The organism is Sorangium sp. So ce1153, assembly GCF_051521595.1.
GTDB lineage: Bacteria > Myxococcota_A > Polyangia > Polyangiales > Polyangiaceae > Sorangium.
Genome location: NZ_CP150361.1, coordinates 7,303,288 through 7,764,660, shown reverse-complemented (window position 1 = coordinate 7,764,660; position 461,373 = coordinate 7,303,288). Strand labels below are relative to the sequence as shown.

The 461,373-nt window shown below is 72.5% G+C and carries 335 protein-coding genes, 3 tRNA genes and 3 pseudogenes (1 of these 341 only partly in view); 167 read left to right on the top strand and 174 right to left on the bottom strand.

All coding sequences use genetic code 11. From position 1 onward, the window contains the following. Positions 1 to 18: 18 nt before the first annotated feature. The gene (locus WME85_RS27960; RefSeq protein WP_437825450.1) at positions 19 to 1,440 is read left to right on the top strand and encodes a PQQ-dependent sugar dehydrogenase; all 1,422 of its coding nucleotides are present in this window, start codon (positions 19 to 21) and stop codon (positions 1,438 to 1,440) included. A 45-nt stretch (positions 1,441 to 1,485) separates the two neighbouring features. Here the strand turns inward: WME85_RS27960 and WME85_RS27955 are convergent, their stop codons facing one another. Next, positions 1,486 to 2,634 carry a hypothetical protein gene (locus tag WME85_RS27955; protein ID WP_437825448.1) on the bottom strand — a complete coding sequence of 383 codons (1,149 nt, stop codon included), beginning with the start codon at positions 2,632 to 2,634 and terminating at the stop codon, positions 1,486 to 1,488. A gap of 10 nt (positions 2,635 to 2,644) precedes the next feature. Next, entirely contained in the window at positions 2,645 to 4,129 is a 1,485-nt protein-coding gene (locus WME85_RS27950) for a serine/threonine-protein kinase (protein ID WP_437825447.1), read from the bottom strand. 386 nt (positions 4,130 to 4,515) lie between these two features. Between WME85_RS27950 and WME85_RS27945 the strand changes: the two genes are divergently transcribed. The 3 genes from WME85_RS27945 (at position 4,516) to WME85_RS27935 (ending at position 12,238) form a co-directional block, all read left to right on the top strand. Further along, positions 4,516 to 5,127 (top strand): TetR/AcrR family transcriptional regulator, encoded by a 612-nt coding sequence (locus WME85_RS27945; protein ID WP_437825446.1) that lies wholly within the window; start codon positions 4,516 to 4,518, stop codon positions 5,125 to 5,127. Positions 5,128 to 5,566: 439 nt separating this feature from the next. Next, positions 5,567 to 10,846, top strand: a complete 5,280-nt coding sequence (locus tag WME85_RS27940) for a trifunctional serine/threonine-protein kinase/ATP-binding protein/sensor histidine kinase (protein ID WP_437825444.1) — start codon at positions 5,567 to 5,569, stop codon at positions 10,844 to 10,846. 90 nt (positions 10,847 to 10,936) lie between these two features. Beyond that, positions 10,937 to 12,238 carry a response regulator gene (locus WME85_RS27935; protein ID WP_437825443.1) on the top strand — a complete coding sequence of 434 codons (1,302 nt, stop codon included), beginning with the start codon at positions 10,937 to 10,939 and terminating at the stop codon, positions 12,236 to 12,238. 441 nt (positions 12,239 to 12,679) lie between these two features. Here WME85_RS27935 and WME85_RS27930 read toward each other — a convergent pair whose 3' ends face one another. After that, positions 12,680 to 13,183: a hypothetical protein gene (locus WME85_RS27930; RefSeq protein WP_437825442.1), complete on the bottom strand. Its 504-nt coding sequence runs from the start codon at positions 13,181 to 13,183 to the stop codon at positions 12,680 to 12,682. Positions 13,184 to 13,700: 517 nt separating this feature from the next. Between WME85_RS27930 and WME85_RS27925 the strand changes: the two genes are divergently transcribed. The 6 genes from WME85_RS27925 to WME85_RS27900 all read left to right on the top strand — a co-directional run bounded on the left by WME85_RS27925 (position 13,701) and on the right by WME85_RS27900 (position 22,411). Beyond that, complete coding sequence (locus tag WME85_RS27925) at positions 13,701 to 14,303, top strand: RNA polymerase sigma factor (RefSeq protein ID WP_437302078.1); 603 nt, start codon at positions 13,701 to 13,703, stop codon at positions 14,301 to 14,303. Then, positions 14,300 to 15,181, top strand: a complete 882-nt coding sequence (locus WME85_RS27920; protein ID WP_437825441.1) for a tetratricopeptide repeat protein — start codon at positions 14,300 to 14,302, stop codon at positions 15,179 to 15,181. The genes WME85_RS27925 and WME85_RS27920 overlap by 4 nt, the downstream gene beginning before the upstream one ends. A gap of 47 nt (positions 15,182 to 15,228) precedes the next feature. Beyond that, positions 15,229 to 17,007, top strand: a complete 1,779-nt coding sequence (locus tag WME85_RS27915) for an LA_2272 family surface repeat-containing protein (protein ID WP_437825439.1) — start codon at positions 15,229 to 15,231, stop codon at positions 17,005 to 17,007. Between the two features lie 287 nt (positions 17,008 to 17,294). After that, entirely contained in the window at positions 17,295 to 19,700 is a 2,406-nt protein-coding gene (gene lon, locus WME85_RS27910; RefSeq protein WP_437825436.1) for an endopeptidase La, read from the top strand. A gap of 657 nt (positions 19,701 to 20,357) precedes the next feature. Then, positions 20,358 to 21,203 (top strand): hypothetical protein, encoded by an 846-nt coding sequence (locus WME85_RS27905; RefSeq protein ID WP_437825435.1) that lies wholly within the window; start codon positions 20,358 to 20,360, stop codon positions 21,201 to 21,203. A 200-nt stretch (positions 21,204 to 21,403) separates the two neighbouring features. After that, positions 21,404 to 22,411 carry a DUF2167 domain-containing protein gene (locus tag WME85_RS27900; protein ID WP_437825433.1) on the top strand — a complete coding sequence of 336 codons (1,008 nt, stop codon included), beginning with the start codon at positions 21,404 to 21,406 and terminating at the stop codon, positions 22,409 to 22,411. 116 nt (positions 22,412 to 22,527) lie between these two features. Here WME85_RS27900 and WME85_RS27895 read toward each other — a convergent pair whose 3' ends face one another. The 3 genes and pseudogenes from WME85_RS27895 to WME85_RS27885 all read right to left on the bottom strand — a co-directional run bounded on the left by WME85_RS27895 (position 22,528) and on the right by WME85_RS27885 (position 25,351). After that, entirely contained in the window at positions 22,528 to 22,857 is a 330-nt protein-coding gene (locus tag WME85_RS27895) for a cupin domain-containing protein (protein WP_437825432.1), read from the bottom strand. 179 nt (positions 22,858 to 23,036) lie between these two features. Beyond that, a pseudogene (locus WME85_RS27890) lies at positions 23,037 to 24,110 on the bottom strand (AAA family ATPase); the annotation flags it as partial. Between the two features lie 116 nt (positions 24,111 to 24,226). Then, positions 24,227 to 25,351 (bottom strand): type I restriction endonuclease, encoded by a 1,125-nt coding sequence (locus WME85_RS27885; RefSeq protein ID WP_437825431.1) that lies wholly within the window; start codon positions 25,349 to 25,351, stop codon positions 24,227 to 24,229. A 609-nt stretch (positions 25,352 to 25,960) separates the two neighbouring features. Here WME85_RS27885 and WME85_RS27880 point away from each other — a divergent pair. Further along, entirely contained in the window at positions 25,961 to 26,851 is an 891-nt protein-coding gene (locus WME85_RS27880) for a hypothetical protein (RefSeq protein WP_437825429.1), read from the top strand. Between the two features lie 97 nt (positions 26,852 to 26,948). Here WME85_RS27880 and WME85_RS27875 read toward each other — a convergent pair whose 3' ends face one another. Both WME85_RS27875 and WME85_RS27870 read right to left on the bottom strand, forming a co-directional pair. Continuing rightward, positions 26,949 to 27,152, bottom strand: coding sequence for a hypothetical protein (locus WME85_RS27875; RefSeq protein WP_437825427.1), 204 nt, complete (start codon positions 27,150 to 27,152; stop codon positions 26,949 to 26,951). A gap of 189 nt (positions 27,153 to 27,341) precedes the next feature. Then, entirely contained in the window at positions 27,342 to 28,910 is a 1,569-nt protein-coding gene (locus WME85_RS27870) for an aldehyde dehydrogenase family protein (protein ID WP_437825425.1), read from the bottom strand. A gap of 349 nt (positions 28,911 to 29,259) precedes the next feature. Here WME85_RS27870 and glgB point away from each other — a divergent pair, with 349 nt between their 5' ends. Further along, positions 29,260 to 31,500 carry a 1,4-alpha-glucan branching protein GlgB gene (gene glgB, locus WME85_RS27865; protein ID WP_437825423.1) on the top strand — a complete coding sequence of 747 codons (2,241 nt, stop codon included), beginning with the start codon at positions 29,260 to 29,262 and terminating at the stop codon, positions 31,498 to 31,500. A gap of 542 nt (positions 31,501 to 32,042) precedes the next feature. Further along, positions 32,043 to 32,657, top strand: a complete 615-nt coding sequence (locus tag WME85_RS27860; protein ID WP_437825421.1) for a response regulator — start codon at positions 32,043 to 32,045, stop codon at positions 32,655 to 32,657. Between the two features lie 130 nt (positions 32,658 to 32,787). Here WME85_RS27860 and WME85_RS27855 read toward each other — a convergent pair whose 3' ends face one another. From WME85_RS27855 to WME85_RS27830, 6 genes are all read right to left on the bottom strand, one after another. Further along, the gene (locus WME85_RS27855) at positions 32,788 to 33,420 is read right to left on the bottom strand and encodes a hypothetical protein (RefSeq protein ID WP_437825419.1); all 633 of its coding nucleotides are present in this window, start codon (positions 33,418 to 33,420) and stop codon (positions 32,788 to 32,790) included. Next, positions 33,417 to 33,980, bottom strand: a complete 564-nt coding sequence (locus WME85_RS27850; RefSeq protein WP_437825418.1) for an FMN-binding protein — start codon at positions 33,978 to 33,980, stop codon at positions 33,417 to 33,419. Before WME85_RS27850 ends, WME85_RS27855 begins: the two co-directional genes overlap by 4 nt. A gap of 161 nt (positions 33,981 to 34,141) precedes the next feature. Continuing rightward, the gene (locus tag WME85_RS27845) at positions 34,142 to 35,521 is read right to left on the bottom strand and encodes a protoporphyrinogen/coproporphyrinogen oxidase (protein WP_437825416.1); all 1,380 of its coding nucleotides are present in this window, start codon (positions 35,519 to 35,521) and stop codon (positions 34,142 to 34,144) included. A gap of 20 nt (positions 35,522 to 35,541) precedes the next feature. Further along, positions 35,542 to 37,089, bottom strand: a complete 1,548-nt coding sequence (locus tag WME85_RS27840) for a hypothetical protein (RefSeq protein WP_437825414.1) — start codon at positions 37,087 to 37,089, stop codon at positions 35,542 to 35,544. 142 nt (positions 37,090 to 37,231) lie between these two features. Beyond that, positions 37,232 to 38,854 carry a hypothetical protein gene (locus tag WME85_RS27835; RefSeq protein ID WP_437825412.1) on the bottom strand — a complete coding sequence of 541 codons (1,623 nt, stop codon included), beginning with the start codon at positions 38,852 to 38,854 and terminating at the stop codon, positions 37,232 to 37,234. Continuing rightward, positions 38,851 to 39,111 (bottom strand): hypothetical protein, encoded by a 261-nt coding sequence (locus tag WME85_RS27830; RefSeq protein WP_437302058.1) that lies wholly within the window; start codon positions 39,109 to 39,111, stop codon positions 38,851 to 38,853. The genes WME85_RS27835 and WME85_RS27830 overlap by 4 nt, the downstream gene beginning before the upstream one ends. 127 nt (positions 39,112 to 39,238) lie before the next feature. On the opposite strand from WME85_RS27830, the gene WME85_RS27825 reads away from it, so the two are divergent. Then, entirely contained in the window at positions 39,239 to 39,925 is a 687-nt protein-coding gene (locus WME85_RS27825) for an SMI1/KNR4 family protein (protein ID WP_437825410.1), read from the top strand. Positions 39,926 to 39,976: 51 nt separating this feature from the next. After that, positions 39,977 to 41,596, top strand: coding sequence for a serine/threonine protein kinase (locus tag WME85_RS27820; protein ID WP_437825408.1), 1,620 nt, complete (start codon positions 39,977 to 39,979; stop codon positions 41,594 to 41,596). A gap of 103 nt (positions 41,597 to 41,699) precedes the next feature. On the opposite strand, the gene infC is transcribed toward WME85_RS27820, so the two are convergent. From infC to WME85_RS27805, 3 genes are all read right to left on the bottom strand, one after another. Continuing rightward, positions 41,700 to 42,425 carry a translation initiation factor IF-3 gene (gene infC / locus WME85_RS27815; protein WP_437825405.1) on the bottom strand — a complete coding sequence of 242 codons (726 nt, stop codon included), beginning with the start codon at positions 42,423 to 42,425 and terminating at the stop codon, positions 41,700 to 41,702. Positions 42,426 to 42,666: 241 nt separating this feature from the next. Continuing rightward, entirely contained in the window at positions 42,667 to 44,733 is a 2,067-nt protein-coding gene (gene thrS / locus WME85_RS27810) for a threonine--tRNA ligase (protein WP_437825403.1), read from the bottom strand. A 33-nt stretch (positions 44,734 to 44,766) separates the two neighbouring features. Then, positions 44,767 to 44,838 (bottom strand) — tRNA-Val (locus WME85_RS27805). A 410-nt stretch (positions 44,839 to 45,248) separates the two neighbouring features. Here WME85_RS27805 and WME85_RS27800 point away from each other — a divergent pair. From WME85_RS27800 to WME85_RS27760, 9 genes are all read left to right on the top strand, one after another. Continuing rightward, positions 45,249 to 46,391 (top strand): transketolase, encoded by a 1,143-nt coding sequence (locus tag WME85_RS27800; protein ID WP_437825401.1) that lies wholly within the window; start codon positions 45,249 to 45,251, stop codon positions 46,389 to 46,391. A gap of 218 nt (positions 46,392 to 46,609) precedes the next feature. Then, positions 46,610 to 47,032 (top strand): preprotein translocase subunit YajC, encoded by a 423-nt coding sequence (gene yajC / locus WME85_RS27795; RefSeq protein WP_437825400.1) that lies wholly within the window; start codon positions 46,610 to 46,612, stop codon positions 47,030 to 47,032. Between the two features lie 55 nt (positions 47,033 to 47,087). Beyond that, positions 47,088 to 49,241 carry a protein translocase subunit SecD gene (gene secD, locus WME85_RS27790; RefSeq protein ID WP_437825398.1) on the top strand — a complete coding sequence of 718 codons (2,154 nt, stop codon included), beginning with the start codon at positions 47,088 to 47,090 and terminating at the stop codon, positions 49,239 to 49,241. A 107-nt stretch (positions 49,242 to 49,348) separates the two neighbouring features. Then, positions 49,349 to 50,590, top strand: coding sequence for a protein translocase subunit SecF (secF, locus tag WME85_RS27785; protein WP_437825396.1), 1,242 nt, complete (start codon positions 49,349 to 49,351; stop codon positions 50,588 to 50,590). 144 nt (positions 50,591 to 50,734) lie between these two features. Beyond that, positions 50,735 to 52,516, top strand: a complete 1,782-nt coding sequence (gene recJ, locus WME85_RS27780; protein ID WP_437825394.1) for a single-stranded-DNA-specific exonuclease RecJ — start codon at positions 50,735 to 50,737, stop codon at positions 52,514 to 52,516. A gap of 40 nt (positions 52,517 to 52,556) precedes the next feature. Then, the gene (locus WME85_RS27775) at positions 52,557 to 53,336 is read left to right on the top strand and encodes an ABC transporter ATP-binding protein (protein WP_437825392.1); all 780 of its coding nucleotides are present in this window, start codon (positions 52,557 to 52,559) and stop codon (positions 53,334 to 53,336) included. A 35-nt stretch (positions 53,337 to 53,371) separates the two neighbouring features. After that, on the top strand, positions 53,372 to 54,487 hold the full coding sequence (locus tag WME85_RS27770; RefSeq protein WP_437825390.1) for an MlaD family protein: 1,116 nt from the start codon (positions 53,372 to 53,374) through the stop codon (positions 54,485 to 54,487). Positions 54,488 to 54,744: 257 nt separating this feature from the next. Then, positions 54,745 to 55,887, top strand: coding sequence for a pyridoxal phosphate-dependent aminotransferase (locus WME85_RS27765; RefSeq protein ID WP_437825388.1), 1,143 nt, complete (start codon positions 54,745 to 54,747; stop codon positions 55,885 to 55,887). A gap of 284 nt (positions 55,888 to 56,171) precedes the next feature. Further along, positions 56,172 to 56,243, top strand: a tRNA-Val gene (locus tag WME85_RS27760). Positions 56,244 to 56,488: 245 nt separating this feature from the next. On the opposite strand, the gene WME85_RS27755 is transcribed toward WME85_RS27760, so the two are convergent. Both WME85_RS27755 and WME85_RS27750 read right to left on the bottom strand, forming a co-directional pair. Beyond that, positions 56,489 to 57,442, bottom strand: coding sequence for a hypothetical protein (locus WME85_RS27755; RefSeq protein WP_437825386.1), 954 nt, complete (start codon positions 57,440 to 57,442; stop codon positions 56,489 to 56,491). A 39-nt stretch (positions 57,443 to 57,481) separates the two neighbouring features. Continuing rightward, on the bottom strand, positions 57,482 to 59,074 hold the full coding sequence (locus tag WME85_RS27750; RefSeq protein WP_437825384.1) for a TIGR02266 family protein: 1,593 nt from the start codon (positions 59,072 to 59,074) through the stop codon (positions 57,482 to 57,484). A 271-nt stretch (positions 59,075 to 59,345) separates the two neighbouring features. Here WME85_RS27750 and WME85_RS27745 point away from each other — a divergent pair, with 271 nt between their 5' ends. Then, positions 59,346 to 59,711: a PilZ domain-containing protein gene (locus tag WME85_RS27745; RefSeq protein ID WP_437825382.1), complete on the top strand. Its 366-nt coding sequence runs from the start codon at positions 59,346 to 59,348 to the stop codon at positions 59,709 to 59,711. A 317-nt stretch (positions 59,712 to 60,028) separates the two neighbouring features. Here the strand turns inward: WME85_RS27745 and WME85_RS27740 are convergent, their stop codons facing one another. The 6 genes from WME85_RS27740 to pilB all read right to left on the bottom strand — a co-directional run bounded on the left by WME85_RS27740 (position 60,029) and on the right by pilB (position 67,237). Next, positions 60,029 to 61,672: a tetratricopeptide repeat protein gene (locus tag WME85_RS27740; RefSeq protein WP_437825380.1), complete on the bottom strand. Its 1,644-nt coding sequence runs from the start codon at positions 61,670 to 61,672 to the stop codon at positions 60,029 to 60,031. A gap of 244 nt (positions 61,673 to 61,916) precedes the next feature. Then, on the bottom strand, positions 61,917 to 63,077 hold the full coding sequence (locus WME85_RS27735; protein ID WP_437825378.1) for an OmpA family protein: 1,161 nt from the start codon (positions 63,075 to 63,077) through the stop codon (positions 61,917 to 61,919). Beyond that, positions 63,074 to 63,352: a DUF4398 domain-containing protein gene (locus WME85_RS27730; RefSeq protein WP_437302040.1), complete on the bottom strand. Its 279-nt coding sequence runs from the start codon at positions 63,350 to 63,352 to the stop codon at positions 63,074 to 63,076. The genes WME85_RS27735 and WME85_RS27730 overlap by 4 nt, the downstream gene beginning before the upstream one ends. A 155-nt stretch (positions 63,353 to 63,507) precedes the next feature. Continuing rightward, entirely contained in the window at positions 63,508 to 64,200 is a 693-nt protein-coding gene (gene lexA / locus WME85_RS27725; protein WP_437825376.1) for a transcriptional repressor LexA, read from the bottom strand. 192 nt (positions 64,201 to 64,392) lie between these two features. Next, positions 64,393 to 65,532: a type IV pilus twitching motility protein PilT gene (locus WME85_RS27720; protein ID WP_437302038.1), complete on the bottom strand. Its 1,140-nt coding sequence runs from the start codon at positions 65,530 to 65,532 to the stop codon at positions 64,393 to 64,395. A 4-nt stretch (positions 65,533 to 65,536) separates the two neighbouring features. Next, positions 65,537 to 67,237, bottom strand: coding sequence for a GspE/PulE family protein (gene pilB, locus WME85_RS27715; RefSeq protein ID WP_437302037.1), 1,701 nt, complete (start codon positions 67,235 to 67,237; stop codon positions 65,537 to 65,539). 103 nt (positions 67,238 to 67,340) lie between these two features. Between pilB and WME85_RS27710 the strand changes: the two genes are divergently transcribed. Beyond that, the gene (locus WME85_RS27710; RefSeq protein WP_437825373.1) at positions 67,341 to 68,567 is read left to right on the top strand and encodes an FHA domain-containing protein; all 1,227 of its coding nucleotides are present in this window, start codon (positions 67,341 to 67,343) and stop codon (positions 68,565 to 68,567) included. Further along, positions 68,564 to 69,913 carry a serine/threonine-protein kinase gene (locus WME85_RS27705; protein ID WP_437825371.1) on the top strand — a complete coding sequence of 450 codons (1,350 nt, stop codon included), beginning with the start codon at positions 68,564 to 68,566 and terminating at the stop codon, positions 69,911 to 69,913. The genes WME85_RS27710 and WME85_RS27705 overlap by 4 nt, the downstream gene beginning before the upstream one ends. A gap of 13 nt (positions 69,914 to 69,926) precedes the next feature. On the opposite strand, the gene WME85_RS27700 is transcribed toward WME85_RS27705, so the two are convergent. Then, entirely contained in the window at positions 69,927 to 70,220 is a 294-nt protein-coding gene (locus WME85_RS27700; RefSeq protein ID WP_437825370.1) for a hypothetical protein, read from the bottom strand. 146 nt (positions 70,221 to 70,366) lie between these two features. Here WME85_RS27700 and WME85_RS27695 point away from each other — a divergent pair, with 146 nt between their 5' ends. Next, positions 70,367 to 73,165, top strand: a complete 2,799-nt coding sequence (locus WME85_RS27695; RefSeq protein WP_437825368.1) for a tetratricopeptide repeat protein — start codon at positions 70,367 to 70,369, stop codon at positions 73,163 to 73,165. 87 nt (positions 73,166 to 73,252) lie between these two features. On the opposite strand, the gene WME85_RS27690 is transcribed toward WME85_RS27695, so the two are convergent. Then, positions 73,253 to 75,388 carry a M3 family metallopeptidase gene (locus WME85_RS27690; RefSeq protein ID WP_437825366.1) on the bottom strand — a complete coding sequence of 712 codons (2,136 nt, stop codon included), beginning with the start codon at positions 75,386 to 75,388 and terminating at the stop codon, positions 73,253 to 73,255. A gap of 178 nt (positions 75,389 to 75,566) precedes the next feature. Between WME85_RS27690 and WME85_RS27685 the strand changes: the two genes are divergently transcribed. Then, positions 75,567 to 75,845, top strand: a complete 279-nt coding sequence (locus tag WME85_RS27685; RefSeq protein WP_437825364.1) for a hypothetical protein — start codon at positions 75,567 to 75,569, stop codon at positions 75,843 to 75,845. A 39-nt stretch (positions 75,846 to 75,884) separates the two neighbouring features. On the opposite strand, the gene pruA is transcribed toward WME85_RS27685, so the two are convergent. Beyond that, positions 75,885 to 77,525, bottom strand: coding sequence for an L-glutamate gamma-semialdehyde dehydrogenase (gene pruA / locus WME85_RS27680; RefSeq protein WP_437825362.1), 1,641 nt, complete (start codon positions 77,523 to 77,525; stop codon positions 75,885 to 75,887). A 181-nt stretch (positions 77,526 to 77,706) separates the two neighbouring features. Here pruA and WME85_RS27675 point away from each other — a divergent pair, with 181 nt between their 5' ends. Beyond that, positions 77,707 to 78,711, top strand: a complete 1,005-nt coding sequence (locus WME85_RS27675; RefSeq protein WP_437825360.1) for a DUF2804 domain-containing protein — start codon at positions 77,707 to 77,709, stop codon at positions 78,709 to 78,711. A 37-nt stretch (positions 78,712 to 78,748) separates the two neighbouring features. Here the strand turns inward: WME85_RS27675 and ligA are convergent, their stop codons facing one another. Both ligA and WME85_RS27665 read right to left on the bottom strand, forming a co-directional pair. Next, the gene (gene ligA / locus WME85_RS27670; RefSeq protein ID WP_437825358.1) at positions 78,749 to 80,770 is read right to left on the bottom strand and encodes an NAD-dependent DNA ligase LigA; all 2,022 of its coding nucleotides are present in this window, start codon (positions 80,768 to 80,770) and stop codon (positions 78,749 to 78,751) included. A 25-nt stretch (positions 80,771 to 80,795) separates the two neighbouring features. Next, positions 80,796 to 81,281: an NUDIX hydrolase gene (locus WME85_RS27665; RefSeq protein ID WP_437825357.1), complete on the bottom strand. Its 486-nt coding sequence runs from the start codon at positions 81,279 to 81,281 to the stop codon at positions 80,796 to 80,798. Between the two features lie 151 nt (positions 81,282 to 81,432). Here WME85_RS27665 and WME85_RS27660 point away from each other — a divergent pair, with 151 nt between their 5' ends. Both WME85_RS27660 and WME85_RS27655 read left to right on the top strand, forming a co-directional pair. Continuing rightward, positions 81,433 to 82,191 (top strand): hypothetical protein, encoded by a 759-nt coding sequence (locus tag WME85_RS27660; RefSeq protein WP_437825356.1) that lies wholly within the window; start codon positions 81,433 to 81,435, stop codon positions 82,189 to 82,191. Positions 82,192 to 82,250: 59 nt separating this feature from the next. Further along, positions 82,251 to 83,069, top strand: coding sequence for a carbon-nitrogen hydrolase family protein (locus tag WME85_RS27655; RefSeq protein ID WP_437825355.1), 819 nt, complete (start codon positions 82,251 to 82,253; stop codon positions 83,067 to 83,069). Positions 83,070 to 83,159: 90 nt separating this feature from the next. Here WME85_RS27655 and WME85_RS27650 read toward each other — a convergent pair whose 3' ends face one another. The 3 genes from WME85_RS27650 to WME85_RS27640 all read right to left on the bottom strand — a co-directional run bounded on the left by WME85_RS27650 (position 83,160) and on the right by WME85_RS27640 (position 88,490). Continuing rightward, on the bottom strand, positions 83,160 to 83,756 hold the full coding sequence (locus WME85_RS27650; protein ID WP_437825354.1) for a helix-turn-helix domain-containing protein: 597 nt from the start codon (positions 83,754 to 83,756) through the stop codon (positions 83,160 to 83,162). A gap of 392 nt (positions 83,757 to 84,148) precedes the next feature. Next, entirely contained in the window at positions 84,149 to 86,086 is a 1,938-nt protein-coding gene (locus WME85_RS27645) for a DNA gyrase/topoisomerase IV subunit B (protein WP_437825353.1), read from the bottom strand. A 1-nt stretch (position 86,087) separates the two neighbouring features. Continuing rightward, the gene (locus tag WME85_RS27640) at positions 86,088 to 88,490 is read right to left on the bottom strand and encodes a DNA gyrase/topoisomerase IV subunit A (RefSeq protein ID WP_437825352.1); all 2,403 of its coding nucleotides are present in this window, start codon (positions 88,488 to 88,490) and stop codon (positions 86,088 to 86,090) included. Positions 88,491 to 88,800: 310 nt separating this feature from the next. Between WME85_RS27640 and bamA the strand changes: the two genes are divergently transcribed. After that, complete coding sequence (gene bamA / locus WME85_RS27635; protein ID WP_437825351.1) at positions 88,801 to 91,449, top strand: outer membrane protein assembly factor BamA; 2,649 nt, start codon at positions 88,801 to 88,803, stop codon at positions 91,447 to 91,449. Between the two features lie 233 nt (positions 91,450 to 91,682). Beyond that, entirely contained in the window at positions 91,683 to 92,444 is a 762-nt protein-coding gene (locus tag WME85_RS27630; protein WP_437825350.1) for a rhomboid family intramembrane serine protease, read from the top strand. Positions 92,445 to 92,492: 48 nt separating this feature from the next. Here the strand turns inward: WME85_RS27630 and WME85_RS27625 are convergent, their stop codons facing one another. The 9 genes from WME85_RS27625 to WME85_RS27585 form a co-directional block, all read right to left on the bottom strand. Further along, positions 92,493 to 92,810, bottom strand: coding sequence for a hypothetical protein (locus WME85_RS27625; protein WP_437825348.1), 318 nt, complete (start codon positions 92,808 to 92,810; stop codon positions 92,493 to 92,495). 120 nt (positions 92,811 to 92,930) lie between these two features. Then, complete coding sequence (gene rpoD / locus WME85_RS27620) at positions 92,931 to 94,850, bottom strand: RNA polymerase sigma factor RpoD (protein WP_437825347.1); 1,920 nt, start codon at positions 94,848 to 94,850, stop codon at positions 92,931 to 92,933. A gap of 118 nt (positions 94,851 to 94,968) precedes the next feature. Beyond that, a complete protein-coding gene (dnaG, locus tag WME85_RS27615; RefSeq protein WP_437825346.1) occupies positions 94,969 to 96,918 on the bottom strand; it encodes a DNA primase in 1,950 nt (649 codons plus the stop codon). Positions 96,919 to 97,117: 199 nt separating this feature from the next. After that, positions 97,118 to 97,675, bottom strand: a complete 558-nt coding sequence (gene atpC / locus WME85_RS27610; RefSeq protein WP_436619521.1) for an ATP synthase F1 subunit epsilon — start codon at positions 97,673 to 97,675, stop codon at positions 97,118 to 97,120. Between the two features lie 7 nt (positions 97,676 to 97,682). Continuing rightward, positions 97,683 to 99,107 carry a F0F1 ATP synthase subunit beta gene (gene atpD / locus WME85_RS27605; protein ID WP_437825345.1) on the bottom strand — a complete coding sequence of 475 codons (1,425 nt, stop codon included), beginning with the start codon at positions 99,105 to 99,107 and terminating at the stop codon, positions 97,683 to 97,685. A 121-nt stretch (positions 99,108 to 99,228) separates the two neighbouring features. Continuing rightward, positions 99,229 to 100,059, bottom strand: coding sequence for a 16S rRNA (adenine(1518)-N(6)/adenine(1519)-N(6))-dimethyltransferase RsmA (gene rsmA, locus WME85_RS27600; protein WP_437825344.1), 831 nt, complete (start codon positions 100,057 to 100,059; stop codon positions 99,229 to 99,231). Positions 100,060 to 100,068: 9 nt separating this feature from the next. Next, a complete protein-coding gene (locus tag WME85_RS27595; protein WP_437825343.1) occupies positions 100,069 to 101,748 on the bottom strand; it encodes a DUF58 domain-containing protein in 1,680 nt (559 codons plus the stop codon). A 7-nt stretch (positions 101,749 to 101,755) separates the two neighbouring features. Then, a complete protein-coding gene (locus tag WME85_RS27590; protein ID WP_437825342.1) occupies positions 101,756 to 102,733 on the bottom strand; it encodes an AAA family ATPase in 978 nt (325 codons plus the stop codon). Further along, the gene (locus WME85_RS27585) at positions 102,730 to 104,163 is read right to left on the bottom strand and encodes a DUF4350 domain-containing protein (protein WP_437825341.1); all 1,434 of its coding nucleotides are present in this window, start codon (positions 104,161 to 104,163) and stop codon (positions 102,730 to 102,732) included. The genes WME85_RS27590 and WME85_RS27585 overlap by 4 nt, the downstream gene beginning before the upstream one ends. Before the next feature lie 231 nt (positions 104,164 to 104,394). On the opposite strand from WME85_RS27585, the gene WME85_RS27580 reads away from it, so the two are divergent. The 10 genes from WME85_RS27580 to WME85_RS27535 all read left to right on the top strand — a co-directional run bounded on the left by WME85_RS27580 (position 104,395) and on the right by WME85_RS27535 (position 111,676). Beyond that, entirely contained in the window at positions 104,395 to 104,577 is a 183-nt protein-coding gene (locus WME85_RS27580) for a hypothetical protein (RefSeq protein ID WP_104982642.1), read from the top strand. Positions 104,578 to 104,992: 415 nt separating this feature from the next. Next, the gene (rpsP, locus tag WME85_RS27575) at positions 104,993 to 105,259 is read left to right on the top strand and encodes a 30S ribosomal protein S16 (RefSeq protein WP_012237071.1); all 267 of its coding nucleotides are present in this window, start codon (positions 104,993 to 104,995) and stop codon (positions 105,257 to 105,259) included. A 1-nt stretch (position 105,260) separates the two neighbouring features. Next, entirely contained in the window at positions 105,261 to 105,512 is a 252-nt protein-coding gene (locus tag WME85_RS27570) for a KH domain-containing protein (protein WP_437825340.1), read from the top strand. Positions 105,513 to 105,524: 12 nt separating this feature from the next. After that, a complete protein-coding gene (rimM, locus tag WME85_RS27565) occupies positions 105,525 to 106,037 on the top strand; it encodes a ribosome maturation factor RimM (RefSeq protein ID WP_437825339.1) in 513 nt (170 codons plus the stop codon). A 40-nt stretch (positions 106,038 to 106,077) separates the two neighbouring features. Next, positions 106,078 to 106,920 carry a tRNA (guanosine(37)-N1)-methyltransferase TrmD gene (gene trmD / locus WME85_RS27560; RefSeq protein ID WP_437825338.1) on the top strand — a complete coding sequence of 281 codons (843 nt, stop codon included), beginning with the start codon at positions 106,078 to 106,080 and terminating at the stop codon, positions 106,918 to 106,920. Then, on the top strand, positions 106,917 to 107,492 hold the full coding sequence (locus WME85_RS27555) for an RNA methyltransferase (protein WP_437302007.1): 576 nt from the start codon (positions 106,917 to 106,919) through the stop codon (positions 107,490 to 107,492). Before trmD ends, WME85_RS27555 begins: the two co-directional genes overlap by 4 nt. A gap of 121 nt (positions 107,493 to 107,613) precedes the next feature. Next, entirely contained in the window at positions 107,614 to 108,795 is a 1,182-nt protein-coding gene (queG, locus tag WME85_RS27550) for a tRNA epoxyqueuosine(34) reductase QueG (protein WP_437825337.1), read from the top strand. Between the two features lie 123 nt (positions 108,796 to 108,918). Then, on the top strand, positions 108,919 to 109,815 hold the full coding sequence (locus tag WME85_RS27545; protein WP_437496974.1) for a lysophospholipid acyltransferase family protein: 897 nt from the start codon (positions 108,919 to 108,921) through the stop codon (positions 109,813 to 109,815). A gap of 89 nt (positions 109,816 to 109,904) precedes the next feature. Then, positions 109,905 to 110,630, top strand: coding sequence for a DUF72 domain-containing protein (locus tag WME85_RS27540; RefSeq protein WP_437825336.1), 726 nt, complete (start codon positions 109,905 to 109,907; stop codon positions 110,628 to 110,630). Then, entirely contained in the window at positions 110,627 to 111,676 is a 1,050-nt protein-coding gene (locus WME85_RS27535) for a hypothetical protein (protein ID WP_437825335.1), read from the top strand. Before WME85_RS27540 ends, WME85_RS27535 begins: the two co-directional genes overlap by 4 nt. A 482-nt stretch (positions 111,677 to 112,158) precedes the next feature. Here the strand turns inward: WME85_RS27535 and rpmB are convergent, their stop codons facing one another. The 3 genes from rpmB to WME85_RS27520 form a co-directional block, all read right to left on the bottom strand. Then, complete coding sequence (gene rpmB / locus WME85_RS27530; RefSeq protein WP_061608570.1) at positions 112,159 to 112,383, bottom strand: 50S ribosomal protein L28; 225 nt, start codon at positions 112,381 to 112,383, stop codon at positions 112,159 to 112,161. 355 nt (positions 112,384 to 112,738) lie between these two features. After that, positions 112,739 to 113,632 (bottom strand): hypothetical protein, encoded by an 894-nt coding sequence (locus WME85_RS27525; protein WP_437825333.1) that lies wholly within the window; start codon positions 113,630 to 113,632, stop codon positions 112,739 to 112,741. Positions 113,633 to 113,834: 202 nt separating this feature from the next. After that, on the bottom strand, positions 113,835 to 114,893 hold the full coding sequence (locus tag WME85_RS27520; RefSeq protein ID WP_437825332.1) for an N-formylglutamate amidohydrolase: 1,059 nt from the start codon (positions 114,891 to 114,893) through the stop codon (positions 113,835 to 113,837). On the opposite strand from WME85_RS27520, the gene xerD reads away from it, so the two are divergent. After that, a complete protein-coding gene (xerD, locus tag WME85_RS27515) occupies positions 114,855 to 115,745 on the top strand; it encodes a site-specific tyrosine recombinase XerD (protein ID WP_437825331.1) in 891 nt (296 codons plus the stop codon). The two genes, WME85_RS27520 and xerD, sit on opposite strands and share 39 nt — an antisense overlap. Before the next feature lie 24 nt (positions 115,746 to 115,769). Here xerD and WME85_RS27510 read toward each other — a convergent pair whose 3' ends face one another. From WME85_RS27510 to WME85_RS27475, 8 genes are all read right to left on the bottom strand, one after another. Then, positions 115,770 to 117,533, bottom strand: a complete 1,764-nt coding sequence (locus WME85_RS27510; protein WP_437825330.1) for a serine/threonine protein kinase — start codon at positions 117,531 to 117,533, stop codon at positions 115,770 to 115,772. A 4-nt stretch (positions 117,534 to 117,537) separates the two neighbouring features. Beyond that, positions 117,538 to 118,182, bottom strand: coding sequence for a hypothetical protein (locus WME85_RS27505; protein ID WP_437825328.1), 645 nt, complete (start codon positions 118,180 to 118,182; stop codon positions 117,538 to 117,540). Positions 118,183 to 118,329: 147 nt separating this feature from the next. After that, entirely contained in the window at positions 118,330 to 119,376 is a 1,047-nt protein-coding gene (locus tag WME85_RS27500; RefSeq protein WP_437825327.1) for a DUF4340 domain-containing protein, read from the bottom strand. After that, complete coding sequence (locus tag WME85_RS27495; RefSeq protein WP_437825326.1) at positions 119,373 to 121,364, bottom strand: Gldg family protein; 1,992 nt, start codon at positions 121,362 to 121,364, stop codon at positions 119,373 to 119,375. Before WME85_RS27495 ends, WME85_RS27500 begins: the two co-directional genes overlap by 4 nt. Next, the gene (locus WME85_RS27490; RefSeq protein WP_437301995.1) at positions 121,355 to 122,080 is read right to left on the bottom strand and encodes an ABC transporter permease; all 726 of its coding nucleotides are present in this window, start codon (positions 122,078 to 122,080) and stop codon (positions 121,355 to 121,357) included. Before WME85_RS27490 ends, WME85_RS27495 begins: the two co-directional genes overlap by 10 nt. Continuing rightward, a complete protein-coding gene (locus WME85_RS27485; protein ID WP_437825325.1) occupies positions 122,077 to 123,150 on the bottom strand; it encodes an ABC transporter ATP-binding protein in 1,074 nt (357 codons plus the stop codon). The genes WME85_RS27490 and WME85_RS27485 overlap by 4 nt, the downstream gene beginning before the upstream one ends. A gap of 307 nt (positions 123,151 to 123,457) precedes the next feature. After that, complete coding sequence (locus tag WME85_RS27480) at positions 123,458 to 124,348, bottom strand: hypothetical protein (protein ID WP_437825324.1); 891 nt, start codon at positions 124,346 to 124,348, stop codon at positions 123,458 to 123,460. Between the two features lie 258 nt (positions 124,349 to 124,606). Beyond that, positions 124,607 to 124,948 carry a cupin domain-containing protein gene (locus WME85_RS27475; protein WP_437825323.1) on the bottom strand — a complete coding sequence of 114 codons (342 nt, stop codon included), beginning with the start codon at positions 124,946 to 124,948 and terminating at the stop codon, positions 124,607 to 124,609. Between the two features lie 176 nt (positions 124,949 to 125,124). Here WME85_RS27475 and WME85_RS27470 point away from each other — a divergent pair, with 176 nt between their 5' ends. Beyond that, entirely contained in the window at positions 125,125 to 126,285 is a 1,161-nt protein-coding gene (locus WME85_RS27470) for a BMP family ABC transporter substrate-binding protein (RefSeq protein WP_437842369.1), read from the top strand. A gap of 120 nt (positions 126,286 to 126,405) precedes the next feature. Here the strand turns inward: WME85_RS27470 and WME85_RS27465 are convergent, their stop codons facing one another. From WME85_RS27465 to WME85_RS27445, 5 genes are all read right to left on the bottom strand, one after another. Next, positions 126,406 to 127,080 carry a cysteine hydrolase family protein gene (locus WME85_RS27465; RefSeq protein ID WP_437825322.1) on the bottom strand — a complete coding sequence of 225 codons (675 nt, stop codon included), beginning with the start codon at positions 127,078 to 127,080 and terminating at the stop codon, positions 126,406 to 126,408. Beyond that, the gene (locus WME85_RS27460; RefSeq protein ID WP_437842368.1) at positions 127,077 to 128,681 is read right to left on the bottom strand and encodes an ABC transporter ATP-binding protein; all 1,605 of its coding nucleotides are present in this window, start codon (positions 128,679 to 128,681) and stop codon (positions 127,077 to 127,079) included. The genes WME85_RS27465 and WME85_RS27460 overlap by 4 nt, the downstream gene beginning before the upstream one ends. Next, positions 128,681 to 129,379, bottom strand: coding sequence for a biuret amidohydrolase (gene biuH, locus WME85_RS27455; RefSeq protein ID WP_437825321.1), 699 nt, complete (start codon positions 129,377 to 129,379; stop codon positions 128,681 to 128,683). Before biuH ends, WME85_RS27460 begins: the two co-directional genes overlap by 1 nt. A 64-nt stretch (positions 129,380 to 129,443) precedes the next feature. Next, positions 129,444 to 130,373, bottom strand: coding sequence for an ABC transporter permease (locus tag WME85_RS27450; protein ID WP_437825320.1), 930 nt, complete (start codon positions 130,371 to 130,373; stop codon positions 129,444 to 129,446). Further along, complete coding sequence (locus tag WME85_RS27445) at positions 130,373 to 131,473, bottom strand: ABC transporter permease (protein ID WP_437825319.1); 1,101 nt, start codon at positions 131,471 to 131,473, stop codon at positions 130,373 to 130,375. The genes WME85_RS27450 and WME85_RS27445 overlap by 1 nt, the downstream gene beginning before the upstream one ends. 210 nt (positions 131,474 to 131,683) lie before the next feature. On the opposite strand from WME85_RS27445, the gene WME85_RS27440 reads away from it, so the two are divergent. The 4 genes from WME85_RS27440 to pbpC all read left to right on the top strand — a co-directional run bounded on the left by WME85_RS27440 (position 131,684) and on the right by pbpC (position 142,913). Next, positions 131,684 to 132,673: a hypothetical protein gene (locus tag WME85_RS27440; protein WP_437825318.1), complete on the top strand. Its 990-nt coding sequence runs from the start codon at positions 131,684 to 131,686 to the stop codon at positions 132,671 to 132,673. A gap of 439 nt (positions 132,674 to 133,112) precedes the next feature. Next, complete coding sequence (locus WME85_RS27435) at positions 133,113 to 134,411, top strand: Kelch repeat-containing protein (protein WP_437825317.1); 1,299 nt, start codon at positions 133,113 to 133,115, stop codon at positions 134,409 to 134,411. A 213-nt stretch (positions 134,412 to 134,624) separates the two neighbouring features. Then, the gene (locus WME85_RS27430; protein ID WP_437825316.1) at positions 134,625 to 140,396 is read left to right on the top strand and encodes an MG2 domain-containing protein; all 5,772 of its coding nucleotides are present in this window, start codon (positions 134,625 to 134,627) and stop codon (positions 140,394 to 140,396) included. 3 nt (positions 140,397 to 140,399) lie between these two features. Beyond that, entirely contained in the window at positions 140,400 to 142,913 is a 2,514-nt protein-coding gene (pbpC, locus tag WME85_RS27425) for a penicillin-binding protein 1C (RefSeq protein ID WP_437825315.1), read from the top strand. A 60-nt stretch (positions 142,914 to 142,973) separates the two neighbouring features. Here the strand turns inward: pbpC and WME85_RS27420 are convergent, their stop codons facing one another. Both WME85_RS27420 and WME85_RS27415 read right to left on the bottom strand, forming a co-directional pair. Next, a complete protein-coding gene (locus WME85_RS27420) occupies positions 142,974 to 144,248 on the bottom strand; it encodes a DUF1501 domain-containing protein (RefSeq protein WP_437825314.1) in 1,275 nt (424 codons plus the stop codon). An 8-nt stretch (positions 144,249 to 144,256) separates the two neighbouring features. After that, positions 144,257 to 146,602: a DUF1588 domain-containing protein gene (locus tag WME85_RS27415; RefSeq protein WP_437825313.1), complete on the bottom strand. Its 2,346-nt coding sequence runs from the start codon at positions 146,600 to 146,602 to the stop codon at positions 144,257 to 144,259. A 388-nt stretch (positions 146,603 to 146,990) separates the two neighbouring features. Between WME85_RS27415 and WME85_RS27410 the strand changes: the two genes are divergently transcribed. After that, the gene (locus tag WME85_RS27410) at positions 146,991 to 148,292 is read left to right on the top strand and encodes a sigma 54-interacting transcriptional regulator (protein ID WP_437825312.1); all 1,302 of its coding nucleotides are present in this window, start codon (positions 146,991 to 146,993) and stop codon (positions 148,290 to 148,292) included. 196 nt (positions 148,293 to 148,488) lie between these two features. Here WME85_RS27410 and WME85_RS27405 read toward each other — a convergent pair whose 3' ends face one another. The 3 genes from WME85_RS27405 to WME85_RS27395 all read right to left on the bottom strand — a co-directional run bounded on the left by WME85_RS27405 (position 148,489) and on the right by WME85_RS27395 (position 151,590). After that, a complete protein-coding gene (locus WME85_RS27405) occupies positions 148,489 to 149,190 on the bottom strand; it encodes a hypothetical protein (RefSeq protein ID WP_437825311.1) in 702 nt (233 codons plus the stop codon). Positions 149,191 to 149,303: 113 nt separating this feature from the next. Continuing rightward, positions 149,304 to 150,464, bottom strand: coding sequence for a GNAT family N-acetyltransferase (locus tag WME85_RS27400; RefSeq protein WP_437825310.1), 1,161 nt, complete (start codon positions 150,462 to 150,464; stop codon positions 149,304 to 149,306). Continuing rightward, positions 150,454 to 151,590: a quinone-dependent dihydroorotate dehydrogenase gene (locus WME85_RS27395; protein WP_437825309.1), complete on the bottom strand. Its 1,137-nt coding sequence runs from the start codon at positions 151,588 to 151,590 to the stop codon at positions 150,454 to 150,456. The genes WME85_RS27400 and WME85_RS27395 overlap by 11 nt, the downstream gene beginning before the upstream one ends. Positions 151,591 to 151,831: 241 nt before the next feature. On the opposite strand from WME85_RS27395, the gene WME85_RS27390 reads away from it, so the two are divergent. Then, positions 151,832 to 153,127, top strand: coding sequence for a M18 family aminopeptidase (locus WME85_RS27390; RefSeq protein ID WP_437842366.1), 1,296 nt, complete (start codon positions 151,832 to 151,834; stop codon positions 153,125 to 153,127). Here the strand turns inward: WME85_RS27390 and WME85_RS27385 are convergent. Further along, positions 153,124 to 154,197, bottom strand: coding sequence for an agmatinase family protein (locus WME85_RS27385; protein ID WP_437312248.1), 1,074 nt, complete (start codon positions 154,195 to 154,197; stop codon positions 153,124 to 153,126). The genes WME85_RS27390 and WME85_RS27385 overlap by 4 nt on opposite strands. A gap of 511 nt (positions 154,198 to 154,708) precedes the next feature. Here WME85_RS27385 and WME85_RS27380 point away from each other — a divergent pair. Next, on the top strand, positions 154,709 to 155,653 hold the full coding sequence (locus tag WME85_RS27380; RefSeq protein WP_437825308.1) for a fatty acid desaturase family protein: 945 nt from the start codon (positions 154,709 to 154,711) through the stop codon (positions 155,651 to 155,653). A 118-nt stretch (positions 155,654 to 155,771) separates the two neighbouring features. On the opposite strand, the gene WME85_RS27375 is transcribed toward WME85_RS27380, so the two are convergent. Then, positions 155,772 to 156,209, bottom strand: a complete 438-nt coding sequence (locus WME85_RS27375) for a KGG domain-containing protein (protein ID WP_437301973.1) — start codon at positions 156,207 to 156,209, stop codon at positions 155,772 to 155,774. A gap of 428 nt (positions 156,210 to 156,637) precedes the next feature. Beyond that, positions 156,638 to 157,723, bottom strand: a complete 1,086-nt coding sequence (gene serC, locus WME85_RS27370) for a 3-phosphoserine/phosphohydroxythreonine transaminase (protein ID WP_437301972.1) — start codon at positions 157,721 to 157,723, stop codon at positions 156,638 to 156,640. A 194-nt stretch (positions 157,724 to 157,917) separates the two neighbouring features. Between serC and WME85_RS27365 the strand changes: the two genes are divergently transcribed. After that, positions 157,918 to 158,892 (top strand): ferritin-like domain-containing protein, encoded by a 975-nt coding sequence (locus tag WME85_RS27365; RefSeq protein WP_437825307.1) that lies wholly within the window; start codon positions 157,918 to 157,920, stop codon positions 158,890 to 158,892. Continuing rightward, positions 158,885 to 160,039 (top strand): 1-aminocyclopropane-1-carboxylate deaminase/D-cysteine desulfhydrase, encoded by a 1,155-nt coding sequence (locus WME85_RS27360; RefSeq protein WP_437825305.1) that lies wholly within the window; start codon positions 158,885 to 158,887, stop codon positions 160,037 to 160,039. The genes WME85_RS27365 and WME85_RS27360 overlap by 8 nt, the downstream gene beginning before the upstream one ends. A gap of 83 nt (positions 160,040 to 160,122) precedes the next feature. Here the strand turns inward: WME85_RS27360 and WME85_RS27355 are convergent, their stop codons facing one another. Beyond that, complete coding sequence (locus WME85_RS27355) at positions 160,123 to 160,761, bottom strand: hypothetical protein (RefSeq protein ID WP_437825304.1); 639 nt, start codon at positions 160,759 to 160,761, stop codon at positions 160,123 to 160,125. Positions 160,762 to 160,922: 161 nt separating this feature from the next. Here WME85_RS27355 and WME85_RS27350 point away from each other — a divergent pair, with 161 nt between their 5' ends. Continuing rightward, positions 160,923 to 162,134, top strand: coding sequence for a hypothetical protein (locus WME85_RS27350; protein WP_437825303.1), 1,212 nt, complete (start codon positions 160,923 to 160,925; stop codon positions 162,132 to 162,134). Between the two features lie 10 nt (positions 162,135 to 162,144). On the opposite strand, the gene WME85_RS27345 is transcribed toward WME85_RS27350, so the two are convergent. Further along, positions 162,145 to 163,188, bottom strand: coding sequence for a rhomboid family intramembrane serine protease (locus WME85_RS27345; RefSeq protein ID WP_437825302.1), 1,044 nt, complete (start codon positions 163,186 to 163,188; stop codon positions 162,145 to 162,147). A gap of 180 nt (positions 163,189 to 163,368) precedes the next feature. On the opposite strand from WME85_RS27345, the gene apaG reads away from it, so the two are divergent. Next, positions 163,369 to 163,752, top strand: a complete 384-nt coding sequence (apaG, locus tag WME85_RS27340) for a Co2+/Mg2+ efflux protein ApaG (protein WP_044965505.1) — start codon at positions 163,369 to 163,371, stop codon at positions 163,750 to 163,752. A gap of 246 nt (positions 163,753 to 163,998) precedes the next feature. Here apaG and clpA read toward each other — a convergent pair whose 3' ends face one another. The 3 genes from clpA to WME85_RS27325 form a co-directional block, all read right to left on the bottom strand. Next, positions 163,999 to 166,323: an ATP-dependent Clp protease ATP-binding subunit ClpA gene (gene clpA / locus WME85_RS27335; protein ID WP_437301966.1), complete on the bottom strand. Its 2,325-nt coding sequence runs from the start codon at positions 166,321 to 166,323 to the stop codon at positions 163,999 to 164,001. Next, positions 166,320 to 166,643 carry an ATP-dependent Clp protease adapter ClpS gene (gene clpS, locus WME85_RS27330; RefSeq protein WP_436619475.1) on the bottom strand — a complete coding sequence of 108 codons (324 nt, stop codon included), beginning with the start codon at positions 166,641 to 166,643 and terminating at the stop codon, positions 166,320 to 166,322. Before clpS ends, clpA begins: the two co-directional genes overlap by 4 nt. A gap of 290 nt (positions 166,644 to 166,933) precedes the next feature. After that, a complete protein-coding gene (locus tag WME85_RS27325) occupies positions 166,934 to 169,507 on the bottom strand; it encodes a glycogen/starch/alpha-glucan phosphorylase (protein ID WP_437825301.1) in 2,574 nt (857 codons plus the stop codon). 343 nt (positions 169,508 to 169,850) lie between these two features. Between WME85_RS27325 and WME85_RS27320 the strand changes: the two genes are divergently transcribed. After that, on the top strand, positions 169,851 to 170,453 hold the full coding sequence (locus WME85_RS27320) for a hypothetical protein (RefSeq protein WP_437825300.1): 603 nt from the start codon (positions 169,851 to 169,853) through the stop codon (positions 170,451 to 170,453). A gap of 44 nt (positions 170,454 to 170,497) precedes the next feature. Here the strand turns inward: WME85_RS27320 and WME85_RS27315 are convergent, their stop codons facing one another. Then, positions 170,498 to 171,364: a hypothetical protein gene (locus WME85_RS27315; RefSeq protein WP_437825299.1), complete on the bottom strand. Its 867-nt coding sequence runs from the start codon at positions 171,362 to 171,364 to the stop codon at positions 170,498 to 170,500. Positions 171,365 to 171,971: 607 nt separating this feature from the next. Here WME85_RS27315 and WME85_RS27310 point away from each other — a divergent pair. From WME85_RS27310 to WME85_RS27290, 5 genes are all read left to right on the top strand, one after another. Next, positions 171,972 to 178,460 (top strand): DUF6972 family protein, encoded by a 6,489-nt coding sequence (locus WME85_RS27310; RefSeq protein ID WP_437825298.1) that lies wholly within the window; start codon positions 171,972 to 171,974, stop codon positions 178,458 to 178,460. Continuing rightward, positions 178,457 to 178,666: a hypothetical protein gene (locus WME85_RS27305; protein WP_437825297.1), complete on the top strand. Its 210-nt coding sequence runs from the start codon at positions 178,457 to 178,459 to the stop codon at positions 178,664 to 178,666. The genes WME85_RS27310 and WME85_RS27305 overlap by 4 nt, the downstream gene beginning before the upstream one ends. Before the next feature lie 63 nt (positions 178,667 to 178,729). Next, positions 178,730 to 179,176, top strand: a complete 447-nt coding sequence (locus tag WME85_RS27300; RefSeq protein WP_437825296.1) for a hypothetical protein — start codon at positions 178,730 to 178,732, stop codon at positions 179,174 to 179,176. A gap of 202 nt (positions 179,177 to 179,378) precedes the next feature. After that, entirely contained in the window at positions 179,379 to 179,582 is a 204-nt protein-coding gene (locus WME85_RS27295) for a hypothetical protein (protein WP_437825294.1), read from the top strand. A gap of 496 nt (positions 179,583 to 180,078) precedes the next feature. Continuing rightward, entirely contained in the window at positions 180,079 to 181,128 is a 1,050-nt protein-coding gene (locus WME85_RS27290) for a hypothetical protein (protein ID WP_437825293.1), read from the top strand. Between the two features lie 112 nt (positions 181,129 to 181,240). On the opposite strand, the gene WME85_RS27285 is transcribed toward WME85_RS27290, so the two are convergent. Both WME85_RS27285 and WME85_RS27280 read right to left on the bottom strand, forming a co-directional pair. Further along, positions 181,241 to 181,579, bottom strand: coding sequence for a hypothetical protein (locus WME85_RS27285; RefSeq protein WP_437825292.1), 339 nt, complete (start codon positions 181,577 to 181,579; stop codon positions 181,241 to 181,243). 134 nt (positions 181,580 to 181,713) lie between these two features. Further along, positions 181,714 to 182,529, bottom strand: coding sequence for a class I SAM-dependent methyltransferase (locus tag WME85_RS27280; RefSeq protein WP_437825291.1), 816 nt, complete (start codon positions 182,527 to 182,529; stop codon positions 181,714 to 181,716). A 165-nt stretch (positions 182,530 to 182,694) separates the two neighbouring features. Between WME85_RS27280 and WME85_RS27275 the strand changes: the two genes are divergently transcribed. The 3 genes from WME85_RS27275 to WME85_RS27265 all read left to right on the top strand — a co-directional run bounded on the left by WME85_RS27275 (position 182,695) and on the right by WME85_RS27265 (position 187,118). Then, positions 182,695 to 184,677 carry a hypothetical protein gene (locus WME85_RS27275; RefSeq protein ID WP_437825290.1) on the top strand — a complete coding sequence of 661 codons (1,983 nt, stop codon included), beginning with the start codon at positions 182,695 to 182,697 and terminating at the stop codon, positions 184,675 to 184,677. 164 nt (positions 184,678 to 184,841) lie between these two features. Beyond that, positions 184,842 to 185,504: a TetR/AcrR family transcriptional regulator gene (locus WME85_RS27270; RefSeq protein ID WP_437825289.1), complete on the top strand. Its 663-nt coding sequence runs from the start codon at positions 184,842 to 184,844 to the stop codon at positions 185,502 to 185,504. Positions 185,505 to 185,582: 78 nt separating this feature from the next. Then, positions 185,583 to 187,118 carry an FAD-dependent monooxygenase gene (locus tag WME85_RS27265; protein WP_437825288.1) on the top strand — a complete coding sequence of 512 codons (1,536 nt, stop codon included), beginning with the start codon at positions 185,583 to 185,585 and terminating at the stop codon, positions 187,116 to 187,118. Here WME85_RS27265 and WME85_RS27260 read toward each other — a convergent pair. Together WME85_RS27260 and WME85_RS27255 are read right to left on the bottom strand one after the other, a co-directional pair. Beyond that, a complete protein-coding gene (locus tag WME85_RS27260) occupies positions 187,084 to 188,472 on the bottom strand; it encodes a WD40/YVTN/BNR-like repeat-containing protein (protein ID WP_437825287.1) in 1,389 nt (462 codons plus the stop codon). The two genes, WME85_RS27265 and WME85_RS27260, sit on opposite strands and share 35 nt — an antisense overlap. A 215-nt stretch (positions 188,473 to 188,687) precedes the next feature. After that, positions 188,688 to 190,463: an RICIN domain-containing protein gene (locus tag WME85_RS27255; protein WP_437825286.1), complete on the bottom strand. Its 1,776-nt coding sequence runs from the start codon at positions 190,461 to 190,463 to the stop codon at positions 188,688 to 188,690. 895 nt (positions 190,464 to 191,358) lie between these two features. Between WME85_RS27255 and WME85_RS27250 the strand changes: the two genes are divergently transcribed. Both WME85_RS27250 and WME85_RS27245 read left to right on the top strand, forming a co-directional pair. After that, positions 191,359 to 192,456, top strand: a complete 1,098-nt coding sequence (locus tag WME85_RS27250) for a Nif3-like dinuclear metal center hexameric protein (RefSeq protein WP_437825285.1) — start codon at positions 191,359 to 191,361, stop codon at positions 192,454 to 192,456. A gap of 106 nt (positions 192,457 to 192,562) precedes the next feature. Further along, positions 192,563 to 194,032, top strand: coding sequence for an MATE family efflux transporter (locus tag WME85_RS27245; protein ID WP_437825284.1), 1,470 nt, complete (start codon positions 192,563 to 192,565; stop codon positions 194,030 to 194,032). A 163-nt stretch (positions 194,033 to 194,195) separates the two neighbouring features. On the opposite strand, the gene WME85_RS27240 is transcribed toward WME85_RS27245, so the two are convergent. The 5 genes from WME85_RS27240 to WME85_RS27220 all read right to left on the bottom strand — a co-directional run bounded on the left by WME85_RS27240 (position 194,196) and on the right by WME85_RS27220 (position 200,935). Next, the gene (locus WME85_RS27240; protein ID WP_437825283.1) at positions 194,196 to 194,591 is read right to left on the bottom strand and encodes a type II toxin-antitoxin system VapC family toxin; all 396 of its coding nucleotides are present in this window, start codon (positions 194,589 to 194,591) and stop codon (positions 194,196 to 194,198) included. A 287-nt stretch (positions 194,592 to 194,878) separates the two neighbouring features. After that, positions 194,879 to 195,712, bottom strand: a complete 834-nt coding sequence (gene nudC / locus WME85_RS27235) for an NAD(+) diphosphatase (protein WP_437825282.1) — start codon at positions 195,710 to 195,712, stop codon at positions 194,879 to 194,881. Between the two features lie 177 nt (positions 195,713 to 195,889). After that, a complete protein-coding gene (locus WME85_RS27230) occupies positions 195,890 to 196,729 on the bottom strand; it encodes a LytR/AlgR family response regulator transcription factor (protein WP_437825281.1) in 840 nt (279 codons plus the stop codon). After that, on the bottom strand, positions 196,722 to 197,933 hold the full coding sequence (locus WME85_RS27225) for a sensor histidine kinase (protein ID WP_437825280.1): 1,212 nt from the start codon (positions 197,931 to 197,933) through the stop codon (positions 196,722 to 196,724). The genes WME85_RS27230 and WME85_RS27225 overlap by 8 nt, the downstream gene beginning before the upstream one ends. Before the next feature lie 425 nt (positions 197,934 to 198,358). Continuing rightward, positions 198,359 to 200,935 carry a helicase HerA-like domain-containing protein gene (locus WME85_RS27220; RefSeq protein ID WP_437825278.1) on the bottom strand — a complete coding sequence of 859 codons (2,577 nt, stop codon included), beginning with the start codon at positions 200,933 to 200,935 and terminating at the stop codon, positions 198,359 to 198,361. Positions 200,936 to 201,143: 208 nt separating this feature from the next. Here WME85_RS27220 and WME85_RS27215 point away from each other — a divergent pair, with 208 nt between their 5' ends. The 4 genes from WME85_RS27215 (at position 201,144) to WME85_RS27200 (ending at position 207,555) form a co-directional block, all read left to right on the top strand. Continuing rightward, on the top strand, positions 201,144 to 202,508 hold the full coding sequence (locus WME85_RS27215) for a hypothetical protein (protein ID WP_437825277.1): 1,365 nt from the start codon (positions 201,144 to 201,146) through the stop codon (positions 202,506 to 202,508). 56 nt (positions 202,509 to 202,564) lie between these two features. Beyond that, a complete protein-coding gene (locus WME85_RS27210) occupies positions 202,565 to 205,036 on the top strand; it encodes a tetratricopeptide repeat protein (RefSeq protein WP_437825276.1) in 2,472 nt (823 codons plus the stop codon). 209 nt (positions 205,037 to 205,245) lie between these two features. Further along, on the top strand, positions 205,246 to 207,219 hold the full coding sequence (locus tag WME85_RS27205) for a serine/threonine-protein kinase (RefSeq protein ID WP_437825275.1): 1,974 nt from the start codon (positions 205,246 to 205,248) through the stop codon (positions 207,217 to 207,219). Between the two features lie 12 nt (positions 207,220 to 207,231). Continuing rightward, the gene (locus WME85_RS27200) at positions 207,232 to 207,555 is read left to right on the top strand and encodes a hypothetical protein (protein ID WP_437301938.1); all 324 of its coding nucleotides are present in this window, start codon (positions 207,232 to 207,234) and stop codon (positions 207,553 to 207,555) included. Between the two features lie 19 nt (positions 207,556 to 207,574). On the opposite strand, the gene WME85_RS27195 is transcribed toward WME85_RS27200, so the two are convergent. Together WME85_RS27195 and WME85_RS27190 are read right to left on the bottom strand one after the other, a co-directional pair. Then, a complete protein-coding gene (locus WME85_RS27195; RefSeq protein WP_437825274.1) occupies positions 207,575 to 207,901 on the bottom strand; it encodes a rhodanese-like domain-containing protein in 327 nt (108 codons plus the stop codon). Positions 207,902 to 207,993: 92 nt separating this feature from the next. Continuing rightward, a complete protein-coding gene (locus WME85_RS27190; protein ID WP_437825273.1) occupies positions 207,994 to 210,837 on the bottom strand; it encodes a PAS domain S-box protein in 2,844 nt (947 codons plus the stop codon). A 322-nt stretch (positions 210,838 to 211,159) separates the two neighbouring features. Here WME85_RS27190 and WME85_RS27185 point away from each other — a divergent pair, with 322 nt between their 5' ends. The 3 genes from WME85_RS27185 to WME85_RS27175 all read left to right on the top strand — a co-directional run bounded on the left by WME85_RS27185 (position 211,160) and on the right by WME85_RS27175 (position 217,074). Beyond that, positions 211,160 to 213,709, top strand: a complete 2,550-nt coding sequence (locus WME85_RS27185) for a DEAD/DEAH box helicase (protein WP_437825272.1) — start codon at positions 211,160 to 211,162, stop codon at positions 213,707 to 213,709. An 85-nt stretch (positions 213,710 to 213,794) separates the two neighbouring features. Beyond that, positions 213,795 to 214,598, top strand: coding sequence for an alpha/beta fold hydrolase (locus WME85_RS27180; RefSeq protein ID WP_437825271.1), 804 nt, complete (start codon positions 213,795 to 213,797; stop codon positions 214,596 to 214,598). Between the two features lie 10 nt (positions 214,599 to 214,608). Beyond that, positions 214,609 to 217,074, top strand: a complete 2,466-nt coding sequence (locus tag WME85_RS27175) for an ATP-binding protein (RefSeq protein ID WP_437825270.1) — start codon at positions 214,609 to 214,611, stop codon at positions 217,072 to 217,074. Between the two features lie 82 nt (positions 217,075 to 217,156). Here the strand turns inward: WME85_RS27175 and WME85_RS27170 are convergent, their stop codons facing one another. The 4 genes from WME85_RS27170 to WME85_RS27155 are packed head-to-tail and all read right to left on the bottom strand — an operon-like array spanning position 217,157 to position 223,419. After that, the gene (locus WME85_RS27170) at positions 217,157 to 218,491 is read right to left on the bottom strand and encodes an FAD-dependent oxidoreductase (RefSeq protein WP_437825269.1); all 1,335 of its coding nucleotides are present in this window, start codon (positions 218,489 to 218,491) and stop codon (positions 217,157 to 217,159) included. Continuing rightward, complete coding sequence (locus tag WME85_RS27165) at positions 218,488 to 220,200, bottom strand: ferritin-like domain-containing protein (RefSeq protein WP_437825268.1); 1,713 nt, start codon at positions 220,198 to 220,200, stop codon at positions 218,488 to 218,490. The genes WME85_RS27170 and WME85_RS27165 overlap by 4 nt, the downstream gene beginning before the upstream one ends. Then, a complete protein-coding gene (locus tag WME85_RS27160; protein WP_437825267.1) occupies positions 220,175 to 221,587 on the bottom strand; it encodes a radical SAM protein in 1,413 nt (470 codons plus the stop codon). The genes WME85_RS27165 and WME85_RS27160 overlap by 26 nt, the downstream gene beginning before the upstream one ends. After that, a complete protein-coding gene (locus WME85_RS27155; RefSeq protein ID WP_437825266.1) occupies positions 221,584 to 223,419 on the bottom strand; it encodes a hypothetical protein in 1,836 nt (611 codons plus the stop codon). Before WME85_RS27155 ends, WME85_RS27160 begins: the two co-directional genes overlap by 4 nt. Positions 223,420 to 223,651: 232 nt before the next feature. Between WME85_RS27155 and WME85_RS27150 the strand changes: the two genes are divergently transcribed. Both WME85_RS27150 and WME85_RS27145 read left to right on the top strand, forming a co-directional pair. Continuing rightward, on the top strand, positions 223,652 to 225,979 hold the full coding sequence (locus tag WME85_RS27150) for an alpha/beta fold hydrolase (RefSeq protein WP_437825265.1): 2,328 nt from the start codon (positions 223,652 to 223,654) through the stop codon (positions 225,977 to 225,979). 103 nt (positions 225,980 to 226,082) lie between these two features. Continuing rightward, positions 226,083 to 226,631: a hypothetical protein gene (locus WME85_RS27145; RefSeq protein WP_437825264.1), complete on the top strand. Its 549-nt coding sequence runs from the start codon at positions 226,083 to 226,085 to the stop codon at positions 226,629 to 226,631. Between the two features lie 261 nt (positions 226,632 to 226,892). Here WME85_RS27145 and WME85_RS27140 read toward each other — a convergent pair. Beyond that, positions 226,893 to 227,543 (bottom strand): annotated as a pseudogene (locus tag WME85_RS27140) (DNA alkylation repair protein); the annotation flags it as partial. A 397-nt stretch (positions 227,544 to 227,940) separates the two neighbouring features. On the opposite strand from WME85_RS27140, the gene WME85_RS27135 reads away from it, so the two are divergent. Beyond that, on the top strand, positions 227,941 to 228,807 hold the full coding sequence (locus tag WME85_RS27135) for a Uma2 family endonuclease (RefSeq protein WP_437825263.1): 867 nt from the start codon (positions 227,941 to 227,943) through the stop codon (positions 228,805 to 228,807). A gap of 31 nt (positions 228,808 to 228,838) precedes the next feature. Here WME85_RS27135 and WME85_RS27130 read toward each other — a convergent pair whose 3' ends face one another. The 5 genes and pseudogenes from WME85_RS27130 to WME85_RS27110 form a co-directional block, all read right to left on the bottom strand. Continuing rightward, positions 228,839 to 229,846 carry a chemotaxis protein CheB gene (locus tag WME85_RS27130; RefSeq protein WP_437825262.1) on the bottom strand — a complete coding sequence of 336 codons (1,008 nt, stop codon included), beginning with the start codon at positions 229,844 to 229,846 and terminating at the stop codon, positions 228,839 to 228,841. A gap of 63 nt (positions 229,847 to 229,909) precedes the next feature. Next, positions 229,910 to 230,284, bottom strand: a complete 375-nt coding sequence (locus WME85_RS27125; RefSeq protein ID WP_437825261.1) for a response regulator — start codon at positions 230,282 to 230,284, stop codon at positions 229,910 to 229,912. Between the two features lie 49 nt (positions 230,285 to 230,333). Then, positions 230,334 to 232,232, bottom strand: a complete 1,899-nt coding sequence (locus tag WME85_RS27120) for an ATP-binding protein (RefSeq protein WP_437825260.1) — start codon at positions 232,230 to 232,232, stop codon at positions 230,334 to 230,336. 214 nt (positions 232,233 to 232,446) lie between these two features. Continuing rightward, positions 232,447 to 233,739 (bottom strand): annotated as a pseudogene (locus tag WME85_RS27115) (chemotaxis protein CheB); the annotation flags it as partial. Between the two features lie 487 nt (positions 233,740 to 234,226). Beyond that, positions 234,227 to 235,213: an ATPase gene (locus tag WME85_RS27110; RefSeq protein ID WP_437825259.1), complete on the bottom strand. Its 987-nt coding sequence runs from the start codon at positions 235,211 to 235,213 to the stop codon at positions 234,227 to 234,229. Positions 235,214 to 236,001: 788 nt separating this feature from the next. On the opposite strand from WME85_RS27110, the gene WME85_RS27105 reads away from it, so the two are divergent. Then, complete coding sequence (locus WME85_RS27105) at positions 236,002 to 236,421, top strand: hypothetical protein (protein WP_437825258.1); 420 nt, start codon at positions 236,002 to 236,004, stop codon at positions 236,419 to 236,421. A 43-nt stretch (positions 236,422 to 236,464) separates the two neighbouring features. Here WME85_RS27105 and WME85_RS27100 read toward each other — a convergent pair whose 3' ends face one another. The 3 genes from WME85_RS27100 to WME85_RS27090 all read right to left on the bottom strand — a co-directional run bounded on the left by WME85_RS27100 (position 236,465) and on the right by WME85_RS27090 (position 240,762). After that, positions 236,465 to 237,994, bottom strand: coding sequence for a hypothetical protein (locus tag WME85_RS27100; RefSeq protein ID WP_437825257.1), 1,530 nt, complete (start codon positions 237,992 to 237,994; stop codon positions 236,465 to 236,467). Positions 237,995 to 238,031: 37 nt separating this feature from the next. Then, the gene (locus WME85_RS27095; RefSeq protein WP_437842365.1) at positions 238,032 to 239,672 is read right to left on the bottom strand and encodes a DUF1565 domain-containing protein; all 1,641 of its coding nucleotides are present in this window, start codon (positions 239,670 to 239,672) and stop codon (positions 238,032 to 238,034) included. A 394-nt stretch (positions 239,673 to 240,066) separates the two neighbouring features. Beyond that, the gene (locus tag WME85_RS27090) at positions 240,067 to 240,762 is read right to left on the bottom strand and encodes an acetoacetate decarboxylase family protein (RefSeq protein ID WP_437825256.1); all 696 of its coding nucleotides are present in this window, start codon (positions 240,760 to 240,762) and stop codon (positions 240,067 to 240,069) included. Between the two features lie 43 nt (positions 240,763 to 240,805). Between WME85_RS27090 and WME85_RS27085 the strand changes: the two genes are divergently transcribed. The 3 genes from WME85_RS27085 (at position 240,806) to WME85_RS27075 (ending at position 241,799) form a co-directional block, all read left to right on the top strand. Further along, positions 240,806 to 241,039 carry a hypothetical protein gene (locus WME85_RS27085; protein WP_437825255.1) on the top strand — a complete coding sequence of 78 codons (234 nt, stop codon included), beginning with the start codon at positions 240,806 to 240,808 and terminating at the stop codon, positions 241,037 to 241,039. Between the two features lie 111 nt (positions 241,040 to 241,150). Continuing rightward, on the top strand, positions 241,151 to 241,393 hold the full coding sequence (locus WME85_RS27080; RefSeq protein WP_437825254.1) for a type II toxin-antitoxin system Phd/YefM family antitoxin: 243 nt from the start codon (positions 241,151 to 241,153) through the stop codon (positions 241,391 to 241,393). Further along, on the top strand, positions 241,377 to 241,799 hold the full coding sequence (locus tag WME85_RS27075) for a type II toxin-antitoxin system VapC family toxin (protein ID WP_437825253.1): 423 nt from the start codon (positions 241,377 to 241,379) through the stop codon (positions 241,797 to 241,799). The genes WME85_RS27080 and WME85_RS27075 overlap by 17 nt, the downstream gene beginning before the upstream one ends. Before the next feature lie 76 nt (positions 241,800 to 241,875). On the opposite strand, the gene WME85_RS27070 is transcribed toward WME85_RS27075, so the two are convergent. Then, positions 241,876 to 242,706, bottom strand: a complete 831-nt coding sequence (locus WME85_RS27070) for a lysophospholipid acyltransferase family protein (RefSeq protein WP_437825252.1) — start codon at positions 242,704 to 242,706, stop codon at positions 241,876 to 241,878. Between the two features lie 91 nt (positions 242,707 to 242,797). On the opposite strand from WME85_RS27070, the gene WME85_RS27065 reads away from it, so the two are divergent. After that, the gene (locus WME85_RS27065; RefSeq protein WP_437825251.1) at positions 242,798 to 243,475 is read left to right on the top strand and encodes a 2-hydroxychromene-2-carboxylate isomerase; all 678 of its coding nucleotides are present in this window, start codon (positions 242,798 to 242,800) and stop codon (positions 243,473 to 243,475) included. A 38-nt stretch (positions 243,476 to 243,513) separates the two neighbouring features. Here WME85_RS27065 and WME85_RS27060 read toward each other — a convergent pair whose 3' ends face one another. From WME85_RS27060 to WME85_RS27050, 3 genes are all read right to left on the bottom strand, one after another. Beyond that, complete coding sequence (locus WME85_RS27060) at positions 243,514 to 247,275, bottom strand: serine/threonine-protein kinase (RefSeq protein ID WP_437825250.1); 3,762 nt, start codon at positions 247,273 to 247,275, stop codon at positions 243,514 to 243,516. 570 nt (positions 247,276 to 247,845) lie between these two features. Further along, positions 247,846 to 249,144, bottom strand: a complete 1,299-nt coding sequence (locus WME85_RS27055; RefSeq protein WP_437825249.1) for a hypothetical protein — start codon at positions 249,142 to 249,144, stop codon at positions 247,846 to 247,848. A 249-nt stretch (positions 249,145 to 249,393) separates the two neighbouring features. Next, positions 249,394 to 249,738: a DUF433 domain-containing protein gene (locus tag WME85_RS27050; protein WP_437825248.1), complete on the bottom strand. Its 345-nt coding sequence runs from the start codon at positions 249,736 to 249,738 to the stop codon at positions 249,394 to 249,396. A 257-nt stretch (positions 249,739 to 249,995) separates the two neighbouring features. Between WME85_RS27050 and zwf the strand changes: the two genes are divergently transcribed. The 5 genes from zwf (at position 249,996) to WME85_RS27025 (ending at position 255,428) form a co-directional block, all read left to right on the top strand. After that, positions 249,996 to 251,573, top strand: a complete 1,578-nt coding sequence (zwf, locus tag WME85_RS27045) for a glucose-6-phosphate dehydrogenase (RefSeq protein WP_437825247.1) — start codon at positions 249,996 to 249,998, stop codon at positions 251,571 to 251,573. Beyond that, on the top strand, positions 251,570 to 252,652 hold the full coding sequence (locus WME85_RS27040; protein ID WP_437825246.1) for a glucose-6-phosphate dehydrogenase assembly protein OpcA: 1,083 nt from the start codon (positions 251,570 to 251,572) through the stop codon (positions 252,650 to 252,652). Before zwf ends, WME85_RS27040 begins: the two co-directional genes overlap by 4 nt. A gap of 20 nt (positions 252,653 to 252,672) precedes the next feature. Next, positions 252,673 to 253,392, top strand: a complete 720-nt coding sequence (gene pgl, locus WME85_RS27035) for a 6-phosphogluconolactonase (RefSeq protein WP_437825245.1) — start codon at positions 252,673 to 252,675, stop codon at positions 253,390 to 253,392. 222 nt (positions 253,393 to 253,614) lie between these two features. Beyond that, positions 253,615 to 254,274 carry a cobalamin B12-binding domain-containing protein gene (locus WME85_RS27030; protein ID WP_437825243.1) on the top strand — a complete coding sequence of 220 codons (660 nt, stop codon included), beginning with the start codon at positions 253,615 to 253,617 and terminating at the stop codon, positions 254,272 to 254,274. Further along, complete coding sequence (locus WME85_RS27025) at positions 254,265 to 255,428, top strand: sensor histidine kinase (RefSeq protein WP_437825242.1); 1,164 nt, start codon at positions 254,265 to 254,267, stop codon at positions 255,426 to 255,428. Before WME85_RS27030 ends, WME85_RS27025 begins: the two co-directional genes overlap by 10 nt. 39 nt (positions 255,429 to 255,467) lie before the next feature. Here WME85_RS27025 and WME85_RS27020 read toward each other — a convergent pair whose 3' ends face one another. Beyond that, positions 255,468 to 256,562, bottom strand: a complete 1,095-nt coding sequence (locus tag WME85_RS27020; RefSeq protein ID WP_437825241.1) for a glucokinase — start codon at positions 256,560 to 256,562, stop codon at positions 255,468 to 255,470. A gap of 155 nt (positions 256,563 to 256,717) precedes the next feature. Between WME85_RS27020 and WME85_RS27015 the strand changes: the two genes are divergently transcribed. Genes WME85_RS27015 through WME85_RS27005 form a run of 3 tightly spaced genes read left to right on the top strand, consistent with a single transcriptional unit; the run spans position 256,718 to position 261,596 of the window. Further along, positions 256,718 to 258,829, top strand: coding sequence for a mechanosensitive ion channel family protein (locus WME85_RS27015; RefSeq protein WP_437825240.1), 2,112 nt, complete (start codon positions 256,718 to 256,720; stop codon positions 258,827 to 258,829). Further along, positions 258,826 to 260,136: a cation:proton antiporter gene (locus WME85_RS27010; protein WP_437825239.1), complete on the top strand. Its 1,311-nt coding sequence runs from the start codon at positions 258,826 to 258,828 to the stop codon at positions 260,134 to 260,136. Before WME85_RS27015 ends, WME85_RS27010 begins: the two co-directional genes overlap by 4 nt. Further along, positions 260,133 to 261,596, top strand: coding sequence for a cation:proton antiporter (locus WME85_RS27005; RefSeq protein ID WP_437825238.1), 1,464 nt, complete (start codon positions 260,133 to 260,135; stop codon positions 261,594 to 261,596). The genes WME85_RS27010 and WME85_RS27005 overlap by 4 nt, the downstream gene beginning before the upstream one ends. A gap of 12 nt (positions 261,597 to 261,608) precedes the next feature. Here the strand turns inward: WME85_RS27005 and WME85_RS27000 are convergent, their stop codons facing one another. The 7 genes from WME85_RS27000 to WME85_RS26970 all read right to left on the bottom strand — a co-directional run bounded on the left by WME85_RS27000 (position 261,609) and on the right by WME85_RS26970 (position 275,258). After that, positions 261,609 to 262,253: a hypothetical protein gene (locus WME85_RS27000; RefSeq protein ID WP_437825237.1), complete on the bottom strand. Its 645-nt coding sequence runs from the start codon at positions 262,251 to 262,253 to the stop codon at positions 261,609 to 261,611. Between the two features lie 49 nt (positions 262,254 to 262,302). After that, positions 262,303 to 263,577, bottom strand: coding sequence for an endolytic transglycosylase MltG (gene mltG, locus WME85_RS26995; RefSeq protein ID WP_437825236.1), 1,275 nt, complete (start codon positions 263,575 to 263,577; stop codon positions 262,303 to 262,305). 118 nt (positions 263,578 to 263,695) lie between these two features. Next, entirely contained in the window at positions 263,696 to 265,267 is a 1,572-nt protein-coding gene (locus tag WME85_RS26990; protein ID WP_437825235.1) for a vWA domain-containing protein, read from the bottom strand. A 54-nt stretch (positions 265,268 to 265,321) separates the two neighbouring features. Then, positions 265,322 to 267,586 carry an NAD(P)-binding domain-containing protein gene (locus WME85_RS26985; RefSeq protein WP_437825233.1) on the bottom strand — a complete coding sequence of 755 codons (2,265 nt, stop codon included), beginning with the start codon at positions 267,584 to 267,586 and terminating at the stop codon, positions 265,322 to 265,324. A gap of 148 nt (positions 267,587 to 267,734) precedes the next feature. Then, a complete protein-coding gene (locus WME85_RS26980; protein ID WP_437825232.1) occupies positions 267,735 to 269,459 on the bottom strand; it encodes a pre-peptidase C-terminal domain-containing protein in 1,725 nt (574 codons plus the stop codon). Then, positions 269,441 to 272,545 (bottom strand): vWA domain-containing protein, encoded by a 3,105-nt coding sequence (locus WME85_RS26975; RefSeq protein WP_437825231.1) that lies wholly within the window; start codon positions 272,543 to 272,545, stop codon positions 269,441 to 269,443. Before WME85_RS26975 ends, WME85_RS26980 begins: the two co-directional genes overlap by 19 nt. A gap of 262 nt (positions 272,546 to 272,807) precedes the next feature. After that, positions 272,808 to 275,258, bottom strand: coding sequence for a cyclic nucleotide-binding domain-containing protein (locus WME85_RS26970; protein WP_437825230.1), 2,451 nt, complete (start codon positions 275,256 to 275,258; stop codon positions 272,808 to 272,810). Positions 275,259 to 275,684: 426 nt separating this feature from the next. On the opposite strand from WME85_RS26970, the gene WME85_RS26965 reads away from it, so the two are divergent. Continuing rightward, complete coding sequence (locus tag WME85_RS26965; RefSeq protein ID WP_437825229.1) at positions 275,685 to 276,524, top strand: hypothetical protein; 840 nt, start codon at positions 275,685 to 275,687, stop codon at positions 276,522 to 276,524. Between the two features lie 157 nt (positions 276,525 to 276,681). Here WME85_RS26965 and WME85_RS26960 read toward each other — a convergent pair whose 3' ends face one another. After that, positions 276,682 to 279,903 carry a hypothetical protein gene (locus tag WME85_RS26960; protein ID WP_437825228.1) on the bottom strand — a complete coding sequence of 1,074 codons (3,222 nt, stop codon included), beginning with the start codon at positions 279,901 to 279,903 and terminating at the stop codon, positions 276,682 to 276,684. Next, complete coding sequence (locus tag WME85_RS26955) at positions 279,900 to 281,141, bottom strand: serine/threonine protein kinase (protein ID WP_437825227.1); 1,242 nt, start codon at positions 281,139 to 281,141, stop codon at positions 279,900 to 279,902. The genes WME85_RS26960 and WME85_RS26955 overlap by 4 nt, the downstream gene beginning before the upstream one ends. 294 nt (positions 281,142 to 281,435) lie before the next feature. Here WME85_RS26955 and WME85_RS26950 point away from each other — a divergent pair, with 294 nt between their 5' ends. The 5 genes from WME85_RS26950 to WME85_RS26930 all read left to right on the top strand — a co-directional run bounded on the left by WME85_RS26950 (position 281,436) and on the right by WME85_RS26930 (position 284,478). Next, a complete protein-coding gene (locus WME85_RS26950; RefSeq protein WP_437825226.1) occupies positions 281,436 to 281,720 on the top strand; it encodes a hypothetical protein in 285 nt (94 codons plus the stop codon). Positions 281,721 to 281,839: 119 nt separating this feature from the next. Then, positions 281,840 to 282,073 (top strand): hypothetical protein, encoded by a 234-nt coding sequence (locus tag WME85_RS26945; protein WP_437496631.1) that lies wholly within the window; start codon positions 281,840 to 281,842, stop codon positions 282,071 to 282,073. 505 nt (positions 282,074 to 282,578) lie between these two features. Then, the gene (locus WME85_RS26940) at positions 282,579 to 282,773 is read left to right on the top strand and encodes a hypothetical protein (protein ID WP_437825225.1); all 195 of its coding nucleotides are present in this window, start codon (positions 282,579 to 282,581) and stop codon (positions 282,771 to 282,773) included. Between the two features lie 189 nt (positions 282,774 to 282,962). After that, complete coding sequence (locus WME85_RS26935) at positions 282,963 to 283,679, top strand: DUF2914 domain-containing protein (RefSeq protein WP_437825224.1); 717 nt, start codon at positions 282,963 to 282,965, stop codon at positions 283,677 to 283,679. A 19-nt stretch (positions 283,680 to 283,698) separates the two neighbouring features. Next, positions 283,699 to 284,478, top strand: coding sequence for a hypothetical protein (locus WME85_RS26930; RefSeq protein ID WP_437842364.1), 780 nt, complete (start codon positions 283,699 to 283,701; stop codon positions 284,476 to 284,478). 44 nt (positions 284,479 to 284,522) lie between these two features. Here the strand turns inward: WME85_RS26930 and WME85_RS26925 are convergent, their stop codons facing one another. The 6 genes from WME85_RS26925 to WME85_RS26900 form a co-directional block, all read right to left on the bottom strand. Next, a complete protein-coding gene (locus WME85_RS26925) occupies positions 284,523 to 285,527 on the bottom strand; it encodes a hypothetical protein (protein ID WP_437825223.1) in 1,005 nt (334 codons plus the stop codon). A 23-nt stretch (positions 285,528 to 285,550) separates the two neighbouring features. Then, positions 285,551 to 286,531: a hypothetical protein gene (locus WME85_RS26920; RefSeq protein WP_437825222.1), complete on the bottom strand. Its 981-nt coding sequence runs from the start codon at positions 286,529 to 286,531 to the stop codon at positions 285,551 to 285,553. A gap of 50 nt (positions 286,532 to 286,581) precedes the next feature. Further along, positions 286,582 to 288,018: a serine/threonine-protein kinase gene (locus WME85_RS26915; RefSeq protein ID WP_437825221.1), complete on the bottom strand. Its 1,437-nt coding sequence runs from the start codon at positions 288,016 to 288,018 to the stop codon at positions 286,582 to 286,584. A gap of 231 nt (positions 288,019 to 288,249) precedes the next feature. Then, positions 288,250 to 289,170 (bottom strand): 1-acyl-sn-glycerol-3-phosphate acyltransferase, encoded by a 921-nt coding sequence (locus WME85_RS26910; protein ID WP_437825220.1) that lies wholly within the window; start codon positions 289,168 to 289,170, stop codon positions 288,250 to 288,252. A 180-nt stretch (positions 289,171 to 289,350) separates the two neighbouring features. Further along, positions 289,351 to 290,232, bottom strand: coding sequence for a formylglycine-generating enzyme family protein (locus WME85_RS26905; RefSeq protein ID WP_437825219.1), 882 nt, complete (start codon positions 290,230 to 290,232; stop codon positions 289,351 to 289,353). 396 nt (positions 290,233 to 290,628) lie between these two features. Further along, positions 290,629 to 292,101 carry a hypothetical protein gene (locus tag WME85_RS26900; RefSeq protein WP_437825218.1) on the bottom strand — a complete coding sequence of 491 codons (1,473 nt, stop codon included), beginning with the start codon at positions 292,099 to 292,101 and terminating at the stop codon, positions 290,629 to 290,631. A gap of 127 nt (positions 292,102 to 292,228) precedes the next feature. Here WME85_RS26900 and WME85_RS26895 point away from each other — a divergent pair, with 127 nt between their 5' ends. Then, positions 292,229 to 293,113, top strand: a complete 885-nt coding sequence (locus tag WME85_RS26895; protein WP_437825216.1) for an MBL fold metallo-hydrolase — start codon at positions 292,229 to 292,231, stop codon at positions 293,111 to 293,113. Between the two features lie 66 nt (positions 293,114 to 293,179). Here the strand turns inward: WME85_RS26895 and WME85_RS26890 are convergent, their stop codons facing one another. Then, a complete protein-coding gene (locus WME85_RS26890; protein ID WP_437825214.1) occupies positions 293,180 to 293,857 on the bottom strand; it encodes a DUF192 domain-containing protein in 678 nt (225 codons plus the stop codon). 66 nt (positions 293,858 to 293,923) lie between these two features. Here WME85_RS26890 and WME85_RS26885 point away from each other — a divergent pair, with 66 nt between their 5' ends. Beyond that, positions 293,924 to 294,733 (top strand): peptidylprolyl isomerase, encoded by an 810-nt coding sequence (locus tag WME85_RS26885; protein WP_437825213.1) that lies wholly within the window; start codon positions 293,924 to 293,926, stop codon positions 294,731 to 294,733. Positions 294,734 to 294,829: 96 nt separating this feature from the next. Here WME85_RS26885 and WME85_RS26880 read toward each other — a convergent pair whose 3' ends face one another. Beyond that, entirely contained in the window at positions 294,830 to 295,810 is a 981-nt protein-coding gene (locus WME85_RS26880) for a lamin tail domain-containing protein (protein ID WP_437825212.1), read from the bottom strand. 145 nt (positions 295,811 to 295,955) lie between these two features. Between WME85_RS26880 and WME85_RS26875 the strand changes: the two genes are divergently transcribed. Continuing rightward, the gene (locus WME85_RS26875; RefSeq protein ID WP_437301885.1) at positions 295,956 to 296,498 is read left to right on the top strand and encodes a hypothetical protein; all 543 of its coding nucleotides are present in this window, start codon (positions 295,956 to 295,958) and stop codon (positions 296,496 to 296,498) included. 11 nt (positions 296,499 to 296,509) lie between these two features. Further along, positions 296,510 to 298,177: a putative metal-binding motif-containing protein gene (locus WME85_RS26870; protein WP_437825210.1), complete on the top strand. Its 1,668-nt coding sequence runs from the start codon at positions 296,510 to 296,512 to the stop codon at positions 298,175 to 298,177. An 89-nt stretch (positions 298,178 to 298,266) separates the two neighbouring features. Here WME85_RS26870 and WME85_RS26865 read toward each other — a convergent pair whose 3' ends face one another. From WME85_RS26865 to truD, 8 genes are all read right to left on the bottom strand, one after another. Beyond that, positions 298,267 to 299,250, bottom strand: a complete 984-nt coding sequence (locus WME85_RS26865; RefSeq protein WP_437301883.1) for a hydroxymethylglutaryl-CoA lyase — start codon at positions 299,248 to 299,250, stop codon at positions 298,267 to 298,269. A gap of 32 nt (positions 299,251 to 299,282) precedes the next feature. Further along, complete coding sequence (purF, locus tag WME85_RS26860) at positions 299,283 to 300,722, bottom strand: amidophosphoribosyltransferase (RefSeq protein ID WP_437825209.1); 1,440 nt, start codon at positions 300,720 to 300,722, stop codon at positions 299,283 to 299,285. Between the two features lie 262 nt (positions 300,723 to 300,984). Then, on the bottom strand, positions 300,985 to 301,680 hold the full coding sequence (locus tag WME85_RS26855) for a hypothetical protein (protein ID WP_437825208.1): 696 nt from the start codon (positions 301,678 to 301,680) through the stop codon (positions 300,985 to 300,987). Positions 301,681 to 301,800: 120 nt separating this feature from the next. After that, on the bottom strand, positions 301,801 to 302,274 hold the full coding sequence (locus WME85_RS26850) for a cyclic nucleotide-binding domain-containing protein (protein WP_012236950.1): 474 nt from the start codon (positions 302,272 to 302,274) through the stop codon (positions 301,801 to 301,803). Positions 302,275 to 302,344: 70 nt separating this feature from the next. Next, positions 302,345 to 303,361 carry an energy transducer TonB gene (locus tag WME85_RS26845; RefSeq protein WP_437825207.1) on the bottom strand — a complete coding sequence of 339 codons (1,017 nt, stop codon included), beginning with the start codon at positions 303,359 to 303,361 and terminating at the stop codon, positions 302,345 to 302,347. A gap of 19 nt (positions 303,362 to 303,380) precedes the next feature. Next, on the bottom strand, positions 303,381 to 303,884 hold the full coding sequence (locus WME85_RS26840; RefSeq protein ID WP_437301879.1) for an ExbD/TolR family protein: 504 nt from the start codon (positions 303,882 to 303,884) through the stop codon (positions 303,381 to 303,383). Next, positions 303,884 to 304,648: a MotA/TolQ/ExbB proton channel family protein gene (locus tag WME85_RS26835; RefSeq protein WP_437825206.1), complete on the bottom strand. Its 765-nt coding sequence runs from the start codon at positions 304,646 to 304,648 to the stop codon at positions 303,884 to 303,886. The genes WME85_RS26840 and WME85_RS26835 overlap by 1 nt, the downstream gene beginning before the upstream one ends. Before the next feature lie 59 nt (positions 304,649 to 304,707). Continuing rightward, positions 304,708 to 305,943 (bottom strand): tRNA pseudouridine(13) synthase TruD, encoded by a 1,236-nt coding sequence (truD, locus tag WME85_RS26830; protein ID WP_437825205.1) that lies wholly within the window; start codon positions 305,941 to 305,943, stop codon positions 304,708 to 304,710. A gap of 129 nt (positions 305,944 to 306,072) precedes the next feature. Here truD and WME85_RS26825 point away from each other — a divergent pair, with 129 nt between their 5' ends. Next, positions 306,073 to 306,861, top strand: coding sequence for an SUMF1/EgtB/PvdO family nonheme iron enzyme (locus WME85_RS26825; RefSeq protein ID WP_437825204.1), 789 nt, complete (start codon positions 306,073 to 306,075; stop codon positions 306,859 to 306,861). Between the two features lie 54 nt (positions 306,862 to 306,915). Here WME85_RS26825 and WME85_RS26820 read toward each other — a convergent pair whose 3' ends face one another. Continuing rightward, positions 306,916 to 307,254 carry a hypothetical protein gene (locus tag WME85_RS26820; RefSeq protein WP_437825203.1) on the bottom strand — a complete coding sequence of 113 codons (339 nt, stop codon included), beginning with the start codon at positions 307,252 to 307,254 and terminating at the stop codon, positions 306,916 to 306,918. A 54-nt stretch (positions 307,255 to 307,308) separates the two neighbouring features. After that, positions 307,309 to 308,868 (bottom strand): HAD-IG family 5'-nucleotidase, encoded by a 1,560-nt coding sequence (locus WME85_RS26815; RefSeq protein ID WP_437825201.1) that lies wholly within the window; start codon positions 308,866 to 308,868, stop codon positions 307,309 to 307,311. A gap of 312 nt (positions 308,869 to 309,180) precedes the next feature. Here WME85_RS26815 and WME85_RS26810 point away from each other — a divergent pair, with 312 nt between their 5' ends. Both WME85_RS26810 and WME85_RS26805 read left to right on the top strand, forming a co-directional pair. Then, positions 309,181 to 310,074, top strand: a complete 894-nt coding sequence (locus WME85_RS26810) for a ferritin-like domain-containing protein (protein ID WP_437825200.1) — start codon at positions 309,181 to 309,183, stop codon at positions 310,072 to 310,074. A 127-nt stretch (positions 310,075 to 310,201) separates the two neighbouring features. Further along, on the top strand, positions 310,202 to 312,427 hold the full coding sequence (locus tag WME85_RS26805; protein WP_437825199.1) for a response regulator: 2,226 nt from the start codon (positions 310,202 to 310,204) through the stop codon (positions 312,425 to 312,427). Positions 312,428 to 312,541: 114 nt separating this feature from the next. Here the strand turns inward: WME85_RS26805 and WME85_RS26800 are convergent, their stop codons facing one another. Next, positions 312,542 to 313,363, bottom strand: a complete 822-nt coding sequence (locus WME85_RS26800) for an SDR family NAD(P)-dependent oxidoreductase (protein WP_437825198.1) — start codon at positions 313,361 to 313,363, stop codon at positions 312,542 to 312,544. 372 nt (positions 313,364 to 313,735) lie between these two features. Continuing rightward, entirely contained in the window at positions 313,736 to 314,050 is a 315-nt protein-coding gene (locus WME85_RS26795; protein WP_437825197.1) for an Mpo1-like protein, read from the bottom strand. Between the two features lie 189 nt (positions 314,051 to 314,239). On the opposite strand from WME85_RS26795, the gene WME85_RS26790 reads away from it, so the two are divergent. Continuing rightward, complete coding sequence (locus WME85_RS26790; RefSeq protein WP_437825196.1) at positions 314,240 to 316,198, top strand: sigma 54-interacting transcriptional regulator; 1,959 nt, start codon at positions 314,240 to 314,242, stop codon at positions 316,196 to 316,198. Positions 316,199 to 316,225: 27 nt separating this feature from the next. Here the strand turns inward: WME85_RS26790 and WME85_RS26785 are convergent, their stop codons facing one another. Together WME85_RS26785 and WME85_RS26780 are read right to left on the bottom strand one after the other, a co-directional pair. Then, positions 316,226 to 317,767: a Glu/Leu/Phe/Val family dehydrogenase gene (locus WME85_RS26785; protein WP_437825195.1), complete on the bottom strand. Its 1,542-nt coding sequence runs from the start codon at positions 317,765 to 317,767 to the stop codon at positions 316,226 to 316,228. A gap of 340 nt (positions 317,768 to 318,107) precedes the next feature. Continuing rightward, positions 318,108 to 318,824 (bottom strand): hypothetical protein, encoded by a 717-nt coding sequence (locus WME85_RS26780; protein WP_437825194.1) that lies wholly within the window; start codon positions 318,822 to 318,824, stop codon positions 318,108 to 318,110. 1,008 nt (positions 318,825 to 319,832) lie between these two features. Here WME85_RS26780 and WME85_RS26775 point away from each other — a divergent pair. The 7 genes from WME85_RS26775 to WME85_RS26745 all read left to right on the top strand — a co-directional run bounded on the left by WME85_RS26775 (position 319,833) and on the right by WME85_RS26745 (position 329,994). Further along, positions 319,833 to 322,142, top strand: a complete 2,310-nt coding sequence (locus WME85_RS26775; RefSeq protein WP_437825193.1) for a right-handed parallel beta-helix repeat-containing protein — start codon at positions 319,833 to 319,835, stop codon at positions 322,140 to 322,142. A gap of 709 nt (positions 322,143 to 322,851) precedes the next feature. Next, the gene (locus WME85_RS26770) at positions 322,852 to 324,573 is read left to right on the top strand and encodes an ABC transporter substrate-binding protein (RefSeq protein WP_437825192.1); all 1,722 of its coding nucleotides are present in this window, start codon (positions 322,852 to 322,854) and stop codon (positions 324,571 to 324,573) included. A 48-nt stretch (positions 324,574 to 324,621) separates the two neighbouring features. After that, positions 324,622 to 325,599 (top strand): ABC transporter permease, encoded by a 978-nt coding sequence (locus WME85_RS26765; protein ID WP_437825191.1) that lies wholly within the window; start codon positions 324,622 to 324,624, stop codon positions 325,597 to 325,599. A 21-nt stretch (positions 325,600 to 325,620) separates the two neighbouring features. Next, positions 325,621 to 326,577 carry an ABC transporter permease gene (locus tag WME85_RS26760; RefSeq protein ID WP_437825190.1) on the top strand — a complete coding sequence of 319 codons (957 nt, stop codon included), beginning with the start codon at positions 325,621 to 325,623 and terminating at the stop codon, positions 326,575 to 326,577. Beyond that, positions 326,567 to 327,526 (top strand): ABC transporter ATP-binding protein, encoded by a 960-nt coding sequence (locus tag WME85_RS26755; protein ID WP_437825189.1) that lies wholly within the window; start codon positions 326,567 to 326,569, stop codon positions 327,524 to 327,526. Before WME85_RS26760 ends, WME85_RS26755 begins: the two co-directional genes overlap by 11 nt. Positions 327,527 to 327,528: 2 nt before the next feature. Continuing rightward, positions 327,529 to 328,584 (top strand): ABC transporter ATP-binding protein, encoded by a 1,056-nt coding sequence (locus WME85_RS26750; protein WP_437825188.1) that lies wholly within the window; start codon positions 327,529 to 327,531, stop codon positions 328,582 to 328,584. Positions 328,585 to 328,602: 18 nt separating this feature from the next. Beyond that, positions 328,603 to 329,994, top strand: a complete 1,392-nt coding sequence (locus WME85_RS26745; protein ID WP_437825187.1) for a GH1 family beta-glucosidase — start codon at positions 328,603 to 328,605, stop codon at positions 329,992 to 329,994. A 37-nt stretch (positions 329,995 to 330,031) separates the two neighbouring features. Here the strand turns inward: WME85_RS26745 and WME85_RS26740 are convergent, their stop codons facing one another. Further along, entirely contained in the window at positions 330,032 to 331,219 is a 1,188-nt protein-coding gene (locus tag WME85_RS26740; protein WP_437825186.1) for a GspE/PulE family protein, read from the bottom strand. Continuing rightward, positions 331,216 to 332,295, bottom strand: coding sequence for a CAP domain-containing protein (locus WME85_RS26735; protein WP_437825185.1), 1,080 nt, complete (start codon positions 332,293 to 332,295; stop codon positions 331,216 to 331,218). The genes WME85_RS26740 and WME85_RS26735 overlap by 4 nt, the downstream gene beginning before the upstream one ends. 145 nt (positions 332,296 to 332,440) lie before the next feature. Here WME85_RS26735 and WME85_RS26730 point away from each other — a divergent pair, with 145 nt between their 5' ends. The 5 genes from WME85_RS26730 (at position 332,441) to WME85_RS26710 (ending at position 339,463) form a co-directional block, all read left to right on the top strand. Continuing rightward, a complete protein-coding gene (locus WME85_RS26730; protein ID WP_437825184.1) occupies positions 332,441 to 333,436 on the top strand; it encodes a DMT family transporter in 996 nt (331 codons plus the stop codon). Positions 333,437 to 333,502: 66 nt separating this feature from the next. Next, positions 333,503 to 334,513: a zinc-dependent alcohol dehydrogenase family protein gene (locus tag WME85_RS26725; protein ID WP_437825183.1), complete on the top strand. Its 1,011-nt coding sequence runs from the start codon at positions 333,503 to 333,505 to the stop codon at positions 334,511 to 334,513. Between the two features lie 135 nt (positions 334,514 to 334,648). Beyond that, positions 334,649 to 335,764, top strand: a complete 1,116-nt coding sequence (nagZ, locus tag WME85_RS26720; protein ID WP_437825182.1) for a beta-N-acetylhexosaminidase — start codon at positions 334,649 to 334,651, stop codon at positions 335,762 to 335,764. Beyond that, positions 335,761 to 337,035: an imidazolonepropionase gene (gene hutI / locus WME85_RS26715; RefSeq protein ID WP_437825181.1), complete on the top strand. Its 1,275-nt coding sequence runs from the start codon at positions 335,761 to 335,763 to the stop codon at positions 337,033 to 337,035. Before nagZ ends, hutI begins: the two co-directional genes overlap by 4 nt. 55 nt (positions 337,036 to 337,090) lie before the next feature. Next, entirely contained in the window at positions 337,091 to 339,463 is a 2,373-nt protein-coding gene (locus tag WME85_RS26710; RefSeq protein ID WP_437825180.1) for a Tex family protein, read from the top strand. Positions 339,464 to 339,576: 113 nt separating this feature from the next. On the opposite strand, the gene WME85_RS26705 is transcribed toward WME85_RS26710, so the two are convergent. Beyond that, the gene (locus WME85_RS26705; RefSeq protein WP_437825179.1) at positions 339,577 to 340,452 is read right to left on the bottom strand and encodes an alpha/beta fold hydrolase; all 876 of its coding nucleotides are present in this window, start codon (positions 340,450 to 340,452) and stop codon (positions 339,577 to 339,579) included. Between the two features lie 897 nt (positions 340,453 to 341,349). Here WME85_RS26705 and WME85_RS26700 point away from each other — a divergent pair. Further along, positions 341,350 to 342,366, top strand: a complete 1,017-nt coding sequence (locus WME85_RS26700) for a formin (protein ID WP_437825178.1) — start codon at positions 341,350 to 341,352, stop codon at positions 342,364 to 342,366. 430 nt (positions 342,367 to 342,796) lie between these two features. Here the strand turns inward: WME85_RS26700 and WME85_RS26695 are convergent, their stop codons facing one another. The 7 genes from WME85_RS26695 to gatC form a co-directional block, all read right to left on the bottom strand. After that, positions 342,797 to 344,089, bottom strand: coding sequence for a hemolysin family protein (locus WME85_RS26695; protein ID WP_437301851.1), 1,293 nt, complete (start codon positions 344,087 to 344,089; stop codon positions 342,797 to 342,799). Between the two features lie 215 nt (positions 344,090 to 344,304). Then, positions 344,305 to 345,423, bottom strand: a complete 1,119-nt coding sequence (locus WME85_RS26690) for a tRNA pseudouridine synthase B (protein ID WP_437825177.1) — start codon at positions 345,421 to 345,423, stop codon at positions 344,305 to 344,307. A 29-nt stretch (positions 345,424 to 345,452) separates the two neighbouring features. Then, positions 345,453 to 346,703 carry a lysophospholipid acyltransferase family protein gene (locus WME85_RS26685; protein ID WP_437825176.1) on the bottom strand — a complete coding sequence of 417 codons (1,251 nt, stop codon included), beginning with the start codon at positions 346,701 to 346,703 and terminating at the stop codon, positions 345,453 to 345,455. Between the two features lie 21 nt (positions 346,704 to 346,724). Next, a complete protein-coding gene (locus tag WME85_RS26680) occupies positions 346,725 to 347,909 on the bottom strand; it encodes an NAD-dependent epimerase/dehydratase family protein (protein ID WP_437825175.1) in 1,185 nt (394 codons plus the stop codon). A gap of 62 nt (positions 347,910 to 347,971) precedes the next feature. Next, a complete protein-coding gene (locus WME85_RS26675) occupies positions 347,972 to 348,568 on the bottom strand; it encodes a GNAT family N-acetyltransferase (RefSeq protein ID WP_437825174.1) in 597 nt (198 codons plus the stop codon). 38 nt (positions 348,569 to 348,606) lie between these two features. After that, entirely contained in the window at positions 348,607 to 350,154 is a 1,548-nt protein-coding gene (gene gatA, locus WME85_RS26670; RefSeq protein WP_437825173.1) for an Asp-tRNA(Asn)/Glu-tRNA(Gln) amidotransferase subunit GatA, read from the bottom strand. A gap of 5 nt (positions 350,155 to 350,159) precedes the next feature. Then, entirely contained in the window at positions 350,160 to 350,471 is a 312-nt protein-coding gene (gene gatC / locus WME85_RS26665) for an Asp-tRNA(Asn)/Glu-tRNA(Gln) amidotransferase subunit GatC (RefSeq protein WP_020737093.1), read from the bottom strand. A gap of 177 nt (positions 350,472 to 350,648) precedes the next feature. Here gatC and WME85_RS26660 point away from each other — a divergent pair, with 177 nt between their 5' ends. Both WME85_RS26660 and WME85_RS26655 read left to right on the top strand, forming a co-directional pair. After that, positions 350,649 to 353,450: a hypothetical protein gene (locus WME85_RS26660; protein ID WP_437825172.1), complete on the top strand. Its 2,802-nt coding sequence runs from the start codon at positions 350,649 to 350,651 to the stop codon at positions 353,448 to 353,450. A gap of 515 nt (positions 353,451 to 353,965) precedes the next feature. Then, on the top strand, positions 353,966 to 356,101 hold the full coding sequence (locus tag WME85_RS26655; protein ID WP_437825171.1) for a PEGA domain-containing protein: 2,136 nt from the start codon (positions 353,966 to 353,968) through the stop codon (positions 356,099 to 356,101). A gap of 441 nt (positions 356,102 to 356,542) precedes the next feature. Here WME85_RS26655 and WME85_RS26650 read toward each other — a convergent pair whose 3' ends face one another. The 9 genes from WME85_RS26650 to WME85_RS26610 all read right to left on the bottom strand — a co-directional run bounded on the left by WME85_RS26650 (position 356,543) and on the right by WME85_RS26610 (position 365,271). Next, complete coding sequence (locus tag WME85_RS26650) at positions 356,543 to 357,532, bottom strand: hypothetical protein (RefSeq protein ID WP_437825170.1); 990 nt, start codon at positions 357,530 to 357,532, stop codon at positions 356,543 to 356,545. Then, entirely contained in the window at positions 357,529 to 358,026 is a 498-nt protein-coding gene (locus WME85_RS26645) for a hypothetical protein (protein ID WP_437825169.1), read from the bottom strand. The genes WME85_RS26650 and WME85_RS26645 overlap by 4 nt, the downstream gene beginning before the upstream one ends. A gap of 63 nt (positions 358,027 to 358,089) precedes the next feature. After that, entirely contained in the window at positions 358,090 to 358,710 is a 621-nt protein-coding gene (locus tag WME85_RS26640) for a type IV pilin protein (RefSeq protein ID WP_437825168.1), read from the bottom strand. A 137-nt stretch (positions 358,711 to 358,847) separates the two neighbouring features. Next, positions 358,848 to 359,453, bottom strand: a complete 606-nt coding sequence (locus WME85_RS26635; RefSeq protein WP_437825167.1) for a type IV pilin protein — start codon at positions 359,451 to 359,453, stop codon at positions 358,848 to 358,850. Between the two features lie 153 nt (positions 359,454 to 359,606). Continuing rightward, on the bottom strand, positions 359,607 to 360,191 hold the full coding sequence (locus WME85_RS26630; protein ID WP_437825166.1) for a type IV pilin protein: 585 nt from the start codon (positions 360,189 to 360,191) through the stop codon (positions 359,607 to 359,609). A gap of 195 nt (positions 360,192 to 360,386) precedes the next feature. Then, on the bottom strand, positions 360,387 to 361,832 hold the full coding sequence (locus tag WME85_RS26625; protein ID WP_437312243.1) for a sigma-54-dependent transcriptional regulator: 1,446 nt from the start codon (positions 361,830 to 361,832) through the stop codon (positions 360,387 to 360,389). Positions 361,833 to 361,962: 130 nt separating this feature from the next. Beyond that, entirely contained in the window at positions 361,963 to 362,358 is a 396-nt protein-coding gene (locus WME85_RS26620; RefSeq protein ID WP_437825165.1) for a hypothetical protein, read from the bottom strand. A gap of 109 nt (positions 362,359 to 362,467) precedes the next feature. Beyond that, positions 362,468 to 363,937 carry a 30S ribosomal protein S12 methylthiotransferase RimO gene (rimO, locus tag WME85_RS26615; RefSeq protein WP_437825164.1) on the bottom strand — a complete coding sequence of 490 codons (1,470 nt, stop codon included), beginning with the start codon at positions 363,935 to 363,937 and terminating at the stop codon, positions 362,468 to 362,470. Further along, complete coding sequence (locus WME85_RS26610; protein WP_437825163.1) at positions 363,934 to 365,271, bottom strand: dihydroorotase; 1,338 nt, start codon at positions 365,269 to 365,271, stop codon at positions 363,934 to 363,936. The genes rimO and WME85_RS26610 overlap by 4 nt, the downstream gene beginning before the upstream one ends. 156 nt (positions 365,272 to 365,427) lie before the next feature. Between WME85_RS26610 and WME85_RS26605 the strand changes: the two genes are divergently transcribed. From WME85_RS26605 to WME85_RS26565, 9 genes are all read left to right on the top strand, one after another. Further along, a tRNA-Leu gene (locus WME85_RS26605) sits at positions 365,428 to 365,514 on the top strand. Positions 365,515 to 365,546: 32 nt separating this feature from the next. Then, positions 365,547 to 366,872 carry a hypothetical protein gene (locus WME85_RS26600; protein WP_437825162.1) on the top strand — a complete coding sequence of 442 codons (1,326 nt, stop codon included), beginning with the start codon at positions 365,547 to 365,549 and terminating at the stop codon, positions 366,870 to 366,872. 66 nt (positions 366,873 to 366,938) lie between these two features. Continuing rightward, positions 366,939 to 368,006, top strand: a complete 1,068-nt coding sequence (locus WME85_RS26595; protein WP_437825161.1) for a DUF4190 domain-containing protein — start codon at positions 366,939 to 366,941, stop codon at positions 368,004 to 368,006. 58 nt (positions 368,007 to 368,064) lie between these two features. Further along, positions 368,065 to 368,373 carry a hypothetical protein gene (locus WME85_RS26590; RefSeq protein WP_437825160.1) on the top strand — a complete coding sequence of 103 codons (309 nt, stop codon included), beginning with the start codon at positions 368,065 to 368,067 and terminating at the stop codon, positions 368,371 to 368,373. Positions 368,374 to 368,589: 216 nt separating this feature from the next. Further along, a complete protein-coding gene (locus WME85_RS26585) occupies positions 368,590 to 369,660 on the top strand; it encodes a tetratricopeptide repeat protein (protein ID WP_437825159.1) in 1,071 nt (356 codons plus the stop codon). After that, on the top strand, positions 369,660 to 370,685 hold the full coding sequence (locus WME85_RS26580) for a hypothetical protein (RefSeq protein ID WP_437825158.1): 1,026 nt from the start codon (positions 369,660 to 369,662) through the stop codon (positions 370,683 to 370,685). Before WME85_RS26585 ends, WME85_RS26580 begins: the two co-directional genes overlap by 1 nt. A gap of 138 nt (positions 370,686 to 370,823) precedes the next feature. Continuing rightward, complete coding sequence (locus WME85_RS26575) at positions 370,824 to 372,392, top strand: serine/threonine-protein kinase (RefSeq protein WP_437825157.1); 1,569 nt, start codon at positions 370,824 to 370,826, stop codon at positions 372,390 to 372,392. A 203-nt stretch (positions 372,393 to 372,595) separates the two neighbouring features. Next, positions 372,596 to 378,040, top strand: coding sequence for a hypothetical protein (locus WME85_RS26570; protein WP_437825156.1), 5,445 nt, complete (start codon positions 372,596 to 372,598; stop codon positions 378,038 to 378,040). An 84-nt stretch (positions 378,041 to 378,124) separates the two neighbouring features. Next, positions 378,125 to 379,102 carry a S66 peptidase family protein gene (locus tag WME85_RS26565; protein ID WP_437842217.1) on the top strand — a complete coding sequence of 326 codons (978 nt, stop codon included), beginning with the start codon at positions 378,125 to 378,127 and terminating at the stop codon, positions 379,100 to 379,102. Between the two features lie 70 nt (positions 379,103 to 379,172). Here WME85_RS26565 and WME85_RS26560 read toward each other — a convergent pair whose 3' ends face one another. Continuing rightward, a complete protein-coding gene (locus WME85_RS26560; RefSeq protein WP_437842215.1) occupies positions 379,173 to 380,099 on the bottom strand; it encodes a lysophospholipid acyltransferase family protein in 927 nt (308 codons plus the stop codon). 99 nt (positions 380,100 to 380,198) lie between these two features. On the opposite strand from WME85_RS26560, the gene WME85_RS26555 reads away from it, so the two are divergent. From WME85_RS26555 to WME85_RS26545, 3 genes are all read left to right on the top strand, one after another. Next, positions 380,199 to 381,164, top strand: a complete 966-nt coding sequence (locus tag WME85_RS26555) for an NAD-dependent epimerase/dehydratase family protein (RefSeq protein WP_437842213.1) — start codon at positions 380,199 to 380,201, stop codon at positions 381,162 to 381,164. 8 nt (positions 381,165 to 381,172) lie between these two features. Next, positions 381,173 to 381,838 (top strand): class I SAM-dependent DNA methyltransferase, encoded by a 666-nt coding sequence (locus WME85_RS26550; RefSeq protein WP_437842211.1) that lies wholly within the window; start codon positions 381,173 to 381,175, stop codon positions 381,836 to 381,838. A 67-nt stretch (positions 381,839 to 381,905) separates the two neighbouring features. Then, positions 381,906 to 383,207 carry a hypothetical protein gene (locus tag WME85_RS26545; protein WP_437842209.1) on the top strand — a complete coding sequence of 434 codons (1,302 nt, stop codon included), beginning with the start codon at positions 381,906 to 381,908 and terminating at the stop codon, positions 383,205 to 383,207. 283 nt (positions 383,208 to 383,490) lie between these two features. Here the strand turns inward: WME85_RS26545 and WME85_RS26540 are convergent, their stop codons facing one another. Next, complete coding sequence (locus tag WME85_RS26540) at positions 383,491 to 384,582, bottom strand: hypothetical protein (RefSeq protein ID WP_437842207.1); 1,092 nt, start codon at positions 384,580 to 384,582, stop codon at positions 383,491 to 383,493. 30 nt (positions 384,583 to 384,612) lie between these two features. Beyond that, positions 384,613 to 387,942, bottom strand: a complete 3,330-nt coding sequence (locus WME85_RS26535; protein ID WP_437842205.1) for a TonB-dependent receptor — start codon at positions 387,940 to 387,942, stop codon at positions 384,613 to 384,615. Between the two features lie 181 nt (positions 387,943 to 388,123). Between WME85_RS26535 and WME85_RS26530 the strand changes: the two genes are divergently transcribed. From WME85_RS26530 to bioB, 8 genes are all read left to right on the top strand, one after another. Further along, positions 388,124 to 388,903, top strand: coding sequence for a TonB family protein (locus WME85_RS26530; RefSeq protein WP_437842203.1), 780 nt, complete (start codon positions 388,124 to 388,126; stop codon positions 388,901 to 388,903). A 163-nt stretch (positions 388,904 to 389,066) separates the two neighbouring features. After that, the gene (locus tag WME85_RS26525) at positions 389,067 to 389,783 is read left to right on the top strand and encodes a MotA/TolQ/ExbB proton channel family protein (protein ID WP_437842202.1); all 717 of its coding nucleotides are present in this window, start codon (positions 389,067 to 389,069) and stop codon (positions 389,781 to 389,783) included. A gap of 133 nt (positions 389,784 to 389,916) precedes the next feature. Then, the gene (locus WME85_RS26520; RefSeq protein WP_437751077.1) at positions 389,917 to 390,333 is read left to right on the top strand and encodes an ExbD/TolR family protein; all 417 of its coding nucleotides are present in this window, start codon (positions 389,917 to 389,919) and stop codon (positions 390,331 to 390,333) included. A 5-nt stretch (positions 390,334 to 390,338) separates the two neighbouring features. Beyond that, positions 390,339 to 390,791 carry an ExbD/TolR family protein gene (locus WME85_RS26515; protein ID WP_437842200.1) on the top strand — a complete coding sequence of 151 codons (453 nt, stop codon included), beginning with the start codon at positions 390,339 to 390,341 and terminating at the stop codon, positions 390,789 to 390,791. 135 nt (positions 390,792 to 390,926) lie between these two features. Further along, positions 390,927 to 392,315, top strand: a complete 1,389-nt coding sequence (thiC, locus tag WME85_RS26510; RefSeq protein WP_437301817.1) for a phosphomethylpyrimidine synthase ThiC — start codon at positions 390,927 to 390,929, stop codon at positions 392,313 to 392,315. Between the two features lie 47 nt (positions 392,316 to 392,362). Further along, positions 392,363 to 393,082: a thiamine biosynthesis protein gene (locus WME85_RS26505; RefSeq protein ID WP_437842198.1), complete on the top strand. Its 720-nt coding sequence runs from the start codon at positions 392,363 to 392,365 to the stop codon at positions 393,080 to 393,082. 112 nt (positions 393,083 to 393,194) lie between these two features. Then, positions 393,195 to 394,247, top strand: coding sequence for a type IV pilus twitching motility protein PilT (locus WME85_RS26500; protein WP_437842196.1), 1,053 nt, complete (start codon positions 393,195 to 393,197; stop codon positions 394,245 to 394,247). 108 nt (positions 394,248 to 394,355) lie between these two features. Beyond that, positions 394,356 to 395,405: a biotin synthase BioB gene (gene bioB, locus WME85_RS26495; protein WP_437842195.1), complete on the top strand. Its 1,050-nt coding sequence runs from the start codon at positions 394,356 to 394,358 to the stop codon at positions 395,403 to 395,405. On the opposite strand, the gene WME85_RS26490 is transcribed toward bioB, so the two are convergent. From WME85_RS26490 to WME85_RS26475, 4 genes are all read right to left on the bottom strand, one after another. Further along, complete coding sequence (locus WME85_RS26490; RefSeq protein WP_437842193.1) at positions 395,347 to 397,116, bottom strand: mechanosensitive ion channel family protein; 1,770 nt, start codon at positions 397,114 to 397,116, stop codon at positions 395,347 to 395,349. The two genes, bioB and WME85_RS26490, sit on opposite strands and share 59 nt — an antisense overlap. A 336-nt stretch (positions 397,117 to 397,452) precedes the next feature. After that, the gene (locus tag WME85_RS26485; protein WP_437842363.1) at positions 397,453 to 398,664 is read right to left on the bottom strand and encodes an HRDC domain-containing protein; all 1,212 of its coding nucleotides are present in this window, start codon (positions 398,662 to 398,664) and stop codon (positions 397,453 to 397,455) included. Next, entirely contained in the window at positions 398,661 to 399,647 is a 987-nt protein-coding gene (locus WME85_RS26480) for a matrixin family metalloprotease (RefSeq protein WP_437842191.1), read from the bottom strand. Before WME85_RS26480 ends, WME85_RS26485 begins: the two co-directional genes overlap by 4 nt. Continuing rightward, complete coding sequence (locus tag WME85_RS26475; protein WP_437842189.1) at positions 399,634 to 400,302, bottom strand: hypothetical protein; 669 nt, start codon at positions 400,300 to 400,302, stop codon at positions 399,634 to 399,636. The genes WME85_RS26480 and WME85_RS26475 overlap by 14 nt, the downstream gene beginning before the upstream one ends. 123 nt (positions 400,303 to 400,425) lie before the next feature. On the opposite strand from WME85_RS26475, the gene WME85_RS26470 reads away from it, so the two are divergent. The 5 genes from WME85_RS26470 (at position 400,426) to WME85_RS26450 (ending at position 405,397) form a co-directional block, all read left to right on the top strand. Then, complete coding sequence (locus tag WME85_RS26470; protein ID WP_437301810.1) at positions 400,426 to 401,208, top strand: thiazole synthase; 783 nt, start codon at positions 400,426 to 400,428, stop codon at positions 401,206 to 401,208. Between the two features lie 335 nt (positions 401,209 to 401,543). Next, entirely contained in the window at positions 401,544 to 402,827 is a 1,284-nt protein-coding gene (locus WME85_RS26465; RefSeq protein ID WP_437842187.1) for a glycosyltransferase, read from the top strand. A 31-nt stretch (positions 402,828 to 402,858) separates the two neighbouring features. Beyond that, positions 402,859 to 404,133 (top strand): glycosyltransferase family 4 protein, encoded by a 1,275-nt coding sequence (locus WME85_RS26460; RefSeq protein WP_437842185.1) that lies wholly within the window; start codon positions 402,859 to 402,861, stop codon positions 404,131 to 404,133. Between the two features lie 101 nt (positions 404,134 to 404,234). After that, positions 404,235 to 404,528, top strand: a complete 294-nt coding sequence (locus WME85_RS26455) for a tetratricopeptide repeat protein (RefSeq protein ID WP_437842183.1) — start codon at positions 404,235 to 404,237, stop codon at positions 404,526 to 404,528. 251 nt (positions 404,529 to 404,779) lie between these two features. Further along, positions 404,780 to 405,397: a thiamine phosphate synthase gene (locus tag WME85_RS26450; RefSeq protein ID WP_437842181.1), complete on the top strand. Its 618-nt coding sequence runs from the start codon at positions 404,780 to 404,782 to the stop codon at positions 405,395 to 405,397. Positions 405,398 to 405,477: 80 nt separating this feature from the next. On the opposite strand, the gene WME85_RS26445 is transcribed toward WME85_RS26450, so the two are convergent. Further along, entirely contained in the window at positions 405,478 to 406,071 is a 594-nt protein-coding gene (locus tag WME85_RS26445) for a Uma2 family endonuclease (RefSeq protein WP_437842180.1), read from the bottom strand. An 85-nt stretch (positions 406,072 to 406,156) separates the two neighbouring features. Between WME85_RS26445 and ileS the strand changes: the two genes are divergently transcribed. The 4 genes from ileS to WME85_RS26425 all read left to right on the top strand — a co-directional run bounded on the left by ileS (position 406,157) and on the right by WME85_RS26425 (position 413,721). Beyond that, complete coding sequence (gene ileS, locus WME85_RS26440) at positions 406,157 to 410,026, top strand: isoleucine--tRNA ligase (RefSeq protein ID WP_437842178.1); 3,870 nt, start codon at positions 406,157 to 406,159, stop codon at positions 410,024 to 410,026. A gap of 96 nt (positions 410,027 to 410,122) precedes the next feature. Next, positions 410,123 to 411,313 carry an AAA family ATPase gene (locus WME85_RS26435; RefSeq protein WP_437842176.1) on the top strand — a complete coding sequence of 397 codons (1,191 nt, stop codon included), beginning with the start codon at positions 410,123 to 410,125 and terminating at the stop codon, positions 411,311 to 411,313. Then, positions 411,306 to 411,932: a DUF4276 family protein gene (locus tag WME85_RS26430; protein ID WP_437842175.1), complete on the top strand. Its 627-nt coding sequence runs from the start codon at positions 411,306 to 411,308 to the stop codon at positions 411,930 to 411,932. Before WME85_RS26435 ends, WME85_RS26430 begins: the two co-directional genes overlap by 8 nt. A 571-nt stretch (positions 411,933 to 412,503) precedes the next feature. Then, the gene (locus WME85_RS26425) at positions 412,504 to 413,721 is read left to right on the top strand and encodes an AAA family ATPase (RefSeq protein ID WP_437842173.1); all 1,218 of its coding nucleotides are present in this window, start codon (positions 412,504 to 412,506) and stop codon (positions 413,719 to 413,721) included. A 50-nt stretch (positions 413,722 to 413,771) separates the two neighbouring features. Here WME85_RS26425 and WME85_RS26420 read toward each other — a convergent pair whose 3' ends face one another. Then, positions 413,772 to 414,464 (bottom strand): HAD family hydrolase, encoded by a 693-nt coding sequence (locus WME85_RS26420; protein ID WP_437842171.1) that lies wholly within the window; start codon positions 414,462 to 414,464, stop codon positions 413,772 to 413,774. Positions 414,465 to 414,622: 158 nt separating this feature from the next. Between WME85_RS26420 and WME85_RS26415 the strand changes: the two genes are divergently transcribed. Next, the gene (locus WME85_RS26415) at positions 414,623 to 416,680 is read left to right on the top strand and encodes a hypothetical protein (RefSeq protein WP_437842169.1); all 2,058 of its coding nucleotides are present in this window, start codon (positions 414,623 to 414,625) and stop codon (positions 416,678 to 416,680) included. A 33-nt stretch (positions 416,681 to 416,713) separates the two neighbouring features. Continuing rightward, the gene (locus tag WME85_RS26410) at positions 416,714 to 419,188 is read left to right on the top strand and encodes a hypothetical protein (RefSeq protein WP_437842167.1); all 2,475 of its coding nucleotides are present in this window, start codon (positions 416,714 to 416,716) and stop codon (positions 419,186 to 419,188) included. Positions 419,189 to 419,213: 25 nt separating this feature from the next. Here WME85_RS26410 and WME85_RS26405 read toward each other — a convergent pair whose 3' ends face one another. Next, positions 419,214 to 419,768 carry an exonuclease domain-containing protein gene (locus WME85_RS26405; RefSeq protein ID WP_437842165.1) on the bottom strand — a complete coding sequence of 185 codons (555 nt, stop codon included), beginning with the start codon at positions 419,766 to 419,768 and terminating at the stop codon, positions 419,214 to 419,216. 256 nt (positions 419,769 to 420,024) lie between these two features. Here WME85_RS26405 and WME85_RS26400 point away from each other — a divergent pair, with 256 nt between their 5' ends. Together WME85_RS26400 and WME85_RS26395 are read left to right on the top strand one after the other, a co-directional pair. Continuing rightward, positions 420,025 to 421,140, top strand: a complete 1,116-nt coding sequence (locus WME85_RS26400; RefSeq protein ID WP_437842163.1) for a serine/threonine-protein kinase — start codon at positions 420,025 to 420,027, stop codon at positions 421,138 to 421,140. 176 nt (positions 421,141 to 421,316) lie between these two features. Further along, positions 421,317 to 421,883: a hemerythrin domain-containing protein gene (locus WME85_RS26395; RefSeq protein WP_437842161.1), complete on the top strand. Its 567-nt coding sequence runs from the start codon at positions 421,317 to 421,319 to the stop codon at positions 421,881 to 421,883. Positions 421,884 to 421,910: 27 nt separating this feature from the next. Here WME85_RS26395 and WME85_RS26390 read toward each other — a convergent pair whose 3' ends face one another. Together WME85_RS26390 and WME85_RS26385 are read right to left on the bottom strand one after the other, a co-directional pair. After that, a complete protein-coding gene (locus tag WME85_RS26390) occupies positions 421,911 to 422,360 on the bottom strand; it encodes a DUF2752 domain-containing protein (protein ID WP_437842160.1) in 450 nt (149 codons plus the stop codon). Positions 422,361 to 422,382: 22 nt separating this feature from the next. After that, positions 422,383 to 423,876 (bottom strand): zinc ribbon domain-containing protein, encoded by a 1,494-nt coding sequence (locus WME85_RS26385; RefSeq protein WP_437842158.1) that lies wholly within the window; start codon positions 423,874 to 423,876, stop codon positions 422,383 to 422,385. Between the two features lie 715 nt (positions 423,877 to 424,591). Here WME85_RS26385 and nuoE point away from each other — a divergent pair. The 7 genes from nuoE to WME85_RS26350 are packed head-to-tail and all read left to right on the top strand — an operon-like array spanning position 424,592 to position 433,526. Further along, on the top strand, positions 424,592 to 425,074 hold the full coding sequence (gene nuoE / locus WME85_RS26380) for an NADH-quinone oxidoreductase subunit NuoE family protein (RefSeq protein WP_437301794.1): 483 nt from the start codon (positions 424,592 to 424,594) through the stop codon (positions 425,072 to 425,074). Positions 425,075 to 425,078: 4 nt separating this feature from the next. After that, positions 425,079 to 426,431 (top strand): NADH-quinone oxidoreductase subunit NuoF, encoded by a 1,353-nt coding sequence (gene nuoF / locus WME85_RS26375; RefSeq protein WP_437842156.1) that lies wholly within the window; start codon positions 425,079 to 425,081, stop codon positions 426,429 to 426,431. Next, positions 426,428 to 427,090 (top strand): NADH-quinone oxidoreductase subunit J family protein, encoded by a 663-nt coding sequence (locus tag WME85_RS26370; RefSeq protein WP_437301792.1) that lies wholly within the window; start codon positions 426,428 to 426,430, stop codon positions 427,088 to 427,090. Before nuoF ends, WME85_RS26370 begins: the two co-directional genes overlap by 4 nt. Continuing rightward, positions 427,087 to 427,398 (top strand): NADH-quinone oxidoreductase subunit NuoK, encoded by a 312-nt coding sequence (gene nuoK / locus WME85_RS26365; protein ID WP_020737041.1) that lies wholly within the window; start codon positions 427,087 to 427,089, stop codon positions 427,396 to 427,398. The genes WME85_RS26370 and nuoK overlap by 4 nt, the downstream gene beginning before the upstream one ends. 1 nt (position 427,399) lies before the next feature. Further along, on the top strand, positions 427,400 to 429,964 hold the full coding sequence (gene nuoL / locus WME85_RS26360; protein WP_437842154.1) for an NADH-quinone oxidoreductase subunit L: 2,565 nt from the start codon (positions 427,400 to 427,402) through the stop codon (positions 429,962 to 429,964). Next, on the top strand, positions 429,961 to 432,000 hold the full coding sequence (locus WME85_RS26355) for a complex I subunit 4 family protein (protein ID WP_437842153.1): 2,040 nt from the start codon (positions 429,961 to 429,963) through the stop codon (positions 431,998 to 432,000). The genes nuoL and WME85_RS26355 overlap by 4 nt, the downstream gene beginning before the upstream one ends. Further along, complete coding sequence (locus WME85_RS26350) at positions 431,997 to 433,526, top strand: NADH-quinone oxidoreductase subunit N (protein WP_437842151.1); 1,530 nt, start codon at positions 431,997 to 431,999, stop codon at positions 433,524 to 433,526. The genes WME85_RS26355 and WME85_RS26350 overlap by 4 nt, the downstream gene beginning before the upstream one ends. A 377-nt stretch (positions 433,527 to 433,903) precedes the next feature. On the opposite strand, the gene WME85_RS26345 is transcribed toward WME85_RS26350, so the two are convergent. Beyond that, positions 433,904 to 434,251, bottom strand: coding sequence for a hypothetical protein (locus WME85_RS26345; protein WP_437842149.1), 348 nt, complete (start codon positions 434,249 to 434,251; stop codon positions 433,904 to 433,906). 115 nt (positions 434,252 to 434,366) lie between these two features. Between WME85_RS26345 and WME85_RS26340 the strand changes: the two genes are divergently transcribed. Beyond that, positions 434,367 to 434,915 carry a hypothetical protein gene (locus WME85_RS26340; RefSeq protein ID WP_437842148.1) on the top strand — a complete coding sequence of 183 codons (549 nt, stop codon included), beginning with the start codon at positions 434,367 to 434,369 and terminating at the stop codon, positions 434,913 to 434,915. A 30-nt stretch (positions 434,916 to 434,945) separates the two neighbouring features. Here the strand turns inward: WME85_RS26340 and WME85_RS26335 are convergent, their stop codons facing one another. The 7 genes from WME85_RS26335 to WME85_RS26305 all read right to left on the bottom strand — a co-directional run bounded on the left by WME85_RS26335 (position 434,946) and on the right by WME85_RS26305 (position 442,986). Beyond that, positions 434,946 to 436,166: a tetratricopeptide repeat protein gene (locus WME85_RS26335; protein WP_437842147.1), complete on the bottom strand. Its 1,221-nt coding sequence runs from the start codon at positions 436,164 to 436,166 to the stop codon at positions 434,946 to 434,948. After that, the gene (gene hisC / locus WME85_RS26330) at positions 436,157 to 437,248 is read right to left on the bottom strand and encodes a histidinol-phosphate transaminase (RefSeq protein WP_437842146.1); all 1,092 of its coding nucleotides are present in this window, start codon (positions 437,246 to 437,248) and stop codon (positions 436,157 to 436,159) included. The genes WME85_RS26335 and hisC overlap by 10 nt, the downstream gene beginning before the upstream one ends. Before the next feature lie 102 nt (positions 437,249 to 437,350). Further along, a complete protein-coding gene (locus WME85_RS26325) occupies positions 437,351 to 438,271 on the bottom strand; it encodes a hypothetical protein (RefSeq protein ID WP_437842362.1) in 921 nt (306 codons plus the stop codon). A gap of 509 nt (positions 438,272 to 438,780) precedes the next feature. Beyond that, entirely contained in the window at positions 438,781 to 439,827 is a 1,047-nt protein-coding gene (locus WME85_RS26320; RefSeq protein ID WP_437842144.1) for a hypothetical protein, read from the bottom strand. After that, positions 439,824 to 440,843, bottom strand: coding sequence for a diphosphomevalonate decarboxylase (gene mvaD / locus WME85_RS26315; RefSeq protein WP_437842142.1), 1,020 nt, complete (start codon positions 440,841 to 440,843; stop codon positions 439,824 to 439,826). Before mvaD ends, WME85_RS26320 begins: the two co-directional genes overlap by 4 nt. After that, positions 440,840 to 441,877 carry a mevalonate kinase gene (gene mvk / locus WME85_RS26310; protein ID WP_437842141.1) on the bottom strand — a complete coding sequence of 346 codons (1,038 nt, stop codon included), beginning with the start codon at positions 441,875 to 441,877 and terminating at the stop codon, positions 440,840 to 440,842. Before mvk ends, mvaD begins: the two co-directional genes overlap by 4 nt. After that, positions 441,874 to 442,986: a polyprenyl synthetase family protein gene (locus WME85_RS26305; protein WP_437842140.1), complete on the bottom strand. Its 1,113-nt coding sequence runs from the start codon at positions 442,984 to 442,986 to the stop codon at positions 441,874 to 441,876. The genes mvk and WME85_RS26305 overlap by 4 nt, the downstream gene beginning before the upstream one ends. A 575-nt stretch (positions 442,987 to 443,561) precedes the next feature. Here WME85_RS26305 and WME85_RS26300 point away from each other — a divergent pair. Beyond that, a complete protein-coding gene (locus tag WME85_RS26300; RefSeq protein ID WP_437842139.1) occupies positions 443,562 to 445,499 on the top strand; it encodes a DUF6345 domain-containing protein in 1,938 nt (645 codons plus the stop codon). A gap of 34 nt (positions 445,500 to 445,533) precedes the next feature. Here the strand turns inward: WME85_RS26300 and WME85_RS26295 are convergent, their stop codons facing one another. Both WME85_RS26295 and WME85_RS26290 read right to left on the bottom strand, forming a co-directional pair. Then, positions 445,534 to 448,242 (bottom strand): protein kinase domain-containing protein, encoded by a 2,709-nt coding sequence (locus WME85_RS26295; RefSeq protein WP_437842137.1) that lies wholly within the window; start codon positions 448,240 to 448,242, stop codon positions 445,534 to 445,536. A 612-nt stretch (positions 448,243 to 448,854) separates the two neighbouring features. Beyond that, the gene (locus WME85_RS26290; protein ID WP_437842136.1) at positions 448,855 to 450,642 is read right to left on the bottom strand and encodes a nitroreductase; all 1,788 of its coding nucleotides are present in this window, start codon (positions 450,640 to 450,642) and stop codon (positions 448,855 to 448,857) included. 147 nt (positions 450,643 to 450,789) lie between these two features. Here WME85_RS26290 and WME85_RS26285 point away from each other — a divergent pair, with 147 nt between their 5' ends. From WME85_RS26285 to WME85_RS26265, 5 genes are all read left to right on the top strand, one after another. Continuing rightward, on the top strand, positions 450,790 to 452,424 hold the full coding sequence (locus WME85_RS26285) for an aspartate:alanine exchanger family transporter (protein WP_437842135.1): 1,635 nt from the start codon (positions 450,790 to 450,792) through the stop codon (positions 452,422 to 452,424). Positions 452,425 to 452,887: 463 nt separating this feature from the next. Next, positions 452,888 to 454,534: a SulP family inorganic anion transporter gene (locus WME85_RS26280; protein ID WP_437842133.1), complete on the top strand. Its 1,647-nt coding sequence runs from the start codon at positions 452,888 to 452,890 to the stop codon at positions 454,532 to 454,534. Between the two features lie 127 nt (positions 454,535 to 454,661). After that, positions 454,662 to 457,706, top strand: a complete 3,045-nt coding sequence (locus tag WME85_RS26275) for a YbcC family protein (RefSeq protein ID WP_437842131.1) — start codon at positions 454,662 to 454,664, stop codon at positions 457,704 to 457,706. Then, the gene (locus WME85_RS26270) at positions 457,696 to 459,108 is read left to right on the top strand and encodes a proton-conducting transporter transmembrane domain-containing protein (RefSeq protein WP_437842130.1); all 1,413 of its coding nucleotides are present in this window, start codon (positions 457,696 to 457,698) and stop codon (positions 459,106 to 459,108) included. Before WME85_RS26275 ends, WME85_RS26270 begins: the two co-directional genes overlap by 11 nt. Next, positions 459,105 to 460,625, top strand: a complete 1,521-nt coding sequence (locus WME85_RS26265; RefSeq protein ID WP_437842129.1) for a complex I subunit 4 family protein — start codon at positions 459,105 to 459,107, stop codon at positions 460,623 to 460,625. The genes WME85_RS26270 and WME85_RS26265 overlap by 4 nt, the downstream gene beginning before the upstream one ends. On the opposite strand, the gene WME85_RS26260 is transcribed toward WME85_RS26265, so the two are convergent. Beyond that, on the bottom strand, positions 460,568 to 461,373 hold the 3' portion of the coding sequence (locus WME85_RS26260; protein WP_437842127.1) for a protein kinase domain-containing protein. 1,174 nt of this gene lie beyond the right edge of the window; 806 of the gene's 1,980 nt are visible here — the last part of the coding sequence; its start codon lies off the right edge, out of view — the gene reads right to left on this strand; it ends in the stop codon at positions 460,568 to 460,570. The genes WME85_RS26265 and WME85_RS26260 overlap by 58 nt on opposite strands.

Sequence of the window (461,373 nt, the reverse complement as noted above, 5' to 3'; positions counted from 1 at the left end):
AGGCCATCGAGCTCGACCGTGTCGCCCCTGCTTGTCATCGCCCTTCCCGTGGCGGCCGGGATTGCCCTCGTGGCGTGTTCGCGGCAGGAATCGATATCGCCGGTGCCGGCGAGCGCGACCGGCGGGGGCCCCGCGGCCAGCAGCGGGGCGGGCGGCCGCGGCGCCGCGAGCGCGAGCGGCGGCGGCGGCGGGAGCGACGCCAGCGCGAGCAGCGGCGGCGGTGGCGGGAGCGACGCCAGCGCGAGCAGCGGTGACGGCGGCGGCGGCGGCAGCGGCGGCGCGCCCGCTGCGGGGTTGAGCTGCTCGCCGGCGAGCGACGACGAGGAGGAGGGCCCGCTCAAGCTCACCCCGGTCGTCTCAGGCCTCCAGTTCCCGCTGCTCGCGAAATCCGCGCCGGGCGACCCGGCGCGGCTCTTCATCGTGACGCAGCCAGGCCGGATCCTCGTCCTCGACGAGGGCGCCGCCGAGCCGACGACGTTCCTCGACATCCACGAGCTGGTCATGTTCACGGGCGGCAACGGCGAGCGCGGCCTCCTCGGGCTCGCCTTCCACCCGGATTACCAGGACAACGGCCGCTTCTTCGTCCACTACTCGGACAAGGTGACGGGCGGCGACACGCGCGTCGTCGAGTTCAAGCGGGGCGAGCGCCCGGACGTGGCCGATCCCACCCCGGTGGCCACGTACCTCGAGCAGGCGCAGCCGCAGCGCAACCATAACGGCGGCTCGCTCGAGTTCAGCCCGGTGGACGGCTTCCTCTATCTCGGGCTGGGCGACGGCGGGAGCGGCAACGATCAGGGCCCCGGCCACTCGGACATCGGCAATGGCCAGGATCTCACGACCCTGCTCGGGAAAGTCCTCCGCTTCGATGTCTCGACGCACCCCTACAGCATCCCGGAAGGCAACATGACGGGCGAGGGCGTCCGGCCCGAGATCTGGGACCATGGCCTGCGGAACCCCTACCGCTTCAGCTTCGACGCGTGCACGGGCGATCTCTACATCGCCGACGTGGGCCAGAAGCTGTGGGAGGAGATCGACATCGAGCCGGCGGGGCAGGGCCGGAAGAACTACGGCTGGCGCCTCATGGAGGGCGCGCACTGCTTCACGCCGGCCAAGGACTGCGATCCCCAGGGCCTCACCACGCTGCCCGCCGCCGAGTACGCCCATGCCGGGAGCGTCATCGAGGATTGCTCGGTCACCGGCGGCTACGTCTACCGGGGCAGCCGGATCCCGTGGCTCCGGGGGAGCTACTTCTACGGTGACTTCTGCAGCGGCAGGGTATGGACACTGAGGTACGAGGGCGGGGCGGCTTCCACGCCGGTCGACCGGACAGACGATCTCGGGTCGTTCGGGTTCAGCATCTCGAGCTTCGGGCAGGACGGCACCGGCGAGGTGTACGTCGTCGATTTCAGCGGGACCGTGTACCGCGTCGACCCGGAGTGAGCGCCGGCGGCCGCGGCGTGCGCGCCGCGGCGCGCACGCCGGCGCTCACATCGACCAGCGGAGCCCGGCGTAGCGCGGGCCGAGCACGAGCTCGGGTGAGCGCGCAGGCGCGGAGGCGGCGTTCTTCTCCGGCTGGACGGGCACCCGGCGGCCGCCGATGATGGCGAGCGGGATGCCGACGCCGGCGAAGACGAGCCCGCCGATGATGAGCGCGTACCCGGCCTCCGCGCCGCTGTCCTCCTCATCGAGGTAGTCGAGGGACTCGTCGTCGAGCGAGTCGTCGAACGAGCCTGCGTCGCAGTCGGAGCCCGAGCACGTCGACGCGAGCGCCAGGCCCCCGCCGAGGAGGGCGACGGCGCCGATGCTCGTCAGGACGATGCCCGTGACCATCATCCCCTTGCTGCGGCGCCGGGTCAGCGGCTGGGCCGGGGGCGCCGGCGCGCGTCCAGCGACCGGCGCGAGGGCGGCGCCGCCGGTCGTCGGCCGCGCGGCGGCAGCGCCGCTGGTCGGCTGCGCGGCGGCGCCGCTGGCCGGCTGCGCCGCGCCGCTGGTCGGCCGCGCCGCGCCGCTCGCCGGCGGCGGCGCGGCGGCGCGGACCGGCGCGCCCGCGGGCAGCGGCGGGACGGCCACCGTCTCCGTGACGCCCGCCCGGGCGAGGTCGACGGTCCTCGCGAACGGCGCCTTGCCCGCGGCGGAGGCCTCGATCGTGTGCTTCCCGGGATCGACGGGCACCGGCGTGCCCCACTGCGCGCGCCCGACGAGGGCGCCGTCGCGCTTCACCTGCAGGTCGGCCGGGGCGTCGGCCGGCGCCGTGATCGTCAGCCGGATGAGCTTCGGCTCCAGCGCCGTGGCGCGCTGCCGCGCGACCTTCTCCCGCTCCAGCTGGCCGGCGGCCTTCGCCGAGCCGGCCACCTCGAGGAACGTCGACCACGCGCTCGCCGTCCGGCCGAGCTGCTCGTAGCAGGCAGCGAGGTTGAACTGCGTGCCGATCCCCGGGTCGAGGCGCTGGCTCTCCTCGAGCTTGGGGCAGGCGTCGGCGTACTTGCCCTGGGCCATCAGCTGCCTGGCCGCGTCGAACAGCGCCTGCGCCGCCGCTGTGTCGGCCCTGGCGTCGCGGCCGCCGCCCACGAGGGCGGCAAGGAACATCGCGAGCGCCAGCAGGCGCCCGAGGTGCTGCATCGGCAGGCTCGTCATGGTGGTGTCCTCACTTGCGATCGTCGAACAGGTTGCCGTTGGCCGGCGCCGCGGGCGCCGCGGCAGGCGGCCGGGCGGCCCGGGGCGGCGGCGCGGGCGCGGCGCCCGCGGCCCGCGGCGCGGCGCTCGCCGGTCGCGCCGGCGCGGGCTTGCCGCTGGCGGGCGCTGCGGACGCGGCAGCGGAGGCGGCCGGCGCCACGCCGCCCGCCGCGCCGTCCGCCGGCGCGGGCGCCTCGACGGCGCCGGGCGTGACGGCCGGCGTGAGCGCCGCGGAGGCGGCCGGCAGCGTCGCGGCGCCCACGCCGGCGGACAGCGGCGGATCCGCCGAGGCGGCGGCGGACGGCTCGGTCGCGGCGTCGTCGACGCCGCGCGCGCGAGCGTTGAGGAAGGCGAAGACCGCGATCGCGGCGACCAGCGACAGGCCGATGCCCGCCAGCGCGACGGCGAGCCCCGTGGGCCGCTTCCGCCGCACGACCGTCCCGCTCCACGACGGCGAGGTGCCCACCAGGGTCGGGGCGGTCGTCCCGCTCCCCGACGCGAGCGCCGGCCGCGGGGGCCCCGAGCTCCGCGAGATCCCGCTGATCCGATCGATGGAGATCCGCGCCCGCCCGGCCGCGAAGGGCGCGAGCGCCTCGGCCAGCTCCCCGATGTCGCGGAAGCGCCGCTCGGGCGTCTTCTCCAGGCACCTCAGCACCACGGCCTCCAGCGCCGGGTGCACGTCGGCGCGGAACGCGGCGAGCGGGCGGGGGACGCCCTGCATGATCGCCACGCAGAGCTGCGGCATGGTCGCGCCGTCGAACGGCGGCTCGCCGGCGAGCAGCTCGAACAGGATGACGCCGAGCGACCAGATGTCGGTGCGCGCGTCGACGTCGCGCGAGGACTTCAGCTGCTCTGGCGACATGTAGAGCGGCGAGCCCATCACGGCCTTGGTGTCGGTGATCCGCGGGTCGGCGCCGCCGGTCGCCACCTTCGAGATCCCGAAGTCGAGCACCTTCACGCACGGGGAGCCGTCCGCGCGCCGCGTGAGGAACAGGTTCGCCGGCTTGAGGTCGCGGTGGACGATGCCCGCGGCGTGCGCCTCGGCGAGCGCCTCGCACGCCTGGAGCACGTACTCCACCGCGGCCTGCGCCGGCACCGGCCCGCCCGCGCGGAGCGCCTCGGCGAGGTCGCTGCCCGACAGGTATTCCATCACCATGTACGGCGTGCCCGACTCGAGCGTCCCGACGTCGGTCACGCGCGCCACGTGCTCGCTCTTCACCTTCACCGCGGCGCGCGCCTCGCGCACGAAGCGCTCCGCGAGCGTGCGCGAGTGCGCCGCCGCGGGCAGCAGCAGCTTGATCGCGACCCGCTCCTCGAGCTGGAGGTGCGTCGCCGCCACGACCACGCCCATCCCGCCGGCGCCGATCACCCGCTCGACGCGGTATTTCCCGGCGAGCACCTGCCCCTCTCGAACCAGCCCGTCGGCTTCGTCGTGTGTCGGCGCGGTGCTCGTCATGGCTCGGTCCCTTCGACGCCCCGGGTCGCCGATCGCGTGAACGCGCGAACTTCGAGGAAAACCCGGCGCAAAGCCAGCCCACGATAGCCGCCTGACGGACGGCGATCAATCGTGGGGCTGGGCTCCCGCGCGTGCGCCGAAGGGCGCGCGTGCGCCGGCGCACGCGCGCCGGCGCACGCGCGCCGCCGCCTCCCTGCGCGCGCCGTCCCGATCCTCGCCCGAGCTCCTTCCGTGCTGCTTTCGTGCTCCTTCCTTCCTCTCCCCCTCGCGCGGCGCCCGCCGCCTCCTCCGCGCCCGCCTCCCGCCGCCCCGGCGCTGCCCGGCCGCTCCGGACGCGGCCTGGGCGCTTCCCCCGGGCGTGGATCCGGGAGAAACTCGCGCGCGTCATGGAGCACGATCCCCCCGGCAGCGCGAGCGAGCGGCGCCAGCGGATCCTCGAGACGACGGAGCGGCTCCTGCGCCGGTATGGGCCCGCCAAGACCACCGTGGCCGACATCGCGCGCGAGGCCGAGATCGCGGTCGGCGCCGTGTACCTCGAGTTCGCCTCGAAGGACGCGATCGTCGAGGAGCTCTCCCAGGGCCAGCACCGCGCCGTCATGGCCGCCATGCGCGCCGCGGCGGCCGCGGACGGCCTGCCCTTCTGCGACCGGCTGCGCGCCGTGTTCGACGCCCGCGCGCGCGCCTTCCTGGAGCTCGCCGGCTCGGGCGCGCACGCGTGCGACCTCGTGCACTGCCAGAGCCGCGCCGTGAAGGCGGCCCACGCCCGCTTCCTCGACGAGGAGCGCGCGCTGCTCCGCGACCTCATCGCGCGCGGCGCCGGCGCGGGGGAGCTCGACGCGGCCGACCCCGAGCTCGCCGCGCGCGCGCTCCTCAGGGCCTACGCGAGCTTCTCTCCCCCGTGGCTGTTCCAGAGCTCCCGCGACGAGGTGGAGGCGATGCTGTCCGCGGTCCACCGGGTCGTCCTTTACGGCCTCGCCGCCCGCGGGCCAGCTCGCTGACCCTCGCCGGCCTATCCCCGCTTGCGCGGCCAGCTCGCCTGTGGCCGCGGCGGGGCTGCCCCGCGTCGGACATCCCCCTTCGCCGCCGGCGTTCGACCGGACCAGCGAGGCTTTGGCCGACCTGCGTTGAGCACCCACACGGCACGATCCAGCTCATCTCGCCTCGACACCAACGCGCTTGAGCCGCCGCCGGGGCGCTCGCCGACAGGCCTGCTCGCGCGCGGGACGGCTCCCGATGATCTCCGGCTCACGAGCGCCGGCGCGCCGGGATTCCCGATAATTTCTGTGACAGCGGCCGGTCGCTCGCCTACGATGCGGCTCTTGCCGGCGGTCAGTCGGCGCATCTTCAGAACGGAGCAGAGCTTTGCACGCGACTGTGGGCTATCGAAGCGAAGAGGTGTTGCAGACGACGAACGAGCGGTGGAGCATCGTACGTGCTGTGCGCGAGAGCGATGAGCGGCGCGTCCTGCTCAAAGCTCACCTCGACTCACCTCGTCACACGGCTGCTCCGGCCGCGGGCGCGCTCCTCAACGAATTCGAGATCACCCGCTCTCTCGGCGCCTCGCAGGTGCTGAGCCCCACGCTCATGGAGCTCTCCGGGGAGGCGCCGGTCCTCGTCTTCGAGGACCAGGACCTCGTGCCCCTCGACGGGCTCCTCGCGCGCTCTCCGCTCCCGATCGAGCAGTTCCTCCCGCGGGCCGCGAGCATGGCCGACGCGCTCGCCGAGGTGCACAGGAGCGGCGTCATTCACAAGCACATCCAGCCGCAGAGCTTCTTCGTCGACGCGGCGACTGGCGCGGTCCGGCTGACCCACTTCATGTTCTCGACGCGGCTCCGGAAGGAGCACCCCCAGGCGCAGAGCACGGTCGAGGAGGGCAGACTGCCTTACATGTCGCCCGAGCAGACGGGCCGGATGAACCGGTCCCTCGACTCGCGCACGGACCTCTACTCGCTCGGGGTCGTCTTCTACGCGATGGTCGCGGGGCGCCTGCCTTTCGACGCCTCCGGGCCGCTCGAGTGGATGCACTCCCACCTCGCCCGCCCCCCCGCGCCGCTCCCGGAGGACTCCGTGCCTCCGGCCGTGTCCGCCATCATCATGAAGCTCCTCGCGAAGGACGCCGAGGAGCGGTACCAGAGCGCAGAGGGCCTGTCGAAGGACCTGGAGCGGTGCGAGGGCGCGCTCCGCGAGACCGGGCGAATCGACCTGTTCCCGCTCGGCGAGCACGACGTCTCCGGCCAGTTCCGCATCCCGCACCGCCTCTACGGGCGCGAGGGGGAGGCGCAGTACTACCTGTCGATCTTCGAGCGCGTGCTCGGCGGCAGCCGCGAGGCGATCATGATCACGGGCTACTCCGGGATCGGCAAGACGTCGCTCGTGCACGAGATCTACAAGCCGCTCACCCGCGAGCACGGCTATTTCATCTCGGGCAAGTTCGACCGGCTGCACCGCGGGATCCCGTATTCCGCGGTGATCCAGGCGCTCCGGAGCCTGCTCCAGCAGGTCCTGGCGGAGAGCGCGGAGCGCGTCGAGGAGGCGCGGCGATCGCTGCAGAAGTGCCTCGGGAGGAACGCTTCGTTGCTCCTCGACGTGCTGCCCGAGGTCGGGATCGTCCTTGGCGCCGGGGACATCCCGCCCGCGCCCACGGAGCTCGGCCCGGCGGAGGCCCAGCACCGCCTCCTGCTCGCGTTCCGGGGGGTCCTCAAGGCGTTCTGCGGCAGCGAGCGGCCGCTCGTCCTCTTCCTCGACGACCTGCAGTGGGCCGACGCCGGCACGCTCTGGCTCCTCGAGGGGCTCCTCGGCGGCGAGGAGCTCGGGCCCTTCCTCCTCGTCGGGGCCTACCGCGACAACGAGGTGAACGAGAGCCACCCGCTGCTCATGACGCTGAGGTCCGTGCAGGCGAGCGCCGTGCGGGTGAACACGATCCAGCTCTTCCCGCTCGCTTTCCTGTCGCTGATCCGGCTCGTGGCCGACACCCTGCGGCAGGACCCGTACGCGGTGGAGCCGCTCGCGCGGCTGGTCATGCACAAGACGGAGGGGAACCCGTTCTTCGCGCGGCAGTTCCTCCAGGCGCTCGACGCCGACGGGCTCGTCTACTTCTCCCCGGACGAGCGCCGCTTCCGCTGGGACATCGAGAAGATCGAGGCGCGCGGGTTCACCGAGAACGTCGTCGAGCTGATGAGCGGGCGCGTGCGCACCCTCGCGGCCGCCACGGTCGACCTCCTGACGCTGGCCGCGTGCATCGGGAACACCTTCGATCTGGAGACGCTCGCGGTGATCGCCGGCCTCGACAGGGCGGAGGTCGCGCGCCGCCTCGAGCCGGCGATCCGCGACGAGTACATCCTCGGCAGCGGGGGCGATCTCGCGAGCGCGCCCGGCGAGGCGGCCGCCTCGAGCCGGTTCCGCTTCCTCCACGACCGCGTGCACCAGGCGGTCTACGGGCTCATCGACCAGCAGCAGCGCGAGGCGGTCCACCTCCGGATCGGCCGCCGGCTCCTCGAGGGCGCGGCGCCGGACGAGCGCGCCGAGCGCGTCTTCGAGATCGTCGAGCAGCTCGATCAGGGCCTCGCCCTCGTGCGCGACGGCGCGGAGCGGCTCGCGATCGCCGAGCTCAACCTGGAGGCCGCCGTCCGGGCGAAGCAGGCGACCGCCTACGCGGCCGCCCGGCGCTACCTCGAGGCGGGCCGCCGCCTGCTCCCGGACGGCGCCTTCGCGTCGCACTACGCGCTCGCCTTCCCCTTGCTCCGGCAGCTGGCCGAGGTGGAGTACCTGCTCGGCGCCATGGACGCCGCCGAGTCGCTCGTCACCGAGGCGCTCGGCTACGCGCGGACGCCGGTCGAGAAGGCCGATCTCCTGAAGCTCCGGATGGTGCAGTACACGATGCGCGGGCGCTTCACCGACACGGTGGAGGCCGGGCGCGAGGCGCTCGCGCTGATCGGCGTCGCGCTGCCTTCCCGCGCGGGCGAGGCGGAGCTCGCGGCGCTCGTCGACGCCGAGGCCGCGCGGGTGAAGGAGCTGCTCGCCGGCCGGCCGCCCGCGTCCCTGATCGACGCGGAGGAGATCGCCGACGAGGGCCAGCGGCTCGCCGTCGGCGTGCTCAACGAGCTGATGGCGCCGCTCTACATGCTCAAGCTCGAGAAGCTGAACTTCTTCGCTTGCTGCAGCATCGTGCGGATCTCGCTCGAGCACGGGCTCACCCCCGAGGCGTCCTACGGCTTCGCCATGTACGGCGGCCTGATCGGCCATTTTCACGGCGACTACCACCAGGGCTACGCGTTCGGGCGGCTGGCCGCCGATATCGGCCTCCGGTTCCGCATGCAGGGCGATTTCTGCCGCGCCTGTTACATCCTCGGCAACAACATCCAGTCGTGGGTGCGGCCGCTCTCGGAGACGGACGCGCTGTTCCGGGACGGCTACCGCGCCGGCCTCGACGCGGGCGACCTGCAGTTCGCTGGCTACTTCCTCATCTACCTGCTCCTCAACCCGCTCTTCCGCGGCGCCAGCGCGCGCGGGCTGCTCGACGAGCTGCCCGACTCGCTCCGCTTCGCGAAGCGGACCCGGCACACGGTCGCCACGAACAGCATCCTCGGCCTCTTGCTCGCGCTCCGGGACCTCACCGGCGACGACGCCGCGGCGGCCGAGGAGGCGCTGACGGAGGAGCAGTTCCTCAAGGAGTGCGAGGCGCACCAGACGCGCTACGCGCTCTGTCACTACCAGATCCTGAAGACGATGTGCCTCACCCTGCACGGCCGACCGGCGGAAGCGCTGCGGGTCGCCGACGAGGCGGAGGAGAACCTCGGCTTCCTCGCCGGGAAGTTCCAGACCGCGGCGCTCAGGTTCTACCGCGCGCTCGCGATCGCGGCGGTCCTGCCCGCGGCGGAGGAGGGGGAGCGGGCGCGGCTGCGGGCCGATCTCGACGCGTGCCGCGAGCGGCTGCGCGGCTGGACGGCGAGCTGCCCGGCGAACTTCTCGCACAAGCACCGGCTCGTCGAGGCCGAGGCGGCGCGCCTCGACGGGCGCCTCGACGACGCGGCCAGGTCCTACGAGGAGGCGATCGCGCTCGCGCGCCAGCACGACTTCCCGAACATCGAGGCCATCGCGTGCGAGCTCGCCGGCCGCTTCTGGATGTCGCGCGACAGGACCCGCGTCGCGCTCGACTTCCTCGCGGACGCGCTCCAGGCCTACAGCCGCTGGGGCGTCGACCGCAAGATCGCGCGCCTGACCGAGGAGTTCCCGCTGATCCGGCCGGGGCGCGCCACGGCCGCGCCGGGGGGCGTGCGGGCGGACGCCTTCGACGTCGAGACGCTGCTCAAGGCGGCGCGCGTCCTCTCCCAGGAGCTCGTCGTCGAGCGGCTGCTCGGCAGCATGGTGCAGGTGCTCGTCGAGAACGCCGGCGCCGAGCGGGGGACCTTGCTCCTCGTCCGCGGCGACGGGCTCGTGCTCGTCGCCCAGGGCGTGGCGCACCCGCCCGAGTCGAGGGTGCTGCCCTCGATCCCGCTCGAGGACGAGAGCGACGAGGTCTGCGCCTCCGTCGTGCGGCTCGCCGTGCGCACGCGCGAGAGCGTGATCTACGCGGACGCGTCCCGCGATCCTGCCCTGCGCGACGACCCCTACGTGAGCTCCCGCAAGGTGCGGTCGATGCTCTGCACGCCGCTCCTGCTCAAGGGGCGGGTGCTCGGCGCGGTCTACCTGGAGAACAACCTCCTCGAGGGGCTGTTCGGGCCCGAGCGGCTCGAGATCCTCCACCTGCTCGCCGCGCAGGCGGCCGTCTCGTTCAACAACGCGCTCGTCTACGAGGACCTCGAGCGCATGGTCGAGGAGCGCACGCGCGAGCTCACGAGCACGCAGCAGAAGCTCGTCGACGCCGCGCGCAAGGCGGGGATGGCCGAGGTCGCGGACAGCGCCATGCACAACGTGGGCAACGCGCTGAACAGCGTCATGGTCCTGCGGATGCAGCTCTCGGAGCGGATCGCCGGCTCGCGCGTCCCGCGGCTCGCCCAGGTGGCGCAGCTCCTCCGGGAGAACCAGGGCGACCTCGCCGCGTTCCTCGCCGAGGACCCGCGCGGCCAGCGGCTGATCGAGTACATCGAGGAGCTCGCCCGGCACCTCGCGTCCGAGCAGGAGAGCTCGGCCTCCGAGCTCGCGGAGCTCGGCGAGTGCGTGAGCCGCATCCGCGACATCGTGTCCGATCAGCTCCGCAACGCCGGGATGAAGATCATCGTCGAGCCGGTCACCGTCTCGTCGGTGGTCGAGGACGCCCTGCGCGTCGGGCTGAACCGCGCCGAGCGCGCGCACCACGGCATCGAGGTGCTCTGCGAGCTCTCGGACGAGGCGCGGGTCGAGACCGACCGGCACCGGCTGCTCCAGATCGTCACGAACCTCATCACCAACGCGCGGCGCGCCGTGTGCCACGCGGTGGGCCCGGACCGCCGCGTCGTCGTCCGGTGCGCGCCGCTCGCGGGCGGCGGGTGCTCGGTCGAGGTCGAGGACACCGGCGTGGGCATCGCGTCCGAGCACCTGGCGCGGCTGTTCCAGCAGGGGTTCACCACCTGGCCCGAGGGCACGGGGCTCGGCCTGCACGCGAGCGTGCTGGAGGCCCGCCTGCTCGGCGCGGCGCTCCGCGCGGAGAGCGAGGGCCCGGGCCGGGGCGCGAAGTTCACGCTGGACCTCCCGGCCACGGCGCCCCGGAGCGGGAGGATCCATGCGGATGCCGTCAGCTGAAGAGGATCCGGCCCAGGCGAGCAGCGATCTGCCGTGCGCGGCAGCCCCGGCCCGCTCAGATCGAGGCACCGGCGCTGGCCGAGGTTGGACATGAACAAAGCGAGCGCGCTCTCCCGGACGAGGATCCTCGTCGTCGACGACAACGCCTCGATCCATAATGATTTCCAGAGGATCCTGAAGGCGGCTCCCTCCAGGTCCTCGCTCGAGGAGCACGAGGCCGAGCTCTTCGGCGACCTCGACGCGCCGAGGACCCTCCCGGCGGTCGAGCTCGACGTCGAGCTCACGCTGGCGCACCAGGGGGAGGAGGGGGTCGAGCTCGTGCGGCAGGCGCGGGCGGTCGGGGAGCCCTACGCCGTGGCCTTCGTGGACTTCCGGATGCCCCCCGGGATCGACGGGGTGGAGACGATCCAGCGGATATTCCGCGAGGATCCGGACATCCAGGCCGTGTTCTGCACGGCGTACACCGACCTTTCCTGGAAGGAGATCGCGAACCGGCTCTCGCAGGTGGACCGGTACCTGATCCTGAAGAAGCCGTTCGAGCCGATGGAGGTGCGCCAGATGGCGGCGGCGCTGAGCGCGAAGTGGCGGCACGAGCGGGAGCGCGCGAGGGCGCACGCCGCGCTGCTCGAGCGCGAGGCGCACCTCCGGGCGCTCGTCGACGCGCTGCCGCAGGGGATCGTGCGGGTCGACCGGCGCGGGCGGTGCCTGGAGTACCGGCCGCCGCAGGGGAGCGGCGCCGGCGCCGTCCCTTCCTCGCTCGAGGAGCTCGTGCCGGCGGGCGACGCGGCGCGGGTGCTCGATCTTGTGCGGCGCGCGATCGATCAGGCGGCGAGCCAGCGGATGGAGCTCTCCGTGGACGGCGCCGAGGGGCGCCGGCACGTCGACGTGCGCATCACGGCCCTGGGCGGCGACCGTGCCGAGGCGATCGTCTCGCTGTCGGACGTCACCGAGCTCAGGCAGCGCCAGGAGGAGGAGAGCCTGCTGCGCGAGCGGGAGATCGCGCTCACGGCGCAGGTCGAGGCGCTCGGCGCGCTGTCGACGCCGATCGTGCCGATCTCGCGGCGCGTGGTCGTGGTCCCGCTGGTCGGGGACTTCGACGCGCGCCGCGGCGAGAGCATGCGGTCGGCGCTGCTGGCGGGAATCGTCGCGCGGGGCACCCGCACGGCGATCATCGACGTCACGGGCGTGCCCAGGATGGATGAGCAGATGGCCACGGAGCTCGAGCGGACGGCGGGCGCGGTCCAGCTGCTCGGCGCCGAGCCGGTGCTGACCGGCCTCGGCCCGGAGGCGGCGCAGCAGCTCGTCGCGCTCGGCATCTCGCTGGCGGGCCTCAGGACGTTTCTCACGCTGCAGGAGGGCGTGGCGTTCGCCCTCCGCGGCCGCAGGTCCTAGAGTACCGAGCAGCTTGAAACGCGCGGGAATGAAGAGGTTTGAACCACAGAGGCACAGAGGACACAGAGGAACAACAAAAAAGCTCTGTGCCTCTGTGCCCTCTGTGCCTCTGTGGTTCATTTTCTCTGGGTTTCAACCTGTTCGGTGTCTAGCGCGGGATCCTGTCGGGGGTCTCCGTGCACGCGCGCTCACTGCCCAGAGAGCCGGAGAAGAGAAAACCGCCAAGAGCGCCAAGAACGCCAAGAGAGAAGATAGAATTTATTATCTCTCTCTGTCTTCTCTTGGCGTACTTGGCGTCTTGGCGGTTTGTATTCTTCTCTTCTGATCACCACATCAGAAGATGCGACGCATCACTGCATCACAGGTCGAGCCCCTCTCCCGGCCAGCCGCACGGCGTGGGGCTGGCACGAGGCGTCGCGGCGCCCGGGAGCGCCGCGCAGCTCAGCTGCAGACGCCTTCCACGCACGCGCTGCCGCCCGGACAATCGCAGTCCACCTCGCAGGAGATGGCCGGCTCGGGCGGGGGCTCGCAGTAACCGGCCTCGCACGACTCGCCCTCGGCGCAATCGCACGACGCCGCGCACGGCGTCTTGCAGGCCCCCTCCACGCACTCGTTGCCGCTCGGGCAGTCACAGTCCGCATCGCACGCGGCCGACTCCCCCCCGCTGTCACCGCCGTTGCCGTCCGGGCGCCCGACGCTGGGCCCGTCAGGCGCGTCAGGCGCGTCAGGCGCGTCAGGCGCGTCAGGCGCGTCAGGCGCGTCAGGCGCGTCAGGCGCATCAGGCGCGTCAGGCGCGTCAGGCGCGTCATGCGAGTCATCCCAGAAACACTCCTCGTCGTCGTCCCAATCGCAGTCACGGTCGGTCTCGATGTAGCAACCGACCGTCGTCGAGAAGAGGCACAAAGAAAGGCCGAGGGCCCACTCGGAGGCCGTGCGCATATTCATGTTCATCGCTCCTGATCCGGGAGATGGACTCATGACAGCGGCGCCGCCCAGCAACGCGGCGCCCTCTGCCCACCCGATGCTGCGTGCCCGCCGCCCCGCGCCCCGTTCAACCGCTCGCGCGTCTCGCACGATTCCGACGCCCGCCCCTCCGCCACCTACCGTTCCCCCGGCGGTCCCCCCGCCGTCCCCCCCGGCCCGGGGTGGGGTCGACCCCCGCCTGTCGGTCTCGTCCGATTTCGCCCCCCGAGGTTGAACGATCCCGACCCGCCCGGGCACGAAATGGACGCGCGGCCATGAACGACCTCCTCCATGCCGGGCACGGAGCAGGGTGGCTCACGTCCTCCCTGGTCCTCCGGCGCCGGTCGACGGCAAACGGGCAGCGCCACGGAGCGCTTTCGGATGTAATCATGACGACCCACGAATGGATCGAGACGGGACAGAGCAGGCCCCGGGCTTTCCGCAGGGACAGCCGGCGGGCGCCGCTCCTCACCGGCGCGCCGAGGAGAGGAAGGGGCCGATGAGGACCATCGCGCTCCTCATGCCGTTCCTCTTCACCCGCGGCGCGGAGCGCACGCAGGACGCGGAGGAGGCCCTCGTCGAGCGGCTGCGGCAAGGCGACCCCGCGGCGATCGGCGAGGCCTACGACAAGCACTACGAGGCGGTGCGCGCGTTCGCCCGGCGCCTCACCGGCGACGACGCGTCCGCCGAGGATCTGACGCACGACGTCTTCGTCAGCCTGCCGCAGGCCGCGCAGCGGTTCCGCGGCGGCTCGTCGCTGAAGACGTTCCTCATCGGCATCGCGGTCAACCACGCCCGCCACCACCTCCGCTCCGCGGCGCGCCGCCGCTCGGCCATGGAGCGGCTCGCCCTGGAGCCGGACGAAGAGAAACCGACGAACCCCGAGCGGGAGGTCGGCCGCGCCGCCCTCGCCAGGGCCCTGAACCGCGCCCTCGACGAGCTGCCGGACGCGCAGCGCGCGACGTTCGTGCTGTGCGAGGTCGAGGAGCGCAGCGCGCGCGAGGTGTCCGAGATCCTGGGCGTGCCCGAGGCGACCGTGCGCACGCGGCTTTTCCACGCCAAACAGAAGCTCCGGACGCTGCTGGAAGAGAGGACCCCATGAAGGACGACGTGCTCCGCGACGCCGCCCGCGCGCTGCGCGACGAGGCCGACGCCTCGCGCGGCCGTCGCGACGAGACGCGCGCCCGCGTGATGAGGAGCCTGAAGGCGCAGCGCGCCCGCCGGCTCACGACCGTCCGCCTGGTGGTCCCGCTGGCCGCCGTCCTCGTCGGCTCTGCCGCGTGGGCCTCCGCCGCGCGCTGGTTCCCGGACGCGTGGAACGACATCGCATCCCAGCTCGGCCTCACCGCGGCAGATCCGCCGGACGCGCCGCCCGGGCCGCCGCCCTCCCGCGCGCGGCTCGCGCCACGGCGCGCGGCCGAGGCGGACGCGCCCGCGCCGCCGGAGGCTGAGCCCAGCGTCGCGGAGCTCGCGCCGCCCGCGCCGCCGCCGCTCGCGTCCGGCGTCGCGCCGCTCACGGCGCCCGCGCTGCCCACCGCGCCCTCCGAGAGCGCGCCGGCGCCGCGGCGCACGCCGACCGTGGCGGTCGCGCCGGCGCCGCAGGCCGCGCGCGGGGCCGCCTCGGCGAGCGCGGCGAGCCCCTCGCCCGCCGCCCGCCCGCAGGCGAACGATCCGCAGGCCGCCCAGCGCCCGCCCGCCGGTCCCGACACCGACGCGCTCTACCAGACGGCGCACCGCGCGCACTTCGTCGAGCGCAACCCGTCCGCCGCGCTCGGCGCCTGGGACGCCTACCTCGCCGCCGCGCCTCGCGGCCGCTTCGCCGTGGAGGCGCAGTACAACCGCGCCCTCTGCCTGGTGCGCCTCGGCCGCACGGACGAGGCGCGCCGCGCGCTCGAGCCGTTCGCGCAGGGCGCCCACGGCGGCTACCGGCAGACCGAGTCGCGCTCGCTGCTCGAGGCGATGAGCAGCGCGGAGCGGTGAGCGACGGCGCGTGAACGAACGCGCCGCGAGCGGGCACTCCACGGTCGATGAACACACACGATACCGCTCCTGTCTCCGCTCCTCCGAGCGGTCCGCCGCGCTCCGTCCGGAAGCCCTCCGCGCGCGGCGCAGGCCTCCGCGCGCGCGCCCTGGTGCTGCGCGCCCTCGCCGCCGCGAGCGTCGTCGCGGCGGTCTCCGCGCCCTTCGCGAGCGCGCTCGCCGCCGCGCCGAGCGCCGCCGGGATCGACCTCGTCGTCGACGGCGCCTCGTGGACGCTCGATCCCGAAGCCGTGCGCGCGGCGGTCGGGCGCGAGCTCGGCGGCCCCGTCACGCTCTCGCCCTCGGCGACCGCCGGCCGCCCCACGCTCGTCCTCCGCGGCGAGCCTGACGGCCGCGTCACGCTGACGTACAGCTCCACGGACGGCCGCCACATCGGCCGCACGATCGACGTCCCCGAGGATCCCGACCGCGCCGCCGAGGCGATCTCCCTGCTCGCGGGCAACCTCGTCCGCGACGAGGCGGCGGAGCTCGCCGCGGCGCTGGGCAAGCGCCCGCCCGAGGATCCCGCCGCGAGCCCCACGCCGCCCGCCGCGGGCGAGCCGAAGCCGCCCGGCCAGGCCGCGGGCTCCGCGTGGTCTGCGCGCTCCGCGAGGGCTGCGCGCTCCGCGAGCGCTGCGCGCTCCGCGAAGGCCGCGCCCCCCGAGCCTCCTCCGTGCGCGCTCCCCGGCGCGACGACCGTCCGCTTCGGCGCCGACGTCGTCCCCTTCGTCGGCTCCTCGAGCTTCACCGGCACGAACGTCGTCCGCCGTTACTCGCTGAACCTCGTCGGCGGCTACACGGCGGGCGTCACGGGCTTGGAGCTCGGCGCCGGCGTCAACATCTCCTCGTCGTTCATGTGCGGCGCGCAGCTCTCCGGCGGCGCCAACCTCGCGCTCGGCCCGGCGCGCGGCGCGCAGCTCACCGCTGGGCTCAACCTCGCCATGTCGCTCCGCGGCGCGCAGGTAGGCCCGATCAACGTCGTCACGGGCCCTGTCGACGGCGTGCAGGGCGGCGTGCTGAACGTCGCTGGCCCTGTCGACGGCGTGCAGGGCGGCGCGGTGAACGTCGCGGCCGGCTCCGTGGCCGGGGCGCAGCTCGGCCTCGTCAACGTCGCCGTGGGCGAGTCGACGGACGTGCAGGTCAGCCTGCTCAACGCGGCCGTGAGCAAGTCGACCGACGCGCAGATCAGCCTGGCCAACGTCGCCGCCGGCGAGTCGACGGGCACGCAGATCGGCCTCGTGAACGTGGCCACCGGCAAGGTGAGGGGCGCGCAGATCGGCCTCGTCAACTACGCCGACGAGTCGCCCCTCTCGCTCGGGCTCCTCAACATCGTCCGCAATGGCCGCCTCGACGTGGACGTCTGGGCCCTCGAGTCCGGCATCGTGATGGCCGGCCTCAAGCACGGGAGCGAGCACTTCCACAACATCTACGGGGTCGGCGTCCGCCTCCTCGGCGACCGCCCCCTCGTGACGTACGCGCTCGGCCTGGGCGGCCGCATCACCTTCGGCGAGCGCGCCTTCCTCGACCTCGACGCGCTCGGGTACTCGCTCCACGACCCCTCGTCTTCATTCGAGCCAGGGGCCGTGCTGGCGCAGGCGCGCGCGCTCCTCGGCCTCCGCCTCGCCCCGGAGTTCGCGATCTTCGGGGGGCCCAGCTACAACGTCGCCTTCGGCGACACCCCCGAGGACGCGAGGCTGAGCCCGTACGGCAGCATCCCGCTCCGCCTCGGCGACTCGGACGCCCAGCGCGCCTGGCCCGGCGTCGTGCTCGGCGTCGAGGTGCTCTGACCCGAGCGTCTGGCCCGAGGTGCTCTGACCCGAGCGTCTGGCCCGAGGTGCTCTGACCGGCTCGCCGTGCTCATCGGCAGCGGGTTGACGGGCGCGTGAACGAATTTACTTTCCGTTCATCGGTTCATGGAGCTCGCCCGAGCGGTCGCTCGAGGCGGTCTACGTGAGCGTCCCATCCGCGCGCCGCGCGCCGCCCTGACCGGCGGAGGCGCGGCGCACCTCATCGACAACCCGTCCACCGATTCCGGCAGGGATGGCGCGAGCCGACCGCTGCCACAGGAGTCTGTATGAGCCAGCTTCGAAGCGGCGCCAGCGCGCCTCGCTCTCCGTTTCCCCTGCTCCCTCTCCGCACGGGCGTGCTCTTCCCCGGCACCGTGCTCACCCTCCCGGTGGGCCGCGCCCGCTCGGTGGCGCTGCTCAACGCGGTGCACGCCGGCGACGTGATCGGCGTCATCGCCCAGCGCGATCCCAAGCGCGAGGATCCTCAGCGCGAGGATCTCCACGACATCGGCACGTTCGCGCGGGTCGTCGACGTCACGCGCGTCTCGAACGGCTTCCGCCTGGTGATCGAGGGGCTCGATCGCTTCGCGCTCACCGGCCTCGTCGACACCGAGCCCTACTGGCGGGCCGAGGGCGCCGTCGCGCCCGAGTTCCTCGGCGACGGCGAGGAGGCGCGCCTGCTCGCCGCCTCGCTGCGCGACCGCGCCCGCGAGATCGGCCCGCGGACCTCGACCAACCTCGCCGAGATCGCCGCCGCGAGCCGGGCCGAGCCGGGCCTCTTCGCCGACCAGATCGCCGGCGCGCTCGGCCTCCCGACCGAGAAGGAGATGGAGGTGCTCGCCGAGCTCCGCGTCGTGCCGCGGCTCCAGAAGGTCGCGAGCCTGCTCGCGGAGGCGGCCACCCTCGCGGACCTCAAGAAGAAGATCGACAGCGACGTGCGGCGCGAGCTCGGCAAGGGGCAGCGCGAGGCGATCCTCCGCGAGCAGCTCCGGGCCATCCAGAAGGAGCTCGCGGGCGGCGAGCAGGGCGAGGACGAGCTGTCGATCCTGCGCCGCCGGCTCGACGAGGCCGGGCTCCCCGAGGAGGCGCGCGCCGTCGCCGATCGGGAGCTCCGCCGGCTCGAGGCGATCGGGCCGCAGAGCGCGGAGCACAACGTGATCCGCACCTACCTCGAGTGGATCGCCGACCTGCCGTGGAGCGCGCGGGCGACCGTGAAGGACGACCTCGACGCGGTCCAGGCGAAGCTCGACGAGGACCACCGCGGCCTCGACGACGTGAAGCGCCGCATCCTCGAGCACATGGCCGTGCTCAAGCTGACGGGGCAGTCGCGCGCGACGATCCTCTGCCTGGCGGGCCCGCCCGGCGTGGGCAAGACCTCGCTGGGCCAGTCGATCGCCGACGCCACCGGCCGCCCGTTCGTGCGCATCTCGCTCGGCGGCGTGCACGACGAGGCGGAGCTGCGCGGCCACCGGCGGACGTACGTCGGCGCGCTGCCCGGCCGGATCGTGCACGCGCTGAAGAAGGCGAAGGTGAAGAACCCGGTCGTGCTCCTCGACGAGGTCGACAAGCTCGGCGCCGGCTGGCGCGGCTCGCCCGAGGCGGCGCTCCTGGAGGTGCTCGATCCCGAGCAGAACCGGACGTTCGTCGACCACTACATGGAGCTCCCGTTCGATCTGTCGGAGGTCGTCTTCCTCTGCACGGTGAACGATCTCGGCGCGCTCTCCGCGCCGCTCCGGGACCGGCTCGAGATCATCGAGCTGTCCGGCTACACGCCGGACGAGAAGACCGCGATCGCGCGGTCGCACCTCGTCCCGAAGCAGCTCAAGGAGCACGCGATCGAGCCGTCGTCGCTGACGATCACGGACGAGGCGCTCGCGGCCATCGTGCGCGACTACACGCGCGAGGCCGGCGTGCGGCAGCTCGGCCGCGAGATCAAGAAGCTGTGCCGGGCGATCGCGCTGGAGGTCGCGCGCGCCGCGGACGGCAAGGCCCCGCGCGTGGTGGTCGAGGCGCACGATCTCGGGAAGTACCTTGGCAAGGTCCGGTTCTTCAGCGACGTGGCGGAGCGGACGAGCGTGCCTGGCGTCGCGACCGGGCTCGCCTGGACGCCGGTGGGCGGGGACATCCTGTTCATCGAGACCTCGCGGATGCCGGGGAAGGGCAGGGTGGAGATCACGGGCCAGCTCGGCGACGTCATGAAGGAGTCGGCGAGGGCGGCGCTCTCGTATGTGCGCAGCCACGCTGGCGAGCTCGGCGTCGACACGGCGAAGCTCGAGACGGAGGACCTGCACATCCACGTCCCCGCGGGCGGCGTGCCCAAGGACGGGCCGTCGGCGGGCGTGACGATGTTCACGGCGCTCACGTCGCTGCTCTCCGGGAGGCGCGTGCGGTCGGACACGGCGATGACGGGCGAGTGCACGCTGCGCGGGCGGGTGCTGCCGGTCGGCGGGATCAAGTCCAAGGTGCTCGCGGCGCACCGCGCCGGGATCACGCGGATCGTCCTGCCGCAGAAGAACGCGCGCGACGCCGAGGAGATCCCGAAGGAGGTGCGGGCCGAGCTGGAGCTCATCTTCGTCGAGGACATGAGCCAGGTCATCGCGGCGGCGCTGGAGGAGGCGCCGATCGAGGCGGTGGCTCCGGCGGCGGGCTCGGCGGCGAACGTGACGGCGGGCGAGCCGGCGGCTGCCGCGTAGCCGCGTAGGGTAGGGGAGGGGAGGGGGCCGAGCCGCGCGCGGCTGTGCCGAGCCGCACGCGCCGGCGGGGGGCTGTGCGCGGCGGCGCGCGGGTGGGCGCTCGGCCATCCGCCAAGACCGGGGCCGGGGAGCTTGCGCCGAGAACACCGCCCGGCATGTCTCACTTCGGGCCACGCCTCCTGAGACGTCCCGTCGCGCGCCACACAAGGCGCGCCTGAGACGTAAAGCCCCCTGAGAGCTCATGGTACCTCGTTCGGTGCTGGTCGCGCCCACCCGCGCGCCGCCGCGCACAGCCCCCCGCCGGCGCTCACACTGTCTTGTGGGCGCCGTCCAACGACACGTCGCGTTGCGCGTCACACAAGGCGCGCCTCGACCAGCGCGACCTAGGACACGCTCTGAGCGCGTGGCCCATCCGCGTGACAACGAGAGCGCTGAGCTTGCCCGCGTGGCGAGGCGTGCCCCGTCACGGCGACTGCACGCCTCAGGATCGTGAGATCCGAGGGGCCGCGGCGCTGCCGCCGGCCTGCGCGGCCGCGCGGGGACGGATCCGGAGAAGAAAATTACGCCTGGTTCGATCTCGCTTCCCGGGCGCCGATCTGTGGGCTTGTCCGAGGCGCCGCTCTGGGTTGAACTCTCCACAGGATGAATGAACTTAACTTGACCAGACTCGCCGCCCACGCCGCGCTGACGCTGGCCGTGAGCGTCGCGGCGGTGAGCTGCCAGTTCGTTACGGGCCTCCATGACATGCGCGTCGACGACTCCGGATGCGGGCCGGCGGGGACGCCGTGCGGCGGGACGTGCGCGAGCGGGGAGGAGACGCCTCTCGGCACCTGCGGCGAAGACGGCACGTGCTCGGCCAAGCCGAGGAGCTGCGCGCCCTACACCTGCGACGCGAGCGGGACGGAGTGCGCCACGAGCTGCTCGACGTCACGCGACTGCAGCGACGCGGTCTGCGACACGTCCTCCGGGACGTGCCAGGCATGCGAGTGGACCCCCGATGAATCGCTGCCCGAGCTCATCAAGCAGTGCGCTCCCCAGGGCAGCGGCACGTGCAACGAATTCGGGATCGACACGGCAAACCAGTCCGTGACGCTCGATGCGTCGGAGCACCCCGTGGTGCTCATGTGCAACAACGATCAGTGCAACGGCGCTCTGGTGACGTGCAGGGGGCCGTTTCCGTGCGAGGTCGTCTGCAATGACAACAGCTGCGAGAACCTGGATCTACGGTGCAGTGACACCGGCCGATGCTCGCTCAAGTGCAACGGCTCAGGGTGTTCGGGCAACGTGAAGGTCACATGCAAGGCGAACTCTTGCAGCGTCGATTGCAGAGGCCTCGGTGACGGCCCCACCCATCCCTCCATCCATCGGGAGTGCGGGAGCTCGTGCTCGTGCAGCGAGACGCCGGAATGCGGCGGGGGCGGTGGAGGCGGGGGCGGCGGCGTCGTCGGCGGCGGCGATAGCGGTCAGACTCCCTGGCAAGGAGACGCCCGGGACAGGGGTTGAGCCAGGACCACGCGTGTTCCGACAGCCTCCGCGATCAGGGGGAGCAGGAGGTGGAGGGACGGGAGGGGACAGGACCGCCGTGCATCGGAGGGGCCGCCTCCTCCACAGCCTGCGGGGCGCCCCGTCGTGGTTGTGCGCCACGGGACATTCTTGTTGAATGCTCGGAATTTTTTCGGCAGGGTGTTCCGTCAGGAGGGGATATGTCACATCGTCGACTCGCTTCGATCGCTTCGGTGGCCCTTGTGCTCGGCGCGAGCGCGCTCGCCGCGGCCGGGGACCCGAGCCCTGCCGCGCCCGTGGAACCCGCAGCCCGAGCGGCTGGCGCCGCGCCCGCGGGGGCCGCGCAGCCGGCTGCGGCGGCGCCGTCCGGCGACGCAGAGCGGGAGCCGACGGCCGAGGAGATCGCCGCGGCGATGCAGCAGTTCGACGCCGAGCTGAAGCTCCAGAGCGGGAAGGTCACGGTCGGTGACAACCTGGCCGAGCTCGACGTGCCGGAGTCGTTCCGCTTCACGGGCCCGGAAGGCGCGAGGAAGGTGCTCCAGGCCTGGGGCAATCCCCCGGGGTCCGACGCGCTCGGCATGGTGTTCCCGGCCGGCCTGAGCCCGATCGCGGACGACTCGTGGGGTGTCGTGATCAGCTACGTGGAGGAGGGCCACGTCGACGACGACGACGCGAAGGACATCGATTTCGGCGAGCTCCTGGCCGAGATGCAGAAGGACACCAGCGAGAGGAACCAGGAGCGCCAGAAGGCGGGCTTCCCCGCCGTGCGCCTGACCGGCTGGGCCGAGCCACCTCACTACGATCCAGCGTCGAAGAAGCTGTACTGGGCCAAGGCGCTCGAGTTCGACGGCAACAAGGACGGCACGCTCAACTACGCGATCCGCGTGCTCGGGCGCAAAGGCGTGCTCGAGCTGAACGCCGTCTCCAGCATGAAGCAGCTCGCGACGGTGCGGAGCGAGATGCAGAGCGTGCTGAAGTTCGTCGAGTTCAAGCCCGGCAACCGTTACGAGGACTTCAACGAGGACATCGACCACGTGGCCGCGTACGGCATCGGCGCCCTGGTCGCGGGCAAGGTGGCGGCCAAGGCGGGGCTGTTCAAGGGGCTGCTCGCCGTGTTGCTCGCCAGCAAGAAGCTCGTCGTCGCCGGCCTGGCGGCTGCCGCGGGCGCCGCCAAGGTGTTCTGGGACCGGGTCCGCGGGCGCGCCTGACTTCTTCGAGGAGATGAATCAGGTCTTCTTGGCCTCGCTGGAGGAGGCGCCGATCGAGGCGGTGGCTCCGGCCGGCGGGGCAGTTCGTCCCTGGACGACGGCGTGCTCGCCAGTCCCTACTTCTCCACGGTGAGCGGCACTCCCGGTGAACCGACGTAAACGACCACGATCACCGCTGGCTCATCGCCGTCGTTTCGCCCGTGGTGCCAGGTGTCGACGAGCTCGAGGAATCCATCCCCTGCGTGCACCTTGAGCTCCTTGCCCGACTCCGCCACGACCGTGATGGCGCCCGAGACCATGTAGGCCGCGTTGATGATCGGGTGCTTGTGGACGTGGAGCGCGCTGTGCGGGGGGATCGTGACACGGGCGATCGTGACTTCCGGTGCTGTCGTCGGGTAGGCCGGCAGGGCCGCGCCGTCCCACGACGCACCGCCTTTCGCGAGCACCTCCACCGTGGGCCCGCGCGCTTCCTGCCCCGCGCTTCGCGGCGCCCTTTGCGCGCAGGCGCTCGCGGAAAGGCAGCATGCAACCAGGAGAACGGAGGCGGAGCGCATCGCCGGTCGGTACCATTGCCCCCGTCCGCGCCGCAAGCCCCGCCGTCGCCGTCTCTTGTCCGTCAGTTCCATCGCGAGGGGGTCGCGAGCTCGCGCACGATGATCTCGCGGTAGATCGGGTTTGCGATCTCCAGGCCACCGCTTTCGCCCATACGCGCCAGGCCGAGGTCCTCCAGGAACCGGATGTCGTCGCGCGGGAGCTCGCCCGGCGCCTCCCCCGCCAGCATCGGCTCGATGACGGCGCGCACCCGCGGCTCCCGCAGCCGCTCCGCCAGGCTGTCCAGGTGGGTCTCCTGCTGCTCGATCAGGAGAGCCTTCGCCCGCTCCACGTCCGCTGCGGTGATCGACCGCGCGGCGTCCGGCACCACCACCTCGACGAGCTGCCGGGCGATCGCGTTCACGAGCCACGGCTGCCCCTGAGTAAGCGAGAACACCCGCTCCACGGCCTCGGGCAAGAACGCCTGTCCGGTCTCGGCCGTGTGCTGCGCGTAGAGCTCCGCCACCTCCTCGCGCGTGAAGCCTCGCAACGTGAGGGACTGCACCTTGATGTTGAAGGGGCTCGCTGTCCCGAGCCGCGCGCCTCCTCCCGACGCAACCTTGTAGTCGCGCACGTCCCGCATCCCCACGAGCGCCAGCGACCACGGGAACGAGCGCGGGCGGTCCGGGTAGCCGTCGCGGATCTGCCGCAGCACCGAGACCAGGGTGACGTCTTCCAGCGCGTCGATCTCGTCGATCAACACGACGAGCGGCCGCGGCGCTGCGCTCGCCCACGCCTGCAACGCTGCCCCGATCCGCCGGCCGGGCGCGGCTTCCGGCCAGGGCGGCGGCCACAGTTCCCGCGGCAGCCGCCGCTCCGCCGCGCCCCGCCATGCGTCCAGGATGGCTGGCTCGGCGGCCTCGAGATCTCGGGAGAGCGGGGCGCCGACCTCCGCCGAGACGACCACCGCCACGTGGCGGCCCTCGCGGAGCAGCTCTTCCGCCAGCGCGAGCAGCGCGGTCGTCTTGCCGACCTGCCGCGGCGCGTGCACGACGAAGTAGGTCATCTGGTCGATGAGCCGTCGCACCGTGGGCAGCCGGCGCAGCGCCGGCAGCATGTAGTGGAGCTCCGGCTTGCAAGGCCCCGCGATGTTGAACCAGCGCGCCACGCCGCGACTGTAGCAGCAAGGCCGGGCGCAGCGCTCGCGCCTCGCAGCGGCGATCGGCCGGGAGGGCGCGGCCCGAAGCCGGTGGAGGCCGATGCCGAAGGAGCGCGAGCGCGGGTCTACACGGCTGTCCCGCCGCCGTCGCTGGGCTCGGCAGCCTTGCCTCTCAGCGCCGATCTCACGTGCTCGTGAGAGGTGCGCAGCAGCTCGCCCAGCTTGTCGAGGTCATCGATCGACTCCATCGTCACGCACGACCAGCCGAGCTGCGGGATGGTGACCGGAAGCGACGCAGCAAGCGGGACCACCCTTTCGCTCGGCAGAGGTACCCAGATGCACGGCTTCTTGCGCCCGGCCAGCAGCCTGCAGAACACCGCCGTCCGCCTCTCCAGAAGATGCATCTTCAGATAGGAGACGGTGTCTTCATAAGCGATCGGCCGTTCGGGCCCGAGCAGGCGCTGAGCGTTTGCGAAGGCATTGAGCTCTTCCTGCGTCGTTTCCACCTTGGGCGCCTGTGGCTCTTCGGGAGGAGCGCTGATGCGCGCCTGGGCTTCCAGAACCGACGCCAGCGCGCGCTGCTTCGCCCATTCGCTGATGGCATTCGCCACGATCGGCTTCCAGTTCTCGACCACCGCAGCGGTCAGATTCCTCGTTTCGATCCTTGCGACGGCGAGCTTCGTGAACTCCGGCGCCGGCTCGAGCAGCCTGGCCAGCTCCTGAACAAGAAGGTTCTGCTGACGGGTCCGCTGGGCGAACGCCCGAATAAGGCCAGCATTGTACTCGGATTTCTGGAGCACTGTGAGGAAGTCGAGCGGTGGCTGGTCGTCGGCCAGAACGTCCCACTGCACGAACGGCTCCTTATCCATCACGTTTTCGTTCACAACGTCGGTGAAAAAGCGCCACTGGATACCATTCGTCAGGATTCCGAGCTTCGCCTCGGGGGCCTTCGCGAAATAATCCGCCAGCTGCTCATCGAAGCCGGCGAGCTTCCGTCCCGCTTCTTTGGCTTCTACGAAGAAGATGGGGCGTCCGTTCTGAAGGAATGCCCAGTCGATCGGCTTGACCGACCGGTCCTTTCCGAAGTCGACGCGATACTCGGGAAGGCACTGGCGAGGGTCGGTCAGATCGTAACCAAGAAGAGTGAATAACGGCCCGATCAAGCTTTGCTTCGTGGCCTGTTCGTTGCCCTTGACGTGCTCTGCCAACTCACGGACGCGGTTGACATGCGATGCGAGCGCCTCCCTCATGGACTGCCCCTTTCTTACGGGAGAGGCTACAGGACCTCCGCGCTGTGTGTCGAGCGCGCGGCGCCTGGTTTCGAGGAGCGCGCGGCGCCTTGATGCGCCGACCAGCGTTCACCGCCGGAGCGCGTCGACGAGGGCCAGCTCAGGCCGCTGAGGCCGTGATGGCGCCCCCTTCGCACCCTTCCGGCTCCGAGCAGGGCCTCCGGCCGGCTCATCCGCCCCTCGCCAGCAGGTCGTGGACGCTCGCCAGCACGTCCGGAGCCGTTGTCAGCACCCGCTGGTGCAGCTCCCCCGAGCTGCTGGCCGCGCTCCCCGCGCTGCTGGTGCCGCTCCTCCGCGCTGCTGGTGCCGCTCCCCGACCGCGCTGACATGGCTCCTCCGCGCTGCTGGTGCAGCTCCCCCGCCGCGCTGGCCGCGTTCGCCGACCCGCTGATCCCGCTCTCCAGCTCCGCCGGGCCGCGCCCCCGAAGCGCTGGTGCAGCTCCCCGGCGACGCAACCATGCTTTCCAGAGATCCAGGGCCCGCTGGGCCGCTCCGAGCTCTGCTGTCGTGCTACGACCGCCCGCTGGCCACGACGTCCACACTGGCCACCACCCCACCAGGAGGTAGGTTATGGGAATCGAACTCTCACAAGAGCAGCACGCAGTTCTGAAGGAGACCCGCGCGGTCGGGACCCCCGCGGAGTTTCAGGCCCTCCTCGAGCAGGCGCGCCCCGAGCTGGACCGCATCGTTCGTGAGGTCATGGAGCCGAGCCAGCCCATCTCGACCACGCTCACGGAGCTCCGGGATCTCTACCTGTCGGTCGTCCAGTACGAGGCGCCGCTCGCCAGCAAGGCGTACGGCCCCGAGCGCCGCGCGCTGCTCCGCGGCGCCATCCAGCTCCTCGACACGGCGAACCTCTGGTTCGGCGAGGGCAAGCGCACCGGCGCCTATCAGGTGCGATCGATCGAGCAGGTGCTCAAGGCGAGCCGGCCCTGGCGCGCGCGGCTCAAGGCGTTCGCCGACCAGGCGTTCGTCTTCGAGCCGGACGTCGCGGAGCAGTTCGCCGACGTGAACACGAGCGGCACCCTCGACGAGGAGGTCAGCGACCTCGGCATGCTCCTCCGGCTCGCCAGGCAGCACCAGGCCCGCCTGGCTCCGGTCGGCCTCACCGACGACTTCTTGCGCGAGGGGAGCGTCCTGCTCGACGAGGTGAGCGGCCGCGATCTGCTCGGCATCCTCGGCCTGCGGAACCGCGAAGAGGCGATGGCGCTCCGCAACTCCATCGTCACCTACGCCACGCTGCTCGGGTACGAGGCGCGCGCCGCCGGCGTCAACGCCTGCTGGGACATGCCCGAGGCGAAGCGCCGCTTCAGCGCCGCCTCGTTCCGCAACGCCCTGCGGAGGCTCCGCCCGAAGCGCCGCGGCAGCGCCGTCGCGCCGGAGGAGACGGCGCCGGCCGAGCCCGCTCCCGTCGAGTCGAAGCCGGTCGAGCCCAGGCCGGTCGAGCCCGCGCCGGTCTGAAGCGACCGAACGACCGCCCGGTCGATCATGAAGGCCGAGTGTATCGGCAGGCTGTAGAACGTCGCCAGGGCGGGGAAGTTCCAGACGACGCGGAAGCTCATCCGTCCTGCTCGCGGGCCAGCTCCTCCAGCGCCTGCGGCAGACGCTCGTGAGCGACGAGGCGCGCTCGGCCTGCCGCGATGTCGGCCAGGTCTTGCTCGAGCTCGGCGCGCTGCTCCGGCGTGAGCCTCTGCACTCGCGGCGCGCGGTCGATGGCCGCGAGGATGGGGTCGCTCGGCGAGGCATCGGGGCGGGTAGCCATGGATGCAGCGTGGATCGGAAGGGGGCAGGGGAGCAAGGGGGCGCGCGTCTGGGACATGCGACCCAGAGCGGCGGTCACCCGCACAGGAGACGGGCCCAGATCGGCGTTTTCGGCGCGGAAGCGCACTCCGGTGCGCTGAGCACCGAAAACGTCGAGATGGGCCCGGATCCGAAGCGGCTGCCCGCCGCTCTAGAACAGCTCGCCGATGCGGCGGAGGAAGCTCCCGCTCGAGTAGAGCACGCGCATGCCCTTCTTGAACCAGCCGTACGACGCCTCGGTGTAGGGGAACCACGTCGGGTCCTTCGACCCGAGCGCGACGCGATCCGCGTTGATGTGCTTCACGTCGCACATCTGCCGGAGCCCGTCCTCGCCCATCACCCGGCCGAAGCCGCTCTGCTTGATGCCGCCGAACGGCGCGTCGGGGAGGGCGCCGTTCAGGAGCACGTCGTTGACCAGCACGCTGCCCACCTGCAGGCGCTCGGCCAGCCGGCGGGCGTGATCCGTGTCCTCCGAGAAGACGTACGCGTTCAGCCCGAGGTGCGACTCGTTCGCGAGGCGGATCGCCTCCTCCTCGGTGGCGACCTGCATGAACGGCACGACCGGCCCGAAGATCTCCTCGTTCATCACCGTCATCGCGTGATCGCACCCGGCGAGGATCGTCGGCTCGAAGAACTGGCCCTGCCCGGGCACGCGCTTGCCGCCCGCCTTCACGCTCGCGCCCTTCTCGACCGCATCCTTGATGTGCCGCTCGGCCACGTCGATCTGCGGCGGGAAGATGATCGCCCCGACGTCCACGAACTCCCTGCCCGGATCGCCCTGGTTCAGCCCCCTCGTGATCTCGACCGTGCGCTCGAGCAGGCGGTCGTGGATCTCGCGGTGCGCGTAGACCCGCTCCACCGCGACGCAGACCTGCCCCGCGTTCGCGAAGCCGCCGAACACGATCGCCTGCGCCGTGCGCTCGACGTCCGCGTCCGCGCACGCGATGAGCGGCGCCTTGCCGCCGAGCTCCATCACGCACGGGATGAGGCGCTCCCCGCACGCGGCGGCGACCCGCCTGCCCGTGCTGACGCTGCCCGTGAAGACGAGCATCTGGATGCCGCTGTCGATGAGCGCCGCGCCGGTCGGCCCGTAGCCGGTGACGACCTGGAAGAGATCCTCCGGCATGCCCGCGCCGTCCCAGATCTCCTTCTGCTTGAGGGCGATGAGCGGCGTCACCTCGCTCGGCTTGAGCACGGCGGCGTTGCCCGTGATGACCGCCGCGAGCACGTCGCGCAGCGCCAGCTGGAACGGGAAGTTCCACGGCGAGATCACGCCGATGACGCCGCGCGGGGCGTAGTGGACCCAGCTGCGCCGGTGCTTGAAGAGGTGGAGCTTGATCTCGCGCGTCTCGAGCGCCTTCGGCGCGATGTCCGCGAAGTACGTCGCCATGTCCGCCGCGACCAGGACCTCGTGGAGGAGCGCCTCCTGCCGCGGCTTGCCGCACTCGCGCGACAGCAGATCGACGATCTCGTCGGCCCGATCGACGATGGCGTCGCGGAAGCGGAGGATCCGCTGGCTGCGCTCCTCGACGGGCAGCGCGCCCCACGCTTCCTGCGCGCGCCGCGCCCGGGCGACCGCGGCCCGCACCTCCTCGGCGCTCGTGTTCGGGACCTCCCCGAGGAGCTCCCCGGTCGCAGGCGCGTAGCTGCGGATCGTCTCGCCCCCGTGCCCGTTCACGCCAGGACCGCTGCCGTTGCCCCCGCTCGAGCGTTCGCTCACCACCTGACCCATGTTCGATCCCTCCGCTGCCGAGCCCCGCGTCGTGGCCGGACGGCCCCGCGGCTCGCTGCTCGGCGCCGGGACCCTACCCCTCCCGCGCAGGTACAGCAAATGAGCATTTGCCCTGTTTCACGGCAAATGCGCGCGGGATCGGCCCCCATCGTCCGCTGTTGCGCTGCGGACAAATGGTGAGCACACCGCGGCGGCGCCAGGGGGACCTGCGCTCGCAGCGGCGCCAGGGTGATCGGCGAGAGGGCTGCGCCGGTACGTCGGGGTGAGCCTGGTTGGCGTCTCGGGCGGACTCTCGGCATGACGTCGGCGAGAGGAGCCGGTATAGGCAGACCCCGACATGTTGGAACAACGAGAAGTCGATCTCATCACGGCCGTCGAGCATCCGGATCCGCACCACGTGCTCGGCCCCCACGAAGAGGAAGACGACCTGGTGGTCCGCGTCTTTCGTCCGGACGCCACCGAGATCACGGTGCTCCCGGGCGACCGGTCGCTCCCGAAGCTGCCGATGGAGCGCGTGGACCCCGCGGGCCTCTTCGAGGCGCGCTTCCCCGGCGTGTCCTACCCGAAGGAAGGCCGCTTCAAGTACCAGCTCGACCTGCGCTATCCGGACGGGAACGCCTCGGTCGAGCTGGATCCGTACGGCATGCCGCCCACGCTCGGCGACATCGACCTTCACCTCCTCGCCGAGGGGAGGCACTGGGAGCTCTACCGCGTCCTCGGCGCGCACGTGCGCGAGGTGGACGGCGTCGCCGGCACGGCGTTCGCGGTCTGGGCCCCGAACGCGCGGCGCGTGAGCGTCGTCGGCGACTTCAACCACTGGGACGGCCGCCGCCACGCCATGCGCCGGATGGGCGAGGGCTTCTGGGAGCTCTTCATCCCCGGCGTCGGCGAGGGCGCGCTCTACAAGTACGAGATCAAGACCCCGGCGGGTCACATCACCGTGAAGAGCGATCCGCTCGGCCAGGCGATGGAGCTCAGGCCGGCCACCGCGTCGCGGGTCACCACGAGCCGCTACACGTTCCAGGACGGCGCGTGGATGCGCGATCGCGGCCAGCTCGACTCCCGCAAGAAGCCGATCGCGATCTACGAGGTCCACCCCGGCTCCTGGCGCCGCGTGCAGGGCGAGGGCCCGCCGTACGAGCACGGGACGCGCTGGATGACCTACCGCGAGCTCGCCGACCACCTCGTCGAGTACGTGGCCGAGCTCGGCTTCACGCACATCGAGCTGATGCCGGTCATGGAGCACCCCTTCGACGGCTCGTGGGGCTACCAGGTGGCGGGCTACTACGCCCCGACCAGCCGCTACGGCGATCCCGACGACTTCCGCTACTTCGTCGACCGGTGTCACCAGAAGGGGATCGGCGTGATCCTCGACTGGACCCCGGCGCACTTCCCGAAGGACGCGTGGGCGCTCGGCCGGTTCGACGGCACGGCGCTCTACGAGCACCTCGATCCGCGGCTCGGCGAGCACCGCGAGTGGAACACCTACATCTTCAACTACGGCCGGCACGAGGTCCGCAACTTCCTCGTCGCCAACGCCCTCTACTGGCTCGACGAGTTCCACGTCGACGGCCTGCGCGTCGACGCTGTCGCCTCGATGCTCTACCTCGACTACGCCGCGGAGGGCGGGGACTGGGTGCCGAACCGGTACGGCGGCCGCGAGAACATCGAGGCGATCGACTTCATCCGGGAGCTGTCGAACCGGGTGCACGAGCGCTTCCCGGGCGCGGTGCTGTGCGCGGAGGAGTCCACCGCGTGGCCGTCGGTGACCCACGCGACGTACGTCGGCGGGCTCGGCTTCGACTTCAAGTGGAACATGGGGTGGATGCACGACACGCTCGACTTCTTCAAGCACGAGCCCATCCACCGCGCCTTCCACTACCACCAGCTCACGTTCGGGCTCATCTACGCCTTCTCCGAGAAGTTCCTGCTGCCGCTGAGCCACGACGAGGTCGTTCACCTCAAGCGAGCGCTGCTCTCGAAGATGCCCGGCGACTACTGGCAGATGCTGGCGAACCTGCGCGTGCTCTACGGCTACATGTGGGCGCACCCGGGCAAGAAGCTGCTCTTCATGGGCGGCGAGATCGGCCAGTTCGCCGAGTGGAGCGAGAAGACGGAGCTCGACTGGGGCCTCCTGTCCGTCCCTGCGCACGCCGGGCTGAAGCGGCTGCTCACGGACATCAACGCGCTCTACAAGAAGTACCCGGCCATGTACGAGCTCGACGACGAGCACCACGGCTTCCGGTGGATCGACTGCACCGACACGATGCAGACCGTGATCTCGTTCATCCGCTACGGGGACGGCGCCGGAGACCAGATGTCGCCCTCGGGCGTGCACGTCGTGTTCGTCGGCAACTTCACGCCGGTCCCGCGCCACCAGTACCGCATCGGCGTCCCGCCGGCCGATGCCTACCTGGAGGTGCTCAACACCGACGCGGCCGAGTACGGCGGCAGCGGCGTGGGCAACATGGGCCGTGTCCAGGTCGAGGACGTCCCCTGCCACGGCTTCCCACAATCCATCGTGCTGACGCTCCCGCCGCTCGCGGTGCTCTGGCTCGTCCCCGAGCGCCACGCGTAGCCCCGAGGCTCCCCTGTGACGCGGCGCGGCCCGAGCGCCTCGCCGCGCCCCCGCCGCCAGCCCGCACGCGGGGGCGCCGGCCCATCTCACCCTCTCTGACGTGCTCGCCCCTGGAGCGATGAGGTGCGTCCCCTCCGTTCGGGTCGGAACGCTCCTGTCTCGGTCTCCGTGTGATTGACGCGGAGGCGGGCCGCTCCCCTGAGCGAGCTTGCCCGCTGGATTGCTCGACCGGGGCAGGCCACCGCGGTGATCCGCGGCCGGGTGTCACGTTCGAAACGTCCTTGCGTCAAGATCCCAGATTCTTTATTAAGGAAATTCCGCATAGCGGTAGCGGCGCTTTGCTTGTCGCAGCGAATGCACGGAGGTGGGGGGTGAGGCTTGTCCAGGCGGCGCCGTTTCTCTGTCCGGGGCTCGGGCACGCGCGTCCCGTCGAGCTGCCTCCGCCGCATCGCGGTCGATCGTGGTGCGCTGTCCGCTGGTCTCTGGGGTCTTACGTTCGCTTGGATTGACTGGCTTGCATCGAGCAAAGGCGGGGTTCTTGAATGGTGAACAGCAACGACAAGCTCCTCGGTCAGGTGAAGGCGACGGCCACCCAAGGGGGCTCGTCGCGCTTCCTGTCGCAGCCGCCCCCCGCCTCCTGGACGGGACCTGAGTCCGCGCGAGGGGGGGAGGTCCGCAGGGTCCTTGTCATCGACGACAACCCCGCCATCCACCGCGACTTCCAGAAGCTCCTCTGTCCCGACTCCGGGGCAGCGTCGGACCTCGACGCGCTCGACGCGGCGATCTTCGGGGCGCCCGCGGCGACCGCGAGGACCACGTTCCAGGTGGACGGCGCCTGCCAGGGCCAGGAGGGCTTCGACAAGGTCCGGCGGATGCAGCGGAGCGGCCAACCCTACGCCCTGATGTTCGTCGACATGCGGATGCCGCCGGGCTGGGACGGCATCGAGACGATCGAGCGGATCTGGTGCGAGTGTCCGGACATCGAGGCGGTGATCTGCAGCGCCTACTCGGACTACTCGTGGCACGACGTGATCCGGCGCCTGAAGCGGCCCGAGCTGCGGCTCCTGAGCAAGCCGTTCGAGAGCAAGGACGTGCTCGAGCTCGCCTGGTCGCTCACGTCCCGCTGGCTCCGGCGGAGCTCCTCTGTCCGCCGGTAACTCCTGATCTGGCGTCCTCTGGCTCAGGGCCCCTCCGGACCCGCTCACGAGGAGCACCAGGAGGAAACCTCGTCAGACGCTCAAAGCCGATGGGACCGCGGCCTCGGCGCCGCGCCGCCGCGGCGGCGTCCTAGTCCGCCTCCGCGGGCGGCGCCGCCTCGCCCCGCCGCGACCGCCTCGGCAGCCACATGTCCACGGTGGAGACGACCGCCATGGCGCCGAGCGACAGCAGCATGGCCACGCCGGAGATCGGCATCAGCGCCGCGGCGCCGGGCGCGCCCCGGATGAGCCACGGCGCCGCGATGTGCAGCCCGCTCGCGGCGACCGCCGCCACGACGCCCGCGGTGTGCAGCCACGACGGCAGCCGCGCCAGCAGCCAGAGGTGCGCGAGGATCAGCACGTAAACCGGCACCGAGAAGAGGTGGAAGTGCGTCACCTCGAGCAGCTTCCGCTCGGAGATCTGCTCGACGAGGACCCGCGGCGCCTCCTGCGTCGCGGGGAGCTCGAGCTCCGGGCCGAGGTCGAGCGCCGGTTCGTCAGCTGCGGCGGCCGCGGCGGGCGCCTGCGTCGGGGCAGGCGGCGGCGCGACCGCGGGCGCGCCTGCGTAGTACCCCGCGGAGCCCGCGTCCTGGACCATCGCCCCGTAGAGGCGCCACGACACGAGCAGCCCGACGAGCGACGCGACGGTGAACGCCGTGTACAGGAGCTTCGCGCCCAGCGAGAGCGACCGCAGCCGCCCCGCCGCCGCGGAGAAGTCCCTCACAGCCCGCCGCGCTTCAGCGCCAGCTGGAGGACGAGCGCGTCGCGCTTCACGCCGAGCGCCACGGAGCGGGACGAGATGGACGCGCCCGACACGATGTCGATGTCCTTGCCCGCGGTGATCGGGTCGCTCGCCGTCTTGCCCTGGAACTGGGCGCGGAAGCGATCGCCGCGGACCTCGTCGCCGTACGCCTCGCGGTACTCCAGGATCTCGATCCGCTCCACCGCGCCGGCCGTCGAGAACTTCACGGCGAAGTCGATCGGCTCGTGCATCCCCTTCTCCTCGTCCTTGATCGCGTAGCCGTCGGTCTTGCCGTCGGACTCCGCGACGTACACCACCCACTCGCGCTTGATCGGCGCGCCGAGGCGCTTGCCGATGTCCTGCGCCTCCGCGTCGCTCAGGACGACCTTGCGGTACCCGACCTTCTTCGAGCTCGCGAAGAAGCTCTTCAGGACCGCCGGGACCGTCCAGTACGTCGCGCCGTGGGCAGGGAGCGCCGCGAGCAGGAACGCGAGCGCCCCGGCGGCGGTGAAGTGGGCAGTGCGGAAACAGGAAGAACGCATCAAAGCTCCGACGAAACTGTCACTCATGAAAGTCAAAGTCAACACGGTTCGCGCCGCGGATCGCGGCTGTCGGCGTTCGTGGCGCCCGTGGCGACTGAGGCGACTGAGGCGACTGAGGCGACTGAGGCGACTGAGGCGACTGAGGCGCGCGCGCGCGCGCCTCAGTCGCGCACCTGCACGTCGAGGTAGCGCTCGGCGTCGAGCACCCACGCCTCCGGGCTGCGGCCGGCCTCGACGTGCGCCACCGCGTCGGCCGCGATCGCGGCGCAGTGGTCCAGGTTGCAGTGCAGGAAGAGCGCCTGGCGCCCGAAGGGGAGCACGCCGAGCGCGGCGGCGCGGCGCATGGCCGCGCGCCAGTCGCGCAGCCAGCCGCGCCGGTAGAGCGGGTACACGCCCGGCACGAAGCGCTGCCGGGCCTCGATCGGCGCGACGCCGGGCGGGGCGATGCCCGCGCGCACGAGCTGGTCGAGCAGCGCCTCCAGCGGCTGGCCCGCGGCGAAGTCGCGCCCGCGGCCCCAGGCGCCCTCGGGGATCTCGACGCAGAGCACCGTCTCGCCCGGGCGGCGGAGATCGGGCGCGTAGTTCTGGAGCTCGGAGACGCGGCCGAACCAGAAGCGCGGGTCGGGGCAGTAGTACGTCTCCGGCGCGCCGAGCCGCTCGCGCGGGTAGGCGAGGTAGACGAGGTAGAGGCCGCGGTGCTCGAGGCGCGCGTCGGGCACGAGGTCCACGAGGTCGCCCGCGAACAGGGCGGGCGCCGCGCCGGCGCGCGCGCTCGCGCTCGCCGCGGCGAGGTCGAAGGCGGTCCCGCACTCGGCCCTGACGCCGGACTCGGCGAGCCGCGCCTCCAGGTACGCGATGATCGACGAGATGCCGCCCGGCGGGTAGACGAACCGCGCGAGGTCCGCGGCCGCGCCGCCGCGCGCGCGGGCGAGCCCCTTGAAGAGCGCGAGGGGGCTCGTCGTGCTGATCCGCTTCTTCGCCACGGTCTGGGACAGCTCGGACGGCGGGATGCCCCAGACCTTCTCGGCGTACGGCCGGTAGAACGACGCGTACGCCGCTGCCCCGACGCGGTCGCGCACGAACCGCTCGAAGCCGACGTCCTCGCCCGCGATCGCGCGGTCGTGCTCCCAGCGGGCGAAGGCCGCGCGGCGGCCGCGCTGCGCCGCGAAGCCGAGGCTCATCGCGGCGCCGGCGCGGAGGCCGAGCGCGCGCAGGAGCGAGGGCGCGCTCGGAGGGTAGGGGACGTGGCGCCCGCCGAGCACGAGCACCCCGCGCCGCGGGCGCGTGAGGAACGGGGAGCGGGCGTGCACCTCGCGGAAGAGCGGCTGCTCCAGGGCGGCCGGGTGGAGCCGGTGCGACCCGAGATCGCACGGCAGCCCGCGGAACACCTCGGCGCCCGCGAGCCCGCCGGGGCGCGCCGCGCGCTCCAGGAGGCGCACGCGCCGGCCGGCCCGCGCGAGCAGCAGGGCGGCGTACAGGCCGGAGATGCCGGCGCCGACGACGAGGCGCTCGGGCCCCGCGGCGTCTGGGCGGAGTGACATGGTGAGCCGTCGGTCCGCGCTCAGTACATGAACCCGAGACCGAGGTTGAGCTGCGTCTGGTCGAAGCCGAGCGCGCGATCGCGCAGCTGGTAGTCGGCCTTCACCACGACGCCCTGGGTCGGGCGGTACGAGGCGCCGAGCGTGAGCTCGCGGACGTCGTACGAGGCGTTCGCCGCGTAGCCCTCGGGCACCGCGGACTGCGTGTCGTACGCCTCGAGGCGCGCGAAAGGCAGGAGCTCGTGGCCGAGGCCGAGCGGGCGGAGCACGTCGAAGGCGGCCTCGACATAGCCGCCGCGGATCCGGGCGCCGACGGGGCTCGTGGGGTCGATGAAGTTGGGCGCGCCGCTCTCGTTGAACGAGACCATGAGGGCGCGCGCCTCGGGGAGGTGCCACTCGGCGAAGAGCGCCCGCGCCTCGAGGCCGCTCCTGCGCCAGCGCGCGTCGAGCGACCAGCCGATCACCGGGATCGTGAGGTCCACCGGGGTGCCGTCGCGGAGGAAGAACTCGCCGTCGCCGTTTGGGCCTGCGTCGCTCGCGTACACCGAGGCGCCGGCGATGACGCCGAGCAGCGGCTCCGCCTCGACGCGCGCGACGAGAGCCCACGCGTTGGCGCGGGCGAGCGCGCCGTTCTGGCGCCCGCCGGCGAGCCCGCCCGCGCGGAAGCCGAGCGGATCGAGGCCGGTCATCGCGTAGGCCTCGAAGCGCAGCCAGTCGAGCGGCTGGCCGAAGGCGCCGATCGCGATCTCGCGCCACGTGGAGGGGATGACGACGGTGTCCACCTTGGGCCGGACGACGCCGTGGAACACCGGCGGCTCGTGCCACTGGTTGATGATCCCCATCGGGACGAGCACGAGGCCGGCGCGCAGGCCGAGCGCGCGGCCCGAGACGTTCCACTCGAGGTAGGCCTGCTCGAGCTCCGCGGCGCCGGGGCAGCTCGCGCAGGAGAGCGAGTGCTCCACCTCGAGCTCGACGTAGGAGCGGATGTCGCTCGTGAACTCGTGCGCCACGAAGAGCACGAGCCGGGGGATGTCGGCGACCCACGCGCGCTCGCCCTCGCGGCCCGTCGTGGTGCCGCGGACCTGCACCTCGCCGTAGCCGCCGATGGAGGTGTTGCTGGCGCTCGCCCCGGCGCTCCGGAACCGCTGCTCGGTCAGGCCGCGCGCGAGCTCGTGCTCGGGGGCCTCGCCGGCGCCCAGGCTGACGGCGGGCTCCTGCGCCTCGCGCGGCGGCTCGGCGTGCTCGGGGGGGAGATCGAGGACCGGGCCGTCGGCCGCGGGCGCAGGGGCCGCCGTGGGCTGCGCGGCCGCCGCTGGCGCGGGCGGCGCCGCCGGCTGAGGAGCTGGCGGAGGCGGATCCGCGGGCGGAGGGGCCGGCGCAGGTGGAGGCGGCACCGCGGGCGGAGGCGGCGCCGCGGGCGGAGGGGGCGCCGCGGGCTGCGGCGCCGCCGCTGGCGGGGGCGGCACCGCAGGCTGCGCGGCCGCCGGGGTGGCGGCGGCGAGGGACAGCAGCAGCGACGCGCTGAGGGCGGCGCCCGCAGAGCGAGGCCACGGGGACGAGATCGCTTTCATCGAGGGGGACCGAGCGCCCGGCGAGGCGCTCGGCAGGGCGGGAGTCTTCGCGCCCTTGAAAAGGGAGGTCAACATCGTTTTCAGCGGGAGGGCACGCCGCCCGGCGAGCGGGCGCGCCGCTTCAGCGAGCGGGCGCGCCGCTTCAGCGAGCGGGCGCGCCGCCCGGCGAGCGCGACGGCACAAGGCCGGCCGGCGGCGCAGCGGGCACCGCTTCGAGCAGGGCGAGGTCGCTCCAGAGCGCGTCGACGTAGCGGGAGCGAGGGCGCGCGAAGCGGATCGAGATCGCATAGCCCCGGCCGGCGAGCGCGTCGCGCGCCTCCCGCGAGAGCGCCTCGCTGGTGAGGAGCGCGCCGCCGGGGCCGGCCTGCTCGACGGCGCGGACGAGGCCTTCGTCGCTGCGGACGCGCACCGGCTGGCGGCCGGGCGCGCCCTCCTGGATCATCCGGTCGAGGTCGCGCGTGAGCACCGGGCGCTGCTCGGCGCCTTCGTCGCGGAGGAAGCTCACGATCGCGGCCGCCGGCGAGGGCGCCCGGTGCTGGCGCGCGAGGGAGAGCGCGTCGGTGAGCCACTCTGCCGCGAGCGCCGCGACGAGGAAGGCGGGCGCCGCGGCCAGGAGCGCGCGCAGGCGCGGCACGCGCGCCGCGGCCGCCGGGATCGCAGGCGAGAGCGACGCGGCGCCGGCGGCGAGGGCGACGACGAGGAGCGGGACGAGCGGGAGCCAGTGCCGCGGCTTGTAGGCGATGTTCTGCCCGAGGAGCGCCCAGAGGAAATAGGCGAGCGCGGAGGCCCAGAGCTCGGGCTGCTCGCGCGCGGCGCGCGCCGCGCGCTGGAGGGGCACGGCGAGGAGCGCCGCGGCGCCGAGGAGCGCGAGCAAGGGCGGCGCGCCGAGCCACCGCGCCGCGGGCGCGTCCGGCCAGGCCCCCCCGAGGCCGTTGGCCCAGAGGCCCCAGACGACGCCGTGGAGGCGATCGAGCGGCGACGAGACGGTGATCGCCGTCCCTCCCCAGCGGGTGAAGTGCCCGATCCCCTGGACCCACGTCGTCGCGACGAGCTCGCGCGGCGTCGCGATCAGCACGAGCGGCACGAGCCACGCGAGCACGCCGGTCGCGAGGTCGCGGCCGCGCGCGAGCCACGCGAGGCGGCCGCCCTCGCCGCGGGCGATGACCGCGAGGCAGGCGAGCGCGAACGGGAAGTACGAGAGCCGGACGCCTAGCCCGACGCCGAGCAGCACGAGCGCGCACGTGCGCGTGCGCGCGACGCGCGTCTCGGGCGACGCCGCTCCGGGCGGCGCTGGGGAGTCGGCTCCGGCCGCGGGGTGGAGGCGCCGAGCGCGCGCGCAGAGCCAGAGCGCCGCGGTGGTCACGGCGGTGCCGGCCATGTCGCTGAGGAGCTTCTCGGACGACAGCCACAGGAACGGCGACGCGAGCGCGAGGACCCCGGCGAACACGGCGGCGCGCCGCCCGGCGACGGCGTGCGCGAGCAGGGCGGTGAAGGCGACGGTGGCCGCGCCCGACGCGGCGCTGACGAGGGCGAGCGCCTCGCGCGGCGCCGCGCCGAGCAGCGCGAGCGCCTTCGCCGCGGCGATGAACACGGGGTAGTAGGGCGCGTGCGGGCGGAGCTCGCTCACGTCGAAGCGCTCGACGCCGAGCGCGAACCGGAGCGCGTCGATGTCCTCGTCGTGATCGACGCGGAACAGCAGGCGGGAGGCGAGCGCGGCGGCGGCCAGCGCGGCGAGCGCGAGGACGTCGCGCCGCTCCCCCCTCACGACCCCGAGCCGGAACCCGATCCGGGCGCGTGCGTCGGCGCGCCGCAGTCCGGCTGCTCCGCGCCGGTGCCCGCGTCGACGATCGCGCCCGAGCCGGATCCCGAGCCGGGCAGCGGCGCCGCGGGGGTGTCGCACTGATCGAACAGCTCCTCGCCCGCGTAGTCGAGGCACGCGGTCGCGAGCGAGACGAACACGAACGTGATGCCCGTCACCACGAAGGCGGTGCGGAGCGATGCCCAGGAGCCCAAGCCGGCCACGCAAGCACCGTGCCGCTGACGCAAATGACTGTCAAGCGCGCGTGTCGCGCGCGCGGCGTCGGCGTCGCGGCGCGTGGCTTCGCGCGTTTTTTGCTTTTCCTGGCGCGCCGCGCGTAGGGTCGCGCGCATGGAGTGGCTCGAGTCGATGCACCGCATCCGCGCGCTCAAGCTGGAGCTCGCGCGGATGGATCCGCGGCGGGGGATGCCGATCGCGCCCCCGGCGGGAGCGTCCGAGGCAGCGATCGCCGGCGTCGAGCGTCGCCTCGGGATGCCGCTGCCGCGGAGCTACCGGGAGCTGCTCTCGCGGCACGACGGCTGGCCGCAGCTGTTCGAGGGAGCGAGCTTGCTCGGCGTGCGCGCGCTCGCGCGCGGCTCGTACATGGATGTCGGGCGGATGGTGCTCGAGCACTGCGAGGGCGAGGGGACGCGCGGCGCTGGCGAGCGCGATCTCGCGCCGGCGACGGTGCGCCGCCGCCACGGCGCGCGGAGCGCCCTCGTGCCGTTCGGCATCGACGCGGCGGCCGAGACCGTCTTCGCCTGGGATCCGGAGGCGACGGGGCCTGACGGCGAGCTCGAGGTCATCCTCTGGACGAACGACGTCGGGCTGCGCCTCTCGGGCTTCCCCGAGCTGCTCGACATGGTGAAGGACATGCTCGCCGCGGAGCTCGACGACCGCCGCCAGCGGGCCGCCGCGCAGCTCGATCTGACGCCGCGCCTGCGCGCCGCGGTCGCGCCGAGGAGCCGCCCGCGCGCGGTGGCGGTGCCGCTCACGCCTGCGCCTCGCTCGCTCGCGAGGAGCGCGCTCACGGGCTGAGCAGCCGGTTGTTTCCGCGCGTGGCGTGGGACGTGATGTACTAGGCGGAGCATGACGGAAGCCCACCAGCAGCAGCGCTACCGGGTCGTCGAGCGCCTCGCTTCGGGCGGCATGGCCGAGGTCTTCCTCGCGGAGAGCGCGGGGATCGAGGGGTTCAAGAAGCAGGTCGCGATCAAGCGCGTGCTCCCGCACCTCAGCGAGAAGAAGCGCTTCATCGCCATGTTCCTCGACGAGGCGCGGCTGTCTGCGCACCTCTCCCACTCGAACGTCGCGCAGGTGTTCGACATCGGCGTCGGCGACAACGCGTACTTCATCGTGATGGAGTACGTGGACGGCGCCGACCTGAAGGCAGTCCTCGAGTCGATGCGCAAGGCGGGCCGGACCCTCCCTGTCGAATCCGCCGTGTTCATCACGGCGAAGCTCTGCGAGGGGCTCACGTACGCCCACGAGCTCAAGGCGGCCGACGGGCACCCGCTCAAGATCGTGCACCGGGACATGTCGCCCCCGAACGTGCTCATCACCAAGTACGGTGAGGTGAAGATCGTCGACTTCGGCCTCGCCAAGGCGACGAGCCAGCTCGAGAAGAGCGAGGCGGGCATCATCAAGGGCAAGTTCAGCTACCTCTCGCCCGAGGCCGCCCAGGGCTTGGAGGTCGATCACCGCACCGACATCTTCGCCGTCGGCGCCATCCTCTGGGAGATGCTCGCCGGGAAGCGGCTCTTCCTCGGCGACACCGACTACCAGACCGTCAAGCTCGTGCAGCAGGCGCAGATCCCGCCGCTCTCCGAGATCCACAAGGGGGTCCCCCCCGAGCTCGATCGCCTCATCGCCCGCTCGCTGGCGCGCGAGCCGGGCGATCGCTACAGCTCGGCGCGCGAGTTCGGCCGGGATCTCACGACCTTCCTGTACAGGTTCGGCCGGCCGGTCAGCGCCTACGACATCGCCGAGCACGTCCGCAGCGCCATGGCGCTCCGCAGGCGCGCTCCCGCGTCGGAGAAGGCGTCGTTCATCGACAGGCTCATCGAGGAGACCCTGCTCGAGTTCACGTCGCTCCCGGACGACAAGGCGGCGCCGAGCACCGCTCGGCTGAACGAGCCGCTCAAGATCTCCGCCTTCGAGGACATCGGCAAGTGGGCCGACGAGATCAAGGTCTCGGCGCCTGGGGAGGACCTCATGCGGCGGTCCCTCGCCGCGGTGTCGGTCGAGGCGGGCAACCTGGCGGCGCTCGAGGAGCCGGAGCTGATCGCTCCCCCCGCGACGTTGCCGGCCGCTCCGCCGCGCGCGCCGTCCACGACTGCAGAGCCGCCGCGCGCGCCGTTCGCGCCCGCCGTGCCGCGCGCGCCGTTCCAGGCCGCGGAGCCGCCGCGCGCGCCGTTCCCGGCCGCGGAGCCGCCGCACGCGCCGTTCGCGCCCGCGGAGCCGCCGCTCGGGCCGGTCGAGAGGAGGGCCGAGCCGACCCTGGCTTCCCCGCAGCACGCGCCCGCGCCGCAGCGCCCTGCGCCGCCCCCGCCCGCGGCGGCGCCGCTCGCCGTGGCCCCGCCGCGCGACCTGGACCTGGAGCCGGCGCCTGCGTTCCGGTCAGGCGGCGGCGCCGTGAAGGCGGTGCTGCTCGTCGCCGCGCTGGCGGTCCTCGCCGCGGGCGCGTGGCTCGGCGGCCTGATCCCGCACTGACCCCCGCCGACCCGGCGACAGCCGGGCGGCCTCCGAGGCGCCCGCTCGACGGCCGCGCTGCACGCACTGCAGGCGCGGCCGGCGTCGTCGCGCGCCCGGCGCCCTACGCGTTCCCCTCCGCCTCGTCGTCGTCGTCGTCGTCCTGCTCCTCGAGCTGCCGCTCGAGCTTCTCGATCTCCTCGTCCTCGTCGTCGGCCGTGGAAGGCGCGGCGCGCCCTTCCTGGAGCGCCTTCTGGCGGGCCTTTTCGGCGGCGGCGCGGGCCTGGGCGACCTTCTGGAGGATGGCGGGCTTGGGCGCCATCATCAGCGTCATCGTGCGCTGCTCCATCATCGGGCGCACCTCGACGTTCGCGATCTCCTCGCAGTGCTGGACGATCCAGTCGAGCTGCTCCTGCGCCTTCTCCGGGTGCGTGATCTCGCGGCCGCGGAAGCGCACGGTGAACTTCACCTTGTGACCTGCGCCGAGGAACCGGTGCGCAGCCCTGGTCTTGAACTCGAGATCGTGGTCATCCGTCTTGGGACGGAGCTTGATCTCCTTGATCTCCACCACACTCTGCTTGCGCTTCGCCTCGCGGGCCTTCTTCTTCTCGTCGTACTTGTACTTGCCGAAGTCGAGGATCTTGCAGACCGGAGGATCCGCCTTCGGGTTGACCTCGACGAGGTCGAGCCCCTTCTCCTGTGCCCGGCGCAGCGCCTCGTGGGTCTGCATGATGCCGAGCATCTCGCCATCATCGCCGATGACGCGGATCTCCGGGACGCGGATGCGCTGGTTGATGCGGATCTGCGGCCCCCGCTGGGCCTGCCGAGGGTCGAAGCGTCTCATCGCCATGTGATATTTCGCTGCCTCCTTGTGTTCTGTGATTCTGAAAGCGACGGACCGCCGCTGCGCGACCGATCCCGGTCGCGGCGACCATCACGGTGCCAATGTCGCCCGACTCCGCGCCGCAGGCAACGGCAGCAAGCACGACAGCCGCTGCGTCGAACGGGCGCGCCGGAGCCCGGGACCACCGGGCTCGACAGGGGGGCGGGGAAGGGGCCTGCCGGCGAGAGGATCCGGCCGGAACGGCAGGTCACGAAGTCGATTCGCGCACAGCGAGGCGAGGGGGCTTCGCCTCTGCGGCGAGCCGGTCGGCGAACTCCTCGAGCGGCATCGCCCCGAGGTCCTTGTTCAGATCGCGCGACCGGGGGGCGACCTTGCGGCCCTCGGCCTCCTTGTCGCCGACCACGACCACGTACGGGACGCGCGTCAGCCGCGCGGCCCGGATCTTGGCGCCGAGCTTGTCGGAGCTGAGGTCGGCCCTCGCCCGGAGCCCGCGGCTCCGGAGGTGAGCGACGACCTCCTGCGCGTAGGCGGCCTGCTTCTCGCTGACCGTGACGACGACCGCCTGCTCCGGGGCGAGCCAGGACGGGAACGCGCCCCCGATGTGCTCGAGGTACACCGAGAAGAACCGCTCGAGCGAGCCGAGGATCGCCCGGTGCAGCATCACGGGGCGGTGGGCGCCGCCGTCGGCGCCGGTGTACTCGAGCTCGAAGCGGTCGGGCAGCGCGTAGTCCACCTGGATGGTGCCGAGCTGCCAGCTCCGGCGCAGCGCGTCCTCGACGTGGAACTCGAGCTTCGGGCCGTAGAACGCGCCCTCCTCGGGCGCGATCTCGAAGGGGAGGCTGGCCTGCTTCAGCGCGTCCGCGAGCGCCCCCTCCGCGGCGTCCCATTGCGCGTCGGTGCCGATGCGCTTCTTGGGCCGGGTCGCGAGCTTGATGTCGATCTTGGCGAAGCGGAACGCCGCGTACACCTCCAGCAGGAGGCGCAGGAACGCCTGGATCTCGCCCTGCATCTGCTCCGGGGCGCAGAAGATGTGGGCGTCGTCCTGGCAGAAGCTCCGCACCCGGGCGAGCCCGTGGACGACGCCGCCGCGCTCGTACCGGTGGAGCCGCCCGAAATCGGCGAGCCGCCACGGCAGCTCGCGGTAGCTGCGCCGCCGCTGCCCGAAGATGAGGCAATGGCTCGGGCAGTTCATCGGCTTCTGCGCGAGCCGCTCGAGCTCCGCGAGCTGCTCCAGGACCGCGGCGTCGCGCTTCTTGTCCGCTTCCTTGTAGACCGCCGCGTCCGCCTCGCCGGGGGAGACGCCGAGCCGGAGCGCGAGCCGCGCCGCGTCGAGGTGCTCCGCCGTGACGGGCAGGTACATGTTCTCGCGGTAGTTCGGCAGGTGACCGCTCGTGTCGAACAGCCGCTTGTCGAAGATCTGCGGGGTGATGACCTCCTCGTAGCCGTAGTCGACGTAGAGGTCGCGCATGTACTGGACGAGCGCGTTGTAGACCTGAGCGCCGCGCGGCAGGAGGAACGGCATCGCCGGCGCGTACTCGTGGAACATGAAGAGCTCGAGCTCTTTCCCGAGCTTCCGGTGGTCGCGCTCCTTGGCCTCGGCGAGGAGCTTCAGGTGCTCGTCGAGCGCCGCCTGGCTCGGGAACGCCGTGCCGTAGATGCGCTGGAGCATCGGGTTGCGCTCGTCGCCGCGCCAGTACGCGCCCGCCACGCTGACCAGCTTGAGGGCCTGGAGCACCGAGGCGTCCGGCACGTGCGGGCCCTCGCAGAGGTCGACCCACTCGCGCTCGCCGTCGCTGTGGCGGTACAGCGAGACGTCCTCGCCCGGCGGGATCGCGTCGATGAGCTCGCGCTTGTACGTCTCGCCCATCTGCGCGAAGAGCTCGTGCGCCGCCTCGCGGTTCACCACGTCGCGCCGGAACGGGCGGCCCGCGGCGATGATCTCGCGCATCTTCGCCTCGATCTTGGCGAGATCCTCGTCCGTGAAGGGGCCGGTCGGCTTGTCGAAGTCGTAATAGAACCCCGCGTCGATGGCGGGGCCGATCGTGACCTTCGTGCCCGGGAAGAGGCGCTGCACGGCGTCGGCCATGATGTGCGCCGTCGAGTGCCGGATGATGCGAAGGCCGTCCGGATCGCTCGTTCGCACCGGCTCGATGCGGGTCGAGCCGTCGCGCTGGAAGGGCGTGTGAAGATCGAGGAGGCGCCCGTTGACGCGGGCGCCGATGACAGTGCGGTCCTTGGCGATGTCGTCGGCGAGAGCCTCGCGCACCGTGGTGCGGGCCGCCGAGGCGGCCTGGGCTGTCTGATCGAGGGCCATGAAACCTCGCAGGCTAGGTCTCCTGCTGATTTGTAGGCGCGGCCGGTTTCGAACCGGCGACCCCTACCGTGTCAAGGTAGTGCTCTACCACTGAGCTACGCGCCTATGTCCCGCTCGCTCGGCGCGGGGGCCGACGAAACGGAGAGCGCCTCCTAGCAAGGGGGTAAGAGTCCGTCAAGCGATTCGTTCTTCGCGATCGCTTTTCACCGCGAGTCACCGCGAGATCGGGCGCCCGTGACCGGAACTCGCGATCGCGCCGGTGCGGCCTGACAGGCGGCGACGCCAGACGGCGCCCGGCGCAGGGTCGCTCCCCGACGGACGTCACGCGCCGCCCATCGCGCGCCACGCCAGGCGAGCGCGCTGCGCCGCGCCGCCACGGCGGTCCACTTCTCCAACGTACGTCTTACGTCCAGAAACGGGCGCCTCGATCGCTGCGTCGCTTCAGGCCGGTCGCTGCGCGGATCCGATCGCGCTCGCGCTTGACCTCGCGTGCGGCTCGGGCGACGAACGGCTGGATGGCAGGACCTGACGGTCTGGGCTCACCGCCGGATCCGGCGGCGGTGATCGCGTATGTCGAGGTGGCCGCGGGGTGCGCGCTCTTCGCGGCCCACGCGGCGGTGCCGGGCGATCTGCCGATCGAGCGCGCCGCGAGCGCCGTCGACGCCATCCGCGGCGCCGCGGCGCGCGCGCGCGCCGGGCAACGGGCGAGCGTCGTGCTGGGCGCCCACGAGCTCGTCGGGGCCCTCGCCGCGCTGGGCGAGGCGGCCGCGGTGCGGACGCCGGTCACCGTGCACGTCATCGAGCGGCGCGGCGGGCTCGCCGTGGGGCGCGACGAGCTCGCGCCGGCCCTCGACATCGGCGCGGGGGTGCTCGTGACCTGGAGCAACCAGGAGGCGGCCGACATGGCGCTCGTGGCGCGGCGCGCCGCCGAGGACAGCGAGACGCCGTTCCTGCACCTCGTCGACGCGCTGCCGTCGGACGTGGCCGCCCTCGGCGGGGCGCGCGATCTCGCCGCGCGCTTCCTCGGCTCGGAGCGGACCCCGCCGACCTTCACCGACATATCGCCCGGCGAGAGCGACGGCGACGGGGGCCCGCGCCCGCAGGGCCGCGGCGTGGTCCGCAAGCGGGCCGAGCGGAGCTTCTGCGCGCGCGTGCCGTTCGCGCTCACCAGCGCGATGCGGGAGCTCTGCGAGCTGACCGGGCGGTCGCTCGGCGCGATCGAGCGCGTCGACACCGCCGACGCGGAGGAGATCATGGTCGTCATGGGCTGCGCCTTCCCTGCAGCCCGCGAGGTCGTGCGCAGCCTGCGAGCGCAGGGCCGGCGCGTCGGTCTCGTCGGCGTGCGCGCGCTCCGCCCCTTCTTCGGCGCGGAGGTGGTGAAGACGCTCGGGCGGGCCAAGGCCATCGTGGTGCTCGAGCCGCTCGACGTGCCCCTCGCCCCGTGCGGGCCCCTCGCCGCCGGGGTGAAGGCCGCGTTCGCGGACGCGCTCACGTGGGCCCCGGGCTTCCCGGCGGTCGGGCGCATCCCGCCGATCATCTCGGCGACGTTCGCGACCATCGACGGCACCATCACCGAGCGCGACGTGCGCCTGTCGCTCGCGGAGATCGCGAGCGGCGAGCGGGCCCGCCGGCACATGGTGTTCGGCAGCGACGGCTGACGCCGCGTCGAGCGGGCGCGCGTGGCAAGGCCGCGCGGCAGGGGGGGCACGCGCGGAAAAGCCAGCAAGGCTGGAGTTCCGAGGGGGTGAGGGTGAGGCTGCCCGCCTAGCTCCTTGCGCGACCCTTGGATCCTGGGTATGGAGGCGAGCCCCGGGGGGTTGGGAGAGGCCCGCAATTTGCGGGCGAGCCCCGTCGGGGCCCGGAGACACGCGTCACCTTGGCAAGCTCAAACTGGTATCAGCCGAACGCCGCCCCCGGGCGCGCGGGCAACGCGCCCGCGGCGCCGGTCGAAGGTCAATCATCGCCGCCGGCCTCGGGGCAGGAGGCGCAGCCCGCGCCGTTCGGCGGGATGGGCTTCTCGTTCCTCATCCTGGCGCTGCCGCTGCTGCTCATCTTCGTGATGACGCGGAGCCAGACCAAGAAGCAAAAGCAGCTCGAGTCGAACCTCAAGGTGGGCGACCGGGTCTTCACCCAGGCCGGGATCCTCGGCAAGATCACCGACATCAACCCGAACTCACCCAGGGTCAAGCTGGAGATCGCCCCCGGCGTGAACGTGCAGATCCTGAAGAGCGCGATCCAGGGCCCCGACCCGGGCGAGGTCGCAGCGGCAGACGACAAGGCGAAGGACAAGAAGTCGTAGGCGGGCGCTCGGCCCCAGAGGAAGCTCTTTACCGCCCCCCGCGGCGCCACATCCCATGCTCCTAAACATCTTTCAGTACGGGTTCGCCGGCGTCGCCGGCCTGTGCCTCCTCGGCGCGTGGCTCAGCCGCTCGCGGCGCAGCGTCTTCGCCTGGGCCGCGCTCTCGGCCGGCGCCGCCGCGATCGCGGCCCACTACCACGTGTTCTGGGCGCTCGCGACGTTCGGGCTGATGGTGCCGTGGGCGCTGCTGTGCGCCGGGCCGTGGATCGACTTCGCGTGGCGGGCGAAGACGGGCTTCGTGCTGTTTCTGGCGCTCGGCTCGGCGCTCTGCATCTACCCGACGTACCACGACGAGCGGTACGGCCGCTCCGACCAGTCGGGCCTGTCGTCCGAGGAGCTGTCGGAGCAGGAGACCCAGGCGCGGCGGGGCGAGCTCGGTTTCAGCCGCTTCCTGACGTCGAACATCCCGTTCCGCCTGGTGCGCGGGCTCGACCTCAAGGGCGGCCTCCGCCTGGTCTACACGGTCGACGTCGACGAGGCGATCAGCGACAAGCGCGACCGGTACTACGACGACCTGCGCGCGGCGCTCGCGACGTCGTTCGGGTTCCACCAGGGCGACAAGCCGCCGACGATCGACGAGATGCAGAAGCTGCAGACGAAGCTCCGCATCGAGAAGTCGCGCGAGCAGACCGACACGATCGTCGTCACCTTCAACGACCCGGCGGACTCCGAGAAGATCAACGACGAGTTCCTCGCGAAGTTCCTGCACGAGATGCAGCTCCAGCGCTCGGCGGACCGCAAGGTCGCGCGGTTCCGGATCCGCGATGACGTCTCGAGCGGCATCCGCGAGCGGGCGGTGTCGCAGGCCAAGGAGACGGTGCTCCGCCGCGTCGACGGCCTCGGCCTCAAGGAGGCGAGCGTCTCGACGCGCGACGAGGACGTCATCATCGAGGTCCCCGGCGACGACGACCGCGCCTTCAACACGATCCGCGAGATCATCAGCCAGACGGCGCGGCTCGAGTTCAAGATGGTCGACGACGACCACGACTTCTTCGAGCCGATCGCCAAGAGCGCCAAGGAGGAGGACCTCCCGAAGGGGCTGACGTTCTCGATCGAGAACGCGCCCGTCGGCCCCGGGAAGACCAAGCCGGTCCACTTCGCCCGGATGGTGCGCGCGGAGCACGAGGAGACGCGCGACACCCTGAAGCGGCTGCGCGAGTGGGTCGGGACGCTCCAGGTCCCGCCCGACAACGAGGTCGGCTACGGCAAGCTGTTCGAGTACAACGAGGAGAAGGACGCCATCGAGGAGATCGGCTGGCGGACGTACTTCCTCTTCAGCAAGGCCGAGATCACGGGCGACATGGTGCGCGACGCGCAGGCGCTCCCCGACCAGAGCGACGGCGGCCTCGGCGGCTGGTACGTGTCGATGGAGTTCACCCCGACCGGCGCCAGCCGGTTCGAGGACATCACGGGCAGGAACATCAAGCGCCGGTTCGCGATCATCCTCGACGAGAAGGTCGAGAGCGCGCCGGTCATCCAGACGAAGATCGGCGGCGGCCGCGCGCAGATCACGATGGGCTCGCAGAACCCTGACCAGCAGCTCCAGGACGCGCGCAAGCTCGAGCTGGTGCTCCGGTCGGGCGCGCTGCCGGCCCCGATCTCCCCGTCGAACGAGCAGCGCATCGGCCCGTCGCTCGGCAAGGACGCGATCCAGCAGAGCATGAAGGGCGCGATCGCGAGCGGGGTGCTCGTGGTCGTGTTCATGGTGGTGATCTACAGCCGCGCCGGGCTCATCGCGGACGTCGCCGTCATCTTCAACCTCATCCTGCAGATCGCCGTGCTCGCGATGTTCGGCGCGTCGATGACGCTGCCCGGCATCGCCGGCCTCGTGCTCACCATGGGCATCGCGGTCGACGCCAACGTGCTGATCAACGAGCGCATCCGGGAGGAGCTCCGGAGCGGGAAGAGCCCGCGCGCGGCTGTCGACGTGGGCTACGACAAGGCGTTCAGCGCCATCCTCGACGGCCACGTGACGACGCTGATCTCGGGGCTCATCCTCGCGCAGTACGGCACGGGCCCCATCAAGGGCTTCGCGATCACGCTGATCGTCGGGATCGCCATCAGCCTGTTCACAGGGGTCGTGTGTACCCGCCTGATGTTCGACTGGGCGGTCCGCGGCCGGAAGATCAAGACGCTCTCGCTCGGCTGAGGTAGACGCGGACGCGGGGCTCCGCGTTCTGAGGGAGGCCGCGAGCGCGGATCTCCGGCATTCTGAAGGAGACCGCGGGTGCGGAGCTCCGAGAGTGGGACACGACGATGGAACTCATCAAACCTGGCCGCCAGTTCGACTTCATGAGCAAGCGCTGGCTCTTCATCGGGCTCAGCGGGGTGCTGCTCATCCTGTCGATCATCTCGTTCATCGTGCCGGGGCCGAAGCTCGGGACGGATTTCAAGGGAGGCACCGAGATCGAGGTGGCCTTCAAGAGCGCGGTCTCCAGCGCCGAGGTCCGCGAGGCCGTCACCAATTCGGGCTTCGACTCGCCGGACATCGTGTCCGTTGCGGACCAGGCCAACCCGAACCGCTACCTCATCCGGGTGCACGAGGTCTCCGCGCTCTCCGAGCAGCAGAAGGCGACGGTGCGCGATCACCTGTGCCTGCCGCCCGAGAACGTCCCCGTCCCCGAGGACCGCTGCCCGCCGGCGGTGCGCGCGACCGAGGTCAAGTTCAGCCCCGGCGGCGACAAGATCTCCACCCGCTACGACGCCCCGCCTGACCTGGAGGGGATCAAGAAGCAGATCGAGGGCATCGAGGGCGTCGACCTCCGGCCCGGCGGGAACAATCCGGTGATCGTCAGCGAGCGCGACCACAAGGTCGAGCTCCACCTGAAGTCCAAGGGCGACCAGCTGATGGACGGCCTCCGGCAGCACCTCGGCGCGGACAAGGTGCCGGAGCAGGCGCTGCGGGTCGAGTGGATCGGGCCCAAGGCCGGCGCGCAGCTGCGCGACGCCGCCATCAAGAGCATCCTCATCACGATCTTCTTCATCATGGCGTACATCGCGTTCCGGTTCGACATCCGGTTCGCGCCGGGCGGCATCCTCGCGCTCGTCCACGACGTCGGCATCGCGCTCGGCGCCATGGTGATCACGCAGCGCGAGATCACCCTCTCCACCGTCGCCGCGCTGCTCACGATCGTCGGCTACTCGATCACGGACACGGTCGTCGTCTACGACCGCATCCGCGAGAACCTGGCGAAGCACCGCGACATGAGCTTCGCCGCGGTCATCAACTTCTCGCTCTCCGAGATGCTCGGCCGAACGATCCTCGTGTCCGCGACGACGCTGCTGTCGCTCATCATGTTCCTCTTCTACGGGACGGGTGTCCTCCGGGACTTCGCGTTCACGCTCGTCGTCGGCATCGTCGTCGGCACGTACTCCTCCATCTACGTCGCCGCGCCGCTCACCGAGTGGATCGACCGCCGGTTCTTCGGCTCGGGCTCCGCCAAGCGCAAGAAGGTCAGCCGCGTGCGCGCGCAGAAGCGCGCCGACGCGGTCGTCTGATCGACGCGACGCAGCCGCGGTCGCTCGCGTGACCGCCGCGGCCGCGGTCGCTCGTGTGATCGACGCGCCGCGGCCGCGGTCGCTCGTGGGGCCCGAGGCCCAGCCCGTAGACACCCCCGCCACGCCGGTGTACCCGCTCCTGCGATGACGAGCACGGCCACCGAGGCCTGGAAGGAGCTCGCCGAGCGCGAGGCGCCGCCCGCCGCCTCGCACCCGGGGCGAGGCGGCGCGGGCGCGCCCTGCGCCGAGCGCATCGCGGATCCAGGCGAGGCGTCGCCCGATGCGCTCGCGATGGCCCGCGAGCTGGGGCTGTCGATCACGGTCGCAGACATCCTGCACCGGGCCGGCCGGGCTCCGGACGAGGCGACCCGGCGCTTCCTCGACCCGCGGCTCTCGCACCTCACCTCGCCCGACGCCATGGCCGACCGCGAGGCGAGCGCCGAGCGGATCGCGCGCGCCGTGCGCGCCGGCGAGCGGATCGCCGTCTTCGGCGACTACGACTGCGACGGGATCACCGCGACCGCGATCATGACCGGCGCGCTGCGCGCCCTCTCCGGCCAGGTGGTGCCGCTCCTCGCGACGCGCGCCGAGGGCAGCTACGGCCTCTCGTCGCCCGCGCTCGAGCGCGTGCTGCGCGCCTGCCCCACGCTGCTCATCACGTGCGACTGCGGCTCCAGCGACCACGAGCGGCTCGCCGCCGCGCGCGCGGCCGGCGTCGACTGCGTCGTCATCGACCACCACCTCGTGCCGGCCGATCCGCTCCCCGCGATCGCGTTCCTGAACCCACACCGCGCCGACTGCGGCTTCCCGTACAAGGGGCTCGCTTCCTGCGGGCTCGCCCTCTCGCTCCTGGCCGCCGTGCGCAAGAAGCTCGGCTCGTCGCTCGACCTGCGCCCCTACCTCGACCTCGTGGCCATCGGCACGGTCGCCGACGTCGCGCCGCTCACCGGCGACAACCGCGCGCTCGTCCGCGCCGGCCTCGGCGTGCTCCAGACCGGGCCTCGGCCCGGGCTGCGCGCGCTCGCGGCGCTCGCGAACCTCGACCTCGGGCGCGGCGCGTCGGCCGAGGACGTGGCCTTCCGGATCGCGCCGCGCCTCAACGCGCCGGGCCGGCTCGGGGATCCCGACGTCTCGCTGGAGCTCCTGCTCGCGCAGGACGGCGTGACCGCCTCCGCGCTCGCCGCGACGGTCGAGCAGGCGCAGATGAAGCGGCGCGCCATCCAGGACGAGATGCTCGCTTCCGCGCTCGCCGAGATCGAGCGCGCCGGCTTCGACCGGGATCCGGCGATCGTCATCGCGCGGCAGGGCTTTCACCCTGGCGTGGTCGGCATCGTCGCGGGCCGGATCACGTCGCGTTACGGCAAGCCGACGATCGTCATCGCCCTCGAGGGCGCCAAGGGGCGCGGCTCGGTGCGCGGCCCGGCTGGCGCGCGGCTCCACGACGCGCTCTCCCTCTGCCGCGCCGAGCTCGTCGGCTTCGGCGGCCACCAGGCGGCGGCCGGCGTCGAGGTGCGCGCCGACCGCGTCGAGGCGCTCCGGGCGGCGTGGTGCGACGCCTTCCGCGAGCAGGACCTCCCGGCGGCCGCGGCGCTCGCGGTGGCCCACGTCCGGCTCGACGATCGCGACGATCCGGCGGCCGTGGCGCGCGACCTCGAGCGCCTCGAGCCGTGCGGCGAGGGGAACCGCGCGGCCCACGTCCTCTTGCCGGGCGCGGCCGTGCGCTCGGCGAGGAACCTGAAGGGTCACCTCAAGCTGGAGCTCACCTTCGCCCGGCGGGAGATCTCGTGCTTCGGGTTCGAGCTGGGCGAGCTCGCGCCCCGGTTCGCCGGCGGGCGCGTCGACGTGGTGGGCCGCCTCCGGCGCGACGCGTGGCGCGGCGGGGACGCGGTCGAGATCCGGATCGAGCACATCGCGGCGACCGACTGAGCGTTCGCGGCGGGCCCGCGCGGCGTGCTAGCGTTCGCGCGTGGCTGAGCCGCTGATCCGGTTCTCGCATGTGCGCAAGGCCTTCGGGCCGAAGGTCATCTACCGCGACCTGAACCTCGACGTGTACCCGGGCGAGACGCTCACGGTCATGGGCGGCTCGGGTGTCGGCAAGAGCGTCATGCTCAAGCTGCTCATCCGACTGCTCGACGCTGACGCTGGAACTATCCAGTTTCACGGCGAGGAGATCACGCACCTGAGCGAGGCGCGCATCGCGGGGGTGCGCCAGCGCATCGCCATGCTCTTCCAGGGCGGCGCCCTGTTCGACTCGACCTCGGTCGGCGAGAACGTCGCCTACGGCCTGCACGAGCACTACCGCAAGGAGATGACCGAGGCGCAGATCGCCGAGCGGGTGAACTGGGCGCTGTCGCTCGTCGGTCTGCCCGGGATCGAGCAGATGCGCCCGGGAGACCTCTCCGGCGGCATGAAGAAGCGCGTCGGCCTCGCCCGCGCCATCGCGGTGCAGCCCGAGGTGCTGCTCTATGACGAGCCGACGACCGGCCTCGATCCGATCAACACCGAGCGGATCAACCACCTCATCAAGGGGCTCAAGCAGGCCCTCAACGTCACGAGCATCGTGGTGACGCACGACATGAAGAGCGCGTTCTCGATCTCGGATCGGATGGCGATGATCTACCGCGGCGAGGTCATCGCCTGGGGCACGCCGGACGAGTTCCGGGCCTCGCGAGATCCTCGTGTCGCCGATTTCATTACCGGGACCGCCCCGGTGAACGAAGACGTCCAGACGCTTCTCGGCGCGTGACGATCCCCCCGAGATAGCGCAAGATGCCCTTCCGCATGGGCAGAGCGCGCGATCTGAAGGTCGGACTCTTTGTGCTGGCGGGGCTTGTACTTTCCGCCGTAGTCATTTTCCTGATAGGCGACGAGCGGCGGCTCTTCGACTCCTCCGTCGAGTTCGCGACGAACTTCGCCGACGTGCAGGGGCTCAAGCCGGGCGCGCCCATCCGCATGGGGGGCATCGACATCGGTCATGTCGCCGAGGTCGGCTACGGCCCTGACCCGAAGGACACGAAGATCTACGTGAAGCTCGAGATCGTCGAGAGCGAGGCGAGCCGGATCCGGACCGACAGCAAGGCCCAGATCGCGAACAAGGGCCTGCTCGGCGACAAGATGCTGGAGATCACGAAGGGGCAGAGCGCGGAGTCGGTCCCGCCGGGGGGATACATCCCGGGCGAGGTGCCGACCGACGTGATGGGGAAGGTCACCGGCATGGCCGAGAAGGCCGAGGCGACGCTCGACAACATCCAGAAGGTCACGGAGAGCATCGCCGACGAGAAGCTGCACAAGGATCTCCGCGAGACGGTCGCCTCGACGAACACGCTGATGAAGCAGGTGACGGAGGGGGAGGGCTATCCGCACCGCTTCCTGACCGACCCGGAGGAGGCCGAGCGCATCTCGCGCACCCTGGCGAGCCTCGACCGCGTGAGCACGGAGCTCGCGGGCACGCTGCGCGAGGTGAGGGGGGTCGTCTCGCGCGTCAAGGAGGGCCCGGGGTTCGCGCACGACGTCATCTACGGCGACGGCCCGCAGAAGCAGATCCAGCAGTTCGGGAACGCCGCGGATGAGGTCGCCATGACGCTGCGCGGGATCCGCGAGAGCGACAGCCTCGCGCACGACGCGCTCTACGGCGGCGACGGCGACGGCGCCGAGGCGCTCGCCAACGTGACGGCGATGACGGGCGACCTGCGGGCCATCGTGCACGACATGAGGGCGGGCAAGGGGACGCTCGGCGGGCTCCTCGTCGATCCGTCGATCTACGAGGACATGAAGAGCGTCCTCGGCAACGTGCAGCGCAACGACGTGCTCCGCGCGCTCGTGCGCTACTCGATCAAGCAGGACGAGCAGAAGCCCGCGGTCCAGGTCGGCGGCACGACGCCGTCCACGTCTCCCTAGAGCACAGAGAGCACAGCGGGCCGCGCCGAGCGCCGCCCTCTGCCGGAGCTGCGTGACGCCTGACGACGCCTGACGACGGAGGCGCACGGCAGCGGCAGCAAGGGCCGGCGCGGCACAACGCACATCCGCGCCGTGCGCGCAACTGCGGCGCGCGAGCGCCTTGCGTTATCCCGGGCCCCCCTTTATTCCTCATTGTCTCGATGCCGAGGAAGCTCGCTGACCGTCTGTCGGCCGTCGCGCCCAGTGCAACGCTCGCCATGGCGGCCAGGGCTGCGCGTCTGCGCGCCGAGGGGCACAGGGTCTACTCCTTCAGCGTGGGCGAGCCCGACTTCGACACGCCCGAGCATATCCGCAGCGCGGCGAAGGCGGCGCTCGACGCGGGCGCCACCCATTACACGGCCGTGTCGGGGACTCCCGAGCTGAAGTCGGCGATCTGCGCCGCCACGGAGCAGCACCGCGGCTGGCGGCCGCTGCCGAGCCAGGTGACCGTGAGCTGCGGCGCGAAGCACGCGCTGTTCAACCTCGCCGCCGCGCTCTTCGAGCCGGGGGACGAGGTCCTCATCCCGGCGCCCTACTGGGTGAGCTACCCGGAGCAGGTGCGCCTGGTCGGCGCCACGCCCGTCATCGTCGGGACCACCGAGGAGACGGGGTTCCGCCTCACGGCGGAGGCGCTCCAGGCCGCGCTGTCGCCCCGGGTGAAGGCGGTCCTCCTGTGCACGCCCTCGAACCCGACCGGCTCGGCGTACGCGGAGGAGCACCTGCTCGCGCTGGTCGGCGCGCTGCGGCGCCACGACTGCTGGATCATCGTGGACGAGATCTACGCCGATCTCACCTACGACGGGTTCCGGCACGTGTCGCTCCCCGCGCTCGCGGAGGACCTCGCGCCGCGCGTCATCGTGGTCGACGGGGTCAGCAAGACGTTCGCGATGACGGGATGGCGCATCGGCTGGAGCATCGCGCCCACCGAGGTCGCGCGGGCGCTCGACGTGATCCAGGGCCAGAGCACCACGAACGCGGCGGCCGTCTCCCAGGCCGCCGCCGTCGCCGCCCTGAACGGGCCGCGCGATGCGGTCTTCGCGATGCGCGCCGCCTTCGCCCGGCGGCGCTCGCTCATGGTCGAGGGCCTCAATGCGATCCCGGGGGTGCGTTGCCGGATGCCGGAGGGCGCCTTCTACGCCTTCGCCGATGTGCGCGGGCTCTGCGGGCGCTCGTTCCAGGGCAAGGAGCTCGCCGGCGACGAGGACGTGGCGACGTGGATGCTGGAGCAGGCGCACGTGGCCTCGGTGGCCGGCACGCCCTTCGGAGCGCCGGGCTACCTCCGGTTCTCGTATGCCTGCGACGAGGACCACATCGAGGCAGGCCTCGCCGCGCTCCGGCGCGCCGTCGCGACGCTGGACTGACGGAGCGCGCCGACAGCCCCGCCCTGGCTCGGTCGCGTGCTCGCGAGTCGCCAGGATGGGGCTGCTTGTCTGGGTCCACGGCTCTGGCGGCCGGCGCACGAGGATCCGGGTCGCGCCACGGCCGGCGCCGCGCCGGACCCGCCTCCGGGCGCTGCGAGCGCCTGGGTTGCCCGGGCATTTCGAATAAGTTCGGCTCGGCAGCGAGTTGTTCTTGTCGAACGCCGATGTCTGGGTTAAAAGCGCCACGTCTTTCCGAAACGGCCGGGTGACAACCGGCTGGAATCGGGCGCATAACTCAGCGGTAGAGTGCGTCCTTCACACGGACGAAGTCGCAGGTTCAAGTCCTGCTGCGCCCACCCCGATTCGCCCCCCTGACGAGCTGATCCGATGCATCGAGTCGCCCGCGCGACCGTGCCGGTGCCTCCAGGCGACTGCGAGTCGAGACGATGCGGCGAGTCGCCTGCGCGGCCGTGCCGGTGCGCGCCGGGGACACAGCGCCGGCGTTGCTCGCGTGGCGAACCGCTCCTGGCCTGGCAGCTCGGCTCCCGAGCCGCGCGAGGCGCGCCAGCGGTGATGTGGGCTCGCGCCGGGGCGAGGCGCGTCAGGGCGCGGCGCTCGACGCGGGCGGGGCTGCTGCCGCCTTCTCGTTCTTGCGCTTCTCGATGACGCTGGCCGCCGCGCGCAGCTCCTTGGTGACGGGGCCGCACTTGAGGCAGCGACGGAACCGCCCGCAGCGCTGCGGGGTGAGCAGGGACTTGATGTAGTGCAGCGAGCGGACATCTCCCTCTTCGCGCGCCCTGGCGATCAGCGCCTTGGTGGGGCACTCCGTGGTCCGGCGCAGGTCGTCGGCGATCAGCAGCGCGGGCGTCGCGAGCTGCCGCACGCTGCTCTCGAGCAGCAGCCTGCTCGCGTTGTCCCTGATCCAGTCGCCGAACTTCGGCGCGGTCACCACCTCGTAGAGCAGATCGGGACCGCGGCTTCCCATGTGCTTGGCCATCACATCGAGCGCCGTGAGGGCGACCTCCGGGACGCCGTTGGCGGTCCTCAGGAGGAACTGCCTGAGCTCGTCGTTCCCGGCCTCCTCGGGAGCGAGCTCGAACAGCCGCTTCGTCGTGAGCAGCGCGGCAGCCACCGCCTTCTCGCGCGCCTGCGCGAGCGCGAGCGCCCTGAGGACCGCAGGGTCCTCCGGATACCGCTGCGCGAGCGCGCCCAGCGCAGCGCTGCCCGCGGCCTGGGCGCTCTCGAGCTCCGCAGGCTGAGCCCGGGCCGGCTCTGTCTTGGCAGGGACGTCGGGCTCCGCGGGCGCGGTCGTGGGCTCGGGGGCCGGCGCCCTGGCGCGATCGCCGCTGCCGCCGCTGCTCATCGTCGTGGGCGCTGCGGGCCTCCGCGTCATGCTGGCGCCCCGCTCGAGCGCGGTCACCGCCGCCGGGTCGCGGAGGGCGACCGCGCCGCAGACGAGGCCCATCGCGGCCAGCAAGCCCAGCGCGGCCAGTGATGCAGCCGCCTTCGGGCGGTTCAGCCCTGACTCATCGACCTGACTTCCCGAGCCGCTCATGGCAGCTGCCTCTCCCGCGGTGGACCCACGGCCTGGTCATCAACCGTAGGGATCGTCCGACTTGGGCGGCTTGGGCGCCGCCGGCCTCGGCCTCGGCTTGGGCGCCGCCGGCGCCGCCGTGGCCTTCGGCGCTGCCGGCTCCGCCGTGGCCGCGGGCTCCGCCGTGGCCGCAGGGGCCGCGGGCTCCGCCGTCGCCGTGGGCGCCGCGGGCTCCGCCGTGGCCTTGGGCTCCGCGACGGGCGCGGTGGCGCTGGCCGTGGGCGCCGCGGTGGCGCCCGTCGCCGTGGGCGCCGCCGTCGCAGGCGGCGCGGTATCCGTCGCCGCCGGCGCGGTCGGCGTCGGCTCAGGCTTCTCCTGCGGAACCGTGGGCACCGCCGCGGGCTGCTCCGGCGTGGTCGGCGCGACCGGCGCGGGCGCGGCCGGCTTGGGGTCGCTCTGCCCGAAGACGAGCCAGAGCGCGCCGCAAAGCGCCGCCGCGACCAGCAGGATGGTGAGCAGCCGCCCGGTGCCGCTGCTCTCCTCCTCCTGCGCGAGCGGCGCCTTGCCGGCGGTCGCGGCCTTGGCGGCGACCGCCTTCTCTTCTTTCGGCTTGGCGGCTGCCGCCGGCTTCGCCTTGGGCTGCTCCTCGACCGCCTTCGCTTCCTGGCGCGCAGGCCTGGCGGGCAGCTCCTCGGCCGGTGTCCTGTCCGCTGCCTCCGCCGGGCGCCTGGTCGCGGCGGCCCTGGCCGGCTTCGCCTCGGCGGCGGGCACATCGTCCCGCGCTTCGCGCTCGTTCGCCAGCTGCGCGACCGCGACGACCGGCATGGCCGCCGGCTCGGCCAGCGGCTTCACCCGCTCCTCCACCGGCGCCGGCTCGGGCTCGGCCTTCTTCGGCGGGGTGGCGATGAGCGGCTCCTTGGACGCGCCGATCTCCTCCAGCGATCCGCCGGCCTCCGCGAGCGCCTGCTTCAGCAGCTCGGCCGCCTGCTTCATCATCGTCCGCTCGTCGGGCGGCGGCATCTCCTTTTCGGGGTTCGTCTGCGGGAAGAAGCTGCCTGCCTCCACGAGGTCGGTCTTCTTCATCGCGTCGCCCTTGCCCGCGTCGCCCTTCGCCCCGATCGCGCCGAGCCCGAGCATCGTCGATGCCCGCTTCACCTGCGCGGCCTTGGAGCCCGCGGGCTCCGCCTGCGGCGCGCTCGCGGCCGCGGCAGCGGGGGCGGGGGCGGGGGCGGGGGCGGGGGCGGCTTCGTGGACCTCATCGCCAAGATCGCTGCGGTCGGTGATGCCGGCCTCGAAGGCCGACCCGGCGCCCGCCTGCGCGTCGACCAGCCGGGTGATCACGGCCTTGGACTTCTCATCGATCTTGATGAACTTCACGCCCATGCCGGACGGATGCGCGTCGCTCGCCTGCGCGGGCTCGCGCTTCCACACGACGCGGCCGACGCCGGCGATGACGGCCTGCTCGTCCTGCAGCCGGATCTCGAACTTGAGCAGCGTGCCAGCGGGGAAGGGCGACGGCGTCTTGATGAAGATGCCGCCACGGCTCACGTCATGCGAGTGGTGCTCGATGAACTCGTCGACCGTGGCGCTCTTGTAGCGCACGGTCATTTGCAGCACTCTCGCTCGCGGATCTTTGCGTGTGTCCTGGGCCATCAGGGTAGAACTCCGGTCTACTTCGCGACTCGCTCCTGCGGATGTGGTCCGCATGTTACCCAAGGTTCGCCGCGAAGCCCAAAGGCTAACACGTGACGGTCGCTTTACCGAACGCGGCCATGGGCTCCACCGGGCGAGCACGCTGTTCGTCTTCGTGCGTCCGCGCGCAGCGCGTGCTCGCGCCCGCGCCCCTGCGCAGCGGGGCTCGGCGATACGAGCTTCCGCGCTCGCCTCTCGTGATATGTTCGCGCCGACTGGAGAATGCGCCGGGATGGCTGTCCGGGACCACTTTCGCGTTCACGCGAGGCGACGCGTCGATCTTGGGGCGACGCTGCGCGATCGACAGTCGAGCGAGGAGCACGGGGTACGTATCCGCGACTTGGGTCTGGGCGGCGCCGGCATCGAGCTGTCCGAGGCCCAGCTCGCGTCGGAGCTGCTGGATCCCGAGGCGCCCGTGACGCTTGAGGTCGCCACCCCGAACCTGTGGGATCCGCTGAGCCTCCGCGGCCGGATCGCCTGGATCCGCCGCGGGGCGGCGGGTAGGCCGGCGCGCGCGGGCGTCCGGTTCGAGCACCACGACGCTGGCGCGCTCTACGCCCTCTACCAGTTGCTCGGCACCGAACGCTTCGAACTCTAGCGCGAGACGCGCCCGCTTCGGATACGGGCCCATCTCGGCGTTTTCGGTGCTCGGCGTACGTGAGTACGCCTCCGCGCCGAAAACGCCGAGCTGGACCCGTCTCCTGTGCGGGCGCGCCTCGCGCTGTCGTCAGACAGAGCAAAGGAAAGAGGGCGGGCTGGATGAGCGGGAGCGCTGGGAGGCGTCAGCGCGCCGAAAACGCCGAGATGGGCCCGTCTCCTGTGCGGGCGCACCTCGCGCTGTCGTCAGACAGAGCAAAGGAAAGAGGGCGGGCTGGACGAGCGGGCTGGCGGGCGGGAGCGTGCCGGCGGGGAGCGCTAGAGAGCGAACACCGGGCCGATGGTGGGTGCGAAGACGAGGCCGAGCGTCGGCCACATCAGCATCACCTTCAGCTCGGCAGACACACCCAGGTTCGGCGTGATGCCGTAGACCACACCTCCGCCAAACCCCGAGAAGTTCCGGCCGGTGATCTGGAAAGCGTCGAGATTCTCGACGAAGCGCGTGTCCGACGGGCACCGGTTGCTGGCGATGCCGTTCTGCAGCGACCCGTCCGTCTGGCGGCGATCGCATACGTCCACCGGGACCGAGGCGTTCACCTGGGCGAGGCCGATGGGCGACAGGAACGCGTACGGGCGGAAGCCGCCCTTCTCCACAATCCGATCTCCCAGGAAGAAGTACGTGGCGCGGATCTCCCCGTGCAACGGCAGGAAGCTGAGCGCCTGGAGGTGAGGGTTCTGCTTCTCGTCACCCGTCCACGCCGGTGGCTTTTCCTCGGACGATGGCGAGCCGCCGAAGGCGAACCCGACCCGCGCTCCCAGCAGCAACGGCAGGTCCGAGAAGATCTGGCGGTCGTACGACAGCATCACGCGACCGCCCGCCGGGCTCAGGCCGCCCTTGACCCCGTTCGTTCCCGGGAGATCCGCCGGCTCACCGTAGAACTGCCGGCCGTCGCCGCCCGCATAGAAGCAGGCGTAGGCAGCGTCGCTGCCCGAGCAGACGTAATCCGTGCCGCGCACGAGGAGCAGGTCGAGCTCCCCCCAGAGGCCGATCACATTGCGGTTGCCCTTGCGCCCCGCAGCCCCGCCACCCCCGCCCTCGTCGGCCCCCTGCTCGCAGGTTCCGTTCAGGCAGACGAGCCCGGACTGGCACTCCACGGTCTCCTCGCAGGTCGCTCCCCAGGCCTTGTCCCCGCGCTTGCCCTCGGCGTCGGGGCAGCCCGGCAGGCCAGGCGGGCAGTCCTCCTTCGCGGCGCACCGCTTCGGCGGCTCCTGGCCGGGCAGCGAGGGCGCCTGCTCGATCTCGTTCTTGATGGGCACCCGGTGCGGCGCCTGCATCGAGCCAGCCGTGCCCACCGGGTCGCCCGCGTCGTCCCTCACGATCACGAAATACCGGATGTCGCCGGTCGTCGTGACATCCTCGCACGGGATCTCGGCGCCGAAGCCGTCCCCCATGCGCGTCATCTCCAGCGACTTCCACTTCGGCGAGCCGAAGGGCTTGTAACGCAGGGTCGCCTTGGACGCGTCGATCTCCTCGGGGATCTCGATGTAGACGGGCACCGGCGTGTTCACCGCCTGCTCGGCCACCGGCGTGTGCGGGACGTCGCCCGCGGCCGCCTTCTTGCCGCCGGCCTCGCCCGACGTCTCGTCGGCGCCAGGCTTCCCGGCGGCCTGCGCCTCCTTCTGGGCCTCCTTGAACGCCTGGGCCAGCTCCGGCGTCGTCAGCGCGTCGATGAGCGCCGCCTTGGGGTCGGCCTGGAGCGCCAGCACGAACTCCGCCCGGGCCTGGTCGAGCTTGTTGCCGCCGCCGTAGACCGTGCCGAGCGCGATGTGCAGCTTGCCGACGACCGGCTTCGTGCACGCGTTCTTCTCGCACCGCTTCAGGGCGTCCCGGAGCTTCTTCTCGGCCTTGTCGAACTCGACAGAGAGGTAGTCGTCGTCCATCGCCTGGTTGTGCAGCTTCATCGCCTCCGCGTCCTTTTCGCCGGCGGCGCCGGCCGCCGCCGGCGCGCCGAGGACGAACAGCGAAGTCAGAGCGAAGGCGAGACGAACGCGGCGTGAACGGCGAAAAAACACGGGTTCAAACCTCCAGGAAGTGCTGGGGACGGGCGCTTGCTTTCAGGAGAGGAGCCGCACCCGGCTCCGGGGTTGCGCGGCCGACGTCGCGCGTGGCCAGGACGCGCGGGGCGGAGCCCTCGCGACGGCCTGGCTACTGCTGCGGCGCGGCCTCGGTGCGGACGAACTGCACGCGCCGGTTCAGGGCGCGGTTCTGATCGGACGTGTTCGGCACGATCGGTTGCTCCATCCCGTACCCCTTCGACGTCAGGCGGGTCTCGTCGATCCCCTTGGCCACCAGGTACTTCTTCACGGAGGCAGCGCGCCGGTCCGACAGCTTCTTGTTGTACGCCGCGGCGCCCTTGTTGTCCGTGTGCCCCTGGATCTCGATCTTGATCTTCGGGTTCTGCTGGAGGACCTCCACCACGGCGTCGAGGATCGGGAAGCTCTCGGGCCGGATCTTGTCCTTGTCGAACTCGAAGTGGATCTGCTGGGTGATCTTGATCTCCTTCTCGGTGACGATGACAAGGCTCGGCTTCTTCGGGCAGCCCGGCTTGTCCCCGCCGACCACGCCCGGCTCGTTCGGGCACTGGTCCTCGAGATCGACCACCGTGTCCTGATCGTTGTCCGGCTCGGGGCAGCCGTCGGCGTCCTCGTAGCCGTCCGGATCCTCCGGGTCGTTCGCGCAGTTCTTCCCCGCGCTGTCCTTGTCGTTCGTGTCAAGGATGGTGTCGAGGTCGTTGTCGAGCTCGGGGCAGCCGTCCTCGTCGAGGTAGCCGTCCTTGTCCTCGGGCAGGAGCACGCAGCTGTCCTTGCTGTCGGTGAGCCCGTCGCCGTCGGTGTCCGGATCGTCCGGGCAGCCGTCGTCGTCCTGGAAGCCGTTCCAGGTCTCGGCGTCGCAGGGGCACTTCTTGTCCTGCGGATCGAGCAGCCCGTCGCCGTCGCAGTCGCCGGGCTTGGGCGGCGGCGCCTCCTCGATGAACCCGCGCTCGGCGCACTTCTGCGGCGGCGAGAGATCGTAGGCGGCGTGCGTGTTCGCCTTCGCGATGTCGAGGTGCTCCTTCGCGCGGGCGAAGAAGCCCTGATCGAGCTCGACCGCGGCGAACGAGAGGTGCGACTTCGCCATCGCCAGCTCGCGCGGCGCGCAGCGGAGCGCGCCGTTGCGCTCCGCCTGCTTCGCGATCGTGCTCAGCGCCTCGATGTCGCCGCGCATCACCGGCACCTGCGCGCACGAGAGGGCGGACCCTGCGAACGCCACGACAGCGACCATGCCAGCGCGGCGTCGCGAGGGGCGGCGCGTTCTTCGAATGCTCATCGACCAGCGCCCTCGTGCGCCTGCTTCGCCAGGGTGATCGCCTTGTCCGCGTACTCCTCCGCGACGTCGGCGAAGTCGATCGCGTCGCCGTAGTCGGCGGCCGCGGCCTCTTCCCGAGCCTTCCAGAGGTGCTCTCTCGCGGTGTAGTACTCGTACGGCGCGTACTTCGCCGCGCCGAGCGCCTCGGCTGTCTCGAGCTTGCTCGAGGCCGAGTTCGCGGTGAATGCGTAGATGGCACCGCCGCAGCCGCTGGTGAGAGCGGCCGCGAGCACCATGCCCGCGCCTGAAATCCAAGTCCCGAATCGCCGCCCGTGCGTCGTCACGATCGCGTTCTTTCTGGAGCGGGCCCCTTAGACCGTCTGCCCGGTCGTCGCGACGCTATCAAGGGCGCTCGGCGCGCGTCAACCGGCTCGGGGAAGGGAAAGGAAGGTTAGAGCTTCCGGTAGACGCCCACGACCACGCCGAGGAGCATCGCGGGCTTGAAGTCGCTCGCCCGGACCAGGATGGGCGCCATCGCGGCGTTCGCCGGCTGGAAGCGGACGTAGTCCTTTTCCGGGAAGAAATACTTCACGGTCGCCTCGTCGCCGATCAGCGCCACCACGATGTCGCCGCGCTGCGCGGTGAGCTGCCGGCGCACGAAGATGTAGTCGCCGCTGAAGATGCCGGCCTCGATCATCGAGTCGCCCGTGACGCGCAGGCCGAACACCTCGCGCCCGCCGCGCACGAGCGTCCGCTCGATCCGGACCGTATCGAGCACGTGCTCCTCGGCGAGGATCGGCAGGCCCGCGGCGATCCGGCCGACGACGGCGATCTCGACGAGGTCGTCCTCGTGGTCGTTCGCAGGGGCGTCGTTGCCGCCGCCCACGAGCGCGCCGCGCAGCTCGGCGCCGCCGCTCGCGCCGCCGCCGTCGAGGTCGCGCGGGCGGAGGGCGCGCGACTTCATGTCCTCGCGCGTGAGGTACCCCTTGCGCTCGAGCGCCCGGAGGTGATCGTTCACCCCGTTCGTCGACCGGATCCCCATGTGCGCGCCGATCTCGCGCAGCGTCGGCGGGTACCCGCGCTCGCTGATCGACTGCCGGATATAGTGAAGCACCTGCTGTTGTCGCTCGGTGAGCCCCTGCATCGGGCGGAACCTACTGAACGGTTGGGTAGATGTCAAAAAAGTGTGGAGCCCTCTCTCCACAGGGCGGAATTTGCGGCGATTTTCGCGCCCCCGACGGACGGGCCTGCCAGCTCGGCGCGCCCCCGCCGGCGGCGCGGTGAGCTGACGGGCGCGTCGAGCGTGCAGGGTGAACCGAAGGGCAGGGGAGCCCGATCAGGGCTGCTTCGCGAGGTTGTTCCGCGAGCTCATGGCCTGGCGGGGCTCGAGCATCGCCCGGATCTCGTCGGGGTCGGCGGCGGCGGCGAACGCCTCCTCCAGCGTGATCATCCGGCGCTGGTAGAGCGAGACGAGCGACTGGGCCATCGTCTGCATCCCGCTGCCGGCCTGGCCCATCTGCATCTGCGAGTAGATCTGGTGCAGCTTGTCCTCGCGGATGAGGTTCCGGATCGCCGCGTTCGGGATCATCACCTCCATCGCCATGACGCGCCCCGGGCCGTTCGCGCGCGGCAGGAGCAGCTGCGTCATCACGGCGACGAGCGTGAACGAGAGCTGCTGGCGCACCTGCGACTGCTGGTGCGGCGGGAAGACGTCGATGATGCGGTTGATCGTCGAGATCGCCGAGTTCGTGTGGAGCGTGGCGAACACGAGGTGGCCCGTCTCGGCGATCGTCAGCGCCGACTCGACGGTCTCCAGGTCGCGCATCTCGCCGACGAGCACCACGTCCGGGTCCTGACGCAGGGCATAGCGCAGGGCGTCCTTGAACGACGCGGTGTCGGAGCCGATCTCGCGCTGGTTCACGAGCGAGAGCTTGTGCGGGTGCAGGTACTCGATCGGGTCCTCGATGGTGAGGATGTGGAGCCGCTGCTCGGCGTTGATCTTGTCGATGATGCTCGCGAGCGTGGTCGTCTTGCCCGAGCCTGTCGGGCCGGTGACGAGCACGAGGCCGCGGGGCTTGGCGGTGATGTCGAGCACGACCGGCGGCAGGCCGAGCTCGTCGAAGTTCATGATCCGGAACGGGATCTGCCGGAAGGCGGCCGCGACGGCGCCGCGCTGCATGTAGATGTTCGCGCGGAAGCGGGCGAGCCCCTTCATGCCGAACGACAGGTCGAGCTCGTTGCGCTGCTCGAACGTCGCCACCTGCTCCTCGCTCAGCACCGAGTAGCAGAGCTGCTTCGTGTCGCTCGGCATGAGCGGCGGGAGCTTGAGCGGCACCACCGTGCCGTCGATGCGCAGGAGCGGCGGCGTGCCGCTCGTGATGTGCATGTCGCTCGCGCCCTTCTCCACCATCGCGCGGAGGAGCTGCTGGAGCGTGTACCGGAGGCCCTCCTGCTGTCCGACGATCTCGGTGGTCATGCGCTCAATCCCCCATCGTCACGCGGCCGACCTCCTCGGTCGTGGTGACGCCCGCGAGCACCTTCTCGATCCCGCTCATCCGGAGGGTCAGCATCCCGCCCTTGATGGCCGCGGCCTTGAGCTCGGCCGTGGACGCGCCCTGGAGGACCATCTCCTTCAGCGCGTCGGTGAAGCGCATGACCTCGTAGAGCGCGACGCGGCCCTTGTAGCCCGAGCCGTTGCACGTCTTGCAGCCCGCGCCCTTCACGAGCTCCGCGCGCGCGGCCTGCTGCTCGGTGAAGCCGAAGTCGAGGAGCACCCGCGCCTCGACGCGCATCGGGACGCGGCAGTCGGGGCAGACCTTGCGCGCGAGGCGCTGGGCGAGGACGAGGTTGACGCTGGCGGTGATGAGGAACGGCTCGACGCCCATGTTGAGGAGGCGCGAGATCGTCGCCGGCGCGTCGTTCGTGTGCAGCGTCGAGAGCACGAGGTGGCCGGTGAGCGCCGCCTTCACGGCGATCTCGGCCGTCTCGAAGTCGCGGATCTCGCCGACCATGATGATGTCCGGGTCCTGCCGGAGGAAGGAGCGCAGCGACATCGCGAAGTTCAGCCCGATCTCGTCGTGCATCTGCACCTGGTTGATGCCGTGCAGGTTGTACTCGACCGGGTCCTCGGCGGTGCTGATGTTCGAGCCGATCTGGTTGAGCTCCGAGAGCGCAGAGTAGAGCGTCGTCGTCTTGCCCGAGCCGGTCGGGCCGGTGACGAGGACCATGCCCCACGGCTGGCCGATCGCCCACTTGAAGTCCGCGAGCGGCTTCGGGTCGAAGCCGAGCTTCGCCATGTCGAGCTGGAGGTTCGACTTGTCGAGCAGGCGGAGGACGATCTTCTCGCCCCAGATCGTGGGCAGCACCGAGACGCGGAAGTCCATCTCCCGGCCCCTGCCCATCTTCAGCTTGATGCGGCCGTCCTGCGGGAGCCGGCGCTCGGCGATGTCGAGCGAGCTCATGATCTTGAGGCGGCTCGCGATCGCGTTCTTCAGCTTGATCGGCGGCTGCATCTCCTCCATCAGCACGCCGTCGACGCGGTAGCGCACCCGGAGCTTCTTCTCGTACGGCTCGACGTGGATGTCGCTCGCGCCCTTCTTGATGGCGTTCAGGAGGATCGCGTTGACGAGCCGGACCACGGGCGCGCCCTCGGCGGCCTTCTCCAGCTCGAGGACGTTCACGTCGTCGGCCTCGACCTGGAAGCCGACCTCCTCCTCCCCGAACTCGCTCAGCACCTCGTCGTAGGAGGGGCCGACGTTGTAGGCGCGCTCGATCGCCTCGGTGATGCCCGTCTCGGACGCGACGACGGGCTCGACGTTGAAGCCCGTGAGGAACTTGATGTCGTCGATCGCGTGGAGGTTCGTCGGGTCGGCCATCGCGACGACGAGCGCCGTGCCCGAGCGGGAGATCGGGATGATCTTGTGCTTCTCGCAGACCTCCCGCGAGACGAGCCGCGAGACCTCCGCGTCGATCTCGTACTCGTCGAGGGCGACGGCCGGGACGCGGTACTGCGTGGAGAGGAAGCTCGTGATCTCTCCGTCGGAGATGTACCCGAGCTTGGCGAGCGCGTAGCCGAGGTTCTGGCCTGTCTTGCGCTGCTCCTCCTGGGCTTGCCTGAGCTGCTGGAGGCTGATGAGCTTTTCGCGGACGAGCAGTTCGCCGAGGCGGTTGGTGGTCGACATCGAGGCCGCAAATCCTGCGGGCGGCGAGGAAGGGAGTCAACGCTGGCGGTTGGGGCGGGCGCGCATCAAGGGTAGGATGTCGGATGGTGAGGATGGCGGCTGCGTGAGTCTCTTTGAGTGGTTCGGGCTCAGGCGGGGGGACAGCCGACGCAGGGCGGCAGAGGCCAGGGAGCTCGCCGGCGATCTCGCGGGGGCGGTCGAGCTCTATGTCGAGGCCGGGATGCCGGACGACGCGGCCCGGGTCCTCCTGCTCCGCGCGGACGCCGAGCGGAGCGTCGAGAAGCGGATCGCGTTCTGCGCCACGGCGTCCCGCACGGCGGAGAGCCCCGAGCTCAAGCGGGCGGCGCTCGGGCGCAAGGCGCTGCTGGCGTTCGATCTGGTCCGCGCGCGGGGCGCCAGCGCGATGCGGAGCGAGGTGCTGGCGGTCGCGCGCGACCTCGAGGCGGCGGGCGAGCTCGAGCGTGCGGCGGACGCCTTCGCCCTGGTCGGCGACACCGAGGCGGAGACGCGCGTCCTCGCGGCGGCGGGCGCGATCGACCGGCTCGAGGAGCGCCTCCGCGCCTCGATGACCGCCGAGCGGGACCAGCGCGAGCTCGCCGCGGCGCTGCGGAAGATCGCGGACCTGGACCGGGTGGCCGAGCGGCGCGAGGCGATCGCGGTGGCCGAGGCGTGGCTCGGGGGGGGCCGCGACGGCGAGCGGGTGGCGGAGGCGCTGCGCGCGATCCGCGCGCGGCTCCTCACGGGGCCGCTCCTCACGCTGGATCTCGGCGGCGCCGCCCTGCGCTGCGCGCTCGGCGACGAGGTCACGATCGGCCGCGGCGAGGCGACCCTCGTCGTCGCGAGCCGCGCCGTGAGCAGGACGCACGTGCGGATCCGGCGCGGCCGGTCCGGCATCGAGGTGGAGGATCTCGGGACGCGCAACGGCACGACCCTGGCCGGCGCGCGGCTCACGGCGGCGCTGCCGGTGGGCCGCGGCGTGCAGCTGCTGCTCGGCGGGGAGGTGCCGTGCGCGATCGCGCCCGGGACCGGGCAGGGCTGCGTGGTGGAGCTCGCGGGCGAGCGCTTCGTGGCGCCCCTCGGCGACCTGCCGGTCGGGCCGTGGCGGGTCCGCCTCGATCGGGCGGGCGCGGCGGCGTTCGTCGTGCTGAAGACGCCGCCGGGGGCGCCGCCGCCGTTCCTGGGCGACTACCAGCTCGCGCCGTCCGTCGAGCTCTGCGCCGGCGACGCGATCGCCGCCGCGCGCGGGGGGACGGCGGTCTTCCGGCTGCCCGCCCCTGGCCAGGCGCCTCCGGCGCGGCACGACGGCGGCGGGGAGGGCGGGCCGGCGTGAGCCTGTGGCAGCGGCTCAAGGAGCGGCTCGGCGGCGCGGCGCCTGACGCGCCGGCAGGCGCAGGCGGCGGCGCTGCGCCGGGCGCGGACCCGGGCGGGCGCGGGGCGAGCGAGCCGCGCGCGCCGCGCTCGCCCGCGGCTCCGATCGCGCGCGGTCGCCCGACGCCCGAGGAGGGCGGCGACGATGTCGCGCGCCTGCGGAGCGCCGGCGCCCGGCAGGGGCCGTCGACGGAAGAGGTGATCGCGATCCTCCGGCGCGCGCGCGGCACGCTGCAGGAGGCCGAGGCCGTGGCGCACCTCGTCGCGGCGATGGAGGAGCGGGCGCTCCCGGACCCGGTCCGCGTGGCGTGCGCGGATCTCCTCGCGGCCCGGGGCGACGAGCAGGGCGCGCTCTCGGTGCTCGAGGGCGCCGCGACGTCGCGGGAGCGCGGGAGCGCGGCGCGCGCGCGGCCGGTGTCCTCGACCGAAGGGCTCGTCCTCGCGGCCGACCTGTACGCCTCGCTGGGGCAGCTCCCGCGCGCGATCGGCGCGATCGAGCGGGTGCTCGTCCGGGAGATCGGCGCGCCCGGCGCGCGCGAGCGCCACCAGCGCTGGCGCGCCGCGCTCGGCGCGGAGCGGCCCGCCGCGGCCCGGGTGGAGGACGTCACGTTCGTCGCGCCCTCGGCGAGCAAGACCCCGTTCCGCCTGCTCCGCGAGGTGGCGCGCGGCGGCGCCGGCGCGGTCTACGAGGCCGAGGACGAGGTGCTCGGCCGGCGCGTCGGGTTCAAGGTCTACCACGGGCGCGGCGGCGACCGGGCGCACGTCACCCGCGAGGTGCGGCTCGCCGCGGCGCTCGCGGGCCCCGGCGTCGTGCGGGTGTTCGACGCGGACCCCGACGAGGGGTGGATCGCGCTCGAGTGGATCGCGCGCGGCTCGGTGCGGGACGTGCTCCGCGCCGGCGACGCGGCGTCGCTCGCGCCGGTCGCGCGGTGGGCGCGCCCGCTCGCGCGCGCGCTCGCCCGCATCCACGAGCGCGGCTACGTCCACGCCGACGTCAAGCCGGCCAACGTGCTGCTGCGCAACCTCGGCGAGCCCGTGCTCAGCGACTTCGGGCTGGCCAGGCCGCGCGGCGCGCCGTCGGCCGGCGGCAGCCCGGGGTACGTCTCCCCGGAGCGGCTCGCCGGCCGCCCGAGCGACCCGCGCGACGATGTCTACGGCTACGGCCGCGTGCTCGAGGACGTCCTCGTGCGCCTCGAGCCGCTCGGGTGCGAGGGGCTGGCTGCCTGGAAGGAGCTGTCGCTGCGGTGCCTCGGCCCGGACGACGAGCGGCCGCCGGACGGCGCGGCGCTCGTCCGGGCCGCCTGCTGAGCACCGCGCCGGCTCAGCACGCGTCGAGGCAGCTCATGTACCGCTCGAACGCGGCCGCGTCCGTCCCGTCGAACGCGCCGCAGGGCGCCCCCGCGGCGCACTCCGAGGCGCAGCGGACGTCGCCCTCGCACGACGCCTCCTCGGCGTCGCTGCCCTCGTAGCCGCACTCTTCCGTGTGCTCCGCGGCCTCGTCGCACACGCTGCCGCAGCCCGGCGCGAGGGCGACCGCGATCGCGATCGCCGCGGCGCGAGCTCTTCCGGAGCTGCCGGGCGCTTCCGTCCACCAACGACTCCTGCCTTTGCTCATGGGTCTTCTCTCCCGGAGTGATGTCTCGTCCGGGGGACCTTACTGCGGCGGAGTTGCGCGCAGGATGCAACTCGCTTCGCTTCGGGCGCAGCCCTGGGTAGATTGCTCGCCTACATGCGGGCATGCACCGAGGAGGGGGCGATCTGATGCGCCTGGCGATCGTCGCCACGCCGAGCTTGCACCGCGATCAGCGGCCGGCCCCCGGCTCGCTCGACGGTGATCTCATCCGGGCCCGCCTCTCGCTGGACGACGCCGGCTTCCGGGTGATCGACGTCGATCCTGCCCGGGATCTCGCCGAGCAGCTCGACACGATGTTCGACGAGCTCGTGGCGACGAGGCAGACCCTGGTCGACGCGGACGAAGCTGCGCGCGACGAGGCCTCCACCCTGCTCCTCTTCTACGCCTCCAGCGCGGTCGCGCTGTCGCCGGACGGGGAGCTCTTCCTCTGCCTCGACCCCGAGAACCCCGGCATGGGCGACGCGCTGAGCGACATCGCCGCGGTGTTCCGCGATCGCGCGCGCGGGGAGGTGCTCTTCGTCCTGGAGTGCCACCACGCACCCGGGGCGGCCTCCCGCGACGTCGTCGCCGCCGCGGAGCAGGCGGTCGCGTCCACGGCGACGGGGATCGAGCTGCTCGTCGCGGCCCACCCGATCGGGTCCCTCGACGCCGATCTGCCGTCCGTGCTCACCCGCGCCTTCGTCGAGCACCTCGACGAGGCGGAGCCGGAGCGCGGGCTCACCGCGGGGGCGATCGCCGGCCGCGTGCAGGAGAGCCCCGACCTGGCCGGCGCCATCCCGTGCTTCGTGCGCGCGCGCGGGCGGGGCTCCTTCTACGTGCTCGTCCCGCGCGGCGGCGTCCCGGGAGGGACCTCGGCGGAGGAGCCCGCGGGCTCGCGGCTCGATGTCGCAGTTGAATGCGACATCGCCACCACGCCCGCGCCCGCGCCGGACGACCCGGCCGCGCAGTACCTCACGGCCGGCGACACGCTCGCCGCCGCGTGGGACCTGGAGGGGGCGCTCACGGCGTACAAGAAGGCGCTCGTGCTCGTCGGGGCCGCGCGCGACGCGCGGGCGGAGGTGTACCTGCGCATCGCGCACGCGAGGTGGCGCCAGGAGAAGCACCGCGAGGCGATCGAGGGCTTCGAGAAGGCGCTCGCGCTCGCGCCCGAGCACCGCCCCGCGCTCGAGGCGCTGGCCGAGCTCCACCTCGCCGAGCGCGATTTCGACGCGCTGCGCACCGCGGAGGAGCGGCTCCTCTCGCGTGTCGAGGGCGACGCCGACCAGTTCGGGCTCCTCGTCCAGTTCGCCGAGCGCTGGGAGATCATCGCCGGGGACGCCGACCGGGCGCGGGAGCTCCTGGAGCGGGCGCGGGAGCTCCGCGCCGACGACGCCGCTGTCCTGCGCAGCCTGGGCCGGCTCTACGAGGAGGCTGGCGACCTCGACGCCTCGCTCGACGCGCGCCGCCGCCTGATCGAGCTCGTGGAGGACCCGCGGCAGCGCGCGGCCGCGCTCCTGGAGCTCGCGCGCACGGCGATCCAGGGCGAGGCCCGCGCGACCTTGACGGAGGTGACGCGCGAGCAGGCCGGCATCGAGCTGCTCGAGCGCGCGCTGGACGCCGACCCGACGCTGCTCGATCCGCTCGCGCTCATCGCGGTCCTCCTGTCGGCGCGCCAGGAGTGGGGCGAGCTGGAGCTCGCGTACCGGCGCATGCTCGATCGGGCGCAGCGCATCGTCGATCCGCGCGTCCGGAGCGACGTCACCTGGGAGCTGTGCCGCCGCCTCGGCCTGCTCTTCCGCGACCACCTCGAGGATCCCGGCTCGGCGCTGGATGCGTTCGAGGGGGCGGTGGCCGAGCGGCCCGACGACGTCGCGGGGCGGCTCAGCGCGGCGTCGCTCGCGCGCAGCGCGGGCCGGTTCGAGCGCGCGGCCGCGCACCTCCAGGCCGCGGCGGTGCTCGAGCCGGGCAACGTCCAGGTGTTCCACGACCTGTTCGACACGTTCCAGAAGCTGCGGCGCACCGACCAGGCCTGGTCCGCCGCGAGCGTGGCCGTGTACCTCGGCGCCGCCGAGGCGCGGGAGCGCTTCCTCTTCGAGGAGCACCGGCCGGCGGGCCTCGTCCAGCCGGAGCGCGGCCTGAGCCCTTCGGCGTGGGATCTCCTGCGCGCGGCCGATCGCGATCGCGCGCTCGAGGAGGTGCTCGCGTCGGTCGCCGACGCGGCGATCCGCGCGCGGCTCGCGCAGCGAGCGCGGGAGAAGAAGCTCCCCAGGCTCGATCCGGCCGCGCGCGCGGACGCCGAGCGGAACGCGGCGGGCGTGGTGCGCCTGTTCGCGTGGGCGAGCCGGTGCCTCGGGCTCACCACGCCGGCGGTCTACCTCCGGAAGGACGCGCCGATCGCGCTCGCCGCGGTGCCGGTCGAGGATCCGAGCGTCCTCGTCGGCGGCGAGGCGCTCCGCGGTCGGACGGCCGCCGAGCTCGCGTTCCTGGTGGGCAGCCACGTCGCGTACCACGTCGGCCCGCACCGGCTGCTCCTCTATTTCCCCTCGCTCGAGGAGCTCGGCATCTGCCTGGCCGCGGCCGTCAGGCTGGCGCGCCCCTCGGAGCCTGTCCCAGCCGAGCTCGAGGGCGCGGTGCTGGGGCTGATGCCCCTGGTCGACGAGCAGCTGACGGAGGCCGAGCGCGATGCGCTGGAGGCCGCGGTGTTCGAGCTGTACGAGATCCGCGCGCCGCTCGATCTCGCCCACTGGGCGGGCTCGGTGGAGCGCTGCGCGGCCCGGGTCGGCTATCTCCTGACCGGCGAGCTCGCGATCGCGGCGTCGTCGCTTTCGCGCGCGGACGCGCCGGGCGTGCTGACGGCGGAGGAGAAGATCGGCGATCTCCTCTCGTTCAGCGTCTCGGACGCCTACCACGCCCTGCGCGACGAGCTCGGCGTGGCGATCCAGCCCTAGTCTCGACCTGGGCAGCTGTGCCCAGGTCGAGATCAGCGCTGGTGGCGCGCGCGATCGGCGCCGGCGCGCCGGCTCGTCCTCGCGCGCTCAGTCTTTGCCCTGGAGGTAGGCGAGGTACGCGTCGTGGCTCGGCGGGCGGCCGAGGAAGCGGGCGACGAGCTCTCCTGCCTCGACCCCGCCGCCCTTCGCGAGCACCTCGTCGCGGAAGGCGCGCGCGACCGCGGGGTTCATCAGGCCTTCCCGCTTGAAGCGGGTGAGCACGTCGCGCGAGAGCGACAGCGCCCACTGGTAGCCGTAGTAGCCCGCGTCGTAGGTGATGAGGTGCCCGAAGCTCGACTGGAGGTGCGTCCCCTTCACGAAGGAGAACGACTCGTTCGCGCGCTGCGCCTGCTCCACGACCAGGGTCGTGTCGAGGCCCGGGTCGCGGGTGTGGAGCTCCAGATCGATCGACGCGAGGGTGAGCTGCCGCTGCGTCGCCAGCGCCCGCCCGAAGCCGCGCGCGCGGGTCATCGCCTGGAAGAGATCGTCCGGGATCTTCTCGCCGGTCGCGTGGTGCTTCGCGAACCGATCGAGCACCTCGCGCGACCACGCCCACTCCTCGAACATCTGGCTCGGCGCCTCGACGAAGTCGCGCACCGTCGCGGTCCCCGAGTAGGAGGCGAGCTCCGAGCGCGTCAGGAGGTGGTGCAGCACGTGCCCGAACTCGTGGAAGAACGTCACCACGTCCTCGTGGGACATGAGCGCGGGCTGCGCTCCCGGCTTCGGGAAGTTGCACTCGAGCGCCGCGATCGGGGTCTGCCACGACCCATCGTCGAGCAGCTTCGCCGTGCGCACGGCGAACATCGCCGCGTGCTTGTACTTGTCAGGCCTGCTGTAGAGGTCGAGGTAGAACTTTCCGACCACCTTGCCCTCGGAGCGCACCTCGTACGCGGTCACGTCCGGGTGCCAGGCTTTGGCGGGGATCTCCTTGTACTCGACCCCGTACATCTGCGCGGTGATGTCCATGAGCCCCTGCTTCACCGCGCCAATCTCGAGGTAGTCCGAGAGCGCCTGCGAGTTGAACTGGTACCTGGATGCGCGCACCCGGTCTTCGAGGAAGTAGCGCTCCGAGGGCGGGAGCTTGTCGGTCGGCTTGCCTCCGAGCCGCACGTGCTCCTTCACCAGCTCGGCGAACTCGGCCTTGGCGGGCGCCTTCAGCGCGGTCCGGACCTGGTCGAGGAAGGCGCGCACCGCGCCGCTCGTCTTGGCCATCCGCGGCTCGATGGCGTAGTCGGCCCAGCTCTTGTAGCCGAGCATCTTGGCCTTCTCTGAGCGGAGCGCGAGGAGCCGCTCGAGCAGCTTCACGTTCCTGTCGCCGCCTCGGTTGGTGAAGAGCACGTAGAGATCGAGCGCGGCCTTGCGATCCTTCGCGTACGTGACGAACGGGAAGAAGTCGGGGTAGTCGGTGCTGATCTCGACCTTGCCGTTCGCCTTGGGTGGGTGCTTCGCCACGTACTCCTTGGGCAATCCGTCGAGGGAGGCCGGCGCGATCTCGATCGATCCGATCGACGCGGACAGGTTCGACATGAACTCCTGTCCGATGCGGGTGATCTGCTCGTTCACGTCGCGGAGGCGCTGCTGCCGGTCTGGCGGCAGCGACAGCCCGTTGCGGCGGAGGTCGCGGAGGACGTCGGAGAGGAGCCGCGCTCGCTCTCCCTTCGGTGGCTCGCCCTTCTCGGCGTACGCCTTGATGACGGCGGCGAGATCGGCGTCCAGCCACATCGCGGTCGTGAACCTGTCGACCTTCGGCTCGCAGAGCCTGGCGGCCTCTCGCACCGCGGCGTCCGGGTGCGCGACCCCCATGAGGTACGGGAACTCGCCCGCGCTGTTGACCTCGAGCACCGCGTCGTCGAACCGCCCGAGGGTCGCGGCGTAGGTGAGCTTCTCCGGCGGCGCCTCCTTGAGCGCCCTGATCGCGTCGAGGTGCACCTCCGCCGCGCGCAGGTGGTCGTCGCAGAGCTGCTTCACCCCGTCCACGGTGATCCCCTGCGCCACGGGATCGAACTCGGCGCGCGCGGGGGCATCGGGCGGCGGAGCCGTCGCCGTGGGTGAGGTCGTCCCCGAGGCCGCGCTGGCGGGCCCCGGCGGCGACGCGACCGCGCCGCGCTGGGGGCCAGCGCTGCAGGCGACGAGCAGGAGGAGCGAGAGGAGCCCACCGCGTGCGTGCGAGTTGCGGACCTTCATGGAGGTTCGGCTATATCACGGGCCGTCCGGGGGGCCCCGGCGGGGAGCCGCCTGCGGAAGCGGAGGAGGACGATCCGCGGCGCGGTCGTCGCCCCTCTCGCCGCTCCGGGGTCGTCGCCCTGCTCGCCTCTCGCCGCCGGCCCCGCCGCGTGTTCCGATGGTCGCTGGAGCCTCCGCCATGCCCCGTCCCGCGCTCAACTTCGCCCTCCTCTTCGCTCTCGCGTCGTTCGCGCTCGGTTGTTCGGGCAGCGAGCCCTGCGAGGTCGTCTGCGCCAAGAACGCCGAGTGCCAGCCCGACGGACCCGGAAAGGAGACCTGCGTCACCCTGTGCCTCGACCTGTCCGATCGCGCTTCCTATGCCGACGCGATCGAGCACCAGGCCGAATGCTACGAGGAGGAGGACTGGTCCTGCGACCAGCTCGCGACCGGCGCGTGCGACTACTCGCCGGAGGATTGAACGCGGGGGCCCTCCGCCTCATCGACGCGCGCAGCGCGACTACTCCGCCGCCATGAACGGGTAGGGGACCGCGCGCGGCGGGGCGAACGTCTCCTTCACGACCCGCGGCGAGACCCACCGCAGCAGGTTGAACAGGCTGCCCGCCTTGTCGTTCGTGCCGGACGCGCGCGCGCCGCCGAACGGCTGCTGCCCGACGACGGCGCCCGTCGGCTTGTCGTTGATGTAGAAGTTGCCCGCGGCGAAGCGGAGCGCGTCGCTCGCCGTCTCGATGAACGCCCGGTCCCGCGCGAACACCGCGCCCGTGAGGCCGTACGGCGACGTCTCGTCGCAGAGCGCGAGCGCCCTCGCCTCCTCGCCGTCGGGGTAGACCCAGACCGTGAGCACCGGGCCGAACAGCTCTTCCGTCATCAGGGGGTGGCGCGGGTCCGTCGTCTCGATCAGCGTCGGCTCGACGAACCAGCCCTCGCTCCCGTCGTGCGCGCGCCCGCCGCCGCCGCACACGAGCGAGCAAGCCGGGTCCTTCTTCGCCGCGGCGATCCGCTCCGTGAGCCGAGCGTGCGCGCGCCCGTCGATCACCGCGCCCATGAAGTTGCGGAAGTCGGCGACGTCCCCCACGCGGATCGCCTGGATGTGGCCGACGAGCCGGTCCTTGAGGGCCGGCCACAGGGAGCGGGGGATGTACGCGCGCGACGCGGCCGAGCACTTCTGTCCCTGGTACTCGTACGCTCCGCGGACGAGCGCCACCGCGAGCGCGTCGACGTCGGCGCTCGCGTGCGCGAAGACGAAGTCCTTGCCGCCGGTCTCGCCCACGATGCGCGGGTAGCTGCGGTAGCGCCCGATGTTCTCCCCGATGCGCCGCCAGATCGACTGGAAGACCGCGGTCGACCCGGTGAAGTGGATGCCGGCGAAGTCCTGGTGATCGAGGCAGGCGTTCGAGACGAGCTCGGGCGGGCCCATCACGAGGTTGATGACGCCGGGCGGGAGGCCCGCCTCGATCAGGAGCTCCATCACGAAGTGCGCGGAGTACAGCGCGTTCGCCGACGGCTTCCAGACCACGGTGTTGCCCATCAGCGCCGGGGCCGCGGACAGGTTGCCCGCGATGGCGGTGAAGTTGAACGGCGTCGCCGCGAAGACGAAGCCCTCCAGCGGGCGAGGCTCGGCGAAGTTCCAGATGCCGGGCGCGCTCGTCGGCTGCTCCGCCGCGATCCGGTGGGCGAAGTGGACGTTGTAGCGGAAGAAATCGATGAGCTCGCAAGCGGAGTCGATCTCCGCCTGGTACGCCGTCTTGCTCTGCCCGAGCATCGTCGCCGCGTTGAGCACGGGGCGATACCGGGTCGCGAGCAGCTCGGCCGCCTTGAGGAACACGGCGGCGCGTGCCGTCCACGGCGTCCTCGACCAGGCGGGGTGCGCCCGCCGGGCGGCATCGATCGCGCGTGCCACGTGCTCGGCGCCGCCCTGGTGAGCGCGGGCGAGCAGGAGGTCGCGCCGGTGCGGCGCTCGGACCTCGTCGAGCTCGCCGGTCCGGACCGCCTCGCCGTCGATCACCATCGGGATGTCGATCGTCTCCCGCGCCCGGCGCTCCAGCTCCGCCTTGAGCGCCGCGCGTTCCGGGCTGCCAGGGGCGTACGCGAGGACGGGCTCGTTCTGGGGGCTCGGTGGCGTGGCGATGGCGTCGATCATGAAGCGAGTCTAGCGGCGGAGCCGAGGGCGCGCAGCGCTCCGGCGCCGCCGCGCGTCGCCCTTTGCGGTGGCGGCGTGAGCCAGACGGCCGCGCCGGGCAGCGCGCGTCGCATTTCATGGATGCCAGGTTTCAGGAGTCCCCCACCTTGGGCGTCGCCCGCGCCGCCGCTACGATCGCGGGATGCGCGAGCTCACCACGCCGCCCGATGCGATCTTCGATCCGATCACGGGAGCGGCGCGCGTCGGCTCCTACCGCGGCGAGCTCCCCCGGGTGGATCTCGCGCAGATCGCGCCGCGGGCGCTCGACCGGGTGCTCAAGCACAAGCGGTGGACCTACGTGGCGATCGCGTCGGACGAGGTCTTCATCGCCGCCGCGGTCGTACACCTCGGCTACCTCGCGAACACGTTCGGCGTCGTCTTCGACAAGGCGGGCCGGCGGCTGCTCGTGGACCGCTCGACGATCGGACCTCCCTTCGCGGCGAGCGTGGGCGACGTGGGCGGCGAGGGCAGCTCCGCGCGCGCCTGGCTGCCCCGCGGGCGCGTGCGGATCGAGCGCCCGCGCGGGCAGGCGAGCGTCACGGTCGCCGCCGCGTTCCGCGGCCTCGAGCTCCACGCGCGGCTGGACAGCCGCGTCGCCCCGCCGGCGATCTCGGTGATCTCGGAGGCGCCAGGCGGCGTCCTGATCGCGACCGAGAAGCGGCAGCTCCTCGGCGTCGAGGGGGAGGCGTCGGTGCTCGGCCGCCGGATTGCGCTCGACGGAGCGCTCGCCAGCTACGACTACACGAGCGGCCTCATGCCGCGGCGCACGACCTGGCGCTGGGCCATCGCGCTGGGGCGCGCGCAGAGCGGCGAGCGCGTCGGCCTGAACGTGGGCGAAGGGTTCGTCGGCGACGCCGAGTGTGCGCTCTGGGTCGACGGCGATCTCTTCCCGCTCGCCGAGGGCCGGTTCACCTTCGATGCCGCGCGGCCGCTCGACCCGTGGCACGTGCGGACCGCGGACGGCTCCGTGGATCTCCGGTTCATCCCCGGCGCGGCGCACTCGAACCACACGAACCTCGGCGTGCTCGCGTCCGAGTTCCTGCAGCCGATCGGCCTCAGCTCGGGCACGGTCCGCGTCCCGGACGGGCGGGTCCTCGAGCTCCGGGACGTCCTCGGCGTGGCGGAGGACCAGGTCATCACCTGGTAGCGCTGGACGATCGCGCCGATCGCGCCGGTCGCGCCGGTCAGCCGCCGCGGCGCTCGGCGATGAGCTTGTCGAGGTCGTCCTCGGTGATGAGCTTCGTGCCGTACTTGCGCGCCTTCACCGCCTTGCTCGACGCGGACGCCACGTCGGCGAGGACGAGGTAGTTGAGCTCCTTCGTGACGCTGTTCAGCACCCGGCCGCCGTTCGACTCGACGAGGTGGGTGAGCTCGCCGCGCGGGCGCGCCGCCGCGCCGGTGAAGCAGAACGTGAGGCCCGCGAGCGGCCCCTCCGCCTCGGGCGCGACCGGCACGATGCCGCCCGCGAGCAGCCGCGCGATCTCCTCGCTGCGGGCGCGCAGCCCGCGGACGATGCTCGCGGCCTTGATCGCGCCGAGCCCCGGGATGCCGGCGAGCTCGTCCTCGCCGGCGGCGAGCAGCTTCTCGATCGTCGTGTACCCGGCCGACACGAGCAGCCGCGCGGTCTGGATCGCGAACCCCTCGATGCCGAGCGCCGCGAGGAAGACCGGCAGCGTTAGCGGGAGCCGGCTCTTCAGCTGCTCGAGGCACTTCGTGGCGCTCTTCTCGCCGCGCCGATCGAGCTCGGCGATGTCCTTCACCGTGAGCTTGTAGAGGTCGAGCGGCTCTCGCGCGAGGCCCGCGGCCACCACCTGCTCGATCAGCTTGTCGCCCCACTCGAGCGCGCCGATGGCGTCGATCCAGTTGTGGATGCGCCCTTCGATGAGGGCGCGGCACGCGGCGTTCCGGCAGAGGAGGTACTCCCCCTCGACGACGAGCGGCGCGCTGCAGACCGGGCAGAGCGATGGCGGGACCGCGACGGGGCCGCGCTTCTCGACGACCTCCTCCACATAGGGGATCACGTCGTTGCGCCGCGAGACGAGCACCTCGTCGCCCACGCCGATGCCGAGGCTCCGCACGTTCGCCGCGTTGTGCAGCGAGGCGCGCCGCACGTTGGCGCCGGCGAGCTCCACCGGCTCCACGATCGCCACCGGGGTGACGCGGCCGCTCGGCCCCGTGTCCCACTGGATCGCCACGACCGTCGTCACCTTGGCGGGCGACGCGAACTTGAAGGCGACCGCGCCGCGCGGCCGGCGGTTGACGTCGCCGAGCAGGCCCTGCACGTGGAGCGAGTCCACGTACACGACGAGCCCGTCGATCTCGTAATCCAGGCCCGCGCGGAGCTCGCTCGAGTAGCGGCGGTAGAGCGTCACGACGTCCTCGACGCTGCCGTGGGCGGTCTGCGGCGTCGCGAAGCCGAGCTCGCGCAGCCAGGCGAACCGCGCGCGGCACGTCGGGATCTCGAGGTGCTCGGCGACGTCGTAGAAGAGCACGGTGCAGTGCTCCGCCCCTTGCCCGTCGAACCGCTTGGCCGCGCCCGCGGCCATGTTGCGCGGGCTCGTCACGCCGGGGAAGTAGCGCTTCATGTCCGAGAGGCGGAGGATGATCTCGCCGCGCACGGACAGCCGGCCCCGCTCCCGGATCCTCGCGGGGACCCCCTTCATCCTCGCGACGTTCGCGGTGATCCGCTCGCCCCACTCTCCGTCGCCTCGGGTGATGGCGTCGACGAGCTTGCCGCCCTTGTAGATGACCTCGATGGAGATGCCGTCGAGCTTCTCCGCGACGAAGAGGTCCTCCGCGACGCTCGCGCCGTCGTGCCCCGACGGCCGCGCGTCGCCCTCGCCGTCGGCGTCCTTCGCGAGGATCTCGTCGCAGCGCGCGACCCAGGCCCGGAGCTCGTCCTCGGAGACGACCTTGTTGAGCGAGCCCATCGGGATCTCGTGGCGCGCCTTCTCCCACTCCGTGATCAGGGAGGCCGAGCCGACCCGGGCGAGCACCGGATGCGCGGGATCGAGGGCGCGGAGCTCGTCCTCGAGCGCGTCGAACGCCGCGTCCGAGATCTCGGGGTGCCCTGCGTAGTAGCTCGCCCTGTACTTCTCGATGCGATCGGCGAGCTCATCGATCCTCGCCTTGTGCTTCGGATCCGTGGCCAGCCCGCCCTGCAGCGCGCTGCGCGCTCCAGCCTCGTCGTGGTGTCCCTGCGTCATCGTTTGCCTCGGCTCACTCCTCGGCTCACTCCAGCTCCGTGTCGCCGTCGCGCCGGGCGGCGGCGAGGAGGTCCCCCATGCCCATCGCGAGCTCGGCCGGGAGCTCGTCATCCCGGAAGAGCCTCGCCTCCCGGATCTCGAGCGGGTTCTGGGGTGGGCGCGTCGGCGCGCCGATCCGCGCTGCGACGACGACGGTCACCGCGTGGAAGCGGATGTCGCGATCGGGGCGCGAGTACACGCCCACGACCCGCCCGACCTCGACCTCGGTGACGCCCGCCTCCTCGGCGAGCTCCCGGACCATTGTGTCGCGGAGCGTCTCGCCCCACTCCAGGGTCCCCCCCGGGAGCGCCCACGTCCCCGTGTCGCTGCGTCGGACCAGCAGCCACCGGCCATCTGCTGTCTGCGCGGCGGCGGCGATCCCGACGACGGGCCGTCGGAGCAACGCGCGCGCGACCTCCTTGGCCAGGGCGAGCACGGAGCGCGGCAACATCGTGAGGGGAGCGATTTCCATGAGAATTTTCGCGATCTGTCTGTAAAGCATAGAAGCGATCGGGGACCGCCGGGAGAGGGTTCCGCGCGAGCCTGGCCGTTCTTGCCGGTGGCGAGGAGCTTCGCGGCTCGGCGCTCGGCCCCGGGGGATGGGCAGGCTACGCTCGTCCATCATGTCACTCGTCTGGCGGGCGATGCGCGCTGCTGTCGGTTCGTACGGCCGCGCCGCCTTCTGCGGCGTTGCGGCGTGGGGCGCGGCGATCGCGATCGCGTCGCTCTCTAGCTGCACCGAGGACCGGCTCCCGCCGCCGCGCCCTCAGGCCGGCACGTCGACAGGCGCGGGCGGCTCGGTGGGCGCGCCGCCGGACGCGGGCATCGACGATGCGCCTGGACCGGCGAACCTCTGCGAGTGCGTCGCGGCGTACGGAGGCGAGGCCGGCCGATGTGGCGATTGCTTCAACGAGCACGCGTCCCGCGGCGGGCGCTGCGAGGCGCAGCTCTCCGCGTGCGACGGGGAGCCCGGGTGCAGGCAGATCAGCCTGTGCCTGAAGGACTGCGGTCGCGACAAGGGTTGCCAGACGGCGTGCGTGTTCCCTGACGATGCGAGCGCCGCGCAGGGAGCCTTCCAGCAGGTGCTCGCCTGCGTGTGCGACGCGTGCGGCGCGCGGTGCGCCTACCACGGCGGGCCGCTCGAGTGCGCGGAGCCCGCCGTCGCGGTGGATGGCGGTGAGGAGACCGCGGATGGCGGCGGTGCCGCGGGAGCCGGCGGTGCCGCGGGAGCCGGTGGTGCTGCGGGAGCCGGCGGTGCTGCGGGAGCCGGCGGTGCTGCGGGAGCCGGCGGTGCCGCGGGAGCCGGCGGTGCCGCGGGAGCCGGCGGTGCCGCGGGCCCTGGTGACGCTGCGAGCGCGTCCGGAGATCGAGGAATCCGGTGAGCTCCGCGCGTTTCTCGGCGCGCGGCCCACGCCGGTGCGGCGTGCGGTAGGCTTGCCGCATGCAGAAACCGGTCATCTGGGCGGCCCTCCAGCTTTCCAGCCAGGAGGACGTGAGCGCGAACCTGGCACAGGTGGAGGCGCGCATCGCGGAGGCGTCGAGCCGCGGGGCAACCACGGTCGTGCTCCCCGAGAACTTCGCCTACATGGGCAGCGAGGAGGGGAAGCGCAACATCGCCGAGGATCTCGATGCCGACGGCGGTCCGATCGCGCGCCGCCTCGCCGGCGCGGCGCACTCTTCCCGCGTGACGATCGTGGCCGGCGGCTTCCCCGAGCGCGCGCACGACCCGGCGCGGCCGTACAACACCTGCGCGGTCTTCGGTCCCGACGGCCGGCTCACCGCCCGCTACAGGAAGATCCACCTGTTCGACGTCGAGATCGCCGACGGAACGAAGTACCGCGAGTCCGCGTCGACGACCGCCGGCGAGCGCCCCGTCGTCACCGAGGTCGACGGCGTGAAGCTCGGGCTGTCCATCTGCTACGACGTCCGGTTCCCCGAGCTCTACCGCGCGCTCTCATCGGCAGGCGCGGAGGCCATCGTCGTCCCCGCGGCGTTCACGCTGCTCACCGGCAAGGACCACTGGCTGGTCCTGCTCCGCGCGCGCGCCATCGAGGCCCAGGCGTACGTGGTGGCCGCCGCGCAGTGGGGCAAGCACCCCGGCGGGCGAGCGACATTCGGGAAATCGTGTGTAATCGACCCGTGGGGCGAGGTGATCGCCCAGGCGTCGGAAGGGGAGGGGATCGCGATGGCGACGCTCGATCCCGCCTATCTGGATCGGGTCAGGGCGAATCTACCCTCGCTCAAGCACAGGCGACTCTGATCTTGATGTCATGGTGGTAGGGAATTTGTCCCACATCCGTGGGGGTGCTTGCGCCGTCGGCCGCTGGTGCGACCGGCCTCTGCCGTGAGCTCACTCGGCCGAGGCGTCGCTCATCTCAGCCTCGCCAGCCGGGGGCAGCACGCCCCCGCGCTTGGAAAGGAGCGCCCGTAGCTCCGCGGGCCTGCGGAAGCCGATACGGCGGGCGACCTCCCCCTCGGTCAGCCCTTCACGCAGGAGCGCGCGGGCACGCTCCGCGCGCACCTCATCGTAGTAGACGTGCGGCGATAAGCCGAAGGCGGCACGGAAGAGCCGCGCGAAGTGAAACTCGGACAGATCGAGGTCCAGCGCGACCTCGTACGAGCGGATCCTCTGGCCTGCTTCCGCGGCGCTGCGGATGCGATCGCGGCCGAGCAGGAGCCGCTCCGAGGTGCTGCGCGGCAGCGGAGCTGCCGGACGCGGCGGGGGCGAGGAGCGCGAGACAGCCGTGGTCGCGGGGCGCTCACGCGGCAGCTGCGCGCCGTAGATCGGCGCTGCGGCGCGAGGCGCAGCGAGCGACGTGGGCCGCGAGGCCGCAGCGCCGTTCGGGGCTGCGACCGGAGTGGCCGGGACCGACAGGGAGCGTGCGGCCGGCGTGCTGTGAGACGAGGAGGGTGCGAGCGGAGTCGAGATGGGAAGCGCAGTCGTCACGAGTACCTCTCCAGCGGTGAAAGGGCGATGTGCCGCGGTCATCGCGGCCACCGGTGTGGCGTACTGCAACCGGTAGGCCGCAAGCGGACGCAGCGCTCGTGGCTCAGCCGAGTCGGCGCCCCTCAGCGCAAAAGGCAGGGATTTCTCGTCAACCTGCGCGCGATGTCATACGGGGTGTGGCCTGCCGTTCACGTGACACACGCGCCCGGGATCACTTGTGCCTGGCACAACGTGCCTTCGCGGCGAGAACGCCGTCGCGAAGGCGTGGCACGCGACATCGCCGCGGCGCTTTTGTGGTTGTCAGGTGATGAATATTCGCGGGCGTCTCGGCATCTAACGAACGCCGCGCGAGGCGCGGAGTCACCGCGATCTCGGGAGCGGGCCGTCGATGCTCAGACGTCGATCTCGGCGTTCGGCGCGCGCTCCATGATGAAGCGGAATCGCGCCTGGGCGTCCTTGCCCATCAGCTCGTTGAGGATGCGATCGGTCTCGATCTCTCCCTCGATCACGATGCGCAGCGCGCGCCGTCGGCGGATGTCGAGCGTCGTCGCCTTGAGGTCCTCCGCGGGCATCTCGCCGAGACCCTTGAACCGCGAGATGTCCGCCTTGGCCGTCTTGGGGAGCTTCGCGAGGACCCGGTCGCGCTCTGCATCGTCGAGCGCCCAGTGAGTCTCCTTGCCGACATCAATCCGGTAGAGCGGCGGCTGCGCCAGGAACACGTGCCCGCCGCGGAGCAGGCCGGGCAAATGTCGGTAGAAGAAGGTCAGCAGCAGCGTCGCGATGTGCTGTCCGTCGCTGTCGGCGTCCATCAGCAGAAAAATCCTGCCGTAGCGCAACTTGGAAGCGTCGAAGTCCTTTCCGAAGCCGCAGCCGAGCGCGCTCACGATGTCCTGGAGCTCCTTGTTGCCGAGCACCTTCGAAGTGGAGGCCTGCTCCGCATTGAGCACCTTGCCGCGCAGCGGGAGGATCGCCTGGGTACGGCGGTCCCGGCCCTGCTTGGCGGAGCCTCCGGCGCTGTCTCCCTCGACGATGAAGAGCTCGCTCTCGCTCGGATCGGTCGAGGCGCAGTCCGCGAGCTTGCCTGGCAGGTTGAGCCGGTGGGAGACGGGTGTCTTGCGCAGGACCTGCTGCGTCGCCTCGCGCCGCGCTTCCCGGGCGCGCGCCGCCAGGATGGCGCGCGCCACGATCGACTCGCCGGCCGTGCCGTTGTGCAGCAGCCACTGCTCGAGCGCCGGCCGGACCATGCCCTCGACCGCCGGTCCTGCCTCTGGATTGTTGAGCCGATCCTTCGTCTGCCCCTGGAACTGGGGTTCCTGGATGTAGATCGACAGTAGACCCACGATCCCCTCGCGGATGTCGTCTGCCGTCAGCGTCACCCCCTTCGGCTGGATCTTCTTCGCTTCCATGAAGGCACGGACCGCCTTCACGATCGCGGCACCGAAGCCGGACTCGTGCGAGCCGCCCGCGTGCGTGGGGATGCCGTTGACGTACGACTTCACGTACTCGTCGGTCGACTCCGTCCACTGGAGCGCGGTCTCCAGCCGGATCTCGCCCTCGCGCGCGACGTGGAAGATGGACGGGTGGGTCACCGCCTTGCCGCGCTGGGCGACCAGCTTCGGCAGGAAGTCCGCGATGCCGTTCGGGTGGAGGAGCTCGATCGACTCCCCGGACGAGAGATCGCGGAACGCGATCGCCAGCCCTCCGTGAAGATAGGCCTTGGCCTCCAGGCGCTCGCGGATTGTCTCCGAGTCGAAGCGCCGGCCCTGCCCGAAGATCTCCGGATCTGGCCGGAAATGGATGCTCGTGCCGTGCTTGCGGGTGGGCGCGCCCTTCCTGAGCTTGCTGGTCGGCGCGCCGCGCGAGAACGTCTGCTGGTGCTCGAACCCGTCGCGCAGCACCCGGACCTCGACGAGCTCCGAGAGCGCGTTGACGACGCTCGAGCCGACGCCGTGGAGGCCGCCGGAGACCTTGTAGTTGTCGCTCCCGAACTTCCCGCCCGCGTGCAGCGTGCACAGGATGAGCTCGAGCGCGGGGCGCTTGTACCGGGGGTGCACGTCGACAGGGAAGCCGCGGCCGTCGTCGGTCACGGTCACGCCCTGGAGGTCGGCGTCGAGCGTCACCTCGATCCGCTTCGCGTGCCCGTTGATCGCCTCGTCGACGGCGTTGTCGACGATCTCCCAGAGCAGGTGGTGGTAGCCCCTGGCGTCGGTGCCGCCGATGTACATGGCGGGGCGCTTGCGGACGGGCTCCAGCCCCTCGAGCACCTCGATGTCAGCAGCCGTGTAACGTGCGCCGGACGCGGCGCGGACCGGGGGATTCGTGGCGGCCATGTCAGCTCACCTCCAGCGTCGGTACGACGACGGCCGGCGGCACCACGCGGGCGAAGCGGTCGCGTCGTGCGACCGGCTCGCCCTGCGTGCCGCGCGGACCGGCGATCTTGCTCGCGGCGATCTCGAGCGTCTTGCCCTTCTCCGTCTCGACCGTGATCGCGTCGCTCGGGCCGAGGGCGAGCGCGGCGCCGACGAGGCGCTCGCCCTCGGCGACCCGCATCACGACCGAGCCCTTACCCGGGCCGGAGAGCAGCGCGAGCTCCTCCACGGCCACGCTCAGCGCCCAGGCGTCGCTCGAGGCGCAGAGCACCCGGTCGGCGCCGTCCACGGCGTGGACGAAGAGCACCTCGTCGCCCTCGTTCAGCTTCGCGAAGCGGCGCCCGGAGCGCGTCGAGGGGTCGCGGTGCGGGCGCAGCGAGAACCGGAAGCCCAGCCCCCCGCGCGTGATCGCGAGCGCGAAGGGGGGCTCCGGCTCGGCGGCGTCCGGGGTCGGCGCCGGGACGTCGAGCGCCCGCGGATCGAACGAGAGCATCGCGATCAGCCGCTCGCCGTCGGCCAGCTTGAACAGCTTCTGCACGGGATCGCCGTAGCCGGTCGACTGCGGCACCTCGTGGATGCGGCACACGTAGCAAGCGCCGAGGTTCGAGAAGAACGCGACCGTCGATCGCGTCGAGCCCGCGACGACCGCGAGCACGCTGTCGCCCTCGCGGACGCGCGTCGAGGAGAGATCCCTGACCTCGCGCACGCGCTTCACCCAGCCCTGCGCCGAGAGGATGACGTTCGCGTCCTCGGCCACGATGAAGTCCTCGGCCTGGTACTCGGGCTCGTCGATCGAGCCGAGCACCTTGGTGCGACGCTTGTCGCCGTAAGAACCCTTGATCTCGACGAGCTCGTCGCGAACGATCCCCCAGCGCTTCGCGTCGCTCTTGAGCAGCCCCTCGATCCGCTTCGCCTCCGCGCGCTTCTCGGCGAGGTCCTTCTGCACGAGCAGGATCTCGAGCCGCGCCAGCCGGTAGAGCTTGAGCTCCAGGATCGCGTCGGTCTGCTCGTCGTTCAGGGCGAAGCGCTTCATCAGCTTCTCGGCCGCGTCCGCCTTGCCCTCGCTCTTGCGGATGATCCGGATCACCTCGTCGAGCGCGTCGAAGATCTTCTCGAAGCCCTCGAGGATCGTGATCCGCCGCCGCAGCTCACCGAGCTGGAACTCGAGCCGCCGCGTCACCGTCCCGTAGCGGAAGTCGAGGAACTTCGTCAGGATCTCGTGCAGGCCGAGCCGCCGCGGCGCGGCGACGTCCACGTTGTCGGTGGGCACGAGGCAGGTGAGGTTCACCTGCACGTTGGTCGCGAGCGGCGTCTGTTTGTAGAGGTACGCCATCACGAGCTGCGCGTCCGCGCCGCGCTTCAGCTCCATCACGATGCGCACCTCGGCGGTCGACTCGTCGCGTATGTCCACGAGCGTCGGCAGCTTCTTCGAGACGATCACCTCGGCGATCTTCTCGACGATCGCCTTCCGCTCGATCCCGTACGGGATGGAGGTGATCACGATCTGGGGCGCGGCGCCGCGCTTGCCGTCGCCCTCCTCCAGCCGCCACTCGCCGCGGAGCTTCAGCGAGCCCTGGCCGGACGTGTAGACGGCCTCGAGCTCTTTCTTCGTCGCGTGCAGCTGGCCGCCGGTCGGGAAGTCGGGCCCCTTCACGTACGACAGGAGCCGCTGCGTCGTGATCTCGCGGTTCTCGATCAGCGCGACGCACGCGTCGATCACCTCGCCGAGGTTGTGCGGCGGGATGCTCGTCGCCATCCCGACCGCGATCCCCTGCGAGCCGTTCACGAGCAGGTTGGGGAAGCGCGAGGGGAGGACGATCGGCTCGAAGCGCGTCCCGTCGTAGTTGGGACGAAAATCCACGGTGCGCTGGCCGAGCTCGCTCAGCAGCTCCAGCGCGAGGGGGCGGAGCTTCGCCTCCGTGTAGCGCATCGCCGCCGGCGCATCGCCGTCCACGGACCCGAAGTTCCCGTGGCCGGCGATGAGCGGCGCCCGCATCACGAAGTCCTGCGCGAGCCGGACCATCGCGTCGTAGATCGCGACGTCGCCGTGCGGGTGGTACTTGCCCATCACGTCACCGACGACCGCGGCGCTCTTCCGGTACTTCGCGTCCGGCCCGAGGTGCAGGTCGTGCAGCATCGCGTAGAGGATGCGGCGCTGCACCGGCTTCAGCCCGTCGCGCACGTCGGGGAGCGCGCGCGACGTGATGACGCTGAGCGCGTAGTTCAGGTACCGGCGCTGCGCCTCGTCGGCGAGCGAGGTGTCGGGCGCCGGGGGCGGCGGCGGCTCGCTGTCACCGGGCCGGCCACCACGGCGGCCCCTGCGAGGCGCCTCACCGTCGGGCGGAAGGGAGGGGGTTCGAGACACGCGTTACTCCAGGCAGTGCGCGGGGCACCGGTTGAACAGGTGCTCCGATGTTCAGGTGAGCGCTGGCGAGCCTCGGCAATTACCCAGGGCCTCGCGCTCGGTCAAGGCTACCTCGCGGGAATTTCTGGCGGCGAGGGCTCGCCTGCGCTCGTTCGGGCCCTGGCATAGCGTCAGTTGGCTCCGGGATCGACCCGAACGCCGGGATCGCAGCGTGACCCGTCGGTGACGCCCCGTTTTCGGCGTCCGCCCTTGAGACTCACGGCGCACTGGGCTACGGGGTGGCGCCTTGTACGCGACAGGCACCCGCTCAATGCTTCGCCTCCCCGGCCGCTGGCTGCGGCTCGTCTGGCTCGGCCTCTTCCTGGTGTTCGTTGCGGCAGTGGCTCGGCCCCGGCTCGCTGCAGCGCAGGTGCCCGGAGGTGCTCCGGACCCCCAGCAGCCCGGGGGTGACGCCACGCCGCCTCCCGCTCCGGCCGGTGCCGCTGCGCCAGCCGCCCCGGCCGCTGCGGCCGGGGGAGCGCAGCCCGGCGCCGGCGGTACACCTGTGCAGGGCGCCGCCGCTGCGGCCGAGCCGACGCTCGACCTGGCGCCCACGGAGGCCGAGCTCGCCCGCGGGCAGCCGGTCGCCCAGGTCGTCGTCGCCGGCAACCGGCGGGTCTCGACCGAGGACGTGCTCGTCTATCTGGGGCAGACGCGGGTCGGCCGGCCGTTCACCCCTGAGGGGCTGGCGCGCGACGTGCGGGAGCTCTGGGAGTCCGGCCTGTTCGACGATGTCGAGGTCGACCTCACGCGCCGCGACGACGGCGTGAGCCTGCGGGTGCTCGTCCGCGAGCGCCCGAGCATCAAGGGCATCGAGTTCTCCGGCAACAACGAGATCAGCAGCGAGGACCTGACCGAGGCGCTCTCGGTCGAGGTCAAGACCGGCACGATCCTGAGCTACGCGGCGATCCGGCGCGGCGTGCAGAAGCTCCGCGACAAGTACGCCGAGGAGGGCTACTTCCTCGCCGAGGTCAGCTACGAGATCGTCCCGGAGCGGGAGAACCAGGTCACCCTCAAGTTCACGATCAAGGAGCACGCGCCGGTCACCGTCCGGCGCATCACCTTCATCGGCAACCACAACATCCCGGACGAGGAGCTCCGGGAGGTGATGATCACGGGGCAGGGGGGCTTCTTCGCCTTCGGCACGGGCGGCCCTTTCCGTCAGGACGCGTTCGAGCGCGACGTGCTCGTGATCAACGCGCTCTACTACGACCGAGGCTTCCTCGCGGCGCAGGTCGCGACGCCGAGGGTGATGCTCACGCCCGACCGCACGGGCATCGAGGTCACGCTGACGATCAACGAGGGGCCGCGGTTCCGGATCCGCTCGCTCCGCGTCTACGAGCGGGACGCTGACGGCCGCGAGGTCGAGCCGATCGGCGGGCGCCGGGCGCTGCGCGAGATGGTCCGGGCCAAGCCGGGCGACTGGTTCAACCGCGCCGAGCTGGCGAAGGATCTCAGCGCCATCCAGACGCTGTACCGGGACGCCGGCTACGCCAACGTCGAGGCCTCGCCCGACACCCAGCTCGACCCGGACCGGCGGGAGGTCGACATCACCGTCGGCATCCGCAGAAACCAGCTCGTCTATTTCGGGCGCATCGAGATCCGCGGCAACACGAAGACGCGGGACAAGGTGATCCGCCGCGAGATGGAGGTCGAGGAGCGGAAGCTCTTCAGCGAGACGAAGCTGGAGCGGTCGAAGCAGCGGATCACCGCGCTCGGCTATTTCGAGCGGGTCGACATCTCCACCGAGCAGGGCGAGGACGCCCAGCACATCAACGTCAACGTCGACATCGGCGAGAAGCCGACGGGCACCTTCCAGATCGGCGCCGGCTTCTCGAGCGTCGAGAGCTTCATCGCGACGGCGCAGGTCCAGCAGGCGAACCTGCTCGGAAGCGGCCAGTCTCTCTCGCTCCAGGCGCAGATCTCGGGGCTGCGCCGCCTCATCGACCTGCGGTTCTTCGAGCCGTACCTGTTCGACAGCCCGTTCTCCGCGGCGGTGAGCGTCTACAACCAGCTGCGGGCCTACAAGGAGTTCTCGCAGACCTCCACGGGCGGCTCGCTCACGATCGGCTACCCGCTCATCGAGCCGGAGCTCCGCGCCCAGCTGACCTACACGCTGGAGAACGACGAGATCTCGTCCTCGACGACGACCGGCCTCGGCACGGCCGACGCGCGGTCCACGTTCCAGCGGCTCCCGCTCTACAACCTCTTCAACGACGGCATCACGTCCAGCATCCGCCCTGCGCTCACCTTCGACACGCGCAACAACCAGCTCTTCCCGACGTCCGGCATCTACCTGCAAGGCTCGGTGGAGCTCGCCCACAGCGCGTTCGGCAGCCAGAACGAGTTCCTGCGGTACCGCGCCACGGGGAGGTTCTACTACCCGATCACGGACAGCCTGGTCCTCAAGCTGAACACCGAGGCCGGCATGGTGACGAGCCCCAACCCGGAAGGGGTGCCGATCTTCGCCCGCTTCTTCCTCGGCGGCATCCTCGACGTGCGCGGCTTCGAGATCCGGGACATCGGTCCGCGCCTGCCGCTCCGCGACTCGCTCGATCCGAACTCACCGCCCATCGCGAACGGCGCGAACATCGGCGGCAACCTGATGTACTACCAGAACCTCGAGCTGGAGTTCCCGCTCATCGAGGCGGTGCAGATCAAGGGCGTCGTCTTCACGGACCTGGGCAACGCCTGGAACCTCGAGAAGCTCTACTGCAACGCCGCGCCCGCCTCGCCGCACGACGTCACGAACCCGTGCTTCTCGCTCGAGCGTCTCCTCGACGTCCGCACCTCATGGGGGTTCGGGCTCCGGTGGTTCTCCCCGCTCGGGCCGCTGCGCTTCGAGTGGGGCTTCCCCTTCAAGCGACTGCCCTACGAAGAGACGTACAAGTTCGAGTTCAACATCGGAAACTTCTTCTGAGCCGCTGGTCCGGGAGACGGCGGGGATGAGGGAGCTCCCCTGGCGCGCGGCCTCGCGGCTCGCGCGCCGCCGGGCGGCCCCTGCCGAGGAGCGTCCTGGCTGACATGGCGCGCGCGCAGCGCGGAGCGCGCGGGCGCTGGTCGGGGGCCGAATCGCGGTGAACCGCGGGGGCAGCGGTTGCCGGGTGGGGGCGCGGCTGTTAGGTGGAAAGCATGCGCCCGGAGCACGGCTCAATGGGGTTCCCCAGACCAGGCAAGGCCTTGCTGGGGATGATGATCGCGATCGGCTGTATCTGGGTGATGTTCACCCTGGGGCTGAACTGGGGAGGCGCCGGGGAAGGCGTGCTCCAGCCGTTCGTCGGCAGCAGCGAGCGGGTGCTCCATGGTCAGCTGTGGCGGCTGCTCACCGCGCCGCTCATCCACAGCCCGAGCGACCCGTGGCACTTCATCACGACGCTGCTCGGGCTGTACTTCCTCGGCACCTCGCTCGAGGAGCGCTGGGGCGCCGGCCGCATGGTGGCGTTCCTCTTCGGCTCTGCGGCGTTCGCTTTCGCGCTCCAGGTGGCGGTCGGCGCGCTCTTCCCGAAGGTGGCGCAGCCCCTGTTCTATGGCGGCCTCGGGATGATCGAGGCGGTCGCCGTCGCGTGGGCGCTTGCGCACCGCCACGCCACGGTCCGCCTGTTCTTCGTCGTCCCCGTGACGGGCACCATGCTGCTCGTCTTCATCTTCGGCCTGTCGGTGCTCAACGTCATCGCCATGCGCGCGCCCCCCGAGGGGCTGATCACGCCGTTCGGCGGCATGCTCGCCGGCTATCTCTTCGGCGACTTCTCCCCGCTCCGCCGCTTCTACCTGCGGGTGCGCTTCCGCCAGCTGCAGGCGCAGTCCGCAGCGCTCCGCCGCGTCCCCGCGGCGCGCGGCCGCTCCGGCGGCACCCCGCTCCGGGTCATCCCCGGCGGCCAGAAGGACCCGCCGAAGGACAAGCGCTACCTGAACTGAGGTCGCCGGAGAGCGCCTCTCGCGGGTCTCAGGCGCGCTCGCGGGCGCTCACGGCGCGGCGCAGCGGCGGAGCTCTTCGAGCGTCTTCGCGCGGGTGAGGCACTCGATCTCGCCCGGGCTCATCTCCCGCCCAGCGAGCTCCCGCTTGCAGTCGGACGTCCACTCGGACGAGAGCCGCTCGCCCTCGCTCTCGAGCACCACCGAGGCCTTCCCCGAGCCCCGTGGAGCCGCCGGCCCGACCCGCTTCACCTCTGCCGCCCACGCGGCGCGCATGGCCTCGCCGACACGGCGGCAGTCCTCCTCGGACATCGTCTTCTTGCCGCACCCGGCGACGAGGAGCGCGCCCGCGACCACGAGGAGGGCCACGGCGCGCTGCTCGGCGAGCGCGCTCCCCCCGCGAGCAGCGCGGGGCGCGCCGGGGAGGAGCTGGCAGCCCGGCCTGCGCGCGGGGGCTGCCTTCGGTTGCCGAGCAGGCCAGCGCACGGGCTAGCTGTCGATGAAGCTCTTGAGCTGCTTCGACCGGCTGGGGTGCCGGAGCTTGCGGAGCGCCTTCGCCTCGATCTGGCGGATGCGCTCGCGGGTGACCTCGAAGTCCTGACCGACCTCTTCGAGGGTGTGGTCGCTCTTCTCGCCGATGCCGAAGCGCATCCGGAGCACCTTCTCCTCGCGCGGCGTCAGCGTCTTCAGGACCTTCCGGGTCTGCTCGGCGAGGTTCATGTTGATCACGGCCTCCGCAGGCGAGATCACGCTCTTGTCCTCGATGAAGTCGCCGAGGTGCGAGTCTTCCTCCTCGCCGATGGGGGTCTCGAGCGAGATCGGCTCCTTCGCGATCTTCAGGACCTTCCGCACCTTGTCGAGCGGGAGCTCCATCTTCTCGGCGATCTCCTCGGGGGTCGGCTCGCGGCCGTACTCCTGCACGAGGTAGCGCGAGGTGCGGATCAGCTTGTTGATCGTCTCGATCATGTGGACCGGGATGCGGATCGTCCGCGCCTGGTCCGCGATCGCGCGGGTGATCGCCTGCCGGATCCACCACGTCGCGTACGTCGAGAACTTGTAGCCGCGCTTGTACTCGAACTTGTCGACGGCCTTCATGAGGCCGATGTTCCCCTCCTGGATGAGGTCGAGGAACTGGAGGCCGCGGTTCGTGTACTTCTTCGCGATCGAGACGACGAGGCGGAGGTTCGCCTCGACCAGCTCGGCCTTCGCGCGCTCCGCCATCCGCTCGCCTTCACGGATGTTCTCGTAGGTCTCGCGGATCGCCGCGACGTCGATGTTGAGCTCTTCCTCGACCTTCTTCAGGCCCTTCTGGGCGTTCTTGATGGTCGACTCGAAGTCGTTGAGCTCCTCGCGTTGGACGTTGAGCTTCTTGGCGAGCCGCCCCTCGAGGGCGCGGTTGCCCTTCACCTTGATGAGCTCGCGCTTGAGCTCGCCCTTCGAGAGCCCCGTGCGCCGCTCCAGCTCCGTCGCGCCGGCCTCGGCCTTCTCGACCTTCGAGATGAGGCTCTTCAGCTTCTGGACGATCTTGTCGATCGTCCGCTTGTTCAGGCGCATCTCCTCGAGCGTCGTCACGAGCTCGGCCGTCGCCTGCGTCACCTCGACGTCGATCTGCTTGCGGCGGACCTCGGTCTTCACGTCCTTGCGCTCTTCGAGGAGCTCCGCCTTCTTCTTGTCGACGCGCTTCACCTTGTCGATGAGGCGGATGATGCGCCGGTCGGCCTCCTCCTCGTCGAACTCCTGGTCGTCGTTCTCGGCGTCCTTGATGAGCTCCTTCACCCGGATCTTGTGCTTCCGGAGCTTCTCGCCGAGATCGATGATCTCGCGGACGGCGATGGGGGAGTCGAGGATGGCGGCGTTGACCTTCTGCTCGCCGATCTCGATCCGCTTCGCGATCTCGACCTCGCCCTCGCGGGTGAGCAGCGAGACGCTGCCCATCTTGCGGAGGTACATGCGGACGGGATCGTTCGACTTGGAGTAGTAGTCGACGTCCTCTTCCTCGCGGTCGGGCGTGACGACGAGCTTCTTCTCGCCCGCCTCCTCGTCGGCGATGCGCTTCGGCGCGATCTTCACCTGGGTCGCGCCGTCGACGATCTCGATGTCCTCGTCGCCGAGGGCGCCCACCACGTCGTCGAGCTGATCGGGCGCGACGTCCGCGGGGAGCGCGTCGTTCACCTCATCATAGGTGAGGAAGCCTTTGCTCTTGCCGGTCTCGACGAGTTTTTCCAGCGTCTTCCGGTCCTTCTCGGACCGCTCGGCTCGGATGCCCGCGTCTCCTTTGTTGCTTGGGCGTGCCCCTGCCTCGGCGTGCCCGCGTGTCGAAGCGTGCCGCGCGCCGTTCAGCGCGCCGCCCCCCGCCGCCCTCGCGACCCCGCCTGCCCGACCGGAAGATTGCTTGGCCTTGCTCGCCATTACCTCATGCTCCACTTACGGCGACCAGCTCGCCGCGACCGACAAGACACCAAATGATTCCGACAAACTTTAGGGATCACGCACGTCGGGGCGCCACGTCGGGGCGACCCGGAACGCATCAAGGAAGACCGAGCCCCCCCGCTCTTCGCTGGAATAGTTCACGCAGCAAAGCGTTTTCAGCATCGGCGTCGACCGCGCTCTTCTGAAGCTGGCTCATCACGGCGGCCTTCTGTCGCGCCAGGGCTTGCCTGCTCAACTTGTTTGAATTTTCCAAGAGCGTCGCCTTGGCCGTCGAGGCCGCTTCGAAGACAGGCGAGACCAGCCGTCCAGCCGCGAATGAATGGATCGGAGCCGGGACTTGCGCAAGAAATTCGCCGGCGGCAAGACCCATTTCAAAACTGAAATTTTGACGCGCTGCGACAATTGCAAGGGCGACGTCGCCCTCGAGGCATTCCAGCGCCCCCTGCACCTCGTCGTCAGCCAGGAGCTCCGGGAAATCGAGGAGAGAGCCCAGGATCTCGAGGCTGATCTCCTGGAGCTGCGCGCGCGACCGGGCGTGCTCCCAGGTATCGGTGCTCTGACCGGAGGGGGTCACCTCGCGGGTGGGCTGGCTTCGTGGCCGGGAGAGGGACTCCTCGACGACGCGCTCGAGCTGCCGCAGGTCATCGGGCGAGCGGCCGCCGATCACGAGCTTCGAGGAGACGCGATCGGCGTAGAGCTTCGCCATCATCCGGAGGTTGGGGTCGTCCTCCTCGGCGAGCAGCGCGGCCACGGCGCGCACGCGGGCGAGCTGCTCGGGTAGCGACGAGCCGCCGAAGCTGTCGCCGTCGAGCGCCTCGTCGATGAGGTGCTCGAGCAGGCCGCGCGCGCCCTTGACGATGCGGGCCACCGCGTCCGGGCCGTGCTTGCGCGCGAGATCGTCAGGATCGAGGCCGGCTGGCAGCGAGGCGACGCGCGCGCTGAGCCCCGCCTCACGGCACGGGGCGCGCGCCGCCCGCGTGGCCTTCTTGCCGGCCGCGTCGCCGTCGAAGAGCAGGACGACCGCGGGCGCGAAGCGCTTGATGAGCTTCGCCTGCCCCGGCGTGAACGCGGTCCCGAGCGGGGCGATCGCGTGTCCGATGCCGCGCGCGTGGAGGGCGACGACGTCGAAGTTGCCCTCCACGAGGATCGCCTCGCCGCGCTGCCGGACCGCCTGGCGCGCCTGGTACAGCCCGAAGAGGTGCTCGCCCTTCGTGTAGATCGGCGACTCGGGGCTGTTGATGTACTTCGCCGGAGCGCTGTCGGCCTGCGGCGCAGGGCCGGTGAGGCCGAGCGACGAGAGCTCCGCAGGGCTCGGATCTGGTAGCGCGCGCCCGCTGAACGCGATCACGCGGCCCATCACGTCGGTCACGGCGAACATGAGCCGGTGCCGGAAGCGGTCGTAGTGGCCGCTCCCCGACGAGCGCGGGACGAGGAGCCCGACGCGCTCCCCGAGCACCGGCGAGATCCCTTGTTGCCGCAGGTACGCGGTGAGCCCGTCCCAGCCGAACGGGGCGTAGCCGATCCGGAACGCCTGCAGGGCGTCGGCGATGGGGTCGACGGCTCCATCGCCGTCGCGGAGGGGCAAGCCGCGGCGCTCGAGCTCCTCGTGCGCGTAGCGCGCGAGCGGGTGGGGGCTGCTGCCGGGGCCCCCGCGGAGGCTGTGCTCGAAGAACGTCGCGGCGAGGTGGTTCACGGCGTAGAGGTCGTCCTTCGACCTGCGCGCGGCCTGCGCCTCGCGCCGCTCGGCGTCGGTCAGCGCCTCCGCCACCTCGATGCCGGCGCGCTCGGCGAGCTCGCGCACCGCCTCGGCGAACGTCCGGCCCTCGAGCTTCATCACGAAGTCGATCGCGCTGCCGGTCTCCTTGCAGCCGAAGCAGTGGTAGAACCCGCGGTTCGGGTTCACGTGGAAGCTCGGCGTCTTTTCCTTGTGAAAGGGGCAGAGCCCGGTGAAGGAGTGCCCGCGGCGCGTGAGGCGCACGCTTTCGCCGATGAGCGCTACGAGATCCGTGCGCTCTTTCACGAGCGCGATCGTCTCCGGAGAGATCATGGGCTGCCTTGAGGACCCCGTGCGCGCGGGGCCCGCAGATCGTCACAGGTGAACCCGGACGGCGTGGCGGCGTTCGCGCCAGCGCCCGGGCGGTGCGGGCAGCTCGCGAAGCGGGAGATCCCCCAGCCCCTCGCGGCCTGTGTGGAGAACAGTGTCCTGTGCGGCGGCCGCACGCGCAAGGCGGTAGCCGCCTGGTACGTCACTTCGGATCGGGGAACGGAGACCCGGGCCTCTTGTGATCTGTGAGGCTCTCGTCGGGCTGGGAGGCCTCGACCATCTCTTCGACCGACGGCGCCTCGGCGTGCTCGGCGAGGAACCGCGTGTCCTCGCGGACCATCGGCGGAGGCGGATCGCCGATGAGCTCGAGCTCGGTGGCGAGCCACTGCTCCTCTTCGATGAGCTCGCGGCGGCGCGGATCAGTCAGGTCGCCCTGCCAGTGGTCGAGCTCAGCATCGACCTCCTTGAGCCGGAGGCGCACCCTCACGACGTCGACGTCATCCTTCTTCGCGAAGCGCTCGGTGAGCAGCAGCGCGGTGTCGTGGGCGACCTCGACGAAGCCGTGGTGAACGGCCAGGCGGTGCTCCTGGCCGTTCTGGTGGTAGGTCACGAGGCCGGTCCGGAGCGCGGCGAGCAGGGGGAGGTGACCCGGGAGCACGCCGAACTCGCCGGCGACGCTCGGCGCGGTCACGTCCGTGACCTGCTCGCGCAGCGCGACGCCGGTCGGCGTCACGATCTCGAGGAGGATTGTGTCGGCCATGGCTGCGTCAGGCCGCCTTCTGCGAAGCTCGAGCCTTCACCTCGTCGATGCCGCCTACCATGTAGAAGTCCTGCTCCGCCACGTGGTCGAGCTTGCCGTCGAGGATCTCCTCGAAGCCCACGATCGTGTCCTTCAGCGCCACGAGCTTGCCCTCGAGCCCGGTGAACTGGGCCGCGACGAAGAACGGCTGCGACAGGAACTTCTGCATCTTGCGGGCGCGCGACACGACGAGCTTGTCGTCCTCGCTGAGCTCGTCCATGCCGAGGATCGCGATGATGTCCTGGAGGTCCTTGTAGCGCTGCAGCGTCTGCTGCACGCGCCGCGCGACCGAGTAGTGCTTCTCGCCGACGATCTGGGGATCGAGCATCGTCGAGTTCGAGTCGAGCGGATCGACGGCCGGGTAGATGCCGAGCTCCGAGATGGCGCGCGACAGCACGGTCGTGGCGTCGAGGTGCGCGAAGGCGGTCGCCGGGGCGGGATCGGTCAGGTCGTCGGCAGGGACGTAGATCGCCTGGACGCTGGTGACGGAGCCCTTCGTCGTCGAGGTGATGCGCTCCTGGAAGGCGCCCATCTCCGTCGAGAGCGTCGGCTGGTAACCGACGGCGCTCGGGATGCGCCCGAGGAGCGCGCTCACCTCGGAGCCCGCCTGGGTGAACCGGAAGATGTTGTCGACGAACAGGAGCACGTCCTGGCCCTCCTCGTCGCGGAAGTGCTCGGCCACGGCGAGCGCCGAGAGCGCGACGCGGGCGCGGGCCCCCGGGGGCTCGTTCATCTGGCCGTAGATCAGCGCGGCCTTCGAGATGACGGGGCTGCCGTCCGCGAGCTTCGACTCGCTCATCTCGAGGAAGAGGTCGTTGCCCTCGCGCGTCCGCTCGCCGACGCCGGCGAAGACGGACACGCCGCCGTGCGCCTTCGCGACGTTGTTGATGAGCTCCAGGATGAGCACCGTCTTGCCGACGCCAGCGCCGCCGAAGAGGCCGATCTTGCCGCCCTTGCGGTAGGGGGCGATCAGGTCGATGACCTTGATGCCCGTCTCGAAGACCTCGACCTTGGTCGACTGCTCGATGAACGGGGGCGGCTCCCTGTGGATCGGCGCCATCTTCTTGGCGTGCACGGGGCCGGCTTCGTCGATCGGCACGCCGACGACGTTCAGGATGCGGCCGAGGCACTCGTTGCCGACCGGCACCATGATGGGCTTGCCGGTGTCGCGGACTTCCATCCCGCGCACGAGGCCGTCGGTGGAGTCCATCGCGATGGCGCGCACCGTCGACTCGCCGAGGTGCTGGGCGACCTCGAGCACGAGGTTGTCAGGCTCGGCCGAGATGCTCGGGTTGCTCAACTTGAGCGCGTTCAGAATCTTGGGCAGCTGGCCCGACGGGAAATCGACGTCGACGACCGGTCCGATGACCTGGGTGATCTTTCCAACAACCATGGAGCGGGAGCCCTCCTCGTACGAGCTTTGACGAGTCGCGCGGCCCACTAGCACGGACCTGCGCGTCCGACTAGGGGTTCCGGGCGCTCTCCCGTGAGAAGACGCCGGCGCGCGACAGCGGTCAGCGGCCGCTGGAAGCGGCGATCCGCGCGAACGCTTCGACGCTGAGCGTCTCGCCGCGCGCGTCGAGCGAGATCCCGGCGTCCTTCGCGCGGCGATCGAGCTCCTCGGGCGACCAGCCGTAGAGGTTCTTCCAGGCATTCCGGAGCGTCTTGCGGCGGGCAGAGAAGGCGGCGCGCACGGCAGCTCGGAAGGCGTCCGTCTCCTCGGCGCGGCGCGGCCGCCACGGCGTCAGGACGACGACGGCGGAGTCGACCTCCGGCCTCGGATAGAAGGCGCCCGCGCGCGCGGTCAGGAGGCGGCGCACCTCGAACGCGGCCTGCACGAAGACCGAGAGCGCGCCGTAGTCACCGGTGCCGGGGGCGGCGGTCAGGCGCTCCGCGACCTCGAGCTGCACCATGAACACCGCGCGGTCGATCTCGTGCGCGATCGTGGTCGCCTGCTCGAGGAGCCGGCCCGTGAGCTGGTACGGGAGGTTGCCGGCCACCGCGCGCGGGGGCGGCTTGCCGGCGAGCGCGGCTACCCAGTCGACCTGCGCGGCGTCGGCCTCCATCAAGGTCAGCCGGCCTTCCTCGATCGGGCCAGCGAGCTGCTCGCGGAGGATGGGGACGAGGTCGCGATCGCGCTCGATCGCGACGACGTGCGCGGCGCGATCGAGGAGCGGCCGCGTGAGCGCGCCGAGCCCCGCCCCGATCTCGAGGACCGCGCCGCCCGCCGGCGTGGTGGCCGCCTCGGCGATCCGGCGCGCCGCCTCGACGTCGACGAGGAAATTCTGCCCGAACCCTTTCTTTGGAGAGAGCCCGCGCGCGCGCAGGAGCTCGGAGATGGACATCGCTCGTCCTCAGGCCTGAGGTGGGTGCGCCCCGCCATGGGGGGGCGCGGGCGCGGCTGCGCTCGGCGCGGCCGAGGTCGTCGCGCGGAGGCGTACCACGCGAACGCCGACCTTGCGCAGCACGGCTTCACGGCGGGTCTGCGCCACCCGCGCACGGATGAGCACGGCCTCGGCCGCGATCGGCGCGAGCTCCTGGAAGGCCCTGTTGGGCGGCGCGAGGCTCTTCTGCTCCTCGTCCACGTCGCCCTCCGGCAGCCGCGGGGCTTCCCAGGGCGGACCGAGGCCCGGCTCGAGATCGGGGAGCGTCCACATCACCTGCACGGCCTTGCGCGAGAGCCGTCGCACCGCCTCCGAGAGCCGGCTCAGCTGCGCGTCGGCGGGCGGCGGCGCGAGGACGTAGACCATGCTCGCGCGCGGCTTGGTGCGCGCGACGTGCGTGAGCGACTCCGCGACGGTCACGGCCGGATCGCGCCGGTCCGGCTCGGTCCGCGCGGGCGATTCGATGCCGTAGCTGGCGAGGTAGCGGCGCAGCGTGCGTTCGCGCTGCGAGCGCCCGAGCGGCGCCGGCGCCGAGAACGGCGCCCGCGCGCGCATCGACTCGGCGCGGGCGGCGAGCCGGTCGAGGTCGCCGCGGCGCAGGTCGTCGAGGCCCCGCGCGTCGAGCGGCCTGAGGTGCTCGAGGACGCGCGCCGCGACGTCGGCCTCGTCGAGCTCGCTCCGATCCGCGTCGTACGTGCCGCACCCGACGGTGAGCGCGTGCGCGATCTTCTGGCCGTGCCCGGGGCCATGGTCGGGCGCGATCGTCACGCGCGGGCCGGGGGCGAGGATGATGAGCCCGACGCGATCGCCGCGCCCGAGGTGCCTCGTGGCGATCGCCGAGGCTTCGTCGATCATGAGATCGAGCGGAGCGCGGCCGAGCGGGCCCGCCCAGAGCTCCACGGCCGCGTCGACCAGGATCCAGACCACGTCCCGCTCCTCGCGCTCGAACTCCCGAACGAGCAGCGTGCCCCGGCGCGCGCTCGCCTTCCACGCGATCTTCCGGAACGGGTCCCCCGGCTGGTGCTCTCGAAGCTCGCGCAGATCGTCTCCCTCGCCGCGCACGCGCCCGGGCCTGCCGGAGGCGGCGAGGAGATGACTGCGTCCTCCGCGCGGCTGCGTCAGGTACGCCATGAAGGGCCGCGGGAGGACCTCGATCCCGTAAGGGTTCGCGAAGGTCAGCGGCACCTCGAAGAGGCCGGGGGCGCCGTGCACCTCGAGCGCGAGCCCGTGGAGCCCGTGCTGGCCGACGCGCGGCGTCCGCACGACGACCTTCACCTTGAGCCGCCCCGAGGCGGAGACCTCCCCGCGGTTCGGCTCGATGCGGACGTCGAGCTGCGACGAAGCGATCGCGCGCAGCTTCACGTAGCGAGCCGCGAGCGTGTCGCGGTTGCGCACCTCGGCCTCGATCTCCACGGTGCCGCCCCGCGCGGACCGGAGGACCCGCTTCGAGCCGCCCCAGAGCATCTCGAACCCGGCCGCGCGGATGCGCGCGACCGACACCAGCGTCACGCCGCGGGCGAGCGCGATGGCGACCAGGATCGCCCCGCCCCAGCCGACGATCGCCGGCTCTCGCGCGATCAGCCCGGCGCCCATGACCGCGACGCCGGCGATGGCCAGGTGGGCTGCGGTGCGCGTGGGGTAGAGCTGCATGGGCGATCTACGCCGGCCGCGCCGCGCGCCGGTAACCCACGCGCTGGACCGCTTCCTCGATGATCGTGTCGCGCGCCTTCATGTCCACGTCGGCCTCGGGCACGAGCACCAGGCGGTGCGCGAGCGCCGCGGGCGCCATGCCGCGCACGTCGTCCGGCGTCACGAACGGACGCCCGCCGATCACCGCCGCCGCCTTCGCTGCCTGGATGAGCGCGAGCGTGGCCCGCGGCGACGCGCCGAGCAGCACGCGAGGGTGCGTCCGCGTGAACGCCGTGAGGTTCACCGCGTACTCGTACAGATCGTCCTCCACGTGGATCCGCCGCGCGACGCCCTGCAGCATGAGGAGGTCCTGGACGGCGAGCGTCGCGCGCGCCCGCGGCGGCTCGACGTTGTGCGCGCGGAGCATCGCGACCTCGTCCTTGTGCTGCGGGTAGCCGAGGCTCACCCGGATGAGGAACCTGTCGATCTGCGCCTCGGGCAGCGGGTAGGTCCCCTCGAGATCGATCGGGTTCTGCGTCGCGAGCACCATGAAGGGCGACGGCAGCTCGAAGCGATCGCCCTCGATCGTCACCTGCCGCTCCTGCATCGCCTCGAGGAGGGCGGACTGGGTCTTCGCCGGGGCGCGGTTGATCTCGTCCGCGAGCACGAGGTTCGCGAAGATCGGCCCGGGGCGCAGCGTGAAGGTCCCCTCCTTGGGCGACAGGACGTAGGTCCCCGTGATGTCGGCGGGCAGGAGGTCGGGCGTGAACTGGATCCGCCGCACGGACGCGCCCAGCGCGGCCGCGAACGCCTTGACCAGCGTGGTCTTCGCGACGCCGGGCACACCTTCCAGCAGCACGTGCCCCTGCGCGAGCAGGGCGGTGAGCATCAGATCGATCGCGCGCGGCGATCCGATGTAAACGCGCGTGATCTCCCGCCGGACCGCCTCGATCCGCTCCTTGGCAGCGGAGATTTCGTCGACGGCGACGGCTTGAACCTGGTTCATCGAGCGCCTTTGTCAGAGGGTGGTGTTGCGAGCTTCGCGTCGGTCTGCGAAGGAGGCGCGGTCGGGCGACCTTCGGGCGCGCCGGGGTGAGGTCCACGAGGCGGCTTCCGGCCGTCGGCGCCGCAGGCGGCGAGGACCTTCCGCACGACATCGGCGGCGTGCAAGAGCGCGGTCCTGGACACGTTCGCCGGCTTGCCGGCGACGACGGACGCTTCGACTCGGTACATGGTGCCCAGAACCTCCTTGAAGGCCGAGAGGGCTCGCTCGTCAAGAGCTCCCTCTCGGGCCACGAGCCGCGCGACCGCTTCCTGCCCGGGGTTGGGCTCGAGGCCGAACCGCACGGACAGCGCCTCGAACAGCGCGTTCTTCAGCTCCAGGAAAGCAAGCCCGCGCGGGGACGAGGGGGCGGCGAGGACCGCGAAGCGCCCGGCGGCGCCTCCCTGCGCGACGAGCGGCGTCGGGCGGGCGTACCGAGGGAGCGGGCTCCTGTAGGGCCTCGCCGAGGCGCGCGCGGTCCAGATCGCGAGGCCGAGGCCGGCGAGCGCCGCGAGGGCGAGGAGGGCGCCGCCGGGGAGCCCGTCGCGGCGGGCGTCCTCGACCGCGCTCGCGAGCGCCTTGAGCTGCTCGTCGAAGTCCTTGCGGAGCGACGTGTCGCCGCCGAACGAGCTCTCCTCGTCGAACCGGTTCGCGACGACGAAGAGTCGCCCCCGGCGCGGCTGAGCGCCATCCTCGTCGACCAGGTAGCGGGCCAGGCCCGAGGCGAAGGCGCGGTTGCCCGGGTACCTGAGCATCATGTTCATCAGCGCGGACGGGTCGCCCATCGCGAAGAGCCGGCCCTTGCCGACCTGCCCGGCGACGGCGACGATCACGTCTGGCTCGCTGACGGCGCGGATCCGCAGCACGGGCGAGAGGTTCGGGTGCCGGAGGCCGGTCGCGTGGTTCGTGACGAGCCGCTGCACGTGGCTGACGACGGGGTGGGGACCGATCGCGTGGCCCCCGACGATGTCGACGACCGGCTCCGCGATGGCGAGGGAGGGACGGTTCCGGAGCGCGGCGACCGGCCGGGCTGGCGTCGGGATGCGCTCGATCTGGAACCGCCGGAGCGTGTCGTCGCCGCGGCCGAAATCATCGACGATCGCGAGCCGCCCGCCGGCCTTCATGAACGAGGTGGTGTCGTCCCCGTCGAGCGCCTGCAGCGGATGGAGCACGAGGATGCCGTCCTCGGGGCCGACCTCGCTCCAGTCGAGCACAGCGACGGCGTGGACCCTGGCGACGCCGAGCTCCGCGCGCGCGATCTCGAGAAACTCCGAGCAACCTTCCCAGCTCGGGTCGTTGACGTCGAAGGCCGCGCTCGCTGTTCGGGCGGGCGCGAGCAGCGCGCCCACCGCGACCAGCGCGACCAGCGCGACCGAGAAGGAGCGGCATGTCACCCGCCGGCGCACATGCGGGCGCCGATCATCCCAGTGAAATTCGAAGGATGCGTGCGCAAGCCACGCGCCGTACCGCGTCATGAGCGCCGCGAACATACCACTGTCGGCCCGAGCGATAACCTTGACCCGCCATCCCACATTGCTAGATTCGCTTCTAAGAGCGGGGTGCTTTCTCCCAGACCTCGTTCCACCAATTCAGCCGAGCACTCTACGAGGTGGAGGGGTTAGTCGATGCTTCCTCCGTTCATCATCGAGCAAATACGGCAGCGCGAAGAAGAGAAGGATCGGTCCCGAAGAGAAGAAATTCGACCGCGCCTCGAGCTGCCGATCGAACGCTACCCCGCACCTCGTCGTCTTCCGGACGCGGAAGAGGACGATCCCAACCGGGGCGTCATCATCCTCGATCTGGGTTGACGCCACGGTGTAGCACGCCCCCTCCGCGATTCCGGCAGGAACGCCAGCTGAACGGCGACCCCTGCAAGACGTCCCCCGAGACGCTCTCCGCTTTCACCCCCACATTCTGAAGTTCTGAGGTAACGAGCGCGACGCATCCTCCCGATGCGCCGACGAGGAGCTCGGTTTCTCGCGTGAACCGAGCTCTGGCGAGGCTTGTCTGGCGGGAACGGACGAGGGGAGGCCAGGCGGTCGCCCAGAAAGTTGCCGTTTGCGGGGCTCGCCATGCCGTGCGGGGTTGACCACGAGCGGGATCTTCGCCTAGGTTGCGCCCCCACTTCTGGCGCCGAGCACTGAACGAGCTACGCTCCGGCGCCTCAGAGCAGGCCGTGCACAACATGCGCACGGGCTCTTCCATTCGATCGAGGTTCTACAGATGGCCGTTCATATTCGCCTCGCCCGCGCGGGCACCAAGAAGACGCCCTTCTACCGCATCGTCGTCGCCGACCAGCGCAGCCCGCGCGGCGGCAGGTTCATCGAGCGGCTGGGCACGTACGACCCGCGCAGGACGGAGATCCGCCTGGATGTGCCCCGCGTGAGGCACTGGATCTCGAACGGCGCCCAGCCGACACACACGGTGGCGCTGCTCCTGAAGCATCCTGGGCTCGCCCAGGCGGCCGCCCCGGCGGACGCCGCGAAGTAGCATGGCCTCCTCGACGTCTCCGCTGGTCGATCTCGTCGCGCTCGTCGCCCGGGCGCTCGTCGATCACCCGGACCGGGTCGTCGTGCGCGAGGTCGTGGGCGACCGCTTCCCGCGGATCGAGCTGACGGTAGCGCGCGAGGACATCGGCAAGGTGATCGGCAAGGACGGCCGCACCGCGCAGTCGATCAGGACGCTGCTGAGCGCCGCCGCGAGCAAGTCGGGGCGGCGCGCGCACCTCGACATCCTCGACTGAGACGGATCCGACGTGGAGCGACGCTACGTTCCCGTCGCGGAGGTCGCCCGTCCGCACGGCGTGCAGGGGGAGCTGCGGCTGCGCCTCTACAACGAGGCCTCCGACCTGCTCGTCGCGCGGCTCGCGGTCAAGCTGCGCTTCCCGGACGGCGCTGAGCGGGACGCGAAGATCGCCGCGACGCGGCCTGCCGACAAGGCGTTGCTCGTGCGGCTCGCGGGGGTCGACGATCGGGACGCGGCGGAGGCCCTGCGCGGCGCGCAGGTGTGCGTGCCGCGAGACGCGTTCGCGCCGCTCGACGAGGGCGAGTTTTACGCGTGCGACATCGAGGGGGCTCGCGTGATGACCCCCGAGGGCAAGGTGCTCGGGCACGTCAAGTCGCTCCAGTCGTACCCGACCTGCGACGTCCTCGTCGTGGAGAGGCACGGCGCGGAGTCGATCGAGATCCCGCTGACCGAGGGCTTCGTCGGCAGCGTGGACGTGGAGCAGCACATCATCCAGCTGGTCACGCTGGAAGGCCTCGTCTGATCCGCCGCTCGGCGCGAGGTCGCTCGCGGCAACAAGCTCCATGCGCATCGCTGTAGTCACCCTGTTTCCAGAGCTCTTCCACGGGTTTCTGGCGATCGGCATGGTCGGGCGCGCGCTCGCTTCGGGCGCAGCCTCCGTGCAGATGCGCAGCCCGCGCGAGTTCGGCCTCGGCCGCCACCGCAGCGTGGACGACACGCCCTACGGCGGCGGCTCGGGCATGGTGATGCGCGTCGACTGCATCGTCCGCTGCATGGAAGCGCTCGATGAGGCCGCCGCTGCAGGTGAACCCGGGAGCGCGCCTCCGGGGGCTGCGTCGGCGGAGGCATCTGTCCCGGCGGTGGCGGAGGCATCTGTCCCGGCGGCGGCGGAGGCATCTGGCCCCGCCCAGCGAGCGCACCGGGTCCTGCTCACGCCGCAGGGACAGCCTTTCCGGCAAGCGAAGGCGATCGAGCTCGCGGCGCGCCCAGCCATCGCGCTCGTGTGCGGCCGGTACGAAGGGTTCGACGAGCGGGTCCGCGCCTTCGTCGACGAGGAGATCTCGCTCGGCGACTTCGTGATGACCGGCGGCGAGGTGGCGGCGATGGCGGTGATCGACGCGTGCGTGCGCCTGCTGCCAGGGGTGCTTGGCAACGCTGGCTCGGCGGAGCACGAGTCGCACAGCCCCGCCCTGGCCGGGCTCCTGGAGTACCCGCAGTACACGCGCCCCGTGGAGTTCCGCGGGCACAAGGTGCCCGACGTCCTGCAGCAGGGGAACCACGCCGCCATCGCGCGCTGGCGACAGGCGCAAGCGGAGCAGCGCACCGCCGAGCGCCGGCCCGACCTGTGGCGCAAGGCGCGAGGCGGAGACGCTGCGCCGGACGACGGCGGCGAGGCGCGACGATGAGGCTCTCGCTCGCGCTTGTACACTACCCGGTGCTCGACCGCTCCGGCGAGACGGTGACCACCGCGATCACCAACCTCGACCTGCACGACATGGCGCGGAGCGCGCGTACGTACGGGGCCGAGCGGCTCTTCGTCGTGCACCCGGTCGAGGCTCAGCGCGCGCTGGCGGAGCGGATCAGGGAGCACTGGGTGGTCGGATCCGGCAAACGCCGGATACCGGATCGTGCCGTCGCCCTGGATGTGCTGACCGTGGTCGCCAGCCTGGAGGAAGCGTACGGCGCGATGAGCAGCGAGGGGCGGGAAGGCGTCGAGATCTGGACGACCGCGGCGGCCTCGCGAGGGCTCCCGGTGACGAGCTATGCAGCGAGCCGCGCGCGCCTCGCGCAGGCGAGCCGCCCGGTGCTGATCCTGTTCGGCACGGGCTGGGGTCTCGCGCCGGAGCTCATCGCCGACGCCGACGTCAGGATCGAGCCGATCCGGGCTGCAGCGAGCACCGGCTACAATCACCTCAGCGTGCGCGCGGCGTGCGCGATCACGCTCGATCGGCTGCTGGGCGAGCAGAGCGCCGGGTGAGGCCGCGCGCCCGCTGAGCGCGAGACCAGCGCCGCCTTCCGTACTACCGTCACGACCGTCCCATCACCGTCAGTCTCCAGCTGTCTCCATCTGTCTCCATCTGTCTCCATCTGTCTCCAACATGAGCAAGCGCGAGGCCCATCGTCCCGCAGGGGAGACGAGCACGGAGCGACCGACGCACGACCGGCTGGTGCGCGAGCAGGCGTTCGCGCTCGGGTTCGACGTCGTCGGGGTCGCGCGCGCGGACGAGCCGCTCGGCGTCGAGCACGCGCGATACCTCGAGTTCATCGAGCGCGGCATGCACGGGGAGATGGGCTACCTCGCGGAGTACGCGGAGCAGCGGCGGCGGCTGGACACCAGCGCGATCCTCGAGGGGGCCCGCTCGGTCGTGTGCGTCGGCCGCAGGTACGCCCGGCCCAGGGAGAGCGAGGGGCGCGACCCGTCCCTCGCGCAGAGCGTCGCGCGGTACGCGCGCGGGCAGGACTACCACAACCACCTGAAGCGCCGGCTGCGGCGGCTCGCGTCGTTCATCCGGTCGCTCGCGCCGTCCGTCCTCGCGCGGCCGCTCTGCGACGTCGAGCCGGTGATGGAGCGCGTCTGGGCGGCGCGCGCTGGCATCGGCTTCGTCGGCAAGAACGGGCTGCTCATCACGCCGGGGCAGGGGAGCTACCAGCTGCTCGGCGAGGTGGTGACCACGCTGCCGCTCGTCCCCGACGTGCCCATCGCGGAGCGCTGCGGATCGTGCACGCGCTGCCTCGACGCGTGCCCCACGCAGGCGTTCGACGCGCCGTTCGTGCTCGATCCGCGGCGCTGCGTCGCGTACCTGACGATCGAGCAGCGAAGCGCGCCCGCCGAGGAGCTGAGGCCCAGCATGGGAGAGCACCTCTTCGGCTGCGACGTCTGCCAGGAGGTCTGCCCGTTCAACAGGACCGCGCCGCCGCCCCTCGAGCGCACCGCGCCGTTTCATCCGCTGGCGCGATGGGAAGCGAGGGACGTCGACGACCTCGCGTCGCTGGACGAGCAAGAGTTCGACGCGCTCACCGTCGGGACGCCGCTCCGGCGGGCGCGGCGCGGCGGGCTCGCCAGGAACGCGACCATCGTCGCTGCGAACCGTCTCGCGCGCGGCGCAGAGGGCGCGGCCGCGGCGAGCGCGAGGCGCGCGCTGGCCGCCGCGCTCACCCACGACGACGCGTCGGTGCGCGCCGTCGCCGCATGGGGGATGAGCCGCTCAGGGTTCGGCGAACCGGCGAGCCCGGCCGCACCTCTCCCCATCGGGCCGCCCGAGGATCCCGATGCGCGCTGAGGCGCGCGGCACGCCACGACGGGTCGAGGCGCCGCGGCGCGGCGGTGCTCGGGCGCCCTTCGCGGGCGCCCGATGATCCGCTACGGTGTCCGCCGGCAAGACGCCGCGCGCACGAGCAAAAACGTGGATCTCCCTTCCAGGCTCCGAGCGCTCCTCGACGATCTGCGCCACCACGACTCCGTGCTCTGGCGGCGCGCGGTCGACGCTGGGGTGACCTACGGCCCAGACCTCCTCGTCCGTCACAGCCCCGCGCTGTTCGGTCTCCTCTTCGGGGCGGTGTTGCCGGAGCAGCGGCGGGCCGTGCTCCGGAACCTGCGGCTGGCGCTCGGCGAGCGAGGCGCCCTGGACGAGTACCGCGACGTCGCCCGCGTGTTCATCAACTTCGCCAGCTGCCTCACCGACGCGTTCATCGCGGGCAGCAGCCGACCCGAGCGGCTCACCGGCCTGTGCGTGAATGACGAGCATTTCACGAGCGCCTTCCGCCGCGGCCTCGGGGTGATCGTCGTCACGGCGCACACCGGCGGCTGGCAGGCCGCCGCGCCCCTGCTGCGCTCGGTGCACGCGGCCGACGTGCTCATCGTGATGCAGCGCGAGCGCGACAGCCGCGCGCAGGCCATCCAGGACGGCACGCGCGATCGGGTCGGCGTGCGGATGCAGCACGTCGACGACGATCCGCTCGCGGTGCTCCCGCTGCTCGCTCACCTGCGGCGACAGGGTGTCGTGGCCATCCAGATCGATCGGCTCCCGTCCGGGATGCGCGGCCGCGAGGTCGAGCTCTTCGGCATGCCGTGGCGCGTCCCGGAGGGCCCGCTCCAGCTCGCCGCCGTGAGCGGCGCGCCGATCGTCCCGGTGTTCACCCGACGGACCGGCTTCATGGAGTACGAGATCTGCATCGCGCCGCCCATCTCGCTGCCCCGCAGGCCGGGACCGTCCGAGCTCGACGTCGCGGCGCGGCAGATCACGGCGGAGATGGAACGGTTTCTCCGGGAGAACCTGACACAGTGGTTCCACTTCGAATAAATCAAGGATTTTGAGCCTCAAATGAGAAATCGCGCCGCGGTCGCCCATGCGCTGCATCGGCGCGCAAGCTGGGTTAAGAGTCCGCGCTGATGGCCCGCCTCCTCGTCGGACTGCCCTCGCTCAAGGGGGATATCCAGAAGTACAAAGAGCGCTTCGATCTGGTCGAGCTCCGCCCGGTCGACACGTCGCTGCCTCGCGCGACCACGCTGCGCAAATGGCGCAAGGCGGTGCCGCCAGGCTTCGTCTTCAGCGTGGTGCTGCCGCGCGTGGTCGGTGAGCTCGCGGCCGGGAGCGAGCTCGATGAGGCGCTCTCGACCTCGCTCGAGGTGGCGGCCGTGCTGGAGGCCAGGTGCGTCCTGCTCCAGACGCCGCCGTCGCTTCGACCGACGGCGAGCAACCGCAAGAAGCTCGCGGCGCTCTTCGAGCGCTTGCCCCCGGAAGGGGTCGTGCGCTGCTGGGAGCCGTCCGGGATCTGGGAGCGCGACGACATCGTCGCGACAGCCCGCGCCGCGAAGGTGATCCCGGTGCTCGACGTCGCCCGGGACGCGCCGCCGCCCGGGCCGATCGTCTACTCACGGCTGCGCGCGCTCGGAAAGTCCTCGTCGCTGGGAGCGGCCGCGCTCGAGCGCGTCGCCGACCGCCTGCGCGGACGGCGTGAGGTGTTCCTGGTCGTGGAGGGCGATCGCGCGCACCAGATCAAGTCGCTGCTCGCCGCGTCGCTCGCGCGCAAGCCCGATCGCTCGACAGCTTCGGCCGTGGTAAGGCCTAGCATGCCCATGCCGAACACCCTCGTCGCCGAGGACGAGGAGCAGTGATCCGCGGCGCGGCGGCCACGGCGAGCGACGCCTCTGCGGCCTCGGCTGCTCGGGCTGCGCTCGAGTCGTCGGGCAGCGCGATCGACGCGATCGTCGCTGGCTTCTTTGCCGCGGCTGGCGCGCAGCCTGACGTGCTGCTGGCGCCCGCCGTGGCGCTCGCGGCCGGCGTCGGCGTGGGCGCGAGGGCCTTCGATGGCCGGGCAATCCAGCCTGGGCGCGGCGCGCCGCGGCCGCGCGGGTTCGTCGACGGGCAGAGCGTGCCGGAGGCCGCGCACGTCGCGGTCCCGCGCTCGCTCGGCATGCTGGTCCTGCTGCACGGCTACCTCGGGCGCGCGCGGCTGCGCGAGCTGGTGCGCGCCGGCGTGGCCGCGGCCGAGCGCGCTGGCGCGAGCGGGCGCGCGGCGCTGCTCCGCGAGGTCGGCTCCCTCGGCGCGGTGGCGCTCCGGGCGCGCGACGTGGAACGGGCGCTGCTCGCCGTGGGCGGGCCGGTCGCCGGTGGGACCCTGACCGCCGAGGACATCGCCGAGGCGGTCCCGGCCGAGGTGGAGGCCTCGTCCACGACGATCGCGGAGGGCGCGACGGCGCTCCAGACGCCGTGGCCGACAGGGGAGCAGGCGCGGCCCGCGGACGCGATCGTCGCTTGCGACGGCTGGGGGACCGTCGCCGCGCTGGCCTACACGCGCAGCGACGACGGGATCGCCGTGCCCGAGCTCGACATCGTGCTCGGGCGCGACGCCGTCCCGGTGCGCCGCGGCATCACGCGCCTCGCGCCCGGCACGCCCCTCCCAGCGGCAGCGCCGATCGCGATCCTCCAGCGCAGCACCTTCGCGGCGGCGATCGCGCTGACCGGCAGGCCCAAGCTCGAGGTGAACGCCCTCGGCGCGCTCCTCCACGGGACCGCGCTCGAGGCCGCCCTGCACGAGGTCCGCACGCAGATGAGCGCCGACGGCGCCCTCGCCGTCCTGCGCGACGACCGAGACGCGCGCGCGATCAACCTCGCGCCGGGCTTCATGGCTGGCGCAGGGACGCGGTCAACAGGCGATTGAGGCGAAGCCGGCGCGCGGGCCACCGAGGCCAGCGCTGGCTCGTCGAGCGGCTCGCTTGGCGCTGGAGCCGGGACGGGCCCCAGAAGCCGGAGCTGGCTCGTCGAGCGGCTCGGCTGAAGCCGGGGCAGGCCCCAGGGGCTGGCGCGTCGAGCGACTCGCGGCCAGCGCGCGCTCGTCGAGCGGCCCGGCGTGGCGCAACCTGCCGTAAGCCGGCCGAGCGGCGCTGCCCGGAGCCGGAATGCGGGCCACCAGGGGGACCGCAGGGACCGCTGCCAGGCGCCGCGCGCCGGCTGTCAGCGGTGTGCGCGGACCGAAAACCGGCGGGTCGCGCCGCGGATAGCAAGCGCCTGCCGCCGGGCACACCGGGCATCGGATACATCGGAAGTGGAGCAAGAGCCCCGGGAGAGATGCAGGGGGATCGCCCTGCGCGTTCAGCGACGAAGCGGCCGCCAGACACCTGTCTGGCGCGTCGGCGCGAGGGGCTAGAGCGCGACGCCGTGGCGCTTCGCGTACGCGACGACGCCGATCTTGTCGATCGTGCGGATGTCGCGCGTCGTGAGGTTGAGCTTCACGAAGCGGTTGAGCTCGGGGACCCAGACGCGCCGGGTCTGGATGTTCACGAGCTGCCAGCGCTTCGTCTTGATGTTGGAGTGGGAGACATTCTGCGCCAGAAGCTTCCGCTTCCCAGTGATGTCGCTCTTCGCCATGACGTCCTCGGTTGGAAGGGGGCCGCGGTCGGTACCCCGACCTTTATCGATGAAACCGGCGAGCGCACGCCCTGCGCGGGGGAGCAGGGGGGCTCGGGAGCGCGGGAAAGTGAAGGAAGCCGGGGGACATGTCAAGCGTCCACCGGGGGATCTTTGCGGCTGCACCCCCGAGGCGCACCGGCAAGACCCGCGGAAAGCTCGGCGGGCGAGCGGCGCGACGCGCGCCCAGCGCCAGGCGGCAGCCTGGCGGACGCGGGATCCCTCCACGGAAGTGACCACGGGCCACGCGCCCAACCTTTTGCCTTTCGCCGCAAAACGGCGCCCGCGACCCGGCAAGCGCTCTGGCCCGCGGGCGCTACGTCAGCCACTCGCCGCCCGAGGGCGGCCGCCGGTCCGGCCCATCCTTGTCGGTGGGGCGCGAGTGCAGGTCGATGCGCCGGGCGTCGGCGGCCAGGCGCCAGGCCAGGATCTGGAACAGGCCGAGGCTCGTGAGGGCGGACGTCGCGGCGAACGCCAGACCCGCGGAGAGCACGCTGACGAGCTCCCGAGGCGAGAAGACGCTGAGCTGGGCGACCCTGCCGATGATCAGGTCGACCGTGAAGGAGAGCACCACGGCGACGGCAAGGAACGTCCCGGCGCCCGTCGTCTCTGCCCCCATGAAGCCGGTGAGGCTGGACAGCACCGCCAGGATCACCATCGCGGCGCCCAGCTGGGCCAGGTGAGGATCGAGCAAGGCGAGCTGCGCGACGGCCTGGCCGAAAGAGGGGAGCGCGACGAGGAACGCGGCGACGAGCAGCCAGCGCGCGCCGCTGTACGCCCTGTAGCGAGACCGGAAGACGAGCGCCGCCGGGAGCGCGATCGCAGCCACGGCCCGGGCGGCTCCCCAGCCGAACGCAGTCCCGGAGCTCTGCAGGCCGATGACGGTCGCGATCGCCCCGAGCACCACCATCGCGACGGCGCGCTGCCGGTAGCTCACCGAGGTGAGCGCGGTGAACAGCGCGACGATGCCCAAGACGAACGCGGGCGGCCCCGCGACCACGCCGTCAGGGCGGAGGCCCGCGAGCGACAGGCCGCCGAGAAGGAGAAAGCCCACGCCCACGGCGGCGCACCAGATCCGCGCCGCGTCCTGCGCCGGACGCATCGGCGCGAGATCCTCCATGAGCGCTTCGGACGCGAGCAGCGGCTTGGTGACGTTCTCGCGCACGCTCGGCGGCGGCGCCTCCTCGATCGTGATGACCGGGCTAGACACGAACTGACGCTCGACCGAGGCCGCGGCGTTTGGCGCTGCAGGGGCCGCTTCCTCCGCGGGCCGAGCGGTCGGACCATCGCCCGATAAGGCGCCCTCCGGCTGGGCTGATGCTGCCTTTTCCCGTTCGGCCGTCGCGCGACGGCTCGATGGCGGGCGGTCGCGGTTCGCCTCTCCGTAAGGCTTTTCCATCGATGGAGCTGGATCAGATCTCACGGGCGTCGAGGGGGGTGCTGCGGAGCTGCCCGAGCAGCTCGGCCGAGGTGAGCCGCGCGACCAGGGTGCGCCCGAAGTCTCGCACGGCAGTGAATCCTTGCCCATCCATGGCGAGGGATTGCTCGTCCATGTACAGCCGGCGTGCAATCTCGATCTGCACGGCGTGGACGGCACGGTGCGGTTGGCCGTAGTGCGCGGTGCTGAAACCACCCTTGTAGGGGTCGTCGTGGCGCACGGAGAACCTGCAGGCGCGCGCGTGCTGATCGACCACGTCGATCACCGCGCTCGCGGCGGTCGTCCGCCCGCGCGTCCCGGGGACGATGTCGGCCCGGCCGATGGCGCCCTCCGCATGGCCACGGCGGCTCTGGCTCGGCATCGAGTGCGCGCAGAGGAGGATCGCGAAGCCAAAGCGCTCCCGCTTGCGGGCGAGGATGGCGCTGAGGCTGCGGTGGTAGGGGCGATAGAAGCGGTCGAGCCGGCGCTCCACCTCGCGCCGCGGCAGGCGCGAGATAAGGATGGGCTCGCCATCCGTGGTCACACGCCAGATGAGCCCCCTCGGGTAGGGCGCCCGGCCGCCCCCCTCGACCGCCTCGCCGTCGCAGTCGGCCTCGCTCCGGTTGAGATCGATCACCAGGCGGCTCATCCGGGAAAACAGGAGCGTCGCGCCCTCGGCCGGCGCGTCCTGGAAGAGCGCGTCAACGTACAGATCGGCGTCGCGCCCGATGCTGCGCGCAGGCGCGATGGTCCAGGACAGCGACTCGGGATCCATGTGGACACCCGCGTGCGGTACCTCGACGAGGACCGGGCTTTCCGCTCCGCGGGGCTCGACGACCTCGAAGGGTGACAGCACGACCCCACTGTGACGCATTCCGCGCCCGGCTGGAACCGGGACGGCAGGCACACGGCAGGCACCGGGTTCAAAGAGGTGCGGCCGTCCGGGGCGTCCTGGGTGCACCTGCTCCAGCCCGGCTTTCTGGCGCACTTTGCCGCTTTCGCAGTAGCGTTGGGTGTGGATCTCGCGACCTGGGTAGACGCGTACCTGGACCACCTCCGCGTCGAGCGGGCTCTGGCGCCTCTGACGCTCGAAGCGTACGGCCACGATCTCGCCAAGCTCGTCGCCCACGCGGAGGCGAGCGGGGTCACGAGCGTCGACGGCCTCGACCAGGCGCTGATCGGCACGTACCTGGTCGCGCTCGGCCAGGCGGGCATCAGCGCCAGCTCGGCCGCTCGTCACCTCTCGGCGGTCCGCGGGTTCATCCGCTTCCTGCTGCGCGAGCGCCGCATCGAGCGCGATCCGTGCGCGCTCGTCGAGCGGCCGCGCGTCGGGCGGCGGCTGCCCAAGGTGCTCTCGTTCGACGAGATCGCGCTCCTCATCGAGGCGCCCGAGCAGGGGACCTTCAGGGGGCTGCGCGATCGCGCGATGCTCCACGTGATGTACGCAGCCGGCCTGCGCGTCAGCGAGGTCGTGCGCCTCAAGGTCGCGGACATCGAGCGGCGCAAGGGGATCGTGATGGCGCTCGGCAAGGGCGGGAAGCGGCGGCTCGTGCCGCTCGGCGAGCCGGCGCTCGCCGCCATCGACGCCTACCTGGAGGCGCGCGCCACGCACCCGCGCAGCGCGGCGACCCAGGTGCTGTTCCTCTCCCCACGCGGCGGGCCGCTCACCCGGCAGGCGGTATGGAAGCTCCTCGGGGGATACGCCCGCGCCGTGGGCATCGGCAAGCCGAGCTCGCCGCACAAGCTCCGCCACTCGTTCGCCACGCACCTGCTCGAGGGCGGCGCCGATCTCCGGAGCGTCCAGGCGCTCCTCGGCCACGCGAACGTCGTGACGACCGAGATCTACACGCACCTTGCCGACGATCACGTGCGCGCCGCGTACCGGCGGGCGCACCCGCGGGCATGAGCGCGCGCTCCGCGGCCACCTCGGCTACTTGCAGCGCTTGAGGAACTTGCCGCAGGGCTTGCTCGCGCCCTGCCCCGCGGGCTGGGCCGGCGCCGGGGGGATCTCGTTCAGCTGGAACTCCTGCACGAGCGGCGTGCCGGCCTTGGCGATGACCTTCAGGCTCCGCGGGAAATAGCCGGCGCGCTTCACGCTCACCTGGTGGACCCCCGGGGGCAGATCGAGCTCGAGCTCCGGGGCCTGGGTCGCCTTGCCGTCGACCGTGATCTCCTCGCAGGTGACGGGCTTGCAGGAGATCTTCACCTGCACCAGCGTGGCGGTCGCGGCGCCGGCGTCGGGCGCGGCGCCAGCGTCGATCGCGGGCTCGGCGACCGACGCGCCGGCGTCGGGCGGCTGCGCGGCGGCGGTCGGCTGCGGGAGCGCGGGCTCGGCGGACGGCAGCGCGGCCACGGCGGACGCGGTGGTCGAGGCGCTGGGGACCGGCTGCGGCGTGTCCTTGTGGTCGAGGACGTACCACGCGGCGGCCGTGCCCCCGACGAGCAGCACCGCGGCGACGCCCACCGCCAGGGAAGCGGCCTTGCCCCAGGGCGACCGCCCCGGGGTGCTGACCGCGGTCAGCGCCGTGCCGGCGACCCGCGGGGACGGCGCGGGGCCCTGCGTCTCGGGCGACGGCGCCTGCGCTGTGCTCGCGTCGGCAGGAGGCTGCGGCTGCGCTGACGCGAGCATGTGTGGCGAGGGCCCGAGCGGAGGCGACGGCGCGTGCGGCGGCGACGCGGAGAACTGCGCGAAGGGCGACGGCGCGAGCTGCGTGGCGTCGCCCGGCGGCAGCGGCGCGGGCGCGGGCGCCGCGTGCACCGCGGGAGCCGGCGCCGCAGGCACGACCGCCTCGTTCGCCGAAGGGGACAGGGCGAGCGTCGAGCCCACCTCGATGGCGGCCGCCGAGAAGCCGCTGAGCATGGCCGCGAGCTCGCTCGCGGAGCGGAAGCGCTCGCGCGGGTCGTGCGCCAGCGCGCGCGCGAAGGCGGCGTCGAGCACCGGGCTCAGGGGGACGCCGAGCTCCGCGGCGCGCGCGGACGCGGAGGTGCGCGGGCCCATGATCTCGCGCTGCCACGCGGGTACGTCCATCTGCCCCTGGCAGGAGCGCCAGTACGAGCGGCCCGTGAGCGCGAAGAACGCGACCAGCGCCGCCGAGAAGATGTCGGCGGCGGCTCCGGCGGGGACGCCCGGCTGCAGCTGCTCGGGCGCGAGCCACGGCGCGGAGAGGACATAGCCCTCCGGCGTCGGCAGCAGGGTCCGCGCGACCGACGGCCCGAAATCGGTGATCTTCACGCTGCCCGGAGCGCTCGGGTCGATGAACAGGTTCGTCGGCTTGAGGCCGTGGTGCGGGACCTCGCGGGCGTGCGCCGCGTCGAGCACCGCCGCGAGCGAGCGGAGCATCGCCCCGACCTCCTCGAAGCCCAGCGGACGGCGGACGGCGAGCTCCGCAAGCGACGGGACGTGGATCATGTCCGTCACCGTGAAGGGCGCGGCCGTCGCCGGATCGTAGCCAGCCTCGAGGATGTGCGCGGCGAGCTCGGGCGGCAGCCTGTTCGTCTCGGCCACGTACCGCTGCAGGTGCTGCATCGCGTCCGGGCGCTGGCCGATCACGGGCGAGTACAGCTTGAGGGCGACGTCGCGCGCCTGCGCCGTCGCCGCGCGGAAGGTGGCCGTCACGCCTCCGTAACCGAGGAGCGCGCGGACGGAGAACCTCCCCGCGACGACGCTCCCCGGCGCGACGTTCGGTGCCGTCACGAGATCACTCCCCCGCGACCGAGATCGACTCGATCGATTGCAGGATGGTCGCGTCGGCGCCGGAGCTGTCGTCGTCAGGCACGAAGCCGAGCCCGAGCAGGACCTCGCCCTCCTTGCCGGTGTCGGCGAAGATCAGCAGCGGGCCCTTCTTGGTCCCGCGCGCCGCGCCCTCGGCCTGCCACAGGCCGATCTTCCTTCCGGCGATCTCCTTGGTCTCGAGGGGCTTCTTCCAGTTCACCTTCTTCTTGGGCAGCGTCACGTTGATCTCGTGCGCGAGCGCGTCGAGCGCGGCGTCGCGCTTCTCGGCCGCCTGCTTGCCCTCGCCCACGTCGACCTGCGCCGTCGCGAGGGCCGGGCCCTCGGCCGCTGCGTGCGCGACCGTCGCGCTCTCTGCCTGGGCGTAGGTCCAGCCCTTCACGGGCGTGAGGACGAACGAGCTCCGGGCGATCTTCGCCCGGGTGGACTCGTCGGCCTGGCACTGCTCGTCGAGCGCCTTGCAAGGCTTCGGCGCCGGAGGGGGCGGAGGTTCGGGCGCCGCGGTCACGGGGGGCTCGGGCGCCACAGGTTGGGGTGGAGGCGGCGAGCTGCACGCCGCGGCGAGCGCCGCCGCAGCGCTCAGCGCCAGGGTGGGCCATCGTCGGAAGAACATTGCGCCCGAGCGTTGCAGGACCGGACCCGGTACGGCAAGTAAAGAGCGATCGGGGTGGCGGCTCACGCCGCGGAAAGCGGCGGAGGCCGCGTGAAACGCCGAGCGCGCCGGGGGGGGATGCTCCGGCGCGCCCGCGAGGCGCAGGGGCTACTTGACGAGGGCGCCGACGTCCTGCTCGACCTGCTCCGCGAGGCCCGCAGGCACCTTGCCGTAGAGGCGGGTGCGCTCCGTGATGAGGAAGTAGTCGGGCTTGCCGCTCGCCCCGGGAGGCCCCTTCACGAGCTCGAGGAAGCCCATGTCGCCCGAGCGGCCGGTGTACTCGACCCGCACCACCACCTCCTTCGGCTCCGGGGCGGCGGCCGTGTACTCGGAGGGACGAAGCCGATCGAGCTTGCTCATCCAGTTGCCGACGGTCTCGTCGTTCTGCTCGGGGCTCGCCGCGTCGGCCCAGAACTTCTTGCCCTCGTCGCCGCTGCGCACGAGCTCGCGGCGCTTGTCCGCGGCGATGACCCGCGCCCGGGTGAGATCGACGTCCTTCCACTCGTGCAGGTCCCGCTCGAAGAGGCGCGACTCCGCGGTGTCGAGGTCGCGGTAGATGTCGCCCTTGATGGCGTACACCTCGCCCGTGCCCTCGTCGCGCGCGTAGCGGTCCGCGCCGCCCGGCGTGGCGCCGCCGATGACCAGCTTGCGCTCGGCGCCGCGCAGCTTGACGGTGAGCGTGCCCTCCGGCTCGGCGAGCCCGAACTCGCTGGCGCGATCGTCCGCGATGCGGCCGATCGAGCGCAGCGCCTTGAGCGGCGCGATCGCCTCGGCGAGCTTGTTGCCAGCGCCCACCGAGATGAACGTCTTCGTCGTGACCGTCGGCTCCGGCTCCGCGGGCGGATCGTTGTGCTCGGCGTCGCCCTCGTCGCCGTGCGCGTCGTCCTTCGGCTTGTCGGCCGGGGACGCCGGCCTGCGCTCCGTCGTGCCGACGAAGTAACGGCCCTCCTTGTCCTTCTTCGCCTCCATGACGACCGTCTTCGACTTGCCCTCGAAGGCGATGCGCTCGACGTCCTCGGCGCGGCCGGCCCAGACCGTCACGTCCGCGGTCGACAGCGCGGCCGCCGCCTTGTCGCGGGTCCAGACGAGGATCGCGAACAAGGCCGCGACCACAAGAAGGCCGAGGTGCACGAAAAAGCTGCGATCCAACCTCATGCGCGCCTCCCGCTCGCGCGCCGCCCGCGGCGCGTGATGAAGAGCCCGAGCCCCAGCACCATGGCCGGCGCCACGAGGATCGTGGCCCAGAACCAGACCTGGTCCTTCTCCTTCGTGTGCTCGATCCGGACGTCCTCGTTCGTGGTGATCTCGCCGGCGAAGCTCTCCTCGCCGCCGAGCCACCGGAGCGCGTCCAGCGCGAGCACGATGTTGGGTTCGTTCCTGAACGCCGCGTCGCTGAACGCGTCGGCGTCGGCGACCACGAACGCGCGGAGCTCCTTCTTGTCCTTGCCGTCCGCGCCGCCAGGCGCGAGCTCCTTCGAGACCGCCGCGGCGAGGTTGTAGGCGTTCCGCTTCTCGCTCCCCTCGTCGAACTTGAAGTTGCCGTTCGCGTCGGCGTACGTCTCGCCCAGCGCACGGACGACGAAATCGACCTTCAGGTCGCCGCCCTCAGGCTTGTCGAGCGAGGACGCGCCCGGGAAGATCGTCGGCGCCTGCTGCGCGTGGCGGCTCAGCGTCGAGACCGAGGCGTGCGAGGAGTAACGCGTCGTGACCAGCATCGCCTGGTCGGAGTCGTTGAAGCGCCGCCGCACGTAGACCCGATCGTTCGCGAGGACCTCGGGCTTCCACGCGAGGCCCACGGCGCCCGCGAGCGGAGCGAGGTCGACCTTGGCCTCCGGATCGAGCGCGAGCAGGAGGTGCCCGCCGTCGTCGGCGTACCGCTTGAGGGTCGCGACCTCCTCGGGCAGGAACTCCTTCTGCGGGCCGAGCACGATGACCACGCTCGCGTCCTTCGGGATCTCGCTGCCGAGCCCCTGGGCGAGCCCGAGGTCCTTGACGACGTAGTTCTGGGACTCGAGCAGCTTGCGGAGGTTCTTGGTCGTCCGCCCCTCGGCCGCGGCCGCGCCGGCCGCCTCGTTCATCTCGCCGTGGCCGACCGTCAGGTACGCGGTGCGCTGCGAGCGGATCACCTTGAGCAGCGCCTTCTGGAAGTCCGCGTCGAGGCTCTTCAGCTTCGCGCCGGCGGCCTTCATGTCGGAGCCGATGGTCAGCGTCTCGCGCGAGGTGCCGCGCGAGAGCACGACGACGCCGTCCTGCGTGACCTTCGCCTCCTTGGCGAGCGCGGGGACGAGCAGGCGATCCTGCATCTCCACGGTGACCTGCGGCGACGCCGCCTTCACCTCGCGCAGGTAGCCCTCCACCTCGGCGCCGACCTCGTTGAGCTGCGGGAAGAAGGCCGTGATCTTGAGCGGCTCGGTCAGGCTCTCGGCGACGCGCTTCGTGGAGTCGCCCGGGCGGGCCGTGCGGTAGTACGAGAAGTCCGCCTTGAGCTCGAGCTGGCTCGCGCCGTACACGAAGAGCGCGGAGTAGACCGCCGCGAACGCGAGCGTCACGCCCGAGAGCGTCGCGGCGCGCACCCGCCGGCCCTCGATGCGCTCGGCGCGCCGCATCGGCGCGAGCGCCGCCTCGCCGAACAGCAGCGGCACCGTCGCGATGACGAGCAGCGCGATCCACCCGACCGTCGTGGCCGACTCGATGCGCGCGCGCACGTCGGGCGCGGCCTGGGAGACGCCGAGCAGGGACCGCCCCGCGTCGGTCGTCGTGAAGTAGGCCGCCACCGCGACGAGGCCGAGCGCCGACAGGATCGCGAGCGCGCGCTCGACCGCGCGGCGCTCGCCCGTCTCGCGCACCGCGGTCGCGAAGCGCAGCGCGGTGACGAGGACCAGGGTCAGGAACCCGAGACCCGACAGCGCGTAGCGGAGCCCCTCGATCGTCGGGACCACCCGCTCGCCCAGGAAGATCGCGAGGAGCGCGCCCGCGTACGCCGGCGCCATCCAGCCGCCGGCGTACGCGGGCGGCCTGGTGGGCGCCGGCGCGGCCTGGGGCTCCACGCCCGGCGCAGGATCGGCCGCGCGCTGCGCGGCCTCCGCTTGCTTGCCGTCCAGCTCGGCCTCGTCGGCATGAGCGTTCTTGTCGTTCACCGCCATCGCCGTGCCCTCAGGGTGTGGGTCGCGGCGAGCAGGAAGAAGTACGCCACCGCGACGTAGTACAGGACGTTCTCCAGCCGGAGCACGCCGTTCAGGAACGGCTTCTGGTTGAGCGGGTAGAGGTTCAGCGCGCTCACGAAGTCGTTGAGCGGCGGCTCCGTCACGCGGGCGACGAGGAACAGGAAGCCGAGCGTCCCGAGGATCGCCGCCCCGAGGATGACCGCGATGACCTGGCTCGCCGCGAGCGTCGAGGCGAAGAGCCCGATCGCGAGCGACGCGGCGCCGAGCAGCAGCACCCCGGAGTAGCCGACCAGGATGTGCCCGACGGAGACCTTGCCGTTCACGAAGATGAGCAGCGGCATGTAGATCGTGATCGCCGTCATCAGGGTGACCAGCGCCAGCGCGGCGAGGAACTTGCCGACGATGATCTCGCCGTCGCGCACGGGCGCCGTCTTGAGCAGGATGAGCGTCCCGCTCTCGCGCTCGCCGGCGATGAGGCGCATCGACAGGATGAGCGCCGCGACCATCGTGATGAACGCCGTGCCGTCCAGGAACTTGAGCAGCACCTCCGCCGACAGCCGCGCGCCCGAGCCGAGCGCCGCGACCTGGAAGTAGATGCCGTCGATGAGCAACGCCGCGGCGGCGACGACGTACCCGAGCGGTGACCTCAGGTACGCGGACAGCTCCCGCCGCGCGACGAGCAATGTCCCTCTCATGCTTCGCCCTCGCCTTCCTCCGCCTGCTCTCCCGCAGGGGCCTTCTTCGCCTCGCCGCCGGACCTCGCCTTGTCGGCCGCGGCTGGCTTGTCCTTCGTCGCGTGCGTCGCGAGCCGCAGGAACACCGACTCGAGCTCGCGCTCGCTCCGCTTCACCTCGAGGATGCCGATCCCCGCCTGCACGAGCTCGGCGCAGAGCGCCGCGCGCACGTCGCGATCGGCCTCCACCGCGAAGCTCACGACGTCGCTCCCCGGCTCGGCCGTGGCGATCGGCTCGACCGACGTGACCCCCTCGACCTCGCGCGCGATCTCGAGCGCGCGCGCCGCCTCGCCGCGCGTCACGCGGTAGCCGGCGCCCTCCGCCGCGGGGCCGCGCACGGTGAGCTCGACCCGGACGCCGTGCAGGAGCTTCGCCGAGAGCTCCTGCTCGGTGCCCTGCGCTCCGATCTCGCCGTCCCGGATCACGAGGATGCGATCGCACGTCTCGCTGATCTCGGAGAGGATGTGGCTCGAGAGCAGGATGGTGTGCTCGCCGCGCAGGCTGCGGAGCAGGGCGCGCATCTCGACGATCTGCACCGGGTCGAGGCCGCTGATCGGCTCGTCGAGGACGAGCAGCCGCGGCTTGTGGACGATCGCCTGGGCGATGCCGACGCGCTGCTTGTAGCCGTGCGACAGCGCGCTGATCGGGTCGGCGGCGACGTCCTCGAGCTGCGTCACCGCGAGCGCCTCGGCGACGCGCTTGTCGGCCGCGCCAGCGTCGACGCCGCGCAGGCGCGCGGCGAAGTGGAGGAAGGCGCGCACGCTCATCTCGTCGTAGAGCGGCGGCCTGTCCGGGAGGTACCCGATGCGGGACCGCACCTCGTGCGGGTGGTCTACGACATCCAGCCCGTCCACGAGGACCCGACCCGCGGACGGGAGGAGATCGCAGGCGAGGATCCGGAGCGTCGTCGTCTTGCCCGCGCCGTTCAGGCCGAGCAGGCCGACGATCTCCCCCGCTTCGATCGAGAACGACAGGGGCCCGATGGCCTTCCGGTCACCGTAGTACTTGTATAGGTCGCTGATTTCGATCACGGCCGTGCACCCCTCCGCGAAGGGAAGAAGCTCTCGCGCCGGCGAATCGGACGCCGCGCAGGGCGGCGGTCCAGGCGCCAGCGGCCCCTTACAACAGCGGGTGGCGGAAATCATTCCCGACCCGGCGCGCGCCGGTGGGGTCCGGGCGGAGAACCCCCTCTGCGAACGCGATCGACCAGGACGCGCGGTGAGCGAAGCGACCAGGACGTGAAGGATCTCAGCGTCGGGCGCGGGCGGGCGGGGAAGGGGTGAGGGGAGCGGCGGTGGTCGGGAGGGGCGGTGGTCGCGAGGAACGCTCGCCCGGCTGTCAGCAGTGCTCGGCGATGATCGCCCAGCAGGCGTCCGCGAACTCCCTGTAGGTGGAGCGGTCGAGCGTCGTCTGCGTCACCGGCATCACGTCCTGGTGCTCCGCGAGCATCGGGCGCAGCGCGCCCTCGATGTCCGCGCTCGTCTCGATCCACAGGAACTCCTCGATCCCGTCGGTGATCTGGCCACGGATGAGCCTCGGCACCTCGCTCAGCCGCACCTTCTTCGGGCTGCGCCGGGCGATCGAGGAAGCGATCTGCTCGGCGTGCGCCGGCCACCGCCTGAGCGCGCGGTGGAACGTCGAGCCGACGAGCCGCAGGATCTGCTGCGCGAGCTTCGCCACGCGCGGGCGCTGCACCCGCTCCTCGTTCTCCGCCACCATCGCGAGGTAGTCGTCGCTCATGAGCCGGCGCAGGTCGCTCGTCAGGATCTGCTGCGACTCCGGCGTCATCCGCAGCTCCGCGATGTGCGCGAGGAAGATGTCCCGCAGCATGGTGAGCCGCGCCGTGACCGAGCCGGCCGGGGTCGTGTCGAGGATCTCGGCGAGCGGGTCGATGAGGCGACGCCCGAAGGTGGTGAGGATGTGATCGAGGATCCGCTTCTGGTGCTGCTCGTGGCCGAGCACGGACAGCGCGCGCGCGATGTGCGCCTTGCTCGGCGCGTCGACGAGGATCTCCAGCGGCTGGTCCTGCTGCATCCCCTCGTACATCCGCAGCGACGCGAACATCTCGCGGAACGCGTCCGCCGCGGCCGCCCCCTCGCCCGACTCGCCGTAGACCCGGATGACGAGCCCCGAGTCGGGGCCGGCGTCGAACAGCCGCCGGAGCTCTTCCCGGATGTCCTCGTCCGTGACGAGCGGCCCCGGGGGGAGCGACTTCCCGCGTGGATCCATGGATGTCCAGCCTACGGCAAAGCTCGGCCTACCTGAACCTCTGCGCCCGAGAAAGCGACGGAGGCCGGGATACATACCGGACGCAACGGAGGCGATGTCCCACATGGACCGGCAGCCCGGGCGCGTCGCGCTGGCAGGTGTGACCCTGTGACGCGAGCGCGGAAGAGCTGAATTCCCGCCTCGATGACGCGGGAGACCATCGCCGGGGGCACCCCACCAATCCGAGGTGAGGGAGAGGGATGCGGTCTCTTCGGCGATTCAGATGAAGACGACGGGCTGCTCCCAGATCGCGAGGACGATGCAGCCCTCTGCGCTCGAGACGCTGTGCCGGGTGCCCGGCGTGTTCACCACGAGCGTCCCCACCCGGTGGTGCCCGCGCTCGTCCGACTGGGAACCCGCGAGCACGAAGATGTGCTCGTGGCCGCGATGGACGTGCTGCGGCACCGACGCGCCCGGCGCATAGCGCAGGAGCGCCGCCGAGGCGCCCGCGTCGCCGCTCCCGTAAAGCCGGTGAATCTCGACGCCTTCCCGGAATCGCCGCCAGGGGACGGACTCCGGATGTGCGGTGAGCGCCGCCACATTCGCAATGATGAACGGCAACTGCACAGGTGCGGACTCCCGCGTTGTTGCTGGATTGATGGACGTCATCGCGAATCTCCCGTGTTGATCGAACATGCCACGGCGGGCGGCGAGCGCTCAACGACTATTCAGCAGCGCGCGAAAATTCATGTACGGGAAAAGTTCCAGAAATGAAGAGGGGCGTACAGATCCGAGGTGTGAAGAGCACCCTGAGAACTCCTCTCTTCCCCGGGGCGGATGCGCCGCGCGGACCGCGTTTGCCCGCCCTTTTCCGGCCGCTGCTCGTCTCGCTCGCGCTGCTGCCGGCGGCCGGATGCAGCAAGGAGGCGCCCGGCGAGCAGCCGCTCACGGTGGGCTTCATCTATGTCGGCGCCCGGGACGACTACGGTTACAACCAGGCGCACGCGGAAGGCGCCGCCGCGGTCGCCGGGCTGGCAGGCGTGAAGACCCGCGAGGAGGAGAACGTCCCCGAGACGGTCGCCGTTCAGAAGACGATCGAGAGCATGATCAACCTCGACGGCGCGGCGGTGATCTTCCCGACGTCATTCGGCTACTTCGACCCGCACATCCTCAAGGTGGCAGAGAAGTTTCCGGACAAGACGTTCCTGCACTGCGGTGGTCTTTACGATGCGTCGAAGCACCCGGGCAACGTCGGCAGCTACTTCGGCTACATCGACGAGGCGGAGTACGTGGCCGGCATCGTCGCCGGCATGACGACGAGGAGCGGCAAGCTCGGGTTCATCGCGGCCAAGCCGATCCCCCAGGTGCTGCGCAACATCAACGCCTTCACGCTGGGCGTCCGCAGCGTGAACCCGAAGGCGACGACCTCCGTGATCTTCACCGGCGACTGGTCGATGCCGGTCAAGGAGGCCGAGGCGGCGAACAGCCTCATCGACCAGGGCGTCGACGTCCTCACCGCCCACGTCGACTCGCCCAGGGTGATCATCGAGCTCGCGGAGCGCCGCGGCGCCTTCAGCACCGGCTACCACACCAACCAGGCAACGCTCGCACCGAAGGGGTACCTCACCGGAGCCGAGTGGAACTGGGCCAAGGTGTACACGGACTACATGGCGTCGATCCGCGAGGGCAAGCCCTATCCGCACCTCCTGCGCGGCGGCTTCAAGGAAGGATTCGTCAAGCTCTCGCCCTACGGGCCCGCCGTCTCCGAGGAGGCGAAGAAGAAGGCCGAGGAGGCGAAGGAGGGGCTCACGGAGGGCACGCTCACCATCTTCAAGGGGCCGATCAAGGACAATGAAGGCAAGGTGGTGGTCGCCGAGGCCGTCGAGCAGAAGCAGACCGACATCGTGCTCGAGAACATGAGCTACCTCGTGGACGGCGTGCTCGGCTCCGTTCAATAGCAAAGCGGCGCCCGCACGAGAGGCGGAGTAACCGCCAAGGACGCCAAGGACGCCAAGAGAGCTCACTAATTTTCTCTCTCTTGGCGTCCTTGGCGTCTTGGCGGTTTTCTTCTTCTCGATTCAAAGCACCGCGAGGACCGCGCTGGCCGGGGCGGTCCAGCCGACGATCGCCCCCTGGGCGCGGACCATCTCCAGGGTCGCCGCCTTGAACTCCGGGAAATAACTCTCGGTGGCGTCCTCGATCAGCAGGCACTCGTAACCGCGATCGTTCGCCTCGCGCATCGTGGTCTGCACGCAGACCTCGGTCGTCACCCCGGCGATGAGCAGCTGGGAGACGCCGAGCGCCGCGAGCCTGGCGTCGAGCCCCGTCCGGTAGAAAGCGCCCTTCCCCGGCTTCGGCACGACGAGCTCCCCGGGCGCCGGCGCGAGCTCCGGCACGAAGTCGTTGCCCGGCTCGCCCAGGACGAGGATGCGCCCCATCGGCCCGCGATCGCCGATGCGCAGGCCCGGCGCGCCTCGGTCCCGCTTCGCGGCCGGGCAGTCGGAGAGGTCCGGCCTGTGGCCCTCCTTCGTGTGGATGACCGTCAGGCCGCGCTCGCGGAACGCGTCGAGGAGGCGGCGGACCGTCGGCACGGCGCGCTGGAGGCGCCGGACGTCGTTGCCGAGCGCCGCGCCGAAGCCGCCCGGCTCCAGGAAGTCGCGCTGCATGTCGATGACGAGCAACGCCACCGACTCGCGCCCGGCGAGGCGGAACGGGTACGGCCTCGCCGCGATCTCGATGCCCGGCGCCGTCATGGGTGCCCCGCCATCGCGCGGCCGATCTCGGCGACGTCGGCCGACGAGATCGGCGACTCGTGGACGATGCGCCCCTCGCTCATCACGAGCACGCGGTCGGCCATGGCGAAGATCTCATCGAGATCCGCGCTCACGAGGAGGACGGCGGTGCCGCGGTTGCGCGCCTCGAGGATGCGGGCGCGGATCTCGGCCACGGCCGCGAAATCGAGGCCGAAGCACGGGTTCGCGGCGACGAGCAGCTCGATGCGCTCGTCGCGCTGGAGGCCGAGCTCGCGCGCGAGGACCGCGCGCTGCACGTTGCCGCCGGAGAGCTTGCCGATCGGCGCGTCGACAGAGGGCGCCTTGACGGCGTACTCCGAGGAGAGGCGCTCGGCCGACCGCCGCAGCGCGGCGCGGCTCACGCCCCAGCGGAGCGCGGTGAACGGCGGCGTGTCGAAGACGCGGAAGCCCATGTTCTCCGCGACGCTCATCGCGGGGACACAGGCGTTGCGCAGCGGCTCCTCGGGCAGGCACCGCACCCGGTGCTCCCGCGTCTGCTCGCGGCCGGCGCCGTACGGCTCGTCGTGGACGAGCACGCGGCCTGCCCGCGCGGGGCGCTGGCCCGCGAGCACCTCGACGAGCTCCTCCTGCCCGTTGCCCGAGACGCCAGCGATCCCGACGATCTCCCCGCGACGGACCGTGAGCGTCACGCCGTCGAGCGCCGGGCGGCCGCGATCGTCGCTCGCCGCGAGCCCCTCGACGCGCAGGACCGGCTCGCCGGCGGGCGCGTCGCTGCGCGCCGCGGAGGCGCGCGCCGGCTGCGCGCCGACCATCATCTCGGCCATGGCCGCCGGCGTGAGGTCCCGGACCTTGCCGCGGCCGGCGACCCGGCCGCGCCGCAGCACGGTGACCTCGTCGGCGAAGGCCATCACCTCGCGGAACTTGTGCGAGATCATGAGCACGCTGATCCGCCGCTCCTCGGCCATGCGCCGGAGCATCCCGAGCACCTCGTCGGCCTCCGCGGGCGTGAGCACCGAGGTCGGCTCGTCGAGGATGATGATCCGACTGCCGAGGTAGAGCTGCTTCAGGATCTCGAGCTTCTGCTTCTCGCCGGCGGCCAGGGCGCGCACGGTCCGCTCCGGATCGACGCGGAACGGCATGCGCGCCATGAACGCGCGGATCTGCTCGCGCTCCTCGCGCCAGTCGATCACGAAGGGGAGCGACGGGCGCGCGAGCACGAGGTTCTCGGCGACCGTCATGTTCATCACCAGGGTGAAGTGCTGGTAGACCATGCCGATCCCCAGCGACTGCGCCTCGCGCGGGCTCCTGATCGACAGGGCGGCGTCGCCGACCTTGATCTCGCCGGCGTCGGCCTGGTGATAGCCCATGATGCACTTGACCAGCGTGCTCTTGCCCGCGCCGTTCTCGCCGAGGAGCGCGTGGAAGCTCCCGGGGGCGAGGCGCAGCGAGACGTCGTCGAGCGCGAGCAGCGGCCCGAACCGCTTCGTGATCCCGGCGGCGGAGAGCGCGGGCGGCGGCGCGGGCTGCGCCGGCTGCGTTGGCTGGCAGCCGGCGGCGCGGGCCGGCCTCACCGCCGGGCTCGAGAGGACGCGCGGGTCCATCACGAAGCGAGCGCCTCCAGGAGCGCCGCGGAGGTCGAGACCGCGCCGAACACGCCGTTCTGCATGGTGATCATCTTCAGCGCGGCGGCGTGGTTGCCAGCGTCGGTGGCCGCGCAGCAGTCGGAGAGCAGCAGGCACTCGTAGCCGCGGTCGTTCGCCTCGCGCATGGTCGTGTGCACGCAGACGTCCGTCGTGATCCCGGTGAGGATCAGGTTCTGGATGCGGCGCTGGCGGAGGATGAGATCGAGGTCGGTCGCGCAGAAGGAGCCCTTGCCCGGCTTGTCGATGATCGGCTCGCTGGGCAGGGGCGCGAGCTCCGGGATGATCTCCCAGCCCGGCTCCCCGCGGACGAGCACCCGCCCGCGCGGCCCCGGGTCGCCGATGCCGACGCCGGTGCCGCGCCCGCCGTCGGTCCGGCGCGAGCGCCACCGCTTGTTCGCCGGCAGATCCGAGAGGTCCGGCCGGTGCCCCTCGCGCGTGTGCAGGACGTGGTGGCCGCGGCGGCGCGCCTCCGCGAGCACGCGCTGGATCGGCGCGATGCAGGCCCGCGTCAGCGAGATGTCGTAACCGAGCAGATCGATGTACCCGCCCTTGCCGCAGAAGTCGGTCTGCATGTCGATGACGAGGAGGGCCGTCGCCTCGGGGCGGAGATCGCCGTCGTACGGCCAGGCGTAAGGGTCAGCGGCCACGTGGGTCATGCGTCGATATCCTCCTGTCGTTCAACGTGTGGGCAACGTGTGGGCAACGTGTCGGCTCGCGCGCTCATCGCGCGAGCGTGAGCTCGGCGGGCTGATCGGGAAGGGTCCGGGTCGCGGAGCTCGTGGCGACCATGAGGGCCAGCGTGACGATGTACGGCGCGGCGTTGAAGAGGTGGTACCCCCAGGTGACGCCGACGGACTGGAGCGCCGGGCCGAGCGCGCTCGCGCCGCCGAAGAGGAGCGAGGCCCAGAGGCAGCGCACTGGGTTCCAGCGCGCGAAGATGACCAGGGCGACCGCCATGAGCCCCTGTCCGCTCGAGAGGCCCTCGTTCCAGCTGCCAGGGTAGAAGAGCGAGAGGAACGAGCCGCCGACGCCGGCGAGGAAGCCGCCGGCCATCGTCGCGCGCCGCCGGACCAGGTTCACGTCGACCCCCATCGCGCGGGCGCTGTCGGCGCTCTCGCCGACCGTGCGCAGCACGAGCCCGAGCCGCGTGCGGTCGAGCATCCAGAGCAGGAGCGGGGCGAGCGCGGCCCCGATGAGGAAGAGCGCGTTCACCTGGAGCGCGGAGCGGACCTGCGGGAGATCGCTGAAGAAGCCGAGCGGGATCGCCGGCAGGCGGGGCGCCGTCGGCTTGATGAGCGGCTTGCCGAGGAAGAAGGCGAGGCCGACGCCGAAGAGCATGAGCGCGATGCCGACGGCGATGTCGTTCACGCGCGGCTTCGAGCAGAGCCACGCGTGGAGCGCGCCGAGCGCCGCGCCGAGGCCGCCGGCGGCGAGGACGCCGAGCCAGGCGGAGCCGGTGAGGTACGAGACGCCGTAGCCGCCCATCGCGCCCATCACGAGCGTGCCCTCCAGGCCGAGGTTCACGCGGCCGCTCTTCTCCGTGAGGCACTCGCCGAGGCTCACGAAGAGGAACGGCGTGCTGATGCGGATCGCCCCGGCGGCGACCGCGAGGGGAATGCCCCAGAGGCCCAGCGCCGCTGCGTCGCTCATCACGCCACCGCCGAGGCGGGCTCGGCCTGCGGGACCCTGGGCGCGCGGGTGAGGCGGATGCGGCCGTAGAGCGCCTCGCTGGCGAGGATCGCGAGGAACAGGATGCCCTGGAGCACGCTCACGGTCGCGTCGGGGAGCTGCGCGGCGCGCTGCACGAGGCCGCCGCTCGCGCCGATGCCCCCGAGCAGGAGGGCGACCGGCACGATCGCGAGCGGGTTGTGGCGCGCGATGAACGCGACGAGGATCCCGGTGTAGCCGTAGCCGCTGACCAGCGACGCGTTGGCGCGGCCGTGGACGGCGGCGACCTCGACCATGCCGGCGAGCCCCGCGCACGCCCCGGCGAGCATGCAGGTGATCACGAGCAGCCGCCTGACCGGCAGGCCGGCGAGCAGCGCGGCGCGGACGTTGCCGCCGCTCATCGCCGCGGCGAAGCCGAAGGTCGTGCGGTGCATGAGCACGTAGCAGAGCGCGCAGGCGAGCACGCCGTAGGCGAGGCCCCAGTGGACCTCGACGCCGGGCAGGTTCCCGAGCGCGTTCTCGCCGCCGATGGGCGCCGTCGACGGCTTGTTCAGGCTCGCAGGGTCGCGCAGCGCGCCCTCGACGAGGTGGTTCAGGATCGCGATGCCGACGTAGTTGAGGAGCAGGCTGCTGATCGTCTCGCTGACGCCGCGGTACGCGCGCAGGGCGCCGGCGAGGCCGACCCAGAGCGCCCCGGCCAGGAGCCCCGAGACGACCATCGCGGCGAGCGCCGCGAGCGGCGGCGCGCGCCACGCCTGCGCGGCGAGCGCCGCCGAGGCGGCCGCGAGCCCGCCCATGACGACCGCGCCCTCGCCGCCGATGACGATCAGGCCGAGGCGCGCCGGCAGCGCGGTGCAGAGCGCGGTCAGCATGAGCGGCGCGGCGCGCAGCAGGGTGTTCTGGAACGAGAACCACGTGCCGAAGGCGCCGCGGTACATCTCGTAATAGACGTTCAAGGGGTTCGCCCCCTGGGCGGCCACGAAGGCGCCGAACACGAGGAGCGAGGCCGTGACGGCCCCGACGGGGATGGCGATCGACTCGGCTGCGTCGCGTCCGAGCAGCCCGCGCTGGATGAGCTTCACGGCGCCGAGGATAAGGCCTTCAATATTTCCACGTTTTTTCGGGGATCTTGCGGGGCGTCACCAGGTCGCCGATCGGGCCGGGCGATGGTGCGATGTGGTGGCCGCGGCGACCGCGAACGATCCGCACAGATGGCCCTGCTCCCTGCCGGTCCCGGCCTTGCAACCGGCGCAGCGCGGTCGTGTGAGCCCCGGTCCGGAGGTGTCGTTGGTATGCGGTTCGGCCGATTGTCTCTGCTCCTCGTGGGCGCCAGCGTCCTCATGGCGCCTCGCGCGACGGGCGCCGCCGAGCTCACCTGTTCATCGAGCGCGACCCTCGAGGCGCTCGTCGCGTGCATCCGCGACCAGATGCCCGGCAGGAGCTCGGGGAGGTTCGTCGCCCCGGTCTTCCTGGAGATGAGCGCCTGGCGGAGCGTCGTCAGCGCGATGATGAACGGCGCGTGCGGCTTCCCGCTGCCGTCCACCCTGTCGCCGTTCGTGCAGATCCGGTCGTTCCGCGACGCGGACAACGGCCGCACCTACTGCCTGCTCATGGAGACCGCCGACCGGAACGGGGACGGCGTCGTCGATCGGGGGTTCGGCGCGTTCATCGTGGACGCGTTCGCGGAGCGGGAGCTCAGTCACCAGGTGTCGCATCCGATCGCGGACGAGGGGACGGAGACGCAGGCCGTCACCATCTTCAAGCGGACGAGATCCCGCACCTTCCTGATGGCCGGCGCGCACCGCGACGCGCGCCCGGACGAGCGCGCGTTCCAGGGGTTCTCGATGGGCTCGGACGTCGCCCACAACGCGGCGACCATGTTCCACGCCGCCCACGTGGAGATCGCGGCCTATTACGGAGGGAGGCCATGGTGGGCCATCCAGTGGCACGGCATGGCGGAAGACACCTGCGAGAGGGTGGATGTGCACCTCTCTCACGGCGTCGATACAGCCCCCGTGGCGGGCGACAAGATCCTGGAGCTCAGGAACAATCTGCTCGCCCTCGATCCGACATGGCGGATCGGCGTCCCCGGAAGCCGCGTGTGCTCGTTGAACGCGACGAGCAACGTCCAGGGGGTGTTCCTCAACCGCGCGCCGGTGACCTTCAGCTTTGGAATGGCTGCTGTGGCGCCCGCTCCGCGGCGGTTCGTGCACATCGAGCAGCACCCGGGGATGCGCGATCCGGAGAGGTGGATCGCCGCGGTGATGGCCACCTGGCCCTGAGCCCCGCGCTGGGCGCCATCTGGTACGGCGGGATCATCGGCCGAGCCGCTGACGCGCCGCTGAAGGCGTGCCTCACGCGACGCCGGAAGGGCGCTGCGGGCACGATGTTTGACTGCATATCCGGCCAGCGCACATCCATTGTCCGATGACATGGAGCCGCGTCGCGTCTATCCCTCATGGGGCCGGAACCACGACGACGCGGTGAACGGGACCGGCCCTCCGCGAGGAGCCTGACGGCACGCGCACAAAACGGAGCATTTTACCGTACCTCGCCCTCGCTCCGCAATACGACGAACGTGCACCTGTCGCCGGTGCGCGCGCCGTCGTAGCGTCCTCGTCGCTCCCCATCGCGTCCTCGTCGCGTCCCCATCGCGTCCTCGTCGCGTCGCCTGCGGCCCGACCCTGCCGCGGGCGCCCTCACTGGAGCCGGAGAACACTCATGACCCTTGAAGGTACGCCTGTCCCGATCGCCTCCCTCCTCCGTATCCTTGTCCCGATCGTCTCCGCGCTCCTCGCCGGCGGCTGCTCGCAAGCGCCGGCGGAGATCCACGAGCGCCTCGGCGGGGACGAGGCCGCGCTGACCGATGCGCAGCGCCTCTCCGCGCATCGAGGGAGAGGCCGCGTTCACTCGACGACGAGCTGCGGCGACCACCCGAGCACCGCCCCGTCGAGCTTGCCCTACTGGACCGCGATCGCGCAGAACGGAGCCATCCCCGACGCCCTCTGGGACGGTTCGAGCGCGTATCAGGACGGCCGCTTCTACATCTTCGGCGGGTTGAACGGGACGTACCCGGACGACGAGGCCGTGGCCGATTTCAGCGTCTTCGACGTCGACACGCGGACCTGGCACGATCTCGGCGAGTACACAGGCGGGCCCTCCGCCCGGGCCGAGGCGATGATGTGGAGCGTCGCCGAGGACGACGCCCTGATCGTCTCCGGCGGGAGAGGCCCTTTCCGGCGCGGGCTCGATCTCACGCACCAGGACACGTTCCGGTTCGATCCGGTGCACGGGTGGACGCAGATCGCGCAGAATCCGGCCGAAGTCGGGCTCGCGAATCGCTCCACGGAGGCGGTCGCCGTGCGAGGGAAGGGGAAGCACAAGACCGTCGCGTACGCCTTCTCAGGCTCGTCGTCGACGTTATCGGGCTTCATCAACCGCCCGGACGGCCTCCAGCACAGCCTGGTTCGCTACAAGAACGGCTGGAAGCAGGTCGCGACCGGCTCGCCTGTCCCGCGCGCTCGAGCCCATCATCCGCTCGCGTACGCCGAGGGCTGGAACGCCCTCCTGGTCTACGGCGGATACACGAACGACGCCGTGAACGGGACCGGCCTGTTCACGCCGGAGAACTACCTCGGCGATCTCTGGATGCTCGACGTCGACACGGAGACGTGGGAGCAGATCGCCTTCGACGAGGACAGCGGACCGGGCCACCGCGACAACGCGAAGCTGCTCGCCGACGAGCGCGCCAATCGAATCTGGCTCTTCGGAGGCAGCCAGTTCGACGGTACCACCCTGTCCGATGTCTGGTACTTCGATCTCGACACCGAGGATTGGACGCGCGTGGACACGGCGATGGCGGGGCCGGCGCCGGCGCCGAGGTTCGGCCAGTTCTCCTTCTCTCGCAGGACCGCCACGGCCTACGAGCTCTACATCTTCGGGGGAGCGACCGCGGAGTTCGCGCCGGTGCTGCTCAACGACATGTGGAGATTGACGATCCCCCTCGCCGGCGACGACTGAGAGACATGCGCCGAGCTGGCCAACGCGGGCCTCGACCTCCACCGCCGCTCGGCCGCGCAGCCCGGATGAAGGGCACGGCCGAGGACGCCAGGGCGGGGGGCCGCGCGTCACCGCCGCTCGTCGGGTGTGTCCCGCCTGCCACATCGCGCTCCCCGCTTCCGCTGCCGACAGGCCTCTTGCGCCCGCGGCACCACCGTTGCTGAGTCGCGGCACATGTCCGCCTCTCCGCGCCTCCGGTCCGCGCCCGCCGCCCTGGCCGCCATCGCCCTCTGCCTCGCGTGCGTCCAGGGCGCGCGCGCCCCCAATGTGCCGCCCCGCGGCACGCTCGCCCCCGGCGCGCTCGACGCGGGCGGCAAATCCCCGGAGGGGCCGTTCGCGGTGGTGTTCGGCACCCCCCGCGGGCAGACGACGAGCCCCGCCGAGATCAGCCTCGTGTTCAACCGGCCGATGCGGCCGCTCGACCTCGCCGGCGGCGAGGCCGCCGCCCCCGCGGTCCTGAAGCCGGCTGCGCCCGGGCGCTGGCGCTGGGTCGGCACCAGCGGCCTCACGTTCGTCCCCGAGGGCCACCTGCCGCGCGGCACCGCGTTCACCGTCGAGGTCCCGGCGGGCACCCGCGCGCTCGACGGCAGCGCGCTCGCCGCGCCCTACGCGCTCGCCTTCCGCACCGAGCTGCCCAGGGTCGCGCGCGTCGAGCCCTGGTCGGGCAAGGACGACCTCGAGCCGGAGACGCGGTTCGAGCTCCGGTTCAACCAGCCCGTCGACGCCGCCGAGATCTCCCGCAGCGTGTCCCTCAGGGCCGGCGGCCGCTCGGCCAAGGTCGCGTTCGAGGTCCGCCGCCCCGACCCGAAGAACGAGATGCTCGCCGAGCTCGTCCCGCGCGCCCCGCTGCCGCGCGACAGCGAGATCGAGCTCGTCGTGTCCGAGGGCCTCCGTGGCCGCGAGGGGCCGCTGCCGGCCGGCGAGGAGCAGCGGTTCTCGTACCGCACCTACGGGCCGCTCCGGCTCCTGAACGCCGAGTGCGATCGCGACACGCCGCAGGGGCGCTGCGCGGCCGAGGGCGGGTTCACGCTGGCCTTCTCGAACCCCGTCCGGCTCGCGGACGCGAAGCGGGCGATCTCGGTGGAGCCCGCCGTGAAGCTGAGGTGGCCGTCGTGGCTGGAGGACGACGAGCTCACGAGCCACATCCCCCTCGGCGGCGCGTTCGTCCCGGGGCGCAGCTATCAGGTGCGCGTGGCCGCCGGCCTGCGCGACGGGCACGGGCAGGCGCTCGCGGGCGCCGGCACCCTGCAGGTCGCGTTCGGCGACCGCTGGCCCGAGGCGCAGATCGGGCTCACCGGGAGCGTCTTCGAGCCGGCCCAGCGGCGCGAGATCCCGGTCGTGTCCATGAACGTGCGCGAGCTGTCGCTCGCCGTCGGCGCGATGACCGAGGAGGCGGTGCTCGCCCTGGAGGCCGACCCGAACAGCCCGGGGCGGAGCCCGAAGATGAGCGAGATCGCGGCGCTGCCCTCCGGCAAGCAGTCCGTCCTCCGCCCGGCCGCCGCGACGAACGCGCCGGCGACGCACCTCGTGCGCGCCAGCGAGGTGCTGGGCGGCGAGGGCAAGCGCGGGCCGCTGGCGATCGGGATCAGCTACACGGCGCGGCCCGGGACGCGGCACGCGCGCACGACCTCCGAGGCGGTGATCGCGCAGGTGACCGACCTCGGGATCAGCGCGAAGGTGTCGCCGCACGGCTCGCTCGTGTGGGTGACGCGCCTGTCGACGGGCGCGCCGGTGCCCGGCGCGAGCGTGTGGATCCGGACCCCGGACATGCGCGCGCCCTCGGCGGTGCTCACCGACGCAGACGGGTTCGCGACCGTCCCCGCGGAGGCGTTCCGGCCCGAGACCTCCGGGGCGGAGCGCGGCGTGATCTTCGCGCGCGCGGGCGACGACTGGACGTACCGCCGCGTGGCCGACTCGCTGAGCGGGTGGCGCTTCGGCGCGCCGTCCGACTTCAGCGAGGCGCGCCCGTTCGGGATGGTGTTCTCCGATCGCGGCATCTACCGGCCGGGCGACACCGTGCGCGTGAAGGGGATCCTCCGCGAGGAGGCGGCGCGCGGGACGAAGACGCCGGCCGGCAAGAGCGTCGCGTTCAAGGTCGAGGGGCCCGACGGCGAGGCGATCGTCACCCAGTCGCCGTCGCTCGGCGCCTTCGGGACGTTCTCGGTCGACGTGAAGATCCCGGAGACGGCGCGCCTCGGCACGTACAGCCTCTCCGCCACGGTCCAGGGCGGCGACGCAGGGTGGCCGCACGTGACGGGCAGCGTCGAGGTGGCCGAGTACAGGCCCGCCGAGTTCAAGGTCGGCGTCGAGAGCGACAGGCCGAGCTACGTCCGCGGCGACAAGGCGCGCTGGATCGCGCGCGGCGACTACCTGTTCGGGGCGCCGATGACGAACGCCGAGGCCAGGCTCTCGGTGACGCGCGGGCCGGCGGCCTTCTCTCCGCCAGGGATCGAGGGCTTCACGGTCAGCGAGGACGAGCTCACGGACGCGCTGCCGGACCGGGCCCCGCGCGAGCACGAGGTGCAGAGCGCGCGCGACAAGCTCGACGCGACAGGGCAGGCGGCGATCGGCGCGACGCTCGCGATGCCCGGGCAGCGCGGCACCGAGCTCGTGACGTGCGAGGCGGAGATCACGGACGTGTCGCGGCAGGCGATCGCCGGGAGCTCGACGGCGCTCGTGCACCCGGCCGAGTTCTACGTCGCCCTCAAGGAGCCCGAGCGCTTCGCGAAGGCGGGCGACGTGCTCCGGCCCGAGATCCTCGCCGTCGATCCGAAGGGGGCGCGGGTGGCGCAGGTCGCCGTCGGGGTGGAGCTCGTCCAGCGGACGTGGACGCTCGCGCGCGAGGGGAGCGGCAGCGCGTACCGCAGCGTGACCGTGCCGGTCGACAAGGTCGTCGCGCGCTGCGGCGTCACGACGGCGGCGGCGCCGCGGAGCTGCGGGCTCACGATCCCGTCCGGGGGCTATTACCTCCTGCACGCGACGGCCAGGGATCGCCGCGGCAACCCCGTGGGCGCCGCGGCCGGCGTCTACGCGCTCGGCGAGGGCGGCGGCGGCTTCGGCGACAGCGACGAGCTCAAGGTCGAGCTCGTGCCCGACCGCGACAGCTACGAGGTCGGGCAGACGGCGCGCGTGATCGTGAAGTCGCCGTTCGCCGCCGCCGACGCGCTGGTCACGGTCGAGCGCGCGGGGATCTCCTCGCGCCGGAGGGTCAAGCTCGCGGGCGCCATGCCGGTGATCGACGTCCCGATCACGGACGACCTCCGGCCGAACGCGTTCGTGTCCGTGCTGCTCCTCCGCGGGCGGACCAGGCCGCCGCCGGCGCCGGGCAAGGGCGGGGCGGCGGGCCCCGACGTCGGCGCGCCGGCGTTCCGCCTCGGCTACGCGCCGCTCCGCGTGAACCCCGAGGCGCAGCGGCTCGCGGTGCGCGTCCGCCCGGACAAGGCGGACGCCCGCCCCGGCGACCCGATCCGCGTGGACGTCGACGTCCGCGACCGCGGCGGCCGGCCCGCCCGCGCGGAGGTCACGCTCTACGCCGTGGACGAGGGCGTGCTGTCGCTGACCGGCTACGAGACGCCGGATCCGATCCCGGTGTTCGGCGCGCCGCGCAGCTTGAAGGTGGCGACGATCGAGACGCGCGAGGCGCTCGCCCGCGTGCGCAACCCGTTCGCGGACCTCGGCGCCGACAAGGGGCGCGCGGGCGGCGGCGGCGCCAGCGGCAGCACGGGCGTGCGCCGCGACTTCCGCCAGAGCGCTTATTACCACCCCGCGCTCGTCACCGACGCCTCCGGGCAGGTGCACGCGAGCTTCAAGCTGCCCGACTCGCTCACGACCTACCGGATCATGGCGGTCGTCGCCGCGGAGGACGATCGGTTCGGCTACGGCGAGTCCCGCGTCACGGCGAGCCGCCCGCTCATGGCCCGGCCGGCGCTGCCGCGCTTCCTCCGCGCCGGCGACGCGATCGACGCGGGCGTCGTCGTGACGTCGAAGGGGCTCGGGAAGCCGACGACGGTCGAGGTGGAGGTCACGGCGTCGGGGCTAACGCTCACGGGCGGCGCGAAGCGCGCCGTCGAGCTCGCGCCGGGCGGGTCGGCCGAGGTCCGCTTCGCGCTCTCGGCGCCGCGGGCCGGACCGGCGACGCTGCGCTTCCGCGCTTCCGGCGGCGGCGCGGAGGACGTCGTCGAGGTGACCCGCGAGATCAAGACGCCCATCTCGCCGGAAGCCGTCGCGCTGTACGGCGACACGACCACCGCGAGCGCGGAGCGGCTCGGCGACCTGTCGGCGATCCGAGACGACACCGGAGGGCTCACGGTGAGCCTCTCGTCGACCGCGCTGGTCGGCCTCGCCGGCGGCGTGGAGCAGCTCCTCGAGTACCCGTACGGGTGCACCGAGCAGCTGACGAGCCGCATGGTGCCGCTCCTGTCGCTGCGCGACCTCGCGAAGGCCTACGGCATCGCCTTGCCGCAGAACCTCGCGGCGGTGATCGGCAAGACCGTGCGGGAGATCCTCTCGCACCAGCGCGGGGAAGGGAGCTTCGGCTTCTTCGCCGAGTCGGACCGCGCGGATCTCTGGACCACCGCGTACGCCCTGTGGGGCCTCGGCGAGGCCAGGCGTTACGGCGTCGCGGTGCCCGCGGACGCGATGGAGCGCGCGATATCCTTCCTGCGCGCGAAGCTCAACGAGGCCGGCGACGATCCGCTCCTGCAGGCGACGGCGCCCTTCATCGTCGACGTGCTCGCGGCGAACGGCGCGCCGGACCCCGGGCGCGCGAGCCGGCTGTTCGACGAGCGCGAGAAGCTGCCGCTCTTCTCGAAGGCGCTCCTCGCGCACGCGATGGTGATCGGCAAGAGCGACAGGGCGGCCGTGGATGAGCTGGTGCGCGAGCTCGAGGGCGCGCTGCGGCTCGACGGCCCGCTCGCGCGCGCCGTCCACAACCACGGCGACGCGTACGCGGTCCTCATGGACTCCGAGGCCCGCACCTCGGCGCTCGTGCTGCGCGCGCTACTCGCCGCGCGGCCGTCTCACCCGCTCGCGCCGCGGCTCGCGGCGGGCCTGCTCGCGGATCGCCGCGGGGGCACGTGGCGCAGCACCCAGGAGACGGCGTGGGCGCTGCTCGCGCTCGATCAGTACCGGAAGGCGCAGGAGAAGACGCCCCCCGACTTCGACGCGCGCGTGTTCCTCGGGCAGGCGGAGCTGTTCTCCGCCCCGTTCCACGGCGCGACGACCGAGCAGGCCAGGACGTCGATCCCCGCGGCGAGGCTCGCGAGCGCCGGCGGCGCGCCGCTCTCGTTCGCGGTCGACGGGCGCGGCCGCCTGTTCTACGAGGCGCGGCTCCGCTACGCGCGCAAGCAGCTCCCGACGGCGGCGCTCGACCGCGGGTTCTACATCGAGAAGTCGCTGCGCGCGCTCGCGCCCGAGGACCTCGCCGCGGCGCTCGGCGGCGCGGCGCCTTCCGGCGGCGCGGCGGGCGCGGCGCCCTCGTCGCTCGGCTTCGCCGGCGGCGACCTCGTGCTCGGCGAGATCGTCGTGGTGACGCCCTCGCCGCGCGACTTCGTGGTCATCGACGATCCGCTCCCGGCCGGCCTCGAGGCGGTCGACGCGCGCCTCGCGACGTCGGCGCGCTCGCTCGACGTCGACGCCGCGGAGGCCGCGGCGGACGACGCCGACGCGGACGTCGACCAGGACGACCTCCGCGCGACCGGCCGCGCGTACGAGCCGAGCCGCTTCGTCCGCGAGATCCGCGACGACAGGGTCCTGTTCTTCGTCGATCACATGGCCGCCGGCATGTACCGGTACCGGTACCTCGCGCGCGCCACGACGCTCGGCTCGTTCGTCGTCCCGCCTGCCCGCGCGGAGGAGATGTACACCCCCGAGGTCTTCGGCCGGACGGGCGCCATCGCGGTGAAGGTCTCGAGCCGAAGGACGGACGCGGCCCCGCGTCCGCGCTGACCCGTGCGCGCGCCCTCTCCGCCGTGGGCTGGCCGCGTCGTGCGGTGGATCGCGCGGTGGCTCGCCCGCCTCCGCCCGCGCTCGCCGCGCTCCCTGCGCGGCGCGGCGCGGCTCGCGCTCGCGGCCGCCGTCGCCCCGTGGCTCCTGCTCGCCTTCATCGCGGCCCTCACACCGCTCCCGACGGAGCTCCGGGCGACCGAGGAGCACGCCGTGTCCACGGTGCTGTACGACCGCCACGGCACGGTGCTGCGCGAGCTCCGCGCCGGGGACGGCGCACGCGCGCGCTGGCTGCCGCTCGCCGAGGCCGGCGATCGCATCCAGCGCGCGCTCCTGGCCGCGGAGGACCGGCGGTTCTCGCTCCATCCCGGCGTCGATCCGGTCGCGATCGCGCGCGCCCTCGGCCAGCTCGCGGCGGAGCGGCGCGTCGTCTCGGGCGCCTCGACGATCACGCAGCAGCTCGCGCGCACGCTCGTGCCGCGCCCCCGCACCGTGCGCGGCAAGCTCGGCGAGATGGCGCTCGCGCTGCGCATCGAGGCGTCGCTCTCGAAGCGCGAGATCCTCGAGCAGTACCTGAACCGCGTCGCGTTCGGCCCGGGCCTGCGCGGCGTCGAGGCGGCGAGCCGCTTCTACTTCGACAAGCCCACCGCGGATCTCTCGCTCGCCGAGGCCGCCGCGCTCGCCAGCATGCCGCGCGGCCCTGCGCTGTACGACCCGCGCCGCGGCACGGGGCCGCTCGAGCGCCGCAGGAACCGCGTGCTCGATCGCATGCTCGCGGCCGGCCTCGCCGGCGAGGCCGAGGTGGCCCGCGCCCGCGCGGAGCCGATCGCGCTCGCCCCGAAGGGGAGCGGCCTCGGCGCGCCGCACCTCGTCCGCGCCGTGCTCGGCGGGGCGCTGGACGGCGGCGCTGAGCCGGGCGCCGAGCGCCCCGGCGCGGCGCCGTCGCGCGGCCGGGCGAGCGCGATCACCCTGACGATCGATCGCGGCCTCCAGCGCGAGATCGAGGTCCTCGCGCAGCAGACCGTCCGCGGCCTCTCGGACCGCGACGTCGGCGCCGCGGCGGTGGTGGTCCTCGAGAACGCGACCGGCGAGATCCTCGCGTACGTCGGCTCGCACGACATCGACGACGCCGCCGGGCTCGGCCACAACGACGGCGTCCTCGCGCTGCGCCAGCCCGGCTCCGCCTTGAAGCCGTTCGTCTACGAGCTCGCCATGGAGCGCCTCGGGTTCACCGCCGCGACCGTCCTGCCCGACGTCGAGCTCTCGTTCCCGACCCCGGACGGCAGCTACGCGCCGCGGAACTACGACGGGCGCTTCCACGGCCCGGTTCGCCTCCGGGACGCGCTCGCCAGCTCGTACAACGTGCCGGCCGTCTGGACGGCGGCCGCGCTCGGCCCCGAGCGCGTCCTCGAGCGCCTCCGGGAGCTCGGCCTCCGCTCGCTCGACGGCGCGCCGTCGCGCTACGGCGTCGCGATCGCGCTCGGCGACGGCGAGGTCCGCCTCCTCGATCTCGCGAACGCCTACGCCACGCTCGCGCGCGGCGGGCTCTACCTGCCGGTGCGCGCGGTGCGCGCGTGGACCGACGCGCCGCGCGCGTCCTCGACGCCGCGCGTCCTCGACGCCGCGCGCGCCCGGGTGATCGTCGACATCCTCGCCGACGACAAGGCGCGGCTCGCGTCGTTCGGCGAGGGCAGCGCGCTCGACCTGCCGTTCCCTGTGGCCGCCAAGACGGGCACGTCCAAGGGGTTCCGCGACAACATCGCGGTCGGCTTCACGCCCGACGTCACCGTCGCCGTCTGGGTCGGCAACTTCGACGGCTCGCCGATGGGCGGCATCAGCGGCATCACCGGCGCGGGCCCGCTGTTCCGCGACGCGATGCTCGCCGCCGCGCGCGTCCGGCCGCCGCGCCCCTTCGACCCGCCCGATCCCGATCAGCTCGCCGAGGTCGAGGTCTGCAGCCTCTCCGGCATGCGGCCCACGGCGGCGTGCCCGCACCGCCGCCGGGAGCTCCTCCCGCGCGGCGACGCCGCGGCGATCGCGCCGTGCGACATGCACGAGGCCGTGCGCGTCGATCGCCGCAACGGCCTGCGCGCCGGCGCGTGTCCCGACGCGGCGGTCGAGGAGCGCGTCTTCGAGCGTTACGACGCCGAGCTCACCGCCTGGGCGCGCGCGTCCGGCCGCCCTGTCGCGCCCGACGAGGCGTCGCCCCTCTGCGGCGCGCTCCCCGAGCGCGACGGCGCATCCGGCGCAGGGGCGCCCGGCGCACCCGTCCGCGTCGCGTACCCGCCCGACGGCGCCCGGTTCGTCCTTGACCCCTCGGTCAACTCGCTGCAGGCCATCCGGCTCCGCGCCGACGTCCCCCCGGGCGTGCGCCGCGCGCGCTTCGTCCTCGACGGCCGCCCGATCGAGGTAGGCCCGCCGTTCGCGCTCGACTGGCCGCTCGTCGCCGGCGCGCACCGGCTCCGCGTCGAGGCGGACGGCGCTCCGGCCGGCGAGGAGATCGCGTTCTCGGTGGAGTGAGCGGCGGGGCGAGGGGAGCGCCCCATCCCCGCCTTCACGCTGCGGCGGGAGCTACCGTGCTCACCCGAAGATCGGCAGGTCTTCTTCCTCGGAGAGCGGGAATCGCTGCACGAGCGGGTCTTCCGCGATCCCCGCGAGCTTGCGCAGCGCCTTGTGGACGTGCCCCGGCTTGATCCGGACGCCGCCCTCCTTCGGCTCGAGCGTGACCGGATCGACGTCGAGCGGGTTGTGCCGCTCGTCCGTCGCGCCGATCACCCTGTTCCCCTGAATGCCGGCGCCGGCCAGCATCATGCTGGTGATGTTCCAGTGGTCCTTGCCGTTGCCCTCGTTGTAGCCCGGCGTCCGCCCGAAATCCGAGCCCACGACGATGACGATCCGGTCGGCGAGGCCCTGCTCCTCGGCGGCGGTCAGGAGGAAGTCGACGCCGTCGCAGATGTCGCTGAGCCGCGGGATGTGGTTGTCGTCGTGGTTCCCGTGGGTGTCGAACCCGCCCACCGACAGGTTCGCGCTGACGCAGATGCCGGCGCGGTAAGCCGCGAGCGCGACCTGCGCCTGCCGCCGCAGCGAGGCCTTCTCGAACTCCGCGGGCAGGAACTGGATCAGCTGCTTCAGCTCGTTCTGCCCGACGCGCGAGGTGAAGAGCGTGCTCATCGCCTGCTTCACGTGGGGCAGCCGCTGCTGCTCGAGCCTCGCCGCGTGCCGCGCCTGCCGGGCCTCCATGATCCGCGTCATCGTGGCGTCGGTGTGGTACTGCTCGCGGTTCTCGCTGTTCGACGGATCGATCCTGTTCGGGTACGCGAGCCGCTGGAGCAGGCCTGTGTCGGGCACGCGGGTGACGGGCACGACGTTCGCCGTCGTGTCGTAGCCGCCGTTGCTGATGAACCCCATCGGCAGCGAGCCGCCGTGGACGCCCGCCACGAGCGCGGCGAAGCCGGGCTTGCCCTCGCGGAGCGTCCCGCACCACGTGTTGCGGACGCCGGCGTCGTGGCTGTTCGTCCCTGTGTCGACGCCGTTGATGATGAGCAGCCTGCTGTAGTGCTTCTTGAAGAACTCGGCGTTGCCGCCGACGGGCGCGTACCGGATGTTCCCGGCGGTCCCGATCTCTTCGTTCAGGTAGCTGCGGTTCATCGCTTCCCGCGTCTTCTGCTCGTCGGCGCTCATCGCGCCCTTCGGGTCGCAGAGGCTCGTCGGGTCCCAGCCGCCGCTCGCGTGGATATGGACCCAGAGGGGGCCCGAGTAGGGGCCAGCCGCCGCGGCGTCCCTCGACAGCGAGCCCGCTGCGACGACGCCGAGGCCCGCCATCGATGCCAGTTTGAGGAAATCTCGACGTTCCATGGCTGCTCCTACTGGTAAAGAAACCTGAAGTCCGAAAGGAGATAGGTCATGACGCTCATCCACGCGCGGACCGTGTAGTTGTCGTCCCGCGTGAGCTTCTGCTCCTCGGGCAGCCCCTCTCGGGTCCAGTAGTCGTTGTGCACCTGGCAGGCGCCGGGCAGCCACTGCGAGAGCCGGCCCTCCTCGCCCTCCGCCTTCTTCATGCCCGCCTTGCCCTCTTCCCACGTCTCGAGGAAGAGCTTGTACGTCCGGTCGAGCTCGGGGTCGCCGAGCTCCAGGGACTCGCCCAGCACCCGCTTGTGCAGGTACTGGATGTTCTTCTTGATCGCCTCGACGGCCGGCAGCACGTCGAATTCGTTCGTGTCCCGCGGCTCGAACGTCGTCTCGACGAACGGGAAGAGCAGCCGCTCCTCCTGCGGGAGGTGCATGTCGCGCGGCACCGAGATGCACGCCATCTCGTTCGCCATCCGGTCGGCGACGTTGGCCATGATCCCGTTCGGCTCCGTGATCCGCTGGATCACCTCCTCCGAGTCGATGCCGCCGTAGAGCAGCCGGTAGGCGTCGCGCCGGAGCAGGAAGTCGTAGCGGTCGCCGTTGTCCTCGAACGCCCGCGGGCGCCACGGATACCCGGTCACCGCCCAGATCTTCCGGTGCAGCTGCTCGGGCCCGAGGAAGCGCGTGCCGCCGAGCTGCGTCAGCGCGTCGCCCCGCGACGACGGCTGCGCGACGTTGCGCGCGCGGAAGTAAGGGCTCTTGACGATGGCCTTGACGACCGTCTTCAGGTTGTAGTCGCTCTCGGCGAAGTCGTGCGCCATCGCATTGAACGCGTGGTACTGCGCGAGGTACGCCCGGAACCTGGCGCTGAACTCCGGGTCGTCGTTCGCCGGCGCGGTGAGCGGCTTTTGCCCGGTGAGGCCGGTGTACATCGTGTACACCGCCGAGAGGGCGAAGCGGGGGTCGTCCGCGACGCGCTTCGCGACCCACGAGAGCGCGCTCGGGAACTCGCCGAACGGCACCGACTCGGCCCCGAAGCCCGGCGGCCGCATGTCCTCGTACCAGGTGTCGTCCGCCTTGTACCGGCCCGCCGAGTCGAAGCTGTGGAATCCGCCGGACAGCGGGTCCAGCGCGGCGTGGCAGACGGTGCACGCCGCGTTGTTCATCGTCGGATTGAAGTCGGTGATCTTCGTCTGATCGAGCGGCTGCTCGGCCGTCTTCAGGATGTCGGTGCCGAGGAAGAACTGATAGACCATCCTCGCCCGGTGACGGTTCCTGTTGGTGCTCGTCGTCGGGTGTCTGTTCAGGAAGACGGGCGAGGTGAGCACGCCCGCGAGCGGGACCGGGTCGCGCTTCGCCGGGACGAACTCCTCCGGATCCGCGTCGTTCTGGAACTCGGCCGTCACGCCGTAGGCCTTGGCGGAGAACGGGCTCACGACCGTGTAGTCGGCGGTGAGGACCTCCTTGAAGGACCTGTCGTTCCGCACGATGTACGCGATGAGCTCGAGCGGCTCCCTGCCGATGGCGCGGTTCGTCCAGCTCTTCAGCTTGTTCGTCACGTCCTCCAGGTCCCGCGCGCCGTATTTCTCGACGAGCGCGGGGTCCTGCGGGAGGCTGTTGTACCACTTCGGGTCGTACGCGTCGCTCTTCAGCAGATCGACGGCCTGCTCGCCGTTCAGGTAGCGGTCGGTGAGGAAGAGATCGTTGTAGATCTCCATCAGCCGCACGTAGAACGCGTCCTCCGTGAGCAGCTGGTCGAGGATCGGGTCCAGCGCGTCCATGCCGCTCTGGGCCACGGCCTGCTGCTCGGCCTCGGTGGGCAGGCGCCCGGCGATCTCCAGGCTCGCCGTGCGGAGCGTCTCCTCCGGCCCGCTCATCAGCACGTCGGCGAAGGACGCGTTGACGTCCGTCTCGCACGACGACGGCTCCTTCGTGCGGTCCACCATCGCCTTCAGCGACTCGTACTCGGGGCCATCGACGTCGATGACGTGGCCGCCGCCGTGGTCGATGCTCTTCGTCGGCTTGAGGAGGACGTAGGACTCACCGCTGAGCTCGAGACCCGCGAGCGACTTGAACGTCGCGAGGTTCTTGTCGAGGAAGCCGGCCTCGCTGCTCCCGGCGAGGACCAGCTTGGACTCCGCGGCCTGCCCCTGCGGGTTATGGCAACCGATGCACTTGGTCGAGAGGATGGGGACCCACACCTTCTCGGCGAAGAACTGCTCGTCGGAGATGCACGGGCCGTCGGCCTCGCTGCTGCAACCGGTGGACACCGAGGCGAGCGCGCTCGCCCCCGCGGACAGCCCCAGGATTCCCAGGGCCGTCACGGCGCGCTTCCGGAGTAACCATCCTGTTCTCGGCATAAGCATCCTCGTCGGGAGCGCCTGCGCGTGCCCCCGCGTTGAGGGGACCGGGAGAGCGGAGCCCCGAATCGCGTTGAAGGAACCACACACCGACAACCCATCGTGGGCTGTCGGTCAACGACGCCCGATGAAGCGAGCTCTACATCGCCCTGCTCCATCTCCTGCGTAGCCTCGTAGTCTAACCTCTCGAGGGCCGTCCCCGCTACGCGCTCTTCACATCGGTTGATCTGAATTTGTCCTCGATACCTCTCGTGATTGTGAAGTTTTTCGACGAGAGGCCGCGGTTCATCGTGAAGCCGCGTACCCGGTGCGCCGAGGTGGGGGCTCTCGCCATGAGGGGGCGTGCGTGGATGTGGTCAAGGCCGGGGAAATCGAATAACCGTTGGATATGAGCTCGACGAGGGATGCGACCCGCGCTCGCGCGGTCCAGTGGTTCGTTCGCGGGGGTACGCTGCGGGCGGCCGGCCGGGATCCCGTCAAGATCGGCATCGCGCCGATCGTGGTGGGGCGGGATCCGAGCTGCGGTGTGGTCGTCGACGACCCCGAGGTCAGCTCGACGCATTGCGAGCTGCGCGCCGAGGGGCCGGGCGTGCTCGTGCGCGATCTCGGCAGCAAGAATGGCACGTTCGTCTCGACGGTCCGCATCCGCGACGCGATCCTGACGGCCGCTTGCGCCATCCAGGTCGGCGGGACGGTGCTGAGCTTCGAGCCGCTCGAGAAGGAGCGCGTCGACGTCGGCTTCGACGAGAGCTTCGGCCCGCTGATCGGCGGCTCGCCGCGGATGCGCCACCTGTTCCGCCTGCTGCGCGAGGTGGCGGCGACCGAGCTGTCGCTGCTCATCACGGGGGAGACCGGCACGGGCAAGGAGCTCACGGCGCAGGCGATCCACGACAGCTCGAGCCGGCGCGGCGGGCCGTTCATCGTCGTGGACTGCGCGTCGCTGCCCGGCGCGCTCGCCGAGAGCTTCCTGTTCGGGCACGAGCGGGGCGCCTTCCCCGGCGCGAGCGACCGCAAGGGCGGCGCCTTCCACGAGGCGAACCGCGGGACGATCTTCCTCGACGAGATCGGCGAGCTGCCGCCCGATCTCCAGCCGAAGCTCCTGCGCGTGCTCTCCGAGCACAAGCTGAAGCGGGTAGGGTCGCGGGTCTACGAGCCGGTCGACGTGCGGATCATCGCCGCGACGCGCCGCGACCTCGGCCGCAGCATGAACACCGGGCGCTTCCGGAGCGATCTGTTCTTCCGGATTGCCCAGATGCGCATCGAGCTGCCGCCGCTGCGCGAGCGGCGCGAGGACATTCCGCTGCTCGTCGCGAGCGTCTGCGAGCGGATGGGGTGCCCGGAGCGCGCGGTGGAGATGGTCAATCTCATCACCACGACGCTCGGTCAGCACGATTTCCCGGGCAACATCCGCGAGCTCATCAATGTCACCAGCGTGGCCACGAGCCTGCCGCCCGGGGCCGAGGCGATCGCGGCGATCCTCCCGCTCGAGGGCGGCGGCGACGTCGTCGCCCCGACGTCGGCCTTCGGCGAGGCGAAGCGCAGCGCCGTCGCGGCGTTCGAGCAGCGCTACTTCAGCGAGCTGATCCGCGCGACGGGCGGCAACATCAGCGAGATGGCGCGCCGCGCCGGCATGGAGCGCCACCACGTGCGCATGTTCCTGCGAAAGCACGGGCTCACCGCGAAGCAGTGAGGCGGCGGGCGCGACGCGGACTCTGGCGCTCCTCGCTCGTGATGCGCCCGGAGAGAGAGAGAGAGATTGGAACCACAGAGGCGCAGAGGGCACAGAGGGGAGAGAACAGAGAGAAGCGATAGTTTCTTCTTCTCTCTCCTCTGTGCCCTCTGTGTCTCTGTGGTTTATATTTCTTTATTGCAGGATTGACGACCTGCTAGGCGCCGCCCGCTCCGCCGCTGGCGCCGCCCGCGCCGCCTCCGCCCCCCTCGCCGCCGCCCGTCGTGGCCGCGCTGGTGGTCGTGGCCGCGGACGTGGTCGTCGCGGCGGAGGTGGTCGTCGCCGCGGAGGTGGTCGCGGCGGAGGTCGTCGTGGCGGCGGAGGTCGTCGTGGCCGGGTTGCCGCCGCAGCGCTCGACGCCGCGGCAGTCGGCGCAGGAGCAGCCCTCGAAGTACTCGGCGCAGGAGCCGTTGTCGGTGCAATGGTCCGTGCACCGCGGGGTGTCCGTGCAATCGGGGCAGGTGCAATCCTCGTTGGCGCCGCACGCCATGTCGTTGTTGCACCCGCGCGCCGGGCTGCAGGCGGCGACGTTGCCGGCGCAGTCCTGGCAGGTGCAGTCCTCGCTGTCGGCCGCGTCCGGCCGCAGGTCGCAGGCGCCGTCGTCCTTGCAGTGGCCGAGACAGCTCGCCGAATCCGCGCAATCGGGGCAGCCGCAGCTCTCGGGCACCTGGGCGAGGATCGTGCACCGCCCGTCCGGGCTGCCGCCGAAGCAGCCGAAGCCGAGCGAGCCGCCCGCCCCGGCGACGGTCGCCGCCGTCGTCGTCGTTGTCGCGTCGGCCGCCGGGTCGCTCGAGCAGCCGCCGCTGATCGCGATACCGATGGTCATGGAGGAGGCGAGGAGGGCAAGAAAGGCGCGCATGCCCGACAGCATCCCTCTCACGAGCGCGTCACGTCAACACCGCGTGGACGCGCGCGCGTCGACGCGCGCGGGGCGACCCAACACCGCGCGCCAGCGCGCGTCGGGCGCAGCGCTCAGCGGAATGCCACGCTCCTGTCCGCGGTCCTCGCGCGGACCACGGAGCGCTCGCGGACCAGGAACTCGCGCACGGCGGCGTCGAGGCGCGGATGAGCGAGGTGGTGGGCGCTGTGGGTGACGCTCGGAGCAAAGCCCCGTACGAGCTTGTGCGACCCGCCCGCGCCCGGCTCGAAGCGGCGCAGCCCCCGCGCGATGCAGTCCTCGACCGGGTGGTAGTAGCAGACGTTGAAGTGCAGGAACGGGCGTTCCTCCGAGGCGCCCCAGTAGCGGCCGTAGAGCGTCGTCGGCCCCGCGAGGTTGAGCGCGCCCGCGATGGGCCGCTTGCCCTCGCGGGCGAGGACGACCTCGACGCCTCCACGGGACCCGGCGCGCTCCCCGTCGCTGCGGAGCCGGGCCGCGATCTCCTCGAAGAAGGCGCGGTTCAGGTATTGCCGGCCCCACGCGAACTTCTCCACGGTGGAGACGTAGAAGCCGAACATCACGTCCACGATCTCCGGCGTGATCTCCGCGCCGCGGAGCGTGTCGATCGAGATGCCTTGCTTCGAGCTCTCGCGCATCTCGCGCCGGATCTGGTGCCGCCGCTTCGCGTTGAAGCGCGCGAGGAAGTCGTCGAGCTTCTGGTACCCCTCGTTCTCGAACTGGAACTGGATGCCGCAGCGGTGCGCCATCTCCGCCCCGGCGAGCGCCGTGGCCTCGTCCTCGGTCGGGAACAGGACGTGGGCGCTCGAGATGCGGCTCCGCGCGACCAGCTTGCGGAGCGTCTCGGCCAGGACCGGCAGGAGCGCCGGCCGGTCCTCCGGCCGCCGCACGAAGAGGCGCGGCGACGTGGCGGGCGTGAACGGCACCGCGACGACGAGCTTCGGGTAGTACGGCGCGCCGATCTGGTGCGACGCCGAGGCCCAGCCGTGATCGAAGACGAACTCGCCCTCGCTGTTGTCCTTGAGGTACGCGGGCGCCGCGGCGAGCAGCGCGCCCTCGGCCCGGAACGTGATGTGGTGGGGCAGCCAGCCCGCCTCCTCGCCCACGCACCCCGTCCGCTCCAGCGCGTCGAACCACGCCCAGGAGAGGAACGGCGCCTCGCTGACGCCGTGGAGCGCGTCCCACTCGCTCTCCGGGATCTCGCGGATGGTGCCGTGGACGTGCGCTTCAAGCTCCATGGCCGATCATAGCAGCGCGCGCCGCGCTGCCCGGCGGGCGCGCGATGTCCTGGATCGACCGCGCGCCCGAGCGCGCCACGAGCTCCGACAGCCCGCGCGCGATCGCGGCGGGCAGGAAGGGCCCCCCGTAGATGAAGCCCGTGTAGAGCTGCACGAGGTCGGCGCCCGCCTCCAGCTGGTCCATGGCGTGCTCCGCCGACTCGATCCCCCCGGCGCCGATCACCGTGACGCCGCCCCCGAGGCGCGCGCGGATCCGCCGCACCATCGCCAGCGAGCGCTGCCGGAGCGGCGGCCCGCTCAGCCCGCCGGCGCCCATCGCCTCGACCTCCGCCGGGCTCGTCGCGAGCCCGTCGCGCCGCACGGTCGTGTTCGTCGCGATGACGCCGGCGAGGCCGACCTCCTCCACGACGGCGAGCAGCGCCTCGAGCTCCTCGTCGCCGAGGTCCGGGGCGACCTTGATGAGCAGCGGCACCGGCCTGCCGCCGCCGCGGTTCTCCTGCGCGACCGCCGAGAGGAGCGCCCGCGCGATCGCCGGCCCCTGCATCGCCCGGAGGTCCTTCGTGTTCGGCGACGACACGTTGATCACCACGAAGTCGGCCGCGCGCCGCACCTCGCGGAAGCTCGCCAGGTAGTCCTCGATCGCGGGCTCGATGGGATCGAGCGGCGCGACCCGGGACTTGCCGATCGAGATGCCCACGGGCACGCCGACCGACGCCGCGCCGCCGCGGCCGAGGAGCCGCTCGGTGACGCGCGCGGCGCCCTGGTTCGGGAAGCCGAGCCGGTTGATGAGCGCCCTGTCGGCCGGCAGCCGGAAGAGGTTCGGCGGCGGGTTCTCGGCCTGGGCCTGCGCCGTGACGGTCCCCAGCTCGACGAAGCCGAAGCCGAGCGCGGCGAGCGCGCGGGCCCGGCGGGCGTCCTTGTCGAAGCCGCCCGCCACGCCGAGCGGGGAGGGGAAGTCGAGCCCCATGGCGCGCACCGCGATGCGCCCGTCCCGGGGCGCGAGGCGGGCGCGCACGAGGGCGCGGAGCGGCGCGGCGTGCTCGAGCGGGGCGAGCGCGAGCATGCCGAGCTCGTGCGCCAGGCGGGGTGGCAGCGCGAAGAGGAGCGGTCGGACGAGGCGGTACATCGAGGCGCGTCTCCGTGGCGCGCGCGGCGCCGGAGGGAGGTCCGGCGCGCGGCGCGGCGGTGGGCGATATCATGAAGGGCCGCGCGTGTCGCGGCCCTGGCGAGCGCGCCCGCGCGCGAGGTGCGCGCCCGCTCTGCTAGACTCGGCGCCCCCCATGACGTCCCCCGAGATCCCCGATCGCGCAGGCGATCCCAGGCTGTCGACCGACCTTGGCGAGCGCTTCGCGCGGAGCGCGGACGAGATGACGACGCTGCGCGAGCGCGGCGTCGCGGCCGCCCGCGACCTCTGCGCCTTCATCGATCGCGCGCCGACGCCCTACCACGCCGTCCGCGAGGTCGCCTCGCGGCTCGCGGCCGCCGGCTTCTCCGAGATCGGCGAGCGCGACGCGTGGACGCTCGCGCCGGGCGACCGCCGCTTCGTCATCCGGGGCGGCTCGACGATCGTCGCGTTCGTCGCCGGGGCCGAGCACCCGGCGCGCGGCGGCTTCCGCGTCCTCGGCGCCCACACCGACTCGCCGAACCTCCGGGTGAAGCCGAACGCCGAGCTCTCGCGGAGCGGCTACCAGCAGCTCGGGGTCGAGGTCTACGGCGGCGTGCTGTACTCGACCTGGCTCGACCGCGACCTCAGCGTCGCCGGCCGGGTGCACGTCCGCAGGGAGGGACGGGTCGAGCGCCACCTCGTCGACCTGGGCCGCCCCGTCGCGCGCGTGCCGAACCTCGCGATCCACCTGAACCGCGGGGTCAACTCCGAGGGGCTCGTGCTCAACGCGCAGAAGCACCTCGTCCCCGTGATCGGCCTCGGCAGGGAGGCGGACCTCCAGGCGCTGCTCGCGTGCGCCGTCGACGCCCCGCGCGACGCTGTCCTCGGCTTCGACCTTTGCCTGTATGACACCCTGAAGGCGTCGCTCGGCGGGCTCTCGGACGAGTTCATCTTTGCATCCCGCCTGGACAACCTGGCGAGCTGCCACGCCGCGACGGCGGCGCTGATCGGCGCGGGCGATCCCGGCGCGGCGACGCGGGTCGTCGCGCTCTACGACCACGAGGAGTGCGGCAGCCGGAGCGCCGTGGGGGCGGCGGGCAGCGTGCTCCGCGACGTGCTCGCGCGGATCGTCGACACGTACCCGGCGCGCGAGCCGCAGGCGTTCGCCCGGGCGATGGCGGGCTCGCTGCTCATCTCCGCGGACATGGCGCACGCGGTGCACCCGAACTACGCCGACCAGCACGAGCCGCGGCACGCCCCGCAGGTCAACCGCGGGCTCGTGATCAAGTCGAACGTGAACCAGAGCTACGCGACGGACGGCGCGACCTCCGCCGCGCTCGAGGCGCACTGCCACGACGTCGGCTATGCGCCCCAGCGCTTCGTCGTGCGCAGCGACCTCCCGTGCGGCAGCACGATCGGCCCCATCACCGCGGCCGCGCTCGGGATCGCGACGGTCGACGTCGGCGCGCCGATGCTGAGCATGCACTCCTGCCGCGAGATGGCCGGCACGCTCGACGTGCACCTCGCCATCGAGACGTATCGCCGCGCTCTTGCCTAACGCTTGTCCTGCGAGAGGAGCGCGAAGCCGATCAGCTTGTAGAGCATGCGCGCGCCGACGTTGCCGTCCCAGTCGTCGTGGTCGTCCCTGGGCGCGACCTCGTTCAGGTCGAAGCCCACGATGCGGCGGCCGCTCTTCTGGATGCGGCCGATGAGCGCGACGGCCTGCTGGAACGAGAGCCCTCCAGGCACCGGCGTGCCGGTGCTCGGGCACAGCGTCGGATCGAGCCCGTCGATATCGAAGGTCACGTAGACGTCCTCGGGGAGCTCCTCGACGATCGAGTCGGCGATCAGGTGGAACGGCTCCCCCTCGAAGAGGCGATCGGCGATCGCGGCGTCGACGTGGGCGACGATGCGCCCGTTCGACGCGCGGATGAAGCGCAGCTCGTCCTCGCTCATGTCGCGCAGCCCCACCTGGACGATCCGCGAGATCTTCGGGTGGCGGGTCGCGACGTTGTGCATGATCGAAGCGTGGGAGTCGGTGAACCCCTCGTACGCGTCGCGGAGATCGGCGTGCGCGTCGACGTGGAGGATGCCCATCCCGGGGTAGCGCTCGGCGTGCGCCGCGATCGTGCCGTAAGGCGCGGAGTGGTCGCCGCCGACGACCCCGACGAGCTTGCCCCGCTCCATCCACCGCGCCGCGAGCTCGCCGACGCGCTCGTTCAGCTGGCGCGACAGCGCGTTCACCGCCGCGAGGCGCGCCTCGAGGTCCCGGTCGCCGGCGACCTCTCCCAGCGCCGCGATCACCGGCTCGGCCGCCGCGCACGCCTCGGCGTTCCAGCGGACGATGTCGGGATCGACGTCGAGCATCGCGATGCCCTGCTCGTACGGCCTGCCCGTGTGCAGGTCGAAGAGGTCGACCTGCCGGCTGGCCCGCAGGATCGCCGCCGGGCCCTTGGCCGCGCCGCGCCGGTAGGACACCGTCGGCTCCCAGGGCACCGGGATCAGGACCACCCGAGCGTCCTCGGGGGTGTGCGGCAGACCGTAGACCCCGTGACCGAGCGAAGGACCGTTCGGATCGAAGCCGAGAGGGGATGAGCTCACGCGGCCACGTTGGCGGTTCGCGACCATGTCGTCAAGCGCGAGCCGCTCCCGCCAGAAGCGCGCCAGAAGCGCGCCAGAAGCGCGGCGGAGCGCGCCAGCAGCGCGGCGGAGCGCAGCCGCGCGGCGGGGCGCGGCGGAGCGCAGCAGCGCGCGGCGGAGCGCAGCAGAGCGCTCCGCCGCGAGCGCCGCAGAGCACCCGAGCAGCGACCACCACGCCCGGCATGGGCGCGCGAGGTCGGCATGGGCGCGCGAGGTCGGCATGGGCGCGCGAGGTCGGCATGGGCGCGCGAGGTCGGCACGCGCGGTGCGTAGAGGCGATCGCACCGAGTGCGCGCGACATCGGCGTGAAACACCGGCGAGAGACGCGCTCGTGTGGAGCGCGCGTCGGAATGCAACTTGGCGCTTCCCGCTGTGTCGAAATGCGGTACGAAGGGTGCCGAGACGACGACGGGCCGCCGCGCCCGTCCGGACCAGCCAGCGCGGCGGCGCGCGGCCGTCCGTCCGGCGCGCGGGGCCCTCTCCACAGTGAAGAACAGCCATGCTCCGGTACCGCGCCGATATCAAGACGCTCCTCTTCGTAGCGACGTATTTCGCCCTTGTCGCTGCGCAGTGGGCCTTCGCGCCGCGCGCGCTCTGGCTCGCGATTCCGCTCCTCGCCACGACCTGCGCGTTCTCGTTCCTCGGCGCGGTCGCGACCCACAACTCGGTCCATTGCCCCGTGTTCCGGCGGCGATGGATGAACCGCGCCTTCCAGGTCGCGCTCACGCTCACGTACGGGCACCCGGTCAGCGCGTACGTGCCGGGTCATAACCTCAGCCACCACAAGTACACGCAGTCGCGGCGCGACGTCATGCGGACGACGAAGGTGCGCTACCGGTGGAACCTGCTGAACGGGCTCCTCTTCATGAGCCGCGTCGTGCGGGACATCCTGCCCGCCGACATGCGCTACTTCAAGGCGATGCACCGGCGGAACCCGCCCTGGTTCCGCCAGATGCTCCTCGAGTCGGCGGTGTTCCTCGGCGCGATGGGCGTCCTGCTCGCGCTCGACTGGAAGAAGTTCATCCTCTACGTCCTGATCCCGCACCAGTACGCCGCGTGGGGGATCGTGACCATGAACTACCTCCAGCACGACGGCTGCGACGAGGACAGCGAGTACAATCACTCGCGCAACTTCGTCGGCCGCTGGGTCAACTGGTGGACGTACAACAACGGCTTCCACTCCATCCATCACATGGAGCCCGGCCTGCACTGGAGCCTCTTGCCGGCCGAGCACGCGCGGCGCGTGGCGCCGTTCATCCACCCGAACCTGGACCAGCCGTCGCTCCTCGCCTACCTGTTCCGCAGCTTCGTCTGGCCCGGAAAGCGCCTGCGCTACGACGGCGCCCCGGTCGTGCTCCCGCAGGAGGAGCCCGACGAGGAGTGGATCCCCGGCCCGAAGGAGACGCCGGGCGACGTCTCGCTGGGCGCGATCGCGCCCAGCTGACAAACCAGCCTGACGAAATGGCACCTTGCGGCCACGACCGGGAGCCCCGGGCCGTGGATCTCGCAAGCATGCAGGGAGCTGGCCCGGCGCCTCGGCACCGGGCCGTCGCCTCCCCCGGTCAGCGCGTCGGGTTCTCCCGCGGCTGATCCCCCCGCGACTCGCCGCCACGGCGGCCGATCTCGGCCATGTGCTGGCGGTCGCCGCTCACGGCCTCGCCGCCCTTGCGGCCGATCTCGGCCATGTGGGCCCGGTCCTGGCTGACGCGCTCGCCTCCCCGCCTGCCGATCTCGGCCATGTGCTTCCGGTTCTGGCTGACGACCTCGCCGCCCTTCTTGCCGGCGGCGCGTGCCTCATCGCGCGTGAACTCGTGGGCCGTGCCCTTCTCGTGGGCTGCCTTCCCACCCTTGCTGGCGATCTTGCGCTGGCGCTCCTCGTCCATGGCGGCGAAGCCACGCTGCTGCCGCTCGTTGGCTGCCCTCTGCGCCGCTGACGACGGCGGGGGCTCGCTCGGCGAGGCCCCTCGCTCCTCCTGGTCCTCCTCACTCCTCGAAATCATCCCACGATCATCCATGCTCGCCATCATCCTCTCCTTACGGTTGGCTCGCTCGATTCAGGTCTCCGACCGGGGGCCTGCGAGCCGGTCAGGGACGGCGACGGCCGCCCCCTCCCGGGCCGGGAAGAGACAGCGACGGCCGTCCCCTCCCGGGCCGGAAAGGAACGGCGACGGCCGCCCCTTCCCGGTATCGGTCAGGGATCAGCGTTTGCCATCCCCTCCCGGTGCTGGTCGGGGGCGGCGTTCACCGACCCCTTCCAAGCTGCGGAAAGGCCGACAGACCCTTTCCGCGAGGGCCTGTTGTGCCGGGCGGAACAACGTCAAGCGGGCTGAAGGTTGGGATGCGACGAATTAGGGGGAGGCTCGCCGAGGGTGGTTGTGGAAACCGAGGCGAGCCTGGAAATACAGAGAACGTCGTGCTTCCCGAGCGGTCAAGCCCTCTTGGCGAAGTCCCGCATGAACGCCGTGAGGCGCTCCACTGACTCCACGGGTACTGCGTTGTAGATCGAGACCCGGATTCCTCCGGTCGACCTGTGTCCGGCGAGCCCCACCATACCCTCCTTTGCGGCCTCGGCGACGAAGCGTTTTTCCATCTCCTCGCTGGCCAGCCGGAACACCACGTTCATGTACGAGCGGCTCTCCTTCTCGACCGGAGCCAGGAAAACCTCCGGATTTGCGTCCAGGGTTTCGTAGAGCAGCTCACCCTTCTTGCGATTGCGTCGCTCGACCTCCTCGAGCCCACCGATCTCAAGCGTATACGCGAGCACGTTGCGCATGAGGTAGATTGCGAATGTTGGAGGTGTGTTGTAGAGCGAGTTGTTGGCAGCGTAAGTGGCATAACGGAAAATGACGGGAATGTCCTTTCGCGCGCTGTCAACGAGGTTCTTGCGGGCGAGCACGACCGTGATTCCGCTCGGCCCGATGTTCTTCTGGGCACCTGCGTAAATCAGGGCAAACCTGGAGATATCCATCTTCCGCCACAGGATGTCCGACGACATGTCTGCGACGAGCGGCACGTCGCCCGTGTCGGGCAGCCAGTGCCACTGCGTGCCGAACAGCGTGTTGTTCGTTGTCATGTGGACATAGGCGGCCTCCGGGTCGAGCGAGAGCTCGCTCTGGCGCGGGATGCGGGTGTACCGCTTGTCGACCGCGGTGCTCGCGGCGACGCGGACGGTCCCGACGCGCTTCGCCTCCTCGAGGGCCTTCTCCGACCAGCCGCCGGTCATGAGGTAGTCGGCGCTCCTGCCGGGCGGCAGGAGGTTCATCGGCACGAGGGCGAACTGCATGGCCGCGCCGCCCTGCATGAACAGCACGTGGTAGTCGTCCGACACGCCGAGCAGCTGCCGCAAGAGCGAGATCGCCTCGTTGTGCACCGCCTCGAACGCCTTGCCGCGGTGGCTGTGCTCCATGATGGACATGCCCGTACCCTCGAAGTCGAGGAGCTCGCGCTGCGCGCGCTCCAGGGCAGGGAGGGGGAGCCCGGCAGGGCCGGCGTTGAAGTTGTGGACGCGCGCCATGGTGCTTCTCCTGAAGTTCGAGTCGGCGGCTCCTGATGCCGCCGCCGCGGCCGTATACCACGAGGGGCGCCGCCTCCGCCCGGGCGAGCCGAGCTGCGGGCCGCGGCGGGCGCGGGCCGCCGCGCCGGGCTCATCACCTCGGGCCTGCCCGGGGCTGCGACCTGGGCTAGATTCATCGCTCCGGAGGGCGAGCGATGCTGGTGACCCGCGAAGAGATGGCGTTCGATTTCCAGGGCGCCAGGCTCGATCCCGTCAAGGACAAGGACGTCATCGTCTGGGCCGTCCAGCAGTTCCTCTACGGCGAGATCACCGGCGTCCAGATCGGGCACTGGCTCTACAACGCCCCCGACCTGGAGTCCGCGCGCTTCCTCGCGCGCCAGGCGGTCGAGGAGTTCCAGCACGTCGGCAACTTCCTCCGCATCCTCGAGATCCTCGGCGCGCCGCCGGACAAGGCGACCTGGAGCGTGCGCTTCCTCGCGACCGGGCTGATGGGCGGGGACTGGGCCGAGCACGTCGCGCTCGAGATGGCGCTCGGCGAGGGCCTCGTCCTCCAGGCCTTCTACGCGATGATCGACACCGTGGACGAGCCCGAGATCGTCGCGATCCTGAAGCGCGGGGTGCGGCAGGAGGAGCGCCACGTCGACTTCGGCGAGCAGCGGACGCGCAAGGCCATCGCCGGCAGGCCCGCGCTCCGGCGCCGGCTGCTCGGGCTCGCGCTCGTGTCGCTCTGGGGCGTGTCGCGGCTCGAGGCGTTCATGAAAAAGCGCCTGCCGATGGACCACCCGGCGCTGCAGCGCCTGCCCGCGCTGGTCCGCCACTCGGTGCGGGTCGCGGAGCTCCGCCTCATGCGGATCGGCCTGACCGAGGTGCCGATCTCGTCGATGTCCGCTGGCCGCAAGCTCGCGCTCGTCGCCGAGGCGTACGCGGGCAAGCTCGCGCTCGGCCTCGCGTCGTGGGTGCTCGCGGTGCTCCTCTTCCCGCTCCGGCTGGTCGGCCTCGCCGGGCCGAAGCGGCTGACGGACACGTACCTCAGCGACCCGCTCATCGCGCGCGGCGGCCGGCTCGGCGCCGGCACCGAAAACGGCACGGAGGACGACCCGGGCGACGCCGGCGAGCAGGCTGGCCCCGGCGGCTCCCCGCCGGGGCACGGGGCGGCGGCGCGTGCCTGAAGGCGGCGAGGAGCGAGGGGCCCGCGCCGGGGCGCTCGGCGCGGCGGGCTCCTCCGGCGCGGCGCCTGGCTTCTTGCCCGCCTCCAGGGAGCTGCCGCTCTTCGCCGAGCTGCCCGAGCTCGCGGGGCAGGTCCCGTGGCGCCCCCTCGCGCACGCGCCGACGCCGGTCGTCCCCTGCGCTGCGATCGAGGGCTACCTCGGCCGCGGCGGTGTCTGGGTCAAGCGCGACGATCTGATCTCGCCGCTCTACGGCGGCAACAAGGTGCGGCGCTTCGAGTTCCTGCTCGCGGACGCGGAGCGGCGCGGGGCGAGGACGCTCGTCACGGTCGGCGGCCTCGCGTCGACGCAGGTCACCGCCACGGCCCTCTTCGGCCGGGCGCTCGGCTTCGCCGTCACCGCCGTGCTCTTCGATCAGCCGCTCACCCGCTTCGGCCAGCGGGCGCTGCTCGCTGGCGCGGCCAGCGGCGCGGAGCTCGTCCACGGGGGCGGCTACGCGACCACCGCGGTCCGGGCGCTCCGGGCGCTGCGCCGGGCCGAGCGGCCCTACTTCATCCTGCCCGGCGCGTCGGCCGCGCTCCCGTGCCTCGGCTACGTCGACGCGATGCTGGAGCTCGCCGAGCAGGTCCGGCGGGGCGAGGCGCCGCGGCCCGATCGCATCGTGGTCGCCTCGGGGACGGGCGGGACGCTGGCGGGGCTCGCGCTCGGCGCGGCGATGCTCGGCTGGCCGACGACGGTCGTCGGCGTCCGCATCACCGAGCGCATCGCCTCGAACCGCGCCGTCGTGCGGTACGAGATCGCGAGCATGAAGCGCCTGCTCGCCCGGCGCGCGCCGCGCTTCACCCGGCGTCGGCTCCCGGCCGCCCGCTTTGCGATCGATCACCGCGCGATCGGCCCCGGCTACGGCGCCCCGACCCCGGCGTCGGTCGAGGCGATCCCCGAGGTCGAGCGGCTGATCGGCGTGCCCGGGGAGGTCACGTACAGCGCCAAGGCGCTCGCCGCGCTGCGCGAGATCGGGCGGGAGCGCCCGGGGGAGACGATCCTCCTCTGGCAGACGCTCTCGAGCGCGCGCCCGCCGCTCGCGCCGGGCGGCGCCGCGGCGCTCCCGGCCGCTTTCGCGCGGTGCTTCGAGGGCGAAGTCGCGTGCTGAGGGGCGCGCCCCGCGGCCGGGTCACTTCGCGCGCGGGCTGCTCGGGAGCCTGCGCGCGCTGAGGGACGCGCCCCGCGGCCGGGTCACTTCACGCGCAGGCTGTTCAGGAGCTTGTCGAAGTCGGCGCGCGCCCCGGTCACCGTCTTCTCGGGGCCGGTCAGCTTGAAGAACCAGAGCTCGCCGGAGGGCGTCTCCGCGATCGCGCCGAGCAGCGCCTGGTTCGGCTTCGGAGAGCCGGCGGGCATCCCGGGCATCCCGGAGCCGGCGAACGTCCCCTTCACCTCGACGACGGTGACCTTGATGTCGTTCACCTTGAGCTCGCTGCGCTTGGGCGCGTCGTCGCTCTTCTCGGAGAACTGGCCGACCCAGCGCGTGATGTTCGCGTCGACGCTGCCGCCGGCCTGGCTCACGCTGAGCTCGGCGTCCTCGGCGTCGCCCGCCGCGCGCTTGATCTTGTACGTGGCCTTGCGCATCGAGTTGGGGTTCGGCGCGCTCTCGAAGCTCGCGGGCGCGTCCCAGGCGAGCTCGGCCCCGGCTGCCTGCTGACCGGCGGCCGGCGCCTTCGGGGCGGCGGGCGTCGTCTGGGCGGGCGCGGCGGGCTTGCTCGCCGCCTGCGGCTCGGGCGCCGACGTGGCCGTCGGCTCGGGGGTCTTCGAGCACGCCGCGGCGAGCGCGGCGACGAGCGGCAGGACCATGGCGGAGCGGAGCTTTGTCATCGTCATCGTGGCGGGCCTCGGCGGGGGTTCGCGGCGACTTTAGTCTCCGCGCCCGGCGCCTCAAGCCGGATCGGACCGGCGCTGGCGCTTCCCTCGCGGCGGGTGGTCGCGTGGGCGCGCGGTCGGGTCGTGCAGCCGCGCCCGTCGCCGTGATACCACCAAAATTCATGGAACCCACCTTCCGGCGCGCCTTCAACGCTGCCTTCGGGCCGGCGACCTACGCGGACTATCTGGGCCGCCTCGAGCGGCGGCTCGGGTGCTCGATCCCGTTCCGCGTCGCCGAGACGCCGCTGTTCCTGCCGGCCGGGCTGCGCGCGGATCTCGAGCGCTCCGCGACGGAGATCGTGCGGCAGATCTCGAGCCCCGCGCTGATCGAGCAGATGAAGCGCGCGATCCCTGCGCACCTCGACGTCCCCGGGATGGACGCGCTGCCCAGCTGCGCGCAGGTGGACTTCGCGATCGTGCGCGGCCCGGACGGCGCGCTCGAGGGCAAGGTGGTCGAGCTGCAGGCGTTCCCGTCGCTCTACGCGCTCATGCTCGTGCAGACCGAGATCGTGGCCGAGGTGCTGGCCGGGGTGCCGGGGCTCGACCGGCGCTGGACGTGCTGCTTCGGCGGGCGGAGCCGCGACGACGTCGTCGCGCACCTGCGCCGCGCGATCCTCGCGGGCGAGCCCGAGGAGTCGGTGGTGCTGCTCGACCTCCACCCCGAGCGGCAGAAGACCTACCCGGACTTCGTGGCGACGAAGCAGCTCGTCGGCGTCGACGCCGTCTGCCCGACGGCGCTCGTCCGCGAGAAGGACCGGCTGTTCCGCCGCGTGGGCGGCCGGCTCGTGCAGGTCCGCCGCCTGTACAACCGCGTCGTCTTCGACGAGCTCGAGTCGAAGCGGGTCGAGCTCCCGTTCCGGTACGACGAGCCGCTCGACGTCACGTGGTGCTCGCACCCGAACTGGTACTGGACCTGGTCGAAGTACACGCTGCCCTACATCGATCACCCCGCTGTCCCGCGCGCGCGGACCCTGGACGCGATCGAGCGCGTGCCCGCGGATCTCGAGCGTTACGTGCTGAAGCCGCTGTTCTCCTTCGCGGGCTCCGGGGTGAAGGTCGACGTCACGCCCGAGCACATCGCCGCGATCCCGGAGGCCGAGCGCTCGCGGTGGCTGCTCCAGGAGAAGATCGCGTACGAGCCGGCGCTCCTGATGCCGGACGGGAGCGGGGTGAAGGCCGAGGTCCGGATGATGTTCCTGCGCGCGCCGGGCGAGCCCGAGCTCTCGCTCGTGCTCAACCTGGCCCGGCTCTCGCGCGGGAGGATGCTCGGGGTCGATCAGAACCGGGATCTGACGTGGGTGGGCGGCACGGTGGGGATCTGGCCGGCCGGCTGAGGGCGCGCGGTCAGGCGCGGAGCGCGAGCTGCCACGCGCCGAGGACGAGCCCTGCCGCGGTGGCGCCGAGCGCGACCTGGACGAGGGGGCGGCTCGTGCGGCTCGTCGTGGCGTGCTTGCGCAGCGACAGGCCGGCGACGACGCCGATCGCGGCGCCGCTGATCAGGCCGAAGACGTGCGCGCCGAGGTCGGCGCGCGGGCTCGCGCCGAGGGCGCCGAGCAGGGAGACGCCTCCCACGAGCGGCGCGACGAGCTGGAGGAGGTGGCGTTTCTCGCCGCTGTCCTTGTCGTGCGCGCGGTCGAGCATGAGCTGCGTGGCGGCGAGCAGGCCGATCGCGCCGAACACCGCGGTGGAGGCGCCGATCGACGCGTGGTGGTGGCCCAGGCTGTGGTGCCAGAGCGCGTTCGCGAAGTTGCCGATCGCGCCCGAGGCGACCACGGCGAGCGCCGCGCCGCCCGGCCCGAGGCGGCGTTGCACGGCGGAGGCGAACACCGTCCCGGAGATCATGTTGCCGAGCACGTGGGCCGAGTCGGCGTGCAGCGTGAGCGCGGTGATCGCGCGCCACGGTTCGGGCCCGATGACGAGGTCGGCGACGGAGGCGCCGCGCTGGAACAGGCGCCCGCCGCCGCTCGCGGGGCCGGTGACGAGGAAGAAGAAGAGGGCGAGCGCGGCGAACGCGACGCCTGCGACCATGGACGGCGGGTGGCGCGGGCGTTCGCGCGGGCGGCGCGGGGGCCAGTCGCGGTTCTCCGCCTCGTACCGATCGATCGAGCTTGCGGCGAAGGCGTAGTCCTCGTCGCGCACGAGGAGCACCCAGCCTGCCTGGGTGTACCGCACGGCGTGCCAAAGCTCGCTCGATTGCAGGACGAGGGCCCACTCGCGGACCTTGCGTTCCGGCATGACGGGCCCGATCGCCGTGATCCCGAGCCCGTGACCTTCTCCCTCTCCGCCGGGGGCATCGCTGTTCTGGATCATCGCCGCCCTCTCGCCGCGGGTCGGCGGCAGGATCGCGATCGGGACGAACCGTTCGCCTTCAGCACATCGGACACCCATACTGTCTTGTTCGCCCACGGCGGGTTCCTCCACGGTTCGTTGACCCAAGGTTCCTCGAAACCTGCGGATGAGCCTGGAGGCTGTCAACGCCGGCTCTCCGCCGACCTGGCCGCCTCTTCCCGGCGTCCCCGTTGCGGCCGGGCCCTTGTGCGCGCGGCGCAGCGGTGGCAGTGCGTGGTTGTGTCGACGGCCATCACGCAGGGCATCCGGGTCACCGTCTCGACGGTGTACGTCCCCACGCAGTCCTCCCCGACGGAGCATCGCTACGTCTTCGCCTACACGGTGCGGATTGCGAACGAGGGCACCGAGCCCGCGCAGTTGCGGACCCGCCACTGGATCATCACGCACGGGAGCGGGAAGGTGGAGGAGGTGCGAGGGCCTGGGGTGGTCGGCCAGCAGCCTTCGCTGAAGCCTGGCGAGCACTTCGAGTACACGAGCGGCTGTGTCCTCGAGACCCCTCGCGGCACGATGCGCGGCACCTACCAGATGCACCGCCCTGACGGCCGCGTCTTCGACGCCGAGATCGCGTCCTTCACCCTCGCGATGCCCCACTCGCTGAACTGACCCCCAACCCCTCCGAAAGCCCGCTCTTCCCATGGAAAGAGCCAGGGAGGAGGGGGTGCCCGTGCGCGTGGGCGGCGGGGTAGGGCCCCACGAACCCGAGCGCCGGCCCGCATCGCAGCGATCCCTGCCGGACCGACTCTCCCGTACGTGCGGCAATAGCCTTCTACAAGGCGCGAGTTCGTGGGAGGGGGCCCCGCCGCCCACGCGCACGGGCACCCCCTCCTCCCTGGCTCCGTTGCCCGTGGGTCAGCCGGCGGGCGCCGGCTCCACCGCCGCCCCGTTGGTCTTCGCCTTCTCCGCGTCCCCGCCGCTAGCCGCCGAGGCCGCCGAGAACTTGAACGTGAAGTCGTCCCCTTCGAAGTCGATGGCGACGTTCCCTCCGTTCTCGAGGGCCCCGAAGAGCAGCTCATCCCCGAGCCGCCGCTTGATCTCGTTCTCGATGACGCGCCCGAGCGGCCGCGCCCCGTTCGCCGGATCGTACCCGCGCGTCGCGAGCTCGGCCCGCGCCCGATCGGTCACCTCCACCGTGACCGCCCGGTCCGCGAGCATCGCCGCGAGCTCGCCGATGAACTTGTCGACGATGCTCCCCATCACCGACGGATCGAGCGGCCGGAACATGATGCGCGCGTCCAGCCGGTTCCTGAACTCCGGGCTGAACGTGTTCTTGTAGGCCTTGTCGTCGTCGCCCGCCGTGCCCCGCTCGCCGAAGCCGACCCGCGCCTGCGCGAGCTCCCGCGCGCCCACGTTGCTCGTCATGATCAGCACCATGTGGCGGAAGTCGCTCTTCTTGCCGTTGTTGTCGGTCAGCGTGCCGTGGTCCATCACCTGGAGCAGCACCTGGAACACGTCCGGGTGCGCCTTCTCGATCTCGTCGAGCAGGAGCACCGCGTGCGGCGTCTTCGCCGCGGCCTCCGTGAGCAGGCCGCCGCGGTCGAACCCGACGTAGCCGGGCGGCGCGCCGATGAGCCGGGAGACGGTGTGCCGCTCCTGGTACTCGCTCATGTCGAACCGCAGGAAGCCGATGCCGAGCGCCTTCGCGAGCTGCTTGGCGAGCTCGGTCTTGCCGACGCCGGTCGGGCCCGAGAACAGGAACGAGCCGATCGGCTTCTCCGGCGCCCGGAGCCCCGCGCGCGACAGCTTGATCGCGGACGAGAGCTGCTTCACCGCCTCGTCCTGCCCGAAGATCACCGAGCGCAGCGACTGCTCGAGATCCTTGAGCTGCGCCTTGTCCGACGTCGACACCTGGCGCGGCGGGATCTGCGCCATCTTCGCGATGACGAGCTCGATGTCCGCTGTCTCGACCGTGTACCCGTCGCCGTGGCGCAGGCGCGCCGCCGCGCCCGCCTCGTCGAGCAGGTCGATCGCCTTGTCGGGCAGCCGGCGGTCCTGGAGGTAGCGCGCGGACAGCTTGGCCGCGGCTTCGACCGCGTCGGCCGTGTACGTGATCTTGTGGAACTCCTCGTAGCGCTTCTGCAGGCCCCGCAGGATCTGCGTCGTCTCGTCGACCGAGGGCTCCGTCACCTCGATGCGCTGGAAGCGCCGCGCGAGCGCGCTGTCGCGCTCGAGGTGGCCGCGGTACTCCTGGAACGTCGTCGCGCCGATGCAGCGCAGGCGGCCCGACGCGAGCGCGGGCTTGAGCAGGTTCGAGGCGTCCATCGTCCCGCCGCTCGCGGCGCCCGCGCCGATGATCGTGTGGATCTCGTCGATGAAGAGCACCGAGCCCGGCTGCTTCTCGAGCGCGCGCAGCACGGCCTTGAGCCGGTTCTCGAAATCGCCGCGGTACTTTGTGCCGGCGAGGAGCGCGCCCATGTCGAGCGCGTAGACGGTCGCGTCCTTGAGCGGCGCGGGCACGTCCTTCTTCTCGATCCGCTGCGCGAGCCCCTCGACGATCGCCGTCTTGCCCACGCCGGCGTCGCCGATGAGCAGCGGGTTGTTCTTCCGCCGCCGCGCGAGCACCTGGATCGTGCGGGCGACCTCGTTCTCGCGGCCGACGAGCGGATCGATGCGGCCCTCGGCCGCCTCCTTGTTGAGGTTCATCGTGAACGCGGCGAGCGGATCCTTGATCGACTGCGCGTTGCCGGGCTCGCCGCCCTCGTCCGACGCCTCCTCGCGGAGGCTGTCGTCCTGGCCCGTCTTCGAGATGCCGTGCGAGATGTAGTTCACGACGTCGAAGCGGCTGACGCCCTGCTCGCCGAGGATCGTCACGGCCGGGCAGTCGCGTTCGGCGAACAGCGCGACGAGCACGTTCGCCCCCTTGAGCTCCTTCTTGCCCGAGGACTGCACGTGCATGGCGGCGCGGCCGACCACGCGCTGGAACCCGAGCGAGAGCGTCGGGCTGGTGTCCGCGTCCTCCGGCAGCGCCTCGATCTCCTCGTCGAGGAAGCGCTCCAGCTTCTTCTTCAGCAGCGGGGTGTCGCCCCCCGCGTGCCGCAGCACCTCGGCCGTCTCCTCGTCGAAGAGCAGCGCGTAGAGCAGGTGCTCGATGGTGACGAACTCGTGCCGGCGGCGCGAGGCCTCCCGGGTGGCGAGCGAAAAGGCGATCTCAACTTCGGGGCTGATGCGCATGGTCATTCCGGCTCGGCGGTCAACCGAAGGGGCATTCCGTGCTCCTTGGCGAAGTCCTGGACTTGGGCGACCTTGGTCTCCGCGACATCCTTCGTGTACACGCCCGCGACCCCGTGGCCGCGGTGGTGCACGCTCAGCATGATGTGCGTGGCCTCCGTCTCGGTGCGGTGGAAGAACTTCATGAGGACGAGCACGACGAACTCCATCGTCGTGTAGTCGTCGTTGTGGAACACGACCTTGTAGCGGCGGGGCTTCTCGACCTTCCGCTCACGCTCGGTCGCGAGGTCGCCCTGCTTGTCTTCTCTTTCCTCAGGATCGTTCGGCATAAATCCGTCGGGAAGGATAGCAAGAGCCCCGCCCCGGCGAGCGGCCGACGAGAAACTCTCCCACCCCGGAAGCATGCTCCGCCGGAGTGGGTTCTGCACGCGTGGGGGGCGGGATTTTCCGTCCGCGTTTTGACGGTCAGGTCAGGGAGACGGGGGGAGGCAGGGCGTGCCCGCCCGGGGGCGACGGTCGGGTTCGCCCGGCATGCGACGTCCTCGTGACGTGCGCGCATGCGCGCGGGCGCGGCCGTCCCCCGGCGGGCAGGCCGCCGGGGGGGACGGCGCGGGCGCGGTCACACCAGCGACATGGCGCCGCCGACGTCGATCTCGACGGGCGTGAGGCCCCAGATGTCGCGCGCGTACTCGCGCACCGTGCGGTCGGAGGAGAACTCGCCCACGCGGGCGATGTTGAGCGTCGACTTGCGCAGCCAGCTCTTCCGGTCGGCGTAGGCCGCCTCGACCTCGCGCTGGCAGGCCGCGTAGGCCTTGAAGTCCGCGAGCATCATGTACTCGTCCCGGCCGAGCAGCCGGTCGAGCAGGGGCTGGAAGAGCTCCCGGTACTCCGGGGAGAAGAAGCCCGACGAGATGAGGTCGATCACCTCGCGGAGCTCCGGATCGGCCGCGACGGCGTCGCGCCCCTCGAAGTGCTGGTGGCGGCGGGCGATCACCTCGTCGGCGGTCAGGCCGAAGAGGAAGAAGTTCTCCGGGCCCACCGCGTCGCGGATCTCGATGTTGGCGCCGTCGAGCGTGCCGACGGTGAGGGCGCCGTTCAGCGCGAGCTTCATGTTGCCGGTGCCCGACGCCTCCATGCCCGCGGTCGAGATCTGCTCGGAGACGTCCGCCGCCGGGATGATGCGCTCGGCCAGCGAGACGCGGTAGTTCGGCATGAACACGACGCGCAGCCCGGTGTGGCGCCGGTCGCCGTTCACCACGTACGCGACGGCGTGGATGAACTTGATGATGAGCTTCGCCTGCCGGTAGCCGGGGGCCGCCTTGGCGCCGAAGATGAACGTCCGCGGCGCGACGTGCTCGCCGCGCTTCTGGCGCAGGTAGAGCGCGACGATGTGGAGCGCGTTGAGGAGCTGGCGCTTGTACTCGTGGAGGCGCTTGATCTGGACGTCGAAGATCGAGGCGGGGTCGACGGTGATGTCGAGCTCCTGCCCGATGATCTTCGCGAGCGCCGCCTTGTTCTCGCGCTTGACCTGGGCGACCCGCTCGATGAACTCCGGGTCGTCGATGTGGCGCTCGAGCTCGCGCAGCCGCTCGAACTCCGTCACCCAGCTCGGCCCGACCTTCTCGGTGACGAGCGCGGCGAGCGCCGGGTTGCACGCGAGCAGCCACCGCCGGAACGTCACGCCGTTCGTCTTGTTGTTGAACCGCTCGGGCCAGAGGTCGTGGAAGTCGCGGAGCAGGTCGCGCTTCACGAGCTCGGAGTGGAGCTTGGCCACGCCGTTCACGGAGTGCGAGCCGACGACCGCGAGGTGGGCCATGCGCACGTGGCGCTCGTGCCCCTCCTCGATGAGCGACATCCGCGCCACGCGGTCGTGGTCCTGCGGGTGGGCGTCCATGACCTCGCGCAGGAACCGCCGGTTGATCTCGTAGATGATCTCGAGGTGGCGCGGCAGGAGCCGCTCGAAGAGCGCGACGGGCCAGCGCTCGAGCGCCTCGGGCAGCAGCGTGTGGTTCGTGTACCCGAAGGCCCCGACCGTCTGCTTCCACGCGTCTTCCCAGTTGACGAGGTGCTCGTCGATGAGGACGCGCATCAGCTCGGCGATGGCGATGGCGGGGTGCGTGTCGTTCAGCTGGATCGCGTTCTTCTCGGCGAAGCGCGAGAAGTCCGGGTGGACCCGGTTGTAGCGGTTCACGATGTCGGCGATGGAGCAGGCGACGAAGAAGTACTCCTGGCGGAGACGCAGCTCCTTGCCCTTGTCGAAGTTGTCGTTGGGGTAGAGGACCTTCGAGATGACCTCCGACTGGTTCTTCTCGTGGACGGCGTGCACGTAGTCGCCGGCGTTGAAGAGCTCGAAGTCGAACTCCTCGCCCGCGCGGGCGGACCACAGCCGGAGGGTGTTCACGGTGTTCGACTGGTAGCCCGCGATGGGCGTGTCGAAGGGGACGCCGACGACCTGCTCGGACGGGCGCCAGATGACGCGGAAGCCGCCGCGCTTGTCGGGGATGCGCTCGGTGTAGCCGCCGAACGAGACCGGGACGGCGTGCTCGGGGCGCTCGATCTCCCAGGGGTTGCCGAAGCGGAGCCACTCGTCGGCGCGCTCGACCTGGTAGCCGTCGCGGATGACCTGCTCGAAGATGCCGAACTCGTAGCGGATGCCGTAGCCGTAGGTGGGCAGGCCGATGGTGGCCATGGAGTCGAGGAAGCAGGCGGCGAGCCGCCCGAGGCCGCCGTTGCCGAGCCCGGCGTCGGGCTCCTGCTCGACGAGGTCGTCGAGGTCGAGGCCGAGCTCGCCGAGCACGGCCTTGTAGCTGTCGTAGATGTCGAGCGCCTGCAGGTTGGCGACGAGGGCCCGGCCGAGGAGGAACTCCGCCGACAGGTAGTAGCCGCGCTTGACGTCTTTTTCGTAGTACGTGTGCTGCGTCTTGGTCCACCGGTCGACGAGGCGGTCGCGCACCGAGAGGGCGAGGGCGACGTACCTGTCGAACGGCGTGGCGGTCAGCGACTCCCGTGCGCGCGAGTAGTGGAGGTGGTCGGCGAAGGCGCGGCGCAGGGCGACCGGGTGCATGCCGGTGCGGGCGTCGGGCGCCGGGTTGCCGCGGAAGAACGCGGCGGGGGCTTCTCGCTGGGCGGACGTTTCTCGCGGCGCGGGGGTTTCTCTCTGACGGGTAGGATCGACGTCGATCGGGTTGGCCATGGCGGCGCACTCTAGTCGGATCCGGCGCTCGCTGGTGGGCTGCGCGACGTGTCGGGGAGGTTTCCGAGAGGTCGGCGTACTCCGCCGATGACGGTAGCGCGCCTCGCGTCCTGCCGCGGCTGTGCTACGAGCGGCGCTGGCGTTGCGGCTTCGGAGGGCGCGGCGGGAGGGGCGTCGCTGGGCGAGAGCGCGGCGGCGTCGCCGGGCGAGAGCGCGGCCTGCGGCGCGCGGAGCTGGGAAGAGCGCGGCCTGCGGCGCGCGGAGCTGGGAAGAGCGCGGCCTGCGGCGCGCGGAGCTGGGAAGAGCGCGGCCTGCGGCGCGCGGAGCTGGGAGAGGGGCGTCGATGGTCGAGGGCGAGCGGGGGGCGAGGCGGGACGGCGTGCACGGCGGGGCGCTCGCGATCGCGCTCGCGGGGGCGCTCGGGTTGCTCGGCGCCGCGGCGGGCTGCGACGACCCCGCGAGGGGTGGCGGGGCAGCGACGAAGGCGTTCGGCGAGGCGTGCGCGCGCGACGAGGAGTGCGCGTCGGCGGTGTGCGCTGCCATCGGGGGCGTCTGTTCGAAGACGTGCCAGGCCGACAGGGAATGTGGGGCGGGCTACGTGTGTCGAGCGCGCCAGGATCGTCCGGGCAGCGAGTGCAGCAAGCCGATGGGGTTGGCCCTCGGCGCGGAGTGCATGACGGCGGCCCAGTGCCAGCACGGCCGGTGTCTGCACCGGGCCGGGCAGACGGACAGGCCGGGGTTCTGCTCGGTTCGCTGCGGGAGCGCGGCGGACTGCCCGGCGAGCCTGTCCGCGTGCGAGCGGGTCTCGGACAGCGAGGGGATGTCGATGTGCCTCCCTGGCGAGGTGAAGCCGGGCGCGGCGGCCACGCCCGGCCCGGAGGTCAAGGCCTCCGAGCGTTCGGGCGGAAAGCCGGATGGCGGGGGGGCTGCTGCTACGGGGCGGTGAGGTGGCGCGGGGCGATGAGACGGCGGCGCGCGGGGTAGCGCCGGTCAGGGACCGGTGGTGAGCTCGGGCGCGGCGGCGGGGGCGGGGCCGGCGCTGCCCGGCTTCGCCGTGCCGGTCGGCGGCGCGGCCGAGGGCGGGATGCGGGCGCCGATCGGCGGAACGTGGGCGTCGAGCTGGCGCAGGCCGAACACCGCGACGCCCGCTTCCCGCAGGTGATCGTGGCGCTGGTGGATGACGGTCCAGAACTGGTCGCGGGCGACGGCCTCGGGCGAGCGCTCGGAGGGCCTTTGCTGGGCGCCGCGGGGCCTGAGCTGGACGAGGAGCCAGCTGGCGTGCTCGGCCATGGCAGAGAGGTAGTCTGGCGAGAACGGGTGTTTGCCGTCGAGGGGCTCCGCGAATTCGTGGAACATCCCGGCGATATCGACGCCGTCGCGGGCGCTGTCGACCGGCCCCGAGCCGCGGCGGATGGCGGCGACACGCTGTCTGGGCACGAGCTTGAGCTCCGCGAAGATCTCGAGTTGTCGCAGCGTGAGGTCGCGCATCGGGCGGAACTTCTCCAGGCGCGCGTCGATCTCGCGCTCGCTCGCCGCCGTCACGATGCGCCCCGCGGCCGCGACGAGCCCGAGCGCGAGGCTCGGGAGCTCGAGCACGTCGTCGATCGGGCATAGCGGCAGCTTCTCGCGGACGAGGTCGAGCCGCGGGCGGATCGCCCTCACGCCGCGATCGACGTTGGCGCGGACGAGTTCGACCGAGAGCCGGCAGATCTCGGCGCGCTCGGCCGGGACCTCCGCCTGCACCAGCGGCAGGAAGTGGCGGTAAGCCTCGTTCGCGTCAGAGGTGGTGAAGAGCTGGCGTGCAGACACAGACGGCTGGGGGTTCTTCCGTTTCGATGTGGTCTTGGTCTTGGCCATTTTCGCAAGCTATGCGCTGCGAGCGCGCGTGTCATCGGGGATTCGAATGCCGAGAGGGAGAAGGCAAGTTCTCGACGGCGGAAGGGGAGGGCAGGTGAAGGGAGGGGGCTATAAGGAGGGGGCTTGAAGGCAGGGTGGGGTCTCGCGGGGAGACGGGAGAGCGTGGTGGGGGGAGACCGGGCCCTCTGCCTCGAGGCCGGAGGTGGTCTCGAAGGGAAGGTGGGGTCTCGCCGGGAGACGGGAGATGGTCGCGGGGGGAGAGGGTACCCTTCGCCACGAGACCGGAGGTGGTCTCGGAGGGAAGGGTGGGTCTTGCCGGGAGACGGGGAGCGGTCTCGACGGAGAGTCGATCGCGAGAAGCGCATTGACTCGCAACAAGGGTCATGGTCTTTGCCACGCTCCCCGGTGAGCTGCTCTTCATGGCAGCTGACTGTGTCTGATACGGCGGGACTGCTTCGGGGGAAGCACCGCTCCATGGGTGGACTATATGAAGATCAAAACGCGGCGCGAGGCTGCCCGGACGGCCTCGCAGCATCATCGACGATTGGCGATGCATGCGCTGGCGCCGGCGCCCTCGTGGGCATCGTCTCTGCGCTGGTTTCTGGCCATGATCGTGCTCGTCCTCGTCGCCTGCGGCACGCACGAGCGACCGGAGGCCGGGGGGCGCGGCCTCGCCACCTCCGCGGCGACGATCGATGAGCCGCCTGTCCTGCTCGAGCCTCTGGAAATCCCGCAGTCCGCGATCGTCCGCGGTGATGATGCTGGCTACCTGCCTGGCGGGGGCGAGGTCACCGCGGACGGCGCGTTCACCTACACCATTCCGCTCGACGTCCCGCCGGGGCTCGGGGTGACGCCGAGCCTCGCGCTGCGCTATTCCAGCCGCGGGGGCAACGGTCCGGTGGGGCGCGGGTGGAGCGTCGCCGGCAGCTCGTCGGCGATCGCGCGCTGCGACGCGACGATCGCCACGGAGGGGCGCACCGACGGTCCCGACCACGATGCGTCGGACAGCTATTGCCTCGACGGGAAGAAGCTCGTCTCCGTGAAGGGATTCGAGGGGCGCAGCGAGTACCGCACCGAGGACGACGAGATGTCGATGATCCTCGCGCTCGACGGGGCCAGCGGGGGCGGCCCGGGTGCCTTCGAGGTGCGCACCAGGGACGGCCGGATCCGAATCTACGAGGAGACGTACGCGACGCGGGTCGTGGCCAGCGGCGATGCCGAGCAGCCGGCGGGCGTCGTGACGCCGCTCTGGCTGCTCTCGCGCGAGCTGGACCGCTCGGGGAACGAGGTCGAGTACCTCTACGAGAAGCACGCGGCATCGTCGCCGCCCTACTCGCACGAGTTCCTGATCGAGACGATCGCGTACGGGCCTGGCTCATCCGCTCGACGGAAGATCGTGTTCGAGTACGAGGACCGCCCTGACCCGAGCGTCTCGTACTCGGCCGGGGTCCGGTGGCGATCGACGAGGCGGCTCAAGAAGATCGCCATGTGGGCACCGAATCCCGGAGCCACGCAGAAGCTCTGGGAGTACACGCTCGGCTACGAGAGGGGCCGGCTCGGCCGGAGCCTGCTCTCCTCCGTCCAGAAGTGCGGGTACCGGGGGACTTGCCTCTGGCCGAAGCGGCTGCACTGGGTGCACGAAGACCCTTTGATGTTCGCCAGCGGTCCCGTGCTCCCCACCTCCGAAGCGGTCACCTCGCTGCGCGTCTTCGACGCCAACGGGGACGGGCGGGACGACATCCTCCGCGCCATCGACGTGCCGAGGCCGCCGATCCCGCCCCGTGAGGAGCCGCTGCCGCCTGGGCCGGTACACATCCCTCCCGAGCCGCCGGATGAGCTCTTCCTGAGCCTCTCCGAGCCCGGCAGCGAGGTCGCGTTCCGGACTCTGCGCGTCGATGCCAAGCGCTCTCCGCTGAAGGACACCAACCTGAAGCACAGCCGCCCGGTGGACGCCAACGGGGACGGCAAGGTGGATCTGCTCGCCTACGACACGACGACGTGCAGCTATCGGCTGGTTGAATGGAGCGACGAGGACCAGGCGTTCGTCGCCACCGGCGTGACGCTGGCGGGGGGCCTTCGTTTTTCCTGCTCGGGCGAGTTCTCCGGGACGCCGCCCGGTCTCGAGCTGGTCGACCTGAACGGCGATGCGCTGCTCGATGTCTTCATCGAGGTCGAGCGGGGCATCCACGATTCCTTCTGGCACGTCCAGATGAACAATGGCGGTACGTTCGGCAAGCGCCGCAAGACCGGCGTGCGCGCCGCGCCGGCCCGGTGTCCGGAGGCGGTCGGCGGTGATCTTGACGGCGACGGCCGGGGCGAGCTCGTCGTCGGCGAGGACTTCGACTGCGCGACGGGGGTGGCGATCGGGCTCGACGACGCCGGAGAGGTGACGAAGGCGCCCGCGTTTCCGCTGAAGCGAGGGGGCTCCCGGGTGAAGCTCGCCGATGTGAACGGCGACGGGCTGAGCGACGCGCTCTGGGTCCGCCGGAACTCGGTGGAGCTCAGCGTGAACACGGGCAACGGGATCGGCCCTGCCGTGACGCTCTCGGATCCGAGGCTCGCGGAGGTGCTGGATCTGAACACGGCCGAGTCGGGGAGGAAGGTGATCGAGCCGTTCGACCTCGACCGCGACGGCCGCGATGACCTCGTCGTGTCGATCTCCGACTGGCTCCACCCAGGGCCGCCGGAGCCTCACACGACGGACAGGGTGATAGCCCTCCTCTCGATGGGCGACGGCACGTTTCTGCGCGAGGACATCAGCTGGGAGGAGCCGGAGACGGGGACGCATTACTCGCCGATCCCTGCGGGGGACGCGATGTGGCGCGGTGACTTCGACGGCGACGGCCGCGCCGACGTGCTCACGCTGAAGGGGACATCGCTCCAGGTCACGCTCGCGACAGGAAATGACGTGGAGCTCCTGAGCAGCGTGTCCGACGGCGATGAGCCACGATCGAGCCGCGTGCAGGTCCGGTATGGCCGGACGGATCCGGCCTCGTCGCCTCCGGCCTCGTGCGCGTATCCGCAGCGGTGCGTGCGCCGCGGGGTGCCGGTGGTGGCGCGGGTGGGCGGGCTCGAGTGGCCTGGCGGGACGCATTACCGGTTCGAGGACCTGCGGACGGACCTGCTCGGGCGCGGCTCGCTCGGGTTCGGGCGGATGATGGAGTGGAGCCGCGCGTGGCCGGTGGAGCGGGTCACGACCTTCGATCATGCGACGCGGGTGGGGACGAGCTATCCGTACGCGGGCCGCCCTCGGTCGATCCAGGAGGTCACGCCGATCCTGCCCCACGGCGCGCTGGGCGCCCGCGATTGCTACGCGGAAATTGACGGATCGTGCACGCTCGAGGAGGGCCCGGCGAGGGCAAGAGCGCGGGTGGTCCATCAGGAGCTCAATTACCGGATCAGAAAGCTGAACGGCGACCGCAGCTACTTCGTTTCTGCGCGCTCGATGGTGCGGCGCGAGTACGAAGATTCCGACGTGGGCATCGACTGGGCCGAGGGGGCGCGCACGCACTGCATGGACGTGGATGAACCTGGCGACACAGCGCCGATCCGGCAGAGCGCGACGTACGAGGTGGACGACCATGGCAACCTGCGGAACGAGACGGTCGAGACCGAGGGGGGCACGCGCCGCGAGGTGACGAGGACGTTCGACGTGCGGCCCGACGAGTGGCTCGTCGGGCTGATCGACACGCAGGCGGAGCGCACGTACGAGGCTGGCTCGGCCCCGCCGGCGAAGCTGCACACCGACTACCACCATGACGAGCGCGGGCTGCTCGACGAGGTGAAGATCGAGCCGGACAGCACGAACGCCGACGTCCGGGAGACGATCTCGCTCGTCCACGACGAGGCCGGGCGGCTGCGGCAGGAGAAGCGGGAGGCGGCCGGGGAGTCGCCGCGGATCTGGAATTACGAGTACGACGATGTGTCGGGCGAAGGGATCTTCGTGAGCCAGGTGTGGAACGGGCTGGGGGTGTCGCAATGGATGGTCACGCACCCGGGCTACGGGGTGCTGATGGGGGAGATCGACGCGAACGGCGCGCGGTCGACGCGAATCCATGACGACCTCGGCCGCCTGAGGAAGGCGAGCTCCGGCACGGGCGCGGTGAGCGAGACGGCGATGGCGGCGTGGGTGGATGCGGGGAAGACCGCCGGGGTGATCGTGGAAACGACGCTGGCGAGCGGAGGGCGCGCGACGGCGACGCTGGACGAGCGCGGGCTCGTGGTGGAGCAGGCGGAGCGGGCGTTCGACGGGCGGATGAGGGTGCGCAAGCGGTCGTACGACGTGTTTGGCCGGCCGCTGTCGGTGAGCCGGCCCGGGTTCGAGGCGGCAGCCGAGGAGAAGAGCGAGTGGAAGTACGACAGCCTGGGCCGGGTGCTCTCGGAGACGGGACCGGACGGGGCGCGGCAGCAGTACGAGCACGAGCTCTTCCAGACGGTCACGATCGATCCTGAAGGCCGGCGCAGCCGGCTGGTCGTGGATGTGGAGGGGCGGCCGAGCGAGACGGCGGTGGAGGTGCACGGCGAGTGGCAGTCGACGAAGCTCGCGTATGGACCGAACAGCAAGCCGTGGAAGGTGACCGACCCGAAGGACAACGTGACGGAGATGGCTCACGACGTGCGCGGGCGGCGCACGAGCGTGCGCGATCCGGACGCGGGGACGCGGACGACGAGGTACAACGGGTACGGGGAGATCCGTGGTGAGGTGAATGCGCTGGGGCAGACGACGGCGGTCGAGCGGGACGCGATGGGGCGGAGGCGCCATGTCACGAACGCTGATGGGGTGACGACGTTCACGTGGGACACGGCGCCGCACGGGATGGGTCAGCTCGCCGCTGCGGTGAGCCCGGATGGGACGGCCGTGTCGTATGCGTATGACGACAGGGGTCGGGTCTCCGAGGTGCGGACGACGGTCGAGGGCGAGGAGTTCGCGGTGGGGGTGACGTACACGCCCGACGGGCTGCGCGACGAGCTGCTGTACCCGAAGGTGCCGGGGCGGGACCGGTTCCGCGTGAAGCACGTGTACGAGGACGGGTCGCTGTCGGAGCTGCGCGCGAGCCGGGAGGACGGGACGCTGCGGTCGCTGTGGAAGGTGAACGCGAGGAACGTGGACGGGGCGCTGCTGAAGGCGACGCTGGGCAACCAGGTGATCGCGGAGCGGACGTACGAGCCGGTGACGGGGCGGCTAGAGACGGTGCAGGCGAAGAAGAGCGGGCCGCTGCAGGCGCTGACCTACGGGTACCACGATGACGGCCGGGTGCGCGAGCGGCGCGACGGCGTCGCCTTGCGGGTGGAGACGTTCCAATACGACGACGTGGGGCGGCTGGAGAGGTGGGAGCTGGCCGCGCCGGGCGGTGCGCGGGGGACGAAGTATGGGTATGACGAGCTCGGCAACCTGGGCACGGTCAAGGTGGACGGCGTGCTGGCGGAGGAGAACAAGTACGAGCCGACGGGGAGGCCGCACGCGGTCGCGGCGCGCGATGGGGTGACGTTTGGCTACGACGCGGCCGGGCGGCTGGAGAGGTCGAGCGCGGGGCTCGCGGTGCAGTACACGGCGTTCGATCTGCCGAGGTGGGTGGACAAAGAGGGAAAAGGCTGGGAATTTCTGTACGACGCGTTCGGAACGCGGGTGAAGAAGACCCAGGACGGGGAGGAGACGATCTACGTCGGTGGGGTGTACGAGCGGCGCGAGGACGCGAGCGGGACACGGCACGTGTTCCGGGTGGCGTCGCCCGAGGGAGAGGTGGCGCAGGTGGTGTTCGCCGGCCCCGGGGACGAGCGGACGCTGTATGTGCACAGCGACCCGCTGGGGAGCGTGGGGCTGGTGACGGACGAGGCTGGTGATGAAGTGGAGCGGCTGCACTACGAGCCGTTCGGGGGGCGGATCGACGCTGACGGCAAGGCGCTGGGAGCGTCGAGGAGCGCAAAGAACGAGGTGAGGCACGGGTTCACGGGGCACCGGCACGACGAGGAACTCGGGCTCATCGACATGCACGGGCGGCTGTACGACCCGAGCCTGCGGCGGTTTCTGACGCCGGATCCGTTCGTGACCGCCCCGCTGTGGGGGGAGAGCTATAACCGGTACAGCTATGTAATGAATGACCCGGTGAACCTGGTTGACCCGACGGGGTGGATCTGGAAGCGGGTCAAGTCCGAGGATGGCGGTGAGGGCTGGGCGGAGTTCGACGATACAACCGGAGCGGTCCTCACGCCGTGGGTTGAGATCATCAATGTGGAGGCGCCAGCCGAGGCACCGTCATCCGGTGGCGGTAAGCCGCCCGTCGATGAGTGGGACGAGCGAGGGCGTCCGGAGTTCGAGAGCGACTGGGCGTTGTTCGTGCATGCCGGCGACGAGTACTTCGAGCAGGGCGGGGGCTCGTCGGTGGGCGACGACTACTCGGGGACCGGGGGCACGCTGGCTGCGGTGCTCGAGCGCGGCGTGCGGCTGTCGGACGTCACCGCGGAGAGACCGACGGCCGGCATCGTGAGCGGGTCGGTGATGGGGGACCCGTTCATCGTGCCGAGGTTCAACTGGTCGGCGGCCGTGGCGAGGGACCTGCACGAGGCGCTCGAGCTCGGCGGGCTGGCGTGGCAAGCGGGCAATGACGGGGAGGCGCTCGCCCAGGACCTCCGGGCGGCGATGGATGTGCTGGCGCTGGGCGTCACGGTCGCCGTCGAGAGCGGCATCGGGCCCGCGATGGTCCTCGGCGCCGTGCTGCAGAAGCTGGGGGGAGGAGCGGCGACGGGAACGGCGGGAGGAGAAGGCAAAGCCTTCTCGGGCGTCGCATACGAGCTGAAACACATCCCAAAGCACATCGAAGGAACAGCCGCTGCTCAGCGGCTGATCGCTCGCGATGGCGCTGCCCACGTCTTTCCGGACCTGACGACCCTCGCTCGCGTCGAAAACGCCCTGTTTGAGGGCGGTCAATTCACCAGTGCGGTACGCGGCACCGAGCGGTTCGGGCTGATGTTCGAGAGCCCGATTGGCTACCGCATCGCGGCTGATGGCAGCCGCTTCGCGCTGTTCTATGGTGAGGCGAAAGTTGGTGCAAACGGACTTTATCATGTCATTCCACGAACCGGACCAGCAGGACCATGAACACTTGGTATGAGATCTGGGCGGACGAGGGGCACGCCGTACCCTACGTTCTACTCTTGAGACCATCAAACGGTGGTTACGAAATTCTTGACCCGGCCGAGGCAAATCGTCAGGTCTTCCAAGCGGAGAAGTACGAGGATGCACGCATCTGGCTCTTGGAGGATGAGTTCGTTTGCATAGGTCGGAAAGAGCTAGACGATCCATGACGTGACAAGGACCTGCCGCTCAACGTTCCTATCCATGGAAGCGGCTTCGGTATCAGGGTAGTCATGTCTACGACAGAAGAAATGTTCGCCGACGAGATTCTCGGTATGGAGTTCGATTGGTTAGCCAGCGACTCTGATGGGTACGTCGCCCTGTTCAGTACCGCGGGCGGCGGCTACGCCCCGGATGAGTTCCTGCGAGATACGGATGCGCATGATGCGGCGATCGACGTTGTCCTTGCTTCACCCGCGTCTACCGTGGCGAGGTTCGCGCCAGAGCTAGCCCCGGGATTGAAGAACACGTGGCGTATGGTGGCGGAGCGAGGGCTCTTCGCATTTGACTCAGACCCCCATGGCGGGCCTTGCCGCATGGTCGCAGCGCCAGTTGATCCCATTCGAGTCGTCGACCTGCCCAGGCGCGTGAATGACATCGTCGAACGTCTGAAGCTGCGTCAAGTGCGATTTGCAGACCAGTTGGTCATCCCGACGGAGGTCCTTCAGGAGAGGGGGTAGCCCTCGTCGAGCCGACGAGGTAGGTCTGTAAGCGGATCACGTACGACAATGGCGGTGAGGCGAGGGTGGATGAGTGCCTCGAGCAAGGCTGATTGCACAGGTACCAACGACTGTCTTCCAGGGTCCACCAGTCGTTTGGGTAGAAATTGAGGAGTTTGACGGGGGAGTGCAGCTATATCGATACAGTTCGGAAGGCGTGTGCGTGGCAGACACCTGGCACCAGACCGTCGATGAGGCCAAAGCGCAAGCAGAGTTGAGTTTGGGATACACGCTCCTGATTGGTCTGAAGTTGGTGAAGTCTGATGTGCTGGGGCATCGTTCGGCGCTGCTTGGCGCTTCTGACTCCCATGAGCAGCGGCCCGAGTTGCACAGTATGCTGTGTGGACAAGGATTGAACCTAGCCTGATCTTAAACGTCGTGCCGCGAATCAGTACGCGCCGACAGCACGGCCGCCCGCGATCGACGCGCTCGATGAGGTGAAGTGTGGCTGTGATGCGGTCGGCGGCTGGAGAGGCCGAGCTCGGGGCTTACAGTGCAGCACACGACGTTCCACCTGCCGGCGACGCCGCGGCGCAGCGATGCGCGTCAGCTCGCGCCGTTTGTTGCGTGATCCTGCAAGACGGCGGCGCAAGCCGTTGCTCCCGGGACCGCGCCGCAGCGAGATCCTGCCTGGATCGCGTCGCGGACGTTCTGGCACAGCCGTTGCTCTTCTTCCCGGACGTTGAAGCGCGACGCACACGCGCCTCGGCAACACAGGTGGAATCCCGCGCGTGACGACGGGCCTTGGTCGATGCACGCAGATCCGAGAGCGACGGTGCCCACGGCACCTCGCCCTCGGCGCGATAGAGGTCGACGTCAGGCTGGATCCACCGCGCCCGACAGGCAGAAGGATGGAGTCATTGATGAAGCTCAGGGGTTTTCGTCTCGGATTGGCGCTGCTTCTCTCCGCTGGAACGCTGACCACGATCGCCTGCACGTCGCCTGTGGACCCGCAGAGCGAGCAGGGGGCCGGAACGGTCAGCCTGCCGCTCGTGACGTCGACGGGCGGCAACTTCCGTCTCCATAACGCCACGTTCTCCATCGACGCGATGAACGGGGCCCACGTCGCCACCCTCGACTCCGAGAGCGATCCGGACGCCGAGACGCTGACGGCGACCCTCTTCCAGGGGCCCTACCGGGTGCGGCTGCTGGACGGCTGGCAGCTCGACAGGATCGAGGCGGACGGCACGGAGTCTCCCGTCGCGGCGGCCCTCGTCTCGCAGAACCCCCAGATCATCGACGTCGACGCCTCGGCGACGACCGACGTCTCGTTCACGTTCACCACGGGGCAAGGCACGATCGTCCTCGGCGACGGCGCGGTCGACATCCAGTTCGACGTCACGCCGAACGACGGGCTCGCGCAGTGCAACCTGCTCTACAACTACTACTGTCCGTCGGGTCAGACCTGCCTGCTCGCCGACGCGAGCGGCAGGACGTTCTGTGCGTCACCAGGAACGCTGCCGGTGGGCTCTCCGTGTACCTCGGACCAGTGCGTCGCGGGGGCGCAGTGTCTCAAGGTGGATCAGGACAACCCGGAGCAGGGCGTCTGCACCCAGTTCTGCAACGTGAACGACACGACGTTCGGCGTGAACTGCCTGAGCCTCGGCCTCGACGACAGCAGCGTCGGCTTCGTGGGACCGGCGCCAGAGGGGACCTGTGACCTGCTGACCCAGACGGGGTGCGCCGAGGGGGAAGCGTGTCAGTACCCCGGCGGTAGCTTCCCGAGCTGCGGCATCCCGGGCACGACGCCTCCGGGTGGCGCCTGCTCCGGGGAGACCTGCGGAGCCGGCTACCAGTGCTACTACGGTACATGCACGGAGATCTGCGACGCGCGCGTGACCTACCCTGGCACGCCGGGCTGCTACTACTGTTATAATGTGGGGACCGGCAACGCCGGACGCTGCTACAACTGACGTGGCCATCGGCCACAGCGGCCCGGCTTGAGCGAGCCGCCAGGACGCCAGGGACGCCTGGAGAACCCAGCGTCTCCCTGGCGTCCCTGTCGGACGAGCGGCTCGCTCCGGCTCAGCGCGGGCAGCCGCCGAGCGCGGGCGCCCCGAGCAGGTCGAGCTGCTCGACCGCGCGCGACGGCCGGCGCGCACGCGGGCCCGCCTCCGCCAGCGGGGCGGCGCTCCGCGGTACCGCTCGCCGGAGGAGCTCCTCGCGGATCGCCAGCAGCTCGCGCGCGGGCAGGGTGCTCGTGTCCGTCACGAGCCGCGCCCCGTCACAGTAACCGGTCCACACCGTGTAGCCGTCTCGTGTGACCTCGATCCCGAACCTTGGGCCATAATCCGTGATCTCGTACGTGCGGCCCAGGGCCAGGAAGCTCCACTTCTTCATCGCGACCGTCTCGCCAGTGTCCATCGGGGCAGCCGGAGCGGCCAACAAACCGGGGACGCCTGTGGGGGGGCGCTCACAGGCTGTCGACGTGCGAACACGGAGTTTGCGTGGCGCCGCCCCGCTGGCTCACACGGCGGCGCCCGCGCCCGCGCCCGCGCTCACGCTCGCGCGATCGCGCGAAGGCCGACGAGCACTGGGTCGCTCAGGTAATCCTGCCAGAAGCCCAGTCCGAACGCCGCGCGTCCCTCCTGGCTCGGCAGGACCGGCCGCCAGGCGATCTCGCCGAAGCCGGCTCGCGTCAGCGCGTCCTCGTACACGTCACGGCTCCACCGCCAGTTGTCGATCTCGAACCCCGCGTCGATCTCCGCCCGCAGCCTGACCCGGTCGCCGCCCGTGGCCAGCGGATCCACCTCCGTGACGGTGAAACCATATTTCGTGTAGTTCGCCGGGCCAAAGGCGCACTCGGGGTGCATCGTGACCGCGACCAGACTGCCGCCATGCACCAGGTTCGCGCGGATCGACCTGGCCATGCGCAGCAGCTGCTCCGGGTGAGTCGCGTAGGTCAGGAGGAGCACGCCTAGGGCCACATCGAACTCACCGATACCGCCGAGAGCGCTCACATCCCCCTGACGATACCCGATCCCCAGCGGAGCCCTCGCCTCCTCGGCCCGCGCCGCCGCCACCATCGCGTCGGACACGTCGACGCCCACCACCTCCGCCGCGCCGAGGCCCTTCACGAGGCGTGAATAGAAGCCCGTCCCGCAGGCCAGATCCAGCACGCGACGCCCCCGCAGGTCCCCGAGCATGGCGCGCACCGCGGGGAGCTCAGCATACCTCGCGACGGGCAACTCTTTGACGGCAGGATAGTCTTCACCGATCAAGTCATATCGGGAGCTCATGCGCGGCGACTCTAGCAAGGCGATGTCGCCGTACAAGGCGGGCGCCAGCCGCCCGCGGGCGACAACGGGGCTCACCCGGACACCGGCTCAGGGGCGCGAGATCAGCGCTCATGTCGCCCGCGAGCCTGGTTCGAGCGGCGCACGACGCCCCGAGGGCCATGGGGGTGCAGCGCCCTCCGGCCGCCCGATCGTGCAGGCCGCTTGCCAGCGGCGCTGTTCAGGCGCGACGATCGGCGCGCCATGAAGCGCGCCGTCCTCCTCCCGCTCGTCCTCACGGCCGCGTGCGCTGGCGCGCCGGCGTCTCCGCCCGGCCGCGCCGCGCCGCTGCCTCCGGCGGCGCGCCCTGCGGACGCCGAGCCCGCCCGCGCGGCGCAGCTGGCGGAAGCGCGTCCCCTGGCCGCGCCGAGAGAGCTCTCCTCGGTGCTGCGGGTCGCCGACGTGCGCCGGACCTGGGGCAACGTCGCGCAGCTCCTCGCGGGCACGCCGTTCGGGATGATGCTGCTCGGCCCGGGCCAGATGGCGCCCGAGGTGCTGCTCGAGGAGGCGCTCGGCCCGGCGCTCGCCGAGGTGGTCGATCTGGGCAAGCCGATCGACGTCGCGGTGCTCGGCACCGAGCGCCCGCGCCTCGTGGCCTCCCTGTCGGTGCCGGAGCGCGAGATGCCGCGGCTGCAGGAGCGCTTCGTCCTCCGGGAGATGAAGGAGCTGAAGGGGCATCGGGGCATGCTGCGCGTCGAGGGCGTACGCGAGGCGGATCCCGACGATCGGGCGCTGCCCAGGGTGTGCGCCCTCGAGCCCGGCGAGCGCAGCGGCAGCGCGCGCCTGGTCTGCGCCGACGACGTCCAGGATCTCGAGGCCGCCGCGCCCTACCTCGTCCAGGTCGTGGGCCGGGAGCCGCTCGAGGCCGACGCGCGCATCGAGGTCCCGGGGCGGATCATCGTCGAGGGCGTGGAGAGCAGGCCCGACGAGGACGACGACAGCCACGCCGGGAAGATGGGCCTGGAGCTCGTCGACGCGTTCGCACGCGATCTCGAGGGCGTCAGCGTCGACCTCACGTGGGTTCGCCCGGACATCGAGGTCGGCTTCGGCATGCGCTTCGCGAGCCGGCGTTCGCCCCTCGCGCTGGCCGCCGCGCCAGCCGCGGCGCGGGACGCCGCCACCCCGCCGGCCTTCTTCCGGCTCCCGCGCGACACGGCGATCGCCTTCTACACCCAGGGCGCGTCGCGCGCGGAGCTCACGCCGCTGCGCGAGGCGTTCTTCCGGGGGATCCGCGACGACATGGCCGACGAGGGCTACGACGCGTCGGGGCTCGATCGGTTCATGGATCGCCTCGGCACCCTGGCGTTCACGGGGGGCCCCTTCGTCATCGGCTCGGGCGGCGATCGCGCGGCGGCGGAGAAGGCCCTCGCCGCCTACCAGGGCGGCAAGGGCGCGCCGCGCGCGCGCAAGGCGGCGCGCGGCGCGCTGCAGAGCTGGTTCCTCGTCGCCGTCGAGGAGCCGGCGCAGGCCTGGATCTCGGGCGTGAAGGAGCTCATCCAGCTCGGCGAGCAGCTGGACAAGAAGAAGAAGGCGAGCGAGCCGGCCGCGGGCAGCGCCGCGCCGGCCGCGGGCAGCGCCGCGCCAGCTGCAGGCGACGCCGCGCGGGGGGCGGACGCGAACGGCGGCGCGCCGAAGGGGCAGGCGCCCAGGGGCGGCGAGCAGGACAAGGAGATCACCGATCCCGTGATCGTCCGCGCGCCGGCCGCGCTGCCCGCCGGGACGCTGCACGTCGAGCTGCGCTCCAGGCCGCTCACGAAGGACGCGCCGCCCGCGCACACGAGCCATCTCTACGTCGTCCCCGCCGGCCAGCGGACGTGGATCGGGGTCGGCGAGGACGACGCCGCCGTGGTGGAGCGGCTGCGCGTGGCGGCGGACCCGGGGCGCGACGAGCGCACGCTCGGCGCGGCGCCAGGCGTGGAGGCGCTGCGGCAGCCCGGGTCGCTGGCCGGCGGGCTGTTCTCGCTGGCCAGCTGGACGATGCTCGCGGCGAACGGGGACACGCCGGAAGCGCTCGACGACGCCGCCAAGGCGCTCGCCGGGCTCGCGAGGCTGCCCTCGCGCGGCGAGATCACGATGCCGTTCGCGATGACCTCCGAGGTGCTCGCCTCCGGCGCGGCGCGCCTCGGCGCCCGCGTGCGGGTGCCCAGCGCGGGCATCCACGACGTGCTCGCGCTGCTGATGCGCTGACGCCGCGGTCGACCGTCGAGCGACGGACAGGCCGGCGTCCTCGCGGCGCATCGCCCTCGGACAGAGGGGGAGACGCGCCGGTCAGCTCACGCCCCGGTCGCCGCCAGAACATGGGTAAATAATCATTTACTGGAGACCCTTGACCGGCGCTCGGTCATGGGTAAATGATCGTTTACCAGATGGAGGGCGAGGCGAAGAAGGAGACGCGGCGAGCCCTGCTCGACGCGGCGGCCGAGGAGTTCGCGCGGCACGGGCCGCAGGGCGCCCGCGTGCAGGCCATCGTGGGGCGCGCCGGGGTCAACGAGCGCATGATCTACCACCACTTCGGGAGCAAGGATGGGCTCTACCGCGCGGTGCTCGAGGAGCAGTGGTCTGGCCTCATGACGGCGTGGCGGCCGATCCTGGAGGAGTCGGCGACGCTCGATCCGCGCGAGGGGCTCTGGCGCTCGTTCACGGCGTTCTTCCGGCTGCTCCTGGCGAACCCGCGGATCATGCCGCTCGCGCTGCACGAGGCGATGAGCGGCTGGCGGTCCGCGCCCCCGGCGACCCTGTCGATGCTCCCGTCGCAGCTGCGCGAACTCTACGAGCGAGGGCAGCGCGGCGGGGTGTTCCGGAGCGACTGCGACTTCGAGCTCCTCTACTGCACCGTCCTCGGCGCGCTGACCGCGATAGGCATCTTCGGGCCGCGGTTCTCGGACGTCAGGGAACGGCTGGAGCGAGACCCCGAGCTCGCCGCGCGCCTCGGCGAGCAGACCGTGAGCCTGGTGCTCGACGGCGTGACCGCGCCTGGACGAGGCGGGCGCGTGGACACCGGCAAGACCGCGTGAAGTGAGCCTCGTTCACCCTCCGTCGTCGTTCCTCACAATCCATCGTTGTCGTCGAGCAGTCAAAGAAGGAGAGCGCGTATGAGCGTCGATGTCGTCATCGTGGGCGGCGGTCCGACAGGCGTGATGCTGGCTTGCGAGCTGCGCCTGGCCGGCGTGCGCCCCGTCGTGCTGGAGCGCCTGCCCGAGCCCACGGGGCTATCCAAGGCGCTGGGCCTCGGCGGGCGCGCGGTGGAGATCCTCGATCACAGGGGCCTGCTCGAGCGCTTTCGCGCGGAGCAGGGCGCCCTCGACATGTCGATGTTCAGGCACTTCGGCGGGATCCCGCTGGACCTCCGCGGGCTCGACGACGACCGCGGGAGCGCTCCCGGGCGCTTCCTGGCCATCCACCAGGCGCGCATCGAGGCGCTGCTGGAGGAGCGGGCGCGCGAGCTCCGCGCGGAGATCCGCCGAGGGCACGAGCTCACCGGGCTGGAGCAGGACGGAGAGGGCGCGACGGTCGTGGCGCGAGGGCCGGAAGGCGAAACCAGGCTTCGCACGCGCTTCGTCGTGGGATGTGACGGCGGACGCAGCGCCGTGCGCAAGCTGGCCGGGATCGGCTTTCCTGGTCTGCCTCCCTCTCGGCTCCTGCGCCTCGCCGACGTCGTGCTGCCCGAGGACGCGACGGAGCAGGGCCAGCTCGTGCTCTCCAGCGGTCGCCGCGTCCGCTTCGGGCTCGGCGGGGTCGCGATCGTCCCGCTCGGCGCGGGCGTCTTTCGCGTGGTCACGTCGGAGCCTTATCCGCCGGACTTCGACCGCGACGCGCCAATGACGCTCGACGAGCTGCAGGCCAGCGTTCGCCAGGCGCTCGGCGAGGACCTCCCGGTCCGGGAGGTGCGGTGGCTGTCCCGGTTCACCGACGCCAGCCGCCAGGCCGACAGGTACCGCGCTGGCCGCGTGCTGCTCGCGGGCGACGCGGCGCACATCCATCTTCCGGCGGGCGGGCCAGGCCTCAATACCGGCTTGCAGGATGCGGTCAACCTCGGCTGGAAGCTGGCCGCGGAGATCCACGGCTGGGCGCCGCCGGAGCTCCTGGACACCTACCATGCAGAGCGGCACCCCGAGGGACGGCGCGTGATCATGCACACGCGGGCGCAAGGCGCGCTGATGGCGCGCGACGAGCGCGTCGCCGCGCTGCGGGAGCTGCTCGGGGAGCTGCTCAAGCACGAGCAGAGCTTGCGTTACGTGGTCGACATGCTGGACGCGGTCGACGTCCGCTACGACATGCGAGGCGAGCCCGGCGAGCCGCATCCGCTGCTCGGGCGGTGGGCGCCGGATCTCCGGCTGATCACCAGGCGAGGCGAGACCCGGGTCGCGGAGCTCATGCGCGGGGCCAGGGGCGTGCTGCTCGACCTGACGGGCGGCGCCCCGCTCGGCGCCGTGGTCGCGCCCTGGGACGACCGCGTGGACACCGTCGTCGCGCGCAGCGCAGGGCCGACGCGCCCCGCGGAGGCGATGCTGATCCGGCCCGACGGCTACGTGGCCTGGGTGGCGGGCGCGGGCGAGCCCGACGGGGGCGCCCACCGCCGGCTGCGCCGCGCGCTCACCACGTGGTTCGGCGCGCCCCGCGGCGGCTGAGCCGGATCTGCCGGCGCCGCGCCCGCAGGAGCGCGCCGCCGGCGGCGACCATGCCGAGCAGGAGCGCGCCGGAGCGCCCTCCAGCCGAGGCCCCGCAGGAGCTGCCGCCGCCGTCGCTCGCCCCGGTCCCGCCCGCGGTCGCCTCGCTCCCGCCGGAGCTCGCCCCGGCCCCGCTCGAGGCCGCGTTCGATCCGGAGTCGGCGCCGCAAGAGCCCGTCGCGCCGATGAAGCTCGCGGTCGACGACCAGAGCGGAGGGCAGGTCTGGCCCGTCGAGCTCTCGCTCGCGCAGGCAGGCGGCGGGCCGCAGAGGCGGTCGAGCGTCATGAGCGGCGAGAACGTCCTGCCCCCGTCCGTGGAGACGCCCGCGGTGAAGCCGTCCACAGGCTCGTCGGCGCAGGCGAAGAGGCCCCGCTCGGTCCAGGTCAGGCAGCGGACGCCGAGCTGCCCTACCCGGGTGAACTCCAGCGTCGCCGTCGGCGCGACCCACAGGCCGTCCTCGTCGCTGCCGGCCGCGATCATCGTCCCGTCGGGCGAGAGGGCGAGTCCGAGGAGGCTCGTCGCCTGGAACACCTCCCGCCACGTGGCGCCCCCGTCGTTCGAGACGAGGAGGGCGTCCGCGCCGTCGCCGTCGCGGCGCACATAAACGATGTCGGGGTCGACCGGATCCACGGCGCCGAGGTACGGCAGGTTGCGATCGTCGCTGCCGGGCACCTCGAAGTCCTCCCAGGTCGCCCCGCGATCGCTGGAGCGCTTCACGATCCCCTGGAAGGTGGGGCCGTTCCAGCGCCCGCTCACGTAGATGCGCCGGGGATCGCTCGGCGCGCTGTCCAGGGTCACGCCGAGGAACGTGCTCGGCAGGTCGGCGCCAGCCTGCGTCCAGGTCCTCCCGTCGTCCTTCGACTCCCAGACCTGGGTCACGATCGCGTCGCTGGCCAGGACGCTCGATCCGAGCAGGATGGCGCTCGCGGGGTCCGCGCGGTCGATCGACAGGTCGACGATGTTGCGCTGCGCGAGCCCGCCCTCGGCCATCTCCCACTGGCAGCCGCCGTCGTGCGTCGCGCTCAGCCCGTCGAAGAGCCCGGCGAGGATCGAGCCGCCGCCGGTGATGACCATCATCGGGTCCTCGAAGCCGCTGTAGCCGATGGCGCCTTCACAGATCCACGACCAGCGCTCGCCGCCGTCGCGCGTGACGAGGAGGCCATACGTGGCGCGCAGGGCGATGTGGTCCGGGTCGGAAGGGTCGACGAGGATCTGCCCGGCGGCGGGATAACGGCCGTTGGCGGAGGCAGGCGTCGAGGCGGAGAGGGCGAGACAGGCCGCGGCGGCCCCGAGCCCCAGAGCGGTGCGGTTCATCGAACGGAGGTACATCCATCCTCCTGCGCGGCGCAACGCCTCGACAGGAGGAGCGCGGCGCGGTCAAGGCAGGGAGAGCCCCTGTTCGGATCGGGCCACGACCCGCAGCGGCGCCGCGCGCGGGCCGGGAGCGACGCCCCCGGCCGCGCGCTGGGTCCGCGCGCTGGGTCCGCGCGCTGGGTCCGCGCGCTGGGTCCGCGCGCTGGGTCCGCGCGCTATTGCCGGCGGAACTGCTGGTTCGTGCCGGTGTGGCAGGTGTACTGGATGAACCTGCCGTCATCGGCGGTGCTGGCCCCGGAGACATCCACGCACTTGCCGCTGCCGACCGAGCGCAGCGAGACCACGCCGCTGCCGCGATCGACGAGATCCCACTTCTGGCTGTTCTTGTCGGCGCAGTCCGACTGGATGATGTTCGCCATGTTGGCGGTGCTCGACCCCTGCACGTCGAGGCACTTTCCGCTGTTCGCGTTCTTCACGACCGCCGTGGTGCCGCTGATGACCTGGATCTGCCACTGCTGGTCGCTCGCGCCGGTGCACGGCCGCTGGACCAGCGTGGCGCCGGCGGCGGTGCTCGCCCCGCTGACGGCGACGCACTTGCCGGAATGGACGGCCGTCAGGCTCTGGCCGGTGCCGGTGCCGGTTCCGGTGCCCGTGCCGGTTCCGGTGCCGGTGCCGGTACCAGGGTCGGTGCCGCCGGTGCCGCCCAGGCCGGTGATCTTGATCTGCGCGCCCGTGGCCGACACCGAGAGGACGGTCAGCGTCGCGGTCGTCCCGAAGAGCTGGTGCGAGGCGCCGACGACGAGCGGCGCGTCCCTGAAGTTGCCGCCCGGGATCATGTCGAGGAGGTGCGCCCGGCCGCTCTCGCGCGACTGCGTGAAGAACGCGTGGACGAGGACGCCTTTCCCGGAGAGATTGCGCGAATCGATGACGTTCGTCGCCGCGGGCTGGCGGAACTCGATCTGGTACATGATGTCGTTCGGCCCCTTGACGCGGTAGAGCTGGGTCCCGGTGCTCGCCTCGGTCATGGGGGCGAGCGTGTAGGTCCCATCGGCGCTGATCGTCACGGCCTGCGCGGCCGGGATCCACCCCAGGTTCACCTTGTAGTTGGCGTTGTAGTGCTGCTTCCCGCCGTTGCCCATCGGGTCGAACACGTCGCCGTACTCGTCGAAGGTGCAGTCGTTGCTCATGGTCACCGTCGCCCCCGCGTTCCGACAGGTGCGCGAGGAGGCGTGCCAGAGGCCGAAGTTGTGGCCGAGCTCGTGCACGACGACCTCGGGCCAGAGGCCGGCGATCCAGGTGGCGTTGCCGGGCTGCATGCCCATGCCGGCATACCCGCAATCCATCTTCCCCATGATCATGAAGTGCTGGTACGCGTTGAGGTCGAAGCCAGCGTTCTTCGCCGCGGTCTTCGCCTCGTTCTGCCACCTGTTGTAGTCGTCGCACTTCCCGAAGCTGATGTTGAACGGGCCGGCGACGTCGTACTCGAGCTTCATCTTTCCAAAGGAAGAGCCCGCCAGGTGGGTGGCCGCGCCGTCGAGGGTGTTGCGGATGTCCTGCTCGGTGCCGAGCGTCTGGCCGCCGTCGAACTGCACGCGCAGCGCCAGGACGCGCTTGGTCCCGGTCGTGACGACCGCGCTCGTCAGCGAGCCGATGCCCTCGGCAGGACGCATCGTGTCGACGTCGATGCTGCCGTCGTCGCCCTCGACGCCGAACACGTCCACCGGCGAGCCGCTGGCCGTGCGCCAGTCGGTCGGCGCCTCGCCGCCCGGCGACGCCTCCTCGGTCATCGCGCCGAGGTTCAGGCGCACGAGTGTCCCGTCCTCCCGCTCCAGCATGTACCGCGCCTCGCCGTTGGCGACGGCGACGGTCAGCGTTCCCGAGGCGGTGGGGGTCGCCCCCGCTTCCACGTCACCGGTGGGGCTCAAGCAGCCGGACGCGAGAGCGCTCGCTGTGAGGACAACCGCGGACAGGTGTGACTTGAAGCGCTGCATGGTGTCTTCCTTTCCAAGCTCTGTCTGATCTGCCCGTCCCCCGCGTGGGAGAGCGCCGCGCCTTCCCCCCTCAGGAGCGTGGGCGCGGCGCGACGGGGCGCTGCCAAGGAGAGGCCGCAAGCGCGGCCAGCCTCTCCGCTGCTGATACAACTTGACGGTCCGACTGCTCGTCGACCGCTCGACCTTCGCTCGCGGCCGTCACGCTCCGTCACCGTTCAAGCACGCTCGCGAGCGAGGCTTTCCCATCAAAGCAAGAGCGCTGCCACTGCCGTGCAGCGCGACTCTCGCCTCTGTCACTGAAACAATCGCCCTGGGGCGGCCAGTGATCCAGTGATGCGTTATGTTTGCGTGCTCTGGATGGATCGTGAGAGATCCTGAATGGACATGAAAACACCACCCATCCTACGAGATGCGGTGACCACGAGAGGCCTTGTGATCGTCCGCTGGAGCTGACGCCGCTCAGGCGATCTCGACCGGAGATTTTCGCTCAATTTCGGCCGAGATGGTGAAGATCGGTGGTCGCTGGTGACGACGTGAGACCACGAGTGAGGACCGAGGAGGTCATGTGGGTCCACTGGCGATGATCGTCATGCCCTGTCGGTCATTGCCTCCTCCGGTGCTCCTGCGGGGCATGACCTGAGCAAGGGGGGGCGGAGCTCGCGGGAGCCGGCGCGGGGCCGTTCAGGGGTCAGGGGCCCTTTCTTGCTCGATCTTCGCCGGGGATCGCGCCCGGGCCGCGCCGCCAGGCGGCGTATCAGGAGATGCCCTGTCGGTCCGATCGAGTCGCCACGAGGCCGCCCGACGGCCGCCGCCGGGCGAGCCGCCATGGGCTCGCGGCGCGGCGTCTCCGGCTGCGCTCCGCTCCTTCATCGGTCCTGGTGGTATAGAGGCGCGCATGACCCTCCTCCGAGACGTCCTCGCCGCGCTGGAGTCGATCGCCCCGCTCCGGTTCGCCGAGCCGTGGGACAACGTGGGCTTGCTCGCGGGCGACCCGGCGCGGCCCTCGTCCGCGGCGCTCCTCGCGATCGACTACACCCCCGAGGTCGCCCGGGAAGCGCGCGATCTCGGCTGCGATCTCGTCGTCGCCTACCATCCGCCCCTCTTCGAAGCCGTGAAGCGCGTCGTGGCGCCGAGCCCGATCTTCGCGGCGATCCGCGATGGCATCGCGCTCTACTCGCCCCACACCGCGCTCGACGTCGCCGAGGGCGGCACCAACGACGTCCTCGCCGACGCGCTCGGGATGTCCGGGGAGCGCGCGCCGCTCAGGCGGGCGACGCCGAAGGCGTGGCAGGACAAGCTCGTCGTCTTCGTCCCGGAGGATCACGCCGACGCGGTGGCCGACGCCCTCGCCGGGGCGGGCGCGGGCCAGATCGGCCGGTACTCGCGCTGCAGCTTCCGCACGGTCGGGACGGGCACGTTCTTCGGCGAGGAGGGCACGAGTCCCACCGTCGGCGAGAAGGGCCGGCTCGAGCGCGTGACCGAGGTGCGCCTGGAGATGGTCTTCCCCCGCGATCGGACCGAGGCCGTCCTGCGGGCCATGCGCGCCGCGCACCCCTACGAGGAGGTGGCGTTCGATCTCGTCCCGCTCGCCGCCGAGCCGCTGCGGGCCGGCATCGGCCGGATCGGGCCGCTCGGTGGCGCCGCGCCGGTCGGCGAGCTGCTCGGCCGCATCAAGGAGCACCTCGGCGTCGGCGCCTTGCTCGTCGCCGGCCCCGAGCAGCGCGCCATCTCCCGCGCGGCGACGTGCGCCGGGGCGGGCGGCGCGCTGCTCGAGGACGCCATCGCGCAAGGGGCGGAGCTCTACCTGACCGGCGAGCTGCGCCACCACGACGCCATGCGCGCGGCGAGCGCGGGCGTCACCGTGGTCTGCGCGCTGCACTCGAACAGCGAGCGCGCGGCGCTGAAGCGCGTCGCCGAGCGCCTCCGCGCCGCGGTGCCGTCGCTCCGCGTCGACATCAGCGCGCGCGACCGGGATCCGTTCTCGATTCGCTGACGGCGCGGCGTTCGACCCGGAGGGAGAGCTGCGCGCCCGCGCCGCCTGCAAAGGTGTGTGAAGGAGCTGGACGAAACGGCCTGCCGCGATCAGCTTGCTCGCCCCCATGCGCGACGACGCCACGCCACCTGCCCGCGAGCTGCGCGCTGACGCCCTCGCGCCCGCGCCGCCCCCGTCTAGCCCGCGCCGCGGCGCCGGCGTCTGGTCGACGCTCCGCGACGCGGTCCGCGGCGGCGAGCACGACTTCACCGCGGGATCCATCGACCGGGCGATCACCCTGCTCGCGATCCCGATGGTCATGGAAATGCTCATGGAGTCGCTCTTCGTCGTGGTCGACGTCTTCTGGGTGTCGCGCCTCGGCGCCGACGCGGTCGCCGCCGTCGGGCTCACGGAGTCCTTCCTCGCGCTCGTGTACGCCTTGGGCCTGGGCCTGTCCGTCGCCGCGTCCGCGACCGTCTCGCGGCGGATCGGCGAGGGGCGGCCCGAGGAGGCGGCCGCCATGGCGGGGCAGGCGATCGTGCTCGGGCTGCTCGTCTCGCTGCCGATCTCGGCGGTCGGCGCGCTGCTCGCGTCGCGGCTGCTCGCGGCCATGGGGGCGGCGCCCGGCGTGGTCGCGACCGGGACGCCGTTCGCCGCGACCATGCTGATCGGCAACGCGACGATCCTGATGCTGTTCGTCATCAACGCGGTCTTCCGCGGGGCGGGCGACGCGGCGCTGTCGATGCGGGTGCTCTGGCTCTCGAACGCGCTGAACATGGCGCTCGGCCCGTGCTTCATCTTCGGCCTCGGGCCGTTCCCGGAGCTCGGCGTCACCGGCGCGGCGGTGGGGACGACGCTCGGCCGCGGGACCGGCGTCGCGCTGCAGGTGTTCCTGCTCGCGCGCGGCGGCGGCCGGGTGAAGGTGCAGGCGCGGCACCTCGTCCCGGATCCGCGGGCGCTCGCGGCGCTGCTCCGCCTCTTCGCGAACGGCGCCTTCCAGGCGGTCGTCGGCACGGCGAGCTGGATCGGCATGGTCCGCATCCTCGCCCCCTTCGGGAGCGCGGCGCTCGCCGGCTACACGATCGGCATGCGGGTCATCACGTTCGCGATCCTGCCGGCGTGGGGGCTCGCGAACGCCGCCGCGACGATGGTGGGGCAGAACCTCGGGGCCGGGCGCCCCGAGCGGGCGGAGGCCGCCGTCTACCGCGCGGGCATCTGGACCACGGTCATGCTCGGCGCGATCGGCGTGGTCTTCGCGGTGGGGGCCGGCGCGATCGTGGGCGCGTTCACGGACGACGCCGAGGTGCTTCGCCACGGTACGCAGGCGCTGCGGGTCGTGGCGGGCGGGTTCCTTTTCTACGGCTTCGGCATCGTGTTCATGCAGGCGTTCAACGGCGCCGGCGACACATGGACGCCCACGATGCTGAACATCGCGTGCTTCTGGCTGTGGGAGATCCCGCTCGGCTGGGGCCTGGCGAGCGTCGCGGGGCTCGGTCCGCTGGGCGTGTTCCTCGCGATCGCGGTGGCGTTCTCGACGCTCGCTGTCGCGGGCGGGCTCATGTTCCGCCGCGGCGCCTGGAAGCAGCGCCGCGTCTGAGGGGGGGTACCGCGGGCGGCTGAGGGACCGTCGGGTCGGCGCGGCGCTATCCTGAGCCATGGAAGCGCGGCGCATTGAGGCCACGGTCCGGGGCGGATGAGTTATGCCTGCACCGTCGTCTTGGACCCGTGCGTGACACACGCGGGCTGTCGGCATCCCTCGGTCACGAGTCCCAGCGAACGCGGACGCCAGGATAGCGGGAGACGAGCTCGTCCTTGCTCACCAGCTCGGCGTCGTGCTCGATGGCGGTAGCGATGATCACCCGGTCGATCGGGTCGCGGTGCACATCGGGCAGAGCTGCCGACCGGGCCGCGATCAACGGAGTCAGGGGAAGCAGGACGAGGCCCGCCCGATCAATGGCCATCGTGAAGAAGTCCTCGATGGATACCGGGAGCACGATACGTCCCTTCTTCGCGAGCCAGGCAACCTCCAGGCAGGAGACCGATGCGATGCCGACGGGTCCGGGCTCTTGATCGATGAGCGCCTTCGTCTTCGGCGGAAGCTCGGTGGCGGTGCCTTGGATCCACCAGAGCCAGGTATGCGTGTCGAGGACGATCATTCGTCGTCCATGCTCCAGTCAGGCTCATCGATGGCCGGGCTGATCACGTCCCCCTGAATCTGGAGCCCAGATAGCTCTGCGGGGGGGCGGCGCACTGCGGTCAGCGAAGGGGGTGGTTCTTCAAGAACCAGAAAGATGGCTTCGACCCTCGCGCGAGGGGGGAGGACCGGCATGTCCTTCAGCCGGCCTTGCTCGTCGGTCTCGAGGAGCGCTCGGTGCGCCTGCATGGGGTGACAGTAGCACGGCGCGGGGGAGGGCCGTTCCGCAGCGCTGCCGCGCGGGCGCCGCTACCGCGCTGGCCGCGCCAGCCAGGCGTCGATGAGCTTCCGGGCGATGCTGAGCGGCGGCGGCAGCGTCGGCAGCGCGTCGCGGTGGAACCAGCGCGCGTCCTCGAGCTCGCGCGTGTCGACGCGGAGCTCGCCGCCCGCGTAGCGCGCGGTGAAGCCGACCATGATCTGGTGCGGGAAGGGCCACGGCTGGCTGCCGAAATAGGCGATGTCGGCGATGTCGACGCCCGTCTCCTCGTGGACCTCGCGCGCGACGCACCCCTCCAGCGCCTCGCCCGGCTCGACGAAGCCGGCGACGAGGCCGTACATGCCCGCGGGGAACCGCGCTTGCCGCGTCATGAGGATGCGCGGGCCGTCCTCGACCAGCACGATGGTCGCCGGCGTGATCCGGGGGAAATAGCTGCTCGCGCAGCGGGCGCAGCGCTTCACGCGCTCGTCCAGCCCCGTCTCGAGCTCGGCGCCGCACGCCGCGCAGTACTGGTGAGCCCTGTCCCAGTGCTGCACCTGGTACGCCGTGCCCGCGAGGTCGAACAGCTCCGGATCGATGCGCCCGTGCAGGCGCCGCAGCGAGACGTACGCGTGCCCCTCGGGCGCCGGAGAGCCCGGCGCGAGCTCGGCGGAGCGGCACGGGCGCCCGTCGAGCTCGCCGAGCGGCTGCGCGCGCACGACGCGGAGGCCGAGGTCGGCGAGATCGACCGCGACCGGGACATCGAAGCTGTCGCCGCCGCCGACAGCGCGGACGAAGAGCTCGTCGCCGTGGAACGCGAACCAGGCGACCTCGCCAGGCGGCGCGTTCGGCCGGCTGAGGCCAGGGCGGAAGCGGCTCGGGGGCATGGACTTACCCGCCGCCAGGGAGCCGCGAGGGCTCCACGTCGAGGGGACGATCCAGGGAGTCGAACGGCTGCATGCGGGAGAGCTTAGCGCCTCGGACGGGCGAGCGAGGCGCCCGAGCGCTGGCGCCGCTCCAGCGCACCGCCGAGAGCTCCTCCCGGCGGCGCCGGCGCATCCGCTTCAGCGCAGCGCCGACAGCTTCTCCCGGTGGCTCCGCGCCACCTTGAGCTCCGCGCCCCCGGCCAGGACGACGACCGTGTCCCGGCGCCCCTGCGTGCGTAGCTCCTTGATCCGGTCGCGGTTCACGATCGCCGAGCGGTGGATCCGCACGAAGCGCGCCGGATCGAGCTTGCCCTCGACGCTGTTCATCGTCTCGCGGTGGAGGTAGCTCTTCCCGCCGGCGTGGACCTGGACGTAGTAGTCGGCCGCCTCGATCCAGTCGATCTCGTCGACGCCGAGGAACACGACGCGGCACCCGTCCTTGATCGCGAGCCGCCGCAGGTACCGGGCGCCCGCGGGGGGCGGCTCCGAGCCGGCGCCACCCCGCGGCGGTGGCGGCGACCCCGCGGCCGCCGCCGCCGCGGGGTCGCCGTAGCTCTGCAGCAGCGACAGGAGGCGCTGGCTCAGGTCGCTCATCCGCGAGAGCCGGACGTGGGCCTTCGCGCGGCGGAGGGCGTCGTAGAAGCGGTCGTCGTCGAACGGCTTCAGCAGGTAGTCGAGCGCGTGGACCTCGAACGCGCGCAGCGCGTAGCGGTCGAACGCCGTCACGAAGATCACGGCGGGGAGCTCGTCGGGCGGGAGCGACGCCATCACCTCGAAGCCGTTCATCTCGGGCATCTGCACGTCGAGGAACACGAGATCGGGCCGCAGCCGCCGGATGACCTCGAGCGCGTCCGGCCCGTCGCCCGACTCGGCGGCGACCGCGATCTCGGGATCGCCAGCGAGCAGCAGGCGGATGCCGTCCCGGGCGAGCGGCTCGTCGTCCACGATGACAGCGCGGAGCGCGCCGGGGCTATCCATGCGCGCGCCGCTGCTCCTGGTGCGCGAGCGGGTGCGCGGGCCGGAACGGGACGGCGACCGTGACGAGGACGCCCCCCTCCGGGCGCCGCGCGATGGTGAGCCGGTGATCGCCCGGGTAGAGCTGCCGGAGCCGCGCGCGCACGTTGCCGAGCCCCGTCCCCTCGCTCGCCTCGCCGGCCCAGCCCTCCTTGAGCCCGCGGCCGTCGTCGGTCACCTCCACGACGAGGCGGTGATCCTCCCGCCGGGCCGCGATCGCCACGCTCCCCGACGACGCCCGCGGCGCGATGCCGTGGCGGATCGCGTTCTCGACGATCGGCTGCAGGATGAGGTTCGGGATCTCGGCGTCGAGCGCCTCGGAGGCCACGTCCGTGCGCACGGTCAGGCGGTCCTGGAAGCGGGTCTTCTCGATCTCGAGGTAGCGATCGAGGAAGTCGAGCTCCTGCTTGAGCGGCACGATCTGCTTGCCCGCGCTCTCGAGCGCCATCCGGAGCAGCTCGCTCAGGCCGGTGATCATCCGCACCGAGGCCTGCGTCTCCTGCTTTCGCACGAGCACCGCGATGGCGTGGAGCGTGTTGAAGAGGAAGTGCGGGTGGAGCTGCATCTTGAGCGCCTGGAGCTCCGCCTGCACGAGCTTCGTCTCGAGCTGCGCCGCCGCGACCGCGCGCTCCCGGTACTTGCGGTGGTAGTCGGCCGCGTGGACCATCGCGAGGAGCCCCCAGTAGATGAGCAGCTCGATGTCGAGGTACATGCCGAGGATCTTGTGGAAGACCTCGAAGAACGGCGCCTTCACGTAGGATTCCTGGCCGATGAGCCGCCCCGTGAGCGCGTTGAGCGCGACGTGGCCCGGGGCCATGGCGAGGTTCGCGAGCAGGTGCACCGCGACGTTCCTCGGGAAGCCCTTGCGCTCCAGCGGGTACCTGCGGCCGAGCCAGACGATCGCGGGCGTCATGAGCGCCCAGAAGAGCCAGGGCAGCCCCTGCCACAAGAACGCGGCGAGGAACGACAGGTGACGGTCCTGCTTGTGCTGGAGGAAGAGGTAGGTCTGCGTGCTCGAGATGAGCACCGGGATCAGCCACAGCCCCGCCGCGAGCCAGAAGCCCGCCCACCTCGGGCCGGCGAGCGCGCCGGGGGAAGCCGGGGCCCGCGCCGAGGAGGCGGCGGGGGGCGAGAGCGCGACGCGCGTCGCTCCGGCGCTGCCGTTCACGGTTCACCCGAGGGGTTGAGCTGCCGCGAGGTCTGCATGGCTCGGCTCGTGGCGCGCGCTGGCGCGCTGGCGCGCCGGCCAGCAGGAGGCGGGCCGCGGGCGCTCTCCCTGGATCAGAGCACAGGCGCCGGCGGCGTGGGGGCGCTTTGCAGCCGGCTGCGCCTGCGCTGCAGCGAGCTGGCCTCCGGGCGGCGCGGCTCACGCGAAGCTGGCCTCGGGGCGGCTCGCGCGAAGCTGGCCTCCGGGCGGCTCGCGCGAAGCTGGCCTCCGGGCGGCTCGCGCCAGGCGGGCTTGCCGTCGCGCCGCCAGGGTAGTGGTCTCATTTGCCCAGAGAGAATTCACATGAAGGCGGGAAGATCATTGAGCTTTTCTTCCCGCCCTCCCGCCTTCATGGTCAAATCCGACCACCACCCGCCGCCAGAGGGTCACGCGGGGCCGGCGAGCGTCGCGGCCCAGGCGAGCGCGACGAACGCGACCTCGACGTCGTTCTTCCTGGGCACGAGGCGCTTCGTCTCGATGCCCTCGCCGGCGCGGAGGGGGAGCTGCTCCAGCGTGGAAAGCTCGGCGGCCTGCGCGGCCTGGAGGTCCCGGAGGGCGGCGTCCGCCTCCGTCCATTCCTGGCGCGCGCGCTCGAGCTTCGCGGTGGCCCTGTCGCGCTGGGTCCCGGCGCGCCGGGCGGTGTCCCGGCCGGCGACGAGCCCGAGGAGCGCGGCGCCCACCGCGCCGGGGAGCGCGGCCACCTCGGCCTCGGCCTGGTCGTACCGCGCCTTCGCGGCCGCGATGCGCTCGCCGAGGCGCGCGATCCGCGGGGCGAAGCGGCCGATCACCTGCTGCTGCTCGGCGGCGGCGAGCCGGGCCGCCGCGGCGCGGCACCGGGCGGCGAACGCCTCGAGCGGCTCGCCCTCGGCCTGCGCGAGCCCGAGCTCCTTGTGGACGGCCACGGTCGCCTCGGCCGTGCGGTAGGCGTGCTCCCGCAGCGCGCGCGCCGCGGCCTGCGCCGGCGCGCGCTTCGCGAGCGGGGCGGGCAGCTCGGCGAAGCGCGCGCCCGGCGCAGGGGACGCCGAGAGCAGCGACGGGTCGAGCCGGGCGACGCGCGACAGGTCCGGCCTGCCGTCGGGCAGGAGCGGGGCGGCGAGGAGCTGGCTCTGGTTGAGGGTGACGCCGAGCTTCGCGTCGCGCAGGTGGGCGACGACAGAGACGGCCACCCAGGGGATGTAGCGGAAGCCCTCCGGGGCGGCCGCGGGGGCGTGCGCGTAGAGGCTCCGCCACCCCTCCGGCGGCGGCGGGGCCGTCGGCTCGCCAGCGCCGGCGCCCTCGCGAGCGGCCTCGCCGCGGCGCGCGGCCTTCGCGGCGTGCGCGGCAGGCGCAGGGGTCGCGCGGCGCGGGTCGAGGACGACCGTGCCGCCGGGGCCCACGGCGGCGTGCGGGGCCGGCTTCATCGGCGCCGGTGGCGACGATGAAGCGGGCGCGCGGCCTGGCGGGGCCGCGGGCGTCGAGGATCTCACCGCCGCCGGGCCGGGGGCGGCCGCCGCTCCTGCCGCTGGCAGGGGCGCCGCCGGGCTCGACGGCGCGGCCGGGGCGGGCGGGGGAGGGGACATGCCCCGGACGAGGCGGCCGAGCTCGCGCCGGGTGACCGGGCCGCGCAGCCACGACAGGCTGAACCGCGTCTCGGCCAGGAACGACGGCGGCTGCATGTGGACGTTGCGCACGAAGAACGTGCGCGGGGGCAGCGCCTTCAGGGCCGCCGAGAGCGCCGCGGCCTCGAGGCCGCCGGCGCCCCCGTCCGCGCCCGAGAGCCCCTCGACCACGCGCTCGCGGTCGGCGTCGGTCTGCAGCCGGCCCACGAACCACGCGCCGGCGTTGGAGAGCGCCTTGTAGTCGAGATCCATCGGGTTCTGCGTGGCGAGGACGACGCCGACCCCGAAGGCGCGCGCCTGCTTCAGGAGCGCGAGCAGCGGCCGCTTCGTGGGCGGGTTCGCGGGGTGCGGGGGCAGGAAGCCGAAGACCTCGTCGAAGACGACGAGCGCGCGCAGGTCGCTCGTGCCGGAGAGGCCGCGCACCCACGAGAGCAGCTGCTCGAACAGGAGCCCGAGCACGAGGAGCCGCTCGTCGTCCTCGAGGTGCGCGACGCTGACGATGACCGCGGGGGTCTTGCCCTCCCGCGGGGCGAGCCACCCCGCGACGTCGAGCGGCGCGCCCTTGCGCCAGGTGGCGAACGTGGGGGAGGCGAGCAGGGTGTTGAGCTCGCGCGCGAGCGCCTGCCGTTCCTTCGGGGCGAAGAACTCGTCGACGTCGAGGGCGCCCACGGCGGCGATCGGCGGCTCGGCGAGGTCGGCGAGCAGCTCCTCGAGCCCCGCCGCCCGGCCGCCGCGCAGCCGCCGCTCGGCGAGGTGCGCGAGCAGCACGTGCTCGCGGCTCCGCGCCGGATCCGGGTCGCGCCCGACGAGCCGGAGCAGGAGCGACAGCGAGGCCGAGAGCGCCTCGCGCGCGGCCTCCTCGTCCTCGTCCCAGAGCGACGAGGGCGCCTCGAGCGCCGACAGCACGTGGATCGGCTCGCCCGCCGTGGTTCCCGGCGTGAGCAGGCGCGGCGCCATGCGGGCGCGGAGCGCGGCGACGTCGGCCGGCCCGAGGCCCGAGGAGGCGAGCCCGGCGCGCCACCGCGCCGCGAGCTCGCCGGCGACGTCGGCGGTCGAGCGGCCGTCGCGCGCGGCGGCGGAGGGGTCGAGCCACGGCTCGAACTCGGCCGGGGAGAGCTCCGGGAACGTGAAGAGCAGGTTGGGCAGGTCGCCCTTCACGTCGACCATGAGCACGGGGACGCCCGAGCGCAGCGCCTCCTCGACGAGGACCATGACGAGCCCGGTCTTGCCGCTGCCGGTCATGCCGACGACGACGCCGTGGGTCACGAGGTGGTGCGCCGGGAGCTCGAACGGGCGCGCGGCGGCGGCGCCTGGGTCGCCCTGGAGCGGTCGGGAGCGGCCCAGCGTGAAGGGGCGGGTCGGCATGGCGGCGGCTCGTGACATGGCGGGCGCGACGTCGCAATGGTCGGGGAGTGAGGCGGCGCGGGTGCCCGTCAGGGGGCGTTTCCCCATCGGCTGTAGCGGCAGCGACCGGGAGTGCGCCCGCGTGTTCGGCTCTGCCGAGAACGGAGGGCAGGCCGTTGGTCCTCCCCCCGCGAAGGCTGGCGCCAGCTCCCCATGCTATCGTCGCCGCATGTCGCGCCGCCCCCTGTGGGAGCTGCTCTTCCAGCGCTTCGACCCCGAGCAGCCTGCGGAGCTGCCCGAGTGGCGCGCCCACCGGCCGCTCAGCCCTGCCGAGGCCATCGGCAAGGCGCTCGATCGCCCGTTCGGCGTCCCGCGCGTCCTCCTGACGGGCACGGTCGGAACGGGCAAGACCACGGAGCTCCTCCGCATCGCGCAGGCGCGCGCGCACAAGGAGTTCGTCGTCTTCCTGAACCTGGAGCGGCACTTCCACGAGGTCGTCGGGGATCCGGCCGCCCTCCAGCAGGTGAGCCCCTGGGAGGTCTGCTTCCTCGCCGGCCTCGCGCTCCTCCGCAGCGCCGAGGAGCGACTGGCCTTCGCATTCCCGGAGAACCACCTGCGCGATCTCGGGAAGGCGTGGGCCGCGCTCGCCAAGGCGTCCGGCGAGGTCGAGAAAGAGCCCGAGCTCGACGTGGCGAAGCTCGCCAAATCCATGGTGCTCCTGGCGTCGAGCACAGCGTCGGCTGCGAGTGGACCGGTGGGACCGGCGGTCGGAACCGGCCTGAGCGTCCTCGCGTCGGTCGCCGATGCGGGCAAGTGGTCGCTCCCGTTCGGCCTGGAGAAGCGCGCCTTGCCGGATCAGGACAGCCAGGTTCAGAGCCTGCTCCGGTGCGTCAACGTGCTCGTCGGCCTCGTGCAGCAGCGCGCCAGCAAGGTGCTGCTCATCATCGATGGTCTCGACAGGATCGAGGCCTTCGACCGGGCAAAATCGCTGTTCCTCGACTCGCAGCTCATCGGGCAGCTCGCCTGTCGCACCGTGGTGTGCGGGCCGTTCGCGCTCCGCCGCGACGGCGCCATCGCCAACGTGCGCGGCTTCTCGGACGTCCCACCGCTCGTGAACGTCCCCGTGCTCTCCCAGGCCGACCCGTCAAAGCCGGGACCGGGCGTTTCCTTCCTTTGCGACCTGTACGCACGCCGCGTCGCAGATCTCGGCGCTGCAGGGCTGGTCCCGCAGCCTCTCCTCGAGCGGATGGCGTATTACTCGGGAGGTCGTGCCAGGGAGTTCGTCGTTTTCATCCGTCGGCTGTCGGAGTTCGCCTGGGACGAGGGCGCCGAGGTCGCCTCCGCCGCGCTGGTCGACCGGGTGCTCGACGAGCGGCGCCGCCGGCGCGAGACAGGGTTACACCGCGGCCACATCCGCCTCCTCGAGGCTGTCGCGGCCGACCCCGATCACCGGCTGCCAGAGGACGAGCTCGCCTACAAGCTCCTGACCTACGGGGCGCTGTTGCCCTACCCGGATGGGTCCGAATGGTACTACCCGCATCCGCTCCTGACGATCAACCTCGCCCGCGTCAAGCCGACTGGATCGAGCAGGTAAAGCGTGGCCTGCGGCTCAGCCGGGCAGGGATCCTCCTCCATGTGGACGACGCCCGGATGGAGCGGCTCGGAGAGCTCACCCGCGCCCTCGTCGCCGATCACCCCGAGATGGATGTGCACACGGACGTCCGTGACGCCGAGACCGCCCCGGAGGGAAGCGTCATGGTGCTCGTGCCGAGGCCGGAAGATGCGGACTGGCTGAACCTGAGGAGACCCCTGTTCGCGCGGCGTGCGCTCAAGGTGGTCCTCTTCTGCGATCGCGAGACCACCGTCGCGCTCGCCCAGCGGGCCGTGGACTTCTTCGACTGGGTCTCGCAGCACCATGAGTGTCCGCCGGGGCCTGTGCCGCACGCGGTCTCGGGGCTGCGCTGCGCAGCGGAAGCAGAGGCGCCAGGAGTCCTGTGGCGCACCGCGGGCGAGCTGGCCGATACAGGGCGCATGTGGGGAGCGTTCTCGGCGGCGTTCCCGGGAGAGACGCTGCGCTGGGTGTCGGCGGAGCACCCGCGTGGCTATGAAAAGCTCCTCGATGACATCCGGGCTGCCGGCTCGGCGTGGATCGCCTGCCATGCCGACGGGAGCGCCGAGCTTCGTCGCCTCCGCTGGGCGCTGGCGGAAGCGGGCAGGAGATCAAAGGTGATCGCGCTGGCGCCGCCTGTTTCTTGCCCTGGATGGTGGGCCATCCACGATCAGCTCATGTCGCTCGACGATGCGCGCCAAACGCTGACGGACGCGCGGGCGACGCACCCCGGCTGTCTCGCCGCGCTGTCGAACCTGGAGCCCGAAGCTGTGGAGCTCGCGCGGGCGCTCGCGGCGCTCGGGCTGACTCACCGCGACTTCGTCATGCTCCTTGCGGACGCTTCCGACCCCGGCGCCGCCCTCGCGGCGCGGGCGTTCGACGCCGGCCTGCTCGATCTCGACCGGGCAGTCCAAGGCGACGCGCCCGCGCCGGCGCTCCGCGCGCTCTCGCAGACTCCCGACGTGCGAAAGAGGCGCTCCGAGCTGCTCGAGTCGGTACGCAAGGCGGTCGTGAAGGGGGCAGATGTCTCCGTCGAGGCGGTCGGCCTCTGGGCCTCGGTCTCCGCCGCGCCACCGCGCGTCAGGATCGCGCAGGCTCGGGCCGACACCGCCACGCTCGGCTTCTTGATCGAGTCCCAGCTGCGCCGCCGCCAGAGCGCGACGGGATGGACGGAGCTCGCCAGCAAGGCGCTCGACCTCGGCGAGACGGGGGCGGCGGGCCTGTGGGCGCTGCGCTCCGCCAACAAATCCGTGTTCCCGGATCGCGCGCTCGTCGATGTCGCAGCCCGGCTCGTGGCGCTCCACGACGGGTACGGCGTGTTCATCAGTGCGAGGCTCGCCAGCCATTCCAGACCACAGCTCGATGCCATCATGGGGGTCGTTGCAGGCTTGTCCATCTTCCCCATCTACATGGCGCTGTCAGGCGGGCTAGCGCTCGTGGATCGGTTCTGGTTCCTTGCGTTGGGGGCGGGCGGTTTATGCACGTCGCTCTATTACCTCGTCAAACGCCGCCTCCTCGTCCGCGCGCTCCGGGAGCGTTCGAGTGGCGCAGCGACCGCGATGACCCGGCGCCTGCAGGCTGCGATCGACCTCGGTGCCAAGGGCCAGCCTGCGCTGGCGATGCCCGCGCTGACGGAGGCGCGCGCAGCGATCCGGGGCGAATTCGGCGAGAAACATCCTCTGTACCTGACGGCGCTGACGCATCTGGTCATGAACGCGGTGGATGCTGGCGAGTATGGCGTGGCCCTCTACTTCCTGGAAGAGACCCTCGGCCTCGAGGACCAAGCCGCCTGGGTCGCCCAGCCATCGTTCGCGGCGCTCATCGCGGAGCTGGCCGGTGTGCTCACGCGCCAAGGGAGCCCTGCGGAGGCCGAGGCGCTCCTGCGCAAGCTGCTCAGCATGGAGGGGGTCTCCTCCCAGGAAGAGCGCTCGACGTCGTCGTCGGCGAGCGCGCTCTCGAGCCTCGCCGCTCGCGCGTCGCGCGAGCGCGTGCAGATCTTCCTGGCCCGACCGGGGCCGCCTCCCGAGGTCGCGCCGGAGATCAAGAGCCGCGCCTTGCGCCACCTCGCCGAGGCGTTGTCTGCGCAGGGCCGGTACGACGAGGCTGAGAGCACCCTGGAGATCGCGCTGGAGCACGCCGCCCAAGGCCTTCCCGCGTCGCACCCGGAGCGGTGGCGCTCGCTGGCCGTCCTCGGACAGGTCCTTTCGCTCCAGCGCAGGGACGAGGCGGCGGAGAAGGCGCTACAGCAGGCGGCGCACCTCGCGCAGGCGGCCTTCGGCGAGCGGCACGTCGAGGCGGCGCGCGCGCTGCGAGAGCTCGCGCGGCTCAAGGCACGCCGGCGCGATCCTGACGCCTCGAGCCTCGCCCGGAAAGCGCTCGCGGCGTACGCGGAGTCTACGTGCGCCGCCGACGAGCGGGAGGCCGCGCAAAAAGAGCTTATCCCCATCTGTGAACAGGGCGGCGAGCAGGGCGAGGTGGGCGCGCCTCCCTCTGCCAACACGGCGGCCCTCTGAAGTAGAAAGTGCGCCCTCGCCAAGCGCTGCAACCGACCGGCGGCGCGAGCGCGCCCCGCGCCGAGGCGCAGAAGGTGCGCCCCTCGCCGCAGCGACTGCATTCCGCTCCCCCCGCAATTCGCGGCTTCCGCCGCGGGGCGCCGGCGCCCGCATCTTGGCATCAAAATTGATGCGGTTACGGCTATAGTGCGGCGGATGGAGGTCGGGCCATGAAGCCGGATGCGCCCGCAGCGGCCGCGGGCATCCCGGGAATAGGCGAGGTCTTCGCGCAGAGGTATCGCCTCGAGCGCAGCCTGGGTCACGGGTCCATGGGCGCCGTCTTCGCCGCGGAGCACGTCTCGCTCCGGCAGCGCGTCGCGGTCAAGTTCCTCCTCCCCAGGGCGAAGGACTTCCCGGGCGCGAGCGCCCGCTTCCTCCGCGAGGCGCGCGCCGCCGCGGCGATCCGGAGCGAGCACGTCGCCCGCGTCATCGACGTGGGCACCGCCGAGCTGGGCCTCCCGTACCTGGTCATGGAATACCTGCGCGGCCGCGACCTCCAGCAGGTGCTCGACGCGCGCGGCCCGCTGCCCGTCTCCGAGGCGGTCGACTACGTGCTCCAGAGCTGCGAGGCGGTCGCCGAGGCGCACGCGCGCGGCATCGTCCACCGCGACCTGAAGCCGGGGAACCTCTTCCTCACGACCGGCCAGAGCGGCGTCCCCCTCGTCAAGGTGCTCGACTTCGGCCTCTCCAAGGCGGCCGACGACAGCGTCGAGGAGACCGGCAAGCTCACGGCGTCCGAGATGATGCTCGGCTCCCCTTGCTACATGTCGCCCGAGCAGGTGCGCAGCACGAAGGACGTCGATGCCCGCACCGACGTCTGGTCGCTCGGGATCATCCTCTACCAGCTCCTCACCGCGCGCTTCCCCTTCGACGCGCCCTCCATCTCGGCGCTCTTCGTGGCCATCGTCACCGAGCCGGCCACGCCCCCGCGGGTGCACCGGTGGGAGCTGCCCGTCCACCTGGAGGAAGTCATCCTGCGCTGCCTGGAGAAGGACGTGCAGCGGCGCATCCAGAGCGTCGTGGAGCTGTCGCGCGCGCTCGCCCCGTACGGCACGGAGCACTCCGCGCGCGCCCTCGACCAGATCGAGGCGATCGCCGCGGGCAAGGCCTTCCCGTCGCTGCCGCCCCCGTCGTCGCCCGCGACGCCCGCGACGCCCCCGTACGACCCCGCCGCGATCACCGTCCCGGCCGACAGGATGGTCCGGAAGGGCGCCTCGTCGACCTGGCCGCACCTGGACGCCGACGACGAGCCCGAGGGAAGGCAGAGCCGCCGCGCCACCGTGGCCGCCCCTCACAGCGGTGATCTCGTGATGACCCTGCCCAGCCCGGGCACGGTCGTCGAGCCCCTCCACGGCCCCGGCTCTGCGCCGGTCGAGCACAGCTCGGTCCCGGCCTTCGCGCGCAGCTCGGTCCCGGTCTCCAGCGACGAGGGCCCGACGCTGACGATGGCCAGCGACGAGGGCCCGACGCTGACGATGGCGCGCGAGGACGGCCCGACGCTGAAGATGGCGCGCGAGGACGGCCCCACGCTGAAGATGGCGCGCGGAGACGGCCCCAGGCTGCCGCTGGCGTACCGGCTGTTGCAGCAGCGCTCCGAGGTCGAGGAGACCGCCGGGAGCGTGCCGGTCGTCACCGAGCGCGGCCTCGGCCAGCAGAGCTCCCTCATGCTGCGCAAGCGCCGCCGCACGGCCGCGCGGATCGCGGCGGGCGCCGTCCTGACCGCGGTGGTCGCGGTCGGGGCGACGCTCTGGTCCCGGAGCGCCGCGAGGTCCCCGGAGGTCGTCCTGAGGTCCGGCCAGCCCCCGCAGGCCTCCGCCCAGGCCTCCTCGCTCACCCCCGCCGCGCCGCCGGGCTCCCCGGCGCCCGGCGTCGCGGCGGGCCCGGAGGCGTCGGCGCTGCCGGCCGAGCCCGCCCCCACCGGCCCGGTGACCGCGGAGCCGGGCGGCGAGCACGCGGCGCCCGCCGCGCCCGAGGCGCCCCACGGCTCCCGGCCGAGCGGGTCGGCGCGCGAGGCGTCGCAGCCCGTGCCGGTCACGCCGGTAGCCCCAGCGCGTCCGGCCGCCGCGCCGCACGGCGCCGCCCGCCCGCTCAAGGCGCCGGCGCCCTCCCAAGATCCCATGCCCCCGCTCCGCGACGACAGGTAGACAGACCGGCGCATGGCGAAGAAGAAGCTCTCGGCCCGCGCCGCCCGGCGCGCAGGCGATCGCGACGCGGAGAAGCTCACCCGCGACCTCGAGCGGCTCGCGCTCCTCGAGCCGGGCCACACCCCGGGGCGAGCCATCGCGCTCGACTCCCCGTCGCAGGTCGAGGTGGCCGCGCGATCCGTCCCGTGCCCGCGCTGCCGCGGCGCCCTCCGCGTCCAGGACCACACGGCCGAGACGCTCGAAGGGGCGCGCCTCCGCGTCGCGCAGGTCGTCTGCGTCGCGTGCGGCGCGGGCCGGCGGCTCTACTTCCGGCTCGGCGGCGCCGTCCTCAACTGAGGCGCTCTCCCGTCACCCCTCAGTACCGCGGGACGCTCTCGTCGATGTGGATCGACCACGCGTCGATGCCGCCCTGGAGCGAGGCGACGCGCTCGTGGCCGAGCTTCTCGAGGATCGCGGCCGCCGACAGGCTCCGGACGCCGTGATGGCAGTACGCGACGATCAGCGCGCCCTCCCCGGGCGCGACCTCGTCCGCGCGCTCCGTGAGCTCGTTCAGCGGGATCAGCGTGCTGCCGGGCAGCGCCGCGGCGTCGTGCTCGGCGGGCGTGCGCACGTCGAGGAGGTACACGGGCTCACCCGCCTTCAGCTTCAGGAAGAGCTCTTTCACCGAAATCTGCTGGACCATGGACTGCTCGCGATCTCGCCCGCAACGGCGCTGTCGGCGATGGATGTAAAGGCCTTTACCTATCCAAAGATCTTCCCCGGAACAACCGCCTCTCATCCCCCCGTACGCCCCCTGACGAGCGCCGCGATCACCCCGACGAGCACCGCCGGGTCCAGCGGCTTGGCCACGTGCGCCTGGTACCCTGCGCCGAGCGCCCGCGCCTTGTCCTCGGCCCGCGCCAGCGCGCTCAGCGCGACGGCCGGCGTCGCCCCGCCGCGCTCGGCGCCGAGGGCCCGCACCTTGCGGATGAGCTGGAACCCGTCCTCGCCCGGCATCCCGAGGTCGCTCACGAGGACGTCGGGCCGCTCCCGCGCCAGGGCCGCCAGCGCCTCGGCCGCCGACTCCACCGTCGTGACCTTGGCCCCGCACTCCTCGAGCACGCGCTGCGCCACCTCGCGCGCGTCGGGCTGGTCGTCGACCACGAGCACCCGCACGCCCGTGAGATCCGCGCCCGGGTAGTCGGACAGCGCCTCGGCGCGCTCCTCGCCGGGCGGCTCCGTCGCGCTGCGCGCCTCCGTCGAGACGCCGGCGAGCGGCAGCCGCACCGTGAACGTGGCCCCCTGGCCCTCGCCCCCGCTCGCGACCTCCACCGTGCCGCCGTGCAGCTCGACCAGGTGCTTCACGATCGAGAGCCCGATGCCGAGCCCGCCGTACTTCCTCGTCGAGGACGCGTCCGCCTGCCGGAAGCGCTCGAACAGGTGCGGGAGGAACTGCGGGGCGATGCCGGCGCCCGTGTCGGTCACCGACACCTCGGCGAACGCGCCCGCGCGCCGCAGCGCGATGTCGATCCGCCCGCCCGCCGGCGTGAACTTCACGGCGTTCGACAGGAGGTTCCAGACGACCTGCTGGATCCGGGCGGGATCGCCCCGCAGCGCGCTCGCCTCGGGATCGACGCTGGAGGCGAGCGCGATCCCCTTGGCCTCGGCCGCGAGCTTGATCGACTCGATCGCGCTCTGGATGACCACCGGCAGGTCGACCGGCAGGACGTCGAGCCGCAGCTTCCCCGAGACGATCCGGCTCATGTCGAGCAGCTCGGAGACCATGTCGGACTGGAGCCGCGCGTTGCGCTCGATGACCTCGAGCCCCCGCGCGAGCGTCTGCGGCTCCTGCGTCCGGCTCCGCAGGATGCGCGCCCAGCCCAGGATGGCGTTGATCGGCGAGCGCAGCTCGTGCGAGAGCGTCGCGACGAAGTCGTCCTTGACCCGGCTCACGCGCTCCGCCTCGTCGCGGGCGGCGCGCTCGCTCTCGAGCAGCTTCTGGCGCTCCTCCTCGGCCTCGCGCTCCGCGGTGACTTCCTCGCAGATCCCCAGGAACGACTCCACCGAGCCGTCCGGCTCGAGCTCGGGGATGTAGCGCGTCCGGTACCGCCGCTCGCCCATGGCGAACTCGATCCGCTGCTGCTTCCCCGTCGCCCTCGCCTCGCGGCACGCGGCCTCGCTGGCGTCGCACATGTCCTCCGGGAGCCCGGTCTCGGCGCCCGTCCTGCCGAGGTAGTGCTCGGGCGGCATCCCCGTCATCGCCTCGACGGAGGCGGTCACGAACAGGCAGCGCATCTCCCTGTCGAGCCGGAAGATCACGTCGGGCAGGTTCGCCATCAGCGACGCGAGCTGCCGCTCGCGCCGGCGGAGCTCGTCCTCGAGGCGCTCGCGCTCGGCGAGCACCCGCTGGGCGTCCGAGAGCGCGGCGCTGAGCTGGCGCTCGCTCTCGCGCAGCGCCTCCTCCGTGCGCTTCTGGCGGCTGATGTCCAGGCAGAGGCCGATCCAGGAGGTGATCTCGCCCCGCGCGTCGCGGACCGGCACACACCGGTTGAGGGTGGGGTGGGCGGCGCCATCGGCGCCGAGATAGCGGAGCTCTTCCTCGAACGGCTCACCCGCCCGCCAGCGCTGCTCGAGGCCCGCCACCTTGTGCCGGTCGTCGGGGTGGAGCGTGTCGACCCACCCGTACCCCGAGCACTGCTCCTCGGTGATCCCGGCCATCCGGAGGAACGCCTGGCTCGCATAGAGGTTCCGGCCCTCGGTGTCGCCGACCCAGATGCCGTAATCGATGGATTCCCCGATGGTGCGGAAGATCCGCTCGCTCTGCCGGAACGCCTCCTCGGTTCGCCGGAGCGCCGTCATGTCGAGCGCCAGCACGAAGCCGCCGTCCTCGAACCGCCCCCCGGGCAGCAGACAGCCGCTCACAAGCATCTTGATCCGGGTGCCGTCGGGCAGCGCATACGTCCTTTCGAAGGGCGTGAACGTCCACCCGCTCGCCATCAGCTCCGCGAGGGCGCGGGCGTCGTCGGGGCGCTCCTCTGCCAGCATCTCGGAATCCCAGCGGACCAGGCCGGCCGCGAGCTCCTCCCGCGTCTGGCCCACGAGCCGCAGATAGGCGTCGTTCGCCTCGATGATGCGGCCGTCTGGCATCCAGAACGCCATCGGGGCCAGGTTGCTGTAGAAGACGCCCCGCAGCCTGGCCTCGCTCGCCGGCAATGCCCCCTCCGCCTCCGGCGACGCCCGCTCCGCCGGCCCCGTCTGCCCATCGCCGCGGCCAGGTACGGTGACCTCCTCGACGAACACCACCGCCCGATAAGGCCGCTCGGAGGCATCGCGGACGAAGACGCCCGTCATCCGGAGCCGGCGGACGCCGCCGTCCTTGCAGCGACAGCGCATCGCGAGCGTGAGCTCCTCCGCGCCGGCCTCGATCTGCGCGCGCCACGCGGCCATCGCGGAAGGCCGGTCCTCCGGCAGCGCCAGGTCCGGCAGCCTCCTTTGCAGCAGCTCGCCCTCGGCGTAGCCCAGCAGCCGGCAGAGGGCGCCGCTGGCGCGCACGAGCCGCCCGCTCGACGCGTCGATCTGCGCGCTCCCCCTGCCCGGTGCGCGCGTCGCCCAGGTTGGCTCTTCCGCGAACTCCCCCATGCCCGCCCGTCCCGAGTTTCCGGCCGCCAGCCGCCCACGTGCCCCCCACGGACGTGTGCGCGCGGTGCCCCCTGTTTCGTCCGGTCACGCTATCACGATCGCGTGACGGTGCGGATCGCATGGCGGCCGGATCGGGCCCTCGCTCCGTGCGCAGCTCGGCTCGCTGTCTCCTTCCCCGCGTCTGTGGTCCCCCGGAGTCGGTTCCGTCCGGAGCCGCGCCGGGCCGCGGCCATCCGGCCGGGACATCGCGGAGTTTGCTTGCATTTTTCCCAGGAACCAGGCTTCTGCAAGGGGCGCCCCCGGAGGGCGTCCGCCAGCCGCCATGGACCTCGCCGCCGCACCGCTCTTCGCTCGCCTCCCGCCGTCGCCCCACGACTTCACCGCCGACGACCTCCTGAACGGCTTCCTCGACTACGTCGCCGAGCGGGGACTCGAGCTCTACCCGGCGCAGGAGGAGGCGATCCTCGAGATCTTCGGCGGCAAGAACGTGATCCTCAACACCCCGACCGGCTCGGGCAAGTCGCTCGTCGCGTCGGCCATGCACTTCAAGGCGATGGCCGAGGGGATGAAGTCCTACTACACGTGCCCGATCAAGGCGCTCGTCAGCGAGAAGTTCTTCTCCCTGTGCAACGACTTCGGCCCGGAGAACGTGGGCATGTTGACGGGCGACGCGTCGGTGAACCGCGACGCGCCGATCATCTGCTGCACCGCGGAGATCCTCTCGAACATCGCGCTCCGCGAGGGCGATAAAGCGCTCTGCGACTACGTGATCATGGACGAGTTCCACTACTACTCGGACCGCGATCGCGGCGCGGCGTGGCAGATCCCGCTGCTCACGCTGCCGCAGGCGAGGTTCTTGCTCATGAGCGCCACGCTCGGAGGCACCGAGTTCTTCCAGGAGGAGATCACGAGGCTCACCGGGGAGCAGACCGCGGTGATCAAGTCGACCGTGCGCCCGGTGCCGCTCGACTACGAGTACCGCGAGACGCCGCTCCACGAGACCGTGGCGACCCTCGTGAAGACCGGCAAGGCGCCGATCTACATCGTGAGCTTCACGCAGCGGGCCTGCGCCGAGGAGGCGCAGAACCTGATGAGCCAGGACTACTGCACCAAGGAGGAGAAACGCGCGATCACCGCCGCCCTCGCCGGGGTGAAGTTCTCGAGCCCCTACGGCCGCGAGGTGCAGCGCTTCCTCAAGCACGGCATCGGGCTGCACCACGCCGGGCTCCTGCCGAAGTACCGGCTCCTCGTCGAGAAGCTGGCCCAGCAGGGGCACCTCAAGATCATCTGCGGGACGGACACGCTCGGCGTCGGCGTCAACATCCCGATCCGCACGGTGCTCTTCACGAAGCTCTGCAAGTTCGACGGCGAGAAGACGGCGATCCTGAGCATGCGCGACTTCCAGCAGATCAGCGGGCGCGCCGGGCGGAAGGGGTACGACACGCAGGGGAGCGTCGTGGCGCAGGCGCCGGAGCACGTCATCGAGAACATGCGGCTCGACGCGAAGGCGGGGAACGACCCGGCCAAGAAGCGGAAGATCGTCAGGAAGAAGCCGCCGGAGAAGGGGTATGTGCACTGGGACCGGCCGACGTTCGAGCGCCTGATCCAGTCGCCGCCCGAGCCGCTCGTGTCGCGGTTCCAGGTCACGCACGGGATGCTGGTCAACGTGCTCGGGCGCGAGGAGGGCGGGTGTCTGGCGCTGAAGCGGCTGATTCGCAGCACCCATGACCGGCCCGCGGTCCGGCGCCAGCACGGCAGGACAGCGATGCTCCTCTTCCGCTCCCTCGTGGAGGCGCGCATCATCGAGTTCGTCCCGAAGGAAGATGGTCCGGGCAAGCGCATCCGCATCAACGCGGATCTCCAGGAGGATTTCTCCCTCAACCACGCGCTCTCGCTCTACGTCCTCGAGACCGTGGGCAAGCTGGATCCCGAGAGCGGCACGTATCCGCTCGACCTCCTGACCCTGGTCGAGTCGATCCTCGAGAACCCCGACCTCATCCTGCAAAAGCAGCTCGATCGACTGAAGACCGAGAAGCTCGGGGAGCTCAAGGCGGCTGGCGTGGAGTACGAGCAACGGATGGAGGAGCTCGAGAAGCTCGATTATCCGAAGCCGAACGCGGAGTTCATCTACGGCACGTTCAACGACTACGCGCGGCGGCACCCGTGGGTCGGGCAGGAGAACATCCGGCCGAAGGGCGTCGCGCGCGAGATGTACGAGCAGTACCTGTCGTTCAGCGAGTTCATCCGCGAGTACAACCTGGAGCGGGCGGAGGGGCTGCTGCTCCGGTACGTCTCGGAGGTGTACAAGGCGCTCGTCCAGACGGTCCCCGACTACGCGAAGGACAGCGACACGAACGACATGATCGCCTATTTCCGGGCGCTCATCCGCGGCGTGGACTCGAGCCTGCTCGACGAGTGGGAGAAGCTGCGCGACCCGTCGTACCAGCCGCGCGCCGGGGCCCCGGGCGGCGCCGTCGAGCCGGGCGCGTTCGACATCACCCGCAACGCCAAGGACTTCACCGTGCTCGTCAGGAACGAGCTGTTCTTCTTCCTGCGCGCGCTGTCCCGCCGCGACTACGAGGTCGCCGTCGAGATGGTGGAGGGGGAGGAGGCGCCCTGGACCGCGGAGCGGCTCGACGAGGCGCTGCGCCCCTATTACGCGGAGCACGCGGCGATCCGCACCGACCCGGCGGCCCGGAGCCCGAGCAACACGATCATCCACCCCGCCGAGGACGGCGGCTCCTGGACGGTGGAGCAGATCATCGCCGATCCGGAGGACGACAACGACTGGATGCTCGACTGTAAGGTGGATCTCGAGCGCTCCCGCGACGCCGGCCGGCCGGTCATCGTGCTGCGGCGCATCGCGAGCTGAGCGGCGCGAGCGCGGGAGACGCCGCGAGACGCCGCGAGACGCCGCGAGACGCGGCGGATACGATGCGCAGCAGAGGGGTGATCCGATGAGCGTCTCGGAGGCGTTCCGGCGCAACAACGTTCGCGTCGTGGGGCAGGGGGATCGGACGGTGGTGCTCGCGCACGGCTTCGGCACCGACCAGAGCGCGTGGCGGCACCAGGAGGCGGCGCTCGCGAGGACGCACCGCGTGGTCCTGTTCGATCACGTCGGCGCGGGCGGGTCGGACCTGTCGGCCTACAGCCCGCAGCGGTACCGGAGCCTGCACAGCTACAGCGCCGACCTGCTGGAGCTGCTCGCCGAGGTCTCCCCGGACGCGCCCGTGGATTACGTCGGCCACTCGATGAGCGGCATGATCGGCCTGCTCGCCGGGATCGCGGAGCCCGCGCGCTTCCGGTCGATGGCCTTCATCGACGCCTCGCCCTGCTACGTCGACGGCGACGGGTACGTCGGCGGCTTCTCCAAGGCGGGCATCGACGGGTTCCTCGAGGCGATGGCGTCGAACTACCACGCGTGGGTGAGCGGGTTCGCCGGGCTCGCGGTGCGGAACCCCGAGCGGCCGGAGCTCGCCGAGGAGTTCGCGCGGGGCCTCGCCGCGATCCGGCCGGACATCGCGCTGTCGGTGGCCCGCCTGATCTGGAACGCGGATCACCGGGGGGACCTCGCCGCGCTGACCGTGCCCACGCTCATCGTCCAGGCGCAGGACGACATCGCGGTGCCGGTCTCCGTGGGCCAGCACCTGGCCGACAACATCCCCGGCGCGAGGCTCGCCTTGATCGACGGCTACGGGCACGTCCCCCACATGAGCGCGCCCGCCGCCGTCAACGAGGCGCTGCGCCGGTTCCTCGGCTGAGCCGGCGGCGGTGGACTTCACCCTGGCGATCCAGCGGGTGCTCGCGGCCCTCACGCGGGCCTCGGCCGAGGGGGACGCGGACGCGGCGCTGCGGCGCGTGATCCCCGTCGTGCGCGACGCGGCGGGCGCGGACGCGGCGCTCGCGCTGCGGCGGGTCGACGAGGTCACCGCGGAGGTGATCGCGGGCGATCCGCGCGGCGTCCTCCCGGACGGCATCACGACGCCGGCGCTCTTCGCGGGCGCGATCGAGCTCGGCCAGGCCGTGTACCGGGATACGAGCGCGCTCGGCGCGATCCCGCGGCCGCTGCGCGGCGCGACGGCGGTCCTGCCCTGGTCGCGCGTCGGCGGCATCGACGGGGCGCTGGTGCTCGTGCGCCGCGCGGACGCGCCGTTCACCGGCGAGGAGCGGGGCTTCCTCGAGGCGCTGCCGGGCCTCCTGCACGCGCTCGTCCACCTGCACGGGCAGGCGCTGCGCGCCGACGCGCTGCACGCGCGCTTCGAGGCGATCGTGCAGACGGTCCCGCACGGGCTCGTGTTCCTCGACGAGTGGGGCTCGGAGGCGTGGGTGAACAGCGCGGCCGCGGCGCTGCTCGGCGTGCCCACCGGGGTCGTGCGCCTCCCCGAGGTCGCGCGCGCGATGGCGAACCTGCGCGCGCGGGCCGACAACCACGCGCAGATCCAGCGCGAGGCCGCCGCCGCCTTCTCGCGGTCCGACGCGGAGCTCAGGGACTGGCGGTGGATCTTCTCGGGGCCGCCGCGCCGGGCGCTCAGCGTCGCCATCACGCCGACCAGCGTGCGCGGCGAGCGGGGGCGCCTGTGGCTGTTCATGGACGTGACCGCCGAGCACTTCGCGCAGGCGGAGCTCCGCGAGAAGAACGCCGCCCTCTCGGCGGCGCGCGAGGCCGCCGACGCGGCGAACGAGTCCAAGTCGCGCTTCCTCGCGAGCATGAGCCACGAGATCAGGACGCCCATGAACGGCGTGCTCGGCATGACCGGGCTGCTCCTCGACACGCCGCTCACGGCCGAGCAGCGCGACCTCGTCGAGACGCTCCGGACGAGCGGCGACGCGCTGCTCGCGATCGTCGACGATATCCTCGATTTCTCGAAGATCGAGGCGGGGCTGCTCGAGCTGGAGAGCCGGCCGCTCGAGCTGCGCGCGTGCGTCGAGGAGGCGCTCGATCTGCTCGCCCCGAGGGCCGCCAGCAAGGGGATCGAGCTCGGGATCGCGGTCGCGCCCGACGTCCCCGCCGCCGTGTACGGCGACGCGACGCGGCTGCGGCAGATCCTCGTGAACCTCGTGGGGAACGCGGTCAAGTTCACGCAGCGGGGCGAGGTGACGGTCGAGGTGTCGCTGCTCGACGCGGCCGCGCTCGCCGGCGCGGCCGCGGACCCGTCGCGCGGGCCGGCGCGCGCGATCCACCTCCAGGTGCGCGACACGGGGATCGGGATCCCGGCCGACCGGATGGACCGGCTGTTCCGCGCCTTCAGCCAGGCCGACGCGTCGGTCGCGCGCAGCCACGGCGGCACGGGCCTCGGCCTCGCGATCACGAAGCGGCTCGTCGAGCTCATGGGCGGCCGGGTGTGGGCCGAGAGCACCCCGGGCGTCGGCTCGACGTTCCACGCGGTCATCGCCGCGCAGCCCGCCCCGGATCCGCCTTCCCCGCGGTCCGCGAGGCCGTCAGGGCTCGACCCGGCGCTCGGCCGGGAGGCGCCGCTCGCGATCCTCGTCGCGGACGACAACGTCGTGAACCAGAAGGTCGCCTGCCTCCTGCTCGAGCGCCTCGGGTACCGGGCCGACGTCGTCGCGAGCGGGCTCGAGGTGCTGCGGGCGCTCGAGCGGCGGCGCTACGACGTGATCCTGATGGACGTGCAGATGCCGGAGCTCGACGGGCTCGAGGCGACCCGGAGGATCCGCGCCCTGCCGGCGGACGCCCACGGCCGGCCGCGCGTGGTCGCGTTCACGGCGAACGTGATGGCCGACGACCGCGATCGCTGCCGGGAGGCGGGCATGGACGACTTCCTCGCGAAGCCGATCCAGATCGACCACCTCGTGGCGGTGCTCCGCCGCGCGGCCGACGCGGCGAAGGCGGCGGGGCGCGCCGCGGCCGAGGCCGCCCCCGAGCCGGCGCCCGCGCCTCCGGTCGACCCCGAGACGCTGGCGGCGCTGCGCAGCATCATCGACGGCCCCGGCGAGCTCGCGGGGCTGATCGACCTGCACCTCGGGACCGCGCGCGAGCTCCTCGTCGCCATGCGCGCGGCGCTCGAGCGCGGGGACGCGGACGCGCTGGCCGCCGCCGCCCACCAGCTCAAGGGGAGCAGCGCCCAGTTCGGCGCGTTCGCCGTGTCGGCGCGCTGCGACGCGCTCGCGCGCGCCGCGCGCGCGGATCTCGCGGGGCAGGCCCCCGAGCGCCTCGCCGCGCTGGAGTCCGCGTGCGCGCGCGCCCACGCAGCGCTGGAGTCGGAGCGGGGCGCGTGAGCCGCGGCGGGAGGCTTTGAACCGTCCACGCACCATCCATGGTCTGTCGAACGTGCGGATATCGGGGAACTCCGGTCGAGCTTTACCTCGGAAGGTGAGGGGCGGGCCCGCGGCGCGCGGCGCGCGGCAGCTCGTCGCCTCCCACCCGCGCCATCAGCCCACGCGAGGCGCAGAACCGGATCGCGGAGCGCGCCGCTGCGTCGCTCACCCCGAGCGCGCAGAGCTCTGCACAGAGATCCGAGGCGCGGCGTGGCCTGGTGGCGAGGTCGCGGAGGAGCGCCAGATCGAGGGAGCCCAGGTAGCGCACGAGACCGCCGTCCGCGAGGACCCAGGCCTCCCGCTCCACCACGAACCCCGCCTCCACGAGGCCAGCGCGGCGTGACGAGCCGCAGAACTCCACCCAGTCGCCCGGAGCAATGTCGATCTCGGGAGAGCGCTCGTCCAGGTCGGGGCCGCCTCGGAGCCGCGCAAGCGACCGTTCGTGACGCGCGCGCGCTCCGTCGATCAGGTCCCGGTAATACTCGGCGGCAATGGATGGCATGGGCCCCGCGAAGCCCGAGTCGCGCCTCCATGTGTCGAGGACCGCGGCGGCCGCCAAGGCGCTCTGCAGCGCGAAGCGGATGCCCTGACCGGCCACAGGATCATACGCCAGGGCGGCGTCGCCTACCGCGATCGTTCGACCCCGGACCGGCGCGGACGACCACTGCACAGACGCAGCGCGGTAGCCGCTCTGCACCAGCTCGGCGCCCTCCAGCCCGAGCGCGCGCGCCACGACCCGTACCCCCGGCGGCTCGGCCGCGGAAGGGTAGACGGCCGCCGCGGTGCACCGGCCAGGGTGGTCGAGCCGGTAGGCTGCGCCCTCGCCGACCCGCACCACACGGCCGCGCCCGGGGACCGCCGACCCGGGCGCGTCGAAGAGGCATGCCGTGAACGGCGTGGCGTGGCGCACCGGCCTCCCGAAGAAGGCCGCGCGGCCCGTCGCGTCGACCGCCGCGTCGCCCTTGATGATCTCGCCCGCCACGTCGGCGCGTACGCCGTGCGTCTCCTCGCGGAGTGGACCGGCTCGACCTTGCCGGAGCGCCGCCCCCCGTGACATGGCCTCAGCGCGGAGCGAGGCGGCGAGCGCCTCGCGCTCCACGTGCAGGAACCAGCCTTCCGCGACGCGCACCGCCCGCTCGTCCCAGGCGTTGTCGAACCCGCGCACCGGCACCGCGCCCGCGCGCCGCGTCGCCTCGAGCAGACCAAGCTCGGAGAGCAGCCGTATCGCCGGCTCCGGGATGGCCTCCACCGAGTCTCCCCGTGGCCTGACCGGGAGGTCAACGAGGGTGACCGCCATGCCGCGCGTGCGGAGCAGGATCGCGAGCAGACACCCGCTCGCGCCCGCGCCGACGACGACGACGTGCCCCGCGCGGCTCATTTCTGCGGGAAGAAGGGGACGCCCACTCCCTTTCGCGCGAGCGCCTCGGCGGCCTCATCGAGCTTGTGCATGAGCTCGCGCGCCCTCACGACGTCCGCGGCCTGCTCGAGGTCGCCGCTCTCGTAGGCGGCTTGAAGGCTCGATTTGATCTTTGCGTAGATCTCGAGCGCCGTCGCTACGTTGGGGTCCGCCGGGGAGCCAAGCTCGATGTCGCGCAGGTAGGGCGTGTACTTCCCGTAGCGGTTGAGCGTCTGCTGCACGCGCCGGAACCGGCTGTAATGCTCCTCTCCATCCGTGACGATGCGTGAGGCGAGCTGGTAGAGGGAGCTCGGGTAACCTGATCGCAAGGTGGCGACCACGCGCGCATAGCGGCCGTCGATGTAGCCGCTCGGGAGCTCGACGTCGACGAAGGTCTTGAGCACGGCCGGCAGGAGCGGCATGAGCTCCGCCGGCCGCGTCGAGAGGGGGCCGGCCCCAGGGATCTCGCGGCCGGGCTCGACGACCGGCGGGCGCCGCTTGATGAGGCCTGCCTCCGCGAGCTCCCAGAGGAGCTGGTTCACCCAGCGCATGTGCTGCATCTCGCTCACGGCGATGATGAGGATCTCGCGGCGCACGAAGTAGACATCCTCCTTGAGCGTCGGCCAGGAGTCCGCGACCGTCACCTCCTCGGGCTGGAGGACGCTGTAGCGTGCGTAGAGGTACATCAGGGCGAGCACGTGCTCGAGCTGCGCGAGCTTCTCGAGCTCATCCGCGAGCTCTTCTGGGCTCCTGTACGGGTTCGCTGTGTCGTGGATGCGCGGGTCGTAGACGCTCCCGATCTCGCGCCCCTCGAGCACGACGGCGAGCTCCTGCCAGCGCTCGTTGATCTCGTAGTGAGAGATCTGAAACGGCCTGTCTGCGCGCTGGGTCGGCGACGCCACGGCGGAGCGGGCGAACGCGCGGTCCGCTCGCTGCCAGTCGACGCGCGTCCCGGCGCGCGCAGGGTCGTCCGGATAGCCGCTCGGCAGGGGCACCTCGGTCCGCGGCGACTCGCCGAGCACGATGTCCGGGTGGTTGGATGCCCAGTACGTGCACGCGCAGTCACGAAAGTCGTGGCTCCAAGGGGAACAGAGGCTCTGCGTCAGCTCCCCGGGCTGGAGGGCGAGGCTGATGACGCCCGTGCCGGGGCTCGTGAAGCGCCTGCGCCATCCGGCGAGCTCCTCGCGCCCGGGTGCGGCTCCCGCCGGCGGCGCGGCGCGCCGCTCGAGCACGATGTCCACCTCCGCGGGCTCGAGCCCCCGTACGAGGCGCCACACAACCATCCCATCAAGGGGCACGCCGTCCTCGTCGCTGAGCCGGATGCGACGTCCACCCTGGACAATCTTCGAGAGATAGAAGGGGCCGCTCCCCGCGCTGTCCAGCGATCCGAGCTTCGCCGCCAGCGCGCGCGCTCGCTCGGCGTAGCGCGGGTCGCTCGTCCGGAGCTCCGGGTCGGTCGTGTCCACCGCGACGAGCAGCGCGCCCCTGCGGGGGATGTTCGGGGCCACTTCCTGCGAGACGAAATCGAAGACGAGACCGGGGAAGAAGCGGCGATCGAGGTTCCTGTGATCGTACTCGAGGCCCGGATAGCAGTTGCCGACGCCGCTCTCCGGGCGCGTCACGGGCGGGTTGCCAGGGACCGAGTACGCCGCGAGCGCGGTGAGGTTACGCGGGATGATCTTGTTGGTCATGGGCACCGTCCTCCGCTCGACCGAGCGCGCTCGGGAGCGATGAGAGCACGTTGTCGTAGGTACGAATGCAGTACGAGAGCCAGCCGCGAATGTAATCGCAGCCTGCGCGTCCATGGTCGACGACCTCGGCGTGGCAGCCGCCGCCGCAGAGGTAGCGCGCCCAGCAAGAGCGACAGGGCTCCTGCCGATCCACGAGCCGCTCCTCGATGAACCGCCGGCGCGCAGCCGCGCTCGGCCCGGTCCCGGCGTCGCCGAGCGCGAATCGATCGTCGTCGATCGTGCGGTGGCACGTGTAATAGGCGCCCTTCGCGTTGACCGAGACGTAGTTGAGCGCCGAGCCGCATGGCAGAGCCTTGCACGCGCCCGCGTGGATTTCCTTGAGCGCGATGCCGAGGTTCGACAGCTGGAGGTGCCGCGGCCCCCGGCCCGCGCGGAGCCGCGCGAGATCCTCCTCGGCGGCGCGGATCAGCTCGCGGAGGAGCACCGGCCAGTCGTCGCCGCGCAGCGCGAGTCCGGGGTCGCGCGACGTGCGCGCCGGGCTCACGCCTACCTCGAGGAAGCCGCGCTCGGTGAGGCTCCGGACGCGCTCGGCCACCCCGAGATCGAGCCGCGTGACGGTGCTGCGCGCCACGACGCGGGCGGCTCCTGGATCGCGCAGCAGCGGTGTGATCCGCTGGAGGGCTCGCTCGGAGCTGCCGCCCTCGCCCCCGCGGCGAGGCCGTTGAACATCGTTCACCGAGGCAGCGCCGTCGATGCTGACCGAGACAGAGAACGCGTTGTCGCGGAGCAGCTCGACGTCCGCCGGCTCGATCAGGGTGCCGTTCGTCGTGATCGAGAACGCCACGGCGATGCCCCGCGTCGCGGCGCGGCGCCTCGCGTGCTCCACGCTCCGGTGCACGAGGCGCCGGTGAAGGAACGGCTCGCCGCCCATGAAACCCACGGTCACGCGCGGGCTGCTCGCCTCATCGATGAGCCGGTCGATGGTGCGGAACGCCACCTCCTCGGACATGAGGCGCGCGTCGCCCCCGAACTTCCCCTCGTCGGCGTAACAGTAACCGCAAGCGAGGTTGCATGCCTGGGCGACGTTGAGCGTGACGGCGTTGGGCGCTCCGGTCGCCGGCACCTCGTCGAGGCGCAGCGAGCGCCGCGCGAGCGCCGCGGCGGCGCGGAGCTCCGTGCCGGCGCCCTCGTCGCCCCGCTCGAGACGCGCGCGCATCTCCTCGCTGATCTCGTAGATCTGCGCGCCTTCGACGACGAACACGAGCGGCGGGTCCCCGGGGATCAGGTGCCACGAGGGCGCCGGCCCGGAGGGCCCCGGGAGCGATGCGTCGCCGGGAGCGACGGCGCTCGGGGCGGCGCCCTCGCGGAAGATGGGCAGCGCGATCACCCTCCGCTCCCGGAGGGGCCGCTCGTGCCCCGGCGCGTCCTCTCGGCCATGAGCGCATGGATGCGGTTCCGTAGCGGCGTCATCACCGGCGGGCTCGCCGCCGGCACGGGCGCCGCGTCAGCCGCCGGGGCCGCCTGCGGTCCCCTCACCCCGTCGTCGGGGGGCTCAGCCGCTCCAGTCACTTGTTTCGTCACGAGCGGCTGGAGCGACTGGAGCGCCTCGACGTAGCTCATGAGCTCCGCGTACTGCCGGTGCGTGAGCGAGAGCGCTGTCGCATCGGAGTCGCGCATATAGGGGGGCATCCGCATGTCGTGCGCTGTATCGCGGCGGACGCGCGGATCGCGGAACCGCGGGTCAGGGGTCTCCGCCGGCTGCTCGCCCAGCTCGCGGAACCGGGCGTACGGGGGGCGGACCAGGTAGCCGACGCGCGGGCCGAAGGTGCGCAGGAGATCGGTGAGGGCTTCCAGCTCGGCGAGGGGCGCGTGGGCCAGCGCGACGAGATCTGTATAGGCCAGCGGGTTCTGCCCTCCTCTCGCCACGGACTTGCCGTCGCCGATGAGGTCAACGATCTTCGCGCTCGCGTACTGCTTCCCCGGCCTGCCGTCGACCGTGTTCTCGGCGGAGGTCATGCTGCCCTGATCGGTGAGCGGCAGATCGCCCACGCGCTGCGTCGGGTCCGCGAGGAGAAAGCCCTGATTGTCGCTGAGACCCCTGGCCCGGATGGCGTCCAGGTTGAGCAGGCTCACCGTCTCGAAGACGCGCGCGAACAGGTCCGCGATCGCCTCCTGCGGGACGGGCGCCGAGGGGCCGTCGGGCGTCGCGATCTGTCGGGGGTCGCTGTCGGCGGTCGCGTCGAACGGGATGTCGCGATCCGTGAGGTCGTCCGCCAGCGAGAAGAAAGGCCTCCTGTCCGGCGCGAAATCCGGTGGCCCGATGCAGACGCGGGCCTGCGCCACATGCCTCACGCCGCCGACGACGACCATCGCCTGGACGATGCCGTCGCACGTGTCATCAACGACTCCCCACGAGAGGTTCGAGCCCTCGTCGGCTCCATCGTAGGTGTCGAACGGCTCGGGGTTATTGTATGTCGAGTAATCGGCGTTGTATCGCATCCAGCTGGCCTGCGGATTCAGGATGCGGTTCTCGGGGCGGACGATCTCGTAGACGCGTCCGCTGGAAGGCGCCCTTCCGCGCACGGCGGCGGGCGGACCGTACGAGAGCCCTGCCGCGGGCGTCACGCGCACGCGCACCACGTCCAGGTTGATCCCGGCGCTCGTCCGGGCGGCCGGACGGATGACCTGGAAATGACCCAGGGGGATCGGTCTCTCGGGGAGCACGAGCGGAGCGGCCCCGGCCTCTGGGGGCGTGAAGGCGAGCAGCGCGTGACGCCGGTGATCGATGGCCGGCACCTCGAGGTAGGCCTCGAACGCGTCCGCTTCATTGCCCGTCCTCCGCGAGGCTTTGCGGTTGGCGAGGCGGATCGAGAAGGACACAGCGTCAAGAGAGCTGCCCAGGGCGCGGAGGAGCTTCGCGGTGAGCGGCTCGGGGTGCACGCCTCCGCTGTCGGCCTGGACGTTCGCCCACACCTCGAAGAAGGGCGCTACAGGGCGGAGATCATCCCCGTCGCGGAACCGGATGACCCCGGGGAGATAAGGCGTGATCGAGCCGTCCGGCAATACCTCCAGGGTGGGCGCTGGTTCAATGACATTGCGCGCGGCTCCATGCACCGTCGGGTCTTCCCGCCACGTGAAGTTCTCGAGAGGCGTCTTGCCTGCTCCTAGCCTCCCGATGGCGAGCGGCGGCAGCAAGAATATTTCGACAATCGCGACCATGATCCCCCTTTTGGCGCTTCTTGCGCCATTCGCGATTTCTGCGAATTGTCTGCCAGATTCGGTATCAGGTAGAATGTATGCTCGTCAACAGATCTCTTTTGTGTACAAGAATAGATCAGCGTCTACGGGCCTTTAGCGCCGGCCGCTCTCCCGTCGCGCGCTCCTCCAGGCTCGACGCAGGACCGCTAGCTGGCGTTTGACAATCGCCGTGGAGGCGGGCGAGATTGCGGTCATGCGAAGTCCGCGCGCTGCAAGCAGGCCATCGCTCGCGTCGCTCGCGTCGCTCGCCGTCGCCTCGGCGATCGGCTGCGCCCCGCCCGCGGGCTCGCATCCGTTGAAGGCCGCCCCGCCCGCCAATCCCTCCACCGCCGCGGCAGCCGCCGCGCCGAAGGCAGGCGCCTCGCCGGAAAAGACACGTATTGCCGGGCCGGAGGCGAGCCGGGTCACGTACGCGCACCTCGGCCGGCAGCCGCCGCTCGGCGCGAAGCTGCCCAGGGGGATCCAGCACTCGCCGGACGGCAAGCTGGTCACCTACCTCCAGCGGCAGCCGGACGGGCCGGAGCAGGCGCTCTTCGCCTTCGACGTCGCGTCGCGCGGCGTGCGGCAGCTCGTCGCGTCGGGCGATCTGCTGAAGGAGTCGAGGCCGCTCTCGCGGGAGGAGGAGCTCCGCCGCGAGCGACAGCGCATGTTCTCGAGGGGGATCACGGCCTACGCGTGGGCCAAGCGGGCGGGGGTCATGCTCATCCCGTTCGGCGGCGACCTGTTCCTGCGCGACCAGGCGGGCGCGATCGCGCGGCTCACCGACACGCCGGAGCCGGAGATCGACCCGAAGGTGTGCGACGGCGGCGAGCGCGTCGTGTTCGTCCGCGGGCGCGAGCTGTTCATGATCGACGTCGCCTCGCGCCGCGAGACGGCGCTGACCCGGGGGGCGCCCGAGGGCGTGTCGCGCGGCCAGAGCGACTTCAACGGCCAGGAGGAGTTCAACGAGCCGAGCGGCTTCTGGATCTCGCCCGCCTGCGACAGGGTGGCCTACCTCGAGGTCGACGAGCGCGAGGTCGCGAAGGTGCCTGTCCTCGGCGTCCGCGGCGGCCAGGAAGACCTGATGATGCTGCGCTACCCGCGCGTCGGCGGGAAGAACCCCCGCGTCAGGGCGGGGATCCTCGATCTCGCGACGAGGAAGACGACCTGGGTGCGGTGGAAGGGCGGCGAGGAGGAGCGGTACCTCGGCCGGTTCGCGTGGGCCGAGGGCGGCAAGGCGCTCTGGTTCCAGACGCTATCGCGCGACCAGAAGCGCCTCGCGCTGCTCCGCGCGAGCCCGCGCACCGGCGAGGCCGCCGAGGTCGTGACCGAGACGTCGCCTACCTGGGTGGACTTCGCGGAGATGCGGCTGCTCGAGCGCTCGCCGCGGTTCCTCTGGGCGACCGCGGCCAGCGGGCACACGCACATCGCGCTGCGCGACGCGGACTCGGGCGCGGAGCTCGCGAAGCTCACCGCGGGGGACTGGGACGTCACCGACCTCGCGCCGCCGGACGAGGAGCGCGGCGAGGCGCGCTTCGTGGCCACGAAGGACGGCCCGACCGAGCGGCACCTCTACACGGTGCCCCTCGCGGGCGGCGAGGTGAAGCGGCTCACGTCGGAGCCCGGGGTGCACTTCGTCACGGTGGACCCGAGGGGGCCGGGCTACGTGGACATCCACTCGGCGCTCGGGGTCCCGTGGAAGGGCGCGGTGCGGGGCGCCGGCAACGCCGAGCTCGGCGCGCTGCCGGCGCCCGTGGATCCGGAGCTCGCCGGCCTCGGGCTGCGCGCCCCCGAGATCGTGAAGGTGCGCGCCGAGAGCGGCGACACGCTGTACGGCGCGCTGCTCGCGCCGCGGACGATCGAGCCTGGCCGCCGCTACCCGGTCCTCGTGAGCGTGTACGGTGGGCCCGGCGTCCAGACGGTCTTCAACTCGTGGTCGCCGCTCCTGCTCTGGAACCACCTGGCGGACCGCGGGGTGGTCGTCTTCCAGCTCGACAACCGCGGCTCGGCGAACCGCGGGCGCGCGTTCGAGGCGCCCATCTACGGGCGCCTCGGCGAGGTCGAGCTCGCCGACCAGATCGCGGGGCTCGATTACCTGAAGGCGCTGCCGTACGTCGACGCGGGCCGCGTCGGCATCTACGGCCACAGCTACGGCGGGCGGATGGCGCTGACGGCGCTCCTCAAGGCGCCGGACCGCTTCCACGTGGGCGTCGCGGGCTCGCCGGCGACCGACGATCGGCTCTATGACACGGGCTACACGGAGCGGTACATGGGGCTCCTCGACAGGGAGGCCGCGCGGTACGAGGCGACCGATCTCTCGAAGCACGCGGGCAACCTGCGCGGCAAGCTGCTCCTCTTGCACGGGCTCATGGATGAGAACGTGCACTTCGCGCACACAGCGAAGATGATCGAGGCGCTCATGGCCGCGGACAAGCGGTTCGACATGATCGTGTTCCCGGGCGAGCGGCACGGCTACCGGTCGCCTGTGGCGAGCCAGTTCGCGAACCGCGCTGTCGTGGAGTACCTCGCCGAGCACCTCTGACCGCCGCGCCCGGCGGCCGGGCGCGCGCGCCAGGCCGCCCCCCGCGGCTTGCGCGCATGCGCGGCGGCCTGCGAATCGCATCTGCCCTGGCCGGAGGGCATCCATGCAGAAGCTTGCACAGGGGAACAAGGACAAGGCCATCGACCTGCTCAACGAGCGGCTGACGTACGAGCGCGCGAGCGTCCGGCTCTACGACTCCATCGTGGAGAAGGTAGGCCGCGCGGCCGATGCCGGGCTGTTGAACCTGCTCGGCCAGCTCAGGGAGTACCGGGACCAGGAGAAGGAGCACGAGGAGTGGCTCGAGGCGCAGATCCGCGCGCTCGGCGGGGACGCGCACGCCGAGACCGACGGGTCGCGGCTGATCACGATCGAATCGCAGGGGATCGGGCAGGTGGTGCTGGACGGCGACCAGAACCCGGCCCACCTCTTCCACGCGCTGCTCACCGCGGAGCTCGTCGACAACGCCGGCTGGCAGCTCCTGCTCGAGCTGGCCGACGAGGCGGACGACGACGAGGCGCGGGAGTCGTTCCGGAAGCGCCTGCACGAGGAGGAGGATCACCTGATCTTGACGCGCCAGGTCGTCGAGCGGCTCACGCGCACGGAGCTCCTCGGCGCGCGGGACGAGGCCGTCGCGACGGCGCACCCGACGTGAGCCGGCGCCGGCGGGCGGGGCGCGCGTCGCCGGTCAGCCGCGGCGCGCAGCCTTGACGGGCTTCGCGGCGGGCGCCTTGCCGGGGGTCGCGGCGGCCTTGGCTGGCTTCGCGGCGGGCGCCTTGCCGGGGGTCGCGGCGGCCTTGGCGGGCGCTTCTGCGGTCGCTTTGCGGGGCTTCGCGGCGGCCTTGCCGGGCCTCGCGGCGGGCGCCTTGCCGGCTCTCGCCGCGGGCGCGACGGCCGGCCTCCGGGTGACCCACGTCTTGTGGATCTGCTCGATCGCGTCGGGCGTCTTGCAGCTCGTCTCGCCGTGGTCGACGTCGACCCTGCCGATGCGCCGCGCCGCCGTGAGCGCCTTTCCGCGCAGCGGCTCGTTCCGCAGGCCGATGCTGATGAGCGCGCCGTTCATCGCCTCGCGGGCGCGGTTCCTCGCCCTGTGGATCGACGCCTCGATCACCGAGAGCCGCTCCTCGAACAGGCTGTCGGGCAGCGACGGGTCCTCGACCGCGATCGCGCCGAGCAGGGTCCAGCCCGCGCGGCCGATCCACTCGTCGTCCGAGGCGGTCCAGCGCTCCATGGCGTCGCGGGCGAACGGCGTGTTCACCGCGATGTGCTTCACGAAGAGGTCGACGAGGAGCGGAGAGCGCAGCCCGTCGAGCCACGCCTCGAGCCGGTCCCGGGTGAAGCGCGCCGGATCGGCGACCGCCGCCGCCAGCGTCCTCGCGTCGGAGTTGCCCGTGGCCCAGAGCGCCTCGGCGAGCTCGTGATCGCGCTTGATCCGCTTCGTGAGCGCGTTCATGTGGGCGAAGCTCACGCCGAAGAGCGGGTCGGTCGCGCCGTGTCGCCGGTACACCCTCCGGTTCTGCTCGGTGCCGAGCCGCTCGAGCTCGCTCATCACCTCGGTGAAATCCATGGCCCTCACCTAACCATCCTGGCCATTACGCGCTCGCCCCGGATTTTTTCGTGCGGAGTTGGCCGGCGCCGGGCCTGGTGACGCGGCGTCGAGCCTCAGGCCCGCGGCGTTGACCCCCCGCGTCGAGCGCCTGGCCGGGGTAACCCCACCCTGGGCGCCCGTCGGGCGGCCTCTGTCGAGCCGACAAGGGAACCCGCGAGGAGCCGGGACGGCCGGCGAGGCGTGGACCAGGTGGTGCCTCTCACGCGAACACGCGGGTCGGGCGCCGGGCGGAAGGGGATCGCGGGCGTCGAGGCGGGGCGCCGTCGCGACCGGCGTCGCGCCATGCTACCGGTGCGCTCCGCGACGCGTTCGACCGCGATGACGAGGAGCAGTACTCTCCCCGGAGGAGCGACGCATGGCCTTTCAGAGCGACACCTCGTTCGTCCCGATCCCGCCGCCGGGTGAGGACGAGCTGCCGTACGACGACGGAGAGCCGATGGAGTCTCAGCGGCACCGCAAGCAGATGTACCTCCTCATCGAGGTGCTCGAGCTCCTCTGGGACGACCGCGACGACGTGTACGTCGGCGGCAACATGGCCATCTACTTCAGCGAGCTCCAGGCGAAGAAGAACGACTTTCGTGGGCCGGACGTCTTCGTGGTGCTCGACACGGTGAGGCGCGAGCGCAAGTCCTGGGTGGTCTGGCAGGAGGACGGCAGGACGCCCGACGTGGTGATCGAGCTGCTCTCCGAGAGCACCGAGAAGGTCGACCGCACCGACAAGATGCGGATCTACGCCAAGCTCCTCCACGTACCCGAGTACTACCTCTTCGACCCGTTCACGGGCGTCCTCGAGGCCTACGCGCTCGATCTCGCCACGATGTCCTATGTGCCCGTCGCGCCCAACGCGAACGGCGACGTGGCGAGCCCACGGCTGAACCTCGGGCTCGGCGTTCGCCGTGGAACGTACAATGGCCTTGAGGCCGACTGGCTGCGCTGGCTCGACGCGGAAGGTCGCGCGCTGCCCACGGGCGACGAGCTGGCCCGCGCGGCGAAGGAGCAAGCCCGCTCGGCGGAGGAGCAAGCCCGCTCGGCGGAGGAGCAGGCCCGCGCGGCGGAGGAGCAGGCCCGCTCGGCGGAGGAGCAGGCCCGCTCGGCGGAGGAGCAGGCCCGCGCCGCCGAGGATCGGGCGAGCGCGGCGCAGGACGAGGCGAAGCTGCTCGCGCAGCGGCTCGCCGCGTACGAGGCGCGCTTCGGCAAGCTGCCCGGCGGCGAGTCGCGTTAGCCGCGCCGGCCCGCCCCGGCCCCGCCGGCGCTCACCCCTTCAGCCGCGGCGAGGAGCGCCTCGAGCGCGAGCCCCCGGTCACCCCGTTCCCCTCGGTCACCCCGAGCAGCGCCCGGCGCACCAGGGCGCCCCGATCCTCGGCCGCCCGGACCTTCTCCTCGAAGTGCGCCACCATGTAGACCTGGTTCCGCTGCGCCGCCCGCTCCGCCATCCGGCGCGCCAGCGCCGCGGTGTCCTCGATCGTGCGCAGCGCGACCCACAGCGCCGCCTCGAGCGCCTCCGCCTGCTCGTTCTCCAGCCCCTCCGGGGTGTACCGATGGCCGACCTTGCACCGGAAGCTGAGCATCGCGCCGTCGCCGTTGCGAACCAGGTTGCCACCGCAGTCAGGACACGTGAATTCGATCTCGGGTGCTTCCACCTTTTCCCCCACCAGCCCGTGCGGCGACTCCGCCGCCGCGGGCGCAACGCCTGCCCTTTGCTGCACCAGATCGGCGAGCAGCGGTGGGAGGCGCGCCAGGGGGACGCAGTGGTCCACGGGCACGTTGTCGAGCGCGCTCTGCGGCATCTCCGAGAACAGGGCGTCCTCCGGATCCTGCACCACGGCGATCCCGCCGCGGCGCTTGATCTCGAGCAGGCCGGCGGTGCCACAGTCGCGCGTCCCGGAGAGCACCACGCCGACCACCCGGGAGCCGTACGCCTCGGCCGCGGTCCGGAACAGCGGATCCACCGCCGGCCTGTGGCCGTTCTCCTTCGCGGTGCGCACCACGCGCACGAAGCCGTCGCCGAGCATCAGGTGGTCGTCCACCGGCGCGATGTAGATGCGCCCCCGCTCGATCGGCTCGCCGTCGACCGCCGTCCCCACCGGCATCCGGGTGGTCCGCTCGAGGATCTGCGGGAGCATGCTCCGGGCCGTCGGCGGAAAGTGCAGGACCACGAACAGCGATGCCGGCAGATCCGAGGGCAGGCCCCCGATGAGCGCGATCAGCGTCTCCACGCCCCCCGCTGATGCCCCGATCGTGATGATGTCGTGTCCTGGCACAGCTCGCCTCGCCGGAAGGTGATGATGCAGTTGAGAGAGGAAGACGCCTTCTGACAGCCTCGATCACGCGGCCGTGCGGACGACGCGCTCCAGCGTCGTGAGCAGCGTGGCCATGCTCGCCGGCTTCTGGATGACCGCCGCCGCCGCTAGCTTCTCCGCCGCATCGCGGAGGTCGTCCGGCATGCGCGCCGAGAAGATCACGATGGGCGGCCTCTCCGGGATCTCCTGGATCCGCTCGACGAGCTCCGGCGTCGTCGCCCCCTTCACCGTCAGGTCGAGCAGGGCCGCCCCGCAACACCGCGACGTCAGCGCCGCGATCGCCTGGTCCGCCGTGCGGGCCGCCTCGACGTCATAGTCGGCGATCCGGAGCATCTCCAGGAGCATATCGCTCGAATCACGATCATCCTCGATCACGAGGATCTTCACCCTTGCGCTCATGAATTCCTCTCCGAAGCCGCCCGCAGCACACCAGCGTGGGGCCCGTGCATCAATCGTGCACGTCTCGATTCGAGGTCAGGGGTAGCCTGATGGTGAAGGTGGCACCCTTACCCTCCGCGCTGCGCACGAAGATCTGTCCGCCGTGCGCTTTGACGATCTCCCTGCAGATGAAGAGCCCGAGGCCCATGCCGCCGGACGATGCGTCCCTGGGTCGCTCTATCTGGTAGAAGCTCGAGAAGACGTGCGGCAAGTCGGCCGCGGGGATCCCCGGCCCCTCGTCCTCGACGTCGATCTCGGCGGCGCCGCCGGCGTGACGCAGGCGCAGATCGATCCTGGGCGTGCCGTCTGCGTGCCGGAAGGCGTTGCTCAGCAGGTTCATGAGCACCTGCTCGAGGCGCGCGGGGTCGCCCTTCACCACCATCCGGTCCTTGGCCACGGAGGGCAGGTCGAGGTGGATCTTCGGGGTGGGGGCGAAGGCCTGGGCGCTCTCCGCGGCGTGCGCGACCAGCGGCGCGAGCTCCACGTTCGCGAGCTTGAGCTCGAATTTCCCGCTCTGGATGCGGGTCGCGCTCACGAGGTCGCCGACGAGCCGATCGAGCCGCTCGGTCTGGCCGCGGGCGAGCGACGCGAAGCGTTGCAGGCGCGGGTCGCCGTCGGCGGGGAGGAGGCTGACCAGCATGTCGAGGTAGCCGCGCAGGGGCACGAGCGGCGTGCGCAGCTCGTGGCTCGCCATCGCCATGAAGCGGTCCTGCAGCTTGCGGATGCTCCGCTCCGTGATGTCGCGGATGACGATCACGCCCCGCTCCACGGCGTCCTTGGCGGCCGCGTCGCCGCCGCCGATGGGGTGGCCCGTGGCCTCGAAGTGCCGCATCGCGCCGCCGGGGCCGGGGGCCGTGAACTCCATCTGGAAGCGCTCGCCGCGCGCGGCCCGCTGCTCCGGCGTGTCCTGGTAGAGCACCGGCCGGCCCTTGTCGTCGTTCACCGTGAGCCGGCCCGCGCCGAACATCGCCTGGTACGCGTCGTTCATGACCACCGGCCGCCCCGCGCCGTCCACCACGAGGAGCGCGTCGGCCATGCTGCGCAGGGTCGCGGAGAGCCGCGCCCGCTCCGCCTCGATCGGCGCGGCGAGCTCCTGGATCTCGCGGCTCCGCGACTCCAGGTCGGCGTTCGTCGTGTTGAGCTCCTCGATCGTCGCCTGGAGCTCCTCGTTGACGGTCTCCAGCTCCTCGTTGGTCGCCTGGAACTCCTCGTTCAGCGTCTCGACCTCCTCCATGGCGGCCTGCGCCTCCTCGGTGGAGACCATCAGCTCCTCGTTCATGCCGCGGAGCTGCTCGTGCGCCGCCGCGAGCTCCTCGTTGGCCCGGAGCAGCTGCCGGTTCTGCTCGGCCAGCCGCTGGATCGCCGTCTGGTCCTGCCCGCGCGTCGTCTCCAGCCGCGAGAGCGCGGCGGCCAGCGCCTCGTTCTCGCGGCGGAGCTGCTCGCGCTCGGCGGCGAAGCGCTGCTCGGCGCGCTCGCGCTCGGTCCTCGCCGCGGCGAGCTCGGCCTGGAGCTGCGCCTCCCGGCTGATGATCTGTTCGACCTGCTTCCGGCGCCGCACGGCCTCGGTGACGTCCTCGACCACGATCAGCGCGGCGTCGGTCTTGCCGGGCTCGACGTCGGGGCGGGGACCGTGGCAGCTGATCTGGATGTACGAGGGCTCGTCCTCGGGCATCGGCTCGATGGCGACCTCGATCGGCGCCGGCGACTCGCCCCGGAAGGCGGCGTCGATCGCCTCGAGCAGCGGCCGGTGGGGGACGGACTGCGCCAGGTGCACGAGGTCCTGCCCGAGCGCCGTGCCGTGGATGCCGAGCTGGCGCCGCGCCGCGAAGTTGATCTCGAGGATGTCGTAGCGGCTGTCGACGAGCACGATGCCCACGCGGAAGCTGGAGAGCAGCACGTCGATGGACATGCGGGTGCGCGGGAGCTCCTTGGAGACGCCGCGCAGGGGCAGCAGGGGGCTCTTGCCGCGGGAAGCGCGCCGGGGCGGCGAGCACGGCCGAGGGGGGCACGAGGATGCGCTCGCCGCGGCGCACGTAGACCTTCTGGTGGACGTCGTTGGGGACGAAGTACTCGCTGAGCGGGCTCGTGGTCTCGGCCTTGCCGAGCACGAGGTAGCCGCCTTCCCGCAGCGAGAAGGCGAAGAGGTGGAGGGTACGGCGCTGGAGGTCGCTCGTGAAGTAGATGAGGACGTTGCGGCACAGCACGAGGTCGAGGTGCGGGAACGGGGCGCGCTGGCCGAGGTCGTGCTCGCCGAAGACGGTGAGGTTGCGGATGCGCTTCTTCACCTGGTAGCGGCCGTCGAGCGCGACGAAGTAGCGGTCGACGAGCTCGTGCGGCAGGTCCTCGACGGCGGCCGGCCCGTAGATCCCGCGGCGGGCGAAGGCGACCGCCTCGCTGTCGACGTCGGTCGAGAAGATGCGGACGTTGAAGCTGTCGAGCTCGTCGCCGAGCAGCTCGCTGACCAGGATGGCGAGCGAGTATGCCTCCTCGCCGGTGGCGCACCCGGCCGACCAGATCCGCAGCGCCTTGTTGTCGTTCCGGGCGTGGGCGATGAGCGAGGGCAGGATCACGTCCCGGAGGTGCGCGAAGAGCTCCGGATCGCGCATGAACTCGGTGACCTTGATGAGGAAGCTGTTGACCAGCCGCTGGTGCTCCTCGGGGTGCTCGGCGAGGTGGTGCATGTACTCGTCGAGGGTGTCGGTGTTCGTGGCCGCCATCCGGCGCCGGAGCCTGCGCAGGATGGTCGCTTGCTTGTATTTCTTGAAGTCGATCCCGCTCCGCTCGCGCACGAGATCGAGGAGCGTGTGAAGTGGCCTGTCCTCGTCCGCGGCGGGCTCGACGTAGGACCCCGACAGGAGATCGCTCAGGATGCTCCCGATGCGGTCGAGATCGGCCACGATATCGACGGTGGTCGGGGCGAGCGAGTCGGGCATGCCCCGGAATCTCGCGGTGTCGGGGTTCTCGACGATCACCGTGCCGCCGCATTTCTTCACGTGGCGGGCGCCGGCGCTGCCGTCGGAGCCGTTCCCGGTCAGGACGACGGCGATGAGGTTCTCGCCGAAGACCTCGGCCGCGCTGCGGAAGAGCGTGTCGATGGACGGCTTGGGCCGCGCGTCGTTCTTCGGCGAAAGCCGGAGCTCGTGGTCGGTGATCTCGACGTCGCGGCCCGCGGGCACGACGTAGACGACGCCCTCCTCGATGGGGGAGACCGAGGCGACGGTGCGGATGGGCAGCTCGCTGCGGCGGCGCAGGAGGTCGGCGAGGTGGCTCTCCCGCCTCGGGTCGAGGTGCTGGGCGATGACGACCGGGGCCGGGAACGGGGCCCGCAAGCTGGAGACGAGCGTGCAGAGGGCCTCGATGCCGCCGGCGGAGCAGCCGACCACGACGAGCTGAGATCTGGCGTGGGCTTCGGTCATGGAAGTTCTCGTGGCTTATACACGCCGGGCGGGGCGCGATGCTGGGTATGTGCCGTGGAGGACAGCCGCTCAACCGAAAGCGAGGTCGGTCTCGCGAGCGACAGGCGAGCTGTGCGGCCGGCGTTTTGCGGTCGGGGAGATCCCGGACGGGGGGTAGCGGCGAGCCCTTACAGGGGCGGCGAAGGGCGAAGAGAGGCGACGAAGGGTCGAGAGCGCCGCGTTCGCCGGGCTCCTGGCGGACATCGCCATATCTGGCGAGGCGTGGATGGAATTCCTGGTGGAATGACCCGGGGGGGCTCTGCGGAGGAGGTCCGTTGACGCACCCGCGACCATCGGGCCGGCGCCGAGCGCGAGCTTCGATGGTCGCGGCTCTCCAGTTTACCCGCGTGCGGCCCGTTCAGCGTCCCGTCGGCGTGGCGCGTGGCGCGTGGCGGGCGGCGTTCGGTCGCGCCGCAGCCCTCGGCCGTGCGGCGATGGTTCAGCGCGCTCATCGCTCGTCTTCGTCCTCGCTCGGAGCGACCTCTTCCGGCGCCTCGTCTTCCTGGTCGCCCTCGTCCGGCACGCCACCCTCCATTTCGCCCTCGTCCAGCGCGCTGTCGTCCGCCGCGCCGGCCTCGCCTTCGTCTTCTCCGGTGGACGCAGCGCCGCGGGAGACGGGGAAAGGCGCGTAGTCTTTGGTCTTGTCGGTGCCGGCGTACCAGTACTCCGCGGCGGCGCGCAGCCTTCGCTCGGCGTTCACGACGAGCGTGTACGCGGCGTCGCGGAGCTTGCGCGAGCGCAGCGCCTCGGGGGAGAGCGTCTTGTCGGCGAGCATGCGCGCGAGCAGCGGCGAGAGCTCGCGGAGGCGGGCCACGGCGGCGGCCTCGCCGCGAGGTGCCCTGTCGAGGGCCTCGGCGTGCTCGGAGCAGAGCAAGAGGAGGTCGGAGACGTCCTGGACCAGATCCGCGTCGCCGTTGCCCGCGCGGATGGCCATGAGCCGCTTCTGGCCTTCAGGGCTCTTCTTGAAGCGGAGGTCGAAGAAGCGGAGGAGCGTCTGCCGGTGCAGGGCGGCCTCGGCGGCGGGCTTCGCGAAGGTCGCGGCGGCCCGCTCCTGGCGCTGCTGCGCGGCCTGCCAGCGCGATTGCGTGACGCGCAGGAGCTCGATCTTGTCGCGGAGCCCGTGGATCTCCTCGAGGGTGAGCGGCGGCTCGTCCTCGGGGAAGGGGGTGCGGACGAGGTCCGCGGCGTCGCGCTCGGCGGCGAGCTGGATGCGGCTCGCCCAGATGACGCGCCGGGCGAGCTTGCCGGGAAAGAACAGGGTGTCATCGCCGAGCGACTCGGCCTCTCGGAGGAGCTCGGCCTCCCGGGCGGCGCCGAGCGTGTACGCCGCTGTTCGGGTAGAGGAGCGAGGCGCGGCCTGCGCGTCGCGCGAAGCGAGCTTCTTTGGGGCCCTGTTGGTGCCGGATGAGGTGGTGGTCGATGCCTTCGGTGCCATGGTAAAGATACGCCTCCTTGTCGGGGCCAGCGCCCCTCGGAATGAGGGGCCGGAGGATCGGCGAGGGTATTGGCGACTCACGGCATAGGCCACGGGAGAGCACACTTCGTTCACGTCGGGAGGGGAGTGCCGGGTCGAACGCTCGCGAGAGGCGGTGTGCCGCGGAGTCGAGGGGAGCGGCGAGCCGTGGGGCTGGCGGGGGCGAGGGACGCGCAGGAGGGGGGAAGTGTTGCGCAGGACACAGAAAGGGGGGCGCAGGAGGGTGGCGGGGCGGCGCAGGAGGGTGGCGGGGCGGCGCAGGAGGGCGACGGGGGCGGTGCAGGCGTCGCGGTCTGGTTGTGCAGGACACGGAAAGGGGGGCGCAGGAGGGCGACGGGGGCTGCGCAGGAGCCGAACGACTGTGATGTAGTTCACCGAACGGGGCGCGCAGGAGGGGTGGCGAGGCTGCGCAGGAGGGCGGCGGAACTGCGCAGGAGGGGTGGCGAGGCTGCGCAGGAGGGCGGCGGAGCTGTGCAGGAGGGGCGGCGGAGCTGTGCAGGAGGGGCGGGTGCTCCTCGACCGCCTGGTCCACCGCGCATAGTTGGGTCCTCATCGCCGCCTGAAATGGCTCCATGGGTGTACATAGATTTCGATCCATCGAACTTCACGTTCGTCGCCATCGTCGATGACGAAGGCACGGATGCAGGCGAAGGGTGGCAAGAGGCCAGGGCCAACCTGAATGCAGGCGGCTCACTATCCCGCATGGGGAGGTCAGGGTATATGATTGTCTGTTCTCAGAACACGAATGGGTGAAGCCCGCGTCGTCCGACGTGCCGGCGCCCGGCGTAAGAGTCGAGGTGACCAGCCTCACGGAGCGGTTCGTCGCGGTGCTTACCGTGCTCCGGGCGCATCACCAGATTGGATTGACCCTCACGTTGCCCGAAGCGGTTCTACAGCTGCCAGAGCCGTATCGACAGTCCGTGGGGGTTTTTGCTTCAATATCGACGGCTGGCTACCTGCACAAGGACAAGATGCTAGAGGAGCTTGCGCGGATGCGCCCGCACGACGAATCGCCGGACACTCTCCGCGCCATGGCTGCCAAGCGCGAGCTCGAAGCGCTGGTCTCTGCGTGGGATGGTGAGGGCGAGCCGCCAGCCGCCATGGTCGCTTGGGCCTCCAGCTTCCTGGCGAGTTGGCTCGTGGACTCGGACCCCAAAGCCTCCTCGTAGCCGTCGCCGAGATCCGCGCCCTCCTCCCGTGACGTGATTGCGATTATTCCGGAAAGCGGAGCGTCTCGTGGGCCTCGCCGCTCTCTCCCACCGTCGTGCTGCCATCGTGGTTCCAGCTCGTGCCGCCCTTGCCCGGCTGTCCGGTCTCGATCGTGACGCCGTCGAGCGTGAGCTGGTCCTCGTCGACGTAGGCGATGCCGATCGAGTCGCCGCCGCGCCCAGGGCCGCCGTACCCGCCGGGCCCTCCCTCGCCGCCCCTGCCGCCACTGCAGCCCACCAAGATGTCCGCCTGGGCGGCGCCCGGTGCGCCTCGGCCGCCTCGGCCGCCGTCCTGGGGTTCCCCGCCATCGCCGCCCCAGCCCGCAAAGTCCGAGGTGATCCTGGTGTCGCGCACCGTCACCCGGGCGTGCAGCGCGAGGAGGCCGATGGACGGCTGTCCGTTCGCGCCCCCGCGGCCCCCGCGGCCTCCGCAACCGCCGGCCCCGCCCGAGCCTCCTCCCGCGCCTCCCCTGGAGGCCACGCCGCATGCGGCGAGCCCGCCCCGACGACCGCCGCCGCCGCCGCCGCCCTGGCCCGGCGTGCCCCAGGTCCCCTCGGCCCCCGCGTCGCCCTCCCACCCTGTCTCGGTGAGTCGCCCGATGCCCTTGCCGGGGGCGCCCTGCGTCCCCGGAGCGCCCGGGCCGCCATCGGCTCCTCTGTCGCAGCTGCGGTCGTCCCGCTCCCCGATGCCGCCATATGCGGGCGGCCAGAAGTCGGACGGTTCACCGTCGCCTCCATCCTCGGCGCTGTCGGGCAGCCCGTCTCCCCCCTTGCCGCCAACGCTCGTGAGCCCGCTCTCGCACCGGTTCACGGCCGCAGGCCCGCCGGCGACGACGGCCGCCGAGCACGCCTTTTCAGCGAACATGCCATCCGGTCCGTCCGGTTGGATCGTCGGCCACGGCTCGCCTTCGCTGCCACCCTCTCCTCGGCGGGCGGAGATATCGCTCCGCAGGATCTCCACCGCGGTGTTGGACTGAACGAGCACGCCGACCTCGCCCGCCGAGCGGACGTAGAGATCGGCGAGCGTCGACACCCCGTCCGCTGCCCCGCTGTCCTCGGGGCCCGCGGGCTCGACGATCACCATGGGGCCGGAGATCATATCGTGAGAGAACGTGGTCTGCGGGCGCAAGGGGTCGCGGTCCCATCTCCGGCAGTGGAAGCCCCCGAGGAGATCCACGCCGGAGGGCACCCTGATCTGACCCACCACGAAGCCATCATTGCAGAGGAACACGCGCCCTCGTCCAGCGCGCGCGAGCTCGATGGCGCGCGCGACGGTGTACACCGGCTTTGCCTTCGTGCCCGGGTTCCTGTCGTCGCCAAAACCGTAGTTTCCGGCGAGGAACACGCCGCAGCCGTCGTCGAGGATATCGGCGGCGACATGCTCGGCGCAGACCGACTCCGGGGGCGGCTCGTCCTCGCACGAGGTGCCTTCGCAAGGCGTCACACCAGGGTCGTTCACGCCGGGAGCAGTTCCGCAGCCGGCGGCCCACGGCGACAACAGGAGGACGAGAGTAGCAGCGGTGGTCTTCCTCATGGGCGTCTCCTGACGTGCGCCACCAGCACAGGGCGGTTCATCGAGGCGGCTCCGGGGTTGGCGCATCGAACCGGTACCAGAACAGCGAAGTCCCGTCTCGCCCCTGGCCGAGGTTGCTTCCCGGGGCTGCGTTGGCGCCGAGCCCCCCGGTGCCAGCTTGGCCGGGCGAGACCGTCGCATGCGGCAGCAGGGTCACGGAGGCGCCCATGGAGCCGATGCCGAGCGAGTGGCCCCCGAGACCGCCGCCCGCATCGCCCCCGCGGCCGCCATTGCCGCCGCGGCCGCCGTCGCACCCTTGCGACGTGTCGGTCACAAGAAGGCGTCCGCCTCGGCCGCCGCCGACGCCAAAGCCTCCCCACTGGCCCGTTCCGCCGACGCCGCCATCGCCGCCCTTGGCCCCGAGGACCGTGCTGTCGTCACCGACCGTGAGCTCGCTCCCCTGCAGGGCCACGATCCCGATGCTCGCGCCGCCGTAGCCGCCCCCCGTGCCCCCCTTGCCACCACAGCCGCCGCTGCCGCCCGATCCGCCGGCCGCACCGCCCTGGGGGCGATCCGCCGGGCACGCGTTCCTGGTGGAGTCGCGCCCCTTGCCGCCGCCACCCCCGCCGCCGCCCTGGCCGACGCCGCCCGGCTTCCCGTCCTCCCCGCGGACGCCGACCCATCCGTCGAGGCCCAGACGGCCAGGGCCAACCGCCCCGGCAGCGCGCTCCGCATCGGCGCCGTCTGCTCCCCGCCCCCCATCCCTGCACGGCATGCTGGACGCGCCATCGCCAGCCAGGCCGCGATGGTCCGGGGTCCCGACCGGTTCCGGCAGTCCTGACGTCCCGTCGCCGCCCGTATCGAGGCCTCCCTGGCCCCCCTGGCCACCCGCCGACTCGATGCCGTCGTCGCACACGGTCACGGCCGGAAGGGCGCCCGGCGGCTCGTCCGCGGTGCACGCGTCCACGCCGTTGTTCCCCAGCGCGCCGGCGCTCGCGCGGGAGCTCGGCGCGTCCTCGCCCGGCTCCCCGTCCTTCGCGTCGCCTGCGAAGATCTCGCTCGCCCGCACGATCGCCCTGGCCCCGGGGCTCAGGAGCATCGCGATCGACGACTGGCCGTCGCTCGCGGAGGCGTCGGCCGCCACGACGCGGACGCCGAAGATCACCGACGTCACGTCGTCCCCCTCGACGGCCGCGTCGTCCGCCCCGAGGACCCGCACCGGGATCCCCACGGGCGGCGCGATGACGGTCGACGCGCTCTGCCCGTCGAGCGGCCCTCCGTAGGACCAATCGCCGGCACACAGACGGCCGCCCCAGAGGTCGACGCCCTGCGGGAGCGAGATCGCCTCCTCGAACGCCTCGCCGCACGCGTACACGCGCCGGGTCGGCGCCTCGCCGTTGCTTCGCCCGCTCGCGGCGAGCCCGATGGCGCGCTGCAAGGTCCTCACCGGCGCGCCCTTCGTGCCAGGGCTGTTGTCGTTGCCCTGCTCGCTGACGAACACCCCGCACTCGTCGAGCGCCGGCGCCGTGCCGGGCTCTCCCGCGCAAGGACCGGGCGGCGGCTCCGGATCAGGGGCGCACGCCGCCACCTCCCAGCAAGTGTCGGCGTACGGGCACCCTGTCAGTGTGCTCGCTCCGCACGAGTAGATCGCGACGGCGACGACGTACCTCGCCGCGCGCCGGCCTTCCTTCGAACGCATCTGCTCGGCCCCCGGTGTCGTCACCACAGCCCCTCGATCATCACGCCGACCTCTCTATTCACCGTCGAAACACCGCTTCGTCGCGGCGTCCCGGCGATGCTCCGGGCGTCAGCCGGGCTCACAAGGCGGGTCGCGGCACCGAGCATCTACAGATCCACAGCGAACGTGGAGCGCAACGCAGGTGAGGGACGGTACCTGCGCCTCCCTCGCGGCGTCAACCCTCAGGGGGTTTCCGTCACATGACATGTGGATGAGAAAGAGCAGGCCAATCCCGGAATGGGTCGGTTCATGCCGCCGCGACGGATCCGAGGCGCGCCGCCGCGGCCAGGCCTGCGCTCACCTCCACCAGCTTCGATCTCTGCCGGCGCCTGGCGATCCGCCGCGGTGTGCCGGCTCAGCCCGCGCCCGGGGGCTCGACGTCGGCCACGGGGAACTCGGCCCTGAACCCGGAGAGCCGGGCGGCGAACACGACCCGGCGCTCGTCGAGGGGCGGCATGCGCGCGGGGTCGACGCGCGCTTCGAGCAGCCGCGCGAGGCGGACGCTCCCGCGCGCGGTCGGCCAGCAGAAGAGGTCCTGCCCCTCGCGGTGGTGCACCAGCCCGCGCCAGTGCGCGGGCACAAGCGCGGTCCCGGCGGGCAGGCTCGGCCCCGCGGGCGCGAAGCGCACGTCGGCGAACACCTCGCCCCCCTGCGAGGCCCGCAGTCGCTCGCTGCCGTCGCCCTCGCGCACGAGCTCGAAGTCGGCGTGCTCCTTGGGGATACCCCAGTTGCGCTGCCCGTTGACCACGCTGTCCCACGAATCGACGTAGATCTTGCTGATCGACCAGAGCAGGCCGCGGCGCGTGCGGAAGCGCCCGGGGATGAACAGGAGCTCGCGATAGGGCCCCACGTTCGAGGACGTGTAGTCGATCGCCATCAGCAAGCTGTATCGGCCCTCGAAGCGCGAACGGAGCGCCTCCGGGATGAAGCTCTGCTCGCGGAGCACCCGCTCCGGGAGCTCGAGCATCGCGATGTAGGCGTCGCCGGTCAGCGTCCACGGCGCAGGCGCGCTCTTCACGTCAGGAGGAAGGCTCACGGTGTTCTGACTCACAGGGATACCTCCGTACACGCCCAGGGGAAGGCCACACGCTATCATGGCGCGATCGCCGCGGGGCGCGGGCGCGCCCGGCCGAGCGGAGCGCGGCGTCTTCTCCGCGCTGTTCGACGCCAGGACGCTGCTCGGCGCACCGCTGCTCGGCCTGATCATCCGCGGTCTCGGCTACCTGGCGATGTTCGCCGCCGCCGCGGCGGTGGCCGTCGCCGGCCTCGCGGTGTTGCTCGCGAGCGACCGTCGCCGCCCCGCCGTCGCGCCGGAGCCGTCGGGCTAGAGCTTGCTGCGCAGCGGAGGAGTATCCGCCGGGCACGGACAGGCTGATGCGCGCGAATGCCGGCGACGGGCGTCGACAGGCACCAGCGAACATGCCACGGTGACTGCGATCATGAAGCCGAAGGTCGAGGTCCCCGCAGGCGAGTTCAAGGCCCACTGCTTGAAGCTGATGGAGGAGGTCGCGACCAAGCGCACTCCAATCGTCGTGACGAAGGGCGGGCGCCCGCTCGTCAAGCTCGTTCCGGTCGACACAGAGAGTCCACCGGCCATCTTTGGTTGTATGCGGGGCACGATCCTTCACCGGGGAGACGACCTCTTCTCGACCGGGGAGGCTTGGGATGCAGAGCGCACCTGATGCGGTGATCCTCGATACCCACGTATGGGTCCACGCCATGGACGGCGTCAAGCTCTCCGCAGAGGCCACGAGGCGCATCGGGCGCGCCGCGGAGGCTGGTGAGCTCTGGATCGCGGCGATCACGGTCTGGGAAATCGCCATGCTCGCGAGCAAGGGGCGCATTCGATTGAGCATGCCTACCCGCGAGTGGGTCGACACGGCCATCGCTCGCTCGGGGGTCCGCGTCGCGCCGCTCGATCCGAGCGTCGCGGTGGATAGCGTGGAGCTACCCGGGGAGTTCCATGGTGATCCGGCAGATCGGATGATCGTCGCCACGGCTCGATGCCGCGGCGCGACGCTCGTGACGCGTGATCGCGCCATCATCGATTACGGCAAGACGAAGAACGTACGATGGTTGAAGGCGTGAGTGGGCAGGACGGGTGAACATCGCTGCTGGCGCGGACGCGCTTGACCAGCCGCTCCCCCTCACGCCCTCGCCGGCTTCAGCCTGGCCCTCGCGGCGCCCCCTCGGCCCGCCCGGACGCCTCGCGCAGCCCCTCCGGCAGCGCCGACGCCACGGCGGCCCTGCACGCCTCCATCGTGGCGCGCAGCTCGTCGAGCGACGCCCCCGGCGGATCGAGCGGCGGGTGGACCACCACCCGCACCACGCCGGGCGCGGCCGCATAGCGGCCCTTCGGCTGGAGCGCGCCCGCGCCATCGACGGTCACCGGCAGGACGCGCGCGCCCGCGGCCGAGGCGGTCCGGAAGGCGCCCAGCCGGAAGGGCAGCAGCGCCCCCGTCGCGCTCCGCGTCCCCTCGGGGAAGAACACCGTCGACCACCGCTGCATCACGTTCCGCCGCGCCTCGCCGAGATCCGCGAGCGCGCCGCGCGCCCGCCGGTCGACCGGCGTGTGGCCGTACAGGCGCATGCCCCAGCCGAGCACCGGCACGCGGAACAGCGCGCGCTTCGCCAGGAAACGGAGCGGCGTGCGCCCCTGCAGCACCACCAGGAGCGCGAGGATGTCGAGCGCGCTCTGGTGGTTCGCCGCGATCACGTAGCGCTCGCCCGGCCGCGCGTGCTGGACACCCTCGGCCTCGACGCGCACGCCGACCAGCCAGAGCGCCCCGCGCGCCCACACGACCGAGAGCCGATCGTGCATCCGCTGCCGTGGATCGAAGGGGAAGCAGAGCAGGCCGACCGGGAGCAGCACGACCAGGAACAGCATCGCCCAGACGTGGGCGAGCGCCGTGCGCACGACCTCGACCGGACCGGCCGGCGCCGCGCCGCCCGCGCCACGTTCACCGCGCGCGCCGCGCTGAACGAGGGATAGCACCGATCACCATGGTACGATCCCGGGCGGCGCGCCAGGGCCCGCCAGGAGGCCGGCGCGGCGCAGCGCAATGAGCACCCCACGGAGGCCCGCGATGCCCGGCCGCGTCGATTTCTACTTCGATTACATCTCTGGCTACGCCTATTTCGCCTGGCTGCGCATCCAGGAGATCTGCGACCGCCGCGGCGCGGAGCTCGGCGTGCACCCGGTGCTCTTCGCCGGCCTGCTCGACCACTGGGGCCAGCTCGGGCCCGCCGAGATCCCGCCGAAGCGCGAGTGGGCCTACAAGGACGCGTTCCGCGTCGCGCGGCTCCACAACATCGAGCTCTCCTGTCCGAAGTACCACCCGTTCAACCCGCTGCTCGCCCTGCGGCTGTCGCTGCCCGAGGTCGCCGGCGCGGAGCAGCGCCGGGTCGTCGCCGCCATCTTCCGGGCCGGCTGGGGGCAGGGCATCGACCTCGGCTCGCGCGACGAGCTCGCGGGCGCGCTCGAGCGCGAGGGGCTCGACAGCCGCGCGCTCATCGAGCGGGCGTCGGCGCCGGCCGCCAAGGAGGCGCTCCGGCAGGGCACCGAGCGCGCGGTCGGCCGGGGCGTGTTCGGGGTGCCGACGACCTTCGTGGGCGACGAGCTCTTCTGGGGGAGCGACCGCATGGACCACGTCGAGCTCGCCCTCGACGACCGCGACCCGCTCGACCACGCCCGCGTGCGCGAGGCGCTCGCGCGCCCCCGGGCCGCCGACCGGCGCAAGGCGCGCCCCACCGGCGACGGCTGAGCGCAGCCCGCGCGGGCCGCGCGGGCCGCCGACCGCCGTCACTTCGCGACCGGCGGGGCCTCCGGATCGAAGCGCGGGATGAAGCCCTCCACCGAGGCGAGCGTCTCCAGCAGCGTCACGTGGCGGAGGCGCGGGATCGCCACGATCGTCGGCGCGCCGATCTCCTCCTCCGGCACGGCGAGCGTCGCCGCCTCCGCGAGCCCCGCCACGGTCTTGGCCACGATCTGCGTCGTCCCGAGGCTGCTCGGCCCGTAGGAAGCCCGGAGCTCGCGGGGCAGCCCGGTCCAGTACTCCCGCGCCGAGCCCTGGAACCCCGCCTCGGCCGGGGGACGCGGCCAGAACGTCGGCTCCTCCAGCCCGAGCTCCTCCACGAGCACCGTGCGCTCGGCCCGCACGTCGCGCGCCTCGACCTCGTCGCCGAGCACGTCGAACGCCTCGGCGCACCGCTCCAGCGCCGTGACCAGCTGCGTCCGGTTGCCCGAGGCGCGGATGAACTCGAGCGTCTCCCGCGCGTACGCCCTGAGCTCCCCGGCGTCGCGGCCCTGCAGCGCCGACGTGTGCAGCCAGCCGACCCGGCCGAGGCCCACCGCGTAGGCGTCGCCCGTCCCGGCCGAGCCGATCTCGATCGCCCGCTCGTAGGCCGCGAGCGCCTCCGGGAGGGAGCCCTGCACGAAGAACACGTCGCCGAGGTACCCCTCGGCCCAGCCGCGCCCCATGCCGATGCCCAGCACGCCGCTGAGGTTGCACGCGTTCGAGATGAGCACGCGGGCCCGCGCCAGGTGGCCCACGTGGAACTGGTGCCGGCCCGCGTACATCGTGCCGACGTACAGGTAGAGCCCGCTCAGGCCGTGCTCCTCGGCGTACGAGAGCAGCTGCGCGGTCGACCGGACGCCGAGATCCCAGTCGAACCGGCCCTCGGCGAGCACCGCGTAGTAAAACCACGTGCCGAGCAGCCGCACCGGGTCGCGCAGGCGCTCGGCGAGGCGCGCGGCGTCCGCGGCGCTCTGCTCGGCCTCGGCGTAGTGGCCCGACTGGCTCAGCGCGACGCACAGGATGCCGCGCGAGTGGCACAGCTCGATGTACTCGCCCGCCGCCTCGGCCAGCTCGCAGCCGCGGCGGAGCGGCTCGGTCGCGGGGCCGACCTTGCCGGCCGCGCACAGCGCGCGCCCGAGGATGTTCGCGGGCAGGCACTGGTACGGGCGGAGCTCGGGGCTCGCGCCGATCGCCTGGAGCGCCTTGCGGCTGTGCGCCACCGCGTCCGCGAACTCGCCCCGCACGTAGTGTACGCGCGACAGCGCGCTGGAGAGCGCCGCCGTCACGAGCGGGGTCTCCGGCAGCGCGCCCTGCGTGCGGCGGAGCAGATCGAGCGGCTCCGCCGTGCTGCCGAGCAGGCACGCGACGCGCGCGAGCTCGTGGGCGCAGCGGGCCCGGAGCTCGATGCGCGCGGGGTCGAGCGGCAGCCGCTCGAGCAGCGCGAGCGCCTGCTTGAGCCGCCGGATCGCGCCGTGCGGGTCCTGGAGGCGATCGGCCTCGCTCGCCGCGAGCAGGTACGTCGAGGCGGCGCGGTCGAGCTCGCCGGCGCGCTCGACGTGGTGCGCGAGCGTCCCCGGATCGCCGCCGCGCAGCTCGATGCGCCGCGCGATGCGCCGGTGGACCTCGCCGCGATCCTCGGGCGGCACGCGGGCGGCGAGCTGCTCGCGCGCCGCGTCGTGGGAGAACGACGTGAGGCGCCCGTCCTCGCTCAGGCAGACGTGGTGCGCGGCCGCGTCGCGCAGGGCGCGGTCGACCTCCTCCGGGTCGAACAGGCCGAGCGCGACGAGGTCGTCGCGCTGGAACTGGCGGCCGATGAGCGCCGCGACCGCGAGGACCTGGACCGCCGTGGGATCGAGCGCCTCGATGCTGCGGGCGAGGACGTCCGAGACCGAGGCCGGCGCGCGGTAGTGCGCGTCGGCGCGCGAGAGCTCGAGCGCGCCGCCCCGGCCGCGCTGCAGGAAGCCCTCGGTCTCCATGTTGCGGACGACCTGGATGTTGAAGAGCGGGTTGCCGGCGCCGAGCAGCGGGACGCGGCGCACGAGCTCCTGCACGAGCTCGTCGCCCGCGCCGCGGCTCAGCGTGGAGAGGAGCGCCCGGTTCGCGTCGGGCGGGAGCGGGCCGAGGTCGAGGCGCTCGACGTCCTTCCACGCGAGCCACCCCGCCGAGCGGGGCGTCATCGGCGACGAGCCGGGCGAGCCAGGCGCCGCGCGCAGCCCGGACGAGCCCGGCGGGGGCAACGACGAGGTGCGCGCGCCCGGGAACGGCGGGCGGGCCGTGGCCAGCAGCAGGACCGGCATGTCGCCGAGCTGGTCCGAGAGCCGCAGGAGCACCTCCTGCGTCGCCTCGTCGGCCCAGTGCACGTCCTCGATGGCGAAGACGACGGGGATCTCCTCGGAGATCGCGCCGAGCAGGCGCAGGATCAGATCGGCGATCCAGCGCGTGCCGCCCGGGCCGATCGCGCCGCCCTCGTCGGCGAGCCCGACCGCGCGGATGAGCTCGGGGACGAGCCCCTGGAGCAGGCCGGTGTCCTCGGCGACCACGAGGCTCACCAGCCGGCGGATGCGCGCGGCGCGGTTGTCGCCGTGCCGCTCCAGCCAGAGCGCGACCTGCGTCAGCGCCTCGCGGAGCGCCGAGTAGGGGACGAGCCCCGAGAGCTCCCTGCACCGGCCGTACGCGACGATCGCCGTTCCCGCCTGCTCGACGTTCCGGAGCAGCTCGGCGACGAGGCGGCTCTTGCCGACGCCCGTGTCGCCGACCACCACGGCCGGCCGCGGCTGGCCCCACACGGCGGCCTGGAGGAGCTCCGTGAGCCGCCCGAGCTCCTGCTCGCGGCCGATGAACGGCGCGTCGTCGAGCGCCTCGGACGAGGAGCCGTCGCGCTCGGGCGCGGGCTCTTCCGCCGCGGGCTGCGAGGGCGAGGCGCCGTGGAGCGTGACGTAATAGAGCTCCTTGAGCCGCGCGCAGAGCCGCGCCGCGCTCGAGAAGCGCCGCGCGGGGTCGCGCTCCATGAGCTCGTCCACGAGCGCGATGACCGGCGCCGGCGTCTCCGGGGCCACCTGCGAGAGCGGCACGAGGTTGCCGTAGACCTTCTGGCTGATGACGCTGTCGACCGTGCCGTCCTTGAACGGGAGCCGGCCCGAGAGCAGCTCGTAGAGCACGACGCCGACCGCGTAGAGGTCCATCCGGGGGCTCGGCCGCGCGAACGCGCCCCGCTTCAGGCACTCGGGCGCCAGGTAGGCGATGGTGCCGGCGTTCACCCGGACGTGCTCGGGCTGGAAGCTCACCGTCAGCGTCGCCAGGCCGAAATCGAGGATCTTGAGCCGCGGCTCGTACGGATCGGTGAGGACGATGTTGCTCGGCTTGAGGTCGAGGTGCAGCACGTTGAGCGCGTGGCAATGGGCGAGCGCCTCGGCCACGCGGCGCGCGATGCGCAGGGCCTCGATCGTGTCGAGCGGGCCCATCCGTGCGAGGTACCTGTCGAGCGTCTCGCCGCGCACGAGCTCCATCGCCAGGTAGAGGCCGACGCCGTCGAGGACGCCATACGAGCAGAGCTTCACGAGCGACGGGTGGCGCAGCCGGAGCAGCGCCTCGATCTCGTTCTGCTGGGCGAAGAGCTGCCCGACGTTCTGGGCGCTCACGTCCTTGAAGATCTTGATGGCGGCTTCGTTCCCGGCCTCGTCGTGGCCGCGGAACACGGCGCCGAAGCCGCCCTCGCCGAGCGGCCCGTCGACCGTGTACTCGCCGATCCTGGCGCCTCGCTCGATCAAGGGACCGCCGACCATCGCTCCTGCCCTTCCGAGTTCCCCGTCATCGCCCGAAGAGGCACCATGATACCCCGGACGCGGCGCCGTGCCGGGCGCAATGGCCCCGCGATGCGCGACGCGGGACGCGGGACGCGCGCTGCCTGCCCGCGCGGCGCCGGCGCGCGCAGGGCGGGCGCGCAGGCGAGCGCCGCGGGCTCGGGCTGTCGGACACCCGGGCGGTATCTTTCGCCGTGCGCACCGCTGCGGCGCGGGCTCCGGCGCGCGCGGAGCCCTTCAAGGGCCCTCGTCGCATCTGGCCTGTCGGGACACGAAACGTGGCTGTCACATCGGGGGCGAGCCTGGCGCGAGTTCGACCCGTGCACCGTCACGCTGCGACGCCGCGAAGAAAACGTGAGCTCGCATCCAGAATCGCGCTTCACCCCGGGATGGGGGCGTCAGAGAGGCTTCACCCCGGGACGGGCCGGCGACGTCAGAGAGGCTTCACCCCCGGACCGCGGCGTCACAAAAGACAACGGCGGCAGCCCCCTCCGGGAGGGGACCGCCGCCGCGTCCGGGCTCAAGCCGCTGCGGGGATCAGGTCCCGCCGCTGGCCGAGCCGCTGGCCGAGCCGCTGACGCTCGCGCTCGCCTTGACGTTCACGTCGATCGAGGCGGTCGCGCTCGCCGACGCGTCGACGGCGGCCGCGACGCAGGCGACAGCCTTGCCGCCGGCCTTGAGCGCCGCGTCCTTGACCTCGGCGCCCGCCTTGCCGACGCCGGACACCGCCGCCGCCAGCTTCTTGCCGGTCCCGAGCTGGACCTTCGCGATCGCCGGGAGCGACGTCCGGAGCGCGGCGACGAGCTTCTGCGCGTCCGCGTTCACCTTGCCGTTCGCCACGATACGGACGTTCGGCGGGTCGCACTTCGCCTCGCCGGCGGTCTTCGCCGTGCACTGGATCTGGCAGCTCGGGTCGACGCTCGGGGGCTTGAACTCGCCCGAGCACTTCGGCTCCTTGATCTCGGCGCTGCAGCCGCCGGAGCAGGAGCCCGAGCACTTCGCGCCCGCCTTGAGCTCGCAGGAGCCCGAGCAGGAGCCGTCACAGGTGCCCGTGCACGACCCCTCGGCCTTCGCGTCGCACTTGCCCTCGCAGGAGCCCGCGCACGCCGCGCCCTTCGACTCCTTGCCGTCGCACTTGCCGTCGCACTTGCCGCCGCAGGTGCCCTTGAAGCCGGCGTCGCACTTGCCCGAGCAGCTCGCCTGGCAGGTGCCGGAGCACGCCGCGCCCGCCTCGACGCTGCACTTGCCCTTGCACTCGGCGTCGCACTTGCCGCTGATCTCGCCGCCCTCGCAGGAGGCCTCGAGCTTGCCGGGCTGCACCGGCGAGCCGCAGTCGCCGAGGCACTTCTGCATCGCGGTGATGTCGGCGTAGCACTTCGGGGGCTCGATCTGGACCGTGAGCTTCGCCTCGGCGTTCGCCTTGACGGCGGCGCTCACCTTGGCCGAGACCGCGTTGCAGACCTTCTCGGCGCCCTTGCCGCCGCCCGGCTCGGCCTTGAGGTCCGCGTCGCTCATGCCGAGCTCCTTGCCGAGCTTGCCGCACGAGGCGATGAGATCCGCCTCCATGTCCGCCGTGAGCTTGTCGAGCGAGGCCGCGGCTTCGAGGAAGCCCTTGATCTTGCCCTCGACATCGGCGCCGCCCTCGAACTTGAGGTTGGCGATCCCGCCGTTCTTCAGCTCCTCACAGCCGCTCGCGGCGGACGCCAGGTCACCGGCGGGGCCGGGCAGGCTGTCGGCGCCCGGGATCCCCTTGCCGCCACAGTTCACGAGGAGAGGCGAAGCCAGCCCGAGCAGGGCCACCGGCATCGCGAACAACTTCCATCGATTGACGCTCATATAAGAACCCTCCGGCACCTCGACGGGTACCCCATGGGGCGCGGACCTTACACCGGTCGCCGCGACCTTGAAAGCTGAGACAGCCGCGATCCCGCGCGGCTGTCGCTCGCGGATGCCGAGCAGCCCCGCACTCCGGGCCCCAGCGATAGAGCGCCCTATTGCCTTAAGTCACGATGGCTGTAAAGAAACAAGCTGAGCCCGTGGAGACCGGGATGCGGCGCGGCGCCGCGCGCGCTCAGGCCGTGTCGCTCAGTCTTCGTCTTCGTCGAACGGCAGGTTGAGCTGCGCGAGGGGGCGCGCGCCGACCGAGGGCCCGCCCTTCTTCTCGAAGAGCGCCTGCTCGCGCGCGATGTCGGCCTCGATGAGATCCTGGTTGTCGTAGGCGAACGCGAGCGCGTCGAGCACGCGCGCCGGCCCGAGGTTCGGGTAGCGCTTGAGGAGCGTCTCCACCGACGCGCCGCCGCGGTGCCACGCCCAGAGCCGCCGGACCGGGACGCGCGACCCGAGCACGTGCGGGCTGCCCGCGAGCACCTGGATGTCGCACCGCACGTGAGGGTGGGGGACACGGATTCGCGGGAGCACCGGCGCGGCCATCGCGCGGTGGAGCCTAGTACCGGTCGCGATCGGATGGAAGGGCGCCGCGAGCCGACGGGCTCGCGCGACGCGCACCGGTCGTGGGAAGGCGAGCGCGCTCGACGCGCGGGCTCGACGCGCGGGAAGGCGCGCGCGCTCGGGCCGCACGCCCGCGCACCCCCGTTGCTCCGCGTTGCGCCGGCGCGATCCGGGCTACCCTACGCCGCGGAGGCGCGCGAGCATCACGCCCGACGTTGTCACCGACCGGAGCCCATCCAATGACTCAAGCCGAGAAGAACCCGCTTCGCGAAGGAATGCCCGAGGAGCGCACCGCCTCGCCGGCAGCGCTCGTCATCTTTGGCGCCTCGGGCGACCTGACCCGGCGCAAGCTGCTGCCCGCGGTCTACAACCTCGCGCTCAGCCGACTCCTGACCGGCGGCTTCGCCGTGGTCGGCGTGGCGCGGCGCCCGAAGCCGGATTTCGCCCAGGAGATGCGCGAGGCCGTCGGGAAGTACTCGCGGCGCCCGCTCGAGGAGTCGTCCTGGAGCGAGCTCGAGAAGGGCATCAGCTATGTCCAGGGGTCGTTCGACGAGGCCGAGACGTACACGCGCCTCGGCGCGGAGCTCGAGCGGCTCGACGCCGAGCGCGGCACCCGCAAGAACCGGGTCTTCTACCTGGCGGTCGCGCCCGACCAGTTCGCGCCCATCGTGCGCGGCCTGCGCGAGGCGAACCTCATCAAGCCGCCGTCGCACGCGAAGGACGCGCCGTTCCAGCACGTGGTCGTCGAGAAGCCGTTCGGCGAGGACCTCGAGAGCGCCCGCGCCCTCAACCGGGACCTGCTCGCCCACCTGGCCGAGTCGCAGATCTACCGGATCGACCACTACCTCGGGAAGGAGACGGTCCAGAACCTCCTCGTCCTCCGCTTCGGCAACACCATCTTCGAGCCGCTCTGGTCGCGCCAGCACGTCGATCACGTGCAGATCACCGTGGCCGAGGACATCGGCGTCGAGGGCCGCGGCAAGTTCTACGAGAAGGTCGGCATCACCCGCGACATCGTGCAGAACCACGCGCTCCAGCTCCTCACGCTGGTCGCGATGGAGCCGCCGTCGTCGTGGGACGCCGACGCGGTGCGCGACGAGAAGGTGAAGGTGCTCCGGACCCTCCGGCCGATCGCGGGCCCGGACGTGCTGAAGTCGACGGTGCGCGGGCAGTACGCGCCCGGCATCGTGCGCGGCGAGAAGGTGCCCGGCTACACCGAGGAGCCGGACGTCGCGAAGGACTCGCACACCGAGACCTACGTCGCGATGCGCCTCCACGTGGACAGCTGGCGCTGGGGCGGGGTGCCGTTCTACCTGCGCGCCGGCAAGCGGCTGGCGAAGCGGGTGGCCGAGGTGGTGCTGCACTTCAAGCCGCTCCCCCACGGCCTGTTCAAGGGCGCCCCCGGCGCCACCGAGGAGCCGAACGCGCTCGTGATGCGCATCCAGCCCGACGAGGGGATCTCGCTCCGGTTCGCGGCGAAGATCCCGGGCAGCGGCATCGCCATCCGCGGCGTGACGATGGACTTCCGGTACGGCGCCGCGTTCGGCTCCAGCACGCCCGAGGCGTACGAGCGGCTCCTGCTCGACGCGCTGCGCGGCGAGGCGACGCTGTTCACGCGCGCCGACGAGGTCGAGGCGCAGTGGGGCTTCGTCGATCCGATCTTCGAGGGGTGGCGGACGCAGGACGCCCCGATCGCGCGCTATGCCGCGGGCAGCTGGGGTCCCTCGGAGGCGGATGACCTGATCGAGCCGTCGGCGGACGCGCGCAACGCGTGCGCCGAGGGCAAGGCCCCGGAGCGGGCGTGGAGGCGGCCGTGAGCAAGGGCGGCATCGCCGAGGTGATCAAGCGGGTCGAGTCGGAGCTCGCCGAGTTCTGGTCCTCGCCCGACGAGTCGCGCGCCGAGCCGGCGCCGAAGACGCGCGCGTCGACGATGAACTTCGTCGCGGTGGGGAGCCGCGCCGAGGTCGAGCGCCTGAGGGAGCAGGCCGAGGAGCTCGCGGAGACGCACGCGGGCCGGACGCTGCTCATCACGCTCGACGACCGGCTCGACCCGCTGAGCGTGCAGGGCGACTGGTCGGCCACGTGCCGCCGCGCCGGGGAGGTGCCGATCTGCTACGACCGCGTGGAGCTCACGTTCGGCGTGGCCGCGGCCGAGCGCGTGGCGTCGGTCGTGAGCGCGCTGACGATCTCCGACGTGGCCGTGATCGTCGAGCTCGCGCCGGGCGCGCCGAACGTGCTCGGCGACGCGCTCGCGCCGATCTGCGACCGGCTGGTGTTCGACTCGGCCGAGACGTGCATCGAGCGCATCGCCGAGGTCGCGCGCGGGACGAGGGCGCCGCTCGCGGACCGCGCGTTCGTGCGGACGTTCTCGTTCCGCGAGCTCGTGGCCCGGTTCTTCGACGACATGCCGGAGGCGTGCCGCGCGATCCGGCGGGTGGAGATCGCGCGCAGCGCGGGGTCGAAGCCGGATCCGGCGGCGCTGTTCCTCGGCTGGATGGGCTCGCGGCTCGGCTGGAAGTTCGAGTCGCGGGGGCCCGGGCAGGGCGGCGCCGCGGGCGTTGTGGGCCGCGCGCGGGGGGCGGACGGCGCGCCGATCGAGATCGCGCTGGTCGACGGGCCGCCGGCGCCGTCCGAAGGGCAGGCGTGGCGGCGGCTCGACGGCGTGCGCCTCTGGACGTCGCTCCGCGGCGAGCCGCTCACGCTCGGGTGCGTGCGGCTCGACAAGGCGCCGGCCACGGTGCGGTGGACGATGGAGGGGGCGCGGTCGGCCGAGCACCTCCACCCGCTCGGCTACCGGGACGAGACGTGGGTGCTGACCAAGACGATCGACTCGCTGGAGGGCGATCGGCTGCTGCGCGACGCGGTGCTCGCCGCGGCGGACTGGAGCGCCCTCTGAGGGCCGAGAGGAGGACCGAGATGAACGGTGGAGAGGAGACGTGCGTCGCGAAGGACGCGGCGGAGCTCGCGCGCCTCGGCGCGGAGCTCATGGCGCGCGCCATCGCGGCGGCGATCGAGGCGCGCGGCGTCGCGCGGATCGCGCTCTCGGGCGGGAGCACGCCGTCGGAGGCGTACCAGCGGCTCGCGGCGCTCGCGCTCCCGTGGGAGCAGACCGAGTGGTTCTGGGTGGACGAGCGCGCGGTCGCGCCCGACCACCCCCGCTCGAACTACGGCGCCGCGCGCCGGGATCTCGCGGTGGCCCGCGTCCCGGAGGGGCACTTCTTCCGCATGGAGGGGGAGTCGCCCGACCTCGCCGAGGCCGCGGCGCGCCACGAGCGGCTCCTGCGCGCCCGCTTCGGGGTCGCGTCGCCGGTGGCGTTCGACCTGATGACGCTGGGGATCGGCGACGACGGGCACACGGCGTCGCTCTTCCCCGGGACAGGGGCGGTGGGCATCGAGGACCGCCTGGTCGCCGCGATCCCGGCGCAGCCGGACAAGGGGCTGGAGGCGCGGCTCACGCTGACGGCCCCGGTGATCCGCGAGGCGCGGATGAAGCTGCTCCTCGCGCGCGGCTCGGGCAAGCGCGGGGTCCTGGAGCAGGCGAAGCGGACCGGTCCGGCCGACGAGGTGCCGGCGCGCGTCGTGCGCGGCGGCGCGGGACGGCTCGTCTGGCTGCTCGACAGCGCGGCGGCCGGATGAGCGGGGCGTGGCGAGCGCATCCTGGCGAGCGCCCGGGCTCGTGCGTCGCGCGTCGTCGACGTGTGCTGGCCGACAGCGCGGTGGAGATCCGCGCGGAGCACGGATTGACGCCGCCGCCCCTGGCCCGAAATGGCACGGCAGGCATTCATGCCTGCCGGCGAGAGAGAAGCTGAAACTCACCGCGATCTGTACTTCTCCGGACTCGATGTGCAGGTAGCACGCATGGGGTCGGACCAGACGCTGCCAGAGGCGGTCGAGGGGGAAGGCGCTGCGGCGCGTCTGTTCACGGCCGCGCTCCTGACGGGCAACTACGTCGCCGCGCGGAGCGTGCTCCACGCCGCGCTCGGGGACGGGCTCGGCCACATCTACGAGCGCATCGTCGTGCCCGCCCTCGAGGAGGTCGGGATCCTCTGGTACGAGAACCGGATCACGGTGGCGGACGAGCACCTCGCCTCCGCGGTCGCGCAGACCGCCGTCGCCTCCCTGTACCCGCTGATCCGGTGGCCGGCAGGAGGCCCGAGGGCGGTGGTCGGCTGCGCCGACCCCGAGCTCCACACGTTCGGCGCGCGCATGCTCGCCGATGTCCTCGCCCTCGACGGCTGGCAGACGACGTTCATGGGCGGGCGGATCTCGACGCTGGGCGGGCTCGCGGACCTCAGGCTGCGCGAGATGAGGCTCATCGCCGTGTCGATCACGCTCGAGGCGCACATGCCCTCGGCGCAGGCGCTGATCCATCGCGTGCGCGAGCAGGCGCCCGGGGCGAAGGTCCTCGCGGGCGGCCGCGCCGTCGCGGCGCTGCCCGACGCGGCGCAGCTGCTCGGGGCCGATGCGGTCGTGGCGTCGCTCTCGACGGCCGTGAGGCTCGCGCGGACATGGAGGTGACGGAGCCCGACGCCGCGGCGCTCTTCGGCGCCCTCCTCGCGAGCCAGGACGATCTCCTGCTCGTGATGCATCGCGGCGAGATCACCCACGCCAGCGCCGCGGCGAGCCGGTTGTTCGGAGGCGCCGCGGCGCCGGGCAGGCCCGTCGCGGCGCTGTTCCACGAGACGAGCCGCGAGAAGGTCTCGGCGGCCCTGGCTCACGCGGCGGCCGCCACCTGGGAGCTCCAGGTGTGCCGCGAGGACGGGCGCCAGGAGCCGGTGAAGTTCCTCGTGGTCCCCGCCGCCGGCGGGGCGCGCATCCTCCTCGGGCGGGCCTCCGCGCGCGACGAGGCGCGGCGGAGGGAGGACGCCGCGATCGCGCTGGCGAACGAGCTCGCGGACATCACCCGCGAGCTCGCGACGAAGGGGGCCGAGCTCGAGGCGGCGCGCGTCCGGCTCGAGGAGCTCGGGCGGCAGCGCGAGGAGTTCATGTCGATCGTGTCGCACGACCTCAAGTCCTCGCTCCAAGCCATCCGGCTCCAGGGGACGCTCATCGAGCACGTGGAGAGCCCCCTGTCCGCCGCGCACTGCGCGAAGGTCGCGGGGCTGCTCCTGCGCAACGTCGACAGGATGACGTCGCTCATCTCGGACATCCTGGACGCGGCGCTCGTCGACGCGGGGGAGCTGCAGATCGCGTCGCGGCGCTTCTCCCTCGACGAGGTGGTCGCCGAGGTGGTCGACACAGTGGCCCCCATCGCGGCCGAGGTGGGCGTGCAGATCCGCCGCGAGGCCGCGGGCGCCGGGTTCGTGAGCGGCGACGCGCGGCGGCTCTACCAGGTCCTCTTGAACCTCGTGGAGAACGCGATCAGGCACTCGCCGCGGGGGACCGAGGTGCTCATCGAGCTCGCCGCGCGCGACGGCTGCGCGCGCTGCGCCGTCGAGGACGCGGGGGCCGGCATCGCGCCCGATGAGCGCGCGGCGGTGTTCGACCGCTTCCGGCGGCAAGGCGCGCACGCGGGCCGCGCCGGGCTCGGGCTTTACATCGCGCAGCGGATCGTCGCGCTGCACGGGGGCTCGATCTGGGTCGAGGCCGGCGCGCGCGGCGGCGCGCGGTTCGTCTTCGAGATCCCTTCGCCCGACGGCGCGGGCGTGGCCGGGGACGCGGGCGCTCGTTGAGCGGGCCCCGCTCCGGCGCGGGGCCCGCCTCGCCTGCGCTCAGGACCTCCGGGAGGTCGAGCGGGCCGAGGGCTCCGCCGCGGCGGCGAGCTCCCTCGCGAAGGCGAGCGCGCCCCGCACGCCGACCAGGGGATCGGTGACGACCGCGACGGGCACGTCCTGGAGGAGCGGCGCGAGGCGCCCCTTCTTCAGGAACGACTTCATGAACAGCTCGCGCCGGGCGGTGACGAGGTGCCGGGCGATGTTGCCGAGGACGAAGACGCCGCCGAGCGCGAGCTCGCGCAGGGCGAGGTTGCCGGCCTCGGCGCCGTAGATCTCGACGAAGAGGTCGACCGCGCGCGCGGCGGGCCGGAACTCGCGGGCGAGCCCGAGCTCGGCGATCGCCGCGTTGCGGTCCCCCTCGGCGAGGCGGCGCTCGATCGCGCGCGGCACGCGGGCGGCGCGGCCGGCGAAGAAGTCGAAGACGGCGCCGAGCCCGTCGCCCGAGAGGACGCGCTCGTAGCTCACGTGATCCGGGTGGCGCTCGGCGAGGAACTGCCACAGCTCTGCCTCGATGGCCGAGCGCGGGGCGAAGTCGGCGTGGCCCCCCTCGGTCGGGAGCGTGAGGTGGCGGGCGCCGTCCCAGATGAGCCGGGCCTCGCCGAGCCCGGTGCCGGCGGCGATGACGGCCAGGTTGCTCCCCTTCGGCCGCGGCCTGCGCTCGGTGAGCGGCGTGATCGACCCGCGCGCGATGTGCAGGCAGCCCCGGGCGCCGACCACGAGGTCGTTCGCGAGCCGGATGTGCGCGATCTTGAGGCGGCGCGACAGCTCGCGCTCGGCGAGGCGCCAGGGCAGGTTCGTGACCGTGGCGACGTGGTCCTGGATGGGGCCGGCGACGCCGAGCACGGCGACGGCGGGGTGGGGAGCGTCGCTGCGCACGAGGAAGGGTAGGGCGATCTCCTCGAAGCTCGCGTGCTCGCGGCTGCGGAAGACGGCCTCTGAGAGCGGCCGGTCGCCGGAAGCGTCGTAGAGCGCGAGCCGGGTGTTCGTGCCTCCGATGTCGCCGACGAGCAGCGACGGCGCCGCGGATTTCTTGGTCCTTGCCACGCGGCCGCCCTGCCAGCGCCCCGCCTCGGCGGCAAGGCGATCCGTCATCGGGCGAGCGCGGCAGACATGAACGTTCCGAGGAGCCCTCGCGCCGCGCCTCGATCGCGCCGAGGCGCGCCGTCGCGCCGCGCGGGCGCTCGCTGGCCGTCGAACTGGCTCCCCATCGCTTGACCGCCGCCCTGCGTCCGGTCGACAGTGCCGGCGTGCAGCGGCTATTCCCCGCGCTTGTAGTAGCGCTCGCTGGCGTCACGTCGCCCGCCGGGCCCGCGTTCGCCGAGCCGGCGCCGGGCGCGCCCGCGGGACCGCCGCCGCGCGCCTCCGCGCAGCCGCTCGCTGCGCAGCCCCCCGCGCGCGGCGCTCCTGCGCGGCCGCCCGCCGCGCAGGGCGTCCCGCGCTCCGCGCAGGCCGCGCCGCTGTCGTCCACGGCCGCGCCGGCCGCGTCGTCCACGCAGGCAGCGCCCGCGAAGCCGTCCGCGCAAGCCGCGCCCGCGCCGCTGTCGTCCACGGCCGCGCCGGCCGCGCCGCTGTCGTCCACGGCCGCGCCGGCCGCGCCGCTGTCGTCCACGGCCGCGCCGGCCGCGCCGCTGTCGTCCACGGCCGTGCCTGAGCAGCCTGCGCCCGCGCCGCCGTCCGCGCACGCCGCGGAGCCGCCCGTGCAGCCCGCGCCCGCGGCACCTCCGCCCGTGGAGCCGCCGCTCGTGCAGGTCGCGCCGTCGCCCACGCCGGTCGCGTCGGCGCCGGCGCGGGTCGTCCTTGCGCCCGCGCAGGCCGAGCCTGCGCCCGCGCCGCCGGCCCCGGCCGCTGACCAGGCCGAGCCGCGCGCTCCCGACCCTCAGCCGTCGCCTCCGCTGGCCGAGCAGCCCGAGGCGCGCGTCGAGCTGCTCGGCCGCACGGTCTTCGCCGTCCGCGTGCACCGGGGCAACCTCTCCCCGCCGGAGCGCGCGCGCGAGGCCGCGAAGGTGCTGGAGCGCGCCGCCCAGGAGAAGAAGATCCCCGAGGTCCGCATCGACGAGCAGGCGGGCGTGGCGGTCGTCTACGTCGGCGAGAGCCCGCTCATCCACCTCGGGCCCGAGGACGCCGCCGCGGCCGGCGCCACGACGGTCACGGTGCACGCCGCCGCGATCGCCGCCACGGTCCGCGACGTCCTCGCCAAGGAGCAGAGCCGGAGCCGCATCGCGACGAGCGTCTTCTCGTTCTCGCTGCTCGTCTTCTCGGGGCTCATCGCGCTGCTCCTGCTCCGCAAGGTCGGCGAGCTCGTCGCGCGCGCGCGCGGCTGGGTCGCCGAGCACCCGGAGCGGCTCCCGGCCCTCCGCGTCCGCGGCATCGAGATGCTCCGGCCCGCCGCTTCCCAGGGCGCGCTCTCGGTCGCGCTCGGCGCCGCCGGCGTCCTCGTCCGGGTGGGCATCGCCTACATCTGGATCCTCTTTGCGCTCTCCCTGTTCGCCTCCACGCGCGACTACAGCGAGAAGCTCACCGGCTTCGTGCTCGCGCCGGTGTCGGAGCTCATGGGGCGCATCGCGCGGAGCGTCCCGGTGCTCCTGCTCGCGATCGTCGCGACGCTCGCGGTCATCGTCCTCATCCGCTTCGTGGGGCTGTTCTTCGGGAGCGTCAGCCGGGGCGAGACGTCGCTCGGGTGGCTCCCCTCCGACCTCGCGGTCGTCACCGGGGTCCTCGTCCGCTTCGGCATCCTCGTGGCCGCGCTGCTCCTCGCGGCGCCGCTCGTCACCGGCACCGACGAGGGGGCGCTCACGCGGGTCGGCTTCGTGGTGCTCACGGCGGCCGGGCTCGCCAGCACGCCGCTCGTCGCCTCGGCGGCCGTCGGCCTCTCGGTCATCTACGGCCGGCGCCTGCGCATCGGCGACATCGCCGACGTGGGCGGCCGGTCCGGGCGCGTCCGCGAGCTGACGCTGATCGAGGCGCGCCTCGAGGACGAGGACGGGTGCGTCGTGCGCGTGCCGCACCTGCTCAGCCTGTTCCACCCGACGCGCATCCGCGGCCGGCCTCCGCTCGTTGCGGTCGAGATCAGCGTCGACCCCGCCGCCGACCTCGAGCGGGTGCGGGAGCTCCTGCTCAGGACGGGCTCGGGCCTCGGCAGCCGCGCGCGCGCCGCGCTCGTCGCGATCGACGAGGGGGGCGCGCACTTCCGCGCCACGATGGCCTGCGACGGCGACGACGTGCGCAGCCGCTGGCTCACCGCCGTGGCGCAGGCGCTCGTCGCCGCCGGCATCCCGCTCGGGCGCGCGCCGGCGTCGCCGCCGATCGAGCGCGCGCGGCGCGGCGCGGCGGCGCCTGTGGACCGGGGCGCCGCCTCGTGAACGCCGTCTGGCTCCTGATGGGGCTGCTCGTCCTGTCGTACCTCGGCAGCTCGCTCGTCAGCGGCCGCGTGCTCCGGGGCATCGGCCTCCCCTCCGGCGCCGAGTACGTGGTGCTCGGCTTCGTGCTCGGGCCCTCGGCGCTCGGGCTGCTCGAGCCCTCCTCGCTCGCCGCGTTCGAGCCCATCGCGGGGGTCGCGCTCGGCTGGCTCGCGCTGGTCGTCGGCCTCGACTTCGGCTTCGTCGGCAACCGCCGCGTCCGCCCGTCCCGCATGGCGCTCGGCGTGCTGATGAGCCTCGCGACCGGCTGCGCCGTGGCGGCCGCGGTCTGGCTCGCGGCGGAGCGCGCCGTGCCGTCGCTCGACCGGGGCGAGCGGGCGCTGCTCGCGGCGGGCGTGGGCGCCGTGTCCGCCGAGACGACGCGGCACGCCGTGCTCTGGGTCACGCAGCGCTACAGCGCGAGCGGCAAGCTCTCGGACCTCGTCGCCGACATCGCCGACTGCGACGACCTCGGCCCGCTGCTCATGATGGGCGCCGCCTTCGCGCTCGCCCCGCAGGCGACGGCCCACTGGCCGATCCCGTTCTGGGGCTGGACGATCGTGACGACGCTCATCGGCGTGGTGCTCGGGCTCATCGCGGTCGTGCTCCTCGGCAGCGATTTCCGCCTGATCCAGAGCTGGGGCGTGCTCCTCGGCACCTCGCTGCTGACGATGGGCACGAGCGCCCGGGTCGGCCTGTCGCCGCTCCTCGCGACGTTCGCGATGGGCGTGACCATCGCCGCCGTGTCGAGGCACCGCGAGGAGATCGTCGCCATGGTCGCGCCGACCGAGCGGCCGGTGATCCTGCCGGCGCTGCTGCTCGCCGGCGCGAACGTGAGCCCGAAGGCGGCGCCGTTCCTGCCGTGGATCGTGGCGATCGCGCTCGTGGCGCGCGTGGCCGGCAAGCTCGCGACCGGCCTCGTCTTCCGCGTCGCGTCGCCCGACGCGCGCGAGACCTCGCCCTGGCTCGGCCTGGGGCTGCTCTCGTCCGGCGCGATGGCCATGAGCGTCGGCCTCGCCTTCGCACTGCGCTTCCCGGGCCCGGTCGGGCACACCGTCCTCTTCACCGCGGCCGCGGCGGCGGTGTTCGGCGAGTTCGTCGGGCCGCAGGCGCTGCGCGCCACGCTCCGCAAGGCCGGCGAGCTCGCCGCGCCCGAGCGCGAGTCGCTCTTCTTCGGCCGCGCGCTGGCCCGCGCCTCGCGCGACGCCACGCCGATCGAGGGCGACAGCCCGCCCTCGCCCGCGGCAGAGCGGGGGGAGGTGCCGCCGTGAGCACCGCAGCGCTCCCCGAAGCCGGGCCCGCCGCGCCGGCTGCGCCCGTCGCGCCCGCCGCGCCCGTCGCGCCCGCCGCGCCGGACGGCGCGCCCGCTGTCCGCCACCACGGGTCCGCGCCCAAGGGGCCGCTGAACCACCTCACGCACGCGGTCGCGCTGGTGATCCTGTTCGGGGTGCTCTACGCGACGACGCGCTCGGTCCCGAACGATCACGGGCCCGCGGGCACCATCGCCTCGATCGGCTTCCTCCTGCTCGCGGGGACGCTCGCGAGCGAGCTGGTCGAGCCGCTCCGCCTGCCGCACCTCTCGGGCTACATCCTCGCGGGCATCATCGCCGGGCCGCACGTGCTCAAGCTCGTCGATCACCACGCCGTCGAGGAGATCTCGCGGGTCAACGCGCTGGCGCTGGCGCTCATCGCGCTCGCCGGCGGCGCCGAGCTCCGTATCGACATCGTCAAGAAGAGCCTGAGGAGCCTCCTCTTGCACAACCTCGTCCAGACGGTGCTCGTCTTCGTGGTGATGACGGGCGTCTTCTACTCGGCGCGCTCGCTCGTCCCGTTCGCGGCCGACCTCTCGACCACCGCGGCGTTCGGCGTGGCCATCCTCTGGGGCGTCATCGCGGTCACCCGCAGCCCCTCGGCCGTGCTGGGCATCCTCTCCCAGACGCGCGCGACCGGGCCCGTCGCGCTGAACACGCTCGCGTTCGTGATGACGTCGGACATCATCGTCATCGTCGTGACGGCGATCGCGCTCTCCACGGTGCGGCCGCTCATCGAGCCGGGCACGACGATGTCGATGCACGAGATCGAGCTCCTCGGCCGCGAGATCCTCGGGAGCATCTCGATCGGCACGACGCTCGGCCTCGCGCTCGCGGCCTACATGCGGCTCATCGGCCGGCAGCTCATCCTGGTGTTCGTGGCGCTCGGCTTCGGCGCCACCGAGGTGCTCCGCTATCTCCGCTTCGACGCGTTGCTCGTCTTCGTGGTCGCCGGGTTCGTCGTGACGAACCTCTCGAAGCAGGGCGAGAAGCTGGTGCACGCCGTCGAGGACGCGGCGAGCGTGGTGTTCGTGCTCTTCTTCGCGACCGCCGGCGCGCACCTTGACCTGCCGCTGCTCCGGATGATGTGGCCGGTCGCGCTGCTGTTCGGCGCGTCGCGGGCGCTCGTGACCTGGGTCGCGAGCCGCATCGGCAATCGCCTCGCCGACGACCCGCCGGTGCTGCGGAAGTATGCCTGGTGCGGCCTCGTCTCGCAGGCGGGCCTCACCCTCGGCATCAGCCTGACCATCGAGCGCGCGTTCCCGGCCCTCGGCGCCGGCTTCCGCGCGCTCGTGGTCGGCTGCGTCGCGCTGAACGAGGTGTTCGGCCCGATCCTCTTCAAGTACGCGCTCGACCGCTCCGGCGAGACGGCGGTCGAGGCCTCGCGCGGCTCGCTGCCGAACATCGGCCACCACGGGTGAGCTGCGGCCTGCTCACGGCGTGAACCGCAGCGAGTAGCTCACCACGGTGGGGCCTCGCCGCGGCTTCAGGAAGTCGATCTGCTCGAAGACGCCGACCACGCACTTCCTGAACGCCTCGCCCTTGAGCGCGGTCCGGGGCTTGCGCACCTCCGCCTTGCCGCCGTCCTTCTCGATCCGCAGGTCGATCCCGAAGTCGCCGCCCTTCGTCGGGTCCTCTGCGAGCGCGAAGCAGCGGCGGAACTCGTCGAAGTGGGGCGCGACCGATCGCTTGATCGGCTCCTTCGTGTAGTCGTCGTGCGGGCCGCCGCCGATGTGCATCCCGATGTTCGCGACCTTCACCTTGGGCAGCGGTCCGGCGTCGGCCGGGGCCGCGCTGGGCGCCGTCGGCTCGGTCGCGGCGCTGGCCGTGGGAGCGGCGCTCGCGGCGGGCGCGGCGGAAGCCGCGGGGGAGGGACTGGCGGCGCTCGCGGAAGCGGCGGCCGTGGGCGCGTCGGGCGCTGGCGGCGCGGCGCTCGCGGGCGCGCTCGGGAACGCCTCCGCCTGCGGCGCGGCGCTGCGCTCCGTCGGGGGGGTGGCACGGGACGAGCAACCTGCCGCCGCGGCGGCGAAGGCGAGGGGAGCAGAGAGCGCGACGAGGAACGAAGCGGGACGGAGCATGGTGGCGCGCGAATCTACTGCGCCTCACGCCGCTCAAGGAAGCGTTCGCCTACGGCGCCGTCGCCTCCCGCCGCTTCCGCACCGCATCGTTGTGATCGTCCAGGCTCTCGCTGAACCGGTGGCGGCCCCCGCCTGCCGCCACGAAATAGAGGTACTTCGTCGCCGCGGGCGCGAGCACGGCCGCGATCGACGGCGCCCCCGGGTTCGCGATCGGCCCCGGCGGCAGCCCGGGGTGCGCGTAGGTGCTGTAGCGGTTGCTCGGATCCCGCACCACGGCGGGCGTCGGCTTGCCGTCCCAGTCGGCGCACGACGGCGCCTCCTCGGGCCAGGCGACGCAGCCGTAGAGCGCCGTCGGGTCGGACTGCAGCCGCCGCGAGCGGAACGTCGGATCGAGCAGCCGGTTCAGGAAGACGCTCGCGATGAGCGGCCGCTCCTCCTCGACCACCGCTTCCTTCTCCACGATGGAGGCGAGCGTGAGCACCTCGCGGCGCCCCCACCCGAGCGTCGCCTGGAGCGCGGCGAGCCCGTCCTTGCCCTGCGCCGCGAGGGTGCTCCAGCGCCGGTCGGCCTCGGCGACGAGGCGCTTCGCGACGTCGCGCGCGTCCGAGTCCAGCGGGAAATCATACGTCGCCGGGAAGAGGTACCCCTCGGCGCTCTCCGCGCCCACCGCGCCGCCGCGCTCGATGCCGAGCGCGTCGAGGAGCGCGCCGTCGGCGGTCGCGGCCAGGAACGTCTTCCTGCCGGCGATGCGCAGCTTCTCCAGCCGGGTCGCGATGTCGAAGCGGCTGAAGCCCTCGGGGATCGTGATGCGCGCGGTCGGCCGCCCCTCCGCGCGCGTGAGCAGCTGCCGGAGCTCCCGCGGCGTCGCCCCCTCGAAGAGCAGGTGCGGGCCCGGCACGAACGCCTCGGTGCCGCCCGTCGCGCGCAGGTAGAGCGCCATGGCGCGCTCGCTCTCCACGAGCCCCTCGGCCGCGAGCAGCGCCGCCGCGTCGTCCGTGTCGAGCCCGTCCGGCCAGTTGATCTCGACGACGCGCCCGCGGTCCGGGGTCCTCATGCGCCCGTAGCCGACCACCAGCGCGACGAGCGCCGCGGCCGCGGCCGCGAGCGCGCCCGCGAGCACGAGGACGATCGCCCGCCCGCGCTTCAGCCGGGCCGGCGCGGGGCGCCGCGACGTCGGCGCGCGCTGCCCGGAGCCGCCGCGCGCGCGCCGCGCCGGGGGGGTCTTCCGGGTCGACGACGGGGGCTCGCGCGGGGGCGATCCCTGCGCGCCGTCGCCACCCGTCCGGCGGTTTCCCGGCCGGCTCGCCCTCGGTCGAACGCCCACCGCCGGGAGTCAAAACCCCAAAGCCCTGCCCGTGTCAACGCCCCGCGCGCGCCGCGGCCAGCGCCGTGCGCGCCGCGGTCCCTGCCGTGCCCGCGGTGCGCGCCGCGGCCCGCGCGCGTCAGCGGGCCAACTCGAAGGCGTCCACCTCGTTGCGTCGGACCGCGGCCTTGCCCTCGCGGGACTGGGCCGGGGCCGGCCTCGCCGCCGGCGCCGCCGGCGCCTGCGCGAAGTTGCCCGGCTTCGCGGGGGCGGCGGACGTCGGCGGCGTGGCGAACGCCGGCGGCGCGGCGAACTCCGAGTCGGCCCGCTCCAGCGCGGCGAGCTGGCTCTCGAAGTCGAACGCCACGTCCTTCGCGCGGCTCGCCGGGGCGGCGCGCTTCGCCTTGTCGGCGGCGCTCCGCAGCGACCGCTGCTGCGCGTCGAGCTTGCTGCGCGCCTCGTCGAGGCGCCCCTGCTCGAACAGGAAGTTCGCCTGCTTCAGCGTCGCCGCCGTCTCGCTGCGCTGCACGCGGCCCGCGACGAGCGCGTCGAGCTCGCTCGCGTCGGCGTCCCTCTCCGCGAGCGCGACGCCGAGCTTGCCCTGGCAGCGGGCGTCGGTCCCCGCGACGAGGTCGCGGTACGCGAGGCCGACGTCGGCGATCGGGGAGGCGCCGTCGCGGCCGCCGCCGAGGGCGTCGAGCCGCACCTTGAGCAGCACCGTCTTCACCTCCCCCGGCGCGAAGGCGCCGAGCGGCACGACGACCTGCCCGCCGGCCCGCCGGAACGCGCGATCGAAGACCCGATCGAGCTCCACGCCCGGCGCGAGGTCGATCGCGAGCTCCGCGCCGCTCGCCACGGACGCGGTGAGCTGCGCCGCCTCCGCCTCGAAGATGCGCGCGAGCGCGGCGTCGTTCTCGACGAAGTAGTGCCGGCCGTTCGAGTCGAGCGCGATCGCCGACAGGATCTTCTCGTTGTAGTCGACGTCGACCCCGATGGTCGTGATGCTCACCCCGCGATCGCGCGCCCGCTGCGCCATCGCGCGGAAGCCCGGGACGTCGCGGACCCCGTGGTTGGCGTCGCCGTCGCTGAGGACGACCATCCGGCTCACCCCGCCGTTCCCCTGGCCGAGCTGCACGAGGCCCTCCTCGATGCCGCAGGAGATGCACGTGTCGCCGCCGAGCGAGATGCGGCGGATGCCCTCGAGGATGAGGCCGCGCGTGTGGGGCGCGACGGTCGTGGGCGGCACGACCACGCTCGTCCTCGTGTCGAAGGTGACGACCGACACGACGTCGCCGTCGTTGAGGCGGCTCACCGCGGTCGTCGCCGCCTGGACGGCGTTGGCGAGGCGGGTGCCCTTCATCGAGCCGGAGCGATCGATGACCAGCGAGAGGTTCGCCTGCGCCTGGGCCCTCGCGGGCGTCCCGTCGCCGCGGACCTCGAACATCAGGAACGTCTCGCGCGCCGCGCGCGTGAGTCGCGCGTGACCGACGCGCCCCTCCAGCATCAGCCTGGAGCCGGTGGTGAAGCGGCTCGGGTCGACCGCCGCCACGGCGCCGCCCGTCACCTCGGGGACGACGCGGGGCGGCTCGGCGACCACCTCGCTGACCGGCTCCGTGGAGCCCCCGCTCCCGGACGGCGTCAGCGAGTACACGGAGATGCTCGTGAGCATCATGCCGAGGGCGGAGAACAGGGCGACATGGGTCGGCTTCATGGCTCCTCCAGAGAACGGCCTGGGCCCCTCCATCTTACGCGCCTCACGACGTGCTCACGGCGCGGGGCCCGCGGGCGTGGTCCCTTGTACGTCGTCGGGCCTGGATCGATCTGACGGCTCCGCGATCGGCCGCACGCCGGCGGCGCGAAGGGCGCTCCAGGGCGGGATGCTCCCGATCAGGACGAGCACGGCGTCGCAGGGGTGCGCCTGCGTCCCCGACGGCGAGGCGAGGGTCGCCACCAGCGCGCCGCCCGGATCGCTGGCGAGCGCGGTCACGTCGGTCTCGAAGCGGAGCGAGAGGCGAGATGCGGCTGCAAGCCTTCGTAATTCCTCGATATTTCTCGTCTTGCCGCGGCGGAATCCGCTGCCTCGGTAGACGACGGTGACCGCGGTGGCCGGCTGGCGGGACAGCGCGATGGCCGCCTCCATGGCGACGTCGCCGAGCCCGACGATCAGCACCCGGCTGCCGGCGAGGCTCCTGGCGTCGGCGAGGTGGTAGTACACGCGGCTTTCCACCTCGGCGGACAGGTCGAACGGGAGCCGGCGCGGCGAGCCGCGCTGGCCGAGGGCGAGCAGCACGCGTCGCGCCCGGCGCTCGGCGCGCGGCCCGCCCTCGCGCGGCTCGGTCACGACGACGAAGCCGGCCGCGGCCTCCGCGGCGGCGCCGGTCGGAGCCTGCCTGCCTGCGCGCGCGCCCGTGTCGCCCGCGCGCGCGATGGATACCATCCGGGTATCTTGCAGGATGGGGAGCCGCTCCTTGCGCACGATGCGGAGCCAGTGGGAGAGCAGCTCTTCCTTGGTCGACTCCTTCAGCCACAGCTTCCCGGTCACGGGCAGGTCGAGCGGCTGATCGAAGACCAGCTTGCCGCGCGGGAAGCTCTGGATGCTCTGCGCCACGCTGCCCTGCTCGATCACCTCGAACGAGAGACCGAGCTCCTTGGCGCGGAGCGCGGCGCTGATCCCGGCGGGGCCTGCGCCCACGATGATCAGGTCGAGCAGCTCGCCTCCCGCGGCGCTCGCGCCGGCCTGTCTTAGCTCCTCCGCGATGCGCGTCGCCGCGTGCGCGCCCTGGTGGATGGCGTTCTTGATGAGCGGGAGCCCGGTGATGTCGCCGGCGAGGTACAGGCCCGGCACGTCGAGGCTCCCGAGGTCGTCGTCGAGGCGCGGCCGATCGGCGATGGGCGCGCCGCCCTCGATGGTGAGCGACCCGTTGGGGCAGCGCTGCTCGCACAGCGTGAGGCCGCAGCACGCCTCGGGGCGGGCCACGACGGCCACGTATCGCTCGACGGCGAGCACGTCGTAGGGGCACGCATCGACGCACGCATAGCAGCCGAGGCAGGTGGTCGTGTCGATCCGGGGCAGGAGCACGTGCGCCGCGGGGCGCAGCATCGCCTCGGCCGGCTCCAGATCGCGCGCCGAGCGCCGCGCGTGCCGCTCGCGCAGGGCGTGGCCGCCGCGGGCGACGGCGAACGCCGCCGCGGCGGCGGCGAGGCCCGCGCCCATCCAGAGCAGCGCGCGCGTGGCGTGCGCGTCCCCGCCCGCGGCGCCGGCCGCGCCCGTCATGATCGGCAGCGCCGCGGCGGCGTCGCGCGCCGCGTCCCACGCGAGCGCGCGGTCCTCGGTGTGCTGGCCGCTGCAGACGCCGCCGCGCGCGCCGCCGAGGCCCGCCGCGGCGGCCTCGGGGAGGGCAGGGCGGTGCTCGTCGAAGCAGGTCACCGGGCGCGCGTCGCCGAGCGGCGCCTGCGCCGCGACGAGGCAGCGCGCGATCGGATCGCGCGGCGCGCCGAGGTCGTGGCACGGCCTGCAGCTCCCGGCGGCGACGATCGCGACCGTGGCCGGCTGGCTCGGGCGGAAGGCCGTCCTCGGGAGCTCCACCTCGGCGCCCGGCGCGAACCGCACCGGCGGCCCCGCGGGGTCGAAGACGACGCCCTGGTCGGCATCATGGATGGGGTGGCACGTGGCGCAGCGCAGCGCGCCGCTCGCGAGCAGCTCCCCGTGGCCCCTGCGGGTCGAGCCGTGGCCGCCGTGGCACCCCGTGCAGGCCTGGTCCACCGCGCGCGCGGCCGGCCGGCCCTCTCGTCCCGCGGCGAACTCCCGTCCCGCGGCGGGCGCCTGCTCCGCGTGGCACGAGGCGCACGCGAGCTGCGCGCGCGCGTGGGGCAGCGAGAGCGGCCCCGGCGACGCGTGTCCCCCCGGCGGTGGGAACAGCAGCGCCGCCGCGCCGGTCGCCACGGCGCCCGCGAGCGTGGCGGGCAGCACGCCCCGGAAGCGGGTGACGTCGGAGGTCGACTCGGCGCGGCGCGCGGCGCGCCCTCGCACGATCTCCCGCGGCTGGGCGGCGCGCTGGCGCGGGTCGGACAGGTCGGCGCGGTAGAGCGTCCTCGAGGCGTCGGGAGAGCGCGGCGCTCCCGATGTCTCCCTGGGGCCGGCGGGCGGCGCGCGTGTCGGGCCGCTCCCGCCTGCGGGGCTAGAGGACCGTGACATTCAGTCGATAGAAGAAGGTCGCGTTCGGGACGAGGTCCGCGGCCCGGACCCTCACGTGGTAGGTGCCCGCGGCGAGGTCGGTCACCGAGGCGTAGGAGCAATAGCCGATCCCCCCGTCGTCGTCGGAGGCGAGGACGGTGGCCCCGTCGTCCCCCAGGATCTCGATGTAGCTGTCGAGCAGCCCGTTCGCGCACGCGTCGGTGCCGTTGTCGGCCACGTTCACGTGGAGCGTCGAGCTCGACCCTGGCACCTGCACGGCGATCACGTCGACGTCGCCCGCGGGGGCGATCTCCGCGAGCCACGGCGATGTATACGCGTTGGCCTGCGCGGGGGTGCTGTTCGGCTCCGTCTCGTCGAGCTCGAACCGGCAGGTAGGGCTGCACCCGTCGAGGGCATCCGTGTTGCCGTCATCGCACTGCTCGCCTTCGGTGAGGTTGCCGTCCCCGCACGCCTCCTCGACGAGCGTCACGTCGAGCCGGTACGGGAACGTCGTGCGCGCGGCGCCCGTGGCCGCGGTGACGCGCACGTAGTAGTCGCCCGCCGCGAGCGACGGCGCCACCGCGCGGGCGCACAGGCCTGTCTCTCCGCGGTCGCGCCGGACGATGGTCGCGCCGCTGTCGTCCAGGATCTCGATGACGCTGTCGAGCCGGTTGTTGAGGCAGTCGTCGCTCGTGACGTCGGTGGTCTCCGCGATGAGGACCGTCGGGCCGCTCGGCACCGTGACGCGCACGAGATCCTGGTCGGCCCGGGGATCGATGGCGGCGAAGAAAGGCGCGGCGTAGGTGTTGGCCGCGGCCAGGGTGTCGTTGGGCTCGACCTCGGTCGCCTCGAGCCGGCATTCCTCGTCACAGCCGTCGTCCGTCTCGTCGACGGGGTTGTCGCACTCCTCCGTCGAATCCTGGATGGAGTCCCCGCAGACGGTCTGGCGGCTCGTCACGCTGAGGGTGAACGCCCCGGTCTGGCCCTCGTCCGTTCCGGTGACGACGATGTGGAAAGCGTCGCCTTCGTTGACGGGCAAAGTGAGCCGGTTGTCGATCCCGGCGCCGGCGCTCACGCTGCCGCAGGCGATCATCGTCGACGCGTCGGCGCAGGCGCCGCGCAGCGTGGCCACGAGCCTGGCGTCCGTCTGCGGGGTCAGCACGACGTCGAGCAGCCCCGTGCTGGCTGCGGTGAAGGTGTAGGCGACGCCCGGGCTGCTCGTCATGCAGCCGCTGCTGACGACCGCGTGGCCGCTCGTGTCGCCGGTCGCGGTCGCCGGATCCGCGAGCGGCACCGGCTCCGCGCACATGTCGGCGCAGGCGTCCGCGCACTCCGGATCCCCGCAGTCGGCGCTGCCGTCGAGGTCGTTGTCCTGGCCGTCCTGGCACGCCTCGGGGCTCGAGCAGCTCGACGCATCGGCGGTGCAGGAGGGGCTGCACCGGAGCTCGCCGCCCTCGAACCCGAGGCTCTGGCAGCTCGCGCTCTTGAGGTCGTCCCCGTCGCACGCCTCCTCCGGGTCGGCGACGCCGTCCCCGCACGTGCCCGGGGTGGCGCCCCCGCCTCCGCCCTCGCCGCCGCCGCCGGCGCTGCCTGCCCCGGCGCCGCCCGTGGGCGACGAGGGCCTCGGCCGCGGCGAGTCATCGCCCCCGCCGCACGCCGCGACCACCCCCGCCGCGGCGCAGAGCAGCGCGGCCGCCGTGATGCTGCGCTTCACTCGGTATCCGGACATGAATAGGTGATCTCCCAGTCCTGCACTTGAACTCCCCCGCCGCCGGTGCTCGTGGGATTGAGCCTCATCTGGAGCTCGAGGAACTCCTGCTGCGCCTCCGGCAGCTCTCCGAGAATGTCGAACAGGTCGACCGTGCACACCGGCGTGGACGTCTCGTCGCACACCTGGGTGTTCGTCGGCGCGGCGTGGGCGGTCGCGGCGAGCGTCACCGTCGCTGCGCCGAGGTCCGCGGCGTCATCCGCCGCCCGCACGAAGAACTCCACGCTCGAGTCGCCTGGGGTCACCGTCCTGTACCTGAGGTATCCCCACTGGGTCTTGGTCCCCGGCGGGCAGACGCCCTGGTACCGCTCCCAGGCCGTGGTGATGGGCGTGAGGCTCGTCGTCACGCACGGCACGATGGCCCGCACCTTCCCGCCCGGGTTCTCGCGGATCGCGGAGCAGGTGGTGGGGCAGAGCTTCACGCTCGTGTTCGTCGCGTCGGCGAAGTACCAGCCGCCGCCGGCGCAGTTCCCCGCCCCGGTCCGGCGCGTGAGCGTTGTCTCGGCGCCGGCGCCGTTCACGTGAACGACGGACACCGACCCGGGGTCCGCGGCCCCCGCGACGGGAACCGTGACGTCGCACGGCAGCGCCTCCCCGCGGATCGAGACGAGCGCATTGAGGAGGCCGCCCTGGAGCGCCGCGCCGGTGAGGAGGTTGTACGCCTGTCCGCCGCCCTGGGCCGCGATGAGGTTGATGATCTCCGCGTTCGAGTTGCCGAACCCCACCGCGTGCACGCGGACGCCGCGGTCCTGGAAGGCATGGCGCGCCAGCTCCCCGATGTGGTTGGGGACGGTGTCGCACTCCGACGGGATGCCGTCGGTGACGAGCACGACCGCGACCTCCTCCTCGGGATGGGCGTTCTTGTAGTTGATCGCCCAGGTCGTGGCGCCCTCGAGCGCCGGGTGCATCGGTGTCTCGCCGGTGGGGGTCGGGAAGTTGATGAACGCCTGATCGAGCTTGAGCTCTTGCTGATCCCCCATCGCCGCGGACTCCTCCATCAACCGGTTGGCCGGGTTGCCATCGAACGGGACGAGCGGCAGAGCGCAGCCGCCGCCGCCCGTACCCGGGAGCGGGCACGAAGGGTTGGAGTTGCACGGTCCGGGGTTGTCGAGCGGCCAGAACCTGAAGGCGATGCCGAGCCCGGCCGACGCTGGATCCCTGAAGAACGCCTTGAGCGCCTCGGTCGCCGGTATCCAGCGCTGGGCGCTCACGTTGGTCGTCCCCTGCAGGCGCATCGAGGTGGATCGATCGAGCGCGATGAACATGGTGACCGGCCTGACCAGCGACACGCTGGCCGTCGCGATGCAGCCGGGAGACTCGCACGTGGCCGATTGGTAGATGCTCCCGTTGTTGGCGCACTGGCACTCGGCGACCAGGCCGCCGGGGTTGACGATGAGCTCCATCCCGTCAGCGACGCCGGTGCAGCCGGCCACGCTGATGCACTCGCCCGGCGCGATCGGCTGCGCCGTCGTGCAGGCCAGGGTGCCGCCGGTCGGGCTGCACGAGTTCAGGACGCGGCCGGGGGCCGAGGAGGGGAGCTTGCCCGCGCCGGCCGGATAGCGGTGGATCTGGATCCCCGCGGGCGCCGCCGTGTTGCCGCGGTTGCAGACCGGGATCGTCCCGCCGCAGGGCACGCCGAGCGTCAGATCCACGCCGGGGCACTCAGGGTTCGTCTCGTTTGGCAGGTAGGCCTTGCAGAGGCCCTGTTGCGGGCAGTCCTCGCCGCAGAGGCTCTCGACGAGGTTGACGCACTGGTCGGTCCACTGACCCGTGCTCGAGCAGCAGCTCGGCATGTTCGTGCAGACCTGGCTGATGCACGGGTCGCCGCAGGTTGTAGCGCTCAGCGGCTGCCCGACGTAACACTTGTCGTGCGCGCACCCAGCGGGCGCGGCCTCGCAGTCGGCGTCGCACAGCGACTCGGCCAGGGACACGCAGGAGGCATTCCACATCGGGGTCGACGTGCTGCACGTCTTGCCACCGCACTGGGTCGCGACGAGGTTGACGCACGTCGCACTCCAAGTCCCCGTGCAGGACCCGTCCAGGTCCCTGGCGGTTCCCGTGGGACAGGTGGTGCCGGGCGGTGGCGGGAGGCAGACGCCCGGGTAGACGCAGGTGCTGCCCGGTGCGACGAGGGTCTGGCACAGCGTGTCCGACGTGCAGTGGATCTCGCAGCAGCGGGGGTTGGCGGCGCAGATGTTCGCGATGCACGGGTCCCCGCAGGTCGGGGTCATGTTGGTCGCCGCGCCGGGGAACTGCTGACAGGCGTCATGCCCGCAGTCCGCCGGGATCGTCGTCTGCGTGCAGCAGTTCGGGTTGGCGTCGCAGACCTTCGTGACGCAGCCGCTGCACGTCGACAGCAGCGAGGTGCCGGTCGCGCAGATGTTGTGAGCGCACGCGCCCCGCGCGGGGTTGTCGCAGTGCTGGTCGAACTGGCAGTCTTCGGCGGTCGTGCACGGCTGGTGCGTGCCCTGCCGCGCGATGGACTCGGGCAGCTCGTTGATGTCCCCGACCGACCACGAGTACGTCGTCCCGGCCCCCGAGAGGTCGATGGGGCCGCCGTCCGGCACCTCCTCGAACGACTGGCACGTCGGGTCGCACGGGTTGGTCGCGCAGAGGCCCCCGTCGGAAGCCTCGGAGTTGGCGAGCGGCCGATACCCGCTCTCGCCGCTCCCCTGCGGCGCCGCCCCGAACGGAGACCGCCGCATCGTCATTGACCCTTCGCAGCTCCCGTAACGTCCGTCCACGCAGCGCCGGACCCCGTCCATGCACGTCAGCACGCCTTCGTGCTCACCGACGGTGATGTGACACTCCAGCTCTGCGCCGTCGACGCACGGGTCCCCCGCGCCCGTGCCCGTGCTCGTCCCGCCGTCGGGACCACCCGTCCCGTCCTGCGGCCCCGGGGCGCTGCTGTTCTCTCCGCTGCACGCTCCGGCGATCAACGCGGACGCCGTGAGCAGCGTGACGAGCAACAGCGCTCTCGGCGCCCACGCCTCGGCGGAGCCTGATCGGGAGAGCGCTCCCATCCACTTGGTCAAGGGACCAGCCATCGGCTTCTCTACCTTCCACTGGGGTGCTGACGGGAAAATTGTACCCGGGCGCAGAAGGCAAAGTCCAGGCCTCTCGCCCGTGCGCGGAGCGTGGCGCGAAAAGCGGTCGGAGCGCACGGGCGCGGTTCCCCCGCGCGGGCGGCAAGGCGTGCGACGCACAAAGAAATGCTGTGCCTCGCAACGATTTCATAGCGAGTCCGGCGCGCCGCAGGTGTTGCGCCACGCGCCGCGGCTGTGGCCGTGTGGGGCGGCGTGCGCGTGCTCATCGGGGCACGCTGGTCGCCGTGATCGCGTGAAGCAAGAGCAGCGCGGCGGCGACGCCGAAGGTGATGATGTGCGCCGGCAGCCCGGCGCGGAGCGCGGCGAGGAGCGCGCGCTGGGCCGGGAGCGCGCGCAGCTCCACGGCGAGGCGGATGAGCTCGGACAGGCCGGCGAGGCGCTCCGCGCCGCGCCCTTCGAGCACGACGTCGATGCGGGCGCGCAGCGCGCGCTCCTCGTCGCGCAGGCCGCGCCCCGAGGCGAGGAGCGCGAGCGGGCCGACGGGGCTCTGCACGTAGGGCACGAGGATCTTCTCGACGATCTTCTTGACCAGATCGCTGCGCCCGCTCACCCCGCGGTAGAAGCGGTCGAGGAGCTCCCGGCGAGCGGCGGCGAAATCCTCCGGCAGCGCCGCGGTGCGCTCGATCCGGGCGAGGCGCCGCGGCGCGAGCCGGTAGGCGACCGCCGTGAGCGCGCCGGCCGCCGCGGTGGCCCAGAAGGCGAGGTGCAGCGCCGCGCCGAGGGTCGGGCGGCCGGACCGGGGCCACGGCGCGTGTGCGAGCGCGAGGCCGGCCGTGACGAGGCCGATCGCGAGGTGCCCGGACAGCTGCGGGCGCAGCCGGCTCCTCACGGGCCCGCCGTCGCCGCGCTCCTCCGTCGCGGCGTCGCCGCGGTCCTCCGGCGCTCCGTCGCGGCGGTCCTTGGCCGTCGCGGCGTCGCCGCGGTGCTGGGCAGCCGCGCCGTCGCGACGCCGGGGCCGCATCCACGCCCATCGTCCGGCGCGCTTCGGGATCGCGTACAGCAGGAGCAGCGCCATGCCCACCGCGGCGGCGACGCCGGCCGACCACGCGGCGCCCTCGCCGGGCCGCGCGTCGCCGCGCGCGTGCGCCGCGAGCCCCGCCGCGCCGAGCCCCGCCGCCGCGATCGCGCTCCCGGCGAGCAGCGCCGCGTCGCTCCGCGGGGCGCCGGCGCGCTCCTGCTCGCGCCGCGCCCCGCCGAGCAGGTCGCGCACGTCGGCGATCTCCTCCGCCGGGTTGACGCGGAAGATCGAGCCCGTGGGGCACGCCTTCACGCACGCTGGGCCGTCGTGATCGCGGCAGAGATCACACTTGACGGCGAGGTCCGGGAAGCCCGCGCCTCCCGGGCGCGGCGCGTCCGGGGGCCGCGGCGCCATGGCGATGTTATCCCAGGGGCACGCCTTGGCGCAGGCGCCGCAGCCCGTGCAGAGCGCGTCCCGGATGAACACCTCGCCTCCGGTGTCCTTGCCGATGGCGCCGGTGGGGCACTCGATCATGCACGCCGGGCTCTCGCAGTGCTGGCAGGAGTTCGGCAAGAGGAGGCTCCGCGGCGCGCCGTGCCGCGCGGCCTGCGCCGCGTCGTCGTCGTCGTCGTCGTCCACGCGCGCGAGCACCTTGTCCCCGCGGCGCGCGAGCCGAGAGACCCCGTGCACATCGGCGCACGACCACGCGCAGTGCCCGCAACGGGCGCACGTATCGAGGTCGATGACGAGGAGGGACCGCGCGACCTGAAGGCGATACAGGTCCCTGAAGACGTGCGCTGTGTGATTGCGCGCGTGGCCGGCGACGATCGCCTCCTGTGCGGCGCTCTGCTCGCCGGTGATGCGCCGGAGTCGGGGGATCAGATCTGGGTGCTTTCGCGCGAGGGAGGCGAACGTCTTCGCGGGCACGGACAGGAGCGTCGCGGCGCCGCTCGCCACCGCGCTCGCCGCCCGACTCCGGCCCTCGCCGAGCTCGACGTCTCCGAAGAAATCACCCCGGGTGAGGTACGCGCGCACATGAATCCGATCTCCGTCCTCGGTCTGGACCTGCACCATCCCCTCGGCGATGAGCCACAGCTCTGCCGCCGGATCGCCGGCGCGATAGACGGCCTGACCGCGCTCGAAGCGCCGATGACTCACCGCGTCGAGGAGGATCTCGATATCGTCCGGGTCGAGATCGCGCGTGAAGGCGAGGGTGCCGAGGAGGTCGCGCGTCGCGCTCCTCCGCAGCGCGCGCTCGAGCTTCTCGGCGATATCGGTCTTTCCGGAGCGCCCGGCGGCGCGGCGGAACAGGTGGACGGGGACCTCGGCGAGGACGCTCTCGGCGAGCGCGACTGCGGTGGTCCTGCGCGACATCCCCACGACCGCCTCCTCGCCGAGGACATCGCCCACAGCGGCGGTGCGCACCTCCGTTTCGCGATCATCTCCGCGGCGCGTTGCCCTCAGGGCGACGCGGCCGGACGCCACGACGAAGAAGGCGTCGCCGGCGTCGCCGGCGCGATAGGCGACCTCGTCCGGCGAGAGCGCGCGGAGCCTCCCTGCCTCGGCGATCTCGCGCCGGGCCCGTTCGTCGAGCCCTCGCAGCACGGGCGCGTCGAACACGCCCGGCGGCCACGCGCGGGCGCGGTCCGACGCCGCGTCGCGCCCGTCGCCGCGCGTGTGGTCGGATGAGGGCATCAGCGCTGCTCCCGGCGCGCTCGGTGGTCGGGCGCGGGCGGCCGCGCGAGCAGGCATCGCCCCGCCGCCCCGTCGAGGCGCGAGCCGCCGCGCGGCGAGGCGACGTCAGCAGGAGCGGCAGGAGGGAGCGGCGTCATCGGGCGGGACACCGTCGCTTCATACCATCGCGCATCAGATATCTTAAGGGACGACATGGTCTTACTTCATGTTCGACGCTGAAGAAGCGTAAAAAAAAGGATGAACGTCCCGAAAAAGCCTTGACACCCAGGCCGATTATAGGGAATATCCATCCTGCTAGACTCGGCATCTTCGGCGCCAGGGTTCGTTTGATGGTTCAGCATGAAATGACTAGCATCTGTTCCAGAGTGCACATGCAATGTCATTCCAAACCAACGAGGTAGATGTATGAGTAGGCGCACGACGAGTTTGGCTGTTGCATCCCTGGCTGCCGCGTCCCTGATCACGCTCGGTTCGGCGTCCGCGAGCGCCAAGGATCACGCGGACTGGGCCCTCGAGTTCCTCGACAAGACGATCGCGGACAACAATACGTGGGGGAACGACCCCGCGTGCTACATCAACTGGGAGACGGCGCCGGGACCGGCGGAGGACGGCTCCTTCGTGCCCGGGGAAGGCATGCCGGCCTGGAGCGCCATGACCAAGGGCGCGTGTTTCTTCACGCTGACGCTCCAGAAGTCGATGGGGTACACCCAGGACGACATCAAGCGGCTGTGGCGCAAGAACAGCCCCACGTCGGACCAGTACTTCGATGTCATCAACGCGAGTCCCGCGGTCGGCGCGGCCCCTCCCGGGATCGAGACGTACTTCCGCCGCGTCACGCGGGCGATTGACGTCCAGAAGGGCGATGTCCTCGTCGTCGGCGCGACGGCCACGTACGCCGGTCACACGGTCGTCATCACGGGCACGCCGACGGAGATCTTGCCGCAGATCAACCCGCGTTACTCGGGGACGAAGCAGTACGCGGTGCCGATCGCGGACTCGACGGAGACGGCGCACGGGTGCAACGAGTCGTACCCGGACAGCCGGTGGAGCGGGCCGTGCACCGGCGGCTACATGAGCTCCGGCGCCGGGACGGGCTACATGCGGGTGTACACCGACTCGCTCACGGGCATCCTGCTCGGCTACACGTGGAGCGTCACCTCCTCGACGACGAGCTACTACTCGCCGTCGACCCGGCCGTTCCGCATCGGCAGGCTGTTCAAGCTGCCCGCGCCGCTCCCGACCGAGCCGCCCCCGCCCCCTCCCTGATCGCCGGGGAAGCTCTTCTCGATCACGGTGAGCTGAGCTCTTCAGCTCCTGACCAGCGAAGCCCTTACCCCGCGGGCCGGGGTAGGGGCTCGCCCCTTTTTGTCCGCCGGCGCGTCGCGCGGCCTGTCTACCCAAGCGCTCCATCACGGGCCTCGGCTCAGCGGATCTCGGCCTCGGCCCGCGCGAGCTCGACGATCTCGAGCCGCTCGAGCATCGACTCGGTGACCAGCGGGCCGCTCGGCCTGAGGCCGCGCCGCGCCTGCTCCCGCTCGTAGGCCGCGAAGGCGCGGATCAGGAACGGGGGGAACGCCCGGAAGAGCAGCCTCGCCTCGGCCCGGAGCGGGCCGCGCCGATTGCCGGCCGCGAGATCGTACGTGTACCGGATCGGCACGCCGGGCGGCACGGAGCGCGTGTCGATGATCGCGTCCGGCCCCTTGACGACTCCGCGGCTCGCGTCCAGCGCGCCGACAGGGAAATAGGTCTCCAGAAAGGCGTTTGGCCCCGTGAGGTTCGAGCCGCATGCCCCGGTGTCTGCGTCGTAGTCGCCGTCCGCGAACCGATCGGCGTGGTGCAGCCCCTGGCCGGGACCGGGCTGGCAGACGCCGGCCGCGTCCACCACGCCGATGCAGCGGACACAGCGTAAAAATCCGTTCTGGAAGTTGATGAGTCCTCGCCCCCGGAACGACGTGCCGCCGAGCCGTGGCGGTGGATTCCAGAGAGGGACATCCGGCCCGTCGCGCACGTCGGCGCCGAACAAGCCCCCTGATGCGCCCGCCGCCCTGAAGGGGTGATTCGCGTCCGGGTCGGTGTTCACCCGGGCGAACACCTTGTCTTTGAGGTCCTCCTCGGCGCGGTCGACGCGGCCAACCTCGTAGATCACCCGCCCATCTCCGTCCCTCACCACGAGGTGGACCCAGAACTCGCGCTCCTGGCTGAAGCCGGCCGGCACCTTGTGCCCGGCGCCGGTGTTCTCGATCTCGATCGGGATCTCGATGCGGTCCGCGCCGGCGCGCCGCGCGGCGCCGAGCTCGAAGCGGAACGTGTGGCGGAGGAGCAGGTCGCGGCGGCGGCGCGCGCCCGCGGGGATGCCGTGCACGTCGAGCGAGGGCTCGTCGATGAGCGCCTCGGGGAACTCGTCGGACAGCGGCACATCCACGCCGGAGAAGTAGTGGGTCACGACGTCGGCCGGAGCGGTGGAGTGATCGGCGACCCGGCCCCGCGGCCGCGTGCCGGGCGGGCGGGGAGCGAAGCGCGTGCCGGGCGGGCACTCCGGATCTCCCGCCGACGCCTGCGCGGCGCCCGTCGGCGGCGCCGCCTCGCAGACGCCGGGGTAGGTGCTCATGTGGCAGTCCTGGCAGCTGGCCGCGCGGCGGCCCGCGCGCTCCTCGGACCGCGCCCAGTCCGACCACTCGGTGTAGGCGTTGCGCAGGCGCTTGAAGTGCTCGCCCCGCGCCGCAGCGAGGCTGTCGGTGCCGAAGAGGCGCACGTCGTGGCAGGCCCCGCAGAACTCGCTCGAACGCAGGTAGGCCCTGGCGGCCGCCGACGGTCGGCCGTGCACGACGGGGGCGTCGGCGCTCGCCGGCCGGTCCGCCGAGGCCACGGCGGGCCTGTCCCCGCGCTGGCCTGCGGCGAGCAGGAGCTCCTCGGGGCGAAGGTCGTAACCGCTGTTCGCGATCCCGAAGAGACCCCGCGCGTCCTCGGGGCGCGCCGCGAAGACGGCGCCGGACGTGAAGGACGTCCACGTCGGGTTGCCCTGGTAGCCAGCGCGCCCGCGCGGGCCGACCGGACCGTGCACCTGGTGGCAGAAGGCGCAGGAGATCCCCTCCATCCCGCGGCGGGTGAGCAGGTCGCGGACGGGCAGGCGCGTGCGGGGATCGCCGCCGGGGCGGCCGTCCCACGCCGGCATGGCCGCGTCGAGGTTCTCCGCCGGGCTGTGGCAGTTGACGCACCAGTGCTCGCCGCCCGAGCCGGTCACGGCGACGCCGCTGCGCCCGTCGCGGCACGCGCGCGCGGGGTCGGCCTTGCGGAGGATCCCCGCGCCGTTCGGGCAATCGGCGGTGCGCCCGGCCTGCTCCTCGATGAGGCTCTCCAGCGCATTGAAGAGCGGGCTCTTCACCGAGTGCGCCATCACGGAGCGGCGCCACTCCGACGCCTGGCGGCCGTGGCACGCGGCGCAGTCCTCCGCCGCCGTCTGCGGCGCTGCGAGCGGCGCGACCGGCGCCACGGCGACCGCCCGCGGCGCCGCCTGCTCGGGCGCGGCCCGCGGCAGCGCCAGCGCGGCCAGCGCGGCCGACGCGACGAGCGCGCCGGCGCCGAGCGGCGCGAGCTGCCGCAGCCGCGCCGCCGCGCCGACGCGCTCATCGCGCCGGCGCGGCGGGCGCGCGGCCTGCGCGCGGCCTCCGGGCTCGCGCCCGCGCGTCGCGGCGGCGGTCGTGGCCTCTGCCGTCGCGGCGCCGTTCCGCGCCGCCGGGGGCTCGTCGAGGAACCCGCTCAGCGCGTCCGCGATCGCCTCGGCGCGCGGCGGCCGCCGCGCGGGGTCCGGATGGAGCAGCCGCAGGGTGTAGCCCTGGAGGCCGGCGGGGAGCGAGGTCGCGACGCCCTCGATGAACGGCGGCGGCTCGCGGTGTGCGGCCTCGCCGAGCGCGTGCCGCAGGCCGGCGCCCGCGAACGGGTGCTCTCCCGCGAGCAGGCGGTAGAGCACGAGGCCGAGCGCGTAGCGGTTCGCGGCGCTGTCCCAGAGCGCGCCATCGGCCTGCGCGGGGGGCGTCCAGAGCGGCGGGACCGCCGAGGACGCGCGCGCCCCCTCGGCGCGCGGCTCCGAGGCAGCCCCGCGGCCCGCCCGTGCCCCGACGAGCGCCGCGACGAGCGCGCTCGCGGGCAGCGTCACCCCGCCAGCGTCGTCCACGAGCACCGCGTCGGGCGAGAGCGGACCGGGGAACAGGCTGGCCCGCTCGCACGCCGCGAGCGCGCGGGCCAGCGGGACGGTGAGCCGGAGCGCCTCCTCGAACGGAAGCGGCCCGCGCCGCGCGCGCACCCGGTCCGACAGGGAGGCGCCAGCGAGCCTCCGCACGAGCCAGACGCGCGCCGAGCGAGGACGCGGCGCGTCACCAGGCTCGCCGTCGGCCGGCGCGTCGCCGCGCTCCCCCTCGGCCGGCGCGGCGATGCCGCCGTCGATGAAGCCGCCGACGCCCGCGCTTCCGAGCGACAGGAGGCGCGTCGCGACGGCCTCGTGCTCCGGCCCTGCCGGGCCACCCTGGTCGGCCTCGCCGAGCCGCCACAGCTCCTCCGCGGCGCCGCAGCGCCACCGCGCGGCGCACCCCACGGCCGGCAGGGGCGCGCCTTCCGTGTAGCCAGCCTGCTCTGGCGACGCTCGCCTCACCGCGCCCTCACCGGCGGCGCTGGCGTCGCGGCGCTGGCGGGCGGCTCCGGCGCGCCGTCCGAAGAGCGCAGCGCGTAGGTCCCGAGCCCGGCGAGCGCCGACAGCGTCACGATGATCGCGATCGCGAGCCGGCCCGGGACGTCGCGTGTCCGGTCGATCTGCTCGACGAGCGCGATCGTGTCGGTGCGCGGCGCGCCCGACGCGCCGGTGACGCGCGCCCCTCCGGGCCCGCTCACCCGCTCCTGATCGCCGGCGCGGTGCGGCGTGCTCACCCGTTCCTGATCGCCGGCGCGGTGCGGCGTGCTCACTCGTTCCTGATCGCCGGCGCGGTGCGGCGTGCTCACCCGTTCCTGATCGCGCGCGCGGTGCGGGGCGCTCGCCGTCGACGCGCGCTCCCCGCTGGCGGCGCGCTGCGGCGCGCTCCCTGCTGTCTGGAACGGCTCCAGGCGGTCCACGATGTCCTGCGCGAGGTACGGTCGATCCTCGGGGGCCTTCTCGAGCAGCTGGAAGAGGAGCTGCTCGACGCCGCGGGGCAGCCCGCTCCGCACGTCGTCATCGAGCGGCGGCGGCTCCGCCGTGCACTGCAGGTTGAGCAGCTCGCGCGGCGAGGCCGACTGGAACGGCGGGCGCCCCGTGAGCGCCTCGTAGAGGATGAGCCCGAGGCAGTAGAGGTCCGACCGGTGATCGATGGAGCGCGCGTCGATCTGCTCCGGGCTCATGTACTGCAGGGTGCCGACGCTCTGCGTGTTGGTCTGGTTCATCGCCTCGACGACCTTGGCGATGCCGAAGTCCATCACCTTCACGCCGCCGTCCTTCTGCACCATGATGTTCTCGGGCTTGAGATCGCGGTGGATCACGGGCGGCGCTTGCCCGTGGGCCGCCGCGAGCGCGCTCGCCACGCCGGCCGTGATCCGCACCGCTTCCGGCCAGGGGAGGCGGCCGGCGGCGCCGAGGACGGCGCGCAGCGTCTGGCCGTCCAGGTACTCGAGCACCATCACGAGCTCGCCGGAGGCCTCGATGCTGGCGAGGCTCCGGACGATGTTCGGGTGCTCCAGGTGCGCGAGGATCTGCATCTCGTTCAGGAAGAGGCGCCGTCCTTGCTCGCTCCGGGCGAGCTCCGGGCGCAGCACCTTCAGCGCGACGCGCCGGCGCGACAGGCGCTCCTCGCCCTCGTAGACCTTGCCCATCCCCCCCTCGCCGACGAGGCGTCGAACGAGGTACTCGCCGATCTGGTCCATGCGCCGTCTCCTCTCCCTGGCCGGGGCGTCTCTTCTACGTGCGAGCAGGGCCGAGGGCTTACACCCGATCCCGCGTCCGGCTCGCCGCCGGTCCGCTCCGGCGCCCCTCCGCACCGCCGCGGCGCCGCTGAGGACACGGCTCCTCTTGGCCCCTTCGCCCTCTGCCTCTCCGCGCTGCTTCAGGATCGCGGCCCCCGCGGAGATCGTGGCTCGCCGAGAGGATCGCGGTTTCTCGCCCGGCGGGGTATCGAATTCCTGCGCCTCGATGGAGGACGTAGTGGTAGATCTGGCCCCATGCTCCCACATAAGGCGTCGCTCGCTCGAGCAGCGCTCGTGGTGGTCGTGGCGCTCGTGGTCCCGGCGTGCTCGCGGAGCGCGCCGGAGCCCGAGCCATCCTCGCCGCCGGCCGCGTCCGGCGCGCCCGCCGCCGCGCCGCTCGCGTGGGATGTCCCGGGGAGCTGGGCGGCGCTCGAGGTGCCGCGCGCCGGCCCGCGCAAGGCCCTCTACAAGCGCGCCCGGCGTTCCGGGGCCTGCTCGAGTCGGTGCGGTGAGCTCGGTGCGGTGAGCTCGATGGCGTGAGCTCGGCTTGATACGGCGAGCGCTGCGTGGTTGAGCGCGTCCTTGTTCGCCGCGAGCAGCGGCGCGCCGGGCGGCGCGGCGCTCGCGGCGGGCTTCGCGCCCGTGGTAGTTTGCGCGCCATGGATGACCGAAAGCGCGACGCCCGCACGCCGGCCGAGATCTTCCGCACCGAGGCGGAGGCCGAGGCGGAGACGAACCGGCTCTGCGAGGAGAGCAAGCACCAGCTCGCCAACCGCTGTCCCGAGTGCGGCAGCCTGGGCAGCATGGAGCTGGTCGACGGGGTCCTGCGCTGCGTCGATTGCGACGAGGTGGTGGCCGCAGCCCGTCAGCTGGCTGGCTTCGGCCGCCGCTGAAGCGCTCCCGGGGCGAGCGCCGCCCCCGGGGCGTTGGGGGCGTCGCTCAGCCGTCGTAACCCGGAGCCGCTGAATAAAGCACGGAACCGGCGTTCAGTTGTTCAGGGCGTCCCATTGAAGCTCCGGCCAGCACGTTTTACGCTTCGCCGCGCTTCACGTCGCCACGGGCGCCCGCCACAGCGCCTGGCCAGTGGGCCAGGGAGGCACCAGAGAGACGCCAGGGAGGCGCCAGAGGGAGGCAGAAGAGCCCTCGCGCACGCCGCCCTCGCGCACAGCGGACCCAAGCAAGCCAAGCAAGCCAAGCAAACTGGAGCAGCACCGGACAGAAATCGTCGAGAGAGACTTCTTTCCTGATGATTTTCAGTCGAAGCCGTGACTATCCTGCGAACATTGGCGTTTTCGCGCCCAGGTCAGTTTTCAGCCTCGGACACCGTGCACGGAAGTGCAGGACGGCTCAGCCAGCCGGGGCGTGACAGCCAGACTGAAGTGTTGCAAGGAGTTGGAGATGAAGCAGATCGCAGCGGACAGCTCGTACCACGCGCCACGGGAGACAACGCAGGGGTCCCGGGCGACGACGGCACGAGGCGCGAGCGGAGGGCTGCTCATCCTGATGATCGAAGACAGCGCCATCACGAACTTCGGTCCCTCCCAAGATGGTGAGTTGACCAACATTCCGCGTCGCTCCCGTCCGAAGCGTTGACCAGCGCCGCCGCGGCCTGGCGGCGCCGCTCCCGAGCTCATTTCGCGCTGCCCGGCACCGGCTCTACGCCCTTCGACGGGCATGGGCGACGGGCCTCCTGGCTGCTGCGGGGGTTGTAGTTTTTTCGCCCCCTCCGCTGAATCGTGGCACCTCGTCGGTGTGAACACCCGGGGAACGAAGCGGAAAACCATGGTCCTGGCGCTCGCGGCCGCTGCTCTCGGCGGGGCGCCCGCGTGGCTCGGTTGCAGCGACCCGAGCGATGCCGTCGCCCGGATCGCCCGCGAGGAGCCTCCGGCGCTGAGCCGCGCGGCCCAGGGGAGCCCAGGCGGCGACGTTGAGAGGGAGGCGAGCGCGGCCGCGCCGGCCGACCAGAGGCGCGAAGGCGACGCGCCGGAGCTCACCGGCGGCGCCGCCGCGGACGTGGGCCGCAGCGACGCCGATCGCCGCGACGGGGCGACCGCGTCGACCCGCGGCGCGGGGCGAGAGCGGCGCCGCAGGTCGGGGTCGGCCGCGGAGGGCTCGGGGCGCGCGGGGCAGGGCGGCGTCGCTGAAGAGCGCGCCGCCGCGGCGCCCGAGCTCCAGGTGGTGCGGCTCGTCGTCTCGAGGGGCATCGCCGGCCGCGAGCCGCTCGAGCCGGCGACCTCGTTCGCGAGCGCGGAGATCGATCGCATCTATGCCTTCGTCGAGCTGGCGAACAAGGACCGGGCCGCCTCGGAGATCACCGTCGCCTTCACGCCGCCCGACGGGAGCGCGCCGCTGCGCATTCCCCTCGCGGTCGGCGCGCAGCGGCGGTTTCGTACGTGGGCGGCCACGCGGAAGGCCCGCGCAGCGGGGCTCTGGGCGGTGGTGGTCAGCGACGCGACGGGCAAGGAGCTCGCGCGCGCCTCGTTCACGATCACGAAGTAGGAGGCGCCCCGTGGATCGCATGTTGCGCTCGCGCCCGTCTCTCCTCCCGCGCGCCCGCCGCGCCGCCGTCCTCGTCCTCGCTCTCGCCGCGGGAGGTTGCGTCTCCCGCGCCGCGGCACCGCCAGAGCTCCCCGGGCGCTCGCCGGTGGCCTCGCGCGCTCCCATCGAGCAGGTGGGGCTCAACTTCTGGGTCCCCGATGGCCCCGCGGCCAGGGTGCTCTCGCTGCAGGTTCCGGAGAGCGATGAGGACGAGCCGCCCGGGGCCGCCGCGACGGCGCTCGCGCCGTCGCGGCGCGCGGCGTCGGCGGATCCGGAAGAGGAGCGCCGTTATGTGCTCCTGCCCGGCATCGCCCTCGCGCCCGCGGTGGAGGAGAAGGTCGCGGAGATCGCCAGCGCTTACTTCCGGCGGACCGGAAAGGAGCTCGTCGTCACGAGCGGCACGCGGGACCCGGCGCGGCAGGCCGAGGCGATGCACGAGCTGTTCCGGCACGGCGCCGACGTCCTCGGCCTCTACAAGGACAAGGCGGCGGCGCGCGAGATCATGAGCGCCTACGAGGAGGGGCTCTCGACCGAGCAGCCCCCGGAGGCGCTGATCGCGGCCCTCGAGCAGGTGATCCACGCCCAGATCGACCGCGGCGTGTTCATCTCGGCGCACCTCCGGGAGGGCGCGGTCGACATCCGGAACCGGGACATGACGCCGGCGGAGAAGCGCGCCTTTCTCGATGGCGTCGAGGAGGTCGGCGGTGTGCTCGCGCTCGAGGAGTCGCGGCCGCCCCACTATCACCTGCAGATCGATTGAGCCCGGGACGCCGAGCCTCCCGGCCGCCTGACCGCGGCTGCGCGTCACTCGTCGGTGAACCGGACGATCTCTCCTGAGTCGCTGTTCGTCCAGTAAGCGCCCGTCCTGTCCGCGGCGATGCTCGTCGGGCCCCCCTGGCCCGACGCGATCACCTGCGGATCGCCGGTGCCGTCCTTGCGGACCCGGTGGACGCTCCCCGCCGACCTGACGGTGACATAGAGGTAGTCTCCGTGGGCGGCGATCCCGGTCGGAGGGCTCGACAGCCCTTCGAGGAGGCGCACCGGGGCGTCTCCTCCGCTCCGCGGATACCCCATGACGCCGCTCGGGGTGAGCCAGTAGAGGTTGGCTTCATCCAGCGCGAGCAGGCCCGGCGCGTCCTCGAGGTCGGTGAGCAGCGGCTCTCCGGGGGCGCTGTCGCTCGTGTCGTCGAAGAAGATCTCGTTGCGCCCGCGGTCGGTCCAGTAGACGCGGGCGCCGTCGGCCGCCACGCCGAAGGGCTCGCCGCCTTCGGTGAGATCCTTCCGGTTGCCGCCCGCCTTGGGAATCCAGGTGATGCGCTCCGCGCTGGGCCGAGCGCTGTAGACGTTGTCGGCGTTCAGCGCGAGCTCCTCGACGGCGCCGCAGCTACCCCACAGCAATTCGCCGCCAGCCGCCGGAAACTGCCCTTCCTTCGGCATCCTCCACAGCTTGTCGCGCTGCCCTGAGCCGCCCTCGCACTCGCCCTCGAACCCGGTGTCGGTGCTCGACCAGTAGATGTGCGTCGCGTCCAGCGCGATTACCGCAGGCGCCTCGCTGGAAGGAGCGAGCAGGTCGATGACCGCCGGGTCATCCTTGATCTGCATCCGGAGCGCGCCGCCCGTCGAGCTCCCCTGGGCCCCGTCGCTGCTCCCGTTGGTCCAGTAGATCACCTCCTCGTCGAGCGCGATGCCCCGCGGCTCCGCCTGGTTGCTCGCGATCGTGAGGACCGGGATCACCTCGCGATCCTCGAGCCCCGCGATCTGCGCGCAGCCGTGGAGGGCCGGCGCGAGCGCCGCGAGCGCGACCGTCATGGCAGAACTCTTCGAGCTTCGCATCACCACTGGCCTCCGAGCACCACGCGCCCTCCGTCCGAAGCGACGCTCGGCGCGACCCAGACCCGCTCGCCCGCGACAGCCTTCTCCGGCGACGGGGAGAGCAGCACCATCGCGACGCCGGCCCCGAGGCACAAGAGCCCGGCCCCGACCGCGATGTTCGAGACCATCGCGGTCGTCCGAGCGCTCTCGTTCGCCTCGACGTCCGCCCGGCTGCAGCGGAAGTTGCCGCTGCAGCCCTCCTCGACGTCCCCGGCCTTCTGCACCGTCAGGACGCCGAACACCGCGCCCACGCCGATCCCGGCGAGCCCGACGCCCCCGGCGACGAAGCCGAGCGTGCGCATCGGGCTGCCGGCCCCCCCGGGCGCCGGCGCCCCGGGCCGAGCCTGCGGCGCGGGGCGCGGCGGGGCAGGGGGAGCAGCCCTGGGCGGCTCCGGCGCGGCGACGCCCGCGAGCGGCGGGATGGTCACCCGCGCCGTGCTCGGCCCGGGATCGAGCGTCACCTGCTGCGCCCAGGGCCGCTTGCCCGGCGCCCTGGCCTCGACCGTGGCCGTGCCCGGATCGACGGGGATGCCCGAGCCCGTGGCCGCCGTCGCGCTGAGCTCCTTGCCGTTCAGCGTGATCACCATGCCCGGCGCCGGCTGCGCCACCTCCAGCACGAGGCGCGTCAGCCGGGCTTCCAGCTCGGACCCGCGCTTGGCCGCGAACTGGGAGCGATCCTGCTGCCCGGCGCTCGCGGCGAGCGCGGACGCCTCCTTGAACTCGGCCCACGCGCTCGCCGTCTTGCCCTCCTTCTCGTGGCAGACAGCGAGGTTGAGCAGCGTCCCGACCGTGGGATCCACGCGCTGGCTCTCGGCCAGCTTGGGGCACGCCTCCTGGAGCTTGCCCTCGTCCATGAGCTTCTTGCCGTCCTGGAACAGCCCCTCGGCGAGGGCCTTGTCCGACGGGGTCGGCTGGGCTCGCAGGGGCGAGATCAGGCACATTCCGGAGAGCAATGCGAGCCATGCGCCCGCGTGTCGCGCTCGTGACGGTCTCAATGGCGGCTCCTCAACATATCGTCCTCGCTGGTCGACATCGTCGGCTTCGGCTGGGCTCCTGGCCTGAGGGGCGCTGCGGACGCGGTGGCCCGCGGCCGCGCGCCGGGCGCGGTGCTGCCCGCGTGCGCCGCGCTCGGCGCCGGGGCCAGCGGCGCCGCCGGGCTCGCTGCGGCCGTGGCGGCGGTGACCACGGGCGCCGCGCTCGGCGCGAGAGGCGCGCTCGGCGCGGGGGCGAGCGCGTCGCCGCCGGCGCTGGCCGCGCGATCGGGCTCGCGCGCCGCCGCGGCGCTCGGCGCTGGCGGCGCCACGCGCCCGGCCCCGACGAGCCACACGCCCGCGCCGGCCACGCCGGCGACCAGCGCGGCCACGCCGGCGGCCACGAGCAGCCGGCGCCTCGACCTGCGGCGATAGCTCGTGTGCGACCACGACGCGCCGGACAGCCGGTCGCTGTCCTCGGCCGCCTTGGAGTTGAGCAGCGTCTGTCCGGCCGGCGACGCCGCGCCGATCGCGCTCTGGATGCGCGAGGTCGAGAGCTTCGCGAAGCTCGACCCGAGCGGCTCGAGGGCCTGCGCCAGCTTGGCGACGTTGGCGTAGCGCGCGCTCACGTCGCGCTCCAGGCAGCGCGCGACGATGCGCTCCAGCATGGCGGGCGCGTCGCTCCGCCTGTCGCGCAGCCGCGGCACGGGCTGGTGCAGGATGTTCGCCATCACCGCGGCGACCGTCTCGCCCTGGAACGGCGGCTCGCCCGTGACGAGCGTGTACAGCAGCACACCGAACGACCACACGTCGGCGCGCCCGTCGACGGTCCTCGGCGCCATCATCTGCTCGGGCGACATGTACCCGGGCGACCCCATCACCTGCTTCGTCGACGTGAGCCCCGGCTCCGCGGGCGAGTCGAGGCCTTGGCCCTTCGAGATGCCGAAATCGAGCACCTTGATGTGCCTTGTCCCGTCCGCGTGCTCGGCCAGGAACAGATTCGAAGGCTTGATATCCCGGTGCACGACGCCGGCCGCGTGCGCCTCGGCCACCGCCTCGAGCGCCTGCAACACGTAGTCGACCGCATCCTGGATGGGCAGCGGGCCGTGGGTGTCGATGACCTGCTGGAGATCGAGCCCGCTCAGGAACTCCATCACCATGAACGGCACGCCGCTCTCCGTCGTGCCGACGTCGAACACGCGCGCGACGTGCTCGCCCTGCAGGCGCGCCGCCGTCCGCGCCTCCCGCAGGAAGCGCGCCACGGCCTCCTGGTTCGCGAGGGCGTCCTGGCGCAGGATCTTGATGGCGACCTTCTGGTCGAGATCCTCGTTGCGCGCGGCGAGCACGACCCCCATTCCGCCGATCGCCACGACCCGCTCGACGCGGTATTTGGCCGCGATGAGCTCTCCGGGCTGGGCCACCGGTGCGAGCAGCTGCGCGGTGCGGTCGGGGTTCACGGCTGGCGCCCAAGCCTACATGAACGGACTCGGTTTTCCGAGAGCCGCGCGAGGCCCATCGTCCTTTATCGTCCGCCGGCGGGCTCCGGCGCGGCGTGACCGAGTGTCACCGCTGGAGCGCGAGCGCGAGCCAGCCGCGCGAAAGCAGGCGTGAACGGCGCGATCACCGCCTCCGGCGCGACGGGCGCTCTCGGGCCGCCATCACGTTGCTATCCTTCCGTGGATTGCCCGTCAACCAGCAGCGGTTCGCCGGCTGCCGCGCGGGAAGAGGCCGTGCCTGCCCGCCGCCCGGAGCTCGTCCAGCCCGGCCTGCATGCGCGCGACGATCCGCGTGAACGCGCGCTCGACTTCGTCCGGGTCGCTGGCGGCTTCCCTCGGGAGCCCGAGGTGCACAGGGCGGAGCATGCGCGTATGGATCTTCACCGGGAGGGGCACATGGGGGATCGGGACGCCGACGATGAGCCCCCACGGCAGCGCGAGGCCGAGCGGCGCCACGTTCGAGCGCGCGAGCTGGGGCAGGCGGAGCCACTCGGCGAGCCTGCGCCCGTCCGTGGCGATGTAGAGCGACTGGTGCGCGCCCACGCTCACGATCGGCACGATCGGCACGCCCTCGCGGATGGCGAGCCGGACGAAGCCGCGGCGCCGGCCGAAGCGGATCGTGTACTGCTCCGACGTGGGCTTGCACGCGTCGAGATCGCCGCCGGGGAAGACCAGCACCGCCGCGCCGCGGGCGAGCGCCCGCCGCGCGTTCTCCGGGCTCGCGGCGATGGCGCCGCAGGCGTTGAGCCAGGGGCCGGCCTTCGGGACGTTGAACGGGAGGTCGTGCATGAGCCCATAGGCCGGGCGCGAGTGCCCATAGCGGCGCCAGAACGCCGTCATGTGGCAGTACATGTCCGGCATTCCCGTCATCGCGTTGTGGTTGCTGACGGCGAGGAAGGGGCCGTCGGGCAGGTCCGCTTCGAACTCGGTCTCGCACCGGAAGTAGTCGTCGTAGAGGAGGCCGAGCAGCGGGAGCACGCGGGCGATGAACGCCGGGTCGCGCGCGTCGAGGTCGTCCGGGCGGGCGCGCTCGCGCCCTTTGGCGCCGAACGCGGCGATCGCGTCCTTCAAGAGGTCGAGGCCGGGGCGTGGCTCTCTTGCTAGGGTCAGCACCGTATCCCGGTGCCCTAGCCCGCGGCGCGACCGAGGGGAAGCGGATCGTGGGGCTCGCCCGCCGTCCTTCCACGACCGGCGCGCCCTCCGCGCGCGGGCTCGCCCTCGCCCGTCACCCCCGGCGCGCCGCCTCTTCGACGATCCTCCCCGGCGTGGGGCGGCGCGGGGCCGCGGCGCCGATCACTGGACGTCGCGGCAGCACCGGAAGCTCGTCTCGTAGTAGCGGAACCCGTCCGCGTGCGCCGGGTTCGTCGAGCCGCACCGCGGCTTGGCGCCGCCAAAGCAGCCGGACCAGTAACAGCCCTTGAGGACGTGGGGATACTCGTTGACGTGGTACTTGGTGCGCACCACCCACTCCTCGACGTTCCCCGTCATGTCGTGGACCCCGAAGGCGCTCACGCACCCGGGGCGCGCGCCGCTCGGCTCGGCCTGGTAGAGCGCCTCGACCGCCGCCGCCGCCTCGTCGGAAGGCCATGTGTTGAGCGCGCCCTCGTCGGGGGCTCTCCACGTCTTGCCGTCGTTGCAGCGGTCCGGTTCGTGGGTGTTCCCGTACGGATAGACGAACCCCTCGGGGCCCTCGCACGCCGTGTCCCACTCGTCCTCGGTGCAGAGGCGTTTGCCGTGCTCCTCGCACCAGGCGTGCGCCGAGACAGCGCTCTCCATCACGAGCGGCAGGGCGCCTTCCACGTTGGGCGCCTCGAAGCGATCGATGCAGTATCCCTCGACCTCCACCATGTCGGGCGGGCACGGCCCCTCGGGGTGCGTATCGAGCGGGAAGTCCTCTTCGCTGATCGCGCCCCCCTCTCCGGCCCCGGCGGTCCCGCCGCCCGCGCCGCCCGCGCTGTCTCCGCCACCCGCGCCGCCCGCGCCGCCCGCGCTGCCGCTTCCGGCCGACGTCGCGGGGGCGACCGAGGCCGAGGACGTCGCGGATGCCCCTCCGCCGCCCGAGGCGTCGTCCGTCATGCCGGAGCCGAGACCTCCGTTGCAGGCAGCGCTGAAGAGCGACATGACCCCGAGAAGCGACGTGATCCGGACGGCGAGCGCGAGAGCTCCAGGGCGCATTGCGGGCTCCTCATCGATCAGGGTGCCAGAGCGGCGCTCTCTCGTCGAGCGGGCGCGCTGCGCTCGACGCGCGTCGAGTCGTTGTTCATCGCGTCAATTCGTCACCAACATCGACCTTCATCCTCTGCCCTGGCTCTCCGCGTTTCTTCCTTACATTGGCCCTCGCTGTGCTCGGGCGGACCCCCGCCAGGTCGTGAATCGGGGCCGATCTCCTCGCCGCGCTCGTTGACGGCGGACGTTGACGAGCGCGGTGCGCGGACGAGACGAATTGAACCGCCAAGGACGCCAAGGACGCCAAGGGAAGAAAATTCTACCTCTCTTGGCGCCCTCGGCGTCCTTGGCGCCCTTGGCGGTTCCTGATCCGGTTCGCTGTCCCGGACGCGGCCGAGCGCCGCGCTAGAGGCGGAGCTTGCAGCGGAGGATCGCGCTCGGGGTGACGCGCGCGGCGGTCAGCCGGCTCGCGCGCGCGTCGACGCGCGCGCGCACCGCCACCGAGCCCGCCAGCGTGCGGCTCATCAGGTCGCGCGCGAGCAGGCCCACGGCGCCGGTCAGGTGCGACATCGCGGCGGAGCCGGCCAGGAGCGAGCACGGGATGGATCCGGAGAGATCCATCCCGATCGAGGCGTCCGCGCCGGCGCGCTCGATCGTGCCCGTGCCGGTGAGCTTCAGCGCGCCGGCGGCGACCTCGACGCCGCCGAGCGCGACGCGCTGGCGATCCCCCGAGATGCGCGCGTCTGCCTTGAGGGTCGTGGTGTCGCCGAAGAGGAGCCCGTCGAGCTCCTTCGGATGGGGCAGGGTGAAGCCCTTCACCGTGAGCGCGATCGGGCCCTCGAGCGGCGCCTGGGACAGGGCGGTCCGATCCGCGCCCTCCGCGAGCCGCAGATCGAGCGTGCCGGAGACGATCATCTTCGCGGCGCCGACGTCGACGCCGAGGAGCGCGCCGACGGCGGTGAGGGGCACCGGCGCGAGCGCGATCGAGGCGCTCGGGGAGGGCAGCGGCCGGAGCTCGGCCCGGAGCGGCGCCGCGGCGACGTCCTCGCCGCCGAAGCCGAGGGCGATGGACGCCGCGCCGATCGACCAGGCGACGTCGGTGCGCGCGATCTCCTTGCCGTCGACGAGCACGCGCGCCTGCTTCAGGACACCGGCCTCGGGCGGCGGCGCGCCGGGCGACGGCGCGCCGGGCGACGGCGCAGCGGCGCCCTGGCCAGAGGCGGTCGCGCGCCGCTGGAGGGAGCCGTCCGCCAGCGCGAGGACCTCGGGCCCGCCGTCGCGATCCCGGAGGCCGAGGCGCACGCGGCTCGTCGTGAGCGGCAGCGCCGCCGCGCGCGGGCCGTGCTGGGCGACCCACGCCGGCAGGCCCTCCAGGGCGTCGGTCCCCACGAGGGTGAGGTCGACGCCGTCGGCCGCGATCCGGGCCGGTGAGAGCCCGCGCAGCTCGATCGTGGTGCGCGCCACAGTGCCCGAGAGCCCGCGCACCCCGAGCAGCGAGAAGCGCGCACCCCGCAGGCGGACGGCGCCGAGGCCGAGGTCGACGACGCCCGGCTCCAGCGCGACGCCGCGCGCGCGCGCTTCGGCGATGATGCGCCGGCGGATCGCGGGCGGACCGAGCACGAGGAGCGCGGCAACGGCGGCGGCGAGGACGGCGAGGACGACGAGCGCCGCGATCACCGCGCGCCATCGCCGCTTGCCGCGCCGCGCGCCGCCGTCGCCGTCGCCGCTACCACCGTCGCCGCTACCACCGTCGCCGCTACCACCGTCGCCGCTGCCGCCGTCGCCGCTGCGGAGGCTGCCGTCGCCAGGGACACCGCCGCGCGGGGCCTCCGGCGCGGGGTCAGGGGAGGGGAGGGAGGCGGGGCGGGACGAGGGCACGACGGAGTGGAATTCCTGTAGCGTCGTTCGAGCGCCGTCGCGAGCGCTTCGCGCGGCTCAGCGCGCTTGCAGCCAGGCCCTCGCCTGCGCTACGGCTCACAGGAGCACCCGTTCCGCGGAGCCCGGCATGCAGATCACCATCATCGCGAGCGGGAGCGGAGGCAACGCCACGCTGTTCGCCTCCCGCGGCACGCGCGTCCTCGTGGACGCGGGCGTCGGGCCCCGGGTGCTCGCGCAGTGCCTCGCGGCGGCCGCCACGGCCGGCGCGCTCGGTTCCACGTCGGATTCCACGTCGGATTCCACGTCGGATCGCACGTCAGGTTCGACGTCGGCGTGGACGCCCGACGCGATCGTCATCACGCACGCGCACGCCGACCATGTCGGCGTGGCGGCCAGGTACAACAAGAAGCACAAGATCCCGATCTACGCCTCGGAGGCGACGGCGCGCGCCGCGCTCCTCGGCGATCCGGAGCGCGTCCGGCTCTTCTCGCCGCGCGAGCCGTTCGCGATCGGCGCGCTCACCTTCTCGCCGAGGCCGCTGCCGCACGACGCGGCGCAGGTCGCGCTCGTCGTCGACGACGGCGCTCGCCGGGCTGCGCTCGTGACCGATCTCGGGGAGGTCCCGCCGGGGCTCCTCGAGCACGTCGCCGGCTGCGATGTCCTGATGCTCGAGTCGAACTACGACGAGGACATGCTCGACGCCGGCCCGTACCCGCAGCACCTCAAGCGCAGGATCCTCTCGGCGCGGGGCCACCTGTCGAACGCGCAGGCGTGCGCGCTGCTCGCGGCGCTGCCGGGCGGCACGCACACGGTCGCGCTGATGCACCTCTCGGAGAACAACAACCGCCCGGATCTCGCGCTCGCGGCGGCCCGCGACGCGCTCCTCGGCAAGCGCGCGCGCCTGCTCGCGGCGCCGCCGCGCGGGCCGCTCGTGCTCGACACGGCGCCGCCGCCCGGCGCGGCGCGCGCTCCGCTCGCCGCGCGGCAGCTCGGCCTGTTCCCGGGCATGTAGCGCCGCCCCGGCGCGCCGTGGACCGCCCTGCCCGAGGCGCGCGCCGGATCGCGCGCCGCGCGAGCGTCAGATCCCCTCGAGCCGGACCTTCTGGCCCGCGACGACGCCGTGGCGCCGCGCCCAGCCGGCGTTCAGCTCGAGGACGTACGCCGAGGGGCAGCCGACCTCGAAGGACGAGTCGTTGAGCGTCGGAGTGTTCTCCTCGATACCGACGATCGTTCCATCGCTGTCGATGAACAGCATGTCGAGCGGGATGCACGTGTTGTGCATCCAGAACGCGTGGTTGTTCCGCTGCTCGAAGACGAAGATCATCCCGCGGCTCTCCGGCATGCTCTTCCTGTACATGAGGCCGCGGGCGCGCTCCTTCTCCCTCCTCGCGACCTCGACCACGACGTCGGGCGCCTTCGCCTCGAGGAAGATCACCTTGCCGGTCGCGAGCTGGAACGGGCCGGTCGGGTCCTCGGGGCACGCCGGGTCCGGGCCGGCGCGCGTCGGGAGCGGCCGCTCCGGCGTCGACGGGGTCGCGTGGATGCAGCGGCCCTCGTCCGGCGTCCCGGTCGACACGGGCGGCGCGACGTCGGGGGCGGGGCCGCTGACCGCGGCGCTGCGGGGGGTGACCGGCACCGGCTCATCGACCCGGCGCTCGCACGCCCCGAGGGCGCTCCCGAGCAGCAGCGCGCCCAGGGCGGGGGCGAGCGGGGCGAGCAAGGACAGACGGGTCGCCAGGGCGCGGCGCGAGCTCATGCCGCTTCCTACCACGGCGAGGCTCGTCCTTGACCGCCGGACCGCGACGCGCGAAATCGTTGCCCGATGATTGTCCGAGCCTTCTCCACTCAGTCCATCGCCACCCTCGCCGCGCTGGCGGTCCTCGCAGGATGCTCGAAGACCCCGGAGCCCATGGCCGAAGAGGCGCCGAAGCCGAAGACGACGCCCGCGTCGACGGGCGCGCCCGCGTCGACGCCGGCCGGGGGCAAGTCGGAGGCGGAAAAGGAGCGCCCTCAGCCGCAGCGACGCAAGGTCACCGCGCGCCCGGTCGCCGAGGTCAAGCCCAGCGAGGACGACCCGGTGAAGGGCAAGTGGACGCTCGAGGACGCCACCAAGGGGCTCCCGGCGGGCAAGACGCTGACCGCCTCGATCGAGACCGATCTCGGCACGCTGTCCTGCAAGCTGTTCGACGACAAGGCGCCGATCACGGTCGCCAACTTCGTCGGCCTCGCGCGCGGCATCCGGCCCTGGAAGACGCCGGAGGGGGCCTGGGAGAAGAAGCCCGCCTACGACGGGACGATCTTCCACAGGATCATCAAGGGATTCATGATCCAGGGCGGCGACGCGAAGAAGAACGGCACCGGCGAGGCCGGCTACGTGATCCCCGACGAGGTGTGGGAGGACGGCAGCCACGACCGGGCGGGCCTTCTGTGCATGGCGAACCGCGGCAAGAACACGAACTCCGCCCAGTTCTTCATCACCGACGCGGCCGCGTTCCACCTCGACAACGGCTACACCATCTTCGGCGAGTGCGGGCCCGAGGAGCTCGTCCACAAGCTGGCCGGCGTCGACGTCAAGGGCGAGCGCCCGGTCACCCCGCCCGTCATCAAGAAGGTGACGATCACGCGGCAGTAGGTACGTCCCGGCGCTCGACGTCGAGCGCCGCCGCCGAGCCCGGCCGCGCGGTGACGCGCGGCGAGGGCCCGAGCTCGGTATTCCGACGGAGGACGGCTACTCGCAGTCGCTCGCCTCGCCGGGCGACGGCGTGTCCGACACCTTGAAGCTGATGTCGAGCCACTCGCTGGTCTCGTCATGCCCGGTGATGCCGTTGCCCTCGGTCAACAGCTCGCCATACTCGAGATTGCCACAGCGCGTGATGCTCTGCCTGTCGCCGGCGACCGCGGCCGCCCGCTGGCTGCTGCGCGACGTGTCATCGGCATAGCCGGTCTTTCCGGTCTTGTACGCCATCTCGGAGTTCCCGAGCTCCTCGCCCCAGATCACGTAGTCGACGTCCCTGACCGGGCTGTCCTCCGTCCCGTCCCACTCGAAGAGGATCACCATCTCCCCATCGCCCGTGAGGAGCCCGCCGGACTGCGCGCCGAGCGCGCCGTTCGCGGGCGCGAGCATGGGCGGAACGTCATCCCCCCCGCAGGGGATGGGCACCTCGTCAAGCGCGAAGTCGGCGCACCGATCGTACTCGAGCTCGAAGCCGTCGTGGCTCGCGAGCACGAGGTGCGCCCCCGCCGGAATCACGGTGCCGGCAGGGAACTGGACGAGGAAGTCCGTCCCCGCGCTGCCGTTCGGGTTCCAGGCTTCGCCCGCTGCGATGAGATAATAAACGGTGTTGTCCGAAAGGTAGTAGTTGGTCAGGTCGATCTCGGCATCGGTCGGGTTCCAGATCTCGATGAACTCGGCCGCTCCAGGCGCCACGACGACCTCCGAGATCAGCAGGTGGTCGGCGGCCTCACCGCTGACCTCGCCGCCCGCGCCGCCATCGCCGCCGCCCGCGCCGCCCTCGCCGCCTGCGCCGCCGCCGCCGGTCTCACCGCCGCCGCCGCCGCCGCCGCCTTCGCCGGTGGTGCTCGACGTGGTGCTGGAGGAGCTCGCCCCGCCTCCTCCGGTCGCGTCGTCACCGCCGCAGGCCATGAGGTGGGCGAGCGCCAAGGGGGAAGCAGCGAGGAGTGCGATACTGAGCAGGTTGCGCTTGTGCATTGTTGAGAGATACATCAGAGAGCCGGCCAACAGGCAAGTGGGATTGCAGCCTGGGGGAAAGGATCCACCTCTCGCGGTAGCGTCAGGACGCTGCCCTCGCCGCCAAATGCATGGCGGGCGCGCGAGGAATCGATAGCATGGCGCCATGCGACGGCGCTTCTCGCTCTTCCTGACACTTCTCTGCGCACCGCTCCCCGGGCTGGGTCTGGCGGTCGGTTGCGGCCATACAGTCATCGTGGACGAACCGTCTGCAGGTGGAGGGGGCGGCGAGGCCGGCGCGCCTCCCGTCCCCAACGGCGAGGGAGGCGCTGACGCGGGAAGGGACCCGCTCGACGAGTACGTCGATCCCGGCTGCCCCGACGTGGAGCCGATCACCGACTTCCAGTGCGATCCCTACGATCAGTCGAGCGGCTTTTGCGCGCCCGGCGAGGGGTGCTTCATCTTCGTGCAGTATCCGAGTGAGCCGTGCGGGCAGGAGATCTACGGCGCCTTCTGCGCGCCGGCCGGCCCCGGGGGGCAGGGCGATCCGTGCAGCGGCGGCGGCGAGTGCGGCGCCGGGTTCGCCTGCGTCGTGACCGGGTCGGGCACGCAGTGCGTCGAGCTCTGCGAGCTCAGCGGAGACGACCATTGCAGTCCGGGGCTCGTGTGCGAGCCGATCGACGTGGCGGGGATCGGCGGATGCTTGTGACGAGGAGCTCGGTGGATCAGCGCGCTCGGCGCGCGCATCGAACGACGGCCCTGACCCTGGTCCTGCTCGGGGTCCCCCTCGGCGGCGCCGCGCTCTCGGGGGGGTGCGGCGCGCGGACCGGGCTGAACATCCCGCCGCCCGCGCCGGAGTGCATGGTCGACGCCGACTGCCCCGGCGCCGACAATCTTTGCAAGCCGGTGTTCTGCCAGCTCTTCGCGGCGGAGCAGCCCGACGGCGGCGCGGCGCCTCCCCCTGAGGGCGCGGCGGGCGGCGCGCCGCAGCGGCGCGGCGGGACGTGCGTCGAGCTCGTGCCCGTCGATTGCGACGACGGCGACCCCTGCACCCGCGACACCTGCGAGAGCGCGACAGGGACGTGCACCTACGGGCCGTCGACGCTCGACACCGACGGCGACGGCTTCCGCGCGTCGCTGCCCGGCACGGTCCCCGGCGAGCCGCTCGCGTGCGGCGACGACTGCGACGACGCGAGCGCCGCCGCCTTCCCCGGCGGGCGCGAGATCTGCGACGGCGTCGACAACGACTGCGACGGCACGGTCGACAACGGCGCGCGCTTCGTGCCGCTCGACGCGGACGCGACCCGCATCTCGGGCGACATCGCGCCGGCCGGCGCCGGCGGGCTCGCCTGGAGCGGGACGTCCTACGCGGCGCTCTACACGGGGACCACGCAGGGCTTCAACCTGTACCGATCGATGATCAGCGTGGAGGGCGAGCCGCTCGCGCCCGGCGAGGAGATCATCACGCCGAAGAACGGCGACGCCTCGGGCGGGCCCATCGTGTGGGTCGGCGACCGGTACGGCGCCGCGTGGCAGGACCGGCGCGACGGCGACTACGAGGTGTACTTCTCGCTGCTCGACGAGAACGGCCAGAAGGTGGAGGGCGGCGATCGGCGGCTCTCCGAGGCGTTCGGCTTCTCGGTCAACGTGGCGCTCACGTGGAACGGCTCGGAGTTCATCCCCGTCTGGCAGGACGAGCGCAACGGCCTCTTCGATCTGTTCGCCCAGCGCATCGACATCGACGGCAACCTGATCGGCGAGAACGTCCAGCTCACCGACTCGTCGAACGGCTTCGGCAACGAGGCGCCGGCCGCGGCCGCGGGCCAGAGCGGCATCGGCGTGGCCTGGTCGACGGGCGACGCGATCACGCACGTCATCCAGTTCCAGACGTTCTCCGCCGAGCTCGACCCGATCTCGCCGATCGTGCGGCTGACGGACGGCGAGACCGACGCTGTCTATCCGACGGTGGTCTGGAACCGCGATCGCTACGTGGTCGCGTGGTTCGACAAGTCGGCGAGCCCCAAGGCCATCTATGCGGCCACGATCTCGGAGGACGGCGAGCTCCTCACGCCGCCCACGGCCATCTCGAACCCTGGCCCGTTCCGCTCGCGGTACCCCTACCTGCGCGCGCTCGGCGACCGGGTGCTCGCGATCTACTCGGACGATCGCGATCAGAACGACGGCTACGAGCTCTACGCGGTCACCGTGAGCGCGGACCTCGTGCCGCTCAGCGACGAGCAGCGGCTCACCTTCGCGCCCCGCGACAGCATCAGCCCGATCGCGACGTTCGGGCCGGAGGGCGACGTCGGCATCCTCTTCCGCGACGATCGCGAGGGCGGCGAGCACCACGTCTTCTTCACCCGGCTCGGCTGCGTCGCGGGCAACTGACGGCCCCGCGGCCGAGCGCGAGGCCAGCCCGCGGGTCGACACGCCGCGCTCGGCCGCGGGGCTGGCCTCGCGCTCGGCCGCGGGCCGGCTCAGCTCCGGGTTGGCTGGCGCCGCACCCGGAAGGGGCCGGCGCGGTGGACCTTGCCCGGGAGCGGGCGGCCGATGACCTGCTCGGCGATGTTGCCCGCCTCGATGAGCTTGTCGAGATCGATGCCGGTCCGGACCCCCATCCCGTGGAGCATGAACACGAGGTCCTCGGTCGCCATGTTGCCTGCCGCACCGGGCGCGTAGGGACAGCCGCCCACGCCGGCCACGGACGCGTCGAAGTCGCGCACGCCGAGCTCCAGGCCGATCAGGATGTTGGCGAGCGCCGTGCCCCGCGTGTCGTGCAGGTGGAGCGCGAACCGCTCGGGCGGCATCGCATCGAGGAAGCGGCGCACGATGTCGTGCGTCTGCCGAGGGGTGCCGATGCCGATCGTGTCGCCGAGCGAGACCTGGTAGCACCCGAGCTCGATGAGCCGCTCCGCGATGCGCACCACGCGGGCGGGATCGACGTCGCCCTCGTAGGGGCAACCCCACACCGTCGACACGTAGGCGCGCACGGCGAGGCCCGCCTCGCGCGCCGGAGGGACGATCTCCGAGAACACGGAGAGCGTGTCGTCGATCGACTTGTTGATGTTGGCGCGGTTGTGCGCCTCGCTCGCGCTCAGGAAGACGGCGATCTCGCGCAGGCCCACCGCGAGCGCGCGCTCGAGGCCGCGCGCGTTGGGGCACAGGGCGCTGAAGGTCACGCCCTCCTCGGGCGCGAGCGTCCTCGCGAGCTCCTCGGCGTCGGAGAGCTGCGGGACCCACTTCGGCGAGACGAAGCTCGTGATCTCGATCCGCCGGAGGCCGGCGGCGACGAGCGCCGCGATGAGCCGCCGCTTGCCCTCGAGCGAGATCATCGCCGACTCGTTCTGGAGCCCGTCCCGGGGGCTCACCTCGTAGATCGAGACCTCGTCGGCGACGCGCGCGAAGAGGGGCGCGGCGGCGGCGCGGTCCGCGCTGGCGTGCTTGGCGGTGCCTTCGCTCATCGGCAGACCCTCGGCGTCAGAGCGAGGCAGCGTCAACCGCTCACCATCCGGAGCTGCCTGTTCGGCGCGGCCGGCGTGAAGGGGATCGGGTAGCTCCCCGAGAAGCAAGCGTGGCAATAGCTGTCCGCCGTCGGCCGCGGGATCGAGGCGTTGCCCTCGCGCACCTCGACCGACCGCACGCTCTCGACAAGGCCCTCCAGCGACAGGTAGCCCACGCTGTCGGCCGTCAGGTAGCTCGTGATCTCGTCCACGGAGTGGCTCGCGGCGATGAGCTCCGAGCGCGTCGGCGTGTCGACGCCGTAGTAGCAGGGCCAGCGCGTCGGCGGGCTCGAGATGCGGACGTGCACCTCGCGGGCGCCGGCGTCGCGGATCATCTTCACGATCTTCCGGCTCGTCGTGCCGCGGACGATCGAGTCGTCGACGACGACGACCCGCTTGCCCTCGATGACCGCCCGGTTCGGGTTGAGCTTGAGCCGGACGCCGAAGTGCCGGATCGACTGCTGCGGCTCGATGAACGTGCGGCCGACGTAGTGGCTGCGGATGAGCCCCATCTCGAACGGCGCGCGGGCGCGGTCGGCGAAGCCGATCGCCGCCGGCACGCCCGAGTCGGGCACGGGGATCACGACGAGGTCGTCGCCGGGCTCGACGGGCTGCTCGGCGGCCAGGCGCCGGCCGAACGCCTTGCGGACCTCGTAGACGCTCACGCCCTGGATCGTCGAGTCGGGGCGGGCGAAGTAGACGTGCTCGAAGATGCAGAGCTTGCGCTGCTCCGGCGCGAAGGGGAACTCGGAGCGGACCCCGTCCGCGCTGATGATCAGCATCTCGCCCGGGGCGACGTCGCGCACCTTGCGCGCACCGATGAGGTCGAACGCCGTCGACTCGCTCGCGACCACGTGAGCGACGCCGCTCCCGCTCGGCATCTCGCCGAGGCAGAGCGGCCGGATCGCGCGCGGATCGCGCACGGCGATGATCTCGCGCTCCGTCAAGAACAGCAGCGAGTAGGCGCCCTCCACCTGCTTCAGCGCCTCGGCGATGCGATCGCGGAGCTCTTCCTTCCTGCTCATCGCGATGAGGTGGACGATCGACTCGGTGTCGCTCGCGGTCTGGTAGATCGAGCCGCGCGCCTCGAGCTGATCGCGCAGGGCCTCGTGGTTCGTGAGGTTGCCGTTGTGCGCGACCGCGAGCGAGCCGCGCGCGTAGTCGACGCCGAGCGGCTGCGCGTTCTTCAGGTGCGAGCCGCCCGCCGTGGAGTAGCGCACGTGGCCGATCGCGCGATCACCGGGCAGCGTCGCGAGATCGGACGGAGAGAAGCCGGACTGCACCCGCCCCATGGCGCGGTGGCCGAAGAGGCGCTCCCCGTCGCTGCTGACGATACCGGCAGATTCCTGCCCTCGATGCTGGAGCGCGTGCAACCCGAGGTAGGCCATGTTGGCCGCCTCGGGGTGGCCAAAGATTCCGAACACACCGCACATGCCGCCTATCTAGTACGAAAACGGGGCATGACCCACCGTCATGGCGATCTCTCGTCAATGATGAGGCGGCCGAGCGCCGGCGCGGGCGGGAGGTGGACGCCGGTGCGACGTCGGAGCGCGGGGCAGACCTCCAGGGCAGCTCCGCCAATAATGTGAGATAATTAACGAATAACGGGCGGGCGAGGCGCTCTGCGCTCGCCGGAGCCCGGGAGTTCGCGCTGCTGGATGACGAACGCGAGCGAGGCGGCCCGGGATAGTCCCGCTATTCCGGGATATTCCAGAGCTTCTCGATGATCTTGGTTTCCATGGCGTCGCCGTGGCACGTGCCGCACTCCATGTCCTCCTTGTTCGCCCGCGCGAGCTTGTTCTGGTACTCCTCCTCCATGAACGCCTGCAGGGCCTTCTTGTCCTTGCGGTTCAGGACGTGCTCGTTCCCTGCGTGGCAGCTGTCGCAGAAGAGCGTGCCGCCGCTCTCGCTGCGGAGCGGCACCACGAAGTGACGCCACATCTCGCGCGCGACCTTCATGTCGCGCGTCTCTTTCTTGAAGTCGCCCTCGGCGTGGCAGCCCTGGCAGGTGTCGTAGCCGAGCGCCTTCTGGAGCAGCGGCATCACCTTCTTCTTCTGCGCCGACGGGAGCTTCTCGAGCTCGGGGATCTTCTTGAGGTTGATCCCGATCTTCTTCAGATCGGCCTCGAACTTGGTCGCCTGGAGCGGCGTCGACTTGGCGGGCGCCTCGTCCTTGTCACCCTCGTCGGCCTCCGCGTCCTTGTCCGCGGTCTTGTCCGACTTCGCCGGCTTCGCGCTCTCCGAACCGGCCGTCGCGCTTTCGTCGCCCGGGCTCGACTCGCCGTCGAAGTCGTCCTTGTCGGCCGCCGTCTCGGGCGGCGGCGTGGCGGATCCACATGCTCCTGCGAAGGCGCCCATCAAGAGCGCGAGGGCGAGCGCTGCGTGCTTCATCCTGGCTGCCATAGTCCTCCAAAGGATCGTCGATGCGTGAGCAGACCGTCGCGCCCCGTGCACAGGGCCGCGCCGCCTGGGGCGCGCCCACCACGGTCGCCGGGCGATCGGGCCCGCACTTTACTCGAATTTGCCTGAGACAGAGAGGAACGTGAGCTTGTTGTTCGTCTCGCGGAGCCGCTGGACGAGCATCCGGACGACGTTCCAGAGGACCTCGTACGCGAGCTCCTTGTGCAGGAAGAGCAGGTCCTCGAACGCGTCCTTCGACACGGTGAGCAGCCGGCACCGCTCGTGGACGCGCGCGTCGGCGGAGCGGGGAGCCTCGTCGAGCAGCGCCATCTCGCCGAACACCGCGCCGGGGCCGAGCACCGCGAGCGCCTCCTCGCCGATGCCGGCGATCTCGCGGCTGATCCGGACCTTGCCTTCGAGCAGGATGTAGAGCTTGTCGCCCGGATCCCCGTGCTGGAAGATCTTGGTGCCGAGGGCGTGCGTCTCCTCGCTCGCGACGCGCGAGATGAGCTCGAGCGCGGCCGGGGTGAGGCCCTTGAACAGGGGGACCTTCGAGAGCTGCTCGATCCGTTCGGGGACGATCACAAGCTGCCGCGGAGAATAGCCGAGGCGCCGGCCGCGGAGCGAATTTTAAGGGAGCTCTCGCGACGCGAACCTAGCGCGTGAAGTTCACCGTGAGGGGCGGCGTCGTGCCGGTGATCGGGGAGCCCGCGCGATCCTTCTGGGGCGTGTAGCGTCGGCTGAGCGCGCACATGCGCGCAGCGCGGCCGAAACCGTGTCCGGGATCACTGACGACCTTGACCGACAGCGGGCTGCCGTCGGGGCGCACGGTGATCATGAGGACGACCTTCGCCTGGTCGATCTGGTCGACGTCGGACTCCGGCGGGAAAGGGCAGTTCCACTGGCTGCTGCCGACCAGGCCGGCCGGGGCCGAGCGGTCCGGCCCCGCGGGGACCGGCGGCGGGACCGGGTCGCCCGTGCCCTTGCCCCCGACGACGCCCCCGACCTTCGCGTTCGGGTTGAACGTGGGGGCCTTCGCCGTGCCCGCGCCGGCGACCTGGCCGTACCCGACGCCCTGCCCCTCGCCGCTCGCGATGCCGCGATCGGTCATGTCGAGGACCTCCTCGGGATCCGGCTCGCGCGTGAGGACCTTCGCCGCCTCGGCGGCGGCGGGGGGCGGCTCGTACGGGTCGTCCTTGGGCGGCGGCGTGTTCGCCTGGGGAGGCGGCGCGACCTTGGGGACGGGCTCGGGCTCGGGCGCCGGCGGCTCGGGCTCCGGCGGCTTGGGCTCCTCGACCTTCGGCGGCGTGACGTCGACCTCGTACATCGCCCAGAGGTAGTCGTGGATGCCGACGCGCATCTCCTCGACCATCTGCCGCATGTCGTGCAGCGAGCCCGAGACGATGGCCCTGGCCGAGGCCGCGCTGTGGCTGGTGAGCGCCAGCGTCACCCCGAGGAAGGCGCCGACCCGCGACGCGCGGTCGCCGAGCGTCAGCACCGCGGCGAGCGGATCCGCGGCGCGACGCCGGTCCCCGGCGCGGCCCGCGGCCGGGGCGGCGAGTGATGGCGGGGGCTCCGGGGCTCCCCCAGGGTCAGCGCCGCCGCGCCCGTCTCGGCGGCGGCGCCCGTCGTGGATCGCCCCCGCGGCGCGATCGCTCGTGGCCTGGCTCATAAGCTCTCGCTCGGCGCGCTCAGGGCGCGGGGCTCGGTGTTGCCGGCGCGGGCGCGGCCGGGGGAGGCGCGGCCGGGGCGCCCGGCGCGGCGCCCGGGGCGGCGCCGGGCTCGGGCGCGATCGGCGTCACGCCGAACGCGATCTTGGAGACGCCCGCCTGCTTCAGCAGATCGAGCGCGCGGATCACCCGCCCGTGCGGGACCGTCGTGTCGGCGCGGATCACGGCGCGGAGCTCCGGGTTCTTCGCCTGGGCCTCGCGCGCGATGGGCAGGATGGCGTCCTCGCCCGCGAGCTTCTTGCCGTCGGCGAACGTGTCGCCGTTCGCGTGCAGCTCGAGCCCGAAGATGAGCTGCACCTCTTGCCCCTGCGCCGCCTTCGGCAGGTCGAGGGGGAGCGACTGCGAGACGATGATCTTCGCGGTCACCATGAAGATGATGAGGAGCACGAGGGTGATGTCGACGAGCGGCGTCACGTTGATGCCGCTGATCATCTCGTCGTCGTCGTTGCGGCTCGTGGCGGCCATCAGCGCTCCTCCTCGCCCGCGCCGCCCTTCTTGTGCTCCTCCTGCCGCGCCGCCCTCGCGACCTTGGCGCGCGGCTCGGCGGCGACGGCGGGCGCCGCCCCGGCGAACGCCGGGTCGATCTTGAGGTGCGCGAGCAGGACCCGCGTCAGCGCCTCGGTGTTGGCCAGCGTCGACTTGATCATGCGCTGGAAGAAGTTGTTCGCCGCGACCGCCGGGATGGCGACCGCGAGGCCGACGGCGGTCGCGACGAGCGCCTCGGCGATGCTCGACATGACCGCCTGCGGCGCCATGGCCTGCGACGTGGCCTGCGCGACCGGCGTCTTCGCCGCCTGGCCGAGCGCGTCGAAGGCGCCGACGACGCCGATGACGGTGCCGAACAGCCCGATGAACGGCGCGTTGTTGCCCAGCGTGCCCAGGTAGGCGAGGCGCCGCTCCAGCTTCATGCGCTGGAGCGCCGCGGCGCCGGCCATGGCCTCCTCGGCCGCCTCGGGCCCCTGGTGCGCCACCGCGAGCCCGGCCGAGACGACCGCGGCCTCGGCGGAGGGCGAGGCCTCCATCCGCCGCCGCGCCGCCTCGATCGAGTCGTCGAGCGACGTCCGGAGATCCCGCGCGAGGACGGCGAGATCGTCGCGGAGTGACCAGAAGAACCAGGCGCGCTCCAGGATGATCGCGACCGAGATGACGCTGAGGCCGATCATCAGCCACATGACCCAGGCGGCCCCGAATCCGACCATGATGCGCTGAAGCCACTCGACGAGGTTCATCTTCTTCCTTGGTGCCTTTCCCGATGGTGTGGTGGGTGGGAGCCGCGCTTCGAGAGGTCCTACGGGTCGGCGCCGGGCTGCCCTTCCTCGACTGCGTCGTCCTCCTCCGGAGCGGGGGCGCCGGCCGCCCCCGGCCTGCTGATGGAGGGCGGGGGAGCGGAGGCGTCGACGAGCCGGAAGGCTCGCCCAAGGACGGTCGTCGCGTAGCCGCCCTTCGGTAGCACAAACGAGACGACGATTCCTTGCCCTGCGCCCGGATCGACCGCCGCGCGCGGCGCCCCCGAGATCGCCGCGGCCTCCTCGGCGCCCGGCCCCGCGGCGGACACCTGGAGGTCGTCGACCTCCAGCCGGAGCGGGCGCCGCGTGCCTTCGCCGGCGTGGGCGAACGCGTCGAGCCTGCGGGGATCGCCGATCGCCGCCGTGAGCACCTCGCGCTCCAGCGCGAAGGGAGCGCCCTCGGGCCAGCGCATCTTGCGGCCGAACATCGGACCTGTGGCCGAGATCGCAAGCGCGGCGGCGCGCGCCTCGGCGTCCGCGAGCTCCGGGCCCTCGAGCGGCACGAGGAACAGCCCGCCGCTGTCGCGCTTCTTGGCGAGATCGCCGGGGAGCACGGCGCTCCAGGTGCCGTCTGCCTCGCGGCGCGCGAGCACCTCGTTGAACCAGAGCGACTGCAGCGCCGAGAAGAGCAGCCGCTGCTCGCGCCTGTCGCGCGGCCCGCGCTCCCGGCCCGAGATCCACGCGAGCGCGCGGTCGGGGTTCTCGCCGTTCCGACCGAACCGCTGCGGCCCGAAGGCGTTCGGCACGCCGACGCGGCCGATCTCGGCGAGGCGGCGCTCGGCGAGCGGCAGCGCGGCGGGGTCGATGCCCCGGAGCGTGATCCGGAACCGGTTGCCGACGAGGTGCCCGGGCTTGAGCTTGTTGTCGTGGCGAGCGACGGCGAGGATCTCGATCCCCGGCAGCTCGGCCTGCGCGAGCAGGGGCGCGGGATCGCGCGCGAGCGGGAGCTGGATCGAGGCGGTCTGCGTCGTGATCGCGTGCCGGTCCTTCATGCCGGCGAAGCCGGTGCTGTTCGGGTCGGCCCCGAGCGCGAGCGCGAGGGCGCGCACCGCGTCGGGCGTCGTGCGCCCCGTCTTGCGGAAGGTCACGAACACGTGCTCGCCGCGGCCGCTCGGCGCGTAGGCGGGGAGCTCTTCGACGACGAAGTCCGCGGGCGAGCTCCGGAGCACGGCCGCGGGGAGGTCGCCGGGCGAGCCCGCGGCCGCGGGCGCCGCGACGGGCGGGGCGGTGGTTGCCATGGGAGCGGGAGGGTGACCGAAATCGCCCCGGCGTCCAGCGGCGAACGCGCGCGCGGCCCGCGGCGATTTGCCCGCATCGGCGGAGATCGGCTATGGGACACGGCCCGCCCGGGCCTCGGCCTCCCCGCGATGCGACCGCCTCACCCGCCTCACCCCCGCGCGCTCCGGACCCTGTCGCTCGCGCGCCCGACGGCCGCCGCCGCGGGCGTCGCGGCGCTCGGCCTCGCGGTCCTCGGGCTGCCGAGCCCCCGGCCGGCTGCCGCCGCGCGCAAGGGGTGCCCCGCGGGAATGGCCTCGGTCCGCGGGGAGTTCTGCGTCGATCGCTTCGAGGCGAGCACCGTCGAGCTGCTCCCCGACGGCGGCAAGCGCCGGCACTCGCCGTTCGAGCCGGTCGGCAAGCTGAAGGTGAAGGCGCTGAGCCGGCGCGGCGTGAAGCCGCAGGCGTACATCAGCCGGAACCAGGCCGAGGCGGCTTGCCAGAACGCCGGCAAGCGGCTCTGCACGGACGAGGAGTGGGTCACCGCCTGCAAGGGCAAGCGCGCCACGGTGTTCCCCTACGGGCGCGAGCGGGAGCGCGGGGCCTGCAACGACAGCGGCGTCTCGTCGTTCAACCGCTACTTCGGGCAGGGGGGCGAGGCCCCGCTGTCGGCGTTCACGTGGGCCAACATGAACGACGCCCGCCTGAACCAGCTGGAGGGCACGCTGGCGCCGACGGGCTCGTTCCGCCGCTGCAAGAGCAGCTTCGGCGTGCACGACATGGTCGGCAACCTCCACGAGTGGACGAGCGCGGCGCGCGGGACCTTCCGCGGCGGCTACTACCTCGACAGCGCCCGGCACGGCGACGGCTGCGACTACAAGACCACCGCGCACTCGACCGGGTACCACGACTACTCGACCGGCTTCCGCTGCTGCAAGTGACGTGGTCGCGCCTCGCGCGGGCAGCGCTCGGCGCCGGGGCGCGCGGCGCGGCGGCTACCTGGGGCCGGAGAACCCGCCGACGCCGCCGCCGCCGGGCACGGGCGTGGGCCTCGGCGGCTTCGTCTGCGGCACGGTCGCGCACGGCTCGTCGCCGGTGTCGATCGTGGTGACGTCGTAGCAGCAGAGCTCGCCGTCGAAGTCCCCCTCGCTGTCGATGGACTCGATCGCGCTCAGGCAGCCAGGGTTGTCGAAGAACACGCGCGCCTCCTCGCTGGAGGGGCACGCGCCTTCGAGCTCGGTCCATTGAAAGCAGGCCCGCTTGCTGCAGCCCGAGGAGAGGAGGGCCGGAGCGGCGAGCGCGAGGACCAGCGGGCGGAGGTGGGCGATGCTCATGTCGATCTCCTGAAGCGGCGCCCGCGCGCTGGCGCGGGGCAGGGGCCCTGACGATCAGAGCTCGTGCGGCATCAGGTCGCGCGGGCTCCGGAAGTACTGCAGCGGAGAGTAGGCGAGCAGGTTGGAGACGCGCGAGGTGTAGATGCAGGCGTACTCCTCGACCTGATCGCCGAAGCTCGACGTCTCGTTCGCCTCCTTGAGCAGCGAGCCCCAGTAAGGGTGGAAGCGGCGGGCGATCTCGCGCTCCAGCTTGCCGACCTCGGCGTCGACGGCCCGGAGCTGGCCGCGGATGCGCTCCACCGCGCGCTTCGTCCGGCCCCGCTCGGCCTCGTAGAACGACGTCGCGTAGTCGATCTGGACCGGGCCGCCGTTCGCCTCCGCGAGCAGCGGGGCGCCGCCCCCGTTGGCGGCGCCGTTCTTCCTGTGCTGCTCCTCCTCGATCTTGCGGGTGAGGTCCTTGTAGCGCTGCTGGTAGAAGCGGAGCTGGTCCTCGAGCTCCTCGCGGCGCCCCTCGAGCATCGCGCTCTCCATGTGCTCGCGGCGGCACGACTCGTGGGCGGCGACCTCCGCCTCCATCTCCTGGATGATCATCGCCGTGCGCCACGCGCTCTCCTTCTTGGAGCGGAGGATGTCGCCGTAGATGTGATCGCCCACGTAGAGGACCCGGTCGCCGGAGATGTTCAGGAACTTCTCGAAGTCGAGCAGGTTGCCCCCCTCGTAGATGGCGCCGCGCTCGAGCGGCGCCGTGGCGGGGCGGGTCTCGGCGCCGTCGCGGATGAGGAGCGGCCGGCGCTCCTGGAAGAACGCCGGCTTCTGCGCGGCGACGACGATGACGTCGAAGTAGTGCCGGAAGCTCGGGTACTCGGGCATCGCGTCCCCGAGCAGGTACGTCATCATCTTCTCGGTGAACGGCCAGCGCGAGTTCGTGAGCAGGAACAGCTTCTTGCCCGCGGAGCGGAACTTGTGGAGCGTCTGCGCCAGGTTGGGGTCGCGCTGCACGAAGCGCGGCAGGTCCGAGAGGACGACGTCGAGGATGGTGCCATCACGGTGGGCCTCGTCGATGCACTCCCGGATGTCGGTGAACAGCCGCGCGTAGTCGAGGGGGACGCCGCGCTCCTCAAGGGCGTCGACGATGCCGGCGTAGAGCGTGGCCTCGCTCAGCGCGTAGAGCGTGTCGATCCAGTGGTAACGGGCGGTGTTCGGCCGGATCTTGCGGTGCTGGTAGAGCGACCTGAGCTCTTCCTTCGTGAGCTCCCGGAGGCCGTGGTACCCGCGCTGGACCACCTTGAACCGGTCCATCTTGAGCACGTGGCCGAAGCGCTTGTCGATCAGCAAGCCACGGATGGGGAAGTGGATCGGGTAGCGGAGGCGCCGCAGGAGCTCCTCGGGGTAGCCGCGGGCGGCGAGCTTCGTGACGGTCCCCTGGATCGAGAGGTTGTCCATCTCGGTCTGGTTGTAGATCGCCAGGGTGTAATCCATGTCGAAGCCCACCCAGTCGATCCCCGCGAGCTTGAGGTTGCGGTTGACGAAGACGCGTCGGGTCCGCGGGATGCGCGTGGGCTCGGTCTGGGGATAGAGCCCTCCGAGAGGGAGCTCGAGCTGCTCGAAGAACACGGTGGGTCGACTATCGTATCCCAGCCGGGGGGGCGTACAAAGGGCGCCACCTCGACGAACGCGCGTCACCGCGCATGCCGCGGGCGGGCGCGGTGACGCGCTCCTGCCGCGGGCGGGCGCGGTGACGCGCTCCCGCCGTGCGCGGCGCGGAGAAACTGCGCTATCATGTGCTCGCGTGCGCTCCCGTGCCGTCTCGAGCGGTCGAGATCCGCATCCGTCAACGACGGGCACCCTTGTTCGATGCTCTTCGCAGCGCCCCAGCCGGTCTCCCGTAAATCCCCCGTCCAGCGCCCCACCTCGTGGTGGCTCAGCATGCTGCGCCGCCGCGCCGCGCGGATGTACGACGAACAGCTCGACCTCTCCCGGCCGATCCCGTGGGAGAGCGAGGAAGAGCGCCAGGCGGCGATCGCCTTCTTCAACGCCGCGTTCCGCGCCGAGGAGTCCGGCCTGACGCAGGCCCACGCCCTGGCGGACGAGGTGAGCGGCTGGGATCCGGAGCTCGGCGAGTGCCTGCGGCTCTACGGCGACGAGGAGGGGTGGCACCGCGAGCTGCTCACGAAGTTCCTCGCGCACCTCGGCGGCGAGGTCCGGCCCATGGGCCGCGTCACCGGCGCCTTCTATCGCCTGTACGGCCGCGCGAAGCGGGTCGAGACGATCGTGCTCACGAACCTCATGTTCGAGACGATCGGCTCGACGACGTACCGCCTCGCGCTGCGTGAGGCCCGGTACCCGGCCGTGCGGCAGATGCTCACGATCCTCACGCGGGACGAGTCGTTCCACGTCCCGCTCAACGTCCACTTCCTGCGCGAGGCGCTGAAGCGCAGCCCGCCCTCCATGCGCGCCAGGCTGCGCGCCATCCACACGGCGCTCTTCGCGGCGCTGCTCGCCTCCGCGGCCGCGAGCCGCCGGCGCGCGTTCGCCTTCGACAGGATCCCGTTCCGCGCGCTCGCGGGCGCCTACGCCGAGCACCTCGGGCGGCTGTTCGTCCACGAGCGCGACCTCGACTTCGCCCCGCCGGAGCTGCTCCTCCGGCTGTTCGGGCACAGCCGGCGCTCGCTGGCGATGTCCGAGGACCCCTCCGCCGTCAGCGTGCTCTCGGCGGAGGCCGCGGTCGACCGCGAGCGCGTCGTCGTGACGGCGCTCGGCGGCGGGCGCAGCGCTCGAGCATCTGCCGCCGCCCCGGACGCCGGCGCCGCCAGGCGGTGAGCCCGGCGCCGACCCGTCGTTCGAGCACCCACGTTAAATTTTTCTCCTGCACATTGTAAGGAGTACACTTGAAGCTCCGGCGTCATGGGCTCCAGCGGGGCGGGCGCCAGATCGTGTCGGGGCGTGGATGGCAGGTAAGGAGCAGCGCCGGAGCAGCCCAGAGAGCGGCTCCGGGACGAGGAGCAGCGAATCGGCGGAGCGCGCGCTCACACCAGAGGAGCGCGCTGCGCGCCCGGGGAGGCGCGCCGAGGACGAGGGCGACGCCGGCGTCCTCGCGCAGATGCGGCACGAGATCCGGACGCTGCTCAGCGGGATCATCGGCGTCAGCGGCCTGCTGCTCGACACCGAGCTCGACCCTGAGCAGCGCGCCTGGGCCCGGCGCGTCCGGACCAGCGGCGACACGGCGCTCTCGATGATCGACGACCTCATCGACCTCGTGCAGCCGGGCGGCCGCGCGCTCCCTGTCGCCCGCGTCGATTTCGACCTTCGCCGGGCCGTGGAGGACGCGGCGGAGGTGCTCGGCGATCGCGCGCACGACGACAGGACCGAGCTCGTGCTCGACATCGAGCCCGACGTGCCAGGCGCGGTGCGCGGCGACGCCGCGCGGCTGCAGCAGATCCTGCTGAGCGTCGGGACCTTCGCGATCCGCGCGGCGCCCCGCGGCGAGGTGCTGGTGCGCGCCGCGCTCGACGCGGGCGATGAAGGCGATGAGGGCGATGGGCCGGGCGCCCGCGTCGACAGTGAGGCGCCGGGGGCGCCTCGCGGCGCGGGCGTGCGGGTGCGCTTCGACGTGCGCTTCGCGGGCGGGGCAGGGCTCGACGCGTCTGTGAGGGAGCCGGGGGCAGGGGACACGCCGGGCGGGGGACCGAGGCCCGCGCCCGAGCTGGACGCGAGCGCGATGCCCGGGCTCGCTGTCGCGCGGCGCCTCGTCGGCGCGATGGGAGGCGAGCTCCGCGCCCCCGAGGAGCCCGGCGCGCGTCGCCGCCGGATCTCGGTCGTGCTGCCGTTCGAGCGGCGCGGGCGCGGCTCGGAGCGCGCGCCCATCCCGCGCATCGATCTGCCCGGCAAGCGGGTGCTCGTGGTCGACGACAGCGGCTCGGTGCGCCGGGTCGTGCGGCGGCTGGTCGAGGAGCTCGGCCTCGCGTGCAGCGCCTCGGCCAACGGCGCCGAGGCCCTCGCCGCGCTGCGCCAGGCGGCGGACGCCGGGGCGCCCTACGACATGGTGCTGATCGACCTCGAGCTCGCCGACCTCGACGGCCTGAGGCTGCTCCAGCGCATCAAGGCGGACGCCGCGATCGCGCCCGTGCGCAGCGTCCTCATGACGTACCCCGGCAGGGAAGCGCCGAGCCGCGCCGAGATCGACTCGGTCCTCATCAAGCCGATCCGGCGTGCGCAGCTGCACTCGAGCCTGCGGCTGCTCGTGGGGCTCCCCCCGGAGCACGTCGCCGCGGGGGCGCGCGCGCCCGCGCCGAGGTCGCGCCGGGGGCCGCCGTCGGCCGACGCGCGGAGCTCGCCGCGCCCCAGGGTCCTCGTGGTCGACGACGACCCGGTGAGCCAGAAGGTCGCGGCCTTCATGGTCGAGAAGCGCGGCTACCGCGTCGAGGTGGCGGGCAGCGGCCGCGCCGCCGCCGAGGCGGTGCGCCGCGGGGGCTACGCCGCGGTGCTGGTGGGCTGCCGCTCGCCGGGCCACGACGTCCGCGCGGCGGTCGCGGAGCTCCGCCGCGCCGAGCGCCCCGACCGGCGGACGCCGATCATCGCGATGGCGGAGGACGTGGTCCATTCCCGCCGCGACGCGCGCGAGCGGTGCCTCGCGGCGGGGATGGACGACGCCCTGGCGAAGCCGCTGAAGCAGGACGAGGTCGATCGCGTCCTCCGGACCTTCGGCGCGTCGTCGCGATCCGGGTCGTACGAGGCCGTGCCGCACGACGCCGCCCCGCCGAGCGTGGAGCTCGCCCCGCCGACCCTGGTCACGCCCTCGCCCCCGCCGGTCCAGCGGCGCGCGCAGCCCGCCGCTCCTGCGAGGCCGCGGGGCGGCCTGCGCGCGGTCGAGCCCGACGTCGTCGCCGAGGTGATCGAGCTCTTCCTGACGGAGGCCCCGACCCGGGTGGCCGCGATGCGCGAGGCCGCGGCGCGGGGCGCGCTCGGCGAGCTCGAGCGGCTCGCCTGGGCGCTCTACGAGAGCGCCGACAAGCTCGCGGCGCTCAACCTGAAGGAGCTCTGCGCGCGGCTCGACCGGGAGGCGCGCGCCGGGACGATCGAGAGCGCGACCGAGGCGGTGCAGGCGATCGCGCGCGAGGTGGAGCGCGTCCAGTCCTCGCTCGCCGCGGACCCCAAGCGGCGGGGGCCCCGGTAGCGGGCCGCGGAGGCGCCCGCCTGAACGTCACCGCGCGCGCTCGCACCGGTCATCGTGCGCTCGCGCCGGTCGTCGCGCGCGGCGGGCGTCGCGGGCGTCCAGCGGCGCGCGCGATCAGCAGGTGAGGCCGGCGAGCCTCGTGCTCATGTCCCAGAGCCGCGCGGCCGCCTCCCCGTCGGTGGCCATGCCCTTGAGGGGCCTCACCCTGGTGCGCTCGAAGAAGGCGGGGCTCTCGGCGGGCGCGCTGTCGGCCAGGATCGCGAGGAGGTTCGCCGCGGCCTGCGCCGGGGTCGCGCCCACGACGTCGATCAGCGTCTTGAGGACGCGCGAGGTCCCCTCGAACAGCCCGGATCGAACGAGCCCGGGGTAGTAACAGAGCACCTGGGCCTCCGTGCGCGAGAGCCGCTCCGAGAGGCGGCGCGCGGCGAGCACGAGCGCGAGCTTCGACCGCGCGGAGGCGGAGAGGAACGAATAAGAGCGCTTCGACATGAGGTCGTCGAAGTCGAGCCGGATGCTGTCCACCGGCGCGACCATGTTGACCACGCGCGCGCCGCGCGCGGCCTCGAGCCGGTCGAGCAGCAGGTTCGACAGCAGGAAATGCGACAGGTAGTTCACCTGGAACGTCATCTCGAGGCCGTCGGCCGACTCGGCGCGCTCGCGCAGGAAGACCCCCGCGTTGTTCACGAGCAGGTGAACGGCCCGGTGCCGGTCAGCCACCTGCCTGGCGGCCGCGCGCACCGACGCGAGCCGGCCGAGGTCGCACTCGACGAGATCGATCTCGCCGAGCGCCTTCAGGGCGGCGAGCTTCCTCGCGCCCTCGGAGCTGGTCCTGCGGCAGAGCACGGCGACCCGGGCGCCCTGCCGCACCAGCGCGGATGCCGTCGCGAGCCCGATCCCCGAGGTGCCCCCGGTGATCACCGCGACTTTCCCCCTCATGCTTTGCGCACACCCCATCTCCCGTCTCCTCGTCTGGCCGTCCTCGTCCATCTCGTCGCCTGCGGCGGCGGGCCGGTCACAACGCTCCGGGAGCCTGTCGTCGATGGGAGCAGGCGGCGGGCACACGAAGCGCCGAATGACGCGGTGCCCGCCGGGAACCCCCAGAAAGAAGAAGAGTCGTCGCCCCCCCGCCCACGACACAGGTACGACCGTGCGCGCATCACGTCAAGCAAGCATTGCGCATCGCAGCACAATAACTGGAAATACGAGGATCCAGTCTTTCCAGAATCGGGCTGTCAGCGCCTCCGCAGAACCGTCGTGGGCATTGGCGGCAGCGGGGTGGCAGCGTGAACGAGGCCTTGCTGCGGCGCGTCAGGCCTCGGGCGCCTCCTCGAAGACGCGCATCCCGTATTTGTCGAGACACCAGAGCACGCCGATGATCAAGCTCCGTTTGTCGTCGACGAACGACGGCTTCTTCCCCTCGAAGTAGTGACCTGCGAACTGGAAGCCCCAGCCCGTCGCGAACATCGCAGCCGCGAGCGGGAGGCCGATGAGGGTCGCGCCCACGGGGAAGCTCGCCACGATCAGCGGTATGCCGATCTGGTGACACGCCTGGTTGCGTGGGTCCTGGTGGTCTTCCTTGTACCGGCGGAGCACCTGTGTCCATTCGGCGTTGAGGCGGAGCATGCGGCCACCTTACCATGTTGCCGCGCGGCGCGCGCTGCCGCCGCGCGCTGCCGCCGCGCGCGGCGTGGGCTCGCGTCCGTCGTGGATCGCGCGCGCGCAGACCGCGAGGGCCGGCGACGCTGCTTCCTGATTGCCGTTGGAAGGAATGAGGCGTAGTTGGGCAGTGTGAGCGGTCACAGCACCGGCCCCATGGCGACGACGGCACCGCTGTCATTCAAGACAGGGGAGCTCATCCAGGGAGCGCGCTCGGAGAAGCGGCGTGTGCTCCTGCTCGTCTATCATCATGATGGCGTCGAGATGGCCCCGATGAGCCCCGGCGTCGGCGTGGTCGTCGGCAGGGAGCCGCCGGCCGACGTGGTGATCCGGGACAGGAGCATCTCGCGCAGGCACGCGCGCTTCACGCTCATCGGCGGCGAGGTCGTGGTCGAGGACCTCAACTCGCGCAACGGCACGCGCATCTCCGGGCAGCGCGTCGAGACCGGCGTGATCAAGGCCGGGGACGAGGTGCTCCTCGGCGGCATCGTCGCCTCGGTGCACGTGCTCGCCGGCAGCGAGCTGCCGCCGTTCGGCCTGGAGGGGTCCGACGCGATCCGCGTCGCCCTGCAGGCCGAGATCGTGCGGTCCAGGTTCTTCAGCCGCAAGTTCGCGCTCGTCGTGGTCCGCTCGCTCGGCGTGCAGGCGAGCCACCTCCGCCACTGGGGGCTGCGCGTGCGCGAGGCGCTGAGGCCCGTCGATCGCGTCGCCTTCTACAGCGCCGACACCCTCGAGATCCTGCTCCCCGAGGTGACGCCCGAGCTCGCGGAGGAGCTCGCGCGGGCGATCGTCGCGCGCCGCGAGGGCGAGCCCGTGCTCGTGGCGGGGGTCGCCGTGTTCCCCGACGCCGCGACCACCATCGACAAGCTGATCGAGGTCAGCCACGAGGCCTCGCGGAGCGCGAGCCCGGAGGAGCCCGTGTACCTCGCGGCCCCGGAGGGGGCGCTGCTCTTCGTCGCGCCGAAGGTTGAAGGCGCCCGGCCGCCCGAGGAGGAGGGCTCCCCGGGCGCGTCGCCGGAGGGCGAGTGGGAGGCCGACGGCCACGTCCTCGCGACCAAGAGCCCGCTCATGCGCTCGCTCGTCGAGGTGGCGCTGCGGGCGGCGCGCTCCTCGATCCCCGTGCTCCTGCGCGGCGAGACCGGGACCGGCAAGGAGGTGCTCGCGCGGTTCATCCACGACCGCAGCCCGCGCCGCGGCGAGCCGCTCATCTGCGTGAACTGCGGGGCGATCCCCGCGCTGCTCATCGAGAGCACCCTCTTCGGCCACGAGCGCGGCGCCTTCACCGGGGCGAGCCAGCAGCAGAAGGGCGTCTTCGAGGCGGCCGCCGGCGGCACGGTGCTGCTCGACGAGATCGGCGAGCTGCCCGCGGCCGCGCAGGCCGCGCTCCTGCGCGTGCTCGAGACGAAGCGGGTGACGCGCGTCGGCGCGACCAAGGAGATCGAGGTCGACGTCCGCGTGATCGCGGCGACGCACCGCGACCTCGACGCGATGTGCGACGCGGGCACGTTCCGGCTCGATCTGCTCTACCGGCTGAACGCGATGACGCTGAGCATCCCGCCGCTCCGCGCGCGCCGCGACGACATCGCGGCGCTCGCGGCGGGCTTCCTGAAGCAGACGAACGTCGCGCACCCGAGCCGGGTCCAGTCGATCGCGGCCGAGGCGCTGGCCCTGCTGAAGAGCTACTCGTGGCCCGGCAACGTGCGCGAGCTCCGCAACGCGATCGAGCGGGCGGTGGTGATCGCGGAGGGCGAGGCGATCATGGCGCGCGATCTCCCGGAGCGCGTCCGCGCGGCGGTGACCGCCTCCAGCGTGCTGCCCGCGCCCGTCCGCGCCGCCGACGTCTCGCGCGCGTCCGATCCCGGCGTGCCGGCCGCGTCCCAGCGCCCGTCCGAGCCCCTGCGCGGGCTGGAGCCGGCGTCGTCGGCGACCCCGATGGCGGGCGGCCTGAAGACCCGCCTGGAGCAGATCGAGGCCGATCTCCTGCTCGAGGCGCTGCGCGCGTCCGACTGGAACCAGACGGAGGCGGCGCGGCGCCTCGAGCTGCCGCTCCGCACGCTGCAGCACAAGATCAAGGTCTACGGCATCAAGAAGCTCGGCTACGGCGTCGCGCGGTAGGGGCCGCGCGACGCCTGCCGCGCGCCGCTACTGGGAGAACCCTTCCAGCATGTAGTGCGCCTCGATCCGCTTGAGCGCGAGCACCATCGCGGCGAGCCGCATCGGCAGGCGCTTGCCGACGACGAGCCTGGTCGAGTCGTGGTCCTCCGTGCGGCGCGGCCGGTTCTCCGCGATATCGCAGATCAGGCGGTAGTTGCTCTTGATGGCGCGCTCGAGCCGCGTGTTCACCTCGCCCTCGGTCCAGTGCTCCATGCGCTTGTTCTGTATCCACTCGTAATAGGAGACGGTCACGCCGCCCGCGTTGCCGATGATGTCGGGGATGACGCTGATGCCCCGCTCCGCGAGCACCTTGTCCGCCTCGGTCGTCGTCGGGCGGTTGGCGCCCTCGGCCACGAGCTTCGCCTTGAGCCGCTCGGCCACCTCGCCGGTGATCGCGTCGCCGAGCGCGGCCGGGATACAGATGTCCGCGTCGACGCTCCAGAAATCGTCGCGCGCGATCGCCTGGGCCCCGCCGTAGCCGGCGACCGAGCGCCGGAGGTTGGCCGGGTTCTCGTTCACGTAGGTCATGAGCGCGCCGACCTCGATGCCGCTCGGGTCGTAGATCGCGCCGTCGGCGTCCTGCACCGCGACGCACAGCGCGCCCATGCGGCACAGGATCTCGGCCGCGGCGGAGCCGACGTTGCCGAAGCCCTGCACGATGAAGCGCACCCCGGCGAGGGAGAGGCCGCGCTGCGCGTACCACTCCTCGATGCAGTAGGCGAGCCCCTGCCCGGTCGCCTTGACGCGCCCCTCGGAGCCGCCGATGCGCACGTCCTTGCCCGTGACGACGCCGCGGTGGTTGTGCCGCTCGCGCTCGCCGTCGCTGTACTGGCGGAGGAGCCACGCCATCACCTCGGCGTTCGTGCCCACGTCGGGCGCCGGGATGTCCACGTTGGGACCGATGAGCTGCTTGAGCCGGTACATGTACCGGAGCGAGATCGACTCGAGCTCTTCCTTGCTGTACTCGCGCGGATCGATGCGAATGCCGCCCTTGCCGCCGCCGAACGGGACGTCGGCGATCGCTGTCTTCCACGTCATCTCGGCGGCGAGCGCGTTGAACAGGTCGAGCGACACGGCCTTGTGAAAGCGCAGCCCGCCCTTGTAAGGCCCTCTCGCCTGGTTGTGCTGGACTCGATATGCCTTGAAGCGGGCGAACTCGCCGGCCTGGATCCGGTAAAGCCCCTGGTCGCCGAGGCGGATCACGCCGTCCTGCACGTGGATCGAGCCGCTGCGGAGCGCCTCGGGACGGAGGATGAGCTTGCCGTTGAAGAGCGGGGTGATGGCGGCGCGGTTCGGGATCACCGACGCAGGGAGCCGCTCGTAAGCCGCGGCCGCCTCCCCGCGGAAGGGGACGAGGCGGTCCTGGAGCTGCGTGGTGACGTAGAAGATGTGCTCGTAGTCCGGCTGCTCGAGCTCCAGCCGGATGCGGGGAGCCAGGCCGATGAGATCGGCGGCCGTGTGGAACACCACCATGGATTCGCCGAAGATGTTGGTCTCCGGCTCGCGCTCTAGGAGGGGGATGTCTTCCATCTCCGTATGCTGCCTCGACCGCGCGGTGGGGGTCCAACGTTTCCCGCGGGTCGAGCGCCCCGCGCGAGCCAGCGCGAGCGCAGTTGGCGCGCAGCGCGGCCGCGCCGGAGGCCGCCCGCGGATGCGTGGATCGAGGTGAAAACACGAGGAAACGAGGCGATCGCCGCGCGTGCGGCGCGAGCGCGCCGGTGGGGCTGCGCGCGTCTCGACGGGCAGGTCGACGGACGGGCCGACGGCCTCGAGGGGAGCTGGTGCGGCTCTCCGCAGGAGGATCCGGCGACCCGTCGCGTCGGTCACCGCAGTGCCAGTCCGGCAGCGTGGCCGGCGTGCTCAGGGAGCGTCAGGGGAACGTCCCAGGGGCGAAGGCGCCGATCGGAGCGCCGCCGAGACCACCGAGACCGCCGAGGCCGCCGAGGCCGCCGGGGCCGCCGAATCCGCCGAGGCCGCCGGGAACACCGCCGAGGCCGCCGAGGCCACCGAGGCCGCCGAGGCCGCCGAGGCCGCCGGGGTAGCCGCCGAGGCCGCCGGGGTAGCCGCCGAGGCCGGGGTAGCCGCCGAGGCCGCCGAGCCCGCCGAGGCCGCCGTACGGGGACCACCCGAAGCCGCCCGGCGTCGCGCCCGGGAAGCCGCCGAGGCCGGGGTAGCCGCCGAAGGGGCTGCCGCCGAACGGCCCGCCGGGGATGCCCCCGGCCTGCCCCACGGGGAAGGGCGCCTGGCCGACCTGCGCGCCGGGGCTCGGGATGAGCGGAGCGCCCTTGTCCACGGGGCCCTGGATCGGCCCGCCGACGCCCGGGACCAGCGGAGCGCCCTTGCCGATGGGGCCCTGGATCGGACCGCCCTTGCCGATCGGAGCACCGATATCGGTCTTGCCCGGGATCACGCCGCCCCGCGTCTCGTCCTGCTCTCCCTCCAGCGCCTGCTCGCTCGACGCCACGTCGACGTCGGCCTGCTCCAAGTCGGCCTCTTCCGGTGTCCCCGCGCCGACCGCGCACCCGGTCATCAGCACAGAAAAGAGCATCGCCGCTTGCGCCATCTTCATATCGATCGAGCTAACCATCCGTCCTCCTTCCATGCCCCGCGATGGCCATCAGGCCCGCGGTGGCATGCTGGGCCGACTGAAGAGCAGGCTGCGTGCCTGACAGCGCGTGTGCAGAGCCTGCCGCTCGGGCCTTCTGTGTCTGTCGGACGGCGACGGCGAAAGTGCATTGTCTGAATCCGCGCCGGGTGAGCGTTCTGCCCCGTTTCATCGCGCCCGACCGCCGCCGCGCCGGCGCGTCTGGATACCGCCTCGCAGCGCCGATGTGGGATGCGCCGGAGCGCTGGAGAAAGGCAAATGTCGGCGCGGCGCGCGGCGCGCGGCGCGGGGCCGGACGGCGTGAGAGCGACCCGACTTGCTGCTTTATCGTGGCCTGCAGACCGCATTTCCGAAGAGCTGGTCGATCTCTGCAATCGATGGCTGTGAAGACTCGCCATCAACGCTCCTCCCGCGGCGACGTCCGCGAGCCCCGCGGCGCTCTGGTCACGCCCTGCGCAGCCCACTCCAGCCGATAAGGTCCCCGGGCGGCGCTCCTCGTGCGGCAGCCTCGGTATCGCGGCGCGCCCGAGCGCGGTTCTCCCCGCGGCGCGCCGCGCCCCCGTCGTCCAGAACGACGGCGCCGCTCCCGTCAGTCGCGGACGGCGGCCCCGCGAGGCCGCTCCCGCGTGCTCCGCCGCGGGGCGCCCAGCGCGACACAGCCGTCCGCGGCGTCGCACGGAAAGCCGGCGCGATCGCGACTCTGCTGCCTGGCAGGAGCCTGCCTCCTGTTGTAAGAATCATCACGCCAAAGGAGCTCGCGCGGCGCCGCTCAGGCGCTGATCTCATCTCCCTGCCGCGGGCTCGAAGAGCTCAGGTGCTCGAAGCGCCGGTCCATGCAGGACACGCGCGGTCTCCGCGCCGTCGCGGGAGCGCTGGTGGGGTTGTCCGCCCGGGAGGCCGGGAGCCAGCGCCACGCGCGACTCGAGGCGGCGCGCTTTCTGAGGAGGGTATCGAATGCGCCTCGGCGCGACGCGTCCGCGTTCATCTTGGATGGCCGTCTGCATCGCTCTCCTGTCGTTGCTCACCGGGGCGTGCAGCGAACCGGTGCACGGCTCCGACGCGACGCTCGACGGCGAGCTCGTCCCGCCGCGCCCGCCCTGCCCGCGCGGGCACGCGCTCGGCCCCGGCGGCGCGTGCATGCCGGTGGGCATCCAGGGGTGCGCCGAGCTGTTCGTGGGGGACGACGATCTCTGCCACCCCGCGATGGCCAGATGCCCTCCGGGGACGATCCCGAAGTTCGATGAGGGCTGCATTCCCGTCGGTATCCCGCGCTGCGCCAGGGAGCTCGCGGGCGACGACGGGCTCTGCAGGCCGGCCATGGCGAAGTGCCCGACTGGCACGTTCGCCACCCCCGAAGCGGGGTGCGTGCCCGTCGACGGCCCCGGCGGCTGCGGGGCCGGGCGCTGGGGGAACATCGCGCGCGCGCCCGGGAATCTCTATGTGGACCCGAGCTACTCCGGCGCGGACGGCGACGGCTCCGAGGAGCGGCCCGTCACGACGCTCGCGGCGGCGCTGGAGCTCGCCGCCGAGGGCGGGACGATCGCGCTCGCGGAGGGCACCTACGACGAGCCGCTCGTCATCACGAGGCCGCTCGCGATCGCCGGACGGTGCGCCTCGCGCGTGCGGATCCGCGGGGTGAGCCCGCTCAGCCGTCCCCCTGCGATCGTGGCCGTGCTCGACGCAGGGGAGGTGACGCTCCGGGGCGTCGAGATCGGCGGGGACGGCGCCGGCGTCGTGGCGATCGGCGCGAGCGCGGTGGCGCTCGAGCGCGTCCACGTCAAGGGCGCAGCCCACGTCGGCGTCCTGGCGAGCGGCGGCGCGCGGCTCTCCGCGGCGCAGAGCTGGATCGAGGGGACGCGCTCCGGCGAGGAAGGCGGCGGCACGGGCGCCCTCGCGCAGGCCGGCGGCGCGCTGACCGTGAAGGAGAGCGCCGTCACGGGCAACCGCGCGGCCGGCGTGGCGGCGCGCCAGACGGGCGCCACGGCGGCCGTGGTGGGCAGCCTCGTCGAGGGGACGCTGCCGTCGGAGTACATCCGAGACGGTCAGGGGATCGTCGCTGCCGACGGCGCCGAGGCGTCGATCGAGGACACAGCCGTCGTCGGCAACCATCTGTCGGGGATCTTCGCGGTGACGGGCGCTTCGGCGACGCTCTCCGGCGTGCTCGTCGAGGGGACGCGCGCCGGGCTCCACGATCTCAGCTACGGCGTCGGCGTGTACGCGGCGGCGCGATCGCGCGTCGCGATCGACGCGAGCGCGATCCTCGGCAACGCGGAGCTCGGCGTCGCCGTCATCGGCGAGGGCGCCGCGGCGACGATGGCGCGGAGCCTCGTGATGGGCACGGTGGCGGCCGAGCCGGAGTCCCGGCTCGGGGGCTTCGGCGTGGCCGTCGCCCGCGGCGCGGCGATGCGCCTCCACGACAGCGCAATCTTCCAGAACCGCGGGACCGGCGTGCACGTGGGCGACCTGCCCGCCGAGATCGTCGCCGAGGGCAACCTCATCGAGGGCACCCTCGCCGAGGGCTGGGGGGACGGCGCCGGGGTCATCGTGATGGAGGGCCGCGCGACGCTCGCGTCGAACGCGATCCGCGACAACGAGGGGAGCGGCCTGTCGGTGGGGTATCTCGGGTCCGAGGCGACCGTGACTGGCAACCTCGTCGAGGGGCATGTCGCGCCGGACGGCCGCGCGCCGGCGGGGCAGGGGATCGTCATCCACCGCGGCGCCAACGCGGTGCTCGCGGGCAACCTCGTCAGCGGCAACCGCTCCGTCGGCGTCCTCGCCGGCGCGGAGATCCCGGGCGGCAGGGTCGAGATGACGGGCGACCTCATCCAGGGCACCTCGGGCGACGACGCCGGCGCCGGCATCGGCGTCGCGGCCGCGCGCTACGAGCTCCAGCTCGCCTCGTCTCTCGTCCGGGCGAGCCGCACGGCCGGCGTGGCGCTGTTCGGCGCCGACGCGGACATCTCCTCGACGGTCATCGACGGGGTGACCGGCGCGGGCGGGGCGGGGGAGGGCGCGCGTCGTGAGGCGCTCGTCGCCGATGGTGTCCTGGCGCTCGCCGGGTCCACTGCCACCCTCGCGGAGGTGCGCGTGGCCGGCTGCGCGCGGGCGGGGATCCTCTACGACGGGAGCTCGGGTCGCCTCTCCAGGGTTCGCGCCTCGGACAACCTCTTCGGGCTGGTCGTGCAAGGCTCGTCGGCGCTCGCGCCGGACAAGGACAGCGTGTTCATCGACAACAGCGCGGCGGACGAGCTCTTCGGCGCCGAGCTGCCTGTGTCCGTGGCCGCGCCCCCGCTCCAGTGACGCGCGCCTGCGGCCCGCCTGGCCGCTCCCGCCCTCGCGCGAAGCGGCGAGGACATCGAGGGGAATCTCCCCGGAACGTGGTACTTACAGCCGGCCGCGGGAGCCACCGGGCCAGTCCCCCAGTCGCCAGCCCGCGAGTCGCGCCTGAGCCCATCGCCCCGCGCCTTCCGGGGGCGATCTCCGCCACCCGCACGGGGCGTGTCCGGGCCTCGCACCTCGAGAGGGTCCAGGCTCGAGAGCCGCCGGTGCAAAATGGAAATTTCTGGTCTTGTCACCGCTCGCGGGTCTCTGTTATAGACGTCTCCCGGCCGGACCTGAAATGCCGCGTCGGAGACACGCTCTCTTTCTTGCTGTGACCCAAGAAAATAACAGTGCGAGTATCGGGGCTGATCGTCCCATCATGACGCGTGATGACAGGGCGAGATGGACTCGCCGCTGCGAGGCATGACGCGTCACGACATCTCCGCTGAAAACGCGCCTGAGTGAGCGGCGTGAGAACTTGGTATCGACCTCGAATCCCCGTTGACACTGGTGTGAGAAGACGGCTACAGTGCCGACGTCTGGATGCCGGTATGGTGCGCTGCGTTGCGCGCGCCGAAACTCCGGCGGGCCGCTCTGCCGCGTGGCGGCTCCCAGGAAGATCAATGAAGTGGGAGAGGGACGGTGGGCGCCCGGGTGTGCCCATGGGGCCCCCGCGAGGAGCATTCTCATGAGGAACCGGTTCTTGCCGCGTCGAACATTCGTTCTGTCGGCGTTGCTTCTTTCGGTTGGCGCGTCGGCGGGTTGCAAGAAATCCGAGGTCACGCAGGAGCCTCCGAAAGGCCAGGGCCCCTCCCCGATCGCTCCGGGCAAGAACCCCACGGTTGATACGTTCCTCACCGTCTCGATCGAGCAGCAGGCGTCGTGGGTGCGCAACTTCAATCCTCTGCTGGCACCAGGCAACGTTCGCTGGCCAACCGTCGCTGGCATCTACGAGCCGCTCCTCGTCTACAACACGATGAAGGGCGAGTTCACCCCGTGGCTCGCGTCGAAGTACGAGTGGAGCAACGGGAACAAGACGCTCACCTTCACGACGCGTCCTGGCGTGAAGTGGTCCGACGGCCAGCCCTTCACGGCGAAGGACGTCGCCTTCACCTTCGGCCTGCTGAAGAAGCACGCCGCCCTCGACCTCCAGGGCGTCTGGAAGTGGCTGACCGCGGTTGAGGCCAAGAGCGACTCGGCGGTCGAGTTCACGCTGACGCGGCCGTACGTCCCTGGGCTCGTGTTCCTCGGGCACCAGCCCATCGTGCCGGAGCACAAGTGGAAGGACGTGTCGGATCCGGTCACGTTCACGAACGAGAACCCGGTCGCGACGGGGCCCTTCACCGAGGTGAAGACCTTCCAGAACCAGATCTACGAGCTCGGCCGGAACCCGAACTACTGGCAGCAGGGCAAGCCCGCGGTCAAGGGGCTTCGTTTCCCGGCTTACCCCGGCAACGACCAGGCGAACCTGGCGCTCCTGAACGGTGAGGTCGACTGGGCAGGCAACTTCGTCCCGGAGATCGAGAAGGTCTACGTCGGCAAGGACCCCACGAATCACCACTACTGGTTCCCGCTCGTCGGCAGCACGGTGTTCGTCTACACGAACACGACGAAGAAGCCGCTCGACGACGTCCGGGTGCGCAAGGCGATCAGCATGTCGCTCGACCGCGAGCAGATCGTCAAGGTCGCCATGAACAACTACACGCGGCCGTCGGACGCGACGGCGCTCAGCGACGCGCACGAGCGCTGGCGCAGCCAGAAGGTCGTCGAGGGCGGCGACTGGGTGAAGTTCGACGTGGCCAAGGCGAACCAGATCCTCGACGAGGCGGGCTACGCGAAGGGCGCGGACGGCATCCGCACGAAGGACGGCAAGCCGCTGCGCTTCGACATCAACGTCGTCACGGGCTGGTCCGACTGGGTGCGCGCGGCGCAGATCGTGACGCAGCAGGTGAAGCAGGTCGGCGTGGAGGCCACGCTGAAGACGTACGACTTCAGCGCGTTCTTCGAGGCGCTCCAGAAGGGCACCTTCGACCTGTCGATGGGCTGGTCGAACGAGGAGCCGACGCCGTACAACTTCTACCGCGACCTGCTCGGCACCGCGACCGTGAAGCCGGTCGGGGAGGCGTCGTCGCGCAACTGGCACCGCTTCGGCGCCAAGCAGGCGGACGCCCTGTTCGAGCAGTTCGAGGCCGCGACGGAGCAGGCAGAGCAGAAGAAGCTGCTCGAGCAGCTCCAGGAGATCTTCTCCGAGACGGCGCCCTCGGTCCCGCTGTTCCCTGGGCCGTCGTGGGGCGAGTACAGCACCCGCCGCTTCACCGGGTTCCCGAGCAAGGAGAACCCGTACGCGAAGCTGTCACCAAACAACCCGCCCGAGTACCTGCTCGTCCTCACCGAGCTCAAGCCGAAGTGAAGTTGGGCGTGACCTGATCCGGAGAGCAGGTTAGAAGAGAGAGCTTCTGTGCGTTACCTTCTGCGACAGCTGGGCTTGTACTTCATCGCGGCGTGGGCGTCGCTCACCCTGAACTTCCTCATTCCGCGAGCGATGCCGGGCGACCCCGCCTCGGCGATGTTCGCGCGCTTCCGCGGTCAGCTCCAGCCGGAGGCGATCGACGCGCTGCGGAAGGCGTTCGGGTTCACGGGTGAACCGCTCCCCAAGCAGTACATCACTTACCTGAGCCACACGTTGACGGGCGATCTCGGCACGTCGGTCGCTCACTTCCCTGCGAAGGTGACGGACGTCATCGCGACAGGGCTCGGCTGGACGCTGCTCCTGTCGGGTGGCGCGGTGATCGTCAGCTTCGGGCTGGGGACGCTGCTCGGGATCATCGCGACATGGAAGCGCGGCGGCTTGCTCGACTCGGTCATGCCGCCCGTCCTCATGTTCATGGGCGCGTTCCCGTACTTCTGGCTCGCGATGGTGGCGCTCTACATCCTCGGGTTCGTCCTCGGGGCTTTCCCGCTGCGCCACGCCTACAGCGACACCCTCTCGCCCGAGTGGAGCGCGGAGTTCATCGGGAGCGTGCTGTCGCACATGGTCCTTCCCGCCCTGTCGATCGTCATCGCCACCATCGGGGGCTGGATGCTCGGCATGCGCAGCGCGATGGTCACCGTGCTGTCCGAGGAGTACATCACCATGGCCCAGGCCAAGGGGCTCTCCCGGTGGCGGGTCATGTTCAGCTACGCCGCGCGGAACGCGCTCCTGCCCAACATCACCGGCTTCGGCATGGCGCTCGGGTTCGTGCTCGCCGGGTCGCTGCTCACCGAGATCGTCTTCTCGTACCCGGGTCAGGGCTACTTGCTCATTCAGGCTGTTCGTAACCAGGACTACCCGCTCATGCAGGGCATCTTCCTCACCATCACGCTGGCCGTGCTGGGGGCGAACTTCCTGGTCGACGTCATCTACGTGTTTCTTGATCCCCGCGCCCGCGGGCGCTGAGGACCGGGTCCAGGAGAAGCGATGGCTGCGCAACAAAGCAACAGCGGGGGCAGTGCGCCCCGCGCGGCGGGGTGGATCCTCCGCCTCCTCTCGAACCGCAAGGCGATGGTGGGCACGCTCATCGTGCTCTTCTTCCTCCTCCTCTCGGTGCTCGGCCCCACGTTCGTCGGCCAGGATCCGCACGCGTTCGTGGGGATGCCGCACGAGGCGCCCTCGGCCGAGCACCTCTTCGGCACCACGGGACAGGGGCAGGACGTGCTCGCGCAGACGATCGTCGGCGCGCGCACCTCGCTGGCCGTCGGGTTCGCCACGGGCTTCGCCGTGATGGCGATCGGCGCGGTGATCGGCATGGCCGGCGGCTACTTCGGCGGCTGGATCGACAACGTGCTGTCGCTGCTCACGAACGTCTTCCTGATCATCCCGGGCCTGCCGATGGCCGTCGTCATCGCGGCCTACCTGCCCGCGGGGCCGATGACGATCCTGTTCGTCCTCGTGCTCACGGGGTGGGCGTGGAACGCGCGCGTGCTCCGGTCGCAGGTGCTCGCGCTGCGCGACAAGGACTTCGTGTCCGCGGCCCTCGTCAGCGGCGAGGGCAGCGCGCGCATCATCTTCCGCGAGATCCTGCCGAACATGACGTCGCTCCTCATGTCCGGCTTCATCGGCGCGACGATCTACGCGATCGGCGCGCAGGTCGGCCTCGAGTTCCTCGGGCTCGGCGACCTGAGCGCCGTGACCTGGGGGACGAACCTCTACTGGGCGAGCAACAACGCCGCGCTCCTCACGGGCGCCTGGTGGACGATCGTGCCCACCGGCGTGTGCGTCGCGCTCGTCGGGTTCGCGCTCACGCTGATCAACTATGCGATCGACGAGATCTCGAATCCGCGGCTTCGCGCGGAGGGGGCCTGGTCGCGTATGCTCAAGAGCCACAAGGTCGTGGCTGGTCAGTCGACGCCGGTAGTGAGGACCCATGGCGCCTAGTCCGCTTCTCTCAGTTCAGGATCTCCGGGTCGAGTTCATGACCCCGACCGGCCCGGTGTGCGCGGTCGACAACGTCTCCTTCGACATCGCCCCGGGGGAGGTGCTCGGCCTCGCGGGCGAGTCGGGCAGCGGCAAGTCGACGGTGGCGATGGCCATCATGCGGCTGCTGCGCCCGCCGGCGGTCATCACGGGCGGGCACGTGTACTTCGCCGGGCAGGACGTCCTGGCCATGAACGAGGAGCAGCTCCGCGCGTTCCGCTGGCGGAAGATGGCGCTGGTGTTCCAGAGCGCGATGACCGCGCTCAACCCGGTGCTGACGATCGGCGAGCAGATCGCCGACCCGATCATCGCGCACGACGGGGTGACGAACGCGCAGGCGATGGAGCGCGCGGCCGCGCTGCTCAAGCTCGTGAACATCGACTCGTCGCGCCTGAGCAGCTACCCGCACCAGCTGTCGGGCGGCATGCGCCAGCGCGTCGTCATCGCGATCGCCATGGCGCTCAAGCCGCCGTTCCTCATCATGGACGAGCCCACGACGGCGCTCGACGTCGTCGTGCAGCGGGAGATCCTCCAGCAGATCGCCGAGCTCAAGGAGCGGCTGGGCTTCTCGATCCTCTTCATCACGCACGATCTCTCGCTGATCGCCGAGTTCTCGACGCGCATCGCGATCCTCTACGCGGGCAAGCTCGCGGAGACCGCCCGCGCCAAGGACCTGTTCAGCGATCCGAAGCACCCGTACACGCAGGGGCTCCTCGGGTCGTTCCCCTCGGTCCGGGGGCCCCGCCGCAGGCTGCAGGGCATCCCCGGCTCGCCGCCCGACATGCGCAACCCGCCGCCCGGCTGCCGCTTCCACCCCCGGTGCCCCCAGGCGTTCGCGACCTGCCAACACGAGCTGCCGCTCCTCCGTGAAATCGCGCCCGAGCACCGCGGCGCCTGCCACCTCTACTGACCATGACGATGACGCAACCTTCTGTCTCGCCTGTCCTCGACGTGGTGCGCCTCGCCAAGTTCTTCCCTGTGGGCGGCGGGCTCCGCGCGCAGCAGCTCCGGGCGCTGCACGACGCTTCGTTCTCGCTCGCGGAGCGTGAGGTCATCGCGCTGGTCGGGGAGTCGGGCAGCGGCAAGAGCACGATCGCGCGGCTGCTCGCGCGGCTGATGCCGCCGAGCAGCGGGCAGATCCTGTTCAAGGGTCGCGACGTGCTGAAGGAGGAGCCGAACCGCGCCTCGCTCGCGTACCGCGGGCAGGTGCAGATGATCTTCCAGGATCCGTTCGGCTCGCTGAACCCGGTGCACACGATCGGCTACCACCTGGAGCGGCCGCTGCTGCTCCACAACAAGGCGCCGAACGCCGCGATCCTCCGGGAGAAGGTGCACGAGCTGCTCAAGACGGTCGATCTCAACCCCCCGGCGGAGGTCGCGGCCAAGTTCCCTTACCAGCTCTCGGGCGGCCAGCGGCAGCGCGTGGCGATCGCGCGCGCCCTCGCCGTGGATCCCACCGTGATCCTCGCGGACGAGCCGATCTCGATGCTCGACGTCTCGATCCGCATGGGCGTCCTCAACTTGATGGAGCGCCTCAAGGAAGAGCGCGGCATCTCGTACCTCTACATCACGCACGACATCGCGAGCGCGCGCTACGTCGCCGATCGCACGATGGTGATGTACGCCGGCCACATCGTGGAGGGCGCGCCCAGCGAGGAGCTGATGCAGCAGCCCGCGCACCCGTACACGAAGCTCCTGCTCTCGGCGGTGCCGGACCCGAACGGCTCGATCCGCGGCGAGCTCCCGGCCCGCTCCGGCGCGCCGAAGCTCATCAACCCGCCGCCGGGCTGCCCGTTCGCCGACCGCTGCCCGAGCGTGATGAACACGTGCCGCGAGCAGATGCCCGCCGCCACCGACATCGGCGCGGGGCACTGGGTCCGCTGCCACCTCTACGCTCCCGGCTCGGTCGCGCCGTCCCCGCACTACGAGCGGCAGGTGCCTGCCCCCGTCGGGGCTGCGCCCATCTGAGGAGAACCACGAAGCAACATGCCGGCTCTGAGATTTCCCGACAAGTTCGTTTGGGGTGTGGCGACGTCCTCGTATCAGATCGAGGGCGCCACGAGCGAGGATGGCCGCAGCGAGTCGATCTGGGATCGCTTCGCGAAGACCCCCGGTCAGATCACCGACGGGACCAACGGCGACGTCGCGTGCGACCACTACCACCGGTGGCCTGAAGACATCGCGCTGATGAAGAGCCTGGGCATGATGGCCTACAGGTTCTCGCTCGCGTGGCCGCGCATCCTCCCGAACGGTCGGGGCGCGGTGAACCAGAAGGGGCTCGATTTCTACAGCCGGCTGGTGGACGGGCTGCTCGAGGCCGGGATCGAGCCGTACGCGACGCTCTTTCACTGGGACCTGCCGCAGGTGCTCCAGGACGAGGTCGGGGGCTGGCAGCATCGCTCCACGGCGGAAGCGTTCGTGGAGTTCACCGACGTGGTGACCCGGAAGCTCGGCGATCGCGTGAAGAAGTGGATCACCCACAACGAGCCGTGGTGCACCGCGTTCCTCAGCTACGAGAAGGGCATCCACGCGCCGGGCATGCGCGACTTCAGCAAGGCGCTGACGGTGAGCCACCACCTGCTGCTCTCGCACGGGATGGCGGTGCCCGTGGTGCGCAGGAACTGCCCCGGCGCCGAGGTCGGCATCACGCTGAACTCGAACTACGCGATGCCCGCGTCGCCGAGCGCCGCGGACTACGACGCGGCCCGCCACTACGACGGGTATTTCACCCGCTGGTTCCTCGATCCGCTGTACGGCCGGCACTACCCGGCGGACATGATCGCGGACTACATCGCGCTGGGCTACCTCCCGCCGGAGGGGCTGACCGTCTGCAAGCCCGGCGATCTCGACATCATCGCCACGCAGTGCGACTTCCTCGGCCTCAACTACTACTCCCGGGCGGTCCTGCGGAGCACGAAGGTGCCCGAGGAGCAGAACCGGCCGCGGACGGAGCACATCGCGCCGGTATCCGAGCAGACCGAGATGGAGTGGGAGGTGTACCCGGAAGGCCTGCGTCGGCTGCTCATCCGGCTGCACGTGGAGTACGGGGTGCCGAAGCTCTACGTGACGGAGAACGGCGCGGCGTACTCGGAGGGGCCCGACAAGAGCGGGCGCATCCCGGACCAGCGGCGGCTCCAGTACCTGCGCGATCACTTCATCGCGGCGCGGCGCGCGATGGACGCCGGCGCGCCGCTCGCCGGCTACTTCGTGTGGTCGCTGATGGACAACTACGAGTGGGATCGCGGCTACTCCCAGCGGTTCGGCATCGTCTGGGTCGACTACGAGACGCAGAAGCGCACCCCGAAGGACAGCGCGCTCTGGTACAAGGGCGTCATCGCCGCCAACGCCGTCGACGACGGCACCTCGCAGGCGACCTGACCGGCGCCGCGCCGTGCGGCGTGGGCCGCGCGGCGCATCACGTCACGCGGAGCACCTCGTCGAGGGACGTGACGCCCTCCTTCACCCGGGTGAGCCCGGCCTCGCGGAGCGGCACGAGCCCCACCTTGCGCGCGGCGTCCCGGTACGCGCGCTTCCCCGCCCGCGCCTTCACGAGCTCCCGCAGGTCGTCGTCGAGCTCCAGCATCTCGAAGAGCCCGATCCGGCCCCGGTAGCCCGTCAGGTGGCACGTCTGGCACCCGACGGCGCGCTTCAGCTCGGTGCCCTTCTCGATGAGGACCTTGTCCTCCTCGCCCGTCACGTCGCTCTCGAGCTCGTACGTCTCGGCGCACTCGTCGCAGAGCTTCCGCACCAGCCGCTGCGCGATCACCGCGAGCAGGGCGTTCGCCACGATCCACGACTCCGCGCCGAGGTCCACGAGGCGCGCCACCGTGTCGACGGCGTCCGAGGTGTGCAGCGTCGACAGCACGAGGTGCCCCGTGAGGCTCGCCTGCAGCGCGATCTGCGCCGTCTCGGGGTCGCGCATCTCGCCCACCATGATCACGTCCGGGTCCTGCCGCAGGATCGCGCGCAGGCCGGTCGCGAAGGTGAAGCCCTGCCTCGGGTTGGTCTGCCCCTGCGTGATGTCCGCGAACTCGACCTCGATGGGATCTTCCAGCGTCACGATGCTGAGCTCGCCGGTCTTCATCACCTTGAGCAGCGAGTAGAGCGTCGAGGTCTTCCCCGACCCTGTCGGCCCGCACACGACGATGAGCCCCGCCGGGCGGTCCGCGAGCCGCTCGACCCGCGGCAGGTCGCCCTCGGGCAGCCCGAGCTTCTCGAGCGCGATCAGCTGGTGGCTGAGCAGCACGCGCAGCACGACCGTCTCGCCGTGGATCGCGGGGAACGTCGAGGCGCGCAGGTGGATGAGCGGGTGGCCGTGCAGCTCCAGGCTGAACTGGCCGTCCTGCGGCAGCCGCCGCTCGGTCATGTCCATCCGCGCGAGCACCTTCACGCGCGAGGCGAGCGAAGGCCCGATGTTGATCGGGATCTGCCCCTGCGCCACCATCACGCCGTCGACGCGGTACCGCACGCGGATGCTGTCGCGCTTCGGCTCGACGTGGATGTCGCTCGCGCCCATCGAGACAGCGCGGCGGACCAGGTGATCGAGCACCTTGACGGCGTCGAGGTCCTCGGAGGATGAAGCAGGGGGGCGGCTGTGGCTCACCGCGCTCCTCCCTTGCCGCCCACGTCGACGACGCGGAGCGAGACCATCTTGAGCTCGTTCGAGGGGGGGAACGTCGCCCAGACGCTGACGCCGTAGCGGCCGGGCCGCTTGCCGTCGTCCAGCGGGACCTGGATGTCGAATCGATTGCCGCTCACCTCCAGAGGAATAGGCGTCTTGAAGCCCTTCGGGAAGAAGGTCGCGTAGGGAGGCGGGATCGGATACCCGCCCATCTTGAGCAGCTTCTCCGGCGCGATCGGACTGGCCGGGTCGACCCGCGAGATCCCGACGCCCGCGATCTTCGCCGGCGCCCTCAGCTCGCCGGTCACCCGGACCACCTCGCCGACCCGCGCCCGCCGGGGGAGCGGCTGGTACTTCCCGTAGTCGTCGACGAACTCCTGCGCCATGCACGCGATGTCGAGCCCCTTCGCCTTGGCCAGGCCGACCCCGAGCGAGGTGTGCGACGCTGTGAGCACGTTGCGCCGGTGCCCGTCGGCCGGGGGCTTCTCGTTCATGAACGCGTGGTGCACCCGCTCGAGGCTCTCCGCCGAGAAGCGCGGCTCCGGATCGAGCTCGCGCGGGATCGCGTCGGCGAAGCAGCCGGCGTTCTCCATCGGGAACCCGTCGCCGCCCGCCGCCGTGTAGCGCTCCTCCGGGACCGAGCCGTCGCTGCCCCAGTGGCCGGTGAAGCCGGCGCGCACCATGTCCTCGGTGTGCCGCCGCCCCGCGCGCGCCGCGGTCTCGTCCCACCGGACCTGTGGCAGCTTGTGCGCCGCCCTGTCGCGGTTCACGAGCGCGAGCACGTACCGCCCTGCCTCCGCGCGCGTCATCAGCTTGCCCGGCGCGGGCGGCCCCGCGGCGGCCTGCGCCTCGCCGCCGGCGGGCTCCTCGTCCCGGGCCTCGCCCTCCGGGGCGCGCGCGCCATCGCGCTCCTCCGCCGCGCCCTCGGCGCCCCACGCGCCCGGCGGCGCCTCCGCCGGCTCCTTTCCGGCGCTCGCGCCGCAGCCGAGCGCGACGGCGCTCGCGGCGATGAGCCCGAGCCACGGCGCCCCGGGCCAGCGCCTCCGCACGTCGTTCATGGCTCCCGTCCTTTCCCGTGTGCCTCGATGGATCGCGCGCATCGCCGCGACCGTAGCGCCTCGGTGTCGCGCGCGCACCCGGGAGCGCCGCGTGACCGTCGCCGCGTGGCGCGCTGCGGCGCGCGCGGCGGCGAGGTGGTAAGCGATGCGCCACGTGAGCACGTCATCGTCGTCACAGGGCGCGGTCGCCGCGCACCCGGCCGGGGCCTCCGCGATCGTCCTCGCCGCGGAGCACGAGGGGCGCGCGTCGCACCCGACCGCGGGCGTCCTGTGGATGATCCTGGCCCAGGCGCTCTTCGCCGTGATGAACGTCCTCGTGCGGGTCTCGTCGGAGCATGCCCCGTGGCCCGAGGTGGCGGCGTCGCGCACGCTGGTGGGCGCGGCCACCGCGCTCGGCGTCGCGCTCGTCCGCCGCGCGCCGCTCTCGATGGGCCGCAGCGACCGGCGCCTCACGTGGGCGCGCTCGCTCTGCGGCACCGGCGCGATGCTCTGCGGCTTCTACACGCTGGGCACGCCGCAGATCGCGCTCGGCGACGCGGTCACGCTCGGGGCGACGAGCCCGATCTTCGTCGCGATCCTCGCGCCGCGGATGCTCGCCGAGCGGAGCAGCCCGCGCCTCTGGCTCGCGACCCTGCTCGCCTTCGCGGGCGTCGCGCTGGTCGCCGCGCCGAAGCTCGCGATCGCGGGCGAGATCGCGCTCATCGCCACGCTCGGCGCCGTCTTCTCGGCGTTCGCCATGATCTGGCTGCGCCGGATCGGCGCCGGCGGGACGCGCGCGAGCCCCGAGTCGATCGCGCTGCACTTCTCGCTCGTGGCGAGCGCCGCGATGATCGCGCTGTCGATCCCGGTCTGGCGGACGCCCGACGCCCTCGGCCTCGTCCTGCTGATCGGGACGGGCCTCGCCGGCGGCCTCGCGCAGCTCGCGATGACGCGCGCCTACGCGCTCGACAGCGCGGCGCGCATCGGCGCGATCGGTTACGTCGGGGTCGTCCTGTCGCACGTGCTCGCCGCCGCCTGGCTCGGCGAGATCCCCTCGGCGCGCCAGCTGCTCGGGACGGCGCTCGTGATGGCGGCCGGCCTCTGGCTCGCCTCTCAGGCGCTGCGCGACGCGCGGCGGCGCGTCGATCGATCGGCGCGTTGAACGCTCGGCGCGTTGACCGGGTCCATCCCACATGAGATAGCGCACCTCCGATCAAGGAGGATCTGCATGAAAGCGTTCGCTGTTCAGGGTTCGTTCGGCCTCGACGCGCTCCGTCCGATCGAGCTCCCCGATCCGGAGCCGGGGCCCGGGCAGATCGTCCTCAGGATGAAGGCCGCGTCGCTGAACTTCCGCGATCTTCTCGTCGTGAAGGGCCTCTACAACCCGAAGTTCTCGCTGCCGCTCGTCCCGCTCTCGGACGGGGTCGGCGAAGTGATCGGCGTCGGGGAGGGGGTGACGCGGGTGAAGGTCGGCGATCGCGTGAGCCCGATCTTCCACCAGCGCTGGCTCGACGGGGAGCTGACCGCCGCCAAGACGAGGACGGCGCTCGGCGGCGAGCTTCCCGGCGTGCTCTCCGAGCAGGTGCTCCTCGGCCAGGAGGGGGTCGTCGCGGTCCCGCCGCACCTCACGGACGAGGAGGCCGCGGCGCTGCCGTGCGCCGCGGTGACGGCCTGGAACGCGCTCTTCGCGGCGAGCCACCTCAAGGCGGGCGACACGGTGCTCGTGCAGGGCACGGGCGGCGTCTCGATCTTCGCGCTCCAGTTCGCCCGGCTCGCGGGCGCCCGCGTCATCGTCACGTCGAGCAGCGACGAGAAGCTCGAGCGCGCGCGGTCGCTCGGGGCCTCGGAGACCATCAACTACCGCACGACGCCCGAGTGGGACCGGCCCGCGCTCTCGTTCACCGGCGGCGCGGGGGTGGAGCACGTCATCGAGGTGGGCGGCGCGGGCACGATCGCCCGCTCGCTCCGCGCGGTGCGGCCCGGCGGGCGCGTGAGCCTCATCGGCGTGCTCTCGGGCGGCGCGACGGAGCTCAACCTGTTCCCCTTCCTGATGAAGCAGATCAGCGCGCATGGCATCTTCGTGGGCTCGCGGGCGATGTTCGAGGACATGAACCGCGCGATCGCGGCGAGCGGGCTCCGCCCGGTGATCGACCGCGTGTTCCCCTTCGCCGAGATCCGCCAGGCGCTCGACCACATGGCGAGCGGCGGCCACTTCGGGAAGATCGCGATCCGGTTCTGATTCGAGCCGGCGGCGCGGCGCGGCGCCCCGGCGCATTCCGAGAAGTGGCCTCGCCGGCCCAAGTCGTCTACGAGTCGCTCACGAACGGGTCCCGCGGCCGGCAGCTCGCCCGCGCCGCGCGAGAGGTGGTGGACGGTGCAGCTCGATCTGGCGCTCGAGGTCCTGTGTGGTCAGCTCATCGTGGGCGGCTTCAGCGGCGCGGAGCCGCCTGCCCGGTACCTCCGGGCGCTCGCCGAGGGGCGGCGGGGCGGCGCGATCCTCTTCCGGCGCAACGTCCCCGACGTGGCCTCCACGGCGCGGCTCTGCGAGGCGCTCGCCGCCGCGGGTGACCCCGAGCGGCCGCCCTTCATCGGCATCGACCAGGAAGGCGGCCGCGTGATGCGCCTGCCCGCGCCGTTCCTGACGCTGCCGCCGATGCGCTCGCTCGGGGAGCTCCGGGATCTCCCGCTGCTGCGCCGCGCGGCGCGCGCGGTCGCGTCCGAGCTGCGGGCCGTCGGCATCAACCTGAACTTCGCCCCGGTGCTCGACGTCGACTCGAACCCCGCGAACCCGATCATCGGCGACCGCGCGTTCGGCCGCGACCCCCGCACGGCCGCCGAGGGCGCGGTCGCGTTCCTGGAGGGGCTCCAGGAGGAGCGCGTGCTCGCCTGCGGCAAGCACTTCCCGGGGCACGGCGACACGGCGCTCGACAGCCACCTCGCGCTCCCGACCATCGTCCATGGCCGCGGCCGCCTCGACGCGATCGAGCTGCCGCCGTTCCGCGCCGCCTCCCGCGCCGGCGTCGCGTCGCTGATGACGGCGCACATCGTCGTCGAGGCGCTCGATCCCGGCGTCCCGGCGACGCTCTCCCGCGCCATCTGCACTTGCCTCCTGCGCGACGAGATCGGCTTCGAGGGGGTGCTCTTCTCGGACGACCTCGAGATGGCCGCCATCGCGGCGCACCACCCCGTCGAGGAGGCCGCCGCCGCGGCGATCTCGGCGGGCTGCGACGCGCTGCTCATCTGCAAGGACGAGGATGCGCAGGACCGCGCGCACGAGGCGCTCGTGCGCAAGGCCGAGCGCGACCCGCGCTTCCGCGAGCGCTGCGTCGAGGCGGCCGCGCGCTGCCTCCGGCTGCGCCGCGCGTGCCCGCCGCGGCCTGTCTCCTCGCCGGCGGCGCTCGCCGAGGTCGTCGGCGGGCCGGCGTCGAGGGAGGTGCTCGCGGAGATCGAGCGGGCGCGCGCCGCGCTCGCGGCGGGGGCGGCGACGTGACCGCGCCGCCGGGGGCCGCGCTCGCGGAGGACCCCGACCGTCCCTTCGTCGTCGCCGCGCGCCGGCTCGTCACGTGCGACCCGTCCCGCGCCTCGGCCGCCGATCCGCTCGGCGTCGTCGAGGACGCGGCGATCGTCGTGCGGGGCGGCGCGATCGAGGCGGTCGGGCGCAGGGGAGAGATCCTGCGGCCCGGCTCGGATCTCGAGGTCGCGATCGAGGCCGCGGGGGTCGTCACGCCCGGGCTCGTCGACTGCCACACGCACGCGCCCTGGGTGGGCTCGCGCGACGCGGAGTACGCGGTCCGCATGGCCGGGGGCGACTACGAGGCGATCGCCGCCGCCGGCGGCGGCATCGTCGCGAGCATGCGCGCGGTGCGCGCCGCGACGACCGACGAGCTCGCGGGCGCGCTCCGCGCCCGCCTCCGCCGCATGGCCGCGCTGGGCGTCACCGCCGTGGAGGCGAAGAGCGGCTACGGCCTCGACGAGGCCGCGGAGCGTAAGCAGCTCGAGGCGGTCGCGGAGGCGGGGAGGGACGCGCGCCTGCCCCGCGTCGTGCCGACGTACCTCGCGCTGCACGCGCTGCCCCCGGAGGCCGGCGGCGACCGCGCGGCGTACGCCGGGACCGTCGCGCGCTCCTGGCTGCCCGCGATCGCCGCGGCCGGCCTCGCGCGCTACGTCGACGCGTACATCGACCGGAGCGCGTTCTCCGTGGACGAGGCGCGGCCGGTGCTCGAGCGGGCGCGCGCGCTCGGGCTCGGCGTGCGCGTGCACGTCGGGCAGTTCGCGGACGTGGGCGGCGCCGAGCTCGCGGCCGCGCTCGGCGCCGCGTCGGCCGATCACCTCGAGCACGTCGCGCCGGAGGGCATCGCGGCGCTCGCCCGGGCCGGCGTCGCCGCCGCGCTCCTGCCCGTGGCGAGCTTCACGCTCCGGCAGGAGCCGCCGCCCGTCGCCGCGCTCCGGGCCGCCGGCGTCCCGCTGATCGTTGGCAGCGACGCCAACCCCGGGACGGCGCCGACCGAGAGCCTGCCGCTCGCCCTCGCGCTCGCGGTGCGGCTCTACGGGCTCACGGTCGCCGAGGCGGTCCTCGGCGCGACGCGCGAGGCCGCGCGCGCGCTCGGCCTCGGCGGCGTGTGCGGCGCCGTGCGGCCGGGGCTCCGCGCCGATCTGGTCGTCTGGGACCTGCCGCACGAGAACGCGATCGTGCAGCCCTGGGGCGCGCCGCGCGCGCGGGCCGTGCTGCGCGACGGCGCCTTGATCGCGGCGGCCGGCTGAGGCTGCGCGCAAGTCAAGCCTGGACGCGCGTGCACCCTGCGCGTATGCCGCGCGCATGAGTGAGACGCAGAGCCCTGTCGCTGTCCCGGGCCGCACGGACAGCTCGTTTGATCCGGTCCCGCTCCTCGCCGAGGAGCTGAGCCTCCCCCGCCAGGGGGTCTCGGCGGTGGCCAAGCTGCTGGCCGAGGGGGCGACGGTGCCGTTCATCGCCCGCTACCGCAAGGAGGCGACCGGCGGGCTCGACGAGGTGCAGATCCGCGCGATCGAGGAGCGCCGCGCCTACATCCTCGAGCTCGAGGAGCGCCGCGCCACCGTGCTCGGCGAGATCCAGAAGCAGGGCAAGCTCACCGACGCGCTCGCCTCGAAGATCCGCGCCTGCCGCACCAAGGCCGAGCTCGAGGACCTCTACCTCCCGTTCAAGCCGAAGCGCCGCACGCGCGCGATCATCGCGAAGGAGCGCGGCCTGGAGCCGCTCGCGGATCGCGTCTGGTCGCAGCCGGAGGACGGCAGCCCCGACGAGGAGGCCCGCGCCTTCGTCAGCGCCGAGAAGGAGGTCCCCGACGCGGCGGCCGCCCTCGCCGGCGCGCGCGACATCTGCGCCGAGCGCATCGCCGAGCACGCCGACGTGCGCAAGCTCGTCCGCGAGGCCTACGCCAAGGAAGGCGTCATCAAGGTCCAGAAGAACGAGGAGCACGAGGGCAAGCAGACGAAGTTCGACATGTACGCGAGCTTCGAGGAGGCCGTCGCGAACATCCCGTCGCACCGCTACCTCGCGATCCGCCGCGGCGAGGCCGAGGGCGTGCTCCGCGCCGCGATCGAGCTCGCGCCCGAGCCGCTCGTCCCGCCGATCCACGCCGCGATCGGGCTGAAGCCGAGGTCGCCGTGGGCCGGCGAGCTCACGAAGGCCGCGGACGACGCGGTGAAGCGGCTCCTGCTGCCGGCGGTGCAGAGCGACGTGCGCGTCGACCTCAAGATGCAGGCCGACCGCGCCGCGGTCGAGGTCTTCGCCCAGAACCTCCGCGAGCTCCTGCTCGCCGCGCCGTTCGGCACGAAGGCGGTGCTCGGCATCGACCCGGGCCAGCGCACCGGCTGCAAGTGCGCCGTCGTCGACGAGACCGGCAAGCTCCTCGAGCACACGACGATCTACCTGGTCGGGAGCAGCGACGCCCTCGAGCGCGCGCGGCAGGACCTGCGCCGCATCTGCCGCAAGTACCCGCTGCGCGCGGTCGCGGTGGGCAACGGCACGCACGGCCGCGAGACCGAGGCGTTCGTGAAGGACGTGCTCGCGTCGGAGGGCCTGAAGGAGATGTACTGCGTGCCGGTCAGTGAAGCGGGCGCGAGCGTCTACTCGGCGAGCGACGTCGCGCGCGAGGAGTTCCCCGACCTCGACCTCACGGTGCGCGGCGCGATCAGCATCGCCCGCCGGCTGCAGGACCCGCTCGCGGAGCTCGTGAAGGTCGACCCGAAGAGCATCGGCGTCGGCCAGTACCAGCACGACGTCTACCAGGGCCTGCTGGCGCGGAAGCTCGACGAGGTGGTCGAGAGCTGCGTGAACCTCGTCGGCGTCGAGCTCAACACGGCGAGCGCCCCGCTGCTCGCCCGCGTCGCCGGCATCGGTCCGAGCCTCGCGAAGAAGATCGTCGCGCACCGCGACCTGAACGGCGCGTTCAAGAGCCGCAAGGGGCTGCTCGACGTGGCCGGCATCGGCCCGCGGACGTTCGAGCAGGCGGCGGGCTTCTTGCGCGTCCGCGGGGGCGAGCACCCGCTCGACGCGAGCGCCGTGCACCCGGAGCGCTACGGCCTCGTCGAGCGCATCGCGACGGATCTCGGCGTGCCGGTCGGGTCGCTCATCGGCGACACGGCGGCGATCGCGCGGATCGATCCGAAGAAATACGAGGCCGGCGACGTCGGCTCGTTCACGCTGAACGACATCCTGAGCGAGCTCAAGAAGCCCGGCCGCGACCCGCGCGCCACCTTCGAGCCGCCGAAGTTCCGCGACGACGTGCGCACCATGGAGGATCTCAAGCCGGGCATGGAGCTCGAGGGCGTGGTGACGAACGTGACGGCGTTCGGCGCCTTCGTCGACATCGGCGTCCACCAGGACGGCCTCGTGCACGTCTCGCAGCTCGCGGACCGGTTCGTGAAGGATCCGAACGATGTCGCGAAGGTCGGCGAGAAGATCAAGGTGCGCGTGCTCGAGGTCGATCTCGTGCGCAAGCGCATCTCGCTCACCGCGAAGAAGGGCGGCGCCCCCGCCGGCGCGCGCCCCCAGGCGGGCGGCCCCGCTGCGGGCGGCGACGGCCGCTCTCGCAACGATCGCAACGACGGCCGCCGGCCGGGCCAGGGGCAGCAAGGGAAGGGGCAGGGGCAGGGCAGCTCGGGCGGCGGCTTCCGCAACAACCCGTTCGCGGATCTGCTGCGGAAGTGAGCCCCCGAGCGCGGGCGGCCGGCTCCGTGAAGGCCGCCGCCCGCGCGATCCCGCCGGGGAGCGGCGCGGAGGTCCGGCCACGGTGACAGGCGCCGGGCTTCCGCCGGGCGGCGCTAGAAGCCGTGGTCCGCGAAGAAGCGCTCGATCCGGAGCGAGACGAGCTCCGGGAACTCGACGGCGGTGGAGTGGGTCCCGCCGCGGACCACGAGGATCTCGGCCGTCGCGATGCGGCGCGCCATCGACTGCGCCAGCGCGCGAGGGGCGAACGTGTCGCGGTCGCCGGTGATGAGCAGCGTCGGGACGTCGATCTGCTCGAGCACCGCCTCGGCGTCGTGGGTGCTCAGCGCGCGGAGGTTCCTGAAGAGCGCCTCCATGTCGAGCTGACCGGACGGCGGCGCGAGGTCGGCGAGCATCGCGGGGTCGAGCGCCTTCCCGAGCAACCCCATGCGCTTCATCCAGAGCACGGGGTCGGGCTTTCCTATAAAGCGCTGCGTTATCCTGGGTGCTGCCGTGTGAGCGTGCGCCGCGAGCTCCACGAGCGGCGGGAATAGCCTTCCGAGGCCGGGCAGCGGCCCGATCGTCTCCAGCGGCCGTCGGCAGGTCCCGTTCAGCAGGACCAGGTTCGCGGCGAGCCCTGTGAGCTTGCGGAACGCTTCCAGCGCGACCTGGACGCCCATGCTCCATGCCATGAGCGCGCCGTGGCGGACCCCTTCGGCCGCGAGGATCGCCTCCAGGTCGCGGACGTGGTTCGCGACCGCATAGGCGCCCGGGACGTCCGGCGACGGGCGCTTCGACTCGTACATCCCGCGGTAGTCCCACGTGATGAAGCGGTACTGGTCGGACAGGTACTCGACCTGCGCCCGCCAGGCGAGGTACGGCCAGCCCAGGCCGTTGACCAGGATGACCGTCTTCGCCCCCGAGAATGGCGGCGGCGTCACGTGGTACGCGATGTCGGTTCCATCAAAGCTCGTCACCCGACGGGTTTCCATCCGGAGCGATGGTCGCCGCGGGGGCGGCGGTCGCCGACCCCCGCCGGAAGAAGCGGGCGGCGGTCGCCGACCCCCGCCGGAAGAAGCGGGCGGCGGTCGCCGACCCCCGCCGGAAGAAGCGGGCGGCGCCTGCCGGCCCCCGCCGGAAGAAGCGGGCGGCGCCTGCCGGCCCCCGTTGGCTTGCCTGTTGGATGGAGCGGAGGGCGGCGCCTGGCGGCCCCCGCCGGATGAACCGGATGCAGAAGGCGGCGGCGGTCGATCCCGACCTCCGCCGAACTTGAACCAGACCATGAGCCCCTGCTTCCTACCCGGTCCCTCTGCGGACGGCCATGCTGCCGGCGAGGGCCTGCGCGGAGGCCGGGGGCGGGCTCACACCCCGACCATGACGCGACCGCGGGTCCCGATGGCCGCACGGCGTCGCGATCCCCTGCCGAAACACATCCCGCGCTGCCATCGCCATCGCGTTGACATTCCAGGCGGCGCGCCGCTAACGTGCCCGGCGGGTCGTCCGCTCGCCCGACGCTCCCGTTGTGTTGCTGATCTTTTTCTGCCCGCCCCCGAATCGGTCCGCTGGACGCCGGCCCATGTCGTCTCCTGTCGCCGCTCGTGCAGGAGCAGCTCCGGATCGGGCCGTGGTGGGTCGATTCCCTTGGGCGGGCTGGGACTTTCTGGGCGAAGTGGTGCTGCGATCCCGTCCCCGAGGAGCCGATGGCTGAAGAAAAGAAGAAGAGCAAAATCGATCTGAAGGCTCGGCTGGGCAAAACGACGATAGGCGGGGCACCGGGAGCGGCCGTCCCCCTCCCCGTGCCCGGCCAGCAGCCCGGATCGGGGCCGCCTCCCGACGGGAGCCCGATCCCGGGCGGTGGGCCTTCGCCTCATCCGAGCGCGCGTCCGCCGATGCCTTCCGTGGGAGGCATCGCGCCCCCGCCCGGCATCTCTCCAGGCATCCCGCTGCCGCCGTTCGCGCCCCCCGCGCGTCCTGTGATCCAGACGCCGCCGCCCAAGCCGACGGCCGCCGCGCAGACCATCAAGGTCGAGGTAGGCGAGGAGGTCGAGCAAGAGCGCCGGAAGGCCTCGAAGAAGACGGCGCTCTACGCGGCCCTCGCCGCGCTCGTCGGCATCGGCGTCGGCTTCGCTGCAGGCGGCGCGAAGGAGCGCGGCGACCGCGGCAAGGCCGCCGTCGAGGGGGCTGCGGCGCTCGAGAAGGACGTGCGGGCCGCGAACGAGAAGATGCAGGAGCTGAACGAGAAGCTCGGCGCTGCGGCGGAGCAGCTCTCGCGGAAGAGCTTCCCCACGCAGCTCACGACGGATCTCGGCGCCATCAACGTCCCGTTCGACGCGACCAACCTGGAGGGCAAGCAGATCGGCAGCCTCCCCGGGCGGGTGATGCGCCAGGTGCTCGGCTTCACCACCTCGGTCCAGGACCTCAACAAGACCAAGGACAGCCTCAAGAACCTGCTCGCGGCGGCGCAGGGCCCCGTCGAGAAGTCGTGGAAGGAGCAGGAGGAGCCGGTGGTGAACTTCTCGGTCGTCTTCCGCCGCGACGGCGACAAGACGCTGGCCGAGCTCGTTCCCAACAAGGCGCCGTTCCCGTTCGGCAAGGACTGGCCGGCCAAGTACACGGTGAGCCGCCTCGAGCGCACGCAGCAGGGCGTGAAGCCGGCCGACAAGGAGGCCACGCGCTGGACCAAGGGCGACATCGCCGGCGGCGATCTGCAAGCGCTCCCGATCGACCCCCAGTCGGTGGCTGCCTTCACGAGCGAGCAGATCGTCTTCAAGCTGCGCGGCGCGCTGATCGACGTCCGCCAGCTGCTCGAGGGCAAGAAGGACGACCCCACCAGCGAGACGCCCGGCCTCATCAAAGAGGGCGACGATCTCGCGAACGAGCTCCACAAGATCTCCCTCGCCCGCTGAGCGACGTTCACCCTGAGCGGCGTTCACCCGCTTCGGATACGGGCCCACCTCGACGTTTTCGGTGCTCGGCGTACTGGAGTACGCCTCCGCGCCGAAAACGCCGATCTGGGCCCGTCTCCTGTGCGGGTGAACGCCGCTCGGCCACCGCAGATCAGAACGAGAAGAGGCGGCGATCGCTGCCCTCGCTCGTCCATATCGCGTAGGCCCGGGGAGGGGGTGTCCGTCGCGCGGGGCGGGCACGGGCTGATGTTTGAGCCCAATTGACGTCCTGAGTCCGGCGTGCGCAGCACGTCGGGCTCAGGACGTCCCAGGCGAGTTCGGCCCGTGCCCGCCCCGCGCGACGGACACCCCCTCCTCGGGCCGTGCAGCTCGGCGAGACCTCACGCGTGCGCGACCAGGACGACCCGGAGCGCAGCCCCGGCGCTGTCGTTCAGGCGGCGCCGCCGGCGCCCATGGCCCGGGGGCGGACGATCTCCACCTTGCCGATATGGCGCTCGTCGCTGTCCCGCACGATGAAGCGCAGGCCGAACTTGCTCACGGCCGTGCCCACCTCGGGGACCTTGCCCACGTGCTGGGTGAGCATGCCGCCGAGCGAGTCGTACTTCCCCTCTCGGTCGAGCTCCGCGCCGAGGTAGGCCGAGAGGTCGCTCATCGACACGGCAGCGTCGGCGACCAGCCGCCCGTCGCCGAGGTCCTGGATGGCCGCCGCGTCGTCCGTCTCGTCGTGCTCGTCCCGGATATCGCCGACGATCTCCTCGAGCACGTCCTCGAGGGTGACAATCCCCGACATCCCACCAAACTCGTCGACCACGATGGCGAGGTGCTGTCTCCGGCTCTTCATCTCCCGGAGCAGCGACGACAGCGGCTGCGACTCGGCGACGAAGTTGGCAGGGCTGCGCGTGATCTCCCGGAGCGTCGTGTTCTTGAGCCGGCGCTCCTCCAGGACCTTGAACAGGTCCTTCGCGTAGAGGAGACCAGCGATGTTGTCGATCTGGTCCTTGTAGACCGGATACCGGGAGTGCCCGCCCTCCGTGACGATCTCCAGCACCTTCTCGAGCGGAGTGGAGATCTCGATCGCCTCGACCTTGGACCGCGGCACCATGACGTCGCGCGCCGTGAGGTCGGCGAACTCGAGCACATTCCGGATCATCTCCGCCGGTTCTCGCCCGAAGAGGCCAGAGCGCTCGACCTCATCGACAAGGATCTCGACCTCGGCCTCGGCGACGCGGGGATCCGACGGCTGCTCACCGTCCTTCGCCCCCAGCCTGGAGCCGATCCAGCCGAGCGGTACGGCGAGCGGCAGCATCGCGATCTCGAGGGGGCGCAGGAAGCGGACCGCCATCGACGCGGCGCGATCGGCGTGCTTGCGGCCCAGCGTGGAGCTGACCTCGTAAAGGGCGCCGCTCACGACGATGGTCGTCGCCAGCCCGAGATACAGGGCAGCGCCGGGGACGCTCCGCCGGAAGAAGAGGTCGAAGCAGGCGGCGGTCAGGCTGGTCGAGACGACCCAGCCGAGCAGGTAACGGGAGCGAAGCTTGGCGTCTTCTTGACGAATCCGCTCGTAGGCGGCCTTCGTGGGGCCCGTCGACTGCTCAATCAGCGCGCCGAGCCGGGTGGCGCTCAAGGTCGTCAGTGCGGTGTCGGCGCCGACGAACAGCGAGCCAAGTACAGCGGAGAGAACTGCAGCGGCGAGCGCTGGCAATGGAACGAGATCGGGACTCAAACCGAGGCTCCTAACGGACGAATCGTAACGGAACAGGCGAGGGGAGCGCAACCGGACCGGGGCGCGAAATCTCAGGAGATCATGGATCCGCGCGTTCTCGCCGGACTTTCCGCGGGCGGATTCTCAGGCTCGACCGGTGAAGCCGAGCCCAGCCAATGACATGCTCCGTGGATCTGCTGAAGTCCAGGGATTTGCCGTCTCCTGTGGTTTTTCCGTCACCCAGCAGGATTTTCACGGACATCGGCGGATGCGGCAAAACCACGCAGGACGGAAAAACGGGCCGCAGGCGGCATGGAATCGCCCTCGGAGGCGGTGTCGTCGGCGACCTCGGGGGCGCCCAGCGCCACGACGCGCCCATCCGGATCCAGCCATACAGCGGCGCCAGGCTGCGCAGGAGCTACTGAAAAGTCGGCCTCGGTGAGCGGCTGTCCGAGGCGCGCGCGCCGCGCGCCGTGCTCGGTCAGGCGGGCGACGGGGAGGCTGGAGGCCGCCGCCTCGGCGAGCGGGCGCAGCGCGGCGCGCAGCGCCTCGGCGCCGGCGTCGAGGGGCACCGCCTGCTCCACCGTGAAGGCGCCGCTCGCGGTGCGGCGGAGCGCGGACAGGTGCGCGGGCACGTCGAGGTGAGCGCCGAGGTCGTGCGCCAGCGAGCGCACGTAGTAGCCCTTGCTGACGTCGAGCTCGAGCTCGAGGGTGGCGGGCGCCACGCCCTCGGCCGGCGCGCCGGGGCCGCCGCGCGAGGCGCCCGCGAGCGCGAGCGACCGGACCTCGACGGCCCGGGCCGACAGGTCCACGGCCTGGCCGGCGCGCGCCAGGGCGTAGCTGCGCTGCCCCGCGACCTTGATGGCCGAATACGCCGGCGGCGTCTGGGCTCGGCGCGCCCGCTCCGCGTCGAGCGCCGCCGCGATGCGCGGCGCGAGGGCGGCGAGCGCCGCGTCCCCGGGAGGCCCGCTGGCCGCGGCGAGCGCGGCGAGCTCCGCGTCGAGCCACGCCGGCAGGGGCGCGGCCGCCGTGACGTCCCCGTCCGCGTCGAGGGTGTCGGTCCCCACCCCGAGGGCCACGCGCGCCGTGTAGCGCTTGTCCTGTGCGGTGAGGTAGGGCGCCAGCTTGGTGGCCTCGCCGACGAGCACCACGAGGACGCCGGACGCCATCGGATCGAGCGTCCCGGCGTGCCCGATGCGCTTCACGCCGAGGGCGCGCCGCAGCCGGGCCACGACGTCGTGGCTCGTCGGGCCGCGCGGCTTGTCGATCACGAGCACGCCCTCGGGCCGCGCCCCGCCGCCAGCTGCCCGCTCAGGCCTCTGGGGCGGCGCGGATTCCGTTGTGTGCTCGGTCATGTGTGGAGGTTCCGCCGGCGCCGCCCGTTTCATCCGAACCAGACCGACTTCCGGGTGGCGAGGGTGTCGTCGATGAGCCCCTGGATCGTGGCGCGCACCCGCTCGGCCAGGCGCCGCACCAGGATCTCGTCGTCCGCCGCCTCGGGGCCGTAGGCGTCGAACCGCACCGGCTCGGCCAGGCGGATCTTCCACTTCGTGGGCGCCGGCACGAGGCCCAGCGGCCCGAGCGCGGGGAACGTCGGCGTGATCGGCAGGTAGGGGATGCCGAGCGCGCGCGTGAGGTGCTCGACCCGGTAGAGGAGCGGGTTCGTCTCCTCGGCGCCCACGATGGCGCAGGGGACGAGCGGCGTGCGCGTGCGCAGGCACAGCCGGATGAACCCGCCGCGGCCGAACCGCTGGAGCTGGTAGCGGTCCTTGTAGAGCTTCCCGCTGCCCTTCGCCCCCTCCGGGAACACCGCGATGAGCCGCTCGGCCGCGAGCAGCCGTTCGGCGTTCTCCTGGCAGGCCCGCACGGCCCCGAGCCGGTTCATCAGCGTGCCGGCGAACGGCAGGTAGTACACGAAGTCGTCGGCCAGCCAGCGGAGCTCGCGCTGCGCTGGGTGCTCCCGCCGCACCGCGGCCCGCAGCATGAGCCCGTCGTAGGGGATGGGCCCGCCCGAATGGTTGGACACGACGACGCACCTCCCCTCGCCGGGGATGTGCTCGATGCCCTCGAGGTCGATCCTGAAGTAGTGCCTGTACAGGAAGTCGAAGAGCGGCCTGTACCGGGCCTCGGACTTGGGATCGAAGCCGAACTCGTCGACCTCCTCCGAGCGGCTGCGCAGGCCGGCGCGGCCCCACTGCCGCAGGTAGAAGTCGGTCGACAGGACGTCCTGCGCCGCCCCGGGCTCGGACGGCGGCGGCTCGTCGGGGGAGGCGGCCGGGGCGCCCTCCTCGCGGGGGCTCCGCTCCGTCTCGGGCCCGCCGGGCGCCGCGCTGCCAGCTTCCGGCGCCGGGCCCCCGGCGAGCATGCCCTTGAGCCGCGCCTCGAGCTCCCTGATCTGACGCTGCAGCTCCTCGGCCGTCACCGGCAAGGGCGCGTGCGGCTCCGCGGACTGCGTCCGCCCATCCGAGGGCTCTGTCGGGCCGATCGGCGCCAGATAGCGCGTCTCCTCCTCCTCGATGTCGATGCTCGGCACGACCTGCGTGGACCCCGGCCGATCGGTCCTCGCCCGCGTCGACGCCGGCGGGCCGTTCACCGCGACTGCTCTCTTGCGCTCTCGATCGTGTTCCGTGCCCATGCCTCTATCCCCCCGGACACCTCACGCGGGTGTCTCCTGCAGGAGCCGCACGTCCCGCAGCCGCTGCGCGCTGGTGTAGTCGAGCAACGCTTCGCGCGTGGTGTAGACGGGCCGGAACCCCATGACCCGCGCCGCCTTCTCGCCGTCCGCCACGCAGAGATAGCGCAGGTACCGGAGGAAGCTCGGCGGCGCGATGGCCGCGTGCGCCGCCCAGAGCGCGGAGACGAGGGGGCCGGCCGCGCTGTGCAGCACCGGCAAGGGCGTGCGCCCCGCGAGGCGCACGATCGTGGAGAGCGGCAGCACGCCGTCGCCCACGATGTTGAACGTCCCGGGGAAATCGCTGTCGATGGCGAGCTTGAAGGCCGCGATCGCGTCGACCTCGTGGATGAACTGCCACAGCGGGTCGAACCCGAGCATCGTCATCACCAGCCGGCGCGCCAGGAACCGGGTGAGGTAGTTCTGCACCGTCGGGCCGAGGATCGGCGCGGTCCGGAGGATGGTGACGGTCGTGCCCTTGGCCCGCGCGCCGAACGCGTTGAACTCGCGCTCGGCGGCCATCTTGTCCGCGAAGAAGCGCTCCTCGGGGTCGGCGCGGAGCGGGTGCTTCTCCGTGAGGAAGTTGGGGTTGGTCGGGTGCGCGCCGTAGAGGATCGTCTGGCTCCAGAGGATCAGCTTGCGCAGGCTCGCCTGGCGCGCGCCGTGGAGCAGGTGCATCGTGCCCACCGACTCGAGCTCGTGGGCCCAGGCGGTCGCCGGGGTCGGCGACGAGAGGAAGCAGAGGTGGACCAGCGTGTCGACCTGCTCGGCCGCGAGCACCTCGGCGACCCGCTCCTCGGACGCGGGCGCCGTCAGGTCGACGGTGTGGAGCCGCAGCTTGGCGCCGCCCGTGTCCGGCGGCTTGATGTCGATGGCCACCACGCGGGCGATGCGCGGGTCCTCCTCGAGGATCCCGATGAGGTTGCGCCCGAGGAACGAGGCGGCGCCGGTGAGCGCGACGACGCGGCCGCGCGGGGCGGAGGACGCGTGCCGGCTGGCCGGCGAGGCCCCCGCGGACGCGGGCGCCCCCGGGCTGCTCCCGGGCTCGCCCGGGCTGCTCGTCGCGGCGCCTGCATCGGACGCGGGCGCCGCGCGGTCCCCGCCGGCGGCGGAGCGCTGCTCGGCAGCGTGGTGGGTCGGAGCGTCGGGGTGCTCGGACGGGGGAGCCATGCGCGCGGCCGCGACACTAGCTGGTCGGCCGGCGCACGCAAGCGCAGCGCGCGCCGGCGGCGTCACAGCGCGCGGCGAAGGACCGGGTACGGCTCGAACGCGTGCACCTCGACGAATCCGTTCCTCGTGAACACCGAGACCGGGCCGGTCCACAGCTCCTCGTCGCTCACCGGCTCCCTCGGGCGGCGGGGGAGGGCCTCCAGGGCGCGCGCGCCCCAGGCGGGCGCGAGCTCCACCGCGCCCGCGACGAGCGCCGTCGCGACGCCGCGCCGGCGGTGGCCCGGGTGCACGACGGCGCAGCCGATCAGGAAGACGCCGGCGCGATCGCCCGCGAAGCACGGCAAACCCCGGTAGAGCCGGCGCTCGTAGGCCTTCGCCACGGCCGCCGCGGGCGCGACCTTGAGCCAGCCGACGACGTGCGGCACGTCCGGCGCGAGCGCCACGACGCCGCGCGCCTCGTCGCTCCCCGCGGCGAGCGCCTCGGCGAACTCCCGGCGGTTCTCCCCCTGGCCGTCCGAGCACCGCGCGAGCCACTCGTTGTTGGTGCCCCCGAAGTGGTAGTACCGGCAATAGCAGGGCGTGCCGGCCGCCTCGAACAGCGCCTCCAGCCCGGCCAGGTGCTCCGCGCCCGCCGGCGCCACCTTGATCGATGCGCTCACCGGCGCGCTCCTCCCGTTGCCTTCCGTTTCCGTCTCCGTCACCCGACCGGCGCGCGCAGCCCGCGCACCGGTGAGATCTGCTCCCATGCGTAAGCGGCCTGGCAGAGCCGCGCCTCTTCCAGCGCGGGGCCGATGAGCTGCAGGCCGACGGGCAGCGCCGGCCCGCCGTCCGGCGCCGGAGCGGTGGCGCACGGGACGCTGATCGCGGGCAGCCCCGCCATGCTGGCGGGCAGCGTGTAGACGTCGGCGAGGTACATCGAGAGCGGGTCGTCCACCCGCTCGCCCAGCCGGAACGCGACCGTCGGCGAGACCGGCGCCGCGATGAGGTCGACCTCGCGGAACGCCTCGTCGAAGTCGCGCCGGATCAGCGTCCTGACCTTCTGCGCGCGCAGGTAGTACGCGTCGTAGTAGCCCGCGGAGAGCACGTACGTGCCGAGCAGGATGCGCCGCTTCACCTCCCGGCCGAACCCCTCGCCGCGCGTGGCGCCGTAGAGGCCCTGGAGGTCTGACTTCCCGCCGCGCTCGCCCTCCACGCGGAGCCCGAAGCGCACGCCGTCGAAGCGCGCCAGGTTGGACGACGCCTCCGCGGTCGCGACGATGTAGTAGGCCGCCACGGCGTACCGCGTGTGCGGCAGGTGCACGGGCCTGATCTCGCAGCCGAGCCCGCGCAGGCCCTCGATGGCCTCCCGCACCTTGGCCTCGACCTGCTTGTCGATGCCCTTCGCGAAGTACTCCTCGGGCACGCCGATGCGCAGGCCCGCGACGTCGCGGCCGCACGCGGCCTCCACCTCGCCCACGGGCGCGTCGAGGCTCGTGGCGTCGCGCGGATCGCGGCCCGAGATCACCTCGAGCAGGCGCGCCGCGCCCTTCACGTCCTGCGCGAAGGGCCCGATCTGGTCGAGGCTCGAGGCGAACGCGATGAGGCCATAGCGAGAGACCCGGCCGTACGTCGGCTTGATGCCGACGACGCCGGTGAGGCTCGCCGGCTGCCGGATGGAGCCCCCCGTGTCCGAGCCGAGCGAGCCGGGCGTCATGCCGGCCGCCACCGCGACCGCGCTGCCGCCGGACGACCCGCCGGGGATGCGCGTCAGGTCCCACGGGTTCTTCACCGGGCCGAACGCGCTGTTCTCGTTGGACGAGCCCATCGCGAACTCGTCCATGTTGCACTTGCCCGGCAGGAGCGCGCCGGCCGCGCGCAGGCGGGCGACGACCGTGGCGTCGTACTGCGGGCGGAACCCGCGCGACGGGTCGGGCGTCTTCGACGACCCGCCCCCGCCCGCCGCCGCGCGCGTGAGGATCTTCGAGCCGGCGGTCGTCGGTGCGCCCTCGGTGCAGAGCGCGTCCTTGAGCCCGATCGGGACGCCGGCGAGCGGGCCGAGCGCCTCGCCGCGCGCGCGCCGCGCGTCGAGCGCGCGCGCCGCCTCCAGCGCCTGCTCGCCCTGCACCGTGAGGAAGGCGCCGAGCGCGCCGTCGCGCTGCTCGATGCGCGCGAGCGCCGCCCGGGCCACCTCCTCGGCGCTCACCTCGCCGCGCTGCACGAGCGCCGCGAGCTCCGGGATGGATCGATCGAGGATCGCGGTGTCCATCGGCCTCACCCCTCGTCCACGAACGCCGGCACGGCGAACCCGTCGTCCTCGACCCGCGGCGCCTCCCGCAGCGCCACCTCCCGCGGCAGGCTCGGCGCCTCCTCGTCGGCGCGGAGCGGCAGCCGCTCGATCTGGACGTGCGCCGTCGGCGGCACCGCCGAGACGTCGAGCTCCTCCAGCTGCCGGACGTAGCTGAGGATGTTGCCGAGATCACCGGTGAGGCGCTCCATTTCCTCAGCGGAGAGGTCGAGGTGGGCGAGGCGCGCTATCGTCAGCGCCTCGTCGCGGCGGAGGGGGGGCGAGTCAGCGTTCGACATGGCGAGCGCCCGATGTAGCACCGCCGGTTCCGCGGACGCCAGAGCGCGGTGGGCCCGCCGCGCGCGCCCCCCGAATCTGGCCGCGGTGCAAGAACGGTGGTAACGCCGGGCTCCCACGCGTCCGGCCGTCCTCGGCCCCTCGGGCAGCAATCCCGACCTCTTGCGCGTTGCTGGCGAATGCAGTCCCCGAAACCGCCCTCCCTGCGCCGCGAGCGCACCGGCCTCATCGTCCTCTGCGCTTCCGTGGCCGTGGCGATGTCGCCTGGCGTGGGCGGCGGTGCTCGCGACCGATCGACCGCCCTCGCCGCGGAGCTCGCGGAGCGGGGCATCGTGGCGGCGCCCGGCGACGTGGTGTGGGTCGACCCGCCGCGTGGCGAGCTCAGCCCGTTCGGCGTGCGGTCGCGCGCGGTCGCGCGCGGCGCGGTCCGGGGCGAGCCCACCGACCTGTACCTCGTCGACACGCGGCTCTCGCCGGAGGGCGTCCTGCTCGACGTCTCGGGGGTCCACAACCTCACCGAGACGAGCGGCGCGGACGAGTCGAAGCCCGTGCTCCGCCGCGACGCGCTCGCGTACATCTCGCGCCCGCTGATCGAGGCCGCGTCGCCGACCGTGCACGTGCTCGACCTCGACGGGCAGCAGCTCCCGAGCGGCGCCGAGTGGACGCTCACCGAGCGGCTCCAGCACGCCCTCACGAACTGGCAGGCGACGGGACGGATGCGCGGGATCGGCCGGCGGACGTTCGCGATCGACCCCGCCCGCAGCGAGGAGCCCGGCGCCGACGAGCACGGCCAGCCCGGCGACAGCGACCCCGGCGCCGAGGAGCTGGACGGGGGCGGCCGCCGCCCCTCGAACGCGGGCGACGTCGCGATCGCGCTGGAGGACGACAGCGCGGTCGTCGTGCGCGCGAGCGGCCGCGAGGCGCGCCTGCCCCTGCACGGCGTGGACGCGCCCCTGCCCCCGTGGATCCGCGCCGAGGCGTTCGAGGTAGCGCGGCCGGGGAACCTCGTCACGTGGGCGGTCGACCGGGTGCGGCTCGTGATCGGCGACGCCGCGATGCAGACGGTCAAGGCCGTGGCGTTCACGGCGCTCGACTTCGTCCTCCGCAACAAGGAGGCGGTGACCGGCGACACGGGCGCCGAGGACATCGCCGCGGATCTCGGCCAGAGCACGCTGGATCCGCCCGTCCGCCAGGCCCCGATCGATCCCGAGATCGGCTGGCCGCCGTCGCCGCTCGAGCCGTGGGTGACGCCGGCGCTGCCCGGGGAGGGGCAGTGGAAGCCGCAGGGCGGCGACGCCTTCGTGCGCAAGCTCGAGGGGCTCCCGCCGGCGTTCATGACCACGTTCATCCGGGCGGATCGCTCGCGCAAGGCGACGCGCGTCTACATCGCGCTCTGGGACCCGCGCCAGGTGGAGCTCCACATGATGGCGGGCACGGTGGAGCCCAAGGGCGCGACGGGCGAGGCGGGGCCGGGGCTCATCCCGCGCACGCCCGAGGTGATGAAGCGCGTGGTCGCCGCGTCGAACGCGGGCTTCCAGGCGATGCACGGCGAGTTCGGCATGATGGCCGACGGCGTGGTGTACCTGCCGCCGAAGCCCTACGCCGCGACGGTGGCCGTCCGGCGCGACGGCAGCACCGTGTTCGGGACGTGGTCGGAGGACGAGACGATCCCCGACTGGATGCTCTCGTACCGCCAGAACATGACGGTCATGGTCCAGGACGAGAAGTGGAACCCGTTCGGGCGGACGTGGTGGGGGGGCACGCCGCCCGGGTGGGCCGACAAGACGCACACGGTCCGGACCGGCATCTGCCTGACGAGGGAGCGCTTCGTCGCGTATTTCTACGGCGCCGACGTCAGCCCCGAGGCCCTCGCCCAGTCGATGATCCAGGCCCGCTGCGCCTTCGGGATCGCGCTCGACATGAACGCGGGCCACAGCGGGCTCGAGTTCTACCACGTGGCGCCGGGCGGCGAGCTGCCGGCGCTGGGGCGGCCGCTCCAGGGGGAGTGGGAGGCCGAGGGCGAGGTCTCGGGGCTCTCGGGCTACCGCTTCCGCGGCCGCCGGCTCATCCGCGGCATGGGCCTGATGAACTTCCCCCGCTACATCCGGCGGGAGGCGCGCGACTTCTTCTACATGACGCTGCGGCACCTCTTGCCGGGGCCGGCGCTCGCCCCGCGCGCCGCGCCGCCCGAGGCCGGAGAGGGCATCTGGCGCACGCAGGGCCTGCCGCAGCACGGCTTCCCGTACGCGCTCGCGACCACCGAGATCCGCCCCGATCCGGCGCGGCCCGACGTGCGGCTGCGGGTGCTCAAGGTGGACCCGCGGACCGTCGCGGCCGCGCCGATGGGCGAGCCCGGGGTGGCCCCGCCGGCCGGGACGGGCGCGACCGTGGCGGTGCTCAGCGACGGCGCCGCGGCGCCTGGCGCCGGCCAGGGCGAGGCCTCGAGCATCTGGCACTCGGCCGGGGCGTTCTCCGCCTCGCCGACGTCCCCGGTGCGCGGCGCGGTCCGGGTCGCGACCGGCCATGGCAGCAGCGCGCGGGCCGTGGCCGCGCTGGGCGTCAACGACGAGGACGGGATGCTGATCTACGTCGAGCGGGTCGCGGGCGGCGTCGGCGCGTCCAGCGCGCCGGACGCCGCGCTGGCGCCGGACGCCTCGGCGCCGCCCCCGACGCCCGTGGACCCGCGCGACGCGAGGCTGCTCCAGGACTTCCTCGCGGGGCTCGGCTGCTCCTCGCGGATCTACCTCCACCGGCCGCTCTCCGTGGCCCTCGGCGGCGATACCGACCTTTCCGGCGCCGCGGTCCACCCGCCCTCGGGCCCGCGCGCTGTCCGGCTCACGCGCGCCGAGGCGCCGGGCGCAGGCCGGATGTTCGAATCCACGCCGATCGTCCCGCACAGCGTCTGGTATCCGCTGCAGCAGAAGCGCGTTCGGTACTTCAAAAAGCCGAAGAAAGAGGAAACGGTGGACGGCGATCACTGAGCGTGGCGCCGCCTGGGTCCCCGCTTCGGGTGCAGTAGGCGCTTGTGCGCCGGCGGCCCGAGGGATTACAAAAAGGTGGCCGGTGCACCGTTTGCAGTACTTCGGAGCTTGCGACATCTCGGCGCGGATCGGTCCCGGTGAGCGGGGTGCGCCCGACGCGCGATCCGGTCGCGTCGCCGCGAGCGCGTGTTTCCCGGAGATGACGGCGCGCGATCGCGTGTCCGCGGGCGCGCGCGCCGCGGATGTCGCGCGGCGGAGCGCCGCGGGCGGCGCGCTGGATCCGCGTGAGATCACGGCGCGCGCGTCGCCGTGCCCTCACCGCGCTCGCCCCGATGGCGCTCGCGAAATTACCGGACCAGCGGTACGCTGCAGCGGCTCAGGTTCACGCAGCGCACTCCGAGCTTGCCCGCGACGAGGGCCTGCTCGTCCACCTCACGCTCGTCGCGCGGAACATGCGCGATCCTTTCCCGGAAGCCGCGGCGAACGGCGCCGCATGTCCTGAGGAGTTCCCGAACATGGCCGATAACAAGGGCGGCAGCGATCTAGATGTCTTCGAGGGGCTCGCGAAAAAGTCGTCACGCACAACGAGCCCCGCCCTCGTGCCCCCCTCGCCGCCGACCCGGCAGCGCACCCTCGTCGGAGGGGTCGGCGCGGTGCCGCCTCCTCCCAACCATGCGACGACGCTCCCCAGCGGGGTGACCTCTCCGCTGCCGCCGCCCGTGACGACGAAGGGGACCAGTCCCGGCTCGCTGCCGCCGCCCATGCCCCCTTCGGTCAAGCCGGGCTCGCTGGCGCCGCCGGCGACGGCGAAGGGGACCAGTCCCGGCTCGCTGCCGCCGCCGGCGACGACGAAGGGGACCAGTCCCGGCTCGCTGCCGCCGCCGGCGACGACGAAGGGGACCAGTCCCGGCTCGCTGCCGCCGCCCATGCCTCCTTCGGCCAAGCCGGGCTCGCTGCCGCCCGTCGTGCCGCCCCCCTCGCGACAGCAGCCGTCGCTGCCCGCGATCGCCGCCCCGCCGGTCCCCTCGGCGAGCCCGCTGCCGCCGGCGCCGACGAGCGGTTCCCCCGGCTCGCTGCCTCCGGTGGTCCCTCCGCCGGTGCGGTTGCCGTCGGTCAAGCCGCCGCAGAAGGCGGCTGACGAGGCGAAGCCCCGCCGGGCCAAGGGCGCTGCGGTCGACATGGACTGGGACGACGACGAGGAGTCGACCCACGTCTACGACAGGGAAGGGAACCACAGCACGCCGGGGCGGGCGAGCCCGCTGCCGACGGTGAGCTCGTCCACGATCCCGAAGGCTGCCGCGGCGCTGCTCGCGACCTCCGGCGGCGCGGCGCCGGCCGCGAGGACGCGCACGCCGATCCCGACGCCGCCGCCGATCCCGAGCGCCCCGCCCGCGCCGGCGCTGTCGGACATCGGGCATCGCCCGCTGTCGCGCAACGACGAGCCGACGGCGATCCGCCCGCGCGCCGTGCCGCAGCAGGGCGCTGGCAAGGCGGGCGTGGTCCTCGGCGGGCTCGCGCTCGTCGCGGTGCTGATCCTGGCCGTGGTGATGCTGGTGCCGAAGAAGGGCGCGCTCACCATCGACCTGAAGACCGCGGGCGGCGCCTCGGTCGCGCGGGCCGAGGTCTTCATCGACGGCCAGAAGCGCTGCGACACCGTGCCTTGCATCGTGCGCGAGCTCGAGCCCGGCTCGAAGGCCGTCAAGATCCTCGCCCCCGACTTCCCGCCGCGCGACGCCGTCGAGATCGTCGAGGGCGGCAAGGAGAAGGTCGTCGTGATCACGCTCGACGGCGCGGGCGCGGGCGCGGCGGGGTCTCCGGCCGCCGCGTCGACGACGACCGGCCTCAAGGCGTCGGGCTCGCAGCCTGGCGTGAAGGTCCTGGTCGACGGCGTGGAGAAAGGCACGCTGCCTGTCGAGTTCAGCGTCGCGCCGGGAGAGCACAAGATCCGGTTTGACGGCGGCGAGCGCTACGAGCCTGTGGAGCAGACGGTGGAGGTCGGTCAGGGCCAGACGAAGGACCTCGGCGCCGTCGCGCTCAAGGTGCTGAAGGGGCAGCTCACGCTCGATCTCTCCACCTCGGGGGCCTCGGTCAAGCTGGTGAACGCGAAGGGCACGGAGAAGAAGCTGCCCGATTCGGCCTGGAAGAAGCCGCCCGTGAAGGTGGATGTGAATCCGTCGGAGGGCTGGAAGGTCGTCGCGACGAAGAAGGGATACCAGGACTTCTCCCAGGCAGTCTCGTTCGAGGACGGGCAGGCCGAGAAGACGATCCGGATCGCGCTCGACGAGGTGAGCAAGCCCGAGCCGGCCGCCGCCGCCGCGCCCGCTGCGGACCCGGCTCCTGCGCCCGCCGCGCCGAAGGCGGATCCGGCGCCTGCCGCGCCGAAGGCGGATCCGGCGCCTGCCGCGCCGAAGGCGGACGCGCCTGCGGCGCCCGCGGCTGCGGCTGGCGCGGCGACGCTGAACATCAACTCGATCCCTGTCTCGAAGGTGGTGCTCGACGGCCGGCCGCTGGGGAGCACGCCCAAGGTCGGCGTCAGCGTCCCGGCGGGGTCGCACACGGTGACCTTCATCCATCCGGATCTCGGGAAGAAGTCGGTCACCGTCTCGGTCAAGGCCGGCGAGACCAAGACCGCGGCCGTCAAGTTCGAGTGACGCGACGCCGTCGTCCGCGGCGCTCAGCTCACCGGGCGAAGCTCCTCTTCACACCTCTGCACGTCGACCCCGGCGCCATGCTGGCGGGTTCTACCCCGCCAGGAGGGTCATGCTCGCGGAGCGATCAGGCTCCGGCGCTGGTGCCCTTAGCGGCACGTTGAAAGCATCCGCTCGAGAGCAGATTCTCGCGAGTTATTGAATTTTGTAATTCGTCCATCATTGCGGCCGGTAACTCTCAGACGTTCACGTCGACGCACAACTGGGACGTCACGGCGTGCGACGGGACCTGGAAGGTGGAGGCGGACCTGATGAACTATCTCGCGGAGTCGGACGAGACCAACAACATCTCGTACTTTCCCAGCTGACAGGCCTCTCGTGTAGCTCGTCTCGAGCACCGCTGTCCTGAGGGGAAGGTCCACGCCCCAGCAGCGTCGGAGAGACTCACTCCTCGCCTTCGATCCGCTCCGCCCACGCGCGCCAGGTCGTCGCGCAGCGAGGCTCGTCGGCGTGCGCGCCCCCTGCGCAGTACGCCGCGTCGCGCGGGGGGCCCAGTACGAGGATCGCCGTCTTGCTGACGAACGGCAGGTCGCGCCGCCAGAGCTGGCTGAAGCCGTCGAGGCGCCGGCGGTACCCCTCGGCGGCGCGCTCGCCGAGGAGCTTGTCGAGCTGCGCGCGGACCTGCTGCCTCAGCTCCTCGTCGTCCGTGACGGCGAGGGTGCGCTGGAGGAACCGGATCTGCGCCTCGCGCTCCCCGGCGCGCCCCAGGATGCCCGCCCCGCCGAGGGCCTGCCAGCTGATGCTCGCGTCGCCGCCGCCGAGCTCCGCGGCGCGCGCGAGCATCCGCGCCCCGTCGAGGCGCCACTGCGCCTTCTCCGCGGGGTCGGTGAGGTACGAGGCCGGCGCGATGAAGGCGACGAACTGGCCGAGCGCTAGCCAGAGCTCGCCGTCGAGGGGGCGGTGCTCCACCCCGCGCTCCATGATCTCGCGCGCCTTGATGACCTCGTCGCGCGGGGTCGTGCTCGTCTGGAACGTGATGAGCGCGTCCGCGAACAGGTAGGGCTCGCGAAAGGTCGGGTCCAGCGCGTTGATCGCGTCGAGCAGCAGCGTGAGGTTCTCGAACCGCCGGCGCTCGATGGTGTGCAGCCCCTGGGACACGAGCACGTGCGACCAGAGCAGATCGGCCAGCGCGGAGCGGTAGCCGAGCGACAGGGTGACCACCTCGTCCGGCGGCGGCAGGACGTACACGTCCGACGTCTCGGCCACGCGCTGCTCCAGGTCCGCGGCCGGCGCGCGCACGCTCCCGATCGCGACGGCGGCGACGGCCGAGAGCGCGATCGTGACGAGCGCGTCGCGCGCGCCCCCCGCGCGGGGAAGGGGAGGGCGGGCTGCCGGACCCACCGCCGCCCCGGGCGCCGGACGAGCCGCCATCATTCCACCTCGCGATCCACGAACATGCCCGGGAGCACGCGGGCCGCCTCGCCGGGGACGCGCTCGCCGCGCACCTCGAACGTGGACACGGCGCCGTCGCCGTCGAGGTCGCCGTGCGCCGTCGCGACGAAGCGCATGGTCTTCGACGCGTCGAGCTCGCTCGTGAACTGGAAGGCGAACGCGTGCGGCCCCTCGAACCGGAAGTCGAGCGACTTCCACGTGAGGTGCTCCCACGACTCCGGCGGATCGACGGCGCGCACACCGCGCGGCACCTGGGCCGGGGTCAGCGGGGCCGACGGGGGGAAGCTGATCTCCTGCGGCCGCGCTTCGGCGTAGGCGACCGCGCTGGTCACCAGCCGGTCGAGCCCGTCGATCGGCTCGCTCAGCTTGGACGCGCTGAGGTTTCGGAAGAACGCCGGAACAGCGACGGCGAGGACGCTGCCGCCGACCGCGAAGGCCGCGCTGAGCTCCAGCGCGCTCCAGGAGCGCCAGGTCATGGGCTCTCTCTACCTCACCCCTCCACCCGCGAACAAGCGCGAGCGAGGGGGGGGCCGCCGGCGTCAATCCGGGTCGTTGTTCGTGTAGAGCACGGTGCTGGTCACGAGCTCGCCGTCGCGCACCTCGCCGGTGCGGACCATCGTGCACGTCAGGCCGTCGCCGTCCAGGTCGCCGTGCGCTGCCGCTTCGAACCCTTCAGGGCCGCTGGGGACGGGGGCGCCGGGCAGGTTCAGGTTCTGGCTGAGGTAGCCGCCGCCGACCCGGTACGAGTACTGGAAGTAGATGGGCGAGCCGGTCGCGAAGCCGAGGCACTGCCAGCCTGCGAGCGTCGAGCCTGACATGAAGTCGGCGCCGGGCGCCGCGCTCGGCTGGTACTTCTTCCCCTGGACGTCGGTGAAGTTGAGAGGGACCGGCACGGCCGAATCGCACAGGACGTGCGTGTTCGCCGCGGAGACGCCCGTCGCGGGCAGGAGCTGCGAGATGGCGCGGTCGCGCTCGTACTGGGTGATGGCGCTGCGGGTGATGGCGCCGACGGCCTGCTTGGCTTCAGCCGTCTTCGCCGTGGCGAGGTAGCTGCGCACCCCGACGACCGCCAGGGCGGCGAGCACGCCGATGATGGCAACCACGATCATGAGCTCGATGAGCGTGAACCCGCGACTGCGAGATACTTCCTTCTGTCGCACGGTACGCCCTCATGCTGGATGTGGTCTGTGCAGCTTGCTCGCCCGAACCGGCGTGAGCCGGGGATGCCCTCGTGCTGGATATGGTCGACGAAGGCTGGTCGCCCTGCCCGTGGCGAGCCGGGCGACCAGCGAGCACATCACTCGTACTCGTTCTCGATGTACACCTGCGTGGCCAGGGTGAGCTGCCCCGTCGCGGCCTCCACGGCGCCGCCGCGGATGAAGTAGCTATTGAGCGTGTCGTTGTCGAGGTTGCCGACGGCGCCGGCCTCGAAGCCGGTGGGGCCGGGGTTAGGCGCACCTGTGGCGCCCGGGACCTGAGTGCCCTGGTAATAGTGATACTGGTAGTAGATCGGCTGGTTTACCGAGAACCTCAGGCACTTCCAGCCGTCGGTCGCGCTGCCCGTCTCGAAGTCCTCGCCCTCGGTCGCGTTGGGCTGATACTTGACGCCGGCCGGCACGGTATCCGGCACCGGGGTGGCGTTGCCGCACAGGCTGTGGCTCGCAGCCGCCGAGCTGGTACCGCCTCCGAGGATCTGGGAAGCGGCCGTCTCGCGTTCGAACGCGGCGGCGGCGCCGCGGGTGATCGCGCCCACGGAGTTCTTGGCCTCGGAGGTCTTCGCGCTCGCGAGGTACCGGCGGACGCCGAAGATCGCCAGCGCGGCGAGGACGCCGATGATGGCGACCACGATCATGAGCTCGACGAGGGTGAAGCCTCTTCTGTCGTATCGCTTCAGTGCACGCATGAGTGTCGATCCTCCGTGATGCTTTATTTAATTGCGATTCTTTGCCGAGAACTGACCGTCACGACGCCGTTTGCGGGGCCCGGCCAGCCCGCAGCGCGATAACCTCTCCCGCGGAACAGGCGCTCTCGCGCCTGCGCCGGGGCAAACCATCCTCTACTCCGTGTCGTTCTCCCAGTAGATCCCGGACATCGTGGATGCCGTCAGGAGCAACGCGTAAGTCCCATCTTGATCGCGATCGCCGGCCGCCTGGATGACATACCAGGGGCCCCTGGGCGCAAACTGCGGATCCGACAGCGGGGCCTGCGGCAGCCCGTGCCAGGTGAAGCCCGCGTGGGGGGTCGCCGCGAAGGAGGTTCCAATACCCGCCACCGACGCGTATCCGAAGCGGACCGCGCCGTCGGTGGTCACGTTGAGCATCCGCCAGCGCGTGTAATCGGTGTGGGAGGTGTCGTCCCAGGCGCGCTTCTGGTCGTTGAGCGTTCCGCTGGGATACCACCTGTCGAGCGACCCCTGAGATACGTTCAGGTACTCGAGCATCTCCGCTCGGTAGGACTCCTGCCCACCGCGGATGCCCTGCATGACCGCCTTCGGCTCGGCGATGCCCGCCGCGGCCATGTACCGGCGGTAGCCGACCAGCGCGAGCGCCGCGAGGATGCCCACCATCCCCACGACGACGAGGAGCTCGACGAGGGTAAACCCTCGTCGCGCTGCGCTCCGCTGCCGTCGCGTGCTCCGCATTCGCCAGGACCTCTCAGCAGGCGACGTGCCAGAGAGAGCGCGGCCCGACGTCATCTTCGACTTGCGCGAGAAGCTCATGAGTTGACTCGGTTTTTCTTGAGGGAGGAGGTCGGGCTGCTGGATGTGCGTGGTTGTGTTCGCTTCCGGCGGTGACGAAAACCGTCACTGCGGGGCGCCGGGCGGTGACGATTCTCGTCAGGATCCCTCCGGCTCGTCGTCGGTCTCCCCGTCGGCGGCGAGGGCGTGCTTGGCGAGGCGGTAGCGCAGCGACCGGAACGAGACGCCGAGGAGCTTCGCGGCCGCCTTGCGGACGCCGCCGGTGCGCTCGAGCGCCTGGAGGATGAGCCGGCGCTCGACCTCGCCGATCACCTCGTCGAGCATGCACCCGCCCGGCGGCAGCTCCGCCAGCAGCGGGGCCGGGCTCGCGCTGAGCCCGGCGACGGCGCTCGGGAGGTCGCCGAGGCCGATCGAGGGCCCTCCGGCCAGCGCCACCGCGCGCTCCATCATGTTCTCGAGCTCGCGCACGTTGCCCGGGAAGGCATAGGCGTCGAGCGCGCGCACGGCGTCCGTCGTCAGGCCGCGGACGTCCTTGCCGAGCTCGGCAGCGAAGCGGCGCAGGAAGCGGTCGGCGAGCCGCGAGATGTCCTCCGGGCGCTCGCGCAGCGGCGGCAGCTCGATGCGGATGACGTTGAGCCGATAGTAGAGGTCCTGCCGGAACCGGCCCTCGCGAACCTCGGTCTCCACGTTCCGGTTCGTCGCGGCGAGCACCCGGACGTCGACGGCGATCTCCGCGGCGGCGCCGACCGGGCGCACCTTCCGCTCCTGGAGCACGCGGAGGAGCTTCACCTGCAGCGCGGCCGGGAGCTCTCCGATCTCGTCGAGCAGCAGCGTCCCGCCGTCGGCCTCGCGGAACAGGCCCATGGAGCGCGCGCCGGCGCCCGTGAACGAGCCCTTCTCGTGGCCGAACAGCTCGCTCTCCATGAGCGCCTCGGGCAGCGCCCCGCAGTTGACGACCAGGAACGGCCGCGCGGCGCGATCGCTCTGATCGTGGATCGCGCGGGCGATGCGCTCCTTGCCGGTCCCGCTCTCGCCCGTGATCAGCACGGTCGTGCGCGTCGGCGCGATCTTGGCGATGAGCTCGGAGATCCGCTGCATCGCCGGACTCGTCCCCAGCGGCTCGCGCGACGGCGCGTCGAGCCGCTCGAGCTGGGCGCGCAGCCGCTGGTTCTCGGCGACGATCGAGCTCTTCTCGAGCGCCTTGGCCGCGAGCGCGGTGAGCTCCGCCGGCGAGAACGGCTTGGTCACGAAGTCGTAGGCGCCGTGGCGCATGGCGTCGAGCGCGCTCTCCACGGTGGAGTGCGCGGTCATCACGATCACCTCGGTCGCGCCGCTCCGCGCCTTCGCGGCCCTCAGCACCTCGATGCCCGAGCCGTCGGGCATCACGAGGTCGGTGAGGATCAGCGGGAACGGCTGCGGGTTCTGGCGAATGGCCTCGAGGGCAGCGCGCGCGCCGGGCGCGATCGCGACCTCGTAGCCCTGCCGGCGGAACGCGATGGTGAGCACCTGACGGAGGCCCGGTTCGTCATCGACGACCAGCACCCGGGTGGCGTTCGGCGAGATGCTCGGCGGGATCGACGCCATCACGCCAGCACAGTACCACGACGCCCCGCGCCCGCGTCGACGGCGGCCCCGCGCGCGGCGCGCTGCGTCGTCGCGGCGCGCTCGGCGCTGCGGCCCTCGAGCTCACGAGGCGCGCCGCGCCCTCGGGCCTTCAGGGGCAGGTGTCGTTCACGACGCCGAGCGGCGTGCGCTCCTCGACGACGAAGCGCTGCGCATCGCTGATCTCATCACCGCTGCCCTCTCCCTTCTGCTCCTGCCAGACGAGGAGGGTATCGCAGAGCTCGGCCTCGATCTCGACGTGGTACCGGCCGTTGTTGTCGGTGTCGTCCTCGATCACCCCGCGCTGTGTCCGCTCGTTGAAGACGCTGACGCGCGCCCCGGGGGTGCAATTGCCCGAAACCTGCCACATCCCCTCCACGCCCGACGGCCTGATGGTGTCGGCCGGCTCGGGCGGCGGGAGGGGCAACGTCGGGCTCAGGCACGCCGCACCGGCGAGCAGCGAGGTCGCGAGGGCGATGGCGAGGTGAAGCGAAGCGCGGCGGAGCATCGGCACGGGCCGACGTGGTAGCACACGGTGTGCCGCGCTCATGGGGCCGCGGATCGCAGCGAGGAACGGGGATCTTCAGCCCTCTCGCCGCGGCCCGCCGGCCGGGCTGTCAATTCTGTTGGCGCTCGCGTCCATCGGTTTGCAGCACGCGCAGGGCGACGCGCCGCTTCGCCGTCGCCGCGCCGAGCTCCGCGACCAGGGGAGACGCCGCGGCGCCGAGCGCGGCCTCCCCTTCATCGAGCAGCTCGCCGACCAGGTCGTAGTCGCTCGCCTGCGTGATCCGGACGCGACATATCTCTCCCGGACGGACCTCGCCGCCGGAGAGGTAGACCTGCCCGTCGATCTCGGGTGCCTGGCCGGCGTGGCGGCCCATGAGGACGTACTCGTGCTCGTCGCTCGTCCCCTCGACGAGCACCTCGAGCTCGCGGCCGATCATCGCGGCGCTCTTCCGGTGGGAGATGCGGCGCTGCAGCGCCATGAGGCGGCGGTAGCGGCTCGCGGCCGTGCGCGCGGGGACCTTGCCGTCGAGCGCGTGGCTGCGGCTCGTCTCCTCGTCGGAGTAGCGGAAGACCCCGACCCGCTCGAACTCGGCCCAGCGCACGAAGTCGCAGAGCTCCTCGAACTCGGCGTCGGTCTCGCCCGGGTGGCCGACGATGAACGCGGTGCGGAACGTGAGGTCGGGGACGCGCTCGCGCAGCGTGGAGACGACCCGGCGCAGACGATCGCCGCCGTGGCCGCGCCGCATCCGGCGCAGCATCGCGTCGGCGGCGTGCTGGAGCGGCATGTCCACGTAGGGCACGACCCGCGGGTGGCCGGCGAGCAGCTCGACGAGGTCGTCGGTCATCGTCTCGGGGTACAGGTAGAAGAGCCGCACCCAGCGCACGCCGGGCACGTCGGCGACGCGCTCGACGAGCTCCGCGAGCGTCGCGCGCGCGTCGCCGGGCCCGCGGCCCGCGGCGTCGCGGCCGTAGGCGATCGTGTCCTGCGAGATGAGGTTGATCTCGCGGACGCCCGCCGCCGCGAGCTGCTCCACCTCGCGCACCACGTCCGGGATGGGCCGCGAGCGCTGCGCGCCGCGCAGGTCCGGGATCACGCAGAACGAGCAGGTGCGGTTGCAGCCCTCGGCGATCTTGACGTAGGCGCTGCCGCCGGGGGTCGAGAGCGTGCGCGGGTCGGCCGCGCGGATCAGCCACTCCGCCGGGTTGCCGACGAGCATCCGCTCCGCGTCGCCCGCGAGCACCTGGCCGAGCTTGAGCATGTCGCTCGACCCGAGGAAGTGATCGACCTCGGGCATCTCGCGGGCGAGCTCCTCGGGGTGGCGCTGCGAGAGGCAGCCGGCGACCACCAGCCGCTTGCAGCTGCCGCGCTCCTTGTGCTGCGCCATCTCGAAGATCGCGTCGATCGACTCCTTCTTCGCCTCGCCGATGAAGCCGCAGGTGTTGACGACGATCACCTCGGCGTCGGCGGCGTCGTCGACGTGCGCGTAGCCGGCCGCGCGCGCGACGCCGAGCATCACCTCGGAGTCGACGCGGTTCTTGGGGCACCCGAGGCTGACGAAATGGACCTTGCGCGAGCTCATGTGGCTGCTCCCTCGCTCTCGCTGTCGACGAAGACGACGCGGCCCCCGGCGAGCGTCATCTTGACGCGGCCCGTGAGCTGCCGGCCGAGGAGCGGCGTGTTCTTGCTCTTCGAGCGGAGGCGCGCCGGGTCGAGCACGAAGCTCAGGTTCGGATCCACGAGGCAGAGCTCGGCGCGGGCGCCGACCTTGATCGTGGGCGCCTCGAGCCGCGCGACGCGGGCCGGGGCGCGGGTGAGCGCGTCGACGAGCCTCCCGAGGGGGAGGGCACCCTGGCGCACCAGATCGAGCAGGACCGGCACGACGAGCTCGAGACCGATGAGGCCGGGCGACGCCTCGGCGAACTCGCAGTCCTTCTCGAGCGTCGAGTGGGGCGCGTGGTCGGTCGCGACGACGTCGATGGTGCCGTCCGCGAGCGCCTCGCGGAGCGCGTCGACGTCCGCCTGCTCGCGCAGGGGCGGGTTGACCTTGCACGCCGTGTCGTAGCCGAGCACCGCGGCGTCGGTGAGCGTGAGGTGGTGCGGCGTCACCTCGGCGGTCACGGCGATGCCGCGGGCCTTCGCCTCTCGGAGGATGCGGACCGCGCCGAGCGACGAGACGTGCGCCACGTGGTAGCGCGCCCCGGTGGCCTCCGTGAGCAGCACGTCGCGCGCGACGATGATGTCCTCCGCCACGCGGGGCCAGCCCCGGAGACCGAGCCGCGTCGCGATCGCGCCCTCGTGCATCTGCGCCCCCTCGGTGAGCGCGTGGTCCTCGGCGTGCTGGATGACCGGCATGTCAAAGGTCTTCGCGTACTCGAGCGCGCGGCGCATCACGGCGCTCGACGTCACGCAGCGCCCGTCGTCCGAGACGGCGACGGCGCCGGCGTCCTTGAGGTCGGCCATCTCGGTGAGCTCCGTGCCCTTCTGTCCCATCGTGATCGCGCCGATGGGGTGGAGCGCGGGCCCCGAGAGCGCGCGGGCGCGCGCGATCATGGCCTCGGTGATGGACCGGTTGTCGTTGACGGGCCGCGTGTTCGGCATCGCGCACACGTGCGCGAACCCGCCCGCGGCCGCGGCGGCCAGCCCGGAGGCGATGTCTTCCTTGTACTCCTGCCCTGGCTCGCGCAGGTGGGCGTGGAGATCGACGAACGCGGGGAGGAGCAGGAGCCCCTCGCCCTGGATGATCTCGGCGGTGGCCGCGCGGCGCAGGTCGTCGGTCGCTGCGCCGCGACCCACGCGGCGGATGACGCCGTCCTCCACGACGATGTCGACCACATCGTCGAGCTGCTGGGCCGGGTCGACGGCGCGCACGCCGACAAGAAGAAGGAGAGGGGGAGGTGAGCCGATGGCCGCCATGGGAGCGCGCTCCCCTAGCACATACGCTTCACGCCGTGCACCGCTGCGGGCGAGCGGGAAGAAGCAAGGAGCAGCGCGGAGGGAAGAAAAACGCTCCGGGCGTGATGCGGGGCTTGACGAACGGCGAGGGGGTGAGGTAGTGATGCCGTCCCGCTCGCGAAGCTGGCGGAATTGGCAGACGCGCTGGATTCAGGTTCCAGTGGGGTAACTCCCGTGGAGGTTCAAGTCCTCTGCTTCGCACCAGGCGATTCCCTTATTCTTCTTCAGCCACTGTAGTGGCTCTTTCTCTGCTCGTCTTCTTCGGCATCTCCTGCGACCGCAGCGCCTCCCGCTCGGGAGGCGCTGCAACCGCGGCGCCCGGTTCGAGCGAACCCAAGGCCCACGCAGAGGTTCCCGCTTCGAGCGTCCCTGCCGAGCCCGCCGCGGCGACCGCGCCAGCGGAGCTCGAGCCACCGCGAGGGACCGGCGTCCAGGAGTTCGTTCCCCTCTCGACCCTCGCCGCGTGCAAGGCGAAGTCGGGGGATATCGCGACCTACATCCTGCGCGAGGGGATGGGGATCGCCGGGCGGGCCGACGGCTCGTTCGGCGCCGTGTGGCTCGTGGATCTCAAGGGAGGGGACGCGCAGATCGCGTTCGCGGGCTTCGACAGCGACGCCCGGCAGATCGCCCGGGCGAGGGCGATCTCGATCACGCGCGAGCCCGGGCTCCGGATCTTCTCCACGGGGGACGCGTGGACCGTCACGTGGTTCGACGCGGAGGGCCTCGCGTACGCCCGGCCCCGCTGGGAGACGAACCCGCCGGCGGAGATCTTGCGCGTCGGCGCCATAGGGAAGGACGTCAGCGAGCACGTCGCCCTCGCGCCCGCTCCGGGCGGCGCCCTGGTGGCAGCGGCGCCCTTCGGGGCGGAGCGCAATCAGCTGGGGGTGTTCCAGTTCGCGCCGGTCGATCCAGCGCAGCCGCAGCTCAAGGCGGTCGGGGTCACCCGCCACACAAAGAAGCCGCGATGGCCGGCGGTCGCCGCCGACGCCTCCGGCGGCTACCTCGTCGCGTGGCACGACGAGGACGATGGGAGCATCCGAGCCTCGCGGTTCGACGCGTCCGGCAGGGAAGGAAACGCCCACCTGGTGGCCAGGCCCCAGAGCGGCGACCGCTCGGCCGTCGCGACTCAGGAAGCGCCGGACAAGGACCGCCGGCTCGGGCTCGTGGCCACCGGCAGCGCCGGGGCGTTGCTGCTCTGGAACGAGGGGACCACGCTGATCGCCCGCGCGCTGGACGCCGAGGCGCGGCCGCGCGGGGCGCCCTGGGTGATCGGCAAGGGCAAGTGGCGCGCGGTCGCGCCGAGCGGGGACGGGGCGCTCGTCGCGTGGGTCGGCCACGATGGCAAGGCGGAGGGGCAGCCGTTGCTCGTCAAGCTGGCCGCCGACGGAGCGCCTTCTGCCCGAGGGCTCCGGGTGTCGGATGGGGTGAATCCCGTAAAGGATTCTCCCAGCCTGGCCGTCGCCGGCGAGCGCGTGGGCGTCGCATGGACGGAGGTGATGAGCCCCGGTGTGAGCACGAAGCGCGCAGTCCTGCGGGTGCTCGAGCGCGCCTGCATCCCCTGAGCCCGTACGCGACAGAGGGCCCCGTACGGCGGGCGTAGCGCTGGCTATGGCGCTAGGATGAGGGACGTGAGCCACGCATTCGGCCCGAGTCAGCCAACGCCGAACCGCGATGCGAACGAGCCGGCAGAGGCGCTCCGAGATGCGCGGGCAGGCGTCACGCCCTGCGAAGGCGAGCTGCCTGTCGGCGCGCCCTCCTGCGACCAGGCGGCGCGCGCTGCTGCCGCGCCCGCCGCGGCGTCGCCGGGCGGCGCCTCCCCGCAGCTGCCCTTCATCCAGGATCCCTACCTCACCCCGCCGCTCCCGCCGGAGCGGAGGCAGCTCTCCACGCTGGCCGTCAGCTCGGTCGTGGCGGCGCTCTTCGGGCCGCTCGGGGCCATCGCCGCCATCGTCTTCGGCTGGACCGCGCGCCGCGAGATCGAGCGCGCCCCGGGGGAGCGCAAGGGGTATGCGCTCGCGAGCGTGGGTCTCTCGCTCGGCGTGCTCCTCACGCTCTGCTGGAGCTCGGCGATCGGCTTCGGCGTGTGGATGTGGAGGACGCACAACGGCGGGGAGACCGCCTCCTCCATGGGGGAGGGCGAGCCCTCGCCGGAGCCGGCGAGCACCGCGAGCCCGGCGGCGCCGCTGCCAGACGTGCCTCCTCCGGCGGCGCAGCCCGGCGGCAGCGTCCCTCAGCACACGACGCACCGGCGCGTCGGTGGGCTGTCGATCGTCGACATCGGCGTCGACGTCTCCGCGCTCAGCGAGGAGCTCGCGAAGCAGCGCGCGGAGGCGTACGCCCACGGCGAGAAGGTCCTCGTGATGACGACGAGCGATCCCTGCGAGCCGTGCCGCGGGGTCGACCGCTCGCTCAGCGATCCGCTGATGCAGACCGCGCTCCGGAGCGTGCGGCTCGTGCGCGTGGACATCGACGTCTTCAAGGAGGACCTCGACCAGATCAAGATGCCGCGGCGGCTCTACCCCGGCTTTTTCCTGCTCTCGCCAGATCTCACGCCGCAGGACGGGATCAACGGCGGCGAGTGGGACGACGACATCGCGCGCAACATGGCGCCCGTGCTCGGGGCGTTTGTGCGAGGCCAGTACACGACCCGCCGCCAGCCGTGGCACCCGCTGCCCGGCTCGGGCATGCGGCTCTGATCGGCGCCTCGCGCGCGGCGCCCAGCCTTCCGCGCGCCGGACAGGGTAAGCTCGGGCGGTGAAGCGCTTCGTCCAGCTCGCCATCTTCGTCCTCTGTGTCGCGTTCAGCTTCTCGGCGGCCTACAACGTCTTCTCCGACAACGCCGACGTCGAGCGCCGGGCCGCCCTCGTGGCGTGCGGCGAGGAAGCTGCCCCGGGCGCGCCCGACGGGCGCCGCGCGAGCGAGGCCTGCAGAGCGCAGGTGACCCGGCTGGAGCGGACGCCGTTCGGTCAGACGTTCGAGTTCACCACGGCGAAGCGAACCGTGGACGTCCGGTGCGAGCGGGCGCTCGTGCTCGCCGGCGAGTACGGCTGCAAGCTGCGGTGAGCGGCGCGGCGGCGGTCGGGGCGCGCGCCTTGACCGAGCGCCTCATGGATCCGCGCGGCGCGGCGGCGGAGCGGGGCAGGCCATAACCGGCGCGGAGCAAACGGCGGCCGGCGTGGCGAAGACCGCGGTTGCGGCGGTTACGCGAGGCGCGGCGCGCCGGAACGCGCGGCGCGACAGGCCCTTGTCGGCGCGGAAGTTACGCTATGGTGGGCGGCCGTGACGAACCGCGCCGCGCGCCTGCCTTCCTCGAGCATTCCCGAGGCCCGGCGCGCCTTCGTTGCCTTCGCCTGCGTGCTCGCGGCGGCCGCGCTCTGGGCGTCGCCGGCGCTGGCAGGGCAGGCGCCCTCGGAGGAGCCGCTCGTCTCGCCGGGCGTCGCGCCCGCGTCGCCCGGCGCCGCGCCGCCATCGCAGGGCAAGGCGCCGGCTCCACCCGCCCAGCCATCGCCGCCGGAGGCGTCGGAGAAGCAGCGCCGCATCGAGCGGGCCACCGCGCTGCACGATGAGGCGCAGGGGCTCTACCAGAACGGCGAGTACCGCGCCGCGATCGCGAAGCTGGAGGCCGCGGTGGACCTCGATCCCGAGGGGAAAGAGCTCGTCTACAACCTGGCGGTGATCCACGAGCGGCTCGGCGAGATCGACAGGGCAGAGCGCTACTACCTTCGTTACCTCGAGATGGAGGCGCTGCCGAAGGAGCGCGAGCAGGTCACGGCGGTCCTCAAGCGGCTGCAGGGCGCGAAGCGGGAGCTCGCCGGCGCGAAGGCGCAGGCCGCGGCGCCCCCGATCGCCGCCCCGACCGCCGCGCCGCTGCCGCTCCTGCCGCGGGTGCGGCTCCTGCCGCGCCGCTCCGTCGTCGCGGGCAACCCGAGGCCGCCGACGCCCTGGCTCTTCGTCAGCGGGGGCATCGCCGCCGGGTCCCTCGTGGTCGGCGGCGTGTTCGCCGCGCTCGCCGTGGCGCGGGATCCCGGCCCCGGCGAGCGCACCGGCGGCGGCGTCACCATCGCCGATCTGCAGGCCGACGCGCGCGTCGCCCACCGGTGCGCCGTCGTCGCGGATGTCGCCCTGGTGATCGCCGGGCTCTCCGGGGCAGCGGCGCTCTATCTCTACCTGTCGCCGCGCGCTCCCGCGAGCGCGAGGGCCGCTCGCACGATCTCGTCCGCGCGCGCTCTCGCGCCGTGGCCGGCTCGCGACGGCGCTCTGCCGCCGCGCGGCGCCGGGGCAGGGGAGGGGGCGCCGGCGGTCAGCCTGTCGCTGGGCGCCGAGGGCGCCCGGCTCCGGGTGCAGTTCTGATGGACCTCGGCGCCGCGGGGCGGAGGCTCCTCCGCGCGCTCACGGCGCTCGCGGCCCTCGGCGCCGGGTGCGAGGTCCTCGTCGACGGCGAGCTCGGCCCGGTGCTCTGCGCCGCGGAGGGCGCGATCGGGCCCCCGGCGTGCCCCGAGGGCGCCCTTTGCAGGGACGGCGCCTGCGTCGACATGCAGCTCCCGGAGCGCGCGCTGGGCGCGCCCTGCGTGGAGCACGCCGACTGCGGCGCGCTCGATTTCTGCCTCGATCCGACGCTGTTCGACGGCGAGGGGCCGAGCGTCTGCGCGCGCGCCTGCTGCAGCTCCAGCGACTGCGAGCCGGTCCGCGACGCCGTCTGCTGGATCCCCGACCGGGGTGGAGGCGGGCTCTGTCGCATCGGCCGGGACGTGGGCCGGCCCGAGGTGGGCACGGGGCTCTCCGGCGACCGCTGCGATGCGCCCCGCGACTGCCGTTCTGGCATTTGCAGCGAGGGCACCTGCGTCGACGCGTGCTGCTCCGACACCAACTGCGCGGCGGACAGGCCCGCGTGCCGGCTCACGACAGCCCTCGTCGCCTCGGGGCCGCCTGCCTGGGCGTGCCAGCCGGACCCCGCAGGCGGGCTCGGCTACTTCGCTGAGTGTGCGGAGGACGCGGACTGCACCTCCGGGCTCTGCGCCGAGGTCGACGGGGTCGACCGGTGCACGATCCCGTGCTGCGGATCCGAGATGTGTCCACCTGCGCCCGGCGACGACGTGATGGGCAGCGTCGGCTGCGCCGAGGTCACCACCCGCGGGCGCGCGACCGTCCGGGCCTGCGTGAAGCTGCTCCGCGAGACCAGCCTCGACGCCATCGGTGTTCCGTGCACCACGGACAGGTCGTGTCGGAGCGGTATGTGCGCCAAGGTCCCTGGACAAGAACAGGAATTCTGTAGCGATGTCTGCTGCGGCGATGCGTCGTGCGGCGACGCATCGCGCTTCGGTTGCCGCCCTTCCTCGGCCGGTCCGTCGTGGGCCTTGCGGTGTGAGCCCAAGTGACGGACGATCACCCCCATCGCGGTGGTAGCTCCTACAATGGACGGCCAGTTCCCAGCCAGCGCACCCGGGTCCACCGGCGAGCCCAGCCGGGCGTTGGCGCTAATTTGCCCGCGATGTCACCACGTTGCGACGATCGCCATGGACGCGAGGGGCGCGTCCAGCGTGCCCCCGCCCCCCGCTGGTGAGCGCGGCGCTCAGGCCGGCGTCGGCGCGAAGCTGCCGCGCTGCCCGCAGGACGGGCTGGCGCTCGTGAGCCGCGAGGCGCTGGCCGAGGCCGAGGGGGATCCCTTCCTGGGGCTCACGATCGCGGACCGGTTCGTCATCGTCGGCAAGCTCGGCGCCGGCTCGATGGGCACGGTGTACCGCGCTCGTCAGGAGACGATGGGCCGCGACGTTGCCATCAAGATCCTGCGCTCGGACCGCGCCTTCGATGCGCAGGCCAAGGTGCGGTTCACGCGCGAAGCGCGCGCGATGAGCCTGCTCCGCTCGCCGCACACGGTCACCGTCTTCGACTTCGGCGAGATCGTGGACGACTCGGCCGACCCGACCTTCGGCCGAGGCCGCTCGGCAGAGCAGAGCTCGCCCGGCGACGGCGCGCCGTGGGGCAGCGGCTCGCTGTACCTCGCGATGGAGCTCCTGGAGGGCGAGTCGCTCGGGCAGCGCCTCAAGCGGATGCGGCGGCTGCGCGTCGGCGACGCCGCCCGCTTCGCGCGCCACGCGCTCCTGTCGCTGGCCGAGGCGCACGACAAGGGGATCATCCACCGCGACCTCAAGCCGGACAACCTGTTCCTCGCGAAGCCCCCGGCAGGCGAGCACGAGGAGATCTGCAAGGTGCTCGATTTCGGCATCGCGAAGCTGATGACCGGCGCCGAGCGGCCGGTCGACGCCCTCGAGACGCAGGCCGGCACCGTCTTCGGAACGCCGCGGTACATGTCGCCGGAGCAGGCGCAAGGCAGGGCCCTCGACGCGCGGAGCGACCTCTACTCGCTCGGCGTGCTGCTCTATCAGATGCTCGTCGGGCGGCCGCCGTTCATCGATGACGACGCCGTCGTCGTCATGGCGAGGCACATCAAGTCGTCTCCCGTGCCGGCGATCGAGGCGGCGCCGGACGCCGGGATCCCGCCGTCGCTCTCCCAGCTCCTGCAGCGCGCGCTCGCCAAGCGGCCCGAGGAGCGGCCGCGGAGCGCGCAGGAGTTCATCGCGGAGCTCGACCGCGCGATGGAGGAGGCCAGGCCGAGCCTGGTCCGCGAGCGCCTCAGCCAGCCGCCGCCCGCCGAGGTCGGCGCGACCAGCGAGCTCCTCGCCGTCGTGGGCGACGGCGTGGACGCCTCGCACGTGCCGAGCACGCTGCGCCCCGCGCCGCGGCGGCGCACCTCGCGCGTGGCCGTCGGGGCGGTCGCCGTGTCCATGATCGTGACGGCGCTCGCCGTGCGCGAGCTCCGTCGCCCCGCGGGCGACGGCGTGCGCAGGCTCGAGAAGGGCGTGGCGCTCGAGGCGAGGACGCTCGCGGAGGCGGTCGCGAGCGCGATCCCGTCGCGCGCCGCGGCGCCAGCCGCGACGGCGGCGCCACTCGCGGCGCCCACCGCGACGGCGCCGCGCCCCGCCGACGCGGCCGCCGTTGGTCCCGAGCCCGCCGGCGTTCCCTCTGCGTCGCCGCCGAGGCGGCGACACCCGCATTCGCGCAAGCCGTACGTCAAATTCGACTGATGGCGGCACGCGCGCAGCCTCGCTGCGCGCCGCAGACGCGGTCGCCCTGGGCCGACTCTTCGCACCGCCCCCCGCACGGCCCACGCAGCCCACGCAGCCCACGTGGATAGACAGCGGCGTCCGAACGCGAATTGCGCCGAGAGTCGCTGTACGAGGCGGAGGCTAACGTGTAACTTCGCCGCGCACCGATGGATCCCCGGGAGATGGACACGCTCATCCAGCGCCTCGTCACGAATCCACATGACGCGGAAGCCCTGGCGTATGCGCACCGAGCCGGGGAGCAGGACCCGCGATCGTACGCGATGCTGCTCGAGCGCGTCGGCAGCTCCACCGCGGATCCGTCGTACGCCGCGCACTGGCTCAGCGAGGCCGCGAACGTGTGGTCCACCACGATCGGCGACGCGCACCACGCCGCGCGCACGCTCATGATCGCCATCGACAAGGACCCGACGCAGCGGACGGCGGCGGAGCGGCTCGCGCAGCTCTACCGCGACAAGGGCGATCAGAAGGCGCTCGTCGCGCTGCTGGAGCGGCTCGTCAAGGCGCTCACGCCGCTGCTCTTCGAGCGGCCCGAGGTGCGCGCGCAGGTCTCGACCCTGCACGAGGAGCTCGGGAGGCTCTGGAGCGAGCCGCCGCTCTCGCGGCCGGAGCGCGCCCTCGAGAACTGGCGCCGCCTCGCGGAGCTCGACCCGCACAACGTGTACGCCATCTACGCCGCGCGCGAGATGCTGAAGGCCCAGCAGCAGTACACCGAGGCGATCCCGTACTTCGCGATGGAGCAGGCGCTCATCGACGATCCGGACCGGCGGCTCGCCCTCCTGCGCGACGAGGCCGACATCCGGCGCCGCGCCGGCGATCTCGCGGGCTCCACGGTCGCGCTGCGGAACGCGCGCGCGTTCCTGCCGCACGACGTGGGGCTGATCCAGGCGCTCGGCGTCGCCATCGTCGATCGCATCGAGGCCGGCGAGCCGGTGCCGCAGCCGGAGCGCGACGAGGCAGCGGAGCTCTTCGTGGCGCTCGCGGAGATGTACGACGGGGACTACGGCTACTCGTACTCGGTGTACGCGCTCCGCGCGGCGCCGGGGCACGACCGCGCGATGCAGCTCGCCGATCACTACGCGAAGCAGCTCGGCCGCACCGCCGAGCTCCGCCCGCGCTACCTCGCCTACCTCCAGGTGAACCCGGCCGGGTTCATGGCCGCCGAGGCGCGCAAGCGGGTCTCGGTGCTGCCGCCCCCGCCGCGGCTCCCGTCGGTGCCGCCGCCCGCGGGCGCGGCCGTCGCCTCCTCGAGCGCGCCGTCGGTCCCGCCGGGCTCGGGCGCCGTGCCTCCGCGCCGACCGTCGGCGCCGCCCTCCGGCATCGCCGCGTCTCCGGCCGTCGCGGCGATCCCGGCGGAGCGGGGTGAGCCCGCGGTGGCCGCGTTCGCGCCGGCCTCCTCGCTCGCTGCCCCGCCCGACGCGCCGGCCTCGCACGCGGACGCCGCCTCGGCGCCGTCCGCGCCCAGCTCCGCGGCGCCGCCCGAGGCCGGCGGCGGCTCTGCCCTGCCGGAGGCGCCGCAGCCCCCGAGCGAGGAGCAGGCCGAGCTCCGCAGGCCGCAGCCGCTCGCCAGGCTCCGCGAGGTGCTCAAGGCCGATCCGGCCAACCCGGACGCGCTCGCGCAGGCGGAGGAGCAGCTCCGTCAGAAGCGGAGCTTCGCCGAGCTGCGGGATGTCCTGCTCGCGGCGGCGCGCGTGCCCACGGCGCCCGTCGAGCGCAGAAAGGCGCAGCTGCGCGACGTCGCGGGGCTGTGCGAGTCGCAGCTGCGCGACGTCGACACGGCGGTGCAGGCCTGGAAGCTGCTCTCCGAGCTCGATCCCGGCGACGCGCAGGCGCAGGCCGAGCTGCGGCGGCTGCTCGAGCGGAGCTCCCGCTGGGACGACCTCGCCGCGCTCCTGGAGCTGGAGGCCGCGGCGACGCCCGACGTCGCGCAGAAGATCGAGATCGAGAAGAAGCTCGTCTCGCTCCACGAGCAGAAGCGCCGCGACCCGATCGCGGCAGCTGAAGCGTGGGTGCGCGTCGCGGGCCTGTCGCCCGAGGACAACACGGCGATCCAGGCCGCCGTCAAGCTCTTCGAGCGGGGCGAGCGGTTCGACCTGGCGGCGCGCGTCCTCACGGACGCGGCCTCTCGCTTCCAGGACAAGCTGACCCGCGTCCCGCTCCTCCAGAAGCTCGGCGAGCTCAGGATGAGGCTCGGCGAGCCGGGCGCCGCGGGCGACGCGTTCAGCCAGGCGGCCGAGCTCTTGCGGCAGCCGAAGCTGTGGGAGCTCGCGGAGAAGGCGTACGTCGCCGCGGGCCGGCTCGTCGAGGCGGCCAGGGCGCTCTGCGAGCGGGCGCTGCTCGCGGACCGCAAGGCGCGGCCGGCGCTCTTCGTCCAGGCCGCGGAGCTGCTCCTCAGCGCGGGCGACGTCGAGGGCGCGCTCGACCGGGTCGAGCGCGCGATCGAGATCGATCCGGTGAGCGACGCCGCCGCCCCCGCGATCGAGGACCTCTACCGGCGCACGAACCGGCTGCCCGAGCTCGTGCGGTTCTTGCTGAGCCGGGCCGAGCTGCTCGGCGACAGGGCGCAGCGCGTCGCGTCGCGGCGGGCCGCGGCGGCAGCGCAGCGCGAGCTCGGCGACCGCGACGGGGAGCGCGCGACGCTCGCGCTCCTGCTCACCGACGGCGACGACGCCGAGGCGCTCGCGCGGCTCGCCGAGGACGCCAGCGAGCGCGGCGATCACCAGCAGGGCGCGGAGCTGCTCCGCAGGCTCAGCGAGGTCACGGACAGCCACCCCGGCAAGATCTCGCTCGCCCTGCGCCAGGCGCGCATGCTCGCGGAGGGCTCTGGCGACGTGGAGGGGGCGATCGCGCGCTACGAGTCGATCGTGGCGACGCTCGATCCGGAGAACCGGATCGCGCTCCGGGCGATCGCCGAGCTGGAGGAGCAGCGCGGCAACCTGAGGGGCGTCGCCGGCGCGCTCGAGCGCGAGCTCGCGCTCGTGCACGGCCCCGAGCAGCTCGACCTCGCGCAGCGGCTCGCGGCGCTGTACGAGGGGCCGCTCGACGACCCGCACGGCGCCGTCAGGGCGCTCGAGATCGTCCACGCCGCCGAGCCGGACGACCTCGACGCTGTCGCGCGGCTCCAGCGGCTCGCCGAGCGGCTGAACGACTGGCCGAAGGTCGCGCGCCTCATGGCGACGCTGATCGAGGTGGAGGGGGACGAGGACGAGGCGTCGAAGATGACCCGCCGCCTCGCCGAGGTCCTGGATCAGGCGCTCGGCCGGAGCGACGAGGCGCTGTCCCTCCTGGAGCGGCTCGCCGACCAGGGCGACGAGGCGTGCCGGGAAGCGTACGTCGCGCTCGGCGATCGGCTCGGGTGGAAGGGGGTCGTCGCGACCAAGCTGGTCGCCTGGAACGAGTCGCTCGCGCGCGCCGGGCGCGATGTCGCGCTGCGCGGCGCCTTCGAGCGTTTCGTGGAGGTCGGCCGCCCCCGCGACGCCGCGCGCGTGGGGATGGAGCTCGCGCGCTCGCGCAACGCCGACGCCGACCTCGCGGAGAAGCTCGAGGCGATCGCGGTCGAGCTCCAGGATCGCGAGGCCCTCACGGTCGCGCACGAGCTCCGCGCGCGGGATGTCACGGGCCCGGCTCGCGCGGTCGAGCTCGTGCGGCAGGCCGAGGTCCGGGTGTCGGTGGGCTTCGACCCGCTGGAGGCCATCCACCACGGCGAGGGCGCGCTGGCGAGCGTGCCGACCGCCGAGGTCGAGCCGCTGCTCGTGCGGCTCGCGGCGCTGGCCGGGGCGCCCGGCCTCATCATCGATCTGTTCGAGCGCCAGGTGAGCCGGTGCCGCACCCCGGCCGATCGCTTCGCGGCGCTCGCCCGCGCCGCCGAGATCGCCTGCGAGCGTGGCGCCATCGATCGGGCGAGGAGCTTCTTCGAGCTGGCGCTCGGCGGCGGCGTCCAGGAGGAGGCGATCGCCTCCCTCGAGCGGGTGGCGCGGGACGGCGACGAGCGCTCCGGGTCGACCGCGCTGCGCACCATCCTCGCGGAGGCGCTCGCGGCCGGCGGCCAGGGCTCCCGCGACGGCGGCCGCACCCGGGCGGCGCTGCTGCGCCGCGCGGCCGCGATCGTCCACCAGGATCTCGGCGACGTAGACCGCGCCTTCGGCTGGCTTGGCGACGCCGTGCTCGCGCACGTCGACGACGCGTCGCTCGACGCGCTCGAGGCCCTCGGGCGCGAGGTGGGCGACCCGCACCGCGTGGGCGCGACGCTGAACCGCGCGCTCGACGAGGTGTTCGACGGCCCGCTCGTGCGCAAGCTCCTCCAGCGGCGGGCCAGGCTGCGGCGCGACGTGCTCGGCGACCGGCAGGGCGCCGCGGCGGACCTGAAGAAGCTCCACGACCTGTCGCCCTCGGATCAGGACGTGATGAACGAGCTCTCGGGCCTCCTGCAGGATCTCGGCGACCACCGGGGCATGATCCAGCTGTACGAGGACCAGATCCTCCGCGGCCGCGATCCGGCGCAGCGGGCGGAGCTCGCGCGCAAGGTGGCGCGCGTCTGGGAGGAGGAGCTCGGCGAGGCGCGGGAGGCGGCGGACGCCTGGCGCCGCGTCCTCCGCATGAAGGCGGGAGATCCGGACGCGACCGCGGGCCTCGAGCGCGCGAAGTCCGGGAATCTCAAGCGCACCCCGCCGCCGCCCATGCTGCCGACCAGGCCGCCGGGCCCGCCGCTGACCGAGCCGCCGCTCGCGCCGCGGGTGCCGACCTTCGAGGCGCTCGGCGCGGAGGCCGCGCTCGCCAATGGCCATGCAGGCGCGGGGACGCACGCCGGCGCCGAGGCGCCGCAGGACGAGCTCGCCGGGCTCGTCGAGGAGGCGCCGCAGGCCGGAGCGGAGCCGCCGCAGGTCGAGGCGGGGCCGCTGCACATCGAGGCGGGGCTGCCGCAGGTCGAGGCGGGGCTGCTGCAGGTCGAGGCGGGGCTGCTGCACATCGAGGCGGGGCTGCCGCAGGTCGAGGCGGGGCCGCTGCACATCGAGGCGGAGCCGCCGCAGGTCGAGGCGGGGTCGCCGCAGGCCGGCGCGGAGCCGCTGCAGGTCGAGGCGGGGCTGCCGCAGGTCGAGGCGGAGCCGCCGCACGTCGAGGCGTACGGCGACGCGTCGCTTGGCGCCCTGACGGACGAGGGGAGCGACGCAGTCGATGTGGCGCTGGATGCCGGGCAGGAGCTCCATCCGGAGGACTCCGGCCACGTTGAACCGGCTGAGCCTGCAGGGGCGGAGGCCGCGCCAACGCAGCTGCCCGAGGTCGATGGCCTCGCGACGCCGCCGGCGCGCGACGGGCTCGATGAAGATGAAGGGGAGACCCACCCGGTGGTGGCTGTCAATCCACGTTATGCCGCCGCGCCGCCCGTCTCTTCCGGCGGGTATCCGCAGTCCGTGGCGCCGCAGCAGCCGCTCGCGACGCCTCCCCGTCCTCCCACCATCGCGCCGCCTCGTCCCGTGCCGCCGCCGGCTGGGGGGTTCGCTCCCCGCTCGGTCATCCCGCCCGCGCCGCCGCCGCTGCCTGTCTCCGACGAGGTCGACGTCAACGCCGATGAAGACGTGGAGTTTCTCGACGACGACTCCGGTGCTCCCTAGCCCCGCCCGCCAGCGACAGCGCATCGAACGCGCGGAGGCGCCGCGCACCAGCGAGATCGTGAGCCGCGGAGGCGCAGCGGAGGCATGCCTCCTCGGGTGATCCTCCCCCCGGCGCTCCGGCCGGGCGACACGATCGCCGTGATCGCCCCCTCCAGCCCGTTCGAGCGCGTCCTCGCGTGGGTCGGCATCGGCTGGCTCGCCCAGCGCTACCGCGTGCTCTTCGACACGGGAGGCGGCCCGCCGCTCGCCGGCGACAGCCGCGGAGGCGGGGCGCCATCGCTCTCGGCGCCTTCCAGCCGTGGGCTGTTCGCGCGGACCGGCTACCTCGCCGGCAGCGACGCGCGGCGGAGGGACGAGCTCGTCCACGCGCTCTCGCACCCCGACGTGCGCGCGATCTTCGCGGCCCGCGGCGGCTACGGCGCGAACCGGTTCGTCCACCGGCTCGACTGGACCACCCTCGCGAAGGAGCCTCGCTGGATCGTCGGCTTCTCCGACATCACCGCGCTCCACGTCGAGGCCGCGCGCGCAGGCGTCGCGTCGCTCCACGGCGCCCACGTCGCCGCCCTCGGGCGGGGCGACGCCCACGCCCGCGCCGCGCTGCTCCGCGCCCTCGAGGACCCGGCGGGCGAGCGCCGCTTCGGCGGCCTGACCGCGCTGCGCGCCGGCGCCGCCGAGGGGCCGCTCTTCGGCGGCAACCTGGCCCTGCTCCACGCCTGCGCCGCGGCCGGCCGCCTCCGGGTGCCGGAGGGGTGCGTCCTCCTGCTCGAGGACGTCACCGAGCGGCCCTACCGCATCGATCGCATGCTCGCGACGCTGGAGGTCGGCGGCCACCTCGCGCAAGCCGCGGCGGTGGTCCTCGGCGACTTCGACCAATGCGACCCCGGCCCTGACGGCGTCACGGTGGGCGAGGTCCTCCGCGACCGGCTGCTCCCGCTGGGCGTCCCCGTCGTCGCCGGTTTGCCGATCGGCCACGGCCTCCGCAACGAGCCTGCCATCCTCGGCGGCCACGCGCGCGTCCTCTCGCCCGGCCCCGAGGCCGTGGTCACGCTCGCTGGCGCCTGAGGACCCGGCGCCGCGTGGCCATCCCCCGGCCGCGCGCTCACCGCGCGCTCACCGCGCGCTCACCGCGCGCTCACCAGAAGACGCTCTTCCGCTCCTTCAGCCCGCGGTTCAGCATCGACTGGATCCGCCCCTTCACGAGGGACACCTTCTCCTGGATCACCGCGTCGTCGTCGTCGGGGTCGCCGCGGAACGTCATCGGCTCGCCGAAGTAGATCCGGTACTTGGTCGGCAGCGGCAGCTGCCCGCCGGGGAGCAGCAGCTGGGGGATGACCGGGAACGTCGGCATCCCGAGCGCCTTCGAGACCGACTCGAGGTTGCCGAGCGAGATGTACTGCTCCTCGCCCCCGATGACCGCGATCGGCACGATCGGCGTGTCGGTCTCGAGCGCGAGCCGCATGAACCCGAGCCCGAAGTCGAGCAGCTGGTAGCGGCTGGAGAACCCCTTCGAGATCCCGCGCGTCCCCTCCGGGAACACCAGGATCGCCGCGCCCATGTCGAGCAGCCGCCGCGCGTTCTCGGGCACGCCGACCACCTGGCCCACGCGCGAGAAGAACGTCGCCACGAACGGAAGGGTCTGCGTCCACTTCTCGACCATGCTCCGCATCACGCGCGGCGGCTCCGCGTCGAGGAACATCGAGGCCGCGATGAGCAGGCCGTCGAACGGGAGCTGGCCGGAGTGGTTGGCGACCAGCAGCACCCGGCCGGTCGGGACGCGATCGATGCCGAACACCTCGGTCCGGAAGTAGAAGCGGTGGAAGAACGCGGCGACGCCGATCGCGTACTTCGCCCACGCCCGGTCGAGCCCGAACGGGTCGACGCCGTCCGCGGCGTGCGGCAGCGCGACCCGGCGCAGCCGGTCCTCGAAGTCCTGACCGAGCAGCCGGATCGTGGCGTCGTCGAGCGTGCCGCGAACGCTGTCGACCCCGAGCCGCGCGAGCGGCAGCGCGCTGCGCGTGGCGAAGTGGCTCAGCCTGGCGAGCGTCGTTCTGCCGCGCATGGGCGCAGGACCATACCAAAACTCCCGTGCGCCTGCACAGGCAGGAAGGGCTTGACCACCGGGCCCTCGAAAGCGACCGTCGAGCCGATGAGCGAACGAATGCTCGGTCGAGCCCGCCGCCCCGGCTCGGACGCCGATCCGTCCCTCCGGCCCGTCCTCATCACCGGCATCTGCGGGCGTCTCGGACGGCGTCTCGCGCGGCGCCTGCACCGCGACCAGCGCGTGATCGGCGTGGACAGGCGCGCCTTCGAGGGGCGCCCCAAGGACATCGAGCACCACCAGATCGACATCCGCCGCAAGAAGACCCAGGACATCTTCCGCCAGGAGCAGCTCGCCGCGGTCGTCCACCTCGGGGTCATGCACGATCCGCGCGTGAGCCAGATGGAGCACCACAGCTGGAACCTCGCGGGGTTCCAGCGGCTGCTCGAGTTCGTCGCGCAGTACGACGTGCCCAAGCTCATCGTGCTGTCGAGCGCGAACGCCTACGGCCCGCGCCCCGACAACCCGCAGTTCATCACCGAGGACGCCCCGCTGCTCGGCGGCGCGTCGTTCAGCGAGATCCGCGACCTCATCGAGGTCGACATGCTCGCGCAGTCGTTCTTCTGGAAGCACCCGCAGACCGAGACGGTCATCCTCAGGCCCGTCCACATCCTCGGCTCGGTGCGGAACGCGCCGTCGAACTACCTCCGGCTCAACGTGATCCCGACGCTCCTCGGTTTCGATCCGATGGTGCAGGTCATCCACCAGGACGACGTGGTCTCCGCGATCGTCGCGGCGCTCCGGCCCGGCGTGCGCGGGATCTTCAACCTCGCGGGGCCGGCGCCGCTGCCGCTCTCGCGCATCATCGAGCTGACGGGGCGCACGCGCGCGGCGATCCCCCACTTCGTCATGCAGACGATCATCCCGCGGCTGTGGCGCTTCAGGGCGACCTCGTTCCCGGCCCCCGAGCTCGATCACATCCGGTACGTGTGCATGGTCGACGACCGGCGGGCGCGCGACATCCTCGGCCACGAGCACCAGCACGACATCCAGGAGACCGTCCAGGCGGTCGACGACATCACCTGAAGGCGTCCATGAAGCGATCGACCCGGATCGAGCGGCTCGTCGACTACTACGAGGACTTCGCGCCCGACTACGTCTCCACGTGGAAGGACATCCAGCACTACGAGAAGCCCGTCCGCGCGTTCCTGCGCGAGACGGTCGCCGAGGGGGCCCGCGTGCTCGACGCGGGCTGCGGGCCGGGCCACCTCACCCGCGATCTCCCGCCGTCCGTCGACGTCGTGGGCTTCGACATCGCCGAGGGCATGCTCGAGATCGCGCGCAAGAAGCGGCCCCAGGGCGCCTACCACCGGCACGATTACCACCTGCCGATCCCGCGCTCGTGGGGGCGGTTCGACGTCGCCCTCGCGCTCGGCACGCTCGAGTTCTGCGACGATCTCCCGCTCGTCCTGAAGAACCTCGCCGGCGCGCTGCGAGCCGGCGGGCGCATGCTGGTGAGCATCGTCGAGCGGAGGCCCCACCTCCGGATGCACGAGCGCGCCGCGCGCCCGCTCTCCGACGTCGAGCTGTCGGGCGTGAGCATGTATCTTTACACCTTCGCCGAGCAGACCGACGCCATCCTGCGCGCGGGCCTGCTCCCGCGCAGCTACCGGCTCCACCCGGGCTGGCGGCACACCGAGTACGACGTCGACGTGCTCTACGCGCTCTGGGATCTCGAGACCCCGCGAAGCAGCCGATGATGCGGCAGGGACGTCGCGCGAGTCTTTCCGCGCCCCGCCGTCCGGGGTAGAGGAGAGCGACGGTTCCATGGAAGTGAAGCTCGGGGGCACCTTCCTGACCTGCGCGATGGGGCCGCTGCACCACGCGGGTACGTGCATCCAGGCCAGCAGGGTGCCCGAGGGGCTCCGCGAGCTCGCTCCGGAGGGGCTCCTCGGCGGCTTCCAGCGCGGCGTCGACCAGGCGGCGAAGCTCGCCGGCGTCCGCAGGGAAGACGTCGAGCGCCTGCTCCCCATGGGCGAGGTGCGCGAGGCGGTCGAGCGGCTCGCGGAGAGCCAGCCCGAAGCCCTGATCGCCTGGGACGTCTACGCGGGGCGCATCGGCGGGCTGCTCCAGGGGGTCGCCGAGGTGACGGACCACGGGCACGCCCCCGACGCGAGCCTCTGCCTCGAGCGGCTCGCGAACAAGGTCCGGCGCGATCCCCCTTTCTCGGAGCCGCTCCAGGCGCTCGCCGAGGACATCGCGTACTGGCAGAAGATGATCGGCCGCTGCCGCAAGCTGCTCGACGAGAGCGGCGGCGGCGCGCTGGCCAGGGCATACCGCCGCCGCCAGGTCCGCAAGCTGGCCACGATCGTGGCGTCGGCGCTCGTCATCGTCGCCGCGCTGTCGGTGATCGTGCGGGTCCGAACCGCCCGCGCGCGGGTCGACGCGCTCCTCGCGCGCGCGGAGGTGTGCGCTGTCCGCGACATCGCGCCCGACGACGTCGCGCGGGCGACGAGCGAGCAGCAGCGGCGCGTCGCCGCGCGGATCGAGGAGTGCGCCGCGGCGCAGGCGCGCGAGGCGGCCGAGCGCGAGGAGCGGCTGCGCGCCGAGGAGAAGGCCCGCGAGGAGGAGCGGCGGCGCGCGGAGCGCGACGAGCGGTGCGCCGCGCTCGCCGTGCGGTTCAAGGCGGGGGCGTTCTCGGACGACGACGGCGCGCTCGCCGGCGTGCAAGGCGGTCTGATCCGGCGGATCGCGCAGCGGAGGCTCACCGCCGCCGACGTCGGGCCGACCGGCCCTGCCTTGCCGTGCGAGGGCGCGCGCGGCGGCGACGCGCTGCGCGCGGCGTTCGTCGACGCGCTCGTCGCCTCGGCGTGGACGTGGGCGCCGGCCGCCGATCCCGGCCCGCGGCTCGGCGAGCTGCTCTCCGCGCGACGCGCGGAGCTGCCCGAGCGCGCGCGGACGATGCTCTCTGGCCGCGCCGTGCACGAGTCCAAGCGGGCCATCGTCTCGGGCGATCCGGCCGCGCTCGGGCGGGCCTCGCGCCTGTGCGCGCTCACGGCCGCGCTCGAGATCCCGAGCGGCTCCGCGTGCGCGGCCTTGGCGAGGCTGGCCGCCAAGCCGTCGCCCTGAGCTCGACGTGGACACGGCTGCCCGATGTCACGCAGCCGTGCCCAGATCGATACCAGGGCCGCACGAGAGCGCTCCCCGACGGGGTTGCCGTCGCGCGGCGCCGTGCGCGCGGCGACGGACGTCGCGCGCGCGGCGCGAGCCCGGGGACCCGCTGGAACGAAGGGTCTGTGGTGGGGTGGTTCGAGCGAGATCGGCCCGCGGCCCGGGCCGCGCGATCGATCGCCGGAGAGGGCCTACCCCGGGCGCCGCGCGCCGCGCCGCGCCCGGGAGGCCGTGGGGGTGACTACTTGAGCGCGGGGACCGTCTGCGAGTCGAGCACGCAGACGAGCATCGTGGGATCGCACTTCACCTTGAGATCCTCGGAGATGCCGGAGGCTACCGGGATGAAGTAAGGCGACTCCGGATCCGGGGTGTTGTCGCAGAGCTTGTCCTCGGGCTCGCCGGTCGGGACGATCTCCTTCACCACGTTTCCTTCCTCATCCAGCACCGGCTCTTCGGTCTCAGGATCGATCACGTCCTGCTCGACGTACTTCTCGCAGCCGACCTGGGGCCAGAGCCCGACGACCCTGTACTTCGCGGTGCAGGTCCCCTCGGTGTAGGTGAGGTCGGCCTGGAACGTATTCCCCAGGTTCGCGGCCGTCACATACACCTGCAGGTTGCTCCACTCGTACCTGAGAGAGCGCCCCTCAGCCGGCTCGCCACCGCCCGCTCCGCCGCCGCCGGCCTCGCCGCCGCCAGCTCCGCCTTCGCCGCCGCCAGCTCCGCCAGCGCCGCCGGCCTCGCCGCCAGCTCCGCCAGCGCCACCGGCCTCGCCGCCAGCGCCGCCTTCGCCGCCGCCAGCTCCGCCAGCGCCACCGGCCTCGCCGCCAGCGCCGCCTTCGCCGCCGGCTCCACCAGCGCCGCCGGCCTCGCCGCCCGCTCCGCCGGCCCCGCCTTGGCCGCCGCCGCCTTCGCCCTCGGGCGGGACGAGCAGCACCTCGGCAGGCGAGAGGGTCGAGGCCCTGCAGATGTCGCTGTCGTCCGGCTCGATCGACTCGAACGTTCCGATGGCGTACGTCTTTCGATCAGGGCTCTCCGCGATCGTCTCGCCTCCGGCGGTCCACACCTCGCGATCCACCTGGAGGCCGACGAGCTTCGTGCTCCTGTCGGGATAGCCTCCCGCGTTCGGGTTGTACACCTGCAGCCCGACGGTCAACCCCTCCACCTGGCCGCAGGGGCTATCGGCGTCCCCGTCTTGCAGGAAGAACTTCGTGGCGAACGGGTAGACGGCGGCGTTGCCGACGGTGCATTCGGGCTTGGGTTGCGAGCAGCCGGGAGACGCGGCCGCCGCGACCGCGGCGAGCCCCGCCAACCAACCAAGCAATCGGATCTTCATCGCTTGTTTCCTTTCGCGAGCGCGCCGCGCCTAGAACGTGACCCGCGCGCCGAAGCGGAACTGCCGGGGCGCCTGGTACTTCGTCGGCTTGCCGAAGTTCGGGTTCTTGTCGACGCTCCCGTCGAAGTCCTCGCCATCCAGCGTCTTCAGGCAGGTCGCGCCGTCGGGCCCCTCGAGGTCGCTGAGCTCCTTGTTGCGGCACCCGCGCACGTCCACGTACTGCCGCGTGTAGCGCTGATCCACCTGCGTCACCGCCTGGAAGTTGAAGAGGTTGAAGATGTCCATCGTGACGGTGAGATCGCTGTCCTTCGAGAGCTTCACCGAGTAGCCGACGCGGCCGTCGACGTTGTGGACCCAGGGCAGCCGCTCCCCGGAGCCGCGGGGCAGGATGAAGGCCTCGTCGGCGCCGTAGAGGGCGTGCGCGCCCCAGAAGTCCGTGGGGCCGCCGGAGCGGGACCGGTAGGTGAGGCCGGCGTCGATGATCATGTCGTTCCGGATCGGGAACGACTTCGCCCCGTAGACCTTGATCTCGTGCCGGCTGTCGCCCGGCAGATAGCCCTCGCGGTTGTCGAGCAGCGAGCTCAGATCGAACTCCGAGGTGATGTTCGGGTCGAGCTGGTCGGTCTCCGGGCGGAAGAGGCCCGCGTAGTTGCCGCGCAGGAACGAGAGCGTGTAGCTCACCTGGGCGAGCCACAGATCGGCGAACGCCTTCTGGAAATAGAGCGTCACGGCGTCGTAGTTGCGCGTCGCCTCGGGGAAGTCCTTGGCGATGCCCTTGCCGGGGTTGCCGAGGAAGTACGTGCTGCCCTCGTCGCGGCTCATGTCCTCGATGACGTTGCTCAGCCAGCGCTTCGTGTACATCGCCCCGACCCGCCCGTTCTCGATGATCTCGTACTCGCCGCCGAGCACCAGCTCGTCCGAGGACTGCGGGCTAATGTCCGGATCCACCGGCGTCTTGCCGGTGCCGGTCGGCGTCCAGACCGTGTTCGGATCGTAGCTCGCGGGCCCCTGTCCTTCCGCCTGCGCGAGCTGGGTGCCCTCGATCCGGTTCTCGTCGTTCTGGCACTGGCCCGGCCCGCTGCCCGTCGCGTCCTCCAGGTCGGTCGGGTCGCACCCCGTCGCGTCGCCGTTGAGCGCCGCCCGGTGGAACGCACGGACCTGCCGCTCGTCGCCGAAGGCGCGATCGACGAGGTCGAGCGGCACGCTCTCGTAGTAGCGCGCGTAGTTCGCGAAGATCTTGGACTTGCCCTGCTGCGTGACGTCGTAGACGGCGCCCACGCGCGGCGACCACTGGTTCGGCAGCGCCATGCCGAGCTTGCCGTTGTCGTCGAACAGGTACTGGCCGTCGTAGCGGACGCCCACGTTCAGCGTCACCTTGTCGAGGATGCTCCAGCTATCCTGGACGAACGCGCCGAGCGTCGTCGAGACCGACGACACCGACGTGCTGGGCTGGAGCACGTAGTCGCCGACCTCGGGGCCCGTCAGGAAGCCGAGCTGCCGGCCGTCCTCGAAGTACAGGCCGCTCGGGCTCTCCGTGTAGGAGACGAGGCCCGGGTACGCCTTCTCGTGATTGTACAACATGACCTCGCCGTCGATCCCGCCCTTGACGACGTGGTGGCCGAGGCCCTCGAAGATGCTCGTCACCATCGCCTTGAGCTGCAGCCGATCCTGCAGCGAGTCCTCGACGAAGTTGGGGCCGCCCTCGGTGTACGTGCGCACCTGGCACGGGACGCGGTGGACCATGATGGGGTTGCCATCCGCGTCGACGCGCGGCCGCCCTTCAGCGTCGAGGTCCTGCACGTCGCTCTGGCGGCACATCTCCATCGCCGCGGGCGAGATCGCCTCGAACTCCTCGATCGAGTGCCGCCGCGGCCTGGTCCTCGTCCAGATCAAATTGGACACGCCCGCGAGGCCGCGGCTCGAGCCGATCTCCGAGTCGTCCGGCGGCAGCCGTGCGTTGCGCTGGTGGTGCCAGCCGAGCGTCGCGTCGAGCAGCAGGGTCTTGTTGTTGAACGCCGACGCCCACTTCAGGGCGACGTCGGTCGACGACGACACGAACTTGAGCGCGAGCCCGTTGTACGTGCCGACGAGGTTGGGGATATCCATGATGCCTACCTGCGGGTCGTACGAGTACGTGCCCTGGCCGCCCGAGCTGGACGGCGCGCCGTAGACCGACAGCACGAGGTTGTGGTCCGGGCTGACCTGGTAGGTCAGCTTGCCCAGGTACTGGATCGTCCGCTCCTCGCCGCGGAAGTAGCGCGTCGAGCCCGGGAGGGGGTCGGCGATGTTGAACCCCGTCTCGGGGTCCACGACCGGACGCGGGCTGTCGCCCTCGTACCGCGTCGCGAACAGGGTGCGCTCCCGCTCCAGGCTCGAGAACGCGAGATCGAGGCCGCCGTAGAACCAGAGCTTGTCCTTCAGGACCGGGCCGCCGACCTCGAAGCCGTAGTCGCGGATCGCGAGGATACGGTCGTCGGTCTGGACGGTCTCGCCCTGCCGCCGCACCTTCGTGCCCTCGGCCTCGAGGAAGCCGGGGACGACGTTGAAGAAGACCGAGCCGTGGAACTCGTTGCCGCCGCTCTTGGTCACGACGTCGAGCACGCCGCCGGTCGCGCGGCCGAACTCGGGCATGTACCCGCCGGTGACCACGTTCACCTCTTTGATGAACTCCATGGTGAGCGGCGTGCCGACGATCCCGTACGCGGGATCGTTCACGGATAGTCCGTCGATCACGTACTGATTCTCGGGCGAGGATGTGCCCGCGATCGACGTGCCGAACTCATCGCTCTTCGCGCCGGGGGTGACCGCGGCGATCGACTCGAACGAGCGCGACGCCGTGCCCTTTCCGCCGGGCGGGGCCACGGCGATGCGCCGCGTGAAGTCCTGTGTGATGTTCTGCCCCACGGTGCTCGACCCGACGTCGACCGTCGGCGCGCGGCCGACGACGACGATCTCCTCCGCCTTGAGCGCCTCGGGGAGGAGCTCGACGTTGACGCGGATGGTCGTCCCGCTGCGGATCGTGATCCCGCCTCGTCCGTACGGCTTATACGATTCCTTTTCCAGCCTCAGTGTGTAGTCGCCCGGCGGCAGGTTCGGGATACGGTACTGCCCGGTGCCGTCGGTGACGACCAGCTGCTCTCCTTGGAGCGCCGGCGAGGTCGCCGTCACGACCACATCGGCCACCGGCGCCTTGCTCGACGCGTCGGTCACCCGCCCGAGCAGAACGCTGTTGCCCGTCTGCGCGAGCGCTGGGCCCGCGGTCAACAAAGTCATGGCGAGCAGCAGCGCCGCCGCCCACAGCCTTAACGGCGCACGTAGTAAGCGCGCTCCGTGTTTCATCCTCTTTTCGAGAAACTTCACGGAATTCCCTCCAGGAGTGTAGGGCCCTCGAGTCCCTCCTCACCCTAGACAGGAATCGCGCGAGACAATAGACTTTTTTGTAGTACTCGCTCGCTTGTACACTCCGGGTAGGCGCGGCGCGCTTCCATACGTCGCGGCTCATGACGTTGATCGGCTCGAGGTCTAGGAGTTACGACCCCTTATGTTCGACTCGGTACTAGGTCGTGCCACCGCAACGCAGGGGCGTCTCGGGACGGGCGCAGTGCTCTCCTTCGTCGCGCACGCGGCGATCGCCGGCGCGCTGATCTGGCAGGCCACGCGCCCTCGAGACGAGAAGCCGAAGGACGTGGAGGTCACCTTCTTCGCGCCGGCGCCGCCTCCGCCGCCGCCGCCCCCGCCGCCGCCCCCGCCGGGCGGCGGCGCGAAGCGCCCGAAGGTGGAGCAGCGGATCGAGCAGCCGAAGCCTGTCAAGACGCCTGACACCATCTACGACATGCCGGAGAAGCCCAAGGCCAAGGCGCCTGAGCCCGAGCCGACCCAGGCGGAGGCGCCGGAGCAGCCTGGCGGCGTGGAGGGGGGAGTCGAGGGCGGCGTTCAAGGGGGGACCGTCGGCGGCACGGTCGGCGGGGAGATCGGGGGGAAGCTGGGCGGCCAGCTCGGCGGTCAGCTGGGCAGCACGGCGCCGCCGCAAAACGTGGTGCTGCCGTTCGGCGCCGGGATGAACCGGCCGACCATGCTCTCGGGGCGAGATCCGCAGTACACGCGCGAGGCGCTCGCCGCGCGGGTGGAGGGGCTCGCGATTGTCAAGTGCGTCATCAAGGTCGACGGCACCCTGACCAACTGCCGGATGGTCAAGTCACTCCCCCACATGGATCGGGCGATCCTCGATGCGCTCTCGGGGCGCCGCTACACCCCCGTGATGTTCCAGGGGCGCCCGGTCTCGGTGGACTACGTGTTCAACATCCGGCTCAAGCTCCCTTGACCGCCGGGGGTGTTGTTGAACGGGCGGGGCACGTAGTAGAGAAGGGCACGGGGTAGGTTCGCTCTGCGGTATTGTCGAGTTCGCTGCGGCGTCCAGAGGCGCTGTTCCAGCATAGCTAAAACCATCACGACACCATGGAGCGCCAGGAGGCGCGAGCGAGACGATGCAATTCACGTTGATTGAGCTCTGGGGCCACATGGGCATCTTCGCGAAGCTGATTGTCTTCGCGCTGGCCGTCATGTCGGTCTCGTCGTTGGTCGTCTTCGGCGAGCGCCTCGTCGTGTCGCTCAAATCGCGCGCCGCCTCCCGCGAGTTCGCGCAGCGGGTGGGCCCGCTGCTCGCGCGGGGCGAGTTCGAGGGCGCCCGGACCGCGGCCAAGCCCAAGGAGGAGATCGGCTACCTCGGGCGCGTGATCGGCGCCGGGATCGCAGCCTACACGTCGAGCGCCCCCGCCCGGCTCCCGGCGCACGGACACGAGCGCGACGGCGTCTTCGAGTCGGTCTCGCGGGCGCTCGAGCGGCAGGCGCAGCGCGAGGTGCTCAGCCTGAAGCGCGGTTACGGGCTCCTCGCCACGGTCGGCTCCACGGCGCCGTTCGTCGGTCTGCTGGGGACGGTCATGGGTATTGTGACTGCATTCCAGCAGATGGCGGCCTCCGGCTCAGGCGGCCTCGGCACCGTCTCGGCGGGTATCGCGGAGGCGCTCATCACAACCGCCTTCGGCCTGCTCGTCGCGATCCCGGCCGTCATGGGGTACAACTATCTCCAGGGCTGGGTCGACGCCCGGGCGATCGACATCTCGGAGTCGTCGAACGAGTTCCTCGACATCGTGGCGAAGCGCCTCGACGGCCGCCTCGCGCCGGCCTCGGAAGAGGCCGCTTGATCTGGTCCCGCCAGTGGCCGCCTGACCTGGCCTCGAGAGAGGCCACCTGCCCCGATCCGGGGAGAGGTCGCCAGGCCGCGCCTCGGCAGAGGCCGCTTGAGCCCCGGCCCTCGGCCGGAAGCGAGCGTTCGTAATGGGGATGGCTGCTGGCCCGCAGAAGGGCCCCAAGAGCGAGATCAACGTCACGCCGCTCGTCGACGTCGTCCTCGTCCTGCTCATCATCTTCATGGTCGTCACGCCGATGCTCCAGCGCGGCAAGGACGTGAAGCTGCCGCAGGCCGCGAAGGTGGACGAGGAGAAGAAGGAAGTGGACCCGCTGATCCTCTCCATCACGCTGGAGAAGACGGTGTGGGTCGAGAGCGACCAGTACGACGACGCCGGGCTCGCCGAGCGCCTCACGCGCGAGTTCGCCGCGCAGCCGGGGCGCAAGGTGCTGGTCAAGGGGGACCAGCGCCTCACGTTCGGCGACGTCCGCAAGGTGATGGAGACGGCGCGCAAGGCGGGCGCGAAGAGCGTCTCGCTGGCGGTCGAGGAGCTGAAGGGGAGATAGCGGCGATGAGCGCGCGAGCGAAGAAGAAGTTCGTCGTCAAGCCGGCGGTGCCGCTGAACTCCGACATCAACGTGACGCCGCTCGTCGACGTCGTGCTGGTGCTCCTCATCATCTTCATGGTCGTGACGCCGCTGCTCGAGAAGGACATCGGCGTGCGCGTCCCCGACACCGAGCAGGTCAAGGAGGACACCCCGCCGCCCCCCGACCAGCTCGTCGTCCGGGTGAGCGCGCAGGGCGAGCTCCTGGTCAACGACGAGAAGGTCGAGCGGGCCGATCTCGTCGGCAAGCTCAGGCCGCTCCTCGAGCGCCAGAGCAGGCCGCAGGACCGGATCGTCTTCGTCGTCGCGGACGACGGCGCCGTCTACGGCACGGTCGTGGAGGTGCTCGACGGCGCGAAGGCGGCCGGCGCGCAGACGCTCGGCATGATGACGGAGCTCCCCGAAGCGCCGCCGCCCTGAGCGTGGACTGCGCGCGGAGAGGCCCGCCGCGCGCGCCTTTCCGGCGTCTCGAAGGCGCGTCCGCCCGGCGCGACGCGAGGCTTGCGTCGCGCGCAGGCGCGACCTACACCGCCCACCTCGAAAGCGAGGTTGTCGATGTTGCGGACCGAATGGGTGAGCAAGCGCGCCGGGAGCCCGAACCAGAGCCAGATGCACTTCGCGAGGAAGGGCGTCATCACGGAGGAGATGGAGTACGTCGCCCGCCGTGAGAAGCTCGCGCCCGAGCTCATCCGCAGCGAGGTCGCGCGCGGCCGGATGATCATCCCGGCCAACAAGAACCACCTCAACCTCGAGCCGATGTGCATCGGCATCGCGTCGCTCTGCAAGGTGAACGCGAACATCGGCAACAGCCAGACGACGAGCGACGTGAGCGGCGAGCTCGAGAAGCTGCGCTACGCCATCAAGTACGGCGCCGACACCGTGATGGACCTGTCGACCGGCGGCGACATCGACGGCATCCGCCGCGCGATCATCGCGGACTCCCCGGTGCCGATCGGGACGGTGCCCATCTACCAGGCGCTCGAGGCCTGCAAGGGCACGGACAAGATGACGGCCGCGGACCTCATCGACATGCTCGAGCACCAGGCGAAGCAGGGCGTCGACTACTTCACGATCCACGCGGGCGTGCTGCTCGAGCACCTGCCGCTCGTGAAGGGCCGGCTCACGGGCATCGTCTCGCGCGGCGGCTCGATCATGGCGCAGTGGATGATCGAGCACCACCGGCAGAACCCGTTCTACACGCACTGGGACAAGGTGCTCGAGGTCTGCGCCAAGTACGACGTCACGATCTCGGCGGGCGACGGCCTCCGCCCCGGCTGCCTCCACGACGCCAGCGACGCGGCTCAGTTCGCGGAGCTGAAGACGCTCGGCGAGCTCACGAAGCGCGCGTGGGAGAAGGACGTGCAGGTCATGATCGAGGGCCCCGGCCACGTGCCGTTCGACCAGATCGCGATGAACGTGCAGAAGGAGATGGAGCTCTGCCACGAGGCGCCGTTCTACGTGCTCGGCCCGCTCGTCACCGACTTCGCGCCCGGGTACGACCACATCACGAGCTGCATCGGCGCGACGATGGCCGGCTTCGCGGGCGCCGCGATGCTCTGCTACGTGACGCCGAAGGAGCACCTCGGCCTGCCGAACCCCGAGGACGTCAAGCAGGGGCTCATCGCCTACAAGATCGCCGCCCACGCGGCGGACGTGGCGCGGAAGCGCCCGGGCGCGCGGGATCGCGACGACGCGCTGAGCCGCGCCCGCTACGCGTTCGACTGGAAGCAGCAGTTCGCGCTCTCGCTCGACCCGGAGACGGCGCAGGCGATGCACGACGAGACGCTCCCGCAGGAGTACTTCAAGACCTCGGAGTTCTGCTCGATGTGCGGGCCGAAGTTCTGCTCGATGCACATCAACCGCGTCGTCGACGAGTACAACGCGCGCCAGGAGGGCGAGAACGCGCCGACGAAGCGCTCGCTCTCGCTCATCGATCAGCCGTGAGCCGGGAACAGCCGTGAGCCGGAAGCAGCCGTGAGCCGGAAGCAGCCGTGAGCCGGAAGGTACGCGGCGGGGGCGTCCGCCGCGCGCGGCGCGGGGCGCCCGTCCCGGCGCGGCTCGGGCGCCTCGCCTGCCTCGCTCGCCTCGCCGTGATTGCGCCCCTCGCGCTCGTCCTCGCCGCCCCCCTCGCGTGCCGACGCGAGCGCGCCCCCGACGCCTCGGCGCCGCCCTCGTCGTCGGCCGCCGCCCCTGCGTCCGCGGCGCCGCGCCCCCCCAGCCCTCGCCTGACCGATCCGCGCTGGCGTCGCGCGGCCGGCGACGACCCGCTGGAGCAGGCCCGGCTCGCCGAGGCCGAGGGCGCCTCCGGCCTCCTGGCCGGCCTGGAGGACGGCGGCGACATCGCCGCCGCCGCCCTGCGCGCGCTGCCGTACGCCGACGACGCCGACCTGGCGCTCGGGCCGCTCGCCGCGCGCGCCCGCGCCGCGCCGCCCTCGTCGCTCCCGCCCCTGCTCGACGCGCTCCTCGGGATCGCCGGGCGCCCCCCGCGCCAGCGCGAGCCGCTCGACCCGGACGGCGCGCGCGCCGCGGCTGCGGCCCTGGTCGAGCTGTCCGGCCGGCGCGACGTCCCCGCGGAGCAGCGCGCGGTCGCGATCTCGGCGGCGCGCGCGCTGGCGGACAAGGGGCTCGTCGATCCTCGCCTTATTCCCGGGGATCTGGATCCGGAGATCCCTGGCGCGGGCGCCGGCGGAGGTCAGGCGCCGCGCCCCTGACGTCCAGCGCTGCCGTCGCGCGCCGGCGGCCGTCCCGCGCGGCGCCGTGGGCTTCCGCTTCATCCCGTCGGGCTTTGGGCCCGTTGGGTTCCATTTTGGTACCTTGCCCCCCGTGACGACGCCGTACACCTCCGAGGCCTTCATCCATCAGCTCCTCGGCAAAGCGCTTGCCGCCCACGCCAGCGACATCCACCTCAAGGTCGGTCAGCCGCCGGGGGCGCGCGTGCGCGGCGACATGGTCTACTTCCGGGTCGACAGGATCCGGCCCGAGGACAGCGAGGCCGCGGCGCGCGTGCTCCTCGCCGGGCGTCCCTCGCGCGAGCTGCTCGCCACGCTCCAGGAGCTCGACACCTCGTACGTCGTCCCGGGCCTCGGCCGGTTCCGGGTCAACATCTACCGCCAGCGCGGCTCGCTCGCGATCATCCTGCGCAGCATCCCGCTCAAGATCCCCACCTTCGAGGAGCTCGGCGTGCCCTCGGCGGTGCGGGCGATGGTGGAGCACGACCACGGCCTGATCGTCGTCGCCGGCACGGCCGGCAGCGGCAAGAGCACGACGCTCGCGGCCTTCATCGGTCAGATCAACGCGACCTTGCCGCGCCACATCGTCACGCTCGAGGACCCGATCGAGCACGTGCACGAGGACGGCCGCTCCAGCGTGAGCCAGCGCGAGATCGGCGTCGACACGGCGGATTTCCCGACCGCGCTGCGGTCGGCGCTGCGGCAGGACCCGGACGTCGTGCTGCTCAGCGCGCTCCGCGACGGCGAGTCGCTCGATCTCGCCCTGCACGCCGCCGAGACGGGGCACCTCGTGCTCGCGGCCGTGCACACGCCGGACGTCACGCGCACGCTCGGGCGGCTCGTCGCGCTCGGCAGGAGCCCGACCGAGGCGCGCGACCGGCTGGCCGACTGCCTCCAGGGCGTCGTCGCGCAGCGCCTGCTCCCGCGCCGCGACGGCGCGGGCGAGGTCCTGGCGTCCGAGGTGCTCGTCGCGACGGCCGCGGTGCGCGAGGCGATCCGCCGCCCGGAGGGGAGCCCGTCCCTGCGCGAGCTGATGGAGAAGGGGGTCACGCCGTACGGGATGCAGACGTTCGAGGCCCACCTGCGGCAGCTCGTCGGCCAGGGCGCGATCGCGAAGGAGACGGCCAAGGCGGTGACGGCGCTGTAGCGGGCGGGCCCAGGAAACAGGGGGACGGCGCCGGGCGGAGGCGCGGTCGCGGGTCGGCCGCGCGGGTCGCTTGCGGCGGCGGCCCAAGCCTGGGTATGGAGCGAGCCCATGCTCGAAGGCATCGAAAGGGAGACGGCGGAGCACAAGGGTGGGCGCGGCGAGCCGAACGGCCGCGCGCCGGCGGCGGGCGCGGTCCGCCACGACTGGACCGTCGAGCAGGCGGTCGCCTTGCACGATCTGCCGCTCTTCGAGCTGATCGACCGGGCGCGCTCGGTCCACCGCGCGTTCCACGGCGAGCACGAGGTGCAGCTCTGCACCCTGCTCAGCGTCAAGACGGGCGGGTGCCCGGAGGACTGCGCCTACTGCCCGCAGTCGAGCCACTACGAGACGGAGGTCGGGCCGGAGCGCATGCTCGACGTCGGCGCGGTCCTCGCGGCGGCCGAGCGCGCGCGCGCCAGCGGGTCGACGCGGTTCTGCATGGGCGCCGCGTGGCGCGAGGTGAAGGAGGGCCCCGCCTTCGAGCGCGTCCTCGACATGGTGCGCGGCGTGAAGGCGCTCGGCCTGGAGGCGTGCTGCACGCTCGGCATGCTCACCGACGACCAGGCGCTCCGCCTGAAGGAGGCCGGCCTCGACGCGTACAACCACAACCTCGACACGTCGCGGAAGGCCTACAAATCCATCATCTCGACGCGCACGTACGACGAGCGGCTCGTCACCCTGCGCAACGTCCGGCGGGCGGGCATCACGGTCTGCTCGGGCGGGATCATCGGCATGGGCGAGTCGATCGCCGACCGCTGCGAGATGCTCGTCGAGCTCGCGCGCCTCGACCCGCACCCGGAGAGCGTGCCGATCAACGCCCTCGTGCGCGCCGCGGGCACGCCGCTCGAGAGCCTGCCGCCGGTCGACCCGATCGAGTTCGTCCGGATGATCGCGGTCGCCCGGCTCATGATGCCCCGCGCGATGGTGCGCCTGTCCGCCGGCCGGACGGAGCTCTCGCGCGAGGCCCAGCTGCTCTGCATGTACGCCGGGGCGAACTCGATCTTCTACGGAGACAAGCTGCTCACCACGCCGAACCCGGGCCCGGACGAGGACCGCGCGCTCATCGAGAAGGCGGGGCTCCAGCCGATGGCGCCAGCCGCGGCTCCCGCCGCCCGCTAGACGAGCTCCCGTCAGCGGCCGCGTCGAGCGTCGCGTCGAGCAGCGCGCGCTCGGCGCCGCCCGGCGCGACGTGCACCGTCCGCGTCGGGTACGCGAGCCTCGTCCCGGCCGCGCCGATGATCTCCAGGAAGGTGATCAGGATCTCCTGCCGGATCGTCCGGAACTCGCCGAAGTCGGCCGTCTGGAACCAGGCCATGATCTCGACGTCGAACGACGCGGGGCCGATGCCGATGAAGCGCACGACGACGTCGTCGGGCCAGATGAGCGGGTGCGCCCGCAGCGCGCGCTCGCACCCCTCGATCACCGCCCGGAGCTGCGCGGGCGTCGTCTCGTACACGAGGCTCAGCACGCACGAGAGGCGCATCCTGTCGCGCGCCGTGTACGACTCGATCTGGAGGTCGGCCAGCTTGCCGTTCGGGATCGTGACCAGCGTCCGGTCGAGCGTGCGGATCCGCGTCGAGCGGAGCCCGATGGTCTCGACCGTGCCGAGGAGCGCGTCGACCTTCACGAAGTCGCCGACCTGGAGCGCCCGATCGACGCCGATCGAGACCGAGCCGAAGAGGTTCTCCACCGTCTTCTGCGCGGCGAGGGCGAGCGCGACGCCGCCGATGCCGAGGCCGGCGATGAGGCTCGCCACCGGGTAACCGAGCTCCGACAGCACGGCGATGACGCCGATGATCAGGATCGCGACCTTCGCGATCCGCCCCATGAGCGGCACGAGCGAGCGCGCCGCGGGGTTGTCGCGCGTCGCCGGGGCGGCGAGCAGGCGGTCGCTCACGGCGTCGATGGCGCGGAGGGCGAACCAGAACACGGCGATGAAGAGGCCGGCGCGCACCACCTTGTCGAGGAACTGCTCGGCCGGCGGGTAGAGCCCGAGCCACGGGAGCGCGACCTCGACGCCGACGAGCGCCAGCGCGAACGTGAGCGGGCCGCGCGCGCCCCCGAGGAGCACGTCGTCGAGCGTGGAGTCCGTCCGGGCGACGAGGCGGCGGAGCGCGGCGCGGATGAAGTAGCTCAGCACCATGCCGACGAGCCAGCCGGCGAGCGCGACGACCGGCAGGGCGAGCCACTGCCACCAGAGCAGCTCGCGCGGGCCAGGGCGCAGCAGCGCCGGCGGCAGGTGATCGCGGAGCCAGCGGTCCTCGAGCCGCGCGTACCACTCGTCGACGCGCTCCACGGTGGCGCGCGAGAAGATCCACCGCACCCCGTCGGGCGTCGTGCGCCGCACGAGCCGCACCGGCTGGGTCCCCGTCCGGGTCGGGATCTTGCCGAGCTGCTCCACCCCGGCCCCGAGGTTGTCCTGCGGGTCCCCTAGCGGGTGCGGCGAGAGCGACTCCAGGTCGAGCCAGAGGTGCCGGTCGAGCACCGCCTTGAGCCGCTGCGCGAGCTGCGCGCCGTCGGCCCTCGGCGGCAGGTCGAGGTAGCGCGCGGCCTCGGCGTAGTCGCCCGCGCGGCACAGCTCGAAGTACCGGCTCACGGAGGCGCGCGGCGAGTCGGGGGCGACCGGGATCGTCTCGGGGTCCACGCCGCCTTCGGCGTTCGCCAGGGGCGGCGCCGACGGCGGCGGGGGAGGGGACAGCTCTCCGGCGTTCGCTCCCAGGAGGACGCACCCGGAGACGAGCGCGAAGGCGAATGCGGTGCGGAGCCACCACATCACCGCCGGCCAGAGGCGAGGCCGCCTCGGCGTTGTGGGTTGATCTGTCCAGGGCATGGGCCCTGCTATTCCACCGCCCGGCGCCTCTGTCGACCGGGCGGCGCGCCGCGATCGAGGCCTGCGCGCGCGGCGCGAACGCTCGCGCGCGGCTGCGCTCGCGGCCTGCGCGCGCGGCGCGAACGGAGGCGCGAACGCTCGCGCGCGGCTGCGCTCGCGGCCTGCGCGCGCGGCGCGAACGGAGGCGCGAACGCTCGCGCGCGGCCTGCGCGCGCGGCGCGAACGGAGGCGCGAACGCTAGCGCGCGGCCTGCGCGCGCGGCGCGAACGGAGGCGCGAACGCTAGCGCGCGGCCTGCGCGCGCGGCGCGAACGGAGGCGCGAACGCTCGCGCGCGGCTACGTTGCTGCGGCGGGCGGCTCGCCCGGCGGCGCGGCGGTCACGAGCGCCGCGAGCGCGCCGCCGTAGCGCGCGAACCGGCGCGCGCCGAGCCCCGGGATGCGCGCGATCGCGGCGGCGGCCGCGACCCCGTCGGCGTGAGCCCCCGCGAGCGCGATCTCCACGAGATCCTGCGCGCAGTGCCCTGGCAGCACGACCTGCTCGTCCACCTTCCGCGCCTTCGCCTCGGCCCTGCGCCACGCGGTGATCCGGGTCTCCATCGCGCGCCGGACGGCGACCTCCTTGCGCGGTGGGCGGGCTTGCACGAAGAGCTCGCGCTCCTCTTCCGGCACGTCGCCGTCGCGGCGCCCCTGCTCGATGGCGCGGAGCCACGCGGCGACCCAGCTCCCGGCCCGGCCCGCGGCGGCCCCGCGCACGGCGCGCACGTCGTCGGCGCGGGCCGGCCTTCGCTGCGCGAGCTCGAGCAGCACCTCGCTGCCCACGATCTTGAAGGCGGGCTGGTCCTCCGCCTCGGCGGCGGCCTCGCGCGCCGCTGCGAGGCGCCGCAGGATCGCCCGGCCCTCGGGGTCGAGCGCCTGGGCGCCCTTGATGCGCGCGTAGGCGGGCCGCGGATCGCGCGGCGGCCCGAGGGCGGTCGCGAGCTTGTACGCGCACTCCTCCGCGATCTCGTCCTCGATCTCGAGCGCGCGGCTGCGCTCGGCCAGCCGCGCGTCGAGCGCGAGCAGGTGGAGCACGTCGTCGGCCAGGTAGCGCAGCTCGGCGCTCGCGAGCGGCCTGCGCGCCCAGTCGTGCTGCTGGAGCTGCTTGTCGACCTTCACGCCGAGCTCCGACTGGAGGAGCGCGGCGAGCCCGGTCGCGGCGCACCCGAGCATGCGGGCGGCGACCGAGGTGTCGCGCGCCGCGGCGAGGGGCGCCCCCGCCTCGGCGAGCATGCGCGCGTCGAACGTGAGGTCGTGCAGCACCTTGGGCGGCCCGGCGGCCCCGAGCAGCGGCGCGAGCGGCGCGACGGGCACGCGGAGCGCGTCCACGATCCCGACCGCGATGCCGTCCCCCTCGCGGAAGGCGAGCTGGACCGTGCAGAGCCGCGCGCGGTAGGCGAACAGCCCGTTGGCCTCCACGTCGACCGCGAGCGCGTCCGCGCGCGCGGCGCGCTCGATCAGCCGGGCGAGATCGTCGTCGCGCTCGACGAGGACGGGCGGGCTCTGGCTCAGCGGGGCCTCTCCCGGCCCGAGCGGGCCGCCGCGCCGCGCCGCGCCCGGGCGGCCGCGCCCACCAACGCGAGCGCCGCCAGGGCGAGCCCGCCGCCGCGCCCGCCGGGCCCGCCTTGCAAGGGGGCCGCCGCGCAGCCGCCCTCCTCCTCGCGGTCGGGCTGATCGGCCGCGCACAGCTCGGAGAACCCGTGGCGCGGGGTCGGATCGCACGCCTCGACCGGCGCCCCCGGCGGATACACCTCGCAGATCCCGTCGAGGTCGTCCTCGTCGAGGTCGCGGAGCATGGTGGTCTCCGGCCGGTAGTCGGCGAACATCGTCGCGGCGCTGTCGCTCGAGTGCGAGAGCCCGAGGAAGTGGCCGGCCTCGTGGGTGGCGATGCTCAGCAGGTCGAACGACACGTCGTCGTCGCCGAGCGAGAGCTCCACGTCCCACGAGTTGATCTCCATGTCGGCGTCGTAGATGTCGCCCGTGTTGAGGTTGTAGGTGACGGTCGTGAGCGCGAGGGTGTTCCCCCCGCCGGCGTAAGGCCACCCGTCGTCCCGGAACGTGATGATGTTCGCGTTCCCCTTCTTCTGGTTGTACTCGTGCGCGTCGCAGGCGATCGGGCCCATGTAGGTGACCTCCATGCGCGGGGTCTTCCCGTCGCCGCAGTCGGCCTGGGTCCACGTGGCGAACGCCTTCTCGAAGATCGCCTCGGTCTCGGCGAGCGAGACCTGCTTCGAGGCGTCTTCCTGGATGGAGTAGCCGACGCACGGCGACGGCCAGGCGAGGGGGATGCCGCAGTCGTTCGGCTGGGCCGGCGTACAGACGGCCGCGGTCGCCTTGGTCTCGGGACAGACGCTGGTGCGACAGTAGGCCAGGGCGGGCGAGGGGGCGGCGAGCGCCGCGCCGGCGAGCGCGGCGCAGGCCGCGGCGATGGCCCGGGCGCCGCTCCGCGCCGTTCTTGCCCTTCTTACGGAGCGCGCGGGGCTATTGCTGCGCATGGTTCGCCTTCCAGGCGCGGCTCACCGCGTCGATCGCCGCGTCGAGCGTCGCGCCCACGAGCTGCTCGCGCGCCGAGATCGCGGGGCCTGGCCGGGGCAGGACCGTCCCGCCGTCGGGGCTCGCGGCCAGCCGCCGCACGGCCACCCGCGGCGCGCCGGCCACCCGGCGCCCTTCCTCGCCGTCGACGACGGGGTAGTGGCCCTGGGCCATCCCGGCCACGACCAGGGCGGAGCCCGCCCTGGAGAGGAAGACCATCGCCTGGCCGCCGATCTTGAGCTGCGCGTCGCCCGACACCTGCTGTCCGATGTCCCCGACCACGCCCCCGAGCGTCCTCACCCAGATCTCGCCGTCCGGCTGGCCGGCCACGGGGCGGTCGACGGACAGGCGGGTATAGGTGACGATCCTCCTCGACCCGCCGAGCTCCTCCCACTGGCTGCGCTGCTCGGTCGCGGTGGCGACGACGACGTACGCGGCGCGGGACACGAGCTCTTCCAGCGAGAGCTGCACGGAGACGGCCGCCTGTGCCTCGCGCGGACCGGAGAGGAGCGCGCCGGGGCTCAGCCCGTCCGCCGGGGCGGAGCCGACGCCCGGGGTCAGGGTGAGCGCCGGAGGCAGCGCCAGCAGGAGGGCTATGCAAGAAGCTCTGGGAGACATGGGCCCGAAGATACCATGCTGCCGCGCGAGGCGCGCCCGAAGCGCAGGATGCTGTCGATGTCCTGGACCCTGTGTCCCGGTCCGACTAGCAGATCGTCTGGGTCGAGACCCGAGGAGCCAGCGATGACGAGCGATGCGTTGACGATCGGCAGACACACGTTCACTTCCCGCCTCTTCGTGGGGACGGGCAAGTACAAGGACCTGGACGAGACCCGTCGCGCGCTCGAGGCGTCCGGCGCGGAGGTGGTCACCGTGGCCCTCCGCCGGGTGAATCTGAAGGAGCGGGGCGAGGGGTCGATGATGTCGCTGCTCCAGCAGGGGCGCTTCATGATCCTGCCGAACACGGCGGGTTGCTACACGGTCGAGGATGCGGTCCGCACCTGCCGGCTGGCGCGCGAGCTCGGGCTGTCCGACCTCGTGAAGCTCGAAGTCATCGGCGACGAACGGACGTTGTTCCCGGACAACGAGGCGACGCTGGAGGCGGCGCGGATCCTCGTGAAGGAGGGCTTCACCGTGCTCCCCTACTGCATGGATGACCCGATCGTGTGCCGTAAGCTGGAAGACATCGGTTGCGCCGCCGTGATGCCGCTGGCGGCGCCGATCGGCAGCGGGCTCGGGATCCGGAATCCCTACAACCTGATGATCATCCGCGAGACAGCGAAGGTCCCGGTGATCGTGGATGCCGGGGTCGGGACAGCGAGCGACGCCGCGGTGGCGATGGAGCTCGGGTGTGATGGGGTGTTGATGAACACGGCCATCGCGGGCGCGCGGGACCCGATCCTGATGGCGCGCGCGATGAGGGATGCTGTGAGCGCCGGACGGATGGCGTATCTCGCGGGGCGGATGCCGAAGAAGCTCTATGCGACGGCGTCGTCGCCGGAGCAGGGCAAGATCTCCGGATTGTGAGGGCGCGCGCCGTTCGTCCGCCGTTCGTCCGAGGCGGGCAGGGTCGCGCCCGAACGGTGGACGAACAGCGGCAGAACAGCGGCAGAACAGCGGCCGAGCGGCGGTCGGGATCGCGGGTCCAGCGCGCAGCGTGGCGCGCTGTGGGACATCGACATTCACCGTCCCGCGGCGAGCCGACGTCCGAAGTCAAACGAACAGCACGCCCATGCCATGATACGCTCACCTACCTGAGCCAAGATGACACGGAACGCTCATCGCACAGCGGACACCTCTGTCGTGGCGCGCATCGCGCGCTGGCAGCGGCCGCGGCGACCTGACGGTCCGCTCAGGAGAACATGAGCAAGCCCAACGTCTGCATGGTCGTGAACAACCTCGAGGTCGGCGGGCTCGAGAAGGTCGTGCTGAGCCTCCTCGACCGGCTCGGCGACCAGGGGTTCGATCTCTCGCTGATCTGCCTCGACGGCGAGGGGCGGCTCTTCCCGGAGGTCAAGCTCCCGCGCTCGAAGTGCCTCGTGATCACCAAGGATCTCCGGCCGGTCTTGCCCGGCATCAAAAGCGATCCCGAGGCGCTCCTCTGGATCCGGCGCTTCTTTCACCAGCGCTCGGTGGATATCGTTCACGTCCACAACCGGGCTCCGCTCATCTTCGCCGGCATCGCGGCGCGCATGCTCCGGAATCGGCCGGCGGTCCTCTACTCGGAGCACAACCAGATCAACCGGGCGAAGGGCTTCGATCGGCGCAAGTTCGGCTACTACGCCTACCTCGCCGACGAGATGGTCGCGGTCTCGCACGATCTCAGGCGCATCCTCGTCGACGACGTGAAGGTCCGCGCGCCGGTCCGCGTCATCCACAACGGCATCGACGGCACGCGCTTCTCCCGGGCCCTGCAGAGCGGCGAGCAGGGGCGCATCCGCGCGGAGCTCGGCATCGGCGAGCGGGATTTCGTGTTCGGCTGCGCCGTGGTGCACATCGAGCAGAAGGGGCTCCGCTACCTCATCGAGGCGGCGCCCGAGGTGCTGCGGCGCGCGCCGGAGGCGCGCTTCGTCGTCGCGGGCGACGGCCCGCTGCGGGGGGAGCTGGAGCAGCGCGCCCGGGCCGCGGGGCTCGGCGACCGGATGATCTTCCCCGGCTATCGCTCGGACGTCCCCGAGCTCGTCTCCTCGTTCGACGCCTACGTGCTCCCGTCGCTCTGGGAGGGGCTGCCGCTGGCCCTGCTCGAGGCGCTCGCGCTCGGCAAGCCGATCGTGGCGAGCCGCGTCGGCGGCGTCCCCGAGATCATCGAGCACGGCGTGGACGGCTTCCTGGTCCCGCCGAAGGACCCGGGCGCGCTCGTCGAGCACCTCTCGCGGGTCGCGCGCGACGGCGAGCTCCGCGAGCGCGCGCGCACGCGGAGCCCTGCGAAGTTCGCCGAGCAGTTCAGCCTGGAGGCGATGGTCGACGCGCACGTGCGCCTCTTCGACGAGCTCATCGCCCGGCGGCGCGGGGGGGTGGCCCAGCCCCGGTCGCGCGCGCAGGCGGCCTCCGCCGAGCCCGCGCGCCCTCCAGCGAGCGCGCCGGCCGCCGTACGGGGCGGCGATCGCGACGGGCGGCTCGACGACCGGACCGGGCTGGGCGCCTAGGACGAGCAGACAGGAGGAGCAATTGCGGCGGATGCGTGTTTTGCTTATCACGAAGATTTTCCCGAACGCGGTCCACCCGGACGAGGCGCCGTACAATCGCCGGCAGTTCGCCGCGCTGTCGCGTTACTGCGATGTCCGGGTGCTCGCGACGATCCCGTGGTTCCCTGGCATGGCGCGGCTCTCGAAGTGGCCTGTCGGCGCGGGCGCCCCGCGTGATGAGGTCATCGATGGGCTGCCGGTCCGGCACCCGCGCACCCTCTACGTGCCGAGGGTCGTGCCGGCGCTGAACGGCCCGCTCTACGCGGCGTCCGTGCTCCCGGAGCTCGTCGGGCGCGGCCCGTCGCCCGACGTGATCGTCGGGGCGTTCGCCTACCCGGATGGCTTCGCGGCCGTGTGCCTCGGGCGGCTGCTCGGGGTGCCGGCGGTGATCAAGTGCCATGGCTCGGACATCGACGTGATCCCGCGCGACCGGCGGCTGCGGCGACCGCTGAGCTGGGGGCTCACCCGCGCGGCCCGGGTGGTCGCGGTGAGCCGCAAGCTCGCCGAGGGCGTCGCGGCGCTCGGCGTGCCGCGCGATCGCATCGACGTCGTCATGAACGGCGTCGACGCGAAGCTGTTCCAGCCGCGCGACCGCGCCCAGGCGCGCGCGGAGCTCGGCCGGTCACCCAGGTCGAGGCTGTTCGTGTTCGTCGGCCACCTGAACCGCGACAAGGGGGTGCTCGATCTGGTCCAGGCGTTCGAGCGGCTCGCGCGCGTGCACCCGGACATCGAGCTCGCGCTGGTGGGCAGCGGCGCCGAGGAGCAGGCGTGCCGCGCGGCCGCGGCCCGGCTGGGCGGCAGGCTGACGGTGACCGGCTACCTGCCGCACGACCAGGTGTCGCTGTGGCTCGGGGCGTGCGACGCGCTCGTGCTCCCGAGCCTGCACGAGGGGACGCCCAACGTCGTGCTGGAGGCGCTCGCCTCGGGGCGCCGCGTGGTGGGGACGAACGTGGGCGGCATCCCCGACATCCTGCACAGCCCCGAGCTCGGCGAGCTCGTCCCGCCGGGGAACAGGGACGCGCTGGCCGAGGCGCTGCTGCGCGCCGCGCGGCACGAGTACGATCCGGCGCGGATCGTCGAGCTCGCCGGCGGGCGCGACTGGGACGACAGCGCGCGCGCCCTCCACGACGCGCTCGTGAGCGCGGTCCGCGGCGCGGGCAAGGCGAGCGCGGACGTGCAGGAGGTCGGCAACGGCGCCGTCGGCGCGCCGGCCGCGAAGACCGGGCTCGAGAACGGCGCTGCCCGGACGGGCCCTCCCCCGGGCTAGTCGCCCTGCCGGCGGGCCAGCGGGGCGCGGTGGCGGGAGCCAGCGGGCGTGTCCTCCCGGGGCGCCGCGTCCTCTTGACGCTCGCGCCCGTTCATCGGCGAATGTCGCCCGTGCTCACCGGGTTCCGCGCGGCCTTGGGCCCGCTCGTGCTCCTCGCCGCCGTCGCGCGGGCTCCCTACCAGTGCGCGAGCGAGGTCGACCCGGATCGTCGCATCTACGAGGATCCGAGCGAGGCGCTCTACGACCTCGCCGAGCGCTTCAAGGCGCGCGGCGATCGCGGCGCCCACGCCGATACGCTGCGCTTCCTGGTCGAGCGCTATCCATCCAGCCGGTTCGCCGAGATGGCCCGGAGGGACCTCGAGGCGCTCGGCGACGCTGGCACTCCAGGCCGCTAGAGCACCGATCCGCTTGAAACGCCCGGGAATGAAGAGATTTGAACCACAGAGGCACAGAGGACACAGAGGAACGACAAAAACTCTGTGTTCTCTGTGCCCTCTGTGCCTCTGTGGTTCATTTTCTCGGGGTTTCAGCCTGCTCGGTGTCCTTGCCCGGTGCTCCCCGCGTCGAGCGTCGCGACCCGGCTCGAGAAGCTCTCTTGCGCGGCGCTCCCGCCGCTTCGATGTCCCCAGCTGGCGAGAGGACGGCCATGCTCACCCCGAGGTTGACCCTGATCACCCAGACGGCGGACGTCCCGGAGCCGGTCCTGCTCGCGCGCCTGTCGGCCTTCGGCGCCCTGCCGCCCGAGGGCCGCGCGCGCGTGGCGGTGCAGCTCCGCGACCCCGAGCTCTCCGGCGCGGCGCTGCACGCGCTCGGCCGGCGCCTGCGCGACGCGACCGCCGCGCTCGGCGCCTCGCTCGTCGTCAACGACCGGCTCGACCTCGCGCTCGTGCTGGGCGCGGACGGCGTGCACCTCGGCCGCCGCTCGGTCGGGGTGGCCGAGGCGCGCGCCCTGCTGGGCGACGGCGTCTTCGTCTCGGTCGCGTGCCACAGCGTGGACGAGGTGCTCCGCGCGGCCGAGGCCGGGGCGGACGCCGCCGTGCTCTCGCCGATCTTCGCGACGCCCGGCAAGGGCCCGCCGCTCGGCCCGGAGGCGCTGCGCGAGGCGCGGGCTCGCCTCGCGGCCGCGCCGCGCGGCGTCGCGCTCCTCGCCCTCGGCGGCGTGGACGCGGCCTCGGCGCCGGCCTGCCTGGCGGCGGGCGCGGACGGGGTGGCCGCCATCCGCGGCGACTTCGGCGGCGCGCTGCCGGCGCCGCGCGGGGGGTGAGGCGCGCGGGGGGTGAGGCCGCGCGCGGCCCTGGGCCGCCCGCTGCCGCGCCCAGGCGCCCGGCCGTGCGGCAGGCGTCCCTACCGCGCCCAGAGGGCGGGGAGCGGCAGCTCGACGGCCTCGAACGGCTCGGGCCGCACGACCTCATCGCCCTCGTGGGTGTCGAGCAGGTACCACCGGCCGTCCTCGAGCCGGTACACCTCGAGCGTCTGCGCGACCGGGTTGATCAGCCAGGCGTGGCGGACCCCTTCGCGCCGGTAGATCCGCATCTTCTTGCCGCGATCGACGCGCTCGGTGCGCGTGGAGATCACCTCGCAGATCCAGTCGGGCGCGACGTCGTGGTGCGCGGGCGCGTCCTCGGACCCGACCGCATCGGGCATACGCTCGCGGCGCCAGCCGGCGAGATCGGGGACGACCTTGTCCGGCCTCGGCCCGAGGTGGAGCTCGGGCTCATCGAGGATGACCCAGCCCCCTGGTCCGCCTGAACCCAGGTCGAAGGGCCCCCCGAGGCTCACGCCGAGCCGCGACGCCGTGCGCGTGTGCGGCCGACCTGGCCGCGGGAACGTGTGGAGCTCGCCGTCGAGGATCTCGGCGACCATCTCCTCGGGCGCCGCCTGGAACGCGGCCTCCACCTCGGGCGCATTGCCTGGAAACAGCGGGGGCTGCGCGCTCATCCCCGGATCTTACACCCATCCCGCGCGCCGCGCGTCCCAGCGCCTCCCTCGACGCTAGCAATCCGCCTTGCTACTAGGCCGGGCCATGTCCGAAGCCTCCTCGAAGAAACCGACCGACGGCCCGCTCGAGCCCCTGTTCGACAAGGTGGCGGCCGAGCTGAACTTCCCCGCCGACGAGGCGAAGATCCTCGCCCTCTGGAAGCAGCGCCGCATCTTCGAGAAGACCCTCCGCGCCGAGACCCGCGCGACCGGCCCCTCCAGGGGCACGTTCGTCTTCTACGAGGGGCCGCCGACCGCCAACGGCATGCCGCACAACGGCCACGTGCTCACGCGCGCCGTGAAGGACGTCTTCCCCCGCTACAAGACGATGCGCGGCTATGACGTCCCGCGGAAGGCGGGCTGGGACACGCACGGGCTGCCGGTCGAGGTGGAGGTCGAGAAGGAGCTGCGCATCCACGGCAAGGCCGACATCGAGCGGTACGGCGTCGAGCCGTTCATCTCGCGCTGCGTCGACTCGGTCTTCCGGTACACCGAGGCGTGGGAGAGCCTGACCGACAAGATCGGCTTCTGGGTCGACCTCGACAGCGCGTACGTCACCTACCACAGGAGCTACGTCGAGAGCGTCTGGTGGGCGCTCTCGCAGCTGCACAGGAAGGGGCTGCTCTACCGCGGGCACCGCGTCTGCTGGTGGTGGCCGCAGGGCGGGACGGCGCTCAGCGCGGCCGAGGTCGGGTCGAACTACAAGACGGTCGACGACCCGAGCGTGTTCGTGGCGTTCCCGCTCGTGGACGAGCCCGACACCGCCCTCTGCGCGTGGACGACGACCCCGTGGACCTTGCCCTCGAACGGCTACGCCGCGGTCCGGCCCGAGTTCGACTACGTCGTCGTGGACGCCGGGGCGCCGGCGGGTGCCGGCGTCGCGGGCGGCGGGGCGGCGCCGGCGACCGGGAAGCTCATCGTCGCCGCGGCGCTGCGCGAGGAGCTCGCGAAGAAGTTCAAGCGCGACCTGCCCGTGCTCCGCGAGCTCAAGGGCAGCGAGCTCATCGGCAAGCGCTACCGCCCGCCGTTCGACAGCTACTCGAGGTCGCTCGAGGGCGCCGTCGCCCGCAGGAAGGACGGCAAGGAAGAGCCGCTCTACTGGCTGGTCCTCGGCGCGGACTTCGTCACGCTCGACTCCGGCACGGGCATCGTCCACATCGCGCCCGCGTTCGGCGAGGACGACTTCAACGCGCACAAGCGGCGCGTCGCGGAGTTCGAGCCCGGGGGCGAGGTCCCGATGCTCTGCGCGGTGCGGCCGGACGGCACGTTCGAGCCTGGGCTCACGCCCTTCTCGGGCCTCTGGGTGAAGGACGCCGACCCGCTGATCATCAAGGATCTCGCGGCCCGCGGGCTGCTCGTGCACGACGAGAAGTACCGCCACGACTACCCGTTCTGCTGGCGCGCGGACGACGACCCGCTGATCCAGCTCGCGCGGCCCGCCTGGTACATCCGGACGCGGGACAACATCGAGAAGGCGATCGCCAACAACCGCGCGATCCACTGGCTGCCGTCCCACATCCAGGAGGGCCGGTTCGGCGACTTCCTCGCCAACAACGTCGACTGGGCGCTCTCGCGCGAGCGGTACTGGGGGACGCCGCTCAACGTCTGGATCTGCAAGGACGACGAGGAGCACCAGCTCGCCCCGGCGTCGGTCGCCGAGATCGAGGCGCTGAACCCGCGCGCCTTCGACCACTTCCACGCGGCGAAGAAGGCCGACCCGGGCCTGAACGACCACCTCATCGTCCACAAGCCGTGGATCGACAAGGTCACCTTCCCCTGTCCGACGTGCGGCGGCGAGATGCGCCGCGTGACCGAGGTCATCGACGCCTGGTTCGACAGCGGGAGCATGCCGTTCGCGCAGTGGGGCTACCCGCACGCGCCGGGCTCGAAGGAGCTCTTCGACCGCGCGTTCCCGGCGGACTTCATCAGCGAGGCGATCGATCAGACGCGCGGCTGGTTCTACTCGCTGCTGATGGTCTCGACGCTGGTCTTCGACGAGGCGACGCAGGAGAAGCTCGGGCTGTCGCGGGTCCGGAGCTACCCGCACCCGTACCAGACGTGCGTCGTGCTGGGGCACGTCTGCGACCGCGAGGGCAAGAAGGAGAGCAAGTCGAAGGGCAACTACACGCCGCCCGAGGTCATCCTGGAGCGCGTCCGGATGGAGTTCGCGGCGGCGCGGGCGACGGACGTGAAGGGCGCCCAGCCGAAGGACGGGGTCGCGCTCATCGCGCGCGAGGACTACGAGGGGCTCGACCTGACCGGCGACGCCGCGAAGGTGCGGATGTACCGCGCCGATCGCGAGGCGCAGCCGCTCGCGATGGAGCTCCGGCCGCAGAAGGGGATGCCGCGGCGGATCGTCGCGCTCTCGGACGCGGACCTCGATCGCCTCGGCCTGTCGCCGGGCGACAAGGCGCTCTCCGTGATGCCGAACGACGTGCCCCGGCTCGCGCAGCCCGAGCGCGTCTTCATCGAGGACCCGGCGACCCCGGCGCCCGGGGCCGACGCGTTCCGCTGGTTCTTCTACGCGTCCTCCCCGCCGTGGACGAACACGCGCCACTCGCTCACGAACGTGCGCGCGTACCAGAAGGAGTTCGCGGTCAAGCTCCGGAACGTCTACTCGTTCTTCACCATCTACGCGAACATCGACGGCTTCTCGCCCGCCGAGGGCAACCCGGGCGCGACGGACACGTCCCCCGCGGCGCTCGCGGCGAGCGCCGGCTACCGGCCGGCGAAGGAGCGCTCGCTCCTCGACCGGTGGATCCTCTCGGAGCTCGCGCTCTCGACGCGGGAGGTGACGGCGCACCTCGACGAGTACCACCTGTACGAGGCCGCGCAGCGGCTGGTCGACCTCGTGGACGCGCTCTCGAACTGGTACGTCCGCCGGAGCCGCGCGCGCTTCTGGGCCCCCACGGCGGCCGATCCGCTGGAGATCTCGGCCGGCGCGGTGCGCGCGGCGCAGGACAAGCGCGACGCGTACTTCACGCTGTACGAGGTGCTCGTCGCGATCGCCAAGCTGAGCGCGCCGTTCACGCCGTTCCTCGCCGAGGCCATGTACCAGAACCTGGTGCGGCGGCCGTGGCCCGCGTCGCAGCCGGAGAGCGTGCACCTCGTGGCCTTCCCCGAGGCGGACGCCGCCGCGGTGGACGAGCCGCTCGCGGTCGAGATGCGCGCCGTGCGCGAGCTCGTCTCGCTGGGCCTGCAGGTGCGCACGGCGAACAAGCTCAAGGTGCGGCAGCCGCTCTCGCGCGCGGACATCGTGCTGTCGCAGCAGGGGCTCGCGGCGGCGCTCGCGGAGCACGTGCCGCTCATCGCCGAGGAGCTCAACGTCCACGAGGTGCGCTTCCTGAAGCCGGGAGAGGAGGGGAGCGCGGTCCGCTACGTGCTCAAGCCGAACTTCCGCGCGCTCGGGCCGAAGCTCGGCAAGAAGGTGCAGCTCGCGAAGCAGGTCCTCGCGAAGGCCGACGCGGCGGCGCTCCGCGCGTCGCTCGCGACCGAGGGCAAGATCGCGATCGCGCTCGACGGCGAGCAGGTCGAGCTCGGCCCCGAGGAGATCGACGTCGCCGTCGAGGCGGGCGAGGGGTTCGCGGCGGCCGGCGGCCGCGCGGGCGTGGTCGTGCTGCACACGGCGCTCACGGACGCGCTCCGCGACGAGGGGCTCGGCCGGGAGATCCTCTCGCGCGTGCAGGGCCTGCGCAAGGAGCTCGACCTCGGCTTCACCGAGCGGATCCGGCTCGCGCTCGACGGCAGCGAGCGGGCCCGCAAGGTCGCCGAGGCGACGCGCGAGATGCTCATGCAGGAGGCGCTCGCGGCCGAGCTCGTGCTCGGCGGCGCGCCCGCCGCGTGGGGGCAGGCCGAGAAGCGCGAGGTCAACCTCGACGGCGAGGCGCTCGCGATCGCGCTCGCGCGGTCGGCGTGAGGGCGCCGGGGGGGAGGCCCAGCTGCGATGATCACGAAGGTCTGTGCCCGTAACTTTCGCAGCATCGGGGAGCGGATCGAGCTCGAGCTCGGGGCCATGACGGTCCTCGTGGGGCCGAACGCCTCGGGCAAGAGCAACGTCGCCGACGTGCTGCGGTTTCTGTCCGAATGCGTGACGACGTCGCTCGCCAGCGCTGTCGCTGCTCGGCACGGGTTGCGCGCTCTGCGACACGGAGGCGTCTGGACGCCGTCCGATGTGGTCCTCGAGGTCCACATCGAGCGCGAGCAAGGGGCGGGCATCTGGGGATTCTCGCTCGCCTCTAACGGGGACGAGGATGGCGTTCACGTGGAGCAAGAGCGTGCCGTTTGGTTTCCCGGCCCGGCGCCCGATGCCGCGATTCGCGCGCGCATCTTTGAGCTGATCAAGCGGACCAGCTCGACGTGGACCGAGGAGGAGCGGACTCTTTACGGCATCAAACAGCCCGGCGCGGCCGGGGGGGTCCTCGTCGACCTTGGTCCCCCCTCTTTCTCGACGCAAAGAGCATTCGACAGCCTGAGGCTGCCGCTCGTTCATCAACGAGACGCGCTTGTGGCGTCCGCGGCCGGATCAGAGGAGCTCGATCCCTTCGGCGTGGTGATAGACGAGCTGCGTAGGATCGCGATCTATTCCTTGTTCCCCGACGTGCTCCGTGCTCCGCAGCTCCCGGATCCTTCCAAGCCGATGAGCTCGAAGGGGAGCAACTGGGCGTCGATCTTACGGGCGCTCGATCGCTCAGCCTGGGGGACCGAGCTGGTCGCCGCCCTCGGGCGCATCGCGGCCGATATCGATGAGTACCGCGTCACCCAGGCAGGTGGCTTTCTCATCCCCGAGTTCCGGCACGGCCTCGACGCGCAGGGTCGAGAGCGCTGGCACGGCGCCGCGCAGGAGTCGGACGGCACGCTGCGCGTCGCGGCCCTTCTCACAGCGCTCTTCCAGGATCCTGCGCCCGCGCTCCTCGGTTTCGAGGAGCCCGAACTGGGCGTGCATCCCGGCGCGATCCCGCTGCTCTTCGACTTCTTGAAGGAAGCGTCGACGCGCAGCCAGATCCTGCTCACGACGCATAGCCCCGACCTCCTGGACCTGGTGCCCATCGACGACATTCGCGTCGTGGAACGGCGCAGCGGTGCGACGACGGTCGCGCGGGTCGAGGAGCGGCAGCGCGAGATCGTGCGCAAGCGCCTGATGTCGACGAGCGATCTTCTCCACGCTGAAGGCCTCCGCCCCGAAGGCTCCACGAGCGATGGCTAAGGCCTATCTTGTCGTCGAGGGCCACGGCGAGGTCGAGGCGGCGAGGAACCTGGTCATCCGGCTCTGGGCGGACCTTGGGCTGCCTCACGCGGTCTGGGGAGCACCGAAGCGTGGCAAGGCGCTCAACACCCGCGCCGGCGTGATGCAAGCCTGCGAACTTCTGCGTAGCGAACGCGACTGCACGTTCGCGTTGCTGCTCCGTGATGAGGACGACGGATGCCCGGCCGCGGCGGGACCCGAAACTGCGGCGTGGGTTGCTGCTGCTAGCCTGCCGTTTCCCGCCGCTGTGGTACTGGCGCACCGCGAGTTCGAGGCGTGGTTCCTGCCCTGCATCCACCTCATGGCGGGCCGAGAGATCCGGCCCGGCGTGCGCATCGCGGAAGGCACGACGTGCCCGGAAGACCCCGAGGGGATCCGCGACGTGAAGGGGTGGCTCTCGAAGCGCTTCCCACCGGGTAAGGCCTACAAGCCTACGCTCGACCAGCTCAAGCTCACCCAATGGGTCGACTTCAGCGTGCTGCGCGTGTCGCAGGCGAGGTCGTTCCGCACGCTCGAGAACGCGCTGCGGTTTCTCGCGTCGCACGGACCTCTCAGGGTCTACCCGCCTCCGCGACCTTAGCGCTCGGTCCCCGGCGCTCGGTCGCGATTCCGTACCGGGCCTTACCATCCTCCGAGCGCGGCCACCTTGCAGCGCGGGGGCAGCGCTTCTTCTGCAAGGATCTTGTTGCGGACATCTCCGACGAGGCGTTCGATGATCGTCGTCGGGTGGGGTGCATCGGAGATCCTCAGGACGGTAACCAAGGCCGCGTCGAGCCGCCCCGAGACGGGCGGCTCGCGGCCCTGACGCCGGTCTGTTTCCGTGGTGGCGAGAGCGCGGCCTCCACAGCACCTCGCCCGGGCCCGCCGGAGGTCCCTGGCAGGTCGCGCGGTGTCCCTGGCGCGCAGCGCGGTGCATGCCAGGAGCGCAGCGCCATGTCCCGGAAGGGTGCTCGGCTGTCCCGGAAGGGTGCTCGGCTGTCCCGGAAGGGTGCTCGGCTGTCCCGGAAGGGCGTTCGGCTGTCCCGGGACGTCGCTCCGGTGACCCTGGCGGCCGTTCCGGCATTCCGTGAGCACGATCCAGTCGGCTCGGCCAGCGATCGCGCAGCGCCGAGAGGGGGATGGATGTCCTCGACCCGAGGCTCCGTGCCGCGATGATCACCCACATCTACGTCAGCAACTACGGCACCGTCGGGGCCGGCCTCGAGCTGACGCTCGGGGCGCTGACCGCGCTCGTCGGACCGCCCGGCGCCGGGAAGGGCTGCCTGCTCGACGCCGTGCGGTTCCTCGCCGAGTGCGCCAACGGAGCGCTCGACCAGGCGGCGGCCAGCCGTCGCGACGGCGCGCTCCAGCGGCCCCGCCGCGACGGCGCGCTCACCACCCTCGGCGTCGCGGTCTCCAGGACCGAGGGCCACGGGTTCTGGCTCGTGCAGCTCGCGCCGGGGGACCGGGACGGCGAGACGCGCGTCAAGAGCGAGACGGCCGCGTGGTGGCAGCGCAGCGCGCTCACGCGGCTCGTCAAGCCGGGCGTGCGCGACGTCTTCGACGCCGGCAGCGACCCGCCCGAGGTCTCCTTCGACCGGCTGAAAGGCAGCCCGAAGGGGTTCTCGCGCAAGGACAAGGGGCGCAGCGGCACGCTCGCCTACCGCGGGGTCGCGCCCATCGCCGTGAGCGGCGCCAGGCTCGTCCTGCCGCTGCTCTCCGATGGACCGCTCACCCCCATGCTCGACGAGCTGCGCCGGGCGGTCCTCTACTCCCTCGCGCCGCGCCCCCTCCGCGCTCCCCAGAAGATCAGCGCCTCCCGGCGCCTCCGCGCGGGCGGCGAGAACTGGGGCTCCGTGCTCCGCGCGCTCGAGAAAGAGCGCTGGAAGGACAGCTTCCTCGCCGGGCTGTCCCAGGTGACCGGCGACGTCGACGGCACCCGCGCGGTCTCGTCCGGCGGGTTCCTCGTCCCGGAGCTGCGCCACGGCGCCGACGCCGACGGGCGCGAGCGCTGGCGGGCCGCCTCGGACGAGCCGGACGCCACGCTGCGGCTCGCCGCGATGGTCACGGCCCTCTCGCAGGAGCCCCCGCTCGTGCTCGCCGGCTTCGAGCGCCCCGACGCGGGCGTCGACCGCGGCGCGCTGCCGGCGCTGCTCGAGTACCTGCGCGGCGCCTCGGCCCAGCGCCACATCCTGCTCACGACGGAGAGCCCCGCGCTCCTCGACCTCCTGCCGCTCGACGCCGTCTACTCGGTGGAGCTCCGCGACGGCTCGACCACCGCGTCGCCCGTCGACGACCCGCAACGGCGAGCCCTCCGGGAGCAACTCGCCGCGCCGGAGAGCCAGCGCGCCCGGGTCGCCCGCTCCGACCGCGCCCCCGGTGCCTCCTGAGCCCCCGCCTCGCGCGTCCGCCCGCGCCGCCGCGCAGCCGGGCGGCGCCGCTACGACGCGAGCCGCTCCCGGCGCGGCGCGAGCGGCGACGCGTCGTACCGCGCGAGCAGGTCCTCCGGGTCGCGGTAGATCGCCGCGCACCCCCCCTCGAGGAGCTCCATCTCGGGGAAGCCCCCGCAGAGCAGCCCCACCGTCAGCAGGCCGAGCTTCGACGCGGCCTCGGCGTCGGACGGCGCGTCGCCGACGACCGCGACCTCGCGCGGATCGACGCTGCCCAGCCGGTCGAGCGCCGCCTCGAAGACGTCGCGGTGCAGCCTCGACCGGTCCACGTCGTCGGCCGACACGGTCCACGAGACCAGATCGCCCACCCGCGCGCGCTCGACGGTCGCGTCGAGCGCGCCGCGGGGCGCCGAAGAGGCGAGGACGATCCGGCGCCCGTCGCGCGCGATGCGCTCGAACAGCTCGCGCACCTTCGGGAAGGCGCGCGCGCCCGGGAGGAGCTCGCGCGCGTAGATCTCGTCGTGCAGCGACGAGACCCCGGCGCCGATCCAGCCGATCTCCTCGGGCGTGAGGAACACCGGCAACAGCTGGTCCGCGCCCGCGCCTGCATGGGCGCGCAGCCGCTCCCGGGAGACCTCGCGGCCGAACCGCCGGAAGGCCTGCTGCCAGGCGGCCGCGTGCAGATCGACCGAGTCGACGATCGTCCCGTCGACGTCGAAGATGACCGCGCTGACGCTGACCATGACGCGTCACGTGGTGCAGGGCCGGACGCACCGCCATCGGAGGGCTCCCGACGGCCCGCGCCGTCCGCGCGGGCGCGAGCGGCGCTCGACCGAGGGCGCGATAGACTGCCGCGGAGGAGGCTGCCCGGGCGAGCACGAGCGGGCAGGGGGAACAGATCATGAACCGGCGGCTGGCTGCACTCTCGGTCCTCCTCGGCGCGCTCGCCGTCCGCCCGAGCTCCGCCGCGGAGGCCGGGCCCGCGGTGCTGGTCGTCGACCTCGACGACGACGACGCCGACGGCGTGCCCGACGGCGAGCAGCCGCGCGTGCCGCCGTCCCCGGAGCTCCTCCCGCTGCGCGCGCCGCGCGGCGCGGGCGGCCCGGACCAGCGGCCCGCGTCGGTCCCGGCCGGCGTGCGGCTCCTGGCCGACGGCAGCCCCGTCCCGCCCGGCGGCGCGATCCCCGCGGGCGCCCGCCGCGTCGAGCTCCAGGCGGTCCGGGCAGGGCGCAGCGAGGTCGCGCTCGGCGGCAAGACGCTGCCCGTCAGCGCGTTCGAGGTCCGCGCCATCGACGGCGCCGGGCGGCGCATCGACATGGCGCGCTCCCACGCCTCGCTGCAGCGCACGCCCCCGGACCGGCTCGGCGACGACCCCTTCGGCAACCTCGACGACCCCGACGCGATCCGGCTGCTCGTGATCGGCGCGGCGGACGACCTGCCGCTGACCCTCGACGTCCACTCCGCGGCGCCGTCCGGCAAGGTGATCGACCGCCTGTCCAGCGTGCCGCTCGGCCACGTCGCGTGCCCCCCGGACGTCGCGCCCGGCCTCGTGTGCGGCTCGACGCGGCCCATCCGCGCGGTCGCGGACGACATCGATCGCAACCACCCGATGATCGCCGATCGCTCCTTGAAGGGCGAGGTCGGCGGGGCGCTCGTCGTCGCCCTGCCCGGCGGGCCGAAGCTCCAGATGATCCGCATCGCCGGCCCGCGCAGCTCGCCGCTCGGCCCCCTCGGGCGCACGCGCGCGCGCCTCCGCATCCTCATGGTGCGCCCGCGCGCGGGCGGGCCGCCGCCGATGGGCGGGGACGACGCCGGCGCGATCGCCATCGCGCGCGCGGAGGTCGAGCGCGCGAACGCCCTCTGGGGCGCGTGCGGCGTGAGCTTCGGCCCGCTGGAGGAGCTCGACATCACCTTCGTCGATCCGCCGCGCCCGCACCTGCTCGCGATCGGCTGTGACCACGGCCTGCCGGCGAGCGGCGGCGCGATCCGGGTGCGCGTCGACGGCCACGAGGTGACCGCGGCCATCGCGCCCCGCATGCGCCCCGACGCCGCGGCCCGGGCCGTCGCCGCGGCGATCGGCGCCGCGGGCTTCTCGGTGCGCCTCTCCGACAACCCCGTCATCGGCGCGGGCGCCCACGGGACCACCGACGTGCTCGTGCGGCGCCCGGGCGGCGCGCTCGCGACGATCGAGCCGCCGGCGTCCGGCGCGGTGAGCACCGACGCCACGCTCACGGCGTGCATCGGCGGCGTCGAGCTCGAGGACGGCCTCCAGCACTTCAGCGACACGGACGCGATCGCCGGGACCGTGGAGGAGCGCGCGCTGCTCAAGGCGTTCGACGACGGCGACCCCGCGACCGTCGACGTCGTGATGGTCCCGAGCTTCGCCGGCGGCGGGCGCATCGGCGAGTCGTTCATCTTCGCCGACGGCGGGGCGATCCGGAACACGATCATCGAGGACCGCGCCGGCCTGCGCGCCGACCGCGCCTCGTTCGCGCTGTCGCACGAGCTCGGGCACGTGCTCCTCGACGAGCCGGGGCACCCGGACGACTTCGGGATCGACACCCCGACCCGGCTGATGGACGCCGACGCGGCCAACGCCTCGGCCTACGGCCCGCGCCGCCTCACGGTCGACGAGTGCGCGCGCGCGATTCGACAGAGCGGCGCGGCCGAGCCGCGCCTGGGCCGACAGAGCGCCGCGGCCGAGCCGCGCCTGGGCCGACAGAGCGCCGCGGCCGAGCCGCGCCTGGGCCGACAGAGCGCCGCGGCCGAGCCGCGCCTGGGCCGACAGAGCGCCGCGGCCGAGAGCGGCGCCCCGGCGCCCCGCCCGGCCGATCCCGCGCCGCGCGGCGCCGCGGAGGCCGCGACGCCGCGCCCGGGCGGCGCGCCCGGCTTCCGGCCGAGCGGCCCGGTGCCCCTGCTCGCGCCCTGGCCGCTCGCCCCGCTCGGTCGAGAGAGGTGAGCGACCGCTTCGCGCTGTGGTAGGAGCGGGCCCATGCGGGTCTCCCAGCGGAGCGGCCTCTTCAGCGGCGTCGCCGCCCTCGCGTGCGCCACGGTCCTGCTCGAGATCTCGCTCGCGCGGATCCACGCGGCGATGTTCGGCGAGCCCCACGCCTTCGTCACGCTCGCGCTGTCGCTCGTCGGCGCGGGCGTGGGCGGCGCGCTGCTCTACCTCGCCCCGTCGCTCGTCTGCCCGCCCGCGCTCTTCGCCCGCATGGCGGCGCTGTCCTCGCTCTCGTCGGGCGCCACGCTCGCCGCGGTCATCCTGCTCGCGCAGCGCGGGCCCGCGCCGGGGTCGCTCCCGTGGCTCGCGCTCGTCTACGCCGCGTGCACCGTCCCGTTCGCGCTCGCGGGCCTCGCGCTCGCGGCCGCGATCCGCCACGCCGCCGCCGAGATGCCCCGCCTCTACCTGCTCGACCTCGTCGGCGGCGCCCTCGGCGGGCTCGCGGCGGCGGCCGCCCTCCGCGCCGGCGCGCCGCGCGCCGCGCTCGCGGCGGCGATCTTCTTCGCCGTGGCGGGCGTCTTCTTCTTCCTCGCGTCGCGCGGCCGCGAGGGCGAGCAGCGCGCCCAGGGCGGCCTCGTCGCCACGTTCGTGCTCGGCAGCTTCGTGCTCCTCGCCGGCGACGTCGGCGCCCCGTGGCTCAAGCTCGCCGGGCTCCGCCGGGCGTCCCCCGACCGGACCGAGCACGAGGCCTGGAGCGAGCGTTCCCTGATCACCGTCGACCGCCCGCGGGCCGGCACGGCGATGGTGCGGATCGACAGCGTCGCCGCGAGCCCCATGCTCGACGCGAAGACGCCGCCGCCGCCGCAGCCCGAGGACATGGCCTACGCGCTCCACCGCGACCAGGGCCCCGCGCTCGTCGTCGGCGCCGGGGGCGGGCGCGACCTGCGCGCCGCGCTCAAGGCCGGGCAGAAGGACGTGTACGCCGTCGAGAGCGACCGCGGCGTCGTCGAGGTGATGCGCGGGCGGTACGCCGAGTTCAACGGCCACCTGCTCGACAAGCCCGAGGTCCACCTCGTGATGGGCGACGGGCGGAGCTTCGCCCGGCGCGCGCCGCTGCTCTTCAGGAACATCGTGATCCCGTCGGCCGACACCGCCGAGGCGTCCTCGACCGGCGCGCTCGCGCTGTCGGAGAGCCGGCTCGCCACGGTCGAGGGGATCGGCGACTTCCTGGCGCGCCTCCTGCCCGAGGGGACGCTGGTCGTGAGCCGCGCGGACGGCGACTTCGATCGCCTGCTCGCCCTCACGGCCGCGGCGCTGCGCCGCGCCGGCGCGGCCGCGCCGAAGGACCACCTCTTCGCGTGCAGCGCCGCGCAGCGGACCGCGCTCCTCGCCCGGCGCACCCCGCTCGCGCGCGCGGACATCGAGGCGCTGCGCCGCCACTGCCGCCGGCACAAGTTCTCGGAGGCCTTCGCCCCCGACCGCCCGCAGACCCCGGTCCGCGACCGGCTCGTCGCCGTGGCCGACGCGCGCGCCGCCGCGCCCGACGCGCTGACCGACCTCTCGCCGCCGACCGACGACAGGCCGTTCTTCTCCTACGCCGTCCCGGCGCGCCGCCTGCCCGCGGTGCTCGGCGACTGGAAGGCGCTCCGCGCCGAGCACACGGCCGTCTTCGCGCTCGCGGCGCTGCTCGCCGTCGCCTCGGGCCTCTTCGCGCTCGCGGCGCTGCTCCCGGCGCTGCTCCCGGCGCTCGTGGAGCGCGCCGGCAGCCTCCTCCGGCGCGGCGACGCGGCGGCCGCCGCCGCGCCCCCGCCGCCCGGTCGGGCCGGCGGCGGCGGCCGGCGCGCGCTCGCGTTCTTCGCCGCGATCGGCGCGGGGTTCGCGCTGGTCGAGCTCGCCGTCTTCCGGCACGCGCTCCTCCTGCTCGACCTGCCGTCGCACGAACTCCCGGCCGCCCTCGTGATCCTCCTCGTCTCGGCCGGCCTCGGCGGCCTGCTCACCGCCCGCGTGGCGCCGAGCGCCGCGGCCGGGGTCTCCGCGCGGGTGGCCGAGGCGCTCGTCGTGGCCGCGGCGCTCGCGGCGGTGGGGCTCGTCCCGCTCGCGCGGTGGAGCCTCGGGCTCGGGTCCTTCCCGCGCGCGGTCCTCGCCCTGGCCCTTCTCGTGCCGTTCGGCCTGCTCGCGGGCTCGCTCGCGCCCCTCGGGGTCAAGCTCGTCTCGGCGGTCTCGCCGGCGCTGCTCCCCCTGTGCTGGGCGCTCGGCGCCCTCGCCGGCGCGGCGGCCATGGCCCTCGGCGCCCTCTGCGCGATGAACCTCGGCTACAGCGCCCTGCTGTTCGGCGCGGGCCTCGCGTACCTCCTCGCCGCCGCCACCGTGCCGCCCGCCGTGGCCGGGGCGCCCGCCCTCGGCGACGCGGAGCGAGCGCCTGCGCGCGCGGGCGCCGCGGCGGCTGGCGATCCGCCCCCCGGCGAGGCCACCGGGCAGGTCGCGGGGGCGCAGCCCGAGGTGCCCGAGGCAGCGCCGGTCGCGTGAGCGCGCCGCGCGGCCAGCGGGAGCCTCACCGCCGCGCGGCCAGCAGGAGGTGCGCGAGCAGGCCCGCGATGTTGTAGGCGTCGTCGCCGCCCCGGTGGTGCGTGCCCGCGAGCGGCAGGCCCACGCGCTCGAGCGCCTCGGCCATCCCGATCTCGCGCGACAGCGCGTGCGTCACCGCGAACAGGCTCTTCACGTTGAGGTGGCTCGGCCCGAACGGGAAAGGCACGCCCCGGGCCTGGCACTGCCGCTCGAACATGCGCCGGTCATAGTCGCCGTAGCTCGCCCAGAGGCGGTCCTGCGCCTTGAGCTCGCTCCGCAGGATCGCGCACGCCTCCTTGAACGAGACCCCCGCGTCGACGTCCGCCTGCGTCAGCGTCGTGAGCGACGTGCAGAACGGGCTCACGCGCGAGCGCTCGGGGCGCACCAGGAGCGACCGCCGGTCGCGCCGCCGGCCCGAGGCGACCTCCAGCGTGCACACGCCGATCTCGATGATCTCGTTCTCCTCGCCCCGCGGCGGGTCGCCGTCCCAGCAGGTCGATTCGACGTCGATCACGAGGATGAGGTCAAGGCGCTTCGCCATCGATCACCGCCCCCGTCATGTGGTGATGAGTACGCTGCCATCGTAACGAGGATCGGGACGCAAATTCTTTCAGGATTTTCCCGACAGGCCCGAAACGCCTCGGGCGGTTCGCTTTGTCCGGGCAAAAACTGAGTAGAAACGGGACATAAGAGCGAGGGTCATCCGACCCGGGATGGTCGTTTCGGTCGCCAATCCGCTTGCCTGGAGGGCGTGGACCATGGACACTCGTCAGGTAATTTCTGACGAGGTTCTTCGCGTGAATCCTGGCAGCCAGTTCCATCGCTCACCCGGTTCAGCCAGGGACCGGTCCGCTGTTGCTGAGGTACTTCCTGACCCGATCGCCGACGACCGCGAGCCGGCGTCGGAGCGGCCTCCCCGCTCCGGCATCCGCCACGCGGGCCGCGACCGCGAGGCGGCGGCGGGGGCGCACCCGGCGGGGCGCGCCGCCGCGGCGGCGGCGGGCGCTGCAGCAGGACTGCAGTCGTGTGGGAGCGCCGCGGCCGATCCGCTCGTCGGCCGTACAGAGCAGGGACTGCACATCGAGCGGCTGATCGCCGAGGGGGGGATGGGCGCTGTGTACGCGGCCCGCCGCGTCGCGACCGGGGAGCCCGTCGCCCTCAAGGTGCTCCGGCGGGTGCACGCGGGGGACTCCGGCCTCGAGGGGCGGTTCGCCCGGGAGGTGCGGCTCGCCCGGCGCATCGATCACCCGAACGTCTGCCCTGTGCTCGGGGAGGGGCGCCTCGACGACGGGCGCCCGTTCTTCCTCATGCCGCTCTTCGAGGGCGTCACCCTGGCCGAGGAGGTGCGGCGCAACGGCCCCCTGCCGCTCGGCCGCGCGCTCGCGGTCGCGGACCAGATCCTCGCCGGCCTCGCGGCCATGCACGCGGCGAAGGTCGTCCACCGCGACCTCCAGCCGGGCAACATCCTGCTCGTCCCCCAGGCGCCGGGCGCCGGGGCGGGCGAGGGCGTGCCGGCGGTCAAGCTCATCGACCTCGGCTTCGCGCACGAGCCCGGCGTGGACACGGGCGACGGCGTGACGCCGGACAGCCCGGGGTCGCTCGTGGGCACCCTGCTGTTCATGTCGCCGGAGCAGGCGATGCGCAGCCGCGCCATCACCGAGCGGAGCGACCTGTTCGCCGCCGCGCTGCTCATCTACTACGCGCTCTCGGGCAAGCTCCCCTTCCGGGGGCGGGGCGACCTCGACGTGCTCGTCGCGATCGTGCGCTCCGCGCCCGTGCCCCTCCGGCGGGAGCGCCGGGATGTCCCGCGCGTGCTCGACGAGGTGCTCGCCCGCGCCCTGTCGAAGCACCCCGACAACCGCTTCCCCGGCGCCGCGGCGATGCGCGCCGCGCTCTCGGCCGCGCGGGCATAGCTCCCTCGGGGCTCCGCCCCGCTCCGCACCCTGGAGTCCGCCGCGCCGCGCGCCGGCCCGCTCCTTGCCACGACGGTGCCGCCTGCACCGCGCCGCGCAGCACCGCGATCCGGGCTGTGCAAGCGCTGCTCAAGGGCCGCGACGCGGCGCGGTGAGCTTCACGCGAGGGGAACCCCATGGACGCACTCGATCTCTTGGAGCAGCAGCATCTCGAACTCGGCGCCCTGATGGCGCGCATCGCCGCCGAGCCCAGCCCGGGCCTCCGGACCTCGATGGTCGCGCAGCTCTCCCGGATGATCGACGCGCACGTCCGCATCGAGCAGACGTACCTCTACCCGGTGTGTGCCGAGCGGATGGGCGACGACAAGAAGCCGCTCCACGAGGCGTACGAGAAGCACGGCCTGGCGCGCTTCGCGGCGGACAACCTGCTGCGCACGCGCGCGACCGACGTGCGCTTCGAGGCGCGCCTCAAGCTCCTGCGGGACGTGTTCACCGACCACGCGGACGAGGAGGAGGGCTTCCTCTTCCCGAAGGCGAAGCGCGGCCTCACGGACGAGCAGCTCGACGTCATCGGCTGCGACCTCGAGCGCGCCTACGAGGTGCTGCTGCGCGTCGGCGTCTCCGGGGGCGTCCCGCTCCCTCGGCCCCAGCGCGGTTGGCCGAGGCGCGGCGCCCACGCCGGGCGCTTGCTCCGCCCGGCGCCGCGCCGCCGCGGCGAGGCGCTCCGCGCCCGCGGCGACTGAGCCGCGCGGGCGCCGGGGTGCGAGCGGTCAGACCGGGACGGGGCCGCCGAAGGCGCCGAAGAAGCGCGCCACCCAGACGGTGACCATCAGGACCGCCAGCGCGACGCCGAGCCGCGTCACCCACGCGCCCTGCACCGACTCGGTCGCGGCGACGCGGCCGTCCTTCACGTAGATCGCCGCGTTGTACGCGAGCGCGGCGATCACGAGGGGCGCCATGATCGGGGAGAGCGGGTGGAAGTGCAGCGCCTCGGCCACGCGGCCGTGCGCGAGGGCGAGCGTCGCGCGCGTGAGCCCGCAGCCGGGGCAGGGGTGGCGGGTGACGATCGCGAACGGGCAGATCGGGACGCCGCACGCGACGAGCAGCCCGAGCAGCGCCGCCACCGCGCCGAGGCGCGCCGCGCGACCGCGCGGGGTCGCCGCGCTCCACCGGGACGGGGCCGGCGGAGCGGGCGGGGGGGCGGCGGTCGGGAGGGACAACGGCGGGGAACGGCGGAGCGCGCTACGCGGCGTTCGGGTCCCAGACCTCGTTGAGGTCCTTCGCGAGGGCGTAGAGCGGGAAGAAGATGTAGAGCACGATGCCCTCGGCCTGCGGGTTGCGCGAGCCGGCCATCTGCTTGGCCTTGGTCACCTGCTCCGGGACCTTCACCCAGAGGAAGTAGTAGTTGAGCAGCGGGATGAAGACGTACCAGGGCTTGAACTCGGGGTCCTTGGTCGTCGCCTGCAGCTCGTTCAGCATCGCCCAGAGCTGCCAGATGGCGTAGACGAAGCAGACCATCCCGATCACGCAGACCGTGATCGGATTGCGCGTCTCGCCCCGCCCGCCGCCCGGGGCCAGCGAGCCGCTGCCGCCGTACGCGCCCAGGTTGCTGCCCGCCTGGCCGAACTGGTGGCCGGGCGCCGCCAGCTGGCCGCCGGCGGGTGATCCGCCGTAGGCGCCCGGATCGCTCGTCCCCTGGGCGGGGGAGCCGTAGCCGCCGCCCGGGGCGCCGCCGTAGCCGCCGCCCGGCGGGCTGCCGTAGCCGCCGCCCGGCGGGCTGCCGTAGCCGCCGCCCGGCGGGCTGCCGTAGCCGCCACCCGGCGGGCTACCGTAACCGCCGCCCGGCGGGCTGCCGTAGTCGCCACCCGGCGGGCTGCCGTAACCGCCGCCCGGGGGGCTGCCGTAGCCGCCACCCGGGGGGCTGCCGTAGCCGCCGCCCGGGGGGCTGCCGTAGCCGCCGCCCGGCGGGCTACCGTAACCGCCCTGCGGGTCCTGGCCCGGAGGCGGGCCGTAGCCGCTGGCGCTGTGCTGCGGCGGCTGACCGTAACCGCCGGGTTGACCGTAACCGCCGGGCTGACCGTAACCGCCGGGCGGCTGGCCGTAGCCAGGGGGCGCGCCGCCGGGGCCGCCCAGCGGGTCCTGCCCAGGGGGCGAGCCGAAGGGATTCCCGCCGGCGCCGCCCTGCGGCGGCTGGCCGTAGCTACCGCCGGGCGGCGGGAACGCGCCGGGCGGCGCCTGCGGCTGCTGGCCGCCCGGACCGCTGTACCCGGGCAGCTGGTCGATGGCCATCGTCCCGCCGAGCGGGTTCACGCCCTGGTTGGGCTGCTGGCCGAACGGCGCGTAGCCGCCGGACGGGCTCGCGGCCGCGCCGCCGAAGGCCGGGCCAGAAGGCTGCTGTGCCCCGGGGGAGGGCGAGCCGTAGCCCATCCCGGGAGGAGGCGGAGCAGGCGGCGGACCCGCCGAGGCGCCGAGCCCCGCCGGGGGGACGCCGACCACCGTGCCGGCGAGGCCCTGCGGCGGGGCCGGGATCCCGGCGGGCATGCCCGGCGGAGCGCCAGCGGGCGGCGCCGGAGGCGGAGGCGCCCCGGGGGCCCGCGGGCCCGCGCCCCCGGAGGGCTGACTCATCAGCATGGTGCCCTTGAACTTCGGCGCGGCCGCCCCCTTCAGGTTGAAGCCGCACTTCGTGCACGTGGACGCCGTTTCCGAGTTTTGCGTCCCACAATTCGGACAGAACACGCACCACCTCCGGAGGGGGGTTCGCTGCACCGCATGTCCGCGCCCTGCGCGCGTGAATGGGCGCGAAGGGTAGTTGAAGCGCGTTCCCGTTCTCAAGTGAAAGACGAAGAACGCTGCGAACGTCCGCCGAGGCTACGCGTTCTCCGCCAGAAAACCCAGCGCGTTGAGCCGCTCCGGGCGACATCGGCGATCGCCGCTGGGCGCAGCCGCAAGATCACCCGCTCGTCGCATGCGGCGACCGCCGCTCGCCGCGGCCGGCGACCACCTGCTCCTCGAAAGGTGAGCATGGAACCCCCCGGATTCACTCGGAGGATTCGCCGCGCCACCCCGCCGCGCCGCGCCCTGGCTGCGGCAGCCCGGCCGGCTCGCCGTGCGCCCAGGCACCACCTTTCTTGGGCACCGAGAGGCTTTCTGTTATCCGCTGTAGGTTTCCCCCTGGCGCGCCTTGACAGTGACCACCGTCGCTCACTAGCGTGCCCGCGCCTCGGGAACGGCTCCGTGCGACGGATAACCGAATGCCCGGCCGCCGGTGCGCGGGGCTGTCCGCCTCCGGCGGGCGCCTCTACACAGGGGGCGCACGAGGTAGCGCCCGGCCACGCCGGGCGGACCCTCGCTTGGAAGGGACCCGCGTTGCGGGGTCCCCACTGCATGTCGAAGCGGGCACGCCGCGAGCGCGGCGCGCCCAGGGAGCCAGCGGACCGTGCCAACAGCCGCCATGACCGAACAGTTTGCCCTCAGCGCCGAGCGGAAGATCGAGTTTGACAAGATCCTCGCGCGCTACCCGAACCGCCAGGCCGCGTGCATCCCGGTGCTCCACCTCTGCCAGAGCCAGGAGGGGTGGGTCTCCGAGCGGGTGCTCCGCTGGGTCGCCGAGCAGCTCGGCCTCCCGGCGGCGCACGTGCAGGGCGTCGCGACCTTCTACACGCTCTTCAACAAGGAACCCGTGGGCAAGCACCAGGTCTGGGTCTGCCGGACGCTGAGCTGTGCGCTCAACGGCGCGGACGCGGTGCTGCACCACTGCGAGAAGCGGCTCGGGATCCGGGTGGGCGAGACGACCCAGGACGGCAAGGTCACGCTGCGCACCGCAGAGTGCCTCGCGTCGTGCGGCACCGCCCCGATGATGCAGGTCGATCGCGACTACCACGAGGGCCTCACGCTCGAGAAGGTGGACGCGATCCTCGATCGGTTGACGAGGTGACGAGATGCTCCGGCTGACGCGCTATCTGACCAAGAACTACGACACGCCCGACGGCCACAAGCTGTCGGTGTACGAGAAGGGCGGCGGCTACCAGCAGGCGAAGCGCGCCCTCGGGATGACGCGCGAGGCGCTCGTCGAGGAGATGAAGGCGGCCAACATCCGCGGCCGCGGCGGCGCCGGCTTCGCCATGGGCGTGAAGTGGAGCTTCATGCCCTGGCCCCCGAAGCCCGAGAAGCCGCACTACCTCGTCATCAACGCGGACGAGGGCGAGCCCGGCACCTTCAAGGACCGGACGCTGATGGAGAAGAACCCTCACTCGGTCGTCGAGGGGTGCATCATCGGCTGCTTCGGGATCGGCGCCCACGCCGCGTACATCTACGTGCGCGACGAGCTGCACCTGTCGAAGGCGCGGCTCTGGGAGGCCATCGAGGAGGCGCGCGCCAAGGGCTACCTCGGCAAGCGCCCGTTCGGGATCGACTACCCCGTCGAGGTCTACGTCCACACCGGCGCCGGCGCCTACATCTGCGGCGAGGAGACGTCGCTCCTCAACTCGCTCGAGGGCAAGCGCGGCGAGCCGCGGCTCAAGCCGCCGTTCCCCGCCCAGTTCGGCGCGTTCGGGATGCCGACCACCGTGAACAACCTGGAGACGATCGCGGCGGTGCCCACGGCGCTCGAGCTCGGGGGCGACAACTTCTCGAAGCTCTCCTCCCTGCACCACCTGAAGGACGGCGGCTGCCGGCTCTTCGGCGTGAGCGGCCACGTGAACAACCCGGGCATCTTCGAGGCGTGCGTCGGCGTCACGCTGCGCGATCTCATCTACGACTTCGGCGGCGGCGTGAAGCACGGCAAGCTCCTCGCGGTCATCCCGGGCGGCTCCTCGTGCCCGATCCTGCGCGCCGACGAGGTCGTCAACGCGCCGAACGAGAAGTCGCCGCTCCACCCCTGGCACGGGCAGAGCGTGCTCGACGTGCCGCTCGGCGTGGACACGTTCCGCGCGCTCGGGACGATGCTCGGGACCTGCTGCGCCATCGTCCTCAGCGACAAGGCGTGCCCGGTCCTCGCGATGCACAACCTGATGCGCTTCTACCGCCACGAGTCGTGCGGCCAGTGCACCCCGTGCCGCGAGGGCAGCGCGTGGATCCACCGGATCCTCGACCGCATCGTGCACGGGGAGGGGACGATCGAGGAGCTCGATCGGCTGCACGAGATCGCCGACAACATCATGGGCAACACCATCTGCGCCTTCGGCGAGGGCACGGCGATGCCCGCGCTCGGGTTCCTGCGGAAGTTCCGCAAGGAGTTCGAGGCGTACATACAGACCAAGGGCCGCTCGTCGACAGGGGTGCTCTCGCCGTGAAAATCTTCGAATTCGCCTTCTTCGGGCTGGCGTCGCTGCTGGTCCTCCTCGGGGGCCTGGCCACGGTCGCGGCCAGGAACCCGATCCGCGGCGCGATGGGCCTGCTCACGTCGATCGTCGGCATCGCGGGCCTCTACCTGATGCTGGCCGCGGAGTTCCTCGCCGCGATCCAGATCCTCGTGTACGCGGGCGCGGTCGTCATCCTCTTCCTCTTCGTGATCATGCTCCTCGGCCCGTCGGCGACGTCGCCGCGCGACGCCCGCACCGCGGTGCCGCGCTACATCGGCGCCGGCGTCTTCGCGGCGGGCAGCATCGGCGCGCTGCTCCTCGCGGCGAGCGCCGGCAAGCCCGGGGTGACCGCCCTGCCGGCGGCCCCCGAGTCGCTCGGGACCATCGACGCGCTCGGGCACGAGCTCTTCACGAAGGGGATCGTGCCGTTCGAGCTCTCGGGCGCGCTGCTCCTCGTCGCGGTGGTCGGCGCCGTCGCCGTCGCCCGCGGCAAGCAGGTCGACCCGACGCTGCTGCCGGCCGCGCCGGCCGCCGCCGGCTCGCCGGACCCGGGCGATCAGGTCCCGGTGCGCGACGCCGCCAGGCCGGACGCGCAGCCGGGCGCCCTCACGGGTCACTTCACCATGTCGACGAAGGAGTCGAAGTCATGATCTCCGTCCCCATCGAGTACTACCTCGTTGTCGCGGCGGTGCTGTTCGTGATCGGGTCGGTGGGCTTCCTGCTGCGCAGGAACCTGCTGGTCCTCCTGATGAGCATCGAGCTGATGCTCAACGCCGTGAACCTCACGCTCGTCGCGTACAACCGGGTGCACCCGCAGGACCACGCCGGGCAGATCTTCACTTTCTTCGTCATCGCCATCGCGGCGGCGGAAGCCGCCGTGGGTCTCGCGATCGTGCTCGCGTTCTACCGCATCCGGAAGACGATGCGCTCGGACGACGCCGATCTCCTGAGGAGTTAGCGTGGAAGCCCTGAGAACGTTATTCCCCGCGTCCGAGTTCGCGCTGCTCGCGGTCGTGCTCGGCCTGCCGGCGCTCGGCGCGTTCGTGAACGGCCTCTTCGGCAAGCGGCTCGGCAAGGACGCGGTCCGGCTGATGGCGCTCGCCGCGCTCGGCGGCGCCTTCCTGGCGGCCGTCACCACGTTCCTGCTGCTGCCGCACGAGGGCGGCAAGCTCACCTGGACCGCCTGGCGCTGGTTCTCGATCACCGGCCGGATGGGCCAGTCGATCCCGATCGACGTCGCCTTCAGCGTCGACGGCCTGAGCGGGACGATGATCCTCGTCGTCACCGGCGTCGGCTTCCTCATCCACCTCTACTCGTCCGCGTACATGCGCGAGGACCCGGGCTACTACCGGTTCTTCGCGTACCTGAACCTGTTCTGCTTCTCGATGCTCGTGCTGATCATGGCCGACAACCTCGCCGTCCTCTTCGTGGGGTGGGAGGGCGTCGGCATGTGCAGCTACCTGCTCATCGGCTTCTGGTTCAAGGACGACAAGAACGCGAGCGCCGGCAAGAAGGCGTTCGTCGTGAACCGCATCGGCGACTTCGGCCTCCTCGTCGCGATGGCCATGCTCGCCTACTACTCGGGCACGCTGAACTTCGACGGCATCGCCGCGAACGCGGGCAACCTGCTCGCCGCGGTGAAGGTCTGGCCGATCGGCAACATGTCGGCCGAGACGGTGCCGGGCTTCCTGAGCTTCATCGTCCCGGCGCAGCCCGTGCTCATGTACGCCTCGACGCTGATCGGGCTCGCGCTGTTCCTCGGCTGCGCCGGCAAGAGCGCGCAGATCCCGCTCTACGTCTGGCTGCCGGACGCGATGGCCGGCCCGACCCCGGTCTCCGCGCTGATCCACGCCGCGACGATGGTGACCGCGGGCGTCTACCTCGTGGCCCGGCTCTCGGCGGTGTTCGTGCTGTCGCCGTTCGCCATGGCGGTGGTCGCGGTGACCGGCGTGCTCACGGCGATCTTCGCGGCCTCGATCGGGCTCTTCCAGAACGACCTGAAGAAGGTGCTCGCCTACTCCACGGTGAGCCAGCTCGGCTTCATGTTCATCGGCGTGGGCGTCGGCGCGTTCGCCGCCGGCTTCTTCCACGTCCTCACGCACGCCTTCTTCAAGGCCTGCCTCTTCCTCGGCGCCGGCTCGGTGATCCACGCGATGCACGCGCGCATCCACGACACCGACCAGTCCCAGGACATGCGGAACATGGGCGGCCTCAGGGAGCACATGCCCCTGACGCGCTGGACCTTCCTCCTCGCGTGCCTCTCGATCGCGGGCTTCCCCGGGTTCGCCGGGTTCTGGTCGAAGGACGAGATCCTGTGGCGCGCCTTCTCCAGCCGGATCGAGTCGGTGGCGACGCGCGGGCAGCCGGTGTGGCAGTGGCCCGACTGGCTCGGCCCGGCGATCTACGTCGTCGGCATCGTGGCCGCGACGATGACCGCCTTCTACATGTTCCGCGCCTACTTCCTGACGTTCCACGGCGAGTTCCGCGGATGGACGATCGTGCGCGGCTGGAAGGATCCGCACCCGCACGGCCACCACGACGACCACCACGCGCACGCGCCGGGCGAGAAGCTCGAGGGCCCGGTGCCGCACGAGTCGCCGCTGCCGATGACGATCCCGCTCATCGTGCTCGGGGCGCTGTCGGTCTTCGCCGGCTTCCTCATGGCGGAGCCGCTCGTGCACCTCACGCACTCCCACGCGTTCGCGCCGCTCGCGCACCTGCTCGAGCCGGTGTTCTCGCTGACGGAGCGCGCGGTGACGGAGCGCGAGGCGGCGAAGGGGCTGATGTGGCCGATGATGCTGCCCGGCGTCGCCGCGTGCTTCACCGGCATCGGCCTGGCGATGCTCGTGTACTGGAACCGGCGCGGCGAGCCCGAGCGGCGCTTCGCCCAGCAGTTCCCGCGGCTCCACGGGCTCATCTACGACAAGTGGCGGATCGACGAGCTGTACAACGCCACGGTCGTGGGCATGGTCGACGCGCTGGCCGACATCTTCACGATGGCGGACAAGTGGATCATCGACGGGGTCATCGCGAAGCTCTCCGCCGCGCTGGTCGGGTTCTTCGGCACGGTGCTGCGCGCGCTCCAGACGGGCCGCGTGCAGGTCTACGCCGCGTCGATGGTGGTCGGCCTCGCCGGCGTCGGCTGGTTCATGGTCAAGCCGCACGCGGACGCGAACGTCGACGACGCGGAGCTGCGCCGGTCGGGTGAGGTGCGGCTCTCGGCGGCGCCGGGGCTCGGCTACCGGTACCGCTGGGAGGCGCCCGGCCTGCCGCAGCGCGACTTCTCCGAGGCCACGGACGTCACCGTGAAGCTCGAGCCCGGCGAGAAGAAGGACGTCGTGCTCCGCGTGCGCAACGCCTTCGATCGCGAGGCGACCGAGACCTTCTCGTTCACCAGGCCGCCCGGCCGCAAGACCCCGACGGACCCGACCACCATGAGGGTCCCGAACGTGCCCACGCTCCTGCCGGGGACGGCCCCGGCGGAGCAGATCCAGGACCAGATCAAGCCGGAAGGCCTGCAATGAGCGCGCTCGACCTCGTAACCCATCACTGGCCGGCGCTCGCCGCCGGCGTCGCCGGAGGGCTCCTCCCGCGGCGCGGGCGAGACGCGGACGGCGCCCACGCGAGCGACGACGACCACCACGGCGGCGACGATCACCACGGCGACGATCACCACGGCGGAGGCGACCATCACGCGGGCGACCACGCGCACGGCGAGGCCCACGGCAGCGCCGGGTACACCACGTGGCAGCGGGTCGCCCTCGGGCTCGTCGCGGCGCTCATCACCCTCAGCGTGCAGTGGCTCTGGCCGTCCGACGCAACGACGGGGGCGGCCGCGGCGGACGCGTCGGCGTCCGGCGAGTGGTCGTCGCTCCTCAACGTGCTCATCGGCCTGCCCTTCGTGGGGGCCGCGGCGGTGCTGTTCATGCCGCGGCAGCTGCTCTCGCTGCTCCGCGGCTTCACGCTGGCCGTGCTCGGCGTGGGCTTCGTGGCGTCGCTCTGGCTCCTCAGCGTGCCGATGACGGCGGGCTGGCACTTCCAGTCGATCAAGGAGTGGATCCCGTCGCTGGGCATCCGGTGGCACGTCGCGATCGACGGCATCAGCCTCTGGCTGGTCCTGCTCACGACGTTCATCGCGCCCATCGCGGCGTACGCGTCGTTCGGCTCGATCAAGAGCCGGATCAAGGAGCTCTGCTTCTGCCTCCTGTTCCTGCAGGGGGCGATGCTCGGCGCCTTCGTCGCGCTCGACCTGTTCCTGTTCTTCCTCTTCTGGGAGCTGATGCTGGTGCCGATGTTCGTGATGATCGGCATCTGGGGCGGCGTCGAGAAGATCAAGGCCGCGGTCAAGCTCTTCATCTACACGATGGCGGGCTCGATGCTGATGCTCGCGGGCATCGTGTACCTCGTGTGGGCGAACCAGAAGCTCACGGGGGCCTACACCTTCGACTACCTCGCGCTCTCGCGCGTGGTGCTGCCGCGCAGCACCCAGATGCTCTGCTTCTGGGCGTTCTCGATCGCGTTCTTCATCAAGGTGCCGATGTGGCCGGTGCACACGTGGCTGCCGGACGCGCACGTGCAGGCGCCGACCGGCGGCTCGGTCATCCTCGCCGCGGTCATGCTGAAGATCGGGACGTACGCGTACCTGCGCTTCTCGATGGGCCTCTTCCCCGGCCCGGCCTCCAGCCTGGCGGCCAACCTGGCGGGGATCGCGATCCTCGGCGGGGTGATCTACGGCGCGCTCGTCGCCTGGAAGCAGTCGGACGTGAAGCGCCTCGTGGCGTACTCGTCGGTCGCCCACCTCGGCTACGTGATGCTGGGGCTCTTCGGCGTCACGCCGAGCGGGATCCAGGGCGCGGTGCTCCAGATGGTGAACCACGGCGTCTCCACCGGCGCGCTCTTCCTCCTGGTCGGCGTGATCTACGACCGCCGCCACACCCGCCAGGTCGCCGAGTTCGGCGGCCTCGCCAAGGTGATGCCGGTCTACGCGACGCTCTTCCTGATCGTGACGTTCGCCTCGGTCGGCGTGCCCGGCACCAACGGGTTCATCGGCGAGTTCATGATCATCATGGGGACGTACGCCTCCGAGCGCCTCGGGGTGTTCAGCGGGATCCACACCGTGGGCGCCGCGGCGGGCGTCATCCTCGCCGCCGTCTACATGCTGAGCGTCGTGCAGAAGATGTTCTTCGGGCCGCTCACGAACCCGAAGAACAAGCACCTGCCCGACGTCACGCCCCGCGAGGCGCTCGCGCTCTCGCCCCTGATCCTGATGATCTTCGTGATCGGCCTGTTCCCTGCGATCTTCCTCGATCGGATGAAGGAGTCGGTCCTGTTTACTTACAACCAGTTCAAGGTCGTCTCCGGGCAGGCGATCCTCTTCGCGGACGAACGCAACGCGAAGCTCCTGCCCGAGGACACGTTCTCCCCCGCGTTCCTCAAGGGGGCGCCCGCGCCGCGCTCCGGTGAGGGCGCGCCGGCGGGCGGGGACGAGCAGGCCCGGAGCGACCGGCAGGCGCCGGCGGGCGGCAAGCTCGCCGCGCGCGGCGAGGAGGCGGCGCGATGAGCTACGGGATCTTCCTCGCCGTCTCGCCGCTGCTCGTCGTCTCGCTCGGCGGGGCGCTGCTGATGATCGCGGAGGCGTTCTCGCACCGCCGCGAGGAGTCGCACGAGCGCCAGTCGGGCCCGTCGTCCGATATAGCGCTCGGGACCGCGATCACGCTCCTCGCCGGGGCGGTGTTCTCGGGCGCGGTCGGGTTCGTCGGCCCCGAGACGCTGGAGGGGGTCGAGGCGCTCGCCCCCTACCTGATCGTCGACCGCTTCACGCTGTTCTTCTCGTTCGTGCTCTGCCTCGGCGGCGCGCTCGCGTCGCTGCTCGCGGGCGGGTACCTCCCGGAGCACCGGCTCGACCGCGGGGAGTTCTACCCGCTGCTGACCTTCTCGACCGTGGGCGCGATCATCCTCGCCGGCGCGGGGGATCTGCTGACGCTCTTCCTCGGCCTGGAGACGATGTCGCTCGGGGCCTACGCGCTGACCGGCTTCCGCCGGACCTCGCCGCGGAGCAGCGAGGCGGCGATCAAGTACTTCCTGCTCGGCTCGTTCGCGGCGGCGCTGCTGCTCTACGGCGGCGCGCTGATCTACGGGGCGACGGGGCACACGGACCTCGCCGGGATCCGCGACACGATCGCGAGCGCGACGGGGGACAGGGCGCCGAACCCGGCGCTGCTGCTCCTCGGGGCGGCGCTGATGCTGGTCGGGCTCGCGTTCAAGGTGAGCGCGGTGCCGTTCCACATGTGGACGCCCGACGCGTACGAGGGCGCCCCGACGCCGGCCACCACGTTCATGGCGGTGGCGGTGAAGAGCGCGGCGTTCGCGACGCTGCTGCGCGTGCTGCTCGGCGCGTTCGGCGGCCCGGCGCTCTCGTCGTGGGCGGCCGGCTGGCCGCCGGCGGTGACGGCGATGGCGCTGCTCACGATGACGGTGGCGAACCTCATCGCGGGCCGGCAGGAGTCGGTGAAGCGGATGCTCGCGTACTCGAGCATCGCGCACGCCGGCTACCTGCTCGTCGGCGTGGCGGCGGCGGCGCGCGCGAGCGAGGACGCGCAGGCGAGCGTGATGTTCTACCTGCTCGCCTACACGGTCTCGACGGTCGGCGCCTTCGGCACGCTCATCCTCTGCGGCAGCCGCGGCGCCGAGGCGGTGAGCTACGAGGATCTCGCTGGCATCGGCAAGCGGCACCCCGTGGCGGCGCTCGCGTTCTCGCTGTTCCTGCTGTCGCTGGCGGGCGTGCCGCCGACCGCGGGCTTCTTCGGCAAGCTCTACATCGTCAAGGCGGCGATGGGCGCCGAGCTGTACACGCTGTCCGTGGCGCTGCTGCTGAACAGCGTGCTCTCGGCGTACTACTACCTGCGGGTGCTCGTGTTCATGTACATGCGCGAGCCGGCGCCGGGCGCGCCGATCGCCCGGCCGATGCGCTCGGGCTACGTCAACGCGGCGCTGGTCGTCTCCGCCGTGCTCGTCATGGTCCTCGGCATCTTCCCGACGACCTCCCTCGGGATCGCGGTCCGCGCGGTCCTCGCTGCGAATCCGTAAGCTACGGCCCCTATCGGCGGTTCCGCGGGGGAGCGCCTCGGCGAGCCGCCCGGCCCTCGGAGGCCGTGCTCGTTGCCCGGCCCTCGGAGGCCGTGCTCGTCACGCGGCGCACGGAGGGCCGAACTCGCGTGAGGCCTCGCTCCCCCGGCTCCGCCGGAGGAGCGAGGGCTCACGCTCAAACATCAGCCCTCCGTGCGCCGCGTGACGAGCACGGCCCCCGAGGGCCTACCGTTTCCATCCTTCAAGAGCCGCTCAGAGCTCGCCGGGACCGCGGCGCGTCACGAGCGTGGCGGGGGAGGCGCCGCGATGCGGGGCCGCCAACTGATCTGGCAACGCAGGCAACGGCGCTTGCGGCGGGGCGCGAGCGTTCGCGGAGATCAGGCGCTGCTGCGCAGGGCGCGCAAGTTGCTAAAGTCGGCGCCGATGCGAACCGGCGAGAAGATGCAGAAGACTGCGGGCAAGAGACGAATGCAGGCGGCAAGCGTCGCGCTGCTCGGGGCGCTCGGGTGCCAGGGCGGTAACACGACCGGAAGCTCGCCAGCAGGGAGCACGGCGCCCGCGGCGAGCACGGCGCCAGCGGCGAGCGCGGCGCCAGCGGCGAGCGCGGCGCCAGCGGCGAGCGCGGCGGCGGCGGCGAGCGCGGCGGTGGCGGATATCTCGCTGACGTCGGAGAGCGTTCTGAAGGTGATGAACCCGAAGCGGCGCGAGCCGTACAGCGGGCCCACAGGGACGCTGCGAGGTCGGGTCACCATCAAGGGAGACCCGCCGCCCGATACACGACTCAGCTTCCCAGCCGGCAAGTGCGGCGAGGCCGCAGCCACCTACGGGAGGCTGTTCCGCGTGGGACAACAGAACGCGCTCGCGGACGCGCTCGTCACCGTCGTCAACTACGGCGGCTACGTGCCCGAAAACGAGGAGGCCGAGAAGGTCACCATCCACGGATGCGCCTTCTCGAGCCGGACCGTCGCCATGACCTTCGGACAACGCCTCGAGGTAGCGAACCTCGATCCTCTGGAGGCGTACATGCCGAACCTCGAGGGCGCCCCCTTCATGGCCGTCCTCGTCGCCATGCCGCAGGGCGAAGCGGTGAGGTTCCACCCGCCGCAGCCAGGCTACTACGAGCTCGTGGACAAGATGCCGAAGCCGTTCCTCAAGTCACAGGTGTTCGTGCTCAAGTTCGCGACGCACGACGTGACCGGCCTCGACGGCCAGTTCGAGATCAAGAACATCCCCGTGGGCAAGGTGCTCACGGCCGCCCTCCTGCCAGCCATCGATCAGGACGTGAAGAAGGAGATCGAGATCAAGGAAGGCGACAACACGCTCGATTTCGAGCTCAATTTCGATCTCGAGAAGCACAAAGAGAAGAAGGGCGCGACGCCCTCGCCTTGAAGCCTTGGAAAGGGGGCGCGGCGGCGCCGGTCAGCGCGCGGCGGGCGCGCCCCCCGCGAGCTCCCGCTCGACCCGCCGCTCGACCTCCCGGGACAGCGGATCCCGGGCGCCGGGCGCAGGCAGGGGGCGCGGGCCGAGCCAGGTGAGGGCGGCGTCACGGCCGACGCGACGGAAGAGCAGCTCGGCGAACAGGAGCCGGGCAAGCGGCGAGGGAGAAACCACGAGGCCGCCGCCCGCGGCGGCGGCGTGGAGCGCGTCGCAGGCGCGGGTGAGCGTCTCGACGTCGCCGCTCAGATCCGCCGCCACGGCGAGCGCGACGAGCGCCGAGGCGCTCGCCGGATCGGCCCCCGCGACGAGCTCGGCCTGCTCGCGGGCCTCGCCGACGCGGCCCAGGGCGGCCGCGCGCACCGCGACCTCGGCGGGCGGCAGGTCCGCGTCGCGCGCCAGGCGGCGGGCGCGGCGCAGCTGCCCCAGGACCAGCGCCTCGTCGAGCTCGGCCAGCGGCCCCCGGGACGGCGCCGGCCGCCCGGCGGCGTCCCCCCGCGGGACGAGCTCGCGCAGGCGCCGCTCCGCCTGCTCGGCCGACGCGCGATCGCCCGCCGCCAGGGCGACCGCGTGGAGCGCACGCCACGCGTCCACCGACCAGGGGCGGCGCACGAGCAGCGCCCGCAACGCGAGGCGCGCGTCGTCGATCCGGCCGAGCCGGCGCAGGATCTCGGCCCGGAGCAGGACGCCTTCGTCGCGATCCGGATCGAGCAGGATCGCCCGCTCGACGCGCGCGAGCGCCGGCTCCAGCCGGCCCGCCGCGAGGTCGCAGCGCGCCTGCTCGCGGTGCGCCGGCGCGTAGTCGAGCTCGATGGCGCGGGCGCGCTGGAACGCGTCGTCCGCCGCCCCCCGCTGGCCGAGACGGCAGCGGATGGAGCCGATGCGGGTCCAGATGTCCGCGCTGTCAGGGTCGCTGTCCTCCGCCAGCTCGTACGCCTGGAGCGCCGTCGCGAGATCGCCGTGCGCCTCGGCCTCGGCGGCGATGGCGTAGAGCGCGTACGCGCGCGCCTCGATGTAGCGGCCCTCGATCACCTGGCCGTCCACCGAGCGCGCGACCCGGGGCGCCGCGCAGCCGGCAGCGGCCGCGAGCAGCGCGAGCCACGAGAGCCGCGCGGCGGAGCAGCGCAGGGCCGCGCGCTCGGGGCCGGCTCGGCGAGGGAGGACCGCGCGCGCGGGGTGAGAACGGCGAGGGAGGGCTACGCGCACGCGGCGATCTCGGCGAGGAGGCGATCGTTTTCCTCCCGGAGGCCGATGGTGATCCGGAGCCGGTGCGCGAGGCGCCCGCCCGCCGCGTGGAAGCTGCGCACGAGGACGCCGCGCGCCGCGAGCGCGTCGAAGACGTCGCCGGCAGGGCGGCGCGTGCCGACCCAGAGGAAGTTCGCGTGGCTCGGCGCGACCGAGAGGCCGAGCTCGGTCAGCCCGCGCGCGACCCGCTCGCGCTCGCCCGTCACCGTCGCGGCCACGCGGCGGAGCTCGCCGTCGAGCTCCCGCAGGGCGAAGGTGGCCGCGCGCTGCGACGGGACAGGGAGGTTGTAGGGCTGGCGGACCTTGTCGAGCTCGGCCACGAGCTCCGGCGCGCCGATGAGCCAGCCGACGCGCAGCGACGCGAGGCCGATCTTCGAGAGCGTCCGCAGCACGGCGACGTTCGGGTGCCGGCGCCGCAGCGCGAGCTGGTCGCGCGGCGAGAAGTCGATGTACGCCTCGTCGACGATCACCAGGGCGTCCTTCGCCGCGGCGATGACCGCCTCGATCCGGTCCTCCGACATGAGCGCGCCGGTCGGGTTGTTCGGCGAGGCGATGAAGACGACGTTGGGGCGCGCGAACTCGACGGCGCGCCCGAGGGCGGCGACGTCGAGGTCCCAGCCCGCGTCGAGCGGGACCTCGACGGCGCGCATGCCCCGCGCGCGCGCGCTCAGCTTGTACATGACGAAGGTGGGGCTGACCGTGACGATGCTCGCCGCGTTCGCGCCCTGGCGCGGGCGGCTGAGCGCGGTGAGCACCATCGAGATCACCTCGTCGGAGCCGACGCCGGCCAGGATCTCGCCGGGCTCGGCGCCGCAGCGGGCCGCGATCGCCTCGCGGAGCTCGACCATGCGCGCGTCAGGGTAACGGCCCCAGTCCTCGGGCGCCGCGGCGCGCTCGAGGGCGGCCCGCGCCCCGGCCGAGAGGAGCGGCGGGCTCTCGTTGGCGTCGAGGCGCACAGGGAAGTCGCCCGCGATCGGGGTGTAGGCGTGGAGCTCGGCGAGCTCCGGACGGAGTAGCGCTGGGAGGAAGTCGGGCGGCGGCATCAGCTCGGTCCACGGCCGTCGCGGCCGCGGGGGGAAGGGTCAGGAGAGCGGTATACTACCCTGGCCCGACCAGGAACACCGCAACGTGCGGGGCGCAGGCCCTCAGCGCGCGACCAGGCGCATCGCGGGGCGGCTGTGCTGGCTGTGCTCCGCCTCGAGCTCCTCGAGCTCGAACGCCCTGTCCATGTCCATGTCGAGCTCCTCGAGCTCGCGCTGCGTGCTCTCGCCGTTGTCGAGGTCGTCGAGCTCGCGCATGAACCGGTCGATCTCCGCGCAGGTGGACGGCGAGTCGACCGGCGTCATCGACTGCTCGTGCATGAGCTGGATGAGCTCCAGGATCGCCGCGAGCTTCTGCGAGACGACCTCCAGCCCCTCGCGGGTCTGGCTCCAGCACTCGGCCCGCCGGTACGCGATCGAGAGCCGCCGCTCCGACAGGCCGCGCGTGCGCCCCGCGGACGTGCTCCGGACCGCCTCGAGCGAGCGGATCGTCTCCATGAGCTCGCCGTGGTTCGTCATCGCGAGCGACTCCTGGCCGGCCTTGTGCGCGATCGCGAGGCGGATGTAGCTCATGATGAGGCGGCTCAGGCCGAAGCCGTCGTCGAGCAGGAGCGGGACGGCGCCGCCGCGCCGCCGGATGTTCTCGCGGGTGCGATCGATCAGCCGGTCGAGCCGCGCGAGCTCCTGCTGGTGACGGATGTCCATCTGCCGGATCAACGACTCGCGCGCCCTCGACCAGGCCGCCCGATCGGCCTCGTCGAGCTGCGCGTCGATGCTGCGGCGGAAGTAGCCGCGCCAGGGGACGAGGCACAGGATGAGCAGCTCGGCCCCGAGGCCGATCAGCAGGAGCAGCGGGCTCCAGCCGATGAAGCTCAGGAGGAGCGCGCTTCCCACGACGAGGAGGTTGTACGGGTGGACCAGCACCCGGCCCAGGTACGTGCGCGCGGTGCGCCGCCGCAGCGGTGCGACCTGGACGCCGAATGCCGCCAGCGTCGCCCGCGACTCGGCCATGCTCGCGCCAAGCACATCCTCCAATCGGCAAAGCTCTCGATCGCACGTCGTCATGGACTCCCCCTTCTCACCTGGTCCGCTGGTCCTCGTGCCACCTCGCCCCGTCCACCACCCCCCGCGGCCGGAACTGCCGGCCGGCCGAGCGTCGCGCCGGCGCGCGCGCCCCCGCGCCGGTCCGCCGGCGCGCTGTGAACGCAGGTCACGCTCGCGGAGCTCGCGCCGGCGGCGGCCAGCCCGCGGAGCCCGCCTCGGAGGACCCGGAGCCCACCGCGCTCATCGGCCGCCCCGGCGGTATCACCACGAAAAGTGAAGCTTTTCTGGCGGCGCTGCGGCCTCGCGAGCTCCACGAAGTTCATGCTTTTCCCGCTCTTCGCATCTCGAAAGCCCCGTGGAGGCCGGCGGTGCGTCGCCGAAGCGCAGCGCCGCGGTGGATCCCGGAGCGAGCAGAGCGGGGTCCGTGCCAAGCGCCGCGGCACCGCGCGGCGCACGGTCGGCGAGGGGGCGCGTTCAGGCGCGCGGCGCGCTCAGACGTGGGGCGCGCGGGGCGGACGGGCTGCGTCCAGCACGTGGACGCCAGGCGCGCCGAGCGACATCGGCACGCGCTCGAGGCCGGACGCACGCGCCGCCTCGAGGAACGCCGCCGACGGCGGCGCGGCGCCGACGAAGATCGAGACGTCGCCGCCGCCGGCGCCGCTCGGCGCGAGCGATGCGCCCTCGGCGGCCGCGGCGGGGCGCAGGCGCCTGAGCGCGGGGGTGACGATCGGCGCGCCGGAGCGATCGCCGAGCTCGGCGAGCGCGTCGACCTGGCGATCCAGCGCGGCCACGAGCGCGGGGACGTCCGCGGCCGCGACGGCGGCGCGCGCCCCCTCGGCGGCCGCGCCGAGCAGCGCGCGGTGCGCCTCCGGCGCGCTGGCGGCGAGCGCGCGCACGCGCTCGAGCATGTCGCTCGTGCGCGCCGAGGCGTCGCTGGCGAAGACCTCGACCGAGAGCCTGCCCGGCAGCGCGTGCGGCGTCACCGCGAGCTCGCCGCCCGGCCCGAGCTGGCAGCAGAGGACGCCGCCGTAGACGCTGGCCGCGACGTCGACGCCGCTGCCCCCGCGCTGCGCCCGCCGGTGCGCCGCGAGCGCGTCGAGGAAGAGCGCGCGGGTGTCCCACGCCGGCATCGGATCACCCACCGCGCCCACCGCGGCCGCCGCGGCCGCGGCTGTGGCCATCGTCGACGCCCCCGCGGCCGCGCGCGCCGCGAGGGTCGCGACGAGGATGGCCGCGCTCGAGCCGAGGCCGAGCTTGCGGCTCGCCCCGAGCGGCGGTGCGGCGGGCGCGGACGGCCCGGCCCCCGGAGCAGCCGGCGCCACCGGCGCCGCCGATCGAAGCGCGGCGGCGTCGAACCACACCGCGTGGTCGAGCGCGCCCGCGTCGATCGCCGCCTGGACCTCCTCCGTGACGAGGTCGGCAGGGCGCGCCGCGTCGGCGATGACGTACCGATCGACGGCGGCCACGAGCGCGGGCGCGCCCTCGAGGACGGCGTACGCGCCCGAGAGGACCAGCTTGCCAGGCGCGCGGACGATCACGAGCGCCCGCTCCCGGGAGCGGGCGAGGGCGCGAGGTGCGCGCCGCCGCCAGGCGAGGCCGAGATGGTGCGGAGGACGCCGGGGACGGCGAGCAGCGCCTCCTCCACGGCGCCGCGCGCCTCGGGCGTGGTGAAGACCTTCACGTGCGGGCCGGCGTCGATGGTGAAGAACGCCGGCGTGCCCTGGCCGCGGAGCCGCCGGACCGCGGCGATCACCTCGACGGTGGCGCCGGTCCAGTAGAGCAGGCCGGGCGAGGCGGCGATGCTCGAGGCGTGCATGCGCAGGGCGCTCGCCTCGGCCGCCACGCCGAGGGCCGCGAGGTCGCGGGCGAGGACCGCCGCGCGGACCGCCTCGAAGAGCGGCGGCGCGGCGTCGACCCAGGCGGGGAAGTACGGGCTCGTCGTCGCCGTGTGCCGCATGCCGTCGCTGGAGCCCACGTCCTTCGGCCCCTCGCGCGTCACCGCGATCACGACCGCGAGCGGCCAGTGGTCCTCCGGCGCGAGCGGCGTCGCCGCGAGCGCCTCGTCGCCGGGGCGCCCGGCGCGGAGCTCGACGAAGCCGCCGAACGCCGAGCGCGCGGCGGAGACCGAGGTCTTCCTCGCGAGATCGCTCACCAGCGCGGGCGCGGTGGGCAGGCCCGCGGCGGCGCTCGCCGCGAGCGCGAGCGCGGCGAACGCCGACGCGCTCGACGCGAGCCCCGCCGCGGTGGGGAAGTCGTTGCGGCTGACGACGCGGGCGCGCTCGCGCCGGCCCGAGGCGGCGCGGACCCGGTCGAGGAGCCCGGCGACCCGGCGCGTCGCCTCCGCGTCGGGCGGGAGCGCCGCGCCGCCGAGGTGGAGCTCGTCGCGCTCGAGCGCTGCGTCGAACGCGACCTCCGTCGTCGTGGCCATGCCGGCGAGCGTCACCGACAGGCTCGGGACCGCGGGCAGGTTGTGCCCGTCGGCGCGCTTGCCCCAGTACTTCGCGAGGGCGATGTTCGGATGGGCGATCGCGGTCGCCCGGCTCACGGCGCTCATGCTTGCTCCTCTGGCTCCGTCCTCGTCACGCCGGCCATGACCCTTGTCACGAAGCCGCTGTACCCCGCGTCGCGCCAGGCGGCGAGCACGCGGTCTGCGGCTTCGGGCGCACCGCGCGCCGCGCCGCCGTCGCCCGGCGGCGGGGGCGGGAGCAGCGCGATGACCGAGCCGCCGCCGCCGGCGCCGGTGAGCTTGGCGCCGAGCGCGCCGGCCTCGCGCGCGAGCTTGCAGAGCGCCTCGATCGCCTCGGTCGAGACGAACATGCCGGCGAGGAGCATCTGGTTCAGGTCCATGAGCCGGCCGAGCCCGATCGCGTCCCCCGCCTCGATGGCGAGGGCCGCGTTCTCGACGAGCGCGGCGATGCCGGCGATGGAGCTCTCGGCCAGCGTGGGCTTGCGCTCGAAGAGCCGCGCCACGAGGTCGACCATGCTGCGCGTGGACGACGACACCCCCGTCGAGCCGACGCAGAGCCAGAGATCGTCGCGCGGGGCGAGGGAGGTCGCCCCGTGCGCTTTGTCGAACCGGAAGCACCCGCCGCGCGCGGCCGCCGCCGTGTCGATGCCCGACGGGTTGCCGTGGAACACCCGCTCCCAGGCGGCCGCCGCGGCGACCGTGGCCTCCGCGGTGAGCGCCGCCTCCGCGGTGTCGGTCTCGGTCTCCACGCGCGACTCGGCCGGCCCGCGCCCGAGCGCGGCGACCGCCCGGGCGATCGCGACCCCGAGCGCCGCCGAGCTCCCGAGGCCTCCGCCGGGGGGCAGGTCGCTCTCCGCCGCGACGCGCACCGGTCCGGCGCCGGGGAGCGCCGCGAGCAGGGCCGCGAACGCCTGCGCGACGTCGCCATGCGCCTCGCCCCCGGCCGTCTGCGCGCTGTGCTCGCGCCCGCCCAGCCACAGCGCGCTCGCGCCGGAGGAGCGCGCCGCGCGCGCCCGGGCGCCGCGCTCGATGCCGGCGGCGAGCGCCGGCGCGCCGTACACGACGGCGTGCTCGCCGAGCAGGATCACCTTGCCGGAGGCCTGGCCGAGCGCCTCGGTCATGCGCCCGTCCACCGGAGCGCGCTCGCCGCGCCGCACAGGATCTGCCGGGCGGACGCGCTGACCGGCAGCGAGCCGCCGAGGGCCTGGGCCTCGTCGCACAGCGCGGAGAGCCGCTCCTCGACCGCGCGCCGCGCGCCGCACGCCTCGAGCGCCTGGGTCGCGGCGGCCACCACGTCGTCGCTCGCGTCCTTGCGGCCGAGCGCGCGCTCGACGGCGCCCCGCCCCGCGGCGTCGAGGCGCCCCTCGGCCGCCGCGAGCACCGCGGTGCGCTTGCCCGCGCGCAGGTCGTTGCCGACCGGCTTGCCTGTCGCGGCGGCGCTCCCGAAGGTGCCGAGCAGGTCGTCGCGCAGCTGGAAGGCGACGCCCACCGGCGCCGCGAACCGCTCGAGCGCCGCCACCGTCTCGACGCTCGCGCCCGCCAGCGTGGCGCCGAGCGCGAGCGGGCCGCGCACCGTGTAGCTGCCGGTCTTGAGCGCGTGCATCTGCTCGACGTCCTCGGCCCGCCCGACGACGTCGAGGTGCTGCCCGATCACGACGTCCTCGTGCATCTTGCAGAACAGCCGCACGGCCGCGAGCGTCGTCGCCGGGGGCGCCTCGGCGCCCGCGAGCGCGCTCAGCGCGAAGCCCCACGTGAGATCGCCCGCGAGGATCGCCGACGAGGCGCCGAGGTGCGGATCGCCCAGCACCTCGGCCAGCCCGACGTGCACGGTGCGGGCTCCGCGCCGGATCGTGTCGCCGTCGATCCAGTCATCCTGGATGAGCAGGTAGGTCTGGAGCAGCTCGAGCGCGACGCCGGCGTCGATCGCGGGCCCGAGCGGCGCGTCCGGCGCGACGCCCTGGTAGGCGGCGACGAGCAGCCCCGCGCGGAACCGCTTGCCGCCGCGCAGGGTGAGGCTCCTGGCCTCCATGGCCATCGCCGCGACCTCGCGGCCGTAGCGCTCCACGTCGCCCACCTTGTCGCGCCAGCGCCGCTCGAGCGAGGCCTCGATGTGGGGGCGGATCGAGGAGAGGAAGTCGAGGAACAGCCGCGCGCCGGGATCCGTCGTCCCTTCGAGCGTCCGATCGCCGGCCGGAGGCGCGCTCTCGCCGTCCTTCGTGTTTGCTGTCATGGAGTGCGCGGCAGCCTAGGAGCGCGGTGCGAGCCGGTCAATCCGCGCCGCCCGCGCGCGCCGCGCGCTCGCTGGCACCGTGGCGCGGCCCGGCGAGGACCCTCGTCGCGGGCCTGCGCGACGCGGCGCGCCGCGCTCCGCGCGCCGCCGAGCCCGGCGCGCGAGCCGCCGATTCGGCGCCAGGAGACCGACTCCGGCCGATCTGCGGGACGGTCCGCGCGCGGGCGAGCGCTCCGCGGCCGGGCGCCTGAGCGCGAGACAGCGAGTCCGCGGGAGGAGGGGAGTCGGGAGGGAGGCAGCGAGACGCGCGATGTGCGAGCGGCGCAGGAGCGATCTGCGACCGATCTACGAGCGGTCTACGAATGATTCCCCGCCTCTCCGCTTCGCTGTGAAATCCCGGCTGTTCACGCGGTTTCATCCCGATCGGCGATCTTCGGCGGCCGAGGTGGCTTGGGTCCTGCAACGCGTGGGCGCGCGCCGCGGGCCGGGAGCGCCGCGCTCAGGCTTCCTGCGAGATCGCTCCTCCGGAGTTGCGCGCGGGGCCACGTCGCGACCGGAGGAAAGGGGGGACTTTCATGAAGAGACCACCGGAAGGGATGCTGCGTATCTTTCTCCTCATGACCGCCGGCGTCGCCGCGTGCAGCGGCCACGACGCCCGCGAGGATCTCCCGGAGAGCGCTGGTCGCGGTGCGTCCGGCACGGCGCCTGGCTCGGCGCCCTCTCCGAGGACGGCGATCTTCCTGCCCGCCTACCGGGTGATCGGCCCGAGCGCCGACAGGGAGCGCGCGGCCGCGCTCGCCGGCGCGCTCGGGCTCGCCGAGGAGGGGTTCAGGGGCGGCGCCTTCCTCGCGGCCGACGGCGCGGTTCGCTACCTCGATCGCGCGCGCTTCCAGCGCTTGCCCACGAGGAAGGCCGACCCGCCGGCCCCCGGGTTCCGCGACGAGCGCGGCTTCGCCACCACGAGCGGCGACGACGCCCTGGATTTCGGGGCCCTCGAGGCGCTCCGCGTCCTCCCCGAGCCCGACGCGGCGGCGCGCGCCCGGGCCGCGCTGGACCTCGCGCGCCTCCCGGTCGGGCGCGACGTCGCGGTGGGGCACTCGCTCTTCGAGTCGATCGACGCCGAGGGGCGCCAGGTGGCGGGGGCCGAGCTCGACACGCAGGTGAGCTTCCGCGAAGCGCTGGAGGGGCTCCGGCTGATCGGCCCCGGGGCCAAGGTGAGGGTGACGTTCGACGCCGAGGGCGCCGTGACCCACCTGCTCTACGCGCGGCGCGAGCTCGAGCGCGGTGAGGACGTCGCGATCGTCCCGGCCTCCGAGGCCCTCGCGCTGTGCGCTCGCGCGCTCGGCAGCGGCGCGGCGCTCGCGGCCGAGCCGGAGCTCGTCTACTACGCGCCGCCGCTCTCCCGCGAGGTGCGGCGGATCCTGCCTCATTATGTGTGCCGCGGGAGGCGCGTTGTCGGCGATCAGGTGGTGGACGTCCGCAGGGCGATCGTGCCGGCCGTCGTGGACGCGCCGAGGGCCGAGATCTCCCTGCGCGCCGACGGCGGGGGCGTCCTGGCGGAGGCGCGCGTCACGGGGGGGGCTGCGCCAGCCGCGTACAGGTGGGTATCGTCGGCGCGCTCGCTCGATCCTGCGGCCGCCGGCGGCTCGACGGTGCGGCTCTCGCCGGGCGTCCCGGGCCTTCGCGGCCAGACGGAGACGCTCTCGCTCTACGTCACGGACGCCGATGGCCTCGTCGCGACCGCGGCGCGGCGCGTCCCGCTGGCGGGCGCGGCGCCTGCGGGCGAGGCGCCGAGCGCGCCGGTCGCGTCGCCGGGGAGCGAGGGCCGCGCCGCGGTCGGCGCCGAGTGGGTCGGCCTGTGCGGCGGCCTGGATCACTCGGCCGCGAACGTCGACGGGCTGCTGAAGAGCTTCGAGGCGGGGGGCGTCGAGCAGCGGTTCAACTGGGGCGACCAGCGCGCATGGGAGATCGACTTCAAGGATCCGACGCTGGGCGGCCAGGACGCGTCGTTCGCGGACTCGGTCGATCTCACGTTCTACACGGGCCACGCGAACGGCGTCGGGTTCATGTTCTGCAGCGCCATGAGCGATCGGTTCCTCCACTTCAGCGACGCTCACTGGGGCAACTCCAACCTGGAGTGGATGGTGGTGGCGGCCTGCGGCCCGCTCCAGGACGACGCGGGCGCGTGGCGCTTCCGGTGGTCGAGCGCGTTCGACGGCCTGCACCTCCTGCTCGGCTATGCGACCGAGTCGTTCGACGACACGACCGAGGGATCCATGTTCGCGGGCTACCTGCTCGACGACGCGAGCCCGACGTCGCTGCGGCAGGCGTGGTCGACGACGGCGATAGAGGTCCAGCCGGACGACGAGGTGATCTACGCGGTGATGGGGGCGTACGGCCAGGGGTGGACGCTCCCCAACTACGACGATCACTTCTGGGGCAAGGGCCCGGTCGGCCCGGACCTGTGGGGCGCCCAGAGGCTCGGCTTCTGGCGGATCTCTGGACCTACGTAGCGCGGCGCCCTGCCGCGTTGAGCAGGGGCTCGGCTCAGTAGCCGAGCCACCTGGGATCGAGCTCGATCGAATACTGATCGACGAACCTGAAGACGACGCCGCCCGCGTCCGCGTTCGCGCTGATCTTGTAGACGGACTCGTTCGCCTGAGGTCGGTGATCGGTCGGGCTGAACGAGATGGGCCCGGCCGTCATCCCGTCGAGCACCACGTTCTGGAACGTCTCGAGGGCCGCCTTGAGATCCTCGCCGTCCGGGCTCGCGTGGCCGGCGTCGACGGCGCGCTCGACAGCCGCGCGCCACATGAGCGCCGTCGCGTGGCCCTGGACATAGAACTGGTCCTGATACCGGTCGAGCGGGTGGCCGTCCTTCTCCCGGTACGCCCGGTGGATCCGGAGCATCTCCGCCATGCCGCTCGAATGCTGGGTGTCGCCGTACACGGGCACAGGGAACAGGCCATAGAAGATCCCGGCGCAGTCGGCCCCGCAGAGCGCCAGGGTCTGCTCGCCGATACCCCAGTTGTTCGCCATCACGCGCAGCTGCCAGCGATCCCTGTCCGGGAACGCCTGGTGAATGAGCTTCTGCGCGGCGGCGGCGCCCTTCCCGACGAACGACGACGAGACGACGCTGTTGCCAGCCCAGAACCAGTTCGTCGGAACGTAGGAGGGGTCCGCCTTCTTCTTCTCGATCTCCCGCTTCACGTAGCCGATCACCGTGTCGACGATGACCCGCTCGTCCTCGAGGGACGACGTCTGGGGGACGATGAGATCCTCGCCGAGCAGCATGCCGGGCAGCTGCTCCACGTACGATTTGCCAGCCGCGAGCGGATCGACGCAGTAAAGGCACTGGTCGATGGTGTCGTGCGCCATCGCGATGCGCCCCGGCGCGATCTTCCACGCAGCCTTGAGGCCGATGCGGATCCCCGTCGAGTAGTCCGTCGCCGGGAAGAAGATGTAAGGATAGCCTGGGCTCGTCTTGTGCTCGGTCGCGGCGACGCTATGGCCGAGGGCGTTGAACTCGTCGTAGTGGACGTCCGCCGAGATCGGCACCGGCGTGGCCAGCGAGCCGGCATACGAGCCAGGGATGATGAGCTTCTTCTCCTGCGTGAGCTTCGGCGCCACCCGCGTGGTCGGCCCGGTGCCGAAGATGAACAGCGTCGAGACCTCGCCCCACGCGGGCCCCCGCCGCCACCCCTCGATGATCTCTTCCGTCCTGGCCGGGTCGTATTGCGCGTCCTTCACCTCGACGTCGATGGGACAGCCCCGGATCCCTCCGTGGCTGTCGTTGAGGTGACGCAGGTAGTCGTAGACTCCGTAGCTGTACGGCGGCGCGATATCGGTGGTCGTCCCCGTGTCGTCGGTCGTGATCCGCACGCGGAGCACCCCTGTGCAGCGAGAGCCCACCGCCGCGGCAGGCCCGGCGAGCGCGGCCGCCGCGGAGCCGGTCGCGGGCGCCTTCCCGTCCGGGCGGCGCGCCGAGATCGCCACCGCCGCGACGAGGGCGGCCACGCCGATCCCCCCGATCAGGTAGCTGCGCTGCTGGGGCGTGCCCGCCGCGCGCAGCGTCGACTTCAGGCCCGTGGACTCGGACGTCCGGCGCTCGGCGCCCGGGGTCTTCCGCCCGAGGTCCTCGTCGACGGTGCTCACGGTCTGCACGCGCCGGACGTCGACCCCCTCGATCTGGCTCACGCGAGAGAGGCGTTGCTCCAGGAGCGGGCCCGGAGCGGCCGAGCCCTGATCGATGTACGCCCTGACCTGCCGCTGCATGCTGGCCCGGCGCTCCGCGAACGCGCTCCGCATCCTGGCGCCGACCTCGTCCGCCCGGACGTCCTCGCCCGCCTCGCGCAGGTAGTCCTCGAGCGCCGCGCGCATCTCCTGCGCGGTCGCGAAGCGCTTCGTCGGGTCGCGCTCGAGCGCCCTGCCCACGATGGCGTCCAGGGCCGGCGGGATGTCCGGGTGCACGAACGAGGGCCGCTGGATCTCGTCCACGGCCGCGAGCTTCCAGAGCGCGCTCACGGCGTCGCCCCCGAAGAGCCGCTCGCGCGTGAGGAGCTCCCAGAGCACGATCCCCGCCACGAAGATGTCGGCGCGCCGATCGATCGACGCGCTGTCGACCGCCTGCTCGGGCGCCATGTAGGACGTCTTGCCCTTCAGCTTCCCTGTCTCGGTGAGGTTCGTGTTGATCGACGCCTTGGCGATGCCGAAGTCGAGGAGCTTCACCGCGCCGTCGTAGGTGACGAAGATGTTGTGAGGAGAGACGTCGCGGTGGACGATGCCGAGCGGCGAACCGTCGTAATCGCAGAGCTCATGTGCGTAGTGGAGGCCGCTCAGCATGTCGGCCACGATCCGGATCCAGAAGCCGCGCGTGAAGCCCTCCGCGCCCGCGTCCCCCTGGGCCACCGACCGCATCATCGCGTTGAGCGGCTGGCCCTCCAGATACTCCATCACGGTGAAGTAGCCGGCCTCGTCCGCGCTGACCTCATAGGTCTGGACGATGTTGGGATGGTTGAGGCGGGCCGAGAGCTTCGCCTCGTCCAGGAACATGGTGACGACCTTCTCGCCGTCTGCGGCCATGTCGCGGTGGCGCTTGACAACCACGAGCTTGTTGAAGGACCCGGGCCCCCGCGCGATCGCCAGGAACACGTCGCCCATCCCGCCGCGGCCAAGCTTGGCGATCAGGCGGTATTTGCCCATGATCGCCGTCTGGGTCGGCTCCGCGTCCGAGATGTCTTGACCCGTGCCCACCATGTCCCCGGCCGCCCTCAGAGGCGCGCGCCGCTCCGAGTGGATTGGCTATAGGAACAAAGGCGTCTATCGCTGTCAACGCCCGCGACCCCCGCGGCGGGCCCGACGGTTCCATGTGAGCGTGCTGGGCGTGCTGGTCGTATTCGTCGCGTGATCGCGGCGCGCTGCGCGCGGTGCGTGCGCTTGCGGTCGCATGGTCGAGGTCGTGGCATCGATGGGTTCATGTGGTGATGCGACCGAGTTGGCATCACGGATCTGAAGCCGGTTCGAAATTTTGTCGCAGGACTGTCATTTTGTGGCGGCACGGCTGCTGTGCGGAGCCACGGTGGTGGGCCGTTGACGTGCTTCCAACCGAGAGCGCGCTGCGATCCTTCGCCACCAGCACGAAGATGTGCGATGAGCCGACAGGACGGAATTTTCTTCTGGTGACGCATTGTGGACGCATTCGTGTCCAGGTCGGAGCGCTACGACCTGTCTACGCAGCTCAGGGGGACGCTGTTCCCCGGAGCCGGGCAGGGGCGCCGCGCCGGCCAGGTGACCAGGTGTCCCCGCACCGCTGCGCCGGGCGTGGCCGCTGCCAGCGGGGGGATCTCGGGGCGAAGGGAGCAGTCCGCGTCAGCTCCCGGGTGACCGCCTCGGCGTCGGCTCCGCGCTCGGGCGAGGGGACGACGGGGGAGGGGATGACGGGGGAGGGGATGACGCGTGCCGCGCCCGGTCGAGGTGCTCGTAGGGCGCGAGCGTCATCAGGCGCGTATCCTCGACAGGGCCCCCGACGGTGAAGTGATAGAGGCTCTGGACCTCGTCGCCGGTGATGCCGCACAGCTCGTGAAAGGCATCATCGAAGTAGCAGCCGATGCCGGTCGCGCGCACGCGTCCGCCGCTGTCCCGCGCGGCCTCCGCCTCGAGGTACAGCGCGTGGCCGAGGACGCCGGCCTCCCAGAAGAGCCGGCGATACCAGGGGGCGCCGCGCTCCCGGAGGGTCGAGCCGAGCTCGGCGACCATCCCGAGGCTGAACGCGCCGTCGGAGGCGATCTCCTGATGGCAGCTCACGATCTGCGCGGGGCTCCGGAGGTCGGCCTCGGAGAGGCAATAGAGCCGCAGGTGCTCGGGGCACCCGTCTGGCTTCTCCCAGGCGAAGGGGTGGGCGAGCGCGGCCTCCAGCCGCGCGTGCGCCGCCTCGGATCGCTCGAGCACATAGAGCCCCTGCGGGACGCCGCGGACGCGGTGCACGAAGAGGACGGCGTGCACCAGCGGCGACCACGGGAGCGCGTCCCACGGGGGCACGCCGGGGCGGGGGAGGAGGTGGTCGAGCATCGAATAGAACGTCTCCGCGCCGATCGAGGTGCCGCCGTCGTACGCGGTCGCGCTCCGCCGCGCGCGGATGACGTCCGACGCCAGCGCGCCTCCACCCGGTCTGCCCCCGCCGAGCGGCGGGAGCTCGCCCTGCGGGGCGGCGGCCGGCTCCTCCGTGTGAGGCTTCCAGGTGGCCTGGGCGGCGTCCTCGATGACGTCCCAGTCGACGTGGCTCGAGCTCAGCGGGTTGGCCCGCCCGGCCCAGGCGCCCCCGCCGACGAAGCGGATCACCTCGGCCGCGCTCGAGCCGACCGCGCGCGCGGCGGCGAGCGCCTCGTCGCGGCCGAGCGGCGCGGCGGGCACCACGAGCAGCGCGGCGTCCGGGTGCTCGCGATCGGCCGACGCGACCCCGGCGAAGTCCGCGTCGCGATCGAGGCCGAGCAGCGCGGAGAGCTCGGCGTCGCCGAGGTCGTCGAGCAGCAGGGCAGACCAGCCGAGCGCCGCCGCGGCATAGCGGACCGCGGCGACGGCGTGCCCGACGTCGTGCTGGCAGTAGCGGAACGCCCGCTCACCGTACTTCCACGCCTCGCGCCAGTGGACGGAGCTCAGCCCCACGACGAAGCCGCCCGCGGGGAGGAGGCCCGCGAGCCCGCGGGCGGCGCCGGCGTCCAGCGTGGACCGGCGCTCGAGCGCGTGGTCGCGGCTCACGTAGTGATAGAGGCCGGCAGGCACCCCGGGCGCGCCGGCCGAGAGCAGGTACCCCTCGGTCGGGTGGAGGTTCCCGCTCGAGGGGTTGCACCGGAGCGCCCAGCGCGAGCCGCGGTATTCCTTCCAGGCGGACAGGCCGAGGGAGAGCTCGAAGAGGGCCGCGATCGGCCCGAGCTCGACCGCGGCGGGCGGCACCGCGCCAGGGCGGTAGAGCTCCCGGTACGCCGCGGTCAGCTCGCCGGCGCGGAGCGGCAAGAGGACCCGCGGGGCGCCCTCGAACGTGCGGAAGGGATCGGGCTGGGTGCTCCAGTCGAGGTAGCCCAGGGCGCGCGCGTAGCGCTGCAGGTGGTGCTTCGTGCGCGTGTGATAGGACAGCGCGCGCTCGAGGGGGCTTCTCGACATGGGCCGCTCAGCGCGCGCAGCCTAGCAGCGGCCCTCCGGGCGCGCAGCGCTCCATTTTTATCGCCCCTCGCAGCGCGCTCCGTGGTTGAAGATCTCTCCCGATCTCACCGCTCCGAGCCGCCCGCACGCCACCTCCGTCCCGAGTCCATGATTCGCCTCCTCGCGGACAGCCCGCTCCTCCTCCTGTTCATCGTCTCCGCCGTCGGCTTCCTCGTGGGGCGCGTCCGGATCGGCGGCTTCCACCTCGGCGTCGCGGCGGTGCTCTTCGTCGGGCTCGGCGCCGGCGCCGTCGACCCTGCGCTGCAGCTGCCCGAGTTCGTGACCGTCTTCGGCCTCGCCCTCTTCGTCTACACGGTGGGGCTCACCAGCGGTCCGGGGTTCTTCGCCTCGCTCCGCCGCCGCGGCCTCCGGGACGCGGCCCTCGCCGCCTTCGCGCTCCTCGTGGCCGCCGCGCTCGCCGCGCTCGCCGCGCGCCTCGCCGGCCTGCGCGGCGCCGCCGCGGCCGGGGTGTTCGCGGGCGCCACGACCAGCACCCCGGCCCTCGCCAGCGCGCTCGAGGTGATCAAGTCGGCGCCCGAGGCCGCGCGCGAGGCGCTCTCGAGCGGCGCCGTGGTCGGCTACTCGGTGACCTACCCGGCGGGGGTGCTCGGCACGCTCGGGGCGATCGGCCTCATGCAGCGGCTCTTCCGGGTCGACCACGACGCCGAGCCGCGGAGCCGCCGCGACGCCGGGGCGCTCGAGCAGCGCCTCACCAACGTCACCGTGCGCGTCACCCGCGACGAGGCGCTCGGCGTGCCGGCCGGCGAGATCCGGCAGCGGCACGGGCTGCACGTGCTCTTCGGGCGCATGCGCCGCGACCAAGAGCTCGCCATCGCCACCGACGCGACGGTGTTCGAGCGCGGCGATCTCGTGGGCGTGATCGGGGGCGAGGACGACGTGAGCGCCGCCGCGCTCCTGCTCGGCGAGGCGACGACCGAGCACCTGGAGTTCGACAGGTCGCTCATCGACTACCGCCGGATGTTCGTCTCCCGCCCCGGGGTCACCGAGCGGCCGCTCCGGGCGCTCAGGCTGCCGGAGCGCTTCGGGGCCATCATCACGCGCGTGCGCCGCGGCGACGTCGACCTCCTGCCCGACGACAGGACCGAGCTCGAGCTCGGCGACCGCGTGCGCGTCGTCGCGCCCCGCGAGCGCATGGAGGCGGTCGCGCGCTACCTCGGCGACTCGTTCAAGGCGATCTCGGAGATCGACGTCATCACGTTCAGCCTCGGGATCGCCCTCGGGCTGCTCCTCGGCAGCGCGCCGATCCCGCTGCCGGGCGGCGCCCCGATCAAGCTCGGGTTCGCCGGCGGGCCGCTCCTCGCGGGCCTCGTCCTCGGTCGGGTGGGGCGCACGGGGCCGCTCGTGTGGACCTTGCCTTACAGCGCCAACCTCACGCTCCGGCAGCTCGGCGTGGTGATGTTCCTGGCCGGCGTCGGCACCCGGTCCGGCTACTCATTCGCGCGCACGCTCCAGCAGGGCGGCGCCGCGGCGCTGATCGGGAGCGGCGTGGTCATCACCGCGGTCGTCGCCTTCGGGACGCTCCTCGTCGGCCGCCGGCTGCTCCGGATCCCGATGGGGACCCTCACCGGCATGCTCGCCGGCATCCAGACGCAGCCGGCGGTGCTCGCGTTCAGCCTGGAGCAGGCCCGCAGCGACGCGCCGAACACGGGGTACGCGTCGGTCTACCCGGTGGCGACGCTCGTGAAGATCGTCGCCGCGCAGCTGCTGGTGCGGCTGCTCTGAGGGCGTCCGCTCGCCGTCGCCCGCCGCGCGGCGCGGCGCGCGCTCGGGCAGCTCGCTCAGCACGCGGTCGACGAGCGCCTCGGAGGGCCGGAGCCGGCGCAACGACCTCAAGCGCTCCGCGAGCTTCCGTGGAAGCGGGGGCAAGCTGTGGTCGTCTCCGCTCACGTCGATTCCTCCCGCCATAGCGCCGAAAGGCGCACGTAGCCGCCGCGCAGGCGCGCTCGCTCGAGCCGACCGCGCGCGCGGCGCTCCGTACCGCCCGGAGCCCCGAGGACCGCCGCCTCGGGGGCCGAGCCGCGCCTACCTGAAACAGGACGGAATCACTGCGCGCGGAGGTTCCCGCTCGATGGCAGAAATTCTTCATCAGGTCCGGGAACCTACAAAGGAGTCGTCCCGTCTCCCTCGCGTCTTGACGGAGCAGCGGGCCCACAGCGCGCCCGCCCACGCGAGGATCCCCATCACCATGTCCAAGCCGAAAATCTCGGGCCAGCCGGCAGCGACGCCGGCGCCGTCCACGTGGAAAGACGACCTCGTCTCGGGGTTCCTCGTCTTCCTGATCGCGCTCCCGCTCTGCCTCGGCATCGCCATGGCGAGCGGGTTCCCCCCCATCGCCGGCGTGCTCACCGCGGTCGTGGGCGGCATGATCGCCACGTGGCTGGGGAGCGCGCCGCTCACGATCAAGGGCCCCGCCGCGGGGCTCATCGTCATCGCGCTCGGCGCCGTCCAGGAGCTCGGCGGCGGGGACAACGCGACAGGGTACCGCCGCGCGCTCGCCTGCATCGTCGTGGCCGCGGTGACGCAGATCGCCTTCGCGCTCGTGCGCGCCGGCACCCTCGGCGACTTCTTCCCCTCCGCGGTGGTGCACGGGATGCTCGCCGCGATCGGCATCATCATCTGCTCGAAGCAGATCCACATTCTCCTCGGCGTCACCCCGGCGGCCAAGGAGCCGCTCCACCTGCTCCTCGAGATCCCGCAGAGCATCCTGCGGATGAACCCCGAGATCGCCGTGATCGGCGTCCTGTCGCTCGTCATCCTGTTCGGGTACCCGGTGGTCGCGAAGGGGTCGCGCTGGGCGCAGAAGATCCCGGCGCCGCTGCTCGTGCTCGCGGCCTCGATGCCGCTCGCTTATGTCTTCGACCTCGAGCACGAGCACACGTACAGCCTGTCGATGACGCACGCGACGTACCCGATCGGCCCGAAGTTCCTCGTGAACCTGCCGGGCAACCTCGCGCAGGCGATCGCCTTCCCGGACTTCAGCCACGTCGCCTCGGCCGCGTCCATCAAGTACATCGTGATGTTCTCCCTGGTCGGGAGCATCGAGTCGCTGTTGTCGACCAAGGCCGTGGACTCGCTGGACCCGGCGAAGCGCCGCTCGGACCTCGACAAGGACCTGCTCGCCACCGGCGTGGGCAACCTGATCGCGGGCCTGCTCGGCGGCCTGCCCATGATCTCGGAGATCGTCCGCAGCTCCGCCAACATCGGTTACGGCGCGAAGAGCCGGCTGTCGAACTTCTTCCACGGGACCTTCCTCCTGCTCTTCGTCGCCTTCGCGCCGGGGCTCATCCACCGGATCCCCCTCGCCGCGCTCGCCGCGATGCTCACCTTCACGGGGACCCGCCTCGCGTCGCCGAAGGAGTTCGTGAAGACGTTCCGGATCGGCAAGGAGCAGCTCGTGGTCTTCGTCGCCACGACCCTCGTCACCATCGCGACCGACCTGCTCGTGGGGGTCGCGGCCGGCATCGCGGTGGAGATGGTGATTCACCTGCTCCACGGCGCGCCGATCCGCGGGCTCTTCCGCCCGGATATCGAGGAGCGCGTCGAGGGCGAGCGGCTCGTGCTGCGCGTCAAGCACGCGGCAGTGTTCAGCAACTACCTCTCCCTCAAAGGGAGAATCGCGCATTATGTGAAGACTCGCACGATCGAGATCGATTTCGCCGACGCCCTCCTCGTCGACCATACGGTCATGGCGAACCTGCACGATCTCAAGGGCATCCTGGAGCGGGAGGGACGGACGTTGACGGTCGCCGGGCTCGACAACCACGGTCCGATGTCGTCGCACCCGCTCTCCGCACGGAAGAAGATCGTCCTGGCGCCCCTCGCCAACCGCTGAGTCAGCCCGCGCGCGCGTCGAATCCTCGACGCGCGCCTTGGGCTCGCGAACCATCCTCTCTACTCTGCGAGCAACCATGAGCAGCGTGCCAGGTTCGAATCACGGCGCGGGCGAGACTGGCGAGACTGTGGAAGAGCGCCTGCGCGACATCGTCCAGCACGCCGGTCACCTCCTGCCAGCGCAGGGGCCCATCGGCGTGTTCGTCCACCACAACACCCTGCACGCGTTCCAGCACCTCTCGTTTCACGAGGCGCTCGACGAGGCGAGCGCCGTCTTCGAGGCGGAGCCGTACCTCTCCGAGGCGGAGTACCGCGCGCAGATCGCCTCGGGCCGGATCCGCGACGAGGACATCGAGGCGGCGCTCGCCGAGCGCGCCGGCGACCCGGGCGCGCGCCCCCACGAGCGCCAGGGGCCGCTGTCGCGGCTCGAGATCGAGCGCCTCGCGCTGCGCTTCCCCATCGACGCCGTGACCGAGGCGGGGCTCCAGTGGCGCATCGCCGAGGTGGGGGAGACGCGCAGGCTGCGGCCCGACCTGCCCGCGGAGCAGCGGCGCCGCATCATCGACAGCACCGAGCGCTGGCTCGCGGGCCGCCGGCTCGCGGGCGCCTCGGCGGACGCCGCCGAGCGCCTCCGCGAGCTGGGCAGCCTCGACCCGGAGCCCCGCGCCGCGCTCGCCCTGTGGGACGCGTGCCGCAGCGCGCCGCTGCCGCCCGCGAGGCCGAAGGAGACGCCGCCCGCCGGTCGCGCGGGCGCCGAGCGGACGCACCGCGATCTGCTGCTCGCGCTCACCGGCGAGGACCCGGCCGAGCTCATCAACCCGCTCCTGATCCGGCTCCTCAGCGCGTACCTCGACGAGGGCGTCTCCCACTGGGCGATGCCGGATCGCGGGCGCGGGCTCTGGCGCGCTTTCTCGAGCCTCGTGCTGGAGGGGTCCAGCCCGGCCGACGCGCCCTTCGCCGGGCTCGCCGAGGAGCTGCGCCGGCTGGAGGCGCGCGGGGCGCGCCCGGCGGCGGTCGTCGCCGGCGCCCTGAGGGAGCTCGGGGTCGCGGAGGACCGGTGGGAGCGGTACGTGACGCGCGCGCTGCTCGAGCTGCCTGGCTGGGCCGGCATGGTCCACCGCCTCGAGCACACCCCGAGCGACAGGCCGCCGGGCGCGCCGCCCGCGTCGCTGCTCGAGTACCTCGCCGTGCGCCTGACGCTCTCCCGGTATGCGCTGCGCGACGTCGCGCGCCGGAAGCTCGGGTTCGAGGGGCCCCTGTCCGGGCTCGCCGAGCACGCCCGGCGCGCCGCGAGGCCCGCCGAGGCGCCGCGGCGCTCGCCCGATCACGAGCGGCCTTTCCGGCTGTACCAGCTCGCGCAGCTCGCCGGGCTCTCGGTCGCCGAGGTCGAGCCGCTCGAGGTGGCGGACCGCGTCGCCGCGCTCGAGGCGCTCGAGGCGTTCGATGAGGTGACCCGCCGGCGGGTGCTGCACGAGGCCTACGAGCACGGCCACCGGGTCGAGGTGCTGCACGCCGTCGCCGCGAACCTGCGCCGCCCGGCGGACGAGCGCGCCGCCCAGGATCCCCGCTTCCAGCTCGCGTTCTGCATCGACGACCGCTGCGAGGGGCTCCGGCGGCACTTCGAGGAGCTCTCGCCGCGGCACGAGACCTTCGGGGTCGCCGGGTTCTTCGGCGTGCCGATCCGGTACCGCGGGCTCGACGACGCCGACCACGTGAGCCTCTGCCCCGTCGGCGTCGAGCCGGCGCACGAGATCGTCGAGCGGGCGCACGAGGAGGAGGCCTGGCTGCTCCGCCAGGCGCGCCGCAAGCGCTGGGCGCGTGTCCTCCACGCGATCGGGCACGGGACCCGGAGCCTGTCGCGCGGCCTGCTGCTCACGCCGACCCTCGGCCTGCTCGCGACCATCCCGCTCGTCGGGCGCGTCCTCTTCCCGCGGGCGTCCGCGCGGCTGCGCCGCGCGCTCGAGCGCCGCCTCTTGCCGGCCGTGCCGACCCACCTCCACAGCCCGCACGCGGAGGAGGGCGCCCCGGCCGGCGGCGGAGGGCGCCCCTTCACGGCCGCGGAGCGGGCGGCCAGGGTGGCGACGACGCTCGAGAACATGGGCCTCACCCGGCGGTTCGCCCCGCTCGTGGCGGTGCTCGGGCACGGCTCGACCAGCACCAACAACCCGCACCAGTCGGCGTACGACTGCGGCGCGTGCGGCGGCCGGCACGGCGGGCCGAACGCGCGGCTGTTCGCCGCCATGGCCAACGATCCGGAGGTGCGCGCGCTGCTCCGCGGCCGCGGCATCGACATCCCGGAAGGGACCTTCTTCCTCGGCGGGATGAACAACACGACGACCGAGGAGATCGTCTTCTATGACGAGCACCTCGTGCCGGCGTCGCACCGCGGCGAGCTCGCGGCGCTCTCGTCAGCCCTGGTCGAGGCGCGCAGGCGGCACGCGCACGAGCGCTGCCGCCGCTTCGCGTCGGCCCCGAAGGGCCGCGACGAAGGCCAGGCGCTCGCGCACGTCGAGGCGCGCGCGGCGGACATCAGCCAGGCGCGGCCCGAGCTCGGCCACGTCACCAACGCCGTCTGCGTCGTCGGCCGCCGCGAGCTCACGCGCGGGCTGTTCCTCGACCGCCGGGCCTTCCTCGTCTCGTACGACCCGACCCAGGACCCCGCGGGCGCGATCCTCGAGCGCATCCTCCTCGCCGTCGGCCCGGTCGGGGCGGGGATCAACCTCGAGTACTACTTCTCCCGCGTCGACAACCTCCGCTACGGCGCCGGGACGAAGCTGCCGCACAACCTCGTCTCGCTGCTCGGCGTCATGGACGGCTCGCTGAGCGACCTGCGCACCGGCCTGCCGAAGCAGATGATCGAGATCCACGAGCCGGTGCGCCTGCTCGTCGTCGTGGAGGCGAGCACGGAGACCGCCGCGGCGATCTGCGCGCGGCAGCCGTCGATCCGCGAGCTCGTCTTCAACGGCTGGATCCAGTTCGCGTGCGTGGATCCGGCGACGGGCGAGATCGCGCACCTCGCCCGGGGCGGCTTCGCCCCGTTCACGCCCCCGGACGAGCCGCTGCCCGCCGTCCAGCGCTCCGCCGACTGGTACGCGGGCAAGTCCGGCTTCGTCCCGCCCGCCATCATCCGCGCCGCGTCCACGCGGTCGCCCGAGGTCACCCATGCTGCCTGACGTCCTGCTCGGCAAGCTCGCCGCGCTCGCCGTGCTCTCGCCGGCCGTCGCGTTCGCCGCGCTCGGGGCCTACCTGCTCCTCTTGCGGACGCCGAGCGAGCGCGTCGTCTCCGGCGTCGTGCTGTCGTCGCTCTCGCTCTCGCTCGTCGCCTCGGCCGTCGTCTGGGCCTCCTCCGTGGTGGCGCCCTACGCCTTCATCCCGGTGGATCTCGGCCCCTGGTTCGAGGTCTCGGGCTACGAGTTCGACGTGGTCCTGCTCGTCGATCGGCTGTCGTCGACGATGATGGTGCTCGTGTCGCTCATCGCGATCATGGCCGGCAGGTTCTCGGTCGCGTACCTGCACCGCGAGGCGGGGTTCGCGCGGTTCTTCCTGCTCCTCGCGCTGTTCTCGACCGGCATGCTGGCGCTCGTGTCCGCGGGGAGCATCGACCTGCTCTTCGCCGGCTGGGAGCTCGTCGGCGCGACGAGCGTGCTCCTCGTGGCCTTCTTCCACGAGCGCGCGGCGCCGGCGCGGGCCGCGCTGCGGGTCTACGTCACCTACCGGCTCTGCGACGTGGGGCTGCTCGTCGGCGCGGTGCTGATGCACGAGCTCGCCGGGTCCGCCCACTTCAGCCAGGCGTTCGGCGGCTCCGCCTGGCCCGGGCACGCCGCCGCGCTCGGCTCGTCCGGCGCGACGGCGATCGCGCTGTGCCTGTTCCTCGCCTCGATGGGCAAGAGCGCGCAGTTCCCCGTGGGCAGCTGGCTGCCCCGGGCGATGGAGGGGCCGACGCCCTCGAGCGCGCTCTTCTACGGCGCGATCTCGATCCACGCGGGCGTTTACCTGATGCTGCGCGCGGCCCCGCTGCTCGAGCGCGCGCCCGTCGCGAGCGCGGTGGTGGCCTGCGTCGGGGCGCTCACGGCCGTCTACGGGACGATGGTGGGCCGGGCGCAGGCGGACGTGAAGAGCGCGCTCGCGCACGCGACGATGTCGCAGGTCGGCATCATGTTCGTCGAGATCGGGCTCGGGTACTACTGGCTCGCGCTCGTGCACCTCTGCGCGCACGCGTGCCTCCGGTGCCTGCAGATGCTGCGCGCCCCCTCGGCGCTCCGCGACGCGCAGGAGATCCGGGCCGCGCACGCCGGCGCCCCGCTGCCGCCCCTCGGGATCGCCGCCCGCGTGCTGCCGGCGCGGCTCGTGCGGCGCGCGTACTGGCTCGCCCTCGAGCGCTTCCACCTGGAGGCGCTGCAGCAGCGGCTCGTCGCGGCGCCGCTCATGCGCCTCGGGCAGCTCGTCGACCGCTTCGAGCGCCGCTGGGTGTCGGCGCTGAGCGGCCTGCCCGAGCGCGCCGGCGCCGGCGACGAGCGCGCCGCGCCGAGGGTCTCGAACCTCCCCCCGCCCGACACGAAGAGGGTGCGATCGTGACGCTTTTCCTGCTCCTCTCGGCCATCATCCTCACGCCGGCGCTCGCCGCGCTGATCGCCGCCCGGTCGCGGAGCGACGAGGCCGCGCGCCGCGTGGCGCTCGCGGGCGCGGCCCTGACCGCGCTGCTCTCGCTCGCGCCGCTCGCGTTGCTCGGCGGCGCCGGCGTCGCCGCCGACGCGATCGGCCCCGCGGTGCCGCTGCTCGGCGTGCGCCTGCGCCTCGGCCTCGGCCTCGACGGCTACAGCGTCGCCCTGCTCCCGCTGCTCGGCTTCATGCTCGTCGCCCTGATCGGCGCGGGGCCGCGCACGGCGCTCGATCGCGGCACGGTCGCGGCGCTGCTCGCGACGTGCAGCGCCATCCTCGGCGTCTACTGCGCCGCCGACCTCGCGGTCCTCGCCGTCGCGTGGACCGCGGCGCTCCTGCCGGGCCAGCGCCTGATCGCCCGGAAGAGCCCGGGCGACCAGCTCCTCCGGCGCACCTACCGCATCTTCCTGGTCGGCGGCACGGCGCCGCTCGTCCTCGCGATCGGCGTCATGGCCTGGCTCGGCGCGCGGCGCGGCGCGGCGCTGCCGTTCGACGTCGAGGAGCTCGCCCGCGTCGGCGTGCCCGAGGCGTGGCAGTCGCCGCTCTTCGCGCTCGTCGGCATCGCCGTGCTGATGCGCATGGCCGCCGTGCCGTTCCACGGCTGGCTGCCCGTGCTGCTCGAGCGGGGGCCGCTCGGGGTGACCGTGCTGCTCGCCGAGATGCAGGTGGGCGTCTGCGTGCTCGTGCACGTGGCGGTGCCGCTCCTGCCCGCGGCGTGCGCGGAGCAGATGCCGATCCTCGCGGCCCTGGGGCTCTTCAGCGCCCTGCACGGCTCGATCCTCGCGCTCACGCAGACGGACCTACGCCGGATGATCGGCTACCTCGTGGCGAGCCAGAAGGGGCTCGTGCTCCTGGGGGTCGCCTCGATGAACGCCCAGAGCCTGAGCGGCGCGCTGCTCCAGAGCTTCGCCTCGTCGATCGCGATCACGGGGGTCGCCATGGTCGTCTGGGCGCTCGAGGCGCGCACGGGGACGGCGGACATGCGGGAGCTCGGCGGGCTCGTGGCGAGGACGCCGCGCATGGCGGCCTTCTTCTTCCTGCTCGTGTGCGCGGCGATCGGCTTCCCGGGGGCGCTCTCGTTCGTGAGCGAGGACCTGCTCCTGCACGGGATCCTGCACGTCCACCCCGTGCTGTCGATCCTGATGCTGGGGGCGACGGCGCTCAACGGGATCACGATGTTCCGCGCGTTCCAGCGCACCTTCCTGGGGCCGATCCCGCCCGGCGCGCGGAGCGCCGGCAAGATGGAGGCGCTCCTGTTCCGCGAGCGAGCGGCCCTGCTCTCGCTGCTGGTGCTGACCGTGGCCCTGGGCATCGCGCCCTCGCGGCTGCTCGCGCTGCACGAGCCGGTGGTCCAGCGGGTCCTCGGGCCCCGCGCTCAGGAGGGCGACGTCGCCCGGCTGGAGCGAACCTCGAGCGTGGCGACATCGCCCTGAGCGCCCGCGACGGCCTCCTGCGCCGCGGGCGCACGGCCGAGGACCTCGAAGACCTGCACGGGCCCCTTGGCGCCCACGAAGGTGCGCTGCCCGTGCGGCGCGCACTGGAAGCCGGCGGCCTTGGTGTGGACGTCTCCGCTCACGAGGATCTCGTTCCGCTCGGCCGCGGCCTCCAGCTGGGCGGCGACGCTCACGACCTCGCCGAGCACCGTGCAGTCGAGCCGGCGGCAGGACCTCGATCCGACCTCGGCGATGATGAGCTCGCCTGTCGCCACGCCGATGGAGATGCCGGGGACGAAGGCCGATGTCTCCCCGGCGCGGCGCGCCAGCGTCTCGAGCTGCGCGCGCACGGCCAGGCAGGCGTCCAGCGCGCTCGCGACGTGGCCCGTGCCGCGGAAGACGGCCACGACGCAGTCGCCGAGGAACCTGTCGATCATCCCGCCGCGCATCGAGAGCTCGAGCGCGATGACATCGAGGTTCGCGTTCAGCATCCGCACCGTCTCGTCAGAGCGCTTGCCCCGGGCCGCGTCGTGGAAGCCGGCCAGATCGAGGAAGGCGACGGTGCCCTCCGTCGCCTCGCACCCCCCGAAGCCGTCGGGGCAGCGGAGCCGCTCGAGGGCGAGCGGGCTCGCGAACGTGCGCAGGAGGTCGTTCTCCTGGCTGGAGCGGCTGTTGTCGCGCAGCTCGCGCACCTGCTTCAGCGTCTTCTCGATCGTGAGCTCGAGATCCTTGAAATCGATGGGCTTCA

Bases quoted from the DNA above. Each gene is read 5' to 3' on its own strand.
- WME85_RS26935 (WP_437825224.1), top strand. From the start codon at position 282,963: ATGGTCCTGGCGCTCGCGGCCGCTGCTCTCGGCGGGGCGCCCGCGTGG.
- WME85_RS27450 (WP_437825320.1), bottom strand. From the start codon at position 130,373: ATGAGCGACGCAGCGGCGCTGGGCCTCTGGGGCATTCCCCTCGCGGTC.
- WME85_RS26350 (WP_437842151.1), top strand. From the start codon at position 431,997: ATGAGCTACGGGATCTTCCTCGCCGTCTCGCCGCTGCTCGTCGTCTCG.
- WME85_RS26820 (WP_437825203.1), bottom strand. From the start codon at position 307,254: ATGAGCATCGCCCACCTCCGCCCGCTGGTCCTCGCGCTCGCCGCTCCG.
- WME85_RS26490 (WP_437842193.1), bottom strand. From the start codon at position 397,116: ATGCCCTGGACAGATCAACCCACAACGCCGAGGCGGCCTCGCCTCTGG.
- WME85_RS27935 (WP_437825443.1), top strand. From the start codon at position 10,937: ATGAACAAAGCGAGCGCGCTCTCCCGGACGAGGATCCTCGTCGTCGAC.
- zwf (WP_437825247.1), top strand. From the start codon at position 249,996: ATGACTCAAGCCGAGAAGAACCCGCTTCGCGAAGGAATGCCCGAGGAG.
- gatC (WP_020737093.1), bottom strand. From the start codon at position 350,471: ATGTCGAACGCTGACTCGCCCCCCCTCCGCCGCGACGAGGCGCTGACG.
- WME85_RS26795 (WP_437825197.1), bottom strand. From the start codon at position 314,050: ATGCTCCGCCTCAACGCCGAATGGACACAGGTGCTCCGCCGGTACAAG.
- WME85_RS27595 (WP_437825343.1), bottom strand. From the start codon at position 101,748: ATGCAGCTCTACCCCACGCGCACCGCAGCCCACCTGGCCATCGCCGGC.
- rpsP (WP_012237071.1), top strand. From the start codon at position 104,993: ATGGCCGTTCATATTCGCCTCGCCCGCGCGGGCACCAAGAAGACGCCC.
- WME85_RS27150 (WP_437825265.1), top strand. From the start codon at position 223,652: ATGCGAAGTCCGCGCGCTGCAAGCAGGCCATCGCTCGCGTCGCTCGCG.
- thrS (WP_437825403.1), bottom strand. From the start codon at position 44,733: ATGGCCCTCGATCAGACAGCCCAGGCCGCCTCGGCGGCCCGCACCACG.
- WME85_RS27185 (WP_437825272.1), top strand. From the start codon at position 211,160: ATGGACCTCGCCGCCGCACCGCTCTTCGCTCGCCTCCCGCCGTCGCCC.
- WME85_RS27215 (WP_437825277.1), top strand. From the start codon at position 201,144: ATGTCGCGCCGCCCCCTGTGGGAGCTGCTCTTCCAGCGCTTCGACCCC.
- WME85_RS27025 (WP_437825242.1), top strand. From the start codon at position 254,265: ATGGAGGTGACGGAGCCCGACGCCGCGGCGCTCTTCGGCGCCCTCCTC.
- WME85_RS26450 (WP_437842181.1), top strand. From the start codon at position 404,780: ATGCTCACCCCGAGGTTGACCCTGATCACCCAGACGGCGGACGTCCCG.
- WME85_RS27095 (WP_437842365.1), bottom strand. From the start codon at position 239,672: ATGCGTTCGAAGGAAGGCCGGCGCGCGGCGAGGTACGTCGTCGCCGTC.
- WME85_RS27135 (WP_437825263.1), top strand. From the start codon at position 227,941: ATGGCCTTTCAGAGCGACACCTCGTTCGTCCCGATCCCGCCGCCGGGT.
- WME85_RS27245 (WP_437825284.1), top strand. From the start codon at position 192,563: ATGCGCGACGACGCCACGCCACCTGCCCGCGAGCTGCGCGCTGACGCC.
- WME85_RS27695 (WP_437825368.1), top strand. From the start codon at position 70,367: ATGCGCCTGGCGATCGTCGCCACGCCGAGCTTGCACCGCGATCAGCGG.
- WME85_RS27285 (WP_437825292.1), bottom strand. From the start codon at position 181,579: ATGGACACTGGCGAGACGGTCGCGATGAAGAAGTGGAGCTTCCTGGCC.
- WME85_RS27080 (WP_437825254.1), top strand. From the start codon at position 241,151: ATGAAGCCGAAGGTCGAGGTCCCCGCAGGCGAGTTCAAGGCCCACTGC.
- WME85_RS26655 (WP_437825171.1), top strand. From the start codon at position 353,966: ATGGCCGATAACAAGGGCGGCAGCGATCTAGATGTCTTCGAGGGGCTC.
- WME85_RS26430 (WP_437842175.1), top strand. From the start codon at position 411,306: ATGGCTAAGGCCTATCTTGTCGTCGAGGGCCACGGCGAGGTCGAGGCG.
- WME85_RS26480 (WP_437842191.1), bottom strand. From the start codon at position 399,647: ATGCGCAGCAATAGCCCCGCGCGCTCCGTAAGAAGGGCAAGAACGGCG.
- nuoF (WP_437842156.1), top strand. From the start codon at position 425,079: ATGCTCCGGCTGACGCGCTATCTGACCAAGAACTACGACACGCCCGAC.
- WME85_RS27820 (WP_437825408.1), top strand. From the start codon at position 39,977: ATGACGGAAGCCCACCAGCAGCAGCGCTACCGGGTCGTCGAGCGCCTC.
- WME85_RS26630 (WP_437825166.1), bottom strand. From the start codon at position 360,191: ATGCGGAGCACGCGACGGCAGCGGAGCGCAGCGCGACGAGGGTTTACC.
- WME85_RS26420 (WP_437842171.1), bottom strand. From the start codon at position 414,464: ATGGTCAGCGTCAGCGCGGTCATCTTCGACGTCGACGGGACGATCGTC.
- atpC (WP_436619521.1), bottom strand. From the start codon at position 97,675: ATGGCCGACACAATCCTCCTCGAGATCGTGACGCCGACCGGCGTCGCG.
- WME85_RS26270 (WP_437842130.1), top strand. From the start codon at position 457,696: ATGCTGCCTGACGTCCTGCTCGGCAAGCTCGCCGCGCTCGCCGTGCTC.
- WME85_RS26300 (WP_437842139.1), top strand. From the start codon at position 443,562: ATGAAGAGACCACCGGAAGGGATGCTGCGTATCTTTCTCCTCATGACC.
- WME85_RS27075 (WP_437825253.1), top strand. From the start codon at position 241,377: ATGCAGAGCGCACCTGATGCGGTGATCCTCGATACCCACGTATGGGTC.
- WME85_RS26445 (WP_437842180.1), bottom strand. From the start codon at position 406,071: ATGAGCGCGCAGCCCCCGCTGTTTCCAGGCAATGCGCCCGAGGTGGAG.
- WME85_RS26925 (WP_437825223.1), bottom strand. From the start codon at position 285,527: ATGACGGTCGCGCTCGCGGCGCTCGCGCCGGCCCTCCACGGCTGCGCG.
- WME85_RS27765 (WP_437825388.1), top strand. From the start codon at position 54,745: ATGGCGGCCAGGGCTGCGCGTCTGCGCGCCGAGGGGCACAGGGTCTAC.
- WME85_RS26790 (WP_437825196.1), top strand. From the start codon at position 314,240: ATGGCGACGACGGCACCGCTGTCATTCAAGACAGGGGAGCTCATCCAG.
- WME85_RS26970 (WP_437825230.1), bottom strand. From the start codon at position 275,258: ATGCCCTCATCCGACCACACGCGCGGCGACGGGCGCGACGCGGCGTCG.
- WME85_RS26660 (WP_437825172.1), top strand. From the start codon at position 350,649: ATGCAGTCCCCGAAACCGCCCTCCCTGCGCCGCGAGCGCACCGGCCTC.
- WME85_RS27405 (WP_437825311.1), bottom strand. From the start codon at position 149,190: ATGCGCGCCTTTCTTGCCCTCCTCGCCTCCTCCATGACCATCGGTATC.
- WME85_RS27395 (WP_437825309.1), bottom strand. From the start codon at position 151,590: ATGTACCGCCTCGTCCGACCGCTCCTCTTCGCGCTGCCACCCCGCCTG.
- WME85_RS27685 (WP_437825364.1), top strand. From the start codon at position 75,567: ATGCCCCGTCCCGCGCTCAACTTCGCCCTCCTCTTCGCTCTCGCGTCG.
- ileS (WP_437842178.1), top strand. From the start codon at position 406,157: ATGTCCGAAGCCTCCTCGAAGAAACCGACCGACGGCCCGCTCGAGCCC.
- clpA (WP_437301966.1), bottom strand. From the start codon at position 166,323: ATGACCATGCGCATCAGCCCCGAAGTTGAGATCGCCTTTTCGCTCGCC.
- mvaD (WP_437842142.1), bottom strand. From the start codon at position 440,843: ATGAGCGCCGTGAGCCGGGCGACCGCGATCGCCCATCCGAACATCGCC.
- WME85_RS26745 (WP_437825187.1), top strand. From the start codon at position 328,603: ATGCCGGCTCTGAGATTTCCCGACAAGTTCGTTTGGGGTGTGGCGACG.
- WME85_RS26625 (WP_437312243.1), bottom strand. From the start codon at position 361,832: ATGGCGTCGATCCCGCCGAGCATCTCGCCGAACGCCACCCGGGTGCTG.
- dnaG (WP_437825346.1), bottom strand. From the start codon at position 96,918: ATGATCTCTCCGGAGACGATCGCGCTCGTGAAAGAGCGCACGGATCTC.
- WME85_RS26685 (WP_437825176.1), bottom strand. From the start codon at position 346,703: ATGGGCACGGAACACGATCGAGAGCGCAAGAGAGCAGTCGCGGTGAAC.
- WME85_RS26920 (WP_437825222.1), bottom strand. From the start codon at position 286,531: ATGTGCCTGATCTCGCCCCTGCGAGCCCAGCCGACCCCGTCGGACAAG.
- WME85_RS26575 (WP_437825157.1), top strand. From the start codon at position 370,824: ATGGACGCGAGGGGCGCGTCCAGCGTGCCCCCGCCCCCCGCTGGTGAG.
- WME85_RS27750 (WP_437825384.1), bottom strand. From the start codon at position 59,074: ATGGCCCAGGACACACGCAAAGATCCGCGAGCGAGAGTGCTGCAAATG.
- rsmA (WP_437825344.1), bottom strand. From the start codon at position 100,059: ATGTCCATCTCCGAGCTCCTGCGCGCGCGCGGGCTCTCTCCAAAGAAA.
- WME85_RS27210 (WP_437825276.1), top strand. From the start codon at position 202,565: ATGGAGCGGCTCGGAGAGCTCACCCGCGCCCTCGTCGCCGATCACCCC.
- WME85_RS27460 (WP_437842368.1), bottom strand. From the start codon at position 128,681: ATGGACCCGCGCGTCCTCTCGAGCCCGGCGGTGAGGCCGGCCCGCGCC.
- WME85_RS26405 (WP_437842165.1), bottom strand. From the start codon at position 419,768: ATGGCGAAGCGCCTTGACCTCATCCTCGTGATCGACGTCGAATCGACC.
- WME85_RS26755 (WP_437825189.1), top strand. From the start codon at position 326,567: ATGGCGCCTAGTCCGCTTCTCTCAGTTCAGGATCTCCGGGTCGAGTTC.
- WME85_RS26285 (WP_437842135.1), top strand. From the start codon at position 450,790: ATGATTCGCCTCCTCGCGGACAGCCCGCTCCTCCTCCTGTTCATCGTC.
- WME85_RS26565 (WP_437842217.1), top strand. From the start codon at position 378,125: ATGCCTCCTCGGGTGATCCTCCCCCCGGCGCTCCGGCCGGGCGACACG.
- mvk (WP_437842141.1), bottom strand. From the start codon at position 441,877: ATGACCGAGGCGCTCGGCCAGGCCTCCGGCAAGGTGATCCTGCTCGGC.
- truD (WP_437825205.1), bottom strand. From the start codon at position 305,943: ATGGCAACCACCGCCCCGCCCGTCGCGGCGCCCGCGGCCGCGGGCTCG.
- WME85_RS27290 (WP_437825293.1), top strand. From the start codon at position 180,079: ATGAAGCTCAGGGGTTTTCGTCTCGGATTGGCGCTGCTTCTCTCCGCT.
- WME85_RS26835 (WP_437825206.1), bottom strand. From the start codon at position 304,648: ATGAACCTCGTCGAGTGGCTTCAGCGCATCATGGTCGGATTCGGGGCC.
- pgl (WP_437825245.1), top strand. From the start codon at position 252,673: ATGAACGGTGGAGAGGAGACGTGCGTCGCGAAGGACGCGGCGGAGCTC.
- WME85_RS27950 (WP_437825447.1), bottom strand. From the start codon at position 4,129: ATGACGAGCACCGCGCCGACACACGACGAAGCCGACGGGCTGGTTCGA.
- WME85_RS27260 (WP_437825287.1), bottom strand. From the start codon at position 188,472: ATGAACCGCACCGCTCTGGGGCTCGGGGCCGCCGCGGCCTGTCTCGCC.
- WME85_RS26760 (WP_437825190.1), top strand. From the start codon at position 325,621: ATGGCTGCGCAACAAAGCAACAGCGGGGGCAGTGCGCCCCGCGCGGCG.
- WME85_RS27875 (WP_437825427.1), bottom strand. From the start codon at position 27,152: ATGGCTACCCGCCCCGATGCCTCGCCGAGCGACCCCATCCTCGCGGCC.
- WME85_RS27770 (WP_437825390.1), top strand. From the start codon at position 53,372: ATGGGCAGAGCGCGCGATCTGAAGGTCGGACTCTTTGTGCTGGCGGGG.
- WME85_RS26410 (WP_437842167.1), top strand. From the start codon at position 416,714: ATGCGGGTCTCCCAGCGGAGCGGCCTCTTCAGCGGCGTCGCCGCCCTC.
- WME85_RS27220 (WP_437825278.1), bottom strand. From the start codon at position 200,935: ATGCCGACCCGCCCCTTCACGCTGGGCCGCTCCCGACCGCTCCAGGGC.
- WME85_RS26650 (WP_437825170.1), bottom strand. From the start codon at position 357,532: ATGATGGCGGCTCGTCCGGCGCCCGGGGCGGCGGTGGGTCCGGCAGCC.
- WME85_RS26295 (WP_437842137.1), bottom strand. From the start codon at position 448,242: ATGGTGGGCACGGGTCAAGACATCTCGGACGCGGAGCCGACCCAGACG.
- hisC (WP_437842146.1), bottom strand. From the start codon at position 437,248: ATGCCGCCGCCCGACTTCCTCCCAGCGCTACTCCGTCCGGAGCTCGCC.
- WME85_RS26415 (WP_437842169.1), top strand. From the start codon at position 414,623: ATGAACCGGCGGCTGGCTGCACTCTCGGTCCTCCTCGGCGCGCTCGCC.
- WME85_RS27655 (WP_437825355.1), top strand. From the start codon at position 82,251: ATGCAGAAACCGGTCATCTGGGCGGCCCTCCAGCTTTCCAGCCAGGAG.
- WME85_RS27030 (WP_437825243.1), top strand. From the start codon at position 253,615: ATGGGGTCGGACCAGACGCTGCCAGAGGCGGTCGAGGGGGAAGGCGCT.
- WME85_RS26825 (WP_437825204.1), top strand. From the start codon at position 306,073: ATGCGACCGCCTCACCCGCCTCACCCCCGCGCGCTCCGGACCCTGTCG.
- biuH (WP_437825321.1), bottom strand. From the start codon at position 129,379: ATGACCCACGTGGCCGCTGACCCTTACGCCTGGCCGTACGACGGCGAT.
- WME85_RS26865 (WP_437301883.1), bottom strand. From the start codon at position 299,250: ATGAGCGAAGGCACCGCCAAGCACGCCAGCGCGGACCGCGCCGCCGCC.
- secF (WP_437825396.1), top strand. From the start codon at position 49,349: ATGGAACTCATCAAACCTGGCCGCCAGTTCGACTTCATGAGCAAGCGC.
- WME85_RS26710 (WP_437825180.1), top strand. From the start codon at position 337,091: ATGAGTGAGACGCAGAGCCCTGTCGCTGTCCCGGGCCGCACGGACAGC.
- WME85_RS27920 (WP_437825441.1), top strand. From the start codon at position 14,300: ATGAAGGACGACGTGCTCCGCGACGCCGCCCGCGCGCTGCGCGACGAG.
- WME85_RS27310 (WP_437825298.1), top strand. From the start codon at position 171,972: ATGATCGTGCTCGTCCTCGTCGCCTGCGGCACGCACGAGCGACCGGAG.
- lon (WP_437825436.1), top strand. From the start codon at position 17,295: ATGAGCCAGCTTCGAAGCGGCGCCAGCGCGCCTCGCTCTCCGTTTCCC.
- pilB (WP_437302037.1), bottom strand. From the start codon at position 67,237: ATGTCGACCACCAACCGCCTCGGCGAACTGCTCGTCCGCGAAAAGCTC.
- WME85_RS27305 (WP_437825297.1), top strand. From the start codon at position 178,457: ATGAACACTTGGTATGAGATCTGGGCGGACGAGGGGCACGCCGTACCC.
- WME85_RS26880 (WP_437825212.1), bottom strand. From the start codon at position 295,810: ATGCACAAGCGCAACCTGCTCAGTATCGCACTCCTCGCTGCTTCCCCC.
- WME85_RS27555 (WP_437302007.1), top strand. From the start codon at position 106,917: ATGAGGCTCTCGCTCGCGCTTGTACACTACCCGGTGCTCGACCGCTCC.
- WME85_RS26845 (WP_437825207.1), bottom strand. From the start codon at position 303,361: ATGAGCCAGGCCACGAGCGATCGCGCCGCGGGGGCGATCCACGACGGG.
- WME85_RS27365 (WP_437825307.1), top strand. From the start codon at position 157,918: ATGCTGGTGACCCGCGAAGAGATGGCGTTCGATTTCCAGGGCGCCAGG.
- WME85_RS26980 (WP_437825232.1), bottom strand. From the start codon at position 269,459: ATGTCCGGATACCGAGTGAAGCGCAGCATCACGGCGGCCGCGCTGCTC.
- WME85_RS26945 (WP_437496631.1), top strand. From the start codon at position 281,840: ATGGATGACCGAAAGCGCGACGCCCGCACGCCGGCCGAGATCTTCCGC.
- WME85_RS27500 (WP_437825327.1), bottom strand. From the start codon at position 119,376: ATGAGGTTGGATCGCAGCTTTTTCGTGCACCTCGGCCTTCTTGTGGTC.
- WME85_RS26725 (WP_437825183.1), top strand. From the start codon at position 333,503: ATGAAAGCGTTCGCTGTTCAGGGTTCGTTCGGCCTCGACGCGCTCCGT.
- WME85_RS26470 (WP_437301810.1), top strand. From the start codon at position 400,426: ATGACGAGCGATGCGTTGACGATCGGCAGACACACGTTCACTTCCCGC.
- WME85_RS27275 (WP_437825290.1), top strand. From the start codon at position 182,695: ATGAAGCGCGCCGTCCTCCTCCCGCTCGTCCTCACGGCCGCGTGCGCT.
- WME85_RS26705 (WP_437825179.1), bottom strand. From the start codon at position 340,452: ATGGAAACCCGTCGGGTGACGAGCTTTGATGGAACCGACATCGCGTAC.
- WME85_RS27505 (WP_437825328.1), bottom strand. From the start codon at position 118,182: ATGTTCTTCCGACGATGGCCCACCCTGGCGCTGAGCGCTGCGGCGGCG.
- WME85_RS27755 (WP_437825386.1), bottom strand. From the start codon at position 57,442: ATGAGCGGCTCGGGAAGTCAGGTCGATGAGTCAGGGCTGAACCGCCCG.
- WME85_RS27860 (WP_437825421.1), top strand. From the start codon at position 32,043: ATGGTGAACAGCAACGACAAGCTCCTCGGTCAGGTGAAGGCGACGGCC.
- WME85_RS27000 (WP_437825237.1), bottom strand. From the start codon at position 262,253: ATGCTCCGTCCCGCTTCGTTCCTCGTCGCGCTCTCTGCTCCCCTCGCC.
- rpmB (WP_061608570.1), bottom strand. From the start codon at position 112,383: ATGGCGAAGAGCGACATCACTGGGAAGCGGAAGCTTCTGGCGCAGAAT.
- WME85_RS26810 (WP_437825200.1), top strand. From the start codon at position 309,181: ATGCTGCGCCGCCGCGCCGCGCGGATGTACGACGAACAGCTCGACCTC.
- WME85_RS27845 (WP_437825416.1), bottom strand. From the start codon at position 35,521: ATGTCACTCCGCCCAGACGCCGCGGGGCCCGAGCGCCTCGTCGTCGGC.
- WME85_RS27255 (WP_437825286.1), bottom strand. From the start codon at position 190,463: ATGCAGCGCTTCAAGTCACACCTGTCCGCGGTTGTCCTCACAGCGAGC.
- WME85_RS26905 (WP_437825219.1), bottom strand. From the start codon at position 290,232: ATGCGCCCTGGAGCTCTCGCGCTCGCCGTCCGGATCACGTCGCTTCTC.
- WME85_RS26525 (WP_437842202.1), top strand. From the start codon at position 389,067: ATGCAATTCACGTTGATTGAGCTCTGGGGCCACATGGGCATCTTCGCG.
- WME85_RS26885 (WP_437825213.1), top strand. From the start codon at position 293,924: ATGATTGTCCGAGCCTTCTCCACTCAGTCCATCGCCACCCTCGCCGCG.
- WME85_RS27440 (WP_437825318.1), top strand. From the start codon at position 131,684: ATGCGGTTCGGCCGATTGTCTCTGCTCCTCGTGGGCGCCAGCGTCCTC.
- purF (WP_437825209.1), bottom strand. From the start codon at position 300,722: ATGTGCGGTGTGTTCGGAATCTTTGGCCACCCCGAGGCGGCCAACATG.
- WME85_RS27490 (WP_437301995.1), bottom strand. From the start codon at position 122,080: ATGAGAGGGACATTGCTCGTCGCGCGGCGGGAGCTGTCCGCGTACCTG.
- queG (WP_437825337.1), top strand. From the start codon at position 107,614: ATGAGCAAGCGCGAGGCCCATCGTCCCGCAGGGGAGACGAGCACGGAG.
- WME85_RS27730 (WP_437302040.1), bottom strand. From the start codon at position 63,352: ATGGTGCTCGCGGCCGCTCTCACCAGCGGCTGCGGCGGTGCCATCTAC.
- WME85_RS26890 (WP_437825214.1), bottom strand. From the start codon at position 293,857: ATGAGCTCGCGCCGCGCCCTGGCGACCCGTCTGTCCTTGCTCGCCCCG.
- WME85_RS27700 (WP_437825370.1), bottom strand. From the start codon at position 70,220: ATGAGCAAAGGCAGGAGTCGTTGGTGGACGGAAGCGCCCGGCAGCTCC.
- WME85_RS27660 (WP_437825356.1), top strand. From the start codon at position 81,433: ATGTCACTCGTCTGGCGGGCGATGCGCGCTGCTGTCGGTTCGTACGGC.
- WME85_RS27850 (WP_437825418.1), bottom strand. From the start codon at position 33,980: ATGCGTTCTTCCTGTTTCCGCACTGCCCACTTCACCGCCGCCGGGGCG.
- WME85_RS27020 (WP_437825241.1), bottom strand. From the start codon at position 256,562: ATGACGGATCGCCTTGCCGCCGAGGCGGGGCGCTGGCAGGGCGGCCGC.
- WME85_RS26735 (WP_437825185.1), bottom strand. From the start codon at position 332,295: ATGAACGACGTGCGGAGGCGCTGGCCCGGGGCGCCGTGGCTCGGGCTC.
- pruA (WP_437825362.1), bottom strand. From the start codon at position 77,525: ATGATCGACGCCATCGCCACGCCACCGAGCCCCCAGAACGAGCCCGTC.
- WME85_RS26940 (WP_437825225.1), top strand. From the start codon at position 282,579: ATGAAGCAGATCGCAGCGGACAGCTCGTACCACGCGCCACGGGAGACA.
- WME85_RS27315 (WP_437825299.1), bottom strand. From the start codon at position 171,364: ATGGCCAAGACCAAGACCACATCGAAACGGAAGAACCCCCAGCCGTCT.
- WME85_RS27205 (WP_437825275.1), top strand. From the start codon at position 205,246: ATGAAGCCGGATGCGCCCGCAGCGGCCGCGGGCATCCCGGGAATAGGC.
- WME85_RS27415 (WP_437825313.1), bottom strand. From the start codon at position 146,602: ATGCCGAGAACAGGATGGTTACTCCGGAAGCGCGCCGTGACGGCCCTG.
- WME85_RS26520 (WP_437751077.1), top strand. From the start codon at position 389,917: ATGGGGATGGCTGCTGGCCCGCAGAAGGGCCCCAAGAGCGAGATCAAC.
- WME85_RS27570 (WP_437825340.1), top strand. From the start codon at position 105,261: ATGGCCTCCTCGACGTCTCCGCTGGTCGATCTCGTCGCGCTCGTCGCC.
- WME85_RS27435 (WP_437825317.1), top strand. From the start codon at position 133,113: ATGACCCTTGAAGGTACGCCTGTCCCGATCGCCTCCCTCCTCCGTATC.
- WME85_RS27745 (WP_437825382.1), top strand. From the start codon at position 59,346: ATGGCTGTCCGGGACCACTTTCGCGTTCACGCGAGGCGACGCGTCGAT.
- WME85_RS27420 (WP_437825314.1), bottom strand. From the start codon at position 144,248: ATGGAACGTCGAGATTTCCTCAAACTGGCATCGATGGCGGGCCTCGGC.
- WME85_RS26780 (WP_437825194.1), bottom strand. From the start codon at position 318,824: ATGGTTAGCTCGATCGATATGAAGATGGCGCAAGCGGCGATGCTCTTT.
- WME85_RS27900 (WP_437825433.1), top strand. From the start codon at position 21,404: ATGTCACATCGTCGACTCGCTTCGATCGCTTCGGTGGCCCTTGTGCTC.
- WME85_RS27915 (WP_437825439.1), top strand. From the start codon at position 15,229: ATGAACACACACGATACCGCTCCTGTCTCCGCTCCTCCGAGCGGTCCG.
- WME85_RS27350 (WP_437825303.1), top strand. From the start codon at position 160,923: ATGGAACCCACCTTCCGGCGCGCCTTCAACGCTGCCTTCGGGCCGGCG.
- WME85_RS26540 (WP_437842207.1), bottom strand. From the start codon at position 384,582: ATGAAGATCCGATTGCTTGGTTGGTTGGCGGGGCTCGCCGCGGTCGCG.
- WME85_RS26570 (WP_437825156.1), top strand. From the start codon at position 372,596: ATGGACACGCTCATCCAGCGCCTCGTCACGAATCCACATGACGCGGAA.
- WME85_RS26425 (WP_437842173.1), top strand. From the start codon at position 412,504: ATGATCACCCACATCTACGTCAGCAACTACGGCACCGTCGGGGCCGGC.
- WME85_RS26580 (WP_437825158.1), top strand. From the start codon at position 369,660: ATGGACCTCGGCGCCGCGGGGCGGAGGCTCCTCCGCGCGCTCACGGCG.
- WME85_RS27690 (WP_437825366.1), bottom strand. From the start codon at position 75,388: ATGAAGGTCCGCAACTCGCACGCACGCGGTGGGCTCCTCTCGCTCCTC.
- WME85_RS27180 (WP_437825271.1), top strand. From the start codon at position 213,795: ATGAGCGTCTCGGAGGCGTTCCGGCGCAACAACGTTCGCGTCGTGGGG.
- WME85_RS26800 (WP_437825198.1), bottom strand. From the start codon at position 313,363: ATGAGGGGGAAAGTCGCGGTGATCACCGGGGGCACCTCGGGGATCGGG.
- WME85_RS27100 (WP_437825257.1), bottom strand. From the start codon at position 237,994: ATGAGGAAGACCACCGCTGCTACTCTCGTCCTCCTGTTGTCGCCGTGG.
- WME85_RS26840 (WP_437301879.1), bottom strand. From the start codon at position 303,884: ATGGCCGCCACGAGCCGCAACGACGACGACGAGATGATCAGCGGCATC.
- WME85_RS26930 (WP_437842364.1), top strand. From the start codon at position 283,699: ATGTTGCGCTCGCGCCCGTCTCTCCTCCCGCGCGCCCGCCGCGCCGCC.
- WME85_RS26785 (WP_437825195.1), bottom strand. From the start codon at position 317,767: ATGGAAGACATCCCCCTCCTAGAGCGCGAGCCGGAGACCAACATCTTC.
- WME85_RS26290 (WP_437842136.1), bottom strand. From the start codon at position 450,642: ATGTCGAGAAGCCCCCTCGAGCGCGCGCTGTCCTATCACACGCGCACG.
- infC (WP_437825405.1), bottom strand. From the start codon at position 42,425: ATGGCGATGAGACGCTTCGACCCTCGGCAGGCCCAGCGGGGGCCGCAG.
- WME85_RS27800 (WP_437825401.1), top strand. From the start codon at position 45,249: ATGGCAGGACCTGACGGTCTGGGCTCACCGCCGGATCCGGCGGCGGTG.
- WME85_RS26805 (WP_437825199.1), top strand. From the start codon at position 310,202: ATGGCAGGTAAGGAGCAGCGCCGGAGCAGCCCAGAGAGCGGCTCCGGG.
- WME85_RS27110 (WP_437825259.1), bottom strand. From the start codon at position 235,213: ATGGCACCGAAGGCATCGACCACCACCTCATCCGGCACCAACAGGGCC.
- WME85_RS27195 (WP_437825274.1), bottom strand. From the start codon at position 207,901: ATGGTCCAGCAGATTTCGGTGAAAGAGCTCTTCCTGAAGCTGAAGGCG.
- serC (WP_437301972.1), bottom strand. From the start codon at position 157,723: ATGGCGCGCGTCCACAACTTCAACGCCGGCCCTGCCGGGCTCCCCCTC.
- WME85_RS26515 (WP_437842200.1), top strand. From the start codon at position 390,339: ATGAGCGCGCGAGCGAAGAAGAAGTTCGTCGTCAAGCCGGCGGTGCCG.
- WME85_RS27630 (WP_437825350.1), top strand. From the start codon at position 91,683: ATGGGGTTCCCCAGACCAGGCAAGGCCTTGCTGGGGATGATGATCGCG.
- WME85_RS27645 (WP_437825353.1), bottom strand. From the start codon at position 86,086: ATGGCCGCCACGAATCCCCCGGTCCGCGCCGCGTCCGGCGCACGTTAC.
- clpS (WP_436619475.1), bottom strand. From the start codon at position 166,643: ATGCCGAACGATCCTGAGGAAAGAGAAGACAAGCAGGGCGACCTCGCG.
- WME85_RS27925 (WP_437302078.1), top strand. From the start codon at position 13,701: ATGAGGACCATCGCGCTCCTCATGCCGTTCCTCTTCACCCGCGGCGCG.
- WME85_RS27465 (WP_437825322.1), bottom strand. From the start codon at position 127,080: ATGACGGCGCCGGGCATCGAGATCGCGGCGAGGCCGTACCCGTTCCGC.
- WME85_RS26990 (WP_437825235.1), bottom strand. From the start codon at position 265,267: ATGAAGCCGACCCATGTCGCCCTGTTCTCCGCCCTCGGCATGATGCTC.
- WME85_RS27165 (WP_437825268.1), bottom strand. From the start codon at position 220,200: ATGACCAACAAGATCATCCCGCGTAACCTCACCGCGCTCGCGGCGTAC.
- WME85_RS26530 (WP_437842203.1), top strand. From the start codon at position 388,124: ATGTTCGACTCGGTACTAGGTCGTGCCACCGCAACGCAGGGGCGTCTC.
- WME85_RS27480 (WP_437825324.1), bottom strand. From the start codon at position 124,348: ATGGATCCACGCGGGAAGTCGCTCCCCCCGGGGCCGCTCGTCACGGAC.
- WME85_RS27390 (WP_437842366.1), top strand. From the start codon at position 151,832: ATGACGACGCTGCGCGAGCGCGGCGTCGCGGCCGCCCGCGACCTCTGC.
- WME85_RS26855 (WP_437825208.1), bottom strand. From the start codon at position 301,680: ATGAAGCACGCAGCGCTCGCCCTCGCGCTCTTGATGGGCGCCTTCGCA.
- WME85_RS26550 (WP_437842211.1), top strand. From the start codon at position 381,173: ATGAAGCGATCGACCCGGATCGAGCGGCTCGTCGACTACTACGAGGAC.
- WME85_RS26455 (WP_437842183.1), top strand. From the start codon at position 404,235: ATGTCGCCCGTGCTCACCGGGTTCCGCGCGGCCTTGGGCCCGCTCGTG.
- WME85_RS26730 (WP_437825184.1), top strand. From the start codon at position 332,441: ATGCGCCACGTGAGCACGTCATCGTCGTCACAGGGCGCGGTCGCCGCG.
- WME85_RS26620 (WP_437825165.1), bottom strand. From the start codon at position 362,358: ATGCTCCGCCGCGCTTCGCTTCACCTCGCCATCGCCCTCGCGACCTCG.
- thiC (WP_437301817.1), top strand. From the start codon at position 390,927: ATGTTGCGGACCGAATGGGTGAGCAAGCGCGCCGGGAGCCCGAACCAG.
- bamA (WP_437825351.1), top strand. From the start codon at position 88,801: ATGCTTCGCCTCCCCGGCCGCTGGCTGCGGCTCGTCTGGCTCGGCCTC.
- recJ (WP_437825394.1), top strand. From the start codon at position 50,735: ATGACGAGCACGGCCACCGAGGCCTGGAAGGAGCTCGCCGAGCGCGAG.
- nuoE (WP_437301794.1), top strand. From the start codon at position 424,592: ATGACCGAACAGTTTGCCCTCAGCGCCGAGCGGAAGATCGAGTTTGAC.
- WME85_RS26545 (WP_437842209.1), top strand. From the start codon at position 381,906: ATGGAAGTGAAGCTCGGGGGCACCTTCCTGACCTGCGCGATGGGGCCG.
- WME85_RS27300 (WP_437825296.1), top strand. From the start codon at position 178,730: ATGTCTACGACAGAAGAAATGTTCGCCGACGAGATTCTCGGTATGGAG.
- WME85_RS27955 (WP_437825448.1), bottom strand. From the start codon at position 2,634: ATGACGAGCCTGCCGATGCAGCACCTCGGGCGCCTGCTGGCGCTCGCG.
- WME85_RS27265 (WP_437825288.1), top strand. From the start codon at position 185,583: ATGAGCGTCGATGTCGTCATCGTGGGCGGCGGTCCGACAGGCGTGATG.
- WME85_RS27945 (WP_437825446.1), top strand. From the start codon at position 4,516: ATGGAGCACGATCCCCCCGGCAGCGCGAGCGAGCGGCGCCAGCGGATC.
- WME85_RS26560 (WP_437842215.1), bottom strand. From the start codon at position 380,099: ATGCGCGGCAGAACGACGCTCGCCAGGCTGAGCCACTTCGCCACGCGC.
- WME85_RS27735 (WP_437825378.1), bottom strand. From the start codon at position 63,077: ATGAGCATTCGAAGAACGCGCCGCCCCTCGCGACGCCGCGCTGGCATG.
- WME85_RS27590 (WP_437825342.1), bottom strand. From the start codon at position 102,733: ATGAACCAGGTTCAAGCCGTCGCCGTCGACGAAATCTCCGCTGCCAAG.
- WME85_RS26750 (WP_437825188.1), top strand. From the start codon at position 327,529: ATGACGATGACGCAACCTTCTGTCTCGCCTGTCCTCGACGTGGTGCGC.
- WME85_RS27885 (WP_437825431.1), bottom strand. From the start codon at position 25,351: ATGAGGGAGGCGCTCGCATCGCATGTCAACCGCGTCCGTGAGTTGGCA.
- WME85_RS27930 (WP_437825442.1), bottom strand. From the start codon at position 13,183: ATGAATATGCGCACGGCCTCCGAGTGGGCCCTCGGCCTTTCTTTGTGC.
- WME85_RS26775 (WP_437825193.1), top strand. From the start codon at position 319,833: ATGGCCGTCTGCATCGCTCTCCTGTCGTTGCTCACCGGGGCGTGCAGC.
- WME85_RS27380 (WP_437825308.1), top strand. From the start codon at position 154,709: ATGCTCCGGTACCGCGCCGATATCAAGACGCTCCTCTTCGTAGCGACG.
- WME85_RS26635 (WP_437825167.1), bottom strand. From the start codon at position 359,453: ATGCGTGCACTGAAGCGATACGACAGAAGAGGCTTCACCCTCGTCGAG.
- WME85_RS26280 (WP_437842133.1), top strand. From the start codon at position 452,888: ATGTCCAAGCCGAAAATCTCGGGCCAGCCGGCAGCGACGCCGGCGCCG.
- rimO (WP_437825164.1), bottom strand. From the start codon at position 363,937: ATGAGCTCGCGCAAGGTCCATTTCGTCAGCCTCGGGTGCCCCAAGAAC.
- WME85_RS26875 (WP_437301885.1), top strand. From the start codon at position 295,956: ATGCGACGGCGCTTCTCGCTCTTCCTGACACTTCTCTGCGCACCGCTC.
- rpoD (WP_437825347.1), bottom strand. From the start codon at position 94,850: ATGGCGAGCAAGGCCAAGCAATCTTCCGGTCGGGCAGGCGGGGTCGCG.
- WME85_RS27825 (WP_437825410.1), top strand. From the start codon at position 39,239: ATGGAGTGGCTCGAGTCGATGCACCGCATCCGCGCGCTCAAGCTGGAG.
- WME85_RS27400 (WP_437825310.1), bottom strand. From the start codon at position 150,464: ATGGAGCTTGAAGCGCACGTCCACGGCACCATCCGCGAGATCCCGGAG.
- WME85_RS27720 (WP_437302038.1), bottom strand. From the start codon at position 65,532: ATGACCACCGAGATCGTCGGACAGCAGGAGGGCCTCCGGTACACGCTC.
- WME85_RS26305 (WP_437842140.1), bottom strand. From the start codon at position 442,986: ATGACAGCAAACACGAAGGACGGCGAGAGCGCGCCTCCGGCCGGCGAT.
- WME85_RS27055 (WP_437825249.1), bottom strand. From the start codon at position 249,144: ATGAGCGTCAATCGATGGAAGTTGTTCGCGATGCCGGTGGCCCTGCTC.
- WME85_RS26955 (WP_437825227.1), bottom strand. From the start codon at position 281,141: ATGGACCAGATCGGCGAGTACCTCGTTCGACGCCTCGTCGGCGAGGGG.
- WME85_RS27125 (WP_437825261.1), bottom strand. From the start codon at position 230,284: ATGAGCGCAAGGGTGAAGATCCTCGTGATCGAGGATGATCGTGATTCG.
- WME85_RS27120 (WP_437825260.1), bottom strand. From the start codon at position 232,232: ATGTCCATCGACGTGCTGCTCTCCAGCTTCCGCGTGGGCATCGTGCTC.
- WME85_RS26610 (WP_437825163.1), bottom strand. From the start codon at position 365,271: ATGGCGGCCATCGGCTCACCTCCCCCTCTCCTTCTTCTTGTCGGCGTG.
- WME85_RS26475 (WP_437842189.1), bottom strand. From the start codon at position 400,302: ATGTCTCCCAGAGCTTCTTGCATAGCCCTCCTGCTGGCGCTGCCTCCG.
- WME85_RS26770 (WP_437825192.1), top strand. From the start codon at position 322,852: ATGAGGAACCGGTTCTTGCCGCGTCGAACATTCGTTCTGTCGGCGTTG.
- WME85_RS27385 (WP_437312248.1), bottom strand. From the start codon at position 154,197: ATGGTCGCGAACCGCCAACGTGGCCGCGTGAGCTCATCCCCTCTCGGC.
- WME85_RS27270 (WP_437825289.1), top strand. From the start codon at position 184,842: ATGATCGTTTACCAGATGGAGGGCGAGGCGAAGAAGGAGACGCGGCGA.
- WME85_RS26645 (WP_437825169.1), bottom strand. From the start codon at position 358,026: ATGACCTGGCGCTCCTGGAGCGCGCTGGAGCTCAGCGCGGCCTTCGCG.
- WME85_RS27085 (WP_437825255.1), top strand. From the start codon at position 240,806: ATGGCGCGATCGCCGCGGGGCGCGGGCGCGCCCGGCCGAGCGGAGCGC.
- WME85_RS27345 (WP_437825302.1), bottom strand. From the start codon at position 163,188: ATGGGTGTCCGATGTGCTGAAGGCGAACGGTTCGTCCCGATCGCGATC.
- WME85_RS27200 (WP_437301938.1), top strand. From the start codon at position 207,232: ATGGCGAAGAAGAAGCTCTCGGCCCGCGCCGCCCGGCGCGCAGGCGAT.
- WME85_RS27840 (WP_437825414.1), bottom strand. From the start codon at position 37,089: ATGAAAGCGATCTCGTCCCCGTGGCCTCGCTCTGCGGGCGCCGCCCTC.
- WME85_RS27250 (WP_437825285.1), top strand. From the start codon at position 191,359: ATGACCCTCCTCCGAGACGTCCTCGCCGCGCTGGAGTCGATCGCCCCG.
- WME85_RS27190 (WP_437825273.1), bottom strand. From the start codon at position 210,837: ATGGGGGAGTTCGCGGAAGAGCCAACCTGGGCGACGCGCGCACCGGGC.
- glgB (WP_437825423.1), top strand. From the start codon at position 29,260: ATGTTGGAACAACGAGAAGTCGATCTCATCACGGCCGTCGAGCATCCG.
- WME85_RS26680 (WP_437825175.1), bottom strand. From the start codon at position 347,909: ATGGCTCCCCCGTCCGAGCACCCCGACGCTCCGACCCACCACGCTGCC.
- bioB (WP_437842195.1), top strand. From the start codon at position 394,356: ATGCTCGAAGGCATCGAAAGGGAGACGGCGGAGCACAAGGGTGGGCGC.
- WME85_RS26460 (WP_437842185.1), top strand. From the start codon at position 402,859: ATGCGTGTTTTGCTTATCACGAAGATTTTCCCGAACGCGGTCCACCCG.
- WME85_RS26895 (WP_437825216.1), top strand. From the start codon at position 292,229: ATGCAGATCACCATCATCGCGAGCGGGAGCGGAGGCAACGCCACGCTG.
- trmD (WP_437825338.1), top strand. From the start codon at position 106,078: ATGCGCATCGCTGTAGTCACCCTGTTTCCAGAGCTCTTCCACGGGTTT.
- WME85_RS26975 (WP_437825231.1), bottom strand. From the start codon at position 272,545: ATGGCTGGTCCCTTGACCAAGTGGATGGGAGCGCTCTCCCGATCAGGC.
- WME85_RS27170 (WP_437825269.1), bottom strand. From the start codon at position 218,491: ATGAGCCGCGCGGGGCACGTCGTCGTCGTCGGCGCGGGCGCGAGCGGG.
- WME85_RS26435 (WP_437842176.1), top strand. From the start codon at position 410,123: ATGACGGTCCTCGTGGGGCCGAACGCCTCGGGCAAGAGCAACGTCGCC.
- WME85_RS27675 (WP_437825360.1), top strand. From the start codon at position 77,707: ATGCGCGAGCTCACCACGCCGCCCGATGCGATCTTCGATCCGATCACG.
- WME85_RS27320 (WP_437825300.1), top strand. From the start codon at position 169,851: ATGGTCGAGGGCGAGCGGGGGGCGAGGCGGGACGGCGTGCACGGCGGG.
- nudC (WP_437825282.1), bottom strand. From the start codon at position 195,712: ATGCCCCCGAGCCGCTTCCGCCCTGGCCTCAGCCGGCCGAACGCGCCG.
- WME85_RS26355 (WP_437842153.1), top strand. From the start codon at position 429,961: ATGAGCGCGCTCGACCTCGTAACCCATCACTGGCCGGCGCTCGCCGCC.
- WME85_RS26395 (WP_437842161.1), top strand. From the start codon at position 421,317: ATGGACGCACTCGATCTCTTGGAGCAGCAGCATCTCGAACTCGGCGCC.
- atpD (WP_437825345.1), bottom strand. From the start codon at position 99,107: ATGGTTGTTGGAAAGATCACCCAGGTCATCGGACCGGTCGTCGACGTC.
- WME85_RS27580 (WP_104982642.1), top strand. From the start codon at position 104,395: ATGCTTCCTCCGTTCATCATCGAGCAAATACGGCAGCGCGAAGAAGAG.
- WME85_RS26700 (WP_437825178.1), top strand. From the start codon at position 341,350: ATGCCTTCCGTGGGAGGCATCGCGCCCCCGCCCGGCATCTCTCCAGGC.
- WME85_RS26555 (WP_437842213.1), top strand. From the start codon at position 380,199: ATGCTCGGTCGAGCCCGCCGCCCCGGCTCGGACGCCGATCCGTCCCTC.
- WME85_RS27410 (WP_437825312.1), top strand. From the start codon at position 146,991: ATGAGCTCGACGAGGGATGCGACCCGCGCTCGCGCGGTCCAGTGGTTC.
- WME85_RS26950 (WP_437825226.1), top strand. From the start codon at position 281,436: ATGCTCCCACATAAGGCGTCGCTCGCTCGAGCAGCGCTCGTGGTGGTC.
- WME85_RS27430 (WP_437825316.1), top strand. From the start codon at position 134,625: ATGTCCGCCTCTCCGCGCCTCCGGTCCGCGCCCGCCGCCCTGGCCGCC.
- WME85_RS27240 (WP_437825283.1), bottom strand. From the start codon at position 194,591: ATGATCGTCCTCGACACGCATACCTGGCTCTGGTGGATCCAAGGCACC.
- ligA (WP_437825358.1), bottom strand. From the start codon at position 80,770: ATGACGCAGGGACACCACGACGAGGCTGGAGCGCGCAGCGCGCTGCAG.
- WME85_RS27230 (WP_437825281.1), bottom strand. From the start codon at position 196,729: ATGGATAGCCCCGGCGCGCTCCGCGCTGTCATCGTGGACGACGAGCCG.
- WME85_RS27540 (WP_437825336.1), top strand. From the start codon at position 109,905: ATGGCCCGCCTCCTCGTCGGACTGCCCTCGCTCAAGGGGGATATCCAG.
- lexA (WP_437825376.1), bottom strand. From the start codon at position 64,200: ATGCAGGGGCTCACCGAGCGACAACAGCAGGTGCTTCACTATATCCGG.
- WME85_RS27880 (WP_437825429.1), top strand. From the start codon at position 25,961: ATGGGAATCGAACTCTCACAAGAGCAGCACGCAGTTCTGAAGGAGACC.
- nuoK (WP_020737041.1), top strand. From the start codon at position 427,087: ATGATCTCCGTCCCCATCGAGTACTACCTCGTTGTCGCGGCGGTGCTG.
- WME85_RS26690 (WP_437825177.1), bottom strand. From the start codon at position 345,423: ATGACCGAGCACACAACGGAATCCGCGCCGCCCCAGAGGCCTGAGCGG.
- WME85_RS26465 (WP_437842187.1), top strand. From the start codon at position 401,544: ATGAGCAAGCCCAACGTCTGCATGGTCGTGAACAACCTCGAGGTCGGC.
- WME85_RS27145 (WP_437825264.1), top strand. From the start codon at position 226,083: ATGCAGAAGCTTGCACAGGGGAACAAGGACAAGGCCATCGACCTGCTC.
- gatA (WP_437825173.1), bottom strand. From the start codon at position 350,154: ATGGACACCGCGATCCTCGATCGATCCATCCCGGAGCTCGCGGCGCTC.
- WME85_RS27065 (WP_437825251.1), top strand. From the start codon at position 242,798: ATGCCCGGCCGCGTCGATTTCTACTTCGATTACATCTCTGGCTACGCC.
- WME85_RS27740 (WP_437825380.1), bottom strand. From the start codon at position 61,672: ATGAAGCTGCACAACCAGGCGATGGACGACGACTACCTCTCTGTCGAG.
- secD (WP_437825398.1), top strand. From the start codon at position 47,088: ATGCTCCTAAACATCTTTCAGTACGGGTTCGCCGGCGTCGCCGGCCTG.
- WME85_RS27155 (WP_437825266.1), bottom strand. From the start codon at position 223,419: ATGGTCGCGATTGTCGAAATATTCTTGCTGCCGCCGCTCGCCATCGGG.
- WME85_RS27325 (WP_437825301.1), bottom strand. From the start codon at position 169,507: ATGGCCAACCCGATCGACGTCGATCCTACCCGTCAGAGAGAAACCCCC.
- WME85_RS27375 (WP_437301973.1), bottom strand. From the start codon at position 156,209: ATGATTTCGAGGAGTGAGGAGGACCAGGAGGAGCGAGGGGCCTCGCCG.
- WME85_RS27050 (WP_437825248.1), bottom strand. From the start codon at position 249,738: ATGGCCGCGCCGGTGCTCCCGCGAATCCGTGTCCCCCACCCTCACGTG.
- WME85_RS27495 (WP_437825326.1), bottom strand. From the start codon at position 121,364: ATGGCGGTGAACGACAAGAACGCTCATGCCGACGAGGCCGAGCTGGAC.
- WME85_RS27665 (WP_437825357.1), bottom strand. From the start codon at position 81,281: ATGGAAATCGCTCCCCTCACGATGTTGCCGCGCTCCGTGCTCGCCCTG.
- WME85_RS27355 (WP_437825304.1), bottom strand. From the start codon at position 160,761: ATGACGATGACAAAGCTCCGCTCCGCCATGGTCCTGCCGCTCGTCGCC.